Origin of the sequence: Synechococcus sp. A10-1-5-1 (assembly GCF_023115425.1) — a bacterium.
In the GTDB taxonomy this organism is placed as follows: Bacteria; Cyanobacteriota; Cyanobacteriia; order PCC-6307; family Cyanobiaceae; genus Vulcanococcus.
Genome location: NZ_CP096032.1, coordinates 1,378,378 through 1,828,960, shown reverse-complemented (window position 1 = coordinate 1,828,960; position 450,583 = coordinate 1,378,378). Strand labels below are relative to the sequence as shown.

Sequence of the window (450,583 nt, the reverse complement as noted above, 5' to 3'; positions counted from 1 at the left end):
CCTCATCTTTATGCATCGAGGCGATCTTTGGCACCCCCGTCACCGCCGGTAGGGTGCCTGGATGGCTGGACCCACAAGCGTTAGCGCCACAGAACTCAAGCGTCGTCTGGACGCCGGAGAAACGCTGCAACTGGTGGATGTGCGGGAAGCCATGGAGCTGGATCTCGCGCGGCTCCAGCAACCCGTGATCCATCTCCCCTTGAGCCAATCGGAGGCCTGGATCGATCAGATCTCGAGCTTGATCAACCGGGATTCACCGGTGGTCGTGCTCTGCCATGCCGGGATTCGCAGCTGGCAATTTGCCTGCTGGCTGATGGAGGCCCAGGGCTACGAGCAGGTCTTGAACCTGCAGGGCGGCATCGATGCCTGGAGCGTCTCGGCCGACCCCAGCGTGCCCCGCTACTAAGCGGTCAAAACCGCAGCTGCTTGCTATCGGTTGGCTGGTTGAGCCGGCCGATGTTTCCGCTGCTGCTGCCCCTCAGACTGTGGCGCCACTTCGGCAACCAACGGCTGAAGGCGGTCCTGGCCATCCTCACGGTCCTGCCAGACCCGCTGCTGATGGTGGGCATCCCAGTGCTGCTGCAGCTGGTCATCGACCAGGTGATTGATCAAGCCAGCAGTGGCCCACCGGTGGCGGTGCTCCTGCTGCTGCCCTGCGCTTGGCTCCTGGTGGCGGTGGCCTGCAACGGTCTGTCCATCAAGTTGTTTGCCGCCCTGGGAAGCCAACTGGGAACGGGCTTTCGCCAGCGGCTCTTCGGGCATCTGCTGGAGCAAGCCAACCCCAGCGACGGCAGCGCTGAAGGGAGCGAACAGGGCTTACTAGCCCTTCAGATCCCAACGTTGGAGAACGCCGTCGTCACGCAGCTGCCCCTCTTCACCTGGACGGTCGCTCAGCTGTTCATCGGCGTCCTGCTGCTGTTCACCAGCGATTGGCGTCTCGCCCTGGTGGCGGTGGTCCTCACCCCGTTGCTGTTGGTGAGCCAGGTGGCCTTCACCCCAGCTCTGGCCAGGCGGGAAGAGGCCCGGGTCGAGCAAGCGGGCCTACTGCTCAGCTACGCCAGCGAGCGCCTACGCAGCCGAGAGCTAGTGGATCTCTTTGGGCTTCGCAGCACCACCCGCTCGGAATTCAATCGGCGCAACCGGAATCTGATGCGCTGGGCCCAGCGGGTCGGCGCGATGTCAGGCCTCCAACAGGCCGCCCTGACCGCCTCCGCCATGCTCACGTTGGTGAGCGTGTTTGCCCTGGGCACCTGGTTGGTGCTGGAACAGCAGCTCACGGTTGGGCAACTGGTCTCCGCCCTGGGGATCGCCACGGCGATGGTCAGTGGCATGTGGCAATTGGGCGCCTCCCTGCTGCCGTTGCAGGCCGCCACGACGGCCTTGAATCTGCTCGAGGAGCAGCTGCCCAAAGCGAAGCGGTCGCAGGCGGTGACCCGGGGGATGGAGCCGAGCCCGCCTGCCCTGCGGGAGCAACTGGCGATTGAGCACGTGCAGTTCCGCTACCCAGGCGGTGGAGGGCTCAACCAGCTCAACCTGACCATTCCCGCCAACAGCTCCCTCGCCCTGGTCGGCCCCAGCGGAGGGGGGAAAAGCACCGTGCTGCGGCTACTGCTGCGGCAGATCGAGCCGCAGCAGGGTTGCCTGCTGGTCGATGGGGTTCCTCTTGGCAACACCGACCGGGGCCAGTGGCTCGAGGAAGTGGCCTTGGTGCCCCAGGAGACGGTCCTTTTCGATCTCTCCATCGCCGACAACATCCGCCTGGGCCGCCTTGATGCCTCCGATCAGGAGGTTCAAGAGGCGGCCATGGCCGCCGAACTGGGGGACCTGATCCATACCCTGCCGGACGGATTGCAGACCCCGGTCGGGCCCGGCGGCGGTCGCCTCTCTGGCGGCCAAAAGCAACGGATCGCCATCGCCCGGGCGATCGTCCGCAACCCACGGCTACTGCTGCTGGATGAGGCCACCAGCGCCCTCGACCCCAACACTGAAGAAGCAATCAACACGACCCTGCGGAAGCTAAGCGACGGCCGCACGGTGGTCTCCGTCCTGCACCGACTGCGGGCCGCTGCGGCGATGGATCAGATCGCAGTCATCGATCGCGGCCAGGTGGTGGAGCTGGGTCACCACAACGATCTGCTGGCCGCCGGAGGGCTCTATGCCTCCTTCTGGCACCGCCAGATGAGCGGCTTCAACCTGGAGCTAGGGCAACGGGTCCGGATCACACCCGAGCGCCTGGCCACCATCCCCTTGTTCCACGGGGTCGACCCCAAGTTGCTGGTCTGGCTGGCCTCGGAATTCGTCAGCGATCGGATCCGCCACGGCGAGGAGGTGTTCCGCGAAGGAGACGCCCCCGATGCCTTCTATGTGGTGGTGGCTGGCACCTTGGAGGTGCTTCAAAACGACCTCTGGGGAGGGATTCCGATCAAACAGGGGCTGGTGGAAGAAGGGGATTTCTTCGGCGACGCGGGCCTAATCGACGACCAACCCAGGGCCGTCACGGTCCGCGCCCGCGGGGATGGCCTACTGCTGCGGCTCGACCGGGATCGTTTCCTGGATCTGCTCGATCAGGACCCGGACTACCGCCGCTTTTTCCTGCATTCAGCCCGCGCCAGCGTTTAGGCCCCGTAGCATCGGCTCTGAGGCCCGATTGCACCGTTTTGCAGCCCCTGCCCCGCCGGCAAAAGGAGGTGCTTCAAGCGACGGTGCAGCACTACGTCGACACCACGGAGCCCGTGGGTAGCCAAACCCTGGTGCGTCGCTTTGGCCTGAAGGCCAGCCCCGCCACGGTGCGCTCAGCCATGGGCGCGCTGGAGCAGCGCGGACTGCTCACCCAACCCCACACCTCCGCCGGCCGCGTCCCCAGCCAACTGGGGTATCGCCACTACGTGGACTGCCTGTTGCCCGCGCCGGGGGCCGCCGCCGGTCAACTCAACCGTGAACTCACGGGCCTCAGTCTTCAGTGGGCGGCCTTCGATGACCTGCTGCTGCAGCTCGCCCGCCGCCTGGCCGACCTCACCGGCTTGATGAGCCTGATTACCCGGCCCCAGGAGCTGGGCGGAAGTCTGGAGACCGTGCGCCTGGTCCCCAGCAACGATCGGCTGCTGGTGCTGTTGGTGGAAAAGGGAGCAGCCGCCAGCTGCCTCAACCTGCGAATGCCCAAAGAACTGGGCACCCAGGTCCCAGCCCTGGAGCGCTGGGCCAGCGATCAACTCCAAGGGGGATCAGGCCGCCTGAATTGGAAGGCGCTCCCTAGCCAACTGGGCAGCAGCGGAGAACTACTGCGGCAAGGTCTGAGCAGCCACAGCCTGGCCAGAGGGGGTAGCAACGAAGGGGCGGTCAGCCTCGGGGTGGCGGGGCTGCTCGGGCAGCCGGAATTCCAAAGCAGCTCCAGCCTGAAACCCCTCCTGCAGCTGGTGGAGCTGGAGCCCCAACAAGTCCTACAAAGCGAAGCCGCCCATGACAAAGGCGGTGTCTGGATTGGCTCGGAACATCCCCATCCCGCCCTGCAGCACTGCGCCGTGGTGCAAGCCAGCTACGGCAACCGCAGCGGCGCCTCCGGCCACGTTGCCCTGATCGGTCCGATGCGGATGGCCTACTCCACCGCTCGATCAGCGGTGGAGGGCGTAGCGGGTTACCTCGATCGACTGCTCAGCTGAGCCCTAGCCGCCGAGGGCACTTCCCAGGCGATCCGCGACCGTGTTGACATCCTTGTCGCCGCGGCCGGAGAGGTTGAGGACGACCTCGGTGCCTGGAGCCAAAGTGGGGCAGAGCTTATCGAGCCAAGCGAAGGCGTGGGCAGTCTCTAAGGCCGGAATGATCCCCTCGAGCTGGCACAGCAGCTGGAGGGCATCAAGGGCTTCAGCGTCCGTCACCGCGCCGTACTCAGCCCGGCCGATGGTCTTGAGGTAGCTGTGCTCGGGTCCCACCCCGGGGTAATCCAGACCGGCGCTGATGGAGTGCGCCTCCTGCACCTGCCCCTCGTTGTCTTGCAGCAGCAGGCTCATGGCCCCATGCAGCACGCCAACACGGCCTTCGGTGATGGTGGCGGCATGGCGTCCAGTCGGGACGCCATCACCGGCGGCTTCCACGCCGATCAGGCGGACGTTGGTGTCGGGAACGAAGGAATGGAACAGGCCCATGGCGTTGGAGCCACCGCCGACACAGGCCACCAGGACATCGGGGTTGCGGCCAAAGGCCTCGTGACACTGGCGCTTGGTTTCCTCTCCGATCACGGCATGGAAATCACGCACCAGCATCGGGAACGGATGGGGGCCAGCAACCGAGCCCAGGATGTAGTGAGTCGTCTCCACATTGGTGACCCAATCTCGGATCGCCTCACTGGTGGCGTCCTTCAGGGTGGCGGTGCCAGCGGTCACGGGCTGAACCGTGGCCCCAAGCAAGCGCATACGGAAGACATTCAGGGCCTGCCGGCGCATGTCCTCGGCGCCCATGTAGACGACGCACTCGAGGCCAAAGCGGGCGCAGACGGTGGCGGTGGCCACGCCGTGCTGACCCGCACCGGTTTCAGCAATGATCCGCTTTTTGCCCATCCGCAGCGCCAACAGCGCCTGCCCCAAGGCGTTGTTGATCTTGTGGGCACCGGTGTGGTTGAGGTCTTCGCGCTTCAACCAAATGCGAGGGCCCCCGTCGGCGCGGCGGTAGTGCTCGCTCAGCCGCTCCGCTTCATAGAGGGGGTTGGGGCGGCCGACGTAGTTGCGCAGAAGATGGTTGAGCCGCTCGGTAAAGGCGGGATCCTTCCAGGCTTCGGCGGCGGCCCGCTCCAGTTCCGCCAGGGCGGGAATCAGGGTCTCGGGAACGTACTGACCACCGAACTGGCCATAGCGACCCAAGCTGTTGGGCCTGGACTCCAGTGCCAGTTCTGCCGGGTCGGGGGCGCCCTGGGCCGACGTCATCGAAGGAGCGGTGCTGGTCACCAGGAGCGCGCGGATTCGGCTCAGGTTAGGAACTGGCGGTGGTGACAGGACTGGCCTGCGTTGCGCTGAACTGGAACCGACGCAGATCCAAAGCGATGCCGAAGGGTGGCTGGCAAGAATTCACGCGGCCTGAAAGCCTGCAACGGGCCAGTAGTGCCCCAGCGGAATCCAGCCCCAAGGCCCAGCAACGGGTGCGGGTGCAACGCACCAAGGCCGGCAAGGGCGGAAAGATGGTGACCGCCATCACCGGGGTTGAGGCAGCCGAGAGCGATCTCAAAGCCCTGCTGAAACAGCTCAAGGCGGCCGCAGGCACCGGCGGGACCGTCAAGGACGGGGTAATCGAACTGCAGGGCGATCAAGTCGCCGCGGCCCTGGCTGCCCTGGAGAAGGCGGGCTACCGGCCCAAACAAGCCGGCGGCTAGGAGCTGGAACCGCTGGCGGGGAGAATGGCCCGACGTCGCTCCCCAGGCCCGCCATGACCGCATCTCCCACCTACGGAGAGCTCACCAACAAGGGCGCCTCCACCAACATCGCCTGGCACCACGCCTCGGTCGATCGGGCCGCCCGGGCTGAGCAGCGGGGTCATCGCAGCGCCATCCTCTGGTTCACCGGCCTCAGTGGCTCCGGCAAAAGCACCCTCGCCAATGCGGTGAACCAGGCGCTGTTTGAACGCGGCCTGGCCTGCTACGTACTGGACGGTGACAACATCCGCCACGGGCTTTGCAAGGACCTGGGCTTCTCCGATGCGGATCGCGAGGAGAACATCCGCCGCATCGGTGAAGTGAGCAAGCTGTTTCTCGATGCCGGCGTGGTCGTGTTGACCGCCTTTGTCTCCCCCTTCAAGGCCGACCGTGACCGGGCTCGGGCCCTGGTGGAGAACGGCGATTTTGTGGAGATCCACTGCGCCGCTGACCTGAGCGTCTGCGAAGAGCGGGATACCAAAGGGCTCTACGCCAAGGCCCGTGCTGGCGAGATCAAGGAATTCACCGGGATCTCAAGCCCCTACGAAGCCCCCGAGAAGCCTGAACTGCGGGTGGACACCGGCAGCCAAAGCCTGGAGGCCTGCGTGGAGTTGGTGATCAACCACCTGCGCGAAGCGGGCGTGATTCCTCAGTGATCCCATCGGGGGCGGGCTGCTGCCCCCAGGCATCCAGAAAGGTTTTCAAACAGCTGGCCACCGGGACTGCCAGCAGCAACCCCAATAGATCGCCAAAGCCCATCAAGCTGCCCACACGGGCCCCGATCGGCAGTGAAACCAGCAGCCAGGCGGGCTGGAGGCCAACGATGCTGCCCATCAAACGCGGCTGGATCACCTGATCCACCACCTGACCGACGCTGATGGCCGCCGCCAAGACCTCCAGGCCGGTGCGTGGATCATCCAAGGCCAGCAGCACGCTGACCAAGACAATCGTCACTGCACTGGCGTAGGGCACGAGGGTGGTGAACCCAATCGCCACGGCGAAGAGCACCCCATAGGGAATCCCCAGCAGGGTGAAGACCACGATCTGCAAGGCGCTGAGGATCAACGCCAACAACACCTGCCCGGCGAAGTAACCCCGGAAGGTGCGATTCAAGGTGCCGGTGACCAACTCCCGGGTGCCCTCGGGCAGCCAGCGGGCCAATCCCGCCACGATCGGATCCCCGCCCAGCAAGAGGAACAGGGCCAACACAGCCACGATCACGACGTTGACCGTGAGCCCCACGGTGGCGCCCAAGATCCCCAGGGCCCGTTGGCTGAGTTGGCTCGCCAGCTGACTGGCCCGGGCAAAGAGGGTGCTGCTCAGATCCGTGAATTCCGTGGGCAGTGCCCGATCGGCGGCCCAGACCTCCAGGCGATCCAGCAGGCCCTCAGCCTCCACCAACCAAGACGGCAAAGCATTGATCAGCTCTCCGAGTTGCTCAATCAGCCGCGGGACCAGCCAGAGGGCGGCCAAGACCAGCAGGGTCAAGGACAGACCCACCACCAACAGGACCGCCAAACCCCGCGGCAGCCCGCGACGGGCCAACCACCGGGTGGGGAGGTCCAGCAAAAAGGCGATGAGCGCAGCCCCGACGAACAGGGCCGGGAAGGGAGCCAGCGGCAAGAGCAACTGCCGCAGAACCCAGAGGTTCAACGCCAAAAGAGGCAGCGCCAGGCTCAGGCGCAACCAGGGCGGAAGAACCAGACGCTCAAGCATGGGTCACCCCAACATCGCCCCAACCGATCACATCTGTGTCAAGTAAGCGGCACTGCCCAGCTCCAGCAAGCGGGCATCCTTCGCCGCCACCTGATCATGGAGGGACTGGCGATACTCCGCCAAGCGGGCCGACAGGGCCCCATCGGCCGTGGCCAAGATCTGAGCCGCCAGCAGGCCCGCATTGGCCCCATTGCCAATCGCCACGGTGGCGACCGGAATGCCTGCAGGCATCTGCACGATCGAGTGGAGGGAATCCACTCCGGAGAGGGCCCTGGTCTGGACCGGGACGCCGATGACCGGCAACACCGTCAGGGAGGCGACCATGCCGGGTAAGTGGGCGGCCCCGCCAGCCCCAGCAATGATCACTTTGAAGCCGCGACCAGCGGCAGCTTGGGCGAAGTCCACCATCTCCAAGGGTGTCCGGTGGGCCGAAAGCACCCGGACCTCGGTCGCCACCCCAAGGCGGTTCAGCATCTCGACGGCGGGCTGCATGGTGGGCAGGTCGGAGTCACTCCCCATCACCACAGCCACCAGCGCAGCGTCAGACATCGGCACGTTTCGGCTTTCGCAGCGAGGATGACATGGTTCCGTTCTCGCATCGAATGCGCTGGCTGAGCCACGTTCGCCTACCTGGAGAGCCAGGGCTCTGGCGCATCGGGCTGGCCCACGAGCGAATCGCCACCACCCAGCCCATGCCCCAGGGCAGTGCCGCCGCGGGTGAGAACTGGCATGGCGACTGGCTCAGCCCCGCCGGCATCGACTGGCAAATCAACGGTGGCTTGGGACTCGCCTTTCCCGAGCTACAGCCGAGCGATCTCCCCCAACTGCTGGAGCTACTGGAGCTGCTCTGGCGTGATGGGGTCGAGGCGATCAGCCCCACCCTGGTCACCTGCGCCCTCTCGCCGCTACGCCAAGCCCTAGAGGTGCTGCGCCAAGCGCGCCTCCAACACCGGAGCGGCCGCTGCCGCCTGTTGGGTGCACACCTCGAGGGCCCCTTTCTCGCCCATGGCAAACGCGGTGCTCACCCGGCCGAACACCTGGCCTCGCCGAGCCTGGAGGCTTTGAATCAGCGTATCGGCGGCTTTGAAGCGGAGATCGCGCTGGTGACCCTGGCGCCGGAATTGCCGGGGGCCGAAGCGGTGATCGGCGCCCTGCGCGATCGAGGAATCCTGGTCAGCCTGGGGCACAGCGAGGCCACGGCGGAGCAGGCCAGTCGCGCCTTCGAGCGGGGGGTGGGGATGCTGACCCACAGCTTCAACGCAATGGCAGGACTGCATCACCGCAGTCCTGGACCCATTGGCGCGGCGGTACGGCGGGGCGACATCGCCCTCGGCTTAATCGCCGATGGCGTCCATGTGGATCCGACCATGGCGGTGCTGCTGCAGCGGCTCGCACCCGAGCAGGTGGTGCTGGTCAGCGATGCCCTAGCCCCCTATGGCCTGGCCGACGGGCTGCACCGCTGGGATGACCGCACGCTGATCGTCGAGCAGGGGAGTTGCCGGCTCGAGGACGGCACCTTGGCTGGGGTCACCCTGCCGCTGCTCGAGGGGGTCAAACGGCTGGCCCGTTGGAGCGGTGAGCCGGATCGGGCCATCGCCGCGGCCACCGTCCTGCCCCGGCGCCTCTTGGGTGGGGCGACCCGGGTGCAACAGCAACTCCAAGGGCTGCCCATCGGCGAAACCCTGCGTTGGAGTGGGCCCAGTGCCGACCTGCGCTGGATCCGGGCCGCCTGAATAGGATCCGCCCCATCTCCCCCCTCCGCCGAATGCCCGCCGATCAGCTCCTCAACGACAAGGCCGCGGAAAAGCAGGCCGAGAAGCAAGAGGTGAAGGGCTACTTCGAAACCACCGGTTTCGATCGCTGGAACCGCATCTACAGCGAGTCCAGTGACGTCAACAAGGTGCAGCGGAACATCCGCATCGGCCACCAGAAGACCGTCGACAACGTGCTGGCTTGGCTCCAGGAGCAGGGGAACCTGGGCGGCCGCAGCTTCTGTGATGCCGGCTGTGGCGTCGGCAGCCTCACGTTGCCCCTGGCCCAACTGGGGGCCGGCTCCATTGCCGCCTCAGACCTCTCGGAGGCCATGGTCAATGAAGCGGAGCGCCGGGCCAATGAAGCTGGGATCGCCCCTGGCCGCGTCAGCTACCTGGCCTCTGACCTGGAGAGCCTGAGCGGTCGCTACGAGACCGTGGTCTGCCTGGATGTCTTCATCCACTACCCCCAGGAACCAGCCGAGGAGATGGTTCGCCACCTCGCCTCCATGGCCGAGAAGCACCTGATCGTCAGCTTCGCTCCCTACACCCCGGTCCTGGCCGTGCTCAAAAAGATCGGCCAGCTCTTCCCCGGTCCAAGCAAGACCACCCGCGCCTACACCCTTCGCGAGAAGGGCATCGTCCAGGCCGCTGAAAAGGCAGGCTTCGTGCTCAAGCGCCGCAGCCTGAACAAGGCCCCCTTCTACTTCTCACGGCTGCTGGCCTTCGAGAAGGCCTGAGGGCAGGGGCGCCTCGAGGGAAAGCCCCTCCGGCTCCAGACTGAGTCGGTGGGCATGGAGCTGGTAGCCGCCAGCTCCGGGAAGCACCTCAGCGCGCGCCTCTCCCCCCGGCAGATAGAGGGGATCCCCCAGCAGAGGAGATCCGATGGCGGCCGTGTGAATCCTGATCTGGTGGGGCCGTCCCGTGGCGATCTCCACCTCCACCAAGCAGCGACCCGGCTGGCGCTCGAGCAAGGTCAAGGCGCTGCGGGAGGCCAGGGCGCACGCATCACCGGCCAAGGCCGCGCACCACAACTGCCCCAGCAGGGGGTGGGGCCGCAAACCAATCGGGGTCTCGATCGGGCGGGTCTCCCCCAGCCCCCAATCGGCCGGCAACGGTTCGGTCAACGCCCGGTAGACCTTCAGGCAGCCCCGACGGACAGTGACATCTGCGGTGCTCTCCCGCAGGCGCGCGCTCAGGTTGGCGCGGGTTGAGCGCTGCCGCGCGCAGACCAACACCCCGGAGGTGAATCGCCCCAGGCGATGCACGGGCCGGGCCTTCGGGGCCCAGGACCGCAGCTGCGTCAGCAGCGTGTGCTCCAAGAAGCCCCCGGCGGGCAACACCGGCAGACCGCTGGGTTTGTTCAGCACCAGCAGATCGCCGTCATCAAAGACGACCGCGTGCTGGCTCAGCACCGGCACGGCGGCCTCCTCCCAGGGGGGCCGATGCCAGAGCAGTTGATCCCCGGCGGCCAACGCCACATCGGCCCGGAGCTGTTGGCCGTTGCACCAGATCTCACCGGCGGCCAGACGCTCCCTCCAGACCGATGGATCGGAATGGACATAGCGCTCGGCGTAGTAGCCAACCGTGCTGGCAGCGGCCGCCTGGACCCGGTCCCGGTAGCGGTGACCGCTGTTCAGGGCCGCCGGCAGCCAGTCCTTACTCAACCAGGCCGTTTTCCAAGGCGTAGCGCACCAATTCCGTGCGACTCGCGGTGCCGGTCTTGGTGAACAGCCGGCTGACGTACTTCTCGACGTTGCGGATCGAGGTCTCCAGGCGCCGAGCGATCTCTTTGTTCATCATTCCCTCCGCCACCAGTTGCAGCACCGAGGCTTCCCGGGGGGTGAACTCGTGCTTCACCGCCGCGGTCGGCTGCTTACTGCCACCGGTGGCCAGTAGGGAGCGGATCTCGGTGATCTGCTTCGCCATCTGGCCGATGTCGGCATCGGCAAAGCGGGCGGCTTCGGTCAGCAGCCGTTCCTGGCGCTTGACCACGTTGTGCACCCGCGCCACCAGTTCATCGGGGTCGAAGGGCTTGGGGATGTAGTCGTCGCAGCCGGCCTGAAAGCCCTCGATGCGATCGGCCGTCATCCCCTTGGCCGTCAAAAAAATCACGGGCGTGCCGCCCAGGCGCTCGTCCTCGCGGAGTTTCCGCAGCAGGCCATAGCCATCCAGGCGGGGCATCATCACGTCACTGATCACCACATCCGGCAACAACTCCTGGGCCTTGGCCCAGCCGTCCTCACCATCGACGGCCGTTGTCACCGCAAACCCCTCGTCTTCGAGGTAGGCCTGTACAGCGGTGCGCAACCCCGGTTCGTCATCCACCAGCAGCAAGCGCGCTGGAGCCGCTGGCGTGACGTCGGGCTGGGTGTCGGATTCGAGGCTCATCGGCGCAATCTATCGAGGGTTTCCAGGCAGCACCTGCTGCTGCTCAATCAGCTGGCCGGAGTAACCCAACTGCCTGGCCAAGGCCTGGAGGGTGGCGGGGTCTTTGCCGGCCTGGTCCGGGAAACAGGCGGCCCACCAGATCTTGTGATCCATGCGGTTGGCTTCAGTGACCTGCCCCCCGGGGTTGAGCTCCTTGATCAAGAGCGCATTGCCGCGCTTGGTCAGGCGCATCGGCGCACTGGCACTGCAGCGCAGGTTGTCGACAGCCAGCTCAACCCCCGTCGGCGATTCCACCCAGACAACGATCGACCGGGCCGTGGCGTCGCCTGGATCAGGCTTAACCCCATGTACCCCGATCAGGTGCATGCCCTCGATCGTTCCCCATTCCCGCAACACCACCAGATCAGCGGGCCGCTGCTCAGAAGGCTTGAAAAAAACGCCATCGCGGACCTCCTGAGCCCGGGCGCCAAGCCCGAGGGCGGCGGAACCCAGCAGCAACGACAGGAGTGCAATACGACGGCCCATGGCGCCCGAGAACGGCAGCATGGTTGCCAGCATGGGTGTCCATGGGCTCCGGCGTCACCTACCTCGACTATCAATCCACCACCCCCTGCGATCCGGCGGTGGTGGAGGCGATGGCGCGCTGGTGGACCGAGGACTTCGCCAACCCCGCCAGTCGCCTGCATCGGCCTGGGCTCACCGCTGCCGCCGTGGTCCAGCAGTCCAGGGCCGCGATCGCCGGCAGCCTGGGCTTCGCCCCCGAGGAGCTGATCTTCTGCAGCGGAGCCAGCGAAGCCAACAACCTGGCGATCAAAGGTGTGGCGGAGGCGGAATTACAGCGCGGCGGAACCCGCCGGCGCCTGGTCTGCCTGGCAACCGAGCACCGGGCTGTCCTCGATCCCCTGCGCTACCTCGCGGGGCACGGCTTTGAGCTGATCTGCCTACCGCCCCAGGTCGATGGTCTGATCGACTTGCAACGGCTCGAGCAGGCCCTCAACCCGCAGACGCTTCTGGTGAGCGTCATGGCCGCCAACAATGAGATCGGCGTGCTTCAGCCGCTCGCGGCCATCGCTGAGCTCTGCCGCAGGCGCCAGGTCCTCTTCCACTGCGATGGGGCCCAAGCGGTCGGACACATCCCCCTGCAGGCACGCGAGCTCGGCATCGACCTGCTCAGCCTCAGCGGTCACAAGCTGTATGGCCCGAAAGGAATCGGGGCCCTGGCCATCGCCCCAGGAATTGAGCTGGCCCCCCAGCAACACGGGGGCAGCCAAGAGCGGGGGCTGCGGGCGGGCACCCTGCCGGTGCCCTTGATCGTCGGCCTGGCCAGAGCAGTGGAGCTGGCCGAGGCGGATCGAGAAAAGCGGGGCCAGCGGCTCGCTCAGCTCCGCGATGCCCTCTGGGAGCGTTGCCAAGCCCTGGGGGGAATCCAGCGCAACGGTGCCGCAGCCCCCTGCCTGCCCCACAACCTCAACATCAGCATCGAGGGAGTCGAGGGGAACGCCCTGCATCAAGGCCTACGCCGCAGCCTTGCGGTCAGCAGCGGCTCCGCCTGCGCCGCGGGCGAACCCTCCCACGTGCTCCAAGCCCTGGGCCGCAGTCGCCTGGAGGCGGCGGCCTCGGTGCGCTTCAGCCTGGGGCGCCCAAGCACCAGCACCGAGGTGGAGCGCGCCGGAGACGTCCTGGAGGAAACGCTCAAGACCCTGCGGCGGGCCTAGCACTTCGAAAGTTCAACATTTCTGGGCAGACGCTGTCGTGGTCGCTACTTTCCGGCCAAACACCTGCTTTTTCGATGGGATTGCCCACCCCAGGCACCAACAAGCTCTCCATCCTGCGAGCGATCGAGGATGGCTGGCAGGCCTTCTGCCGCGCCCCCTGGCCCTTTGTGCTCTTCCAGGTGCTGGTGCTGGTGATCATGGCCCCCTTCATCGGCCTGATCACCAGCGGCCTGCTTCACCTGGCCCTTGGTGCACCGGCCCTGGTGCACCCCGTCGCCACCAAGATCGGCCTGGTGGTGGGAATCATCGGCTACATCATCGTTGCCCTCTGGGCCGCCGTTGGTCTGACCCGCGGCGCCTGGACCAGCCTCGAAGGCCAGAAGCCCAGCTTCAGCAGCTTCACCCGCTGGGATAGCGATGCCAGCGGCCGCCTCTTCGGCTCCAGCCTGCTGCTGGTGATCGTGCTGGCCGTCGTGGGCGCCGTGGCCTGGGGCATCGGCTTTGGTCTCGGCAAAGTCAACACCGTCCTGTTCTGGATCCCGGTGATCGCCTTCGCCATCTTCAAGATCTGGCTGGTGGTCACCCAGCAGTTCCTGGTGCCGATGTCGCTCTATGGCGCCAAGCGTCCTGTGGAAACACTCCAGGCCGGCATCGATGGGGTGAACCCCAGCTGGTGGACCGTGCTCTGGTTCGTGATCGTCGAAAGCGTCGTCGCCGGCGTCGCCTACCTGTTCAACGCCGGTGGCCTGCTGGTGCTGGCTCCTGTGCTGATCTGCGTCAGCACCGCGGCCTATCGCCAGCTGTTCGGCAGCCAGGACCACACCGGGATCATGAGCAACAACTGATCAACTCAGATCGCGCCGCCTAGCGACGCGCCATTTGGCGGAACGGCTGCGAGGGTTGGAGCTCTGCTCCTCCTCTCCAGCCGTTTCTGGTTTTCGGGTCACCCGTTGCAGCCGCTCATCGCTGCTGAAGGCGGTCTTGACGCGGCGATCCTCGAGGGAGTGAAAGCTGATCACCCCCATCAGCCCGCCGGGGCTTAACCAATCGGGGGCCTGCTGCAACAGGCGATCCAGGACCCCCAGTTCATCGTTCACAGCAATCCGCAGGGCCTGAAAGGTGCGCGTCGCCGGGTGGATCCGTCCCCGGCGCGCCTTGGGGGCATAGCAACCCGCCACCAAGTAGGCCAGGGCATCGGTCCCAGCAAAGGGACCCTGTTCGCTCAGGTGCTCCTTGATCTTGCGGGCAATGCGCCGGGAGAGCCGCTCCTCGCCATAGGCGTAGATCAGGTCCGCCAGCTCCGTCTCATCCAGTCGCTCGATCAGCTCCGCCGCGGTCTCCCCGGCCTGGGGATTCATCCGCATGTCCAGGGGACCGTCCTGGCGAAAACTGAAGCCCCGCTCCGCCACATCCAACTGGGGGCTGCTGACGCCTAAATCCGCCATGACCGCCAGGGCCGGCTCCTCGGGCTGGTAGTCCGCGAAGTTGGTGGCGACGACCCTGACCCGATCACCAAAGGGCGCCAGGCGTTCCGCCGCCGCCTGCCGGGCGGTGGGGTCCTGGTCCAACCCCACCAAGCGCAGGCTGGGATGGGCCTCGAGCAACAGGGCGCTGTGGCCGCCGCCACCGAGGGTGCAATCGATCAGCAGACCACCACCCCGCTCCTGCAAAAGGGGTTCCAGCGCAGCGAAACTGGCCATCACCTGTGCTGCCAGCACAGGCACGTGGTCAAAGGCCTGAACCAGCGGAGGTGTAAGCAACGGGCCCTTCCTTCCTAAGATCCCGTCAGCGATCCCTATTCCTCGGCCCCATGACGCAGCTGGAAACGCGCACGGAGCCGATGGTGGTGAACTTCGGGCCCCACCACCCCTCGATGCACGGGGTGTTGCGGCTTGTGGTCACCCTGGACGGTGAGGACGTGGTGGATTGCGAGCCGGTCATCGGCTACCTCCACCGCGGCATGGAGAAGATCGCCGAGAACCGCACGAACGTGATGTTCGTGCCCTACGTCAGCCGCATGGATTACGCGGCGGGCATGTTCTACGAAGCCATCGTGGTCAACGCCCCGGAGCGCCTGGCCAATGTGCCGGTGCCGAGGCGCGCCAGCTACATCCGCGTGTTGATGCTCGAGCTCAACCGCATCGCCAACCACCTGCTCTGGCTTGGCCCCTTCCTGGCGGACGTGGGAGCCCAGACGCCGTTCTTCTACATCTTCCGCGAGCGGGAGATGATCTACGACCTCTGGGAAGCCGCCACCGGTCAACGGCTGATTAACAACAACTACTTCCGCATCGGTGGTGTCGCCGCGGACCTGCCCTACGGCTGGCTGGACAAGTGCCTGGACTTCTGCGATTGGTTCGGCCCGAAGATCGACGAATACGAAAAGCTGATCACCAACAACCCGATCTTCCGCAAGCGGATTGAGGGTCTCGGCACCATCAGCCGCGAACAAGCGATCAACTGGAGCCTCTCCGGCCCCATGCTGCGGGCGTCCGGGGTGCCCTGGGACCTGCGAAAGGTCGACCACTATGAGTGCTACGACGACTTCGACTGGGATGTGGCCTGGGAGAAGGAAGGCGACTGCTTCGCCCGCTACCGCGTCCGCATCGAGGAGATGCGCCAGTCGCTGAAGATCCTGCGCCAGGCCTGCCAGATGATCCCCGGCGGCCCCACCGAGAACCTCGAGGCGCGGCGCATGGCCGAGGGCAAGCGCAGCGAATTTGCCGGCTTCGACTATCAAATCGTCGCCAAGAAAGTGGCGCCCACCTTCAAGATCCCCAACGGCGAGCTTTACACCCGCCTGGAATCAGGCAAGGGGGAAATCGGGGTCTTCCTTCAGGGCAACAACGACGTGACGCCCTGGCGCTTCAAGATCCGTGCGGCCGACTTCACCAACCTGCAGATCCTTCCCCACATCCTCAAAGGGGCCAAGGTGGCAGACATCATGGCGATCCTGGGCTCGATCGACGTGATCATGGGCTCGGTTGACCGCTAACGAAATCGGTGGCGGGTTGATCGACTCAACGCGATCAGCACTACAACCAAAACGGGTGTGAGCAGGTCGGTATAGAGAGGACTTCCTGCGTTCGACGGTGCGCTGTTGTGATCCATGAACAGCGACACAACATGCCCGATGCCATCTGCAAAAAACCAGCTGCAGTAAGCGGTCATTGACGCCATTAAGTAAGCGCGTTGGCGCAGCACAAAACTGCTGAATCCCAAGATCCCCATCATGAGATTGGCGTAGGCCACCTCGTTTTGAAATGGACTATTGGGCCAGCCAATTTGCTCGGCAATGAAGGGGCCAAAGGCAATGTGGGCGATAAATCCATAGATGCCAGCAACACCCAACACCCAAAAAGCAATCCAAAGCAAGGACGCCTCTGCCCAGCGCCCGAGCTGCCACTGGCGACGGGTTTGAGCCAGAGCAATGATCAACGCCAAGGCCAGCGTCCAGACAGGAACATCGGCCAATAGAAATCTCACCAGTGCTTCCATCGGAACAGCGCAGCATTGGGGGCAAACTGTGGCAGCAATGTCTGTCTTGCCTACCCCCTGCGTCGATTTCTTCAACGGATTCAAAGCAGCGGCTATCTCCTGCCGGCTGGCCTCACCGGGTCCCTCTGGCTGAAGGGGCTGCACCCGGGCTTGCCGGGATGGAGCTGCCCCCTGCGGGCCCTCACTGGAATCCCCTGTCCGACCTGCTACCTGACCCGCGCCACCGCCGCGAGCTTGACCGGCAACCTGGATGGAGCGCTGGAGCTCCATGCCTTTGGGCCCGTGATGGCTGGGCTCTTAATCGGCTGGTCCGTGCTCTCCATCCGCCAGCGCCGCTTGCTGCCGCGAGGGATCCCGGCTTGGCCCCTCGGCGCGATGGCCTTGGCCCTGCTGGGCTACTGGCTGCTGCGACTCGGGGTGAGTCTTGGTGGGTGGCTAGGCCCAGGGCTTCTGCACTTTCCGCTGGCGCAGCTCAGCTAATTAAGCCCTTGTTGTAGGCCGCGTTCTGCAGATAGAAGGAACTGACGGGTAGCGCCAGTAGGGCACCAAAACCACAGGTGCAGATCGACACCAAGAGCACCAGCAAGGCGGCCAACACTTCAATGCCCAGGTAGCTGATTCCCTGAGGCGAGCGGAACAGGGCCTGAACCGAAGCAGCAAAGGCATCGGTCACGGTCAAGTTGGTATTAAAAATGCGATTCACATAGAGCGGGGTCACGAACAAGATCAAGACCCCGGGAAGCACACAGAAGAGAAACCCAACCAGAACGAGAAGCGTGAAGAGCACACCGGCCCAGAGATAGCGCCAGGGCCTCTCGAATAGCGCCGCAAATGCAGCCTGAACCGTGACTACCTCGCCGCGCTCGTAATAGAGCGCAGGAATTGCCGCGACCAGCACCGCCACCAAACTGGAGAGGACCGTGAAGGGGAATTGACCCAGCTGCCCCACCGCGATCGCCAAGACGGTGCCACCACCATTCGGGTCAGCACCGCTCAGGGTCGTCAGCACGAGGCTGATCACGAAGTACACCAGCATGCCGATCACACTGATCCCCGTAGCCGCAATCCAGGCCAGCAGGATTGCGGGAACGTGGGCCACAAAGGCCTCCCAGGCCCGATTAATGCTGGGTGATTCTGTGGCCAGCGCCGAAGCCATGTGATCCCTCAAACTGAAGCCATGGTGCAGACACCACCACGGGTTTGACTTCGGCTTGCAATGAATCCGAACAGCTGGTTGATGCTTTGCCGCAGCGTGCGTTTCGGTGAAACCGACGCGGCAGGAGTGATGCACTTCCAACAGCTCCTGCGTTGGTGCCATGAGGCCTATGAAGAAAGCCTCGAACGCTTTGGCCTGACCGCCGCCGAGATTTTTCCCACCCCCGGCTGCACACCCGAGATCGCCCTTCCGATCGTTCACTGCAGCGCCGATTTTCGCCGGCCCTTGATCTGCGGCTCACCGCTTGCCATCGGCCTGAAGCCCACGCGGCTGGATCCTGGCTGCTTTGAAGTCCGCTACAGCTTCAGCAGCGACGACCAGCTCGTCGCTGAGGGGCTCACTCGCCATGTGGCCATCCGCGCCGACGGACGGCAACGCTGTGAGTTACCACAAGGCATCAATCGTTGGCTGGAAGCCTCTGCCTTGCAAGGCGGGATTCAGCCCCTTTAGAGACCACTCCAAGACACCAAAACAGCGCAGCCAACTGCAGCGGGAGCAAACTGGCGAGAAGCGCGAAGGGATGAAATCCCTCAGTCGGAACCGTGGAGAACAGCCCCACACTGAGCAAGGCCGAGAGTGGCAAGATCCAGAGATGGGCTGATTTCACAACCAAACGTCAAAACCACTCTTTGCTGTTCTGCAGATAAGTCAATTCAAACTCTTGCGGTGTTTTCGTTAGATAAATGATTCCCTCAATGATTCCAATCACACCCATCACGAAGCCCGCAACGCCACAGGTCAAGACGGTGACAAGCAGCATGATCAAGCCAGCAGTGTTGTAGCCCAGCACAAATTTGTGCACGCCAAGTGAGCCCAAGAAGATCGCAAGCAAGCCCGCCGCGAGCTTTTTGTTGCTGGCTTCGGTGAGGTTGCTCTCAGCCATGGGTCCTCCCGCCATAGGCCGCTTCTAGCAAGTCAGGCTCGATCTGTCACGGCCGGGACGCAAGCCATTGCCGCCAACGCTGGCGCTCCCACTTGCCCATCGCGTTGCGCTCCAAGCCCTCACACAGCAGCCATTGGCGGGGCCGCTGGGGCGGGGGCAACTGCTCAGCCAGGTGCCGCAGGCTCCGCTCCAGGGCCGGCCAATCCTGCGGCTCGGCCGGCCGCACCAGGGCGAGCAAGCGGGCCCCCCAAAGGGGGTCGTCCTGGGGCAGCAGCAGCAACCCGTCGATCCCAATGGCCGCGTCTTTCAGCAGCCTGAGCAACGCCTGCTCCACCTGCTCGGGGAACACCGTCTCAGCGCCGCTTTGGATCGCCCCATCGCGCCGGCCCAGCAGCTGAAGCCCCCTGGCATCCAATCGAGCCAGATCACCACTGCTCCACCAGCCCTGTTGCAGCGGCAGGGGTTGCCAGACCTCCCCAGACCAGAGGGCCGCCGCCAGGCTGTCGCTGCGGATCTGCAACGCACCACTGCTGGGCTCCAGCCGCAACTCGGCATGGGGCAGAGGCTGACCGCAGCCGCTCTCCCCCGCCAGAAAAGCCTGCGGTGCCTGGGCTACCACCATCGCCCCGGTCTCCGTGCTCCCGTAGCAAGGGGCCAGGGGCAAGCCCTCCCGCCGGCAGGCCTCCGCCAAGGGCTGGGGCAACGCCGCGCCCCCCACCCAGATCAAGGCACAGCCCTGCAGCCAGGCAAGGCCGCGCGGATCCTCCAGCAACCGCTGCAGCTGGGTGGGCACCAGCGACACCAGCGCCTGCCGCTCGCCAGCCAAGGGTGCCTGCTGCGCCAGCAGGGCCGGTTCCCGCAGCCACTGCGGCGGCAGAAACCGCAACGGGACCTCCCACTGCTCAGCACGAACCAGGGGCATCAGGCCACTGATGTGATGCAGCGGCAGGGGGTTCAGCAGCTCACAGCCCCCTGGATCAATGCCGATGCCCTGAAGCCATTCGGCCGTGGCCCTGGCCGCTCGCTGCAGGTGAGCCATGGGCTGCAGGCACCAATGGCGCGCACCGGTGCTGCCGCCGGTCCCCAGAACCAAGGCCGGCCCCACGCCTTGCGGCAGCGCCGCCGCCAGCAGAGGCTCCAGCTGGGCTCTCTCCTGGGGCCTGACCACCGCTGTGGTCAGGCCTTCGCGCCAAAGCTGACGAAGCTGCTCGGCCAAGGCAGCGCGATCCCCCTGATCCAGCAGCACCTCGATCCCATTCATGCCGCTGCCGCCTCCCACACCTGCTGGGGATCCGCGCTGAACAATGGGCCCTCCGGCTGCCAGGCCGGCGCAAGGCCCGGGGCCACCGGCGTGGGCCCCAGGGCCTGCAGGCCCGCCAGGTGGTGCAGAAAACGCCGGCCGATCCCCGTCTCAAAGGCCGTACTGACCATCAAGCGGGGTACGCCCCGCTGCAACTGCTCCAGCAAAGGACGCGGGTCGGCCTCCGCCAAGGGCCGGTGCACCCGCCAACCGGGCCAGCTGGCATCAACACACTCCGGGCACTGCCGCAGGGATTCATCCAGGGCCACCGGAACCCGCTGCGCCAGGGCCTGCAGCCCCTCCAGATCGGCGGGATCCAGGGGCTGCTCCAGCCACTGCAAGCGCGACTCGCCCTGGAGACGCTCCGCCCAGCCTTGGGCCACCGAGCGATCCCAGGCGCCATTGGCATCGAGGCGAAGACTCCAGTTCGCTGGGAGCTGCTCCAGCAACCGCTCCAGCAGCACACGCTCCTTGGCATCGGCCTCAACGGCCACCTTCCACTTCACGCTCTTGGGCTCTGGCGAAGGGCACTGCAGCAGGGCCTCAAGCGCCGGCAGAACGGCCTGCCCGGCAGGCAACAGCTCCGCGGAGGCCGGGGCAGGCAGCCAGCCCTCGCCCCCCAGGCCATCGAGTTCAGCCAGGGCCATGCCCAAGCCACAGGCCAAGGCGCTGGGCAGCGCGGGCAACTGGGCCTCCAGCGCAGAGCGCTCAACGGCTGCTGGAAGCTGAGCGAGAGCCTCCTGCAGCGGAGGTCGTTCTGGCGCTGCCGTCCGCCAAGCCGCGGGCAAGTCGGCCACCTCCCCCCACCCCAACCGTCCGTCTGGGACCTCTAGGCGCAGCAGCCAACCGCGACGTTCGAGCCAGCGCCCTTGGGCACTGACCAGGGCACTGGGCAGCCGGAAGGAATAGGGCCGCCAGCGCAGCTCCATCAGCCCAGCAACGGCCCCAGGGCCAAACCAAGGGCGAGGCCCAAACCATTCAGGGCCTGGAAGCGCAAGGCTAAAAATTTGCTGCCGGCAATGCGCTCGGGTTCGCGGTGATGCTCCCGCAGCAGTCGAATCAAGGCCTGGGCCGCAGGCAAACCGGCCACCCCCAACAGAGCGGTCAAGGGCCAGTGGCCCACCAGGACCGGGCCCCACTCAAAGGCCAGACAACCCGCCACAAACCAGGGCACCAGAGCCGCCGCTCGAGCGGTCCCTAGCCGCACCACCGGCGAGCGCTTGCCGTGGGCGGCGTCCTCCTTGACCTGATGGAAGTGGGAGCAGAACAGCACCAAGGTCGTGGCCAGGGCGGGGCCACTCCCCAGCTCCAGGGCCGCACGCCAGGGCACCGCAGTCGCCCCTTCGGGGGCGAGGGCCATCAAGCCAGCGGCCGTCGCCAAGGGGCCAAAGGCCAACCAGCAGAGCGGCTCCCCAAGACCGCGATAACCGAGGCGAAACGGAGGACCTTGGTACAGGTAACCCAAGCCGCAGCAGGCCAGCACCAGGGCCAGGACAGCGCCCTGGCTACGCACGGCCACCAGGGCCATCAAGAGCAGGCCCACCAACAGCGCGCCATTGGCGAGAAGTGACACCCGATCCCGCCGTCCGGTGAGGTTCACCAGGGAGTGGGGCTTTCCGGTGGCATCAACCCCGGTGTCCGCATCAAAGACGTCATTGGCCAGGTTCTCCCAAGCCAGCAGCAGCACGGCCGCCAACAAGAACAGAAACAGCTGATCCAGCCGCACCGGGAGCTCCTGCTGCCGGCGCCAACCAGCCGCCAGGAGCACTGGCATCACGGCCACGGCGTACATCGGCCACTTGATCGCAGCCTTCCAGAGGCGACTGCGCTCAGCAGCAGGGGCATGAAGGCTTGCGACGACCTGAGGCTCGTCAGCGGGCAGAGGCAACTCGAGGTGCGGGAAGGCCCATACATTTGAGCAGCCGCATCGGCCCGTTTCGGTTGCAGGCCCCCACCAGCGTCACAACCAGCTTCAGCGATCTGCTGACCGCCGCCCAGGCAGGCGAGCGCCAGCTCGAGGGAGAAGGCGTGCTCAGCCTGGCCATGGCGATTCCAAGCCGGGATCCCATGGCCCTGCTCAGCCACCTGAAGGAGGGGGAACGGTTCCGCTTCCTCTGGGACAGCGCCCCCGGGCTCTGCCTCGCCGCAAGCGGGCGCTGCAACAGCCTTGAACTCAGCGGTCCCCGGCGCTTCGAACTGGCCCAGCGCTTCAGTGCCGTCAGCCTCAATCGCCTGGCCGCCCCGCAAAGCTGCCCGCCCCTGGCGCGTCCACGGGTGCTGCTGGCCTTCTCTTTTTTCGACAGCCCGCTGCATGAAGGAGAAGGGGTGCCGGGGGTGCAGGCGGTCTTGCCCCGCTGGCAGCTGAGCAAACAGGGACGCCACTGCTGGCTGCGGCTGCAGCGCAACCTCGGCGGGGACATCAGCGCCCGCAGCGTTGCCGAAGAACTTTGGGAGCAGGCCGAGCGCCTCGGCGCATTGCCCTCCGATCCCAGCGCGGATCAAGGCCATGCTCCAGGGCCGGCCATCGCCAGCCGCTCCTCCTGGCAGGAGGGCTACCGCTCTGTGGTGCAGCGCGGCGTGGAACTGGTGGAAGAGGGCCGACTACGCAAATTGGTCCTCGCGGTGCGGCAGCAGCTCCTGCTGGATCAACCCCTGGACCCCTTGCAGCTGCTGGCCCAACTGCGGCTGCGTCAACCCGGCAGCTGTCGCTTCCTCTGGCAGCAAGCAGGCGGTTCGGCCCTCCTAGGGGCCTCCCCGGAGCGACTACTGACGGTGCGGCAGGGGCAACTGCGCAGCGACGCCCTCGCAGGCACCGCACCGGTTGGACCGACTGCTGAGCGACTCACCCGCTCCGACAAGGACCGCCGCGAACACGAGTTAGTGGTCGAAGCGATCACGGACGTGCTCCGCGCGGCAGGCCTGAAGACCCGCAGACCCCGTCATCCGCGACTCGCCAGGCACGGTCAACTGCTCCATCTGCACACCCCCATCAGCGCCGCACTCGAGGATCAGCAACCGCTCTCGCTCGCGGCTGCCCTGCATCCCACCCCGGCGGTAGCAGGCCTGCCCTGCCGCGAAGCCATGGCCGCCCTGCGGAGCCTGGAACCCTTCGAGCGGGGGTACTACGCCGCGCCCATCGGCTGGATCGACAGCGAAGGGGATACGGAGCTGCGCGTCGCCATCCGCAGCGGCAGCCTCCAGGGCCGCCGGCTCGAGCTCACCGCTGGTGCTGGCTTGGTGCGCGGATCAACGGTCGAGCGGGAGCTAGCGGAAGTCGCCCTGAAGCTGGGGGTGCTGCAACAGCAACTCGATCTCCCCCACAGCGAGAGCCTCAGGTGATTCAGCCGGGAGCGGGCCTGGGCACCGGCACGGTCCTGCTGGCCCTCTGTGTGCCAGTCGCCCTTGGCCTGCGCCAATGGCTCGGCAAGACCCGACTCGAGCGGGTGATCTTCGAGTCCGACACCCCCGCCGGGAAGGCCTTCGACCTTGGCCTACTGAGCGCCATTGCCTTGAGCGTGCTGCTGGTGGCCCTCGAAAGCGATGCCCGCCTCGGCGAGCAGTTCGCCCCGTGGTTTACAGGCGCTGAATGGGTCTTCTCCACCCTGTTCAGCCTGGAGTATCTGCTGCGCCTGCTCTGCAGTCGCACACCCCTGCGTTATGCCCGCAGCTTCTTTGGCCTGGTGGATCTGCTCTCCAGCATTCCTCCCCTGCTCACCCTCGGGATGCCCCAGGGGCAGTCGTTCCTGATCATCCGGGTGCTGCGCCTCCTGCGGGTGTTCCGGATCCTGAAGCTGGGGTCCTACCTCAACGAGGCCGAACAGCTGCGCCAAGCCCTGGTGCAGAGCCGCCGCAAGATCACGGTGTTCCTGCTGACGATCGTGGCCCTCGTGGTGCTGATTGGCACCTTGATGTATGTGATCGAAGGCCCGGAAAGCGGCTTCCGCAGCATCCCGATTGGCATCTACTGGGCCGTGGTGACGATCACAACCGTGGGCTACGGCGATGTCGCTCCCGTCACCCCCCTCGGCCGCCTGGTGGCCTCACTCGTGATGCTGCTTGGCTACAGCATCATTGCTGTCCCCACGGGCATCGTCGGGGCCAAAGTCCAGCAGATGCAGCGGCTTCAACCAACCCTGGTGCAGCGCACCTGCGGGAATTGCCAGGCCAAAACCCACCGAACCGAAGCCCAGTTCTGCGACAACTGCGGCGAAGCCCTACCCGGCTAGGAGCCGCTCCATGGCCTGATCGGCCAGGGGGATGCCGCTCAGACGCTCCACCTCGCGCACGCCGGTGGGACTGGTGACATTGATCTCGCTCAAGCGACCATCGATGACATCGATGCCCACAAAGAACAGACCCTCGGCGCGCAGGGCTGAGGTCAACTCAGCGCAGATCTCACGCTCCCGCTCGCTCAGCTCGGTGGCCTGGGGCGAGCCACCCACCGCCAGGTTGCTGCGGAACTCACCAGCAGCTGGCATCCGATTCACCGCACCCAGGGGCTCACCATCCACCAAGAGGATGCGCTTATCGCCGGCGGTCACCGCCGGGAGAAAGGCTTGCACCATCACCGGCAGGGTCTGTTGAGCTGTGACCAGCTCGAGCAAGGCCTTCAAACCAGGCGCGCCCCCATGGCTGCGAACAACCCCCTGGCCAGCGCGCCCACCGAGGGGCTTCAACACCACATCGCCATGGTCAGCGGCAAAGGCCGCCAGTTGCTCCACATCAGCACCCACCAGGCTGGGAGCCATCAGATGGCTCCAACGCAGGGCACCAAGTTTTTCGTTCCAAGCCCGCAGGGAGGCCGGGCGATTCAGAACCCGCACACCCTGGCGCTCCGCCAGATCCAGCAGATGGGTGGCATAGAGGTAGGCCTCATCCACCGGGGGATCCTTCCGCATCCAGACCAGCGGGAAGCTGCTCAGGGGGAGCCAGCGGGGCTCATCGGCTTCAAACCAACGTCCAGGAAGATCCCAACCGCTGGCGGTGGGTCGGATCTCAGCCAGACGAATCGGCTGGGCGTGGACGAAAGCGCTCTGGCCTTGAACGGAGAGCTGAGCCGGTGTGCAGACCCAGACCTGCTGACCAGCCCGCTGGGCCGCCTGCATCAGGGCAACACTGGAATCCTTGGTGGGACGCAGCCGAGCGATCGGATCGATCACAAACAGCTGCGAGGGCAAACCGCTAGTGAGAGCGCTCAAACTCAGGCTCCCAGCAGAGCATCGAGTTGACCACTGCGCTCCAAGGCATAGAGGTCATCACAACCACCCACGTGCTGACCGTCGATAAAGGTCTGGGGAACACTGGTGCGACCACCCGCCTTCTCGGACATCGCCTGGCGGGCCACCTGGTCTCCATCGATGGCGTACTCGGTGTAGGTCACCCCTTTGCGGTCCAGGAGGGCCTTGGCGCGGATGCAAAACGGACAGGCGCGCCAGGTGTAGATCTCAACCGTCGGCATCGCGCCACTTCTCAAGCGTGGAGAAATCCTAGGAGCGAGATTTGAGGGGCTTGGACGGGAAGCCGCCCTGCGCTCGAGCTGCACTGATACGGTCAAACCAAGTTCCTTCCTGCCCGGTGCTCGACCTCACCGACTTCAAGCGCGATCTCTCTGAGCTCACTGACCGCCTGGGCAATGCCCAGGACTGTCTTTGACGTCGCTGCACTGAACGCACGGCAACAGGACCTCGAGCAACTGGCCTCCCAGCCCGACTTCTGGGATGACCAGAAACAGGCGCAAGCCAAGATGCGCCAGCTGGACGAGGTGAAGGCTCAGCTCGAGCAGCTCGCCCAATGGCAGGGCGCCGTGGCCGACGCCGAAGCCACGGTTGAGATCTACGGCCTGGAACCCGACGAGGAGCTGCTCAGCGAATCGGATGCGGCCCTGAAGAAACTGCGGGCCGACCTGGACCGCTGGGAACTCGAGCGCCTGCTCAGCGGTACCTACGACAAAGAAGGGGCGGTCATCAGCATCAATGCCGGTGCCGGGGGCACCGACGCCCAGGACTGGGCGCTGATGCTGATGCGGATGTACACCCGCTGGGCCGAAGACCACGGCATGAAGGTGACCGTCGACGAACTCAGCGACGGGGAAGAGGCGGGCATCAAGAGCTGCACGATCGAAATCGAGGGTCGCTACGCCTACGGCTATCTCCGCAACGAGAAGGGCACCCACCGCCTGGTACGCATCTCCCCGTTCAACGCCAACGACAAGCGCCAAACCAGCTTTGCGGGCGTGGAGGTGATGCCGAAGATCGAGGAGGAGGTGAAGCTGGATATCCCCGAAAAAGACCTGGAGATCACCACCTCACGTTCAGGCGGCGCCGGCGGTCAGAACGTGAACAAGGTGGAAACCGCTGTACGGATCCTCCACATCCCTACGGGCTTGTTCGTGCGCTGCACCCAGGAGCGCTCCCAGCTCCAGAACAAGGAAAAGGCGATGGCCCTGCTGATGGCCAAGCTGCTGGTGATCGCCCAAGAGCAGCGGGCCGCCGAGATTGCCGACATCCGCGGCGACATCGTTGAAGCCGCCTGGGGCAACCAGATCCGCAACTACGTCTTCCACCCGTACCAAATGGTGAAAGACCTGCGCACCCAGCACGAAACCACCGATGTGCAAGGGGTCATGGACGGGGATCTCGATCCCTTCATCCAGAGCCTGCTGCATGCCGGCGTCGAAGTGGCCGGAGCCAGCAGCGATGACTGATCCTCAACAGCCCAAAGGCGAGAACCCCAGTTTCACAAAACTGGCGATGCGGAACATGGTGAGCAAGGGGAAGTTGAGCCTCTTCCACTTCGGATTGACCGCTCTGGGCTTCCTGGGCTTCATTGTCCTGGTGGCCTGGCTGGGCAAACCCCAACTGCCTGGAGCCTGAGGCGATGACGGCGGAACCGGATCTGGACTTGGCCTTTGAAGCCGCGGAGGACCTACCAGCAACCCTGGTTCAAGCCGCTGCTGACCTGTGTGATCCCGTTGCCGGGATTGAACCGTGGCATGGATTGATCAGCGGCTGGTTGGCCCAACTCAGCGCCGAACTTCCAGAGTCCCTGCAGGCGCCGGCCTACAGCCTCGGCCTAAGCCTGGTGTGCGATGACGAAATCGCCGCTCTCAACAGTGAGTGGCGCGACAAAGCAGGGGCGACGGACGTGCTGGCCTTCGCCGCGCAGGACGACGGCCTCGACGATGCCCCGGCCATTCCCATGCCCGACTTCGACGCGGATGAGGGACTGCTCGATGCCCTGGAGTTAGGCGACATCGTGATCTCAATCGAAACTGCTGCGCGTCAGGCGCCTGAACACCAGCACAGCCTTCGCGAAGAACTGCTGTTCCTCGCCACCCATGGCTTGTTGCACCTGTTGGGGTGGGACCACCCCGACGATGCGAGCCTCGAAGCGATGCTCCAGCGGCAGCAACTGCTTCTCGCTGGGACGGAGCAGCGGTAGTGTGCGGCCAAAGGCCTGCCCACCTCGCCTTTGCCCATGCTTCAACCCCAGGAACCGGATCCAACCTCCAGGCGCAGCCTCTATCAGGCGAGTGAGGTGGGAACTGGTGTTGGGAGCAAGGTGCGTCGACTCGGAGCCTGGCAAGTGGCGAGTGATCTGCCAGCCAGCTTTCGCTATGCCGCCCAGGGCCTGATCTACGGCTTCCGCAGCCAGCGCAACTTCCGCATCCATGTGGTCACCGGGGCCTGCGTCTTTGGCCTGGGTCTGTGGTTGCAACTGCCCTTGCCGCAACTGGCCGTCCTCGTCTTGACCGTGGCCGCCGTCTTGGTGCTGGAGCTCATCAACACCGCCACCGAAGCGGTCGTGGATCTGGCCATCGGCCGGCAGTTCCATCCCTTGGCGCGAATCGCCAAGGATTGCGCCGCTGCAGCTGTTCTGGTGGCCGCCCTGAGTTCCTTGGTGATTGCGGCGCTGCTGATGCTCCCCGCCCTCCTGGCCCGTCTGGGCGTTTGAATGGTGCCCTGGCTGCAGGGCTGATGCTTCTCGTTCTCGACAACTACGACAGCTTCACCTTCAACCTGGTGCAGTACCTGGGTGAACTGGCGGCCGACCATCCGATCACCGAAGACCTGCGGGTCGAGCGCAACGACGCCCTCAACTTGGAGGAGATCCGCGCACTGAAGCCTGACGCCATCTTGATTTCACCGGGCCCTGGCGATCCAGATCAATCCGGCGTCTGCCTCGAGGTCCTGCGGGAACTGAGCCCAACGGTCCCCACCTTGGGGGTCTGCCTGGGCCACCAATCCATCGCCCAGGTGTACGGCGGCAGGGTGATCCGGGCCAAGGAGCTGATGCATGGCAAGACCTCCCCAGTGCTGCACGAGGGAGCCGGGGTCTTCGCAGGCCTACCCAACCCCCTGACGGCTACCCGTTATCACAGCCTGATTGCCGAACGGGAATCGCTGCCGGACTGCCTGGAGATCACGGCTTGGCTCGAGGACGGAACGATCATGGGCCTACGCCACCGGGATCACCCACATCTGCAAGGGGTTCAGTTCCACCCGGAAAGCGTGCTCACCCAGAGCGGTCATCAGCTGCTGGGGAATTTCCTGGCCCAAGCGACAGCCGGCTAACGTTCGGCCCAACTCCAGCTGCTCCATGGCCCTGCCGATCCGCACCCTGGCTGCCGCAGCCGTTGCTCTTCCTTTGGCGGCTAGTGCCAGCACCGGTGTGACGATCACCAGCTACGGACACAGCGCCCTGCTAATCCAAGGAGGGGGAGCAAAGGTGCTGATCAACCCGTTCAAGGCCGTGGCCTGTGCTGCGGGACTGGCGGAACCACGGGTCAACGCCAACGTGATCCTGGCCAGCAGCCTGTTGCTGGATGAAGGGGCCCCGGTGGCGAGCGGCAAGTTTCTAAGCCAACCCGGTTCCTACCGCCTGGCCGGCCTCAAGATCGAAGGCATCTCAGCACCCCACGACCGCTTTGGTGGGCGTCGCTTTGGTCAATCCACCCTTTGGCGCTGGAGCCAAGGGGGCCTGAGCTTTGCCCACCTGGGCGGCACCGCCGCCCAGCTGAGTCCTGAGGACCGTGTGCTGCTGGGCAAGCCCGACGTGCTGATCGTCGGTGTCGGCGGCGGGGCCAAGGTCTATGACGGCGCGGAAGCTGCAGCAGTGGTGCGCGAGCTGGCGCCCAAACGGGTGATTCCGGTGCAGTACGTCAGCGGCAAGACGCCGGCGAACTGCGATCAAAGCAGCGTTGAACCTTTCCTGGAGGCCATGAAGGGCACCAGCGTCAAACGGGTCGGCCGGGTGTTGAGCCTGCCGGGCAAGCTCGGCGAGGGCACCCAAATCGATGTGATGCGCTAAGACGCGAGTCCCTCCAGGGCGGCGTAGGCCGCCCAGAACTGCTGCATCTGCGCCGTGGTGCCCAGGCTGACCCGCAGCGAGCCATCAATCAACGGCTTGCCGGTCATCGCCCGCACCAAAATTCCGGCCTGACGCAGTCCCTGATCGATCCGCGCCGGATCACCCTTGGGCCACACCAGCAGGTAGTTCCCGCCATCGATGTGATGGCGAACTCCTGCGGCCCGGAGCTGCTGGGCCATCCAGGTTCTGGCCTGCAGGACCTCCTGGACATAGGCATCCACGTAGGCCTGATCCTTCAGGGCCGCGAAGGCTGCGGTCACCGCAAAACTGTTGATGTCGTAGGGCCCCGTGACCCGGCTGACACGATCCACGACGGCGGCGTGGCCCAAGGCAAAGCCGATGCGCAACCCCGCCAGGCCTGCGGTTTTAGCCAGCGAACGCAGGACCAGCAGATTCGGTGTGGCCGCGAAGTCGGCACTGGGAAGAACGCTGTCGCCGGTGAAGGCTTCGTAGAGCTCATCCACCACCACCAGCGTGGACGGCGCTTCGGCCGCGAGCTGAAGAATCACGTCCGGAGCCAGACGGGTCCCAGTGGGGTTGTTGGGATTGCAGATCAGGAGCAGGCGGGGCTTCAAGGCCTGCAGGCGCTCGCGAATCGTCTCCAGCGGGAAGTCAAAGACCTCACCCACATAGGGGACGGCCTCGATCACCATCCCCTGCATCTGGGCACAGGGTGTGTAGTAGCCAAAGGTTGGCGAGGTGGTGAGCAATGTCTCCCCGCGGTCGCCGTAGGCGTGAAAGACGGCGTGGATCGCCGCATCGACACCGTTGAACAGGCCGACCTGCTCCGGCTGGAGCGGCAGTCCCAGGTTGGCCACCACCGCTTCCCGCAGGCCGTCGTACTCGGGGTAGATGCCGATCTGGTCAGCGGGAATGGTCCGCAACGCTTCGACAACGCGGGGGCTTGGGCCAACCGTGTTCTCGTTGAAGTCGAGCCGCAGCAACGTCCGGCGTCCCTCCAGGGGAGCGCTATAGGCATGGAGGCTCTCCACTTCAGGGCGAGCCGGTGGCCACGCTTGCTCCATCACATCCGATCCAGCGTTGGGATGCCCAACAGACCCAGTCCCAGTTTGAGGGTGTCCGCGGTGAGACGGCAAAGGGCCAAACGGGACTGACGGGCTATCCCCTCGGATTTCAACACCGGCACCTGGTCGTAGAAGCGGTTGAACACCTGGGAGAGCTCAAACAGATAGGTGCAGAGACGATTGGGCAGCAACTCCTCCTCCACCTCGGCGATCACCGCATCGAACTTCAGCAGCTCCCGCACCAGGGCCCATTCCTGGGGCTCACTGAACTGAAGCGCCCCGCTGGCTGAGGCATCGAGGTCACCGCCCTTGCGGGCGATGCCGGCAATGCGGACCACGGCATAGAGCAAGTAGGGAGCCGTGTTGCCCTGCAGGGCCAGCATTCGATCAAAGCTGAACTGGTAGTTGGTGATCCGGTTCTGGCTGAGGTCGGCGTACTTCACCGCCGCCAGACCAACCGTGGTGGCCACATGCTCAATGAAGGCCTCGTCCTCGCTGCGGCCCTCCTCCTCCAGGCGGCGACGCAAGTCCGCATCGGAGCGCTCAACGGCCTCATCCAGAAGATCCCGCAGGCGCACCGTGTCCCCGGCTCGGGTTTTCAGTTTCTTGCCGTCTTCCCCTTGCACCAGTCCAAACGGCACGTGCTCCAGGCGAGCACCCTCTGGCAGCCAACCGGCCCGGCGGGCCACCTGGAACACCCCAGCGAAGTGATTCGCCTGGCCAGCATCGGTCACGTACACAACCCGGCGGGCGCCATCACCCTCCGGGACTGAACCAAAGCGGTAACGGATGGCCGCCAGGTCCGTGGTGGCGTAGTTGAAGCCGCCGTCACTCTTCTGGACGATCACCGGCAAGGGCTTGCCGTCCTTACCGCTCACCCCCTCAAGGAAGACGCAGCGGGCGCCGTCATCCACCACCAACAGGCCGGTGGCCTCCAGGTCGCGGACGACCCCTTCCAGATAGGGGTTGTAGAAGGATTCCCCCCGTTCGCTCAGGCGAATGTCGAGGCGGTCGTAGATCTTTTGGAACTCGCGGCGGCTCTGGTCACAGAGCAGACCCCAGGCCTTCAGGGAGACCGGATCGCCGCCCTGGAGCTTCACCACCTCCTCCCGAGAGGTGGTCTGGAACGCCTCGTCCTCATCGAAGCGTTTTTTGGCCTCGCGGTAGAAGGCCACCAGGTCCCCCAGATCCACCGCATCCGCGGTTTCCAGCGCTTCTGGCGCCACCTGCTTGAGGTGGGTGATCAGCATCCCGAACTGGGTGCCCCAATCCCCCACGTGGTTCAGCCGCAGGACCGGATGTCCGCGGAACTCCAGGACACGGGCCAGGGAGTCGCCAATGATCGTGGAGCGCAGGTGCCCCACGTGCATCTCCTTGGCGATGTTGGGGCTGGAGAAGTCCACCACCACCGGCGAGGCCTGCTCCACGGCGGGAACTCCCAGGCGGGCATCCCCCAAGCGCTGCTGCACCTCCGCCGCCAAACGCTCGGGTTGCAGGGTGATGTTGATGAAACCAGGTCCCGCAATCTGCGGCTCCTGGCAGAGGTCCATAAAGCCCGCGTCCGCCTTGAGTTGCTCCACCACCGCCTCGGCGATCTTGCGGGGTGGCTGGCCCAAGGGCTTGGCTAGGGGCAAAGCGCCATTGGCCTGGAAATCCCCAAATTCGGGCTTACTGGCCGGCGCCAGTTGGGGATCAAAGGCCTGCCCCGCCGCTGCCGCCTCGGGAAACGCCCGTTGCATCGCATCCCGCAGCTGGTTCTCCAGGGATTGGGCGATGCGAAGCATGGAGATGCGGAGGAGATCTTCAGATCATCCCTCTCCGCGGGAATGGCTCAGCTGGAGAAGCGCATGCTCAGGTCCAGCCAGCTGCTGCGGGTCACCGGTGCGCTGGTGGAAATCAGATCAATCCCCGTAGCCCCATAAGCACGCAGCTGATCCGGCTGGACGCCGGAGGCCTCGAGCACCACCGGCCGTGGGCTTAGGGCCCGCAACTGGGGGACAAGCTCCCGCAGGGCCTCTGGGCTGAACTCATCGAGCAACACCCCATCGGCTCCCGCCTCAATCGCCGCCTGGGCCTCAGCCGCGGTCTCCGCTTCCACGATCACGCGAGCCGGCCAGGGGGCTCCAACGCGAACAGCGGTGATTGCCGCGGCCACCCCACCGGCCCAGGCCAGATGGTTTTCCTTGAGCATCGCCGCATCGTCCAGGCCGAGGCGATGGTTCACGCCACCGCCGCAGCGCACGGCGTACTTCTCCAGCACGCGCAGCCCCGGGGTGGTCTTGCGGGTGTCCGCCAAGCGGACCCCGCTGCCCTCCAGTTCGGCCACCAGGCGGGCCGTCTCCGTGGCAATCCCCGAGAGGCGCATCGCCAGGTTCAGGGCCGTGCGCTCGGCCGCCACCAAGGCCGGCGCCTCGGCCTCCAGGTTCACCAGGCGTTGCCCCGGGCTGACCGCATCCCCGTCCGCCACCAACCGCTCCACGCTGGCGGTCGAATCGAGCTCGCGAAACACAAACTCCAGCAATGGACCGCCGCAGAACACGCCATCGGCCTTGCTGATCCAGTGGGCCCGGCAGCGACCGGAGGCCAAAGCAGGGGCGCTGAGGTCGCCGCGGCCGATGTCCTCTTGCAGCCAATCGCGCAGCTGCTGCTGAAGGGCTGGCGTCAGGGGAAGCGAGGCGGCGCTCATCTGAACTCAGCGTGATGAAGGACCCAGGGGCAGCTTGCCGGAACCCTGAGCCCTATTTGCCAATGCAGAAGCGCGAGAAGATCCGATCCAGGACCGCCTCGGTGACCTCCGCTCCGGTGATTTCCCCAAGCGAGCGCACGGCACCCCGCAAGTCAATCGTCCAGAAGTCCCAGGGCAACTGCTGCTCACCGGCTTCCAGGGTGCGCTGCAAGCTCGCCGCTGCTGACAAAGCCAGATCCAGCTGCCGCTGATTCAGGGCCACCCGCAGCCCCTGCTCACCGCCATGGCCGCAACGCTGCAGCAAGCGATCGACGAGGGCCTCATGACCGGCACCGGTCAGGGCACTGATGCAGACATCGGCATCGGCGGGAGGTCCAGCCGCCGGCTGATCCGCCTTGTTGGCCACCACCAAATGGGGGATACCGGGAGGCAGTGAATCCAGCAGAGCCTGGTCCTCCGCCAACCAACCCTGAACCAGGTCAAACAACAGCAGCACCACGTCCGCAGCCTGCACCGCGCCACGGCTGCGTTCGATGCCGATCTGCTCAACGCGATCGTCGGTGTCGCGAATCCCAGCGGTATCCAGCAGGGTGAGCGGAACTCCCTTCAATACCAGCTCACTCTCCACTAGGTCGCGGGTGGTGCCGGGCAAGTCGGTCACGATGGCGCGATCGCAGCGGCTGAGCAAATTGAGCAGGCTGCTCTTGCCGACGTTGGGGCGGCCCACGATCGCCACCTTGAGCCCCTCCCGCAGGATCTGGCCGCGCTCGCCGTCGGCAACCAGTTCCAACAACTCAGCGCGGACTGCCTGCAATTCCGATGCCACCGCCTGGCCATCCAAGGGCGGCAGGTCGTCTTCAAAATCCACCCGGGCCTCTAACTCCGCCAGCTGATCCAGCAGGCGCAGCCGCAACGCACTAATCCGGCGTTCCAAGCCACCATCGAGGCCAGCCATTGCCAATTGGGCCGCCCGCCGGCTGCGGGCCGTGACCAACTCGCTGATCGCTTCAGCGCGGGTGAGATCCAGCCGGCCATTCAGGAAGGCCCTTTGGCTGAATTCACCGGGCAAGGCGCGCCGTGCACCCGCGGCCAGCACCAGCTCCAGCACGCGCTGCACAGAGATCAGACCCCCGTGACAATGCAGCTCGACGACGGTTTCGCGGGTGAAGCTGCGGGGAGCCCGCATCAACAGCAGCAAGGCTTCATCAACCCGCTCGCCGCTGCCGGGATCGCGCACATGGCCATAGAGCACGCGGTGGCTGTCCCAGACCTGCTTGCCGGGAGCCTCAAACAAGCGCTGCCCAATGACCTCAGCCTCAGGCCCAGAGATCCGGACGATCGAGACGCTGCCCTCGCCAGCGGCGACGGCGGTGGCGACGGCGGCGATCGTTTCGGAGGGCATGCCTCCAGTGTCTCGTTTCGCTGCCTCAGCTCGTGGAGAAGCCCGGGCAGACCATCAAGTCAATGTGGCTCCCGGGGGGATGGCGCCACTCGCGGAACTCCTCCATCAGGGCTTGATGGGCGAGCGGCTGGCGCTTATCGAGGGTCTCGAGGCGCTCCTGCACCAGATCCAGTGCGTCATCGATGAGCTGCGCCGCCTGTTCAGAGGTCATGGCAACCGGTTGATCCGTTGGCCTCTTGCTACAGAACCTCTTCAGCAGAAGCTGTAGCCCAGCTGACCAGCCAGGGGGTTGGTGTGCAGACCCAAACGCAGCAAGCCTCAACCGATGCCCGTGCGGGCAATGTCGAGCACATCCGCCATGGATCGGATCTGGTCCATGGTGGAGCTCAGCTGATCGGCGCTCTCCAACTCGACCTTCAAGTCGATGCGCGCTGGACGGCCAGGGTTCGTGCGCACCCGTGCATCACTGACGTTGATGCGGTGATCAGAGAGGCGGGTGAGGATGTCTTTAAGGACGCCTACCCGGTCCAACACCTCAATGCGCAGCTGCACCGGATAGCGGCGACGCTGAGAGTGACTGACCTGGGGATTCCACTGCACCGGCAGGCGGCGCTCCGCTGGCACCGAACCGAGGTTGGAACAGTCCTGCCGGTGAATGGTGATGCCGTGATTACCCAGGGCGACCGTGCCGACAATCGCCTCTCCGGGGAGTGCACTGCAACATCCGCCCAAGCGGTATTCGAGACCCTCGAGGCCCAGGATCGGGCTGGCATCGCCATGGCCCGTGAGGGGGGTTGCCGGACCTGAGGCCTGTTCTCCTTGCTGGGAGAGGTTGCTAGCCAGCTCTTCATCCGTGATGGACGGGGCCTCGGCCTCGGTGGCCAGGCGCAGCTCCTCCCGCAGACGGTTGAGAACCTGATGGAGCGTGACGCCCCCGAAACCGATGGCCGCGAGCAGGTCTTCGGTGCCAACCAGGTTGCAACGGCGAGCGACCTTCGCCATCGCCTCACCTTTGAGGAGAGCGTCGAAGCCATCACGGCCCAGCTCCCGCTCGAGCATGCCGGTGCCGCGCTGGATGTTCTCCTCGCGATGGCTCTTCTTGTACCACTGACGAATGCGATTGCGCGCCGTTGGCGTCGCCACGAAGTTGAGCCAGTCCAGGCTGGGGTGCGCCGTCTTCGAGGTCAGGATCTGAACGAAGTCGCCGTTTTGCAGCGGGGTTGCCAAGGGACAGAGGCGATCATTGATACGGGCGCCCTGGCAGTGGTTGCCCACCTCGGAGTGAATCCGATAGGCGAAGTCCACTGCGGTTGAACCATTGCGTAGGCCCACCACATCCCCTCCGGGGGTGAAGACAAACACCTCTTCATCAAAGAGGTCCTCTTTGATCGAGCGCAGGAAGTCACCGCTGTCCTCGCCGACACCATCTTTTTGCCAATCCACCAGTTGCCGTAGCCAGTTGAAGCGCTCTGCATCGGCTCCGGTGGCGGCGGGGGACCCCCCCTCTTTGTATTTCCAGTGGGCGGCGATACCAAACTCCGCGACCCGGTGCATCTCAGCCGTGCGGATCTGCACTTCAATCGGGCGATGGCGACCGATCACCGCCGTGTGCAGGGACTGGTAGCCATTGGGCTTGGGCAGACCGATGTAGTCCTTGAAGCGCCCAGGGATCGGCCTGAAGGTGTCATGCACCACCGCTAGGGCGCGATAACAACTCTCCACGTTGGGACAGATGATCCGCAGCGCTGCCACGTCGTAGATCTCGTGGAAGGCCTTGCGCTGGCGCTGCATCTTGTTCCAGATGCCGTAGAGGTGCTTGGGCCGTCCACTGACCTCGCATTCACCCAAGCCGACGGAAGCCAACTTTCCACTGAGGATCTCGGCGGTGACGCCCAGGCGCTGTTCGCGGTCGCTGCGCTTGCTCGAGACCTGCTGCTGCACATCGCGGAAGGCCTCAGGCTCAAGGATCTTGAAGGCCAGGTCCTCCAACTCCCACTTGAAGCGACCGATACCCAGGCGGTTCGCCAAGGGGCCGTAAATCTCGCGGGTTTCCCGAGCAATGCGCTGCTGCTTCTCGGGCTTGAGCGCACCCAGGGTGCGCATGTTGTGCAGGCGATCGGCCAGCTTCACCAGCACGACGCGGATGTCACTGGCCATGGCCAAGAACATGCGGCGCAGGTTTTCGGCCTGGGCTTCGGTCTTGTTGGTGAAGTGAAAGCCCCCCAACTTGGTGACCCCCTCCACCAAGCCCCGGACCTCAGGGCCAAAGTGCTGCTCGATCTCCTCCGGAGTGACCTCGGTGTCCTCCACCACGTCGTGGAGGAACCCGGCAGCAATTACCCCCGCACTCGCGCCAATGTCGCGAAGCAAATCAGCAACCGCCACGGGATGGCAGATGTAGGGCTCGCCGCTGGCCCGCACCTGACCGTCATGGAGCTGAAACGCGAAATCGAATGCTGAGGCCAGCAGCGCCTCGGTGTCCGTCGGGCAACTTTCCCCGGCGCCAGGGGGCACATGCTCGATGCAGGTGTGCAGCCACGCCGGCAACTCGATGCCGTAATCCGCGGGACTCTGGATGCTCCGCCGTCCGAGGGCCGCTCCAGGGCCTTGGCATTCAGCAGAAGCCGCTGCCCCATCAGAGGCGGGTCGTTCTGCCGTGCCGGGCACCGCCTGGAGCATTGCGCTCTGCGATTTGCCCCATCGTATGCAGTGGCCCTCACAAACCGACCACAGGTGTGGGTTTGCCCTTGCCACACCTGCCAGCCTGGGTTCAGTGCTGTTCCTTCACCATGGCCGCCCCAGCCCATCCCGGTGCGGTCCTGGAGTTGCAAGCCCTGCGGGTGCGCTACCCGGGGAGCTCCAGCAACACCCTGAATGGCCTCAGCCTCGAGCTCAACGCTGGTGAACGCCTCGCCCTGGTGGGTCCCAGTGGTTGCGGCAAAAGCACGGTGGCCAGGGCTGTGCTGCAACTGCTGCCCCAAGGCAGTCGCTGCCAAGGCGGCCTGCTGCTGAACGGCTGCGATCCAAGGGGCCTGCGACGCTCGAAACTCCGGCGGCTGCGGGGCGAGGCCGTGGGTCTGGTCTTCCAAGACCCGATGACCCGGCTGAACCCCCTCATGACCATTGGCGAGCACCTCGCCGACACCCTGGGCGAACACCATCCGGCCTGGCAGCAGGCCCAAATCCGGGAGCGGGCCCAGTCGCTGCTCCAGCGAGTCGGTATTTCCCAGGAGCGCTACAGCAGTTATCCCCACGAATTCAGCGGGGGGATGCGGCAACGCCTTGCTATTGCCCTGGCCATGGCCCTGCGGCCCGCCTTGGTGATTGCCGATGAACCCACCACCAGCCTGGATGTGGCCGTGGCGGGTCAGGTCATGCAAGAGCTCTGCGATCTCTGCAGGGAAGCCGGCAGTGCCCTGCTGCTCATCAGCCATGACCTAGCCATGGCCGGACGCTGGTGCGATCAAATCGCCGTGCTGGACCAGGGCCGACTGGTGGAGCAGGCCCCAGCGACCACCTTGCTCACCCAACCCCAGTCCCCCCTTGCCCAACGGCTCGTGGGAGCGGCCCGGGCCAGGGAAGGCGGTGTGACACCCGCCCCCTCCAATGCCGCCCCCCTGCTCGAACTGGAGGAACTGCGCTGCTGGCATCCCCTGGCGGGATTGCCCTGGCAGTCCCGTTGGTACAGAGCCGTCGATGGCGTCAGCCTGCAGCTCCGCCATGGGGAAACCGTTGGCGTGGTCGGCGCCTCCGGTTGCGGGAAGAGCACGCTCTGCCGAGCCCTGATGGGGCTCACTCCGGTGCGGGGCGGCAGCGTCAAGCTGAAGGGGGTCGACCTGATGCGCCTGAGGGGCGAGGCCCTACGCCAGGCCCGCCGCAGGATCCAGATGGTCTTTCAGGACCCGCTCGCCTGCTTGAACCCAGCGATGACCGTGGGGGAGGCCATCGCCGATCCGCTCTTGATCCATGGGCTCGCCAGCCCGGCCGCCGCCCGCGAGCAGGCCCGGCAATGGCTAGAGGCTGTAGGTCTGCAGCCGCCTGAGGCCTTTGAAGGACGACTGCCCCGCCAGCTCTCCGGCGGTCAGCAGCAGCGGGTCGCCATCGCGCGGGCCCTCGTGCTCGAACCGCAGGTGCTCCTCTGCGACGAGAGTGTGAGCATGCTCGATGCCGAGGTGCAGGCGGAGGTGCTGCAACTGCTGCGCTCCCTCCAGGACCGCCTCGGTCTGGGGCTGATCTTTGTCACCCACGACCTCTCGGTGGCCAGTGGCTTCTGTCAGCGGGTCGTGGTGCTCGACGGCGGGAAGATCGTCGAAGAGGGCCCAGGCGATCAGTTGCTCAGCCAGCCCCAGGCCGCCATCACACGGACGCTGGTGGAAGCATGTCCACGCCTGCCCGCCGCCTCAGCAGCTTGAGCAGCTTCTCCATCACCTCCGGCGGGGGGGCTTCAAACAGCATCCGGTCCTTGCGAATCGGATGGTCAAGACCAAGCTGGAAGGCATGGAGCGCCTGGCCCGGCAGCGCCATCGGCAACTTGCGGCAGCGGGAATAAACGGGATCACCAACGATGGGATGCCCAATGTGGGCGCAGTGAACCCGGATCTGGTGCGTGCGACCGGTGTCGAGCTTGAAACGCATCAGGGCGTAGTCGCCCAACCGCTCAAGCAAGGTCCAGTGGGTGCAGGCATGGCGCCCTGAGCCGTCATGAACCACGGCGTACTTCTTGCGATCCGCGGGATGGCGACCGATGGCACCAACGATCGTTCCGTGGTCCCCGGCCGGTGCACCGTGGACCACCGCCAGATACTCCCGGGAAGCAACGCGCTTCTGGATCTGCACCTGGAGCTTCACCAAGGCCTCCTGGCTTTTGGCCACGACGATGCAGCCCGTGGTGTCCTTGTCAAGGCGGTGAACGATCCCCGGACGCATCTCGCCGCCAATGCCCGGCAGATCGGGGCAGTGATGCAGCAGGCCATTCACCAGGGTTCCATCTTTATTGCCGGGTGCCGGGTGGACGGTGAGACCTGCAGGCTTGTTGAGCACGATCAAGTGCTCATCCTCGTAAAGGACATCCAACGGAATGTCCTGGGGAATCAAATAGGGAAGCGGCTCCGGCGGTGGCATCCAGAGCTCCACCGTGTCGTTCTCACGTAGAGGGGTTTTGGCCCGTCCGGTCACCCCATTCACACGGACGTAGCCGGCATCGATGAACTTCTGAATCCGGGCCCGGCTCTGCTCCGGGCGCTGGGCCACCAGCCAGCGATCCAGTCGCATCGGCAGAGGTTTGGGGTAGGTGAGCGTCAGCAGCTCCCCTGCACCTTCCCCAAAACCACTCACGGCAACTCCAAGGCAATCGGTCCGAGCATGCCTCTGCGGAAGTCATCGAGGAACCGCTGGGCCATCCGGGAGGTATCGCCACTGGTGTGCCGCTCAGCCGCCCCCGTCAACCAGCCATGGACATCCGGCTTGGGCACACCATCCCCCGAAAGCGGTTCCACAGGGATGCCGTAGCGCCTCTCCAAAAGTCCGGGCTTCACCCCGGACTGCTCCGCTGCTTCCAAGGCCGCGAGCATGTGGACAAAGGCCATGGCAGCGGCCTCACCGTCATAGGCCGCCTGGCCGATGTCGTCGCAGAGCGCCAGGCGCAGGGCGGCGAGCTGGTCATCCAGCCGAGGGGGCAACACCCCTGGCGCGTCCAGCAGGTCCAGATCTTGGCCAAGGCGCACCCAGCGCAGGCTGCGGGTCACACCGGCGCGGCGGGCGCTATCCACGACCTTTTGCCGGACCAACCGGTTGATCAAGGCGGACTTGCCGACGTTGGGGAAGCCCAACATCAACGCCCGCACGGGCCGGGGGCGCATGCCCCGATTGCGGCGCCGCTCATTGAGGGAATCACCCGCCCGAATCGCCGCCTGCTGCAGCTGCTTGACCCCCGTCCCGGCCTTGGCGTCGCTCCACCAAGGGGTCTGACCCTGGCTGCGGAACCAGGCATCCCAAGCCTCCCGGGCCGCCGACGGGATCATGTCGCGACGGTTCAGCACCAGCAGATGCTGCTTGCCTTGAATCCAACGCTGCAGGCGAGGGTGGCCGGTGGCCGTCGGGATGCGGGCGTCACGCACCTCAATCACCAAATCCACCTTGGCCAGGTTGTCGGTGAGCGCGCGCTCAGCTTTGGCGATGTGGCCTGGGTACCACTGGATCGACGGGGCTGCGCTACTCAGCAGCTCACTCACGGCACCACCATCACGGGGCATGGGGCCAACTGAATCACACGAGAGGCCGTGCTCGGGGCGTCCTCCGCTTCGAGGCTCAGGCCGCGGGTCCCCATCACGATGACGTCGGCATTGATCTCATCGGCCACATCGCAGATCACAAAGGCCGGCTTTCCCTCACGCTCGAGCACCTCACAACTCACACCCTGCTCTTCAAAGCGACCGCGGGCCTGCTCAAGCAATGCCGCCACGGCGGGATCGTCTTGACCGGGCTCCACCACCGAAAGCACCACCAAACGGCTCTCGTGCTGCTGGGCCAACTTCAGGGCGAAGGAGGCGGTCTCAGCAGCCTGTCGGCTGCGGTCGATGGGAAAGAGAACGATCTCAAACATGGCCGGCTGGCCGGTGCTCTCTCTGTCTAGCGCCCACAGCCCAGAGAGCCAGCAATCACCCGAGAGGCTGCGAAAACAAGGAAGTCCTTGACTGGCCCGCTAAATTCGCGCGACCTCCACTCCCCATCTCACCCATGGCGAAGCGCTCCCTAGCCAGCCTTTCCGCTGACGAGCTGCGCGGCAAGCGCGTGCTGGTTCGGGTCGACTTCAACGTGCCTCTGAACGATGCCGGCTCCATCACCGATGACACCCGCATCCGCGCTGCCCTTCCCACGATCAATGATCTGGTCGGCAAGGGCGCAAAGGTGATCCTCTCAGCTCACTTCGGCCGTCCCAAGGGTCAGGTGAACGAGTCCATGCGCCTCACCCCCGTGGCAGCTCGTCTAGCCGAGCTGCTGGGTAAGGACGTGGTGAAGACCGACAGCTGCATCGGCGCTGACGCCGAAGCCAAGGTGGCCGCCATGGCCGACGGCGACGTCGTGCTGCTGGAGAACGTCCGCTTCTTCGCTGAGGAAGAGAAGAACGAAGGCGACTTCGCCAAGAAGCTGGCCAGCCTGGCCGATGTGTACGTGAACGACGCCTTCGGCGCCGCTCACCGTGCCCACGCCTCCACCGAGGGCGTGACCCAGTACCTGAGCCCCAGCGTGGCCGGCTACCTGATGGAGAAGGAGCTCCAGTACCTCCAGGGCGCCATTGACGAGCCCAAGCGTCCCCTGGCCGCCATCGTCGGCGGCTCCAAGGTGAGCTCCAAGATCGGCGTGCTCGAGGCTCTGCTCGACAAGTGCGACAAGATCCTGGTCGGCGGCGGCATGATCTTCACCTTCTACAAAGCCCGCGGCCTCTCCGTCGGCAAGAGCCTGGTGGAAGAAGACAAGCTCGAACTGGCCAAGGAGCTCGAGGCCAAGGCTGCCGCCAAGGGTGTTCAGTTCCTGCTGCCCACCGATGTGGTGCTGGCCGACAACTTCGCCCCTGACGCCAACAGCCAGGTCGCCAAGGTTGATGCCATCCCCGACGGCTGGATGGGCCTCGACATCGGCCCCGACTCCGTGAAGGTGTTCCAGGACGCTCTGGCTGACTGCAAGACCGTCATCTGGAACGGCCCCATGGGCGTGTTCGAATTCGACGCCTTCGCCGCTGGCACCAACGCCATCGCCACCACCCTGGCCGACCTGAGCGGGAAAGGCTGCTGCACGATCATCGGTGGCGGTGACTCCGTGGCTGCTGTGGAGAAGGCCGGCCTGGCCGAGAAGATGTCCCACATCTCCACCGGTGGTGGCGCCAGCCTCGAGCTGCTCGAGGGCAAGGTTCTCCCTGGCGTGGCTGCCCTCGACGAAGCCTGATTCGCAAGCTTCGATCCATCAGATGGGGGCCCCGAGGGGCCCCTTTTTTGATGCTTAAGAGGCGCGGCGATATTGGCTGGATCGAACGGGCAGGTTGTAGCGGCTGAGTAATGCCTGCCTCTCCTTACGCCACTGCTTGCGCTGATCCGCCCGCGCGCTGCGCAGCGAATCCACACACTCGCTCTCCGGCTGATCGCCCAGGCAGGCTTCAAAAGCGCGGAGATCCTCTTGGCGCTGGTCAAACCGACGGCGATCGAGAGAGCGCAACCCCTCGAAATAGCCACGACGATCAGCAGGACTGAGTTTTGAAAGCGCCTCTGCGGAGGTTCTCCAACCACCGTGACGACCTTTGGCCTGCGCAGGGGCCGAAATCAAGCTTGTCGTAGCTGCCGTCGCCAAGCTCAGGGCCAGACCGATTTGAACCGCTCGACTCGTGCGAGCCAAGACATTGGGAAGAGAAGTCATGGGGACCGTGTTCTGGACCCCCACAGACTGCGAGAGATCGGTGGCTCAGGTGTGACTGGTAGGGCTGGCAGCTGTGACTAAAAGCGAACGGGCCCGCAAGACCACCGCGAATCCCCGCTCCGACTGCAAGCGGCTCAGGCCGCCGCCATGGCTGGCCGCCACCCGGGCTGCAATCGCTAGACCCAAGCCGCAGTGGCCGCTACCGCCCCGGGCACGGTCCAGCCGTTGAAAGGGCATCAATGCTTGAGCCCACTGTTCGGCGGGGATGCCTGGTCCTTGATCCCAGACCTCAATGCAGAAGCCATCGGGTGGGTCTGGACGCAAGACCAACCGCAATGGGGGCTGGCCATGGCTCAACGCGTTCTCGATCAAATTCCCCACTGCTCGACCCAAGGCCACCGGCTGAACGCTGGCCTCCAGCGGACTGAGATCCAGCTGAACCAGCTCGGCTTCTAAGGGGGCCGTTAACTCCGCTAACCACTGATCCAGGGGCAACTGCACCGGCGGCTCCGCATCCCCTCCTCCGGCAAACAACAGGAACTGACCGGTGATGCGCTCAAGCGCATCCAAATCAGCTTCCGCTTTCTCCTTGTCCTCCAGCCGATCCAGGCGCAAGCGCAGGCGGGTCAACGGACTCTTGAGGTCATGGGCAATGCCCGCGAGCATCGTGGCCCGCTCGCGATCGTTGGTCGCCAAACGCTCGACCATGGCGTTGAAGCGGCCCGTGAGCGAGCGAACCACGCGAGCCCCCCGCTTGGGCAGGGCTGGCTGCAGACCGGAGCGGCCCACCGACCCCAACGCCTGCTCCAGCTGCTGCAGCGGCGTTTGCACCTCACGCCAAAGGAAGAGAAAGGACGCGGAAATGCTCCCCGTCAACAACGAGACCCCGAGCAGCAAAGGGTCGGGTGGCCAGCGCTGGGTGGGGCCAACGGGGGTGAACAGCCAGACCGGCTCCAGGGGCGAGAGCAGCTCCACCCACAACCCCGGCGTCGCACTCTGCGCAGGGAGGACCGGCGGACAGGGACGGACCCGCTGGCACAACTCCTGCTGCAACAGCCGCGCTTGTCGCTGCAAGCGACCATCGCGGCTGACGGGAGGGAATGGGCCCACCCGCAACGGCAATCCACTCAGGCGGGCCAAGGCCTGGGGAGGCAGGCGATCGAGGGCCAGTTCACCAAGTCTCAGGTTGAAGGCCACCTCCGGCCCCATCTGCGCGATCTGGGCGCGCTCCAACCGCTGGGCCAGCAGGGACTGCAACACCGCCAGACAGAAAGCGGAGATGCCCGCCCCCGTCAGGACGTACTTAGCGGGTGCGTGCTTGGCCATCGGGCACGAAGACGTAGCCGTAACCCCAGACCGTCTGGAGGTAGCGGGGCCGCGTGGGATCGGGCTCCACCAACTTGCGGACCCGCGAGACCTGCACATCCATGCTGCGGCTGTCGGTCTCCGATTCAGGCCCGCGGGCCAACTCGATCAGGCGTTCGCGGGAGAGGGGGCGATGGGGGTGCTGGACGAAGGCCGCTAGCAAGCTGAACTCACCGCTGGTGATCACGACCGGTTGGGCGTTGCGCTCCAAACTGCGATTCGCCAAATCGAGCCGGTTCTCGCCGAACTCCACCAGCTGTCCCTCCGCCAAGGGGGTCCCCGCCGGCAGGGCCACCCGGCGCCGCAGGACCGCCTCAATGCGCGCCGTTAACTCCCGAGGCAGGAAGGGTTTACCGAGATAGTCGTCGGCCCCCTGCTCCAGGCCAATGATCCGATCAATGCCATCCCCTTTGGCCGTCAGCATCACCACGGGCAGGTCATCGCCGCCGTCGCGCAGCCGGCGCAAGAGCGTCAGGCCGTCATCCCCAGGAAGCATGACGTCGAGGACGACCAAATCGGGGCGTTGACTCTCGAGCCGTGCCATCAACTGCTCACCGCTGCTGAGGCAGCGCACGTCGTAGCCCTGGTCGCTCAGGTAGGTGCCGACCAACCGCCTCTGCTCCGCGTCGTCATCCACCACCCAGATGCGTTGGTGAGTGCTCCGTGCAGGCACGGCCATGGGACTGCACGGAGCAACGACTTCACTGACTGTATGGAGATCGGGCTGCAGAAATCGCGCTAGACAGATCTGGTCACACCTTGCCGATCAGCCAGGCCGATCGCCGCAGGGAGGGCTCCATAGCCTGATGCCATGAGGCGCCACCGCTCCCGTTCCGTCCTTGCCGTTGGCGCCGGCCTGCTGTTGGCCTGCCCCTTGGCCCTGCAGGCGCAGACGCCGCAGGAAATCAAGGTCTATGAACGGCGCCTGCAACAGCTCTTTGAGCAACTGGATCGGGACGGCAACCGACGCCTTGATCGCCAAGAGGTCCAAGGGCAGCCCTATCTCGAGCGCCATTTCGACCGTCTGGACCAACAGCAGCGGGGATACCTGGCCCCCTCCGATCTCAAACCCAGTCGCCATCAACCGCCGCCACGCTCCGAGCGGATCTTGCGCAAGGCCGATCAAAACGGCGACGGCCGGATCGATCGCCAAGAAGCCCAGGGCTACCCCTGGCTTCGCAAACACTTCGATGCCATTGACCGAAACGGCGATGGCAGCCTGGATCGACGCGAACTCAACACCCTCTCGAAACCCTCCCATGGCCAGTGATCAGGCAGACGCAGTGAGCTGCATTGGCCTTGGGGCGCTGGGGGCCCCCATGGCCCGCAACCTGCTGGAGGCCGGCTGGCGCGTGACCGTCTTCAATCGCAGTCCCGAACCTGCCAATGCCCTTGCAGCGGCGGGCGCCCAACGGGCGAGGACGGCGGCTGAGGCGGCGGCAGCCTCGCCGCTGGTGCTGCTCTGCCTGAGTGATGACCAAGCGGTCGACGAAGTGCTGGAGCTCACCAAAGCCGGCCTGCGGCCTGGCGCCCTGGTGATCGACTGCTCCACCATCAGCCCCAGCACCAGCCAACGGCTGGCCCAGGAGCTGAAGAGCCATGGGGTGAGCTACGTCGATGCCCCCGTCACCGGCGGCACCGAAGGGGCCAGGGCGGGAACCCTGCGGGTCTTAATCGGAGCTGACGTGGCTTCACTCGAGCGGGCCCGGCCGCTCCTGGAGGTGATCGGCGGGAGCCTGCACCATTTCGGCCCCGTCGGAGCGGGGCAACAGGCCAAAGCGGTCAATCAGGTGCTGGTGGCCGGGAGCTATGCCGCCGTGGCCGAAGCCCTGGCCCTCGCCGATCGCCTCGGCCTACCCCCTGAGCCACTGGTGGACGCGCTGAAAGGGGGTGCCGCTGGCTCCTGGGCCCTGGAGAACAGGAGCCAACAGATGATCAATGACTCCTATCCGTTGGGGTTCAAGTTGGCCTTGCACCGCAAGGACCTCGGCATCGCCCTGAGCGCCGCGGCCGAGGCCCAGTTGGGCCTTCCGATCTGCGAGCAGGTGGCCGCCATCGAAGACGCCCTGATCGATCAGGGCTGCGGCGAGCTGGATGTCTCAGTGCTGGCCCGCTGGTTCAAAGCGTGAGGTCGGATCGCTTCGCCACCACCCGAACCTGCTTGGACGCCGCAACGATGCCCTTGGGGTGCACCAACAGCACCGCCCAGGTCTGACTGCCGGGCTGGAAGGGAGCCTGAACAGTCTTGAACAGGCCACCACCACCGAGGGCTTCGAGCTGCAGGTCGGGAGCCTGCAAACGCAGCAACTCACTGACGGTGACGGGCTTGATCGCACCGGCCACCACCGCACCGTTGAGGGGGTCGTCAAAGATCACGTCGAGGTCGTAGCGCTGACCGGTCAACACGGCATCAGGGATCAGCAAGCTGACCTTCAAATTGGGATCACCGCTGCGCAGAACCGAATTGGACTCGATCACGTCCTGACTGTTGAAGCGCTCGCCACTGGATCCCAGGACCAACTTCTGGGTGGCTTCAAAGCGGAATTTGTAGGGTCCCTGGTCGCGGCTTCCTGCGACCGTAACGAGGGTGGTGGGCCGTCCATCCTTCAGGGACACGCCAGGGCTCACCTGCCAGCTGGCATCCGGGAACTGGGCCCGCAGGAAGTTGCGGCGCTGCAAGATCAGCTCGGGGTCGAGGCCATTCCCGGCCTCCATCAAAGCGGTGATCTCCGAAGAAGAGCCGTTGTTGAGGGCCTCCTGCAACGCCTGAAGACTCGGGGCCGCCCGCAGGGGAGAGCCCATGGCCAACCCGGTCAGAGCAATGGCGGCAGTCAGGAGGGAGCGCAACTGCACGGGGGCTCAACCAGGAGGTGCCCTTAAGTTAGGCGCGCTCATCAGCGATGCCCATGTCACGCCTGTTGATCGCTGCCAGCGGCACCGGCGGGCATCTCTTTCCAGCCCTCGCCGTCGCCCAGGCGCTGCCCTCCGATTGGGAAATCCAGTGGCTGGGGGTCCCCGATCGACTGGAGACGGATCTGGTGCCAAGCACCATCCCCCTACACACCGTCGAAGCCGGCGGCTTGCAGGGCCGAGGTCTGCGCAAGCTCTACAACCTGCTGCGCCTGCTGGGCGCCACCGTTGCTGTTCGGCGTCTGATCCGCCGGGAGCGCATCCGTCTGGTCTTCAGCACCGGCGGCTACATCGCTGCCCCGGCGATCCTCGCGGCCCGCTGGTGCGGGGTGCCGGTGGTGCTGCATGAATCCAATGGCGTCCCCGGGAAAGTGACGCGCCTGTTCGGACGGTTCTGCAGCCAAGTCGCCGTCGGACTGCCGCAAGCGGCGGAGCGCCTGCAGGGTTGCCATCCGCGGGTGACGGGTACCCCGGTCCGGCGCGCGTTCCTGCAACCAGCGCCCCTCCCCGGTTGGGTTCCCCAGGGATCCGGTCCACTGCTGCTGGTCATGGGCGGCAGCCAGGGAGCCGTGGGGCTCAACCGCATGGTCCGGCCCCTTCTACCCAAGCTGTTGGAGCTGGGCTGCCGGGTGGTGCATCTCAGCGGGAACAACGACCCCGAGAGCGGAGCGCTCCAACATCCCCTCTACGCCGAACGTCCCTTCAGCGATGAGGTGGCCGGGTTGCTGCAACACGCCGATCTGGTGATCAGCCGCGCCGGCGCCGGCAGCTTGAGCGAATTAGCGGTCTGCGGGAGCCCAACGATTCTGGTCCCCTACCCCCAAGCCGCGGACAAACACCAAGACGCCAACGCCGGTGCCGCCGCGGCCGTCTGTGCTGCCGTGATCGTCTGGCAACACCCCCCCGAGCATCCAGCCCTAGCGCAAACCATCTGGCGCCTGCTGGGTCCGCGGCTGCGGGGCTGCGATCCCGTCATTGATCCGCTGCTGCAGTTGCACCGCGGCATGGAGCGCCTGGCTGTGCGCGACGCCGAAGTACTGATCGCTGGGTTACTGCAGGAGCTCAGCGCCTAGGGCCCGCAGCAAGCGCCTATTGCCGGAGCGATCCTGCAGGCCAAGCCGTAACCAGGCCTCGCCGAGTCCCGTAAAGGAGCGGCAATCGCGCAGGAGGATGCGATGACGCTGCTCCAATGCCTCCCGCAGCGGTTGCAAGGAGCCCTGATCGGCTCGCAGCAGGAGGTAATTCACGGAGGAGGGGTAGGGGCGAATGCCCGGCAACGCCCTCAATCGCTGCTGCAGCCACTGACCCTCCTGGGCCACCCAGCGCTGCACGCGGGCGCACCAGCGCTCGTAATCGCGCGGATCGCTCAGCAAGGCATTCGCCAGGGCCCCAGCCCAGGCGTTGATCGGCCAGGGATCCCGCCACTGGGCCCAGCGCTGCAGCCGCTCGGGCTGGGCGACGGCGTAGCCGAGCCGCACCCCAGCAATTCCGTAGAGCTTGGTCAGGCTGCGGATCACCACCAGGTTGGGGTGCTGGCCCACCAGCGGAATCAAGGATTGCTGCTCACCGCCTGGCACCAGCGGCAAAAAGGCTTCATCACAGATCACCAGGCGATGGCGAGCCAAGAGCGGTGCCAGGGACTCCCGGCTCCAGAGCTGCCCGGTGGGGTTGTGGGGATTGGTGATCCAGAGCACCTCAGCGCCAGAGGCGCCGGGGAATGGGTGAGGGAAAGGCTCAGACCACTCCAGTGGCAGCGGCAGGGAACGCTGCTGGCCACCCCAGCACTGCAGGCTGCGCTGGTAGTCGGCAAAGCCGGGTTGGGGCAGCAGGGACACGCCGCTGCTGGCCGCATCACGGGCCGCCCAGGTGAAGAGTTCCGCCGCGCCGTTGCCGGGGAGCACCGACTCGGGGTCCAGCTGATGCAAACGCGCGATCTGCTGGCGCAGGCGCCAATGGCTGCGGTCGGGATAGGCCCGCAGGTCTGCCTGGCGCAGGGCACGGCGTGCCGCCCGCGGCAGGGCAAAGGGGGCCAGGGAGGCACTGGCATCAAGAATCTGATCGGGCCGGCACCCCAAGCGCCGAGCCGTGGCTTCCAGATTGCCGCCGTGGGCTTCCATCCCACCAGCCTGATCGACGGGGGGAGCCAAGACCGTTAGAACGGCGCCAGTTCGGCCGCACAAGCCCATGGCTCGCCTGCGCCCCTCTCTCGCCAGCTTGGTTGTCCTGCTGGGGACTGGAGCAGCCTGGGCCGCCGACGATCAGGCCCTGATGCGCACCCTGGATCAGCGAGCCTGTGAGCGCTGCATGTTGCAGGACGCCGATCTGGTCCATGCCGATCTGCGCGATGCACGTCTGCAGGGCGCCCAACTGGAGCGGGCCAACCTGAGCGGCGCAAGGCTCGATGGGGCCGACCTGCGCGAGAGCAACCTGCGCTTTACCAGCCTGGCGGGTGCCTCCCTGCGGGGAGCCGATCTGCGGGGATCGCAACTGGAGGGCACCGATCTACGCGATAGCGACCTCTCCGGCGCGCAACTCGATCCCGGCGCCCTCGAGGGCAGCCATTGGCAAGGGGCCCGGGGTGTCAGCGCCTCTGTCCACAGTTATGCGGCCCTCCACAACGCCGGCGTGCAGGCCGCGGAAGCGGGGCGCTTCCCGGAGGCCGAGCAGTTCTTCAGCCGGGCGATTGAACGGCTCCCCAACGCCGCGGTCAGCTGGATGGCCCGGGGGGTCAGCCGCGCCGAGCAGGGACAGTTCAGCCTGGCCGCCCAGGACCTGCGCTACGCCGGCCGGCTCTACAGCGAGCTCGGTGCGCTGCAGCAGGCCAAATCCCTGGAAGAGGCGGCAGTCACCCTGCTGAAGCCCAGCAAGAAAGCCAAGTCCGGCAACGGCATGGGCAGCGCCCTGCTGGGCGGGCTCATGGCCGCCTTCAAGATGGTGGCCCCGATTGCCGCCAAGGTCGCTCTACCGGGCTCGATTTAGTAAGGCGAAACCAACTGACGAGCTTCCGGCGTCGCGGCTTGGTAGCCGTAGCCGAAGTTGCCGCCGTTGTCGTCACGAATGATGCGCGGCGAAACCAGGATCACCAGCTCGCGTTTCTCACGCTGGTTGATGGAATTCCGGAAGAACTGACCAACGAACGGAATGTCTCCAAGGATGGGCCATTTGCGCACCACGGCTTGGTCGGAATCCGAAATCACGCCCGTCAGGATCAAGGTCTGGCCATCGCGCACGCGCACCTCACCGGTATCGAGGCGACGGGTCGTCAGGGTGTTCACCGTGCCGCAGCCTGCAATGAGCTGGTCCGTTGCGATCACCGCTGAGATCTCCGGTGACATCGAGAAGGTGACGAAACCGTTGTCGTCGATGCGGGACACGCGCGCACCGAAGGTCAGGCCTGCGGTTCCAAATTCAGGCTGACAGCTGTTCGGCGCTCCGTTCTGTCCGGCCTGGACGGTGTAACTGACGATCTCCTGGGCACCGACGGTCACAAAGGATTCGTTGGCATAGGGGCGGCCGATGGATGCCGTATTGAGCGCAGCAGAGCCCGAACCACCTACCGAGACAGCCGCACCGGAAGCGATTGGTTCGGAATTTTCGTTAATGATCAGCGTTGGCGAAGCCAGAACCTTGGTCGTGTTCGACTCAATCAGTCCCCGCACAAAATCAAAGTAATTAGAGCTATTCCCGCCACCAGTGGGGTAAGCAACTCCAGGATTTACGGGAGCGGGGCTATTTGCATTGATAGTCTCCTGAGCAACCCTGGCTTCCCGTCCTGCTGCGGTAACCACTTCTGCCTTCGCGCTTGCAGCCCCACCCGCAATCGTGCTGAATTGATCCCCTTGAGGCGGCAGCAAACCGCCGAAGGCTCCGAGGAATTCACCCCGATCACTGACCACAAAGTTGCTGCCCGATCGGAAGGCAAAGGAGTTCGAAAGGCTGGCGTCATTGTTCAACGTGACATCCAGAATCTTCACCGATAGAGCCACCTGCCGCTGACGCAGATCAATCTGCCTGAGGTAGTTCTCAGCCACAGAGACCATCTGAGAATCACCCACCAACGTGATCGTGCGCAGGCGTGAATCGGTCGTACCGATCAAGCCACGCAAGGGGCCGGCGGACGCGCCGTAGGTCTCCGTGGTGGTAATCGTTTCTCGCTTGGTTTGCTGCGTTTGCTCGCCACCCGCAACCTGATTGGCGACCGGCTGCCCAGAGGTCACGGCGTTGGTGATTGTGGTGACCTGGGTGATGCGCGCCCCCAGGCTGGCCAGGTACTTGGCGGCCGATTCGGCCGAGGCCTGGTTGAGGCGATAGACCTTGGACATCTGGGCGCCGAAGGTCTTGCCCATCACCGATGGGCCGGCCAACAGCAGATTCCCCTCCATCCGTCCCTGAAGACCAGAGGCCAACAGCACCGAATTCAAGGCCTTGCTGTAGGTCTCTCCGCGGAAGGACAGAGACACCGTGGGACCGGAGCGAGCTTGGGCTGAGGCGGCCGCCGCACCTGAGCGCTCCTCATCGTCGACGTAGACGAAGCCATAGCCACCCATTTGGCTCAGGGCCATCAGGGCATCTTTGGCTGGCGCATTCCGCAGGGTCATCGTCACCGGCGGCCCACTGAGATTCAGGTAACTGCGGTTGCGCAGCACCATCGTCCCCACCGCCATGTCTCCCAGTGGCGGGGCCACCGCCCGCGGTTGCAGGGGCGGGGCATAGCGCGGCTGGGGCACCGAACCCGGCTGATTGAGGTTGAAGGTCGCGGTCTTCGAGACCAACTCGCTTGGGGCGCTGAAGCTCAGGATCAGGTTGCGACCATCAGCGCTCACCACCGGCTTGGAGGCCGGCGCACCCGGCATCGGGACCACCTCCAGCTGAAACATCTGGCCACTGCCTGTGATGCTCACCCGCTTCAGGCCTGCCTCAGGCAGGGTCAGCGTTTGCGGGCCGACCTTCAAGGAGGCGGATTGATTGAGCTGCAATTGCCCCTGCCAACCGGAGGCGGTTTGGCGCTGCCGAAGCACCGGAGCTGCACCGGTCCCTTCCACCACCACATCCACGCTGTTGGCGCCCCGGCGTAACTGCAGCAGCAGGGCACCGCCGCGCTGGGCGACGGACGGCAACGGAGCAGACGACGTGGATTGCGGCAGCGCCAGCGCAGGGGCCGTCATCGAAGCAGCAGCCATCAGGGCCGAGATCCCAGTGCGCCGCCAACCCACGCTGCCCTTTGCCAGTTGGGCGGATGGTATCGATGCTCAGCCGGGCTTTCCAGGCTTCTGACTTGGGCTGTGATCTCTCGCATAGAGGCCCAAATTCAGCCGCAGTTCGGTGGGCTCAAGGACCACCCGACCGTCTTTGTCCTTGCTGCTGCTCCCGCCTTTGAGCGAGAGATCGCTCTGGACCACCAGGAGGCTCAAGCGCTCCAAACGCCGCAGGAAGTCCAACAGCTGCGGCCCGCTACCGCGGGCGGTCAACAGCACCGAAGTCTTCTTCAAACCTGGGGCAAGGAGAGGATCGCTAGGCGTTTGATCTTCCGCCTTTTTGCTCTTGCCTCGGCTGACGGGTGGCGCGAGAGCTTGCACCGGTTCGTAGCCATCCAGCAGCACGCCCGTCTGGGCTGCCTGTTCACTGAGCTGGGCCAAGAAGGTCGCGAGCTCCCCACTGCCCGCAATCAGCCCCAAGATCTCGGCATTCCTGCGGTCGGCCTGCTGCCGCTGCTGCTCCAGGCTGTCGAGCTGACGGCGCAACAAGGGCAAACGCTCCCGCTGCTCCTCGAGCACAAGCAGTTCCTGCTGATCCGCCTGCAACTGCTGCCAACGGGGCAAGACCGCCACGCCACCCAGTCCGGCAGCGAGCAGCACACCCAGCAGAACGGGTGCCCCCAGCAAGACCTGTTCCCGCCGGAGCTGCAGGTTCACGGCAACACCCCCTTGGACTGCAGCAGTTGCAGCCGCTTCACCAAGCCATCGGACTGCAGGGCCTGGAGCACGGCCAACTGTTGAGCAGGAGTCAGCGACGTGAAGCGCGCGGAGAGCTCCCACTCCACCGGCCCCTCGCCGGCGCCATCGCGCTGCACCTTCACCACCTGAACAGACTCGGGATCAAACAGCGGTGACTGCGACAGCAGCAGGCTCAGCCCATTGACCCGGCGAAAGGCCTGGGGATCAACGGCAACCCCCTTCAGCACCAAGCCGTTGCTCTGGGAGCGGACCTCCGTGAGTTGCACGCCCGCCGGGGTCGCCGCCGAGAGCTGAGTCACCAGGGCCGACCCCGAGGAGACCCCCACCAGGCCCTTGGCCAACCCCTCGCTGCTGCGTTGCAGCTGGGCCTTGGCCCGCCGCACCCGGCCGACCCGGGTCTCCAAGGCCTGCACCTGGACCTTGACTCCGGAGAGTTGCGCCAACGCCGCGCTCACCTGCTGCTGACGCCAGCTGACGGCAGCCAGCACCAGCAGCATCAACGCCAAGACGCCCGCGCCCACGGCCGCGCCCTGCAACAACAAACCCCGAGCCGGGACCATCGGCCCACCGGGCTCCAGCGCACCGCTGGCCCGCCGGCGCTCCTGCAGCAGATCCAGGGGGCCAAGGCGAGCGCTCATGGCTGCACCTCGGCCGCCGCCAGCCCCCAGATCAGCCCCAACGGGACCTCAACGGGATGGCTCAACCCGTTCTCCAACTCACCGGCCGCCAACGGATCCATCCACTCGAGCTCCACCCGCAGGGCCCCTAAACCCGACGCGGGCACAGCCGCTGAGGCCACCACGGCGATCGCGCTCGGCCGCGGAGCACGGCTTTGCCAGTAGCTCAGGCATTGATCGAGCTCGGCCTGCAACGCCTCATGCTCAGCCCAGGGCGGCAAGCGCCACTGCCAGGTCGGAGACCCTTGCTCCAGGCGCAGCAACCAGCTCTGCTCGGGCTCCAGTCCCAACAGCCAGCCGCTCTGCAGCCCAACGCCGCGCAGGGCACAGACCGGAGCGGCCTCCAGGGCATCCAGCCCCAACCCCGCATCGGCAAACACCTCGATCCAGTCCTCCAGCAGGGCCGCCTCCACCGCCACCGAGACACTGCTGCCCGGGCAGGAGGGCAACGGAGCGCGAAGCAGATCGACTGCCGTCTCAGCGGGCCAGGGCAACCGCAGGGCCTCGAGCTCCTTGGGCATCACGGGCAACGCAGCACTGCTCTTGAGCAGACGCAGCTCACTGGCGGCTCCCGGCAGCACAGCCCAGATGCGAGCCCCGGCGTAGCCCCGCTCCACCAGCCAGTCGCCCAACAGATCCGCCAGAGCTTGTCCATTCAGGGGACGTCCCCCAGCGCAGAGCCCCGGCGGCAGGGTCAGTTGATCCAGCCAGGTCAGCCGCCGGCCGCTCAGGACCATCGCGGTGATCGTCTGATCCTGCAGCTCGAGGTAGACGCGCTGGGGAAACAGCCACGCTTGCAAGGGGCCGAGGCGCTCTTGAACTCCTGCGAGCACCACTCGCCTACCGCTTGCTCTAGCCGCAAGCTATCGAGGTTTCAGCTCCAGGGCACCCCAGAGCCAACGGCTTCGCTGATGTTGCGGAAACCGTGGCGATCAAGTTGGGCGCTCAGCCCCTCCAGAATCTCGGGGACCAGGGCCGGTCCGCCGTAGATCCAACCGGTGTAGAGCTGCACCAGGGAGGCTCCAGCGGTGATCCGCTCCCAGGCGGACTCTGGGGAATCGATGCCGCCCACTCCGATCAAGGGCAGGCTGGGACCGGCGGTGACCCGCAAGCGGCGCATCACCTCCAGGGCACGCTGCCGCAGGGGGGCACCACTCAATCCCCCCGCCTCCTCCGCCAAGGTCTTGCCGGTCTGCGCCAGGCGACGCCCCTCGAGGCCAAGGCGATTCAGGCTGGTATTGACCGCAATCACACCGGCCAGGCCCTCCTCGTAGGCCAGGCGGGCAATGGCATCGATGGCATCGTCCTCGAGGTCCGGGGCGATCTTCACCAGCAACGGGGGGCAGGCCGGCAGGCGACGCAACCGCTCCACCAGGCGCCGCAGCTGCACCTCGTCCTGGAGCTCCCGCAACCCAGGGGTATTGGGGGAGCTGACATTGATCACCGCGTAATCAGCCAAGGGCGCTAGCAGCTCCAGGGAGGAGGCGTAGTCGTCTGGAGCCATGTCCAGGGGGGTGACCTTTGACTTGCCCAGGTTGATCCCCAGGACCGCCGGACGCTGACCGGCCGCGGGCAGGGCCTGACGCTCCAGGGTGCGCCGCGCGGCCAAAGCTCCCTGGTTGTTGAACCCCATGCGGTTCAAGGCGGCCCGCTCCTCGGCCAAGCGGAACAAACGGGGCCGGGGATTGCCGGGCTGGGCATGCCAGGTGATGGTCCCCAGTTCGGCAAAGCCAAAGCCAAAGAGATGCCAGATGCCGGCGGCGACAGCGTTCTTGTCAAAGCCAGCCGCCAGGCCGACGGGGTTGAGGAAGCGACAGCCAAAGAGCGTCTGCTCCAGCCTCAGGTCCTTGCGCTGGAGCTCCGCCCCCAGTCCCGCCAGGGAGCTGCTGACCAGGGGCCAGTTACGGCGCAGGCAGGCCTGGCCCAGAGCCTGCAGGGTGAGCTGGCTCAGCTGCTCGGCATCAGCCCCGTCATCGCGGCTGAGCAGGGGGCCCACAAAACGCTGATAAAGCGATCCAGTGCCGACCTCAGCCATCTCGTCGCTCCTCGCCATGGGGCCGCCCTGATCCTGACGCGTCACGGCAAAGACGCCAGCGTCCATCGTCCAGGGGAAGGACCTGCCAATCCCTCCAACGCCAGGGCGCCTCACGCCCCTCCAGGGTCTTCAGGGGCTTCTCCACCAGCTGGGCCAGCTCCATCAGGCTCAGGCCGTACTCGCCCTCGGCCAGACGATCCGCCAGCTCCAGGCGCGTCAGCAGCTGCTGCAAGGCCGGGGGTGCCAGATCAACAGCGGGGGGCGCCGCCACGATCTCGCCTGCCGCCAGGCTGATGGACTGTCCCTTGGAGAAGGCCACTGCGATGACATCGCAGCGGTCGTTATCGGGGTCGCCGCTGTGGCCCTTGACGTAGGTCAGGGGTAAACCCTGGATGCGCGCCGCATCGAGAGACTCCCAGAGATCGCGATTCAGAACTGGACTTCCAGAGGCGGTGCGCCAACCCTTGCGCTTCCAGCCGTTGATCCACTTGCTGAAGCCATCGATCAGGTACTTGGAGTCCGTGCGGATGCTCAGATCCGGGTGCCGAGGCAGGACCGACAACTTCTCCAACAGCGTCAGGGCCGCCGTGAGCTCCATGCGGTTGTTGGTGGTGTTCGCATCAGCTCCGCCAAACTCTTGAACGCTGCCATCGTCAAAACGCAGCAAACAGCCCCAGCCACCGGGACCGGGATTTCCGCTGCAGGCCCCATCACAGGCGGCAGCCACCACCTTGGGCGTATCACTGACCACTGGGCTTGCCCCCCAACATCCGGTACAACACAGCTCTCGTCAGGAGCTCAGGAGACATCCCATGCAGCGAAGCTACCTCCCATGGGCGGGTCTCGCTCTGCTGAGCGCAGGCTTGGTGGGCAGCCAAGCGGCAGCTGGGGTCTTCCAAAGCCAACCGCTCGAGCAACAGCGCCTGGCCGTGCTGGGACAGCCGGTGGGCAGCCAGGGATGGAAGTTGCTCGTGCTGGAGCAGCTGAAGCCCGCGCCGAAGTGCTGGGAGGAACGGCGGGATGGCTTGATTGATCCGGCCCTGAACCGCTTCAACTTCAGCGGAATCTGCAGCCGCTACCTCGACAGCAATGGCTATTCCCTACGGGTGGGTGATGACGATGTCTCCCCCCGCTATCGCCTGCGGCTCGAGAGCCAAGGGAACACCCTGGTGCTGCTGGCCATGTCCGGCAGCCACCCAACGGAGTTGGTCGTGGGCCGTGGCGCGATTCCCCTACGGGACCGGGACGGCTTTGTGGCCCTCAAGCTGGAACCCGGCTGGCAACTCGAACGGCGGATGTACGGCCAGCGCAGCCTGAGCCACGTCTATTTCGCCAACCCCAAGCCCCTGGATGGACTGATCGCCCAAGCGGAACGCAACCAAGCTCGCCCCCCGGCGGCCTACGGGAGCACCAGTCCTGGCAGCGGCCCGATCGCCCTGCAGGTCATCCCCTACGGAGGGCAAACGCCACGATTCTGATCAGGGACAGTTGAGACAGCGGCCGGAACCAGCGGCTTGCTCTTTTCCTCTAGCGGTATGGTTTTCTGTGTGAGGAGTGCGGAACACCACTTCCGGGGTCGAAACGAGGACAGACTCCCAGAAGCGTTCCGGCTCAAAGCCCTGCCTTCGGCGGGGCTTTTTTATTGCTCAGCAACCGCTGCACACAAAAAACCGGCCCCCGAAAGGGCCGGCTGCGTTGAAGGAGTGGGCCGCCGAGGCAGCCCACGGCGGGATCACTTGAGGGAGACCTTGCCGCCGGCCTCTTCGATGGACTTCTTCATCGCTTCAGCGTCGGCCTTGGAAACGCCTTCCTTGACGTTGCAAGGAGCGCCTTCGACAAGAGCCTTGGCTTCGCCCAGACCCAGGCCGGTGGCCTCGCGGACGGCCTTGAGGACCTTGATCTTGGCGGCAGCGTCGAAGCCCTCGAGGTGGACGTCGAACTCGGTCTTCTCTTCAGCAGCTTCAGCAGCACCGCCAGCGGCGGGGGCAGCCATCACGACGCCAGCAGAAGCGGCGGCGGACACACCGAAGGCCTCTTCGATCTGCTTGACAAGCTCAGAGGCTTCCAGCAGGGAGAGGGACTTCAGCTGCTCGAGAATTTGGTCGGTTGTGGCAGACATGGTTGGGAATCAGCAACAGATCTGTGAAAACAGTCGGATCGGAGAGCTCAGCAGAGCAGGCCTCAGTCGGCCTTGCCCTCGCCATCGGCGTGCTGCTTGAGCGCCCGAGCAAGACCGGAAGGAACTTCGTTGATGCCCACAGCAACCTTGGTGGCCACGGCGTTGATCGCACCTGCGATCTGCGCCATGAGCACCTCCTTGGAGGGCAGATCCCCGATCGCCTTGATCTCGGATTGGGAAAGGAGCTTGCCTTCGAAAAGGCCGCCCTTCGTTTCCGATTTCTTGGTGTCCTTCTGGAAGGACTGAACGGCTTTCACCGCACCACCCACGTCGCCCTTAACGAGCACGAAGGCATTGGTGCCGGTGAGGAGGGAATCGAGTTCCGACCAAGCGCTATCGCCATCAATGGCACGGCGCATCAAGGTGTTTTTGGTCACCTTGCACACACCGTTGCTGGCCTGCAGACGGGTCCGCAGATCAGACATTTCCTTGATGGACAGACCCTTGTAATCAAGGACCAGCGCCATTTCGGCCTCGCCAAGGAGCTGCTTCAGCTCTTCGACGATCTGTTGCTTGTTCTCCAGAGTGCGGCCCATGGTTAAGGAACGGATCAGGGGAACAAGCCGGGTACGCAACCCCAGTACCGGTTGGCACTCGAGGGGCTGCGGCTTGCTTTGCCCAACCCGAACTCCCGAGAGAGCCCTGGTGAGAAAAACCGTCGCGGACACCTCGGCAGGGTTTAAGGACTCAAGTTCTGCGAGCAGAACAGGAATTCGACCTGCTGTCTTGGGTAGGGCGCGTAACCCTTCTGGCATTTGCCAGAGAACGAACATACAACAAAGCCCCCGCCGAAGCGGGGGCTTTGAGCAGAGGGACGGGGACGATCAGCCCTCTTGCTTGATGTCCTGCAGTGCAGTCACGTCCACTTCCACGGAAGGACCCATGGTGGAGGTGATGTACAGGCTCTTCCAGTAGCGACCCTTCGCACCGCTGGGCTTGTTGCGGTCGATGGTCTCCTGCAGGGCCTTCAGGTTATCCAGCAGCTTGGCCGCATCAAAGCTGGCCTTACCGAAACGCACGTGGACGATGCCGGTGCGGTCAGCACGGAACTCGAGTTTGCCGGCCTTGAACTCGTTAATGGCAGAGGCCAGGTCGGTCGTGACGGTGCCGGCCTTGGGGTTCGGCATCAGGCCACGGGGGCCGAGGACGCGACCCAGCTTGGCCACCTTGGGCATCATGTCCGGGGTAGCGATCAGTAGATCGAACTCCATCTCACCCTTGGAAATGGTTTCGACCAGATCGTCATCACCGGCCAGATCAGCACCAGCCGCCTTGGCTTCTGCGACCTTTTCACCGCGGGCGATCACAGCGATCCGGATGCTCTGACCGGTGCCGTGGGGCAGCGCAACGGTGGTCCGCAGTTGCTGGTCGGTGTACTTGGGGTCGATCCCGAGACGGGCGTGGGCCTCGACGGTTTCGTCGAACTTGGCGGTGGCGTTGGCCTTCACCAGATCAACGGCCTCTTGCGGGGCGTAGACGCGTTCTTCGACCTTGCCGACGGCGGCGGAGTAGCGCTTGGAGAGTTTGGGCATGTCAGGAATGGGGTGCAAACGAGCTCAAGAGCTCTCCCCCGCTAAGGAACAGAAAGGAATGGATAAGCCGGGATTAACCCGAGGCTCAGTCCTTCACAGCAACGCCCATGTTGCGGGCGGTGCCTTCGATGATGCGCATGGCCGACTCAACGCTGGTGCAGTTGAGGTCAGGCAGCTTGGTCTTGGCGATCTCTTCGAGTTGTGCGCGGCTTATGGCCCCGACAGAACCCTTGGAAGAGGTGGCGGCACCCTTGGCGATTCCGGCTGCCTTCACGATCAGCACGGAAGCGGGAGGGGTCTTGGTGATGAAGGTGAAGCTGCGGTCTTCAAAGACCGAGATCTCCACCGGAATCACGTATCCGGCTTTGTCCTGCGTCCGAGCGTTGTACTCCTTGCAGAACGCCATGATGTTGACGCCGTGCTGACCGAGGGCGGGGCCCACCGGTGGCGCGGGGTTTGCTTTGCCGGCATCGAGCGCCAGCTTGATCACAGCTACAACTTTTTTTGCCATCGTCCTGGCGTCTTGAGCAATCTGCGGATCCGCGACCCTAGGGCAGCGTGTGCGGCGGACTCCGGAAACCGAAGCACCGCCTTAGGCCGCCCTCCGCAGGGAGACGGCCGCACGGCAATCAGCTTTGTTTGCTGATCTGAGAGAACTCGAGTTCCACCGGTGTTTCCCGGCCGAAGATCGAGAGCAAGGCCTTGAGCTTGTTGCGATCGCCAGACACCTCGATGACTTCGCCCTGGAAGTCTTTGAAGGGACCTGCCGTCACCAAAATTTGATCGCCTTCGGCGAGATCCACCTTCACTACAGGCTTCTTCTCGGCAGCCCGCTTGAAGATGCGATCCACCTCCTGGCGGCTGAGGGGACGAGGCTTGATGTGACCGCGAACCTTGCCGGTGGCACGGCGATCCTCCGCACCCACGAAATTGATCACGTTGGGGGTGCTCCGAACCGCCATCATCGTGTCTTCATCGAGGACCATCCGAACCAGGACGTAACCCGGGAACACCTTTTCTTCGGTGCTCGTGCGGCTGCCGTCTTTCTTGAGCTTGACCGCAGGGGTCTGGGGGATTTCGATCTCGAGAATGCGGTTATCAACGCCGAGGGTGACGGCCCGCTGCTCAAGGGTGGCCTTGACTTTTTTCTCGCAGCTAGAGGCCACCTGAACGGCATACCAACGGGCAATCGGAGCCCGGCCTTCAGCGGCAACACCCGCGGGTTCAGCGTCGGCAGCCAGATCCGCCGCGGCGAATTCTTCAGTGGTCAAGTCGACGTCGGACACGGGCAAAGGGAAGAGAGGGCGAAAAATTCAGCGGGTCAGCGGAACACCTGGGCGCTTCCCCAGCTGTAGAAGCGATCGATGGCTGCAATCGCGAAGGCCGAAATGGTGACCATCAAGATCACCGCGACTGATTCACCAAACAGCTGCTGACGGCTCGGCCAAACCACCTTGCGCAGCTCAGCGACGGTGTCCGCCACAAAGCCGGTTTTGACCGGTTCAGCGGCGGCAGCTTCGTCGGGAGTGACTTGTGGTTCGGTCTGAGATTCCACGGATGAAGATTCCACAGGGGAAATCAGGCAAAGCCTCATAGGCAGAGCACGAAGCCTGCTGAGCCTTCAGCGGGCCGCGCGGCGTTTGAGCCCACGCGCCGGCAAACAAACACCCTAACGGATGTCCTACTCAGGGCCTGAGATGGGTTTGAAGCAAAGCGCTTGCCCTCCCTCCCCGAGGCTGACCTGAACGGCCGATGCCCCGAGGAAGCGCTCTTCGAGCAACTGGGTCGCCAAGGGGTTCTCGATCTGACGCCGCAGCAGGCGGCGGAGGGGCCGGGCTCCGTATTCCGGCTCGTAGCCCTGTTCCGCCAGCCACGCCACGACCGGCTCATCCACCTGTAGAGCCAGTCCCTGCTCCTGCAGCAACTGAGCCAACTCCACCACCTGCAAACGCACAATCCGCTGCAGATCGGCCGGCCCCAAGGGTTGGAAGCGAATGACCTCATCGATGCGATTGAGGAATTCCGGTCTGAACTGGCTCGCCAGGGCCCGCTCGACCTGCTCTTCCAGTGCCGGAGCGTCGGTCTGACCGCGGGCGGCGTCCAGGATCGCCCGGCTGGCCAGGTTGCTGGTCATGACCACCACGGTGTGGCGGAAGTCGACCGTGCGGCCCTGGGAATCGGTCAGGCGGCCGTCATCAAGCACCTGCAGCAGCACGTTGAAGACATCCGGATGAGCCTTCTCCACCTCATCGAGGAGCAGCACCGCATAGGGACGCCGCCGGACGGCTTCGGTGAGCTGGCCACCCTCCTCGTAGCCGACGTAGCCCGGAGGAGCTCCGAGCAGGCGGGCCACAGCATTGCGCTCCATGAACTCGCTCATGTCCAGGCGCACCAGGGCCTCTTCCTCATCGAAGAGGGAGGCCGCCAGAGCTTTGGCCAATTCGGTCTTACCCACACCGGTGGGGCCCAGGAACAGGAACGAGCCCACGGGACGGCGGGGATCCTTCATGCCAGCGCGAGCGCGACGAATCGCCGCGGCCACCGCCCCCACGGGCTCCCCTTGACCGATCACCCGCTGCGCCAGGCGCTGCTCGAGCTCCAGCAGCTTCTGACGCTCACCCGCCATCAAGCGCTGAACCGGGATACCCGTCCAGCGGGCCACCACATCAGCGATGTCCCCCTCCTCCACTTGTTCCCGCAGCAGGGACTGCCCGCTCTGCTGACTGGCCTGGAGTTGCTCCTCCAATTCGCTGCGGCGCTGCTGCACGCCATGCAGCTGGTCGTACTGAAGCCGGGCCGCTTCCTCGAGATCGCCATCCCGTTCGGCCTCGGCCATCTGCAGCCGCAGGGCTTCGTCGTCGGCGAGGAGCTGACGCAACTCCGCCAACTGCTCCCGCTCCGCTGACCAGCGCTCCTGCAAACCCTGCAGGGTCTCGCTGACCTGCCGGCGCTGTTGCTGCAGCGCCACCCGTTCGGCTTCTGGGGCACTCTCCGCAGAGAGCAGGGCCAACTCAACCCGACGCAGGTCGCTCTCGGCCTCCTCCACCAGACGCGGCTTCGAGGTGACCTCCATCCGCAGCTGGGCAGCCGCCTCATCGATCAGATCGATGGCGGAATCCGGCAGACAGCGATCGGAGATGTAGCGATCCGCCAGGCGGGCCGAGGCCACAACGGCGCCATCGGTGATGGCCACCCCGTGGTGCAGCTCGTAACGCTCCTTCAAGCCCCGCAGAATCAGGGTGCTCTCCTCCAGGCTGGGCTCCTTGATCAGGACCTGCTGAAAACGCCGGTTGAGGGCGGGATCCTTCTCAACAGTGCGGCTGTATTCCTCAGGGGTGGTGGCGCCGATACAGCGCAAGTCGCCCCGGGCCAAGGCGGGTTTAAGGATGCTGCCGGCATCGCTGTTGGAGCGCTCCGGCCCGACAACGTTATGGAGCTCGTCAATAAAAAGAATCACGCCGCCCGCCTCAGCGCCCTCGGCCTCGCGCACCTCCTTGAGCACGCTGCGCAGGCGCTCTTCAAATTGACCGCGGAACTTCGCGCCGGCGATCAGGGCCCCCAGATCCAGGGACACAAGACGCTGACCCTTGAGGGCATCGGGCACTTCCCCAGCGACGATCCGCTGCGCCAACAGCTCAGCAATGGCTGTCTTGCCCACGCCGGGCTCCCCGATCAAGACCGGGTTGTTCTTGCCGCGGCGCGAGAGCACCTGCATGAGGCGCCGGATTTCGGTATCGCGTCCAATGACTGGATCCAGATCGCCCGCCCGGGCGGCAGCTGTGAGATCCCGTCCAAACTGCTCAAGGGCCGCGGGCTCCTGCTCAAGCTTGAGGCCGTTTTCGCTGCTGGGGGTCGCCTCAATCGCTGGCGCACTGCGGGAGGGGCGCTCCGGAGCAGCTGGCTCCACCACTGGTTGCGGTGGGGCACTGGGCGCCGGTGCCGGCCTGGGAACGGAACGACGCAGATCTTCGGGAGCCAGCCCCTGCTGCTGCAACAGGGGCCCCGCGATGCGGCGATCGTCCAGTAGGGCCGCCAGAAGATGGGGGACATCGAGAAAGCGGGAACCCCATTGGCCCCGCTGGCGATCGGCCTCCTCCAGGAGCAGTTCCAGGTCCTCACCGACAAAGAGGTCCCTGGCACTGCTGGTGGGTTGGTCAGCACAGAAGTCATCCAGCTGATCCAGCAGACGGGAGGAATCGAGCGGCAGGGGATCGACCCAGGTGGCGTAGCGCTCGTCATTCAGCAGCACCTGCAGGAGGTGCTCGACATTCATCTCGCCGTGACGCCAGCGACGGGCCTGCTCTTGGCTGGCCAGCAGCAGGTCCCAGCCGGCATCGCTGAAGCGATCAGGAACCGTGGTGAGGCTGGCGGGGCCAGCGGCGTAGGAATCAGGCCGCATGGGCGCGAGAGCTCATCTCAATCAGTTCAACCTTGTAGCCATCTGGGTCCTCGACGAAGGCAATCACGGTGGTGCCGTTCTTCATCGGGCCCGGTTCACGCACCACATTCCCCCCCTTGGCGCGGATCTGGTCGCAGACGCCCACGATGTCGTCCACGCCCAGGGCGATGTGGCCATAGCCGCTACCGATGTCGTAGCTGCTGGTGTCCCAGTTGTGGGTGAGCTCGAGGACCGTGGTGTCGCTTTCCTCTCCGTACCCCACAAAAGCCAGGGTGAAACGGCCGCCGGGATAGTCCTTGCGACGCAGCAGCCGCATCCCAAGAATCTCGGTGTAGAACGCGATCGAGCGCTCCAGGTCGCCGACCCGCAGCATGGTGTGGAGAAGGCGCATCCGGACTGCTCTTGACGGCCGCATTCTGACCAAAGTCAGCCGATTGGTGCCAACGGTGACCAAGGCCCCCGGCAGGGCGACCCATAAGATCCCTGCAAGGACTCATGTTGTGCGTTAGGCCGCTGTGATCGACACCCTCGACCTCGTCATCGACACCATCGTGGCCCGGGAGGTTCTCGATTCCCGTGGCACACCGACTGTGGAAGCCGAGGTGATGCTCGAGGGCGGAGCCAGTGGCCGCGCCATTGTTCCCAGTGGCGCCAGCACAGGTGCCCACGAAGCCTGCGAACTGCGGGATGGCGGCAGCCGCTACTGCGGCAAGGGTGTGCTGCAGGCCGTCAGCAACGTCGAAGAAAAAATTGCTCCGGCCCTTTGCGGCCTGAGCGCCCTGGACCAGGGCACCGTTGACGCCGCGATGCTGGAGCTCGACGGCAGCGACAACAAAAGCGCCCTGGGCGCTAACGCGATCCTGGCGGTGAGCCTGGCCACGGCCCGGGCGGCAGCGAACGGGGTCGGTCTGCCCCTCTACCGCTATCTGGGCGGCCCAATGGCCAACCTGCTGCCGGTGCCGTTGATGAACGTGATCAACGGCGGCGCCCACGCGGCCAACAGCCTGGACTTTCAGGAGTTCATGCTCGTGCCCCACGGCGCCCCCACCTTCCGAGAGGCGCTGCGGATGGGCACCGAGGTGTTCCACACCCTCAAGGGCCTGCTCAAGGACAAGGGCCTGAGCACGGCCGTTGGCGACGAAGGCGGCTTTGCCCCCGACCTTGGCAACATCGAAGCCGGCGATCTGCTGGTGCAAGCGATCGAGAAAGCCGGCTACCGCCCTGGCGATCAGATCTCCCTGGCCCTGGACGTGGCCAGCACCGAGTTCTTCAAGGACGGCCGCTACGCCTTCGATGGCGGCAACTACACCAGCGCTGAGATGGTCGACCAGCTGGCCGCCCTGGTGAACCGCTTCCCGATCACCTCCATCGAAGACGGCGTCGCCGAAGACGACTGGGAAGGCTGGGCCCTGCTGACCGAGAAGCTCGGCAAGACCGTTCAGCTGGTGGGTGACGACCTGTTCGTGACCAACAGCGCCCGTCTGCAACGCGGCATCGACCTGGGCGTGGCCAACTCGATCCTGATCAAGGTCAACCAGATCGGCACCCTGACCGAGACCCTCCAGGCCATCGACCTGGCTGGCCGCGCTGGCTACACCAGCGTGATCTCCCACCGCTCCGGTGAGACCGAAGACACCACGATTGCCGACCTGGCGGTGGCCACCCGCGCCGGCCAAATCAAGACCGGTTCGCTGAGCCGCAGCGAGCGGGTCGCCAAGTACAACCAACTGCTCCGTATCGAAGACGAACTGGGCAGCCAGGCCGTCTTCGCCGGTGCCGAGGACCGCGGCCCCCGCGGCAAGGCCTGAAGCCCTAGGCAGTCAGGTTCCTTTCAACAGAGCATGATCCCGGGACCTGCACCGCCAGGCCCCGGGATTTTTTGTTGCGGGGCTTAGGGATTGCCGAGCTTGTCGATACGCGCGTCGCGCTTGAGGCGGGCCTGCAACTTCACCCAGCTCAAGCCGACTGGAATGGCGGCGACAACGGGAACAATCGTCAGAACAGGTCTGGTGCTGGCCGCCAACATGGCCGCAGCCACGGTCAGGGCCCCGAGCAGCACCGATTGGCCCGCGCTCTGCTGGCTCAGGGCTAGACGGCGAAGCAGGCGATCGGTTTCACCGGCTCGAATCTGAACTTGGAGATCCCCCTGCTCGATGCGACTGAGGCTGTCCTCCAGACGCTGGGGAAGGCCGAGGGCACGGCTGCCCACCTCCACCGCCTGGCGACCCAACTGATTGAAGAGATCGTTGGGGCCGTTGCCACTGGCGGTCATGAGCGGAAGCAGATAGGGACGGGCGATGGCCACGAGGCTAAAGCTGGGATCCAGGCTGCGGCCGACTCCCTCGAAGGTGGAGAGGGCCCGCATCACAAAGATCAGCTCCGGGGGCAGGCGGAAGGGCTGCCCATAGACCAACTCGTAGAGATCCCCCGAGAGTTTGTCGAGGACGTTGGCGGAGAACGGGGGCGTCAGGGCCTCCGCGAGCATGACGCGGACGAGGCGGCGGACCGGACCGGGGTCAATGTCGGAGGCGATCACACCCGCGGCCTGGAGCTCACGCACCAGGCTCGAGGCGTCGCGGGCAGCAGCGGCGGTCACCATCCGTCCCAGGCGACTGCGAAGCCGCTGAGACAAGGTCCCGACCATGCCGAAGTCGTAGTAGATGAGGGCCCCATCACGGGCCACCGCCAAATTCCCGGGATGGGGATCGGCATGGAAGAAGCCAAAGCGGACCAGCTGCTGCAGGTAACTGGCGGCTCCTTTTTCTGCGACCGCCGACGGATCGATGCCGGCATCAAGCAGGGCCTGACGGTCGTTGATTTTGATCCCAGGGACGTAGTCGAGGCAGAGCACCCGGCGGGTGGTGAGCTCCCAGACCACCGCTGGGATCCGAATGCCCGGGTCATCGAGAAATTGCTGCCGGAAGCGGGCGGCATGCTCGGCCTCTAGACGGAAGTCGAGCTCACGCAGGAGCACACGGCGACATTCCTGAGCGATGGAGACCCAATCGCGACCCACGCCCCACTGGGGATGGCGCTGCAGCACCGCAGCCACCTGTTGCATGACCTCAAGATCGAGGCGGAAGAGGCGCTCAAGACCGGGGCGCTGGATCTTGAAGACCACCTGCCGGCCACTACGGAGGCTGGCGCGATGAACCTGGGCCAGGCTGGCGGCCCCGAGGGGTTGCTCCTCGATATCGATGATCTCAGCGCAGCGCTCACCCAGCTCCTGCTCCAGCAGTGCCTGGGCCGTATCGAAGGAGAAAGCCGGGACGCTGTCCTGAAGCCTCGAGAGTTCTTCGACCCAACTGGCCGGCAACACATCCGGCCTAGCCGAGAGAAGCTGACCGAGCTTGATGAAGGCCGAACCCAGCTCCAGCAACTGGGCCGTGAGCCAACGGGCACGGCGCTTCTGCCGCCGCTCTTGCCGCTCCTGGGTGACACCACCTGGATAGCTCCAGGCCTGCGCATCCCACCAGAGGAAGAGCAACAACTGAAGAACAGCGCCCCAGATCCGTAGGGAGCGAAGCGCGCTCGCCAGAGCAGGTCTCAGGAGGCGCATCAAGCGGGCTCCTCGAGACGGCGGGCCAACCGCGTGACCTGAGCACGAAGCTGATCGATCTGTTGCTGGGGATCAGCCGGTGGCGAGGAGGAGGCCGTCGAGGAATCGGCCGCCGGCTGATCCTGCTCACCATGCTCGAGCCGTTGGGCTTCTAGCTCCACCTCTTCTTTGAACAGATCCCATTCCTGACGTAATCGCTCAGGGGCGTCCTGAGCCAAAACCGCAAACCCAGCGGCGGCATCGGCCAGACCACTGCCCAGGCGGGCACTCAGACGATTAAGGGCCGCCTGAACCAGGGTCTGAGGCTCACTCATGGCCGGCCGCTAAGGGATCACCCAAATCGTGGCAGATCAGAGCTACTGAAGGGGGGGCAACTCCAGCAGAGGAACCGACTGCTGGGGATCAGGCCTTGCGGCAGGGGCCTGGACTTGGGGCTGAGGCTTTGGCTTTGGCGTTGGCTTTGGCGCCTCAACGGCGGGCTTGGGTGCGACCGGTTGCTCTTCAATAGGGGTTGCGGGCTTCGCGGGCTTGGGCGGAGCTGCCTGAGCTGCGGCTTCGCGCTCAGCTTTGGCCTCGGCCTCTGCCTTGGTCTTCTCGAGGGCATCGGCCTGCTCCTGGGCCTTGCGCCAGAGCTCCAGTTGCTGGGGATCGAGATCAGAACGCAATTCCGATGGCTGCTCGCCGTAGCGCAGACGCATGTCCTTGAGGCTCACCCCAGGCGTCTGCTTCTGCTCAAAGCGGGGGCTCAAGCGAATGACCTCGCCCAGGTTGATGGCGCTGAGGCGCTGGGTGATCCCATAGGCCAACGCGAAGCTGACCCCAGCCACCAAGGGGCCCATCCAAATCCGGGGGAGACCGCTTGGAGCCGGCTTCTGGGGTGCTCCGGCCTTGGCCATCTCAGCAGGGAGGTTGTGGCTGATCGTAGGCGTGGTCTTAGGTCGTGTAGTCGGCGTTGATGCGGACGTACTGATCGGAGAGATCGCAGCCCCAAGCCAATCCGCTGCCTGGTCCGTCGCCAACTGCGAGGCGGATCTGAACGGTGTCATCCGAGAGGTAGGCGCCAGCGGCCCGATCCCGCATGTAGGCCGAAGCGCCCGCGCGATCAAAGGCCAGCGGTTGTCCTGCTGCCATCAGCTGATGCTCCCCGAGCCAAAGCGCGACGGCTGCAGGCTGGAACGAGACACCCGCACGACCGGCCGCAGCCACAATCCGGCCCCAGTTGGGGTCACGGCCGTGAACGGCTGTCTTAACCAAGGAGGAGCCACAGACCGTTCGGGCGATGGCCAACGCATCGGCTTCTGTGGCAGCCCCCTCCACCTGAACCTCCAGCAGGCAGGTGGCCCCTTCGCCATCACGGGCAATGGCCTTGGCCAGGTGCTGAGAAACCGCTGTCACCCCCTCCTCCAGGGCGACGTAGTCAGCGGGATCAAGAGCGGCACCAGCCGCAAAAGCCAGATAGGTGTCGTTCGTGCTGGTGTCGCCATCGACCGTGATGGCGTTGAACGAGCGCTGCACGGCGCGGGAGACCATTCCCTGCCAGACCTCCGCCGGCACGCCGGCATCACAGCTCAGGTAGCCGAGCATCGTGGCCATGTTCGGGTGGATCATTCCCGATCCTTTGGCCATCCCACCGATCCGAACGGTCTGGCCGCCGAGATCCGCCTCAAGAGCGATCTGCTTATCGATCAAGTCAGTGGTGAGGATCGCCTGGGCCGCCGCAGGACCGCCCTCCGAACTGAGGCTTTCCGCCAGGGGATCAATGGCCTGCAGCAGGGTCTCCATCGAGATCGGGACCCCGATGACCCCGGTAGAGCAGATCAGAACCTCTTCAGCAGAGAGCCCGAGGCGATCGGCCACGGCCTGGGTGGCGCGGATGCTGTCAATCAGGCCGCGATCACCGGTGCAGGCATTGGCCTGACCGGAGTTGGTGAGCACTGCCCGAGCCACCCCACCGCTAGCCGCCAGGCGATCGGAGCAGAGATCCACACAGGCGGCGCGCACCAGAGACGTCGTGAAGGTCCCCGCACAAACGGCGCCCTCAGGGGCCAACAAGAGCGAGAGGTCAGGCTTCCCCGAGGCCTTCAGTCCCGCCGTGATCCCGGCGGCTTGAAACCCCTGCGGCGCCGTCACGCCACCTGCAATCGATCGCCAGGACTGCGTCACAACTGGTGGGCGACAAGAACTCCTGCGATTCTGAAATGCAGTCAGCCCTCCCTCGATGAGCCGGTCGCCACGTTGGTGCGGAGCGCAACGGCGGATTGGCCTGACCGGCGGCATTGCCACAGGCAAAAGCACGGTGGGCCGGCTCCTTGAGGCAGAAGGACTCCGTGTTCTGGATGCGGACCACTACGCCCGCGAGGCCCTGGCTCCTGGTAGCCCAGGTGCCAAAGCCGTGCTGGAGCGCTATGGCGACTGCGTTCGAGCCCAGGGAACGGACCCCGAGTGCCCAACGATCGATCGCGGGGCCCTCGGCTCGATTGTTTTTAGTCACCCCGATGAAAAGCTCTGGCTGGAGCAACTGATCCATCCGCTCGTGCGCCAACGCTTTGATCAAGAGCTCGCCGACCTCAGCGGCGAACAGACGGTGGTGTTGATGATCCCTCTTCTCTTCGAAGTCGGCCTCGAGGCCCTCTGCAGCGAGATCTGGCTCGTGGACTGCGACGAGAGGCAGCAACTGGAACGCCTGATGCAACGCGATGGTCTCTGCCGAGCAGACGCGGAAGCCCGGATTAATGCTCAGTGGCCGCTTGAGGAGAAACGGCGCATAAGCGATGTCGTGATTGACAACAGAGTGACAACCGGATCAGAACAACATCTCCGAAGAAGCATTCAGAAGGCAATCTGAATGCCCGTAGTAAGGGATTAGCCCTTCAACTTCTGACTCAGGATTTGATTCGCCAGCTTCGGATCAGCCTTACCGCCGGTCTTCTTCATCAGCTGACCGACAAAGAAGCCCTGGAGTTTGTTCTTACCGCCGCGGAAGGCTTCGACCTCCTCAGGATGGGCCGCCAGCAGCTCTTCAACGATCGCAGTAATGGCAGCGGGGTCACTGATCATGCCCAGACCACGCTCATCAACGATCTTGGCCGGTGAGCCACCCTTCTCTAGAAGTTCAGGAAGGATTTCCTTGGCAATTTTGCCGCTGATCTTGCCGTCATCGATCAGCTTCACCATTTCCGCCACCTGCTCCGGACGGAAGGCCAGTTCGCTGTAGCTGAGGCGATTGGCATTGACGTAAGCGGCAATATCACCCGTGATCCAATTCGAGACACCCTTGGGATCCGCTCCGGCGGCAACAGCCGCCTCGAAGAATTCCGCCATTGGACGCTCATCGGTCAGCACGCGAGCGTCGTACTGGGACAAGCCAAGGTCCTCCGCGTAACGGTGGCGCTTCGCGGCTGGTAGCTCAGGCAGCTCAGAGCGCCAGCCTTCCCGCAGGTCTGCGCTGACTTCAATGGGTCCGAGATCCGGGTCGGGGAAGTAGCGGTAGTCGCTGGCTCCCTCCTTGCTGCGCATGCTCTTGGTGAGCTGCTTGCCCTCATCCCAGAGGCGGGTCTCTTGAACAATCGGCTCGCCCGTTTCGTAGGCCTTGATCTGACGCTGAATCTCGTACTCACAGGCCTTCTGGATGGCCGAGAAGGAGTTCATGTTCTTGATCTCCACCTTCGTGCCAAAGGGGGCATCCGGCCCGCGGCGCACGGAGATGTTGACGTCACAGCGCAGGGAACCCTCCTGCATGTTTCCGTCGCTAACGCCCAGATAACGCATGATCCGGCGGATCTCTGAGGCGTACTCCGCCGCCTCCCGGCCGGTCCTCAGATCCGGCTTACTCACGATCTCAGCAAGGGCCACGCCGGCGCGGTTGTAGTCCACCAAGGAGTGGGTCGAACCGGCGAGGCGATCACTACCGGCGTGGACCAACTTGCCGGCGTCCTCCTCCATGTGAAGGCGCTCAATCCCAATCTTTTTGAGGTAGGTCTCTTTGCCTTTCTCAGCTACTTCGACCTCAATCCAACCGTCCTCGGCAATGGGCTCGTCGTACTGAGAGATCTGATAGTTCTTCGGAAGGTCGGGATAGAAATATTGCTTGCGATCGAATTTGCTGTGCTCAGCAATATTCAGGTTGAGGGCCATGGACGCCTTCACGGCGTACTCCAGCACCTTCTGATTCAGCACCGGAAGGGTGCCTGGTAGACCGCAAACCACCGGATCGATATGGGTGTTGGGATCGTCCCCAAAGGTGGTGGAGGCGCCGGTGAAGATCTTGCTATTGGTCCCCAGTTGCACATGGGTCTCCAAGCCGATCACTGCTTCCCAGGCGGCCTCAGCAGCCATGTCCCAACTCCGACGGTCGATTGATCCTATGGAAGGGCCTCTGGTCAGCACTCCGCATCACCTGAAACACTGGCGGTTCGCGCTGGATCGGCCATGACAGCCGCCCACGACAACGGAGTTCTGATCCTGGGTGGCGGCCTGATGGGACTGGCCCTGGCCCATCAGCTCGCCCGGGAAGGTCGCTCCGTTGAGGTCCTCAGCCGGCAGCGCAGCGAGGCGGCTGGTTTTGTGGCCGCCGGGATGCTCGCTCCCCACGCCGAGGGGCTCAGCGGTGATCTGCTGCGCCTGGGCCAAGAGAGCCTGCAGCGCATTCCCGCCTGGGTGCAACAGATCGAAGCCGACAGCGGCCTGTCCTGCGGTCTGCGGGACTGCGGAATCGTGGTGCCCTTCGCCTCAGCGGCGGAGCGTGACGTCTACCCCACGGCTCCCTGGGGCCAAGCCCTCGATCGAGCGGGCCTCGAGCGTGAAATCCCAGGCATCGGGCCGGGATGGCAGGCCGGACTGCTGTTCCAGCAGGACGGACAAATCGATAACCGCCGCCAACTCATGCGCGCCCTGGAGCGCTCCTGCGTCGACCTGGGTGTCCGCTTCCAGGAGGGCGTTGAAGTACTGGAGCTGCTCCAGCAGGACCAGACCCTCCAGGGGATCCGCGTCCGCAATGCCGAAGGCGACCTCCAGACCATCGACGCCCGTGAGGCCGTGCTCTGCTGCGGGGCCTGGAGTGCCGAGCTGCTGCCCGAGCTGCCGATCTATCCAGTCAAAGGACAGATGCTCTCGCTGCAGGGCCCGAAAGACGCTCTGCCCCGGGTGATCTTTGGCCCGGGCACCTATCTGGTCCCCAGAGAAGACGGACTGCTGGTGGTGGGTGCCACCAGCGAACGGGATGCAGGTTTCACGACTGGGCTGACCCCCTTTGGTCAGAGGCAACTGCAGGCAGGCATCGCGGCGCTCCTCCCCGAGGCCAAACACTGGCCACCGATGGAGCGCTGGTGGGGCTTCCGGCCCTGCACCCCCGACGAAGGTCCCCTGCTCGGGGCTAGCTCGATCTCCGGTTTGTGGCTAGCTGCCGGCCATCACCGCAATGGCGTTCTGCTGGCAGCCATCACCGCCCAACTGCTGCGCAAGTGCCTTCTTGGGGAAATCCTTGTCCGCGAGGAAGAGGACCTGCTCGCAGCATTCAGCTGGAAGCGGTTTTCCTAAGGCGACCGACGAGCGGCACAAAAAAGCCGGGGGCTTGCGCTCCCCGGCCTCGTGAGAATGGGAGGGATCAGCCCTCGACGCGCCAGCCCTGATCAGAAGGGGTCCAGTCGCTGAGCTCAGAGGCCTGGAACCAGAGACCGATCTCGAACTGAGCCGTTTCGGGGGCGTCAGAACCGTGGATGACGTTGCGGCCGATGTTCACGGCCAGATCACCGCGGATGGTGCCGGGCTCAGCTTCCAGGGGCTTGGTGGCGCCGATCAGCTTGCGAGCACTGGCGATCACACCGTCGCCTTCCCAGACCATGGCCACCACGGGGCCGGAGGTGATGAAGTCCACCAGGCCAGCGAAGAAGGGGCGCTCGCGGTGGACGCCGTAGTGGCTCTCCGCCAGTTCACGGCTGGGGGTGAGCTGCTTGAGGCCCACCAGCTTGAAGCCCTTGCGCTCGAAGCGGCCGAGGATCTCGCCCACCAAACCGCGCTGAACACCATCGGGCTTGATGGCAATAAAGGTGCGCTCGGCAGCCATAACAAAAAACGTCAGATCCGGCCCATCGTCCGTGGCCGCCCTACCGCTTGGCAAGCACACGTGGCACCCCGGGCACGAGTCCTTAGATTTCCGGCATTGCCCCGCTGCCGGCTCGATGGTCTCCGCTGAAAACGCCAGCTGGAGCGCGGCTGACAGCGCAGCCCTCTATGGCCTCGATCGCTGGGGGGATCCCTATTTCTCGGTCAATGCCCGCGGTCACATCAGCGTGCAACCCAAAGGGGAACGGGGCGGCAGCCTTGATCTCCTGGATCTCGTCCAGGGGCTGGAAGGCCGGAGCCTTGGCCTTCCCCTGCTGATCCGCTTCGACGACATCCTCGAAGACCGGCTCGAGCGGCTGCATGCCGCCTTCGAACGCGCCATTGCCCAGTACGGCTACGCCGGTCGCTACCAGGGGGTCTTCCCCGTGAAGTGCAACCAGCAGCGTCACGTGGTCGAGGAGCTCGTGACCTGCGGCAAGCGCTGGCACTTCGGCCTGGAGGCCGGCAGCAAGGCAGAACTGCTGATCGCCCTGTCCTTAGTTGACGACCCCGAGGCGCTGCTGATCTGCAACGGCTACAAGGACCAGCGCTACATCGAAACCGCCATCCTGGCCAGACGACTGGGCCGGCAACCGGTGGTCGTCATCGAACAGGCCGATGAGGTCGAGCGGATCATCCAGGCGAGCCAGGACCTGGGCGCGGCCCCATTCATTGGCATCCGAGCCAAGCTCTCCAGCCGCAGCACCGGCCGCTGGGGCAGCTCCGTTGGCGCCAAGGCGAAATTTGGCTTGGCTATCCCCGAACTCCTGGCCACGGTCGAGGCCCTGAAGAAGGCCAACCTGCTGAACGACCTGAAGCTGCTGCACTTCCACGTGGGCAGTCAGATCAACGACATCGCCGTTCTTAAGGACGCCCTGCAGGAAGCCGGGCAGATCTATGTCGAGCTCACCAAGCTCGGCGCCCCGATGGGCTTCCTCGATGTGGGTGGTGGTCTCGGGGTCGACTACGACGGCAGCCGCACCGCCACATCGGCCTCGACGAACTACTCGCTGCAGAACTACGCCAACGACGTCGTGGCCACCGTTCGGGAATGCTGTGAACCCCACGGCGTTCCCGTGCCCACCCTGGTTTCTGAAAGCGGGCGCGCCATCGCCAGCCACTTCTCTGTGCTGGTCTTCAACGTGCTGGGCCAAAGCACCGTGCCCAGCGGCTGCCCAGCGGCCCAGGGAGACGAGGCACTCACGGTCCGCAACCTGCGCCAAACCCTCGCTGAGATTGAAGCCGTCGATGGGCAGGGCGATCGGGATCTCTCCAAGTTGCAGGAAACCTGGAACGACGCCCTCAAGTTCAAAGACGATGCTTTGAGCGCGTTTCGCCTGGGCTACATGAGCCTTCCGGAGCGTTCCGTTGCCGAACAACTCACCTGGGCCTGCGCCCAGGCCATTGCCCAAAAACTGCCCGGTAATGAAGCGATCCCCGAGGAGCTGAGCAACCTGAAGGCCGAGCTTGCCGCCACCTTCTACGCCAACTTGTCAGTGTTTCGCTCCGTTCCCGATAGCTGGGCCATTGAGCAACTCTTCCCGCTGCTACCGATCCACCGGCTGAACGAACAGCCTGAGGCGCTAGGGCACTTCGCGGACCTCACCTGCGACTCCGACGGGAAATTGGCGCGCTTCATCGCCCAGGGACAAAGCAAACCGTTGCTGGAGCTGCACGCACTGAATCCGGCTGAGCCCTACCTGATCGGTCTCTTCCTGGGCGGGGCCTACCAAGAGGTCATGGGCAATCTCCACAACCTGTTTGGCACCACCAATGCCGTCCACATCCGTCTCTCACCAGGAGGCGGCTACCAGGTCGATCACGTCGTGCGCGGAGACACCAACGCCGAGGTGCTTGAAGCGATGGAACACGACCCTGAGGTCCTGCTGGAGCGCCTGCGCATGACCAGCGAGTCAGCGATCCAAAAGGGAAATCTCAAGATCCAGGAGGCCCGGCGCCTGATGGATCACCTGGAGACCAGCCTCAGGCAAACGACTTACCTGCAGAGCTGAGCGCTCAAACAGCGCAGCTGGGATGGGCCATCAGTTCATGGGCCATGTCCAGGGGCGTGTCCTGGGGCTCCAACCAGGTGGAACAGCGCAGGGGCTCCTCTCCATCACGGCAACCCTCCAGTTGCAGGCGGCTGCCCATCAGCACCAACTGGAAACTCCAGTGGTGACGGGCATGAATTTCAAAGGAGCTGGCCATCGAATCTCTCCTGCATCGGTCCTTGCCTGCAGGATTCCCCTCCTGCCGCTCCCCTGGCAACGCCAGGAGAACGGTTCGGGAGCTGTCTGAATCAGCCCAGGGCCGCGGTCAGCTCGCCTTTGGCCTGCTCCAGTGCGGCATCCAGGGCTGCCCCATCGCGGCCACCGGCCTGCGCCAAGTTGGGCCGGCCGCCGCCGCCGCCACCGCAGGCCTTGGCCACTGCGCCAATGAACTTGCCGGCCTGCTGCCCCTTGGCAATGACCCCCTTGCCGAAGGCCGCCACCAAGATCACCTTGCCCAGATCCGAGGGATCCGGCAGACCCCCCAAGACCACCGCAGCTCCATCGCCGAGTTGATCCACCAGACCCTGGGCTGCGCTCTGCAGGCCACCGCCTTCAACCCCATCCAGGCGGCTAATCAGCACCTGGAAGTCGCCAACCGCTTCTGATTGGCTCGCCAGGGCCGCGGATTTCGCCAAGGCCAACTCTTCCCGCGCCGAGGCCAGAGCCTTCTGGCTGGCCTTCAGCTCGGTTTGCAGGGTCACCACTCGCTCAACAATCTCCGCCGGCTGGGCCTTGAAGCGCTCTCCGAGCTGCTTCACCACCGCATCCCGTTCGTTCAAGTAAGCGAGGACTGCAGCCCCAGCGACAGCTTCGATGCGGCGGATGCCAGCGGCCACGCCGCTTTCACTGACGATTTTGAACAGCCCGATCTCTGCGGTGTTGCTGACGTGAGTCCCGCCGCAGAGCTCCATCGAAACGCCCGGAACATCGACGACCCGGACCACATCGGCGTATTTCTCGCCAAACATCGCCACGGCGCCGGCGGCCTTGGCCTTCTCGATCGCCATCTCCTGGACCTCGAGGCTGTGGGCCTCAGCGATCCAGCCATTGATCAGGGTCTCGATCTGCTCAAGCTCTGCCGCCGTAATCGCCCGGGGGCAGTGGAAGTCAAAGCGCAGGCGATCGAAATCAACCAGGGAGCCGGCCTGGCCGATCCCGGGATCGACAACCTGCTTGAGAGCCGACTGCAACAAATGAGTCGCCGTGTGGTTGGCCTGGGCCCGCCGGCGGCAGGCCCGATCCACCTGGCCGTGGACCACATCGCCCACGCTCACGCTGCCGCGCTCCACCCGGCCGCTATGGACGAACACGCTGCGGTTTCGGCTCACGGCCTCGATCGCAATGATCAGGCCATCACCGCTCAACACCCCGCGGTCGCCCACCTGACCGCCGCCTTCGCCGTAGAAGGGCGTGGTGTCCAGCACCAGCTGAACGCTGTCCCCAGCCTCAGCCCGCACGGCCGGTTCACCATTGACCACCAACGCCTGAACGCTGCTGCTCTGGTCCAGCAACTCGTAGCCCCGGAAGCTGGTGGCCTCCAGATCGGCGGCCATCTGATCAATGGCGTCCTGAAGAGTCAGGTCGATGCTGACCGCCGCGGCCTTCGCCCGCTGGCGCTGCGCCTCCATCGCCTGCTCAAAGCCATCCAGATCGACCGCCAGGCCGTGCTCTTCGGCGATCTCCTGGGTGAGCTCCAGGGGGAAGCCATAGGTGTCATAGAGCTCAAAGGCCTGCTCACCTGAGATCTGCTTGGGCTTGGCCGCCAGGACATCGACCAGCAGCTTCTCGCCCCGCTCCAGGGTTTCCAGGAAGCGGGCCTCTTCACGCTTCAGCTCAGCAAGAATCACCTCCTTGCGCTCAAGCAACTGGGGGTAGGCCGTCTGCATCAGGGCAATCGACGCCTCACCCATCGCCGTCAGGAAGGGCTTATCGATGCCCAGGAGACGTCCGTGACGGACGACCCGGCGCAGTAGGCGACGCAGGATGTAACCGCGGCCCAGGTTGCTGGCGGTGACGCCATCACAGATCAGCTGGGTCACAGCCCGGCTGTGGTCACCGATCACCTTCAGGGAGGTCTGCCCTTTGGCGTCGAGTTGCTTGTAGTCGACACCCGCCAGAGCCGCCGCAGCCTCAATCAGCGGATAGATCAGGTCCGTCTCGTAGTTGTTCGGAACCTTTTGCAGGATTTGGGCCATCCGCTCGAGGCCCATCCCGGTATCGATGTTGCGGTTCTCCAGCGGCGTGAGGGTGCCCTCAGCGTCGCGGTTGAACTGCATGAAGACCAAGTTGTAGAACTCGATGAAGCGGCTGTCGTCCTCGAGATCGATGCCCTCATCACCCAGCTCGGGTTTGAAGTCGTAATAGATCTCCGAGCAGGGACCGCAGGGGCCCGTGGGACCGGAGGCCCAGAAGTTATCGGCCTCATCCATGCGGATGATCCGCTTGGGGTTGACCCCCACCACATCGCGCCAGATTTGCTCGGCTTCGTCGTCCTCGCGGAAGACGCTGACCACCAAGTTCTTGGGGCTGATCCCGTACACCGTGGTGCTCAGCTCCCAGGCCCACTGGATCGCCTGCTCCTTGAAGTAATCGCCAAAGGAGAAGTTCCCGAGCATCTCGAAGAACGTGTGGTGCCGCGCGGTGCGCCCCACGTTTTCAATGTCGTTGGTGCGAATGCACTTCTGGCTGCTGGTGGCGCGGGCCGAAGGCCGGGGCTGCTGGCCCAGGAAGACCGGCTTAAACGGGAGCATCCCGGCAATGGTCAGCAGAACCGTGGGGTCTTCCGGCACCAGGGAGGCACTGGCCATCGGCTGATGGCCCCGCTGTTCGTAGAAATCGAGAAAGGCCGCACGAATCTCAGCACCAGTGCGGGGAGCGGCGGCCATGACGAAGCGAAAGAAGCCTGAACCGGGCATGATCGCGCAGCATGAGCGCCGCCTCCCCTGTCACCGAAGGGCCCAGCCGGGCCGAACTGCGGCTGCGCTCCATCGCCTGGGCCCTGGGAGCAGGCCTCAGCGCGCTGATCTTGGGGCTGCCACTGGGAGTGGAATCAGCCCTCCGGGCAGGTGGCTGCGGGTTCTTCTACGGCCTCCTGGCCTTCCACCTGCAGCGGGTGGACCCCAATGACAGTCACCTGCAGGCGGGACTGGTCGGAGCGGTCTGCGGCATCCACAGCCTTGGGCTACCAGCCCTTTTGCCCTGGCCGCTCCAGGAACCTTGGACCCAGACCTTGGCTCAGGTCGCGCCAACTGTGATGATGGGGTTTATTCGTGCTTGGTTGCCGCTGATCGGCGCCGCGCTGGTGTTGCACGGATCGATGGCCCTATCGCGACTTGTCGTGACCCGGGTTGAACCGATCCGGCGGCGCCCCTGAACCCCAGGCCCCGCCTCCATGAGCCTGCTGCATGCCACCTGGCTGCCCGTCGTCCCGGCGGGAAGCTTCGCCAAAGGCAAGGCGCCCACCGCCGGCCTGTTGATCTGGGCGGATACCTGGCGTGTGGCCGAACCCGTCAACCCGAAGGACGAGGCGCCCTTCCATCCCCTGAGCCTGGATCTCGACGATCTAGCCACCTGGCTCGACGACAACAACTTCTGGTCTGAGGACCTGCGCCAGGCCACCGTCACCCTGACCCTGCCCAGCCGTCAGCAACAGAGCCGCGGGACAAAAAGCACGGACAAGAGCCCTTGGAGTGGCCTGCCGCTGCAGTCGGGGGAACCGCTGCCCAAGGACCTGAGCTGGTGGCCCTGGCAGGTGGAGGGGTGGTTCCTCAAGCCTGGACCGGCTGCCGCTTGGCTGAACCAATTGCCCCTATCGGGTGCCTATGAGGCTGGCCTCGGGGATGACCTGCTCTGGTGGTGCCACGTGCAGCGCTGGTGCCTCAGCCTGATCGCCCGGGGCCGCTGGCTGCCCGAAAGCGATGACGGTAAAGCCAGCTGGCGCCCCCTACTCAACCGAGAAGACGACCGCCGCCGGCTGGAAGAACTGGCCTCCCGAATGCCCCAGGTGGTTGCGGCCTCCAGCCCAGACCCCCAGCTGGCCTGCGGTCGCCCCCGCTCCAACCGGCTCTTGGTGGCGAGCATCGTCGAGAAGCTGGTGGATGGACAGCTGCGCGAAGCCTTCCAACCCGGTGCGACAGGCCTCGACCCCCTGCTGGCGGCCTGGGAAGAGGGCTTGGCCAGCCGCGACGGGAAGCTCAAACTCGACGAGGAGGACCAGGAGCGCCTTGGCGGTGCCAGTAACCACTGGCGCGAGACCGTGGCCGGCAAGGTGGCTCCCGCGCGGGCCTGCCTGGAGCTCTTCACCCCTCCGGAAGGGGAGGAACTCTGGGAACTGAAATTCGGCCTGCAGGCTGAAGCCGACCCCAGCCTGCGGGTGCCCGCCGGCTTGGTCTGGGCCGCGGGCGACAGCAACCTGGCCCTCGGTGAACTTCAACTGGAGCAGCCGGGAGCGCTGCTGCTCGAGGGCCTGGGCCGCGCCCTGCTGGCCTTTGAGCCCCTGGAGCGGGGCCTCGATGCCGCCACCCCCGAGGCGATGCAGCTGACCCCCGCGGAAGCATTCGTGCTGGTGCGGACCGCGGCCGCCCGCCTGCGGGATGTGGGTGTCGGGGTTGTCCTCCCCGCAAGCCTCTCCGGAGGCCTGGCCAGCCGCCTGGGCCTAGCGATCACAGCCGAGCTGCCGGAGAAGTCCCGCGGCTTCACCCTTGGTGAAAGCCTGGATTGGCGCTGGGAATTCATGATCGGCGGGGTCACGCTGAACCTCAAGGACCTCGAGAAGCTTTCGGCCAAGCGCAGCCCCCTGGTGCAGCACAAGGGGGCTTGGATCGAACTGCGGCCCCTCGATCTCAAGAACGCCGAGAAGTTCTGTTCCTCTGAACCACCCTTCAGCCTGGATGACGCCCTGCGGATCACAGGCAACGAAGGGGAAACCCTGGCTCGGCTGCCGGTCCACGCCTTCACTGCAGGTCCGCGCCTGCAGGCGGTTCTCGAGCAGTACCACCAGCAGAAAGCCCCCGATCCGCTGCCGGCACCACCCGGATTCGCAGGGCAACTGCGGCCTTATCAGGAACGCGGTCTGGGCTGGCTGGCCTTCCTGCATCGCTTCGATCAGGGCGCCTGCCTGGCCGATGACATGGGACTGGGCAAAACGATCCAGTTACTGGCCTTCCTGCAGCACCTCAAGGCCGAAGAGGAGCTCAAGCGGCCCGTGCTGCTGGTGGCGCCCACCTCGGTGCTGACCAACTGGAAACGGGAAGCCGCGGCCTTCACCCCGGACCTGACGGTCAATGAGCACTACGGACCGCGACGCCCCTCCAGCCCGGAGGCCCTGAAGAAAGCCCTGAAGGGTGTGGATCTGGTCCTGACCACCTACGGCCTGCTGCAACGGGACAGCGAACTGCTGGACAAGGTCGACTGGCAGGGGGTCGTGATCGATGAAGCTCAGGCAATCAAGAACCACGCGGCCAAGCAGTCCATGGCGGCCCGCGACATGGGACGCCCCGGCAAGGGCCCTCGCTTCCGCATCGCCCTAACCGGCACGCCGGTGGAGAACCGGGTGAGCGAGCTCTGGGCCCTGATGGATTTCCTCAATCCCAAGGTGCTGGGCGACGAACCCTTCTTCCGGCAGCGCTACCGGATGCCGATTGAGCGCTACGGCGACATGTCATCGCTGCGGGACCTCAAGGGCCGCGTCGGTCCCTTCATCCTGCGGCGCCTGAAGACCGACAAATCGATCATTTCCGACCTGCCCGAGAAGGTGGAGCTGAGCGAATGGGTGGGCCTGGCCCCCGAGCAGAAGAAGCTCTACTCCAAGACCGTGGACGAGAGCCTCGATGCGATCGCCCGGTCGCCCCTGGGCCAGAAACACGGTCAGGTGCTGGCGCTGCTCACGAAGCTCAAGCAGATCTGCAACCACCCGGCCCTAGCCCTCAAACAGGACCCAGCGGAGGCGGATGCCAGCTTCTTCAAGGAGTTTGCCGCCCGCAGCGCCAAGGTGCAGCGACTGGAGGAAATCCTCGAGGAAGTGATGGAAGCGGGCGATCGGGCCCTGCTCTTCACCCAATTCGCCGAATGGGGGCACCTCCTCAAGGCTCACCTGGAGCACAGGTGGCGCCAAGAGGTTCCCTTCCTCTACGGCAGCACCAGCAAGACCGAACGCCAGGCCATGGTCGATCGCTTCCAGGACGACCCCCGCGGCCCGCAACTCTTCCTGCTCTCCCTCAAGGCGGGCGGCGTCGGCCTCAACCTGACCCGCGCCAGCCACGTCTTCCACATCGACCGCTGGTGGAACCCCGCCGTGGAAAACCAGGCCACGGACCGGGCCTACCGCATCGGCCAGCAGAACCGAGTGATGGTCCACAAGTTCATCACCAGTGGCTCGGTGGAAGAGCGCATCGACCGCATGATTAAAGAGAAGTCGAAACTCGCCGAAGACATCGTTGGCTCCGGCGAGGATTGGCTCGGCGGCATGGATGTGAGCCAACTCAAAGAACTCGTCACCCTCAGCGAGAACTAATCCGATGACCTTCACCTCCCCCTCCAACGGCATCACCACCCAGCTCGGCGATGAGGGCCTGAGCCAGCAGCCCTGGTGGGTTGAGCAGTGGATGGAGCTGATCAACGGCTACCGCTTCAAGAAGCGCCTGGAGCGGGCCTGGGCCTACGCCCGTGAAGGCAACGTCCTCTCGATCCGCTTTGAAGGCCGCCGCGTTCACGCCCGGGTGCAGGGCAGCGGCGAGGACCCCTACAAGGTGAAGCTCTGGCTGGATGTCCTCAACGATGAGGACTGGAACTACGTCCTTGAGGCCCTGGGACAAAAGGCCCGTTGGTCCGCCCAGCTCCTGGCTGGGGTCATGCCGCAGGACATCGAGCGGGCCTTCGCCGCCAGCGGCAAGCGTCTCTTCCCCTTCAAGTTGCAGGAGGTCCGCAGCGAGTGCACCTGCCCGGACAAGGTCAACCCCTGCAAGCACGTCAGCGCCGTCTACTACTTAATGGGGGAGCGCTTCAGCGAAGACCCCTTCGTCCTCTTCCAACTGCGGGGCCGCACCCGCGCTCAGCTGCTCAGCGACCTGGCGGTGAAGCGCCGCGCCCTGCTGGCCAAGAAAGCGAAGGAAGCCAAGGCCAACCCTGACGCCCACCCAGCCGTCACCCCTCAAGCCCACCCCGCTCCGATCTCCATCCGCGAGCCCAAGCGCTGGTGGCGCTACGGGGCCGCCCTGGATCCCGGGCTAGTGGTCATCACGCCGGCCATGGAGGGGGACACAGGGTTGGATGAAGCCGGAGCCATCCCCCTAGCCGAAGACGGCCGCTTCCCCGATGCCGGCAAGCAATTCGTCGAGCACCTCAAGGCCCAGGGAACCAACTTCAGCGCCGCCGCCATGGCCACCGCCATGGCGGCAGGCCGGAACCAGGACGACTGAGGTGCCCCTGAGCGATCGCCGGCACCGCCTGCGGCGGCAACAACTCGAGCAAGCACCAGCACCCTGGCTCACCCCCGGGAAACGCCAGTTGGCCAATCAGATCCTCAGCTCTCACCAGCAGGCCTTTGGGCGGGCGCTCGCCCCATCCGCCCAGGAACTCTTCTCAGCAGATCTGGTGGTCCTGGCCCATGACGGCAGCAGCGACCCCTGTCTGACCTACGCCAACGCGGCGGCTCTCCAGCTCTGGGAGCGCCCCTGGAGCGCCATGGTCGGCATGCCCTCGCGGCTCACAGCTGAACCCCAAGAGCGCCAAAGCCGCTCCCAGGCCCTGCAACAGGCCTTGAAGCAACAAGCGATCGAGGGCTACAGCGGGATCCGCATCAGCCGCACGGGCCGGCGCTTTCAGATCCACAACGCCCGGCTTTGGTGCCTGAGCGACCCCGATGGACGCCCCTGCGGCCAAGCGGCGGCCTTCAGCGATTGGTGGTGGCTCTAAAAACTGGTTCGGCTCCCACGAAAACCAAGGCGTAGCAACCGAACCCTAGGAGTGAGGGCCGTACTCAATGGGTCGGTTCTCGCCCTCTTCGTTGTCATTCAGCGGGGCCACATTGGCGTTGCGGGCAACACCCCGCCCAGTCAAGTCTTGGAGGAACAGCCATGCTGACCCTGCGCCAATCACCCTTTGATCTGTTCGAACAACTCGATCAGCAGCTGCACACCGCCGAGCGTGTCCCCGCCGCTGAAGTGCGTGAAACCGAGGCTGGCTTCGCCATCACCCTGGAACTGCCAGGCGTCAAGCGCGACTCGATCGATGTCAAAGCCACCGATCGAACTCTGGTCATCAGCGCCGAGCGCCTCGCCCCCGAAGAGGCGGCCGAAGCCCCCGCTCCACTCCTGAGCGAATTCCGCTACGGAACCTGGAGCCGCAGCTTCCGCTTCCCCTCCGGCATCGACCGCGAGGGCCTGGAAGCCCACTACCGCGATGGCCTCCTGCTGGTCACCGCCCCCAAGGCCCAAACCATGACCACCGTCTCGGTCAAGGTCGAGGGTTAAGCGAGAGCAGAGAGACCACACCAACAACGAGAGACGGGACCCAGCCCTGGCCGCAAGCCAGGGCTTTTTGACTGCGGGATTAGCCAGCTCTCTAGAGAAGCTCCGTAGAGTTCACCCAACCCACTGGTGATCCCATGGCTGTCGTTGCCAGCACGCCCCGGCTGAGCCTGCAGTGCGAGGCCATCGCCAATGACACCAGCACCATCCGCTCCCTGGACTGGGACCGCAGCCGCTTCGACATTGAGTTCGGCCTGCGCAACGGGACCACTTACAACAGCTTTCTGGTGCGGGGCGAGCGCACCGCCTTAATCGACACCAGCCACCTCAAGTTCGAAGGGACCTGGCTGGATCTGCTCAAAGAGCAAATCGACCCCAAAGCGATCGACGTCCTGATCGTCAGCCACACCGAACCGGACCACTCCGGTCTGGTGGGTCACGTCATCGACCTCAACCCAGACATTGAAGTCGTGGGCTCCAAGGTCGCCATTCAGTTCCTGGAAAACCAGGTCCATCGCCCCTTCAAGAGCCGCGCCATCAAAAGCGGCGATGAGCTCGACCTGGGAACGAACCCTGAGAGCGGGATCCAGCACCGCTTTGAGTTCCTCAGTGCCCCCAACCTGCACTGGCCGGACACGATCTTTTCCTTCGACCACGGCACTGGGATCCTCTACACCTGCGATGCCTTCGGAATGCACTACTGCTCCGAGGACACCTTTGATGTGGACCCCGGCTCCCTCGCTCCGGACTTCCGCTTCTACTACGACTGCCTGATGGGCCCCAACGCCCGCAGCGTCCTCCAGGCCATGAAGCGGATGGATGGCCTCGAGGGCACGATCAACACCATCGCCACCGGCCACGGTCCACTGCTGCGCCACCACCTCAACCTCTGGATGGGGGACTACAAGGACTGGAGCAGCGACCGCAGCAAAGGGGAGGCCTATGCCGCCGTTTGCTATCTCAGCCAATACGGCTTCTGCGACCGCCTCAGCCAAGCCATTGCCCGGGGCATCGGCAAAGCGGAAGCCCAGGTGCAACTGGTGGACCTGCGCGCGACCGACGCCCAGGAACTCAGCGCCCTGATCAGCGAGGCCAGCGCCGTCGTCGTTCCCACCTGGCCCGCCAACCCCGACCCCGAACTCCAAGCCTCCATCGGCACCCTGCTGGCGGCCCTGAAACCCAAGCAGTGGATCGGCAGCTACGACGCCTACGGCGGCAACGACGAGCCGATTGACGCGGTCGCCTCCCAGCTGCGCAGCATGGGCCAGAAGGAAGCCTTTGAACCGCTTCGGGTCCGCCAGGTTCCCGATGGGAACGACTACCAGCGCTGCGAAGAAGCCGGGACCGACCTGGGTCAACTCCTCACCCGGGCCAAGACCATCGCAGCCATGAAATCCCTCGATGGCGACCTGGACAAAGCCCTGGGCCGCCTCTCTGGTGGTCTCTATGTCGTGACCGCCCGCCAGGACGAGCGGGCCTCCGCGATGGTGGCCAGCTGGGTCAGCCAGGCCAGCTTCGATCCCCCCGGCATCACCGTGGCCGTGGCCAAGGACCGCGCCATCGAAGCCCTGTTGCAGGTGGGCGATCGCTTCGTGCTCAACATCCTGCGGGAGGACAACTACCAAGACCTGATGCGGCACTTCCTCAAGCGCTTCCCGCCGGGTGCGGATCGCTTCGAGGGGGTCAACATCCTTGATGGCGTAGCCAATGGCGGCCCGGTCCTCGGCGATGCCCTGGCCTTCCTCGGTTGCCGCGTCAGCCAGCGGATGGAGGGCCCTGACCACTGGATCATCTACGGCGAGGTCGAGCAGGGGAACGTCTCCGACACCGAGGCGCGCACGGCCGTGCACCACCGCAAAGTGGGGAACCACTACTAATGGCGACAGCAACCGCAGAACGGCAGGTCATTCAGCTGCCGGTCGAACCCGGTCTGGTCTGCCTGCGGGGCATGAGTCCCAAACGTCTGCGCTTCGAAGTCGAATACGGCCTGGAGCGCGGTACCACGGCCAACAGCTTTCTCTTTCTGCCCAGCGCTGAGGAAGACGAGCAGATCGGCCGCACCGCGGCGCTCTTGATCCACCCCCCCGGTGCCTCCTTCGCCGAGCCCTACCTGGAGCAGCTCTCGGCCCTAGTCCCCAGCAGCACCGAGCTCCAGGTCGTGGTCAGCCACGTCAACCCCAACCGGATCGCCCTCCTGCATGAACTGGCCCGCCGCTGGGGAAAGCTGCGCCTGATCGCCTCGAACCCTGGCGCCAAGCTGCTGCAGGACCTCTGGGCCCAGCGCAAACCCACAGCAGCCGGCGAGCCCGAAGGACCGGCCCTGCCGAAGCTCCCACCCCTAACCGTGGTCCGGGGCGAAGACAGCATCGAGCGCCCCGACGGCTACTCGATCAGCCTGCTGGCCGCCCCCACCCCGCGCTGGCCCGGAGCCCTGATGGCCTTCGAGGAGACCACCGGCCTGCTGATGAGCGGCAAGTTCTTCTCGGCCCACCTCTGCAGCCAGGACTGGGCGGAAGCCAACCGCAGCAGCACCGAGGAAGACCGCCGCTACTTCTATGACTGCCTGATGGCGCCGATGGCCCGCCAGGTGGAAGCGGTGCTGAACCGCCTTGATGAGCTCTCCATCCGCTGCATCGCCCCAGGCCATGGCCCGGCCATCGCCGAGAGCTGGCGGAGCCTGCTGGTGGACTACCGGCGCTGGGGGGAATCCCAGGAACGCTCCAGCCTCTCGGTGGCCCTGCTCTTCGCCAGCGCCTATGGCAACACCGCCGCCATCGCCGATGCCCTCGCCCAAGGGGTCTCCCGCACGGGGGTCCGGGTCGAAAGCGTGAATTGCGAGTTCACGCCCACGGAAAAACTGCTGGAGACGATCCGCAGTGCCGATGCGCTGTTGATCGGCTCCCCCACCCTGGGGGGCCATGCCCCGACACCGATCGTTTCAGCCCTGGGCACGGTGCTCGCTGAAGGAGATCGCTCCAAACCGGTTGGCGTCTTCGGCAGCTTCGGATGGAGCGGCGAGGCGATCGATCTCCTGGAGAGCAAGTTGCGCGACGGCGGCTTCAGCTTCGCCTTTGAACCGATTCGGGTGAAGTTCAGCCCCGATGCCACCACGATCAAAACCCTGGAGGAAACCGGAACCGGCCTCGGCCGCAGCCTGATCACGGCGCAACGGAAGGCCCAACGCCGCAGCGGCACCAGCGGCGGCCTCAGCGAAAGCCGCAGCAACCCAGCCGTCCTCGCCCTGGGCCGTGTGGTGGGTTCCCTCTGCGTTCTCACCACGCGCAAAGGCAGTGGTGAAAGCCAACTCAGCGGCGCCATGGTGGCCAGCTGGGTCAGTCAAGCGAGCTTCAGCCCACCGGGATTGACGGTGGCCGTCGCCAAGGACCGGGCCGTGGAAGCCCTGTTGCACGTCGGCGATTCCTTTGCCCTCAATGTCCTGGCCTCAGGCCGCGAAAGCGGACCAATGAAGCAATTTCTGCAGCCCTTTGCCCCGGGCGCCGATCGCTTCGCAGGACTGGAGCTCGAGGAGAGCCCCGGCGGTCAGCCGATCCTTCCCGACGCCCTGGCCTGGTTGGACTGCAGTGTCAAACAGCGGATGGAATGCGGTGACCACTGGCTGATCTATGCCCAGGTGGGATCCGGGGCTCTTGTGGATCCAGAGGCCACCACCGCCGTCCACCAGCGCCGCAGCGGAGCCAACTATTAACGGCCTGCAAGATCTCGTGATCTGCAGCGGAAGAAAACCTGAATTCAGACGATCTCAGCCCCACAAGGGTTGAAATGAATTTCCGACGCCACTGCAACTGGATGGGACCTCGACCCAACCCCAGTCCAACCTCACAGCGCTGGATCGTCCGCTACCGCGGCTTTGTGCTGATCCCCCAAAAGGATCTCTCGTGGATGGTCAGACCCGAACGCAGTCCCATGAAGCTGCTGCCCTTCCGAGCACCAGCCAGCTCCATCGAAGACGTCAAGGCACTGATCGACTGGCGCCTCAATCAGAACGCCAGCTAGGCCGCCTGCGGCGGAGGTGGTGTGGAGCCGCCCGCCTGGAAGGGCAGAACGACGGTGGCCCAATGCTCAGGGCGGGCAGGACGGGTGCGGCGAGGACGGCGAACACCGAAGGGAACGCGCAAGACGTTGGTGCCCTCAACCCGAAGGGTCTGGCCAGTCATCGCAGCTTGATTGAGGCTGCCCTGCAGGGAGGGGAGCTTCACGTCCTTCTCGCCGCGGGAGAGGGGATCGAGGGTAGTGGTTTTGGTCTCGTCGCTCATGTGCCCCCTGAACTACAGCGATGACTGCAGTTGCAGCAGATATTGGTGGGAAATCAAGGGAGAAAGCAGAAAGAAATTCTGAACTTTTCCCTTCGCAAGAGCATTTAAGCCCAAATCAAGCAGCCGTTGGCGATGAAACGGCCATTTCCTCAACCGATGGGCAAGTACAGACCAGGTTGCGATCACCAAAGGCGTTATCAATGCGAGCCACCGCCGGCCAAAGCTTGCCCTGGTGATGCTCCTCTCCCTGGGGGTATGCCGCCTGCTGACGGCTATAGGGACGGTCCCAAACATCAGCTGTGACCGCTGACAACGTATGGGGCGCACGTTTGAGGGGATTGTTCTCAGGATCCATCGCTCCCGACTCAATCGCCGCAGCCTCAGCGCGGATCGCGACCAGCGCATCGCAGAAGCGCTGCAACTCCGCCAAACCCTCGCTTTCTGTGGGCTCGACCATCACCGTGCCGGCCACCGGCCAACTCACCGTGGGGGCATGGAAGCCGTAGTCCATCAGGCGCTTGGCGAGGTCATCGACTTCCAAGCCGGCACTGCGCTTCAGCGGGCGTAAATCAAAGATGCATTCATGGGCCACCCGTCCGGATTGGCCGCGATAGAGCACTGGAAAGTGATCCTCCAACTGATGGGCCAGCCAATTGGCGGCCAGGAGGGACACGGCACTCGCTTGGCGCAGGCCAGCCCCGCCCATCATCCGGATGTACATCCAGCTGATCGGAAGAATGCTGGCGCTGCCCCACGGGGCTGCACTCACCGGACCGATGGCCTGGTCGCCCCCACAGGCCTCAGCCGCGGGATGGCCGGGCAGGAAGGGCATCAGGTGCGCGGCCACAGCGATCGGTCCCACCCCTGGTCCGCCTCCGCCATGGGGAATGCAGAAGGTCTTGTGCAGGTTCAGGTGGCAGACATCGGCTCCATAGGCCCCGGGCTTAGCCAGGCCCACCTGGGCGTTCAGGTTGGCGCCATCGAGATACACCTGACCGCCGTGCGCATGCACCAACGCGCAGATCTCGCGGATGCCCTCTTCAAACACCCCGTGGGTGGAGGGATAGGTGACCATCAGGGCCGCCAACTCATCCTTGTGGGCTTCGACCTTGGCCTGCAGATCAGCCCGATCGATGTTCCCCTGGCCATCGCAGGCCACGGCCACCACCTTCAAGCCAGCCATCACAGCGCTGGCGGGGTTAGTCCCATGGGCACTGGTTGGGATCAGACAGACCCGGCGCTGCTCATCGCCGCGGCTGCGGTGATAAGCGCGAATCACCAGCAAGCCGGCGTACTCCCCTTGGGATCCGGCATTGGGCTGCAGGGACACCCCGGCAAAACCGGTGATGGCCGCCAACCAATGCTCAAGATCGGCCACCAAACGGCGGTAGCCCGCGCTCTGGTGGGCCGGAGCGAACGGATGCAGACCGGCAAACCCCGGCCAGCTCACCGGCAGCAGCTCCGCCGCGGCATTGAGCTTCATCGTGCAGCTCCCTAGCGGAATCATGCCGTGGACCAAGGAAAAGTCCTTGGAGACCAACCGCTGGATGTAGCGCAGCAACTCGGTCTCGCTGCGGTAGCGATGGAACACCGGTTGCTGGAGCCAAGGACGCGTGCGACGGGGCACCAGGGTCCCCCACAGACGGTCTTCAATGGGTTGTCCCTGGCTCTCCTGCAGCAGGGTGTGCTCCAGTCGCGCCAGATCCGGCGCCGTTTGTGGCAGGGCCGCCAAGGCTGAGAGCAGCCGTTGCAGCTCATCGAGGTCGCTCAACTCATCGAGGCTGATGGCAAAGCCATCGGCCTCGGGGCGCAGATTGAAGCCCGCCGCCGCGGCCCGGGCAATCAATTCCGGCGCCTCGGAGCAGCGCACCCTCAGGGTGTCCAGGCCAGGGGCTAGCTCGGGGGGATGCCCCAGGGCCTCGAGCCCGCGTCGCAGCAGCTCCCGCTGCAACACCAAGCGCCGGGCGATCGCCGTCAGGCCGTCGGGGCCGTGATGCACCGCATAGAAGCTGGCCATCACCGCCAGCAGAACCTGGGCGGTGCAGATGTTGCTAGTGGCCTTGTCCCGGCGAATGTGCTGCTCACGGGTCTGCAGAGCCAAGCGCAACGCCGGATGGCCCTCGGCATCCACGGACTGCCCCACCAAACGGCCCGGAATCTTGCGCTGGTGGGTGGGGGTGGTGGCAAAGAAGGCCGCATGGGGCCCGCCAAAGCCCAAGGGGATACCCAAGCGCTGGGTGCTTCCCACCGCAATTTCAACGCCCAACTCGGCCACCGGCGCCATCAGCACCTGGGCCAAGGGATCCACCGCCGCCGTCACGATCACGCCAGCGGCCCGCGCGGCAGCGATCACCGCACCGGGGTGCCAGAGCGCACCGGAGGCACCGGGCAACTGCAGCAGCAGTCCGAAGGCATCACTGAAGGCCTCAGGCCGCTCCAGGAGCTCCTGAGGGTTAACCCGCTCCAGCTCCAGCTCCAGCGGTTCGGCCCGGGTCTGCAGGACGGCCCAGGTCTGAGGGAACACCGCCTCATCCACCAGGAAACGACGTGCACTGCGGTTGCGGCAGGCTCCCAGGCTCAGGGCCATGGCCTCGGCCGCTGCCGTGGCCTCATCCAGCAGCGAGGCATTGGCGATCGGCAGGCCGGTGAGCTCGCTGATCAGGGTCTGGAAATTGAGAAGTGCCTCGAGGCGCCCCTGGCTGATCTCCGCTTGATAAGGGGTGTAAGCGGTGTACCAGGCGGGATTTTCAAAGACATGGCGCTGAATCAGCGCCGGGGTGATGCAGCCGTAGTAGCCCAGACCAATGAAGGAACGGCGCACCTCGTTCGCCGCCGCAATCTGCTCCAGTTCCGCCAGGGCCTGGGCCTCGTGGCAGCCAGCCGGCAACCCCTCAAGGGCCTGGGCCGGCTCCAAGCGAATCGGTTCTGGGACCACCTGGCGCACCAGGGCCTCCAGATCAGCAAGCCCCAGATCCCGCAGCATCGTCTGCTGCTCAGCGGGGGTGGGGCCGATGTGGCGCTGAACAAAGGCGCTCAAATCCATCAGTTGCCGTCGACCTTGGCGCCGTAGCTGGCCGCATCCATCAAGCCATCGACCTGGGCCGGAGCCGAGGGGCGCAGCAAGAGCAACCAACCCTCTCCATAGGGATCGTTCTGCAGTTCTTCGGGGCTGGCCAGGACCGCCTCATTGCGGGCCTCCACCGTCCCATCAATGGGGCAGAGCATGTCCTCCACCGCCTTCACCGACTCCACCGAACCGAAGCTGGAGCCCTGGGTCAGGCTCGCTCCCACCTCCGGCAATTCAACGAAGACGATGTCGCCCAACTGATCAACCGCAAAGGCGCTGATGCCGACGCGCACCAGCTCCCCCTCGGACTTCACGTACTCGTGACTCTCGGAATAGCGGCAGTCATCGGGATAGTGCAGACCCATGGGCCGCGCCGGAGCAAAAGATGGTTGTCAGTTTGTCGAATTTGCCGGGGGGCGGCTGTTCCCAAGGCCACCCTTGTAATGGGATTCAGCTAATGCCAGCAGGGCCCGCTCCAGCGCGAGCTCTGCATGGGCCTGGGTTGTGCCGCCCTGGGCATAGAGGACATAGGGCTCCCGCAGCGGGCCATCAGCGGAGAACTCACTGGTGCTGCCGTCAATAAACGTGCCGCCAGCCATGACCAACTCACTGGCGTAGCCGGGCATCGGCGCCGGAATTGGATCGAGATAAGAACCCACCGGCGAGCAGGTCTGGAAGGCGCGGCAGACCGCCTTCAGCGGCTCAGGGGACCCCAGGCGCACCGCCTGGATCACATCACTCCGCACCCCGCCCACCAGGGGCTTGACCGCATAGCCCAAGCCGTCAAACACCGCCGCCGTGAGCTCAGCGCAGAGCAGGGCCTCGGTCACCATCTGCGGCGCCAGAAACAGTCCCTGAAACAGCAGGCGGTGCAGGTCGAAGCCGGTGCCCCCCTCACTGCCGATGCCCGGCGCCGTAAGCCGGCAGCAGGCCTGCTCCACAAGGTCCGCTCGCCCGGCCACATACCCCCCGGTGGGGGCAATCGTGCCGCCGAGGTTCTTAATCAATGAGCCGGCCATCAGGTCGGCGCCCAGGGCCGTGGGTTCCTGCAGCTCGACCAACTCTCCGTAGCAGTTGTCGACAAAGACCAGACACCCAGGCTGAATCGCCTTGACCCGCTCCACCAGCCCACCGATCTGCTGAACGGTTAGGGAGGGCCTCCAGCTGTAGCCGCAGCTGCGCTGGATCAGGACCATCCGCGTGGGCAGTGCCAGCGCCTCAGCAATACCCGCCTCATCGACAGAGCCATCGGGGAGGAGATCCAGCTCGTCGTAGGCGACCCCAAACTCCGCCAACGATCCCTGCCCCTCGCCCCGGATGCCGATCACCTCCTCGAGGGTGTCGTAGGGACGGCCGGTCAGGGCCAAGAGCCGATCACCAGGGCGCAACACCCCATAGAGGGCAGCGGCGATGGCATGGGTGCCGCTCACAAATTGCAGGCGCACCGCCGCAGCTTCGGCTTGAAGCACCCGGGCGAACACACGATCCAGCACCTCCCGACCCAGATCTCCATGGCCGTAGCCACTGACGGAGGCGAAGTGGTGGACCCCCAGCCGCTCCGCGGCAAAGGCATCGAGGACCCGCTGCAACCGAGGCTTGATCCCCGCCCGACGCTGCTGAACCACCGGAGCCGTGCGCTCCAGGGCAACGGCCAACTGATCAGCAGCCCAGGCCTGGTGGGGGGAGGTCATGGCAATGCACAGATGAACCCATGCTGCTCCCGCGTGACGGTGGGCCAGGCGTCTAGATTTTTCGGACTGATGTCTTGACTACAGCCCTTGTGCTGCAGATCGACATCCCAGGCCATTGGTGCGCAGGCTCCCTTTCTGGAGCATTTCAGCGAGCCACGCCTGCGCCCCCTTCAGGAGTTCACTTTGGTCCTAGCCCACGACACCGCTGCGGCGGCCCACCCCTCCCAGCGAGACGGGGCGGACCAAGCCAGCGGATCCAATGGGTACACCGCTGCCCAGGAGGCTCGGATGCGCGCCGCTCTGGTGGTGCCCCGTGCTCAGCTTCCACGCAGTCAGAAGAAATACAAGTTCGGAACGACCAGCTTCATGCTGGCGATCCACATCGGTGCCGTCTTTGCGCTGCTGCCGCAGTACTGGAGCTGGCAAGGGTTTGCCGTGCTTGCAGTCCTGTATTGGACCACCGTGATCGGGGTCACCCTGGGGCTGCACCGTCTGGTGGCCCACCGCAGCTTTGTCGCTCCCAAGTGGGTGGAGCGCGTTCTAGTGGTAATGGGCACCCTGGCCTGCCAAAGCGGTCCGATTGAGTGGGTGGGCCTGCATCGCCACCACCACAAGTTCTCCGACCAGCCCAACGACCACCACGACGCAGCCCGCGGCCTGTGGTGGGCCCACAGCGACTGGATGCTCCATGACATCCCCGCGATCAAGGAGATCCATCGCTTCACCGGCGACATGCTCCAGGACCCGCTCTACCGCTGGCTCGACCGCTGGTTCCTGCTGCTGCAGATCCCTCTGGGCGCGGCCCTCTATTGGTACGGCAACGCCGCCCAAGTCCACGGCGGCGGCCTGGGCCTGGTGCTCTGGGCCATTCCCCTGCGCCTGGTGCTCGTCTACCACGTGACCTGGCTGGTGAACTCCGCCACCCACGCCTTCGGCTACCGCAACTTCGACTGCCCTGACCTGTCCCGCAATTGCTGGTGGGTCGCGATTCTGAGCTTCGGTGAGGGCTGGCACAACAACCACCACGCCCACCCCTCCAGCGCCCGCCATGGCCTGCGCTGGTTTGAGTTCGACATCACCTGGCAGCACATCAAGCTGCTGCGCAAGCTGGGCTGGGCCAAGCGTGTGCGCGAAGCCCGCTACACCGGCTAGGCCTGCAATTGACGGCGGATCGCATCCGCCAAATCGGACTCACCGTCTCCTTGGCCCGGCTGCTCCAGCAGTCGGGCTTTTTGGCGCAAGAGATCCAGAAATTGATCGGCGCTGAGCTCCTGCTCATCCGCTGCCCCCAGGACCGCCAGGGTCCGGCGCAGGTCGGCCAGCTCAGCATCTAACTCCTCAGCGCTGTAGTCCCGCTGACCGGCCATCACCTCGGCGAAGCGCTCCCGTCGCTGCCGCTTGTCCACCGGATAGGCAGCGATCAACTGCTCCCGGCAGAGCCGCCAGGGACGCCCGGCCGTCAGAAGTTCCGCCAGGGCAGCGCTCAAACCTGCGGCCTCCTCCACCGCAATACGGAGGTCAAATGCCCCTGGGGGCTGACGCAGGCCCACAAAAATCTCGAACAGCTCCGCCGGTCCCAAGGGAACTCCGTCATCCGTCGTGAGTGGGAGCGCAGAAGCCTGCAGAGCGGCGAGCAACTCAGGCTGATCGCTGATTTGCTGCTGCAAATCCGCAGAAACCCCCATCGCCTCCTGCTGAGCCAGCGTTTGATTGAGGCGCCCAAGCACCACAAAGAGCTCCGGCCCTGGGGAAACCAACTTGCGATTACGCAGGTTGGAGAGCTGGGAGTTATGGACCCGACCGAGCTCAAGCCGCTCAGCCAAGGCCGGCAAAACCCTTTGACTCCAGCCATTCCGCTCGTGCCAGACCTTGATCAGATGTCCAAACGCATCCCGACCCGCTTCGAGTTCGTCCCGATAATTCACCCGATACGGATCCGTACTGCTACCATTTTAGCGAGAACAACGCGTCCGTATCGGGAGGGGGCATGACCGCCACCATTAGCCGCAGTAGCGCCTGGGCCAACCACACCCAGTCGCCCATCACAGAACTCCCCCGCAACTGGGTAGTGATCAGCTTCATGGCCGCCCTGCATGGCCTAGCCCTCGTTGCCCTGCTTCCGCGCTTCTGGAGCTGGGAATCGACCGGCACCTTGGTGATCCTGTATTGGGTCACGGCCTGCCTGGGGGTCACCATTGGCTACCACCGACTCCTGTCCCATAGGGCCCTGCGGGTTCCCCATTGGCTGGAGCGCGTCTTCGCCACCTGCGGCGCCCTGAGCTGCCAGCACGGACCGATTGACTGGGTCGGCCTGCACCGCCACCACCACAAGTTTTCAGATACGGATTCAGATCACCACAACAGCCACCGCGGCTTCTGGTGGAGCCACATGGGCTGGATGTTCCGCGACATTCCCGCCGAGCGAGCCGTGCCGCAGTTCACGGGGGACCTGGCCAAGGACCCGTACTACCGCTGGCTGAACCGCTGGTTCCTGCTGCTGCAGCTGCCCTTGGCCGGACTGCTGTTCTGGATCGGCAGCGTCAGCGGTGCCGGCGGCTGGGCCCTGGTGCTTTGGGGCATTCCCCTACGCCTGGTGCTCGTCTACCACTGCACCTGGCTGGTGAACTCCGCCACCCACCGCTGGGGCTACATCCGGCACAGCAGTGGCGACGCCTCCCGCAATAACCCTTGGGTGGCCGCCCTGACCTTTGGCGAGGGCTGGCACAACACCCACCACGCCTACCCCCACTCGGCTCGCCATGGCTGGGGCTGGCGCGAACCGGACCTCACCTGGATGCACATCCAATTGCTGCAACGGCTGGGCCTCGCCAAGCAGGTGCAGCTGCCGGCTCCGCTGCTAGCACAGGCCGCAAGTGGTGGCGTAGTCTGATTGATCGCCAAATTCGCTGATCGTTCGACTGCAACCCCATGGCTAAGCGCGTATCCGTAGTCCTCAGCGAGGACGTCCTGAGCCTGGGCAAGAACGGTGACCTGGTGGAAGTTGCCCCTGGCTATGCCCGCAACTTCCTCATGCCCCAAGGCAAGGCTGTGCCCCTGACCCCCGCGGTCCTCAAGCAGGTGGAGCACCGCCGCGCTAAGGAAGCTGAGCGTCAGGCCGCCCTCAAGCAGGAAGCGCTCGACTTCCGCACGGCCCTCGACACCATCGGCCGCTTCACCGTTAAAAAGCAGACCGGTGGAGATGACGTGCTGTTCGGCACCGTGACCAACGCCGATGTGGCTGAAGCCATCGAGGCCGCCACCAAGAAGGAAGTGGATCGCCGCGACATCATCGTTCCCGAAATCCACCGCACCGGCACCTACAAGGTGCAGGTCAAGCTCCACAGCGCCGTCACCGCCGAGATCAACCTGGAAGTGGTCAGCCACTAAGAACCGTTCAACGTGACCTAGGCGATCCCCAGGGTTCCCGTCACAATGAACGCCCCCTTCGCCGTCAGGCCCCAACGGGACTGACGGCTTTTCATTTGCAGCCCCACCCAAAGCAATGGTGAGCGTTCCCCTGAGCCAAAGCGACGCCGAGGAGGGCGGCGGCCGCGGAGCGCCCCGGGGTCGACCACGGGACGACGAGCGTTTCGAGGCGATGCCGGATGGAGTGCCGCCCCAGAACCTGGAGGCCGAAGAAGCGGTCCTGGGCGGGATCCTGCTGGACCCAGATGCCATCGGCCGCGTCGCCGATGTCCTGCAACCGGAGGCCTTCTATCTCTCCGCCCACCGGGAGATCTATCGCACCGCCTTGATGCTGCACAGCCAGGGCAAACCAACGGACCTGACGGCGATGACCGCCTGGCTGGCGGATACCAGCACGCTCGAGAAGGTGGGGGGTAGCAGCCGGCTGGTGGAGCTGGTGGAGCGCACGCTCTCGACGGCCTCGATCGACCAGGTGGCGCGCCTGGTGATGGACAAATTCCTGCGCCGTCAGCTGATCCGCTCCGGCAACGAGGTGATCCAGCTGGGCTTCGATCAGGGCAAGCCGATGGAGCAGGTGCTCGATGAGGCCGAACAGAAGATCTTTGCCATCAGTCAGGAGAAGCCGAGCACGGGTCTGACCCCCACCGCCGAAATCCTGACCGCCACCTTTAACGAGATCGAGAGCCGCTCCCTGGGAACGGCCGTTGCGGGCATCCCGGTCAACTTCTACGACCTCGATGCCATGACCCAGGGGCTGCAGCGCAGCGACCTGATCATCATTGCCGGTCGTCCCGCCATGGGCAAAACCGCGATCACGCTGAACCTGGCCAAAAACGTGGCCCAGCTCCACAACCTGCCGGTCTGCGTGTTCTCGCTGGAGATGAGCAAGGAGCAGCTCACCTACCGCTTGCTGGCGATGGAAGTGGGCATCGAAAGCGGCCGGCTGCGCACTGGCCGGCTGCAGCCAGAGGAATGGCCGCTGCTGGGGCAAGGCATCAGCACCCTGGGGCAGATGCCGATTTACATCGATGACAAACCGAACGCGGGGGTGCTGGAGATGCGCTCCCTCTGCCGGCGGCTGATGGCCGAGAGCGGCAAGGAGCTGGGGGTCGTGATCATTGACTACCTGCAGCTCATGGAAGGGAGCGGCTCCGACAACCGCGTCCAAGAGCTCTCGCGGATCACCCGTGGTCTCAAGCAAATGGCCCGTGAACTGAACGTTCCGGTGATCGCCCTTTCCCAGCTCAGCCGGGGCGTCGAGTCCCGCACCAACAAGCGGCCGATGCTCAGTGACCTGAGGGAATCGGGATCGATCGAGCAGGACGCCGACCTGGTGCTGATGATCTATCGGGACGAGTACTACAACCCCGACACCCCAGACCGGGGCATCACCGAGATCATCGTGACCAAGCACCGGAATGGTCCGGTGGGCACGGTCAAGCTGCTGTTTGAGCCGCAGTACACCCGCTTCCGCAACCTGGCGGCGCCGTAGCGTCAAAGGATGGTTTCCGCTGACTTCGCCCCGATCGAGCACTTCGACGTGATCGTCGTGGGCGGCGGTCATGCCGGTTGTGAAGCGGCCATCACCGCAGCTCGCCTGGGCTGCAGCACCGCTCTCTTTTCTCTGAATCTCGACCGGATCGCCTGGCAGCCCTGCAATCCGGCAGTGGGCGGTCCGGCCAAAAGCCAGCTCGTCCACGAGGTGGATGCCCTCGGTGGCGTGATCGGCCGGCTTGCCGATGCCACCGCCCTGCAGAAACGCGTGCTCAATGCCAGCCGCGGGCCCGCGGTCTGGGCCCTGCGGGCGCAAACCGACAAACGCCAATACTCCCGCCAGATGCTGCAGCTGCTGCAGCACACCCCGAACCTGGCCCTGCGCGAGGCGATGGTGACCGGACTCGTGGTCGAGGACGCCGCCATCAAGGGCGTGCGGACCTACTTCGGCAGTACCTACAGCGCCGGGGCCGTGATCCTGACCGCCGGCACCTTCCTGGGCGGACAGATCTGGGTTGGGCATCAATCGATGTCCGCGGGCCGCGCGGGTGAGCAGGCCGCCGAGGGCCTCACCGAGGCCCTCCAGGAGTTGGGATTCCAAACCGACCGCCTCAAAACAGGAACGCCCGCCCGGGTGGACCGCCGCAGCATCGCCCTCGATCAACTGGAGGAGCAACCCAGCGACGCCGCCGATCGCTACTTCTCCTTTGATCCCGCCAGCTGGGTCAGCGGCGAGCAGATGAGCTGCCACATCACCCGCACGACCGCGGCCACCCACCAGCTGATCAAAGACAACCTGCACCTCACGCCGATTTACGGCGGGGTGATCGACAGCAAGGGGCCCCGCTACTGCCCCTCAATCGAAGACAAGATCGTGCGCTTTGCCGACAAGGACAGCCACCAGATCTTCCTGGAGCCCGAGGGCCGAGACACCCCGGAGATCTATGTCCAGGGTTTCTCCACGGGACTGCCGGAGCGGCTGCAGCTGGAACTGCTGCGCACCCTGCCGGGCCTGGAGCAGTGCGTGATGCTGCGGCCGGCCTACGCCGTGGATTACGACTACCTGCCCGCCACCCAGCTCAAACCCTCCCTGGAGACCAAACGGGTCAAGGGGCTCTTCAGTGCCGGCCAACTGAACGGCACAACCGGCTACGAGGAAGCGGCAGCCCAGGGGCTCGTGGCCGGCCTCAATGCCGTGCGTCAGCTGCGGCAGCAGGAGCCCGTCCACTTCCCGCGGGAGGGGAGCTACATCGGCACGATGATCGATGACCTGATCACCAAGGACCTGCGGGAGCCCTACCGGGTGCTGACCAGCCGCAGTGAATACCGCCTGGTCCTGCGCGGAGACAACGCCGACCGCAGACTGACCCCCCTCGGCCGCGAGCTGGGTTTGATCGACGACCGTCGCTGGGACATCTACCAGCGCAAACAGGAGGCGATCGAGGCCGAAAAACAACGGCTGGAGAGCGTGCGCCTCAAAGTCAGCGACCCGGTTGCGCCTGCAGTGGCCGAGGAAACCAAGGCGGCGATCAAGGGATCCATCACCCTGGCCGACCTGCTGCGGCGCCCGGGATTCCACAGCGGTGACCTGGTGCGCCATGGCCTCGCCGAGGCCGAACTCCCCCTGGATGTCCGCGAGGGAGCTGAGATCGACATCAAATACAGCGGCTATCTGGCCCGGCAGCAACAGCAAATCGACCAGCTGAAAAAGCAAGCCGAACGGAGCATCCCCGAAGGGATCGATTACGAAGGCATCGGCACCCTGTCGCGGGAAGCGCGCGAGAAGCTCAGCGCCATCCAACCGAGCAACCTGGGGCAGGCCTCGCGGATCCCCGGAGTCAGTCATGCCGACGTGACGGCCCTGATGCTCTGGCTGGAATTGGAAAGTCGCCGCAACAGCACCCTCGTCAGCACACCGCAAAGCCGATAGGGTTCATCGACAGCGCTACCCCGCGTGAGCAGCCTTCGCTCCACCAACACCTCGAAGGCTTATTGGGAGCTCAAGGCCGAGCAGGTGATGGATCGGGTGTTCCATCCGTCACCTCCGCAAGCGAGCAAAGAGAGAAGTGAGCTGCAGGAGGCGATCGAAGTCGACGTCCGCGAAGCCACGCCAACCCAGGCGAGCCGTCCGACCCCAACGGCGCGCTTCCAAAGCCTGCACTCCAAGCAGTGGCTCTTCGCCGCACTGCTCCTCTGCGCCCTGGGTGGCGGTGTGGGGCTCTGGCAGGGCTGGAACACGGCGCAACGGCAACTCCGGCTCGAGCGCAACGCTCGGCTGCTGAGCGACCTGCGCAACCTCAAGACCAGCGAAAAACCCACCTCCAGCGACTCCCTACCGCCGCCGCCAGTGGAGGAAGCCTGGATCGCGCAACTGCCACCGCTGCCCGCGGTTCCAGCCCCGCCTGAGATCGCGGCCACTTCGCCGCAGCCCGTCCTACCCGAACTCGTCGGCGTGGTCCAAATCCCCGGCCAGCGGGGGTCGGCCATTTTTCAGCAGGGAACGAGCTCTAGCAACGCCCTCGTCGGGGAACAGATCGGCAGCAGCGGCTGGCGGCTGATCTCGATCCAAAGCGATGGCGCTCTGATCGAACGCAATGGCATGCGCCGGCGCGTCAGCATCGGAGCAGGTCTTTGAAGCCCAGATCCTGAGCAGCCCGCATCAAGTCAATGAGCTCTGGCCCTCACCCCGGCCCCTCTGGCAAGCCACCCCGGAGGCGGTGGCCGCTGGAAGCTGCGGCGATGCCACCAGCGATGGCCCTCAACTCAGTGGGCCCTGGCGCCTCCTGCTCCTGGGGGATGGCAGTCCCACCCGGCACCTGCAGTCACTGACAGGGCAGCCCGTTCAGGTGGAAGTGATCGCCATGCAGGCGGATCAACAGGTGGAGCAGGAAGCCCCCCAAGAGGTCGAAGAGCTCGAGCCCCCCTTGCTGCGGCGCCAGGTCTGGCTGCGCTGCGGCCCCCTCACCCTGGCCTGGGCCGAGAGCTGGTGGAACCAACAGCAAGCGGACCACCACCTGCAGGCGCGCAATCAACCCATCTGGACCAGCCTCACCGCCAACCGCGCCGAGCTCTACCGCGAGGTCGATGGCCTAGCCCGCGTTCAAGCGCCTTGGCTGGAGGAGGGGTTTGGGATTCCTGGCCCCTATTGGAGCCGGCACTACCGCTTTTTCCGCGGGGGCCGGGAGTTGACGGTGATCCGCGAGGTGTTCTCACCACTCCTGGAGCGCTGGCTCGGCCCCGCCGAACACAAAACTCCATAACATTTTCTTGCAGGTGTTACGAGTTGAGCCAAAAAAGGATTGACAGCTTGCGGGGAAATGTGCTCCCGGGATGATTGACCTACAGCAAGTGATGGTCATGACCGTGATTCCCCTCAGGCGCCGCTCCAGGAGACGGCCCCACACCAGCACCAGCCCACCTCAGCTCACACTGGTGGAGCAATGGGCATCCCTGCTGGAACTCCTCTGGGACGGCTGCGCTTCAATCAGCACCAGTGCCGAGCAAATGGCCGAGGACCTGCCCCGCGATCTGATCGGGCCGGTGAACGCCCAACTCCGACAGCAGGGCTGCGCCTTTCAAGTCCAGAAGCAGCAAACCCGAACCCCCCGCTCCAAGCACCAGGTTCAGCGCACCCGCCGCCGGGTTGAACGAGGCAGCGACCTACCGAGGCCTGCATCAAACGGCTGAGGGTCCACCACCTCAACGGAACGCTCAGGCATCCGCGGGCTGGCCTCACGCTTCCAGCGATTCAGCGTGAAGTTCTCGTCTTCAGGCCAAGCGTCAGGATCGACGGGTTCCTGCGCTGGAGCGGGAACTGGTGCCGTGGGCTGCGGCTCCATGCGCACTGGAGCAGGGGCCGAAGTCGGCCGCATGGAGCGGCCCCGCCGGGAAATTGCATCCAAGGGCTGCCGGCGTCGTTGGGGCGCTGAGGGCTCCTCCCAGGACTCCCGCCAGCCGTCGTCATCCTCCAGCAGCCAATCGATCTTGTCTTCCACCCAGCGACCCACCTGATCCAGACGAAGGCTGGAGGAGCGGCGAGCGCCCGGACGGGCACCGGAAACGCCATCAACTAACTGACGACCAGCCGAGACCCATTGGTCCATCCGCTGGTCCAATCCCCGCTCGGTACGCCGCTCACCACGGCGGTAGGCCGGGCGCTCAGGCCGCTCAGAGGACCAGTCGTCGTAGGAGTCGGGCATCTAATCAGGCTAGTGAGGCCTACCCCCGTCCCAGGCGACGGGCACGCAGCCAGCGTTCACGCCCCAGTCCCACCAGGGCGATCGAGACGCCACTCAGCTGCCAAACCCAAAGAACCGTGGCCATGGGCGGAACTTAGGCGGCGGAGCGCTCAAAGACCAGCTGAAAACGGGCACTCCAACGCCCCCCTTCAAAGCGATCGCAGCACTGCCGGCAGGCAACCCCCTGGCGGCGGCGGCGGTAGGGGGACTGCAGACCGCAGCCGGGGCATCGCGCGAGCCACTTCGCTGGTTGCGCCGGCACCGGAAAGCTATGGCGCACGCTGACTTGAAATGCCTGCTGAGCCCCGTTGATCGCCGCCATCCGCGCGCGGAAATGGGGGCCGTGCACCTCATCGGCCCGCACCACCCGATGAATCCAGGCGTGAATCATTTCGTGGCAAAGCGTGCTGAGGCACGCCTCTAGCGGCAGCGGTTCCAGCAACGGGCGCGAGAGGACGATCTCACTAATGCCCGGTCCATAGCGATAGAGCCCTGCGCTACGGCGCATCCGCCCATCGCTCCAACGCACGCTCACCAGGCTGGTCCCATCGGCGCTGGCCAAGGAACCCTCGAAGTGCTCGCGGTTGAGGCGGTGGTAGAGCGGCAGCAGAGGGGCCAGGGGCACGCCGAAGGAGCTGGACGGCTGCGCCGCATTCTGACGGGCCCGTCAGTCAGACTCATGGGCCGCATGTACTCGTCCCGGGCGCGATGGACCTCAATACGGCCCTGATCTCTCAGATCGGAACCAAAGCCCTGTTGGCTGGCGCCGGGGCCCTGCTCCTCTACTGGACCATCACCGCCGTGAAGCTGGTGCTGGAAGCCCGGGGGATCAATCCGGTGATCAAGCAGTTCTTCACCCAGGTGGCCTCTGGTCGGATTGACGCCGCCTACCTGCTGACCACCAAGAACTACCGCTCCCACGTGAATCGGCAGCAGTTCATTCGCTTCCTGGCGGGACTGCAGCTGAACAAGTACCGCAACCTCAAGTCCGGTCGTCCCCGGATCCAGGAAGACCAGATCACCTTGACCGTGAAGCTCAAGGCCGAAGACAACGCCGAGCTTCCCCTGGACTTCACCTTCGTCAAGGTCGAGGACGACTGGAAGGTCGATCGGATTCAAAAAATGGCCGCCGCCTGATCACGCCCTGCCGTGAGCAGCACCACCAGCGAGCCCCAGGCACGCGCGAGCGAACTGCGCGCCCTGCTCAACCAAGCCGCGCACGCCTACTACGTGCTCGACGCCCCCGTGATGGAGGACTCGGTCTACGACCGGCTCTATCGCGAGCTCCTGGAGCTTGAGAACGCCGATCCCAGCCTGATTGCCGTCGATAGCCCCACCCAACGGGTCGGGGGTGCACCAGCGGCGGGCTTCAGCAGCGTTCGCCACAGGATTGGACTGCTCAGCCTGGACAACGCCTTCAACACCACAGAGCTCGAGGCCTGGTACGGCCGCTTGCTGAAGGTGCTCGATCGTGAGCCGGGCACCGCGCTGCCGATGGTCGGTGAACTGAAGATCGACGGCAATGCCCTGGCCCTCAGCTACGAGAACGGGGTGCTGGTGCGGGCCGCCACCCGCGGCGACGGCGAGCAAGGGGAAGAGATCACCGCCAATGTCCGCACGATCGCCTCGGTCCCGCTGCGGTTGCAGCTGGAGAACCCACCGGCCTGGCTCGAGGTCCGCGGCGAAGCCCTGATCCCCGATGGCACCTTCGCGGCCATCAACAACGAGCGTCAGGCCCGCGGCGAAGCCCTCTTCGCCAACCCCCGCAACGCCTGTGCCGGCACCCTGCGGCAGCTGGACCCCAAGGTGGTCGCCGCGCGCAAGCTCGACTTCTTCGCCTACACCCTGCACCTTCCCCAGGACTGGAGTGAAGGGCCCGCCAGCCAGTGGGACGCGCTGGAGTGGCTCAAACAAGCGGGCTTCAAGGTCAATCCCAACGCCGCCCTCCTGCCGGATCTAGACGCGGTCGAAGCGTTCTTTGAGCACTGGGACGACGGCCGCCGCCAGCTGAACTACGCCACCGATGGCGTCGTCGTGAAACTCAACGACCTCAAGCTGCAGGACAGCGCTGGCTTCACCCAGAAGGCTCCCCGCTGGGCCATCGCCCTGAAGTACCCCGCCGAGGAAGCCCCCAGCAAACTGCTGCGGCTCAGCTGCCAAGTGGGACGAACAGGGGTCATCACCCCAGTGGCCGAATTTGAACCCGTGCCCCTGGCCGGCACCAGCGTCAGTCGGGCCACCCTGCACAACGCCGATCGACTGGTGGAGCTCGATCTCCACGCCGGCGACACGATCGTCGTGCGTAAGGCCGGCGAAATCATTCCGGAGGTGGTCCGAGTCCTGCCGGAGCTGCGCCCAGCCGCAGCCAAACGATTGGAGCTCCCCCACACCTGCCCGGAATGCGGTTCCGAGCTCGTCCGCGAAGAAGGGGAAGCCGCCACCCGCTGCGTCAACAGCAGCTGTCCCGCCATCCTGCGCGGCGCCCTGCGCCATTGGGTCAGCAAAGGCGCCCTCGATGTCGATGGCCTGGGCAGCAAATTGATTGAACAACTGGTGGACCGGGGCCTGGTGGGCTCCATCGCCGACCTCTACCGGCTCGACGGGGCCCTGCTCTGCAGCCTGGAGCGCATGGGCAGCAAGAGCGCCGAGAACCTCGTGGCCGCCCTGGCGCAGTCCAAGCAACAGCCGTGGCACCGCCAGCTCTATGGCCTGGGCATTCACCATGTGGGCGAGGTCAACGCCAAAGCCCTGGCCAAGGCCTTCCCCAGTGCTGCGGACCTGGCCACCGCCGCGACGGAGACCCCCGAAGCGATTACCGCCGTCTACGGCGTCGGCGGCGAGATCGCCCAAAGCCTGCAGCAGTGGTTCTCCACCGGCGCCAACCAGGAGCTGCTAACGGCCCTCGAGCGCCTGGGCTTCAGCCTGGCCAGCGCTGAAGAGGAGCAGCCTGAGCAGAGCGGTCCCGCCCCATTGACCGGCCAGACCTTCGTGCTCACCGGCACCCTGCCCAGCCTCAGCCGCTCCCAGGCCCAGGCCCTGATCGAGGCCGCCGGCGGCAAGGTGACCAGCTCGGTCAGCAAAAAAACCAGTTATGTCGTGGCGGGCGAGGAAGCCGGCAGCAAGCTGAGCAAAGCCGAGAGCCTGGGAATCCCCGTGCTCGACGAAGCGAACCTCCAAGCCCTACTGGTCCGATGAACAGCCAGCAGCCACCCGCGATCTACCGCTGGATCAAGACTGAGTGCGGCCGGGCCAAGTACGCCGATTTAGCCCAGCGCCCCGGCACCCTCGCCAAGCTGCGGCTGGGCTGGTTCGTGCTGATTGCGGCGCTGCGCGACTGGCGGCTGCCGGATCAATCCGACGGCTGAGCGGCCTTTAAGGCCCGCTGGGCGGCGCGGCCCACGAGCCAGACCGAGGCCACCGTGGCGGCGATCCCCACCACCCGCAGGGCCCAGGTCAAGGGATCGGCCTCACCGCTGAGCACCTCGCCAAAGCGGGCCACATCGCCAGCGAGGGCCCCCAAGCCGCAGAACAGGATCGTGCCAGGAATGATCCCGATCAGACCAATCGTGTAGTCGCGCAGGCTCACCTCGCTCAGGCCATAGGCCAGGTTGAGCAAGGAGAAGGGGAACGCTGGCGAGAGGCGGGTGAGCAGCACCAGCTTCAAGCCCTCTCGGCTGACCGCCTGCTCAACAGCCTGCAGCTTGGGGAACGCCTCAAGCCGGCGCAGCGCCCAATCGCGCAGCCAGGTCCGTCCCAGCAGAAAGGCCGCTTCGGCCCCCAGGCAGGCCCCGACAAAGACGATCAGGCTGCCCCACCAGGTCCCGTACAAGGCGCCGGCCAGCATCGAAGCCCAGACCCCCGGCAGCAGCAGCGTCACCCAAATCCCATAGAGGGGAATGAACAGCAGCGCCCCAGCAGGGGACTGAAGAACCGGAAGCCAGCTCTGCCAATCCATCAACCCAGGTCGGCCAGGCGCTTGCGGGCCAGCTCCGCCTGGGCTTCCGCTTCCGCCAAGTTGGCCTGGCACTCCGCCACCACCTCAGGGGGGGCCTTGGAGGCGAAATTGGGGTTCGAGAGGCGACCCGAGAGCCCCTTGATCTCCTTCTCCGCCTTGGCGATGTCCTTCTCCAGGCGACCCCGCAGCGCCTCGAGATCCACCAGGCCATCGATCGGCAGCAACACCTGAAGCTCACCGCTCACGCCGGCCAGGGCTTTGGCGGCGGGATTGGCCTCAGCGGCGGCGGGGTCCAGCACCTCCACCTGCTCCGCGCGGGTCAAGGCCGTGATGTCCGCGGTGGCGGCACTCAGCACCGAGGCCAAGGCCCTGCGACCGGTCACGAACCGCACTGGGACGCTCTGGCTGGGCTTTAGACCCGCCACCGCCCGCAGGTTGCGAACCACGCGGATCGCCTCAATCAGGTCGGCGAAGGACGCCTCCAGGTCGTCGTCCAGGGCGGAGACGTCGAGAGTGGGCCAGGGCTGCAGGGCCAGGAACGTCTCCTCGGGCTCGCCGTTGAGGCCATGCCAGAGCTCCTCGCTGAGGTGGGGCATCAGGGGATGCAGCATCACCAGCAATTCATTCAGGGCCTTGGCCAGCACCTGCCGGGCCGTGCGTTGATCCGCCAGAGCTTCAGCACTGGGGTTCTCGCCGGGGTTCAGGCGGCGCTTGATCAGCTCGACGTACCAGTCGCAGACCTCGTTCCAGGCGAATTCATAGAGCCCCTTCGCCGCCTCCCCGAGGCCATAGCTGCCGTAGCGCTCAGCGCTATCGCGGTTCACCCGGGCCAGCCGCGACAGGATCCAACGGTCCGCCAGCTGCAGGGCCGCAGGGTCAGGCTCACCCAGGCTCGCGGGGGTCTCGCCGCCCAGGTTCATCAGGGCGAAGCGGGTGACGTTCCAGAGCTTGTTGGCGAAGTTGCGCGAGGCCTCGACCGTGGCGGAGGTGTCTGACTTGCGGTCGTAGTCCAGGCGAATGTCCTGGCCAGCGCCGGCCACCTCACGCACCAAGGCAAAGCGCAGGGCATCGGCGCCGTAGCGGTCGATCAGCAGCAGCGGGTCGATGCCATTGCCCGCCGACTTGCTCATCTTGCGGTTGTTCTCATCCCGCACCAGGCCGTGGATGTAGACGTCCTGGAACGGCATTCGCCCCGTGAAGGCGCCGGCCATCATCGTCATCCGGGCCACCCAGAAAAAGATGATGTCGAAACCCGTCACCAGCACGCTGGTGGGGTACCAGCGCTGCAGATCCGCCGCCTCGGCATGGGGCCAACCCATGGTGGAGAAGGGCCATAGACCGCTGGAGAACCAGGTGTCGAGGGCGTCGGGGTCCTGCTCCAGGGCGGCACCGGCACCGAATTGGGCTTCGGCTTTGCGCTGGGCCTCGCCTTCATCACGGGCCACGACATAGGGCGTGCTGTCGGTGATCACGCCGCCGGTCTCGCTGACGACAAACCAGGCGGGAATGCGGTGGCCCCACCAGAGCTGGCGGGAGATGCACCAATCGCGAATGTCCGTGAGCCAATCGCGGTAGACCTTGCTCCAGCGCTCTGGCACAAAACGTGGATCGGCCTGATCCAACGCCTCGCGGCAGCGGGCCGCCAAGGGCTCGGTTTTGACGAACCACTGGGTCGAGAGCAGCGGCTCCACGGGCACCTTGCCCCGGTCGGAGAAGGGAACGCTGTGGCGGTAGTCCTCCACCTTCACCAGGAAGCCCTCCTCCTCCATGGCCGCCACCACGGCCTTGCGGGCTTCAAAGCGATCGAGTCCTTGGAAGCGACCGGCGGCCTCATTCATCGAGCCGTCCTTCGCCATCACTGTGATCAGCGGCAGGTTGTGGCGCTGACCGATCGCGAAGTCGTTGGGGTCGTGGGCGGGGGTGACTTTGACGCAGCCCGTCCCGAACTCCGCATCGACGTGGTCGTCGGCCACGATCGGAATCTCCCGGCCCACCAGCGGCAGGTTCAGGGTCTGGCCCACCAGCTCGCCATAACGCGGATCCTTGGGATTCACCGCCACCCCGGTGTCACCCAAGAGGGTTTCCGGGCGGGTCGTGGCCACCTCCAGGAAGCCCTTGCCGCTGCTCAGGGGATAGCGGAAATGCCAGAGGTGACCATCCACCTCCTTCATCTCCACCTCCAGATCGCTCACGGCGGATCCAGACGCGGGGCACCAATTCACCAGGTATTCACCCCGGTAGATCAAGCCCTGCTCATGCAGGCGATTAAAGGCTTCGATCACCGCTTCGCTGCAGCCGGCGTCGAGGGTGAAGCGCTCACGGCGCCAGTCGACTGAGTAGCCGAGGCGACGCAGCTGGCCGACGATCGTGCCGCCGCTCTGGGCCTTCCATTCCCAGGCCTTCTCCAGGAAGGCCTCACGGCCGAGGTCTTCCTTGCGCTTGCCGTCCGCCTTGAGCTGCTTCTCCAGGATCGTCTGCACGGCGATCGAGGCGTGGTCGGTGCCGGGCAGGCACAGGACGTTCTTGCCCTGCAACCGCTGGAAGCGGACGATCGTGTCGATCAGGGCCGTGTTGAACGCGTGGCCCATGTGCAGGCTGCCGGTCACGTTCGGCGGTGGGATCACCACCGAAAACGGCTCACCGGGGGCCTTCGGGTCGGGGTGAAACGCGCCTTGGGTTTCCCAGGCCTGCTGCCAGCGCGCCTCGGTACCCACCGGGTCATAGGTCTTGGACAGAGCCTCCGCAGCGGTGGCAGGAGCAGCGGCGGTGGCCTCGGTCACGGGAGCAGATCAGGCAATTCACCCATGCTCGCAAAGGGCCGCCGGGGACTCACCCCGCCGCCAGGCGCTTGAGATAGGCCTCCCGGCTACCGGCGTTAATCCAACCGGTGGCGATGGTTTTGCTCTCGCTCTGATTCACCCGGCCGCGGTGGATGTGGGAGGGCCCTGCGGGGAAGAGCACGAGTTTGCCGCGCTGGGCCTCCTCGTGGTGCCCCTGCCAGTGGAACTCGGTGCCGGCTTCCTCGACGCTGTTGCAATAAAGAATCCAGGCCATGACGCGGTGCACCGGCTCGGTGGCCTCATCGCTGATGGTCCAATCGCAGTGCCAGCGCTTGAAGCCCTCACCGGGGGCATAGCGCTGCAGGTTGAAGATCGGATTAACGAAGAGCTCTTGATCCGGGCAGCAATCGCGAAACAGGGGGCGCTCCTGCAGATAGCGCTCCAAGGCAGCCGTGACCCCGCGCAGGATCACCTCCGCCAGGGCAAAGGCTTCGGGGTCAGAGCGGTCGATGGCGACCAGGCTGATGTCGGTCGAGACCTTGGCGGGCTCAGTCCCATCGGGCCCAAAGGCCACTCCAGGACGCCGCAGGTCCTCGCGGCGCTCGAAAAAGGCCATCACCCCATCGGAGAGGGCTTCAAAACCAGGGTTGCTGTACCGGGCGATCAGGTCCATCAGGCCGACTCCAACCAGGGGATGGCCACCAGGGCATCAAGGCGCTGCCAGCGCTCCCGCTCCGGCGGGAGACGCTCGCTCAAACCGACCCGCTCCAGCGCGCGCCTGATTCGATCGGGGTCAAGCACCTCATCAGCGGGGCCTTGGGGCAGGACCAGCACCTGCTGCTCGGCGGGATCGGCCATCAACTGCAGCTCCAGATCCCCCAGCTCCCGCTCAAAGAAGACCCGGCGCATCCGAGCGGTCTGGACCGCACCGATGGCCTCAGCGAAGGTCTTCAGACCCGCCTCATCGCCACTGCAACCGCAGTTCAGGGCCAACCAGATCAGCAATTTCGCCCAGCTCTCACGACTCCAGAGGGGCGGGAAGCTCTCGCGGTTTTGGCGCACCAACTCCGCCAGGGCGAAATCCACCAAGGTCGCCTGCAGGGCCAGCGGGTCAGGAGATGCAGTTGTCATGACATCCATCCTCCCCATCAGTGTGCAGACTGCGGTCCAGTGAACGCCGAGCCATGGCCCTCGACTTCAACGATGCCGATCTGGAGTTTTCCGATCTGGTGTACGCCTACCAGAGCTGGGTGATGGCCGTCATCAATGACGAAAAGCTTGGCGGCGACAAGCTTTTGACCGACGAGATCACCGACGACGCCCTCAGCGCCATGCGCTTCCTCCCCGGCGAGGTGACCGCTGCGATCGAAACCAGCCTGGCCCGCGTCTATGACGTGGATCCCGACGAACTCGCCGCGCTGCTCTTCCCTGAAGACTGAGCCTCGGGGCCATGGCCTCGGACTACGTCCTCGGAACCCATCAGAGCGAACTGGAGCGCCTGCACTTTCAGCACGCGCTCTGGTTACCCATCAGCCAAGCGGCCTGGACGCGGGCAGGCCTCAGAGCCGGGCAACGGCTGCTCGATTTGGGCGCCGGCCCTGGCTTTGCGGCCGCCGATCTCGCCGCCTGCGTGGGCCCCAGTGGACGGGTCCTGGGCCTGGAGCTCAGCGGGGACTACGTCGCAGAGGCCCAAGAACTAGCGCAGCGGGGCGGCCTGGCCCAGCTGGAGTTCCGCCAACACGACCTGTTGAAGGATCCCTGGCCGGACGAGCCATTCGATCTGGCCTGGTGCCGGTGGCTAGCGATGTTTCTGCCGGACCTTGAGCCCCTGCTGACGGGGCTTGAGCAGTGCCTTCCAGCGGGCTCCCAGGTGCTCTTCCACGAATACGTCCACTGGGACACCTTCGCCCTCCATCCAGGGGCGGAGGCGGTGGCCCGCTTCGGCCAGGCCTGTCAGCAGAGCTTCCGCGCAGCCGGCGGAGACCCGGACGTGAACCGCAAGTTGCCGTCCTTGCTCGCCGCTCGGGGCTGGCAAATCGAAGAGCTTTTGCCTCTGCCGGTACTGGGTCGCCAGGGATCCATGGCGGCCCAGTGGATGGAGCGCTTTGTCGCGGTCTACGGGCTGCAGCTGCAACGGCTGGGGCTCTGGAGCGCAGCGGATCAAGCCGAAACGCTCGCGCAGATTCAGGCTGCCGCGTCCGACCCCGGCAGTTTTTGGGTCGGACCCACGGTGCTGGAGCTGCGGGCGAGACGATTGGGGGCGTAGTGCTCCGCCCCGCCGTGCCCTGGACCGCCGCTGAGATTCCCGATCAACGGGGGCGGACCGCCCTGATCACCGGTGCCAACAGCGGCCTGGGCCTCGAGAGCGCCAGGGCCCTCGCCACCAAAGGCGCCACCGTGCTGCTGGCCTGCCGCAGCCTGGAGAAAGCCACCACCACCGCCTCAGCCCTGCAGGCGGAAACCGGCGCTGAGTTGATCCCCCTGGAACTGGACCTGGCGGATCTGGGCAGTGTGCAGCGGGCCGCCGCCCAGGTGCAGAGTCTCGATCTGCTGCTGAACAACGCTGGGGTGATGGCACCGCCCCGGACCCTGAGCCGCCAGGGATTTGAGTTGCAATTCGCGGTGAACCACCTGGGCCACGTTGCCTTGACCCAGGCCTTGCTTCCCCTGCTGAAGCAGAGCCCTGCCGGCCGAGTGGTGCATGTGAGCTCCGGGGCGGCCTATTTCGGCCGCATCCAGTTCGAGGATCTCCAAGGGGAGAAGCGCTACAGGCCCTGGGATGCCTACGGCCAAAGCAAGCTCGCCAACGCCATGACGGCCCTAGAGCTGCAGCGCCAGCTGGAGCAGGAAGGCTCCAGCGTGCAGTCGCTCGTGGCACACCCGGGGCTGGCCCGCACCAACCTGCAGCCCACCTCCGTGGCCTCAAAAAACGCCAAGGTTGAGGGGCTGGCCTACCGCCTGATGGACCCGCTCTTCCAAAGCGCCGCCATGGGTGCCCTGCCCCAGCTCTATGCCGCCACGGCCCCGGAGGCCAAGGCGGGGGTGTTCTACGGACCAGGGGGCTTCGGGAACCTGCGGGGCTACCCAACGAGCTGCCGCATGCCCCCGCAAGCGCTGGATCCTGAGGCCTGCGCCCGCCTCAGGGAGGTCAGTGCAGCACTGATAGGGTCGGCCGAAGCGGGCAGTTCCCGGTAGGGAACGCCAGACGACAGCCACCGCAGGTCCTATGAATTTCGCCCTCAAAGAATGGTGGGGCAAACCCCATCGGGACATCCTCTCGGGCCTGGTGGTGGCCTTCGCGATGATCCCCGAGGCCATCGCCTTCTCCGGCATCGCCGGCGTTGATCCGCGGGTCGGCCTGTTTGGCGCCTTCATGCTCTCGGTGACCCTGGCAGTCGTCGGTGGGCGCTCCGCCATGATCACTTCGGCGACGGGCTCCACCGCCCTGCTGATGACCGGGCTGGTGGAACAGGGCAACGCCCTCGGAGAAGGGATGGGGCTGCAGTACCTGCTGGCAGCGGGGGTTCTGACAGGCGTCCTGCAGATCGCCTGGGGCTATCTGCGCCTGGCCCATCAGATGCGCTTCGTGCCCCAGCCGGTGATGGCGGGCTTTGTGAACGCCCTGGCGATTCTGATCTTCCTGGCACAGCTTCCCCAGCTGGGGCTCGATTTCTTCCACCCCGAAAAGGTGGCGGTCACCTCAGCTCAACTGCCAGCGGTCTGGGGTCTGATGGCCCTAACCCTGGTGATCATTTATGTGTTGCCGCGCTTCACCAAGGTCGTCCCCTCGGCCCTGGTGGCGATCTTCATCTCGACCGGCATCTCCATTCGCATGGGCCTTGACGTGCCCACGGTGAGCAGCCTCGGCACCCTGCCGGCCGGCCTCCCCCAATTCGGCCTACCTCAGGTTCCCTTCACCACGGGCACCCTGGGCTTGATCCTGCCAACGGCCCTGGCCATCTCCCTGGTGGGCCTGATGGAGACCTTCCTGACCCAGGACATCCTCGACGACCTCACCGACAGCAGCACCCACAAAAACCAGGAGGCCCGCGGCCAAGGCATCGGCAACATCGTCAGCTCCCTCTTCGGCGGCATGGCCGGTTGCGCCTTGGTGGGCCAATCGGTGATGAACGTGGGCTATGGCGGCCGCACCCGCCTCTCCACCCTCACCTCGGGCGTCAGCCTGCTGGCGATGATCCTGCTGGCCAGCCAGTGGGTGAATCAGATCCCCATGGCCACCCTGGTGGGGGTGATGGTGATGATCGCCATCAACACCGCGAACTGGGATTCGATCCGCAGCATCCGCCGCATCCCCAAGAGCGACACCTCCGTGATGTTGCTGACGGTGGTCGTCACCGTGCTGACCCACAACCTGGCGGTGGGCCTGCTCTCCGGTGTGGCCCTGGCTGGAATTCTCTTCAGCCGCAAGGTGGCCAAGGTGATCGAGGTGAGCAGCGAGCTCAGCGGCAGCGATCACCGGATTTATCGCGTCCGCGGCCAGCTGTTCTTCGTCAGCAGCATCTATTTCCGCCAGGGCTTTGAACTGCACGAGCACCCTGCTCGCGTCACCATCGACATGGGCGAAGCCCACATCTGGGATCAAAGCGGCGTGACCGCCCTTGACCAGGTGATCCGCAAGCTCAAGCTTGGCGGCAGTGATGTTGAGGTTGTGAACCTCAATCAAGAGAGCACGAACCTGTTCGCACGCATCGGCGTGGCAGAAGAGGCCGGCGGCCGCGGAGGTGAGCTGTCGTCAGCCCACTAACGGCCTTGATGCCCGGTGCCGGGTTCGAACCAGCGACATCCTGCTTGTAAGGCAAATTTGTGTGCAGTTGCCGCAAGGGGTCTCCTAGTCATACCAAGGGCTTTAGGAGATCTGCGTGCTCACGCGTAGGCAGTTTTGAGCCCATTTGCACACGGATTTGCACACAAACGCGCCAAATGCGCACCAAGTGAATCCCGTTAGACAAGCAGGGAGTGTGTGCAATTATTGGCGCACCGAGTCACATATCAATGGCGGACCCCCAAGGGCTGGGCGACGCAATCCGGATGGTGCTGGCTGAGGGTATCCCTGATGGGCCCCATGTCGGCTGCTGGACCGTCTCCAATGCAAGAGAGCGCGTAAGGCTCTGGTACAGGCAGCCGGGCAGCAGCAAGCGGCTGGACTACATGACTGACATTCCTTGGGAGCGCGGCGCCGGCCAGGCCGTCCTCAAGGAGGTCAAGAGTTTCATCACCGAGATGGGGGAGGACACCTCCTTCACCACCGTCAAGGAGCGGAAGAAGAACGCCAAGCGGGTCCGCAAGATCGACGCCAGCTCACTCAGCGCCCAAGAGGGGGAATGGGCCGCGGCATGCAGGGACTACCTCCGCAAGCGCAGCGACCTAAGGGAGACCACCCTCGGGGACTCTCGCAAGGTGATCAAACGGTTCCTTGAGGTGATGGCCTCCAAGCCCGCTCCAGGTGATGGGCCTGCGGTGCTGAAGGCTTACACCGAGATGCACTTGCAGAACACAGCACCAGGCGGTGAGGGGCGCCGCCGGAACCTGCAGGAGCTCTCCGCCTTGCTGCGGCATTGCGTGGAGGACTGCGGGATGCCCTCGCTGTTCTTGGCAACCTCCAAGGAGAAGCGCCGGGAACTGGTGGGCATGGCCGATCGGCAAGCAACCGACATTCAGACTCCGCCTCTGAAGCCAGAGCAGCTCATCCAGTTGCTGGAAGCACTGGAGGCCGACAAGCGATGGGACCTCTACCTCGCGGTGGGGTTGGTGGCCCTGTTTGGCCTGCGCCCTGCTGAGCTGGCGAACCTCCGCTTTGAAGACGGCCAGCTGCGCACCACTGGGGTCAAGCGCAATAGGGCGGACATGAATCGGACTGCCCGCGAACAGGGCCGCGGCAAGGAGCGGATCCTTGAAGCGCTAGAGCCAGTCGAGCTGGAGGGGCTTGGGGACAAGCTCGCCCATCAATGGGCCAGCGGCCTGATCAAGCTCCCCCCGCAGATCCAGACGGCGATTGAGGGATACAAGAAGGGGCAGCACACCTCCAAGCTGGTCGGGAACGCCTTCGCTCAGTACCTGCGCCGGTATCAGCCTTGGCGGTCACTGGTGGCCAGCACTCCAGGCCTGACGCCATACAGCCTGCGCCATGGCTTTGCTTGGCAAGCGCACCTGATGGGGGTGGGCACCCGCTGGGCCTCGAGCCTGATGGGACACGACCACGACACCCATCTCCGGTACTACGGGAACTGGACTGACGAGACCTCGGTCAAGGACGCGGTGGCAGCAGCCAAGCAGCGCCGAACCGCAATGGCAAAGCTTTCCAAGGTGTCGCAGTAACACTCTGTAGCAATCCATTTTGGCGGGGTTGACCCCATCTATCGGGGTGATGTTGATCCCATTTGTTCACCCCTGATCCCATTTGTTCGCCCCTGATCCCATTTGTTCAGGGTCGGCCCCATAACTGAGACTCAACAAGTTCCCTACGCCTCGATATGGCTGAGGGCTACTTATTTGCCTGCATAGCGTTTAGTCATACCTACTCACGCTTATGCAATCGCAACAGGCAGAGCTCTGGTTGCCAACCCCGCAGGCAGCAGAAGCTCTGGGCATTTCCCAAGCCACCCTCAGGCGCGCCAGGGAGTCGCATGGCGGCGTCCTTCGCCCAGGCGTCCACTACGCACGCGGGCTCAGCTGCAACTCGAAGATCACTTGGAACATCGATCGCTGTCGCCAAACCATCCACCGCGCAGGTGAGCAGGCCTACGCCGCCGATCGCGCCATGCGTGAACTGCAAAAGGAGGCGCAGCAATGAGAGCAGCTCTCAAGTTCGAGCACCTTGTCGCTGCCCTCAACTGGGAACGCACCCGCGCCCATTGGTGGAGCAAGCAGGGCTACGTCCGCTATGCCAACGAGTGCCACCACAGAGCTGAAGCACTCGAGCGCCGCCTCTTTGAAGGACCGGAGGTGGAGTGAGCGTCAGACCTCTAAGCGGTGGGCCGCGGCAGTCTCCAGATCAAGCGCCTCTACGAGCAGGTACGGCATCAGACGCGCTACGGAGGCGTATGCCATCCCAATGGCCTCTGGGGTCAGCTTGCCCTCTTCGGGGTGGCTCTGATCCAGGGAGAGACAGAGATCCAGTGCCGCCAAGTTCATCGCGGCGAACTGAGCTTGATCTCTTAGGGCTGACTCGAACTGAGTGGACATTTGGAGGAGGTTGTGGACGGGGTGACTCACCGCCACCTTCAAAGACTAAGAACCCTCCCGAGTCGCACTTCTCTCCTGTTGGGGTTGACCCCGAGTGGTGGATTAGTGCGCCTGTTCCACTCTCTGGCCTAGCCAGACTGAAGAGATCCATCGCCAACAACAAGGCACAAAAAAAGTCGCCTACGGCCTTCCCTCCGCAGACGACTTGGGCTAACAAACCTGAACTCATTGTAATGCAATCAAACCCGCGCCCGGCCGCCCAGGGCACCTCACGTCACCTTGCACATGCCAAGGCAAGACTCGGACTAAACAAGGCACACCAGCACCTCTCGCCGGTCCCGACAACAATCTGGGATGTCCCTATCCCTACCCCACCCGACTGGGACTTCCTCGACGACGAAGAGAAAGAGACTTACAGAACCGCTGCACTGTCCTACGCAATCCGTGAGTTAGCGGACCAGCGCGATCAATCAATCGCGGCATATCTCAACGACCGCATGCACAGGGAGGCTGCCTGATGCAAGACATCGACCTCGGCAAGCCTCCAGAGACGACGGAGGAAATGCTTGCTTACGCCGCCGAGATGCAGAAGCAGCTCACGGCTGCGTTCGATGAAGAAGGCGCCAGGGCATTGATCCCAGTGCTGGCTCAGCTCAGCGCCTTGCTTGCCTTCACGGCGAAGACCACGATCAACCAGCTGCAACAGCTCGGCAGCACTGTTGAGGGGGGCACGGACCTAACGCATCGGCTACTGGACCTCCACAAGGTCCAGACCTACGCCGTTTCACAACGGCTCGAAGACTTGGAGGAGCGCATCTGATGCACCGCTCTGGTCCCAAGTCCCCCTGCCCGGCATGCGGCAGGACGAAGGACACCGACTGCGCATGGGCGCATGACATCATCTTTTGCCACCAAGGCTCAACGAACGGAGTCGGCAATCTCAAGCTCGGCGATGTAATCAAAGCCGACGGCACTGAGTGGGCACTCACCAGCCGCAAGGGCGGGTTCGATGGTGCTGCTGCCGTCTTCCGACCTCACAGGCCCAAGTCTCCTCATCACCGCGTCTACAGCCCACAGGAGCCCGGCACAGTCCGAGCCACTGCTGCTGCAGGTCGCAAAGCACTCCAGGCCTTCTATGCAGCGCACGATCGCGCTTGGGCCATCCCTGACCTTCACTCGCTCACCCCAGAAGAGCTGAGAGAGGCAACCCTCACCATCACCGAAGCAAGGGACCGCGCCACCGTTCTTGGTCGCATGGCCCCGCAGCTGTGGCGTGAGTACCCGGACTTGGCTGAACAGCACCGCGCTCGCTTTGAGGGGTACCGCCGCTCAATCCAAGCCCAATGGGATGACCTGTTCCACTTCCGCACCTACTACCTCGGGGAGGTCATCTGATGGAGGACAGCCTCGACCGTTTTGATGACCTGAACGAACTTGCTGCCTCGTTCGAAAAGGAGAAGCGAGAACGCCACATCCCTCGCCCACCTCTCAAGGCAGTCCCAGAGCACATCTCACCTTGGCAACTCCAAAAGGATCAAGCGCTTGAAGGGACCAATGGCGACCCCCTCCTCACCCATGACGCGCTGTGGATGCTGCTCCTCCTCAAAGCAGAGGAGATCATCAACTCAAGCCGGCGCATCAGCGAGCAGAAGCAAGCGATCAAAGCCGTTGCCAACGATCTTGGTTTCAGGCTCTCCAACGCAGAGATCGCCGAAATCTTCGACCAGCTCGACAACAGCGTCTCGGCCTACGAGCCCGATGTTGAGCCCGGCCAAGAGTTCATTGCTCCAGGCCAGTCATGGTTCCTCGATGAGCTGATCCTTGTCGGCTTGAACCTGCTGGTCGGCATGCCAGGCGCTGGTAAGTCACGCCTGCTGGTTGCCATGGTCCGCGCTGCTCTGACCGGCCAAGAGCAATTCATCGGCCGCGGCATCAACGCAAGCGACTCCAGCTCTGTCTTGATCGTTGGCACTGACCAGGACCGGCAGCAGTGGGGCGCTCTCCTTGAAGAACAGGGATTGGCCTATCTGGTCCGCAGAGAGCAAGTGGAGGGACACGAGAACCTGACCTACCGGCTGCATGACCGGATCCACCTCAAGACCTCTGGAGGCGGTTTCAGGCTCAACCCCGATGGGATGCGTTTCATCCGCAACTGGAACCAGCAACACCCTGGCGGCATCACGATCATCGACAGCCTCTCGGCAGTGCTGCCGCCAGGCATCTCGGAGGCGGATGAGTCAGCCGGACGTCTGATGCGTCAGATCGAGATCGCACGCCAGGGCAACACCTGCATCGTCACTCACCACTGCAACAAGCAATCAGCCATGAGTGGCTCGGTTGGCGTCTACTCCGGTTCAGGTCACGGATCGATCGACCGCGCTGTCTCGCGTCACATCGGCCTTGGATACGAAACCCATGTGGAAGCCGGTCGGGAGAAGCTGCATGAGGAATCCCCACGCCGGGTGATCACCTCTCAGAAACGCGGCGCCATCAACCAGCGAATCATTGTCGAGAACGGCAATGGCAACAGCTGGGACTACATCGGCACCGATGCAGAGGAGCGTGAGCTGCGCCGGCAAGCCAATGAAGGTGACGCCATTGATCGGCTCAAGGGCTGGCAGAAAGCCACCTACGCAGCTCTCACGACGGAATGGCTCACCACCAGCGCCGTATTGGCAGCCCTCCCCCCAGAGAAGCAGTCAACGGCCAGCGCTCCCAAGCAGGTGCAACGCGCCCTTCGCGCCCTTCAGCAGAACGGACTCATCGAAGAGGACCGCCAGAGCATCGGTGAGTGCCGTTGGCGACTCCCCCACACATGAAATAAAAAATAAGTGTTCTTTTTGTACCACCGTTGCGCCGCAAGGGATCTGGCACTGCCCCAAGATTGTTCCAAGAGTGTTCCAAGTGTTCCAAGGAACAAAAGGAACAGTGCTGGAACAGTTCTGGAACACCACCAAAACCCTGTCCCTGACTGGATGGAACAAAAAGAACAGTTCCAACCCACAAAAGAGGGCGCGGAACTCTGCTCCTTCTGAGGCGACGGGGTAGACCCCAGGGGATAAGTCACTGCCCCACTGCCGACTGCCCCACCCCTGCAATAGTGAAAACAGTGGCCACTCATTTGAGTTGGCAGACTGATAGCGATGGCACGAGTGACAGCTGAGGAAAGTGATCGCCGAGTCGATGAGCTCGCGAAGCTCTTGATCGGCGGTAAGCGCACCTCTGAGCTGCTGCTCTTCTGTGCAGAAAACTATGGGGTCCAAAAGCGTCAGGCGGCGGTCTACCTCGCCAAGGCACGGGAGCAGCTGAAGGCCGATATGTCGATCAACCGCCAGGACTTCATTGCCGCGAAGCTGGCCCTGCTCGATGAGGTTCAGCAGAAGAGCTTGAAGAGTAACCAGATGGGCAGCGTGATCGGAAGCATCCGCTTGCAGGCTGAACTGGCGCAAATCCTGGGGTAGCCACCAGTCAATCAAATGGAGACAACGACTTTCATTGAACGTAATAACGATTGCGCCCTAGGCTGACGGCAAACACGGCCGGTATAGTCCAGGCCACACAAATAAAGATACGATTAAACACTGATGTACCTATCACACAATAAATCCTACGATAGACCTTAAATTAACTTGCAAATACCTCACCCCAGGCACCTCATCTAAGCAAGTCTTTCTTGACCTTTGCGATCCTTGAGAAGAGCTCCGCTCTTGTTTGATGCAACAAAAGCTTTGATGCCGCAAAGCGAGCCACCCAAGCAAAGCCAGCCAATTCAAGAAACCTCTCAAATACACCCCCAAGAACAGGAAGGTTGTTAATGGATGTAATACAGCTTATTCCAACTGCAAGAGAGCCTCCAACCAGCAATGACCACATCAATGCCAGAATCACAGGATATGTCTGCCTAATTTCAGAAAAGCCAAATTGCTCAAGAAGCTTTATCCCATGAACAAATTGCTCAAGAGATTTGGCAAAATCGACTTCGTATTCTCTTTCGGTCTCGGAGGATGGCGCCGCAACAAGTTCACCCCCTTCTGCTGGTGCGAGGAAGACAGCCGACTTATTGCCGCCTTGATCATCAAAGGCATCTGTCGCTGATGAATTATCAGGATCCAGAAATGGAATCTCAGACGTTTCCTCGTTAATACTCATACACCCATTGCAATCAAGACATGGGCCAACCAACTCGCGACCAATCAACAGATAGGTATCAGTGAAGGCGCCAAAAGGATTCAACCTAAAACTGGCCTACCCAAGGCAAGGTGGAAAACAAACTTATTGTTCTTTTTGCAAGAACAGAAGCTTTAACCCTTGCACTGATCCAGAAGATGAGCGACCCGTGGTCCTTTAGGCTTCCAGCAAAAGCGGCTTGATTAACCGCTCCAACATGGATTCGAGATCACATTAGTTAAGAAGATTTGCGCACAGCGCGCGGAGGCTTTCCATGTGAAATGCTGCTCGAGAAAGCAGTAATCGCCAGTGCTGCTTTCTCGGGGAAACACCTGATGGTGAAAGTGCAGCTCCCCCTACGCGGCTTCCTCCCCTAGCCCGACCCAGGAGCTGTTACTTCCAGGGCCGACACGACAGTTGCCTGAGTTACTTCCTTCCCTCAGCTCTCAAGGCCAGTTTTCTGCCCGCCCTGGTTTCACCACTGTGGGTTGGTGACCGTCCATCCCTCACTGCGTAACCCATGCCACTGCAGTTGGGCTTGCGAATGACTCATCACATCGTGCCGCTCGACCAGAGGATCAGACCAACCCGCTTTACGCGCTTTTGTGACCTCAGCTCGGCCTAGACCACAACCAGAAAAGCGGGCAACCCTATTGCCGCTCGGGCTCTTAAGCCATTCAGTCATGAAGCTCAGTGGTATCGCGGTTACAGGGAGGGGGCTGGTTCCCTTACAGACCGTTCATGCGCAAACAGGTTTCGAGCGCGACGAGGCCGACCAAGAACGCTGCAGCGAGTAATCCGACTTCTTTGAGTGATCGAGCCATGAGGAGCAAGGCGGATCCAACGACCAGTTCACCAAAGAACCTAAAGGGAGTCTGTAGATCGTGCATATGACTGTGAACTTTCCCACGGCGGAAGGTATTTACTGCTATCGCTTGACGAAACTTCTTGCCGGCGATGCCTCCCGGCCGCTGAGGGCGGACCTGAGGGCCTGTTTCCAGTGAGAGTGGAGGTTGAACGCGAACACGTCACTTCCTCTCAGCGCCCAGCCAGGATCATTGAGGTGGGGGAGCTTGGCACTCCCCCGTCTCGGATCACGGGGAATCACTCGACCGTGTCCTTAGTGGTTATGGCCCTGCTGGCGCTTCTAACGCAAGAGGGGAGGGGGTGACGAGCTTGGTCCTGCTCTCAAGCTTGTGCCGTCCGAGGAATGACGCCCCACTCTTGATCGGCCCCTCCATGCCGGCAGTTCTCTTCAAGTTGTTTGGCTCAGTTCTCTGTCGCTGACATGCCGCCACGTCCTTTGTTCTTCGCAGTGACTGCTGCCTTGCTTGTCGGCTGCACTGGCAGCCCTTGACCCTTGTCGACAGACCAAGACATCCAACGAGTGGTCTGCTTGCAGGATGAGAACGGCTTCACCGACGAGGCCCGCAAGACCTTTGCGTCCGACCAAGGCCAGGGCTGGATCTACTCCAAGCAGGCCCAGCGCCTGTATGCCTTTGATCGCGAGCACAACAAGCTCGCTCCCCTACCACCCTCTTTCCAGCGAGGTGCTGACGACAAGAGGCGTTTCAGTTACACCTTCAGGGACGATGAGCTGCACATCACACCGGTTCCGATCCGCGATGATCAGCGTCTGACCCTGCTGTATGTCATCCCCGACAGCCTGGTCATCAACCTCGGTTCGCTCTCTGGCTTTGTTGAACGCCGGGCGCAGGTCACGAACCTTCCACTGACCTGCCGCTCTTTCCCGGTCACGCAGCAGGTCCTCACTGCCGAGTCCTAGTCGAGGGGCACGGCTTAGGTCCGGCTGGCCTGAATGATTCGGCAGAGGCTGTTGAGTTGCTCCGCCTCCTCGACGTTGTTCGCCGATCCTGCCGCCAGCGTTGGTGAGCCGACCACGATCGAGAGGCATTGCGCCCGGCTCATCGCCACATTTAGGCGGTTGGCCGAGAGCAGGAAACCCAGACCACGCGGCTGCTGGCGAATCGCTCCGATGAAGGAGAAGTCGACCGCCAGCATCATCGGGAAGATCATTCCCCAGATCAGCACCGCGATCGGCAGATTGATCCCTGCTGTCTCCAGGGCCGCAATGCTTGCCGCCGCATCAGGGAACCAAACGCCAAGGCCAACCCCAAACACGATCGCCAGGGCAATCCAGACGGAGAGATGGCGCTCGAACAGACCCATTAATCCATCAAGAAAACTTTATGGATTGACACTACGACCAACGGGTTCCGGACACAGAAGGATGTGCTCTGGACTACATGAACAACTGCCTTAAATAGCGACAAAGCCACCAGCCAAAACGAGATCGCGCTGACTTAGGCCCGAACATGTTGGATTACAAAGCTGTTTGCCTCACGCTGCTTGTTGTACTGGCGGCAATCGACACAGTGATCAACCTTCGAGCTCACCGGAGGCGCTGAAGGAGAGAGTCGATTCCCCCACACTCTTCATCGAACAGGGCTATGAACTCATCAAGGGATGCTGATGCGATGAGCCAGTGGCGACAGGCTCGCTTACAAGAAGCCAAAAGTTATGAACGGAATAAGATCAGACCAAGAAATTTAAAAATTAGCGGATGACAAGCAAGTCTTTGCCTATCCTTATCCGTTTGTTAATCGTCAGTGCCAGACGAAGGTTAGATTTTCAAAGCAAGTGCTTGGCAGAGCAAGACAATGAAAGATCTGTTAAGCATCCGGCAATTATCGGTATCATTTGGGGAAAACAATTTTGCAGTACGTGATATCAGTTTTTCACTCCAAGATGGAGAATTTGTTGTTCTTCTGGGCTCCTCTGGAGCCGGAAAATCAACGCTGCTTCGCTCCCTGAATGTCTTGGTTCAGCCCTGTTCGGGAAGCATCCGAACACGCCACCACGGAGAGATCAGCGCGAGCACCAACCGGCAGCTCCGCGCCCACCGTCGGGACACGGCGATGGTGTTCCAGCAGCACCAGCTGATTGACCGCTTATCCGTGCTCGACAACGTGCTGATGGGTCGCTTGGGACACCACTGTTTCCTGCGTTCACTGCTTCCACTTCCGGAGAGCGATCGCCGAAAAGCCCTCTCAGCACTGGAACGCGTGGGTTTGATCGATAAAGCACTGGCCCGCGTCAAAGACCTCAGCGGCGGCCAGCAGCAGCGCGTCGGAATCGCGCGGGCCCTTGTTCAGGAACCACGTCTGATTCTTGCGGATGAGCCGATCGCCAGTCTGGATCCGGAAAGTTCAGTGCAGATTCTTTCGCTGTTGAAGGACATCTGCAAACGCGACCGGATTGCTGTTCTGGTGAGCCTGCACCAGGTGGAATTCGCACGCCAGTTTGCTGATCGAATCATTGGCATGGCCGCTGGTCGCATCATTTGCGACCAGCACTCCATGACCCTTGAGGAAAGCGAGATTCACGCTCTTTATCGCCACACGCTCGAGGCAGCGGTCACCTAATAAGTCCGCCGTCTCGACTTCAGGCTTGCTCTTCATCTCATCCCCATGTTGTCCCAAGCTGCGCGTTTTTCAGCCGTTGCTTTTGCCTCTGCTGCGATTGTTCTGACTGGTTGCTCCAGCCAAACAACAACTGGTAAGTCTGCCGACTCCAGTGATCCCGACAAGCTGATTGTTGCCCTGCTCCCGGATGAAAATGCCGCAACGGTGATTCAGGACAACCAAGGACTGAAGGATTACCTCAACCAGAAGCTCGGCAAGGAAATTGAACTGGTGGTCACCACCGATTACTCCTCCATGATCGAGGCGGCTCGCAACGACCGTCTCGACCTGGCCTATTTCGGACCGCTCTCCTACGTCCTGGCCAAGAGCAAGAGCGAGATCGAACCGTTCGCCGCTCGGATCAAAGGTGGCACCAAGACCTACCAGTCATGCCTGATCGGCAACACCGAAGCCGGTGTGACCGACTTTGAGGCAATCAAAGGCAAAACCTTTGCCTTTGGAGATCCAGCCTCCACCTCCAGCCGTCTGTTCCCGGAACTGACCCTCAAAGAAAATGGTCTCACCAAGGGTGAGGACTACGAGGGTGTGTTCCTCGGCGCCCACGACGCTGTGGCACTGGCCGTTCAGAACGGCAACGCTCAGGCCGGTGGGGTGGCTTGCCCGATTTTCGAATCACTGAAGAAGAAGGGCAAGATCGACGCCACCAAGGTGACCTTGATCGCCAAATCAGCGCCGATCCCGCAGTACCCCTGGACGATGCGCTCGTCGTTGAAGCCTGAGCTGAAGGACACCATCAGGACCACCTTCATTGAACTGAATGACGAAAGCGTCCTGAAGCCGTTCAAGGCCGATGGGTTCGCCGTGATGAGCGATCAGGACTACGACGGCATCCGCAAGGCGGGTGATCTGCTGGGCCTCGACCTCGGCAAGTTCGTCAACTGAACACGTTCCTCTGTCCCGGTGGTTCCCACCATCGGGACCTTTTTGTTTTTCCGTTATGAGTGCTTCCGTTGATACCCATCGCGCAATTCTTCGGCGCCATGAGCTGCGATGGCGGCAGCAATTCCTCCGTGTGCTGGTGATTCTCACGGCGGTTGTTGGTTCCTTGGCCGTTGTTGGACTGTTTGATCCGAATCGGATCGCCACTGGGGTGCCGGCGATTTTCAACTTGCTTCCAGAGATGTTTCCGCCAGATTTCGCTCGGTGGCCGTTCTGGATCAAGCCTTTGATCGACTCGATGGCGATGAGCATCGCAGGCACCTCCATCGCGGTGTTCTTCTCGCTCCTTCTTTGTTTCTTTGCCGCCCGTAACACCAGCCCCAGCCCAGCGCTCTACGTGATCGCCACGGCAGTGCTCAACGTGACCCGAGCCGTTCCCGAGTTGATTCTCGGCATGATTCTTGTGGCTGCGGTTGGCTTCGGAGCACTGCCTGGAACCCTGGCGCTTGGCCTTCACTCCGTAGGCATGATCGGCAAGTTCTACGCCGAGGCGATCGAACTCTGCGATCAGGAGCCGATCGAAGCCGCCCGCTCATCGGGGGCGTCTGAACTGCAGGTGATCGTTCACAGCATCCTTCCTCAGGTGTTTCCAGCCATGGCGGATGTCACCTTCTACCGCTGGGAATACAACTTCCGGGCTTCGATGGTGGTGGGCGCCGTTGGCGCCGGCGGCATCGGTTTGGAAATCATCAGTGCCCTGCGGATCATGGAGTACCAACAGGTTTCGGCCCTGCTGCTGGTGGTTCTTGTGGTGGTCACAGCGCTCGATTCGATGAGCAATGCCCTGCGGCATTGGATGGTGTAATGACGACCCTCATGAGTCATCAACAGCGGCCCCATCTCGTGGTCACGAACCATGTGCAGGAGGAGGTGATCGACTTCCTCTCCGATTTCGCACGGGTCACCGCCAATCGCAGCCGGGAGCCCTGGAGCCGTCACGCCCTGCTGGAAGCAGCAGCGGACGCCGACGGCCTGCTGGTGTTCATGCCGGATTGCGTCGATGCCGACTTTCTGGATCACTGCCCGCGGCTGCGCTCGATTGCTGGAGCCCTCCGTGGTTTCGACAACTTCGATCTCTCTGCCTGTGATGCCCGGGGCATTCGCTATCAATTCATCCCCAATTTGTTGGCGGCACCAACGGCAGAACTCACCGTTGCGACTCTGATCAGCCTGGCGCGATCCATCCCAGCAGGGGATGCCTTCGTGCGCACAGGCCAGTTCCCTGGATGGCGGCCAAATTTCTACTCGAAGGGAGTGATCAACAGCACGGTTGGCATCGTGGGGATGGGGCAACTCGGCATGGAATTCGCCGAGCGCATGCGGGGCTTTGGCGCAACGCTGCTGTACAGCGATCCCGTTCGTCTTGATCGCCGATCCGAGCAACGTCTTGAGCTGCAGCATGTGCAGTTCAACGACGTGATTGAACGCAGTGATCACCTGGTGCTGATGGTGCCGCTCACGAACGACACGCTGCATCTGATCAATGCGGATGTGTTGGCCCGGTGCAAGCCAGGAGCCGTGCTGGTGAATCCATGCCGTGGCTCTGTGGTGGATGAACAGGCTGTTGTGCGGGCACTGCAATCAGGCCAGCTGGGGGGCTACGGAGCGGATGTTTTTGAGATGGAGGACTGGGCCCGAGAGGACCACCCCGCTTCCATTCCCCAGGGCTTAATCGATCAACGCGATCGCACCGTGCTCACCCCGCACATCGGGTCAGCCGTTCAATCCATCCGCGAAGACATCGCCATGACGGCGGCCCGCAATCTCAAGGCACTTGTTCAGTCCACCCTGATGCCGATCAGATGAGCAACACCACAACCACAACGCACTGGGATCCGAAGGATCTCCTTGAATTCAAAGGGCTTCATCAACAAGACGGCGTCGTCCATGTGCCTGGCTTGGTGGCAAGCGAAGACCTGGCCGAGCTGCTGGCTTGGATTGACGACATCTCCAACGGGTCGACATTGGGCCGCCACTACTTCGAAAGCACAGACCATGGCCGGGTGAAAGCACGAACCGAAGACTTCGCCAAGGATCACCCTCCCCTGCATCAGTTCCTGACCCAAGGACGAGTGCACGATGTGCTCGAAGCCTTGTTTGGCGAACCGCCGGTGTTGTTCAAGGAAAAGATCAACTACAAGCACCCCGGTGCCGCCGGGTACGCCCCCCATCAGGACGCCCCGGCCTACCCGTTTGGCTCGCTGCACATCACGATGCTGCTGGCCTTGGATTCAGCGGATACGAGCAATGGCTGCTTGGAATTCGCCAAAGGGGCCAATCACAACGGGGTGATCGATGTGAATGCCGATGGATGCCTCCCGATTGAGCGGGCAGCTCAACTTGAATGGACGCCGATGCCTGTGGCTGCTGGAGACGCGGTGTTCTTCAACTCCTTTGCACCACACCGCAGCGGCACCAACCGCTCCGATCGTTCCCGCCGCGCGCTGTACGTCACCTACAACGCCAGCTCAGAAGGCGATTTGCGATCGGAGTACTACGACCACAAAAAGAAGGCGCTTGCGGAAGGGCGCGTCAGCTTGATCAACCACTTTCTCGGGGAGGACGTCTCATGACGACTGCACTGGCCGACCACGCCATGGAATGGATGAAATCCATGCAAGCGGCGAGTCGCGAAGAGCGTGTTGATCTGCTCTTCGCCTATCTCAACACCCATGGGCAATCCAGCTACGACCCATCGGTGACGCAGCTGGAACATTCTCTGCAGACAGCGCATCTGGCCCACCAGGAGTCGCAGCAGCCCCACCTGGTGGTGGCATCACTACTTCATGACATCGGCCATCTGATGATCGATGAACACGATGAGCGGAGGGATTTCCTCGATCAAGACTGTGCCCATGAGGCCGTGGCAGCCCGAGCACTCTCGGTGTTCTTCCCCACGCAGGTTGTTGCCCCCGTACAGCGGCATGTCTCAGCCAAGCGGCTGCTGTGCTCCCTCGATGAGTCGTATTACGCAGGGCTATCGGATGCATCGAAACGAAGCTTTGCCGTCCAAGGCGGAGAGCTGAGCCGTTCTGATGCAATACGGCTGTTGGCCTTAGAGGGGATGGACGATGCCATGACACTGCGGCGCTGGGACGACCGGGCCAAGGTTCATGGGGTTGAAGTGCCCGACTTGGATGCCTACAGGCAGATGGTCTTGAACCATCTCCTGTAGAGCAGGATTCAAGCGAGGTCAGCTCCCTGGAAGTTGCACACCATCAAGTCCAGTTGCACAAAAAATCAGGGACAACTCAGGGACATGCCCTTGAGACCTCTTACTGCAACTAAGAGCTAAGTGGCAGGAGCGGCCACCAGGGCCAGCTTTGATCAGAAGCGGCAACCATCGGGCGCGTTAACTGAGCATCACCAAGCTGATGCTCATCACCAACATGCCGGCGGTGACGCCAACCATCATCAGATGATGCTTTGCACCGGTGCGCTGCGCCGCCGGCAGCAGCTCGTCAAAGCAGATGTAGATCATGATTCCGGCGACGCTGGCGAAGACCAGACCGAGGACCACGTCGTTGAGGAACGAGCGGAGAAAGACGTAACCGATGAGCGCTCCGAGCGGTTCCGCCAATCCGGAGGCAAAGGAAATCCAGAAGGCCTGACTGCGGCTACCGGTCGCGTAATAGACGGGGGCTGACACCGCCAACCCCTCAGGAATGTTGTGGATGGCGATGGCAATGGCGATGCCAATGCCAAGCCGGGGCTCAGACAGAGCCGCCACAAAGGTGGCGAGCCCCTCGGGGAAGTTATGGATCGCGATGGCGAGGGCCGAGAACAAGCCCGTTCGCATCAGGGCCGAGGAATCAGACCCTTCCCGCAACGGCAGGATCGCCAGCTCATGGGACGGCAGCAGCCGATCGATCAGCGCCAGCGCCAACATCCCCGCAAAAAACGCCAGGACCGTTACCAAGTAAGCGGTGCTGGTGCCCAGGGCAGGGGTCAGGGACTGACGCGCCTTCGGGAAGATCTCCACGAAGGAGACAAAGATCATCACGCCGGCTGAGAAGCTCAAGGCGGTGGTCAGCAGGCCTGGGCTGAAGCGGCGGCTAAGCACCCCGAGCCAACTGCCGATACCGGTCGATAAACCAGCACCAAGTGTGAGCAAGAAAGCAAAGAGTTCTTGCTCATGCACATTCCACATGACTGACTTAATTCATCGTGCTGAACATCAACGTCAAACTGAGTTCAGTCGATGAGGGCCACCCAGGCAAAGGCCATACCAATACCCATCCAGATTCCCGCAGCAAGCCTTTGGCCGTTTGCACCTAGCCATTCACGCAAACGTGATGCACCCGCACACACAGCAAGAAGCAGAGCACCCTGGCCAACCAGAAGACCAATGAAATAGGTCAACAACGGGGTTGGTTCTGCTCCAACGATCGTGCTGCCGAGCAAAAAGCCATGTAGGCCGACTAGGGGCAGAAGAAGATTGGCCGGGAGCTTGTTCAAGGCAATCAAGCCTTCAAGCACCAAGCTCAAGGAAACAATCGCTTCTGCCCACGGTGCGACTGCATCTGGAAGAGGCACGATCTGGGATGCAAGGCTGCCCAGAAGACCTGTTGCCAGAAGGGGGAGAACCCAAGCTGTTGGCTTGCGAAGGCCAATAAAAGCGATCGCAATCAAAAAGAGCAGGTGGTCGGGTCCAAGCAGGGGATGACCGATTCCGCTCAATAGGCCTTGAAGAGCAGTCAAATTGCTTGAGTCGCCCATTCCAAAGGGATGGTGCGCCAGAGCTGGACTGCAGCTCAGGACGACTGTGGCGCCACAAAAAGCCAGTGCAAGGCCTTAGCGCTGGCCGCGCAAGTCCTTAGTCATTTCGATCCTCGTCGTGTTGAACTGGCGGGCGTTCTGACTGACGGCATCTGTTGAAGCCGCTTCACAGCTGCGGGACAGCGCCGGATTTCCACCGGACTTTCCCCGTTTCCTTCAGCAGCTGATCACCGCTGAAACCAGGCCCGCAACCTACAAGAGAACACCCGCTGATCCCTTGAACTCTTAACGGCGGAACGAAGCGCCGGGTAACCGGGAGAGGACCAGCTGGCCGCTTCGATCAAGAGCGTGCCCAAGCCACTCCCCCGCCTCGCCGCGGCCGAGCGACTCGAACAGTGCGAGGGTCTCCTTACTTGTCCGAACGGTGAGGGCCTTTGATCCCTTGCCCAGCAAATGAATATGGGCACCGTCTTCCAGGGGCTCGATGTCCTGCCAGCGCAAACGGCACAACTCGGTGACGCGACAACCAATCAGGTAGCTGCCTTTGACCATGACGAAGTCGCGCGCGGCTGTCCCACGGCTCTGGCCATCGGCCGCCTTGGCGATCGTGGCCAGCACTATGCCTAACTCGTCATCGGTCAAAGCCTTGGCGAGCTTGGGAGCGTGCAGGGTGGCTCGGCACGGCATCGGGTTTCGGGGAAGTAGCGAGAGGCTGGCTGGCCCCGACCCCAGCCGCCATGAGGAGCTGCTCGCCGGGGTGGAAGTGGTCGACGAGCGCGCCAGAGCAATCGTTCGCGATCTGATCGCTCGAGTGGAACGCCTTGAGGCAGCTCAGTCCGGCAAGGACCCCTTCAGCTGATCAGGCCGCCTCAGGCTCGAAGCGCACCAGGGTCAGCCCATCCAGGCGGTTCCAGACTTTGCAGCGATCGGTGCAGAGCTTGTAGCACCCGTCCTTGACCTACAGCAGGACCTTGGCCTCGCCCCACTGATAAAGCTCAGCGCCAGGCTCGAGCTCGAACGCCTCCCCTGTGTAGGGGTTCTTTCGGGTATCGCTCACGGATGAGGCTCAGGCGTGGGACCTCTCTAAGCGCTCAGAGGGGTGCTCTGGGGGTATCGCTCGGCAACTCCGAACAGACGGGATCAAGAGGCAGGGCCGTGTGCGAAACCCGCTCCGATGCGCACAAAAACGGAGATACCTCCAGCGATCTGCACACGCTTTTGCACACAAATTGATTTAGACAAACTGTGCGCCTGTTCGCAGATACAAAAAGACCCCAGTACTGGACTGGGGTCTGAGCAATGCCCGGTGCCGGGTTCGAACCAGCGACATCCTGCTTGTAAGGCAGGCGCTCTACCGCTGAGCTAACCGGGCGGCTCAGGCATTCTGCAGGGCAGCGCTCACCCCCGGCCATGGCCAGCGGCCAGCAACACGACCGCGCCACCTGTTGGCTGGCTCTGCCCTATGGACTGCTCTGGTGGCCCTGGCTTGGGCCCATCGGGGCCCTCGTCAGCACCCTGGCCTTTTTGATGGGAGGCCTCTGGCTGTCCCCTGATCTGGACACCAACTCGCGGCCCTACCAACGCTGGGGACCACTGCGCTGGCTCTGGTGGCCATACCGCAAGGCCCTGCGGCACCGCTCCGTTCTGTCCCACGCGCCGGTGCTCGGCACCCTGGTGCGCGTCGGCTATCTCATCGGCATCGCCCTGCTGCTGACGGGCCTGGCCCACCCACCTTCGAGCACAGATCTGCTGAGCTGGATGCAGCAGCAATGGAGCCGGCCGGAGCGGTTACTGCTGGTCGCCCTGATCGGGATCGAGGCCAGCGCCTGGCTCCACCTGATCCAGGACGGCGATCCCATGCCGATCCGGTCCAGACGCCAGAAACGCCGATAACAGCGCCTCAATGCGCACAAAAACGCAAAAACCGTACAAAAGCGAACTCACTCGCAAACCCTCCCAACAAAACGAGTCCTAGGAGAGCGCAATATTTCAGTCTGATGATCAATCTCTGCAAAACTAGAGATTAGAAGTGAAAAAGAACCAATCGACAACTGAGAACGTTCAGCCGGATTGCAGCTGTCACCGTGTCACTATTACAATTAATAGCCAGACTTATCACAAGGCACTCAAGCAAGCCGAGCAAGAAGGGAAACCCCTCAGTCAAATCATTGCCGGCATCATTGAACAAAAGCTCATGTCAGACTTACCCGGCAGGCGTGAGTCTAAACGCCTAACGATATCGCTGCCAGATCACACACACTCAGAACTTCTAAAAAGAAAGGACGAAAACATGTCAAGCCTTAGCAGCCTTGTATCATCCATGCTAGATTCTGCTTTTTTTACATCTCAAGACTCCAGTGCATGACCCACACTTAAGTCAGCTCCCTCTCGGTCTTCAGAGCTCAGGTCAATATTTCTCTCTCAATCCTCTCGTCTTAGCCGAAGCCATTCCAGAAGTCTTTAGCCGGGGGAATCACGGCAACCAGCCAACTGTTGAGTTCCCATGTGCTGACTTCTCTCTGACAAGCTTGGGAGACCTGCCAGTAGTGGCGACGAGGCAAACACCCTCGATCATGAATGAAGACGAACCCGGAGGGTCGAGCACGCTGGCGATTTGCCTAGCAGGAGAAGAAGTGGAATACAGCGAGGGAAAGTATAAAACCAAAATCCGACCCAAAAGCGTATTTTTAAATCCAAGGCACGGCGGACTAGTCACCACCGGCTACCTATCAGGCATTTACTGCCAGATTGATCACGAGAGACTGAACAAAATAGTTCGAACAGTCAATCAAAAGAATACGTCGATCAGGCTTGACCAACCCTTGCTATTCGAGCCAAGCGAGCATGGAAAAGAAAGAAGCTTTAGCTCAGACATCAGAGCATTTTTCGCATTCGTAGATTCTCTATTAAAGGAGAGCCAATCTCTTCCTGCCACCCTTTGCTTAGACGACACGATGTACCGAATGCTTGCCCTATCGCTTCTTGGAGATAGAGAAGTGCAAGAGTGCAATCCAATCAACATTAGTCCCAACTGGACATGGAAGCTGGATGAACTAGTTGATTACATCAAAGCCAACAGCCACCTCCCCCTCAGCATCACCGATCTAGAACAGATCAGCAATTATTCAGCCAGGCATCTGCAATATGCATTCAAAGAAAAGCTGAAATGCAGCCCGATGCAATTTCTTAGAAATCAACGACTCTCAAATGCAATGGAGAGACTCCAACGCGGAGAACCAAGCGCCACCGTCATCGGCATCGCCCGCGAGTGCGGATACACAAACAGCCAACAATTTTCAAAAGCTTTTCGAAAACGATTCGGAGTGTCCCCATCCGCAGTCTTAAGGCATGCCAAGGGATAACAGAGATGGATTTCTGCTCGTAGGAGCTGCTTCGATCCTGAAAAGATGGCTTATCTTACGGTGATCCATCCACAAACGTTTCGCACAATCTGAGTTACCAAACTGCGCAACCTGCTGCGATGTTGGCCAAGATATCCGGGAGCCAAGCCATCGCCACCCCGCACGAGCCCAACGCAGCCCTCCATGAGCTGATCGCGGTGGTGGCCAAGCTGCGGGATCCCAACGGGGGCTGCCCCTGGGACCTGGAGCAAACCCACCAGTCCCTCGTTCCCTATGTCCTCGAGGAAGCCCACGAGGTGGCCGACGCCATCCGTCACGGGGATGACGCCCACCTCAAGGAGGAGCTCGGGGATTTGCTGCTGCAGGTGGTCCTCCATGCCCAGATCGCCCAGGAGGAGCAGCGCTTCGACCTCGAGGCCATCGCCCAGGGGATCAGCGAAAAATTGATCCGCCGCCACCCCCACGTCTTTGGCGATGCCGTCGCCGAGGACAGCGACGCGGTGAAGGAGACCTGGGAAGCGATCAAGGCCAGCGAGAAAGGCGAGGCCCCGCCATCCGCCAGCCCGCTGAGCGATCGCCTGACCGGCAAGGTGCGCGGGCAACCCGCCCTGGCCGGAGCAATGACCATCTCTAAGAAGGCCGCTAAGGCCGGCTTCGAGTGGGACGACATGGAGGGGGTCTGGGAGAAGGTTCACGAGGAGCTCAATGAGCTCAAGGAAGCCGTGGCCTCAGGCGACAAGGCCCACGCCCAGGAGGAACTCGGCGATGTCCTCTTCACCCTGGTCAACGTGGCCCGCTGGTGCGGCATTGACCCCGAATCCGGCCTGGCCGGCACCAACCAGCGCTTTCTCGATCGCTTCTCAAGGGTCGAGGCCGCCCTGGGCGGCGACCTTCAAGGGCGCAGCATCCGAGAGCTGGAGGCCCTTTGGCAGCAGGCCAAGGCCCAGATCCGCAACGAACAGCAGGGTGCGGTCTGAACAGAAAACCGTTTCTAGCTTGAGGATCCCGCGCTGAACCCCGATGGGTTTTCGCTACCTCGATCGCCTAGCCAGCCCTGAGCAAATCCAAGGCTTCCTGGGCCTGATGGACCTGGCGGCTGGCGGTGGGGACTCCGCGCAGAACGTCTTTGAGCTCTCCCACCGACTGCGGGACTCCAACCCGATGCAGCTCTGCCGCAAGCGCCTCGCCCGGCACCCCGAAGCCCAGCAGCTGATCAAGAACCGGCAGCTGAGCGGTCCCTATGACGCTGCCGCCCTCAAGGCCCTCCCCAAGGGAAGCCTGGGGCACACCTACGCCACGGTGCTAGGCGCCATGGGCTACGACATCAACTTCTTCCCGGAGCCCAGCTTTTTCGGGAACCTCGAGACCGACGCGGACTACATCAACTACCGGGTCTACGCGACCCACGACCTGCACCACATCCTCACGGGATTCAGCCTGGACAACTTCGGCGAATTGGGGGTGATCAGCGTCAGCGTCGCCCAGTTCTCCCACCCCGGACTGGCCTTCACCGACCTGATGGCCCTGCTGCTCAATTGGTTCCGCGATGACACCCCTGTCGATGAACTCGAGACCCACGCCGAGCGGACCCACACCGCGGCCTACGCCTTTGGCCGCATCAGTGAAGGGCTGGAGATGGGGGCCAATGCCAAGCCTCTGTTTGCTCAACCCTGGGAGCAACTGATGGAGCGCAACCTCGCTGAGCTGCGCCAGGAGCTGCAGCTCGAAGCCGTGACCAGCGGCCCCTGGAGCTGGAGCAGCAACCCAGAGATCAGTGCAGCCCTAGAGGCTTGAGATGGTGCGCATCGCGATCTCGGGCTCCCATTCACTCGGCAAGAGCACCTTTGTGCATGACTGGGTTCATCAACACCCTGAGTACATCCGCGAAGAAGAGCCCTATCGGGCCTTACGCGATTGGTACGCCATCGAATTCAAAGACGGTTCCACGCGGCTCCACAACGGGATCCAGCTGCACTACAACGCCAGCCGGGTTAATCGCTATCACGACAGCCAAGACAACGTGATCTTTGATCGCGCACCGGTCGACTACATCGCCTATTCGCAGTACACCGCCAATCAAGGCACCACAGACATCTGCGATGCCTTTGTGGACGCACTGGTGCCCACCGTTCGAGACAGCCTGAGGTTCCTAGACGTTCTGGTTTTCATTCCGATCAGTGAGCAGTGGCCGATCGCAATGGAAGACGACGGCATCCGCCCTGTGGACCTGGCCTACCGCGACGAGGTGGATGAACTCTTCAAGCAGATCTACCGCCAACAGCGTTGGCAGGTCATGCCGACAGAACAGGTGCCGCTGCTGGTGGAGCTCTCCGGATCAAGAGCTGATCGCGTGAAGCAACTGGAAGACACCATCCAGAACTGGTCAGCCGCGCATGGGGAAGGGTTGAGCCCTCCAATGCAGACCATGACCGCGTGACGTCGATGGCAACACCAGCAAGCCTGATCGCCTTAGAGGAACACTTCGCCGCGCCTGGTCTTCTGCCGGAGGCCACGGAGGTGTCGTTCTTCGACCCAGACCAACTGGTCGCGATCGAACGCCTCCTGCCCGAGCTGGCCGAAGAACGGCTGAGGGCCATGGATGAGGCCGGCATCCAGATCGCAGTGCTCTCGCAAACCGCACCGGGCGTGCAAGGCATCCACAACACCAGCGAGGCCGTGACCTGCGCACACCAAGCCAACAACCACCTTCAGCGCAGCCTCGAGCTGCACCCCAAGCGCTTTCGCGGCTTCGCCGCCCTGGCCTTACAGGACGTGGATGCCGCCTGCGCGGAGCTCAGTCGCTGCGTAGAAGAGCTGGGTTTTGTGGGCGCTCTGGTGAATGGATGCAGCCAGCAACGCTTTCTCGACGACAGCGGCTTTGCCCCCTTCTGGAGAACACTGGAGCGCCTCAAGGTGCCGCTGTATCTCCACCCGGGCATCCCAGCGGAGTCACCGCGCAGCCGCCTACCCCAACTGGAGGGAGCCACCTGGGCCTGGACTGCGGATACAGCCGAACATGCCCTGCGGCTTGTGGTGAGTGGCGTGTTCGAACGTCACCCCGATGCCCAGGTGATTCTTGGCCACATGGGGGAAACCCTGCCCTTCTTGCTCTGGCGGCTCGACAGCCGTTTCGCGGTGACCCGCTACGCCAGCCAACTGCAAGGGCGTCCCTCCGAGGTCATCCGCCGCCACATTCACATCACCACCTCCGGGGTCTGTGATCCGGCACCGCTCCGCTGTGCAATCGAGACCATGGGAATCGATCGGGTGCTGTTTGCCACGGACTACCCCTATGAAGACATCGCTCTAGCGGGACGCTGGATCCAGAACACGCCCCTAAGCGCGTCTGAACGCGAGGCGATCGGCTACCAGAACGCCAGACAACTGCTGAAGCTGAACACCTGATCAACCCTTGGGCAGCTGCGGACCGGCGGTGCGCAAATCTGGAGATATCTCACCACGCCTCCGTGATGGCCGACAGTGCCGCTCCCGCTCCAACCCCTGGCTGGGTGGACGAGATTTTTGACGGTGTTCGCTACGGCCTCGCTGGTCGGGTCCTTGCCGAAGCGCAATCCCCCTTCCAAAAGGTCACCATCATCGAGAGCGAGCGCTACGGCAAAGGCCTGCTGCTCGACGGCTGCTGGATGACCGCGGAGCGCCAGGAGCGGCACTACCACGAGTCGATCGTGCACCCCGCCCTCTGCAGCGCCGCCTCGGTGGAGCGGGTGTTGGTGATTGGCGGTGGCGACGGCGGGACCGCCCGCGAGTGCCTGCGCCACCCCGGGGTTCAGCACCTCGACATGGTGGAAATCGATGGGCTGGTAGTGGAGTGGAGCCAGCAGCACCTGCCCTCCATCGGTGGAGGCTGCTGGAGTGATCCCCGCTTCCGGCTGACCGTGGGCGACGGGATCGCCTGGGCCGCCAACGCTGCAGCGGCCAGCTATGACGTCGTGATCGTCGATGGCTCGGATCCCGCTGGCCCCGCCGAAGGCCTGTTCAATCGGGCCTTCTTTGAGCAGTGCCGCCGCATCCTTAAACCGGGCGGCGTCTTCGCCACCCAGAGCGAATCGCCGGAGGCCTTCCGCCAGGTCCACATCGACACCGTGAAGGTGATCCGCGAGGTCTTTGGCCACGCCGACCCGATGTACGGCTGGGTGCCGATGTACCCCAGTGGTTGGTGGAGTTGGACCTTCGCGGCCATCGACGGCCGCCGGTATCTGGAGCCTGATCCCTCCCGTGCCGCGGCCGTGGTCGATGGCTGTGAGATCTGGAGCCCCCGCTGGCAGCGCGGCGCCTTTGACGCCATCCCCGCCGCAATCGAACGCGCGATCAAGGCATGAACCACCTATTTGACAACGACGGCGCCATCTATATGGGCAGCCAACGGGATCCCGCCGGCTGCCGGGTGGGCCTGTTTGGGGTGCCCTACGACGGCACCACCTCCTTCCGGCCTGGCACCCGCTTTGGTCCAGCCGCCATCCGCGAGGTCAGCCCAGGCCTGGAGAGCTACTGCCCGCAGCTCGATCGCGATCTTGAGGAACTGGCCATTGCCGACCTCGGTGCGGTGGACATCCCCTTCGGCGCCCCCGAGCCGGTGGTCGCCGCCGTGAAGCAGGCCACTGAGGCGGTCCTCGGCCTGGGTCTCAAACCGCTGATGCTCGGCGGAGAGCACTCGATCAGCTCTGGAGCAGTTGCCGCCGTGGCCGAGCAGCATCCTGAGCTGGTGCTGGTGCAACTCGACGCCCACGCGGACCTGCGCCACGACTGGCTGGGGGCCAACCACAGCCATGCCTGCGCCATGCGCCGCTGCCTGGAGGTCCTTCCCAGCCAGCACCTCCTGCAGATCGCCATCCGCAGCGGCACCCGCGAGGAATTTTCAGAGCTGCGTCAAACCGGGCGCCTGGTAGCGATCGAGCGGATGGCCGAGGCGCTGAAGCCCCTGCGCGGCAAGCCGCTCTATCTCACGGTGGATCTGGACTGGTTTGATCCCGCCGTAATGGCTGGCACAGGCACCCCAGAACCGGGGGGATTCCTCTGGAGCGACTTCGCGGTTCTCGTGGATGAACTCCGTCACCACAACCTGGTGGCCGCCGACGTGGTGGAACTGGCGCCGATGCTCGATCCCACCGGGGTCAGCAGCGTCCTGGCCGCCAAGGTGGTCCGCAGCCTGCTGTTCCTGTTGGATCGCTGATTCAGTAGGCGCAGGTGCCGCTGGAGCGCTGCTCCCGCAGGCGCTCATGCTGCTGGGCGATCAACTGCACCGCCAGGGTGGGGTGGTTGTGCAGCAGGTTGAAGAAGCGCAGGCGATCGAGCTTGACCAATTCCACCGGGGTACGGGCGACGGCGTCATTGCGATAGACCCCGTCTTTCCAGACGATGTCCTCGTAGCTGAACAGTTCCCCGGGGCGGCAGCAAAGCTTGTCGCCCTTGGAATCAATCACCTCGACGATCCCGCGGCGAACCCCATAGATGGCGTTCGCGGTCTGTCCGCTGCTGAAGATGGCCGCACCCGTCGGGAAGGAGAGGGTCTCGCAGTCCACCTGGGCGGACATCAACTCAATGGGGGTAGCGACGGTGGAAGTGACCATGGACCTCAAACCTCCCGTACCCCATCTCGATGGCGTCAGCTTGACACCTTCAGCCGAGCCAGCCAGGACGCCTAGAGAACAAAAGCCAATAAAAAGCGGATCTTTGGCTTTGCTTCAGCTTTCAAGCACGTCCGCCAGGGCCAGCTGCCGGTCGCGCACCGCCGGCTGCAGACCATCCCCTTGACCCACCACGGGAAGACGCGGCGGCCGAGCGGTCCAGTGGTGGCACCACAACTCCCCCGCCAGCTCCGGATGAATCGGCAGCTTGCGCAGACGGCACCAACCCAACTCCACCCCCTTAGGGGAGGCGCAGTGGCGGCAACTTCTGCAGCAGGGACGCGGGCCTATCGCTCTTGTGGCTTGGGCTGCCAAACGTAATCACGCCGTCATCCGGCGGCCACCGGGATTGGGAAAGCTCCCGGTTCTCTTCCCCTTGTTGAAAGAGATCCATAGGATCCGCATAAGCATTGGACTGCCATGGCCGCCTCGCCTTCCCTCCAACGCACGCCCCTGTTCGATGCGGCGCGGGAGGCGGGTGGACGGATGGTCCCCTTTGCCGGCTGGGAAATGGCCGTGCAATTCAGCGGCCTGATCGACGAGCACCAAGCCGTACGCAGCAAATGCGGCCTCTTTGACATCTCCCACATGGGTGTCCTGCGGCTGCGGGGAGCCAACGTCAAGGACGCCATGCAGGGCCTGGTGCCCAGCGACCTCTTTCGGATCGGTCCCGGCGAGGCCTGCTACTCCGTCCTGCTCAATGCCGAAGGGGGGATCCGGGACGACCTGATCATTTACGACCGGGGCTGGCTGGAGAGCAAGCAAGTCCATGAGCTGGTGCTGGTGATCAACGCCGCCTGCGCCGAGAGCGACACGGCCTGGATGCGCAGCCAACTGGAACCCGCAGGGATCGAACTGATCGATCTGAAAGGGTCCGGCACGCTCCTGGCCCTCCAAGGACCAGAGGCCGCGCAACACCTGGAGGAGCTGGCCGGCTGCTCCCTGGCTGGCCTGCCGCGCTTTGGCCACCGCGAGCTGACGCTCCCTGAGATCGGCGAGGCCTTCGTCGGACGGACCGGTTACACCGGAGAGGACGGTTTTGAGCTGCTGCTCTCCGCCGAGGCAGGACAACGCTTCTGGAGAACCTGCCTGGAGCGCGGCGTCAAACCCTGCGGCCTCGGCGCCCGCGACACCCTGCGGCTGGAGGCGGGCATGCATCTCTATGGCAGCGACATGGATGCCAGCACCTCCCCGCTGGAGGCCAGCCTGGGCTGGCTGGTGCATCTGGAGATGCCCAAGGACTTCATCGGCCGCGAGGTCCTCGAGCAGCAAACCGCCACTGGGCTCAAACGACGCCTCGTCGGGCTGAAGCTTCAGGGCCGTGCCATCCCCCGCCATGGCTACCCAGTCCTCCAGGACGGGCAGGTGGTCGGAACCATCACCAGCGGCACCTGGTCCCCCAGCCTTCAAGCCGGGATCGCCCTGGCCAGCGTGGCCACCGGCGCCGCCAAGCTCGGAACCGGACTGGCCGTCGAGATTCGGGGCAAAGCCGAAGCTGCAGAGGTGGTCAAACGCCCCTTCTACCGGCGCTGAGCCCACTCCAAGTGGGACAATCGCCGATCACCCACTTGTTTCCACATGCGCAGCCACGGATGCGGCGACCTGCGTCAGAGCGCCACCGGCCAGGCTGTGCAGCTGTGCGGCTGGGTGGACCGCAGCCGTGATCACGGCGGGGTCATCTTCATTGATCTGCGCGATCGCAGCGGAACCATTCAGATCACGGTTGACCCTGACAACGGCGCCGAGATGTTCGCCGTGGCGGAACACCTGCGCAACGAGACGGTGATCCAGGTGGAGGGCAAGGTGCGCGAGCGCCCCGCCGATGCGATCAACGACAAGCTCTCCACCGGTCAAATCGAGGTGCTGGCCAGCTCCATCACCGTCTTGAACAGCGTCAAGGGCAACCTGCCCTTCCCGGTCTCGGTGCACGACGAGGAGAACACCCGCGAGGAGCTGCGGCTGCGCCACCGCTACCTGGACCTGCGCCGCGGGCGCATGAACAGCAACCTGAGGTTGCGGGCCCAGACCATCCAGGCGGCTCGCCGCTTCCTCGAAGAGCAGGGCTTCATCGAAGTGGAGACCCCGGTCCTGACCCGCTCCACCCCCGAAGGCGCCCGCGATTACATCCTCCCCAGCCGGGTCTGCGGCGGCGAGTGGTTTGCCTTGCCCCAATCCCCCCAGTTGTTCAAGCAGTTGCTGATGGTGGGCGGCATCGAGCGCTATTACCAGGTGGCGCGCTGCTTCCGCGACGAGGACCTGCGGGCCGATCGCCAGCCGGAATTCACCCAGCTGGACATGGAGATGAGCTTCATGGATCAAGAGCAGATCCTGGAGCTCAACGAATCCCTAATTGCCGCCATCTGGAAGAGCGTTAAAGGCATCGACCTGCCCCGCCCCTTCCCACGGCTGACCTGGCATGACGCCATGGAGCGCTACGGCACCGATCGCCCAGACACCCGCTACGGCATGGAGCTGGTGAACGTCAGCGATCTTGTCGCTGACATGGGCTTCAAGGTCTTCAGCGGCGCCGTCGCCTCCGGCGGCTCGGTCAAATGCATCGCCGTCCCTGGCGGCAATGACGCCGTCTCCAATGTGCGCATCAAGCCCGGCGGTGATGTCTTCAGCGAAGCCCAAAAGGCAGGGGCTGGCGGCCTGGCCTTCATCCGCGTGCGCGAAGGCGGCGAGATCGACACGATCGGCGCCATCAAGGACAACCTCAGCGACGAGAAGAAAGCCGAACTGCTCCAGCGCACGGGCGCCGAGCCCGGCACCTTGATCCTCTTTGGTGCTGGCGACACCGCCACGGTCAACAAAGCACTGGACCGCGTTCGCCAGTACCTCGCCCGGGAACTGGGCATGGTCAAGACCGACGGCGAGAACGACAGCTGGAACTTCCTCTGGGTGGTGGATTTCCCGATGTTCGAGTTCAACGCTGACGAGAACCGCTACGAGGCGCTGCACCACCCCTTCTGCGCCCCGAATACCGAGGACCTAGGCACAGAGCCCAGCCAGTGGGCCACGACCCTGCCCGGGGCCCGCGCCCAGGCCTACGACCTGGTGCTCAACGGCCTGGAGCTCGGCGGCGGCTCCCTGCGCATCCATGATTCGGCGCTGCAGCGCCAGGTCCTGGAAACCGTGGGCCTGCCCCTGGAGGAAGCCAATGCCCAGTTCGGCTTCCTGATGGAGGCTCTCGACATGGGCGCGCCGCCGCACGGCGGCCTGGCCTTCGGCCTGGACCGGATGGTGATGCTGCTGGCGGGCGAGGAGTCGATCCGCGACACCATTGCTTTCCCCAAGACCCAGCAGGCGCGCTGTTTGATGACCAACGCCCCCGGCGGCGTGGCCGAGAAGCAGCTCGAGGAGCTGCATGTGGCCAGCACCTGGGTGGACGAAGAGGACTGATCCTTCAGATCACAACCCGAACAGAAATAGGGGCTTTCCTGGATAGTGCCGGTTGAGACCCGAGGGTGTGTAGTGGCGTCTGCCATCGGTCTGTGGCCAAAGGTCCTCCCCGTCCACCTTCACGCTCCAGCGGTAAACGCTCCAGTACCGACCTGGTGCGCCTGTACTTACAGGACATCGGTCGCGTTGACCTGCTCAGCCATGAGGAGGAACTCACCCTTGCCCGCCTCGTCCAGCGCCGAGAACGGCTGCTGCGGGAACGCCGAACCCTCGCCAAGCAATCGAAGGAACTCCAGGCCCTAGTGGACCTGGAGGACAACCGTCAGCAACTGGCCTCGCACCTCGGACACGCGCCAAGCTTCCACCTCTGGGCCGACCACCTTCAACGCGACTGCAGCGAATTGCGCGAGGCGCTTCGCGTCGGTCAGCAGGCGTGGGCGAGCTTGTCAGGTCTCAACATCACCGACCTCAAGCAGGCCCTCCACCAAGGTCGCCGCGCCCGTGATCGCATGATCCAGGCGAACCTGCGGCTCGTGGTCGCCGTGGCCAAGAAGTACCAGCAACGGGGCATGGAGCTGCTGGATCTGGTCCAAGAGGGCACCCTCGGTCTCGAGCGGGCAGTGGAGAAATACGACCCCACCCGTGGCTTCCGCTTCAGCACCTACTCCTACTGGTGGATCCGCCAGGGCATCACCCGTGCGATCGCCACCCAAAGCCGAACAATCCGACTGCCGGTTCACGTCACCGAAAAGCTCAATAGAATCAAGAAAGCCCAGCGGAAGATCGCCAGCGAGCACGGACGGATCGCCTCCATCAGTGATCTCGCCAAGGAGTTGGGGTTAAGCGAGGAGGTGATTCGCCTCACCCTGATGCGGGTACCGCGCTCCGTCTCCCTCGACACCCGGGTGGGCCGCGATCAGGACACCGAATTGGGGGAACTGCTTGAGGACGGCCATGCCACGCCGGAACAAGCCCTGACCAAGACCCAACTCCACGACGACCTTGAGGCACTTCTCGATGAACTCAGCGGCCGCGAAGCCGAGGTGATTCGCCTGCGCTTCGGCCTGGAGAACGACACCCCTCAAACCCTCTCCCAGATCGGCGAAGACCTGCATCTCTCCCGCGAGCGGGTCCGGCAGATCGAAACCCGCGCCCTGCTCAAGCTGCGGCAACCGCAACGCCGCTGCCGCGTTCACGACTACTTGCTGAACATCGACGGAGACACCGCTCCCAGCAGCTAAAAATCCAGCTATCACTCGGGCAGAAGCGCGCACGAGAGATGGCCAGCTCCATGCCCAGGATTGACATCGGCATCCCCGAAGCCCAGCGTCAGGAGATCGCCCAAGGCCTCAGCCGCCTACTGGCAGACACCTACGTCCTCTACGGCAATACCCACGGCTTCCACTGGAACGTCACCGGGCCGATGTTCAACACGCTCCACCTGATGTTCATGGACCAGTACACGGAGCTCTGGACCGCCCTGGACGTCATCGCTGAACGCATCCGTGCCCTGGGGGTCGTCGCTCCCCATGGCGGCACGGCCCTCGGCCAACTGGCCTCCGTTGCCGAAGCGCCGCAACAGCCCCCCGCCCTGGAGATGATCCAGCTGCTGGTCAGTGGCCATGAGTCCGTGGCCAGGACTGCCCGCAGCATCTTCCCGCTGGCCGATGCCGCCAGCGATGAACCCACCGCCGATCTGCTCACCCAACGGCTTCAGATTCACGAAAAAACCGCCTGGATGCTGCGCAGCCTTCTGGATCAATAGGCCTGAGCGGCGAGGGCCCCTAGATCCGGCCGGTACATTGAAGGGTCGCTTCAGGAGCCATGGCCAAATTCGTCTTCGTGACCGGTGGCGTGGTGTCCAGCATCGGCAAAGGGATCGTGGCCGCCAGCTTGGGGCGCCTGCTCAAGAGCCGCGGCTACAGCGTGTCGATCCTGAAGCTCGACCCGTACTTAAACGTGGACCCGGGCACGATGAGCCCGTTCCAGCACGGTGAGGTCTTCGTCACTGAAGACGGCGCCGAGACCGACCTCGACCTGGGGCACTACGAGCGCTTCACCGACACCGCCATGTCGCGCCTGAACAGCGTGACCACCGGATCGATCTATCAATCGGTGATCAACAAGGAGCGCCGCGGCGACTACAACGGCGGCACCGTGCAGGTGATTCCCCACATCACCGGTGAAATTCGCGAGCGCATTCACCGCGTCGCCGCCAACAGCGGCGCCGATGTCGTGATCACCGAGATCGGGGGCACCGTTGGCGACATCGAATCGCTGCCCTTCCTGGAAGCCATCCGCGAATTCCGCGGCGATGTGGGCCGCAACGACACGGCCTATGTCCACGTCACCCTGCTGCCCTACATCGGCACCTCCGGTGAACTCAAGACCAAGCCCACCCAGCACTCGGTGAAGGAGCTGCGCTCCATCGGCATCCAGCCCGACGTGCTGGTCTGCCGCAGCGACCGCGAGATCAACGAGGACCTCAAGGGCAAGATCGGCGGCTTCTGCGGGGTCCCCACCCGAGCCGTCATCCCCGCCCTCGATGCCGACAGCATCTACGCCGTTCCCATCACCCTCGAGCAGGAGGGGCTCTGCCGCGAGGTCCTCGATCTCCTCGGGCTGACGGACCACGAGTCCGACATGCAGCGTTGGGAGCAGATGGTCACCAAGCTGCGCAACCCCGGCCGTGCCGTGAAGGTGGCCCTGGTGGGCAAGTACGTGCAGCTCAACGACGCCTACCTCTCGGTGGTGGAGGCCCTCCGCCATGCCTGCATCGACCGCGATGCGGCCCTGGACCTGCATTGGATCTGCGCCGAACAAATCGAAGAGCAAGGACCGGATGTGCTGCTGCGCGGCATGGATGCCGTGGTCGTCCCCGGGGGCTTTGGCAACCGCGGCGTTGATGGCAAGGTGGCGGCCATCCGCTGGGCCCGGGAGCAACGGGTCCCCTTCCTGGGCCTCTGCCTGGGCATGCAGTGCGCCGTGATCGAGTGGGCGCGCAACCAGGCCGGCCTGACCGGTGCCACCAGCGCTGAACTGAAGGCGGACACTCCCCACCCGGTCATTCACCTGCTGCCCGAACAACAGGATGTGGTGGACCTCGGCGGGACAATGCGCCTGGGCGTCTACCCCTGCCGGGTTGCCCCCGGCACCCTGGCCCACCGCCTCTACGGCGATGAGGTGGTCTACGAGCGCCACCGCCACCGCTACGAGTTCAACAACGCCTACCGGAACCTCTTCCTGGAGTCGGGCTACGAGATCAGCGGCACCTCCCCCGATGGGCGCCTGGTGGAACTGATTGAGCTGAAGAACCACCCCTTCTTCACCGCCTGCCAGTACCACCCGGAATTCCTCTCCCGTCCCGGCCAGCCACACCCGCTCTTCCGCGGCCTGATCGAGGCAGCCCAACAGCGCCTTCCCTCCAGCCCCAGTGAAGCGATTGCCCAAGGGGCGAACATCCCCGGCGCATGAGTGAACAGGAGCCAGTGGGCTCCAGCGACCTACCCGTCGTGGAGACCTTTCACTCCCTGCAGGGGGAGGGGATCCATGCTGGACGGAGCGCGTTTTTTATCCGCCTGGGGGGCTGCACGGTGGGGTGCAGCTGGTGCGATACCAAGCACTCCTGGCCCGCCCAGGTGCACCCGCAGCAGAGTCCCGAAGCCCTCGCTGAGGCGACGGCTCAGGCAGCCAACGCTGGGGCCTCCTTCGTCGTGATCACCGGCGGAGAACCGCTGCACCACAACCTGGATGCCCTCTGCGCTGCCATCCGCCAACGGTGCTCGCTCCCCATTCACCTGGAAACCAGCGGAGTGGATCCCCTCAGCGGAGCACCCGATTGGATCAGCCTCTCGCCCAAGCGCCACCAACCACCCCGGGCCGAGCTGTTGCAGAGCTGCCATGAACTCAAGGTGGTCGTGCACGAACCCGCCGACCTGCTGTTTGCGGAGGTGAGTGCCAGCCAGGCCCCCCAGGCGACTTGGCTGCTGCAACCGGGCTGGGACTGCCGCGAAGGTCAGGCCCTGGCGCTGGAGTTTGTGCAAGCCCAGCCCCGCTGGCGCCTGAGCCTGCAATCCCACAAGTGGCTCGGGGTGCGCTGAGGCGAGTGGGCATCATGGAGACGGTGCCCTCCACCGAAGCCTTGCCCACCGCCATCGCCCTGCTCTCCGGCGGGCTGGATTCCGCCACCGCCGCCGCCCTCGCCCAAGCGGAGGGCTACCGCGTCATCGGTCTCTCCTTCGACTACGGCCAGCGCCACCGGCGCGAACTCCAAGCCGCCGCTGCTGTGGCCGAAGCCATCGGCCTGGCCGAGCACCACAGCATCAGCGTCAACCTGGCCGCCTGGGGTGGATCAGCCCTGACGGACACCGCCATGGAGGTTCCCAACGAGGGGGTGCAGGAAGGGGTGATCCCCAGCACCTATGTGCCTGGGCGGAACACAGTGTTCATCGCCATCGGCCTCAGCCTGGCGGAAGCCCGTGGGGCTGAACGGCTCGTGCTGGGGGTCAATGCCGTCGACTACTCCGGCTACCCCGACTGCCGGCCGGATTACCTCGGCGCCTTTCAAACCCTGGCGGACCTGGCCAGCAAGGCGGGGCGAGAGGGCCATGGCACCCAGCTCTGGGCGCCCCTGGTGGAGTGGAGCAAAACCAAGATCGTCGAGGAGGCCCTGCGCTTAGGGGTCCCGATTGAGCAGACCTGGAGTTGCTACAGCGGCGGCGAGCAGCCCTGCGGCGTCTGCGACAGCTGCCGCATTCGCGATGCGGCCCTGGTCGAGGCCGGGCGCCCCGATCTCACGAGCCCCTGAGTGATGGGCACAGCTCCACTGCCGAGCCAGCACCCGCTCCCCTGGATCGAACCCGGTGACCTTGCCCGCCACCTCGCCGCACGCTTCGGCCCGGAAGGGCTGATCTGGCTCGACGGAGACGGCAGCAACCTGGGGCGCTGGGCCAGCTTGGCCGCTGATCCGCTGGAGCAGATTGTCTGCCGCGGCCTGCCAGAGGAAGCCGGCAGCAGCAATCCCTTTGCTGCGCTGCGACAACTGGCGGAGGGGCACTGGTGCGGCTGGCTGAGCTACGAAGCCGCCGCCTGGGTGGAACCCGCGGCGCACTGGAAGGCCGATGCGATGGCGACCCTCTGGATCGCCCGCCACGATCCGATCTTTCGATTCGACCTGCAGGAGCGACGGCTCTGGCTGGAAGGGCTCGACCCCTCTCGCCTGGAAGCCATGGCTGGCTGGGCAGCAGGCCTGCCCGCCAGCAAGCCAGACCCTGCAGCGGCAGCCGCCATCTCCGACTGGCGATGGCATAGCAGCCTTGAGCAGTTCAGCCAAGGGGTCCAGCAGATCCGCGAGCGCATCGCCAGCGGGGACATCTTTCAGGCCAACCTCACCGCCTGCTGCTCAAGCCAGCTGAACGCTCCGGCTGAACCCTTGGCGCTGTTTGAACGGTTGCGAAGGCGCTGCCCCGCACCCTTTGCCGGCCTGGTGGTCGCCCCCGGAGAAGCGGTGATCTCGGCCTCCCCGGAACGCTTCCTGCAGGTCAGTCCCAGCGGCAAGGTCGAAACCCGGCCGATCAAAGGCACCCGGCCGCGGATGGGGGATCCCGAGCAGGATGCCGATCAGGCGGCGGAGTTGGTCTGCAGCAGCAAGGACCGGGCCGAGAACGTGATGATTGTCGATCTGCTGCGCAACGATCTGGGCCGGGTCTGCCACAGCGGCTCGATTCAGGTGCCGCAATTGGTGGGCCTGGAGAGTTACGCGCAGGTCCACCACCTCACCTCTGTTGTCACCGGGCAGCTGCGAGCGGAGACCAGCTGGGTGGACCTACTGGAGGCCTGCTGGCCAGGGGGCTCGATCACCGGGGCACCCAAGCTGCGCGCCTGCCAGCGCATCGCCGAACTGGAACCCGTAGCCCGGGGGCCCTATTGCGGCTCCTTGCTCAGGCGAGATTGGGATGGCAGCTTCGACAGCAGCATCCTGATCCGCACCGTGCTGCAACACGGCACCACCCTGCGCTGCCATGCGGGCTGCGGCATCGTGGCCGACTCCGATCCCCAAGCCGAGGCTGAGGAACTGGGCTGGAAGCTGAACCCGCTGCTGGAGGCCCTGGGATGACGGGACGCAGCCTGGCTTGGGTCGATGGACTCTGGGGCGAACCCAACGCGCTCCAGCTCCCCCTCAGCGACCGCGGCCTCTTGCTCGCGGATGGGTTGTTTGAAACGGTGCTCGTGCTGGATGGACGCGCCCGGTTGCTGGAGCCCCACCTCGAGCGCTGGCGCCACAGTGCGGCACTGCTGGGCCTACCCGAGCCGCCCCAGACGGCCGTGGTCCAACCGCTGGTGGAGGAAGCGATTGTGCGTTGCGACCTGCCCGATGGCCATGGCGCCCTGCGGCTGAACTGGAGTGGGGGCAGTGGCGGCCGCGGTCTGGATCGACCTGAAGTCCTGGAGCCTCGCTTCTGGCTGCAGCTCAGTGCCACCCCCCCCCAGTTTTCTCCGCTGCGGGCGATCGTCAGTCGCCATGAACGGCGCAATGGCTCCAGCCGCCTGAGCCATTGCAAGACCTTTGCCTACGGACAGGGAATCCAGGCCCGCCGTGAGGCCCAAGCGGCAGGAGCTGATGACGCCCTACTGCTGAGCACAAGCGGTGAGCTCTGCTGCGGAACCGCCGCCAACCTGCTGGTGCAGCGCCAGGGGCAATGGCTGACGCCAGCGCTCAGCAGCGGCTGCCTGCCGGGGGTCATGCGGGGGCAACTGCTGAAACGCGGCATCGCGCAGGAGGCTCGGCTCGAGGCCCAACCCCAAGCCGGCGACCGCTGGCTCCTGATCAACAGCCTGAGCTGCAGGCCGATCAAGAGCGTGGATGGAGAGGCTCTCCCCCACTCAACCCTGGAGGAGGTCAGAGCACTCTTTGATCCACTTCTGATGGACTGAGATCAGACACTGAGGAAGCGATTGACCACGTCCTGGCTCAACTCACGAGTGGGGCCGCTGGCAACGATCCCCCCCCGTTGCATCGCGTAGTAGCGGTCCGCCTGGCGCACGAAGTGCAGGTGCTGCTCCACGAGCAGCACCCCAATGCCGGTCTCGGCAATGATCCGGCGCACCGCGGACTCGATGTCCTGCACGATGTTGGGCTGAATCCCCTCGGTGGGCTCATCCAAGAGCAACAACTTGGGCTGACCCAAGAGCGCCCGGGCGATCGCCAGCTGCTGCTGTTGACCGCCGCTCAAGTCCCCGCCCTTACGGGGAAGGAACTCCCGCAGGATCGGAAAGAGCTCGTAGACGAAGGGATCAATGCGGCGATGGCGAGCCAACCCGCCGGGGAGAGCCTCCATCCCGAGCATCAGGTTCTCCTCCACGGTCAGTTGCGGAATGATCTCCCGCCCCTGCGGCACATAGCCCAAGCCGGCGCGAGCCCGTTGATAGGGCGCCTGGCGATCGAGGACGACGCCGTTGAACGCGATCGTGCCCTGACGCGCGCGAAGCAGACCGATCAGTGACTTCAGCAGGGTGGTCTTACCAACCCCGTTGCGGCCAATCAGGCAGACCATCTCCCCGGCATTCACGGTGAGATCGACATCTCGCAGGATGTGACTCTCGCCGTAATAGGTGTTCAGACCGCGGATCTCCAGCAGGGCGGTCATGGGTGTTCCTCCTCTGATGTTCCGAGATAAACCTCAATCACCCGGGGATCGGCCTGGACCTGATCCATCGTTCCCTCGCAGAGGACATGGCCCTGGTGCAGCACGGTCACGGGACTCTCCAGGCGGCGGATGAACTCCATGTCGTGCTCAATCACCAGCACGGTGTGATCACCGGCCAGGGACTTGAGCAAGTCAGCCGTGAGGTCGGTCTCCTCATCCGTCAGACCAGCCACCGGTTCATCCACCAGCAGAAGATCGGGGTCTTGGCCCACCAACATCGCGATCTCCAGCCATTGCTTCTGACCATGGGAGAGGGCTCCGGCCTCCCAGTCGGCGCGGCTCTGGAGATTGACGATGCCCATCAGGTGATGCACTCGGTCGCGCTCCTCCCCGCCAAGGCCACCGAAGAGCAGGGGCCAGGGCTGCTTGGGCCGGCTCACCGCCAGGGCCAAGTTCTCCTGAACGCTGAGCTTCTCAAAGACGCGGGGGCTCTGGAACTTGCGGCCAATCCCCAGACGGGCAATGCGGTGCTCCGCCCGGCCCACCAAGGAGCGTCCTTTGAACACCACGTCCCCTTCGGTGGGAGCGGTCTTACCGCTGATCACATCCAAAAAGGTGGTCTTCCCTGCCCCATTGGGGCCGATGACCGCCCGCAGCTCCCCGGACTGGAGGCTGAGGTTGAGATCACGCAGGGCCAGAAATCCGTCAAAGCTGACGGTGATCTGGCGCAGTTCAAGCAAGGGCGCACTCATGGCTGAACCTCCTCTTGTCCTTCCAGTTCCAGTTGCGGATAGGTCCCAATCCGCCGGGCAATGCCAAAGCGCGTGAGCAGGTTGCGGGGCCCATCACCGCGCCACCAACCGATCACGCCCTCCGGCAAGGCCGTGACCACCAGGATGAACAGACCGCCTTGGATGAACAGCCAGCTCTGGGGCAAGGCTTCACTGACCAGGCTCTTGGCGTAGTTGATCGCAACGGCGCCAAGGATGGCCCCAACCAAGGTGCCGCGGCCGCCAACCGCAACCCAAATGACCATCTCGATCGAGAAGGGAACGGTCATGTATTGGGGCGAAACGATCCCCGACTGCACCGTGTACAGCGCACCACCGATGCCGGCCAGGCCACCGGCAATCGCGAAGACGATCGTCTTGAACAGGGTGGGATTGAAACCCGCGAACCGCAGCCGCGGCTCGTCATCGCGAATGGCGATCAGCACATCGCCGAAGCGACCGCGAACCACCCAACGCACAAACCCCCAGGCGGCGATCACCATCAGAGCGGTGAACCAGAAGAAGCCGCGCTGCATCTCCGGCGAGCCCACCATCTGACCAAACAACTGGGTCACGTCGGTCTTGAGACCGTTCGTGCCGTTGATCAGTTTCTGCTGGCCGTTGAAGAAGTTGAAAAAGACCAGGAGGGCAGCCTGGGTCAGGATCGAGAAGTAGACCCCCTTGATGCGATTGCGGAACACCAGGTTGCCGAGCACAGCAGCCAGGACTGCCGGGATCAACCAGATCGCCACCAGGGTGAACAGGGGCGAATGGAAGGGCAGCCAAAACGCCGGGAGCTGCTTCACGCCATAGAGACCGAAGAACTCCGGGATGCCATTGGGGAAATCGGCGGAGCTATTGAGCTGCAGGTACATCGCCGCGGCGTAGCCCCCCAAGGCGAAGAAGATGCCCTGCCCCAGGCTGAGCAAGCCGGTAAAGCCCCAGATCAGATCGATCCCAAGGGCCACGATCGCGAGCGAGAGGAAACGGCCCAGCAGGTTGAGACGAAACACCGGCAGGACCGCTGGTGCCGCGACAATCGCGGCAATGATCACCACCCAAAGCAGGAGCTTGGGCCAGCGGGACTGATGAAGCTGAAAACGTTGGAACATCTGCTCAGGCCTCCACCATGCGTCCCTTCTGCGGGAAGAGGCCCGCAGGACGGAATTGCAAGAACAGAACGATCAGGGCGAAGACCATCACCTGCGCCATGCTCGTCGTGGCGAAGAACTTCACCGTCGCGGCCAGCGGCGGCGGCATCGCTGGCCAGAGCGTCAGCAGGCGACCGGCGCCGATTAGATCCGTGAGCCATCCAATGGCGAACGACGCCAACACGGCGCCAAAGAGATTGCCCACACCGCCGAGCACAACAACCATGAAGCAACCGACGATGTAAGAGCCGCCGACGTTTGGGCCCACCGAACCCAAGAGCGAGACCGCCACACCGGCAATCCCGGCCAATCCAGAGCCGATGCCGAAGGTCAAGACGTCGACCGTATCCGTCGGGATACCCAGGCAGTCACTCATGGACCGGTTCTGGGTGACTGCTCGAATGCGCGTCCCCCAGACACTGCGGTTGAGGAACAGGGTGACGCCGAGGACCGAGACGACCGTCATCACGATGATCACCAACCGGGGCACCGGCAGGGTGAGATCGGCCCACTCCAAGCCACCGCGCATCCATTGCGGCGCAGTCACATCGACATTGCGAGAGGTGGCGCGGGCAATCCGCGAGATCTGGGAGGCCAATCCCCCCGCCAAAAGCACCCCAGCCAAGGCCGAGGTCGCCCAGCAACCAGCACGCACGAACCGAGCCCGCGGGCCCTCGAGCCAGGGGGCGGGCATGAGTAACGGCAAGCTGAAGCCCACCACCAGGGCAAGCACCACACCCGCCGCCGTCGCCAGGGGAACACTGCGCACGAACTGCTGGAGGATCAGGCTCACCCCCCAGGTCGCCAGCAAGGTCTCGAGGGGATTGCCGTAGAGGCGGCGAATCACCGTGCGCTCCAACAGGATGCCAACGACGCCGCTCACCACGAAGGCCAACGGAATTGCCACCAAGACGTAGAGGTTGTAAACGGGTTCAAAGGCCGGCAGCTTGAAAATCAGCTGCACGACGTAGGTCGTGTAGGCGCCGAGCATGATCAGCTCGCCATGGGCGAGGTTGATCACCCCCATCAAGCCGAACACAATCGCCAGTCCAAGGGCGGCCATCAGCAACACCGAGCCGATGGCCACTCCGTTGAAGAGGCTTTCAAACAGCAGTTGCACGGAAATCCGAAGCAGGCAAGCAGGGGAGAAAGCAGAAAAAGAGGAGTCCCCGGAAGGACTCCTCCATCAGTCAGAGCAGCTGGAGAGAGCGATCAGAGCTTGTAGCGCTCACCCTTCTTGGCATCCGTCCAGTCGCAGGCGTAGCCCTTGGAGCTGGGCTCGTACTGGTTCCAGGCCTGGGGTGCCACAGGACCGTTGGTGGACTGGAGGATCTTGAACTGACCGTCCTTGGTGATCTCACCGATGCGCACGGTCTGGGACAGGTGATGGTTGGGCATCACCTTGACCTTGCCCTGGGGTGCATCGAATTCAATGCCGATCAGGGCTTCGCGCACCTTGTCATCATCGAAGCTGTTGGCCTTCTCAACAGCGGCCTTCCAGAGGTAGACCATGTTGTAAGCCGACTCCTGCGGGTCAGCGACCATGCGATCACTGCCGTACTTCTTCTTGAAGTCAGCGGCGAACTTCTTCGATGCCGGAGTGTCGATCGACATCATGTAGTTCCAGGCGCCGTAATGGCCCTCCAGGAACTCAGGTCCAATAGTGCTGATCTCTTCTTCCGCGATGGAGTAGCTCATCACGTAGTAGCCATTGGCCGGAGTCAGACCGGCGTCCTGGATCTGCTTGAAGAAGGCAACATTCTGGTCACCATTCAGGGTGTTGATGATCACACCACCGTTGGGCATCGCCTTCTTGATCTTGGCGATGATTGGAGCGACTTCGGTGTTACCCAGGGGCAGGTAGTCCTCACCAACGACCTTGCCACCCAGCGACTTGAGCTGCTGCTTGGTGATGGTGTTGGAGGTGCGGGGGAAGACGTAATCGGATCCCACCAGGAAGAAGGGCTTGCCGGCGGCAGGCGACTTCTTGAACATGAATTCGGTCGCGGGCTCCGACTGCTGGTTTGGAGTAGCGCCGGTGTAGAAGATGTTCTTGGAACACTCCTGACCCTCGTACTGAATCGGGTAGTAGAGGAAAGCGTCCTTCGACTCGTAAACGGGCAGCATCGCCTTGCGGCTGGCGGACGTCCAACCACCGAAGACCACAGGCACCTTGTCCTGATCGATCAGCTTCTTGGACTTCTCAGCAAAGGTCGGCCAATCGGAAGCGCCGTCTTCAACGATGTAGTCAATCTTGTATTTCTTGCCATCAACGGTGACACCACCGGCGGCATTGATCTCATCAATGGCCATCTTCTCGGTATCCACCAGAGTGGATTCAGAGATCGCCATCGTGCCGGTCAGGGAGTGAAGAATCCCGACCTTGACCGTGTCGTCGTACTGAACATTGGAGGCAGAGTCACCACCGCCACAGGCCACCAAACTCAGAGAAGTAGCCAGAGCAGTTGCACCGGTCAGCAGACGCAACGAAGACTTGCGCATCAAAGGAGATGCCATAACTTTGATTCGATGAAGGCGGCCGCCGTCGTTCAGCGGTGGGAGGAATGTATTGATCTAGGCAGGCAACTCCAGGTAGCAAGAAGCACCAAATCAGCAATTGCGAGACTGATCAGACTTGCACCAATTCATCAGAGGAGAAGACGTCCATTCCGCCGTAGCAATGGCAACCAATCAGCGACTACTTCGGTAGCTGTTGCAACAAGAACTCCTCGACCTGCTCCAGGCCCTCCCCGCTATGGAGGTTGGTGAAACACCAGCTGCGGCCCGGGCGCATCCGCTCGGTGTCGCGCTCCATGACCTCAAGGCTGGCTCCCACCATCGGGGCCAAATCGATCTTGTTGATCACCAGCAGGTCGGATCGGGTGATGCCAGGACCGCCCTTACGTGGAATCTTGTCTCCGGCTGCCACATCAATGACATAGATGCAGAGATCCACCAGCTCAGGGCTGAAGCTCGCTGCCAAGTTGTCACCGCCGCTCTCGACCAACACCAGATCGAGATTCGGATAGGCATCCTCCAGATCCGCGACCGCAGCCCGGTTGATCGAGCAGTCCTCCCGAATGGCGGTGTGGGGACACCCTCCGGTTTCCACGCCGCGAATGCGCCCGGGCTCCAACGCTCCAGCACGGGTCAGGAATTGGGCGTCCTCCTGGGTATAGATGTCGTTGGTCACAACCGCCAGCTCAAAGCGATCGCGCAGGCGCAGGCAGAGGGCCTCCACAAGGGCGGTCTTCCCAGAGCCCACCGGTCCCGCTACACCAACCCGCAAACGACTGGTCGTCATCGCCTCAGCCCCTAGCACCATTGAAGTTGAGCATGGTGATTGGCTCAGCTGCGGAACAGGCGGGAGTAGAGCTCCGCGTGAAACAACTGGGCCATCCCCGCGCCCACCGCACCATTCCACTGCTGCTTCGGGTCCTTCGCCGCCAGCTCCTGCCCCCGCTTGGCGAGGAGCGGAGCGAGCTTCAACTGCAACCGCTGGGCCTGGGTCGGGCCTAACGGCACCAAGCGAACCGCCGCACTGAGCTGGTTCGCAACCCAGGAGTAGAGGTAGGCCTCCTCTACCTCAGGGGAGTCCAACTCCATGGCCGCGCAGGCCCAGGCATAGGCCGCCGGCCAGGCCAATGGCTCACCGGCGCAAGGCAAGGGCCAGCCCAGATCGGCCAGCAGCTGCAACAGCGAACGGCCCATCTGACGTTGCTGAGCCCGCAGCTCCGCCGATTCCCGCTGCACCAGCAACCAGCGATCGAGGCTGCGCAGCTCCTGTTCCGCCTCCGGCGCTCCATCCCTCCAGCCGCGCAGAAGAGCCATCAAGGGCGCGAGCGCAGCGGCCTCAATCGCCACCCCACCACGCAGCACCTCAGCGGTGAGCCAATCCTCCATCGACTGCTCCGAGGTGAGCTGACCGGCCTGAACCAGCACCTCCAGACCCTCGGAATAACTGAAGGCCCCCACCGGCAAAGCAGGACTGACCAGTTGATAGAGCCGAAGCCGACTAACCATGGGAGTGGGCATGGGGAACGCCCTCGTAGGCACCGGCCTCGGGCTGAAAGGGCGCATCGAGACACTCCACCTGCAGCTGCCGTTGACGTAGGAGCTTCGCCAGCACGCTGTCCTGCAACAGGACCAAGCGATCGGGGTGCAGCTCCATCGCCACATGGCGATTCCCCAGGTGATAAGCCGCCTGCAGCAGGGCCAAAGGCTCGGTGCTGCGAACCTGCATCACCGCCTCCGGCGCAGCCTCGACCTGCACCTGCCATTGGCCGTCGTTGCTCAACAAACGATCCCCGGGCTTGAGGGCCGCGCCCCGAGGAAGCTGCAGCACCAAATCCCGTCCGCAGCGGCTGCGGCGATGCCCCCGCAGGCTGGTGCGCTCATCCGCCGTGAGGGGCAACTGCAGAGCCGAGGCCTCGGACTCCAGCAGCACGCCCTGGGGGTAACGCTCCACCAAAACAATGGCTGAACCGTGCTCCACCTGATGCGATCCGAAGGCCATCACCCTGACGAGACATCGCACCAGACCTTTGTGCCGGTTGCTACCAAAGCGGGCGCGACGGGGCCGGAGTATGCGCCCATGGCTGAATCTCAATCCGCTTGGAGGGGTCGGCTGGACCTCCAGTTCGAGAGGCGGGGCTCAGCGGACAGCCAACGCACCATTCATCAAGGCCAGGCCAGCTCCCCGCTCAAATTGCAGCGGGCGCAATGGCAGAGCAGTGGCCATTGCGAGCTGCCGATCCTGCACACCGCCGGCGGACTCGTAGGCGGGGACGAACTGCAGATCACGGCCCAGCTCTCAGCCAAGAGCCAAGCCCTGCTGACCAGCGTCGCGGCCCAGAAGGTCTACGGAAGCGTGGGACGCTCCCGTCAACAACCGCAGGGGATCTGGTCTCGGCAAGCCCTGCAGTTCGACCTCAAGGGTGGCAGTCAACTGGAATGGCTCCCGCAGGAGCTGGTGCTTTACGCCAATGGCCTCTTCGAGCAAACCTGCCGCGTCGAGCTGGAACCCGGTGCCAGCTTTCTGGGCGCGGAGATCGTGCGGCTGGGACGAACGGCAGCAGGCGAAGACCTCGAGCAGGGCTGTTGGCGCTCTGCCCTCGAGATCCACCGCAACGGAGCCAACGGCGGGCGCTGGGAATTGGTGGACCGCCTCGAGCTCAAGGATGCAGCGCTAACCGGTGAGCACGGCATGGCCGCTCAGCCGGTCTTCGGCTCCCTGGCCTGGGTTGCGGGGGAAGTGCTGAGCCCATCAGCGCTCGAGAACTTGCTCCAAAGCTGCCGTGAGCAGCGAGCCGGCCTGGAGGGAACCATGGCCTGCGGCGCCCTCGAGCAGGGACTGGTGGCCCGCTACCGCGGCCCCTCCAGCCAGGCCGCCCGGTTCTGGTTTTGCCGGATTTGGGCCCTGATCCGCTCGTTCCAAGGACAAGCCGCGCCAGAGCCGCCGCGGGTCTGGCCATTCCAGGAGAGCCCCCTTGGAACACGTGCCTGACTGTTCAGTCTGAACAGAGGACAGCCCATCCCGGAACCAGAGTCATGTCAGGCTTCTGCCCCGCCATGCATCTGACCCCTCAGGAGAAGGACAAGCTCCTGATCGTCACCGCGGCCCTCCTGGCCGAACGCCGGTTGAACCGCGGTCTCAAGCTCAACCATCCCGAAGCGGTGGCCTGGCTGAGTTTTCTCGTGCTCGAAGGAGCTCGGGACGGGAGAACCGTGGCTGAGCTGATGGCCGAGGGGACCACCTGGCTGAGCCGCGATCAGGTGATGGAGGGGATCCCTGAGCTGGTCCATGAAGTCCAGATTGAGGCGGTGTTTCCCGATGGCACCAAGCTCGTGACCCTGCACGACCCCATTCGCTGATCGGCCATGGCTGGATTGATTCCCGGGGAACTGATCCCTGAACCTGGCGAGCTGGAACTCAACAGCGGCCGCCCCGTCACCACGGTGCTGGTAGCCAACACGGGGGATCGGCCCGTGCAGGTGGGTTCGCACTTCCACTTCTTTGAGGCCAACGCCGCCCTGCACTTCGACCGCGAGGCCACCCGGGGGCAACGGCTCGACATTCCTGCCGGCACAGCGATCCGCTTTGAACCCGGCGACAGCCGCGAAGTGCAACTGGTTCCTTTTGCCGGATCGCGGCGCGTTTTTGGCTTCAACGGCCTGATCAACGGCCCCCTCGACTGACTGACACCCCATGCCCTACCGGATTTCCCGCCGTCAGTACGCCGAGACCTACGGCCCCACCACCGGCGATCGCCTGCGCCTGGCGGACACCGAACTCATCCTCGAGGTGGAGCGGGACCTGACCGTCTACGGCGATGAGGTGAAGTTCGGCGGCGGAAAGGTCATCCGCGACGGCATGGGCCAAGCCCAGACCACCCGCGCCGATGGAGCCGTCGACACCGTCATCACCAACGCCCTGATTCTTGATTGGTGGGGGATCGTCAAAGCGGACATCGGCATCCGCGATGGCCGCATCTGCGGCATCGGCAAGGCGGGCAACCCTGACACCCAGGCCGGGGTCGACATCGTCGTGGGCCCAGGCACCGAAGCGATTGCTGGGGAGGGCCACATCCTCACAGCGGGCTCGATCGACACCCACATTCACTTCATCTGCCCCCAGCAGATCGAAACGGCACTCGCCAGTGGGGTGACAACACTGCTCGGCGGCGGAACAGGACCGGCCACGGGAACCAACGCCACCACCTGCACTCCAGGGGCCTTTCATATCGGCCGGATGCTGCAAGCGGCCGAGGGTCTGCCGGTCAACCTGGGATTCTTCGGCAAAGGCAATGCCTCCACCCCCGAGGCGATTGAAGAGCAGGTCCACGCCGGCGCTTGCGGGCTCAAGCTTCACGAGGACTGGGGAACCACCCCAGCCGCCATCGACTGCTGTTTAAGCGTTGCCGATCGCTTGGATGTGCAGGTCTGCATCCACAGCGACACGCTCAACGAGGCGGGGTTTGTCGAAGACACGATCCGGGCCATCGGCGGACGCACGATCCACACCTTCCACACCGAGGGGGCTGGAGGCGGTCATGCCCCGGACATCATCAAGATCTGCGGCGAAGCCAACGTCCTGCCCAGCAGCACGAATCCGACAAGGCCCTACACCCGCAACACGCTCGAGGAACACCTCGACATGCTGATGGTGTGCCACCACCTCGATCCCAAGATCCCAGAGGATGTGGCCTTCGCCGAGTCACGCATCCGGCGGGAGACCATTGCCGCCGAAGACATCCTTCACGACCTTGGTGCCTTCTCGATCATCGCCAGCGACTCCCAGGCCATGGGCCGCGTGGGGGAGGTGATCACCCGCACCTTCCAGACCGCCCACAAGATGAAGGTGCAGCGGGGCGCGCTGCCGGAGGACAGCAGCCGCAACGACAACACCCGCCTCAAGCGCTACATCGCCAAAACCACGATCAATCCAGCGATCGCCCATGGCCTCGATCAACAGGTCGGTTCCGTTGAGGTGGGCAAGCTGGCGGATCTCGTGCTCTGGAAGCCGGGCTTCTTTGGGGTGAAACCGGAGCTGGTCATCAAGGGTGGCTCGATCGTCTGGGCGCAGATGGGCGACGCCAACGCCTCAATCCCCACGCCCGGCCCCGTGCACGGCCGGCCCATGTTCGCGGCCTTCGGGAAAGCGCTGGCCCCCAGTTGCCTGACCTTCGTGAGCCAAGCAGCTCTCGATGCCGATCTACCGCGGAAACTGGGACTGGAGCGCGCCTGTGTCCCGGTCCTGAATACGCGCAGTGGCATCAGCAAGGCGGCGATGAAAAACAACACCGCCCTACCGAAGGTGGAGGTCGACCCCCAGACCTATGAGGTGTTTGCCAACGGCGAATTGCTCAGCTGCGAACCCGCCGAGGTGCTGCCGATGGCGCAGCGCTACTTCCTGCTCTGAGCAAAGAAGAGTTAGTTACAGCCCTGCACGGAGATTCGATAGGTGAAGCCCGTGGCCGCCTGATCACGACTGGCCCCAATCTTGAAGTTCACCTGGTTCACCGTTTTGCCAGGAACGGCCTGAATGTCCCACTGACGCCCGGACCCCAGATTGGGGGCATAGGACTCGTTCACCACCTGGAGATTCGAGCCATCGGTGAACTTCAGAAAAGCCTGGATTGGATAGGTGGCACTGACTGAGGAGTTGGCGGTGAAGAACAGCTTGTAGCGGCGGTAGGGCTGATTCACGAAGAAGTCGGTGTTCCAGTTCGGACGACTGAAGGGCAAGGGGCTGCCGAGGCTGATGGTCTTGGTGACGACGTTGCTCTGGCCATTGCCTCCCACAGGGGTAAGGAACTGACAGGAAGCCAGAGCAGGGGCAGACGCCATCAGGGCACCACCACTGATCAAGGCGGTGAGCCCGGCACGCAAGAAAGCCGACATCAAAAGACAACGGTCGCTGGTTTCGCTTTAGCCAGAGCCAACCAGGATGGGAAGCGAAATACTGAGTCAGGGCGATGAGCGGCCTCACACGCAGCCTCGGCCTGCGCAGCTTGACCCTGGCGGTGGTCAGCGGAACCATCGGCTCGGGCTGGCTCTTTGCTCCCTTCTATGCCGCCCGCAGTGCCGGGGCCGCCAGCTTGATCGCTTGGGTCCTCGGCGGGGTTCTGGCCTTTGGCTTGGCCATGGTGTTTGCCGAACTGGGAGCCCTTGTCCCCAGTTCAGGCGCCCTGGCGCAAATCCCGATGCTCAGCCATGGCCGCCTCGCGGGCTTCATCGGCGGCTGGTGCGCCTGGATCGCCTACCTGGCCCTGCCCACCATCGAGGTGCTGGCCATGATCCAGTACCTGGCCAGCGACCTTCCGTGGCTCACCCTCGATGGCGGCCAAGGCCAGGTGCTCAGTCCCTTGGGGATGGGCTGCGCCGCCGTGCTCTTGGTGTTGATGACCTGGGTCAACCTGTCTGGGGTGCAAACCCTGGCTCGCTGGATCGACACGCTGACCGGCTGGAAGTTGGTGGTCCCCCTACTGATCTCCGCCGCCCTGATGCTGAGTGCCGCCGACTGGAGCAATTTGCTGGTGAGTGTCGGGCCTCCCAACCAGGGGGAGAGCTGGCTGCCTGGAGTCGTTCAGGCCATCAGCGGCGGCGGCATCCTCTTCAGCCTGCTCGGGTTTCGCACAGCCATGGATTTGGCGGGGGAGGCGAGAGATCCCCAACGCACCGTCCCGCTGGCGATGGGCCTGGGCCTGGGCCTCTCCATTGCCATCTATCTGTTGCTGCAACTGGCGTTCTTGGTGGCCGTCCCCCACGGCAGCCTGAACGGGGGCTGGGGGGCTCTGCAACTCAGCGCCCACGGTGGACCACTCGTCGCGATCGCCATGGGACTCGGGCTGAGCTGGGTGGTGGGTTTACTGCTGAGTGACGCGGTGATCTCCCCAGGAGCCACCGCCATGACCTACTTGGGACTGTCAGGCCGGGTCGCCTGGATGATGGGCAACCTTGGCCTGTTGCCCAAGCGACTGGAGCACCTAAACCGGCAAGCCGTTCCCAGCACGGCTCTGGTCCTGAGCCTGGTGATTGGAATCGTGATGCTGCTGCTTGGACCCAGCTGGCAGCAGGTCGTGAGCTTTCTCACCGCCTGCTTGGTGATTGCCCTCGCCGTTGGTCCCGTCAGCCTGCTGGCCCTGCGCCATCAGCTGCCTACGGCCCAGCGCGCTTTTGCTCTGCCTTGGGCCGCGGTCATCTGCCCACTCACTTTCATGATCTCCAGCTGCGCCGTCCTGTGGTGCGGACGCAGCGCGGTTGAAGGAGCGATGGCCCTGGTCCTCGTTCCAGCCCTGATCTTTGCCGGGATCAACCACTGGAAGGGCCAACGGGTCGATGGAGCCCATGGCAGGTGGTGGTTTGGCTACTTGCTCGGATTGCTGCTGCTCGCCGAGGTGAGCGGTCCTGATCGCCTAGTCCCGGGAGGCGAACTGACCCAGATCATCCTCGCCAGCGCGTTCTCGCTAGCCATGTTCCCTATCGCTGTGGGAGCCCGGCTGCAGCAGGCCTCCAGCGAAGCCAAGGTGCAGATCAACTAATCGAGGGCCAAGACGCCAAGGGCTGCGTGAACTCCAGGCCCAGCACCCCCAAATCGTCCAAATGCGCAGCGACTTGAGACCAACGGACGACGGCCTCGAGCTCCGATCGACCGAGACTCGCTAGGCCTGAACAATCGAGGCTGAGCTCAGCACCAGTCTCGAAAGGCTGGATGGCCTGGACCAACACAGCCGCGCCGCAAGAGCTGAGATCCAAGAGATCAGCAGGCTGCCAAGGCCGATGATCCAGCCCAGGTGCGGCGGTGAACCTGCGTAGGGGAAGGGTGACTGCAAGCACCGCAGGGAAGCGCTTTTCTCGTCGGTGCTCAGCCAGTGGCTCTGACACGGAACCCAGCCCTCTGCCTGATTCTTCAAACGCAAGCTATTCAGCGCGAGAGGCAATACCTCAGCCAAAAACAACCCAAGGGATGACGAGTTCCTGACACTGAACGCAACCGGGGATCAGAGGTGATCCATCCCAGCGCGCTCCGCTCTAGGCATATGGACCTACAAAAACCAAGAATTCAGCCGCAATCAGGGGCGATCCCGAAGAAAAAATGAAGAGCCCTTCCGATTGTGTTCTGAAGGCTCAAGTTTGATTGCGTGGGGAAACGAACACAGAGTCCGAGCCCATTCGCAGGCCTTAGAAATCACTCAATCAGCAGTCGGATTCATGGGCAACCATCTGCATCTCGTCGGACTCACCGGTGACGGCTGCCGCATCGCCCGTGATGGGGGCGGTGGCTACGTCGTGAACCACAACGACAGCGACGGAAGCTGGGAGCGCGTGGCCAACCTGCCCGCGGCCTATGCCGTCTGCGAACGCTTCAGCCAGCGGGATGCGCTCGGACTACCGAATTGGCGCGCTGAGGCTTAAGCCAATTCGCGCGGATCTGAGTAGCGTTAGTCCCATCATTGGAAGGTTGCAATGACAGCCCCCTCCAGCAGCTGCACCAACCGCCCGGGCCGGGCCATGGTGAGCAGTGACAGCTTTACCGCTCGCAAAGAACAAGCCCTGGTGATCCTTCTGTCCCAGCAGTTGGCGGATGCACAAATCGGACGGGCGGATGCCCACGCCAGCCAATCCCTCTGGGATGAGGTGGCTGAACTGGACATTGATCCCGATCGGATCATCCATCTGCTCTATGGCGGAGAAGAGGTCAGCGATCGAGCAGCGCTTAAAGATCGCGACGACAGCTGGCTGAGCGCCCAGCAAATGAGTCCTGAGCGGGGCTGGTCCCTGCAGCGGCTGCACCTGAGACGACCCCGGCGCCCGCAGATCGCACTCAACCCTGTTTGAGGGGAATCGGCATCTCCACCATCGCCGGCTCGGGGGCACAGCTCTCGACCCGTTGATTCACGACATCGCCAATCACGACGATCGAAGGTGAGGCCAACTCAGCCTCCTGAACGGCTGCGGCTAGGCCGCCCAAGGTGGAAACCACCGCCTTCTGACCGCGAACCGTGCCTTGCTGCACCGCCGCCGCAGGGGTGGACGCCTCCAAGCCACCAGCGATCAACTCTTCACAGATATGGGGCAGGTTGTGCAGTCCCATGTAGATCACCAGACCGTCACTGCTGCGGGCCAAACCGCGCCAATCGACACCGGGTCGTCGCTTGTCGATTTCCTCATGCCCCGTCACGAAGGTGACGGAACTACCCGCCCGGCGATGGGTCACGGGAATCCCCACGTAGGCCGGTGCGGCAATGCCAGCGGTCACTCCGGGCACGACCTCCACCGCCACACCATGGCGCTCCAGATGGGCCGCTTCCTCACCACCGCGACCAAACAGAAAGGGATCGCCACCCTTTAAGCGCACGACACAGCGATGGCGCTTGGCCATCTCAACGAGCACCGCATTGGTGCTGGGCTGGGGCACGGAGTGATGCCCCCGGCGCTTACCCACAAAGTGCTGCTCAGCGCCCTCCGGCACCAAGGCCAGCACCTCGCGAGGCACCAAGGAGTCGTAGACGAGCGCATCGCACTGGCTCAGCAAGCGATGGGCCTTGACCGTCAATAGGTCGGGATCACCAGGACCCGCGCCCACCAAATACACCTTGCCGGCAATGTCAGCGGTCATGGCAGATCAAGGAGGAGGTTGAGCAAAAACTGACGGGTGGCGGGGCGCTCCAGCAACGCCAGACAGGCGGAGTCTTCGGTGCGCAGATGGGCCGTCATCCGATTGGGAGCCAGGGCCAGGGGCAATGCCGCCGCATCGCCTTCACCACTGCGATCTGCACTTAAGCAGGGCACACCGACGTACGCGCTTAAGGCCGCGAGATAGCGATCCGCCACCCCTGGCCGAAGCGGATGGTGCAGAACCGCGGGAGCGGCCAAGCCGCGCAAATGCTCCAGCCAGGGCCCCCAAGCGCCCAGGAAAGGAAGGACCCGAACACGATGTCCCTGGTCACGCAGGCGCTGACGAATGGCCGGGATGTCCGCGCGAACGTGACTGCCTGGAGTCAACAGCAGCGGAACCAAGACCAGCGGCAGGCCTGGGGGCAGCTCCAGGGGATCCGCGGTCAGAGCCTGCATCCAAACGGGAGCCTGACGGCCCCGGGCCAACTCGGAAACCAGATCCTCCAGAACCTCTGGGATCTGACCACCGGCATGGCCATGAACGACCAGGAGTAGGGGGGAGTGCTCGCCAGCAACGGGCTTCGGTAGCAACGGCCACCGCCAGCACCCCGGCCCTGCTGATGGAGTCGCTACCACCGGATCCATAGGTTCACGATGCCATCCACTCGCCCCCTGCCCAGCTCCCGCCGACGGCCTGCCTACGAACGTCCCCGCTACCGGCAGATGCAGCCCGTCCCGCACTGGAGGCGTGAGCTGGACGCCGACCTCGCCGCCATGGGAAAGGTCTGGCAAATGATTCGCAACGGTGCGACCCGGATGCTGGGCGAAATCGGACGCCAATACTGAGCTACCAGAAGCGGAAAGCGACACCATCAACCCGGAAGACGGGTCCCCTTTAGGTATCCGTTGACACCCTTTTCTCCACTCCCCGCGAACAACCTCGATCCGTAGCAACGGCGACACAAGAGGTGACAGGGCGAGTGATTTCATTCATCCCACTAGTCGTTCATTTCTTTGGAAACGGCTCAGTTGCTGACTTCATCTGAACCGATTTCCCATGGTGGCAACGCCAACACTGTCCAACACACTGCCCAGCTGGCTCGAAGGCAAAAAGCTCAACAAGATCGAGCAGAACAAAGCAGCCAAAGATGGCCTGCTTGTTGGCAGTGAGATTGAAAAATTCGCCCAACTGGGTTGGGAAAACGTTGACGAGACCGACCTTCAGTTGCGCCTGAAGTGGTACGGCATGTTCTGGAGACCCAAGACACCGGGGCTCTTCATGATGCGCTTGCGGGTCCCCAACGGGGTGATCTCCGCCGAGCAACTGCGGGTCGTCGGCAATGTCGTTGCCCGCTACGGCAGCAACGGCAGCGCCGACATCACGACGCGCCAGAACATTCAGATGCGCGGCATCCTCCTCGAGGACCTGCCCGAGATCCTGGGTCAACTCAAAGCGGTCGGCCTGACCACGATTCAGTCCGCCTTCGACAACCCGCGGAACGTCACCGGCAACCCGATCGCCGGCATCGATCCCCTGGAAATTGTGGACACGCGGCCCTACACCCAGGAGCTCGAGAACTTCCTCACCAGCAACCACCAGGGGAACCCCGAGTTCTCCAACCTGCCGCGGAAATGGAACACGGCCGTTGCCGGCGCCCGCGACAACTTCCTGCTCCACAACGACATCGCCTTCCACCCCGTTGAGAACAACGGTGAGATGGGGTTTGGCGTCTGGATTGGCGGCATTCTTTCCTCTCAGATGAACGCCTACGCCGTTCCCTTGAATGCCTGGGTCAAGCCGGATCAGATCTGCGCGATCACCGAGGCCGTCATCAAGATCTGGCGCGACAACGGTGAACGGGACAAGCGCCCCAAGGGCCGCTTCCGTCTGTACCTCGACGAGGTGGGGCTGGAGACATTCCGGGCCATGGTTGAAGAGCGCTTCGGCCCCCTCACCCCCGATCCGGGCTCAGTCTTTGATGCCGAACCCCGCTCCCACTACGGCATCCACCCTCAGAAACAAGAGGACCTGCACTACGCCGGCGTCCATATCCCCGTCGGCCGCCTGCGCGCCGAAGACTTCCAGGACATCGCCGCACTTGCCGAGCGCCATGGCGATGGTTCAGTCCGGCTCACGGAAGATCAGAACGTCATCTTCACCGGCATCGCCAGCACCCAACTCCAGGCCTTTGAGGCCGAGCCACTGCTGCAGCGCTTCAGCCTCCACCCCAGCCACATCGCCGCTGGAACCGTGAGCTGCACCGGCAACACCTACTGCAGCTTTGCCCTCACCAACACCAAAGATCAGGCCCTCGCAGCCGCTGAGGCCCTCGATCGCGAATTGGTTCTGCCGGAGGAGCTGAAGATCCACTGGACAGGCTGCCCGAACACCTGCGGCCAGGCCTACATGGGAGCCATCGGCCTCACCGGGACCAAAACCAAACAACCCGACGGCGGCATGGGCGAGGGCTACAACCTCACCATTGGCGGTTCACAAGGCGCCAATCCACAGGTCGGTGAAATGCACCGCAAAGGAATACCGGCGAGTCAAATCCAAGCGGTCCTCAAAGAAGTTCTAATTGAACAGTTTGGCGCCAAGCCTCGGACTTAGAACACCGCAGTCGTCAATACAAATTAGCCACAGTTTTTGAGATCAGGCGCTCCTGTCTTCTGAAGCCTGCCCTCAATTGGATGACACCTGGATCCTCAACATGACATCACAAACAAACCCAAACAAACGCGATCTTTTTTCTCGCTTTGTCAATTGGATCAGCAGCAGTGGCGACGACAAAGCTCCGGTCAATCGGCCCAACGGCAGTCAAGACATCGTTTCTCGCTTGATGAACCGCATCAGCGGTTAAGTCCACCACCCATCCACCTTCTCTATAGCGGCACATGAGCGCTACAGCCTCACAAATGGACTACGTCTTACCCAACGAGCTCGTCGACGGCATGATTGCCGCCGGCGGCAAAAAGGCCACGGTCAGCGTCAAGAACCTGCTGATCCGCGGTTTCTATTCCGGCGCCATCCTTGGCCTCGCCGTCATTCTTGCTCTGACTGTGGCCGCCCAGAGCAAGATGCCCTTCCTGGGCTCGCTGCTCTTCCCCTTCGGTTTCGCCAGCATCGTGCTCTTCGGCATGGAGCTCGTCACTGGCAACTTCGCCCTGCTGCCCATGAGCGTTTGGGCGGGCAAGGCGAGCTGGGGCTCCACCTTCCGCAACTGGACCTGGGTCTGGATCGGCAACTTCATCGGCACCTTGGTGGTGGCGCTGATCATGTGGGTCAGCCTCACCAGCGCTGGCACCGTTGAACCTCTGGCCGCTGCCGATGGTGGCAAGGGCTGGCAGGTCGTGGCCGCCACTATCATCAAACTGAACAAGCTCAACGTCATCACCAAGTACGAAGCCCTCGGCAGCACTGGCTTCTTCCTGGCTTTCCTACGCGGATTGGTCGCTAACTGGCTCGTCTGCCTGGGCGTGACCATGGCCTTGGTGAGCAAGAGCGTCCCCGGCAAACTGCTCGCCTGCTGGCTGCCGATCACGGCCTTCCAAACGATGGGCATGGAGCACATCGTGGTGAACCAGTTCCTTCACACCGCCGGTCCCCTGCTGGGCTCTGGCGTCCCCTTCGGCAAGGTGATCGTCTGGAACTTCATCCCCGTCACCCTTGGCAACATCGTCGGCGGGATGGTGTTCATCGGAATGCTCTTCTACAGCACCCATCGCACCAAGATGGCCAACGTTCTGCCTAACGAGCACGACGACAAGCTCGAGCGCGAGCTGGCCGCTGAGCTGGGGGCTCGCTGATCCGTGGGAACCGCTGTCGCCTCCGTTTCCGGGCTCCTCTCACCGTTGGAGGAAGCTGCTTTAAGCGAGCGGCTGGGACGCTGGCGGCGGCAGCCCCTCTCCCTTGAGGAACTGAGCAATCTTCTGCCTCGGGTCTGTGATCCATCCCTCGCCCTCAGCCTCGCTGAGCGCTTGGGGATGGCTGGACCCGAGGCTATCGATTGGATCCTTCCCCTCTGCCAATCGCAGGGCATCACGAGACCGCTGATCCGCGCCCTGGGCATCTGTCACCACCCCCAAGCCTGCGAGCAACTCTTGGCCTGGCTTCCGAATGCCGGCGAGCTTGAGCCTGAGGTGCTTGAAGCGCTGGGTTGCTGGGGAAACCTGATCGACATCACGATCATCGAAGACGCACTGAGGGCCCCTGGCCAAAGCCATCGCCTGGCAGGACTGACGCTGCTGACCTTCCGCAACCGCAGCCTCGAAGCCAGCGAAGTTCTGCGGCTGACGACCCCACTCCTGGAGGATTTCCGGTCCGAGGTTGTCATCGCCACAATCAAGCTTTTGCAAAGGCGCAACGAACCCGTCGTCTTAGAGGCGATCAGCAGCCGCATCAGCCCGGATGCACTGCCAGGTGTGGCTGAGACAGCTCTTCAAGCCCTCGGTTGCATCGGCAGCCTCGAGAGCTGCCAACACTTGCTAGCCCTACGCAGCCAGCTAGCCGGCACAGTGCTCGAAGAGCCGCTGGAGCGTCAGCTCAAGGCCCAGATCCGACATCGCGCCTGGATTGAACAAGCCATCAATGCCTAGGTTTTCACTCTGAGGTTTGTGACCATAAAAAAAGCCCCCCTTGCGGGGGCTTTTGCATGGGGAGATCAACTCACCACTTTTTATAGGGAAGGAATTTGCCGCACATGGTGACCTTGACGCGATCACCAGCGGGATCTTCAACTTTGTCGACATCCAGAGTGAAGTCGATGGCACTCATGATGCCGTCGCCAAACTTCTCTTGAATGACGTCCTTCAGGGGCATTCCATAGACCTGCATGATCTCGTAGAAGCGATAGATCAGTGGGTCGGTGGGGATCACAGGATCCAGGCCACCCTTGGTCGGGAAGGCTTGCAGGGCCTCGGCAATGGCGTGATCAAGGCTCAACAGTTCAGCGAGCTTCTGAGCCTCTTCGGGCGAGGCGGTGGACTGGCCATAGAACAACGAAGCAATCCAAACCTCGTCACGACCCAGCGCGGATTCCAGGTCGGCAAAGCTGAGGCCCTTGGCCTTCTTTGCTGCCATCAAGGTGGCGGTGATTGTGGCTGGCGAAGGAGCAGCCAGCGAGGGCATGGAAACAGGTGTAACCGTCATGGAGACAGGCTAATAGCGATGAGAGGAGCGAACAGAATGGAGCGCTATCTGCCATCCGTTCAGCAACAAGAATCGCCGCAGTTGCGCACGCGCTGCGCAGCCGTTGCTACGGAGCCGGCAACCGATTAGTAGCCGCTGCTACCAGAACCGGTCCTGTGGCCACAGAAAATCAATTCAGTGTCCCTCTGTCGGCATGACCGTCGCCGCACCCGTCACCGACAGCACGCCCCAAGGCCGAGCAACATTCAAGGCGTACCTGCAAAAGGTAGGCAGTGGCGAGCACACCAGCCGTGGCCTCAGCCGTGAAGAGGCCGCCCATGCCCTCGAGCTCATGCTCGACGGAGCGGCCAGTCCGGCCCAAATCGGTGCCTTCCTGATCGCCCACCGCATCCGCCGGCCCGAACCCCAGGAACTCACCGGGATGCTCGATGTTTACCGCCAGCGGGGCCCTCAACTCAGGACCGAGAAGCCGGCCATCAGCTTCGGCATGCCCTTCGACGGGCGGACCCGAACGGCCCCGATTTATCCGCTCACCGCTCTAGTGCTCTCCAGCGCCGGGCTACCCGTGGTCCTGCAAGGGGCCGGCCGGATTCCGGTGAAGTACGGAATCACGGCCATGGAGCTCTTCGCCGCCCTGGGGCTCCAACTGGCCGGCCGCAGTGTTGCCTGGGTGCAAGAGAAGCTCCAGTGCTGCGATCTGGCCCTGGTGCATCAACCCGATCACCTACCCGATGCCGAATCCCTGATTCCCTATCGAGAGGACCTTGGCAAGAGGCCACCCCTCGCGAGCCTGGAACTGCTCTGGACTGCGCACCAAGGCGAGCATCTCCTGGTCAGTGGCTTTGTGCACCCACCCACCGAAGCGCGGGCCTGGAAAGCACTCGAACTCGCCGGAGAAACCAACGTGCTCACCGTGAAAGGTCTCGAAGGAAGCACCGATCTGCCCATCAGCCGGGCTTGCGTCACCGGCCGACCAGGCCCCGAGGACGAGGGACGCCAGATCCTCCACCCCAGGGACAACGGTTGCTACGGGGCTGATCCCCTCTGGGAAGGACTGGAGACCTGGAGCAGCCAAGCCGCAGCCGCCCTTGGCGGGCAAGGGGAACTCGCGACTGCTCTGATCTGGAATGCCGGCACCTATGTATGGCAGGCGGGTCTTGAGAGCACCCATGCCAACGGACTGGAGCGTTGCCGGGAACTGCTCAGCTCAGGGGCCGTCATGACCCATCTCCAACGGCTCCGCCAGGAGATGGGTTGACAAGCGAACTCAGCGCTCGCCCAGGACTTGCCACATCGCGGCTTGACCAGCGATCACGGGCTGCACCGAAGCGGGTGCAGAGGTCGAGACGGAAGCGCTACGGATGAGCTGAACGCCCAAGGACGCCACAACAAAGGCTCCGACGAAACCCGTAGCAATGGTCAGGGGATGGCGGCCCTGAGCCGCGACTCCAGTTTTGGTTGCCATGACGGCAGAAGGGATTCGACCCAACCACTATGGAGACGCCAGCCAGCCATCGCCAGCTGAACCAGTCCAAAACGTTGTGGAAGCCGCCGGTGCGATGGACCAAGCGGCTGCGCCGGCCAACAGACGATCGCTGCTCAGCCAGCCATGGGAACCGCCCAGCAACACCCCAAGAGCAACGGCGAGACGCATGGCAGAGCGGTTGATTGAGGTGAGTTTGAAGAGATCAACGGACGCATTTGGGTGCCGTTGACACCAAACCGTTCACCCCACTGCCAGCAATCCCCAGAAGCGTCAAAATCACTACCAGAACCCCGTCTGGCCGTGACCTCTGAGGCCCCCTCGGCAAGCCATTGCTTTGACTTCGAGAGCGATTTCATCGGCAATTGGCGCTGCATTCCCCTCTGCGTGCGCCGCAAGCTGGATCTCTGTGGCGTCAAGCTCAAGCTCAACCACTGGCTGGCCCTGAACCAAACGCAACGGCAGAGCCTCGTCGACTGGGAGGACACGCCGGAGGGCCTCGCTCAACTGCGCCAACACCTGCTGGCGTGCACCGAGTCCATGGCCGACGGTCAGGCCAAAACGCTGCCGATCTCAACCGGGGAGACCTGGCAGAACCCCCTCGAGATCCCCGAGCTCCTCACCGCCGCCGCCCAGAACCGCGGCATCACCCTCCAGCCCGAGCAGTGGTCCGCCCTCAGCGAGCTCGAGCGCTTTGCCCTCTGCAAGCTGGCGCGGCCGGGGCATGACCACCACAACCTGGAGGCGGCCTTCAGCGAAGTGCTGGCGTAAACCAGCGGCGGAGTGCCTCGAGCCGTCCGGCCTCCTGCTCGAGCGGCTTCACCACCGACACCGCTGGAGCAACGATCACGGCGCAGGCCTTGAGTTCGGGCTGCTTGGAAACCGGGCAGGCCTGATCGTGCATCAAGGTGTTGGCCTCACAGGCGTTCTCCTGGGTGAACCCCCAATGCATCGGCAGAAACACCGAGCCCCGGCGGATGCGATCGGTGACCTTCACCGTCGCCGTGATGTGTCCGCGGCGGGAGCTCACGGCGGCGAGCTCCCCATCCTTTAACTGCAGCTCCAAGGCATCTTGCGGATGCACCTCCAACAGAGGCTTCGGGTGCATGGTCTGCAACCGCTCGACCTTCCCCGTGCGGGTCATCGTGTGCCACTGACCGAGATACCGGCCCACGGTGAGCACCAACGGGTAGGTCTCGCAGGGGGGCTCCGCCAGACCCATGGGTTGATCCGTGCAGAAGCGGGCACGACCCGAAGGCGTTGCGAATTGATGGTCGCTGTAGAGCCGCTTGGCCTCGCTGCTGGCTGATGCCCCCGCGGGGAAGGGCCACTGCTGCGGGCCCGCCTCCTCCAACAAAGCGTGACTGAGACCGGAGACATCACAGAGTCGGCCCACCGTGAGCTGACTGAATTCCGCGTACACCTCCGCGGCAGAGGCGTAGCTGAATTGCTCCTCAAAACCCAAACGCCGGCCCACCTCGGCGAACACCTCCCAATCCGGACGGCTCTCCCCATGGCGGGGGCGGTAGGCCGGGCAATAGGTCACCCGACGCTCCGAATTGGTCATCGCCCCAGCCTTTTCACTCCATTGGGCCGCGGGCAACAACAGGTGCGCGTAGTGGGAGGTTTCGGTATCCGCGTAGGCGTCACTGACCACCACCAACGGGCAGCGCCGCATCGCGGCCTTGACCCGATCGAGGTCCGGCATGCTCACCAAAGGATTGGTGGCGGCCACCCACCACAAATCCAGCTCACCCCGCTCCATCGCCTCCACCTGTTGCCAGGCCGCCAAGCCGGGGGCCGCCGCAATGCGTCCGGCGGGGAACTGCCAGGCCTGTTCAACCTCCTGGCGGTGCTCGGAATTGGTCACAACGCGGTAGCCCGGCAACAGATGGGCCAGGCCCCCGGCCTCGCGTCCACCCATGGCATTGGGCTGGCCCGTCAGGGAGAAGGGACCCGCACCCTCCTTGCCGATCTGAGCGGTCAACAAATGCAGGTTGATCAGACCACCCACCACCGCGGTGCCTTCGCGCCGCTGGTTGACCCCCATCGACCACAGGCTGAGCACCCGCTCACGGCGGTGGAAGAGCTCCGCCACCTCCCGCAGCCGCTTTTCTGGAATGTTGCAGAACCGAGCAACCTTGCGCGGCGTCCAGCGAGCCGCGAGATCAAAGAAGGCCTTGTAGTTCTCGGTGTGATCGTCAATGAACGCCGGGTCCTGACCGTTCTCACGGAGGACCAGATGGGCCAGGCCGTGGAGCAACGCCAGGTCCGTGCCAGGAGCGATGGGCAGATGCACATCCGCAGCCTTCGCGGTCTCCGTTAAGCGGGGATCGACGACGACGATCTTCACGCTGCCGGGATTGCGCTTTTTGCGTTTCAAGAGGCGCTGAAACAGCACCGGGTGGCATTCCGCGGTGTTGGTCCCGATCAGGAAGGCCACTGTGCAGTGGTCCAAATCCTCGTAACAGGCCGGGGGGCCGTCGGAGCCCAGGCTGCGGGTGTAGCCCGCCACCGCGGAGCTCATGCACAGGCGGGAGTTGGCATCGAAGTTGTTCGTGCCCAACGCACCTTTCAACAGCTTCTGAGCCAGGTAGTAGTCCTCGGTGTGGAACTGGCCCGATCCATACATCGCAATCGCATCGGGGCCCTTGGTGGCCAAGGTGCTGCGGATGCGGCCCACCAGCAGGTCCATCGCCTGCTCCCAAGTGATGGGTTGGAACGGTTCGTCCAGGCTGGCGCGATAGAGGGGCTCGCGAAGGCGCCCCCGGGCCAAGGTCTCGCCAACGGTCGCCCCCTTGATGCAGACCTGGCCCAGGCTCGAGGGATGCTGGCGGTCACCCCGAGCCGTCCACATGGGATTGCCCTCGGCATCACGCTTGACCGCCTGGCCCGGCAAGGCCGGTGGAATCAGTTCAAGACCACAGCCCACCCCGCAGTAGGGACATTGGCTGCGCACGTTGCCGGAGGCCATCACCACACCCAAAACAGCGTCAAATGAAAAAGGGGCAGCTCAACGGGGCCGCCCCGAACAGACCCCTGTGTTGGGGGTGAATCAAGCGTTGACGAGCACCTTCTCGTCAGCGTGCTCTGCAGAGAAGGAACCCTTGGGCTCCTTGAGGAAGAAGAAGCAGAGGAAAGCAACGATCAATCCGGCAATCCCGAGGATCTGGAAGAAGGCGCTGTTGGAGGAAGCAACGATCTCTGCAGAGGGATCCTTGCCGCCACCCATCCACATCGGCAGGAGGCTGAAGATCGTCAGGTAAGCAACCGCACCAACGTTGCCGTAGGCGCCCACCAGACCTGCGATCTGACCCGTGACGCGCTTCTTGACCAGGGGCACCATCGCGAAGGTGGCGCCTTCACCGGCCTGGACGAAGAACGAGGCGAGCATCGTGATCAACACCGCGACGGTGATGCCCAGGGAACCGGAGAAGGTGCCCGGCTTGATCATGCTCATGATCAAGTAACCAATGCCCAGGCCACCGGTGAGGAAGGCCATGGTGTTTTTGCGGCTACCGAGCTTGTCGGAAATCAGGCCGCCACCGGGGCGAGCCACCAAGTTCACAAAGGCAAAACAGGACGCCAGGATGCCGGCAGTTGCCTTCGGAAGATCAAACGTGGTCTCAAAGAATGTCGGCAGCATGGAGACAACCGCCAACTCAGATCCGAAGTTCACGATGTAGGTGAGCTCCAGAATGGCGACCTGCTTGAACTCGTAGCGGTCGTCCTTGGGGTATTGCTTAACGCCGTTGATCAGGTCGCGGTTGGTGCGAATAATGCCCCAGGTCTGGAAGCCAAACCAAACGAGAACTGCGAGGAGCGCCAGGGGATAGGTGCCGGCGTTCAGGAAGCCAACCTTTTGCAGGCGCCAGCAGAGCACGCAGAGAATGGCCGCGAAGGGAACATTCATGCCCAGCAGGCCCCAGAAGTCCCGCATGGAGGTCACTTCAAGACCAGCGGACTTAGCGGGCTTTTGGTAGGTCTTTCCCGGGGGAGTATCGGTGACGTTAAAGAAGTAGATCACCCCGTAGACGGCCGAAATAATGCCGGTCAGAGCAATTGCTCCACGCCAATTCAAGATGGCGCCAGTGGGGAGCTCGAAGCCACCTGAGAAGGAGAGGAAGCCAGCCAGGGCGACGAGAGTCAGTGCGGAGAAGGCCGAGCCAAAGTTGCCCCAACCGCCGTAGATCCCTTCCGCCAGACCGATCTCTTTGGGCGGAAACCATTCAGCCACCATGCGGATACCGATCACAAAGCCGGCACCAACAATGGAGAGCAGCAGGCGAGCAACCACCAGCTGATTGAAGTCCTGCGCTGATGCAAACAGCAGACAGGGAATCACCGAGAAGACAAGAATGCCCGAATAGGTCTTACGGGGACCGAACTTGTCCAGCAGCATGCCAATCAGCACGCGAGCGGGAATCGTGAGTGCAACGTTGCAGATCGCAACGGTACGAATTTGACCTAGGTCAAGGCCAAGGTCGGCCTTAACGGTTGTCGCTAGAGGAGCAAGGTTGAACCAGACGACAAACGTCAGGAAGAAGGCGAACCAGGTGAGATGAAGAGTGCGATATCTCCCCTGGAGCGACCAAAGATCGCTAAGCATGGAGGACAGGGACAGTGGGATGAGCCCAGGCCTTCAAAAAAGCAGCGACCAGGGGGACAGCGCATCAAGCGCTGAAGAGATTGGACCACTCGCCACCTACTGACTCGGGTAACGACAGTTACCAAAGAGCAACTCGACCGCAAAGCAGGGCGCGGCCTAATGAGAGGAATTAATGGCACTTATCACTTATCCCGCAGGTAGTAGTTCAAGGCCTGTTTTGTAGCAACAGCGACGCTTCCAGGGGTTCCTGGGGTTACATCGTGCAGCGATGACTCCGATGCGGCTCCAGGGAGCAGTGCTCTGCGGCGGCGCCAGCCGGCGGATGGGCCAGGACAAAGCAGCCCTCCCCCACCCCAACGGCGGGAGCTGGCTGTCGCGTGCCGCTGAACTCCTAAGCCAGGTCTGCCCCTCCGTGGCGGTCTGCAGCCAAGACAGCAGCCATGCCGACCTGATCGCCGGGCTCGAGCGTGTTGCACTGGCCCTGGAGCCCGCACCCGCCCAAGGCCCCCTCCACGCCCTGCAGCTGGTCCTTCCCAGGGGCAGCGACAGCGCCCTGCTGGTGGTGCCGGTGGATATGCCCCAGCTCAACCGAAGAACACTGGACTCATTGATCGAGCACTGGAGGCGCTCCCCCAGCCAGGCCGCCGTTGCCCATGACGGCGAGCGGCTGCAGCCCCTGCTGGGGATCTATCCCGGTGGACCCGAGCAACGCAACGGCCTGGCCGAGGTCCTGGCCAGCGGAGAGCGGCGCTGGCAGGCCTGGCTCGCCACCATCCCCCATCAAGCTGTAGTGCTCCCAGCCCAGCCGCTGATCAATGCGAACACCCCGGCCGAGCGCGCCAGGCTGATGGCATGAGCGCAGGCACCGCCACCGATCAACTCCAGCGTCCCCTCGGAGTCCTGCGGCTCTCCCTGACGGCGCGCTGCAACCTGGCGTGCCCCTACTGCCAGCCCGACGGCCAAGAACCCGCCGACAGGCTGAGCACCGAGCAGCGGCTGCGGGTGATCGAAGCGGCCTGCAGCCTGGGGGTCAGCAGCCTGCGCCTCACCGGCGGAGAACCTCTGTTGGCACCCGATCTCGACGACCTGCTCGAGGCGATCGACCAGGGCCGCCGGGAAACAGGCAGCCCCCTCAGCGCCCTGAAGGACATCGCGCTGACGACCAATGGCGTCCTGCTCAGCCCAGCCCGCGCCCTGCGGCTGCGGCAAGCCGGGCTGCAACGCCTGACCATCAGCCTCGATGCCGTCGACCCTGAGCGGGTGGGGGAGATGAGTGGCCGGCCGCAGCAGGGGGAGCAGCTTTTGGAGCAGGTCCTGGCGGCCATCGCCGCGGCCAAGGCCGCTGGATTTGATCCAGCCGCAGGGGCGCTGAAGCTCAACAGCGTGATCCAACGCGGGCGCAACGACGATCAACTGCTCCCCCTCGCCGCCCTCGCCCGAGAGCACGGCCTGGAGTTGCGGCTGATCGAAACCATGGATGTGGGCAACCGCAATGGCTGGTCCCCCGAGGACGTCGTCCCCGCCGCGGACATGCTCCAACGCCTCAGCCGCCACTGGCCCCTGGAGCCCCTCGGGCGGGCCGCCCATGGCACCGCCAGCCGCTGGCGTTACCGCGATTGCAACGGCTCGGTCGCCGTCGTGGCCTCGATCAGCCAACCCTTCTGCGGCGATTGCAACCGGCTGCGGGTCACCGCCAATGGCATGGCCTACACCTGCCTGTTTGCCTCCGAAGGCCAAGACCTCAAGCCTTGGCTGCAAAGCCCAAGCGAGCTACGGCTCGCGATGGGCCAGCTCTGGCGTCAGCGCCAGGACCGCTACAGCGAAGAGCGCTCGTCCCGCGCGGGACAGCCCAAAGCGGAGATGGCCTACCTGGGGGGCTAGGGCAAGGGCAAGAGGCCGGACAACTTCAGGCTGGCCAGCAGCAGCACCAGCGCCAACAGACGGCGAATCCAGACCTCTTGAAAACGGCGACTGCCGCACCAACTCCCCAGGGCTCCCGCCAAGGCCACGAGCGGCAAAGGGGCCAGCAAGAGCGGAGCGGGAGGCAGGACTGAAGCGCCATAGCTCAGCAACCAACCACTGAGCCCCGCCAAGGAATTGCACCAAATAAAGGCCGAGGACACCCCGGCCGCCAGGCGGATCGGAAGCCAACCCGCGAGCAGCGCCAGCGGCGTCAAAAAGATGCCGCCACCGGTCCCGCTCAACCCGGCCAGCAGGCCCAGCACCGCGCCCGTCAGGACAACCACAGGCCATGGCGGCAAGGCCACCGCCCCGCCCGTGCGCTCTTGGGGAGAGCGCCAAAGCCGCAGCGCAGAAAAGAGCAACACAACGGCCAAGAAGAGGCTCAAGCCGTCACTGGGCAAGCGCAAACTGCCGCCAAGCAGGGCCGCAGGGATGGAGCAGGAGAGCAGCGGGAACAGCAGGCGCCGCTGAACGACAACCGGCAGGTGGCCATCGCGGTAAAAACGCCAACTGGCCAGGCTCGCCACCACCAGGTTCATGACCAGGGCCATGGGCCGGATCCACTCCAGCGGCACCGCAAAGAGGGCCAGGCTGGCGATGTAGCCGGAGGCACCGGCATGGCCGACGCAGGCATAGAGGAAGGCAATGAGCCCCAGGGCGAACAGCAGCCCGGGCTCCAGGCCGGTCACGGCGCTTCGCGCAAACGGGGGAACAGCTGCACCAAGTTGCAGGGGCGGGTCGTGGCGTCGAGCTGGGCCGCAATCAGGCGATCCCAGGCGGTTTCCACCGCGTCCAGCGACCCCGGCAACACAAAGACGACCGTCCCATTGGCCACGCCGGCTAGGCACCGGCTCTGGAGGCTGCTGGTGCCAATGCTCTCGAAGGAGAGCACCCGAAACAGCTCGCCGAAGCCCTCGATGGTTTTGTCCAGGAGCGGCTCGACGGCCTCCGGCGTCCCATCCCGTCCGGTCAAACCGGTGCCGCCGCTGGTGATCACCACCTGCACCGCCTCATCAGCAATCCAACGGCTGAGTTCGGAGCGGATTTGGTAGCGGTTGTCCGGCACCAAACACCGCTCGTGCAGTTGATGGCCCGCCGCCTCGAGCCGCTGCTGCAGCGCAGCCCCAGAGCGATCCTCGGCGAGGGTCCGCGTGTCAGAGACGGTCAACAGCGCAATCGAAAGGCCCAAGCGCGGGATGCAGCGGAGCCTTGATGCTGCCAAACCTCCCCGTCCTGCTGGGTAGCGTTTGAACCATGGGCTCCAGCGCACCAGGGTCAATCCGCATCCGCCTCTTCGCCAGCTTGCGGGAGCAGGCTGGCTGGGGGGAGCGGGACTGGCCGCTCGCCCAGCCCACGACCGCTCAACAGCTTTGGGGTGAACTGGGCCTCGACCGATCCCTCGATGGGGTGCGGGTGGCCATCAACCAACGCTTTGCCAGCACCGACACGCCGCTCGAGAGCGGAGACGAGCTGGCCTTCCTGCCGCCGATCAGTGGGGGCTGATGGACAGGCCGATCCCGATCGCAATTCGTTTGCTTCCCGAGCAGTTCGATCCCCTGGAGGCGCTGCAGCACTGGGAGGAAGGACTACTGGAGGCCGGCCTCCCGCGGGCGGCGGCCACGAGCTCCTTCATCGGGCGCGTGCGCGCAGGCAATGGCGTGGTGGCACTCGAGCTCGAGCATTACCCCGGGATGACGGAAGCGGAACTGCAGCGCATCGCCGCATCCGTCAGCACACGCCATGGCGCTCTGGCCTGCCTAATCGAACATCGGGTCGGCCGCATCGCGGTGGACGAGGCGATCGTTTGCGTCGCGGTCTGGGCCGACCGCCGCGGTCCTGCCCAACGCTGCTGCCAGGAGCTGCTCGAGGAGCTCAAGCACAACGCTCCCTTTTGGAAGCGGGAATGGAAGGCCGATGGATCCAGCCAGTGGATCGAGGGCAACACCCCCCTTTAGGCCCTCAAAAAATGGGCAGCCGCAGCAGCTGAGCCCACAACTCGGTCCCCGCCTCCAGGCTGCCCAGCTCAGCGGGAATCTCCAAAAGCAGATCCGCCCCCGACAGGGAGCCAATGCGGGACGACGCCTGGGAGCCCGCCACCCGCGCCAAGAGACGACCGTCCTCGGCCACCACCAAGGAGGCACGGGCCAACTCCGGGCGGCCGGCGCCCCGCCGCAGGGGCTGCTCCAAGGCCACCCGCAGACGCGGCAGAAGCTCAACCTGCCCCCCCTCGAGCCGTTGCAAGGCGGGCCAGAGCAGCTGCAGGGCCGTCACGGCGGCGGCGACGGGGTTGCCCGGCAAGCCAAAAAAGGGCGTGCCGGCCACCATCCCCCAGGCCAAGGGTCTTCCGGGTTTGAGGAACAACTTCCAAAACCGCACCTCCCCCAGTTCCGCCACCAAGGGACGGATCCAGTCGGTATCTCCAGCGGACACCCCTCCGGTACTCACCACCACGTCGCAGCCCTCGGCCAACGCGAGCAAGGCTTGACGCAATGGCTCCGGCTGATCGCCAACCACCCGTTGCACGGCAACCCCGTAGCCCAGGCGCTCCAGCAGACCGCGCAGCAAGGTGGAGTTGCTCTCCCAGATCTCCCCCAACTGCCGGGGCTGCCCCGGGGGAAGCAATTCATCCCCACTGATCAGAAGACCAACCCGGGGTTTGGAGAAAACCCGGCAATACTGAATGCCGCAGCTGGCCAAGCGGGCCACCTCCGCCACGCCCAACCGCAGGCCGGACTCGGCGAGCACGCCACCAGCGGCGGTCTCTTCATCCACGGAGCGAATCCAGGGATTGGCCCCGCAGGCCTTGATCAAGCGCAGCTGTTGATCGCTGGCCTCCACCAATTCCTGGGGCAAGACCCGGCCGCTGCCCTCGGGCACCAGCGCACCCGTGAGCACGCGCACCGCCTGGCCAGGCTGCAGGGTTCCAAGGAACGGGGCCCCTGCTGCGGAGCGACCGACCAACTGCCAGGCCTCACCAAGCTCGGGCTGCTCCGAACCGGCAATGGCGTAGCCATCCATGATTGACGCCCGGAATCCAGGCACTGCCTCAGGAGCGTGGATCGCTTCCGCCAAGGAGCGACCCAAACACTCAGGCAGGGGCAATGACTCCGAGAGGGATCGAGGCTGCAGGGATTGAAGGATCAGCTGTCGGGCGTGATCCAGGGGCAGACCTTCTTTGGGGTATGGATCAATCATCGCGTTGCCAATCCCCGCGGCGCCCGCCGGTCTTGCTCAAGAGCCGCACGGGTCCAATCGTCATGGCCGGATCGACTGCTTTGACCATGTCGTACAGGGTGAGCAGGCCCACCTGAACAGCGGTCAGGGCTTCCATCTCAACGCCGGTCACCCCGGTGGTTCGAGCCGAAGCCTCGATGCGCAGACCATCGGCCACCGGCTCGATCACCACGGAAACACCGGTGAGGGGAAGGGGATGGCAAAGGGGAATCAATTCCCAGGTCCGCTTCGCCCCTTGAATCGCCGCGACCCGAGCGACGGCGAGCACATCTCCCTTGGCGGCACGGCCCTCCACCACCAGGGCCAAGGCCTCCGGCGAGAGCTGAATGAACCCTTCGGCCACGGCCACGCGATCACTGACGGCCCGCCCACCGACATCCACCATGTGGGCCTCGCCGCTGGCATTGAGGTGACTCAGCTCAGGGGGAGTGGCACTCACGGGGAAACGCTCATCGGCCTGGTGCAGCATCCTCCCGTGGGATGGTGTGGCAAACACCGGGTGCCTCCCTGTGAGCTGGAAACGCCCCTCCACCTCCCTCTGCGCGTTCCTCACGCTGCTGAACGATCGGCTGGGGGAAAGCATCGTTTTTCCTTTACTGCCGTTCTTGCTGGCGAGCTTCACGGACAACGGCCGAACCCTGGGCCTGCTGGCTGGTAGTTACGCAATCGCCCAATTTGCCGTCACTCCACTGATCGGCTCCCTGAGTGATCGCTTTGGCCGCAGGCCAGTGATCGGGATTTGCGTGGCGGGCTCGGTGGTCGGCCTGAGCCTCTTTGCCATCACCGTCAGCATTGATTGGCAGGCCATCCCCTGGGCAGCCGGAACCAGCATTCCTCTGATCCTTCTGTTCGCCGCCCGACTGATTGATGGCGTGAGCGGCGGAACCGCAGCCACCGCCGGGGCTGTCTTGGCCGATATCTCCACGCCTGAAAACCGTGCCAAAGCCTTTGGACTGATTGGGGTGGCCTTCGGCCTGGGCTTCATCCTGGGCCCCGCTTTCGGTGGCTTGCTCTCCCAGACCAACGTCACCTTGCCGGTCTGGGCCGCCGCGGCCTTCGCCCTGATCAACCTGCTGCTGGTGCTGCTGCTGCTGCCGGAAACCCATCCGCCGGAAGCACGGCTGGCCATGCCCCGCAAACGGGATCTCAATCCCTTGATTGCCCTGCGAAAAGTATTCACCAATCCGCAGGTCCGTCGGTTGTGTGGGGCCTTCTTCCTCTTCTTTCTCGCCTTCAACGGCTTCACCGCCGTTCTGGTCCTCTATTTCAAACAGGCCTTCGATTGGGGTCCGGGTCTGGCCGCCAATGCCTTCTTGGTGGTCGGCGTCGTCGCCACCGTCGTCCAGGGGGGATTGATCGGCCCCCTGGTGAAGCGCTTTGGCGAATGGCGCCTGACCCTGGCTGGATTGGGGTTTGTGATCGCTGGCTGCCTGCTGGTGCCGATGGCCACAGCCGAGAACGCCACCCGCGTCGTCTTCCCCGCCGTCGCGATCCTGGCGCTCGGCACCGGCCTGGTCACCCCCTGTCTGCGCGCCCTGGTCTCCAGGCGGCTGGATGACTCCGGGCAAGGGGCTGCCCTAGGCAGTCTTCAGGGTCTCCAGAGCCTGGGCAGTTTCATCGGCCCACCCCTGGCTGGCCTGGCGTATGACGTTGTCGGTCAACGCAGTCCCTTCTGGCTCGGAATCACGCTCCTCGCCGGGGTCGCGGCCCTAGTGGCCGGCGGCCTGCCGAGTCGCGGGCAACACGCTTCAGATCCCTTCTGATTGCTACGTTGATCACTAGAAGGTGATGGGTCATCAATGGCTGATCCAGTTGTGGCTCCGGAGCTCTACATCAATCGGGAGCTGAGCTGGATCGCCTTCAACCAGAGGGTGCTGGCCCAGGCCCTGAGCGAGCACACGCCACTGCTGGAGCAGGCAAAATTCAGCGCGATTTTCAGCAATAACCTCGACGAATTTTTCATGGTCCGTGTGGCTTCCCTGAAGTCACAAGTGGAAGCCGGCGTTCAGACCCTCAGCGACGACGGTCTCACCCCTACCCAACAGCTGGCCCTGGTGCGCAAGGAACTCGCACCGCTGCTGGACCAGCAACAGGCCCACTACCGCCACTACCTCAAACACCAGCTAGCAGAAGCCGGTGTCCACCTACTCGACTACCGGCGACTGAACAAGAAGCAGCAGGCCTGGGTCAACGACTACTTCCAGCGAGCAATCTTCCCGGTGCTCACACCGCTGGCAGTGGATCCGGCGCACCCCTTCCCCTTCATCAGCAACCTGAGCTTGAACATCGCGGCTTTGATCCGTGATCCCGATAGCGGCGTTCAACAATTCGCCCGAGTCAAGGTCCCGCAAAAAAACCTGCCGCGGTTCGTGAAACTGCCGGCCGACCTGAGCACAAGCGAACCCCAACCCGTCTTCACCGCCGTTCCCCTGGAGCAGGTGGTGGCCTTCAACCTGCAACTGCTCTTCCCGGGCATGGAGGTGGAGGGGCATTACTTCTTCCGCGTCACCAGGGATGCGGATCTGGAATTACGGGACCTGGAAGCGGACGATCTAATGGAGGCCCTTCAGCAGGGTCTACGCAAACGACGGATGGGCGGAGAGGTGGTGCGCCTGGAAGTCGCCGACGAGATGCCCGATGCCGTTGTCGAACTCCTGCTGGACGGCACCGGTGTGGAACCGGAAGACCTTTATCGAATCGGCGGTCCGCTTGGCCTTGATGACTTAATGAGTCTGCTGGCCGTTCCCCTGCCGGCCTTGAAGGATGCTCCGCACAGGGGCCGCACGCCTGCAAGCCTGGCCAGAGCACAAAAAAGCCTGCTGGAGGATGGCTCCATCAAGGCCGAGGAATTCACCAGCATCTTCTCGGTGCTGCGACGGGGTGATGTGCTTTTGCATCACCCGTTTGACCTCTTCTCTACCTCCGTGGAGGAGTTCATCAACCAGGCCGCCGATGACCCCTCGGTGCTCGCCATCAAGATGACCCTCTATCGGGTCTCGAAAGACTCCCCGATCATCGCCGCCCTGATTCGCGCCGCAGAGAACGGCAAGCAGGTGATGGTGCTCGTCGAACTCAAGGCGCGCTTCGATGAGGACAACAACATTCAGTGGGCCCGCCAACTCGAGCGCTCGGGCGTCCACGTGGTCTATGGCGTGATCGGCCTGAAAACCCACACAAAGATCACCCTGGTGGTTCGCAAGGAAAAAGACCTCCTGCGCAGCTACTGCCACATCGGCACAGGCAACTACAACTCCCGCACGGCCCAGCTGTATACCGACTTAGGCCTGCTCTCCGCACGCCCAGAACTGGGACAGGACCTGGCCGAACTGTTCAACTACCTCACCGGCTTCTCCAAGCAGCAGGATTTCCGGCGATTGCTCGTGGCACCGGTCAGCCTGCGGCGCCGGATGCAAGAGCTGATTCAGCGGGAGATCGATCACGCCAAGGCCGGAAAGCCCGCCGCGATCAAAGCCAAGATGAATGCGCTGGTGGATCCACGGATCATTGCCCTGCTCTACGAGGCCTCCCAAGCCGGTGTTCAGATCGACCTCGTGGTCCGCGGCATGTGCAGCCTGCGGCCTGGGTTGGCCGGCGTCAGCGACAACATCCGGGTGAGCAGCGTCATCGGACGCTTCCTCGAGCACTCCCGGCTGTTCTGGTTCGAGAATGGCGGCGACCATGAGACGTATATCGGCAGTGCCGATTGGATGGGTCGCAATCTGGACCGACGGGTCGAGGCGGTGGTTCCTGTGGAAGATCCCGATCTACACGAACGGATGACACGGCTGATCGACAGCTACCTCAACGACAACTGCACCGCCTGGGACATGCAGAGCGATGGCAGCTTTAGCCGGCGCATTCCTGAGGACGAGAACATCGCGGTTCAGGCGAACCTGATCGATGGATGGAGAAACGGCCTGATCCCTGTTGAGGCAGGCGCGTAGCGAGGGCTACAAACAGAAAGAAAAACGGACGAAAAGGCCTTAGTAAGTCTTCCAATTCCTTACAACTCGCATTGGCCAGAAGTGCTACATTCCGGCCAAATCAATTTGTTTTGCGCCGTTCAGTTCACCTCTGCAACCTTGCAGAGACAACCGCCAGCCCAAAGCAACCCTCGAAGCCCGCGCATCTGCTGCCATGCCTGCAAACAAGCCCGCTGCTTCAGGCTCTTCGAGCAACAAATCAGCAGCTCGATCCGCCGCTTCACGTCAAGGAGGTCGCCTTAGTGCTGACTCGATCGGCTGGTACCTCAGCAATATCGGTCGGGTACCGCTCCTGACCCCCGCTGAAGAGATTGAACTGGCTCACCATGTCCAGGCCATGAAGCGTCTGCAGGAGCTTCCAGCTGACGACCTAACCGCGCGGCAAAAGCATCAAATCCGGATGGGCACCCGCGCTCGGGATCGAATGATGGCCGCCAACCTGCGGCTGGTGGTGAGCGTGGCCAAGAAATACCAAAACCAAGGCCTGGAATTACTCGACCTTGTCCAGGAGGGCGCCATCGGGCTGGAGCGGGCTGTCGACAAGTTCGACCCCGCCATGGGCTACAAATTTTCGACCTACGCCTACTGGTGGATTCGACAGGGAATGACCCGGGCCATTGACAACAGCGCCCGCACGATCCGTCTACCAATCCATGTAAGCGAAAAGCTCTCGAAGATGCGCCGCATCACCCGAGAGCTCTCCCATCGCTTTGGCCGCCAGCCCAACCGCCTGGAGTTGGCCCATGCCATGGGCATGCAACCGCAAGAACTGGAAGAGCTGATCTCCCAGAGCGCCCCCTGTGCGTCCCTCGATGCCCATGCCCGGGGCGATGACGATCGAAGCACCCTCGGCGAATTGATCGCTGATCCCAACAGCAACCAATCCATGGATTCCATGGATCGCAACCTGCAGAAAGAGCACCTCGGCACTTGGCTCTCGCAGCTCAACGAGCGGGAACGTCGGATCATCGAACTGCGCTTTGGCCTAGCCGGCCAAGAACCCTTGACCCTGGCGGAAATCGGACGCCAGATCAATGTCTCCCGCGAACGGGTGCGTCAGTTGGAATCGAAAGCGATTCTCAAGCTGCGCTTGATGACCAACTACCAGCAGGCTGCTTGAGCCTTCCCGCTTGAGTCCAGTGGTCACGCAACAGCTCTTCGGCGTGGCCGCTGTCGTGGCATGGCTGGCCACCGTTCTGCTGATCGCTCTGGCCGTACGCCGGCGTTGGCCGCAACAGAAAGAGTGGAGCCGCAAGGTTGTTCACATCGGTACGGGCGCGGTGGTCCTCTTGGCCTGGGCCTTTGCCATCCCCCGGGGCCTCGCCCTGAGTGCCGCGGCCCTGGTCACCGTGGGGACCGCCCTCAACCATCGCTTCCGCCTGCTGCCGGCCGTCGAAGACGTGGGACGCCACAGCTACGGAACGATTGCCTACGGCGCCTCGATCACAATTCTGTTGGCTCTGTACTGGCCCCAGCAACCGCTACCCGTAGCCGCCGGAGTGCTGGTGATGGCCTGCGGTGATGGGCTGGCCGGACTGATCGGACCACAGCTCAACTCGCCGCGCTGGCAACTCTTCGGTCAAACCAAATCTGTCGCGGGCACTGGCGCCATGGCCCTCACCAGCTGGCTCGTTCTTGCCCTCATGATCGGTGTGGCTCAGGCGACGGGGACCCCAGCACCCAGCATGGGGGCCGCTGCAGCCATCGCGCTGACTGCCACCGGCCTAGAGCAACTGAGCGGCTTTGGCATCGACAACTTGAGCGTGCCGTTATCCACCGCTTATCTCTGGCAACTCGCTATGCCCTGAGCATTGCCTCGCAGCGCCGCTCCCAATCCCGCTGCGTCCCGAGACCCATCACAAGCTGGGTCAGCTCAGCGTCCCAGTTGCGGCAACCGGCGGTTTCAAGGGCCCAGGCCATCAACGCATCCAGCTGAACGGGACGGAAGCCGGTGAAGACAGGACCCGCTCCATCAGCAGCACTCTGCTGCAGATAGAGCAACCGCAACGGATCAGACAGGCCAAAAAACTGCAACAGATAGGCCATGGGCAGCCCCCTTTCCAGCTGAATTCAAAGTCATGAACTCAGCGGGAAGTTCTGCTCATCACCAACAGTTCGCAACGGTAACTGAGGGCCAGAAAACATTTAGCACTCGTAATCTTCGAGTGCTAAATGAGCAAACCGGGGAAGCTAAACCGCTACGGCAGAGGCACTCTGAGTCGCAGCGACCGCTTCTGCCAAGCCGGCAAGAACCTCACGCGTCGTCTCCAGATCAATGCACGCATCCGTGATGCTCTGGCCGTAGGTCAGGGCTGCGCGATCGGGGCTGATCTTTTGATTGCCCGCCACCAGGTGGCTCTCGAGCATCACACCCATGACATCGCAGGAGCCCGCCCGCAGTTGATCGGCCACCTCGGCCGCCACTTCACCTTGGCGCCGGTAGTCCTTATTGGAGTTGCCATGGCTGCAGTCGACCATGACCCGAGCCGGTAGCCCGTCTTTGACCAGGGCTGCGGAGGCTTCTTCAATGGCCTCGCGGTGGTAGTTGGTGCCCTGCTTACCGCCCCGCAGGACCAAATGGCCATCGGGGTTGCCGGTGGTGGTGACGATGGCGGCTTGACCATCCTTATTAATGCCCAGGAAATGATGGGGGCGTGCGGCCGCCTCCATGGCATTGATGGCCGTGATTGCACTGCCATCGGTGCCGTTCTTGAAGCCGATCGGCATCGACAACCCGGAGGCCATCTCGCGGTGGGTCTGGCTCTCGGTGGTGCGGGCGCCGATCGCAGTCCAGCTGATCAGATCAGCGATGTACTGGGGAACAACGGGATCCAGAAGCTCGGTGGCCGCAGGCAGCCCCATGTCCGCCAGGTGCAGCAGGAGACCACGGGCCAGGCGCAGACCGGTGTTGATGTCGTAGCTGCCGTCGAGGTGGGGGTCATTGATCAAGCCCTTCCAGCCAACGGTGGTGCGGGGCTTCTCGAAATAGACCCGCATCACCACTTCAAGCTGATCGCGGTGACGCTTGTGCTCTTCAGCAATGGCGGCGGCGTAGTCCTTCGCCGCATCCACGTCATGGACCGAGCAGGGGCCAACAATCACCAGCAGGCGCTGGTCATCGCCCCGCAGGATGGCCTTGATCCGCTCACGGGCCTCGCGCACCGTGCGGCCCGCGGCCTCACTCAGGGGCAGCTCGCCGTGCAACAGGGTGGGCGCCACGAGGGGCCGGGTTTCCACCACGTGGAGATCAGAGGTGGGAATCATGCCGGCAACCATCCAAGGGCTCGGAGCACTCCACCCTAAAAGCCCAGTCGCATCCTCCGTCACATCAGGGGGGACCGGCGGCAAAGAACAATGGACTGACGTCCACCGATCGGAGACCCCTGGGGTCCCAGCGCCGATGTCCGCCAGCAGCTTCCTTGCCGACTACCGCGCCGCCGCTGCGGAGCGAGAAGCCCAAGGGGTCCCAGCCCTGCCGCTGACCGCCGCTGAAACCCAGTCCCTGACAGAACTTCTCCAGGCTCCCCCCGCCGGAGAAGAACAGTTCCTGCTGCATCTGCTCTCTGAGCGCATCCCCCCTGGGGTGGATGAGGCGGCCTACGTGAAAGCCGACTGGCTCAGTGCTGTGGCCCAGGGCAAAACCACCAGCCCACTGGTGAGCCCCGTGGAGGCGGTGAAGCTGCTGGCCACCATGATCGGCGGCTACAACGTCGGGGCCCTGATTGAGCTGCTCTCCCATGGAGACGCGGCCATCGCAGAGGCCGCCGCGACAGGGCTCAGCCGCACCCTGCTGGTCTACGACGCCTACAACGATGTGCTGGAGCTGGCCTCCAGCAACGCCCAGGCCAAGCGAGTCATCGAGAGCTGGGCCAATGCCGAGTGGTTCACCGCCAAGCCCGAGCTGCCGGCGGAGATCACGGTCACGGTCTTCAAGGTGGAGGGCGAGACCAATACCGATGACCTCTCCCCCGCGACCCACGCCACCACCCGCCCCGACATTCCGCTTCACGCCACGGCGATGCTCGAGACCCGGATGCCCGGCGGTCTGGATCTCATTGCCGAGCTCAAGCAAAAAGGCCACCCCGTGGCCTACGTGGGCGACGTGGTCGGCACCGGCAGCTCCCGTAAATCCGCCATCAACTCGGTGCTCTGGCACACCGGTACGGACATTCCCCACGTGCCCAACAAGCGCAGCGGCGGGGTGGTGATTGGCGGCAAGATCGCGCCGATCTTCTTCAACACGGCTGAGGATTCCGGTGCCCTGCCCATCGAATGCGACGTCAGCGCCCTGAATTCCGGAGACGTCATCACGATTCGCCCCTACGCCGGGACGATCGAGCGGGCTGCCGGTGAAGCCAATGCCGGCGAAGTGGTGGCTCGTTTCGAGCTCAAGCCCAGCACCATCACCGATGAGGTGCGTGCCGGCGGTCGCATCCCCCTGATGATCGGCCGCGCCCTGACTGACAAAGTGCGCGCCCAACTGGGTCTGCCCGCCAGCGACCTGTTCATTCGCCCCAGCGCCCCCGCCGACACCGGCAAGGGCTTCACCCTGGCCCAGAAGATGGTGGGCAAGGCCTGCGGCCTGCCCGGCGTGCGCCCCGGCACCAGCTGCGAGCCACTGATGACCACCGTCGGCTCCCAGGACACCACCGGGCCGATGACCCGTGATGAGATGAAGGAGCTGGCCTGCCTGGGCTTCTCCGCCGACCTGGTGATGCAGAGCTTCTGCCACACCGCGGCATACCCCAAGCCAGTCGACCTGAAGACCCACGCCGAGCTGCCCGATTTCATCAGCTCCCGCGGTGGCGTGGCCCTGCGCCCCGGCGACGGCATCATCCACAGCTGGCTGAACAGGATGCTGCTGCCCGACACCGTGGGCACCGGCGGTGACAGCCACACCCGCTTTCCCCTGGGCATCTCCTTCCCCGCAGGCTCCGGTCTAGTGGCCTTCGCCGCCGCCATCGGCGCGATGCCCCTGGACATGCCCGAATCGGTTCTCGTGAAGTTCTCCGGCTCTCTGCAACCCGGAGTCACTCTGCGGGATGTCGTGAATGCCATTCCCTATGTGGCCATCCAGCAGGGGCTGCTCACGGTGGAGAAGGCCGGCAAGAAGAACATCTTCAGCGGCCGGATCATGGAAATCGAAGGCCTTCCCGACCTGAAGCTCGAGCAAGCCTTCGAGCTGACCGACGCCACGGCCGAGCGCTCCTGTGCCGGCAGCACCATCAAGCTCTCGGTGGAGACGGTGAGTGAATACCTGCGCAGCAACGTGGCGCTGCTGAAGAACATGATCGCCCGCGGCTACAGCGATGCCCGCACCCTGGCCCGCCGGATCAAGGCCATGGAGGAATGGCTTGCCAATCCCGTGCTGATGGAGGCCGACGCCGACGCTGAATACGCCGCGGTGATCGAGATCAACCTCGATGAGATCAACGAGCCGATCCTGGCCTGCCCGAACGACCCCGACAACGTCAAAACCCTCTCCGATGTGGCCGGAGATCAGATCGATGAAGTCTTCATCGGCTCCTGCATGACCAACATCGGCCACTACCGCGCCGCAGCGACTGTCCTGGAGGGACAAGGGGAGAACACGGCCCGCCTCTGGGTCTGCCCCCCAACCCGAATGGATGAGGAGGTGCTCAAGCAGGAGGGTTACTACGGAATCTTCGAGAAGGCAGGCTCCCGCATGGAGATGCCCGGCTGCTCCCTCTGCATGGGCAACCAGGCCCGGGTCGAGGAGAACACCACCGTGTTCTCCACCAGCACCCGAAACTTCAACAACCGCCTGGGCAATGGCGCTCAGGTGTATCTCGGCAGCGCCGAGCTGGCTGCGGTCTGCGCCCAGCTCGGCCGCATCCCCACCAAGGAGGACTACCTGGCCATCGCCGCCGCCAAGATCGATCCCAAGGGGGCTGAGCTCTACCGCTACCTGAACTTCGATCAGATCGAAGGCTTTGAAGACAGCGGTCGCGTGCTCAGCAGCGACGACGAAGCAAAAGTGCTGGCAGGGGTCTAGGCACCTTGCAAACCCACGGCCTGAAGCTGGAACTGCAGTCCTGGAGAGCCAGCCGCAACCTGGAACGGCTGGTGCAGCAGCGCTGGCCTGCTGTCGTCCTCACCCTGATCGTCACCGGCCTGGGGGCCGCTGCAGCTGGTCTGCTGTTCAAGACCGGTGTGGGCTGGCTGGGCAGTTGGCGCCTGGGCCTGCTGGAGACCGCGAGCCCCTGGTTGGTGCTGCCCTCCATGGGAGCCATCGGCGGCCTGCTCTCGGCGGTGCTAATCAGCACCCTGGCTCCGACGGCGGCGGGCTCGGGGATTCCTCAGGTGATGCGCTTCCTCTCGCGCCAGAGCCTGCCGATGAACCTGCAGGTCGCCATCGTCAAATTGCTGGCAGGCATCCTGGCCATTGGCAGCGGCTTCCCGCTCGGACCAGAAGGTCCTGCCGTTCAAATGGGCAGTTCCGTGGGCTGGCAGATGGCCCGCTGGTTCAAGGCCCCGCCCTCCCTGCTCCGGGTGATCGTGGCGGCCGGCGGCGGCGCGGGCATTGCAGCGGTCTTCCACGCCCCCCTGGGGGGCTTCTTCTACGCGATTGAAGAGCTGCTGCGGAAATCCGGTCCGATCCTGTTGCTGCTGGTGCTGGGCACGGCCTTCGCCGGCAGCTTCTGGGCCGATGTGATGGGTCTCGCTGGCTTTGGTGAGCAAAGCGCCGGCATCGGCCAGCGGGGTTTTCAGATCAGCAGCGAGTACCAACTGGATATCCAGTTCCTACCCAAGGACCTGATCTACCTGGTGGCCTTGGGGATTGTGGTGGGCCTGCTGGCCGAGCTCTACACCCGCTATGTGGTGAAGATGCAGTCCCTAGGACAACGCTTCTTCTCCGGGAAGATCGTGATCCGGATGCTGCTTGGGGGCATTGCTCTGGGCTGCCTCTATGCCGCCCTACCCGCTGACTTCCGCAACAACGCGGCGCTGCAGCACGCGATCGTCGATGGCCACGTGGAACTCAGCAAGGCCGTGGGCATCTTCACCCTGCTGTTTTTTGCCACGGGCCTCGCCGCCGCGACCGGAGCGCCGGGAGGCCTGTTTGCGCCCATGTTGACCCTGGGCGGAGCCCTGGGGCTAACCGCTGCGGGCATCGCCGAACACCTCTCTGGCCATGCCCCCAGCACCTACGTCTTTGCGGGGATGGCGGCCTTTATCGCCGCCTGTTCCCGCACACCGATCACGGCGGTCTTCCTGGTCTTTGCCCTGACCAAGGACCTGTTGATCCTCAAGCCCCTGTTTGTCTGCGCAGTGGTCAGTTTCGTGATCTCGCGGATCACCCACGAACACTCGATTTACCAGAGGCAGCTGGCCCTGCAAAGCAGTGCCACGAGCACCCAAGGGGAGATGAAGCTGCCGGGCACGCCGCTGAGCCCGCGGGAGCTTTGAAACGCGCGAGCGCAGCACTTCTCGTTATCAGCCTGGGCTTTCCAGGCGCCTCTTTGGCCCAGGGAAACCCGTTCGGCAGCTTTGAGGTACGCACCTTGAAGCGCGAGACCAAGCACTTGGAAACCGGGGCCCTGATCTGCGCCCTGCGCTTGGAAGGCGAGGGCGAAGCACTGATCGCCGAAGCCTGGACGATGCACTTCCCAGAGGGGCCCAGCCGGGACGATCAACTGCTGGTGAACAGCACGATTCGTCAGCTCTGTCCAAAGGACATCACCCGCTGAATGTCTTTGTGCGATCGATCAATCGCACAAAGCTTCTGTTCAAACCGGCAAGCAAATGGTTAAGTGCAAATACCTAGTCCCTTGTGGTGTGCGGGAATGGCGAATCTTTATCGAGGCCGATTACGAGCGCGGCGCACGCTCATTGCAGCTGCAGCGCCCTTGGCCCTGACACTGGGCACTGGAGCGCGAGCCGAGGAAACTCAGCAGCGACTGGAAGGCTTCAGCAGCTCCGAACTCGGCCTGACCGAGGAGCCAGCGGTAGAGCAAGACAAACCGCTGATTAGCGAGGACCAACTGCCCGCAGAAGGCAAGACGATCACGATCGGCAAGCCGCTGGCGCACCAACCCTGGAAGTGCGACGTCTTCGTCGACCCCCGCTCCCGCGCTTGCCTGGGTCCCGCCGAGGTGCGTCAGCCCCGCAACCTGTTTGAGCGGATCGTTCAAAAGGGTGCCGGCTACGCCGCTCAATACGGCCCGGCGATGGTCAATGGCGATGGCGTTGACCTGGGCGGAGTTGTCCAGTCCGAGGTCACCCGCACCCTGATCAGCAGCGGCGTGAACTACGCCAACAAGCAGATCAAGAAGATCCCCTTCTTCGCGCAAACAACCCTCGGCCTAAACGCAGCCACCAGCAGTGACCTGACGGGCTACCTCGATAGCTTCATGCGCCTCAAGACGCTGGGCTACGACAACGAGGGCGATCCGATGGGCCTGATGTTTGGCCAAGCGCGGGTCACCCTGGAGACCTCCGCCCAACCCCAGGTCAATGTGGGCTTGGGCAGCCGCTACCGCCTCGGCGATGAGGCCATGGTCGGCCTGAACGGCTTCTGGGACCTACGCACCACGAACTACTCCACCGCCTACACCCGCTGGGGCATCGGCGCTGAGGGCTTCTGGAAGAGCTTTGAGCTGCGCAACAACTGGTACATCAACGGTTCAGCTCAAAAAGACATCACCATCAACGCCATCGACTACACCGAGCGGGTCGTTCCTGGTTGGGATGTGGAGCTGGGTTACCGCATCCCCTCCTATCCCCAACTGGCGATGTATCTCCGTGGCTTCAACTGGGATTACACCGGTGCTCACAGCGATAACAGCGGTGTCGAAGGCTCGGTGAACTGGCAGGCCACTCCCCACGCCAACCTGGAGCTGTGGGTGTCGAATGAAATCCCGGCCTACCCCACCGACTCGAACAACGACATCGGCAATCAGCCGGGCCCCTATTTCGGCGCTCGCATTCGTCTGACCGGCCGCCCGGTGACCTTCGCGAAGAACAACGCCAAACAAAACCTGATCACCCAGATGACCCAGCCAGTGCGTCGTCGCTACGAGGTGCTGCTTGAGCGAACGAAGAAACCGATAACAAGCTTCACCAACCAGGCATCCGGTACATAAGGATCAACTCCATCAAAACTTCCACCTAACCGAAAAAGAATGATGAATCGCGCTTTAAAACTTGCCTGCGCTGGAGCAGCAAGCTTGTCTCTCTTGATTCCAATCAGCCCAGGCAAATCTCAGACAACGTCGGTCTGCCCAGCATCGGGATCGAATGTCGCCCTCCCAGCCGACGACAGCTGCGCAACCACACCCAGCCGATACGAGATTGTGATCTACGAAATGGGGCTCTGCACATCCAACCCCACAGCGAGCAACTCTTTTGATCGATCTACCTGCACATCAACACTCATCAGTAGCGGCGGCAATACCACTGACCTTGCACCAGGCTCCACAGTCGATTTGGGAAACAGCGGTGGGTCCTTACCCGAGCCAGGAAACTATTCCTATGCCTACATCATTATGGCCAATACTTTCGGACTCAATGTCTCCTACACAGCATCCGATAGCAATACCTATGCATCAGACTCTTCCGGGCAGGCGGTAGCCGGCGGCACCCCTACCAATTTCACGGAAACGCTCGAGAATTTCGACGAGGCTCCCAACTGTGAACCCACCGCGAGCGCCTCAGTCACAGGTGGGACCCTCAGGGCAATGCTTGCTGACGGCTCTCTGAGCAGAGCTGACAGCTGCACAGGGGTGACACGCCTTATCGGCACCTTTGAACCGTCATCGCCGATCGCAATTACGTCGTCTACATCTGGCCTCAACGTGAGCTTCACCGTCACAGACAATGGGGCCACAATCACCACGAGTAATGCAGCGACTCCGATCCCAACTGCTTTCAGCAGCGGCCCCTTCTCACCATTTTTCACGGTGATCGAATGATTCCGCGCTCTGATGGAATGACCTCAGTCCTCCATCCGAGCACCTGAACCAAGAGACCCTGCTGTTTGAGCCGGCTGCTGCGCAGCAGGGTGCCCTTCGGGCGGTGTTGGCCTTCCCCAGCACCTACACCGTGGGGATTACGAGCCTGGGCTATCAGGTGGTCTGGGCGACCTTGGCCCAGCGCGCCGATGTGGACGTGCGGCGCCTCTTCACCGACCAAGGGGATCCGCAGCACCGGCACTGCGACCTCTTTGGCCTATCCCTGAGTTGGGAACTCGACGGGCCGGTGCTGCTGGATCTGCTGGAGCAACAGCGCATCCCGATCTGGGCGAGCGAGCGCGGCGACAACGATCCGATCGTCTTCGGCGGGGGGCCGGTGCTGACCGCCAACCCTGAACCCCTGGCTCCCTTCTTTGATGCGGTTCTGCTCGGCGACGGCGAACTGCTGCTGCCAGCGTTCATCGATGCCCTGCAGGCGTGCAAAACCGCCCCGCGCCACGAGCGCCTGCGCCGCCTGGCGGCGGTGCCCGGTGTCTATGTCCCGTCGCTCTATGCCCCCCGCTACAGCGAGGACGGCGCACTGCTGGCGATTGAACCGATCGAGGCCGGCATCCCCGAAACCGTTGAGAAGCAGACCTGGCGCGGCAACACCCTGAGCCACTCCACGGTGATCACCCCAGAGGCGGCCTGGCCCTCCATTCATATGGTCGAGGTGGTGCGCAGCTGCCCGGAGCTCTGCCGCTTCTGCCTGGCCAGCTACCTCACCCTGCCCTTCCGCACCCCGAGCCTCGATGACGGGCTGATCCCGGCGGTGGAGAAAGGCCTAGGAGCCACCCAGCGCTTGGGGCTGCTAGGGGCATCGGTCACCCAGCACCCGCAATTCGGCGACCTACTGCAGTGGCTCGATCAGGACCGCTTCGAAGGCACCCGAGTCAGCGTCAGTTCCGTGCGGGCCGCCACCGTCACCCCCGAGCTCGGGCGCATCCTGGCCAAACGCGGCAGCAAGTCCCTCACCATCGCCATCGAAAGCGGCAGCGAGCGCATGCGCGAGGTGGTCAACAAAAAGCTCGCCACCGAGGAGATCTATGCCGCGGCCCGCTACGCCAAAGAAGGTGGCCTCAGCGGCCTGAAGCTCTATGGCATGGCCGGCCTGCCCTCGGAAAGCGAGGAGGACATCGAGGCCACCGCCGACCTGATGCTGAAGCTCAAGAAGGCCACCCCAGGGCTGCGTCTGTCTCTAGGGGTCAGCACCTTTGTGCCCAAGGCCCACACCCCCTTCCAGTGGCAAGGCGTCCGCCCCGAAGCCGAGAAACGGCTGAAGCTTCTGGCCAAGCGGCTCAAGCCCAAGGGCATCGAACTACGCCCCGAGAGCTATGGCTGGAGTGTGATTCAGGCGCTGCTCTCCCGCAGCGACCGGCGCCTGGCCCCGGTGATCGCTGCGGTGCGCGGCCGCCACGACAAACTCGGCGGCTGGAAGCAGGCCTACCGCGACGCCGAGACGCCCCTACCCCCCTGGGAGGAGGTGATCCACAACGCCTGGGATGCCAATCGGGTCCTGCCCTGGGAGCACCTCAAAGGCCCCCTGCCCAAGGCCACCCTGCGCAAGCACCACGACGAAGCCCTGGCCTAGAAGCGGCAGCGCAGACCGGCCAAGAGAATCCAACCGGCAATGTTCAGGCGGCTGTCGTACATCGGGATGTCGGTGGCATGCAGCACCACCAGCACCAGCGCCGCTGCCCACCAGGCCCGCTCAAACAGTGCACCGCTGGCCATCCCGAGCCGCACGCCGCGGATCAACAGCCAGAGCACCAGGCCCACCAGACCCAGGGCCACCGGCAGGCCATGGCTGAGGGCCAGGTCCAGAGCGATGTTGTGGGGATGGCCATGCCAATGGCCCGTCCGCAGGGGATAGATCACGCTGAAGGCCGCTGCCCCCCAACCCAGCCAGGGGCGCTCGCCGATCAATCCAAGGGCCGTCCCCCACTGACTGAGGCGGGTGAGGGCCAGGGGCCTCTCCCCCTGGGAGTTGAAATCGTTCAATCGGCCCCAGATCGACTGGGGCACGATCTCCCGCAGGGGGGCCTGAATGACCGCCGGCACCCCCGGCAGGGTCGCCAGGGCGACGGGCAATAGCGCCAGCAGCAACAGGGGCACCAGCCAAATCCAGCGCCCCGGTCCGAGCACGATCGGGACCGCTAAAACCAAGGCTCCCCAACCGTTGCGGGAATCGGTGGCCAACATCTCCGCCACCTGGGTGACCACCAAGGCAAAACTGACGCCCCAGAGCCCAAAAGCCAGGGGGCCAGAGCGCCAGCGACGGCAATGCTGCAGAAAGGCCGCCAGCACCAGGGGCCAGCTCAAGGCCAGCCAGGCAGCCGTGATGTTGGCGTAATCAAACAGGCCCGAAAGTCGCCCGGGTGGGTTGCCTCCACCACGGATCCACCAAACGATCGCCCCGCCCAGCAGTTCGTAGGGACCGCTCCAGCCGAGCACCATCTGGCCAAAGCCCGTGCCCAGCACCGGCACGGTTCCCGCCACGAGCCACAGGGCCACCCTGCGCCTGGCCTCGGGCGTGGCCAGATAGGGCTGGAACCCCCAGAACGCCCAAAAGAAGGGCAACCAATTGCCCAAGCCCACCCAGGAGAGCCAACCGCTCGAGGCGGCAAAACAGCCCAGGACCATCCAGAGACCGATGGCGGCGAGCCACCAATTGACCCGGTCGTCCCGCCAGGCCGTCGGCTGACGGCTCCCCAGGATCAAGGCCACCAGCAGCAGCAATCCCGCCAAGAGCGCACTGGCCGGCAGGAGCAGCAGAGCCACCTGAAAGCAGCGCCAACCCCAGGGGGTCGCCGCCGCCGGCCGCTCTCCATCCAGCAACTCCAAACCGGCGTGCAGAGGCCTGCGCCAGAGCTGGGTCATTCGAACACCGCCGTACGGCCGCGGTAGACCATCACTTGTCGTTTCAGATGCAAGCGCACCGCCCGGGCCAAGGCCAGACGCTCGGTGTCGCGACCTTTACGGATCAGATCCTCCACCTCGTCGCGATGGCTCACGTTGACAGTGGACTGGGCAATGATCGGGCCCGCATCGAGCTCGTCGGTCACGTAGTGCCCGGTGGCCCCGATTAACTTCACACCCCGCTCCCAGGCACGGTGATACGGCTGCGCCCCCATGAAGGCCGGCAGAAAGGAGTGGTGGATGTTGATCACCCGGTGAAAGGCATCCGGGGGATCAAAAGCCGCCAGAAAGCTCGGGGTGAGGACCTGCATGTACTTCGCCAGGATCACCAACTCAATGCCGTGCTCCTTCAGGAGCTCAAGGTGACGGGCCTCCGCCTCGCCTCGGTTGGCCTTGCTGATCGGCACATGGACGAACTGGGCGCCGAACTCCTGGGCGATCGAAGCGAGGTCCGGGTGGTTGGAAACCACCAGCGGCACCCGCATCGGCAACTCACCGGTGCGCACACGCCAGAGCAGATCCAATAAACAGTGGTCCTGCTTGCTGACAAAGATCGCCACTGCAGGGCGCTGATCGGAGAAGGTGACCGTCTGTTCACCACCCAGGCGTTCCGCCAGAGACACCGCAGCCGGGGCAATCGCCTCGCGGGGCAAACCGAAGCCCTCAAGCTGCCACTCAATGCGGCTCAGGAACAATCCAGCCCCTTGGTCGCTGTGGTGATCGGCATGGACGATGTTGCCGCCGTTACCCGCGACCCAACCGGAGAGCTCCCGCACAAGCCCCGGCTGATCCGGACAAATCATCTGAAGGATGGCGGTGGCAGCCGTCATGGAATGGCGTCAAAGCCCGTTGAGATCTGAATTCTGCCGTTCAAGCCGTTGCAGCTCGTCATGCAGGGCTCAGAGACCAATGGCCCTGGGTAAAGTCCCGCAATCAAGTTCAGCAAGAAAGGCTGCCCTGATGGCTGCTCAACAGCTCCATTCCGCCCTGCGGCGACTGGCCCTCGCGGCCCTCGCTCTGGTGATCAGCTTTGGCCTGACCGCCTGTGGTGGCGCCAAAGCTAAAGCCCCCACCCTGAGCGCCGATGACATCACCGTGATCGAGCGCCAGGCCGAAGGGTTCCTGGCGGCTCGCAACCGCCTCCCCGAGCTGGCCACCCTGGTGAACGAGCGCAACTGGGTCTTCACCCGCAACCTGATCCACGGCCCCATGCAGGAAGTGGGTCGCGAGATGCTCTACATCAACCAGCGCCTGCTCCCCGGCGATCGGCCCGAAGCCAACAAGCTGGCCACTGATCTGAAGACTGCTCTGGCCGATCTGGACGAAGCCGCCCGCCTGCAGGACGCCAACAATCTCAGCAAGGCCTACATCAAGGTCGCCAGCGGTTTTGGCCGTTACGCCCAGATCCTTCCTGAGCAGGTTCAGTCCGACCTCAAGCAGATCTGAATCCGCTGAACACCCTGCCCACCAGCCGGCCCTCATCGATCTGCGTGATCGGAGCCGGCATGGTGGGCCTTTCTGTGGCCTGGGAGCTGCAGCGGATCGGGCACCAGGTCACGCTGTTTGACCCCCACCTGCGGCAAGCCCAGAGCGAGAACGCCGGCAGCAGCGCCGCCCTAGGCCTGCTCATGGCCCGGCTCTTCCGCCGCAGCAGTGGCCGAGGCTGGAGGCTGCGGCAGCAGTCCCACACCCTCTGGCGCCAGTGGCGCGACGAGCTCCAGCAGCGGGGCCATGTCCTGCCGTTCCGCGCAGGCCTGCTGCAGCTCGCCACCACTGCCGCCGAGCAGGAGGCGCAAGTCCAGCTGGCCAGCCAGCGCGAGGACCTGCGGCTGCTCCAGCCCACGGAACTGGAGCCGCTCAGACCGCTCGTTCCCCAACCCTGCCTGGGGGGACTGCTCTCTCCAGGGGATGGACAACTCGATCCAATCCCGGCCATGCAGGCCCTGCTGGAGGACGGGGAACGCCTGGGGCTCAGGGTCGAAGCCTCTGCCGTTAGCGCCCTGGAGCGGGGCAGCACTGGCCAGTGGCGCGTGCGCAGCGCCCTTGACAGCCCTGGGTCCTTTGACTGGGTTGTGCTCAGTGCCGGGCTAAGCAGTTCGGTGCTCCTGGAGCCCTTGGGCCACGAGCGCCCCCAGCACCCGGTGCTGGGCCAGGCCCTTGAGCTTCAACTCGCTGAAACCGATCAGGGCGAAAGCAACTGGCCGGGCAGCTTGAGCTGGAGCGGGATCAACCTGGTCCCGCGTTCTGGGGGGCGCCTCTGGCTCGGTGCCACCGTGGAGATTGATCACCTCCAGGCTCAGCCGCAGGAGCTACAAGCGCTGCGTGAGCTCGGCGGCCATGCCCCGCCCTGGCTGCAGCGTGCAACGGTGCTGCGGCAGTGGCAGGGACTCAGGGCCCGCCCCCTGGGGAGGCCCGCACCCCTGCTGGAGCAACTGGAACAGGGCCTACTCCTGGCCAGTGGGCATTACCGCAATGGAGTGCTGCTGGCTCCCGCCACCGCAGCCTGGGCGGCCGAGCAAATCGAGAACGCCGGCCAGGGCTGACCGCTGGACTGGGCTTCTTTAGCCTGAAGGCTCTTGTCGACACCAGCCGACGATGCTTCGCACCCGCACCCTGGCACCGCTGAGTCTCCTTGGAGTGCTCGCCCTGACGGCCTGCGGCGGCTCCGGATCTGACGGCGGTGCCTCCAGCGCCCGCCTCCAGGGTGCAGGGGCCACCTTCCCCGCCGCGATCTACCTGCGCTGGTTCCAGGACCTGGCCGCCAAGGGCAAGGTCAAGGTCAACTACCAATCGGTGGGCTCCGGTGCTGGCATCCGCCAGTTCGATGCAGCCACCGTTGACTTCGCCGCCAGCGATAAGCCGCTCAGCGAAGAGGATGCCGCCGGCATCAAGCGCGGGGCCGTGCAAGTCCCGATGACCGCCGGTGCGATCGCCGTCGCCTACAACAACCCCGGCTGCGAGCTCAAGCTCAGCCAACAACAGCTGGTGGGGATTTTCGAAGGCAAGATCACCAACTACAGCGACCTCGGTTGCGGCGATCAGGCCATCAAGGTGGTCTACCGCTCCGACGGCTCGGGAACGACCTACAACTTCACCAAATCTCTCTCGGCCTTCAGCCCCGCCTGGGCCTCCGGTCCGGGCAGCGGCAAATCGATCAAATGGCCCACGGGCCTTGGGGCCAAGGGCAACGAAGGCATGGCCGCCAGCCTGCAGCAGATCAAGGGCGCCCTGGGCTACGTCGAGAGCTCCTATGTGCGCGGCGATCTGCAGGCCGCTGCACTGCAGAACGCCGGCGGCAGCTACGCCAAGCCCACCACCAAAGCGGCGGCTGAAGCCCTGGGCAGCATCGATCTAGGCCCGAACCTGACCGGGAGCAACCCCAATCCAAAGGCGGGCTACCCGATCGTGACCTTCACCTGGATCCTGCTCTACAAGAGCGGCAATGGCGACAAGCTCCAGGCCCTGCAAGAGGCGTTCAACTACACCCTCAGCGATGAGGCGCAGGCCAATGCCCCGGCCCTCGGCTATGTGAGCCTGCCGGCCAACGTGCTGCAACAAGCAAGGGCTGCCGTGGCCAGCATCGGCGAATAAAACCTGAACCCTCCAGGCATCCCTCCTCTGGAGGGGGGCTTTTTGCTGCGCTGCTCAAGGCACGAAAAAACCCCCGGCTCACGCCGGGGGTCATGGGCTCACAACCGTGAGCGGTGAATCACTTCGACTCGGTGAATTCGGCGTCGATCACGTCGTCACCGGCCGAACCGGAACCACCGGCCTCTGCGCCAGGGGCGCCAGCGGCGGCACCTTCAGCACCGGCGGCTTGCTGATAGACAGCTGCACCGGCGGCATAGAGAGCCTGCTGCAGGGTCTCGAGCTCGGACTTCATGGTGTCGAAGTCGTCTTTCTCGATGGCCTCCTTGAGCTTGGCGGAGGAGGACTCAACCTTGGCCTTGTCCTCGGCGCCCACCTTGTCGCCCAGTTCGCCCAGCTGCTTCTCGGCTTGATAGACCAGGGTTTCGGCCTGGTTCTTCACGTCGATCCGCTCGCGCTTCTCCTTGTCAGCGCTGGCGTTGGCTTCGGCGTCCTTCACCATCTTGTCCACCTCGTTGTCACTGAGGGTGGAGGCCCCGGTGATGGAGATGCTCTGCTCCTTGCCGCTGCCCTTGTCCTTGGCGGTGACGCTCAGGATGCCGTTGGCGTCGATGTCGAAGGTGACTTCGATCTGGGGAACGCCACGGGGGGCAGGGGGGATGCCATCGAGGCGGAAGGTTCCAAGCGACTTGTTGTCGCTGGCCATCTCGCGCTCGCCCTGGAGCACGTGGATTTCCACGTTGGTCTGACCATCCACGGCGGTGGAATAGGTCTCCGACTTCTTGGTCGGGATGGTGGTGTTCCGGGGGATCATCTTGGTCATCACACCGCCCAGGGTTTCAACACCCAGGGACAGGGGAGTGACGTCCAGCAGAAGGATGTCCTTGACCTCACCGGCGAGCACACCGCCCTGAATGGCGGCACCCACGGCCACCACCTCGTCGGGGTTCACAGTTTGGTTGGGGGACTTCCCGGTGACGCGCTTCACCAGCTCGAGCACGGCGGGGATGCGGGTGGAGCCACCCACCATCACGACCTCATCGAGCTCCGAAGAGGCGAGCTTGGCGTCCTTCAGGGCCTGCTCGACGGGCACGCGGCAGCGGTCGATCAGCTTGGAAGCCAGCTCTTCGAACTTGGCCCGGGTCAGGGTCAGGTCGAGGTGCTTGGGACCTTCAGGGGTCGCCGTGATGAACGGCAGGTTGATCTCGCTCTGGGTCGCGCTGGAGAGCTCAATCTTGGCCTTCTCGGCAGCTTCGGTCAGACGCTGCAGGGCCTGCTTATCGCTACGCAGATCGATGCCTTCATTGGACTTGAAGGTGTCGGCCAGGTGATCAACGATCACCTTGTCGAAGTCATCGCCACCCAGGTGCGTGTCACCGGAGGTAGAGAGCACCTCGAACACGCCGTCGCCGACCTCGAGGACCGACACGTCGAAGGTGCCGCCGCCCAGGTCGAAGACAAGGATGCGCTCGTTGCTCTTCTTGTCGAGGCCATAGGCCAGGGCAGCCGCGGTGGGCTCGTTAATGATGCGCAGCACCTCAAGGCCAGCGATCTTGCCGGCGTCCTTGGTGGCCTGACGCTGGGAGTCGTTGAAGTAGGCGGGAACAGTGATGACCGCCTGGGTCACGGTCTCACCGAGGTACTTACCGGCGTCTTCAGCCAGCTTGCGCAGCACCTGAGCACTGACTTCCTCAGGGGCGAACTGCTTGTTGAGAACAGGACACTTGACCTTGACGTTGGAGCCGGCCTTCTCGACGCCGTAGCTCACTTCCTTGGACTCTTCGTTCACCTCATCGACCCGGCGTCCAATGAAACGCTTGACCGAATAAAAAGTGTTCTCCGGGTTCATCACCGCCTGGCGCTTGGCGATTTGACCCACCAGTTGATCCTGGTTCTTGGTGTATGCCACCACAGAGGGCGTGGTGCGGAAGCCCTCAGCATTGGCAATCACGGTGGGCTTGCCGCCCTCCATGACCGACACGCAGCTGTTAGTGGTGCCAAGGTCGATACCGACAACCTTGCCCATGGGTGACCTCTGAACTGAAGGCATCCTCCGCAGCGGCACCCGGGTGGGGCTAGGTGTGGTTGCCGAACAGTGCCCGAACCACCGTGAACGCCGAGGCCCGCATCCAAGGCAGCACCGCGCTTGTGGGGGTACTCGGGGATCCCGTACGCCACTCCCTCTCACCGGTGATGCACAACGCCGCGTTGGCGGCCATGCAGCTGGACTGGGCCTACCTGGCCTTGCCGACCCCAGCGGCCGAACTCAGCACCGTCGTGCCTGCCCTGGCAGCGATGGGCTGCCGCGGCCTGAACGTCACCATCCCCCACAAGCAAGCCGTCGCGACGCTCTGCCACGAGCTCAGTCCCCTCGCCCAGCGGCTGGGGGCCGTCAACACCCTGGTGCCGCGCCAAGGCGGCGGCTGGCTGGGCACCAATACCGATGTTGAGGGGTTCTGTGCACCGCTGCGGGAGGCCAACTGGAGTGGCAAGCGGGCCGTGGTTCTCGGTTGCGGCGGTAGTGCGCGAGCCGTCGTCGCCGGCCTGGCGGACCTGGGCTTTGGCGACATTGTTCTGGTCGGCCGGCGGCCCGAAGCCCTTGAGGCTTTCCAAGCGGACTGCCAAAGCTGGGCGCCCCAACTGAGACCCCTGATCTGGGAGAAAGCCGTCAGCGCGGCCCTCCAGCAAGCCGACCTCGTGGTCAACACAACGCCCATGGGGATGGCCTCAGCCACGGATCCCACCGCCGCCAGGGCCTGTCCCCTGAACAGTGCGGAACTGCAGGCGCTTCCAGCCCAGGCCTGGGTCTACGACCTGATCTACACCCCTCGGCCCACCGCCCTGCTGGAGCAAGCAGGAGCAAAAGGCTGCCGCACCCTCGATGGCCTGCGGATGCTTGTGGAGCAAGGGGCGGCCTCCCTGCGCCTGTGGAGTGGCAAAAGCGAGGTTCCTGTGGAGGTCATGCACCAGGCCGCCCTACGCCAGCTGCATTAGGTCCCACTAACGTCACGTCCACGGCGAGAGCGCGCGATGACGATCCCCAGTTGGCAGCGGCTTCTAGCCCTCCTGACCTATCTCCTGCCCTGGAGCGATGGCCTGCCCTTCGGGCGATCCCTCATCGGCCTCTTCCCCATGCTCCAGTGGCTGAGCCTGCCGGCGCTGCCGCTGATCTTGATTGAGCAGGCCATCCCCTTCGGTGGGTTCATCCTGTTCCTGGTGCTGTTTCTGGGGGTCGTACGGAACCCACGGGTGCCTTATTTCATCCGCTTCAACGCCCTGCAGGCGATCCTGCTGGACATCATCCTGATCGTGCTCTCCCTGGCGTTCAACCTGCTGCTGGCTCCCCTGGGGGGGAACTTCGCCGTGCGAACCCTGGCCAACACCATCTTCCTGGGGGTGCTGGTGCTGGTGCTGTTTGGCATCGTCCAGTGCCTGCGCGGCAAGGAAGCCGACATCCCGAGCCTGTCTGAGGCGGTACGCATGCAGCTGTAGGGTGGACGATCCGCCGCTGGCAATCGAGGCCCTAGGCCTTGAACACCAGCCACCGTCCCTTTCGGCGTCCACGTCGGATCGCGTAAGTCATGTCGCAGCCCTACTACGAAACGATGTACATCCTTCGTCCGGACATCCCGGAGGAAGAGGTGGAAACCCATATCACCAAGTACCGCGATCTCGTCACCGAAGCCGGTGCAGAGGTGCTGGATTGCCAAATGCGTGGCAAGCGCCGCCTGGCCTACACCATCGCCAAGCACAAGGAAGGCATCTACGTGCAGCTGGCCCACAACGGTGACGGCCAACAGGTTGCTGCCCTCGAGAAGGCCATGCGCCTCAGCGAAGACGTGATTCGCTATCTGACCGTCAAGCAGGACGGCCCCCTGCCTGCTCCCCGTAGCGGCCCCGCACCACAAGCCGCTAGCGACGAAGCAGCTCTGCAAACCGCAGGCGCCTGACCGCCAAAGCCATCTCGCCTCTTGATCCCTCCTGGAGCCTTCGTTAGGTTCCGGGAGGTTTTTTATTGGCCAGCTGTTGGAGCACCAAGACCTTCAGGCGGCCTTGGCACAGAGCCAACAGGAGCTTGAGCGCGCACGGCAGCAGATCGCCGAACTGGAGGCCCTCCTGGCGGAGTTGCCTGGGATTTTTGAGCGCAAATTCAGCGAACGGCTCGAACCGATCCTCGAGCGCCAGCGGTTGTTAAGCGCCGAAAAAGAACAACTGGAGCAGAGTCAGCACCAACTGAAGCCGCAGTCCTCGTTGAGGGAGGAGCCCCTGATGCTTCCCCTCCAGCCCGAGGGGGCACGGATGAACTCTCGAGTGCGGCCGCTCTGGCCCCAAGACCCATCCGTGGCAGCCTGAGGCCAGGCCTTAGCGCTGGCTGTTAGCCCAGAGACGGGTCGGCAGACCCCAGACATAAATGAAGCCCTCAGCGGCGCGGTGATCGAATTGATCTCCCGAGTCGTAGGTAGCCATGTCGGGGACATAGAGGCTGTTGGCACTGCTGCGGCCCACGACAGTGGCGTTGCCCTTGTGCAGCTTCACCTTGACGGTGCCGTTGACGGTGCGCTGGGTGCGGTCGATGAAGCCATCGAGAGCATCCTTCAGTGGGCCGTACCAGAGGCCTTGATAGACCACATCGGCCCATTGCTGCTCCAGCTGACGCTTGCTGCGGAGCACGTCCGCCGCGAGGGTGAGGCTCTCGAGTTCCTGGTGGGCCTTGATCAGCAGCAGCAAGCCCGGGGTTTCGTAGATCTCACGGCTCTTGATGCCCACCACGCGGTTCTCGATCATGTCGAGACGGCCATAGCCATGGCTGCCGGCCAGATCATTCGCGCGGCGAATCAGGCTGACGGGATCCAGGCGCTCTCCATCGATGCTGACGGGATTGCCGTTCTCGAAGCCGATCTCCACCACCTGGGGCTGATCGGGGGCGGCCTCCACACTCACGGTGAGGGCGTAGACCTCCTCGGGGGGCTCGACGTTGGGATCTTCGAGGGGGCCGGCCTCAATCGAGCGACCCAACAGGTTCAGGTCAATCGAATAGGGCGACTTCTTGCTCACCGGGGAAGGAATCCCGCAACGCTCGCCGTAGGCGATGGTCTCCTCGCGGCTCATGCCCCATTCACGGGCAGGGGTCAACACCTTCAGATCCGGCGCCAGGGCTCCAATCGCCACATCGAAACGAACCTGGTCGTTGCCCTTGCCGGTGCAGCCATGGGCCACCGCATCAGCACCGACCTCGCGGGCGATCTCCACCAGACGGCGGGCAATCAAGGGACGCGCCAGGGCCGTGGAGAGGGGATAGCGGCCTTCGTAAAGGGCATTAGCGCGAATCGCAGGGAAGGCGAAATCACGGATGAACGGTTCGATCAGATCACCAACGATCGACTGGCTCGCGCCGGAATCCAGTGCCTTTTGACGGATGGGCTCGAGCTCATCCCCCTGACCCAGGTCAGCGGCGAAGGTGATCACCTCCTCCACACCCCACTCGTTCTTGAGATAGGGAATACAGACGCTGGTATCCACACCACCGGAATACGCCAGCACAGCCTTCTTGGCCCGGCCCATCAACGCTCTCCATGCGCGCAATCGATCGATTCTCCACTGTCGCGGTGGCGAACCATCTGGAGCGCCAGCCAAACGGCCATCCCCAGGGGAGGGAGCACGACCAGGGCCAAGGCCAGAACCGCCGCGACATCGGGCTGCTCAAGGGCCCAGGACTGCGCCAACAAGGGCGTCGGCCAGTGGCCTCCCGCCCAGACCAAGACCCCACTGAGAACGAGGGCTGCGCCCCAGGCCGGCAACAGCTGCCACCATTTCGCCGCTGTCATGTCCGCCCCAGGGAGAGTCTCAGATAGGATGGCGGATTGGCGCCAGCTGGGTAGCTACGAACCCGGCACTCCTGTACACCGACGTCCGACGGGCCTCACGCGATGAGCAGCAACCTCAGCACCAGCCTCTCCCAGCTGGATGGCATCAACCCTTCGCTGACCCGCTACGGCCGCAGCGAACCCGCCCCGGTGCTTCCACTGCGCGAAGAGCCCGATCTACTGAGCTGGCTCGAAACCAGCGGCCGCCTCGTTGTGGATGAAGAAGCCGCCACCAGCGACGTCAGCACCGTGGAAGAAGAAGAACTGTCCGCGCTGATGGGCGAGAAAGAGGACTACAAGGCCGACGACGAGCAAAACGAGGAAAACTGGGAGGACTGATTCCTCCCACCCCTGTGGTCTCCACCAGCAGGTTCATCGCCTCAATGCCCAGCAACAGCCGCCGCCTGGCGCTGCTGCTGGGCTTGTTGCTGTTAGGGGTCTGCGCGGGCTGCGACTGGTTCACGCGGACGCCGCAGCTCACCGTGCCCCTGCTGGTGGCAGCATCCATCAGCGCTGTGGTCTGCGCCTGGGGAGTGCCGCGTCTGCGCCGTCTCAAGCTGGGGCAGGTCATCCGCCAAGAGGGACCCCAAAGCCACCTCAGCAAAGCGGGGACTCCCACCATGGGGGGACTGCTGGTGGTCCCGGTCGGGGTGCTGGTGGGCGGGCTGATCGCCCCCAGCGACCTGCGCTTACCCGGGGTGGCAGCCATCACCCTGGCCTACATGGCCATTGGCGGATTCGATGACTGGCGCAGCCTGACCAAGCACCACAACACAGGACTGTCCCCCAGCGGCAAGCTGCTGTTGCAGGCCTTGAGCGCCGCTGGCTTCCTGGCGTGGGCCGCCTGGCACCAGCTGATCACAGACAGCATCGCCCTGCCCCTGGGCTGGATCCTTCCCCTGGGCCTGCTCATCTGGCCCCTGGGACTGTTTGTCTTCCTGGCGGAAAGCAACGCCACCAACCTCACCGACGGCCTCGATGGCCTGGCGGCCGGCTGTGGGGGCATCGTCTTCAGCGGAATGGGGGTTCAGCTGATGCTCAGGGGCAACGAGGGGGACCCCGCCCTCGCGGGGTTCTGCGCCGCCATGGCCGGCTGCTGGCTTGGCTTTTTGCTGTTCAATCGGCACCCAGCCCGAGTGTTCATGGGAGACACGGGGTCCCTAGCGATGGGTGCCGCTCTGGCCGCTGTGGCCCTACTGAGCAACAGCCTCTGGGCCCTGCTCGTCATGGGTGGAATCTTCTTGGCGGAATCCCTATCGGTGATCATCCAGGTCTGGGTGTTCAAGGCCACGAAGGGCCCTGATGGGGTTGGCCGACGGGTCTTCCGAATGGCGCCCCTGCATCACCACTTCGAACTGGGCGGGGCTTCCGAGCAACAGGTCGTAGTCGGCTTCTGGCTGATCAGCGCGGGGCTAGCTGCCCTGGGATTGCTGCTGCTGGCCTGAGCTAACTCGGTAGTAGCGGCAATAGCCAAGAACCGTGGAATAGGCGTTGTAGCGACCCGGCTTCAGCCGCAACTGCTGCATTGCTTCGGCATCACTGAGTTGCATCGATGCCCAGCGGGCACAGACCTGGCGATGGTCACCCCAGAACCAGGCCAGAACAGGCGCGACGGTCCCCACAATCAGCAGCACGAGCCATGGCCAGCGCAGGCTCATGCAGCCACATCCAAATCGCGAGGCGGCTCAAGCTCGGGGCGCTCTGGCTCAAGGGTGCGAGAGGACAACCCCACCACATTGGGATAAGCAGCCTGCCGCAGTCGCTCCCGCTTCGCGGCCCTCTGCACGGCCGCGGAGTAATAGGAATAGCCAATGAAAGCCGCCGATCCAGCGACCATCACAGCAGGGAGATGGATCAAAATCTCCATCAACTCAGATCGCTTGCCGGCGCTTTGGAGTGGGCATTGCTTTGCTTTGCCGCCAAACCAAGAAGTTCGCACCTAATCGTTACGCAAGGCAGGGATGTTGTCCAGAGCAATCCAGGCCTATTTCGCCTGCAATGCAGGCATCGCTTCATCGAGCTCTGTATTGCTGGCTGGAGGAGGACCTTCCCCAAGCCAGGTGCACATCACCACCCCCAGAGCCAACAACAAGAGCAGAACGATGAGGCGCACAGCCCGGCCCGTGGAGGTCATGGCGCAACGGTCGCTTGGATCACCCAACAGTGTCAGCGGCAGCCAACAGAGACCGCAGAGCGTTACAAGAACAACAGTTCAAACCCTGGCCACAGCGGATCATTCGCCCACGACCTTCGGGTCGGGCAAGGGAGATTCTCAAGGGGGTGTGGCAACCCCCTTTTTCTTGACCAAGCGCGGAACATCTGTAGCCATTTCCCATGGCTTAGAGGACAGCACGACCCCGTTAGCGGGTGTTCTTTTGCTGGCAACACCCCTCGTTCGAGCGGCCGCAGATTGCCTCAGGCAAGGCAACAGCAGCTCATTTCGTCCGAATCATGTTGGGCATCCCCTCAACGCTTGCGAAGGTCACCATCGCCTGGCTCGACAAGGCTGACAACCTCAGCTCCGTCAACGATTCGAACATTGGTGACAACACCCTTGGTCACCAAAACGACGACCGGAGAGGGGTGGGTGTGCAGGGGGATCGTTGCTCCAACGGGAATGGTCACCCGATAGACCCGCATCTCAGGGGTTCCTTTGGGATACGCCACAACCCTTGCCCCAGGCGTCCTGTTTGCCTTGAAAAGCTCCTGAATGGACGGTTTGGGCGCAGCCAGCGCACTAGAGGCAATGAGCTACACCCCTTCTAGAGCCATCTGCGTGGCGCCCACTGCGCGTCATGCACACCCTCAAGCCACCGACACACGCACAAAAAAAGAGACGGGTGCCACCCCGCCTCATCGATCTCCCTTGCCCGACCCGAAGGTCGTCCTCAGATCATCCGGCAGCCGCCCAAGCGGTGATGTGGCGTCTGTAACCACCTGAACGGTTTGTGTGGGACTGAGGACTGGAGCCAGTGGCGATCCAGGGCAACCATCGATGGAAGATCAGTTGCCGCCGTTGCAGTAGCGGACTGCCTGGGCATTGGTCTTGCCCTCAGCAATGACCTCTTCCACGCAACCGTTGAAGACCTTGCTCTCCTGCTTCACGGAGCAAAAACCAAGGGCGATGACTGCCAGGGAGACGGCGGAGATGACCGTGGCAGAAATCTGGACAAGGCCATACGCGAGCATCGCTTTTTTCTTGCCACCGCAGTTCTGTGTGCTGGCGTTCTCTTCGGTCATGGGTTGGGAATGACTGGTCAAAACGCTATGGAGCAGAAATAGGCCGACGAGGCAGATCTCGGATGGGATAACCGGCCAGAAGACAGGAAGACCCACCAACGGTTCCCCCATCCACTCCACAGACATGGGGCCGTGCCATGTTTGAAGCAGTGAGCGATCAGACCCAGGCAGGCGGGATACCAACGCCAAACCAACGGTCATCGACTGAGCCTCAATCCTTAAAAACCCCTCCAGCAACAAGGCTTATTACGGAGTCGTTCGACAATGGCTTACTTCACCTGGAAGGAAACAGGACTCACGGGCGACTGCGCCAGCCTCGAATCGATGGCCGCCCGCTTCGAAGAGGCCGCAGCCTTGATGCGGCGAATGGCCTCCGAGGGGTTTGTGCTGGAGCGCCATAGCGATGGACAACACATCACCCACAGCGATGACGGTGTCTTTGCGGCCTATGGCTTCATCGATGAACAGTCACCGGTGCGGCAGTTGAACCTGATCGAGCTGGACTGAGCCCTCAGCCAGCCCGCCGGAGATAACCAACCAGCCAGACCAGAACAAAGGCCAGCACAGAAATCCCGAGATAGATCAGGGTCCAGCGCTGCAGATCCTCAATACTCAGACCATTGAGCAGGCCATCGGCTGCATCACCGGCAGTGGCGTAAGCAAACGGAGCGAACAACAGCACGGGCACGCGGCGATGCAAGATCGCGCAAGTCTCTCGTCTCCGCAGCGGCCATGGCCAGCTCCAACTTCCCCCGCACCTTGATGCTCCTGGGCAGCGGTGAATTGGGCAAAGAGGTGGCCATCGCCGCTCAACGTCTGGGTTGCCGCGTGATTGCGGTGGATCGCTACGCCGGAGCCCCGGCCATGCAAGTGGCTGATGTGGCCGAAGTGGTGCCCATGACCGACCCGGAGGCCCTGAAGGCGGTGGTGCGTCAGCACCAGCCCAATGTGCTGATCCCGGAAATTGAAGCCCTGGCTGTCGATGCCCTGGCAGAACTGGAAGCCGATGGCACCACCGTGATCCCCACAGCTCGGGCCACGGCCGTCACCATGAACCGCGATCGGATCCGCGACCTGGCCGCCACGGAACTGGGGCTGCGCACTGCCCGGTTCGCCTACGCCAGCAGCGCGGAAGAGTTGGCGCAGGCCGCCGCCCCCCTCGGTTGGCCCGTGGTGGTGAAGCCGGTGATGAGCTCCTCGGGCAAGGGCCAGAGCGTGGTGGAGGGACCGGAAGGCATCAACGCCGCCTGGGAGGCCGCCATGGCCGGGGCCCGGGGCAGCGGCGCCCGGGTGATCGTCGAGGAGTTCCTGCACTTTGAGCAGGAAATCACCCTGCTGACCGTGAAACAGTGGAACGGTCCGACCCTGTTCTGCCCGCCGATCGGGCACATCCAAGAGCGCGGTGACTACCAGTGCAGCTGGCAACCCGCCCAACTGGAGACGGAGCAATTGGCCGCCGCACAAACCATGGCGCGGGAGGTCACGGACAACCTGGGGGGAGCCGGAATCTTTGGCGTGGAGTTCTTCGTCTGCCGCCGCCCCGATGGCAGCAGCGAAGTGGTCTTTTCCGAGCTCTCGCCCCGGCCCCATGACACAGGCCTGGTGACCCTGGCCGGTCAAAACCTGAGTGAGTTCGAGTTGCATCTACGGGCCGTCCTCGGACTGCCCATCCCTGAGATCCGCTCGGAGGGAGCCGCCGCCAGTCGCGTGATCCTGGCCGAGCGCCAAAGCCACAGCGTGGCCTTCAGCGGCCTTGAGGCAGCCCTCGCTGAAACCGATGTGCAGGTGCTGTTGTTTGGCAAACCCGACTCCCGCCCCTTCCGCCGGATGGGGGTGGCCCTAGCCCGCGGCGCCGACCTGGACGAGGCCCGCCAAAAAGCGGATCAAGCCGCCGGCAAGATCCAGGTGATCTAGAGGCCCAAACCCCTCTAGCACCAAGGGATAACGCGAGGTACCTTGCACTCATCTGAGTGCGTTATGTCCCCCGCCCATTCCAATCCCCGGCGCCAGGCGCGCAATCCGCAACGGGACCCCAGGCGGGGGAAAGCGGATCTCCAACCTGCTGAACGCCGCGGTCGCCGCGACAACGTTGCGCAGCTCGACAGCCGGCGACCAACCGCGACTCCAACCAAGCCAGCGTCCAAAACCGCCAAGCGTCGTCAGGGGCTCCCACGCCTGCCCCTGTTCGTTGCCGGCATTGGCCTGGGGTATGCACTCCACGGGCTTCCCGCCATGGTGCTGGGAGCCTTTGATCAACCCAAGCAACTGATCGGAGCGCTCGTCGCCCCAGTGGCCTCTGGCGATCGCCGCATCGTCGTGCTGGGTACAGACGACGTCAGCACCAACACCGACGTGATGCTGACGATGCATCTCGACGAGGGCCGCACCAAGCTCACCCAGGTGCCCAGGGACACCTTCATCGACTCCGAGCGCTACGGCGTGATGAAGGCCAATGCCCTCTACAGCAGCGGCGGCCCAGAGATGGTCAAGACGGAGCTCAGCAAGCTTCTCTCCGCCAAGGTCGATCGCTATCTGGTGCTGAACCTCAACGCCGTGCAGCGGCTGGCGGACGCCATCGGCGGAGTCGAGGTCGACGTACCCAAGCGGATGGCCTACGTCGACAACAGCCAAGGGCTCTACATCGACCTCTATCCCGGACGACAACGACTCCAGGGGGATGCTCTCGAAGGATTCCTGCGCTTCCGCAACGACCAACTCGGCGACATCGGCCGGATGGAGCGGCAAAAACTGGTCCTGGCTGAGGTCTTCCGCAAACTGGCGAACCCAGTCATGGCCACCCGGCTTCCCGAGCTGATGGAGATCGCGGGCAAGGACATGCGCACAGACCTATCGCCCATCGACATGGGCAAGCTGATCACGGCCATGGCCACCACCCAACTGGCCTCCAACCGGGTCAAGGGGGTCCCCTTCTGGCACCAGGACATCAGCTATTGGATGCCCGACAGCAACCCGAATCGCCAGAACTACATCAGCCAGGACCCAGACGCACTGCTGCCTTAACGACTCAAGAAGCGGTAGTGATCTAAGCCCTCCAGCACGCCCCAGGCTTGAGGCCTGGAGGCAAAAAATACCTTCGGGCGACGACGCAACTGATCGAGGGAGTGGTCGTGTTCGCAGGCCACCAGGCCAAGGGAGCTGCCGTTGAGCAATTCCGCATCGCCCTGCTGAGCCGCTACCACCAGCACTTGATCTAGGGGTAAGCCCCAGTTCAGGCAGAGATGGCGAATGGCATCCGCCTTGGACGCCCGCATCGGCAACACATCCAAGAACCAGTGGTGGAAGAGGTGAGCTCGGGCCTCCAAACGGTGTTGGCGAAGCCGTTGCCGCACCATCTCGAGCACACCAGCGGTGGGCTCCTCCAGGGTGTAGCTGACCTTGTAGCTGCCTTGGTTGACGGCCGGTTGCAGGGTTAGGCGGGGGCTCAGGCCTTCAAGCACCTGCTCCACCCGTTCGCGCTGCCAGCCCTGGGCAATGTGCTGCTGCCAACTCGCATCGGGCCGGCCCTCGGAACCAAACCGCAGGTCCGCCCCTGCCTCCAGGATCCAGACCTGGGGCTCTGGCAAATGCAATTCGGCAAAGCGAAGCCGGGCTGAAGCGAAGTGGCGGCCGCTCAACATGCCAATGCCGCATTGGGGATCGGCGGCGAGCCGTCGGCGGAGATCCTCCAGACCAGCTGGCTGCGCCGATTGCAGGCAAACGTCGAGATCCAACAGCAGCAGCCGTTGCACAGGAGGGGCTTGAACCTGAGCGGTTTCGGCCGATGCCGGTATGCCCAGCCCAGTGCGGTGCTGCGCCATCCAAGCAGCGGAACGACGTTCGGCTTCCCCCAGATAGCTGCAGACGTGGGCATCCCAACTGAAATTGCGGCTGATCGCCTCGATGCCGTTATCGCGCCAGCGGCGCCATCTCTCCAGGTCGGCGCCCGCCTCCTCCAGGGCTTGCTGGAGCACATCGAGATCGGTGACATCCGCCAACTGACCGTTGGCACAACGCTGAAGAATGTCCCGGGGACCTCCGTCATCGGTGGTCACCAACGGCAGTCCACAGGCCGCCGCCTCGAGCAGGGTAAGGCCAAAGGGCTCCGTCAGAGCTGGGTTCACAAAGATCCCGCAGCGCTGCGCCGCCCAGCGGTAGATCGCAGGGATCTGCTCACCCCGATGCTGCTTGGGATAGGCGACCTTGCCGTAAAGATCGAAGCGATCAACCAGCTCAAAGATCTGCTGGAACTGATCCCGCTGTTGCTTCTCCAACGAGCGGGGGTCCTCACGGCAACCCAGCACCAACACCAAGTTGTGGCGCTCCTGCAACAGGGCCGAGCGGCCATAGGCCTCCACCAGGGCCGGAACGTTCTTACGCCGGACCGCGCGGCAAATCGTGAGCAGCGGTGACTTGTGGGGCTCCCGCAGGAAGGGCTCCATCAGAGCCTCCACATCCGAGGCCTCACCAGGCATCGCCACGGGATGGAAGCGCTGGGCATCCACCCCAGGGGGCACCACCGCGGCCTGCTCCGCCTCAAAGCGGTTGTAGCGGGCGTACTGCTGCTGGGCCTCCTGCTGAGTGCTGGTGATCACCAGAGCCGATTGGGCTAAAGCCCGCTCCTCCGCATCGATGCGGCGACCGATCGCATAGGTCTGCTCGATCTGCTCATGGGTCAACCCACCTTCGAGCAACCGCCGCTGTTTCTCACGGCCCAGGGAGTGACCGGTAAACACCAACGGGATGCCGAGCCGCTGGGAGACCAAGGCCCCCACATAACCGGCATCGGCGTAGTGGGCATGGATCCAATTCGGTCGCTGCGGCTGAGCCGCAATGTGTGCGGTGACGGCATCAGCCATCTCATCGAGATAGGGCCAGAGCAGCTCCTTGCGCAGATAGCGCCGCGGACCGCAGGGGAGGCGAACGATGTTGGCTCCACCGCCCAAGGGCTCATGGGCCTGGGCGTAATCGGGGGAGACCCGCTTGTCCTGAATCAGACGGGTGACGACGTCGATGCGATTCACCTCAGGGCGAGCCGCTAATCCCTTCGCCAGCTCGAGCACATAGGTGGTCTGTCCACCGGTATCCGCATCACGGCCAAGCTCCAGGTCATGGCCGCGGAACAGGCCATGCAGATGGAGATGGAGCAAGTAGTAACCCATTCGCCTCCTCGGCGATTAGCTCACCTTTAGCCGTGATTCCAGAGCTGAAGTCGAAAGAAAAGGGAAAGATCAAACCCGCCTGGTTGCGAGGGTTTCGCTGACTTATGGCTTCCCCACAAGCTTTTGGCGTAGCCCTTTAATGCGATCGCGCAGGTTGGCCGCCTCCTCAAAGTCAAGATTCTTGGCCGCCGACTTCATCTTGTCCTCCAGTTGTTGAATCAGTTCGGGCAAGGAATCCAGCGGCACATCGTTGTGCTCGGCCTGCTCTGTGGCCTGCTCCAACTGCTCATCGTTGAGGCGCCTGGAGACCTCCAAGAAAGCCAGGATCGAGTTACTACCCCGCTTGCCTGCCGGCGTCGGGGTCACCCCATGCTTCTCGTTGTAGGCCTGCTGAATCGCACGCCTGCGCTCGGTTTCCGAAATGGCTTTGGCCATCGAATCGGTCAGGTTGTCGGCGTAGAGCAGGGCGACGCCTTCCACGTGTCGAGCCGCCCGGCCGATGGTCTGAATCAAGGACCGCTCTGCCCGTAGGAAGCCCTCCTTGTCCGCATCGAGAATCGCCACGAGGGAGACCTCGGGCAAATCCAGGCCTTCCCGCAGCAGGTTGACGCCCACCAGCACGTCGTACTCACCGTTACGGAGGTCCTGGATGATCTCGATCCGCTCGATTGAATGGATCTCAGAGTGGAGATAGCGAACCCGGACACCGTTCTCAGCGAGGTAGTCGGTGAGGTCTTCCGCCATCCGCTTGGTCAGGGTCGTGACCAAGACCCGCTCTTTCTTCTCCGCACGGATGCGAATTTCACCCAGGAGGTCATCGACCTGGCCATCGGTGGGACGGACCTCGACGACGGGATCCAGGACCCCGGTCGGACGGATCACCTGCTGCACCACTTCGGTATCGCTCTGCTTGAGCTCCCAATCGCCGGGGGTGGCGCTGACAAAGATGCTCTGCCGCGCCTTCTCCCAGAACTCATCGCCTTTGAGCGGGCGATTGTCCGCAGCGCTCGGGAGCCGGAAGCCGTGCTCAATCAGCACACCCTTACGGGCTTGGTCGCCGTTGTACATCGCCTGAAGCTGGGAGCAGGTGACGTGGGACTCGTCCACCACCAACAACCAGTCCTTGGGGAAGTAGTCGATCAAGCACTCCGGCGGGGTCCCTGCCTCCCGGCCCGCCAGATGGCGTGCATAGTTTTCAACGCCATTGCAGTAGCCGACCTGCTCGAGCATTTCCAGGTCGTAGGTGGTGCGCTGCTCGAGGCGCTGAGCTTCGAGCAACTTGCCCTGTTCGTTGAGCACATCCAGGCGCCCCCGCAGCTCCGAGCGGATGGCCTTAATCGCGTCTTCCAGGCGCTCCTTCGGGGTGACGAAGTGCTTAGCCGGATAGATGCTGATCGATTCGAGGCTCTGCAGGATCTCCCCCGTGGTGGGGTCCACATAGCGAATGGCCTCGACCTCATCGCCGAAGAGTTCGATCCGCACCAGGCGGTCCTCATAGGCCGGGCCGATCTCGAGCACATCACCCCGCACCCGGAACCGTCCGCGCGAGATCTCCAAATCATTGCGGGAGTACTGGTTGTTGACCAATTCCCGTAGGGAGCCGCGCAGGTTGAGGGTTTCACCCACCTCAAATTTGACGGCGGCCTTGAGGTACTCACTCGGAATCCCCAGGCCATAAATACAGCTGATGGAGGCGACGACAATGACATCGCGACGCTCAAATAAAGAACGCGTTGCGGAGTGCCGCAGCATGTCGATCTCTTCGTTGATCGAGGCCGTTTTGGCGATGTAGGTATCGGAGACGGGCACATACGCCTCCGGTTGGTAGTAGTCGTAGTACGAGATGAAGTACTCAACGGCGTTCTTCGGGAAGAACTCCCGGAGCTCATTGCAGAGCTGGGCCGCCAGGGTTTTGTTGTGGGCCAACACCAGAGCCGGTCGACCGGTCTTGGCGATCACATTGGCAATGGTGAAGGTCTTCCCGGTTCCCGTCGCCCCCAGAAGGGTCTGGTAACGCTCGCCTGATTCCACGCCAGCCACCAGCGCTTTGATCGCCTCGGGCTGATCCCCCTTGGGCTCATAGGGAGCGTGGAGTTCAAACGGGTTAGGCATCAAGACATTCTCGGACAACCAACCAGACGGCGTGGATGCCCAAACGACAAAAAACCCATGCCCCGAAGGGCATGGGTGAGATCAAACGAGGTTGAGCGCTGCGCTTCAGACCGCAGCCTTGACGGAGGCGCCCAGGGCTTCGCGCAGCCCGCGGACCACGGCAACCATGGCCAGCTCATCGTTGAGCTTGTTGACGGCGGAGCCCACACCCACGCCAGCGGCGCCGGAGGCGATCGCCATCGGCACGGTGACCGAAGACAGACCGGAGGCACAGAGCACAGGGACAGCCACAGCGCGGCTGATGCTGTGGGCGGCAGCCAGGGTGGGGGCGGCCTTCTCGATCAGGCCGAGGCTGCCGGCACTGAAGGGCTTGGCGCTGGTGCCACCTTCGGTCTGGATGATGTCAGCACCAGCGGCCACCAGATCAGCGGCGAGCTGCTCCTGCTGATCGATGGGCAGCACGTGGGGAACGGTCACGCTGAGGACAACCTCGGGCAGCAGTTCGCGGGTGCGGCGGGTGATGGAGAGCACCTCCGCGGCATCAAAGATGCGTCCCAGGGGATAGAAGGCGTCGTAGTTGCCGATCTCGACCATGGCAGCGCCGGCGGCCACAGCAGCAGGGAACAACTCAGGATCGACGGCGCTCACGCAGATGGGCAGGCCCGAGACCGAAGCAGCCAGCTGGACCAGCTCGGCGTCGCAGGCCACGTCGATCAGATCAGCACCACCGAGACCAGCCGCGCGACTGATGCGCTCAACGCTGGCGGCGTCAAAGTTGGTGAGGCCAGCAATCACCTTGAGAGCGCGCTTCTCGCCCAGGGCCATGCGAAGGGAAGCGGGCAGCCGATCGAGGCGGGACATGCCAGTACAGATGGATTTTTGCGATTCTCACACGCTGAGCCGGGGCGATTCAGGCTGGGGCCATGGCTGAACGCTGGAGTGATCTGCATCGGCGCCTGCACCAGCAGTTGCTCCACCAGCGCGATCTGCTGCCCGAGGGAGAGCCCTTGCTGCTGGCGGTCTCCGGCGGCCAAGACTCCATGGCCCTCACCGGTCTGCTCAGCGACCTGAGGCGGCTGCACCACTGGCCCCTGCAGCTCTGGCATGGCAACCACCGCTGGCGTCCCGAGGCCGAGCAGCAGGCCCAAGAGCTCCAAAGCTGGGCCCAAGGCCAAGGCCTGCCGATCCAGATCGACTGCTGGGCCCAGCCGCAGACGGATGAAGCGTCGGCCCGCGCCTGGCGCTATGGACAGCTCCAGACCCTCGCCCAGGAACTGGGTTGCCTCAGGGTGGTCACGGGACACACCGCCAGCGACCGCAGCGAAACGGTCTTGCTCCAGCTCGCCAGGGGCAGCCATCGCCGCGGCCTCTCCAGCCTGAGGCCCAGGCGAACGCTCGGCGGCAGCATCGAGCTGGTACGCCCACTGCTGGGGTTGACCCGCAGCGACACCGCCCAGATCTGCCGGCAACTGGCCTTACCGATTTGGCTCGATCCAAGCAACAGCGACCCGCGCTATAGCCGCAACCGGATTCGCCATGAGGTCCTGCCGGTCCTGGAGGAGCTGCACCCCGGAGCCAGCGGACGGATCAGCCAACTCAGCGAACGGCTAGCCCAGGAAGAAGAAGGCTGCGACCAGTTGCTGGATCTCGCCCTGACCAACCTCAAGAGCACAACCGCCCAGGCGCAGCCGGCCTTGCAGCGTCGTCCGTTCACGGCCCTAGCCCGCAGCAATCAGCGGCAGCTGCTGAACCGCTGGCTCGCCGCACAGGACATCAGCCTGGGCAATGCTGAGCAGTTGGAGCACCTACTCAATCGCCTTCCACCACACCGCGGCCCGGGCCAGTGGGACCTCAGCCGCGGGTGTTCATTGCAGTGGAACCGCGATCTGATCTGGCTGGCGCACTCCCAGCGCAGCCAGCCTGTGCAAAACGACCTAAACCAGGGCGGGAGCAGCGCAACGCCATGAGTAGCGCCAGCGGAGATGACTACGGAGCCATCGAACGGGCCTATGGAGAAGGACGCTTCGCTGACGCGCTCCAAAGGGCCGAACAGCTGCTGGCGGAGCTGCAGAAGTCAGACGCCAATCCAGAGGCTGAGATGGCCCTGAGCAGGCTCCAACTGCTCACAGGCCACATCCATCTCTACGGGCTAGGGCAACCCGAGGACGCCCAGACCTACTACCGAGCCGTGACCAGCAGCGCAGCACCCTCAACCCTGGTGGACCTGGCGGAAGCCAGTCTCAAACGCTGCAAACAGCGCCCGACCTCTCAACCCAATCCCAAACCCCAACGAGCTCAAGGCGCAGCGAACAGCGCCGATCTCCCAGCCACCCCGTGGCTGAGCCAACTGAGTGAACCCCAAGAGGCCCTGACCGCCCTGCAGTCGGCTTCGGTGCCCGGATCGCCAGCGACTCCCTGGGGTGAAAACACGCCGAACGAGCAAGCCACACCGACTGATTCGGAGCCCGTTGAGAACGAGACACCAGCGGAAGCCTCCGACGAGGTGGAGATCTTGGTTGAAGCTGCAGAGCCTGAAACCAGCCCCCCTTGGCCCGACTACAGCCAAGGCAACCTCGTGGTGGAGCTGCCCCAGAGCACTGACCTCCCTCCAAGCGAAAACCGCCCCCAGCACCCCCTGAATCAAGGGCAAAGCTGGAGACGGTTCTTCAGGCTGAGGCGGCTCTAGGGCCGCTTCAGAGCTCAGCTCGCGGCGGAGCGGCGGCGGCGGGTCCGGCCGCTGAATTCAGGCTCCTCAGGCTTGGCGGCGGCGGCAGCAGCAGGGACAGCCTTGGCAGCTGCCACCGGTGCGGGAGCAGAGGCAGGTGCGGCTGACGCTGCCGCACCCACGGGAGCTAGCTCACGACGGGGGGTGCGATCGCGATCCCGGTCGCGGTTGCCATCACGGTTGCCGTCACGGCGACCACGGGGAGCCGGACGGGTGTCGGGCTCGGCGTCTGCACGTCCCTTGTAAGCCGGGGTGCCACCAGGCGCGGGCTGAACCAGACAGATGATCAGCGGCTCGACCTGCAGTTCGCGGCGCAGGCGACGCTGCAGGCCCACCTCGATTTCCCGCTGAACGCCCATCCAGTCGACCTCAGGGGCCTTGCCGCCGGTGTTGCGGGAGAGCTGCTGCCAGCGGTTCTCCAGCACCCAGGTAATTTCCCGTTCAGTCCAGAGGCTGAGCTTGCGTGGATCGGCTGCGGTCACCACACCACGCAAGTTCACCCGAGGCGGAGCGGCCATCACACCATCGGTGCTGATCACGGCCAGCATCGTGATCACGCCGTCATCGGCGAGCTGCTGACGCTCTTTGAGAACGCGGGCATCGACGATCCCATTGCGGGAGGCATCCAGCAGCTCGATGCCTGCCTTCACAGGCTCGCCCTTCTTGAGGGAGTCGGCCGTCAGCTCGACGACGTCACCGTTGTCGATGATCAGCATGTTGTCGGCCGGAACGCCCATGGACTGGGCGGTCTTGCTGTGGCAGACGAGCATGCGGTGCTCGCCGTGAACCGGCACAAAGAACTTGGGACGGGTGAGGGCCAGCATCAGCTTCTGGTCCTCCTGGAAGCCGTGGCCGGAAACGTGGATGCCCTCGCCCTTGCCATAGACCACCTTGGCGCCCAGCATCATCAGCCGGTCGATGGTGTTCACCACAGAGATGGTGTTCCCAGGGATCGGGCTGGCAGAGAAAATGATCGTGTCGCTGCTCTTGACCTGCACCTGTGGGTGCTCGCCGCGGGAGATGCGGCTTAGTGCGGCCAAGGGCTCACCCTGGCTACCGGTCATCAGCAGCAGGGTTTCGCGATCGGGCAGATCACGGATCTGCTTGATCGGAACGAACAGATCATCCGGAGCGCGCATGTAGCCCAACTCACGGGCCTTGGCGATCACGTTGAGCATGGAGCGGCCGAGCAGGCCGACTTTTCGGCCGTTCTTCATGGCCAGCTCCAGGATCATCGCGACGCGATGGATCGAGCTTGCAAAGGTGGTCACGATCACCCGGCCTTCGGCCTGGGCGATATGGCGATCGAGGGCCGGGAAGACCGAGCGCTCAGGGGGACAGAAGCCAGGGACTTCAGCGTTGGTGGAGTCGCTAAACAGGCAAAGAACGCCCTGCTCGCCGTAATGGGCGAGACGGGCCATATCAAAGGTTTCGCCGTCGACCGGGGTGTGGTCGAACTTGAAGTCACCCGTGAAGATGATTGTCCCCACCGGGGTGGTGATGGCCAGCGAGAAGCTGTCCGCCATCGAGTGGGTGTTCCGGATGAACTCCACCGAGAAGTGCTGGCCGACCTTCACCACGTCCCGCGGACCCACGGTCTGGATGGTGGTGCGATCGGTGACACCGGCCTCCTCCATCTTTCCCTGGAGCATCGACATGGCCAGCCGAGGGCCATGGATCACAGGGATATTGAAGTTCTTCAGGTGGTGCGAAATGCCCCCGATGTGGTCCTCGTGACCGTGGGTCACGATCATTCCGCGGATGCGCTTCTGGTTCTCCTTGAGATAGCTGGTGTCGGGCATGACGACGTTCACGCCATGCATCCCATCGCTGGGGAAGGCGAGGCCCGCATCCACGAGCATGATGTCGTCGCCGTACTCGAACACGCAGGTGTTCTTGCCGATCTCGTGCAGGCCGCCGAGGGGAATCACCCGCAGGTGGGGCTGCTTAGCGGCGCCGTTACGGCCAGGGGTTTGAGAAGTCATTCAGAGAAAGGGAGGCGGCTGAGCCGCATTGGGTCAAAACGTTGAAAGAGGGGTTGCTCAGCAACAGGTCAGGTCGGCCTTGGCGTCAAGTGGGACGCAGGGCTGCCAGGACGGAGGTGAGTCGATCGCGCACATCGCTTGAAGCAGAAACCAACGGAAGCCGTGGGGCACCAACGGACCAGCCGCTCAGTTCCAAAGCAGCCTTCACGGGAATGGGATTGGTGGTGCAGAACAGGGCCTTGCACAGGGGCAGCAGTTGCTCGTGCTCGGCCAACGCTGCGCTGAATTCACCGGCCAGGAAAGCCTGAACCATGCGCTGGATCTGATCGCCTGCAACATGGCTGGCCACGCTGACCACGCCGACCGCACCGACGGCCATCATCGGCAGCGTCAAAGCGTCATCGCCGCTGTAGATCGCCAGACGCTCGCCGCACACCGCGCGCAGAGCACTGACCTCCTCGGTCGTGCCGCTCGCCGCCTTAAAGCTGACCACGTTGGGGAGATCCATCAACCGAGCAGCGGTCTCTGGATTCAGGCTGCAACCGGTCCGGCCAGGGATGTTGTAGAGCATCAGCGGCGTCTGGGGAGCCGCCTGGGCCACGGCCCGGAAATGGGCCTCCAGGCCCTCCTGGGGAGGCTTGTTGTAGTAGGGCACCACAACCAAGGCGCCATCGGCCCCCAGGGCGGCCGCTTCACCAATGGCCTCTACGGCCTCGGCGGTGCAGTTGCTGCCGGTGCCGGCCAACACCTTGGCGCGGTCACCAACGGACTCTTTGACGGCTGAAAACAGTTGGTGTTGCTCATCCCAGCTGAGGGTGGGCGATTCGCCGGTGGTGCCGCAAATCACCAGGCCATCGGAACCGTGATCCACCAGATGGCTAGCCAACTTGGCCGCCATCGGCAGATCCACAGAACCATCGGCCGCAAAGGGGGTGATCATCGCGGTGATCACACGACCAAAGGGGGCCGGGGAGTGCGCGCCTGGGGTCAAGGAAGGGCTCATGCGGAGACTCCTGCCGTGGCCTGAGCCGCAGCGGCGGCCACCGGATCAAGCAGCAACTCAGCAATCTGGATCGCGTTCAGGGCAGCCCCCTTGCGGATCTGGTCACCACAAAGCCAAAGCTCGAGGGCGTTGGGTTCGCTCAAGTCCTGGCGGATGCGGCCTACGGCCACAGGATCCCGTCCCGTGACATCCGTGGGCATCGGGAAGCGGTTGGAGCTGAAGTCTTCAATCAGCTCAACGCCCGGGGCGTCCTGGAGCAACGCACGGGCTTCATCCACGGGGAAGGGCTCGCAGAACTCAATGTTGATGGCCTCGGAATGGGCCCGCAGGACCGGAACGCGAACACAGGTTGCCGAGACCCGGAGGTCGGGCAAACCCATGATCTTGCGGGTTTCGTTGACCATCTTCAGCTCCTCTTCGCAGTAGCCGTTGCCCTGAAGGGGGGAGTTGTGCAGGAAGAGATTGAAGGCCAAGGAGTAAGGCAGAACGCTGCTCATGGGCGTCCCTCCATCGAGGACCGTGCGACTGAGTTCACTCAGCTCCTCCATGGCACGGGCACCCGCACCACTGGCCGATTGATAGGTGCTGACCACCACCCGTCGCATGGCCCGGCGCGCCGCCAAGGGCGCCAGGGCCAGGGTCATCAAAATCGTGGTGCAGTTGGGATTGGCGATCACCCCTTGATGGCGAAAGGCCTCGTGGGGGTTGACCTCGGGAACCACCAACGGCACACCCGCATCCATCCGAAAAGCGCTGGAGTTGTCGATCACCACCGCCCCAGCGGCAGCAGCGACGGGGGCCCATTGCTTCGAGACAGAGCCACCCGCCGAGGCGAGGACCACATCAACACCGGCAAAGGCCTCAGCCGTGACGGGCTGAATCATCAGAGCCTGACCGTTCCACTCCAGGGTTTGACCGGCTGAGCGAGGTGAGGCCAGCAGGGTGAGCTGCCCAACGGGGAAGGACCGCTCCTTGAGCAAGGTCAGCAGCTCTTGGCCAACGGCACCGGTTGCCCCGAGGACAGCGACATGCAGAGGACGGTTGGGCAGCGAACGAACGTCGGTGGAAGTCAACGGAGGTGCAAAAAGAAGTTGAGCTCGATGGCCTGAGATCTGAACTGGGCCTCAGCAAGAAGCCAGATCTGTCAAGCGGAGGGGGAGCAGTTAGAGGAACGCCGAGTCTTGAGCGCCAATTAAGAGATGGAGGTCAGAGGAGAAAAGGAGTGAAGCGGCAAATCAACGGGTAGTGCGATCGACGAGCCCAATACCGAGGAAAGCGAGCGACGGCGCATCCCGGGAAAGACGGATGCACGACTTGCAACATCTGTGCGGGGCCTGAGCAGACACCGCGACAAAGCTCTTCAGGTCACTGGTTCTTGTTAAGACAATACGCCGCCAGGGCCGACCTCGAACAGGCCTGTTGGAGCTCGTCACAGGTGACTACTTAGGATCGTGGGCTGCCCTAGCCGACTGTTCGGCCCGACGTCTCGATCGCATCCATGAGCCCTGCCGCTAGCACCGCCAGCAAAGCCACTGCCAAACAGGCAGACCTGAAGCTGAGCACCAGCGCCCGTCCCGGCAGCCGAATGGCGATCGAGATTGCCGTTCCTGGGGAGCGCACCCAAGGAAGCCATAACGCCGCCGTTGAGAAGCTGAGCCGCAGCGTCAAACTCCCCGGCTTCCGCAAAGGCAAGGTGCCCCGGGCCGTACTGATGCAGCAAATCGGCCCTCTGCAGATTCGGGCGACCGCGCTCGAGTCCCTGGTGGACAGCGTTTTCAAAGACGCCCTCAAGCAAGCCGACATCCCGGCCATCGGCCAACCCGCCCTCGACGGCGGCTTCGAATCCCTGCTCGAGCGCTTTGAGCCCGGTCAAGAGCTCACCTTGACCCTCGAGATGGATGTGGAGCCCACTCCGACGCTCAAGAGCACCAAAGGCCTCAAGGCCGAAGCCGAATCCGTCAGCTTTGATCCGGCTCGCGTCGACGAACTGATCGAGCAGTCCCGCCGTCAGATGGCCACCCTGGTGCCGGTCGAAGGCCGAGCCGCCGCCTCCGGTGATGTGGCCGTACTGAGCTTCAAGGGCACCTACAGCGACAACGGCGAAGCCATCGAAGGCGGCAGCGGTGACGCCATGGAAGTGGAACTGGAAGACGGCCGCATGATCCCCGGCTTTGTGGAAGGGGTCATCGGCATGAAGGCAGGCGACAGCAAGACCATCGATTGCCAGTTCCCGGAGGACTACGCCCAGGAAGACGCCGCTGGCCGCAAAGCCAGCTTCGAAATCACCCTGAGCGAACTCAAGGGCCGCGAACTCCCTGCCCTCGATGACGCCTTTGCCCAGCAAGCCAGCGACAAGCAAACCCTGGCCGAACTCCGCAGTGATCTGGAAACCCGCCTGAAGGAGGACGCCGAGCGTCGCCACCAGTCCAATCGCCATGACGCCCTGCTCGCCGCCCTGGTCGAGCAACTGGAGGTTGAACTGCCCGAGACCCTCGTCCAAGAGGAGATCGTCACCCTGCTCGAACAAACCGCTGGCCAACTCGCTCAGCAGGGAATGGACGTCAAGAAACTGTTCACGCCTCAGCTGATCCAGAGCCTGCGCGAGACCTCTCGCCCTGAAGCCGAGGAGCGCCTCAAGCGCAGCCTGGCCCTCAAGGCCCTGGCCTCCGCCGAGAAGCTAGAGCTCGAGACCAGCGAAATTGACGCCAAGGTCAAGGAACTGAGCCGCGGCTTCAGCGACAGCTCCCGCATTGATCCTGACCGCCTGCGCCAGGCGGTTCAGGAAGACCTGATGCGCGAGAAGCTCCTGGGTTGGCTGGAGAGCAACTCCACCATCACTGAGAAGGCGGCTGAGGCCGGCGAGGACCAGCCCAAGGCCAAGGGCACTGCCAAGAAAAAAGCCAAGGCTGACGACGCCAAGGCGGCCACCACCGAGGCCTGATCCCCATAGATTGGCCGGACTGACTCCAGTCCGGCCGAGTGATCAACGCCAGCACTGCTCATCCAATCCAGAACCGCTGGCTGGGCCAAGGGCCCCATTCGTCGATTTTCACGGGTCCGTCCGCTGCCCCGGGCGTGCTCCCCACCGTGGTTGAGCAGTCCGGCCGAGGCGAACGGGCCTTTGACATCTATTCCCGTCTCCTACGGGAGCGAATCATCTTCCTCGGGAGCGGGATCGACGATCAAGTCGCCGACGCTTTGGTCGCCCAGCTCCTGTTCCTGGAGGCTGAGGACCCTGAGAAGGACATTCAGATCTACATCAACTCCCCCGGTGGGTCGGTGACGGCTGGTCTGGCGATCTACGACACCATGCAACAGGTCGCACCTGACGTCGTCACCATTTGCTACGGCCTGGCGGCTTCGATGGGTGCCTTCCTGCTCTCGGGCGGCACCAAGGGCAAGCGACTGGCGCTACCCAATGCGCGGATCATGATCCACCAACCCCTGGGCGGCGCCCAGGGCCAAGCCGTGGACATCGAGATCCAGGCCAAAGAAATCCTGTATCTGAAGGAGACCCTCAACGGCCTCATGGCTGAACACACCGGCCAACCGTTGGACAAAATCGCGGAAGACACCGACCGCGACTACTTCCTTTCCCCGGCAGAAGCGGTTCAATACGGCCTAATCGATCGTGTCGTCACCGATACGACCCCGGTTTGATCCTTAAGGACGGCTGACGAAGCGCTGGATCGCACCGATCCTGAAGTTTCGGGACACCGCCCCGAAGCCCTCCCGCTCCACGCCGCCACAGCCCTTGCCCGATGGCCAAGTTCGACGCCCACCTGAAGTGCTCGTTCTGCGGGAAGTCGCAGGATCAGGTGCGCAAACTGATCGCCGGCCCTGGCGTCTACATCTGCGACGAGTGCATCGATCTCTGCAACGAGATCCTCGACGAAGAGCTGGTTGAAGGCCATGGTGCCGGCGCTGGCCGCCAACCCCAGGAAGCCAAAGGCAAAGCCCCCGCCAAGAAAACCAGCAAACCAGCTCCGACACTGGCGGAGATTCCCAAGCCCCAAGAGATCAAGGCCCACCTCGACGGCCAGGTCGTGGGGCAAGAAGAAGCGAAGAAGACCCTCTCCGTCGCGGTCTACAACCACTACAAGCGCCTGGCCTGGCAAGGCGACGGCAAGGGTGAGAGCAACGAAACCGCCACCAAACTGCACAAGAGCAACATCCTCCTGATCGGACCCACGGGTAGCGGCAAAACCCTGCTGGCTCAGACCCTGGCCGAGCTGCTGGATGTCCCCTTCGCCGTGGCCGATGCCACGACCCTCACCGAGGCTGGCTACGTCGGGGAGGACGTCGAGAACATCCTGCTGCGGCTTCTACAGAAGGCTGACCTGGACGTCGATCAAGCCCAGCGGGGAATCATCTACATCGATGAGATCGACAAGATCGCCCGCAAGAGCGAAAACCCATCGATCACCCGTGATGTCTCAGGGGAAGGGGTTCAGCAAGCCCTGCTGAAACTGCTCGAGGGCACCGTGGCCAACGTCCCCCCCCAAGGGGGTCGCAAGCATCCCTATCAGGACTGCATCCAAATCGACACCAGCCAGATCCTGTTCATCTGCGGTGGCGCCTTCGTGGGCCTCGATGATGTGGTCCAACGCCGAATGGGCCGCAATGCCATCGGCTTCATGCCCGAAGGCGGACGCCGCGGCCGGCAGAGCAAAGATCAACAGGCCGCTCAGGTCCTCCGCCACCTGGAGCCCGATGACCTGGTCAAGTACGGCCTCATTCCCGAATTCATTGGTCGCATGCCGGTCAATGCCGTGCTCGAGCCCCTGGATAGCCATGCGCTGGAGGCCATCCTCACCGAGCCCCGTGATGCTCTGGTGAAACAGTTCCAGACCCTGCTGAGCATGGATGACGTGCGGCTGGAGTTTGAACCCGGGGCCGTTGAAGCCATCGCCGCCGAAGCCCACCGCCGCAAGACCGGTGCCCGGGCATTGCGCGGGATCGTCGAAGAGTTGATGCTCGATCTGATGTACGACCTGCCCTCGGACAAGAGCACCAAGGCTTTCACCGTGACCCGAGCGCTGGTGGAGGAGCGCACCCAAGCCAAAGTGCTGCCCCTTCCCGGGAGCGAGCCCGCGCAACAGGAATCGGCCTAGGGCCCCATGGCTGCCGCTGATCACCTTCAGGTGCCGCGGCGGCACGGCCTGTTCAATCATCACGGCGTCGACCTCGGAGACGGCAGCGTCGCCCACTACCTCGAAGGCCGCGAGATTCTGCGCAGCCCCCTCGAGGAGTTCAGCCGCGGCCAACCCCTCTCGGTGGTGTCCTATGCCGAGGGTGACTGCCTGCCGGCAGGGCAGACCCTGCGCCGTGCCATGGGGCGCCTGGGGGAGCAGAACTACAACTTGCTGTTCAACAACTGCGAGCACTTCGCCCATTGGTGCAAAACCGGACGACACCGCAGCGCCCAGGTTGAAGAGGCTCTCCAGGCCGGCAGCTGGGGAGCCTTAGCACTCGGACAATTCATGCCGGCCGCCGTCCTGACCGGCGCCAAGGTGCTGCTACGTCAAGGCCTGCGCCTGGAACCCAGCCAGCTGGAGAAGGGACGTGAACTTGTCAGGCGCAGCCTCGAGCAACTCGATGCCCTGCGGTTGAAGCTGCAAACCAAATTGGAAACCGAGCTGGCACGGGCCGAGGAGCGCTGGGGCCACGGAGACGCACAGCCCCAATTTCAACGCCTGCGCCTGGCCGCCCAAACCCTTGCGGATCAGCTCAGTGAGGTGGAGGAGATCGAAGCCGAGCTCGAGCAACTCCTGACAGATCGCCAGCAGGATTCAAACCCGAACACAGGGGTCGAGGGCCAGTAGCCTCCAGCCATGCCGGCCGCCTACCAACCGCTCCACCACAAGTACCGCCCTCAGCGGTTTGACCAGCTTGTGGGGCAGGAGACGATCGCCGCGACCCTTGGCAATGCCCTGCGCTCCGGGCGAATTGCGCCCGCCTACCTCTTCAGTGGCCCGCGCGGGACCGGGAAAACATCCAGCGCCCGGATCCTGGCGCGCTCCCTCAATTGCCTGAGCTCAGACGGCCCGACGCCAGAGCCCTGCGGCACCTGTGAGCTCTGCACCTCCATCGCCAACGGCAACGCCCTCGATGTCATCGAGATCGACGCCGCCTCCAACACGGGGGTCGACAACATCCGCGAGCTGATTGAACGCTCTCGGTTCGCCCCGGTTCAGGCCCGCTGGAAGGTCTATGTGGTGGACGAGTGCCACATGCTCTCCACCGCAGCTTTTAACGCCCTCCTGAAAACCCTCGAGGAACCGCCCCCGCGGGTGGTGTTTGTCCTAGCGACCACTGACCCACAACGGGTCCTCCCAACGATCCTCAGCCGCTGTCAGCGCTTCGACTACCGGCGGATTCCCCTGGATGCTCTTGAGCAGCACCTGTGCTGGATCGCCGAGCAAGAAGACATCCAGATCACGCCGGAAGCCCTCCATGTGGTGGCCCAGCGGGCGCAGGGGGGTCTACGGGACGCCGAAAGCCTGCTGGATCAGCTGAGCTTGCTGCCAGGCCCCGTCGAGCCGATGGCGGTCTGGGAATTGCTCGGAGCCGTGCCCGAGCAAGAGCTTCTGCAACTGGCTCAGGCCCTGGCGGGGGCCGAGCCACTCGGGGTGATTGAAGCGATCCGCAACCTGCTGGAACGCGGCCGTGAGCCCGGGGCGGTCCTGCAGGGGATGGCCGGCCTGCTGCGCGACCTGGTGCTCGCCGGCGTCGCCCCCGACCGCCTGGAACTCACGAGTTTCTCGCCGCAGACCCGAGGCGAATTGCCGACTCTCGCCCGCAGCCTCGGCAAAGCGAAATTGCTGCGCTGGCAAGCCCAACTCAAAGGAAGCGAGCAGCAACTGCGCCAGAGCGTTCAACCCCGGCTCTGGCTCGAGGTTCTCTTGCTGGGTCTGCTGGCTGAACCCGCCGCCCAGGCCACCGCCACCACCACCGCGGCGAGCCAACGGCCGGCTGCGGCCATCAGCGCGCCCACACCGGCGGCGCCCCCTACCGCTGTCGCTCCAGTCCCAGCCTCACCTGCTCCGGCAGTACCCGCTCCCGCCCCGCCGGCCCCGGAACCCGCCGTCCAGGCAACTTCAGCAGCGGTTCCCGCCCCAGAGCCTGCAGCGGCACCAAGCGCCGAGGCACCCGACCTGGCCGCCCTCTGGCAGCAGATCTTGGCAGGACTGGAGCTGCCCTCCACCCGGATGCTCCTCTCCCAGCAAGCCTCTCTAGCCCGCCTGGACAATCAGCGCGCGGTCGTCCAAGTGGCCGGCAACTGGACCGCCATGGTGCAGAGCCGCTTGCCCCTTCTGGAGAAAGCGGTCGCCTCGGCTCTGGGCAGCCCCAGGCAGGTTGTTCTGGAAGCCGGTGCCGCTCCGCCGCCTCAAGCCGTGCCAGCAGCAGCCAGCGAATCAACTCCTGCACCCCAAGCCCCGGTCAGAGAAACACCAACGCCGGCGAGCCAAACCCCTGCCGCTACGGCAGCTCAGACTCCTGCTCCAACGCAGACCGCACCAACCGCTGCACCAGCACCCGCACCGGCGCCACAGTCACCCGCTCCTGAACCCAGCCCAGCCGTTGCAGCCCCGGCTCCAGCACGGCAGCCCCATGGGTTAATCGACGACCAGGCGAAGCGACTGGCTGATTTCTTTAACGGCGAAGTGGTTGACCTGCAGGACCCACTGCCGGAATTAGGAGACGATCAAGCCGCCGCTTGATCAGGGTCAGGCTCGGCACCCACATGCAGCGTCTTGGCCCAAACCAGGCGCTTCGGCAGCAACGCCATCCGCAGAGTGGTGTACGGGATCACCACAAACCAATGGCCCAGATAGGCGATACCCCAGGCCAGGTTGATCGGTCCCATCGAAGGCAAGTCCGGCCCCTCTGAGCGGCGCGAGCAGCCCACCAAGATCGCTCCACCCGAAAGACCAAAGGCCACGAACGAGAGGGGCCAGCTCAGGGGCGAGGTTCGCGTCATCAGCGCGGTCAGCGCATCGGCGGCGGCCATCACAGGCAAGGCGTACTGCAGCAGGAAAAAGCAGCTGAGATCAAGCTTGCGGACCACGGGCACCTCACTCCCGGTGAGCTGGGGCCAATAGTCGAAGAAACGCTGCAACCCACCCTCGGCCCAACGCTGGCGCTGACGCCAGAGGGCACTCCAGGCGGTCACGGCCTCCTCTTGCACGGGCGGGTCCCAGAGCAGGGCGACCGGTTGCTGCTGGACCAGCAGGCGGAAACTCAGATCGAGGTCATCGGTCACGGTGGCTTCGTTGAAGCCTTCGCAACTGAGCACCGCCTCGCGTTGGAGCAATTGACCATTGCCGCGCAGCTCCACGACTCCGCCTGAAAGCAGACGCCCCTGCTGAATGACGGCATCCAGGGCCATTTCCATGGCCTGGGCCCGGGTCAACCAGTTGAGGTCTGGATTCACCACGGACTTGCGCAGCTGAACGGCTGACCAGCCGCCCTGTTCGGCAAAACGGACCAGCCGCTCCAGCACATCTGGTTGCAACTGGGCATCGGCATCCAGCACCAGCAACCAACGCCCCTGCAGGTTGGGCAGCACCGCATTCAGCGCTCCCGACTTTCCGCCGCCGGCATCACGAGGACGGCGCAAGACCTGGAGCTGAGGGAAGCGGGCCTGGTATGCCGTCAGGACCTCTGGGGTCCGGTCTTCACTGCCATCGTCAACGATCCAGATCTTGAGACGGTCCGCCGGGTAGCTCAGGGCGGCCAGGCGCTCGACCAAGCGACCGATCACCGCCTCCTCATCGCGGGCCGCCACCACAAGATCAACCGCTGGCCAGTTCTCCAAAGCGGCAGGGCTCTCCGCCTGAGCGCCGCGGAAAGCAGGAAGAAAGACTGCGCGCAGGACGTAGAAACCCAGCAGCAAGGTCAAGGCCGTGGCAGGCCACAAGGCCTGAGCCGCCGGCAGCCCATGGGGCACTGCTGCCGCGGCGCAGCAACAGACGAGGAACAGGGAGGCCTGTAGTCGGCGCGCTCCTGTGGCTGTGCCCCCAGCGGCCATGGCGATCCCAAGGATGTGCGGACTCTAAGAGCCCCCCTTCAAAGCCCCTAATGACGGAAGGGGGACCAACTCCGTTCCCGGGTAGTAGTGCCGAAGGATCTGCTTGACGCTCCAACCGCGCCCACCCAGATCAATGGCGCCGGCTTGCGACAAACCAGCGCCATGGCCAAAACCGCCTCCCTCAAAGCGCCAAAGGCCCGCCCCGGCCGGTTCGATCACAAACAGGGTGCTGGGCAGGCGGCGCAGGGTGCGGCGGATGGCATCCCGGACCAGCACTCGCTCACCCAAAGGACCCCGGAGGGCCAAACGAACCACTCGGCCACTGGGGCCCCGCTCCAACACAACCGGTTGCACCGGGGATCCAACGGCAGCAGCTCCCGCACCGAGGGCACGGGCAAAGGTCTCCTGACCCAGGACCCGCTGCCAGCGGAAGTAAGGATGCTTTTGGCCATACACACCGGCGGTCGCGCCCAACACGGAGCGCACCTGCTGCCGCTGGGTTAAAGGCAAGGACAACCCCTGCGGTGCCCCCCCCGCCCGATCAAAGGCGGGTTCGAGATAGGGCAGCTCAGGCAAGGACCAGGCTTCGTCCTCATTGGCACTGACCCCACCGTTGCTGGCGTGATACACAGCATGAATTGGCTTCCCCTTCCAAGCCAGCACCTGGCCCTCGGTCGCTCGAATGGCCTGCTGCACCCCGGCCCGGGCCTGGCGTGGATCGCTGTAGACCTGACATTGGGTGTCGGAGCAGAGGTGATAGCCATCCAGGGCAAAGCGATGCTGATTGCCCAGAGCCCAGGTCCGAGCCAAGACCGCTTGAGCCGCCAGGGCGGCCGGCGGCGATCCGGCCCCGATCTCATGGGGGACAACGCCCTGGAGGTAGCGCTCGAGCGGCACCTCCTCCACCAGCGTCCAGCTCCCGTAAGCATCCGGCTGCAGGCGGAAAGGCCCCTGGAAAACACCGCCGTTCCAGCGCAGACCACCAGGGGCCTCAAGCCGAACCGGCCCCTGGAGATCCCTCCAGCCGTCGGGCCGTTGGACCTGCAGGGTCAACACCTCACTAACAACCTTTTCCTCAACCTTCGAGCCATACCCCGAAGGCACAGGCCGCTCGGGATCGGCCCAGACCTCCCACTCCCCTGGGTGGGCCACCACCGCCTCCACACCCAGACGACGCCAAGCCAAGGCGGCCTGCTCCGCCGTCTCAAAGCTGGAGAACGGCCCCAACACCCGACGGCGAATTGTCAGGGTCTCGGGCAGTGGCTGGGTTCTCCAGCGGAAAGAGAAGCGCTGAGCACTGCCGAGACGCCCGGAGGCATCACTGAGCTGCAACGTCGAGCCAGCTGCCACCAGCTGAAGAGGGGTCGCACCCAGATGGTCCGCCAGGGCCACCCAGAGCACCGGATGGGCCCCATCGACGACCGGCGGCGCGGGCACAGGCCGGTGGGTCAGGGCCTGGGCATCCGTTCCTTGGCATCCCGCCAGCAGACAGGATGCGGCGAGTGCCGCCGTAAAGGAACGCAGCATGGCCTGGCTAGATCCAGGTCAAACCCTAGGGGGAGTTGGCGGAAGGCACTCTGAAGTCTTAGTCTCATCGTTTGTGCACGAGCGCGTAGACGATGCCGAAGCTCAAGACCCGCAAAGCAGCCGCCAAGCGGTTCAAGGCGACCGGCAGCGGGAAGTTCATGCGCCGCCACGCTTTCCGCAACCACCTGCTCGATCACAAGAGCCCTAAGCGCAAGCGCTTCCTCGGCACCATGGCCGTGGTTGACGAGCGCGACGCGGACAACGTGAAAGCGATGCTCCCCTACAGCTGATCGCTTCACTCCCTAGCTGATTCAACATTTACTGAGAACCATTCATGGCCCGCGTTAAGAGGGGCAACGTCGCCCGCAAACGCCGCAACAAGATCCTTCGCCTGGCGCGTGGCTTCCGCGGTGGCAACGGCACCCTGTTCCGGACCGCCAACCAGCGGGTGATGAAGGCGCTCTGCAACGCCTATCGCGACCGTCGCCGCCGCAAGCGTGACTTCCGTCGTCTGTGGATCGCCCGCATCAACGCTGCTGCTCGCTTGAACGGCCTGAGCTACAGCCGTCTGATCGGTGGTCTGAAGAAGGCTGACGTGCAGCTGAACCGCAAGATGCTGGCCCAGCTGGCTGTGCTGGATCCCACGAGCTTCGCCACTGTCGTGGGCGCCGCCAAGAGCTGATCGCCCTCTTCAAACACAACTAAGCCCAGCCCGGTCGGTCCATGGATGTTTCACTCCCACAGGCCTACCTGGTTGGGCTTTTGTTGTTGCTCGGCACCGCTTCGGTCCTCGTCGCGCGCCAGATTCTTCGCGTCCGCCGCGATGAGTCGGCCCTGGCACGGCTGGAAGCCCAAGCCAAGGACAGCGAGAAGAGTGCAGGAGATCTCTATGAGTTGGCCTCGGTTCAGCTGCGAAAGCGCCTCTACGGACAAGCCACTGAAAATCTGAAATTGGCCGCCAAGCGCGCCAGCGGCGAGCCGAGCGAGGCACAGGCCTTGATTGAAAACGCCCTGGGATTTGCCCTGGCAGCCCAAAGCAACTACAACGGCGCCATCAAGCACTACCGCGCTGCTCTTCGGGCCAAGTCGGACTACCCCGTCGCCCTTAACAACCTGGCCTTCGCGCTGGAGAAACAGCAGAAGAGCGACGAAGCCAAAGAGACCTACGCCAAGGTGCTGGAACTCGACGCCGCCAATAAGACGGCCCAACGACGGCTGAAGCGCTTGGAGCGCACCGCCGCCTAGGTCACCAAAGTCCGCGAATGGCCGGAGCGGCGCTGGTCTCAGGAGTCATCACCAGTTGACCTCCGGGGTTGGTCAGCCGAGGGGCCGACCAACCAGTGAGCGTGAATCCCTGAAGCCCGTCGAAATAACCGCCGCTTTGCAGATCAGAGGCGGGGTAGTCCCCGAGCAGCAGCAAATCCAGCTGGTCAGAGGCCGCATTTAAATTGCCCTGAACCGGAATCGTGGTGGAGCCCAGGGTGATTTCGCCCCGGACATCCACCATTTGCCCCAGGGCTTTGAGCGACGACAGGGTCAAGCGTGCGCTGGCCGCTTCACCTGGACCAAAGGGGGTGTAGCTCCCGGACCAAATCCGAGGAAGCTCCTGCACCAACTGGCCAGCACGAGCCACAGGATCGAATTGGCGGACGGTGGCCGCCATGCCGAAATTTTCCTGGAGAGGGGTGCTCTGACTCGGAGCGACAGCCTCGGTGGGCAGCGGAAGCGCAGCCAGCAGCAACGGAATCACAGGTGGCGCCATCAAGTGGCTCCACGTTAAGGATCGAAACTGAAAACGACAGGTCTGCGCTGTACGGTCTCAGCACAGCTGATCGCATCCCCTTGTCTGCAGAGCCGCTGCACGCTGACGACCTAATCATCGGTGGTCGACGCTTTCGCAGCCGCTTGATGACGGGCACGGGGAAGTACCCAAGCCTGGAGGCCATGCAGGCGAGCCTTGCATCCAGTGCCTGCGAGATCGTGACTGTGGCCGTCCGCCGGGTTCAGTCCCAAGCGGCGGGCCATGAGGGCTTGATGGAAGCGGTGGATTGGAGCCAAATCTGGATGCTCCCCAACACCGCTGGCTGCGCCACCGCCGAGGAGGCCATCCGCGTGGCACGGCTGGGGCGCGAGCTGGCGAAGCTGGCCGGCCAGGAAGACAACACCTTTGTGAAATTGGAGGTGATCCCCGATTCCAGACACCTCCTGCCCGATCCGATCGGGACCTTGGAGGCAGCAGAACAGCTGGTGAAAGAAGGCTTCACGGTGTTGCCTTACATCAACGCTGATCCACTCCTGGCCAAACGGCTTGAGGACGCCGGCTGCGCCACCGTCATGCCCCTGGGCTCACCCATAGGCTCAGGGCAGGGCATCCGCAATGCCGCCAACATCGCTCTAATCATTGAGAACGCCACGGTTCCAGTGGTCGTGGATGCGGGCCTGGGGGTTCCAAGCGAAGCCGCTCAAGCCATGGAGATGGGCGCTGATGCGCTCTTGATCAACAGCGCCATCGCCCTCGCGGGTGATCCAGCAGCCATGGCTCGGGCCATGGCCATGGCCTGCGAAGCCGGACGAACCGCCTTCCATGCAGGCCGTCTACCCGTGCGTGGCCAAGCCAGCCCCAGCTCCCCCACCAGCGGACGCGTCGGCACATAAAGCTTCCGCACAGCGCCGATTCAATCCACCACTTCGTCCTTACTGTCGCCACAACCACGTGTCACAGCGATGCAGGTCACAGAAGAGGACGGCGGCAGGCTGAATGCCTTTGCCAACGAGCCCCAAATGGAGGTGATCGAAGCAGGCCAAGCCCTTGGCGCCAACAGCAAAGTGCTTCTGATCGGCGGCGCTCTGCTGGTGATCCTGATGCTGGCCGTTGCGGTAGGAATCAGCTGAATCCCTGTAGTAGCTTGCCCTGACGGAGCAAGTGCTCGTTCAGCAGGAGTCCAGCGGTGAAGGTTCTCGTTCTCGGCGGTGACGGCTTCTGTGGCTGGCCCTGTGCCGTGAACCTGGCCGACCAGGGCCACGATGTGGTCATCGTCGACAACCTGAGCCGCCGCAAGATCGATATTGACTTGGAGGTGGAGTCCCTGACTCCCATCTCCAGCATTGGTGAGCGCCTAAAGGCCTGGGAAGAGATTGGCGGCAAACCCATGCGCTTTGTGCACATGGACATCGCCCACGAATACCAGCGGTTTGTGGACCTGCTCCTGGCCGAGCGGCCTGACTCGGTGGTGCACTTTGCCGAGCAACGGGCTGCTCCCTACTCCATGAAGAGCAGCGCCACCAAGCGCTACACCGTCGATAACAACGTCAACGGCACCCACAATCTGCTGGCGGCCATCGTCGAGAGCGGCCTGGATATTCACGTGGTGCACCTCGGCACCATGGGTGTGTACGGCTATGGCTCCCATCGCGGCGCCACCATCCCTGAGGGCTACCTGAAGGTTGAGGTTCCCCAGCCCGACGGCAGCCGTTTCGAGGAGGAGATCCTGCACCCGGCAAGCCCGGGCAGCGTCTATCACATGACCAAGACACTGGATCAGCTGCTCTTCCTCTACTACAACAAAAACGACCAGGTCCGCATTACCGACCTGCACCAGGGCATTGTCTGGGGCACCAACACCGATGCCACCGACCGCGATCCGCGCCTAACCAACCGCTTCGATTACGACGGGGACTACGGCACGGTCCTGAACCGTTTCCTGATGCAGGCGGCCATCGGCTATCCCCTGACCGTGCACGGCACGGGCGGTCAGACCCGCGCCTTCATCCACATCCGTGACTCGGTGAAGTGCGTGCAGTTGGCCCTGGAGAATCCCCCCACCACAGGCGAGCGGGTGAAGATCTTCAACCAGATGACCGAAAGTCATCAGGTGGGTGAGCTCGCCAAGAAAGTCGCCGCCCTGACCGGAGCCCAGGTCAACAACCTCCCCAACCCCCGAAACGAGGCTGTGGAGAACGATCTGATCGTGGACAACCGCTGCTTCATCGAGCTGGGCCTGAACCCCACCACCCTCGATGACGGTCTGCTGAAGGAAGTGGTGGAGATCGCCACCCGCTTCGCCGACCGCTGCGACCGCAACCGCATCCTCTGCACCTCCGCCTGGACTAAAACCCAGGAACAAGCCATTAAGGCCACCTGATTGCCTTGAAAATCGCCCTCTTCACCGAGACCTTCCTGCCGAAGGTTGATGGGATCGTGACCCGGCTCACCAAAACGGTGCAGCACCTGGTCACGGCCGGTGATGAGGTGATGATCTTCTGCCCCGAGGGCGCCCCCGAGAGCTACATGGGGGCACAGGTGGTTGGGGTTCCGGCCATGCCCCTTCCCCTTTATCCGGAGCTGAAGCTGGCGCTGCCGCGCCCGTCGGTCTCGGACGCGCTCGAGGCCTTTGCCCCCGACCTGGTGCACGTGGTCAACCCCGCCGTTCTCGGCCTCGGGGGGATCTGGCTGGCCAAGACCAAGGGCTATCCCCTGGTGGCCAGCTATCACACCCATCTGCCCAAGTACCTAGAGCACTACGGCCTCGGGATGCTCGAGCCTGTGCTATGGGAACTGCTGAAGATGGCCCACAACCAGGCCCAGCTGAACCTCTGCACCTCCACCGCCATGGTGGCTGAGCTCAGCGAAAAGGGAATCCAGCACACCGATCTTTGGCAGCGGGGGGTCGATACAGACCTGTTCCGCCCGGAGCTCCGCAGCCAAGCCATGAGGGAGCGGCTGCTGGATGGCCGCAGCGACACCGGGAAGCTCCTGCTTTACATCGGCCGTTTGTCAGCAGAAAAACAAATCGAGCGCATCCGCCCCGTCCTCGACGCGATGCCCGATGCCCGTCTGGCGCTGGTCGGTGATGGCCCCTACCGCCAACAGCTCGAGACCCTGTTCGCGGGCAGTGCGACCAACTTCGTGGGCTACCTGGCCGGTGAAGAGCTGGCCAGTGCCTATGCCAGCGCCGATGCCTTCCTCTTCCCGAGCAGCACCGAGACCCTGGGGTTGGTGCTACTGGAGGCCATGGCGGCGGGCTGCCCTGTGGTCGGAGCCAACCGCGGAGGAATCCCTGACATCGTCAGCGACGGGGTGAATGGCTGTCTCTATGAACCCGATGGAGCCGATGGCGGTGCCGGCAGCCTGACCGCTGCAACCCAACGGCTGCTGGGGGATCCTGGGCAGCGCGAACAACTGCGACGCAACGCCAGGGAAGAAGCCGAGCGTTGGGGCTGGTCCGGTGCAACCGAACAGCTTCGCGGCTACTACCGCCAGGTGATGGAAGCCTCCACCCCAGCCTTGGTCTAACGGCTGCGTTGCTGGGCCCAGACCTGCAGCACCTGACGCGCCATGGGCAAGGCGTGGACTGAACCTCCACCCGGGGTGTTCTGGGCAAAGGCCACCACCACAATCTCGCCGTTGGGGTAGGGGGCAAAACAAGCAAACCAGGCATGGTCAGGGCCGCCGGTGCTGTCCTCAGCCGTTCCCGTTTTGCCCGCCACGGGGGGCAACTCAGCCGCTTGGTTCATGGCGTAGCCCGTGCCCTCCTGGACCACCTTGCGCAAACCGCGATTAATCGTGGCCAGGGTGGAGGGCTTGATATCCACCTTCGTGCGGCGCGGCGGGGCCGTCCAGTCCAGACCGCGATCGACCAAATGCGGGGTGATCAAGTAGCCGCCATTGGCAAAGACGGCATAGGCCCGAGCCAATTGCAGGGGGGTGACCTGAACCACCGACTGGCCAATCGACATGCTCGCCATGTCCTCTGGAATCCAGGGGGTGGTGCCCGGCTTACCCCAGGTCCGCCCCTTGGCGGCCCACTGCTCGTTGCCCACCAAACCGGTGCTTTCCTCGTAGCCGATCTCGATGCCGGTGGGCTTGGTAAAGCCCAACTTCACCGCTGCGTCATAGAGCGGCATCGAGCCCACCCCAACACCGATTTGGTAATAGAAGGTGTTGCTTGAGAAGCGCAGAGCATCCTCGTAGCCGATCAGGCCAAACCCGGCACCGTTGTGATCCGGGAAACAGTGCCCTCCATAGGTGATGCAGCCGCGGGTCATCAGCTTGGTGTTGGCCGGAAACTTGCCGGAGGCCATCCCTGCAAAGGCGGTCACCGGCTTCCAGGTGCTGCCGGGGTCATAGGCGTTCATGGCCCGGCTGAAGAGGGGCTTCGAGGGAGACGCAAACAGGGCGTCGTACTCCCGCTGAGTGGTGACGGTCTTAGAAAAGAAGTTGGGATCGAAATTGGGGCGACTGGCCAGCGCCAAGATCGCCCCAGTTTTGGGATTCAGGGCGACGATGGCGCCTCCCGGCTTGCCCTTTAAGGCCGTCTCAGCCGCACGCTGGAGCGGAAGGTCCAAGGTCACCACCAGGTCTTTGCCGGCCTTGGAGGGGCGGTCACCGAGGACGCGCTGAATCTCACCCATGGCGTTCACCTCGACCATCTGGCCGCCCCAGGTGCCGCGCAGGTGTTGCTCGTAGGCGGCCTCCACACCGATGCGACCGATGCGATCGCGAATCTTGTAGCCGCGCTTCGCCAGCACCTTGTATTCCTGCTCAGTGATCGGCTGGGTGTAGCCCAAGGTGTGGGACCCGAGGGAGCCATGGGGATAGCTGCGCACCACATCCAGATCCACCTGGGCGCCCCTGAGGTCACTGGCCTGCTCGCGGAAGCGCAGGACCTGCTCCGGCGTCAGTTCACTAGCCAGCTCAATCCGGTATTCCTGCTTGCCGGGCCCTCGACGCTTGCGCTGCTCCAGTTGCTTCTGGGGAATCTTCAACAACGCGCTCAGACGATCCCGCAAAGCAGGCCAGGAACCCTTGGGAAGATCTTTTGGCTGCAGATACAAGCTGTAGATCAGCCGGCTGGACACCAAGACCTGACCATGGCGATCCAAGATCCGCCCGCGAACGGGATTGCGGGCCAACAAACGGATGCGGTTTTCATCGGCCCTCTCCCGGTTTTCACTGCCATGCAACAGCTGCAACCAACCCAGGCGCAGGACCATCGCCGAAGCGAAGAACAGCACCAAACCCAGCAGGACGGCCGGCTGACGCTGTAGCCCGGCACTGCGATGGGGGTTGGAGGCGATGGCCAAGAATTCAGCTCCCTTCCGTGAGCCGTTGCTCCAGCAACGTCAACCGATCGGAGATGCGAGCCAGAGCCAGCTGCAAGTCTTCCTCCCCTGCATGCTTGGCCAGGGCCGACTCCACAGGAACATCGGTCACCTGAACCTTCATCACCGGGTTGCCCAAACCAGGCTGAATCCGATCCAGGCGCTCGCGGACCTGGCGGGCTGCTTCGGCTCCTTCCTCCCGGAGCTCAGTGAGTCCGTCGGGACCTTTCGAGAAGGCGTCGGCCAAATCACGGGCACCGCCGCGCTTGGCCCGCTCCACCACGGCCATCCCCACCGGCAGAACGTCCTGCATCAAGGTCAAGCGCAGGTTGTCGAGGGGGTCAGAACCCATGAAGTGAGGCGATGAGTGAGCCCAGTCTGGCGCCTGATCCTCGATCTGGCTGGACTACCCCGCACTCCTCGAGATGGCCGGCTGAACAATCTGCTGACGGCAGAACTGTTGGGAACCGAGCCACCAGCCCGCACCCACCGCGATCACCATGAGGGCCGAGAGCGGGAGCAGGGCCTGCCGCGTGACCGGCAGCACCATCCACTCACTCCAGTCGCGCGCCAAGCGTTCGCGATCGAAGCGGCGACGCTCGCTGGCCTGCTGCTGAAGCCGACGCTTGAGGGACTTGGAGACCCAGCGCTCGAAGGCCTTCTTCTTGGTGACGGCCATCTTGCGCTCCACCTCCAGCAGCTGGCCGGGGGTGAGCTCAGGGTTGAAGGTGCTGATCAGCTCCAGGCTCTTGAGGAACATCTCCACAGCCCCGTCCTTAACGGCGCGGTCGTTCTCGCTGAGCAGCTCCCAGTCCAGCTCGGGATAGAAGCGCACCCGGTTGGTTGTGATCTGATCTTCCGCCAGTTGGCCAGGCTCCCTCAACCAACGGTCGGTATTGGCATCAAAGCGGCGCCAATACAGGAAGGGGTTGAGGTACACCACCTTGCCTGCCAGCTGAATGCTGTCCTGCTGAAGGCGGCGCTGCAGCTGGATTTCCTGCTGAGGGGCGGCGGTCAAGGCTCCTGGGCCGGGGCCCCGAGGGTAACGGAGTCACCCGGCCAAAGCCATGGTTCAACGGATGGGAATTATTCCCACTCGATGGTGCCGGGGGGCTTACTGGTGATATCGAGAACCACCCGGTTGACCCCTTTGACCTCATTGACGATCCGGTTGGAGATCTTCTCCAGCAGGTCGTAAGGCAAGCGGGACCAATCGGCCGTCATGCCGTCTTCCGAGGAGACGCAGCGCAGAACCACCGGGAAGGCATAGGTGCGCTTATCGCCCATCACACCAACACTGCGCACCGGCAGCAGCACCGCAAAGGCCTGCCAGATGTCGTGATACAGGCCAGCGGCCTTGATTTCTTCGCGGACCACCAGATCGGCGTCCCGCAGGATGTCGAGCTTGTCGTCGGTCACCTCACCCAGAATTCGGATCGCCAAGCCAGGACCGGGGAAGGGATGGCGGCCCACGATCTCCTCGGGAAGTCCCAGGGTGCGGCCGACCTTGCGGACCTCGTCTTTGAACAGGCGCCGCAGGGGCTCGACCAGCTTGAACCGGAGATCCTTCGGCAGGCCGCCAACGTTGTGGTGGCTCTTGATCTTCACCGCCACCCGCTCTCCCGTTTTGGGATCGACGTTGGTGCCTGCACTCTCAATCACATCGGGATAGAGGGTGCCCTGGGCGAGGTAATCAAAAGGTCCGAGGCGCTTGCTTTCTTCTTCGAAGACCCGAATGAATTCAGTGCCAATCAGCTTGCGCTTTTCCTCGGGATCAGTGACACCGTCCAGCTTGTTAATGAAGCGCTCGCGGGCATTGATGTATTCGACCCTGATATGGAACTTCTTGTCGAAGAAGTCCATCAAGAATTCAGGCTCGCCTTTACGCATAAAGCCCTGGTCGATGAACATGCAGGTCAGCTGATCACCAATCGCCTTGTGCAACAAGAAAGCGAGGGTTGAGGAGTCAACACCGCCAGAGAGGGCCAGCAAAACGCGCTTATCGCCAACCTGACGACGCACGTCAGCAACCGCCTCATCAATGAAGGCCGCCGTTGTCCAATCCGGCAAGCAACCGCAAACGTGATAAACGAAATTGCGGATCAAGGCCATTCCGCATTCGGAGTGCACCACCTCGGGGTGGAACTGAACGCCATAGAGACGCCGCTGGTGATCAGCCACAGCAGCTTCAGGCGTGTTGTCCGTATGGGCCAGGCGAACAAAGCCCTCGGGTAAGCGCTCCACGGAGTCGCCATGGCTCATCCACATCGTCGAGCCCTCGTCGACGTTGGTGAGCAGGTCAGTGGGGTCGTCGACAAACAGCGGAGCCTTGCCGTATTCGGCGCGGCCGGCAGCCACAACAGAACCACCCAGCTGTTGCACCATCAGCTGCATGCCGTAGCAAACACCAAGCACCGGAATACCCAGATCCCAAATCGCTGGATCGCACTTTGGGGCGTGCTCGGCATAGACCGAGCTGGGACCGCCACTGAGGATGATTCCCTTCGGATTCAGGGCCTTTAATTCAGCTGCGCTGGTGGAGTACCCCATCACCAGGGAATACACCTCGGTTTCCCTCACCCGACGGGCGATGAGCTCGGAATATTGAGAACCAAAATCCAGGATCACAATCGCCGGATGACGATTGGTTTCACCGATCGAGGTTGGAGTCACGTCTGACATGGAGCGGCCAGCAGCTGTGGCCCAGGCATTCGGATCACCCTAGATCTCAGGCCTGAAAGCACTCCAGCAGCTCGGCCCCGATAGGGCCGCGGGCGCAAAGGGTGCGGCTGCGGTCAAACAGAACCGCACCCAGCTGGAGATCAGCGTCGTGATGCTTGGCCAGATAGGAGCGAGCGCGCTGCTCGATCACCGCAGCCAAGCGCTGCTGCAGGCCCGCCGCCAGACCTGCGTCGCCCTCGGCCAAATCAGCAATGGCCTGATCAACGCTGGCTGCCTGGAGCAGCAGCCGGATCTGGTTCAGCGAACAACCGTGCTGGACGGCCTGGGCCGCCAGGATTTCCAGGCGACCATCGGCCAGATGGTGATGGGTATGAAAGATGCCCCCCGCCAGCTTGATCAATTTGCCCTGGTAGCCAAACAACAGAAGGCGCCGGACCCCCAGCTCAGCCGCGGCCACCAGCAAGGGTCCAATCCAATTGCCCGCCTTCAGTAACAACGCCGGGGGCAGCCCCTGCTGGGGGGCCAGATCCAAGCCGTTTTCGCCCAAGACCAGCACCAGGTCGCCACGCCAGAACGGCTCCTGACTGCGGCGCTCCAACTCCTGACGGGCCTGGGCCAGTTGATCGGGGGCGGCGCTGCGCTGAACCAACGCCTGGGTCCCAATCAGGGCCAAGCCCTCCACCACACCAAAGGCGGCATTGCTCGTGCGCTGGGCCCGTTGGCGCCCCTCCGGGAGGGTGATCGTCAACCGGAGGCTCCGGCCATCGGGCAGGAGTGGACGCAGATTGACCTCCAGCAACTGCCGCGCGTAGGCCGAGAGGCAGGCCTCACCGGAGGCGGCGTGAACTCCCACGCCCTCACCGGGCAACAACTGCAACCAGTCCCCATCGGTGCCAGCCGCATTCCAGCTGGCCTCCACCCAGACCTGTAGGCCACGGGTGAGATCCAAAACCTCGCCGGGATCACAGCAACTGGTGGCCAAAGCCCGCTCCGGGCTCAAGCGGGCCGCCGCCTGAACCGGAATCGCCGTGGATTGACGACCCGCCACGGTCTCGAGGAGCAGTGGGACCTGCGCTTCAAACGTCTGACCAAGAAGCTCCCGAACGGCGGCCACAGCTGCGGCCGCTACCCACACCGGAAGGGTGTAGCCGCACTCAGCCATGGAACAGAGAAGGATGAGGTCCGTTTTTTATGTTGGTCGATTGCGCTGCTGATCCAACGGGCAGCGATCGCCCCGGCTCACCCACCATGCAGGACAAGCTGACTCTGATGATCCCCGGCCCCACACCGGTGCCGGAAAGCGTCCTGCAGTCGATGGGACGTCACCCCATCGGTCACCGCAGCGCGGATTTCCAAAAGATCGTTGAGCGCACCACTGCCCAGCTGAAGTGGCTGCATCAGACGAGCAATGACGTTCTAGTGATCACCGGCAGCGGCACCGCCGCGATGGAAGCCGGAATCATCAATGTGCTGAGCAAAGGGGACAAGGTCCTCTGCGGCGATAACGGCAAGTTTGGCGAGCGCTGGGTGAAGGTGGCTCAGGCCTATGGCCTTGAGGTGGAGGTGATCAAGGCCGAGTGGGGTTCCCCACTGGATCCCGAAGCATTCCGCGCCGCCCTGGAGGCCGACTCCAGCAAGGCCATCAAGGCCGTGATCGTGACCCATTCGGAGACCTCCACTGGGGTCATCAACGACCTGGAGACCATCGCGAAGCACGTCAAAGCCCATGGCACGGCCCTGACCATTGCTGACTGCGTCACCAGCCTCGGGGCTTGCAATGTGCCCATGGATGCCTGGGGGATCGACATCATCGGATCCGGTTCCCAGAAGGGCTACATGATGCCCCCGGGCTTGGCCTTCGTCGCCATGAGCGACAAGGCCTGGGAGGCCTACAGCCGCTCCGACCTGCCGAAGTTCTATCTCGATCTGGGCAAGTACCGGAAATCGGCCCAAGCCAACAGCAACCCGTTCACCCCCGCAATCAACCTCTACTTCGCCCTGGAAGCGGCACTGGAGATGATGCAGGCCGAAGGCCTCGAGGGAATCTTTGCCCGCCATGCGCGCCATCGCGCCGCCGCCCAAGCGGGCATGAAAGCCATTGGCCTGCCCCTCTACGCCACTGAGGGCTACGGCAGCCCTGCCATTACGGCCGTGGCTCCCGAAGGGATCGACGCCGAGAGCCTGCGCAAGACGGTCAAGGATCGCTTTGACATCCTTCTGGCCGGCGGCCAAGACCACCTCAAGGGCAAGGTCTTCCGCATCGGCCACCTGGGCTTCGTCTGTGATCGCGATGTGCTGACCGCCGTCGCAGCGATTGAAGCCACCCTTCAGGAACTGGGCCTGCACAAAGGCACTCCTGGTGCTGGCGTCGCAGCCTGCGCTGCGGCCCTGGCCAGCTGAAGCAGCCGACCACAAGGGAGCTCCCAGGGCGGGACTCCCTTGCTACGCTTCTTAGAGATAGCAAACTGCTCTAATCTGAGCTGTTAACTATCAATTTGCGGATGTAATTCAGTGGTAGAATGTCAGCTTCCCAAGCTGAACGTCGCCGGTTCGAGCCCGGTCATCCGCTTCTCAAACTTTTCAGCGGGGCAAAACTATTGGCCTCAATTTCTGGGCTTGATCAGCTGCATCACCTGAGGCCCCACACTTCCTGCACGGCGCTCACAATCAAGGGAGCGGAGAATATCGCGCGCTGACTGCTCAATCTCGCCGCTCGAAGCGGCCTGCTCAGCCGCAGCCGAAAACGCTGCAGCCTCGCGCATCAAATCGTCTCGTTGCTCAGCTACAGGCGCCTGTTGGCTGGATGGCATTTATTTGATCTTGTTTGGATAAATATTAGTCGCCACATTGAGAGAGCCCCAAAGCTGGGCCGGCCCTGACACAACTCAAGGGTCAAAGCCAAGCAGGGACTAGGTACCCGGCTCCTCACGATTGCCGCCCAGAGCCGCGATCTGATCGCGAAGTTGCCTCACTCGTGTTGCATCCCCGCGGGTGATTGCGACAGCGAGGGCAAACTCCAGCTTCTCGAGCTGATGTCCGCCCTCGGCATAGGAGCGGCTGCTGCAAGCCGGGGTCCCCGAGACGGCAGGGGCAACGGGCACGGAGCGATGGCTGTTGGAAAAGGCCATGGTTCGCTTTCTTTCCATTGTGGCCCCGGCGCAAGGGGTCACGCAGCCATGGACTCATCCACGTGAGGATTCACCAACGCGGGTGCTTCCTCAACCTCAACGCTGTCCTCCAGCAAGCTGCGGCAGTCGGCCAGGAGTGTCTCGACATGGTCAAGGCGAGTGAGCTCTTCAGGGTCTGGCGCCTCTACAACGGAGACCTGATCCAGCTGCAGCTCCATCGCATTCAGGCGCTGCTCCAGCTTCACCAGTCGCTGCGAGAGAGCCGCCACGGTTTGAGCGAGGTCCTCGGTGGTGCGAGTGATGCGAAACGAGACCGATTCGCCAGCCATGCCCAGGGTTCAACTGGCCCGATAACACCACAGCCCTGAGCACTTCTCAAGCCCAAGCGGCCAAGCAGACTGAAGAGATTCCAGGGCAGCCCAGCGATGCCATCAAGCCTTCACCTGCTGGCCTATCTACTGGCGGGCATCAGCGGCGGCTTGCTTGCCCTCCGGACTGGCATCCCGGCCGCCCCTTTGGCCGGCGCGCTCCTCGGGGCGGGGCTGCTGAGCATGAGCGGCAAGCTGGAACCCGCGAATTGGCCCGCAGGCACCCGGACAGCTCTCGAGATCGGCATCGGCACCGTGATCGGCACCGGGTTGACGGCGACGGCCTTCAGCGAGTTGAAACAGCTCTGGCGGCCGGCCCTCTTGATCACGCTCACCCTGGTGATGACGGGCCTGGTGGTGGGGCTCTGGTGCAGTCGGCTTCTGGGCATGGACCCCTTGATTGCCCTGCTGGGAGCGGCGCCAGGGGGCATCAGCGGGATGAGCTTGGTGGGCGCTGAATTTGGCGTTGGCGCCGCGGTCGCAGCCCTGCACGCTGTCCGCCTGATCACGGTGCTCTTGGTGCTTCCCCTGGCGGTCCGACTTCTCCTGGGCCACGGGGACATTCCACCCCCTGCCAGCTGATTGATCGGCCCCTGGATCCAGAGGGGAACGATCGATACGGTGGGTCATCCAATGCCTTCCCCCTGCTTCGGCATGCGTCATCCCCTGTCCTTCAACCGCCGGCTGCTTCGGCTGGCTGCAGCCCTACCGCTTGCTGCCCTGGGCTGGTCTGCGCTGCCGACCGCTGCTCTGGCCGGCAATGAGACCGGTGCCAAAGGCGCCCAGATCTATTGCTACATGCGCAGCAGCGGCAACAACCATGAGGTGAGCTGGAAAGCCGCCTACGCCGTGATCAAGCGTCAAAGCGCTTCGGTGTTCAAGACCTCCCCTGAGCACGCGGCCGTGATGATCACGGAAGCCGTGGTGGCCGATCCCGGCAAATACAACGACTGCGGCCGCTACCTCGGCGACCTCTACGTGAAAGCTGTCGATACAACTGAGGAGAAGAGCCAGTCCACCCATCCCGACAGCACCAACCGCACGAGCACCAGCTCAGGCATCACCAGTGGCAGTGGCAGCAGCAGCGGCGGCAATGTGAACCGCTACGCCTACTGAGGCTGATGGCAACCCGCACCGCCCAGGGCCGCTCTTGGCTATCGCCGTCCCTGGGGGCCGGTTTGCTGTGGTTCGCCCTCAGCAGTTGCAGTGCTGCTCCTGAACCTGGCGAAAGCCAGACCCGGGTCGACGACTGCCTGCGCGGCGTCAATCTCGATCGTCTGCCCGCCTTGCTCCAGCACTGCGACGCAGTCGTTGAGGCTTTCCCCGAGCATCCACAGCCGCGCAACGAGCGATCCCTACTGCTCAAGTTGGCGGGCAAGCCTCAGGAGGCCTGCCGCGACAGCTTGAAAGCGGCCGCCCTGGTGGAACAAGGCAAGCACCCCATCGACGCGCTGATGCGAGACGAGATCGATCTGCGCAAGCGCAATTGCCTTCGCCTCACCACTGATCAAGCAGCTGCTGAACCATCCGCGGCAGCGGCTGGCGATCCAACTGAGCCTGACCGCGACTGAGCAACAGGGCAATCCGCTCAGCCTTATCGGCAATCAGACCATCGACCAACTGATCGGCCACCCCGAGTTGGAGCCAGTGGCAATCGAGGGTGCCCTGCATGCCAATGCGATGACAGCGATCCTCCGCCTGCTCGGCATCGCCTGGAGTCCATGGCCGCTCCAAGAGGACCACATGCTTGGCGCGATGCAACGTGAACCCGAGGCCCCCCACCCCGTAGGTGCTGATCAACAGCTGCTCCTCTCCCGCCTGAAAGCGGTCCACCACGCTTTGACGCTCTGCAGCCGCCAAGCGTCCGGTGAGCAGGGCGCCGCCCAGTCGCTGCTGCAACAACTGGGCAGCCGCCACAAAGGCGGTGAAGACCACGACGGCTTGCCCCTGGGCCTGCAGCCTGGCGAGCAGGGCAGCAGCAGCCGGCAGCTTGTACTCCGAGCCGATCTGGCGCAGGGCCGTGAGCACGGCTAAGGCCTCAGCATCCCGGCGCACCAGACCCGCTGCTGCGCGGCGGCGATAGTCATCGACCATGAGCTGCAGGCGGTGCTGGAAGCCCTGGCCCTCCGCCTCCGAAAGGGTGACGGGCAGCATCCGCCTCCGTTTGGGGGGGAGATCCAGGCAATCCTGCTTGCGGCGATGCAACAACAGAGGCCGCACCAAACGCTGCAGCTCCGGCAGATGGGTCGCCCCCGTTGCGCTCCACTGGCGGGTGCCGGAGCGTTCATGCCAATGGCCGAGGCAGTAGCGCTCCTCAAAGGCCCGCTGATCCTGAGCAAGCGGGTGCCCAATCGCCGCCAGCAAAGGAAACAGCTGGGCCGGGCGCCCGTTTTTCATCGGTGTCCCACTCAACAGCCAGGCCACCCGCAGCCGCGGATGGCGCGCCAAGCGCAGGAACGCCTGGGTTCGCGCAGCGTTCAGGTTCTGGGCGTAATGGGCCTCATCGGCAATCAGGACCGTGCCCGCCTCTGGCAAGTCCTCCGGCAGCGCCGCCCAACTCAGCAAGTTGATCTGCAGTTGTAAGGCCGCCGCCTCCTGCCGCCAATGGCGATGCAACCCCGTTGGGGCAATCACGACCACATGGCAATCCGCCGTCCGAACCATCGCGCGCGCGGCGACCAAGGCCGTCAGGGTTTTCCCAAGCCCCATGGCGTCCGCCAACACAGCCCCACGCCGCGCCAACAACCAACGGACCGCAGCCCGCTGATGGGCAAACAGCTCACGACCATCCGGCAAGGGGTCAGCCAATCCAGCGATGGCAATCAGCTCGCGGTGGGGCGGCAAGGGGGGTAGAGGCTGCTCCAGCCAGCGGCACCACTGGGGCAGCGGCGGCTCCATCGCGAACCGCTGGCCGAAGTGCTGGCGCAAGACCAGGGCCGCTTCCAGCGGGAACTCCCAACAGCCTTGCCTTGAGCGCCAGTACCCGCGGGGACGCACGGCCCGCAGCTGCGCCTGGGTCACCGCATCAAATGGCAGCACCAACTCAATGGAGCCCGATGCTCCTAGCCGCATCAGACAGCGCGCGGTGCGTTGCTGGGCCGTCGCAGCTGTGGCAGCAACTCATAATTTAGCGAAGCGCGGAGCCCGCGCAACACTTGCAATAAGCCTTGCAAAATGCATCGTTCGACACATTGACATCCAAGCCACCCAGGCCAGACTCCCAGCAACCGAATTATTCGGATGCACAGCAGGGATGCCGTTTTCCTTGAAGACTTGTGCCCCAAACTTCGCGTTCGTCGGTGGAGACAATCCCTCCACACTTACACGGGGAAAACATGCATTTACTGCGGCAAACCTTCTGAATCCATTGACCACGTCTTCCCGCAAAGTCGCGGCGGGCTGAGCGTGACCGAGAACTGCGTCCCCGCCTGCCTGGCCTGCAATGGCCGCAAAAGCGACGCCGACGCCTTCGAGTGGTACAGGCAGCAGCGGTTCTACGACCCTCGACGAGCCATGGCCATCCGTGCCTGGACCGACGGTGACCTTCGCCTGGCTCTACGCCTCCTGCAATGGGCGAGCCCTGAGGGCAGTCCCACCCCCGCCGCTGCGGACTCCGGCTTCAACCCCATACAGCCATACCTCCAGGCCGCGTGATTCACCAGATCCGACAGGCCGCAGCCCCGTTATGGCGCTGGCAGATCTCCGCCTGAGCCTGGGGCTGATCCGGAGCGAGCAGCAGGGCGGCGAAGACCATCGCCGCGAGGGCCGAAAGGCCGATCAGGCGACGCTCGACACCGGCGATCCCGAGCCTCTGTGGTCGCCGCCTGGGGCGCGCACGCACAGGAGCCCGTGACACGAAGGAGGACGCGAGAGGGGCAGGGAAGCAGGATGCGGTCACCGATCAGCAACGAGTAATACAGGTGTACTCATGACTAGTCATGGTGTCAAGCCCTCCTCCCGCGTGCTGGTCATCGGCGGGGGATACACCGGCCAGCGCTTTGCCGCTGCGGCAAAGGCGCAGGGGGCCCAGGTCTGGCTGACATCACGGTCAGCTCGGGAGGGAGCGCAGTGGCTCCACTTCAATGCCGGGGAGGGAGCCATCCCCCAGCTGCCTGAAGGCCTCAGCCATGTGCTGATCACCCTGCCGCCCAATGGCAGCGGCGAGGACGACGCCTACAACCTGCTGAAGGAGGCCCTGCAGCAACAGCCGCTCCAGTGGGTGGGCTACCTCTCCACCACAGGGGTCTACGGCGACAGCCAAGGGCGCTGGGTCGATGAAGGGAGTCCGACGCAGCCAGGGCTACGCCGCAGCCAGTCACGCCTGCAGTGCGAGCGACGCTGGCTGGCCAGCGGTTTGCCGCTCCAGAGCTTTCGGCTCCCAGCCATTTATGGCCCGGGCCGCTGCCCCTTCCAGCAACTGCAGCAGGGCACAGCACGCCTGATCCACAAGCCTCAGCAGGTGTTCTGCCGCATCCATGTGGATGACATCGTCGGGGCCTTGCTGCACTGCTGCGGCCTGCCCCCTGAGGTCCGGCCAGCACTCCTGAACGTCAGCGACGATCTTCCCTGCCCCTCAAGTGAAACTCTCGGCTTTGCCGCCCATCTGCTGGGCTGCAAATTGCCGGCACTGCGGACCTTCCGCGAGGCCGAGGGCGAGATGAGTCCCATGGCCCTCAGTTTCTGGGCCGACAACCGGCGCATCAGCAATGCGTTGCTTTGTCAGGACCTGGGGTACCGCCTGCTCTACCCCACCTATCGGGAGGGGTTTACCGCCAGCTGGGAGGAAGAACAGACCCATCTCAAGTGATGGAATAAGGCTTAGATGCGCTTCGCGTCGGAGCCGGCCGGACCTTGATCTGGGTGCGGCACAAAAGGCACCCCGGCGTCGTGGAACAGACGATTCCAATGCAACTCCACCCAACCGTTCTGCACACCCTTCACCAGGGCAAAGCCCATCCCGATCAGCAACAGCCAACGCAACATGGGTGATCCGCCAAGCGACAGCAACGCTAAGCGCCCTCGCCTGATCGTTTCCCTCGGCGATCCCGCGGGCATCGGTGGCGAGGTCGTGCTCAAAGCCTTGGCCCGCTGGAGCAGTGAGGCGGAACCACCGCTACTGGTCGGCTGCCGCCGTTGGCTCGAAGAGAGCTACCAGCACTTGAAGGGCTGCAGCGAGGCCCCCTTGGCCGACCCCGCCGAGCTCGACGTGCTGGATTGTCCGCTCGAGCAACCCGTCCGGCCAGGGGCTCCGAGTGCCCTAAGCGGTGACGCCAGTTTCCGCTGGCTGACAGAAGCTGCCTTGCTGGTGCAAGGGGGCTCCGGCAAGGCCCTCGTAACCGCCCCGATCGCCAAACAGCACTGGCACGCGGCCGGCCATGACTACCCCGGTCAAACGGAGCGCTTAGCTGAACTCGCCGGAGTGCAAGAGGCCTCCATGCTCTTCACGGCCCGGTCTCCCCAGAGCGGCTGGCGGCTCAACACCCTGCTCGCCACCACCCATATCCCCCTGAAGCAGGTGCCCCAGGCCTTGAACCGGGAACGGGTGCTAGCCAAGCTCGATGTCTTGCTGAACTTCTGCCGTCGGTTTCGCCCCGACCCGACCCTGGCCGTGGCGGGACTCAATCCCCATGCAGGGGAAGCGGGACGCCTGGGGCAGGAGGAGGCGACATGGCTGGAAGCGACCCTCCAGGACTGGGCAGCGCGCAACCCGGACGTCCGGCTGCTGGGGCCGCTACCCCCTGACACCTGCTGGATCAGCGCTGGCCTGGCCTGGCGGCAGGGGGGAGACGCACCCGATGGCTTCCTGGCGCTTTACCACGACCAAGGGCTGATTCCCGTGAAGCTCTTGGCCTTTGACCAGGCGGTCAACACCAGCCTGGGGCTGCCCTTCCTCAGAACCTCACCGGATCACGGAACCGGGTTCGACATTGCCGGTCGCGGCCTCGCGCGCTCCGAGAGCATGGTCGCGGCCCTCGAGGCGGCTCAGGAACTGGGCTAGGCGGGCTTCACCCGCATCAGCACCTGGCCGAACTCAACGGGGGTGCCGTTCTCCACCAGGATCTCAACAACTTCGCCACTCACCTCAGACTCGAGCTCATTCATGAGCTTCATCGCCTCGAGGATGCAGACGGTCTGGCCAACGTTGATCTTGGAGCCCAGCTCAACGAAAGTGGCTTCACCCGGAGCAGGGGAGCGATAGAAGGTCGCCACCATTGGGGCGGTGATCTCAATTAGATCGCTACGGACCGCTGGTGCGGCCGGAGGAGCAGCGGAGGGAGCCGCAACTGCAGGGGCTGGGGCTGGAGCTGCAACGGGAGCAGCCGCCTGCATCACCACCTGGGGCTGGACGCCGGGGAGGTTGCGACGCAGCTCAAGGCGGAAGTCATCGCCCTCGAGCTTGAGCTCTTGGATATCGCTGTCGCCGAGCAGAGCGATCAGCTCGCGCAGCTGGTTGTGGTCGAGTTGCATGGGATCAGTTCTCGCGGCCCAGGTAGCTGTCGGTGCGGGTGTCGATCTTGATCTTTTCGCCGATCGAGAGGAACAACGGAACCATCACCTGAGCACCGGTCTCGACGATGGCTGGCTTGGTGCCGCCGGTCGCGGTATCGCCCTTCACACCGGGGTCAGTTTGGGTGATTTCCAGAACAACGGAGTTCGGGAGTTCCACTTCCAAAGGCTTCCCGTTCCAATAGACAACGTTCACCTCCATGCCTTCCTTGAGGTACTTGCGCTGATCGCCGATCTGCTTGGCGGTCAGGCGCGTCTCCTCGTAGGTGGACATATCCATGAAGACGAAGTCCTCGGCCTCCATGTAGGTGTGTTGAAGCACGGCTTTCTCAAGAACCGCCTGGGGAACGGTCTCGCCGGCTCGAAATGTCTTCTCAACAACGTTGCCGGACTGGACGGCCTTGAGCTTGGTGCGCACAAAGGCGGAGCCTTTGCCGGGCTTGACGTGCAGGAACTCAACGACGCGCCAGACCTGACCGTCGATCTCGATCGTCGTGCCGGTACGAAAGTCGTTGCTCGAGATCATTCCGGCATAACGGTTCTGGCGGGATTGTACGGCTGTGGCAGAGTCCCGGCAGAGACAAGGCTGCAGCATGGATCTGAAGCGCTGGCTGGATCGCTGGGTGCCCGCCCTGCTGATCGCAATCGCTTTCGCCGCCTCCCCACTGGTGGCTCCAGCTCAAGCTGCGCTTCCGCCCGGGAACGCGGTGAAGGATCCCGCCGCCATCCTTCGTAACGCTCTTCCGATCGAACAGTCGGATCTCCAGGAGCTGCAACACAGGCTGGAGAGCACCAGCGACGACCTCCGAGCCAAGCGCTGGAGCGCCCTGGTTAATACGGTTCGCAAGAGTCAGGCGCTGCTCAACACCCGCGCCAACGCCATCGTGGCGAGCCTGCCGGAGGCCAAACAAGCCGAAGGACAAACCCTGATCGCGACCCTGCAGACCCAGATGCTGACCCTCGCGGAGAGCAGCGAGAGCTCAGACCGCGACGTATTCCTGGACGATCGCCGCGCGGCCCTCAGCACCGTGGGTGAACTGGAGGCACTCCTGGTGGGTGATTTCCCCTTTGCCATCCCCAGCGAATTTGACGCCCTCCCCCGGCTGCTGGGTCGGGCAACCGTTGAGATCGAGACCACAAAGGGCACCCTGACGGCCATCGCCGATGGCTACAACGCGCCGCTCACCGCAGGGGCTTTCGTTGATCTGGTGAAGCAGGGCTTCTACGACGACCTGCCCTTCACCCGGGCGGAAGACTTCTATGTCCTGCAAACCGGGGACCCCAAAGGCCCGGAGACTGGCTACATCGACCCCAAAACCAAGACTGAGCGCCAGGTTCCCCTTGAAATCATGGTTCCCGGGGAGACCGAGCCCTTCTACAACGCCACGTTTGAAGACCTAGGCCGCTTTGAAGCCACTCCGGTCCTTCCCTTCGCAACCCTAGGGACCATGGGTTGGGCCCACTCCGATGAGTCCCTCGCCGATGGCTCCTCCCAGTTCTTCTTCTTCCTCTACGAAGCCGAACTCACCCCCGCAGGCCTGAACCTCGTGGATGGCCGCTACAGCGCCTTTGGCTACGTGGTGGATGGTTTTGAGGTTCTCGAGGAACTGGGGATCGACGACGGCATCGTCCGCGCCCGGCTAATCGACGGGGCCGACAACCTCAAAGCCCACGCCTAAATGCGGCTGGATCAGCTCGGGGAATGGGAGCTGATTGAACGGCTCTCGGCCTATGCGCCCGCCGGCCAGCTGGCGGACGACGCCGCGATCCTGCCAGGGGCCGTGGTGGTCAACACCGATGTCCTGGTGGACACGGTGCATTTCAGCGACGCCACCATGTCCCCGCAGGACTTGGGCTGGCGCGCGGCCGCGGCCAATCTCTCCGATCTGGCTGCGATGGGGTGCAGCAACGTGCTGGGTCTCACCGTTGGCCTGGTGGCGCCAGGCGAAACCCCCTGGAGCTGGGTCGAGGGGGTCTACCAGGGGCTCTCTGAGGCGCTTCAGCGCTATGGCGGGGTGCTGTTGGGCGGAGACTGCAGCAGCGGCAGCCAACGCCTCCTCGCCATCACGGCCCTCGGAACCCTGGGGCCTGGGGCCATCCGTCGGGGCGATGGGCGACCGGGCGATTGGCTCGTGAGCACTGGCCCCCATGGCCTGAGCCGCCTGGGACTGGCACTGCTGCAAGACCAGCTCAGTGGCCCCATACCCAATGACCTGCGGCAGCGGGCCATTGCGGCCCATCAAAGGCCGATCCCCCGCCTGGAGGCCATCGGCGCCCTTGAAGCAAGCCAACCCCAGGGGACTCCATGGCGGGCCGCTGGCACAGACAGCAGTGATGGGCTCCAGCGAGCGGTCCTGAACCTGGCAACCGCCAGCGGCTGTGGGGCACAGCTCAGGCGCTCAGCCTTGCCCCTCGACCCAGCCATGGCCCCCCTGCCCTCAGCAGAGCATTGGTGCCTCAATGGGGGCGAAGATTTTGAACTGGTCTTAGCCCTCAAGCCAGCCTGGGCAGAGAAGCTCTGCCAAGCCCTTCCCGGTTGCCAGGTGATCGGCGAACTGGTGGCTCAGCCCTACCCGGCCCTGACCTGGAGCGAGACCGGCGAGCCCCTCAGCACAACCGATCCGGGCTACCGGCACTTCAGCTAAGCCGTAACGCTCACTGAATCCTCAATCGAGCACAAAAAAGCCGCCCAGAAGGACGGCTGAGGGAAACGGAGTAAGCAGAACTCAGATCACTTCCAGTTCTTGGCAACGATCTCGGCGAGATCAACAACGCGCTGGCTGTAGCCCCACTCGTTGTCGTACCAGCAGATGACTTTGACCATGTTGCCGCCCATCACCAGGGTGAGGTCGGAGTCAACGATGGTGCTCTCGTCAGTACCGGCGTGGTCGCTGGAGACCAAGGGCAGATCGCAGTACTTGATGATTCCCTTCATGCCGTTCTCAGAAGCGGCCTTCAGGACGGCATTGACCTCCTCCTTGGTGGTCTCGCGGCTCATTTCAAGCACCATGTCCACCACCGAGACGTTGGGGGTAGGAACGCGCAGGGCGATGCCGCTGAGCTTGCCCTTCACTTCGGGGTAGACCAGGGCCACGGCCTTGGCCGCACCGGTGCTGGTGGGGACGATGTTCACCGCGGCGGCGCGAGCGCGGCGCAGGTCACGGTGGGAGGCATCGAGGATGCGCTGGTCACCGGTGTAGCTGTGGGTGGTGGTCATCGTGCCTTTGACGATGCCGAAGGCCTGATCCAGGACCTTGACCACAGGCGCCATGCAGTTGGTGGTGCAGCTGGCGTTGCTGAGGATGTCGTAGTCCTCGTGGCGGTACTGATCGGCGTTCACGCCGACCACGAAGGTGCCGACCTTGGCGCCCTTACCAGGGGCGGTCAGGATGACTTTCTTGGCGCCGGCCTCGAAGTGCTTGCTGGCACCGACGTCGTCGTTGAAAACACCGGTGGACTCAATGACCAGATCCACGCCCCACTCCTTCCAGGGGAGGTTGGCGGGATTGCGGTCGTAGAAGGTCTTGATCGTCTTGCCGTTGATGACGATCGTGTCCTCGGTGGTGGTCACCTCTGCATTACGCAGGGGGCCGAGCATCGAGTCGTACTTCAGCAGGTGGGCGTTGGTGTTGGTGTCACCAGAGCCGTTGATGCCAACAATCTCAATGCCGGTGTTGCTTCCGCGGCTCAGCCAGCAACGCATGAAGTTGCGACCAATGCGGCCGAATCCGTTAATCGCAACCTTCAAGGTCATGGCATATCGCGGGCACACCCGCTAACAGGGGGATTTGGCCGCCGATCATACAGAAATTGCTTGAACGTCCCCATCTGGGGACAGAAGCGCAACACCTGTCGAAAACGCTCAAATGCGGCGTCAGGAGGGGACAGGCGGCGCGTTCGGGCTTAGTTTCTGGCCAGGCTTGGATACGCCCTTGGTCCTGACGCTCGATCGCCACCAACCTCTCCATTTCATCGGAGTTGGCGGCATCGGCATGTCTGCCATCGCTGGGATCCTGGCGGACCGTGGCTACAGCATCAGCGGCTCCGATCCCAGGGACAACGCCGTGCTGCAGAACCTGCGCAGCCGCGGTGTCCGGGTGTTTCGTGAGCAGAGCGCCGCCACCATCGACGCCATTCGCAGCGGCACCTCCTGCACCCCTGCCGTCGTCGTTAGCTCTGCTGTGCCGGCGAGCAACCCTGAACGCGTTGAAGCCGAACGCTCCGGGCTTGAGATCTGGCATCGCTCGGATGTCCTTGCGGCCTTAATTGCCGCCCAGCCCTCGATCTCCGTGGCCGGCAGCCACGGCAAGACCACCACCAGCACCCTCGTCGCGAGCCTGCTGCACGCCACCAACCACGACCCCACAGCGGTCATTGGAGGGGTGGTACCTGCCTTCGCGAGCAATGGCCGCAATGGCAATGGCCCCTTGCTGGTGGCCGAAGCGGATGAGTCCGATGGCTCCTTGGTGAAATTCCAGTCCTGGCTGGGCGTGATCACCAACCTGGAGCTGGATCACACCGACCACTACAGCGATCTCGCCTCCCTGATCACAACCCTGCAGCGGTTTGCCAAGGGCAGCGAAAAGCTGCTGGCCAACCGGGACTGTCCGGTGCTGCGGGAGCACTTCCAAGCCAGCCACTGGTGGTCGATCAACGGCAGCGACGGCGTGGATTTTTCCGCCATCGCCGATGAGCTGCATGGAGACAGCACCATCGCCACCTTCTACGAACAGGGCGAGGCCCTGGGACAGTTCCGGCTGCCCTTGCCGGGGCTCCACAACCTGAGCAATGCCACAGCAGCCATGGCCGCCTGCCGGCTCCATGGGGTGTCCTTTGCCGAACTGCAACGCGCTGTGGAAGGGCTCCAGGCACCTGGACGCCGCTTCGACTACCGGGGCACCTGGCATGGCCGCCAAGTGGTCGACGACTACGCCCATCACCCGAGCGAGGTGAAGGCCACCTTGGCCATGGCACGGCTGATGGTCAGCAGCGGCCGCAGCCCCTTGCCAGAGGCCCCCCAACGGCTGCTGGCTGTCTTCCAGCCCCACCGCTACAGCCGGACGGCTGAATTCCTTTCGGACTTTGCCCAGGCCCTGAGCCAAGCCGATGCCGTCCTGCTGGCCCCGCTCTACGCAGCAGGTGAAGCCCCGCTCCCGGGCATCTCCAGCGCTGCCCTCGCCGCTGAAATCCAGCGGATTGCCCCCGATCTGCCCGTGAGCGCCTTTGACACGCTCGAAGCCCTGACCGATGCCATTGGTGAAACCAGCCAAAACGGTGACTTGGTCCTGGCGATGGGTGCTGGGGATGTCAACAGCCTTTGGAGCCGCCTGGAAGGCCGCAACGATCCCGCTAACGCACTTCCCCTTGTGGCCTAGCCATGGCCCTCTCCCTCCCCGATGGTCTGCGCAGATCGGTCGCCCTGGCCGACTACACCACCTGGAAAGTGGGGGGACCAGCGACCTACTTCGCTGAACCGGAGTCGACGGAGGAACTGCTGGCCCTGCTGCATTGGGCTAAGGGAATTGGCTGCAGCCAGCGGGTCATCGGAGCTGGCTCCAATCTGCTCATCAGCGATCAAGGCTTGGAGGGGCTAACCCTCTGCACGCGCCACATCCAAGGGGCTGAACTCGAGACCAGTAGCGGCCTGGTTGAAGCCCAGGCTGGAGAACCGATCCCCACCCTGGCGAGGCGGGCCGCCCGAGCCGGCCTCTCAGGCCTGGAGTGGGCCGTTGGCATTCCAGGCACCGTGGGCGGCGCGGCGGTCATGAACGCCGGTGCCCAGGGGGGCTGCACCGCCGAGATCCTTGAGAGCGTCACGGTGGTGAACCCTCAGGAGCCCAGCCAGACCCACACGATCCCCGGCGCGGCACTCGACTTTGCCTATCGCCACAGCCGTCTGCAGGAGGAGCCGCTGGTGGTTCTCTCGGCGCGCTTGCGCCTCTCCCCTGGCCACGACCCGAAAACCGTGAGCCAACGCACCAGCGCCAACCTCCACAGCAGAACCAGCAGCCAGCCCTACCAACAACCAAGCTGCGGCAGCGTCTTTCGCAACCCCGAACCACAAAAAGCGGGGCAGTTGATCGAGGCGCTCGGCCTGAAAGGACTCTCCATTGGCGGCGCGCAGGTCTCCCCGATCCACGCCAACTTCATCGTCAACACCGGTGCCGCTAGCGCCGGGGATATTGATCGGCTGATTGCCCAGGTCCAGGAGCGCGTGATGGAGCACCACTCCATCGCCCTGCACACCGAGGTGAAACGCCTGGGCCCCTTCGAAGACATCGCTCTGGCGGCGTAGCCTGCGGCCAATTCAGCAGTGCAGGCATGGCCGGTTTCGGTCTCCCCAATTTCGGCCAGCTCACCGAAGCCTTCAAGAAGGCTCAACAAATCCAGCAGGACGCCGCCAAGCTCCAGGAGGAGCTGGATGCGATGGAAATCGAAGGTCAAAGCAGCTGCGGCCGCGCCAGCGTTTGGCTCTCAGGCAATCAGCAGCCCCTGAAGGTGCGCCTGGACCCCGCCCTGCTCGCAGAAGGCGTCTCCAGCGCTGAAAGCGCCACCCTCGAAGCCCTGAAGTCGGCCTACGACAACTCCACCGGGACCATGAAAGAGCGCATGGAAGAGCTCACCGGCGGCCTGAACCTGAACCTGCCCGGCATGGGCTAAGCCTCCTCGTCAGGCTCCACCTGCCGCAGCCTGCGCCTCGAGCTTTGGCGCAGGCGCTGATCCAGCAAGGGCTCCTCTTTGCCTCCCCGCTGCTTCAACCCGGCCGTGCGCAGCCGGGGTTGCCGCGCCACCTGCTGCTGGACCGACTCCAGGCAAGTGAGATACAGGCCATGGCGATCCCAATCGCTGCCCACAGCGCAGCCGGGATCGCCCTGGTGCAGGCAATTCTTGAACTGACAAACCGCAGCCTCGAGCCGCTGCCGGATCTCTGGGAAGAGCATCCCCAGCTCCGCAGGATCCGCGGGCAAAGAAGGCCGATTAAAGCCGGGAGAATCCGCCAAGAGCGCGCCCGACGCCAGAGGGAAGAGCTCCACGTGGCGCGTGGTGTGGCGCCCCCGCTGTAGACGCCCGGAAACCGCACTCACCCGCAAGCTCAGCTGCGGCAACAGGGCATTAATCAGGCTGCTCTTGCCCACCCCGGAAGGGCCGCAAAGCACCGAAATCCCTGGTGCCACCAAGCGATCACGGAGGGCGGCCAGGCCATCGCCGCACTTGGAGGAGACGAGGAGGGGGGAATACCCCCAACCCCTGAGCCGCTCACGCCACTGCTGCTGCTCGGACTCACTCAACAGATCCGCCTTGGTGAGAACCAGCTCCACGGCCACCCCCGTCCGTTCTGCGGTCAGCAAAAACCGGGTGAGTTGCAGCGGATCCAACTCCGGCTGATCCAAGGCCGCCACGACCACGACGCGGTTGCAGTTCGCGACCGCGGGGCGCTCCAGCAGGCTGCTGCGGGGAGCCACAGCCGCAATCGCCGCCCGAGCCTCAGGCCAATCGATGCCCTCCACTTCAACGCGATCACCCACACAGATCTGCTGGCCGGTCTTGCCAAGCCGCGTGCGGCGCACGCAGAGGAGTTCTTCGACCCCTCCAGGGCCCGGCCGATCGAGTTGCACCCGGCAAAAGTTGGCCTCAAGGGCCATGACCAGGGCATCAGCCACAGCGACAGATCAACAGGCGCACCGCACCGGCCTCCAAGGACTCCAGCTCAACGCGATGTCCCGCCTCCCGCAAGCCGCTGGCGACCATCTCTTCGGGCTCTCCGGCATCCAGATCCACCTGCAACCACTCACCAGCGGGCAGCTTCTCGAGGGCCAACTTCGTGCGGATGAAATTGAGCGGGCAGGGGGTACCACGCAGATCGAGCTGGGTCATCACTGACCTAGCCAAACAAACCGCCGAAGAGTCCGCTCTTGTGGGGATGCTTTTGCCCCTTCGCGGTGTGGTGACCGGCCAATTGCTCAAGCAGCTCACGCTCCTCACGGTTGACCTTGGTCGGGAGCTGCACCTTGATCTGGATCAGGTGGTTGCCCCGCGCCACGGGATTGCCCAATTTCGGCACCCCCTTACCCGTCAGGGTGAGGACCGCGCCGGGCTGGGTTCCCGCCGGAATCTCCAGTTGCTCGGGACCGTCAACGGTCTCGACCTCAATCGTGTCGCCGAGGATCGCCTGGAGGTAGTTGACCGTCACCTCCGAGTGGATATTGATCCCGTCGCGGCGGAGGTTCGGATGGGACTGAACCGTCAAGAAGACATAGAGATCGCCCGCGGGGCCACCCCGTTGTCCAGCGTTGCCCTCATCGGCCACCCGCAGGCGGGTACCGGTGTCGACACCCGCTGGGATATTGATGCGGAGCTTTTTGCGCACCTGCTGCAGGCCCTGGCCACCGCAGGAGCTGCAGGGATCGGCAATGACCTGACCGGTGCCTTCGCAGGTGGGACAGGCCGCCACCTGGGTGAAGCTGCCAAAGGGCGTGCGGGTGGCACGACGGACCTGCCCAGCGCCGCCACAGGTACCGCAGCTGGTGGGACCACTCCCGCTCTTCGCCCCTGAACCGCTGCAGCTGTTGCAGGTCTCGAGGTGCCGAATCTGGATCTCCTTCTCTTGCCCAAAGACCGCTTCGCTGAAGCTGATGGTCAGGTCAAAGCGCAGGTCATCGCCCTGGCGGGGAACGCGCCGGCGTGCGCCCCCGGCGGAGGGACCACCCATGCCCCCGCCAAATCCGCTGAAGAAGGTCTCAAACAGGTCAGCGAAGCCGCCCATGTCGCCCATGTCGGGCATCCCGGCGGCCCCGCCCAGGCCGGCTTCGCCGAACTGGTCGTAGCGGGCCCGAGTCTGGGGATCGCTCAGCACCTCGTAGGCGCGGCCAAGCTCCTTGAACTTGTCCTCCGCCCCGGGGTCCTTGTTGATGTCCGGGTGGTACTGACGCGCCAGACGGCGATAGGACCGCTTGAGCGTGTCCGCGTCAGCATCACGGCTGACCCCGAGGAGGTCGTAGAAGTCGGCCATGTTCAGGCCTCTTGGGAGGGTGCAGCGTCGTCAGTAGAGCTGGCCGGAGCACCGTCACCACTGGGACCAGGGCCCATCGAGACCTTCACCAGGGCGTGACGCAACACGCGGTCATTCAGGTGATAACCCCGCTGCAGTTCAGCGATCACCAGGTCTTCGGCGTGCTCATCGCTGGGTTCCCGCAGAACCGCCTCATGGAGGGTGGGATCAAAGGGCTCGCCCTCAACCCGCATCGGCGAGACGCCCAACTGCTTGAACACGTCCACCAGCTGCTTGTAGAGCCCCTGGTAGCTGCGGTGGATGGCCTGAGCCTCCTCGGCCTGGGGATCGAGCTGCTGACGGGCCCGCTCGAAGTTATCCACCACGGGCAGGATTTCGCTCAGGGTGGAGCAGGCGATCAGGGTGCGCTGATCCTCTTGATCGCGACTCTGGCGCTTGCGGAAGTTGTCGAAATCCGCCGCAATCCGCATGTACTGACTGCGGACGGTCTCGTGCTCGGCCTTGAGGGCCGTCAGCTCAGCCTCGAGCTCCCGCACGCGCTGCTCAGGATCAGCGCTGGGTTCAGCGGCCACCTCAGCAGGGGCTGAATCCACTGCAGCACTGGTGTCTGGCGCCGCTGCGGCCTCAGCTGGGGCCGGGGCGGAGTCCTGGGGAAACGGAGTCGCGTCGCCGCTCATGCTGACCGAACCGGAGATCTGATCTAGACATGTTGATGTGAAGGGTCGCCACCCCACAAGCGGCGGAAGCCCGCACCTCCTCGGCGGAGCGGCTGATGACAGCAAGCGCCAGCACCATTCCCCAGCGACCGGTGGCCGAGGCTCAAACCCCTGAGCAGCAACGGCTCGAGGTCGAATTACTGCTCAAGGAAGCCGTCCTCAGCAGCGCAGATCTGAGCGCAGCAGAAGGCGAGCGCTGGAGTTGGCATCCCCAACTCAACCAAGCCCGCTGCAAAACCCTGGGCTGTCTGCCGGTCCAGCTAGCCCACAACAGGTTGGTGGTGGCGGTGCCCACCCACTGGAGCGCCGAACAACGCCAGAGCCTGTGCGATGCAGCTCCAGAGGGACCGCCCCTGGAACTGCGGCTGGCTCTCCAGGGTGACCTGCAGGCGGTGCTCAATCAAAGCCCAAGCGCAGGCCCAGCACCAACCAGCCCACCAGCAACGATCGCGGCCCCCAGCCGGGTCTCTCTGGTGGACGACCTGAAACTCGAGGGACGGCTTGAGGAGGCTTCCGACGACAGCCAGATTGAACTGGATGTCGAGAGCAGCCTGCAGGCCTCGAACGCCTCACCCGTGGTGAGCCTGGTGGATCGAATCCTGGTTCAAGCGCTGGAGCGCAGTGCCAGCGACATCCACCTCGAACCCCAGGAAGATGGCCTGCTGATTCGCCTGCGCCAGGACGGGGTTCTTGCGCAGCTGGACAAGCTGCCGAAGAAGCTCACCCCCGCGGTGACTTCTCGCCTGAAAATCATGGCGGACCTGGACATCGCCGAAAGGCGGCTCCCCCAGGATGGCCGCATCAGACGGCGCTATCAGGGCCGCCTCTTTGACCTGCGGGTGAGCACCCTTCCCACCCGCTACGGCGAGAAGGTCTGCATGCGACTGCTGGATAGCGGCGCGACCCACTTGGGCCTGGATCGGCTCATCAGCGAACCCTCGGCCCTCGCCAGCGTCCGAGAGATGGGCAGCAAGCCCTTTGGAATGCTGCTGGTCACGGGGCCCACGGGCTCAGGCAAGAGCACCACGCTCTATTCCCTACTGGCGGAACGCAACGACCCGGGGGTCAACATCTCCACGGTCGAGGACCCGATCGAATACACCCTCAAGGGGATTTCCCAAACCCAGGTCAACCGGGAAAAGGGCTACGACTTCGCCATGGCCCTGCGGGCCTTCATGCGGCAAGACCCCGATGTCCTGCTGGTGGGCGAGACCCGCGACCGGGAAACGGCCAAGACCGCGATCGAAGCAGCCCTGACCGGACACCTGGTGCTGACCACCCTCCACTGCAACGACGCCCCCAGTGCCATCGCCCGCCTCTCGGAGATGGGGGTGGAGCCCTTCATGGTCAGCGCCTCCCTCATTGGCATCGTCTCCCAGCGGTTGGTGCGGCGGGTCTGTCCGGACTGCCGCCAGCCGTACCACCCCAGCGAGCAGGACCTGGGCCGCTTTGGCCTGTTTGCCAGCAACGAGCAAGCCATCACCTTTTTCAAGGCCAAGCGGCTGCAGGCGGGCGACAGCGAACCCTGTCCCAGCTGCCAAGGACTCGGATACAAGGGCCGAGTCGGCGTCTACGAGGTGCTGCGCGTCAACGACACCCTCGCCAGTGCCATCGCCCAGGAGGCCAGCACCGATCAGCTGCGCAAGCTGGCGATTGAGAGCGGCATGAAAACCCTGCTGGGCTACGGACTCGACCTGGTGCGGGACGGGGAGACCACCCTCGAGGAGATCGAACGGATGATCCTGACGGACTCCAGCCTGGAAACCGAACGCCGGGCCAAGGCTCTCCACACCGTCACCTGCCGAACCTGCGGAGGAGGAATGCGTGATGAGTGGCTGGAGTGCCCCTACTGCTTGACCCCCCGGCAACTGCATTAAGCAGCGCCATTGCCAGGCCCTGGCGGGCTTCCCACACTGAGGACAGCCACCGGCGCCCCGAGCTGCATGGAGCTCCAGATCGAACAGTTGATGGAGGAGCTGGTCGAGGCAGGTGGCAGTGATCTGCACCTGGCCGCGGGCCAACCGCCCTACGGCCGCTTCAGTGGCGTGCTCCAACCGATGCGCGAGGAGCGCCTCAGCGAGGACCTCTGCAACCGGTTGATCTTCTCGATGATCAACAACGCCCAGCGCAAGCAGCTGGAGCAAAGCTGGGAGCTGGACTGCGCCTATGGCCTCAAAGGCGTCTCGCGCTTCCGGGTCAATGTCTACCGCCAACGGGGCAGCTACGCCGCTTGCCTGCGGGCCCTTGGCAGCACGATTCCCAGCTTGGACAGCCTGGGACTCCCCCCCATCGTCGAAGAGACCAGCCGTAGGCCCAGGGGTCTTGTGCTGGTGACCGGCCCCACAGGCTCCGGCAAAACCACAACCCTGGCGGCCCTGCTGGATCACATCAACCGCAGCCGCGCCGAGCACATCCTCACGATCGAAGACCCGATCGAATTCACCTACCGCAACGACAAAAGCGTGATCCACCAGCGCCAGCTGGGGGAAGACACCCGCAGCTTCGCCGCCGCCCTGCGAGCGGCCCTAAGGGAGGACCCGGACGTGATCCTCGTCGGCGAGATGCGGGACCTCGAAACGATTCAGCTGGCGATCACGGCCTCAGAGACCGGGCATCTGGTCTTCGGCACCCTGCACACCAGCTCGGCGGCGCAAACCGTGGATCGCATGGTCGATGTCTTCCCACCGGAGCAGCAAACCCAAATCCGTGTTCAGCTGAGCGGCTCTCTGGTGGGGGTGTTCTCCCAAACCCTGTGCAAACGCCAGAACCCCAAACCCGGTCAATTCGGGCGGGTCATGGCCCAGGAAATCTTGATCAACACCCCGGCGATCGCCAACTTGATCCGGGAGGGCAAAACGGCCCAGCTCTATTCCCAGATCCAAACCGGCGGTCAGCAGGGCATGCAAACCCTGGAGCGCGCCCTCGCCAACCTGGTGCTGGCCGGAGCCGTTGAGCGCAGTGAAGCCCTCGCCAAGGCGAGCAAGCCAGACGAGCTGATGCGGCTCCTGGAGGGCTAGTGCCCAACTTCAGCGCCACCTACACCAACCGCTCCGGTCAAACCCGGACGCTGCAGCTGCAGGCCAGTGATCCGAACCGTGCCCGGCGGGAGCTGAGGCGCCGGGGCATCGTGCCCAGCAGCCTGCAGCTCGTCACCAGCCAACCAGCGGCCGCAACCACGGTCTTTGGGATGGATCTCTCCATCCTGCTCGAGGCCAAGCCCGGCATCCGCGAGAAGGCTCTGTTTGCCAACAAGCTGGCGGCCCTGGTGGATGCGGGCGTGCCCATCGTGCGGAGCCTCGATCTCATGGCCCGCCAGCAACGGATGCCGCTGTTCAAGCGGGCCCTCACAGCCGTCAGCACGGACGTGAACCAGGGGGGCAGCCTGGGGGCGGCGCTGCGGTCCTGGCCGCGGGTGTTCGACAAGCTCACCATCGCCATGGTGGAGGCCGGAGAGGCGGGGGGTGTCCTGGACGAAAGCCTCCGCCGCCTGGCCAAATTGCTGGAGGGCAATGCCCGGCTGCAGAACCAGATCAAGGGCGCCATGGGCTACCCGGTGGCCGTCCTGGCGATCGCGATCCTGGTCTTCCTGGGGATGACCATTTTCCTGATCCCCACCTTCGCCGGGATTTTTGAAGACCTGGGGGCTGAACTACCGCTGTTCACCCAGATGATGGTCGACCTCAGCAAATTGCTGCGGTCCTCCTTCTCGCTGTTTCTGGCCCTGGCCATCGCTTTGGGGGTCTGGATGTTCGGCCGCTACTACGCCACGGCCAGCGGCCGCAGGCGCGTGGACGGGCTCCTGCTGAAACTGCCGCTCTTTGGCGATCTGATTCAGAAAACCGCCACGGCCAAGTTCTGCCGCACCTTCAGCTCCCTGACCCGTGCTGGGGTGCCGATCCTGCTGTCCCTGGAGATCGTGCAGGAAACAGCCGGCAACGCGGTGATTGCCGATGCCATCGTCGGCTCCCGTCAGGACGTGCAGGAGGGTCTCCCCCTAAGCGTCGCCCTGGGGCGCAAACGGGTCTTCCCGGAGCTGGCCTTGAGCATGCTCGCCATCGGCGAAGAAACCGGCCAGATGGACGCCATGCTCTCGAAGGTGGCCGACTTCTACGAAGACGAGGTGGAAGCCGCCGTCAAGGCCCTGACCTCGATGCTGGAGCCGGCCATGATCGTGATCGTCGGTGGCATCGTCGGCTCGATCCTGCTGGCGATGTACCTGCCGATGTTCTCGATCTTCGATCAGATCAACTAGGGCCGGCCGCCGCAACCGCTTGGCCAGCCAGCCAGCCGGAACTCCAGCAGTGCTGGAAGTTGAAGCCACCGGTGACGCCATCGACATCCAGGAGCTCGCCCACTAGGTAGAGCCCCGCCGCCTTGCGACTCTCCATCGTGGCCAGGTTGACCTCCCCCAGGGGCACCCCGCCAGCGGTCACAAACTCTTCGCCGAAGGGGCCGCGGCCCGCCACAGGGAAACGACTCCGGCGCAGGGACTCCAGAAGACCCAGTTGCTGGCGCTTCGCCAGATCCGCCCAACGGCGCTCGGGCTCGACCCCCTGCTGCTCCAACAGGTGCTGCCAAAGGCGACGGCTCAAGCCTGGCCAGGGGCGGGCATTGCTGAGCTGGCGCTTGGCCTGATCCCGCCGGCAAACAGCGAAAAGCTCCTCAAGCTGCTGCTGGGAGCGCCCGCCGCTCCAATCCACCTGCAGGCTGCCCCGGTATCCCTCGCCATGGAGGGCCCGGGCGGCAAAGGCCGTCAGCCGCAGGGTCGCCGGACCGCTCAAGCCCCAGTGGGTGATCAACACGGGGCCGCTCTGGCGGAAGCGCTGGCCCCCGGCATCGAGCTCCAGATCCACCGGATCCATCACCACCCCCGCCAAGGCCACCAGCGGATTGGGCTTCAAGGCGAGGGTGAACAGCGATGGCACCGGTGCCACCACGCCATGGCCCAGGCCTGAGGCCAAGCGCCGGCCACTGGGATGGCTGCCGGTCGCGAGCACCAGGACATCGGCGCTGAGCTGGGTGCCGCTGCGGAGAGTCAAGGCAAAACCACCCGTAGGCCGCTGATCGGCCTCTTGGAGCGCCTCACTGTTGCGAAGGGTCACCCCTGCCCGTTCAGCCGCCTGCCGCAGGCACTGGATGACGGCGGTGGAGCGGTTGGCCTGGGGAAACATGCGGCCATCGGCCTCCTCCACCAAGGTCAGACCGTGATCGTCAAACCAGGAGACGGCATCACCAGCTGCAAAGCGGCTGAAGGGTCCCCGCAGGGCCTTCCCTCCGCGGGGATAGAAGCCCACCAGCTCCCGCGGATCCCAGCAGGCGTGGGTGACATTGCAGCGGCCGCCGCCACTGATCAAGACCTTGCCCAGGGGCTCGGGGGTGCTCTCCAAGACCAGCACCCGCCGCTGACCCGCCTCGGCCGCGGCAATGGCCGCCATGAAACCGGCGGGGCCGCCACCCGCCACCACCAGGGACCAGTGCTCAGAACGGGGGGGCATCAGCGTGAAAGGCGAGCATGGGGTGATGCCCGATTCGCTGCTGAACGGGGCCTACCGCTTCAGTGTGGCTCCGATGATGGACTACACCGATCGGCACTTCCGGGTGCTGATGCGGCAAATCAGCCGTCGCAGCCTGCTCTACACCGAAATGGTGGTGGCCCAGGCCCTCCACCACAGCGAGCGGCGAGACCGACTGATCGACTTCGATCCGATCGAACACCCGATCGCCCTGCAGGTGGGGGGAGACGACCCCGTCCTGCTGGCCGAAGCCGCACGCATCGCCGCCGATCGCGGCTACGACGAGATCAACCTCAACGTCGGCTGTCCCAGCGAAAAAGTCCAGAAGGGGCGCTTCGGAGCCTGTCTGATGGCCGAGCCCGAGCAGGTGGCCCGTTGCATTAGCGCCATGGCCAAGGCCTCGCCGCTGCCGGTCACGGTGAAGCACCGCATCGGCATTGATGAGCGCGATTCCTACGGGGAACTGCTGACCTTTGTCGACACCGTGGCCGCGGCCGGTGCCCAGCGCTTCAGCGTCCACGCCCGCAAGGCCTGGCTCGAAGGCTTGGACCCCAAGCAAAACCGCACGATTCCTCCCCTCCGCTACGAGCTAGTGCATCAGCTCAAGGCCGACCGGCCGCAGCTGACGATTGAACTGAACGGAGGCCTGCTGGAGCTCAGCAGCTGCCTCGAGCAGCTCGAATCGGTGGATGGGGTGATGGTGGGCCGGGCCGCCTACGACCACCCATTGCGCTGGGCCACGGTGGACCGGGATCTCTTCGGGGACGACAGCCAGGCGGTGGCCAAGGCCTCCACGGTGGTGCGGGGTCTGATTCCCTATGCCGAAGGTTGGTGCAGCAGCGGAGGGCGGCTGTGGTCCATTGCCCGGCACCTCGTGCAGGTGGTGGAAGGGGTGAGCGGCGCCCGCCATTGGCGCCGGAATCTTGGCCAAGCCGCTGGCCAACGGGACGCCGGGCCGGAGGTCCTCGAGCGGGCCGCCCAGCAACTGGAAGAGCGCGGGCTCTAGCTCAGCTGCGCCAATCCAACCAAGGCAGACCCGGCAGGATCGCCGGGGTGCTGCGGCGATAGCTGAGGTACTCCGGATGGAGCGGGACGAGGAACCGCTCCTCCCGCCGCGCTTTGCCGCCGAGCACCGCGGCCAGGGCCAGAAAGAGCCCGAGATGAAACAGGCTGCCGAGGGCCAAGGCCACGCCGAGCTCACACAGCAAAACGGCTTGATAGAGCGGATGGCGGCAGCGCCCGTAGGCCCCGCTCGTCACCAAGGCCGCACCGGGCTTGGGATCGGGCAAGGGCGTCAGGCTGGGACCCAAACGCCAGAAGGCCTGGGCCGCCAAAGCCAAACCCAGCAGAAAGAGCAGCACACCAGCCAATGCCAGCGGCAAAGGCCAGGCATAGCCCCAGCTCCCAGGGACAGGCCAAGCCGGAAACAGGGTGGCTGCAACCAACAGCAGCTGGGCGAGCAGCCACCACTCCCCGTGGCGGTTGTCGAACCAACCGCCCCAGCTGAACTGCCAACCTCTAAGTGGGGATTTCGGCGAGGGGGTCGAGGTCGGGTCCATCACTCTTTCCAGCCAAGACCAGTCTGAGCAGGATCGGGGCCAAGAAGGTGGTGCCGATCACCATCAGCAAGATCGCCGCCTCAAGCGCCGGACTGAGGAGCTTGGCCTGGGTGCCAAGACCCAGGAAGATCAGGCCCACTTCGCCGCGGGGCATCATCCCCAGACCCACCACCAGACGGTTCGTGGGCTCCTTGGAGAGGAAGGTCCAGCCGGAGACCACCTTGCCCAGGATCGCAACCACCAGCAGGAAGGCAGCGATCACCAGGCCCTCACGGTTCTGTGGGTCCAGGGGATTAAGCACCGACAGATCCATGCCGGTGCCGATCAGAACAAAGAAGATCGTGGCGAAGAGCGCCACCACCGGCTTGACCGCCGCTTCGATGGCGTGGGTGTGGTTTGACTTGCTCAAGATCAAGCCAGCAGCGAAGGCCCCCAGGGCCGCCTCCAGGCCGATAGCCGTGGCGGCAAAGCAGCAGAGGGTCAGCACCACAAACGAGGCCACCACGACATCACCGGGGGCCTTGAGGCGATCAATCAACCAATCGAATCCAGGGGCAGCCGAGCGGCTCAGGCCAATGGCGGCGACAACGAAGACCACGGCCGCGGCCAGCAGTTTGAGGATCGGGCCCAGCTCCAGGCTGCCGCCTCCGGCGATGCTCACCACCACCGCGAGGATGACGATGCCCAGGATGTCGTCCAGAACCGCCGCGCCAATCACGATCTGGCCCTCACGGGAGCGGAGCATCTTGAGCTCGCTGAACACGCTGGCCGTGATGCCGATGCTGGTGGCTGTCATGGCCGCCCCAGCGAAGACCGCGGGGATCACCTCCACGTGGAAGAGCGCCATCAAGCCCGCGGTGCCGAGGGCAAAGGGCACTGCCACGCCGGCGACGGCCACGGTGATCGCTTGGGCCCCAACCGCAACGAGCTCATCCAGGTCGCTCTCGAGACCCGTCAGGAAGAGCAGGGCGAAGAGGCCCAAGGTGGCCACCGCCTGCAGGCTGGGGAAACTTTCGTTGTAAACCTCCCCAACCAGTTGCGGAGGGACATCCGCCAGGGAGCCCATTAACTGCAGAGCCCAATTGGCCACGGCAGCCTGGGTCTCAGGCGGAACGATCAGGTGCAAGCCCGAGGCACCGATGATCACGCCGGCGACCAGCTCACCAAGGATGGTGGGCAACTGCCAGCGCACCAGCAGTTCCGCCAACAGGCGAGCCGCCACGAAAATCACCAGGAAGCGGCCGACCCCGATCAGGGTTTCGACCACTTCGAGCTGATGGGCGCCGATCTCCGGCATAACGGTCGTAAGTGATTCCGCACGAGAGTCTCGCCCGACGGCGTCATTTCCTGTGACCACGGCTACCTTCCGCCCAGGCACAAGCAGCGGAAGCCATGGCCATCGATTCCGCCCATCCCTTGCCAGCAGAGGAGTTTGAGCGACTGAACGCCTGGTGGCGTGCCGCCAACTACCTGGCGGTGGGAATGATCTATCTCCAGGACAACCCGCTGCTGCGGGAGCCACTGAAGCCTGAGCACATCAAAAACCGCCTGCTCGGGCACTGGGGCTCCAGCCCAGGGCAGGCCTTCATCTGGGCCCACGCCAATCGGGTGATCCAGCGCCATGGGCTGAACGCGATCTACCTCTCGGGGCCAGGCCATGGCGCACCGGGGGTGCTCGGCCCCACCTACCTCGATGGCTCCTATTCGGAGATCTATCCGGACAAATCACTGGATGCCGAAGGCCTGAAGCGCTTCTTCAAGCAGTTCTCCTTTCCCGGTCACATCGGCAGCCACTGCACCCCCGAAACCCCGGGATCGATCCATGAAGGGGGAGAACTGGGCTATGTCCTCTCCCACGCCTGCGGCGCGGTCTTCGACAACCCGGAGCTGATCGCCATTGCCTGCGTTGGTGATGGCGAGGCGGAGACAGGGCCTCTCGCCACCAGCTGGCACATCAACAAGTTCCTCAACCCCATCAGCGATGGGGTGGTGCTGCCGGTGCTGCACCTCAACGGCTACAAAATCGCCAACCCGACCCTGCTAGCCCGCATTCCTAAGCAGGAGCTCAGCAGCCTGCTGCGGGGCTACGGCTGGGAGCCGCTGTTTGTCGAAGGCAGCGATCCGCAGGCGATGCATCAAGCGATGGCCTCCGCCATGGATCAGGTCATCAGCCGGCTGCAGGAGATCCGCCAGCACGCCCAGGAGGAAGGCGGCGCCGACCAGGCCAGCCGACCGATCTGGCCGATGATCGTGTTGCGCTCCCCCAAGGGCTGGACAGGGCCTGAAGCGCTCCACGGCCATCGGATTGAAGGGTTCTGGCGTGCCCATCAAGTGCCCCTTCCAAACCCCAAGCAGGATCCCGAGCAACTCCAGCAACTGGAGGCCTGGCTCAAGAGTTATCGCCCCGAGGAACTCTTCAACGAAGAAGGACGACTCCGCCCAGAGCTGCAGGCACTGTCGCCCAGCGGGACCAAGCGCATGGGATCCAACCCCCATGCCAATGGGGGGTTGCTGCGCCACCCCCTGACCCTCCCGGATCGGGAGCGGTATGCAGTGCCGGTCTCCAAACCCGGGGTGAGCCGCCATGGCAACACCGCTGCCCTAGGGGCACTACTGCGGGACGCGATCGCCCAAAACCCAACCAACCTGCGGGTCTTCGGCCCTGACGAAACCGCCTCCAACCGGCTGCAGGCCATCTACGAGTGCAGCAAAAAGGTCTGGATGGCGGAACTGCGGCCCGAAGACAGCGATGGCGGGGAGCTGGCCAGGCAGGGACGGGTCGTGGAGATGCTCAGTGAACACACCTTGGTGGGGATGCTCGAGGGGTATCTCCTGACGGGCCGCTACGGCCTGTTCCACACCTACGAGGCCTTTGCTCACGTGATCGCCTCGATGTTCAACCAGCACGCCAAATGGCTAGAGAGCTGCCGCCACCACGCCCCTTGGCGCGCCGCAATCGCCCCCTGGACCTGCCTGATCTCCTCAACGGTCTGGCGTCAGGACCACAACGGGTTCACCCACCAGGACCCGGGGTTCATTGATCTGACCGGCAACAAGAGCGGCGATGTGGTGCGGGTCTACCTCCCGGCCGATGCCAACTGCCTGCTGGCCGTCGCCGAGGAGGCCTTGGTGGAGCCTGACGTCTGCAACCTGATCGTCAGCGACAAGCAAGAGCACCTGCAGTACCTCTCCCTTGAGCAGGCCAGAACCCATGTCGCGAAGGGCGTCGGCCTCTGGGGCTGGGCCAGCAATGACCACGTCAGTGGGCAGCCAGATGAGCCGGATGTGGTGATGGCCTGCGCCGGTGACATCCCCACCCAGGAGACCCTGGCGGCGGTGGAGATCCTGCGGCGGGAGCTCCCCGAGCTACGGGTCCGGGTCCTGAATGTGGTGAAGCTCTTTGCCCTGACGCAACCGAGCGAACATCCCCATGGCTTAAGCGATCGGGATTTCGACACACTCTTCACCACCAATCGCCCGGTTCTGTTCAACTTCCATGGGTATCCCTGGTTGATCCACCGGTTGACCTACCGGCGCCGCAACCATGCCAATTTCCATGTCCGTGGATACAAGGAAAAAGGCAACATCAACACCCCGCTGGAACTGGCGATGAACAACCAAATCGACCGGTTCAGCTTGGTGATCGATGTGATCGACAGAGTTCCGGGGTTAATGTCCCGCGCTGCTCACATCAAGGAGCAGATGAAGGAATCGATCCTGGCCAATCGCGCTTACGCGCATGAGCACGGGATGGATGCCCCGGAGATCAGCAATTGGCAGTGGAGCACTGCAGTCCCAACCGAGCTGGCCTGATGAAAGAGCAATCGCCGCGTCAACTGCAACTACCCACGCCCGGTTGCTACGCCGATCCCGACCGCAGCGGTTTGGCGGCAGACGATGTGTTCGACGGGATGGCCGAACACCTCTTCTACACGCTGGGCAAACTCGCTCCCACCGCAAGCCGCCACGACCTCTACCTGGCCCTCAGCCACGCAGTTCGCGACCGCTTGATGACCCGCTATCTGGCGGGCAATGAGGCCATGCGGGCCACCCCCACCCGGGTGGTGGCTTACCTCTCAGCGGAATTCCTGATCGGTCCCCAGCTGGGCAACAACCTCTTAATGCTCGGCATCCAGGAGGCGGCCACAGAAGCCCTGCGCCGCTTTGGAATCGACAGCCTCGAAGAGATCCTCGAGGTGGAAGAGGAGCCCGGCCTGGGCAATGGCGGCTTGGGTCGCCTGGCGGCTTGCTACATGGAATCCCTCGCCAGCCTCGAGATCCCCGCGACCGGCTACGGCATTCGCTACGAGTTCGGGATCTTTGACCAGCTGATCCGCGACGGATGGCAGGTGGAGATCACCGACAAATGGCTCAAGGGCGGCTGGCCCTGGGAGATCCCCCACCCGGATCAGGCCTGCTTCGTCGGCTTTGGCGGACGGACGGAGAGCTACCGCGATGAACGCGGCAACTATCGGGTGCGCTGGATCCCCGATGAGCACGCCATCGGTGTGCCCCATGACGTCCCGGTCCTCGGCTACCGGGTCAACACCTGTGACCGCCTGCGCCTTTGGCGAGCCGATGCCAGCGAGAGCTTTGATTTCTACGCCTTCAACATCGGCGACTACTACGGCGCTGTCGAAGAGAAGGTGGGGAGCGAGACCCTCTCCAAGGTCCTCTACCCCAACGACGGCACCGATGAAGGCCGTCGGCTGCGGCTGAAGCAGCAGCACTTCTTCGTGAGCTGCTCCCTTCAGGACATGCTGCGCAGCCTGGACCAACGGGGCATCCCGGTCGAAGAATTCCCCGACCACTGGGCCGTTCAACTGAACGACACCCACCCGGCCATCGCCGTGGCCGAGTTGATGCGTCTGCTGATCGATGACAAGCACCTCACCTGGGAGCAGGCCTGGGACATCACCTGCCGCTCGGTCGCTTACACCAACCACACCCTGCTGCCAGAGGCCCTGGAGAAATGGGGCCTGCCGCTCTTTGGCTCCCTGCTGCCGCGGCACCTGGAGCTGATCTACGAAATCAATCGCCGCTTCCTGCAAAGCGTGCGGCTCCGCTACCCCGGCAATGAGGTGCTGCTGCGCAAGCTCTCCATCATTGATGAGGAAGGCCAAAAAGCTGTGCGCATGGCGAACCTCGCCACCGTGGCATCCCACCACATCAATGGTGTGGCCGCCCTCCACAGCGAGCTGGTGCGCACCAAGTTGTTCCCTGAATTTGCGGAGCTCTGGCCAGAGAAATTCACCAACGTCACCAACGGCGTGACCCCTCGGCGCTGGGTGGCCCTCTCCAATCCCCCGTTGCGCAAGCTCCTGGCCGAAAGCATCGGTGAAGGCTGGGTCTCGGACCTCGATCAGCTCAAGCAACTCGAGCAGTACCAACACGACAGCGGCTTCCTGGAGCGCTGGGAGCAGACAAAACTCGCCAGCAAGCGCCAACTGGCCAACTACATCCACCGCCAAAGCGGACTGCTGGTGGATCCGTCCTCGATGTTTGACGTTCAGGTCAAGCGCATCCACGAGTACAAGCGCCAGCACCTCAACGCCCTACAGGTGATCGCCCAGTACCTGCGGATCAAGAACGGCCAGGCCAAGGACATGGCGCCGCGCACCGTGATCTTTGGCGGCAAGGCGGCCCCGGGTTACTACATGGCCAAGCTGATCATCCGCTTCCTCAACGGGATCGCGGAGACGATCAACGCCGACCCCGACATGGATGGACGGCTGCGGGTGGTCTTCCTCCCGGACTACAACGTAAAGCTCGGGGAACGGGTCTACCCGGCCTCCGACCTCTCCGAGCAGATCTCCACTGCAGGCCTGGAGGCCTCCGGCACCGGCAACATGAAGTTCGCCATGAATGGGGCCCTGACGATCGGCACCCTGGATGGCGCCAACGTGGAAATCCGCGAGCAGGTCGGTCCGGAGAACTTCTTCCTCTTCGGTATGACCGAAACGGAGGTGGCCCAACTCCACAGCGATGGCTACCGCCCGTGGGAGCACATCGCCAAGCTCCCCGAACTGCAGCAGGTGCTGAAGCTGATCGAACAGGGTCACTTCAGCGGCGGTGATGGTGATCTGTTCCGTCCCCTGCTGGAGAACCTGACCGGCCGCGATCCCTTCTGCGTCTTGGCGGACTTCAACGATTACCTGCGAGTTCAGCAACAGGTGAGCCAGGCCTGGGCCGACCGCCATGCCTGGAACCGGATGTCACTGCTGAACACGGCCCGCACCGGCTTCTTCTCCTCCGATCGCTCGATCAAGGAGTACGCCGACCGCATCTGGAAGGCGGAGCCCTTCCCCGTCACGATTACCTGCAACCTCGACGAGTAGGGATCCAGCGTCGCCATGGCGATCCTGGTGCTCAACGTGGGCAGCTCCAGCCTCAAGGCGGCTGTCTTTGACACATCGGGAACCGAGCGACTCTGGAATGCCTCCCGTTCGGGGGTGAAACTCCCCGGGGACTTGGATACATGGCTCGGCCCAGCACTGGCTCCCTGGTGGAGTCAGATCTCGCGAGCTGGCCACCGGGTGGTCCATGGCGGTGAGCGCTTCCGGGCGCCGACACCGATCACCCCCTCGACCCTGCCTGAGCTGGAGGCCTTGAGCCCACTGGCACCGCTGCACAATCCGCCGGCCCTCGCCGCGATTCGGTGGCTGCAGCAGCAGCGGCCCGACCTGCCGCAATGGGCCTGCTTTGACACCGCCTTTCACGCCACCCTGCCGGAGGCGGCCTACAGCTACGCCATCCCCCAAGAGCTGCGGAGCCAGGGCTACCGCCGCTTCGGCTTCCATGGGATCAACCACCAACACGTGTCCCAACTGGCGCCTGGGCCGCGGCTGATCAGCGTTCACCTCGGTGCCGGCTGCTCCGTGGCCGCCATCACCGAAGGCCAATGCATCGACACCTCCATGGGTTTCACACCGATGGAAGGGCTGGTGATGGCCACCCGCAGCGGCTCAATCGACCCAGGCTTACTGCTGGCCCTGCTCCACAACGGCATGGGAGTCAGCGCAGTGGATGACATGCTCAACCACCACAGCGGCCTCGCTGGCCTCTCTGGCCTGAGCGGTGACTGGAAAGAACTGCGAGGGGCGGCCGTTCAAGGGCACAGGGGTGCCCAACTGGCGATTCAGGTCTTCCTGCACCGCCTAAAAGCGGGGATCGCGGCGATGGCTTCCAGCCTGGGGGGTGTCGATCAGATTGCGCTGACAGGGGGAATTGGATCCAATGACAGCGAGCTGCTCGAGCAACTAAAAGACGAGATGTCCTGGCTTGGGACGCCCCAATGGCTTCAGATCGCCGCCGATGAGGAGGGAATGATCGCCAGGCTGATCAGCGATCGGGAAGATCGGGGGTTTGGTGCAACAAGCGGTTCAGACGCAGGCGATCGGCATTGAGCGGATCGGGAGCGAGCTCGCCGGCAATCTCACGGAACTTGTGTTCCACAGGCTCAGGAACGCGCACATCAAAAATCCGCTCCATGAGGGCCTCGATGGAGAAGAGGTGGGCGTTGATGTTCTCGAGATCGTTAACGGCCTGCTGGAGCGCATCGTGGGCCGAAGCTTCCTGGGGAGCGGCGCCAGCAGCGGCCGCGGCAGGGGTGGACTGGGCGTCGGAGTCAGGAGTGGATTTCTGGAGATCCTCAAGGACCCGACCAGCCAGGGTGCGGAATGACTGCAGAGCAGCCCAGCTGAGCTCCTGTTGCTGACGCAGCGTGGGATTCTCCCGAATCAACCGGTCGTGTTCCCGGTAGAACCGCTGACAGTCAGGGCATTGGCAGGGCTCTTCCGGCACCGCGGTCCCTTCGTTGGTCAAATCACATCATGACACCAGGTTGACTCAGAAATAAAGGGAATCTGAATTTGTTGGCTTAGGCCGCCAGAGAATCGCCGGGCTCGCTGGTGTCTTCCGTGGCTCCGGGAATCGGAATCTCAATCGAGCTGACCACCTGGATCACATCGCGCAGGCGCATCGAATCGGCGAACCAGGCCATGGCCTGATCGGTGTCGCCTTCATGGACCGCCTCGTTGGCGCTGTCCTCGTGGGCCTCAGCCAACAGGGCCAACCAGCAGAGGCAGCGGGCCTGGATCACAGAGAGGTCTAGGCCGTCGGGAAGGCTGTTGACGATCCGCTCGCTCTCCTGTTGCACCAGTAGCCGCAGCCTGAGATCATGCAGCTGTGCCATGGCGATGTGGCGATTGCCTACACGCTAGCGGCAGTGGCAACGTCCAGCACGCCACTACCGGTAGCGGTGACTACCCCTGAGCGCATCGAAGACGGGGCTGGCGGGACTCGAACCCACGACCTACGGTTTAGGAAACCGTCGCTCTATCCGGCTGAGCTACAGCCCCCCAGGTCGCCATTATGGGGTTTGAAAGCAGGCGAGGTGATCGCGACCGGGAGACGCCCAAGCCCTCGGGCTGGTGGAACGGACCGGTTGAGGAAAGTCCGGGCTCCCCAATGGCCAGGCTTGCTGGGTAACGCCCAGTGCGGGTGACCGTGAGGAGAGTGCCACAGAAACACACCGCCGATGGCCCCTCGGGGATCAGGCAAGGGTGCAAAGGTGCGGTAAGAGCGCACCAGCAGCATCGAGAGGTGCTGGCTCGGTAAACCCCGGCTGGGAGCAAGGCCTAGGAACAAGGGTTGGCCATGACACCCGTTCCGCTTTTCTTGCGCCGCTTGAGGCCACCGGTAACGGTGGTCCCAGACAGATGATCGCCCCCTTTCTTCGGAGAGGAGAACAGAACCCGGCTTACGTCCTGCTTTCACCCCAATGAACGCTGAACGCCACGCCCAATTGCTGCAGTTCCTTGAAGGTCTGGGGCTCACCCCCCAGGCCGGCATGGACCTCAAGCGACTGGATGAGGCCCTCACCCACACCTCCGCCGGGCTCAGCGTCAACCACGAAAAACTGGAATTTCTTGGGGACGCCGTGCTGCGGCTGGCGGCCTCGGAATTCCTCGAGCAGCACTACCCCAACTTGAGCGTTGGGCAGAGCTCTGCTTTGCGGGCCCAACTGGTCAGCGACCGCTGGCTTGCAGAACTCGGCCAGGCGGTGGGGATCGACGCCGTCTTACGCATGGGTCCAACGGCAGCAGGAGATGCCAGTGCCCAGGCCACTCTGAGGGCCGAAGCATGTGAAGCCTGCATCGGGGCGCTCTATCGCATCTGGGGCGACCTCAGGCCGGTGCTGCTTTGGCTGACCCCCCACTGGCAAAGAACCGCAAAGGATTTTGAAGCCGATCCCCACCTGCACAACTGGAAATCAGCGCTGCAGGAATGGAGCCAGGGCCAAAAACGCGGCCTGCCGGATTACCGCTGCCAAGAGATCAGTCAGATCCACGCCGATCCACGGCGCTTCCACTGCCGAGTGAACCTGGAAGAGAAGACCCTGGGCGATGGCTGGGGCAGGTCCCGCCGGCAGGCCGAACAGGAGGCAGCCCGCGCTGCACTGGCCAGCCTCAGGCTTGCTCGAGGATCTTGAGGGGCATGGTGACGAGCTTGTCCCAGTTACCGCCTTCAAACAGCACAGCAGCGTTGCTACCGCTGATGCGCTGCACAAAGCCCTGATAGCCGTTGTAGATGGAGCGCCCATCACGCACCACCACGGTGGAGCCGGGCAGGATCGGCAGGGAATCAGCCATAGGAAGGCCCAGTCGCCCGATCATTATCGAGGCTGAGGTGTGGCCCTTGGGCTGATGGAGCAACAACCCGAGCTGCTGGTGGTCGGAAAGATCGTTGCCGCCCAAGGCCTGCGCGGCGAACTGCGCGTCAATCCCCTCAGCGATTTCCCCGAACGCTTCACCAAGGCCGGACCCCGCTGGATGCGCGCTCCAGCCCAAAAGCGTGGACCCGCAGCGGAACCTCAAGAAATTCAGCTGCTCTCAGGCCGGCAACTTCCTGGCAAGGAGCTGTTTGTCATCAGGATCGAGGGCATCAACGACCGCAGCAGCGCTGAAGCCTGCGTCGGCCAGGAACTCCTGGTCCCCAGCGATCAGCGCCCGAAACTCGCCCGAGGTGAATTCCACCTGCTGGATCTGGTGGGCCTGGAGGTGCGGCTCCTGGAGACGGGCACCCCCATCGGGCAGGTGCAAGATCTGCTCCATGCGGGCAACGACCTATTGGAGGTGCAACTCGACGGCAAAAAGCAGCCCCTCTGGATCCCCTTTGTCGAATCGATTGTTCCCCGGGTGGAGCTCCAGGAGGGCTGGATCGGCATCACCCCACCGCCTGGGTTACTGGAGTTGGCCGAGCCCAACAAAGCCGAACCCGAGAACGAAACAGAGGACGGACAGAGCTAAACCAGCACCAAGCCAGCAAGCAAAGCTGACGGGCTTGGTTTGAAATGGTGTGCAAGAGGAGTGCACTCCATGGCGGCCCTGGTTCCAGTCATTCTTTGCGGTGGGACTGGAACCCGCCTCTGGCCCCTATCAAGGGCCAGTTATCCCAAGCAGTATTGGGCCCTGGCGGGCCAAGGCGAGGAAACCCTGCTGCAGCAGACCCAGCAGCGGCTGGAGGGCATCGCTGATCTCCAGCCGCCGCTGCTGATCTGCAACGAAGACCACCGTTTCATCGTGGCCGAGCAGATGCGCCAGATCGGCGTGGAGCCCTCGGCCATCCTGCTGGAGCCCATGGGACGGAACACTGCTCCGGCCGTGGCCATTGCCGCCCTGCAGGCCATGGCCGCTGGCGATGACCCGCTGCTGCTTGTGCTGGCCGCCGACCACGTCATTCGCGATGGCGCCGCCTTCCGCAGCGCGGTCCAAGCGGGAGTCCAGGCCGCAGAAGCGGGGCAACTGGTGACCTTCGGGATCGTCCCCACCGCCCCCGAGACTGGCTACGGCTACATCGAAGCCTCTCAACCGCTGGGGGATGCGGGCACCCCTGTGCCGATCGCCCGGTTCGTGGAGAAGCCCGACCGCGCCACCGCCGAAGGCTTTCTGGCCACCGGCCGCTTCACCTGGAACAGCGGCATGTTCCTGTTCAAGGCCAGCGTGATCCTGGCGGAACTGGAGCGGCTCGCCCCTGAGGTGGTCCAGGCCTGCCGCAATGCCCTCGCCCAAGGCGGCTCGGACCTGAACTTCCAACGCCTCGAGAAGGACGCCTTTGCCCAGTGCCCCAACGTCGCCGTCGACGTGGCCGTGATGGAACGAACCGACCGCGGTGCCGTGCTGCCGCTGCAGGCTGGTTGGAGCGATGTCGGCAGCTGGAGCGCCCTCTGGGAAACCGCCGATCAGGACGAGCAGGGCAACGTGCTGCGGGGCCGGGTCATCAGCGAGAACAGCCGCAACTGCTACCTGCGCAGTGAGCACCGCTTGGTGGTGGGCCTGGGCGTCGAGGACCTGGTGGTGGTGGAAACCAATGACGTGGTGCTCGTCGCCAAAAGGGATCAGGCCCAGAACGTCAAAAGCATCGTCGGGCTGCTCGAGCAAAGCGGCGCACCGGAGAGCAAGGCCCACCGCAAGATCTACCGGCCCTGGGGCGCCTACGACGGCATCACCGAAGGCGACCGCTGGCAGGTGAAGCGCATCAGCGTGAACCCCGGAGCCTCGCTCTCGCTGCAGATGCACCACCACCGGGCTGAGCACTGGATCGTGGTGCAAGGCACCGCCGTCGTCGAGAAGGACGGCATTGAGGAGTTGGTGGGCGAGAACCAGAGCACCTACATCCCCCTGGGCTGCAAACACCGGCTCTCAAACCCGGGCAAGATCCCCGTCGAGATGATTGAGGTCCAGAGCGGCCCCTACTTGGGCGAAGACGACATCGTCCGCTTCGAGGACCTCTACGGGCGCAGCGCTTAAGGCGCTACTCCACCGTCACGCTCTTGGCGAGATTGCGGGGCTGATCCACATCCAGCCCCCGGTGGGCTGCGATGTGATAGCTGAGCAGCTGCATCGGCACGACCGTCAGCAGCGGACTCAGGAGCTCGTCCACCTCCGGCACGGGCAGCAGGGTGTCGAACAGCTCAGCGTCCGGGCAATTCGGGGCAACCCCCACCAACTGGGCATCCCGCGCCTTGGCCTCCTGGGCATTGCTGAGCACCTTGTCGAAGACAGTGCCGGGAACCGCGATCGAAACCACAGGCACCCGAGCGTCCAAGAGGGCGATCGGGCCGTGCTTCATCTCACCGGCGGGATAGCCCTCGGCATGGATGTAGCTGATCTCCTTGAGCTTCAGGGCCCCCTCGAGGGCAATCGGGTAGTTGATGCCCCGTCCCAGGAAGATCACATCCTGGGTCTCAGCGAACAGGTGGGCCATTTGCTCGCAGCGGCTGTCGTGGTCATCCACCAGGCTCCGGAGCTGTTCAGGCAGCCCCCGTAGCCCAGCGATCAGCTGCTGCACGGCCTCAGCGCCAAGGACCCCAGGCCGGCCTGAGCGGCGCTCGGCAAAGGCGATGGCCAAGCCGTAGAAGGCCAGCAGCTGGCCAAGGAAGGTCTTGGTGGCCGCCACACCCACCTCAATGCCCGCGCCGATGTCGAGGATTTGATCGACCATCCGGCCCAGGGAACTTTCAGGGCGGTTGGTGATCCCCAGCAGGCGGGGCGCGAAGGCCGGATCGGCAACGGCACGGCGACGCTCCTGCTCCATTGCAAGGGCCGCCAGAGTGTCGGCCGTTTCACCCGACTGGGTCACCCCGATGGTGAGGGTGTTCGCCGCGAGCGGGGGCGGGGCATAGCGGAATTCGCTGGCGTAATAGACGCTGGTGGGGATCCCGGCCAACTGTTCCAGGAGATAGGCCCCCACCAAAGCGGCATGGCGACTGGTGCCGCAGGCAAGCACCTGGATGCGCTCGATTCCTTCGAAGACGCTCTCATCGAGGGGCAGAGCAACCCGAGCTGAGGAATCCGGGAGATGGCGCGCGACCCAAAGCGCTGCGGTCTCGGGCTGCTCATGGATCTCCTTGAGCATGAAGTGGCGGAAGCTGCGCTTATCCGCCACGTGGTCGCTGCCGCTCAGGAGCGTGGGCGCCCGCTGAACCCGAGCTCCGGCCTCGTCATAGAGCTCAATGCCAAGGGGGGTCAGCAGGGCAACTTCCCCGTCTTCCATCGGCAGGATGGTGCGGGTGAATCCGGCCAGGGCAGGGGTATCACTGGCGCAGAGAAATTCCCCTTCGCCTAGGCCAATGAGCAAGGGCGCTGCCTTGCGGGCCACCACAAGGGCACCGGGGAGGGCCGCCCAAACCACCGCCAAGGCATAGGCCCCGTGCAGGCGCGGCAGGACTGCCTGAACGGCCTGAAGCAACAGCTGAGGTGAGGCGCTCTGGCCCGATGCCTCCAGGCGATCGAGCTCTTGGCTCAAGAGGTGAGGGATGACCTCGGTGTCGGTGTCTGAGCGGAAGACCACACCGGTGGCCTGGAGCTCTTCACGCAAGCTCCGGTAGTTCTCGATGATCCCGTTCTGAACCACCGCCAAACGGCGCGGACCGTCGAGGTGCGGGTGGGCGTTGCGCTCCTCTGGCTTGCCATGGGTCGCCCAGCGGGTATGGCCAATGCCGCACTGCCCCTGGGCACCTTGGGCATCAAAACGAGCCGTGAGGTTGGCAAGCTTGCCCTCGGCACGCAGACAGGTGAGGCCGGAGTCCTCAGCAACCGTGGCGATGCCGGCTGAGTCATAGCCCCGATATTCGAGCTGACGCAGACCCTCCAACAGGAGCGGTGCCGCCTCGCGCGAACCAATCACCGCAACGATGCCGCACATAGCGCCTGGAACCAATAAAAAAGCCCGGCTGGGCCGGGCTTGAGCTTATGGGAGCTGGGCTTAGTAAGCCAGGCCCATGGAGCGGGTGGTTTCGTCTCCCAGGTAGACGCGAATGGAGAGGAAATCGGTGGGGCAAGCGGTCTCACAGCGCTTGCAACCAACACAATCCTCGGTGCGGGGGGAGGAGGCAATCTGACCGGCCTTACAGCCATCCCAGGGCACCATCTCGAGAACATCGAGAGGGCATGCCCGAACGCACTGGGTGCAGCCGATGCAGGTGTCGTAAATCTTGACAGCGTGGGACATGTCGTCTCTGGACGCGACGCCCAAAGTACTCATGCCTAACGGGATCCAACTCACGGACCCCGGCGGCCGTCACCCTTGTTCATACGCGTTTCGGGAATCCGCCCTACCCGTAGGATGCGGCGTCCGACACTCCGGCCATGTCCCAGGAAGCGATCTTCGAGAAAGTCCGCTCGATCGTTGTTGAGCAGCTGAGCGTTGATGCCGGCGAGGTCAAGCCTGAATCCAACTTCCAGAACGATCTGGGCGCTGACTCACTCGACACCGTTGAACTCGTGATGGCCCTGGAAGAGGCCTTCGATATTGAGATCCCCGACGAAGCCGCTGAAGGCATCGCCACCGTTGGCGACGCCGTCAAATACATCCAGGACAAGCAGGCCTGAGGAAGAAATTGATGGTGGAGGGTCTCCGCCGCGTCGTCGTCACCGGCCTTGGCGCGGTCACACCGATTGGTAATGACGTCACTTCCTACTGGGAAGGACTGAGCAGTGGTCGTAACGGGGTGGCACCGATCACCCTGTTTGACGCTTCTGCCCATGCCTGCCGTTTTGCGGCTGAGGTGAAGGATTTCAATCCCTCCGCCTACATCGAGCCGAAAGAAAGCAAGCGTTGGGACCGGTTCTGTCAGTTCGGGGTCGTTGCCGCCAAACAGGCAGTGGCCCAAGCCGGATTGACCATTGACGAGCGCAACGCGCACCGCATCGGAACGGCAATCGGTTCTGGCGTGGGCGGGCTACTGATGATGGAGACCCAAGCCCACGTGCTGGCTGACAAGGGTCCATCGCGCGTGAGCCCCTTCACGGTTCCAATGATGATCCCGAACATGGCCACAGGCCTGACGGCCATCGCCATTGGTGCCAAGGGCCCCAGCACCGCCGTAGCCACCGCCTGTGCCGCAGGCTCCAATGCAATTGGCGATGCCTTCCGCCTGATCCAGCTGGGTCAAGCCGAAGCCATGGTTTGCGGTGGTGCCGAATCGGCCATTACCCCCCTTGGGGTCGCTGGCTTCGCCAGTGCCAAGGCACTGTCGTTCCGCAACGACGATCCGGCGACGGCCAGCCGACCCTTTGATGCGGAACGGGACGGCTTCGTCATCGGAGAAGGAGCGGGTGTGCTCGTCCTCGAAAGCCTGGAGCATGCCCAAGCCCGCGGCGCCAACATCCTCGCAGAGGTTGTGGGCTATGGCATGACCTGCGATGCGCACCACATCACCTCACCCACCCCAGGAGGTGTGGGTGGTGCTGAGGCGATGCGCCTGGCCCTAGAAGACGCCCGCATCGAGGCTGATGCGGTCGATTACGTCAACGCCCACGGCACCAGCACCCCGGCCAACGACTCCAACGAGTCCTCGGCCATCCAATCCTCGCTTGGGGAACGGGCGAAGCAGATTCCTGTGAGCTCGACCAAGTCGATGACGGGTCACCTCTTGGGCGGCAGCGGCGGCATTGAAGCCGTTGCTGCGGTCCTGGCGATTGGCCACAACGTGGTCCCGCCTACGATCAACTACCAAAATCCGGATCCTGCCTGTGATCTGGATGTCGTTCCCAATCAGGCCCGGGAACACAAACTGAACGTGGTGCTCTCGAATTCCTTTGGGTTCGGCGGCCACAACGTTTGCCTGGCGTTCCGCCGGTTCAACTAACCCGCGGTCTCCCCGCCCGTACACCCTTCCCTTACCCGTAACCCATGGTCGTCGCTCCCGCTTCCGTCGACACGCTTTGCGTCAACAGCATCCGCTTCCTGGCCGTCGACGCGATCAACAAGAGCAACTCCGGTCACCCCGGACTGCCCATGGGTTGCGCTCCCATGGCCTACACGCTGTGGGACAAGTTCCTCAAGCACAACCCCAAGAACCCCAAGTGGTTCAACCGTGACCGCTTCGTGCTGTCTGCCGGCCACGGCTGCATGCTGCTCTACGCGCTGCTGCACCTGAGCGGCTACGACTCGGTCACGATCGAGGACATCAAGCAATTCCGCCAGTGGGGCTCCAAGACCCCTGGTCACCCTGAAACCTTCGAGACCGCCGGCGTCGAAGTGACCACCGGTCCTCTGGGTCAGGGCATCGCCAACGCCGTCGGCCTGGCCATGGCCGAGGCACACCTGGCCGCCAAGTTCAACAAGCCCGACTGCACGCTCGTCGATCACACCACCTACGTGATCATGGGCGACGGCTGCCACCAGGAAGGTGTCAGCGGTGAAGCCGCCTCCCTGGCCGGTCACCTGGGCCTGGGCAAGCTGATCGCCCTCTACGACGACAACCACATCACCATCGACGGAAACACCAACGTTTCCTTCACCGAGGATGTGCTGAAGCGCTACGAGGCCTACGGCTGGCACACCATCCACGTCACCGACGGCAACACCGACCTGGGCGCCATTGCCAAGGCGATTGAAGAAGCCAAGGCCGTCACCGATCGTCCTTCGATGATCAAGGTGACCACCACCATCGGCTACGGATCACCCAATAAAGCCAACACCGCGGGTGTGCACGGTGCGGCTCTGGGCGCTGACGAAGCCGCTCTGACCCGCCAGAACCTGGGCTGGGACTACGGCGAATTCGAAGTTCCCCAGGAGTCCTACGACCAGTGGCGCAAGGCGATTGAGCGTGGCGCTGCCGCCGAAGCCGCCTGGAACGCAACTCTGGCCGACTACCGCAGCAAGTACCCCACTGAAGCGGCCCAGTTCGAACGCCAGCTGCGCGGCGAGCTGCCCCAGGGATGGGACGCCAACCTGCCGAGCTACACCGCTGATGACAAGGGTGTGGCGACCCGGATGCATTCCTATAACTGCCTGAATGCCATTGGCCCCAACCTGCCTGAGTTGATCGGCGGCTCCGCTGACCTGACCCACTCCAACCTCACCGACATCAAGGGTGAGGCCGGTTTCCAGAAGGGTGCTGAAGGCAACCGCTACCTGCACTTCGGCGTGCGCGAGCACGCCATGGGCGCCATCCTCAACGGCCTCGCCTATCACGGCAGCGGCCTGGTTCCCTACGGCGGCACCTTCTGCGTCTTCGCTGGCTACATGGTGGGCGCCATGCGTCTGTCCGCCCTGAGCGAGCTGGGCGTGATCTACGTCCTGACCCACGACTCCATCGGTCTGGGTGAAGACGGCCCCACCCACCAGCCGATCGAGACCCTGGCCAGCCTGCGTTCGATCCCGAACATGCTGGTGATCCGCCCTGGTGACGGCAACGAAACCAGCGGTGCCTACAAGGTGGCCGTGGCCAACCGCCACCGCCCCACCGTGATGTTCCTCAGCCGTCAGGCGATGGCCAACCAGGCCAATTCGAAGGCTGAGCACGTCGCCAAGGGTGGCTACATCCTTGAGGACAGCAATGGAACCCCTGATCTGATCCTGATCGGCACCGGTACCGAGCTCGACCTCTGCGTCAAGGCTGCTGCCCAGCTGCGCGCTGAAGGCAAGAACGTCCGCGTCGTCTCCATGCCCTGCGTGGAGCTGTTCGAAGAGCAGGACGCGGCCTACCGCGAAAGCGTGCTGCCCGCCGCCTGCCGCAAGCGCCTGGTGGTGGAAGCCTCCAGCAGCTTCGGCTGGCACAAGTACACCGGCTTCGAAGGCGACACCGTCTCCATCGACCGCTTCGGTGCTTCCGCTCCTGGCCCCCTGCTAATGGAGAAGTTCGGCTTCACCGTCGACAACGTCGTCGCCAAGGCCAAGGCCCTGGGTTGAACCCCAAGATCAAAGCGTTGATCGCTTCCGAGCCCCGCCAATGGCGGGGCTTTTTTGTATCCACTCAACCGCGTTGACGGGGCCACAACATCAATGGTCTGGCAATAAAAAACCCGGGCTACTGCCCGGGCTGATTGTTTCAAAGAAGCAGCTTGAAATTAAACGGCTGCGACTTCGCTATTGCTCTGTTGCTCCGCCAGAACTTTTTCGAGTCCTTCTAGATCCTCTTCCGTGATCTTGGTCTGCATCGGGCAATGCTTGGGACCACACATCGAGCAGAACTCGGCCTGCTTGTAGATATCGGCAGGCAGGGTTTCGTCGTGATACTCCTTGGCTCGCTCGGGATCGAGGGAGAGTTCGAACTGCTTGTTCCAGTCGAAGGCGTAACGGGCGCGGCTCAGCTCGTCGTCGCGATCGCGGGCACCGGGACGGTGACGAGCAATGTCAGCAGCATGGGCAGCGATCTTGTAGGCGATCAGGCCTTCGCGCACGTCCTCGGCATTGGGCAGACCGAGGTGCTCCTTGGGGGTGACGTAGCAGAGCATCGCCGTGCCATGCCAGCCGGCCATGGCTGCACCGATCGCTGAAGTGATGTGGTCGTAACCGGGGGCGATGTCGGTGACCAGAGGACCGAGCACATAGAAGGGCGCCTCGTTGCACTCCTCCATCTGCTTTTTGACGTTGAACTCGATCTGGTCCAAAGGCACGTGGCCCGGACCTTCGACCATCACCTGAACGTCATGCTTCCAAGCGCGGCGGGTGAGTTCGCCCAAGGTCTTCAGCTCAGCCAACTGAGCGGCATCAGAGGCATCGTGCTGGCAACCCGGACGCAGGGAATCGCCCAGGGAGAAGGTGCAGTCGTAGCGCTTGAAAATCTCGCAGATGTCGTCGAAGCGCGTAAAGAGCGGGTTCTGCTTGTGGTGATAGAGCATCCACTGGGCCAGGATCCCGCCGCCACGGCTGACGATCCCGGTTAGGCGGCCCTTGACCTTGGGCAGGTGCTCGATCAGCAGACCAGCGTGGATGGTCTGGTAGTCGACGCCCTGCTGGCAGTGCTTCTCAATGATGTGCAGGAAGTCATCTTCCGAGAGACGCTCAATCGAGCCGTGCACGCTCTCGAGGGCCTGATACACAGGCACCGTGCCGATGGGCACCGGCGAAGCATTGATGATCGCCGTGCGTACCTCATCGAGATTCACGCCACCGGTGGAAAGGTCCATCACGGTGTCAGCGCCGTACTTCACGGCCAGCTCAAGCTTCTTCACCTCTTCGGAGGCATCAGAAGCGTTGGGTGAGGCGCCGATATTGGCGTTCACCTTGCACTTGGAGGCAATGCCGATCGCCATCGGCTCCAAGTTGGTGTGATTGATGTTGGCCGGGATGATCATGCGGCCGCGGGCCACCTCTTCCATGACCAGCGACTCAGGCAGGTTCTCCCGCTTCGCCACATAGGCCATTTCCTCAGTCACTACCCCCTGCCGGGCGTAGTGCATCTGGGAGACGTTGGCTTGACCTTTGCGCTTTTCGATCCAGGCGCTACGCATAACCGCTATGGCGTTGGGCGGGGGCGCAACCTGAGTGTCTCTTCTCACTTCCCTGCGCCGGCATGACCCGGATCAGGTTCGGAGGGTGTGATCTCAGCCCCCGCGTGGGAGGCACCCCTAGTGACTGCCAAAACCTAGCAAGGCTGAGACTGCAGCCCGTTCAACGCGGCCGCAACGACGCGGTGATCACTGTCCTGCTGCAGGCCCTGCAGTACCTCTCGCGCCGCGCTACTGCCCTCACGAACCAAGCGAGCCAAGATTTCTGTGCCGCCAACTCGCACCGTGCCATCGGCCTCGGCCACGGCGAGGCGCGCCAACTGCAGCAGTTGCTCCTGAGCGATCTCGGGGTGCTCAGCCACCGCCGACAGGATGCTGCAGCGAATCAGCCACTCGTCTTCAGACACGAACGCGTCCAACAGCAAGGGCCAGGCCCGATCTAGGCCATGACTCACCAGAGCATTCGCCGCCTCCGCACGCACGGCCACCTCTGAGTCGTACTTCAAGGTCTGCACCAAAGGCTCCCAGCCGGCAGGCGTGGGCTTGTGACCCAACCCTGAGCAGCTGAGTTGACGCAGGATCATGTCGTCCTGCTCAAGCCCGAGCAGCAACAGCGGCTCCGCTTCTTCAGGGCTTGCATTGACCAGGCTGGCCAAGGCAGGACGCGCCCTGCCGGGGTTATCCGAGGCGATCGCTTCGCGAAGGTCGTCGACGTTCATCGGGCCACTCTGCCTCTATTGCTGGTCCCTCAGGATGCTGAGAATTGCCCGGCGCCGGCGACGCCAACTCCAAGCGCTCTGCAAAAGCAGGGCCAAGCCAATCAACAGGGCAGGCAGTGCCTGCAGGCGATCAGGACCCTGGCGGAGCAGGACTCCGAGCAGCCCCAGCACCACCAACAGCAGCGTGGAGCACGCCAGCAGATCACGCCCCAATCGGCTGATAGGCGTCATGCCGCAGCCCGCTCCAACCAACGCAGCAGGCTCGCGCTCAACACCTCAACGCCCACCCTGACCGAGGCTTCATCGGCAGCAAAGGTGTTGCTGTGCAGGGGGGTGCAGCCATTGGGACCAGCCACCCCCAAGCGGAACATTGTGCTGGGGGTCTCGCGCTGCAGCTCAGCAAAGTCCTCAGCCCCCAAAGACGGCTGCTCGAGCCACTCCACCTGGGGGTGTCCCAGCAGTGCCACGGCCTCATCCGCCAGCAGCTGCGTCAGCTCGGCGTCGTTATGGACCGGCGGAGAAATGCAGCGGTAACGGACGCGGGCCTCGCCGCCATAGCCCTTACAAATGGCCTGCACGGTCTCCTCAATCCAACCCGGCAGCTGGGCGTGCAACTCCAGGTCCAAACAACGGACCGTGCCCAGCAAGCGCACGTGATCCGCGATCACATTGAAGGCCTTACCCCCTTCAATCCGCCCAAAACTGACCACCACTGGATGCAGCGCATCCAAACGGCGACTGATCGCCTCCTGCAAGCCACTCACCACCCGCGCAGCAATCCAGATGGCATCGGTGCTCTGGTGGGGACGGGCCCCATGGCCACCCTCGCCCAAGACCTCCACCTCCAACTCCCCAGCGGCTGCGGTCAGGCTGCCGCTACGGACGCCAATCGTGCCCACCGGAAGACTGGGGAAAACATGCACCCCAAACAGGGCATCCACCCCCTGCATCGCCCCATCGGCGACCATCCAGGCCGCCCCTTGCGCGGTCTCTTCCGCCGGCTGAAACAGCAAACGCACCGTGCCGCTCAGATGCTCGGCCAGAGGACCAAGGATCCGAGCCACCCCTAAGCCAACAGTGGTGTGGATGTCGTGGCCGCAGGCATGCATCAAGCCCTGATGCAGGGACGCATAGGGCAGGCCTGTGCGCTCCTCCACCGGCAACGCGTCCATGTCCACCCGCAGGGCCACCAAAGGACCACTGCCTGAGCCCAATTCCGCCATGACCCCCGTGCGGCCGACGCCTTCCTGCACTCGCCACCCCAGCTTGCGCAGTTCGCCGGCCACCAACGCGGCGGTCTGATGCTCGTTGCCGCTGAGTTCCGGATGGGCATGCAGATGCCGCCGAATGGCCAGGAGCTCCTGCTGGGCGACCTGGACCTCCGCCTTGAGCTGATCGCGGGAGAGCAGTTCAGGCATCAGCTGCTCAGGGCCAAAAAGTCAGACAGGGCTTTGGTCGGAACCGGCGGCCAGCGCCGAATTTCTAAAAGCCATTCTGGCTGGCGATAGCGCGGGTCCAAGCCCGCCGCTGAGGCCCAATGGCTCTCGGCTTCTCCCGATTCGCCCTTGCGCCAGAGCAAGGCCGTCAAAGCCGCCCTGGCATCAGCAAAGAGGGGATAGCGGCGAATGATGTTGCGCAACTCCTTCTCAGCCCGGTCCAAATCCCCCAGTTGAAAGTCAGCCAGGGCCGTACTGGAGCGCGCCATCGCAAAGCCGGGACGTTCCTGGGAGGCCTGGTCAAAACTGTCGCGGGCCTGCTGCCAATCGCCTTTGGAGCCCTGGACATTGCCCAGGTTGTAGAGAGCTGAAGCATCCAGGCCACGCTCGAGGATCCAGCGGTAATCGGCTTCAGCGGCATCCCACTGCTGCAGGGCTTCTTCGGCAGTGCCGCGGTTCAGATGGGGATCGGCGTTGCTGGGATCGAGCTCCATCGCCTTGGACTGATCAGCAATGGCCGCCTCGGGATCCCCGAGGGCCAGCTGGATGTTGCCGCGATTGCTCCAAGCCGCCGCGTCCTCCGGAGCCAGCTCCAGCACCTGATTCCAAAGGTCCAGTGCCTGGGGGAAGGCCCCCTCACGACTGGCCGTCAGGGCCTGGTCAAACAGTTGGGGCAGGCTCAGCTGCACCGCCAACAACAGAGCGAAGAAAGCCGTCATGCCGCTTGATCCTGCAGGTGATCAATGCCGGCCTGGGTGATCACACGCCCGCGGGGGGTGCGTTGCAGCAGGCCCTGCTGCAACAGGAAAGGCTCCACCACCGATTCCAGGGTGACGGGATCTTCCCCTAAACCAGCGGCGAGAGTGTCAAGACCCACGGGTCCGCCGCCGTAGCCGCTGTGGAGCAGATCCAACAGTCGCCGGTCGCTGGCATCCAAGCCGCGGCCATCCACCCGGTGCAGGCTCAAGGCCTGTTGCACCACCTCGGCACTCACCCGGGCATGACCACCGACGGAGGCCACATCACGCACGCGACGCAGCAAGCGATTGGCGATCCGCGGGGTGCCCCTGCAGCGGCGGGCCACCTCTAAGGCCGCCTCTTGCGCCAAGTCGATTTGAAGCAAACCAGCTGCTCGCTGCACGATCGCCTGGAGATCCTCAAGCCCGTAAAACTCCAGCCGCTGGATCAGACCGAAGCGATCCCGCAGCGGCGAACTCAAGGAACCCGCCCGCGTCGTCGCCCCCACCAAGGTGAAGGGAGCCAAGGGGATCGTTCGGGTCCGGGCCGTCGTGCCCTTACCGACGGTGAGATCAAGGCGAAAGTCTTCCATCGCCGGATAGAGCAATTCTTCGGCGACCCGGGTCAGGCGGTGAATCTCATCGATAAACAGCAGCTCCCGGGGCTGCAGATTCACCAGCAAACCAACGATGTCGCGGGGGCGCTCCAGAGCCGGAGCACTGGTGATGCGGCAACGCACCCCCAACTCCTCAGCCAAGACCATCGCCATCGTGGTCTTCCCCAACCCGGGGGGGCCGTAGAGCAACACATGATCCAGGGCTTCATCCCTAGCCCGGGTGGCCTCAATCGCGATCCCAAGAACCTGCTTGAGCTCGCTTTGGCCGATGTAGTCGGCCAACTGCTTGGGCCTCAGGGAATCCTCCCGCTGCAGCGGCTTCTCTTGCTCGCTCACGGCAGGATCCACCAACCTCGGGGCCGGCTCACGCGGCGCTGTTGATCCCGAAGAGACGATGGCCATCGCCCGAGGGTATCGGCAGCGGACGGCCACCGGCCAGCGGGTCCATCCCTAGGGTCGGTGCACCTGGATCACAGCGCCATGGCCAAGGGCGGGGGCAAAAAGAACGCCAAGGCCCTTCGGGATGCCGCAAACAAGCTGTTGGCGGACAACCGCTTCGCAAGGCATCAATACGAAATTCTCGAAACCCTGGAGTGCGGCGTTGAGCTGATGGGCACCGAGGTCAAGTCCATCCGGGCTGGCCAGGTGAACCTGCGGGATGGCTTCTGCCTGATCCGCAAAGGGGAGCTGCAACTGCACAACGTCCACATCTCTCCCCACACCCACGCCGGCGCCTACTTCAATCACGAGCCCCTCAGGACCCGTCGTCTCCTGGCTCACCGCAATGAGATCGACAAACTGCGCATCGCCGTTGATCAGAAGGGCCTCACCTTGATCCCGCTCAACATCCATCTCAAGGGGTCCTGGATTAAAGCCACCATTGGCCTCGGGAAGGGACGCAAGCTCCATGACAAGCGTCAGGAGGAGCGGCGCAAGCAGGACATCAAGGACGCCAAAAAAGCAATCGCCCGCTACTGAGTCGGGTCAACGCGCAGAGACAGCGTCAAGCTCGCCGACGACAAGCCATCGTTGCTGACCAAGACCTGAACCGGGGAGCGTTTGACCTCGCCCAAGCTCACCACCCGTAGCGGGCCGCGGGCTTCCAGTAGCTGCCCATCGGCAGCAAAGACGCTCATCTGCATCAAGGGAGATCCCCTCACCCCCAGGACCAAACGACTGGCCGACGGAACCTGAATCGGGAACACCCGGGCACCACCGGCCGGAACCCATGCGGAGACGGTTTGAGTGCTGTTGCGCTTCCCCTTGATCAACTCGATCTGCAGGTTGCCCAGGGCCTGTTCGGCGGCGGCGTACCAGAGCTGCCGAAAGGGCTCCGCGGGGATCTCAGCAGCCTGAGGGCCGCTCAGCAGGTTCAGGGCACTACCGGAGACCAGCTTCTTCACCACCTCTGGGCTGAGCCCCTGGGCCACGAGACCCTGCTGACGACGATTCCAATCCGTGGCGGTCAGATTGCCCAAGCGCGGGCGCAACTGCAGGGGCAGCTGCTCCACGCGGCTCAACCAATCTTCAGCCAATTCACTCCAGACCTTGCGTAGGGGTGCATCGGCTTGGCTTGCCGAGGGCAGCCGACCACCTCGCTCCAGCAAGCTGGCATCCACCAACTTGAGGAACCAGCGCCGATCCACCTGCAAGGCCCGCAGGCGATTCAGCAGCTGCTCCCGCTGATTGATCTCCGCCGCCGGCAAGCTCGAGCGCAATCGAAAACTCGGTAGCGCCGTTGGGCCCGTGACCTTGCCCCGGCTCAACAGCAACCAGCCCACAGCCGTGCCCACCAGCGCCGCGATGACCAACGCAAGCACCACTGGCCAGAGCCGTCCTTCCGCGTCCTGTTCCTGCTTCCGTTTTCGCCGCTTGGAGGGTGTCGAGTGCCGCACCACCGGAGGTGGTGCTGGTGCAGCGACAGTGGGCGTGAACTGTTGGAACGCCGCTAGGGCCGCTGCCGCCGAGGGGAAACGCAACTCCGGCCGATCGCTACTCAAGGCCTGGAGCGGCCCCATGGACTCGAAGGCGGCCGCGGCCTGATCACCAAGTAAGTCCTGAGCCAAATCCGCGAGGGAGAGGAGATCCCGCTGGGGATCCCAGGGGGCTATCTGCTCCAGGGCCAGGGGGACGGGCAGCCCATCCGCGGCACGCCTCAGGATTTGAGCCGGTGACCAATCCGCACAGGACAGGCGCTGGCTGTGCAACAGCGAGAGCAATGGCAGGAGCTGGCGCAGCAACTCCAAGACGTCCTCGAGCGAGAAGGTCTCACCGGCATCCAGCAAGGCCTGCAGGCTCTCCCCCTCCTGCCAGGGGCGCGGCAGCCAGAGGGCCTCGCCTGTGTTGATCAGATCCCCAAAACGAGGCAGCTGGGGATGCAAGACCCCCTGGAGCTGAAGCCAGCGCTTGCTCAACTCCTCCCGCTGCGCATCCGTTAAATCGCTCAGGACAGTGAGATGGGTCGGCGCATCGGCAGCTGCCTGATCCAGGGCTAGCCAGCGGTGATCCGCGAGGGATCGCTCCAAGCGATAGCGACCGCCGATCAGCGCTCCCGGCTCAACAACACCCGTGCTCGGATCGTCTTCCACCAACGTGGATCAGGCCGCGCGCTCAGGTTGATCCAGACCTTTGCCCTTGAGCCACTCACCGTCATAAAGCCGTGACCGATAGCGATCGCCGCTATCGCAGAGGACCGTGACGATGGTGTGCCCGGGACCCATCCTGCGGGCCGTCTCAACGGCGGCCGCAACGTTGATGCCAACGGAGCCGCCGAGGAACAGACCCTCCTGCCAGAGCAGGTCGTAGATGGTCTGCAGCGCGTCCTGATCGTGGATGCGAACGGCGTCATCCACCGGGGCACCCTCGAGGTTCGCGGTCACGCGGCTGTTGCCGATGCCCTCGGTGATGGAGTTGCCTTCGCTGCTGAGTTCACCGCTGGTGGCCCAGCTGTAGAGAGCACTGCCGTGGGGATCGGCCAAGACACAGCGGAGTTGGGGCTTTTGCTCCTTTAGGTACAGGGCCACACCGGCATAGGTTCCACCTGTGCCGGTAGCTGCAACCCACGCATCCACCTGGCCGCCGGTTTGCTCCCAAATCTCCGGCCCCGTGGTCCGGTAGTGGGCGCGGCGGTTGGCGAGGTTGTCGAACTGATTGGCCCACACCGCGCCGGGAATCTGCTCGGCAATGCGGCCCGAGAGGCGGACGTAGTTGTTTGGGTCCTTGTAGGGAACGGCGGGAACGGTGCGGACCTCGGCCCCCAGGCTGCGCAACAGACCGATCTTCTCTGCCGATTGGGTCTCAGGGATCACGATCACCGCCCGGTAACCGCGGGCATTGCAAAGGTGCGTCAGGCCAATCCCGGTGTTGCCCGCCGTGCCCTCGACCACGGTGCCGCCGGGCTTGAGCAGACCCTGCTCTTCGGCCTCCAACAGAATCCCCAGGGCCGCCCGGTCCTTAACGGAGCCGCCAGGGTTCATGAACTCCGCCTTGCCGAGGATCTCGCAACCGGTCAAGGCACTCAGGGCGTTCAGACGAATGAGCGGGGTCTGGCCCACTGCACCGACGAAGCCGGATGCAATCCCCGGAGTGCTGGCGCCCATGCCCGTTCCTGCGTTACGGGGATCGTAGAAGCGTTGATGCAGCAGGGTTGAGCTTCTAGGGTCCGCTCAGCAGAAGCCGTTGGGATGGTGTCGACCGCAGCTGCCGCCGTGATGCCGCGGCTGCAGGAGATTCGCCGTGCAACAGAGACCTTGATCGAGGGACTGGAACCGGAGGACCTCTGCCTGCAGGGGATGCCGGACGCGAGTCCAGCGAAATGGCATCTGGCGCACACCACCTGGTTTTTCGAGGAGTTCCTGCTGAGCGAGCTGGAGAACTACACCTGCGCCGACAGCCGTTGGCGCTACCTGTTCAACAGCTACTACGAAGCCATTGGCGAACGGCACCCCAGACCGGAGCGCGGCCTGTTGAGCCGGCCCTCGATTGCTGAAGTGCTGGCCTGGCGCCAGCGGGTAACGGGCGCCCTGATGGCCGAGCTGGATCGCCTCCCGGCAGCCCTAGTGGAGCTAGGGCTGCAGCACGAGCAGCAACACCAGGAGCTGTTGTTGATGGATCTCTTGGACGGCTTCAGCCGCAATCCCCTTGAACCCGCCGCCAACCCCCTCCCCGAAGCGGCCTACGACGCCAGCTGGAGCAGCCCGAGTCCCAAGGGCTGGCACAGCTTCGAAGGCGGCCTCGTGGAGATCGGCCTCGAGCCCGCCTCCGGCTCGTTCCACTTCGACAACGAAGCCCCAAGGCACCGGATCTGGCTGGAGCCCTTCGCCATCAGCCAAGGACTGGTGAGCAATGGCGACTACGCCGCCTTCATCGCCGACGGGGGATACCAGCGCGCCGACCTCTGGATGAGTGAGGGCTGGGCCCTGGTGCAAGAACGTGGCTGGCAAGCCCCGCGCTATTGGCGCGGCGACTGGGAGTTCAGCCTCGCCGGCCGGAGGGCACGCCATCCAGGCGCCCCCGTCAGACACATCAGTTGGTTTGAGGCCGATGCCTACGCCCGCTGGGCTGGGGCCCGCCTACCCGAGGAAGCCGAATGGGAACTGGCGGCAGGCAGCGGTGAACTGGAGCAGGTGTTCGGCTGCCTATGGCAATGGACCGGCAGCCCCTACAGGCCCTATCCAGGCTTTGCGCCAGCGGCAGGGGCCATTGGTGAATACAACGGCAAATTCATGAGCTCGCAGTTCGTACTGCGGGGCAGCTGCTTTTTAACGCCCGCTGGCCACGAACGTCTGACCTACCGCAACTTCTACCCGCCGCACAGCCGTTGGATGGCCAGCGGGATTCGACTGGCGATGGGGGGCCAGCCATGACCAGCACCCTGCAACGCAGCGGCGTCCCCGAACTGCTCGATCTCCATCCCGCCGCGGCAGACATGCAGCAGCTGGTGATCGAGGGCCTGAGTCAAACCCCCAAGCAATTGCCAGCCTGGTTTCTCTACGACGCAGAAGGCTCGCGCCTGTTCGACCTGATTTGCCAGCAGCCGGAATACAGCCTGACCAAGACCGAAACCGCCCTCCTCCAAGACCAGGCGATGGCCATGGCCGCGGCCCTGGGGGAGGGCACCCTGGTGGAATTCGGAGCCGGCAGCGCCCGCAAAGTCGGACCGCTGCTCAAGGCCATGCAGCAGCCGGCCTACGTCGCCCTCGACATCAGTGCGGACCATCTCGCCCAGGCCTGCACGCGCCTCCAAGCGGACCATCCAGGCGTACCAATGCTGGGCATCTGCTGCGACTACAGCCAACTGGAGCAGCTGCCAAGCCACCCCTTGCTGAAGCAGCAGCGGCGTCACGGTTTCTTCCCCGGCAGCTCCCTGGGGAACTTCACCACCGCCGCCGCTGAGGCACTACTGCGGCAATTTCGGCGTCTGCTGGGTCCCGGCGGAACCCTGCTGATTGGCATCGATCAACCCAAGGCAACCGAGCGGCTTGAGGCGGCCTACGACGACGCAGCCGGTGTCTCAGCCCGCTTCGCCCTCAACCTGCTGCAGCGGTTGAACCGCGATCTGGGCAGTGACTTCGACCTCGATCAGTTCCGCTACCAAGCCCGCTGGGTCCCCGAGGCCAGCCACATCGAAATGGCCCTGATCAGCCAGCGGGAGCAAACGGTGAAGGCCTGCGGCCAAACCTGGCACTTCGCCAAAGGGGAGGCCTTGATCACCGAAACAAGCCACAAATACAGCCCCGAGGCCTTCCTCGCCCTGGCCTCTCGGGCGGGCTGGGCTAGCGAAGCCCGTTGGAGTGATCCCCGCCATGACCTATCGCTGCACCTGCTGAAGCAGGCAGACTGAGCGCCCTCAAGGACGTGCGATGGCGAGGGAAGATCAGCGGCGAGCCTCCCGGGAACTGCGGGAAGGCCTGATTGAACGGCTCGAGGAGCTCTACGGCGAAGCCTTCGAACAACTGACCACGCAGAACCTCGGAGAGGGCGCCATCGCCCGGCTCACCCAGTTACTGCTGCGCTCGCGGGAGGCGGCGATCACTCCCCTGCAGGAGGAGATCGAAGCGCCCCTGATCACCCGGCCCCCATCGGCGTGAGTTCCTGGTCCTGGTGGGATGAGCTGGAGCAAAAACTCGAGCAGCAGCTCGAGAGTTTCCTCAGGTCCCATCCCGAACAGAGCGAGCGGCTCCGGCAAGACCAGCTGAATGAGGCCGCCCAGCTGCGGCGCCAGCTGCTGGAGCTCGCTGCGGAGATCAAGCAGTGGCAAGAGCGGACGAAAAAAGCGCAGGCCGCTGGTGCCCACGACCTGAGCAAACGGGCACGGGAGCACCTTGACCAGCTGATGGAGCAGGGCCGGGGGCTCTGGCAGCGGCTGGAAGCCATCGGCCAAGACCTCCACCAGCCAGCCCCGCGCAGCGAGGACCTGGATTCGGCCTGGGCCCGCTTTGAAACGGAACAGGCCCTTGAAGACCTGCGCCGGCGACGGGGGCTCTGATGGGCTTTCTGCTCTCCAAACTGCTGCCGCTTCTGGTCTATCCCCTGGGCCTGGGGTTGCTGCTGCAACTCGCCGGGCTCGGCAGTGGCCGCAAACCCAAATTGAGCCGAGCGCTGGGGGCCTCGGGCATCGCCATGGTTTGGCTGTTTGCCATGCCAGTCACCAGCCGGCAGTTGATCTGGGGCTTGGAGGAGCGGGCGGCGGCGCTCACACCAAAGACGATCCCCAACGCCGACGCCATCGTCGTGCTCGGCGGGGGGCTCAAGCCGGCCTTGCCACCGAGGCGGGGCGTTGAAGTGAGCGAAGGGGGAGATCGCCTGCTGACCGGAGTGCGGCTGATGCGCCAGAACAAGGCAAGCACCCTGGTGACGAGCGGCGCCCAGATCAGCTTCACCGCGGCTGATCCCGCCCCCGCGGAAGCCTTCTCCGCCAAAGTACTCGCCGAGGAACTCGGGGTGCCAAGTGAGCGGATCCTGCCCAACCCCCTCTCGACAACCACGGCCGAGGAAGCCCGCGACATTGGCCAACTCGCCAAGAAACAGGGCTGGACGACGGTGCTGCTGGTGACCAGCGCCTTTCACCTGCCCCGCTCGCTGGCCACGTTTGAGAAGCGCAGCGGCCTCCAGGTGATCCCCGTGGCCTGTGATTTCCTGCTGCCGGAGCGCCAACGCTTGGGGCGCCCCACCCCAGGCTCCGTGGTCCAAGACCTCCTGCCTGATGCAGGAGCGCTCTACCTGAGCAGCGTGGCCCTCAAGGAACACCTGGGGCTGGTGCTCTATCGCCTCAAGGGCTGGGCATGAAAAAGGCCCCTGAAGCGGGGCCTTGCAAGATCACTTCTTGGGTTCGGGGGGAACCAAGCTCACACCCTCGGGCGGCGGAGTGGGGTCGGGATCGGCGATCAGCATGTGCTGCAGCACGATCTCGGGCCGCTCGCTGTCGCGCCAGCGAATCCGGTAAGCGGGCATCTTGGTGCCGCGGCTGGTGGTTTGCTCCACCGGCTCCATCACCCAGCCCCGGCGGGAGCGGCCCTGGGGATTGCGCTTCACTACAGCATCTGCATGCTTAAAGCGGAAGCCGACGCGTTCGCCACTCATCGAATCTCGAGCCCCCGAATGGGGGAGATTGCCTACTAGGTTCGATTATCCCATTGCAGGCGGCACTGCGCCTGATCGCGCCTCAGGACGCAGCAATGGGAAGGCGATCACATCCCGAATGGACGGGCTGTCGGTGAGCAGCATCACCAGACGGTCAATGCCAATGCCGAGGCCACCTGTGGGGGGCATACCCACCTCCAGGGCATGAATGAAATCCTCGTCCACCTCCTGGGCTTCGTCGTCGCCGGCTGCTTTGCGGGCCATCTGGGATTCGAGCCGCTGGCGCTGATCGACCGGATCGATCAATTCGCTAAAGGCATTGGCTGTTTCACGGCCAACGATGAACAACTCAAAGCGCTCCACCAGGCCCGGCTTGCTGCGGTGGGCCCGCGCCAACGGTGAGTTCTCGACCGGGTAATCGATGACAAAGGTGGGCTGGATCAAGGTGCTCTCGACCTTCTGATCGAAGGCTTCCACCAGCAGACGGCCCACGGAGTCAGCCAGCTCTGGCACGGCCAAGCCCTGGGCTTGCATCGCCTCTGCCGCCTCAGCCCGGCTGCTGAAGCTGCTGAAGTCGAGGCCCGTCGCGTCGAGCACCAGCTCGTGCATCGTGGCCCGCCGCCAGGAAGGGGTCAGGTCAATCTCCGTGCCCTGGTAAGTGATGCGGGTCGTGCCGCAGACCTGCTGGCACACGTGAGCAATCAATTGCTCCGTGAGATCCATCATGTCGTTGTAATCGGCATAGGCCTGATACACCTCAATCGAGGTGAACTCAGGGTTGTGGCGCGTGCTGATGCCTTCGTTGCGGAAGATCCGGCCCAGCTCGTAGACCCGCTCAAAGCCCCCGACCACGAGGCGCTTGAGGTGCAATTCGGTGGCGATCCGCAGGGTCAGCGGAAGATCCAGGGCGTTGTGGTGGGTTTCGAAGGGACGGGCATCGGCACCACCGGGAACGCTTTGCAGCACCGGGGTTTCAATCTCAAGGAAGCCCCGCTCATCGAGCCAGCGGCGGATTGCACTAACCGCCACGGCCCGGCGGCGGAAGGTTTCCCGGGTATCGGGAGACACGATCAGGTCGAGATAGCGCTGGCGATAGCGCTTCTCCACATCGGCCAGGCCGTGCCACTTGTCGGGCAGGGGCTGCAAGCTCTTGCTGAGCATCTGCCAGTTCTTGACCTTCACCGACAGCTCACCCCGATCGGTGCGGCGCAGGCTGCCGCTGACCCCAATCAGGTCGCCTGCATCCACCAAGGAGGTCAGATGGCCAAAGGCGTCTCCGAGGGTCGCCTTCTCAATAAAGAGCTGGATCGGACCGGTCTCATCGGCCAGGGTGAAAAAGGCGAGCTTGCCCATGACCCGGCGCGTCATCACCCGGCCAGCCACCGCTACGGCCACGTCCCGCTCTTCGCCGTTGGGCAAGTCAGCGTGGGCCGTCTGCAGCTCAGCTGTGCGGTGGCTGGGCTCGAAGCGAAGGGCGTAGGGACCCTGGCCCAACTCCGCTAGGGCCTTGCCTTTCTCGAGGCGGGTCTCGCGCAGCTCAGACAAGGGACCGAATTAATCAGCGTTCGGCCATCCTGCAGGATCAGCTGGCGGCAGCCATTGGGGCGTTCTCGCCCATGCGCTGGGAGGCGTAGCCCGTACCGCGCACAGTCAAGATCAACTCCGGATTGCGGGGATCGGGCTCGAGCTTGCCCCGCAGACGGGCCACATAGACGTCCACGACCCGCAGGTCAGCGGCACGGCGTGGCGGATAGCCCCAAAGTTGCTCGAGAATCTCGGCCCGGGGAACCACCCGACCCGGCTCGCGGAACAGCAGCTCCAGCAGGCTGAATTCGGTGTAGGTCAGACCAATGCGCTCACCATCGCGGGTGACCTGACGGCGATTCGTGTCCACCACCAAATCACCAACCCGCAGCACCCCCTGACCGGCGGGAACATCGCGGGGCTCGTTGTTGGCCGAACCATGGCCCACACGGCGCAGAATCGTGGCAATCCGAGCCTCCAGCTCTTTGGGGCTAAAGGGCTTGGGCAGATAGTCATCAGCCCCCAGATCCAAACCGGCCACCCGCTCGGCAATGGCGTCCAGGGCCGAGAGGAAAATGATCGGAACGCAGGACTCAGCCCGCAAACGGCGGCAAACCGCGAAGCCATCGAGCTTCGGGAGCATCACATCGAGCACCACCAGGTCGGGCTGCTCTTTGTGAAACAGAGCAAGTGCTTCCTCGCCGTCTTCGGCGCAGACCACCCTGTAACCAGCCAGCTGGAGACGCATGACCAGCACCCGACGCACGGCAGGTTCGTCATCCACCACCATCACGGTGGCGCGCTGCTCTGACGAAGCCTCGACAGATGAGGCATCACTCTGTCGTTGCTGCTCGTCGAGCGGCATGCACTACACAGCGTGAAGAAGCGCAACGTTAACTCTCAGACCCCTGATGGCGATAGCCATTTGCAGGCGACCTGAGCTAAGCGAGCCGAGTCTTAAGCATTTCTCAAGGTCGGACTAGGGCCAACGTCCTGCCGCGTAGGCGTTCCACTGACGCTCTGCCTCAGCCAGGGCGGCGTCGCTGCTGATCTGGCCCAACATCGCCCGCTGAAGCTGGGTGTAAACGATGGCCTGAAGACGCTTTACCCCAGGACTGGCAGGCACCAGAACCCGCGCTGAGGACAGGGTTTGAGCGGAGAGCAAACGGGCCTGACGCACCAACCGCTCCGGCTGCGTTGCCGGTTCCTCAGCCTCCAAGGTCTCCTGGACCCGCTGCAGCGCCCCAATGGACGAAGGCAGCACCCGCGCCTGCTCAGCAAAGCGCGCTTGATTGCTGGCATCCGTGAGAAATAGAGCGAAGCGGGTCGCCGGCTCAGCCACCTTGCTCTGGCGAGGAATGGCCAGGGTCATCACCGCGACATTGGCGGCGCCGTTGGATCCGGCCAGGGGCGGATAGGGACGGGTGGCCGCGGCCACCTGAGGAGCATTGGTTTGGATGCTGCGCAGGAACTCCGCGCCGCTACCCACCTGGGCCAATTCACCGCTTTGGTAGAGCTCAATCGCGCGCCGGTAGCCCTGACTCACCACCTCGCGGGGCAGCAAGCCACGGCGATACAGATCGCTCCAAAAGGCAAAGGCCCGGCGCCCCGCTGGCGTGTTGAAGGCGGCCCGCTGACGCGCATCCAACAGCGTCACCCCCATCTGCACCAGCGACTCCAGCAGTTCCGCGGAGTCCTCGGGAACGACCGTGACAAAGAGTGCGTAGCGACCGGTGCGGCGTTTCACGGCTTCGGCGTAGGCCGGCACCTCAGCCCAGGTGCGCGGCGGCGCGCTGTAGCCGGCCTGGCTCAGGAGCTGAGTGTTGGCCAGGGTGATCCGGGCCGTCAGATACCAAGGAATGGCGAACTGCTGCGGCTGGCCATCGGGCGCGGCGCTTTGGCCCGCCTGCCAGATCAGCGGCAGATAGGTCTTTGAAGCGCCCTGGGGCAGCAGGGGCTCGAGGGGCTGCAGGCCACCTTTGCTGGCCAAATTGGCGGCGAAAAGCGGATTCAGGTTCACCACATCGGGTGCCGTGCGCGCAAACACTGCCGCCAGCAATTTGCGCTCGACCGAGCCCCAGGGAACATCGGTCCAGACCACGTCATAGCCGGGGTTCTGCTGCTCCCAGCGGGCAATGACGTCGTTGAGGTAGTCATTGAACTTGGGGGCTAAATCCAAAGTCCAAAACTGAATGGGTTGGCGCTCTGTGGCCTGGCGCCGAGCCGGGGAACAAGCCGCGAGAACCCCTGCCAAAGCCACGGCCGCCATCAACGCACCCGCCAGACGTTGTGGTCTCCTCATCCCCGGGCGGAGAGCAGTTTTCGCCAACGCAGCAGCAACAGCGAGCAAATCAGAGGTGCCAGCAAGGCCGTGATCAAAGCCTGAGCAGCCAGCAGCTGCAAGCCACCCTCCGGCAGAACGCCTAGGAACTGCCACTGCAACAGAAAGCTGCCCCCCAACAGCAAGCTGCCCAGGGCGGCCAGCAGGCCCAAATTGAAGCTGCGCTCAATCGGACTGCCCCGCCGGCCCAGCCGGCCCCACCACCAGCCCAGCAAAACCAAGGCCGGCAACTGGCTGACATCGCCGATATGCAAGCCATCGAGCAGCAGCCCCAACGCCAATCCTGCAAACGCCCCTGAGAACGACCCATCCGCCAAGGCCCAGGGCAACAGCCACAGCACCGCCCAACTGGGGGAGACGCCATCCAGGCTCAGCCAGCCCGGGGACAGCAAGGTCAAGGCCGGGACGGCCAGGGCAGAGCCCACGCTGAGGCCATGGCGGTGCAAGCCAGCCATGGCTAACGGGACGCCAACTGCACCCAATCGACCGCGTCGATCGGTGCGCTGAGCTGTACGACGGCATCAGGGGCGGGCACCAATTCCTCGTCCACGCTCTGAACGACACCCACCGTGAGGTTGGGGGGCAGCAAGGTGCTGGCCGGCGACGTGGTCACCACATCCCCAGGGCGCACCCCCGTGTCCTTGTCGAGGAACTGCAGCCGTGGCCGCGGCGTGTCGCCGCCAATCAACAGTCCATGGCGCTGAACCCGCGGAACCCAGACCCCCAGGCGGCTGGTGCTGTTGGTCAACAGGGCCACGCGGGCGGTGGTGGGGGTGACGCTGGCCACACGACCAATCAGCCCCCCGGGAGCCAGAACAGCCGAGCCAGCACGCACCCCCTGCAGGCTGCCCTTGCCCAACTCCAACTGCTGCCACCAACCGGAGGCCTGGCGGGAGATGACCGGAGCCGACACGCGAGCGCCCTTGGCTTGATCTAGAGCAATCAGCCCGCGCAAGCGGGCGTTGTCGCTCTCGAGCTGTTGGAGCCGGGTTTGCTGGTCCAACTGCTGGGCGGAGCGCAGCCATTCGGACTGCGCGGGACCTGGCCAAAAGGGACGGCTCAGCAGGGCATAGGCATCGAGCACGCCCGCCCCCTTACTGAGGCGAACCCCAGCCAACACGGCCAGCAGGAGCCACCAGGGCCAGGCCTGCAGGACTTTGTTGATGCGGCCAGCTATCGGTTTCACGCGCTCAGCCTGCTGAAGTCAGGGGTATCGAGCACCCGCTCCAGGGCCTTGTAGTCCTCGATGACCCGGCCGCAACCGTTGACCACACACAGCAAGGGGTCGTCGGCGATGTGCACCAGGATCCCGGTCTCATGGCTGATCAGGTCGGTGATGCCGCGAACCAAGGCACCGCCGCCAGCCAGCACGATGCCGCGGTCGACGATATCGGCGGCCAACTCCGGCGGGGTCCGCTCCAAGGTGCGTTTGACCGCCTCGACAATCACGTTGAGGGGCTCCGCCATGGCCTCGCGGATGTCTCCGGCGCGCACGGGAATCGTGCGGGGCAAGCCCGAGAGCAGATGCAAGCCCCGGACATCCATCGTCGATTCGTCGTGGGCGTCGTCGGGGAACGCCGAGCCAATCCGAATCTTGATCTCCTCGGCGGTCCGCTCACCAACCACCAGGTTGTGGACCTTTTTGAGATAGGTGCTGATCGAATCGCTGAGCTCATCGCCGGCGACCCGCACCGACTCGCTGAGCACCGTTCCCCCCAGCGACAGCACGGCCACCTCTGTGGTGCCACCGCCGATATCGACGATCATCGTGCCCACTGGCTCAGTGACGGGTAGCCCCGCACCAATCGCGGCCGCCACGGGCTCTTCAATCAAATGAACATTGCGTGCCCCCGCCAAGCCGGCTTCGCGCACCGCACGGCGCTCCACGCCGGTCACCCCACTGGGGATGCCGATGACCAAGCGGGGCGCCACGATGCCGCGGCCATCATTCCCTTTCTGAATGAAGGTCTTGATCATCTGTTCAGCGGCGTCGAAATCAGCGATGACGCCATCGCGCAAAGGACGCACCGCGCGAATGTTTCCAGGGGTGCGGCCCAGCATGAGCTTGGCCTCATCACCCACCGCGAGGGGCACACCTCGCTCAAGGTCAATTGCGACCACGGAGGGTTCCTGCAGAACGATCCCCTTGCCGGAGACGTACATCAGGGTGTTGGCCGTCCCGAGATCAATGCCAATGTCACGGGACAGCTGGAAACGCTTGAAGAACACAGACGTCCCCCCATACCGTCAAAGCATAGGTAGATCCTGCGATCTGACACCCTGCAAGACCCAGCCGCCACTGGGGTTTTGCGGCAGCGGTGACGCATCCGGGGCAAAGGGTGGAACTCTCACCTCGAAGCTCCCCTCCCGGGGACTGCATCATTGATCCAACGCAAACGCAGGAGAACGCCATGGGCGTCAATTCCGTGACCCTGGTAGGCCGGGCTGGCCGCGACCCCGAAGTGCGCTACTTCGAGTCCGGCAGCATGGTCGCCAACCTGACCATTGCGGTGAACCGCCGCAGCAACAACGACGAACCCGACTGGTTCAACCTGGAGATCTGGGGCAAGCAAGCCCAGGTAGCCGCTGATTACGTCCGCAAGGGCTCCCTGCTGGGGATCATCGGCAGCTTCAAGCTGGACCGCTGGACGGACCGCAACAGCGGGGAAGAGCGCAGCAAACCCGTGGTCCGCGTCGATCGCCTCGAACTCCTGGGCTCCAAGCGTGACGCCGAAGCCAATGGCTATGGCGGCGGTGGTTTCGGTGGCGGCGCCCCCAGCGAAGAAGAAGTGCCGTTCTGATCACCAGCTGACTGGACACGAGCACAAAAAAGCCCGGTCTGAATTCGACCGGGGCTTGTCAAGAGAAGCCCCTCAACGCTGAGGGGCTTTGTTGTGCCCGGACTCAGTAGCGGTAGTGCTCGAGCTTGTAGGGGCCTTCCACAGGAACGTTGATGTAAGCAGCCTGCTCAGCGGAGAGCTCAGTGAGCTTGGCGCCGATCTTCTCGAGGTGAAGGCGAGCCACCATTTCATCGAGGTGCTTGGGCAGCACGTAGACCTCTTTGGCGTACTGAGCACCCTTGGTGAAGAGCTCGATCTGAGCCAGCACCTGGTTGGTGAAGGAGTTGCTCATCACGAAGCTGGGGTGGCCGGTGGCACAACCCAGGTTCACCAGACGACCCTCGGCCAGCAGCAGGATCTTGTTGCCGCTGGGCAGAGTGATGTGGTCGACCTGGGGCTTGATGTTCTCCCAGGTGTACTGCTTCAGGGAGGCGACATCGATTTCGTTATCGAAGTGGCCGATGTTGCAAACGATCGCCTGATCCTTCATCTGGATCAAGTGCTCATGGCGGATCACCTGGAAGTTGCCAGTGGCGGTGACAAAGATGTCAACGTCACCAACCACGTGCTCCAGACGGACGACGCGATAGCCCTCCATCGCGGCCTGCAGGGCGCAGATCGGATCGATCTCCGCAATCATCACGGTGGCGCCAAGACCACGCAGGGACTGGGCAGAACCCTTGCCCACATCGCCGTAGCCGAGCACCAGGGCGACCTTGCCAGCCACCATCACGTCAGTGGCGCGCTTGATGCTGTCCACCAGGGACTCGCGGCAGCCATAGAGGTTGTCGAACTTGCTCTTGGTGACCGAGTCGTTGACGTTGATGGCGGGGAAGGGCAGCTCGCCGCTCTTCTGCAATTGATAGAGACGGGCCACACCCGTGGTGGTCTCCTCGGTCACACCCTGGATCTGGGCCTTGATCCGGGAATAGAAGCCAGGCTGAGCAGCCAGCTTCTGGCGAATGCTGTTGAAGAGTGCGGTCTCTTCTTCGTTGCTGGGGTTGTCCAGCACAGAAAGATCGCTCTCGGCCTTGGTGCCCAGGATCACGAGGCCGGTGGCATCGCCGCCGTCATCGAGGATCATGTTGGGAGTACCGCCGTCGCCCCACTCCAGGATGCGGTGGGTGAAGGCCCAGTACTCATCGAGGGTCTCGCCCTTGTAGGCGAAAACGGGGATGCCAGCTGCAGCGATCGCAGCAGCGGCGTGGTCCTGGGTGGAGAAGATGTTGCAGCTGGCCCAGCGGACTTCGGCGCCCAAAGCCACCAGGGTTTCGATCAGAACGGCGGTCTGAATCGTCATATGCAGGGAACCCGCAATGCGGGCACCCTTGAGGGGCTGCTCAGCGCCGTACTTGCTGCGCAGGGCCACCAGACCGGGCATCTCGGTCTCAGCAATTTCGATCTCCTTACGGCCGAAATCAGCCAGACCCAGATCAGCGATCACATAGGTACTGGTGCTCTGCAGTGCAGGCGCAGTGGGGGTAGCCACCATGGTTTGTTGTGCTTGAGGTGAGTGCATCTCGCCATCCGAGGGAGATCCCGGCGGGGAAGGCAAGAGGGTTGGAATATCTGCAGAGACGCCGAGGCTTCGGGCTCGCTTCAGACCAATCTATCGGGATGCAAGAACAGAGCGTGCAGCTAGCGGATGCAGCAGCCACCCAGGACCTGGGCCAACGGCTGGCCCTGGACTGGCTCGCATTGCCGAATCCAAAACCGATCCTGCTATTGGAGGGGGATCTGGGGGCCGGAAAAACCTCGCTGGTGCAAGGGATTGCGCAAGCTCTGGAGATCGATGAACCCATCACCAGTCCCACCTTTGCCCTGGCGCAGCACTACCGAGGCAAAACAGGGGCCCTGGTCCACCTGGACCTCTACCGCCTGGAACTCCCCTCCGCAGCCGATGAGCTCTTCTGCCAAGAAGAAGAGGAAGCCGAGGCGCTTGGGGCCTTGATGGCGGTGGAATGGCCTGGACGACTGAGCTTTAGACCCGAAGAGGCCTGGATCCTGCACTTGGACCTGCTGGATCCAGGCGATCCCGAGGCCGGCCGGATGGCCAGGCTGCAGCGCTAGCGCTGCAGAAATCGCTGAACGGCAGCGGCATCCGGCTGGGGATCAATCGCCCCAGCACCACCACAGACCAAGGCCCCGCAGGCGGCGGCAAAACGCAGCATCTGCTCAGGGGGCACCGAACCCTGCACGAGCTGGTGCAGCAGACCCGAACTGAAGGCATCTCCCGCGCCGGTGGTATCCACCACCTGGGGTGGCGCTAGGGCCTCCAGCGCCCCGGATGCGCCGCCTAAACACCACCGCACAGGGTTTCCGCCATCGGTCACCACCACATCGGGTGCCTTGGGAAGGTCGGCTGAGATCAAGCTCGGATCAGCCGTGCCAAACAACCAGAGGGCCTCTTCCTTGGCAAGCTTCAACAGTGATGCCGCAGCGACCAGAGGCTGCATCGCGCTCAAGGCCCCGGGATCCGGTCCCGCAGCAGGATCACGGTTTTCATCCCAAAAGGTGGGGCGCCAATTGACGTCCAAGGCAATTCGCACGCCTGCGCCCTTGGCCTGATCCAAGGCCCAGCGCAAGCTTTCCGCGGATGCCGCCGTGGCCAGCGGAATCGTTCCCACCAGGAGCCATTGGGCTTGGGCAGCCAGGGGGGGCCAGGCCGCTTGCAGCTCCGAGCAATCCAGGGCTTGGTCCGAAAAGCCCTGCCCCTGATCCCCTGCAAATCCCTGGAAGACCCGCTCCCCATCGGCATGGCGGCGCACCAGAACAACGCGACTCGGGCGCGTGGCATCCCGTTGCAAACCCGCAAGCTCCACGCCGCGGCTGGCCATCAACCGTTTAAAGGACTCCCCGATCGCATCCCGCCCCAAGCGACCAACGAAGGCCGAGGGGGTACCCAAGCGAGCCAAGGCGCAGGCGACATTCGCCGGAGCTCCGCCCAGTCGATCGTCGCACTGGTCCCGTGGTGCCGTCGCCGGATCTCCCCCCAATGGCCCCAGTCGATCCACCAGGGCCTCGCCCAGACAAATCACCTTGGGAGCTGGGTTCATCGATCAGGCCGCGTCGGTTCCCTCCTCAGGGTGGAGACGCGCAAGCAATGCGGCAATGATCCGCACATTGGCTGCTGGGAACGGAAAGTCACCGAGCTGCTGGGCTTTCACCCAACGCACCTGCTGCGAGGCCAAGGGCTGCGGCTCCCCCGAGCACCACTGGCAGAGATGCACAACGAAACGCAACCGCTTATGACTGTAAGCGTGATCGATGCTGATCAACTCCTCACCCACCTCCACCTCAATAGCCAGCTCCTCCTGCAACTCGCGGCAGATGGTGGCCTCAATGGCCTCGCCAGGCTCCTGCTTCCCGCCGGGGAATTCCCAAAGCCCGCCCAGCAGACCCTCATTCAGGCGCTGATCAATCAGAACCTCGCCGGTGTCGTTGAGCACCACGCCGACGCCAATGACCTGAAAGGGCAATTCTCGCGGGGCTTCCTTCACGGGATAGGTGGCTGGATCGCCGGAAGCGTAGGCAGCGCAGTGGTCGATCCAGGGGCATTGGAGACAGCTGGGGTTTTTGGGGGTGCAGACCGTGGCCCCGAGATCCATCAGGGCTTGGTTGAAGGAGCGGGGATGCTCTCTCGAAAGCAGCTTCTCGCTTAGAGCCCAGAGCTCATTGCTATTGCGAGCCGGGGGCATGGGACTGGCGGTCAAACGCGAGAGCACCCGCCTGACGTTGCCATCAAGGATCGGAAAGGGCAGATCAAACGCCGACGAGAGGATGCTTCCGGCGGTGCTCGGACCAATGCCCGGCAGAACCAACCAACTCTCGAGGTCACGGGGCCATCGGTCGAACTCATCGTCCGTAAGACCTTGCCCGTAGGTCCTCAGGAACTGCTGGGCCCCTTGATGAAGTCGGCGAGCGCGGGAGTAATAGCCAAGGCCTTGCCAGAGCAACAGGACCTCTTGCTCATCGGCTTCCGCTAGGGCCTGAAGCGTGGAGAAGCGCCCCATCCAGCGGTGCCAATAGGGGAGCACGACCTGCAGCTGGGTCTGCTGGAGCATGACCTCTGCAACCCAGATCGGATAAGGGTTCAGCACTTCCTGGGAAGCTTGCGCACGTCCCTGGGCAGTCAGTTTCCAAGGAATCCCGTGACGGCCATGGGCCAGCCACCAATGCAGAAGCCCAGCTCGGAGAGTGTCGCTGAGGCTGACCGGAGTCTTCAAACTTGTGCCAACACCTCGGACGGGGGGCCGTCTGCAACGACACGTCCATGGTCCAAGCGGATCACACGGTCGCACTTGGCAACCGTGCTCAAACGGTGGGCAATCATGACGACCGTGAGATTGCGATCCAATTGGTTGATCGCATCCATCACCGCCTGCTCAGTGCTGTTATCCAAGGCGCTCGTCGCTTCGTCCAAGATCAACACCTGGGCCTGCTTGTAGAGCGCACGGGCAATACCCAAGCGCTGGCGTTGACCACCACTCAAACGAATGCCGCGCTCCCCCACAAAACTTTCGTAGCCATCTGGGCTGGCTTCGACAAGGGATGCGATCTGCGCTTGACGGGAAGCGAGCCGGACACGATCGAAATCGATCTGGTCCTTAGGCACCCCGAAGGCAATATTTTCAGCAATTGAACTATCTGCCAGATAAATACTTTGAGGCACATGGGCAATCGCCGAACGCCAAGCCAATAGACGTTCAGGGTGATTCGAATCATGCAAATCAAGATCGTCTACAAGAATCTGACCATCTGTGGGCGCCAACAAACCCATCAACAAATCCACTGTCGTGCTTTTGCCGCTGCCCGTTGAACCGATTAAGCCAACACGTTGACCAAGTCCAATGGACATGGATAAGTCGTCCAAAACCCTAGAGGTCTCTTGTCCATAAGAAAAACATACATTTTGGAAATGAATCCCATCATTCAAAACAAGCCTGGATTGGCACTTCAAAGCTGAGGGCAAGGGCTGCTCAAGCATGTTCAACACCCCTTCCAAGTCAGCCGAATAACCTTTCAACTGGGACCATCCGCTGTAAGCCTGTTGCATGGCGGGCAACAGTCGCTGAGCGCCAAGTGCAAATGCACCAAGGAGGGGAATCGCAGCTGAGCCACTGCCTTTGCTGAGCACAAGAGCGAAGGCCAGAAACGCGATCGCCAACAACCCCAAGGCCTCTAGAGCAAAGCGGGGAAAAGTACTCAGAAACTGATTTTTGGCTTGAAACTGTCGCTGGGGTCGGTCTGATGAACGGTAGATCTCCAAGTAAGCCGGCTGCGTTCCATCCAGCAAGACCTCACGAATCGCACCCAGGCCTTCCTGCAATGCCTTCACAGTCCGGGCAGCACTAGCATTAATGATGGAACTATTTCTAGCCAGCTTTTTCTTTGAAAGAAATGCAATAAACCAATATGCTCCACCAAACAACACAGCCGCACCTGCTGCAACGGCCCAATCAATCCACAACAAGCCAAACAACAGGGAGGTCGAAACAACAACGGCCGTACAGGTAACCAGGAATGCATCGATTGCTGCAACTGCCCTGCCGATTTGGTTCGTGACCGAATTAATCACTGTGCTGCTATTACGCTGCACATGTAACGTATAAGGCTGGTACAGGGTACGCCGGTAGGCTTCACAGCTCAGATCAGAGCCAATCGCTGCGGCCAGTTGCCCGCCAAGCCAAAGGTTGAACAAACGCACACATGCCGCTGCTACTGCAGCAAAAGCGAAGATCCCTGCAGAGGGAATTAAGAGCTGATCGGGAGAAGTCCACCCAGCCATGCCAGCCAACTGCTGAACCCCGGACCATCGCCAGATGACTTCTGGCTCTGTCAACACAGCCAAGAATGGCAAGACCGATCCCAGAGAGACCAACTCGGCGGCGGCTGCAGCAAGGGTGACCAGGCTCAACAGAACAAGCTGTCGCTTGCGTCTGCCGCTGAGGTGACCGGCAAGTCCGAGCAAGAGTTGTCGGGTCGAACTCACACTCGAACCTGAACGCGTTGGCCGAGGGTAGGCCTTAAACCGCCACGTAGGCCTGAACGTTCTGGCTCAAGCGACGCAGACCAGCCAAACCATCACGCTCGAGGTTCCGAACGCGGTCGCGACTGATGCCCAGCACCCGGCCTATACCTGTCAGGCTCATCGGCTCATCGGGATCGGGCACGTCACGGCAGGGAATCGCGTAACGCATCTTCAGGACGCGCCCCTGCAGGTCCGGCAGTTGGTCCAGCAGACCACGCATGTCCATCCGCAGGCACTCCCCATCCACCAGCTCTGACGGCTGAGTGCCATCGGCCGCCAGCAGGTCCAGCAGCTCCGTGTCATCCCCATCGCCAACCTTGGTCTCCAGGCTCACGGGCTGACGCGCGCGGCAGAGCAGGTCCTTCACCTCCTCCTCCGGCAGGTCCACAAATTCCGCCAGCTCCGTCACGGTCGGGGTGCGGCCCAGCTCTTGGCTGAGCTCCCGCTGGCCCTTCTTGAGCTTGTTCAGCGTCTCGGTGATGTGGATCGGCAGACGGATCGTTCTGCTCTTCTCCGCAATCGCCCGCGTGATCCCCTGGCGGATCCACCAATACGCATAGGTACTGAACTTGTAGCCCCGGGTCGGGTCGAACTTCTCGACGCCCCGCACCAGGCCGATGGTTCCCTCCTGGATCAAGTCCAGGAGCTCCATGTTCCGCTTGGTGTACTTCTTGGCCACGCTCACCACCAAGCGCAAGTTGGCGGCCACCATCCGCTCCTTGGCGCGCTGACCACTACGGAGCCTTTTCTTGAGTTGCACGGGGGTCAGGCCGGCCTCCTTCGCCAAGACAGCAGCCGAGGGCTTCTCCACCCCCTCGCGGCTGGCCAGCTCCTGCTCCAGCACCTCTAGCGCCACCAATTCCTGGACCTGACGGCCCAGGGTGATCTCCTGCTCGTGGGTCAGCAGCGGCACCCGGCCGATGTCCCGCAGATACGAGCGCACCAGGTCCGTTCCACCAGCCAGCGCGGTCTCGCGCTCTGCGGCAGCGGGTCGGCTCGGAGCGATTGCAACGACCACGGCTCGAAACGTGAACTGATGTAAAGCCTACCCTGAAGAAGTGTAAAGCGACTCTCAGGAAGCCAAATCCCTTAGCCCGAGGCCCGAGTCAGCAACCAGCTCGCGGTCTGCAGGTAGATGAACACCCCCGCCACATCGGTTGCAGTGGCAATAAAGGGGGCCGACATGAGAGCGGGATCCAAGCCGAGGCTGTTGAACAACAGCGGTAGGGCCGCTCCAGCCGTAGCCGCCAAGGTGGTGATCGCCACGAGGCTGATCCCAGCCGCCGAAGCCACCAGCCAGTTGCCACCGCTCACATAGGCCGTCCAGGGCACGACCACCAGCACCATCAACAGTCCCAGAAGGGCCCCTGCGATCGCCTCACGGCCAATGGCCAGGGCTGGCCCCAGGCTCTGGATGCGCTGGGTGCTCAAACCGCGAATCACCACCGTTGAACTCTGGGCACCGACGTTGCCACCGGTGCCAATCAACAAAGGAATGAAGGCCGCCAAAACAACCACCTGCTTCAGCACCTCGTCCATTGAGGCAATGACCGCCGCGGTGCCGCTATTGGCGATCAACAGGACCAACAACCACAACACCCTGCGCCTGGCCACGCTGAAGAGGTTGCTCTGGAAGTAGTCGTCCTCGTCACCGGCCTGCACCGCACCGGCGGCGTAAAGGTCACGGGTGGCCTCCTGCTGGATCACGTCGATCACGTCATCGACGGTGACGATCCCCACCAGACGCTCCTCACGATCGACAACGGGGACCGCCAAGAAGTCGTAGCGCTGAATCACCCTTGCCACCTCTTCCTGGTCGGTGTCCGTGCCGACGCTGACCACCTCCCTGGTCATCACGTCCCCCACCCGCTGCTCCGGATCAGCGACCACCAGATCTCTCAACGAGAGGATCCCTGTGAGGTGGCGTGAGGCATCCGTCACGTAGAGCGCATAGATCGTCTCGGTGTCCCGGGCGCGGCGCCGAACGATCGTCAGCGCCTGGGCCACGCTGTGGAACTCCTTGAGATCGATGAACTCGGTTGTCATCAACCGGCCAGCCGTCTCTGGCTCGTAACCGAGCAACTGGGCCGTAACCCGGCGTTCCGCAGGGCTGAGTTCCGCCAGAAGACGACGCACAACCTTCGCGGGCAGCTCATCAAAAAGATCCACCCGGTCATCGGGGGACATCTCTTCAACCAGCTCGAGCACTTCGCTGGAGCGCAACCGCTCCAGCAAGGTCTGCTGCACCGTGGGTTCGAGGTACTCGTAGACGGCGATCGCTTCGTCTTTGGGAAGCAATCGAAAAGCCAAGGCCTGAAGCGTGCGCGGCAGGCCGCCGATCGCTTCCGCTATGTCCACCTCTTGAACGGGCTGCAGCAGCAGCTTCACCGCGTCGTAGTTGCCAGCCTCCAGCAGCCCGCGCAGCTCCTGAACAAAAACCTCAGGATTCGTCGTCGCCGCAGACGCCTCGCTCATGGCCCCCCAGCTGCGACACGCCGAGTTTATGGGGAAGGGCCGCTAGGGTCCCGACTCCTCAATACCAATTCCATGGCCATCAGCGTCAACGATGTTGTGGTGACCAACGGCAGTGGCGAGCAGCAGCGTCTCGGCGACCTCAACGGTCAGGTCGTCCTGGCCGTCAACGTGGCCAGCCGTTGCGGTTTCACCCGCCAGTACGCCGGCCTGCAGGCCCTGCAAGAGGCCTACGGCAGCCAGGGTTTCAGCGTGATCGCCTTCCCATGCAATGACTTCGGCGCCCAGGAGCCTGGAAGCCTCGAGGAGATCAAGCAGTTCTGCTCGACCAGCTACGGCGTGACCTTCCCCGTCTACGCCAAGGTGGCCATCGGCGATGCCCCCTTCAGCACCTTGACCCAGGCAGAACCTGCCGGTGCTGTGGCCTGGAACTTCGAGAAGTTCCTGATCGGCAAGGACGGCACCGTGCTCAAACGCTTCAAGAGCAACGTGGAGCCCGACTCCGCTGAGCTCAAGGGAGCCATCGAAGCAGCCCTCGCCTAGGCGTCAAAGACGCGGCGGCTGATCTGAAAACCAGCCGCCGCGCTTGCCACTCCCAACAACAAGCTGACAACGATCAACAGCAGCCCGAGCAGGGGTTGACCAGCGTTGAGCAGCTTGACCACATCCAACATCCAGCTGCTGAAAGTGGTCAGGCAGCCGCAGAAACCAATCCCCAAGAGCAACAGCAGGCTCGGACGCCGTGGAATCGGCCCAGCTAAAAACCCCAAGAGCAGCGAACCAATCAGGTTCACCAGTAGGTCTGAGACGGCACTTCCACCCAGCACCGGGCCCAAGTGAACACCGCTCTGCCAACGCAACCAAGCGCCAGGCACCGCGCCGCAGGCCACAAAGACCAACTCCTTCAGGGCAAAGCGCAATTGCCGATCAGCCAACGCTCGCCATCCCCGCTAACACCGCCAGGACCCCAGCCACCACAGAGCCAAGGGCCAACAACGTCACCTCTCGGAAGAGACCGGCGCGGAGAGCCTGCAGCACTTCGACACTGAAGGTCGAGAACGTGCTGAGGCTGCCCAAAAAGCCTGTGCCCAGCAGTAGACCAAGACGTTGATCAGACCCACACTGACGCGCCAGCACGGCGACCAAACCCAGGGCAAAACAGGCAATGATGTTGACCGCGAAGGTCGCCCAGTGCTTTCGGGGCAACATCGGCTTGAGGTGATTCACCACGCGAAAGCGAAGCCAGGCACCAGGCACAGCTCCGATCGCAACCAAAAGAGCGTCGCGCATCCGCGTTAAGCGGCAGCCATCCAGCCGCGGCGGGAAGCCACCTTCACCTGGATCCAGCGTTCACCACGCAGATTGCGCCAAGTCCGTAGAACCTGGATCGGAGAATCCGCCGGAATCTGGGCGAGCACGGGTGCTTCACGCTCCGGGGCTACTTGGAGGCAGCCCTTGGCGCTGCTGAGCAAAGGCTCACTGGGGCAGCGGCGACGAATCTCGGCTTGCCGGCGATCGCCTCCTCCAGCCGGGAGAGCGACCGGTGCAAACAAGGCAAAAGCCAAAATGGCGCCCCAACGCAGGCTGGCGTACGGCTGGGCCGCCATCAGATGTCGAGCTGGGCCAGATCCAACTCGGCGCTGTGGGTTTCGATGAACTCACGGCGAGGAGCCACCTTGTCACCCATCAGGATCGTGAAGATGCGATCGGCTTCGGCCGCATCTGCAATCTCGACGCGCTTCATCATGCGTGTCGTGGGATCCATGGTGGTCTCCCACAGCTGGGTAGGCATCATTTCACCCAATCCCTTGAATCGCTGGATGGTGTAATTCGCCTTTTCACCAAATCCTTCGATCGTGCTCTTCAGATCGCCTTCGTTATAGCAATACGTGTGGTTTTTACCGCGCTCAACCTTATAAAGCGGAGGACACGCGATGTAGATGTAACCACCTTCAACAAGAGACTTTTGATAGCGATAGAAGAAGGTGAGAAGCAGCGTTCGAATGTGGGCACCATCCACATCAGCATCAGTCATGATGACGATGCGGTGGTAACGGAGATTTTTTTCGTCGAATTCTTCCCCTTTGATACCCAAACCCAAGGCAGTGATTAGGGCCTGAATCTCAGTGTTCTTGTAGATCTTGGAGTCATCCGTCTTTTCGATGTTGAGGATCTTGCCCCGCAACGGAAGAATGGCTTGAAAGCGGCGATCTCGCCCTTGCTTGGCCGAACCGCCTGCGGAATCACCCTCAACGATGTAGATCTCAGACTCGCCGGGATCACGGGAAGAGCAATCAGCCAACTTGCCCGGCAGGGTCGAACTTTCGAGAACGCTCTTACGGCGAACCAGCTCACGGGCCCGCCGAGCCGCCTCAGCGGCATTGAAGGCCTGAATCGCTTTCTCGAGAATCAGATCAATCACAGAAGGATTGAACTCGAGGTATTCACCCAGGGCCTCACCAACCAGCGAGTCAACGATGCCGCGAACCTCGGTATTACCAAGCTTTGTCTTGGTCTGTCCTTCAAATTCAGGCTCGGGAACCTTGACCGAAAGAACAGCGGTCAAACCCTCGCGAATGTTTTCACCCGCGAGGTTGGAGTCTGAGTCTTTGCGCTTGCCACGCTTCTTGGCAAAGGTATTAAGGGTCCGGGTCAGAACGGTCTTCAGACCCTCAATGTGAGTACCGCCGTCAACGGTACGGATGTTGTTAGCAAATCCGAGGATACTATCTGAGTAGGCATCAACGCACCACTGCAGTGCGGCCTCTATCTGTACACCATCTTTTTCTGAATTAACATAAATGATGTCAGGATGCAGAGCATCCTTTTCTGCATTCATGTAGGCGACATATTCCTTGATTCCGCCTTCGTAGTGATAAGTCTCTTCGCGAGCCTCGCCCTCTTCACTGCGCGCCGCCGGACGCTCATCGCGAAAGACGATCTTGACTCCGCCATTGAGGTAAGCGAGCTCCCTTAAACGGGCCGACAGGGTGTTGTAGTCAAAATCAATCCCGACGGTGAAGATTTCCAGATCCGGCTTGAAACGCACCGTCGTTCCGGTGCGGCTGGCATCCGCCGCAGCCTCAATCGCCAATGTGCCAATCGGTGCACCCCTCTCAAAGCGTTGGCGGTGTTCCTTGCCCTGGCGATAAACGACAACCTCGACCCACTCAGAAAGGGCATTCACCACGGAGACACCAACCCCGTGCAGACCACCCGAGACCTTGTAGCCGCCGGCTCCAAACTTGCCGCCGGCATGCAGAACTGTCAGGACAGTTTCGAGTGCACTCTTTCCCGTTTTCGGGTGGACGTCAGTCGGAATGCCTCGACCGTTGTCACTGACTGAGCAGCTCCCGTCCTCTTCAATCGCAACCCGGATCTCATTGCAATGCCCTGCCAGGGCTTCGTCAACGGAGTTATCCACCACCTCATAGACAAGGTGGTGCAAGCCCCTCGGCCCAGTAGAGCCGATGTACATGCCCGGGCGCTTGCGGACCGGCTCCAAGCCCTCCAAGACCTGGATCTGCTCGGCGCCGTAGGCAGCCTGAACTTTCGTGGCTTCGCTCATGGAATCCGGCAGGGGCTGCATCTCTCCCGCAGGAGGCTCGACAAGGGCAAAAAGCCGAGCAGAAACCAGCCTTTGAGGGTCAATCTACCACCGATGCAATAGAGGCGCTTACAGAGGTCGCTCAGAGGCGATTTCAGCAAGGGGGGCACCCCTCTTTTTGCCAACAACCCGGCAAAGTGCGGTGATGAGTCCATCCAGTCAGCCCCTCGTTGTGGTCTTGATGGGGCCAACAGCCAGCGGCAAAACCGCCCTTGCCATTGAGATCGCCAAGGCCCTTGATCTCGCGGTTTTGTCTGTCGATTCCAGGCAGCTCTACAAGGACATGAGCATCGGCACGGCGAAACCGACAGCCGAGCAACGGGCCGCCGTTCGCCATGAGTTGTTGGACCTTCGGCCCCCCGATCAGCCGATCAATTTGCAGGAATTCCGCCAGGAAGCCGATCAAGCCATTGCTGCGGAACACCGGCGGCGCGGGGTGGCCTTCCTCGTTGGCGGCAGCGGCCTCTACATCAAGGCCATCACCCAGGGGATGACTCCACCGGCGGTGCCCCCACAACCTCGATTACGTGCGGACCTGGAGGCGCTGGGCCAAGGCCAGTGCTACGCCCTCCTGCGCCAGGCGGATCCGAGTGCGGCTGAGCGCATCATGGCCAACGATGCCGTGCGAACCCAGCGCGCACTTGAGGTTCTCTACGCAACCGGCCGGCCCCTCAGCCAGCAACAGGGCTCGAATCCCCCTCCCTGGCGCGTCCTGGAACTCGGGCTCAACCCCAGCAACCTCAAGCAACGCATTGCCCAGCGCAGCCAGACTCTTTACAGCGATGGCTTAGTGGCCGAAACGCAAGGGCTGCAGCAGCGCTACGGAGTGGACTGTCCTTTGCTGGACACCATCGGCTACGCAGAAGCGGCGGCCCTGCTGAGGGGTGAGCTGAACGAGCAACAGGCCATCGAACAGACCACCAAACGCACCCAGCAGTTCGCCAAGCGGCAACGGACCTGGTTTCGCCGTCAACATCAGCCCCTCTGGCTGGATGCACCAGGCCAAGAGGGCAATCCCTTAGAGCGGGCCTTGTCGGCGATCGAGCACGTCCTAGGGTGAACGGTGAACAGCAACTGTTTTTCCGTCCTCTCGCCCGTCTGAATGCCACCCCGTCCTCGTTTTGACCGCCGTGCTCCTGTTCGGGAGCTCCCCAACATCAACGACCGCATCAATTACCCCCAGCTCCGGGTGGTCGATGCCGACGGCAGTCAGCTGGGAGTGATCTCAAGGGAAGAGGCTCTCGACGTCGCCAAGGACCGCGAGTTGGACCTCGTGCTCGTGAGTGAGAAGGCTGACCCACCGGTCTGCCGGATCATGGACTACGGCAAGTTCAAATTCGAGCAGGAAAAGAAGGCCAAGGAAGCCAAGAAAAAGTCGCACCAGACCGAAGTCAAAGAGGTCAAGATGCGCTACAAGATCGACCAGCACGACTACGACGTGCGGCTCGGTCAGGCCTCTCGCTTCCTGAAAGCAGGCGACAAGGTCAAGTGCACTGTGATCTTCCGCGGACGCGAGATCCAGCACACCGCCTTGGCTGAACAGCTCCTGCGCCGCATGGCGAAAGACCTCGAGGAAAAAGCTGAAATTCAGCAGGATCCCAAGCGCGAAGGCCGGAACATGATCATGTTCCTGAGTCCCCGTAAAACCCCGCTGGCCAAGGAGAAAGAGGCCGAGGCCGCAGCCAGCAAAGCGGTGCGCACGATCGAGACGCCCCGTCAAGCCGCTGCCAAGGCCGAGGGCTAAAGCGCCTCAGCAAAGAGTTCCAGCATCAGACTCCATCCCGAGGCCGCAGCCTCAGGGTGGAAGTCTGTCCTGGCCTCACACATGTATCCGTGACCGGCCCCAGTCACCACAACCAAGCGATGGCGCGCCCCGCTCGAATCGGCTGCGTGCAGGGCTCGATCAATGGCTTGCAATTCCTCAGCGGGCATCAGGGGGTCTTGATCGCCGCAGAAACACCAGATCCGCCCTGGGATCTGCGGAAGGACCGAAAGGGTCGCCGCGTCAGGTGACCCCGGCTTGAAGCAGGACACTCGGGCTCCATAGAAGTCACAGGTCGCCTCAATCACTGGGTTCGTCGCCGCCAACATCGCCAGGTGGCCGCCAAAGCAGAAACCAACGCACCCCAGCCGCAGGGACGGATGGGCCTGCTGGAGCCAATCCACGGCTGCTTGAACATCTGCCAAGAGCTGCGAAGCCGTCACCTGATCCCGGTGTTCCCGGCCGGCGGCCAACCCGGCCTCGTCGTAGCCGACCTGCAAATCAGGAGCCGTGCGCGAGAAGGTGCTGAGGGCTAAGGCCGCGTAGCCCTCTTGCGCCAGCCGCTCCGCCACGCTGCGAACCCAGCTGTTCACACCAAAGACTTCAGGCAGAACCAGCACAGCTCCCCGAGGCCGCTCTGGCAGCACCCACCAGGCCGGCATGGTGGTCGCTGTCACACCCACTGCAGAGGGAACGGAGAGCTGAACCCAGCTGGCCTGGATGGTCATCGCATTGGAGGGGTTGGGAACCGGCACACCGTTTTATGCCAACAACGCAATTGTCACCGGGAACAAAGATCCGTAAGGTGGCCCGAACAGCTTGTGCCACTCGGGCGTGCGGTTCCACATTCAGCAGGACAGCGATATCCCGGCCTCGAGCCAGCTGTACAACCAGATTTGCTTTGCGATTGCCGCGCGGCACTTCCCGCCCGGCCATCGACTGCCCAGTACGCGCCAGCTGGCGATGCAGACCGGGCTGCATCGCAACACGATCAGCAAGGTCTACCGCCAGCTGGAGAACGACGGCGTGGTGGAAGCCATGGCCGGTTCTGGCATCTACGTGCGGGATCAACAAAACCCTCGGGAAATCAAGCCACCACCGGGACCCCGCGGGCGGCACCTGCCTGACATCGACCGCGAGGTCCGGCAGAGCGTGGATGGCCTACTGAATGCCGGCTGCACTCTGCAGCAGGCCCGCGAGCTCCTGACCCGTGAAATCGACTGGCGGCTGCGCTGCGGCGCCCGGGTGCTGGTCAGCACCCCGCGGGAGGACATCGGCGCCTCCATGTTGATCTCCGAGGAGCTCACCCCCCACCTGGATGCACCCGTCGAAGTGGTTCCCATGGAGGAACTGGAGGCCGTGCTGGAGAACTCCAGTAACGGCACCGTGGTCACCAGCCGTTACTTCCTCCAACCCGTTGAGGAGATTGCCAAGCGCCATGGTGTGCGCGCCGTGCCGGTTGACCTGAACGACTTCCGCCACGAGCTCGACCTACTGAAGGATCTGCGAGCCGGCAGCTGCGTGGGACTCGTCAGCATCAGCCCAGGCATCCTGCGGGCCGCAGAAGTGATCCTGCACAGCATGCGGGGCAACGAACTGCTGTTGATGACCGCCACCCCGGATGTCAGCAGCCGACTACTGGCCCTGCTGCGGGCGTCCAGCCATGTGCTCTGCGATCGCCCCAGCCTGCCGTTGGTGGAACAAAGCCTGCGCCAAAACCGATCGCAGCTGATGCGGATGCCCCAAGTCCACTGCGCCCAGAGCTATCTGGGGACAGCGACGATTGATCAGCTCCGCAAGGAAATCGGACTACTCACTGGCTAAGCGCAGACTTCAGGGAGAAATCAACACTCAAATTCTTGGCTGACGCTGCAGCCACGATCTGATTCACAAGCGGATGAAGAGATTCGAACTCTCGACCCTCTCCTTGGCAAGGAGATGCTCTACCACTGAGCTACATCCGCAATCGCCGCGGCTCAACCGCCGGCCAAGAGATCATGCATGACCGAGGGCCCCTCGGTCAAACTCTTGCTCAGCAAGATGGAACGATGCTGAACGCGCTACGAGCCGACCTGGCGATCATCAAGGAACGGGATCCGGCGGCACGTGGCACGTTGGAGATGCTGTTCTGCTATCCAGGGCTGCATGCCCTGACCTTGCACCGCCTCAGTCACCGACTCTGGGGGGTGGCTCCACTTCCGGCACGCCTACTTAGCCAACTGGGCCGCTGGCTGACCGGCATCGAGATTCACCCTGGAGCCCGGATCGGCCGTGGGGTCTTCATTGACCACGGCATGGGTGTCGTGATCGGCGAGACGGCCGTGGTGGGCAACAACTGCCTGCTCTACCAAGGAGTCACCCTCGGAGGCACCGGCAAGGCCCATGGGAAGCGCCACCCTTCCCTCGCGGAGAACGTCGTGGTCGGCGCCGGAGCCAAGGTCCTTGGCGCCATCGAGGTGGGAGCCAACACACGTATCGGAGCTGGATCGGTCGTCCTACGCGATGTCGCACCGGACAGCACCGTGGTGGGCGTTCCAGGACGGGTGGTCCACCAAAGCGGGGTTCGCGTCAATCCCCTGGCGCACTCAGCCCTTCCCGACGCAGAGGCTGGGGTGATCCGCAACCTGATGGAACGGATCGATGCTCTGGAAACGGAGCTCACCCGCGCGCAGGACTGCCTGCGGAGCTTGGCCGCGGGCAAGCCGCTGGAGGAGCCCTGCGCGGCTGCCGCCGCACAGAACCTCAAGGACCGCGAGATCCTGGAGTTCCTGGGGGACAACCCAGGAACCACCAATTGATTAAGCCGAGGCCTCAGCGCCAGAGGGAGCGGGCTGGAACATGAACATCGAATAGATGACGTTGCGGCGCATGCCCGTCATCATCTCGAGGAACATGTCATAGCCCTCGTTTTTGTACTCAATCAGCGGGTCCTTCTGGCCGATGGCCCTTAGACCCACCGACTCGCGCAGGGCATCCATGGCCTGCAGATGTTCACGCCAGAGGGTGTCAATCTGCTGAAGGATGAAGAAGCGCTCAGCCTCACGCATCAGGCCCGGGCGCTGCTGCTCAACCTGGCCCTCTTTGATGTCGTAAGCGTTGCGGAGCTGTTCCTGCAAGAAAGCCTTGAGCTCATCAACCGATAGGCCACTGAGCTGCTCAGGCTTCAGATCTTCCAGGAGATAAACGAACTCCTTGACCTTGGCCACCAGGCGACCCAGATCCCATTCCTCGGGCGGCAGATCGGGGTTCACATAGGCATCAACGATGTCCTGCATGGTGCGCTCGCCATAGCCCACCACCTGTTGCTTCAGTTCACGACCTTCCAAGACGCGACGGCGCTCGGCATACACAGCTTTGCGCTGGTTATTCATCACCTCGTCATATTCAAAAACCTGCTTCCGAATGTCGTAGTAGTAGGTCTCAACCTTTTTCTGAGCCCCTTCAAGCGAACGAGTCAGCATGCCGGATTCGATCGGCATGTCCTCCTCGACGCGGAAAGCATTCATCAGGCCAGCGACGCGATCACCGCCAAAGATGCGCAGCAGGTTGTCTTCCAGAGACAGGAAGAAACGGGTGCTGCCGGGGTCTCCCTGACGACCAGCCCGGCCCCGCAGCTGGTTATCGACCCGGCGGGATTCATGCCGTTCGGTGCCGATGACGTGCAAACCACCGGCTTCGCGCACCACCGAATCCTCTGATTTGGTCACTACCTCGAATTCGGTGCGCACCCGCTTAATCAGCTCGCGCAACTGCAGGATTTGGGCGTCATCCGTTGGGGCCTTTTCGGCAGCCTGGGCAATACGGTCCTCGAGCTCCAGCACGCTGAGCTGGCGATCCCCCCAGGCTTTGACCAGATCGTGGGCCAAGCCAGAGAGGGCCTGATCGGTGCCCTCAGTGAGGGTGCAGGGATAGAGGGTGCCAATGGCCTTCGCTTCCGAAGGGGCCTTGGCGGATTCAGCTGCCGAGGCAGCACCAAAACCAGGGGCAGCCTCGGGAGCGCGCTGCAGGGGAACCGGAGGCTTGTGGCCGTCTTCCGGACGCACCAGACGTGGCAGAAGAACCTCACGCAGCTTCAGGCGTGACATGTAGTCGGCGTTGCCGCCGAGGATGATGTCGGTGCCGCGGCCCGCCATGTTCGTGGCAATCGTGACGGCCCCGGTGCGACCGGCCTGGGCCACGATTTCAGCCTCACGCTCGACGTTCTCCGGCTTGGCGTTCAGCAGGTTGTGGGGAATCTGCTGCTCGGCCAGCAAGGTGCTGAGCAGTTCGGACTTCTCGACGCTGGTCGTGCCCACCAAAACCGGCCGGCCCTGCTTGTGCACCTCGGCGGTCTCCAGTGCCACCGCACGCCACTTGGCGTTTTCGTTCTTGTAGACCTGATCCGTCCAGTCCTGGCGCGCCCGGGTGCGGTTGGTGGGAACGATCGTGACCTCGAGCTTGTAGGTCTTCTCGAACTCCACCTCTTCGGTTTTGGCGGTACCGGTCATACCCGCCAAGCGGGGATAGAGCAGGAAGAAGTTCTGGTAAGTGATCGAAGCGAGGGTTTGAGTCTCGGGCTGAATTGGCAGTCCTTCCTTGGCCTCAATCGCCTGGTGTTGACCATCGCTCCAACGGCGCCCTGGCATGACGCGGCCGGTGAACTCATCAACGATCACGGCGTCATCGCCGCGGACGATGTAGTTCACATCTTTGACGAACATCTCCTTGGCCTTCAGGGCGTTGTTGATGTAGTGCGCCCAGGGGTCCTGGGGATCAAACAGATCGGCGACGCCGAGGAGTTGCTCCGCCTTGGCGTAACCCTCATCGGTCAACGTGCAGCTGCGCTGCTTCTCGTCGACTTCGTAATCGCCTTCGGGGTCGATGCCGTCCTTGCCCATCTCCGCAGCCCGCACCAACTGGGCCGCAACATCAGAAGCCTTCTGATACTTCTCCTGCGGGCGCTCCACCTGACCCGAAATGATCAACGGAGTCCGGGCTTCATCGATCAGGATCGAGTCCACCTCGTCGATCACGCAGTAGTGGAAGTCCCGCTGCACCACCTCGGCGATGTCATTCGCCATGTTGTCGCGCAGGTAATCGAAGCCCAGCTCTGAGTTGGTGGCATAGGTGATATCGCAGCCGTAGTTCAAGCGGCGGCTGGAGGGATCCATGTCCTGCTGGATCAAACCCACCGACAGCCCCAGGAAGCGATGGACTTGACCCATCCACTCGGCATCCCGGCGGGCCAGGTAATCGTTGACGGTGACCACGTGAACGCCGCGGCCCGTTAAAGCGTTGAGATAGCTGGGCAGGGTGGAGACGAGGGTCTTGCCCTCGCCGGTTTTCATCTCGGCGATCTGGCCGTCGTGCAGGATCATCCCGCCCAGCAGCTGCACATCGAAGTGGCGCATGCCGAGCACGCGTTTGCCGGCTTCGCGGACCACAGCGAAGGCCTGGGGCAAGAGCTCATCCAGAAGCTTTCGCTCGCGATCGAGGGTCGCTTCGCGGCTGAAGCCCCGCTTCTGGCAGTCGTCCTGCAGGCTGCTGAGCTTCTGACGGAATTCCGCCGTGAGACCGCGCAGCTCGTCGTCCGAGAGGGGGGCGACCTCCTCCTCGAGCAGATTGATGTCGGAAACAATCGGCTGGTAGCGCTTCAGCTTGCGGGCATTGGGGTCACCCAGCAGCAGCTTGAGCATGGAGAGAGCCGATTTGAGCTCCGGGCAGCCTACTGAGAGTGACGGCCCTGCCCAGCTGAGAGCCCTTGGCGCTCACCCGTCCAACCGGAGCGCTGCCGCATCGCTTGGCACCAGCCGAGGTGATCGAGGTACCAATCCACCGTGACCGCCAACCCGGCATCAAAGGGGTGACGCGGGCTCCAGCCCAGTTCATGCTCAATGCGGCCGGGATCAATCGCGTAGCGGCGGTCATGGCCCGGACGGTCCGTGACGGGGGTGATCAAGCGGGCGTGGGGAGCTCCCTGGGGCAAGCGTTGATCCAACAGGCTGCAGATGGCCTCCACCACCTGCTTGTTGGTGCGCTCGCCGTAGCCGCCCACGCAGTAGCTCCGCCCGGGCTCACCCTGGGTGGCCGCCAGCAAAAGCGCATCGACGTGGTCCTCGACGTACAACCAATCGCGCACATTGCCGCCATCGCCGTAGAGGGGAATTGGCTCCCCGGCCACCGCCTTGAGAATCACGACCGGGATCAGCTTCTCCGGGAACTGCCAGGGACCGAAATTGTTGGAGCAATTGGTCAGCACCACGGGCAAGCCATAGGTGTGGTGCCAGGCACTGACCAGGTGATCGCTGGCCGCCTTACTGGCGGAATAGGGCGAACGGGGGTCATAGGGCGTGGTCTCTGAAAAACGACCCTGCTCGCCCAGGGAGCCGAAGACCTCATCGGTGCTGATGTGGTGGAAGCGAAAGCCCTGGGCCCGCTCCGCCGGCAATGACTCGTAGTGGGCCCGGGCGGCCTGCAGCAGGTTGAAGGTGCCGAGCACGTTGCTGCTGACAAACACGCCCGGACCGTCAATCGACCGATCGACATGGCTCTCGGCGGCCAAGTGCATCACCAGATCGGGATCGGCTTGCCTGACAGCAGCGGCGGTGGCCTCAGGGTCGCTGAGGTCCACCTGCAGCAACTGGTGACGCTGCGCGGCAGCCTCGCCGCATTGGTCAATGCCGGTGAGGTCACTGGCGTAGCCGCACTTGTCGAGATTGAAGACCTGGATGTTGGTCTCCGCCAACAGGCGCCGAACAACAGCCCCGCCAATGAACCCGGCCCCGCCGGTCACCAACACGCGTTGGATCGAGCTGGGAAGCGGAACCGTCATCAAGCGGAGGCGCGGGCTGGACTGGAGGCTATGCGCAGTAGCACCTGGGACAAAGCCGCTCGCCAATGCTGCGGCTCCAGGCCTAAGACCTGGCGCGTCTCGCTGCAATCCAGCAGGGAATAGGCGGGACGCTGGGCCGGCGTGGGGTAGTCAACGGTCCCGATCGGATTCACGTGGGCGGCGCGACTGAGCACCCCCAGCTGCTGACCGAGCTCAGCAATGGCCACCGCGAAGTCGTACCAACTGGCCGCACCGGCATCGCTCCAATGCAGGATCCGCGGAGCGCTCTCCTCGAGAGCAAGCGCCCGCCAACAGGCTTGGGCGAGCCCCCGGGTGGACGTCGGACATCCCACCTGATCGGCCACCACACCCAACTGCTCCCGTTCCGCCAACAGGCGGAGCATCGTGAGGCAGAAGTTGCTGCCTACCGGGCCATAGACCCAGCTGGTGCGCAGGACCCGTGTGCCGCCGTAGCCAAGAACAGCGGCTTCACCTGCCGCCTTGGTGCTGCCGTAGACCCCAAGGGGATTAGCGACTTGCTCGGGGCGATAGGGGAAACCCTGCTGACCGTTGAAAACAAAGTCGGTGCTCAGCTGAAGCAGCTGGCCGCCGTGATCCTCCTGGGCTTCGGCCAGGGCTGCTGGGGCCTGTGCATTCACGGCATGGGCGAGCTCCACCTCGGACTCAGCGCGGTCCACCGCCGTGTAGGCCCCAGCGTTGAGCACCCAGGCCGGTTGATGCTCTTGAACGAGGCGGCGGCAAGCGTCCTGATCCGAAAGATCCAACTCCTGGCGGCGGCAAGGGAGCAGTTCGACCCCCTCAGGGCAGGCCGTAATTAAGGCTTGGCCCAGCTGACCCGCTGCACCGGTCAACAGGACCTTCACGGGAAACCATCCCCTGCAGCGATCAGCGTCTGCCATGAGGGTGCTTCCGCATCTTTCTCAGCCAAAAGCGGCTCTGTGGCTTGTGGCCAAGCAATGGCTAGATCTGGATCGCTCCAGAGCAGCGAGCGCTCGCTGTCTCGGTCCCAGAACTCAGTGGTCTTGTAGAGAACCTCCGCCTGGGGACTCAGGATCAAAAAACCATGGGCAAAGCCGGCAGGCACCCAGAGCTGCTGCTGGTTCTCACTGCTCAAGCGGGCGCTGACCCACTGACCGAACGTGGGCGAGGACTGGCGGCAATCCACCGCCACATCGAAAATTTCGCCCTGGATGCAACGCACCAGCTTGCCCTGGGCATGGGGCTCTTTTTGAAAGTGCAGGCCGCGCAGGACCCCCTGGCTAGAGCGGGAATGGTTGTCTTGGACAAACGCAACGGGGGACTGTCCATCCCCCTCAAGGACGCCATTGAAGTTGCGTTGGTTCCAGCTCTCGTAGAAAAAGCCGCGGGCATCACCAAACACCCGGGGGGTGATCAGGAGCGGCCCTAAAAGCTGGACCCCAGCCACCGTGGCGAGTCGCTCAGCCTGCATCGCCATACTCCAGGAGCTGCAGCAGATAGTCGCCGTAGCCGCTCTTGCGCAGAGGCTGAGCCAAAGCATCGAGCTGATCCGCACTGATCCAGCCCATGCGCCAGGCCACCTCCTCAGGGCAACCCACCTTCAGGCCCTGGCGATGCTCAAGGGTCCGGATGTAGCTGCCCGCCTCGTGGAGCGAATCGCAGGTACCGGTGTCTAGCCAAGCCATGCCGCGGCCCATGAGCTCCACCTGCAGCTGACCGTCCCGCAGATACTGGCCATTGAGGTCCGTGATCTCCAACTCACCCCGCGCAGAGGGCACCACTCGCTTCGCCCGCTCCACGACGGAGTCGTCATAGAAGTAGAGGCCTGTCACCGCGTAGCGGGACTTGGGCTTGTTCGGTTTTTCCTCAATGCTGAGAACCTGGCCGTCAGCGGCAAATTCAACGACCCCGTAGCGCTCAGGGTCCCGGACCGGATAGGCGAAGACCGTGGCGCCCTGGTGAGAAGCGTTGGTGCTGCGCAGCTGGAAGAGCAGGTCGTGGCCGTGGAAGAGGTTGTCCCCAAGCACAAGGGCCGCCGGAGCCCCTGCCAGAAACGCCTCCCCAATCAAGAACGCCTGGGCCAAGCCGTCGGGGCTCGGCTGCACGGCGTAGCTGATCTGCATTCCCCAGGCCGAACCATCGCCGAGCAAGCGCTGGAACGCGGCTTGATCGTGGGGGGTGGTGATCACCAACACCTCACGAATCCCCGCCAGCATCAACGTGCTGAGGGGGTAATAAATCATCGGCTTGTCGTAGACGGGCAGCAACTGTTTGCTCACCGCCTGGGTGATCGGATGAAGCCGCGTTCCCGAACCACCGGCGAGGATGATGCCCTTGCGCTCCTGAGCCAAGGTTGTCCGCCCGCTGGGAGGATGTTGGCATGGAAGGGACCAGGCTGATCCTGCATGCCTCAGGTGCTCCAGGACTGCGCTGGCTCGGCATGGGGCCGGGTTGTAGACCCACCCGCGGCCTGTTCAAACTGCAGCGGCTGTTCAATCAGCACGCCTTCTGGGCCGAGAACCGCTCGATTGAGGAGCTTCGGCGCATGCTCAAGGGCAGCGCTGCGGTCGCCAGTTTGTGGCGAGGCAAGCGCCTGGTGGGCTTTGGACGCGCCACCAGCGATGGGATTTACCGGGCCGTGCTCTGGGATGTGGTGATTCCCGAGGACCTCCAGGGCAAAGGGCTGGGCCGGCAGCTCGTGGAAGCCCTCGCGAACTCCCCGCAACTCAAAGGAGTGGAGAGGGTCTATCTGATGACCACCAACAGCGCCGGCTTCTACAAGCAGCTGGGCTTTGAGGAGGTCGCGGGCCAGCGGCTGATGCGCCGAGACAACTAGGCCTTAGGCAGGGCAGCCATCAGGCTGCCCATCTCGATGGCCTGCAAGCCATAGCTCCAGCCCAGATTGCTCTTGATGCCAGCACGCTCCAAGGCCTGCTGCATCGTGTCGGTGGTGAGAACACCAAAGATCACAGGCACGCCAGAGTCACGGCTAACTGCGGCCACACCCTTGCTGACCTCAGAAACCACCACATCGAAGTGGGGGGTGTCGCCGCGGATGACCGCTCCCAGGGTGATCACCACTTGGTAGCGGCCGGATTGAGCCAGGCGCTGAGCCACCAAGGGAATTTCAAAGCTGCCCGGGACCCAAGCGACGTCCAACTGGGCGCTGCTGTCTGAACTATCAATGCCGTGGCGCGACAGGCAATCCAGACAGCCGCTCAGCAGCTTGGCCGTCACCAAATCGTTGAAACGCGCAACGACAATGGCGACCCGCAATCCAGACGCGCCGGAAAATTGCCCTTCAAAAACGGTCACGTCAGCTGAGCTCGCGATCCGCTCAGCCTAAGCAGAGGCCCGATCAGGCCACAAAGAAGCTCATGCCCCAGTTGACCAGCACCAGGGCGACCCAAGCGATGCTGCCCAGCAGGATCAGGCGGTTGGAGCGGCCACTGGTGTCATCGCTCGCGTACAGCACGGGGACAGCCACGATCAGAGCGAAGGACATCACCACCAGGGCCAGGACTGAGAGGGTGTTGAGGATCGTCATGGAACTGAGGGTGGCGTCCTGTCAGTTGGCAAATCCTCCCACGCTGGTTCCTGGAGCCAGCGAAGCGATCTGGGGTTCCTTCACAAGTTGTGGCGCGCCTACGATCTGGCCGCGTTGAAGACAGCCTGCCTGTGGCCGACCAAACCGAGTTGGCACTGCAGGGCTCGCTGTTTGGACTTGAGCCAGAGCCACCAGCGGCCAAAGCATCGCCGCAGCTCGAGAAAGCCACTTCAGAGCTGGATCACGAAGCCCTCGCGCGGGATGCCCAATCCAGGCCCCGTGTTCGCCAAAACACCCCTCAGGAACCCGAGGACAGTCAGGAGAAGGAAGGCAGCAGCGAAGACCTGCCCCCCTGGCACCACCACAGCCTGGTGGACCTCGAGCAGCTCACGCCGATGCTGCGCCACTACGTGGAACTCAAGGCGGAGCATCCCGAGCGGGTCCTGCTCTACCGGCTCGGTGACTTCTTTGAGTGCTTTTTCGAAGACGCCATTGCCCTCTCCCGACTGCTGGAGTTGACCCTGACGGGAAAAGAGGGCGGCAAATCGATCGGACGCGTGCCGATGGCCGGCATTCCCCATCACGCCGCCGAGCGCTACTGCACCGACCTGGTGGGACGCGGCTTCAGCGTCGCCCTCTGCGACCAGGTGGAAGAGGCCGCTGAGCGCAGCAAGAGCGGCGGAAAGCCAGCGCTACTGAAACGGGAGATCACGCGGGTATTGACCCCAGGCACGGTGCTCGAGGAGGGGATGCTCAGTGCCCGCCGCAACAACTGGCTCTGCGCGGTGGTCTGCGAGCAAGAGCGTTGGGGTCTCGCCATTGCCGACGTGAGCACGGGCGAATTCCGTGTCACCGAGCGAAACGGCAGTGACCAATTGCACCAGGAGCTGCTGCAGGTCGAGGCCGCTGAAGTGCTCTGGCCGAACCCCGAAAGCGGGAGCGAACGTCCGGCTTGGTGTCCAACCTCCCTGCAACTAACGCCCTTAAGCCGCACCCCTTTTGCGCTCAATGAGTCGAAAGCCACCGTCCTGGAGCGCTTTGGACTGGCGAGCGTTGATGGCTTGGGGCTTGGCGAAAACCCCTTGGCCCTTCGGGCCGCCGGAGGGCTGCTCCGCTACCTGAGCGACACCCAGCCGGGCTGCGAGATCCCTCTGGAGTTGCCCACCACGTGGAGCGCTGGCGATCAACTGGTGCTGGACGCAGCGACCCGGCGCAATCTCGAACTCACCAAGACCCAATTGGCAGGTGGACTTCAGGGGTCACTGCTCTGGGCCCTGGACCGGACGATGACGGCCATGGGTGGCCGTTGCCTGCGGCGCTGGATCGAGGCTCCCCTGGTGGATCTCGAGCTGATCCGCTCCCGCCAGGAGGCGATTGGGGAACTGGTAAGCGGCAGTCAAGCCCGCAGCTTGCGCCTGGGGGTGCGCAGGCTGCTGAGGCCCATGGGAGATCTGGAGCGGCTCGCTGGACGGGCCGGAGCTGGAACCGCATCCGCCCGGGATCTGGTGGCCCTGGCCGATGGTCTGGAGCGACTCCCGGCCCTGGCTGGCTTGCTGGGCGAGGTCACCAGTACACCGCTGGTGGCCCTGGCGAGGCCGTGGGACGAACTCGATGCACTCGCCGCTGAACTGCGGCATCAGTTGCTGGAGACCCCACCGTTAACCCTGACCGAGGGAGGAGTGATACACGACGGGGTGGACCCACAACTCGATGGTCTGCGCAACCAACTGGATGACCAGGACGCCTGGTTGGCCGAGCAGGAGCAAGCGGAGCGACTGAACAGCGGGATCAGCACCCTGAAACTCCAGTACCACCGCACCTTTGGTTACTTCCTCTCCGTCAGTAAGTCGAAAGCCAAGGACGTGCCGGACCACTGGATTCGCCGGCAGACTTTGGCGAACGAGGAGCGCTTCGTTACCCCAGAACTCAAGAGCCGCGAAGGACGAATCTTCCAGCTGAAAGCCCGTGCAGCGCAACGGGAATACGAACTGTTCTGCCAGCTGCGTCAGCAGGTGGGCGAGCAAGCGGGGCCGATTCGCTTCGCCGCACGCCTTGTCGCTGAACTGGATGCCCTGGCCTCACTGGCTGAGGTGGCAGCCACCTGCGGCTACTGCAAACCGGAGCTCGTCCCTGGAAGCCGCTGCCTGGAGATCCAAGGGGGACGCCACCCTGTGGTGGAGCAACTGCTGGTGGAGGAAGCGTTTACCCCCAATGACGTCGGCCTCGGCGAGGGCTGTGACCTGGTGGTTCTCACGGGGCCCAACGCCAGCGGGAAGAGCTGCTACCTGCGCCAGACCGGGCTGCTGCAGCTGATGGCTCAGATCGGCAGCTGGATCCCAGCTGACTCGGCGCGACTGGGGATCGCCGATCGCATCTTCACCCGAGTCGGGGCGGGCGATGACCTGGCAGCAGGCCAATCCACCTTCATGGTCGAAATGGCCGAGACCGCCAACATCCTTCACCACGCCAGCAGCCAGTCCCTGGTGCTGCTCGATGAAATTGGGCGGGGAACCGCCACCTTCGATGGCCTGTCGATCGCCTGGGCTGTGGCGGAGTACCTCTCCGGCGACATCGGCGCCCGCAGCATCTTTGCGACCCACTATCACGAGCTCAACGAGCTGGCCGAGCAACAGGGCAACGTCGAAAACGCCCAGGTGCTGGTGGAAGAAACCGGTTCAAACCTGCGCTTCCTACACAGGGTCGTCAGCGGCGGCGCCAACCGCAGCTACGGCATCGAGGCCGCTCGCCTCGCCGGGGTGCCAGCCCCGGTGGTGTTGCGAGCCCGTCAGGTGCTGAGCCGGATCGAAGCCAACAGCCACGTCAGCGTTCAAACTGACGCCGCCTGATCCAACCAAGCCCGGCGCAACAGAGCATTCACCGCAGCACCCACCAAGCCGGCACCACCGCGACTCCCGTCCAAACGGATCTGAGGCAACTCACTGGCCGCGAGATGGGCCTTGCTCTCAGCAACACCGACAAAGCCGACGGGCATCCCGATCACCAACGCAGGAGGGGCAACCTCTCCGCTACGGACCTGCTCGAGCAACAGCTCCAGAGCCGTTGGCGCACTTCCGATCAAAACCAGCGCTCCGGGATGGGCGCTCAAGGCTTGCTGCATGCCCACCGCCGCTCGGGTCCCCCCCTCGGGGGCACGATCAGGAGCCCAATCCAGCACGCTGCGAACCACATTCCCGAAGGTCCGCCGGGCCATCGGAGCCACCGCTGCCGCCGCCATCGCGGTGTCCGTCAGGATCGGCGCCTGGGCACTGAGGGCGCGCAGACCCAGCTCGCAAGCCTGATCTGAGAATGACACCCCCTGAACCAAGCTCAGATCACCGCTGCTGTGGATCAAACGCAGCAGCACATCCCGTTCGGAAACCGACAAACCCTGCAACGTCCCTTCAGGCAAGGCCGCTTCGATCAAGCGCAGGCTCTCGCTGAAGATCGGATGGTCGAATCCCATGGGGACAAGCATGCCCCGCTGACAGACTCTGTACAGACTGCACAGAGCGATGGCTGGAGCAATTGGGGTGGAGCGGTTTGGAGTGCAAGAGGCCCGTCAGCGCTTCCCCGAACTACTGGTTCGCGCCTCCAAGGGTGAGCGGCTGGTGATCCAACGCCACCGCCATGATCTGGCGGCCATCGTCCCTTTGCAGGACGCGGCGGGTGGCACCAGCAGCCAACAAGCGATGGAGAACCTGCTGAGCCTCAAGGGAAGTGCCCAGCAGCGCAGCGCACAGCAGCGGGCGCCTGGGGGAGCCCCTGCAAAAGCCCGCTTCCAAGCCAGGCAATTAGGCCCCGGCAGCCGCATCGGCCTAGACGGCAGTGCCCTTGCGGCCTTTTTGCACGACGACCCACAAACCAGCCGGGTGCTGGAGCCCGTCCTTCAAGGCATCGCCCAGGGCAGCTGGCAAGGGGTCATCAGCAGCATCAGCCTGATGGACGTCATGGACGCTGCCCTGAGCCAGGGGGATGAAGCCCTGGCCTTGCGCTACAACGCCGCCTTTGCCAATCCAATGCACTGGCGGCAGGTGCCGCTGAATGGGGATCTCGCCCTGGCAGCAAGCCGTCTCCAGCAACAGGAACCAGAGCTGGAGCTCAACCAAGCCATCGAACTGGCAACGGCCATTCAGAACGAAGTCGCTGTCTTGGTCACAGCCGATGCAGATCTGGCACAAACTGCACTGCACCCCGTGCTGCCATGCCGATCCATCTGATCTGGGGCGACGACGAAGCCGCGCGCAGCCGGGCCGTCGAAGCACTGGTCAAAAGCCAGGTCGATCCCTCCTGGCAGAGCATCAACCTCAGCCGTCTGGACGGCAACGATGCCAGCCAGGCCGCTCAAGCCTTGGAGGAAGCGCGAACGGCCCCCTTTGGCGCGGGGGATCGCGTGATCGTGTTGCAACGCAGCCCCTTCTGCAACCAGTGCCCGGCTGATCTAGCGGAGCAACTGGAGGCCACTCTGAACCTGGTGGCGGAGCAGTGCCATCTGGTGCTGGTGAACGCCGCCAAACCGGATGGGCGGCTCAAGACCACCAAGGCCCTGCAAAAACTGGTCAAAAGCGGCGAGGCCAAGGAGCGCAGCTTTCAACTGCCGGCGATCTGGGATGGATCCGGGCAGGTGGACCTGGTGCTACGCACAGCCCAAGAGCTGGGGCTCAAACTTCAGCCCGACGCCGCCCAAGCATTGAGCGATGCCATCGGCAGCGACAGCGCCAGGCTGGCCAGCGAACTGGAAAAACTCTCCCTCTATGTCGGGGCAGACCAAACCATCACCGCTCAAGCGGTGGAAGCCCTGATTGGCGGCCAGGCCACCAATGCGCTGCAGGTGGGTGATGCTCTCCTGGCGGGAGCACCCGCCGAAGCGGTAGCCCTGGTGGATGTCCTGCTGGCCGCCAATGAACCGGCCCTGCGGATTGTGGCCACCCTCTGCGGGCAGATCCGGGGTTGGCTCTGGGTGAGCCTGCTGGATCAGCAAGGGGAAAACGATGTGAATGCCATCGCCAAGGCCGCCGGGATTGGCAATCCCAAACGGATCTACGTGATGCGCAAACAGATCCGAGGCCGCAAACCCGAACGCTTCCTCGCCCTGCTCAGTCAGCTCCTGCAGGTGGAAGCCAGCCTCAAGCGGGGAGCCGACCCCGTTGATGCCTTCCGCGACGGGTTTCTGCTGGCGCCATAGGACAATCGTCGATTCCGCAATTGCGCCCACCCATGGCCCTGTTGGTCCAGAAATTCGGCGGCACCTCCGTAGCCGATGTGGAGCGCATTCAGGCTGTGGCGAAGCGCATTGCGGCCAGCAAGGAAGACGGAAACGATCTGGTGATCGTGGTGTCGGCCATGGGGCACACCACCGATGAACTCACCGGACTCGCCCAGGCAATCAGCAGGAACCCGCCCCAGCGGGAGATGGACATGCTGCTGGCCACCGGAGAGCAGGTCTCGATCGCACTGCTCTCGATGGCCCTGCACGCCGAGGGCATTCCAGCGGTCTCAATGACCGGTCCCCAAGTCGGGATCCTCACCGAATCGGCCCACGGCCGAGCCCGGATTCTCGAAATCAAAACCGAGCGAGTCCGCAGGCTCCTCGATGACGGCAACGTTGTTGTAGTTGCCGGATTCCAAGGCACCAGCAACAGCCTCTCGGGCGTTCCCGAGATCACCACCTTGGGCCGCGGCGGCTCCGACACCTCGGCTGTGGCCTTGGCGGCAGCCATCGGGGCCGATGCCTGCGAGATCTACACCGATGTCCCAGGCGTCCTGACCACCGATCCCCGCAAGGTGGCCGATGCCCAATTGATGGAGACGGTGACCTGCGACGAGATGCTCGAGCTAGCGAGCCTCGGAGCGGCGGTCTTGCATCCGCGCGCTGTGGAGATCGCCCGGAACTACGGCGTTCCCTTGGTGGTGCGCTCCAGCTGGAGCGATGCACCGGGCACGCTGCTCACCAGCGACAGCACCAGCCATCGCGGTAGCGGCGAAGGACTGGAGCTCGGCAAACCCGTGGATGGGGCAGAACTGGACACCGATCAAGCGGTCTTGGCGCTCTCCCATGTTCCCGATCGCCCCGGGGTCGCCGCTCAACTGTTTGAAGCGCTCTCCAATGCGGGCCTGAGCGTGGATCTGATCGTGCAGTCCACCCACGAAGGCAGCAGCAACGACATCGCCTTCACGGTGGCGGAGGCACAACTGGAGGACGCCAAGGCGGTCTGCCAGAGCGTCTTGAACGCCATGGATGCCAAGGCGGCCGGAGCCACCCTGAGCACCCAGGCCGGGATGGCCAAGCTCAGCATTGCTGGGGCGGGAATCATGGGCAGGCCCGGGGTGGCCGCGCGCCTCTTCGACACCTTGGCCAAAGGCGGCATCAACCTGCGTCTGATCGCCACCAGCGAAGTCAAGGTGAGCTGCCTGGTCGCCGGACATCAAGGCAATAAGGCCCTGCAGGCGGCAGCCCACTGCTTTGAACTGAGCGAGCGGCAGCTGCATCTCAACCCCGCCCCCTCTGGAGCCGGGCAACCGGAGGTGCGCGGTGTGGCCCTCGATCGTGATCAGGCCCAAGTGGCCGTGCGCCGCATTCCCGATAAGCCGGGAACGGCGGCGGCGGTCTGCCGAGCTCTGGCCGACGCCGGCGTGAGCCTGGATGCCATCGTTCAGTCCGAGCGCACCCATGGCTCAGGCGAACAGCTCAGCCGCGACATGGGCTTCTGCCTCAAGCGCGAGGACCTCAGCCGAGCCCAAGCTGCCCTGCAACCGCTACTGAACCAATGGCCTGGGGCCAGCTTTGAAGAAGGGATGGCCATCGCGCGCATCAGTGCTGTCGGCGCTGGAATGCCCTGCACCGCTGGAACCGCTGGCCGGATGTTCCGCGCCTTGGCTGACGCTCAGATCAACATCGAGATGATCGCCACCAGTGAGATCCGCACAAGCTGCGTGGTGCCCGAAGGCGAGGGCATCAAAGCCCTCCAAGTAATCCACGAGGCCTTTGGCCTTGGGGGCGAGGTGAAGCACCAGGCCCAAGGCACAGAAGCGCCCAATAGTTAACATGGAAGCGGAAATCAAAATGCCTTCATGGCTAGACAACCATGAATTGAAAGAAAGATATAGTCACACTTGGCTAGTGAGCTTGCCAATCACAAGGCCACGCCAGAAAATGATCTCGCATCCGTGCTTAGCGTAGAGAGCGGCAACACAGTGAGGGTCATCATTTGTAGCCTTGGAAGTATCGGCAGAAAGTATGCGCGCATCATCAAAGAGGCATGGCCGGAAACTGAGGTTGGAGCACTTCGTTCAGGCTTAAGCAAGGACTCATGCAAGTATGTAGACAGATCATTCACTACAGAAGAAGAGGCAATACAGTGGAATCCGGATGCAGTCGTGATCGCTAGTCCAGCGAATCAACACCTTCGACAAGCATTGCTGTTCACAGAGAAAAACATCCCCACTCTCATCGAAAAGCCAATTGGCACAGGAGGCGAAAGAGCAGATGAGTGGAAAGAACTAGCCAAGAGAAGCAAAAAAACTCCTATATATGTTGGCTACATATTAAGACAAGATCCAGGAGCTAGCATCACAAAAGACCTGATAAGAGAGAAAAGGGTCGGCCAGTTAGTTTCTGCAAGATTCTATTGTGGTTCATGGCTCCCTAACTGGAGGCCAGACACAGATTACAGGAAGTCTGTTTCTGCGAGAAAAGACCTGGGAGGCGGAGCAGCCCTAGAACTCAGTCATGAGATTGACATGGCTTTGTATTTACTAGGGGATTTAGATATTAACTACAGTGAATGCTGGCACTCAAAGGCCTTGGATGTTGAGACTGAGGATCAATGCTTAGTTGTTGGTCGGGATTGCAACGGCTGTCTCGTAACCATTGAGATTGATTACTGCACAAAAAAACCGGAGCGGTATGTTTCGCTTCGTGGCTCGAAGGGTTCAATTTACTGGGATTTGATTCAAGGCACAGTCACTCAGACGGCTGAAGGGGAAGAATCAGATGAATCAGTAATTGGTTTAAAGTCAGATGAAAGGTTTTACAAGCAACTCAGTTTGTTTTGGAATGCATCAAAACAGGGCGGTCATGGCCTTTGTACGCTTGACGAAGCGCTTAAGGTGCTCAGCATTATCAAGGATATAAACAGGAGTTAACCAGAATGGTGGAGCCTAAATTAAGTTATTGCTTTGTGTTTGCACGCGGTGGTTCAAAAGGACTCCCCGGGAAAAACTTGCTCCCGATTAACGGGGTTCCCTTAGTTGGGCATTCAATTGAAATAGCAAAGAAGATAAATCAGATAAACAGAATTTTCGTGTCAACTGACTCTGAAGAGATTGCAGAGGTTGGTGGATTGTTTGGGGCGGAAATAATTGAACGACCAAAAGATCTAGCAAGTGATACAGCGTCCGAGTGGGAAGCCTGGAAGCATGCAATTGAGCATGTAGGAAAGAAGTATGGAAGCTTTGACCAATTCATTAGCCTACCTGCGACCGCGCCTTGCCGAAGGTACATGGACGTTCGCAGATGCATGCAAGCGCTGGTTGACGATGTGGATATGGTCATCACAACAACAGATTCTCACAGGAATCCCTGGTTTAACATGGTTACCAACAACAGTGAGGGGTATGCGCAGCTTGTGAATACCAGCCAAGGATTTAATAGACGGCAAGACTCTCCAGAGTGCCAGGATGTGGCAACGGTTGCATACATCGCGAGGCCGTCATTTATAAACAATAAAAAAAGTATATGGGATGGAAACGTCAAGGCCATAAAGGTGCCTCAGCATACGGCAGTTGATATTGATACTTTCTACGATTATTCTGTGGCAAAAATGCTTATGGAAAGACCAGGGTTGATGGAAAGACTTAATGGGTTAGCGCAATGAAACTTCTCAACGAAAAAAGTGTGCTGATCACTGGTGCTGCAGGGAGAATCGGCTCTGCGGTTGCGAAAGAGTCGCTTAGAATGGGTGCATCAGTATTCCTCACGGATTTAGCAACTGAAAGATTATTGACGCTCAAAGAGAAGTTATCTGAAGAATACCCAGGCAAGGTATTCGCCTGTCCCTGCGATATCGCGAATTCCTCAGATGTAGAAACTATGCTTAGATCCGCAACAAAGGATATGGGAAATATAACGTCAGCCGTACACAGCGCTTACCCAGTGACAACGACATGGGGTACACATTTCGAAGATTTAAGTGCAGATGTTATCAATAGCCATTTATCAATGCAACTTGGATCAGCCATTTTAATTTCCCAAAAACTATTAGAGGAGTTTAAGAACCAAGGGGGCGGGGATTTAGTTCACATCTCATCGATACAGGGAGTAGGTGCACCGAAGTTTGATCACTATAAGGGAACAGAGATGTATTCACCTATAGAATATTCCGCTATCAAGGCAGGCATTATATCTATTACAAAATGGCTCGCCAAGTATTACAGTGGCAATGCTATTCGTGTAAACTGTGTAAGCCCCGGAGGTATTACATCTGGGCAGCCAGAGATATTCACTCAAAGATATCGGGAAAGTTGTACGAACTTCGGGATGCTTACAAGTGATCAGGTGGCGGGAACGGTTTGTTTTCTCTTAACAGATCAAGCGGAGGCTATCAACGGACAGAATATTATTGTTGATGATGGGTGGTGCCTCTGATGAAACGAAAGAATCGCGTTCTAGTAACGGGAGCAGATGGATTTATCGGGTCTCATCTGGTCGAATATCTAATCAAAGAGGGTTACACCGTCAAGGCGTTCTGCATTTACAACTCATTGGGTAGCTGGGGGTGGCTCGACAGCCTTCCGCCTGCGCTGCAGGCCGAACTCGAGGTGGTGCTCGGTGATATCCGCGACCCCCTGTGCGTGCGGGAAGCCATGCTTGGCTGTGATCAGGTGTTTCACCTCGCTGCCTTGATCGCCATTCCCTACAGCTACGTGGCGCCCGCCAGCTATATCGACACAAACATCCATGGCACCCTCAATGTGGTGCAGGCGGCTCGGGATCTGGGGGTGCAGCGGGTGGTGCACACCTCCACCTCCGAAACCTATGGCACCGCACAGTTTGTGCCGATCACGGAAGACCATCCCCTGGTGGGCCAATCGCCCTACGCCGCCAGCAAGATCGGCGCCGATCAGATCGCTCTGAGCTACTGGCGCAGTTTTGAAACCCCCGTGGCCGTTCTGCGGCCGTTCAACACCTACGGCCCCCGTCAGAGTGCCCGTGCCGTGATCCCCACGATCATCAGCCAGATCGCAGCGGGCCAGCGCCAGATTCGTCTGGGCTCCCTCTCGCCCACCCGTGATTTCAACTACGTGGCCGACACCTGCGCCGCCTTCCTAGCGCTGGCCGCCAGCGATGCAGCCCTCGGCCAGGTGGTCAATGCTTCGAGCCAATTTGAAATTTCAATTGGCGACACCGCTGCACTGATCGCCGAGGTGATGAACGCCGAGGTGGAGATCGTCACCGACGAGCAACGGCTAAGGCCAGAGGCCTCTGAAGTGAACCGCCTGTTTGGCGACAACACGCGGCTGCGCGAACTCACCGGCTGGCAGCCGGCCTATGGCAGCCAAGAGGGTTTGCGCCGCGGTCTGCAACGTACGGCGGAGTGGTTCATCGATCCGGCAAACCTGGCCCGCTACCGGCCTGGGGCCTACGCCGTATGAGCCAGGCGCAAGCGATCCTGAGGGCGCTGCAGCAGGTGTGCGGCAGTAGCACAGGAACACCGGGCCAACCAATAGCCCTGCATGAGCCCGATTTCAGCGGCACCCAGGCCTGGGCCTACGTGCGCGACTGCCTTGACAGCGGCTGGGTGAGCACCGCCGGCCAGTGGGTGACCCGCTTCGAGCAGGAGCTCTGCGCCCGCACAGGCGCCGAACATGCCGTGGCCGTCACAAACGGCACTGTGGCACTGCGCCTGGCGCTCCACCTCGTGGGTGTGTCAGCTGACGATGAGGTGTTGTTGCCGCCCCTGAGCTTTGTGGCCACGGCCAATGCCGTAGCCCATCTCGGGGCGATCCCTCACTTCGTGGATGTAGAGGCAGGCAGCCTCGGGATGGACCCACCGGCTCTAGCTGCCCACCTCGAAGCCGTTGCTGAACGGCGCGAGGGCGGCGTGTTCAACCGCAGCACTGGCCGGCGCCTAGCGGCTGTGTTGCCCGTGCATGTGTTCGGCCATCCCTCGCGAATCCAGGAGGTTCGGGCTGTAGCGGATGCTTGGGGACTGCCGCTGGTGGAAGATGCCGCTGAAGCGCTCGGGAGCTGGAGTGATGGGAACCACTGCGGCCTGGTTGGTGCTGTGGGCACACTCAGCTTCAACGGCAACAAGCTGATCACCACTGGTGGTGGGGGAGCTCTGCTCACCCAAAGCACCGAGTTGGCCAAGCGCGCCCGCCATCTCTCCACGACCGCCAAACTGCCCCACTCCTGGGCGTTTGAGCACGATGCCGTGGGCTGGAACGACCGCATGCCAAACCTCAACGCCGCCTTGGGAGTGGCCCAGTTGGAGGATCTGGACCGCCGCCTCGTAGCCAAGCGGCGGCTGGCTGAGCGCTACGCCACAGCCCTCGAGAACCTGACGAGTGTGGAACTGGTTGCTGAGCCCGAGGGCTGCCGCAGCAACCACTGGCTGGTCACCTTGCGCTTTCTGGCCGACGATCCAGCCGAAGCCGAAGCCCAGCGCTTGCAGGTTTTGGAGGCTGCACACGCCGACGGCCTGCTGCTGCGGCCCGTGTGGCGCCTGCTCCACCAACTGCCGATGTACGTAGATGCTCCGCGAGGTGAGCTTGTTGTGGCAGAAGGCCAAGCCTGCCGCCTGCTCAATCTGCCCAGCAGCCCTCAGTTGGATGAGGGCTGGAGCTCATGAAGCCTCTGCTGCTGATCGGCTGCGGAGGGCATGCCCGCTCCCTCATTGATCTGGTCGAAACCGAAGGTCATTGGCGCATCCACGGGTTATTGGGACTGCCCGAGCAAGTGGGCATCAACGTCATGGGGTATCAAGTCATTGGTACAGATGCAGATCTCGGTTCCCTGAGGGGCACCTGTCCATCGGCCGTTCTGGCCATCGGTCAGCTGCCGGATGCAGCCCCGCGCCAACGTCTGGCGACCCTGCTTGACCGACTCAGCTTCCACTGCCCCGTTCTGATTTCCCCCCATTCAGTGGTAAGCCAACATGCTCAGCTCGGCGCTGGCACTGTGGTTGGACATGGGGCGATCGTGAACGCCGGCGCTGTGGTGGGTAGCCACTGCACGCTCAACACCCGTGCGCTGATTGAGCACGATGTCCAGCTGGGTAATCACTGCCACGTGAGCACGGGTGCCCTGGTAAACGGAGGCGTACAGCTAGGACCTGGCTGTTTCGTCGGCAGCGGTGCGATGCTGCGCGAAGGCCTGCAGCTCCCCGCGGGCACCGTGATCAGCGCTGGCAAACGGGTGATGGGATGGCCACTCTTGTAATCGCCGAAGCCGGGGTTAACCACAACGGTGATCTGGCTCTTGCAAAGCAGCTGGTGGATGCGGCGGTCGCTGCCGGCGCCGATGCCGTGAAATTCCAAACTTTCAGCGCTGCCGACCTGGTCACAGCCTCAGCGCCCAAGGCCGATTATCAGACAAGCAACGACGGTGCTGGCGGCCAGCGCGAGATGCTCGAGCGACTTGAGCTCAGTCCTGCGCAGCATCGTGAGCTAGCGGCCTATTGCCGCAACTGCGGGATTAGCTTCCTCTCCACCGCCTTCGGCATTCCTGAACTGGAGCTTCTCCTCGAGCTAGGGATCGGTGCCATCAAAGTGCCATCTGGCGAGATCACCCATAGGCCCCTACTGGAAGGAATGGCAACTGCGGCCGCCAGCCGCCACTTGCCCGTGTATCTCTCCACCGGCATGAGCACGCTTGGTGAGGTGGAGGCGGCCCTCGAGGTGTTCCTGGAGGCCGGCGTGCCGCGGGGAGCTGTCACCCTGATGCATTGCCTCAGCGCCTATCCAGCGCCTGAGGAGCAGATCAACCTGCGGGCTTTGAGCAGCCTCGCGGTTGCCTTCGGCTGCCCGGTGGGCTATTCCGATCACACGCTGGGCCTCACGGCGCCCGTGGCGGCCACAGCGCTGGGAGCGATGGTGATTGAAAAGCATCTCACGCTAGATGTGAGTCTGCCGGGCCCGGATCACCGCGCCAGCCTGGAACCTGAGCCTTTTGCCGCCATGGTGGCGGCCATCCGCAGCTGCGAACGCATGCTCGGCGATGGCCGCAAGCAACCCCAACTCGCCGAGGAGAACACTCGCCAGGTGGCGCGCCGCAGCCTACGGGCCGCGCGCTTCATAGCAGCTGGGCAGCCATTTCTGCCGGACGATCTCATTTGCCAGCGGCCAGCTGATGGCCTCAGCCCGATGAGTTATCCACACGTGTTAGGCCGCCAGGCTCATCGCAGCTACAAGCCTGGTGAAGCGATTGATGGCTAAACACCCTGCACAACGGACCGTCGCCGTATTCACCGGTAACCGATCCGAATACGGCCTGCTGCGCCATCTAATCGCTGGGATCGCCGCTGACCCAGGCCTCAGCCTCCGGCTGATCGTGAGCGGCAGCCATCTCGCCGCCAGCCATGGCAACACCCTCGCCGAGATCGAAGCCGATGGCCATCAGCCCGCTGCTCTAGTGCCACTCGCGCTGGATCAAACGCCTCCGCCCTCGATGGCGGCCCTGAGCGCTGAGGCGCTGGCTGGTGTGGCGGAAGCGCTCGAGCGCTTGCAACCGGAGCTGCTAATTGTCCTAGGCGATCGCTATGAGGCGTTTGCCGCCGCCGCCGCCGCCCATCTGGTGGGGATTCCGGTGGTGCATCTCCACGGCGGCGAAACCACCCAGGGTGCTGTGGATGATCGCCTGCGCCATGCGATCACCCAGCTCAGCACCTGGCATTTCGCGGCTACCGAGCCCTACCGCAAACGGGTTATCGCGATGGGCAATCCCCCTGAGAACGTGTTCAATGTGGGGCCCATGGTGCTCGATGGCCTACTGGCAGCACCGCCCGCGAGCCGCAGCGCTTTTGAGCTAGCCACTGGCTACCGTTTTGGCTCGAGCAACCTGTTGATCACGTATCACCCCGAAACCTTGTTGGAAGATCGGGGCGTCGCAGGGTTTGAGGCCCTGTTGCAGGCACTGGAAGTCACGCCCTGCCAGGTGCTGTTCACACATCCCAATGCCGATGCCGGCCGTGATCAGCTTCTGGCTCTACTGCAGGCATTTATGCAGCAGCATCCACATCGGAGCTGGGTGGTGCCATCCCTGGGGCAGGAGCTCTACCTGGCAGCATTGCAGCTGTTTGAAGCCATGGCCGGCAATTCCTCTAGCGGTGTGATCGAAGCACCATTGCTCGGCATGCCAGTGCTCAACATCGGAGATCGCCAAGCCGGCCGGCTGCGCCATGGCCACGTTCACGACGTGCCCCCGGATGTGGAATTGATCCGGGGTGTACTGGAGCAGGTGCTGGAGGCTGGCAGGCTGATCAGCTGGCCACGGCCGCGCCCAAATTTCACTTCGTCCCCTTCGTCCGCAATTTTGTCCTGGCTCCGGGCTGAAAGCGGGCGATAAGATCGGCATTCAAGTCTGTCTCCGGCATGGTTCGTTATCCATACCCCCAGGCAGTCGAGAAAGGACTTTCTTTTTTGAAGAATAGTGCAGAAAGAGATCTTGCCAGCAAAGAGATTGATTTTCAAAATTCTTACCAGAATAAACCACTCAAGACATCCAGCAATTCACAGAAAGTTGATACAAAAATCACTCAAAGTACTCAGTATGCTTACACAAAATCATCATATCGATATTCTTTCGCTTATCACAGCCTACCATCCGGGTAAATACATCTCCGAACTTGAAAAATATTTTATTACAGCTTCAGGCAGCAAGAAGCTTCAAGCCAGAGCTTGAATTAACATCAAAGTCTTCCAATTAGCTGATTACCATAAAGCCATGAACAGAAGAGTGAATAACTGGTCCACTTTAACTCTCCCGCTAGAGAGTTCTTTCTCTGATGCGCTAGAGGCAATTAATCAGGGTGGGTATCAAGTTGCATTAATAACAAATAAAGACGGAAAACTTCTGGGAATGATTACAGATAGCGACATTAGGAAAGCCCTATTAAAACATATAAGTCTAGAACATAACGTCAAAGACGTCATGAATGCCAGTCCACTCGTCGCCCCTCCTGAACTAAATGACAATGAAGCAAAAATTATAATGAGTTTAAATCATTTTTTTCATCTTCCTATTGTTGATCAAAATGGCGTCCTTGTTGGCCTCCACGTAGCCGATCAACTCGGTTTTCCTGAAATCAGAAAAGAAACATTTGTAGTTATGGCTGGTGGACGAGGAAAACGTTTAATGCCATTAACAGAAAAGATACCTAAGCCGATGCTTCCAGTAAAAGGCAAACCGATGCTTGAGCATATTATTTCTAATGCAAAGGCTGAAGGATTTGAAAATATTGCGATTTCAGTTAATTACTTGGCAGAGAAAATTATCGATCATTTTGGTGATGGGACTAATTATGGTGTCAATATTGAATACATCAAAGAAGATAAACCACTTGGGACTGCAGGAGCTCTCGCCAACCTTCCACCACGTTTAAAACAACATTCTTGCGTTGTTACAAATGCTGACCTAATAACTGAAGTATCATACGTAGATCTATTGCTGCAATCTCATCGAGAAAAAGCAGATGGATTAATGGCGGTCAGAGTTCAAGAATGGCAGAACCCGTTCGGCATCGTCAGAACCAAAGGAAACTCCATTGTTGGAATTGAGGAAAAACCAATTTATCGTCAACAGGTAAATGCAGGTATATATGTAATTTCTCCTTCTTTATTAAAGTTACTCAACAAGGATATTTATTGTGATATGCCAGATTTATTCACAAAGGCCCTTGGCCTCGGCATGAACTTAAAAGCGTTTCCAATCCATGAGTCTTGGATAGATATAGGCAGGCATGCGGATTATAAATCAGTTAATCTCGATTGAATTAATGAGTTTTCAATGATTTAGCGATTCCAGCGGGCTCAAGCATCAGCTTGCTGCCACTGACCGAAGAATCCATCTCAATCGGGTAGGCCCCGTCAAAACAAGCGGTGCAGAAATGCTCTGCATTGGCATGGGCGGCTTCCACCATGCCCTCTTTGCTCAGATAAGCCAGTGAATCGACCCCCAGGTGAGCGGAGATCTCCTCGAGGGTCAGTCGAGCCGCGATCAGCTGATCTTGGGTATCGGTGTCGATGCCGTAGAAGCAGGGGTGGGTCACCGGCGGTGAGCTGATCCGCATGTGCACCTCAGTGGCCCCGGCATCGCGGATCGCCGCCACCAACTTACGGCTGGTTGTGCCCCGGACAATCGAGTCGTCGATCACCACCACACGCTTTCCGGCCAGCACATCCGGCAGGGGATTGAGCTTCACGCGAATCCCGGCTTCTCGCATGGCCTGGGTGGGCTGAATGAAGGTGCGGCCGACGTAGCGGTTCTTGATCAGACCGTCACCGAAGGGGATGCCGCTGTATTGCGAGTAGCCAATCGCGGCGGGGATCCCGGAGTCAGGTACACCGATGACGATGTCGGCCTCGATGGGGGTTTCACGGGCCAGCACCTCACCAATACGCACCCGGTAGCTGTAGAGGGATTCGCCGAAGAAACGGCTATCGGGCCTCGCGAAGTAGATCATTTCGAAGACGCAGAGCTTGGAGGGCTCTTCCGCCCAGCGGCTGCGCACCGGCTCGGACTGACCAAGACGGAAGTGGACGATTTCGCCCGGCTCGATATCCCCATCGAAGCTCGAACCAATGATGTCCAGACCGCAGGTCTCGCTGCTCACCACCCAGCGGGCTTCGCTGGGTTCACCCATGTGGCCAAACACCAAGGGGCGAATGCCATGGCCATCCCGCAGGGCAAACAGGCCTTCGGGGGTGCCGATCACCAAGCTGAAGGCGCCGCGGCAGCGTCCGGCTGCCGCGCGAATGGCGCTGTCCCAATCGCTGCCGGCATTCACGGCCTGCTGAATCGCAAAGGCGATCAGCTCTGAATCGGTCGTCGAGGTGAATTCCGCTTCGGGGACATCGCTGGCCAGGGCCGTCCGCAATTCCCCGGCGTTGACCAGGTTGCCGTTGTGGGCAAAGGCCATTGGGCCCAGCCGGGTGTTAAGCAACACCGGCTGCGCGTTGCAGGCCTTGCTCGAACCCGTCGTGGAATAGCGGTTGTGGCCAATCGCGAGCTGACCGGGAAGGCGCTCGAGGACCTCGGGGGTGAACACCTTGCTCACCAAACCCATGTCCTTGTGCAGGCGCACCTTGGGGGCACTGCCTGGTTCCGCATCAAAGACGGCGATCCCCGCCGATTCCTGACCGCGGTGTTGAAGGGCGTAGAGGCCGAAGTAGGTGAGGTTGGCCACCGGCTGATCGCTGGCCAGGACCGCAAAGACGCCGCAGGCCTCTTCGGGCTTGTCCGGTCTATCGAGGCTGGGGGTGGGGTCAGTCACGGCGCATCCCAGCTTCAGATTTACTTCAACATTGTGCATCAGGGTTCTCCTCAGGCCGTCGGGGGGAGATCGACGCCCATGCGCCGGGGAATCGCTTGCTCAAAGCGCTCACGCATCTGGGCAATGGGGGTGGTGAGCAGGTTCGAACCCGCCTGGGTGATCGAGAGCTCACTGTCGTCTTCCACCACACCAAGGCACTGCGCGGGAATGCCACTGGCATCCAGGGCCTCCTGCCAAGCGACCGTTTGAGCCGGCGAGACGCTCACCAAGATGCGCGCGCCGCCTTCGGCAAACAGCAGGCGATCAAGGCGAGCGGCACTGGAGGGAAGCTCCAGATGGGCTCCCAAGCCCGAAGCCATGCAGCACTCCGCAGCAGCCACGGCGAGTCCACCATCACTGAGGTCGTGGGCCGACTTCACCAGCCCTTGGGTGATGGCCTGGCGCAGAAACGCCTGAACCGAACGCTCCAGCTCCAGGTCAATCTCCGGTGGACGCCCGGTCACGGCTCCATGAATCCGCTCGAGGTAGCTCGTGCCGGCCAGGCCCAAGCGGCCATCGGCTGGAGTCTCACCCGCTTCCAGAGGAACACCCAGCATCCAGATCACATCGCCCGCGTCCTGCCAGGCCTGACCGCGGACATGGCTGAGGTCATGGACCAAGCCGACCATGCCCACCACCGGGGTTGGATGGATCGGCAGCATGGAGCCGTCAGGCATCCGGGTCTCGTTGTACAAGGAGACGTTGCCGCCGGTCACCGGGGTATCCAGGGCCGAGCAAGCGGTTGAGAGACCGCGGCAGGCGGAGGCCAATTGCCAGTAGCCGGTCGGGGTCTCCGGGGAGGGGAAGTTGAGGTTGTCGGTCACCGCCAGGGGCTCGGCGCCTACGCAACTGAGGTTGCGCGCGGCCTCGGCCACGGCCGCCATACCACCCCGCTCGGGATCCAGGGCCACCCAACGGTTAGGGCAATCCACGACGGCGGCCACACCGCGGGTCGCCGCCTGGGTGTCGGCCTGGGGACGCAGACGCACTACCGCCGCATCAGCTCCGCCGGGGGGCACCACCGTGTTGGCCTGCACCTGGTGGTCGTACTGGCGGTAGACCCAACGCTTGGAAGCGATGGTGGGGTCATCCAGCAAGGCCAAGAGCGTCTCACTCCAGCTTTGACCGTTGACGCCGGACGTGGAGGCCGGCGGCAGCTGCTCCTCGGACCAGCGCCAGTGCTCCTGAATGGCTGCCGGGGGCTCACTCAACAGTTCATGGCGGTTGATCGGCGTGTCATCCGCCAGCGCACTTGCAGGCACCTCAGCAGCGACTTCACCGTTCTGCAACACCCGAACGATGTTGTCCTCCAGGACACGGCCAACGACGGCCGCCTGCAGGCCCCAACGGGTAAAGCGCTCCATCAGCGCCGCTTCGCGGCCGGGCTTCACCACAAAGAGCATCCGCTCCTGGGATTCGCTCAGCAGGAACTCGTAGGGAGTCATGCCGGCCTCACGGGCGGGCACGCGATCGAGATCCAATTCGATACCCAGGCCACCCTTGGCGGCCATCTCCGAACAACTGCAGGTCAGACCTGCAGCCCCCATGTCCTGGGCCGCGACCACATCACCGCTTTGGAAGGCATCCAGGCAGGCCTCAATCAGGCCCTTTTCGAGGAAGGGATCCCCCACCTGAACAGCGGGGCGATCATCCAAGGACGCTTCGGTCAACTCCGCCGAGGCAAAGCTGGCGCCACCCATGCCGTCCCGGCCGGTCGTACTGCCGACGTAGACCACCGGGAAGCCGACGCCCTCGGCTCCCGAGCAGACAATGTTCTCGGTCTCCATCAGGCCCAGGGCCATGGCATTGACCAAAGGGTTGCCGGAATAGCTGGCGTCAAAGGCCACCTCACCACCGACGGTGGGCACGCCCACGCAGTTGCCGTAGTGGGCAATGCCCGCCACCACACCTTCCATTAGGCCCACGTTGCGCTCGTCCTCAAGCGGGCCAAAACGCAGAGCATTCAGCAGGGCAATCGGACGGGCACCCATGGTGAAGATGTCCCGCAGGATGCCGCCCACACCGGTGGCAGCGCCCTGGAAGGGCTCCACTGCTGAGGGGTGGTTGTGGCTCTCGATCTTGAAGGCCAGGCGTTGACCTTCGCCCAAATCCACGACGCCCGCGTTCTCACCGGGACCCACCAAAATCCGCGGCCCCGTTGTGGGGAAGCCCTGGAGCAGGGGTCTGGAGTTGCGGTAACAACAGTGCTCCGACCACATCACCCCGAACATGCCGAGTTCGGCCCGATTGGGGGCCCGGCCCAGGCGGCGACAAATCTCGTCGTAGTCGGCTTGGCTGAGGTTCTCCTTTTTCAGCGCTTCAGCTACGGAGTAGTCAGGGGCTGCGACCACGAACCAGGGAGCGAGATCACTCCAGTCTCGCTGAGCGACTCACCCCCTCTTAAATCCAGGGATCGTCTTGCTGGCGGCGACGGGGCTGCGGCGCATCCGCTTCGTTCCACTCATCCCAGGTCTCCTGCCCTGAAGAGGGGCGCTCGACTTCCTCCTCCCATGGAGGTTCCTCCAACCAACCTTCCAGCCGTTCCTCGAAACGCTCGCCAGCGTTCTGAACCTGATCACGCCAGCGGGAGGTTTCCTCCTGCATCTGCTCTCGCCAACGCTTGGAGCGGCGCAGGAACTCCTGGCGGACGCTGGCTTTGGCCAGGGGGAGATCATCCAAACCAGCCAGGGAGGTAAAGACCATGCCAGGTTGTTGATCGTTGATGCGCGCAGGGGCCAGGCGCCAACGGCTCGTCCCCGGAAGTCTTGGATCGCTGCGGGACACCAGGTAGTGGAGGATCTGACCGCTGCTGAGATCCACGGCGGCATCGGCGATATGCCCCAGGGGCTCGCCGTCTTGGCCGAGGACGGTCGCCTCGATCAAGGTGGGCAAGCGATCCATCGTGGTGATTTCGGTAGGAGCCGCATCCCCCCGGACGAACAGCTCGAGTTCGGCCAGACCGCGCAACTGATTCAGCCGCCAGACCTCTCGGCGATCCCCCAAGGCCGAAGGTTTGGAGAACCAACCGAGGAGGCGATGCACCGGAGGGTGCATCCAGGCGGCGACACCCAACCCGTGATCAAGGCCCTGATCGCAACGAACCCGGCGGCGAAGCAACTCGCTGAGCAGGAGCTGTTCGGGGAGGCTCACTGGCGAATCTGAACAGGCATCACCAGATAAGTGAAGCTGGAGTCGTCTTGGGGAGCCAGCACCACCGGAGTGGTGGGGGCATTGCACTGCAGCTGCACTTGCTCACAACCCATGGCCTTGAGGCCTTCGAGGACGTAGCGGACGTTGAAGGCAATCTGAATGGCGTCGCCCGTGACTTGGGCACCAATCGCTTCGGAGCCACTGCCGACGTCTTGCGCATCCGCGCTGATGGAGAGCTGACCTGCAGCGGGATCACTGGTGAGTTTGACCACGTTGTTGTGTTGGTCAGCCAAGACCGCCACGCGCTCTAGGGCGCTCAACAGCCCCTTGCGATCCACCTGCAGCAGGCGACCGAAGCTTTCTGGGATGAGCTGCCTGTAGTTGGGATAGGTGCCATCGAGGCTGCGACTGGTCAGCACCTGGTCAGCCCACTGGAAGACGACCTGTCCGCGATCACAGAAGAGGCTGACGGCCTCGCTGGCGCCACGGCTGGAGAGCAACCGTTCCAGTTCCCGCAAGGAGCGAGCGGGGACAGTGACATCCAGCTCAGCTTCACTGCTGGATGCGTTCTGAAGACGCAGGACGGCCAATCGGTGGCCGTCGGTGGCGGCGCATTCCAGACCGTTCTGATCGAGACCCAGGTGAACACCGGTCAGGAGCTGCTTAGCCTCATCCCCACTGCTGGCAAACAGGGTGGCGCGCAACCCCTTAATCAAGACCTCCGGATCCAACTTGATCGGGGTGCCGGCCTGAGCCAGGGGGAGCTCAGGAAAGTCGTCAGCGGGCATGCCCCGCATCTGATAGCTGCCCGAAACACTGGTCAACTCGACCTGCTCGCTGCCGTCTTCGCAGCTGAGGGTGATCGGACTGTCCGCAGGCATCCGCGAGACGATCTCACCGAACAGACGGGCGGGAAGAGTGATTGCTCCGCTGGTGGCGACGGAGGCACTCAGGCTGGTCTGGATGCCCAGGCTCAAATCAAATCCCGTCAGGCTCAGACGGCCGGTGCCGGCATCCGCGGTGAGCAGCACGTTGGCCAGCACCGGGTGGGTTGGACGAGCCGCAACAGCCCTGCTCACCAGTTGAAGACTGGAATTCAGTTCGGCCTGGGAGCAGACCAGCTTCATGGCAGGAATGAAGGGGCCTCCACGCTTCCACAACCCAAGCGGAAGCGCAACGGGTCGATCGATCGGGTTCCCCGGCAATCCCCAGACGACCGTTAATGGATTAATGGATCAGAAAGAAAGAAAACCAAAACCGTCGTAGTAGGTCCTGAGGAAACCTTGGGAAACAACCCAAACCCAAGCGGCATCCAGGGTTTCAGTTTCCGCAAGCCTGCTGAATCAGGATTTGAACCTCGAGCAATTCAGGCCTTTTCCACTCTTTCCTGGACTTGTGGAAAAAGAAGGAGGTCGAAGCGGCTTTTCGAGAGGCGTTTTTTCCATCCTCTTCTCACTATTTTCCCCAGGTTGTGGGCAGTCGCTTTCTGGATTGGCTTCCAAGCTTGGGCGCAAAAAAGCCCGGCTTGAGGCCGGGCGGAGCTGTCTCAGGGCGCATTGAGGGGCCTAAAAGCCCATCACTTCAGCAACCTTGGCTGTGTCGGCATCGAGGCCCGTATGGAATTTCGAGTCGTTGTGCTCGATCGCCGTCGTGGGGTCCTTCAGACCATTGCCCGTTAGGACACAGACCACCGTTGAGCCCGCAGGGACTTCATCTCGACGTTTGATTAGACCGGCGACGGAGGCTGCACTGGCTGGCTCACAGAACACGCCTTCGCCACTGCCCAGCAGCTTGTAGGCCTCGATGATTTCGGCATCGGTTACGGCCATGAAGTCACCGTTGCTTTCAGCGCGAGCTTTGAGCGCGTTCTCCTTGTTGACCGGATTGCCGATCCGGATGGCCGTGGCGATGGTGTCGGGTTGCTCCACGGTGTGGCCGAGGACGAGGGGAGCTGAGCCGGCCGCTTGGAAGCCCATCATTCGGGGCAGCTTGCGGCTGTGGCCCGCTGCCTTGTACTCGTTGAAGCCCATCCAGTAGGCGCTGATGTTTCCCGCGTTGCCGACGGGGATGCAGAGCCAATCCGGAGCCTCACCCAGGGCATCCACCACCTCAAAGGCTGCTGTTTTCTGGCCCTGGAGCCGATAGGGATTCAGGGAATTCACCAGGGTGACTGGGTACTGATCTGCCACTTCACGGACGATCGCCAGGGCGCGGTCAAAGTTGCCCTTCACCGCCAGCACTTCAGCGCCATAGAGCAGAGCCTGGGCGAGCTTGCCCTGGGCCACATAGCCGTCGGGGATCAAGACGAAGGCGCGCATGCCGCCGCGCCGCGCATAGGCCGCTGCTGCAGCGGAGGTGTTGCCGGTGCTGGCGCAGATCACCGCCTCGGAGCCCGCTTCCTTGGCCTTGGAGATGGCCATGGTCATGCCCCGGTCCTTGAACGATCCGGTGGGGTTGAGACCGTCGTATTTCAGGTAGACCTTGACCCCTTTGCCGATCCGCTCAGCAATGGACGGGGCAGGAATCAAGGGGGTCGCCCCTTCCCGCAGGGTGATCACGGGGGTTTTGTCGCTGACCGGCAACCAGCGGCGGTAGCCCTCGATCAGGCCCGGCCAGTCCTGCATCGTTGCTGTCTTCGATCCCAGTCGCCGGCGGATGGAAGTCAGCAGGGGCACGGTCGGCTGGGACGCTCTGGACCCGAATCTACGGGGCAGCCTTGTTGTCGCCCCTCAGCCCATCCAGGGGTGAATCGGAAAAGAAGGAGATCAGTTGGCTGATGGATTTGGCTTTTTCCAGCACGTTCATCAGGGCAGGGATGCTCACTTCCAGCTCATCGACCGGGTAGGCCTGCATGAAGCCGATGGCATTGATCTTGTCGTCGCTTGCCACCAGGGCGTTGATCACTCCCGCCCGGAGGGCTGGAATGCCTGCTCCAGGGGCCTTCAGGGGATAAATGATCTTGGCCACCCGGGCCAGGATCGCTTCGCCAAGTCGGGTGTTCAGCAGCCGGCTGGTCAGGACCAAGGGGATGGCCAATTCAGCCTTGAGCAGCTTGGAGACCTCCTTGGGCTCCATCTTTGTAAAGCTCAGAAGATCCGAAAGCAGGCCCCGGGCTTGATCGGTCTCTGCCAAATATTCAAAGTCCGCCACCGGGATCGAGCGCCGGAAGGCGCCGGTGACGAAGACCACGTTCTCCGCGGCAAGCGCTGGAGTTCCACCGACCAAGCCCAAGCCAAGCGCTGCAGCAAGGAGTCGCTGGCGTTTGCTGGACGGCATGGGGTCTCGAAAGAGTGTGGTGACCCTAGGCCGAACTGACCAGTACGTCCCGCACGAGTCTCACAAGGCTGCGTTCAGCCAGTCCCCTGGCCATCTCCGATCCCATCCGCCGCAGTTCCGTTTCCTGAAGCAGCCGGGGGATGCGCTTCAGCAGCAATTGCGGATCAAATTCAGGCAGTTGGCTCAGGATCGCCACCAGTCGTTGGATGGGTTCAAGTGAGAGCAACTCCACGTCGCTGGCCGTGATCGCCGCTTGATTCCTCAGACCGGGGGGTCTGAGGGCTTTGGGGAGGCGTTGGCTGAGCCGGACCGCGGTCTGCCAGCTCAGGGCGTCGAGTTGGTCGACGGTGGCTTCAACGAGCTGGTTGCGCAGTAGCCCCGCCTTTGGGGAAAAGAGAAAGTCCAGCACTTGATCGAGCAGTCCTTCCAAATCCAACTGGCTGCCGCTGGCGGCACTGCTGATCAGGTTGTCGAGCCGTTGCCAACGGAAGATCTCGCCATCAAACAGCATCTCCTTGAGGCTGTTGCGTAGCTGGGGATCGGGGTCCTCCATCAGCCGGCGGGCGAAGTAGGGATAGGCCGCGCCAAGGATCTTGAAGTCGGGGTCGACGCTCAAGGCGATCCCCTCCAGCGTCACCAGGGAGCGAATGATGAGGGCGTAGTAGGGAGGGACCCGGAAGGGGAAGCGGTACATCACCCCACTGAGATCGTCCGTGACGGCTTTGAAGTCCATCCGGCTGACCCCCATTTCCAGGGCCTGACCAAAGACCTGTTCAAAGGCCGGAACGATCGGCTCGAGATTCACGTCCTCGGCGAGGAAGCCAAGGTTGACGAAGTCGTTGCTGAGTTTTCCGAAGTTGCGGTTTACCAGGTGAACGACTGCCTGGATCAGGCCAGTGCGGCTTTCACGGCTTACCTCGCTCATCATTCCGAAGTCGAGATAGGCCAGGCGGCCATCGGGCAGCGCCAGCAGGTTTCCGGGATGGGGATCGGCGTGGAAGAAGCCGTGCTCCAGCAGCTGCTGCAGGGAGCAGTTCACCCCAACCGTGACCATGTCGTCGGGGTCGATCCCCATTTTGCGAACGGCCTCGAGGTTGGTGAGCTTCACCCCGTCGATCCACTCCATCGTCAGCACGCGTCGTGCCGTGGCGTCGCGGAAGATCCGAGGGACCGCAATGCGGGGGTTATGGGCGTGGAGTGCTGCGAACGTTTCGGCGTTGGTCGCCTCGTTGCAGTAGTCCATCTCTTCAAAGACCCGCTTGCCCAGTTCGTCGATCAGGGCCACCAGGTCCGAGCGGATCAGGCCGATGTTGGTGTTCAGCCAGGCCGCAATGTTCCGGACGATGTAGAGGTCGAGGGTGATCTGTTCCCTGAGTCCTGGGCGTTGGACTTTGACGGCGACCTTTTCGCCGCTCAGCAACACACCCCGGTGGACTTGGCCAAGGGAGGCTGCTGAGATGGGGTCGCGCTCTAGTTCGGCGTAAACCGCTGAAATCGGGGCACCGAGATCTTCCTCAATGCAGGCCATCGCCAGGCCGGAATCAAAGCCGGGCAGTTGGTCCTGGAGGCCGGCGAGCTCCTCCAGCAGCAGCGGCGGAATGATGTCCGGGCGCGTCGAGAGTGCCTGGCCGGCCTTAATGAAGGCTGGGCCGAGGGAGGCCACCAAATCAGCGGCTTCTTTGGCCCTGGCTCGGGCGTAATCAGGGTTCTTGAGCCTTCGGGTGATCCAGTCGAAGCCGACACCGAAGAGATAGAGGCCGATCGGAACCAGCGTCTGCCATAGCCGGCGGATCAAGCGTTGAGGGGCACCGGCGTAAATCCGACTAATGGCCGCGGGGTCGTACTCGAGTAGGCCAGAGGCCTCGATGAAGTCTGAGAGCTCCTCGCGCTGGGGCTCGACTGTTCTGGCAGGTTCAACAGAGGTGTTTGGTTCGGCATCGTCGCCGAACACGCTGCGTTGCATGGCAGCCGCCGCTGCTTCGGCAGGGGTGAGGCTGGTGTCTGACATGACCCCCTTCTAAACGAAAGAGACAGCCGCTACGGTCGGGCCCAACACCAGGCTGCTTGTGCTTACCGGTCTGCGCCTCGAGAACATTGCTCTGATCGAGGAGCTGCAGCTGGAGTTTGGTCAGGGCTTCACGGTGCTGACCGGCGAGACCGGAGCCGGCAAATCCATCCTTTTGGATGCTCTCGATGCCCTCTTGGGGGCGCAGGGGCCGCGCTTGTTGCGCCAGGGCAGCAATAAAGGGGTCATTGAGGCCAGTTTTTCCCTCAGTCCGCCCTTGCAGGAGTGGTTGAGCGAGCAGGAGCTCGAGTGCGATGAGGAGGAGGTGCTGCTCAGCCGCGAATGGCGCCAGAAGGATGACCGACTCACCAGTCGCCATCGACTCAATGGCGTTGCGGTCAACCGTCAGCAGATCCAATCGCTCAGGCCTTTGCTGTTGGATCTCACGGTTCAAGGTCAGACCCAGCAGTTGGCCAGGCCGGGTCAGCAGCGCCGTTGGCTGGATCGCTTTGGCGCCGCTGACCTGCAACAGCATCTGTCCCCTGTTCAGGAGAGTTATCGCTCCTGGCGGCAAGCCTCCGCTGCCCTGGAGCAGTCCAAGACCGACTGGCTCACGCTGCAGGCCGATTTGGAGCGGCAGCAACAACTGTTGGATGACCTCGAGGCGGCGCAGTTGGAGGATCCAGCGGAGCGCAGTCGTCTGGAGAACGAAGAGAACCGGCTCGCCCATGGGGTCCGTCTCCAGCAAGGGGTGATGACCCTGATGGGACGGTTGGTGGATGGAGCGGAGGAGGCCCCATCGGTGTTGGACCATCTGGCCGCCTGTGAGGCGGAGTTGATTCAGATGCAGCAGCTCGATGGCAGCTTGTCGGCGCTGAACGCTCGCTTTGTCGATGGCTTAGCGGAGCTTCAGGACCTCATTCGTGAGCTCGATCGCTACGGCTCGAGTCTCGAAAGCGACCCAGACAGCCTGGGGCAGCTCCAGGAGCGGATGGCCTTGCTCAAGGCGCTGGAGAGGCGCCATGGCAAAGATCTACAGGAACTGATCGTTTGGCGTGATCAGCTGCGTGACCAGTTGGTTCCTGGGGGCGCTCAAGCCAGCCTTGAGGCCTTGGAGCAGACCGAGCTCCAGGCCCGCCAGCGCCGTGATCGCTCCAATGCCGAACTCACCCGGGCCCGCCGCGTTGCCGCCGAGGCTTTGGAGCAGGACCTGATGCAGGCCCTGCGGCCGATGGGTCTGGCCGATGTCCGCTTTGAGGTGGCTATTGAGCCCATGTCCCCCGGGGAAGAGGGGGCGGACGCGGTGCAGTTCCTATTCTCAGCCAACCCCGGTCAGCCGCTGGCCCCCCTCTCTGAGGTGGCTTCGGGCGGTGAGATGTCGCGCTTTTTGCTGGCTTTGAAAACCTGTCTGGCCGCGGCGGATCAGCACGTCACCCTGCTGTTCGACGAAATCGACACCGGCGTCAGCGGCCGCGTCAGTGGCGCCATGGCTGAATTGCTGCAGCGCCTGGCCCAGCAGCGTCAGGTCTTCTGCGTCACCCACCAGCCCTTGGTGGCCGCCGCCGCTGACCATCACTTCCAGGTGGCCAAGGAGGTGCGGGACGGCATGACCCACACGCGAGTGTCCCAACTGCGGGACACTCAGGCCCGTCAAGCCGAACTGGCGGAATTGGCCGGCGGTGATTTCGGCGAGACCAGGAATTATGCGGCCAGCTTGCTCAAACGCGCTGCCTAGACTCCTCGCCTCTTAGAGCCGCCTGGATGCCCCGCGCCCTCGCCAAAAGCGTGAACGAGAAGGCTGCGCTTCAGGCCCTCAACGGCGGCTCCTTGGAGGATGTGATTCGGGTGCGAGGTGCGCGCCAGCACAACCTTAAAAACGTTGACGTCACGATTCCCCGGAACCAACTGGTGGTCTTCACCGGGGTCAGCGGTAGCGGCAAGAGCTCCCTGGCCTTCGACACGATTTTTGCGGAAGGCCAGCGCCGCTACGTCGAGAGCCTCTCGGCCTACGCCCGGCAGTTCCTGGGCCAGGTCGACAAGCCCGATGTGGATGCGATCGAGGGCCTTTCGCCTGCGATCTCGATCGATCAGAAATCCACGAGCCACAACCCTCGTTCCACGGTGGGCACGGTCACGGAGATTCAGGACTACCTCCGTCTTTTGTTTGGTCGAGCCGGGGAGCCCCATTGCCCTGAGTGCGATCGCTCGATTCGGCCCCAGTCCATCGACGAGATGGTCGATCAGATCCTCACCCTGCCGGAGGGGACCCGTTACCAGCTCCTCGCTCCTGTGGTTCGCGGCAAGAAGGGCACCCACGTCAAGTTGCTGTCCGGCTTGGTGGCCGAGGGTTTTGCCCGGGTGCGCATCAACGGTGAGGTGCGCGAACTCGCCGACAACATCGAGCTCGACAAGAACCACTCCCACAACATCGAGGTGGTGGTGGATCGCCTGGTGGCCCGCGAGGGCATTCAGGAGCGCCTGACCGATTCCCTCCGCACGGCGCTCAAGCGCGGTGATGGCTTGGCACTGGTTGAAGTGGTGCCCAAGTCCGGGGAGGAGTTGCCGCCCGAGGTCGAGAAGGAGCGTCTCTATTCCGAGAACTTCGCATGCCCCGTCCACGGCGCGGTGATGGAGGAGCTCTCGCCGCGGCTCTTCTCCTTCAACAGTCCCTACGGCGCCTGCGCGGATTGCCACGGCATTGGCCATCTGCGCCAATTCACCAAGGAGCGGGTGATCCCTGATCCTTCGCTACCGGTGTACGCGGCGGTTGCTCCCTGGGCCGAGAAGGACAACTCCTATTACTTCTCCCTGCTCTATTCGGTGGGAGAGGCCTTTGGCTTTGAGATCAAGACGCCGTGGAATGAGCTGACGACGGAGCAGCAGGACGTGCTCCTGAATGGGTCAAGGGAACCGATTCCGATCCAGGCCGATAGCCGCTACAAGAAAAACCAGACCTACCTGCGGCCGTTCGAAGGGATCCTGCCGATCCTCGAGCGCCAACTGCGCGATGCCAGTGGCGAATCAATCCGCCAGAAATTAGAGAAGTATCTGGAGTTGGTCCCCTGCGCCAGCTGCCATGGTTTGCGCCTCAAGCCCGAAGCCTTAGCTGTGCGGGTGGGGCCCTATCGGATCCATGAGCTCACCAACAGCAGTGTTGGCGAGAGCCTGCGCCGGATCGAAGAGCTGATGGGCATCGAGGGTCCGGCCCTGCTCAATGCTCGCCAAATTCAAATTGGCGATTTGGTGCTGCGGGAGATCCGCATGCGGCTCAAGTTCCTCTTGGACGTGGGCCTGGATTACCTGAGCCTGGATCGCCCAGCGATGACCCTCTCTGGCGGTGAGGCCCAGCGGATTCGCCTGGCCACCCAGATCGGTGCGGGTCTGACGGGGGTGCTCTACGTGCTCGACGAGCCCAGCATCGGTTTGCACCAGCGCGACAACGACCGGCTGCTGAACACCCTGGTGAAGCTCAGAGATTTGGGCAACACCTTGATCGTGGTGGAGCACGACGAGGACACGATTCGCGCCGCCGACTACATCGTCGACATTGGCCCTGGAGCCGGAGTGCATGGCGGCAGGATTGTTGCTGAGGGCGATTTCGAGACTCTGTTGGCGGCCGAGGAGTCGTTGACCGGTGCCTACCTAAGTGGCCGCCGGGCCATTCCGACACCTGCTGAACGTCGCGCCAACGGTTCCCGCAAGCTCACTTTGGTGGGTTGCGCGCGCAACAACCTCAGCGGTTTTGACGTGGAGTTCCCCTTGGGCCGCTTGGTCTGTGTGACCGGAGTGAGTGGTAGCGGCAAGAGCACCATGGTGAATGAGCTCCTGCACCCTGCACTGGAGCACAAGCTTGGTTTGAAAGTTCCTTTCCCGGCTGGGGTTGAGGACCTGAAGGGGATCAAGGCGATCGACAAGGTGATCGTGATCGACCAATCACCCATTGGCCGGACGCCTCGCTCTAACCCGGCGACCTACACCGGGGCCTTTGATCCGATTCGTCAGGTCTTTGCGGCCACAGTGGAGGCCAAGGCCCGCGGTTATGCCGTCGGACAGTTCAGCTTCAACGTCAAGGGTGGTCGCTGCGAAGCCTGCAGCGGCCAGGGCGTGAATGTCATCGAGATGAACTTCTTGCCCGACGTCTACGTCCAGTGCGACGTCTGCAAGGGCGCGCGCTACAACCGCGAGACGTTGCAGGTCAAATACAAGGGCCACACCATCGCCGATGTGCTGCAGATGACGGTGGAGCAGGCCTGCGAGGTGTTTTCAGCGATTCCTCAGGCCGCCGATCGGTTGCGCACCTTGGTGGATGTGGGCCTGGGTTACGTCAAGCTTGGTCAGCCCGCACCAACCCTCTCCGGTGGTGAGGCCCAGCGGGTCAAGTTGGCTACTGAACTCTCGAAACGGGCCACCGGCAAGACCCTCTATTTGATCGATGAGCCCACAACGGGTCTCAGCTTTTACGACGTCCACAAGTTGATGGATGTGATGCAGCGGCTTGTCGACAAGGGGAATTCGATCCTGGTGATCGAGCATAACTTGGATGTGATCCGCTGTTCTGACTGGATCATCGACCTCGGTCCCGAGGGTGGTGACAAGGGTGGGGAGATCGTTGTGACGGGGACTCCGGAGGAGGTCGCGGAGCACCCCGTTTCACATACTGGGCGATATCTCAAGCAAGTGTTAGCGCAGCATCCTGCTGCATAAAAGAAAAAACACCAGCATCATATTTCCTTGCAATACGAATTCTTTAGGTATTTGCGCATCATCAATTACGCTAATCTGAAGTCTCTGGCATGTTACGTGCCATACATACTTCCAAATTTTCAGAATATCTATTCCTTTCAGGTGATATTCTTCGAACAATATTGAGAGGTGCTCCTAGACACTTACTCCATCTAGCATATTTCGAGGGATTAGATAAAAGCTCTGGAAGCGCATCTGGACCTGCAATAACTTTCAAACTGACATTCGTTGAGACGATATTTTTTAAGTACGATCCCTGTTTAGACCTACTATCCACCCTTAAACCTTCTAATATGCCATACTCCTTTCCCAATCTGACAAATTCCAGAGACGATTTGTTTAACTTAATTAACTCTTTGTAGCTATGATTAAGTTGCAAGGAAACATAGGTTAATGCACAAACCGAGATTCCTATTAAAAGGATATTCCTGGACCCATTTACAAGCGAGCTTTGTTCACAAAATAAGATGCATTGCAAAGCGACCAAATTAAACAAAAATAGCGATGACCACCAAATATGAAGAGGGTCCCCGAGAGGTGCTATTTGTAAAAGAGATAGGTAAGATATAGGAGTCAAGAAAACAAGAAATACATTTAATTCATTCCTGCGACCATCCGATGTCTCCATTCTATCTTTTGTTAATATGTCGCTGAACTTCTCGATTGTTAAGATCCAGATGAGAATACTTGAAGTGAAAACAAATGAAGCAATATGATCAACACTTTTTATACTGTGTCCGTAATCTTTGTAAAGATAAAACCCTGCAATAGTTGATACGAATACTAGAAAAAACTTCTTTAACCTACCCAAACCAATACTTGCTCTCGAAGTAATAGCCATCACTAAGAAAAAAGCAGCCAGCCACCAAAGCTGGTGGCCAAATAGCTTTTCTTTAAGGATATCTAAATATTTATTGATCAGTATTCCTACACCTCCGCTGTCCCCAGAAACTCCAAAAAAGTCTTTTTGAACTGTAAATGTTTGGTAAAAATAAGCTGATAAAAAATTATCAAACAGCAGTTGGTAAACCGATATAATTAACAGATATGAACCGGTTACACCAAGCAAAAAATATAAAACAACCTTCGGGAAGATATCATCTCTTCTGTTTAAAAAGAATAAAGTCGCGAGCGAAATAAGAACTGCCATAAAAAAAGACGCACCCAATGTAAACTTCGTCAGCCAAGTAAGGGTTACAAGCAAACCAGATAATAGTCCGTAAATTATTGTATTTCTGCTTTTTAGAATCCAGGTGAATTCCAAATTTCTATACATACGGATTGAGAGAAAAATCCATAATGCGCCAAACAAGTTCGCCAGATCAGAAGGCCAGGCTAGCTTTGTCAACTTGGAGTCTGGCGGACTAATTGTTCCTAAGAAGCTACTGAAATCTTTTATCCCAAGCAGAGACGGATCTAGAACAAACCAGAGAATCGAAAATGTTCCAAGAAAAAAACGTAAACCCCTTTTCTTCGTAGAAAAAGCAATTAGAAGGCAAGTTAGTACATTAATTATGACGTAGCTGATTTTTACAGAGACCAATCTCCCGGAGATTTTCAAGATAATTTCCTTGAAGGTTGAGTCTACGATTCCATAATGGTTATAAGCTTCAGCATGCGGAGCTAGCCCCAGCGACTGCAAATAAGCCGATATTATACTGAAATAATCATGGTGAAACTCTATCCCGAAAGACGCAAGAGATACAGCTATAAATATAGAAAATAAACCTATAAAGAATAAGACAGCAAGGCCTATGTTAGTCGTAAGCCACTTTCTTTTCATCTTTGCTGAGCGACTTGGCTACACAGTAACAGGTGACACCCCATAGAGCAGCTGCACGCCAAGATCTTTTCTTCAGATAGCGTTCAAGTTTATGACCGCATCGCAGCAAAGAGCTTGTAACTGAACCTACTTTCGTACGTTGACCTTTGTGAGTGAGTGCAAGTTTATTTTTACCTAAACTTGAAAGCGTCCGGGTCGTGAGTTGGTCAATGCTTCTCACCACAAATGCTATTGGTAGGATTAAGCTAAAAAGAAATCCACTATCTACATCATCATATCCACATGCCTGAAGAGTAGCAGTTAGGTCTGTTCGCGTATATCTGCGATAGTGCTTTAGAAAGATATCATGACTTGACCATAGCCAAGAAAATGCTGGTACCGTAATTACACAAATACCATCTACAGATAGATGTTCCAGTAGACAACAAAAGAATGAACGATCATCATTCACGTGTTCGGCTACATCAATAGCCAATATTAAATCGTATTTTTTAGAAGGTATTGATTTGCTGGCATTTAATCCAACACTTCGTAGCCTGACTAAATCCTGCTCTTTGTATTCAGTATCTACGCTATCCCATCTAGAAAACACACCACGCTTTGAAAGGCTATCACGCATCATCCTTCCCATAATTCCATTTCCAGCTCCGATATCGAGGCAGTTTAATTCACTATTTACTGACTTAGGGAAGTGTTTGCTTATCAAAAACTCTATATATTTTGACTTGTGCTCATAATACCAATTCTTTTTTTGCTCATAATAGCTACCAAAAAGATTATCTTCCCTTAGGTCGGCCATCCATGTTTGCTCGTATCCCCTTTATTGTAACTTGACTGCCTCTCATGAACAGCCAGCCTCGCTCACGGAACCCGTTGTAGAAACTTGTTGCCCACTGAAACCCAGACGCTTTCAGTAATTGGCTGAATAAGAATGGACAGATAGTATGTGCAAATCAATACAAAAGCTACTTCTAGTTCTAGAGGTATCTGATCAACGAGCTGACCATTTAGCAATGGGATAAAACTTATCACTCCGAAGTGTATGACATACATCGTGTATGTTGAGCGACCTATTCTTTCCAGATAAGCGATAACGCTTTTGTTCCAACGGCATAGGTCATCATAGGCTTTTGCGACCATTAGGTAAGCACCTGTCAATATTAGTGCAATGCCTGCATTGATATATCCAGATCCGAAATCTGGCGTTAGTAAGAAATCCCTAAAGAAAAAGACTTTGAATGTGAGCGATGCCCCAGTAAATGCACAGAAAAAGTAAATCAGATTGGTTTTGTTTCTTGCAGCGATCTCAATGCCAATCTGAAAAAATATGAACTGGGAAAAAACATTTAAGTAGTCAAAATCAGATTGTTGTGTTTGAACCAAAGCGCTACTCCCTGTGTGACTTATTGCTATGCAGTAAGTAACTGTTGCAAGTAATGCCCCTAAAAATGCGACATGCGCTCGATTTCTTCGCATGATCACATAAACAGGTAAAGAAAAATAGAAATAGATTTCATTCCAAATACTCCAGCCGCCAGGGACGATATTTATCGAGTCAGGGAACAATCCCGCAAGAGGACTAAAGTATCTTCCTGGATCAATAAAGCCTCTAAAGGCGTAAATGCATAAGCTGAAAAAAAAGAATAACGGAACTATCCGAAACATTCTTTTTGTAAAGAAAGCCAGCCAGCTTTTCGAGAAATTCTTTTGACAGCTTTTAAGTGAAATCCAGACGGTAGTGCCAGATACTAAAAAGAATAATTGAACTCCAAATCTACCAAGCGTAAAATCTTGAAGCCCCAGGATACTTTCTCTGTGGCTTGCTAGGGATGTATGAGCAGCGATAACACCAGAGATGGCGATAAATCGAAGTAGATCTAAATATCCTAACCTCTTATTCTTCGCCATTTCCTAATGTCGGATGAACAAAGATTGTTTTTGAGTCTTTCAAGTCACAGGTGGCTTGTTGGGTGTGGCTGGCCATATCAATGCGAATGGATCTTCCATCTTTGAATTCGATGCAGAGAAGACCACTGACGAATTCTGATCCAAAAACCAGCTTTGAGCCTAGTGAAAGGCCTGTCGCCATTGAGCCTATTTGGCCGCGTGAGTTTTTCCTATAGGTGGCAACATCTATTTTGTGGCAAATACCGTTTTCTGAGGCTAGAAATAACTCCTTCTGCTCGTTTAGTATCGCACCGAAGCAAATCTCTTCCCCTGTCAATAGGCGCAGCAGCACAGGACCTTGGGCATTTCGCCCCATCACTGGCAAATTCTCCTCGTTGACCTCTAGGCGCAAAAGGCGGCCAATGCTGCTCCCCACCACGAGATCTGCTCCTTCCTGGCAAAGAACCACGCGCTTGAGGTTGACCCCTTCCTTGAGTTTCAGAACGGAAGTGGCCCGACCGGACAGATCTTGGAAGTCAGCCAGAGGAAGGCGCTTGAAGCGACCGTCACTGCTTAGGAGGCCAACGCTCTTTCCCTCAGCCTCTTTTGGCAGCGGCAACAGCTGTACGACCCGCTCACCACTCATGCCCTCGGGCAGGAACTTTTCCAGGGTCCCCGGGTTTTGCCCGGCAAACTCCCAGCGCAGTAGGGCCACACGGCCTGCGTCCGTGAAGGCCAACAGGGCAGGACGGCTGCTGATCGGCAGGATCAAGCGGGCGGGTGAGGGGTTGTCGCCCAGGGGCGCTGGCTCATCCAGGTGAAGCCGCCCTAGCAGTTGGGGGCCTACCACCTTCACCTGACCATCGGCCTGGATCACCAAGCGACCGTCGCTTGGGAGACCTTCGAAGGCTCGCTGCCGCAGCAGCTCCGTGTTGGGCCGTTGGGCGGCGGTGCGCTGGGCCACCAGCTCATCGCCGCCTTCCACGAGCCGGGTGCGCCTGGGCGTGGCAAAGCGCTTCTTCAGCGCCTTGAACTCGGCCACCATCGTGTCCAGAAGGGCGGGCCGTTCATCGAGCAGGTGCCGCAGGCGGGCTCGTTCTTGGAGCAGGTCGTCAGCTTCTTTGCGCAGGCTTTCTTGTTCAAGGCCGGTCAGCCGGCGGAGGGGCATGGCCAGCACGGCATCGGCCTGGCGTTCATTGATGTCCAGATGCACCTGCAGGCTGGCCTTCGCACTGGAGGCATCGGGTGCGGCGGTGATCATCTCGATCACCCGCTGCAGAGCATTAAGGGCGGTGATCAGGCCCTCGACCACTTCCAGGCGATCTTCCGCGCGCTTGAGGGCGTGCTTGGTTCGCCGAATGATGGTCAGCTCCCGGTAATCCAGGAACTCCTGCAGCAGCTGGCGCAGGCTCAGTTGGATCGGCTTGCCGTGGACCAGGGCCAGCAGGATCGCGCCGTAATTGCTCTGGAGCGCGGTGCGCCGCTGCAGGTCCGCCAGGACTTTCTCCGGGTTGGCGTCCCGGCGCAGTTCCACCACGACCCGCATGCCTTCGCGGTCGGATTCGTCGCGGATGTCGGCGATGCCGTTGATCTTTCCGTCGTTGACCTGCTCAGCCAGCTTTTCGATCCAACCGGCCTTGCTCAGCTGATAGGGCAGTTCTGTGATTACGACGGCCCCGCGCTTGTGGCGGCCCTTGCCCGGTTGGATTTCCTCGATGTGGGCAACGCCTCGCATCGGGATGCTGCCGCGGCCGTAGAGATAGGTGTCCCGCAGGCCGCTGCCGGTGAGAACTTCACCGCCGGTGGGGAAGTCGGGACCGGGGACTAGTTCCAGCAGCTTTTCGTCGCTGAGCTCCGGTTTGCGCACCAGGGCGATCAGGGCATCCACCACCTCCCCCAGGTTGTGGGGAGGAATGTTGGTGGCCATCCCGACGGCGATGCCGGTGCAGCCGTTCAGCAGCAGGAAGGGCAGTTGGGCCGGGAGCACCGTTGGCTCTTGCTGGGAGCCATCGAAGTTGTTGGCGAAATCGACCGTGTCGCTGCCGATTTCATCGAGCATCGCCTCATTGGCGATCGGTGCCAGCCGCGTTTCGGTGTAACGCATGGCCGCCGGTGGGTCGTCATCCACCGAGCCGAAGTTGCCGTGGCCATCCAGCAGCGGATTGCGGCTGGCAAAGGTCTGCACCAGGCGGACCAGGGCGTCATAGACCGCCTGGTCGCCGTGGGGGTGGTATTTGCCCAGCACGTCGCCGACGACGCGTGCGCACTTTCGATAGGGGCGATCTGGGGTGAGCCCCAGCTCATGCATCGCAAACAGGATGCGCCGTTGAACGGGCTTGAGACCATCGCGGGCATCGGGCAAGGCCCGTCCCACGATCACGCTCATGGCGTATTCCAGGTACGAGCGCTGCATCTCCTGATGCAGCTCAATCGGCTGGATACGACGCTCGTCGGATGGGTCGGGCAGCGGCTGTTTGGGGCGCGCCTTGGGCATCCGAGGTCAGAAAGTGCGGCTCAGCCTACCGAGGTTCTTCTACGGGCTCAGCATCCGCATTGGCCTGAGCCCGCTCCACATCGCCCTTCAGGCTGGTGTTCGCCAGCAGGACGCTGGCGGCCTCGCGCAGGCGACTGCCCCAGAGCTGTTCCTGCTGATAGCTGCTGAGGACGTAGTTGGGATCGCCAGCCAGGGCCTGCTTGGCCAGATCCAGGCTTTCGCCATTGCCAGGGTCCTGGGCATTGAGCGCTGCAGCCAGGGCCAGCATCGGTTCGGCTGCCGTGGGTCGAATTGTGAGCACGGATCGCCAGCGCCGGATGGCTTCGGTGTCCTTGCGCTGCTCGTAGAGCACCAGGGATTGGTTGTTGATCGCTTCCCAGAAATCGCTGCGCAGCTTTGACGCTCGCTCAAAGGCCGAAAGCGCGGCTTTGGATTCTCCTAGCAGGATGTAGCCATTGCCGAGATCGAAGTAGGAGCCGGCGTTCTTGTCGTCGATCCGCTGCCCTTCGCGGATCAACTCAATCGCGCGGGCCGGTTGGTTCGCTTTGAGGGCTAACGAGCCCTGGGCAAAGAGGATTCCGGCGTTGCGGGGATCGAGGTTCCGCGCTTGCTCGAGGGATGCGGAGGCTTCGGCGTCCTCGCCGCTGCGCAACTGGGCTTCAGCCAGCAGCAGCCAGCCCCGGGCATCGGTGGGGATCAGTTGAACGGTCAGGGCCGCCAAGCTCGCGGCTTCCTCGGCCTGACCGAGCTTTAGGAGTCGGCTGGCGGCTTGTGCAATGCCCAGGCCTGCGGCTTCGAGGTTGCGCTCGCTGGGCAGCACCACGTAGGGGACCAGAGCTTTGGCAGGGCTTCCAGTGAGGCTGGCCAGCATCAGGGGCGCTGCGGCGAGAACCTTCAACCAGCGCGCAGCCATCGATGCAGATCGATCGAGTGCTCAGCCTAGGGCTGCTGCAATGTTTCGCCTCCACATCGCGGGTTTGATTCGCCGCAGGGCCGAGGCCCGGAGCTTCTCGTCCCAGTCCCCATCGCTCCAGCCCAGGGCGTCGGCTCCTTGCAGATCCAGCCACCAGGGACGGGGCTGTAGGTCGGCATCGCTGCTGGAGACCAGTTCCCCTTGGTTCCAGGGGCAGACGTCTTGGCAGATGTCGCAGCCGGCCACCCAGCCGTTCAAGCTGCTGGCGATCTCTTCTGGCAGTTGCTCCGCTCGGTTTTCGATGGTGTGGAAGGCCAGGCAGCGGCGGCCATCGACGACGAAGGGTTCGCGGATGGCGCCCGTGGGGCAGGCGTCCAGACAGGCGCGGCAGGCCCCGCAGTGGGGCGTGGCGGGTTCGTCTGCGGGGAGGTCCATGCTGGTCAGCAGGTGCCCGATCAGCAGCCACGACCCCCAGTCGCGGTTGATCAGGTTGCTGTGTTTCCCGATCCAGCCCAGGCCGGCTTCCTCAGCCCAGGCCTTGTCCAGCAGGGGCGAGCTGTCGACGCAGGCGCGCCATAGGGCTTGCGGCTGCTGGTCTTCGAGCCAACGCCCCAGGGCACGCAAGCGCCCATCGATGACCCGGTGGTAGTCCCGGCCCCAGCCGTAACGGGCCACCTTCAAGCTGCCGGGTGCTGGTTCGGCATCGACGTAGTAGTTGAGGCCGACCGCCACAACACTGCGGACTCCCGGCAATAGCGCCTCAATCGCTTGTCGCCTGGGGTCCTGCATCCAGGCCATTTCCCCGTGATGTCCGGCATTCAGCCAGCGCTGCAGGGCGGCGTTGCGCAGGCGCATCCGCTCACTGCCGCCTGCTGAGGCAATCCCCACCAGGCTGAAGCCCAAGTCCAAGGCTTTGGTTTTGAGCGCCCTGACCAGAACCTCAGCCGGAAGGGGCTGTGGCTTGGGTTGATCGCCCCTACGCTTGCTCAACTTCCAAGGCCCTCCCAGTGAGTTCAGCAGTTGCAGGACGCTTCTCCAGTCTGTTGCGCTGGCTCGGGATCACCCTGGTGGTTCTGCTGGCCCTCCAGCTTTTGGCCGTGCTGTCGGTCAATGGTTGGGGCGATGAGAGCTTCCGTCAGCTGCTCAGCTCCACCCTGATCACCCAGTCGCCGATGGCCCTGGTGGGAATGCTGTTGATGCTCCTTGGCGCGCGTCTGGAGGATCCACTGTCCGGCCCGAACCCCCTGCGCTGGACGGTTTGCGTCATCAGCGGTGTTCTGGCGTTGGCTCTGCTGTTCACGGTTCCCGCCACCATCAGCGGTGACCAGAGCCTGAGCGACCAGACCAACCAGTCCCTGCAAGCCCAGCGTGGTCAGCTGGAGCTCGCCAAGGCCCAGCTCGACAATCCCAAGGTGCTCGAGCAGGTGATCGATCAGGGAGTGCAGAACGGCCAAATCCCTGAGGCTGCAAGCGACGAGGAGAAGAAGAAGGCCGCGCGCGCTTTCATGGAAAGCCAGTTGCAGCAGGCTGAAAACCAGATCAAGCAGGCCGAAACCCGCCGGGATCTGGCACTGAACCAACGCCGGATCGGTGGGACGGGTACCGCCGTGGTCCTTGTGATCGCCTTTGCGTTGCTCGCCCTGGCAGCTGTTCTGTAGGGCGACTGGCTAAGTTGCAGGTTGGCCCTTTGTGACCGGAATTCCGGCCAGTCGAGCGACGCAAATCAGTGGTGCAATCCAGCCCCAGACCTGAGCAACCGCTGGGCGATCGTCTCCAGCAGGACCTCAAAAACGACCTGATTGCAGGCCTGTTGGTGGTGATTCCCCTCGCCACCACCATTTGGCTAGCCACGACGGTGAGCCGCTTCGTCCTGGCGTTCCTGACGTCGATTCCGAAGCAGCTCAACCCGTTCAACACCCTCAACCCTGTTCTCCAGGAGTTGATCAACCTGGGCCTGGGCCTGCTTGTTCCCCTGCTGGGGATCCTGTTGATCGGCCTGATGGCCCGCAACATCGTCGGCCGCTGGTTGCTGGAGTTCGGTGAGGGCACCCTGCAGCGGATCCCCGTGGCTGGGTCCGTTTACAAAACCCTCAAGCAATTGCTGGAGACCTTCCTTCGGGATAACTCCAGCCGTTTTCGCCGTGTGGTGTTGGTGGAATACCCCCGTGAGGGGCTCTACGCCCTGGGCTTTGTCACCGGTGTGCTGGGGGCGACCCTCTCGGCGGGCTTTGACAAGCCGATGCTGAGTGTCTTTATCCCCACGGCCCCGAACCCCACCACCGGTTGGTACGCCGTGGTGCCGGAGTCCTCGGTTCAGGATCTGGATCTCTCGGTGGAAGATGCATTCCGCACGATCATCTCGGCAGGCATCGTCAATCCCGACGAGCGTGAAACCCCTGCCAGCCGTAGTTTCTCGAGTCTCCTCGCTCAGTTGCGAGCCCCCGCCTACTCCCCCCTTCCATCCAATAAGGCCTGATGCAGAGCCGCTCCGTAGCCCGTGAACTGGCCCTGCTGATGCTGGGACAGGTCAGTGACCGTCAGCCCAGTGCCGAGACGTCCCTCGACACTCTCCTGCAACAGGCCCTGGCCTCCCTGAGTCAACACGTGCGTGAGGCCCTGGATCAGGCCGCGACCGAACTGCAGGCGGCTCAACAGCAGCTTTTGGATAGTGAGTTGCAGGATCAGGGCGCTGTGGGTCAGTTGCCCCGCATTCGCCAGCACCTGCAGGACGGATTGGAGCACGCTGAGAACGGCCTTAATCGCCTGTCCGCGAGCTTGGAGCTACCCCGGCTGCTGATGCTTTCGGATCAAGAGGAGATCCGACGCGGTGCCATCGACCGCGCTCGGGCTGTGCTCTCCGGTCGTACTGATTTGGATCAGCGTTTGGATGCGGTCATGGAGGGTTGGCGCCTCACCAGGCTCCCTCGGATTGACCGGGACATCCTGCGGCTCGCAGCCGTGGACATCGAGCAGTTCAACACCCCCGCGCCGGTGGCTTGCAATGAGGCCGTCGAGCTGGCCAATCGCTACAGCGACGAGCAGGGGCGCCGCATGATCAACGGTGTGCTGCGTCGTTTCACCAACGCCCCCGCCAAGAGCTGAGAGACGGCATGGTTTACGACTGGTTCAATCGCAGCGCGGCCCCTCAGAACCCCCAGGATCCCCAGCCGGAACAGGCCGCTGAGCCGCCTGCCCAGGAAGAGGCCCCTGCAGTAGAAGCGCCCTCAGATATTGATCAGGACGCTCTCGATTGGGCGCGCCAGGCCTACGCCCGCCTGAAGGCCCAGCAGGAAGCGCAAAAGCAGGAAGTGGCTGCGGCTGCGGCTGAGCCAGAACCTGAACCAACCCCTCCAGTCGAGCCCACTCCAGAGCCCGATCCCACGCCGGTATCGGCTCAGGATCCCGTACAGGCTGTCCAGACCCCCGAGCCCGCTGTTGGCTTGTCGTTGTTGGAGCAGGCCGCGGCCCAGCGAGCCCAGCGCCAACAGGAGCAGCTGGAGCGGGCCATCGAGACCCCGGCTGCTCCCGTTGAACCGACTCCGGCGGCGACCGATGAGGCGGCTCCGAGCCTGGGGGATTTCGATGAGGACTTCACCTGGTCGGCAGAGGTGTTGGCCGCCCAAGGCCGCCAGCTATCCGACATTTCCCTCGAGGAAATTGATTGGCTTGGGCGCCTGCGCCGGGGCATGGAGAAGACCCGCCAGGGTTTTGTCACCCAGCTGCTCGACACCCTTGGTGATGACCCGCTGACCCCTGAGGTCCTCGATGACCTCGAATCGCTGTTGCTCCGCGCTGATGTCGGCGTGAAAGCCACCGACCAAGTCCTGGAGGCCCTGCGTAAGCGCCTCAACGAGGAAGTCGTCGAGCCCGAGGAGGGGATTCGCTTCCTCAAAGACCAGCTAAAGGGTCTGCTCGATCAGCCGATCCAGGCCAGTGGCACGGCGTTGCTTGCCCCAGAGCGCGGTCGCTTGAACGTTTGGCTGATGGTCGGGGTGAACGGGGTGGGTAAAACCACGACCCTCGGCAAGTTGGCCAACTTGGCGATCCGCAGCGGCTACAGCTGTCTGATTGCGGCCGCGGATACGTTCCGGGCCGCGGCGGTGCAACAGGTTCAGGTTTGGGGTGAACGCAGTGGCGTCACCGTGGTCTCGAACCCCTCCGCCAATGCGGATCCTGCGGCGGTGGTTTATGACGCGATCGGTGCGGCCCAGGCCAAGGGCACGGACCTGGTGCTGGTGGACACCGCCGGTCGCCTGCAGACCAAGCACAACCTGATGGAGGAGCTCTCCAAGGTGCGCCGGATCGTGGACAAGCTCGCCCCGGATGCCGAGGTCCAGTCGTTGTTGGTGCTGGACGCCAGCCAGGGCCAGAACGGTCTGAAGCAGGCCATGGCCTTTGCCCAGGCCGCCGGTCTCACTGGTGTCGTGCTGACCAAGCTCGACGGCAGCTCCCGCGGTGGCGTCGCCTTGGCGGTTTCCTCGGAAGCCGGGCTGCCGATTCGCTTCATCGGCGCCGGCGAAGGGATTCGCGACTTGCGGCCTTTCAACAGCTTCGAGTTCGTCGAAGCACTCCTCGCCAAGTAAGCCCAACAATCGCGGCTATCTTGCGCGCACGTGAGCACCGTGCCGCCTGCCCATCATTCGCATCCCGGTGGAGTGGGCTCCCTGAAGCCGGCATCCGCCGTCGCTTCACTGCGCCAACTGCTCGACAGCTTGGGGAAGGAGCAGCGCCGCAACCAGGAGTTGTTGGCGTCCTTGGCTTTTGCGCTGCGCAGCTTCACGAACCTCGAGCGTTTCCTGGAGTTGGTGCCTCTGGTGGCCACCCGCCTCGTCGAGGCCGAAGGCGCTGCTCTGGTGGTTTTTCACCCCGATGGGCGGCTCTGGCGTGAGCAGCTCCATGGCAGTCACCCCGAATTGCTGCGCCAGTTGGCAACCCTGCCCGATGAACCACTTCAGCAGGCCTCAGGAGATGAGGCGGTGGCCCAGCTGCTGGATGGGCTGGTGCGCCGGCACTTGGCGGATCGGCCCTTGGTCGCCACCTCCCTGTCAGCCCGCAGTCGTGTGCGAGGCCGTTTGTACGTCTTTGGCTCAAAGGCCGGCTTGAGCTGGAGCGAGAGTCACCGCCGCCACGTCCAACTGGTGGCGGACCTGGCCGGCGTCGCGGTGGAAGGCGATCAGCTGCTCCAGGAAGCCCGGCGCCATGAGCGGCTCGATCGCCAGCTCTCCACCGGCGGCGAAATTCAGGCCCAGTTGTTGCCGGACCACTGCCCGGTGATCGAGGGGGTCGAATTGGCCGCGCGCTGCCGTCCTGCGTTTGAAGTGGGCGGGGATTACTTCGATTTCATTCCCACTAGGCCCCAGCTGATTGGCCGGCAGCGGGAGCAGGGGCGTTGGGCCCTGGTGATTGGCGATGTCATGGGCAAGGGGGTCCCGGCGGGTTTGTTGATGACCTTGCTGCGGGGCATGCTCCGGGCCGAGGTTTCGAGTGGCTTGCCCCCCGATCAGATCCTCCATGACCTGAACCAATTGGCCCAGGAGGACCTGGCTCAATCCCACCGCTTCGTCACCCTCTTCTATTCCGATTTCGATCCCCGTACCCGGTTGCTGCGCTACGCGAATGCGGCCCACAACCCACCCTTGATCTGGAGGCGGATTCGCCATGCAGTCGAGCGCTTGGATGCGCCGGGTCTGCTGATCGGTCTGCAGAGCGAGGCCCAGTACGGATGCGAGCAGATCGTGCTGGAGCCGGGCGATGTGTTGCTCTGCTACACCGACGGCGTCACGGAAGCGTCCGGCCTCAACGGCGAGCGCTTTGACGAGGAGCGCCTGGTCCAGGCCCTGCAAACGGCCTGCCGCTCTGGCGGTGGTGCCCAGGGGATCTTGGATCAGCTGTTTGCTCGCCTCGATCGCTTCGTCGGGCCCGATCGCCCCTTGGATGACGACGCCTCGATGGTGGTGTTGAAGGTGCGCGAGGAGGTGACCCTGCCGAGCGTGAGTAGTCGCCTGCCAAGCTGAGATTCAGCAGCGATATCGGGCCCGATGGCCGTTGATTCCTCTTCCTCCACCTGGAGTCAGCGCTTTGAGCAGGGTCTGCATCCCGCGATTGAGCGTTTCAACGCCTCGATCGGTTTTGACATCACCCTGCTACAGCAGGACCTGGATGGATCGATCGCCCATGCCCGGATGTTGGGCAGCACCGGGGTGATCACGGCCGAGGAGGCTGAGCAGCTGGTGGGTGGTCTGGAGCAGGTCCGAGCGGAGGCGGCCGCTGGCCAGTTCCACCCTGGTCTCGAGGATGAGGACGTTCACTTCGCCGTCGAGAGAAGGCTGATCGCGATCCTGGGGCCCCTGGGCAAAAAGCTCCACACCGGTCGCTCCCGCAATGACCAGGTGGGTACGGATTTGCGGCTCTGGCTGCGGGGGCAGATCGATGCGATCGATGGCGCTTTGGTGCGCTTCGAGCGGGCGCTGCTTGCCCAGGCCGATGCCCACGCTGAGGTGATGATCCCGGGTTACACCCACCTGCAGCGGGCCCAGCCCATCTGTCTGGCCCATCACCTGCTGGCCTATGTGGAGATGGCGGAGCGGGATCGCGGTCGCCTGACGGATCTGCGCAAACGGGTCAACATTTGTCCGCTAGGGGCCGCGGCCCTGGCGGGGACTCCAGTGCCGATCGATCGGCGTCAGACGGCGGCGGCCTTGGGTTTTGACGAGGTCTATGCCAACAGCCTCGATGCGGTGAGTGACCGCGACTTTGCGGTGGAGTTCAGTGCGGCCGCCAGCTTGGTAATGGTGCATCTGAGCCGCCTCAGCGAGGAGGTGATCCTCTGGGCCAGCGAGGAGTTTCGCTTCGTCAGCCTCACGGATCGCTGCGCCACCGGCAGCAGCCTGATGCCCCAGAAGAAAAACCCCGATGTTCCCGAATTGGTGCGGGGCAAGTGCGGGCGTGTGTTTGGTCACCTGCAGGGTCTGCTGGTGATGATCAAGGGCTTGCCCCTGGCCTACAACAAGGATTTCCAGGAGGACAAGGAGGCCCTCTTTGATGCCGTGGCCACGACCCTGGCTTGCCTGGAGGCGATGGCGATCTTGTTTGAGGAGGGGCTCGAGTTTCGTCCGCAGCGTCTGGAGCAGGCGGTGGAGAGTGACTTTTCCAACGCCACGGATGTGGCGGATTACCTGGTCGGTAAAGGTGTCCCCTTCCGGGAGGCTTATCAATTGGTGGGCGGCCTCGTCAAAACCTGTCTGCAGGAGGGGGTCCTGTTGCGAGAGCTGCCGCTGGAGCGTTGGCAGGAGCTGCACGCTGCCTTCGAGGCCGACATCTTTGACGCCATTCATCCGCGTCAGGTGGTCGCTGCCCGACGCAGTGAAGGGGGGACGGCCTTTGATCAGGTTCGGCTTCAACTGGAGCGAGCCAAAGGGCGGCTCCCGCATTGAGCCAACCCGTTCAAATGGCTTCAGCCGGTCTAGGGTTCGAGTGCTGAATCAACGCCGAATCGGCCCGGACGGCCTGTGAGCATTTTTGTTGGCAACCTCCCTTTTCGCGCAGAGCAAGAGGACGTCGCTGAGTTGTTTGTCCCCTTTGGCGACGTCGCCAATTGCTCCCTTCCTTTAGAGCGGGACACCGGCCGGAAGCGCGGATTCGCCTTTGTCGAACTTGTCGATCCCGACAGTGAAGATCGCGCGATCGAAGCCCTGCAAGGGGCTGAGCTGATGGGCCGTCCCCTCCGCATCAACAAAGCTGAACCGCGTTCTGGCGGAGGTGGCGGAGGTGGCGGTGCCCCGCGCCGTGTTGGTGTCTATGGCGGCGGCTATGACAGCAACCCCGCACCCGCTCCTCGGGTCGATCGTCCCTCCGGAGCCCAGGGTTGGGAAGACCGCAGCTATGGCAGTCAGAATGATTCCTTTGGCGAAGGCAGGACGCGCCGTCGCCGCAGTAGCTATCAGGGCGATTAGTCCTGGGCGATGACGCCCCAAAACAGGGCGTAGAGCGCGACGACGACACCAAGGCTGGTGCCCCAGCTGGGGCCCAGGCTGAAGCCCAGGCCAAGGTTGATGCCGAAGCCCATCACCAACGCCAGAGCAAGGCAACCGCTGAGCTTGAGGGTGGTTATCGCGGCTGCGTCCTCCTCATCCAGCAGGCGTCCACTGAGGGGGATGTACGCGCTGACGGCCCAGAGGGCTGTCCCCGGCAGCCATAGGCTCCAACTCGTGAGTAGCCAGTCGGAGATCACGAGAGCGCAACCGGAGCAGGGGATCTCCTTAGCATCGCGCTTCTCCAGCTGACCCCCGTGACTGCTTCGACCTGGCACTTTCAGGGGTACCCCATCCATTGCCTGCAGAAGGGTCCGCTGGAGCCAGCCGCTGCTGAGAAACCGGCGTTGCTGTTGGTGCACGGCTTCGGGGCCTCAACCGATCACTGGCGCTTCAATATTCCAGCGCTGCAGGAGCACTACGAGGTCCATGCCCTGGATCTGTTGGGTTTTGGACGCAGCGCCAAGCCAGCGGGTCCCAAGTATGGCGGTGCCCTTTGGCGCGATCAGTTGGTCAGCTACGTCAGGGAGCGCATTGGCCGGCCGACGGTGACCGTTGGCAATTCACTGGGCGGCTATGCAGCCCTGGCAGCAGGGGCGGCTTTGGGCCAGGACAGCGCGGGGGTTGTGCTGCTAAATGCGGCCGGGCCCTTCTCCGATGAACAGGGGGAGCCAAAGGGTTGGGGTGCGATTACCCGCCGCACCGTCGGCTCAGCACTGCTGAAGAGCCCCATCCTGCAGCGCCTGTTGTTTGAAAACATGCGTCGCCCAGGGAATGTGCGCCGGACCTTGAACCAGGTCTATATCGATCGCACCAACGTCGATGACGAACTGGTGGAATCGATCCTGGCCCCGTCCCGGGATCCTGGAGCCTTTGGGGTCTTTCGAACGGTCTTTGATATTCCTCGGGGCCAGCCCCTCGATGAGCTCTTTGCTGAGCTTCAGTCGCCGCTCTTGTTGCTATGGGGCATCCGTGACCCCTGGATTAACGCGGCCGGTCGTCGGGGCGCGTTCCAGCGCCATGCCCCGCAGGGCACCCAGGAGGTGGTGCTTCAGGCCGGCCACTGTCCCCATGACGAAGTCCCACGCCAGGTGAATGCAGCCCTGTTGGAGTGGTTGGAGCAGCTCCCTTAGGCTGCGGCGATGCTCAAGGGTTCGGGACGGAAGCGGCGTTTTTTGGGCTACGGCGCCCTGAACGTCTTGGCGACGAACGTGGCGCTCCAGGGCCTGCTGTTGGTGATGGGCACGGGCTTGGCCACGTTCCTCAGTCAGCTCCTGAACGTGGGGCTGGGATTTGTTCTGTATGGCAAGCGGGTGTTTCGGGTGGAGCGCTTGCAGAAACGCTCTGCGATGTCCTATGCGGTCATGGCCCTCTGCCTTTGGTGGTGCAACTGGGCCGGGATCAGCGTGTTAGCCCGTTGGGGGCTCTCACGGAATTTGGCGGCGTTGCTGCTGATTCCTGTGCTCGCGGCGCTGTCTTACACGGTTCAAAAGCTGGTGGTTTTCCGCCAGCCAGCCGTTGAGCCTGTGCTGAAGTAGATCGAATTGAGCAGGGGAATCGAGGCAATGCAAACCGAGAGCACGCGTCCCCTGCTTTCGGTTGTCATTCCTTGCTTCAATGAAGTTGCCACGATCCTGGACTTGATCGAGCGGGTGCGTCAGGCTCCCGTGGCGTCTAAGCAGCTCATCGTTGTGGACGATGGTTCCAGTGATGGCACCCGTGAGTTGTTAAAAGGCTTGAGTGCGCCTGACCTGACTGTGCTGCTTCATGAGCGCAATAAGGGAAAAGGGGCAGCACTCGCCACCGGTTTTGCTGCGGCTCAGGGTCAGATCTGCATTGTTCAAGATGCCGATCTCGAATACGACCCCAACGAATATCCGCTTGTGATTGGTCCGATTGTTGAGGGCAAGGCGGATGTGGTGTTTGGCAGTCGTTTCCAGGGGGCGGCTCCCCATCGTGTGGTCTATTTCTGGCACCGCATGGGGAATGGATTCTTGACGTTGATGAGCAATATGTTGACCGATTTAAATCTCACGGATATGGAGACTTGCTATAAGGCATTCCGTACGGAAATTATTCAATCCATTCCGATTCGTGAGAAGCGTTTCGGCTTTGAGCCAGAGATCACGGCCAAGGTGGCGAAGCGTCGCTGCCGCATTTATGAGGTCGGTATTTCCTATTACGGGCGCACCTACGACGAAGGCAAGAAGATCGGCTGGAAAGACGGTGTTCGTGCCGTGTGGTGCATTCTCAAGTACAACCTCTGGGCACGCTGACGCTCGAGACCATGGGTCTGCAAGCTGCCGAAGGGCCGTATCCGCATCACTGTTTCACGGCTGCCAATGGCGATCAGCTTCGGGTTGTTCCTGAGCGGGGTGGCCTGGTGACCGGTTGGGTCAGTGGTGGTGAGGAGCGTCTCTATTTCGATGCGGAGCGTTTTTCAGACCCCGCCAAAAGTGTCCGCGGCGGCATTCCCGTGCTGTTCCCGATCTGCGGGAATCTTCCCGGGAACCGGCTCGATCTCCCGCAAGGCAGCTACACGCTTGCGCAACACGGTTTTGCCAGGGACCTGCCTTGGCAACTGCAGCCGTTGAGCGATGGCTCAGGGATTCGTTTGGTCTTGGAGTCCAATCCCCAAACGCTTGCGGCGTTTCCCTTCGCGTTTCGTTTGAGCCTGGATTACCGGCTGGAACCTTTGGCCCTTGAGATTCTGGCCACGGTTGAACACGTGCATGTCAGCGAAGGCACCATGCCGTTCTCGCTCGGCTTGCATCCCTATTTCGCTGTGAGCTCGTTGCCAGCCGCCAGCTTGGAGGGCTTACCCGAGACCTGTTTGGACCACCACCAGATGGCTCCCTCTTCAACGGCCGATCAGTTAGCCAAGCTCTCGGAGGGGGTGGACCTCCTCGCTGATCCCACGGGTGACGCGGTTCGCCTTGCTGATGCTGGTTCGGGCCAGACCGTCACCCTTGAACTCACCGCTCCCCTGGATTTGGCGGTGGTTTGGACTGAACCACCCCGAGCTATGGTTTGTCTCGAGCCCTGGACAGCGCCGCGGGGTTCCCTGGCGACGGGTGATCGCCGCCTGGAGCTTGAGCCTGGACAGACGATGCAGCTGCGTTGCCGCTACGTCTGCTCAGACGCCGGGTAGTCGCCCTCGGGCGAGCTGTTGCAGGGGATCAAACTCCCGCTTGATCGCTGCCACCAAGCCGTGGTTGGCCCGTGTAGGCCAGTGCGTCAGGCCGCGTGAAGACGGCTGCTGCAGGAGAGTCAACTGACCACCCATGGACTGGCAGCGCTCGCTCAGCGTCTGGACCTTGTGGGCGGGAAGGTCCTCGGGATCAGCCCAGCCCATCCCTTGGCCGATCCCCGCGGCCAGGTTGAGCTGGATGCCGGGCTCTTCGAGTAAGGCATGCGCTTGAGCCGGGGGTAGGCCAATGCGCATCAGCCAGCGTTCCTTCTTGAGTTGAGCCCCCGCAGCACGGCCTGTGCACTCGAGCTCCTGGAGTGAATCAGGGTCCAGGCTCATCGCTTCGAGTCCGAGGGTCGTCGCGTGTCTGCGGAGCTCCTGCAGTTGTGCCTCTACTGCGCTTTGGCTGATGCTCACCAGCCCCAACAGGAGGCTGGGTTGTCCTTCGGTCGTCCTCCAATCCAGCCGTTGCGGCATCAGATCGGCCCGTAGGCAGGCCTGTCGCATCGACTCCAAAGCCTTGAGCTCTCCTTGGAAGAGCAAGCCAGCGCGGTGCGGCTGTTTAGGGAAGGTGCGCAGGGTGACCTGGGTGATCAGTCCAAGGCTGCCCCAACTGCCGCAGAAGAGCCGCATCAAGTCGTAGCCGGCCACGTTTTTCACCACTTGGCCACCCGCTTTGGCCTCGGTGCCGTCCGCCCGCATCACCTCCAGACCGATCACTTGATCGCGGATCCCGAGGTAGCGCTGCCGAAAGCCACCGGCCATGCCACGGGCGACAAGCCCACCGATGGTTCCGCTCTGGCCTCCATCGGTCCCGCTCCCCCAGGGCCAATCGACGGCGAGCCACTGCTTGCTTTCCGCCAGGGCGGCCTGCAGTTCGATCAGGGGCAGGCCGGCTTCAACGGTCACGGTGTAGTCGCCGCTGGAATGGTGAATCAGCCGGTTCAGCTTGTTGGTGGTCAAGAGCTGCGGCTGCTCAAGCGGCGCACCCCAATGCAGCCTGGTGCCTGTGCCCGCCGGAGTCCACGGCAGGGCCTGCTGGTGCCACTGACGCACCAGATCTTGGAGTTCGCTGCGGTCAGGGCTGATCACGGCACGATGGTGCCATGGCTGAGCGGATCAAGGTCCTGGTCCTCGATGACGATCCGACGGGATCGCAGACGGTGCACAGCTGTCCCTTGTTGCTGCGTTGGGACGAGGACAGCCTGCGACAAGCACTGGCTCACCCCTCACCGCTGCTCTTTTTGCTAGCCAACACGCGGGCGCTGGATCCCAGGGCGGCCGAGCAGCGTGTTCGGAGCCTTTGTCAGGCCCTGAAACCCGCCTTGGTGGAAGCTCAGGCGGCGGGAATGATTGATCGCTGGTTAGTCGTCAGTCGCGGGGACTCAACCCTGCGCGGTCACTTTCCGCTGGAGCTCCAGGTGATCGAGCAGGAGCTGGGTCCTTTCTCCGCCACCTTGCTGGCCCCCGCGTTTTTGCCAGGGGGGCGCACCACCAAGGACGGCATGCACTTGCTGCATGGGGAACCGGTTCACACCACAGCCTTTGCTCAGGATCGTCTGTTCGGCTTTTCCAGTAGTTATCTGCCGGATTGGGTGGAGGAGAAGACTTCCGGTCAGATCCCAGCCGCGGCGGTGGAGCGCATCGGTCTCTCGGACTTGGAGGCAGGCCCCGGTGCCTTGCAGGCACGGCTCTCTGCTTTGCCTCCGGCAGTGACGGCCTGTGTCGATGCCGAGCAGCCCGAGCAGTTGAAGGCCCTTGGTGAGGCGATTTGGGCCTGTGCGCGTCAGGGGCAGCGTTTCGCCCTGCAGTCCGCCGCCAGCTTGATCAATGGGCTCGTGCCGTTGCCGCCCCAGCCGCTTTCTGCCTCTGGCTTGGCCGGTCTCAGGCGGCGGCAGCCCAGTGGCGACTGGATGCCTGGCTTGGTGCTGGTGGGCTCCCATGTGCCCTTGGCCGATGCACAACTAACCAGCCTGTTGGCTGAGCCGGCTTGTGCCGGCATCGAGCTTGACGTCCGCAAAGTGGCCCGTGTCATCAGCGGGCCTGAACCGGCTCGATTGCTGGCCAGCCTTGAGCAGTCCTGGCGGCAGCAGATCGAAACGGTCATCAGCCAGGGCCTGACACCCGTTGTCTTCACCAGCCGCGGCGAGCTTCATTGTTCGAGCCCTGCCGAACGCCGGGAGCTTGGCATCGCGCTGGCGCAGCTGATGGCCCGGCTGGCAGCAGTACTGGCACCCCAGCTGGGTTATCTGATCAGCAAAGGGGGAATCACGACCCATACGCTGCTGGAGTCGGGCCTGGAGGCGCCTTGGGTGGAGCTTCAGGGTCAGCTGTTCGCTGGTTTATCGCTGGTGCTGACACCTGGTGGTCTGCCGGTGATCACCTTCCCTGGCAATTTGGGTGATGCGCTGAGCTTGCGTCAGGCCTGGCAACTCATGCAGCAGCCCTGAGCCGTTGGCTGGCTTCCGAGGCCAGGCCACCGGCGGCGACCAGCGCAAGGGCCCAGAGGCTGTTCACCGAATCGCTCCAGAGGGCCGCGAGCAGAAATGCCAGCGAGACCGTTGCCACCAGGATCGGCGTCAGGGGGTAGGCCCAGCAGCGAAAGGGCCGATCCAGCTCCGGTTGGCGCTGCCGCAACACCATCAAGGTGACAAATCCGCAGAGGGGCAGTCCCACGTAGAGGAAGGCCCCCATGCCCAGAAGACTTTCAAAGGAACCACTGACCACCAGCAAGGCGCTGCAGAGGGAGGTGATCAGCAGGGCATTGACTGGGGTCCCTCCGGCATTGACCTCGGCTGTGAAGGAGGGCATCAGCCCGTCGCGACCGAGGCCAAACAGGATGCGTGGGGCAGCCATGGCCACCGTGTTGGTCACCCCTAGCAGGGAGATCAAGGCCACGGCGGTGATCACCGTCCCGCCAAACGGCCCCACAAGGCGTTCGGCCGCTGTGGCCGCGGGCAGGCTTGATTCCGCCAGCACTGGGATGGGCAGCACATGCAGCAGGGCGGCATTGATCAGTAAGTAGAGCCCTGCGACGGCCAGCACGCCTCCGATCAGCGAGCGCGGCAAGTCCCGGCTGGGCGAACTGAATTCTTCAGCGAAGTAAATCGGACAAGCCCAGCCGTCGTAGGTCGTGATCACGGCCTGCAGGGCTAGCACCACCGGCACGAATAAGTTCACATCAGGCGGGATGAAGCTGGCGGGTGCTTCCACGCGGTTTGGTAGCGGCAGCGCGAAGCAGGTCACCACCAAGGCCGCAAAGATCAGGGCCTTGATCAGGCTTAGAAACTCTTGGCTGGCTCCCCCTGAGCGCACGCCTGGCCATTGGATCAGGGTGAAGAGCGCCAGGATTCCGACGGCGATCCAAGCGCTGCTGACGGGCAAGAGAGGGGCGAGGTAGTCCCCCAGGGTCGTGACCACCCAGGCCAGGCCGATGCAGTGCGCGATCCAGTCGCTCCAGCCCACCAAAAATCCCGCACGGCGCCCAAATGCCTCTTCGGCGTAGACGTACCAGCCACCTGCTTTCGGCAGGGCCGCCGCTAGTTCAGCCACGCAGACGGCGCCCAGCAGGGCGTAGGAGGCTCCCAGCACCCAGATCCAGAGAATCAGCGGTTGGGAGGGCAGTTGCTCCGCCACCAACCCTGGGATCCGCAGGATACCTGCACCGATGGTTCCGCCGATGGAGCCCGCGAGTCCAAAGCCCACGCCAAGCACCTTCAGCAGGCGGCCGGATTCGTTCAAACCTCAATACCGATTGCGCGAACCAGGCTGGTCAGCGCCTTACGTTCAATGTGGACCAGATCCAGCAAGCGTCAAGAAAACTTGGCTTGGCGCCACACCTAGGATCCGGCGATGCCAAGCAGAGTGCAGCTGCCGAAACCGCTGGCTTGGGCTGGCCTGGACGCCGGTTTGATCGTCGCCCTTTGGGTGGGATTTCACCAGCTCCGCTTTGGCGTGGAGCCGGAGATCAGCAAAGGGCCGCTGATTGTCATTCCACTGTTGGTCTTTCTGCAGTGGTTGCTTGGCGCCTATGCCGGCCTCGCCCGCCGCACCCTGACGGTTCAAGACCACTTCAATCGTTATCTCGCCGCCTGCGTCGCCGTTGTTTTGATCCTTGTGGTCAGCTACGTGGTGTCGGGCCTCAGCCTGGATGCGTCCATTGGCCGCGGCTTCCTGATTCCAGTGCTGTTGAGCGGTGGCTGCAGCCTCTTGCTCCTGCATGGCCTTCAAGGCAGTAGTCATTTTTGGCAGCCCCAGCAGCGTTGGTTGGTGTTGGCTGAGAAACAAGAACGACGGGTGTTGTCCCAGGAGCTGGAGCACGGAGGCTGCGATGTGCCGGCGGCCGTGGAATGGCGGCCCCTGTCTGGTGCTGCCCCGATCCCTGATTTTCTGCCTGAGTTGCTCAAGCTCCAAGGCGTCGCCGTTGGCCGTGGCTCGGTGATCGCTGAAGACCAGGAGGTACTGCTCCGCTGGCAACGCCAGGGGGTGGTGATTCGCCCTCTGGCGGAATGGGCTTTGCATCACTTGAAGCGCTACCCGCCAGGCCTGCTGCAACAGTTGGATTGGACGGAACAGCTGGAGCGCCTGTCCGGTCCCCGTTCACCCCAGCGCTTCCGGCTCAAGCGCTTAGTGGACCTTCTCTTGGCCAGCGCAGCCTTACCCGCCTTGGCCACGCTTCTGGTCCTCACCCGTCTGAGTCCCAAGGTTGCGATGGTGCAATCTCCCTGCGCTGGCATTGATGGCCAGGTCTTCGGTCAGTGGCGCTTGGGTGGTTCCCGCTGGCTGGAGCGCACAGGCTTGGCTGCGCTTCCTCAAGTTCTCAATGTTCTGGGGGGTGAGATGAGTCTGGTGGGCCCTAGGCCGGTGAGCCCCGAGCAGCAGAACCATTTGTGTGACTTGGATGAGAGTTTTGAGCTCAGGCTCTTGATCAAGCCTGGGATGACCGGCTGGGGTCGTATCTCGGGCCCTGCACCCCAGGAGGTCGATGCCTTGCGTTGGGAATTGGGCCGGGATCTGTATTACCTAGCCCGGGGATCGGCGGCCCTTGACCTCTGGATCTTGTTCCGTGCGGGTTCCAGCTTGCTGGCGAAATCTCTGCTGGGTTTGATCCAATGGCGGTAACGAAGCGTCGACTGGCGGCGCTGGTCACCCATCCCATCCAGTACTTCAAACCGATCTTTCAAGGTTTGGCTGCTGACCCTGAGGTGGAGTTGCTGGTGGTTTACGGCTGCGACCACGGCTTAGAGGCCAGCGCAGATCCTGATTTCGGGGTGACTTTTGCCTGGGATAGCAATCCAATCGAAGGCTTTCCCTCGAGCTTTGCCAGCAGGGCGCCCTTGCAGGCCCTGAGCTCCATCAGCGGTGCCTGGCCCATTGCCCGCCAAGCAGCAGCGCAGATCCAGGCGTTTCAGCCCGATGCAGTGTTGGTCTTTAGCTACTCCCCGCGGTTCATTCAGTTCACCACCCTTCTGTTGGCCCAGGCCAGACAGACGCTTTGGCTGCGGGCTGAAACGACCGACCATGCCCTTGAGCGCTCGGGGATGAAGCGCTTGGTGCGTGATCGGGTCTTGAAGCGTTGGTATGGACTCTTTCGCCACGTCTTCCCGATCGGCACCCGCTCGCAGCAGCACTACGTGCGCTTAGGCATTCCCCTCGAAAAGCAGAGCCTGGCTCGCTATGCGGTCGATGTGGATTTCTTTGCGGCGCAGGTGGCCCAATGGAAGCCGCAGCGTCAGCAACTTCGCCGCGAGCTGCAGATTCAGCCCGAGGACCATGTGTTGCTGTACGTCGGCAAGATCAGCCCAGTCAAAAATCCTTTGCTGCTGCCCCAGGCCCTGGCGCACTTAAAAGCAGACCCTCGATTGCATTCGATCGTGGTTGTCGTGGTTGGAGACGGCGAGCTGAGAGCAGCCCTGGAGACTGAACTGGAGGCTGTGATCCCTGGTCGCTGGCACGGGCTGGGTTTTCAAAATCAGCAGAAACTCGGTCGCTTTTATGCGCTAGCGGACACCTTGGTGCTGCCCTCGATCCAAGGGGAGACCTGGGGATTGGTGGTCAATGAGGCTCAGCAATTTGGGCTGAATGTGGTTTGCAGCGACAAGGTGGGCTCCTCTGTTGATCTGGTGGAACCCTCCGAACGCGGCCGGGTCCATCGCAGCGGTGATGCCGCCGATTTCGCCCAGGCCATTGCTGAGCTCTGCACCTCTTCGGCTGTTGCGCGTCCGAGCGTGGAGCATTTGCCCCATCCTCAGCAGTTGGTGGGGCAGGTACTGAAACAGCTCAAGGGCTTGCCCGAAAACTGCGGCTGAGCAGCTGCATTGGGTGCAGGACTTCGAGCGTTGCTGGGGCGTGCTGACGCAGTTGAAGGGTGCAGCCGATGTTCGAGCTGGCGGCCAGGCCTGCGCCGGTTTGCGCCAAATCCGTGACTTTCATCCGACCCAATTCTGCGGCTGCCTCGGGTTGCACCAGGTTGTAGATGCCGGCACTGCCGCAGCAGACCCCTGCATCCAACGCTTCTTTGAGAGTGAGATGGGGGATGGCCTTCAGGAGCTGTCTGGGTTCGGCCTTGATCCCTTGCCCGTGAATCATGTGGCAGGCATCGTGGAAGGCCACCGCCAACGGTCTCTCCGCACTGGCGGGGGATCCATCCGCATGGGTCAGAGGTGTGAGTTGCTCTGTAAAGGAGGGCGCCAGGCCCACTTCGCTGAGGAATTCGTGGACGTCTTTGACGGGTGCTTCAAAGGAGGCCTGGGCTTCTCCAGCGAGGATTTGGCCGTACTGCTTCAGGGTGTGTCCGCAGCCTGAGGCGGCGATCAGGACGGCGTCCACGGGTTCGCTGGTCTTGAACGACTGAATCAGATCGCGCGCCAACGTTTTGGTCTGCTCGAGTTCTCCTTGGTGATGGGTGGCGGCTCCACAGCAGCCCTGTTCCTCAGGGATGACCACTTCAAAGCCATTGGCGCTGAGAACAGCAACGGTGGCTTGGTTCACATCAGGGTCAAACACCCGTTGAACGCAGCCAAGCACCAAGGCCACCCGTCCGCGTTTGGCTCCTTGGGCGGCCACGACAGTGGGGAATGGCGCCGCTTCTGAGGTCTTGGGCAGCTCGGGCAGCAACCGGTCCATCGCTTCGATTTCTGGCCCCAGCACGCGCAGCAGGCGGTTGCGCCTGATCCAGCCTTGAAGACTCGAGCCGCTGTAGCTCCGCAGCAGCAAGAGCAGTGGTCGCAGCCGGTTGGGGTACGGCAGCAGGGAGAACAACAGCTTGCGGAAACTCCGCTGCCAGGGACTTCTGAGTTCCGGAGCGTTCAGCTTGGGCCGGGTTTCTTCGATCAGTTCGTCGTAGCGAACACCCGATGGACAGGCGCTGACGCAGGCGAGGCAGCCCAGGCAGGTGTCGAAATGAGCTGCGACCTGTTGATCGAGCGCGAGCTCTCCATTGTCAATCGCTTTGAGGGCATGGATGCGTCCCCGTGGGGAGTCCATCTCCGTACCGAAGACGCGGTAACTCGCGCAGGTGGGTAAACAGAAACCACAGTGCACGCAGGGATCGGTAGCGGCTGAGCCCATCCCTGTAACCTTCCGCGTCGCGATCGAACTTGGATATTCAATGTCACGCCGCCCTGGCTTGTTGGCACTGTTGCTGTTGTTGTCGGCGATTGCGACATCAGCGGCGCTGAACTTGGCCTTCACGCTTCCGCTGCTGCTTCTGGGGTTGTCGTTGTTGGCCTTCAGTCAGGTGCGGTGGCTGCGGCGATGGAAACCTGCGGGGGACGGCACTCTGATCCTTGGCATGACGGCGGTTATGGCTGGATTGGCCTTCTCCGCCGTGAATGCCGCCCGGAGCGGTTGGTTTGACGCGCTGAAGCCACGTCCATCAGTGCCTGTGCGACCGCCAGCACCTGTGGCGACTCGGAAAGACGGTGATCAGGCGTCACAGAAACCAGCACCGAAGCCCACGTCACAGGTTCTGGTGATTGATGAGCCGGGCAAGCATGTTGCTGATTACGGAACCAGTGCCTCAGAAGGGGCTTGGATGAGTGGTCCTGAGGAATCACTCGGCTATCGCTACCGCAACGGACTACAACCCCTCAAGGCCAAGTTGCTGGGCCAGACGTCTGGGCGGACGATCTATGACGTCGTCTATTCATTTGATGAACGCGGGAATCGTGCTTCTTCTCAACCCTCTGATCCGCTCGCTCAATCCCTGGTTGTCTTCCTAGGAGGGTCGTTCATGTTTGGCGAGGGACTCAACGACCAGGAGACCTTGCCCTCGCTGTTTTCGATGGCTGCTGGGCGACCTGTGGTCAATGCTGGGATGCATGGCTACGGCACCCATCAGGCCTATCGCCTCTTGGATGACCCAGTCACCTATCAAAAGCGTATTGGTGATCAACCAGTTGATCACATCGTTTATCGGATGATCGGTGATCATGCCAATCGTGCCAGCGGTCGTTATTCCTGGGATCGCCATGGACCCTGCTATCAGTTGAGCGCAGAGGGAAAACCTCAGTACCAAGGCTCTTTTTTGCGCTGCGGAAAGCGTTGGGGTTTTCATAACGCTGCAAGCAATATTTTGCAGACGTTGTCCAATTCAGCTGAGCCCTTCACCAGGGATATGGCGCAAACTTGGGACCGTGCTCTAACGGAGCGGCGCAATCAGCGCCGGCATTTTGCATTGATCGTGGGGATGCGGGCGAAGGCGGCAGCCAGGGGCGCTGATTTCATTGTGGTCAATGAGACCCTCTCGCCGGCAAGAACTCCTGCGGCCGATGGCCGCTATGGCTGCTCGGTCGATCAGCAATCGGTTGATTTCGGCAATGGGCTTCGAGCTCGGGGTGTGAAGGTGCTCGACACCCATCAGGTCCTGTCCTTAGAGCAGTGCTACGAGGGCACTTGGATTACGCCAGGGGATGGGCACCCATCGGCTGCCGCCAATCGGCAATTGGCACGCGTCCTGGCTGAGGAGCTCAAGCTGTCGCCTAGGTTTGCCCAATAGGTGGTCAGAAGTATGAATATCCTTGGGATTTCTGCCTACTATCACGACAGTGCCGCAGCTCTGCTGGTTGATGGTGAAGTTGTTGCAGCAGCGCAAGAAGAGCGCTTCACCAGAAAGAAGCACGATTCTGCCTTTCCTGCGTCAGCAGCTCGTTATTGCCTTGAGTCTCAGGGTCTGAAGCTGAGCGATATTGAGGCAGTGGTCTACTACGAAAAGCCACTGCTGACGTTTGAACGTCTGCTTGAGACCTATCTGGGTGCTGCTCCCCGAGGCGGGCGCTCGTTTGTGGCAGCGATGCAGGTCTGGTTGAAAGAAAAACTCTTTCTCAAGACTGAGCTAAAAAAACAAGTGGCGGCCCTCGGTGAGCCTGATGCCAAGCAGCCTGAGCTGCTCTTCAGTGAGCACCACCTTTCCCATGCTGGAGCAGCTTTTTATCCCAGCCCGTTTGAGAAGGCGGCAGTCCTCTGCATGGATGGTGTCGGTGAATGGGCAACCACCTCTGCATGGCTGGGTGATGGCTCCGAACTCAGTCCTCTCTGGGAGATCAACTTTCCCCACTCGCTGGGGCTGCTCTACTCGGCATTCACCTACTACTGCGGTTTCAAGGTCAATTCAGGCGAGTACAAGCTGATGGGCTTGGCTCCCTACGGTGAGCCTCGTTTTGTCGATCAAATCAAGTCCCATTTGATTGATATCAAGCCAGATGGAACATTCCGCCTGGATCTGAGTTACTTCAAGTTTCATCGCGGCTTCCGTATGACGGGCCGAAAGTTCCACAAGTTGTTTGGCAGGCCCCCGCGCAAAGGAGAAACAGAGCTCAGTCAATTCCATATGGATTTGGCTGCTTCCATTCAGGTAGTCACCGAAGAGGTTGTTCTTAAGTTGGCTCAGACCCTCCGGCAGGAAACGGGCGCGACGGCCCTTTGCTTGTCAGGGGGTGTCGCACTCAATTGCGTGGCGAATGGAAAATTGCTCCAAGCGGGCATCTTTGATCAGATCTGGATTCAGCCAGCCAGTGGCGATGCGGGTTCAGCCCTTGGTGCTGCATTGGTGGCTTGGCATCAGCACTTCAAATCCAGCCGCCGACCCGTGGCCGGCGATGCAATGAAGGGCACCTATCTCGGTCCCACCTTTTCGAACTCCGAAATCCGCGATTACCTCACCAGCATTAAGGCTCCGTTCCACGCCCTGGAGGACCCGCTTCTTTTTGATCGTTTGGCTGAGCTTTTGGATCAAGGAAAAGTGGTGGGCTGGTTCAACGGAAGGATGGAATTTGGACCGCGCGCTCTAGGTGCACGTTCAATCATCGGCGATCCGCGCAATCAGCAGATGCAGAGCGTGATGAACTTGAAAATTAAGTACCGTGAAAGCTTCCGCCCTTTTGCTCCATCTGTCCTTGAACAGGAAGTCTCGAATCAGTTTGAGCTCAATGCCAAAAGCCCTTACATGCTTCTTGTAGCGCCGGTCAAGAAAGAGCTTTGCCAGCCCATGACAGCCAAGCAGGACAAGCTTTTTGGAATCGAAAAGCTCAATATTCCCCGCTCATCCCTTCCAGCCATTACCCATGTGGATTACTCAGCCCGCGTTCAGACCGTTTCTGATCGAACCAATCCCCGCTATTTCAATTTGATCAAGGCGTTTCAGCGAAGAACAGGTTGTCCGACCATTGTGAATACATCGTTCAACGTTCGTGGTGAGCCGATTGTTTGCACGCCTCAGGACGCCTATCGCTGTTTTATGCGGACGGAGATGGATGTGCTGGTGCTTCAGAACCAGCTGTTGTTCAAGGATGAGCAGCCTCAAGATGAGGCTGATGAAAGTTGGAAGCAGGAGTTTGAACTCGATTAATCATGTCGCAGTCATCACATCCCTCCAAGAAGCAGCTCCGTGACTTCGGAATCCTGCTGGGAATCGTCTTTCCTGTAGTTTTTGGTTTGTTGATTCCGGCTCTCAAAGGCCATCACCAACCTCTTTGGCCATTTCTCATAGGAGTGCCAAGTCTGACGTTGGCTTTGTTCGCTCCCCGAGCACTTCAATGGCCTTACCAGGGCTGGATGAAGCTTGGCCACATCTTGGGTTGGGTTAATAGTCACTTGATTCTTGGAGCTGTCTTCCTAATTGTTCTTCAGCCCATCGCCTACGTCATGCGTTTGACCGGCTACGATCCTTTGAAGCGCAAGCGCGCAAGGCTTCAGTCCTATCGCGAACAGACTAAACACAAGTCTGTTGATTTAACCCGCATTTTCTGATTGCACGATGGAAGCTTTTTTGGATCTTCTTAAAGATGTCTGGGACTTCCTCAAGGTCCGTAAGAAGTATTGGCTGGCTCCTCTCATCATCACGATTGTCTTGATGGGTTCGCTTCTTGTGTTCACCCAGGGATCCGTTGTTGCGCCGTTTATCTATTCGATCTTCTAAGGAGAACAGGGGGCGGGTAGCTCCCAGCATGCACCGGCTGCGGGGTGGCTGATTGGCCGGCTGTAGCGGGGTGTGTAGAAGCCCCTCGATCCATCCTGATAGAAGAGAGTTGCTTCTGGGAAAGTATTCCTAGATATGTTTGAAATCCTCCACAGAGAAGTGAACATCAAGATAGACAATGTTGCTGTAATAAATACTCTTTCGGGCTGTTTTTGCAGGTCAACCCCATTGGTTCCTCTGACATTTATCCACTGGGTTGAACCATAGAGAGTGAGCAGGATTGGCCCAAAATAGAATCTCGGATCAGGCGGCAGCATCAGGACTGAAAAGATCCAAAAAACTGTGTTGGCTGTGAGCAAGACGGTCCATCGGCTTTGTTTTGCTGTTGCCCATCCAATACAGGAGCAAGCCAGGCTGATCGCGGTGTAGGTCAGCATGCGCTTTCCATTGAGCGATTGCGCCCATTTAGGAAGCCACTCACCTGGTGAGGCGTCAGCCTTCATGGCATCGACTTGATCGCTGTAGGCAAAGCGTGCCCAGGCCATCGTGCTGAACTTTGACTCCTTAATCGTTGCCTCTTTACTGATGGCCTCTGCTCGAAGAGGTCCAGTCTGTGCAAGTGGATAGGAGAGATATCCCGTTGTGATGTAACCAAATCCACACGTGATAACAGTCAGCAATGCAATCAACGGAACAAGCGTTTTTATGTCACTCCGAAGCCGCTGCCAGTCCCATCGTTTTAGGTAGCCAGCCAGGACCACTGGCAGCAAGAACAAGCCACTCACCTTGATGAGAGGTAGAAAAGCACTGATGCCTGTTGTTATAAGTGACAGTTTCCGGTTCGCCGCATCGTTGTTGCTGACCAAAATGCAGCACACGAGGAAGATGCAGCCCAGTGAAAAATCCGCGTTGAATGAATGGAAGCTTTCTGTTGACTCGCTCGGCAGCAGAAGGGCTCCGGTCACCACAACTGAAGCTACGAGTACTCGATGATTCTTTTTGACGTTTTCGGCTAAGACGAGAAGTGTTCCAGTGAGCACCAGGCCATTGAGCGATGGCAGTGCCACTGTTCCCGCTAGTCGTGATAGAGCACCCTGCCCGTAGAGCAGCAGATTAAAAAAGGCATAACGGCTATGAAGCCAACCCAGATTCCACTCCAGACCGATTTGATTGAGGTGGTTAATCAGAGGTAGGTGATAAAGCCCGGTGTCATAGGTGAATGATCGAGGGGTCAGCCAGAGAAGAAACAGATACAGAATCACTCCGATGGCGGCTTGTTTTCTCCAGCTCGGAATCCTGTAAACCGTCCAGATCGACAGCGCACATGTCAGGCCAGCTGTTCCGAAGCCAATGGCTCGAAACAGGCGGTGCGCCAGCTCTTCTGGCAGGCCAGCCTCAATGCCAGCCCATTCGCTGATGAAACCAAGGCAGCCCCACAGCGATCCAACCAGAACAAGCACAATCAACCCCAGACCAAGCGGGAGGGCTTTGTCTGGGGCAGCTTGTTCCAATTGGCTCACGTACCTCTGTTCGCCTGAATCAGGCTCCGAAATGGTTAATCACAGCGTCGGCAAACCCACTGCAGCTGACCGGTTCAACAGGGGGCTCCATTAAGCGGGCCAGGTCATAGGTGACCTCCTGATTGGCAATCGCAGCACTGATTCCTTTGGTGACCAAATCAGCGGCTTCCTGCCAGCCCATGTACTCGAGCATCATTACGCCGCTCAAGATCACCGAGCCCGGGTTGATGCGATCGAGGCCGGCATGTTTGGGGGCTGTGCCGTGGGTTGCCTCAAAAATGGCAGCGGTGTCGCCAATGTTGGCGCCAGGGGCCATGCCCAATCCGCCGACCACCGCTGCAGCGGCGTCTGAGATGTAGTCACCGTTGAGGTTCAAGGTGGCCAGGATCGAGTAGTCCGCAGGGCGGGTTTGGATCTGCTGGAAGATGCTGTCGGCGATGCGGTCATCGACCATCACCATCTGCTTCCATTTGCCGCCGCCATGGGTGGCTCCGATGGTATCGATCACCCCCTGCACCTCAGCGCAGATCGCTTCTTTTTTCTCGGGGGTCAGGCTGTCGTAGCCCGGGTCGATCATCTTGGCGTTGGCCTCAACACTCAGCCCAGGGTTCCGATCGGCGTTGTCCAGGATCCAGCTCTCACGCTCTGTGACGCAGTCAGCACGGAATTCCGTCGTTGCCAGCTCATAACCCCAATCGCGGAAGGCGCCCTCCGTGAATTTCATGATGTTGCCCTTGTGCACCAGGGTCACGTGGCGCTTTTTGCCTTCCATCCGTAGGGCGTGCTGGATCGCCTTACGGATATGGCGCTGGCTGCCGTCCTTGCTGACGGGCTTGATGCCGATCCCTGAACCCTCAGGAATCTGCCGCTTACCGAGCTTCCCGTTAGCCGGAATCACTACCTCATTGAGGTGTTTGCGCAGCTCCTGGCCGACCGGATCGTTCGCTTCCCACTCGACACCCATATAGATGTCTTCAGTGTTCTCGCGGTAGACGATCACATCGAGGTCTTGGGGCCGTTTGTGCGGGCTGGGTGTCCCTTCGTAGTAGCGGCAAGGACGCACGCAGGAATAGAGGTCAAAGATCTGCCGCAGGGCCACGTTCAGCGACCGGATGCCTCCTCCAACTGGGGTGGTCAGAGGACCCTTGATGGCGACGCCGTACCGACGCACCGCTTCGAGGGTGTCTTCGGGCAGGTACTGATAGGTGCCGTAGAGGTCGCAGGCCTCATCGCCGGCATAGACCTTGAACCATTCGATCCGGCGCTCGCCGCCGTAGGCCTTGGCGATTGCCGCATCCAGCACCTTCTGGGTGGCCGGCCAGATGTCAACGCCGGTGCCATCACCACGAATGAAGGGAATGATGGGGTCGTTGGGAACGATGGGCTGACCGTTCTCGAAGCGAATGGCCGTTCCTTGCGTGGGGGCGGTGAGCTTCTCGAAGGTCGCCATGGCTGCGGCAAAACACTGAAGGTGAGCCTAGGTTTCGGCCAAACAGGGTTCTGCAGCCGGAGACACGCATGAATGCAGGCGACCAGGCTCGATCGCTGGAGCTCGCCCAGTTGATCGCTTCTGTTGCCGCGCTATTTCGCCAGCACTTCCCTGATGCACGTCCGAATCTGCGTCCTTGGCGTGATGACCCCCAAACCCGCGCCTATGAGGATCAGCAGACCCTTGACCTGTCGTTTCATCTCCCCGGCTGGAGTCCCCGTAGCCAGTGCCGCTCGTTCTTGCTCCAGCTGAGCCTGTCTGAGGGGGTGACGGAGGCCAAGCCCAGTCTGCTGGGGGTCACCATTCGAGGTTTGACCTACGAGAGTGAGCGCTGGAGGCTCACCACCCTGGGGGAGTGGCTCCCCGCCGGGACCCATCCGCCGGTTGAGTCCGTGACCCTCAAGCTCAAGCAGTTCTGCGCTGAGCTCTTCGACCTGTTTGAGAGAGGAGCGAGCGAAGCAGACGTGGCGTAACCCTTCGCAATCTTGGGCTCATCCACCGCAACCTTCCCCTTACTTTGATTCTCCTGACCGTGCTCAACGGCACGACCACGATTTCAAGGACATGTCTGTCGCTCTTGCTGCCCAGTTGCGTGAAGGGACCAAGAAGTCCCACACCATGGCCGAGAACACTGGCTTTGTGAGCTGCTTTCTCAAGGGCGTCGTGGATAAGGCGAGCTACCGCAAGCTGGTGGCCGACCTCTATTTCGTCTACGGGGCAATGGAGGACGAGTTCGCCCGGTTGAAAGACAACCCGGTCCTCGCCCCAATCGCCTTCGAACAGCTGAACCGTCGTGAGGCCCTTGAGAAGGACCTGGCCTATTACTTCGGCTCGGACTGGAAGCAGACCATTCAGCCGTCACCTTCCGCCAGCGTCTACGTCGAGCGCATCCATCAGGTGGCCAAGGAGTCGCCCGAGTTGCTTGTGGGTCACCACTACACCCGCTATCTCGGCGATCTCTCCGGTGGTCAGATCCTGAAGAACATCGCCCAGAAGGCCATGAACCTTGGTGGAGACGACGGTCTCCACTTTTATGAGTTCGATGCCATCTCAGACGAAAAGGCCTTTAAGGGCACCTATCGCTCGGCGATGGACACCCTTCCGATCGATCAGCCCATGGCCGACCGGATTGTGGAAGAAGCCAACGAAGCCTTCCACCTGAACATGAACATGTTCAAGGAGTTGGAGGGCAACCTCGTCGCCGCGATTGGCAAAGTGCTCTTCGGCTTCCTGACCCGCCGCCAGCGCACCGGCAGCACGGAGACTGTGGCTGCCTAGTCGCCCCGCCTTGCGTTCCCTTCGCTTCTTAGTTCCCGGGACGACCGGTCGCTTTCGCTGCGGCGGGCTTCTCGTTGAGCTCCAGACCGCTCGGATGTTGTCTGGTCTGGGCCCCGTTGAAGTGGTGACGTATCGCCAGCGAGAACAGGGTCGTCCTTTTCTGGCGGATTTGCTCCGGGATGAGCCCCTCCCAGGTGGAGCGGGTACTGCGCTTTGGATCGTGAGTTGGGGGTTTGACGTTCCTTGGTTGTTGCGGCAACTCAAAGGCCGTGCTTGCGCCTATCACGCCCACAGCAGTGGCTATGGCTTTTCCTTGCCCGCTGGTGTGCCTGTGTTGGCGGTGAGTCGGAACACCCTGGGTTACTGGGGCGATCAGGCCCCACGAAATCCGCTTTGGCTGGTCCCCAATGCCCTTGGCTCCGAGTGGCTGGAGCGGGGACAGCGCAGTGGAGCGGGCGAGCGCAGCATCGATGTCCTTGTCCAGCTGCGTAAGAACAGTGCCTATGTCCTGCGGCAGTTGGTGCCGGCGTTGCAGGCCAAAGGGCTTCGGGTCGAAGTTCAGTCGGGATGGGTCGATGACCTGGTGGATCTGTTCAACAGCGCAAAGGTGGTGCTCTACGACTCGGCGGATTACTGGCGTGGTCGCGGCGTGACCGAGGGCTTTGGCCTGCCTCCCTTGGAGGCCCTGGCCTGCGGCTGTGTGGTGTTCAGCAGTTTCAACCATGCGTTGGCCGACACCTTGGACCCAGGGCGGATGGGTCACCAGTTGGGATCGGGCACGTTGGCGGCAGATCTTGAGGCGATCAGCGCCGCGGTGAGTGATCCAGCTTCCTGGAGGCCCGATCAATCAGATCTGACAGCTCTTTTGGCGACAGCCAACGAGGCGGAGCTCCTGACGCGTTGGCGGCAGGCGCTCGAGGCGGTCACTCAGCACTGGGATCGGATTTTTGCCGGGGAGCCTGCGCTGAAGGCTCCAGCGCGATGGACGCTTCGGCTGCAGGCGAAACTCAGGCCAATCGGTTCGCTGGCTGGCCGTTTGAGGCCGTAGCGCATGGCTGGGAGCCATAGTTTGTTGCCATGCGCAGCCGAACCTTCGATCAGCTACGCCACCTGCTGAATCACTTGCCGCGGCGGCGGCGGTCGGCGTTGTGGATGTTGGTGCCGCTCTCGGTGGTGCCCGGCGTGATCGACTTGGCCTCCGTCGCGGTCATCGCCCGACTGACGGGCTCCTTGGTGGACTCCGATCTTGAAGACCGGCTGCCAGGCATCCACGTTTTTGGTGGGGACAGCATTAACCAGAGCGTCTGGATGATCCTCGTGTTCATCCTGCTGGCTTGGGGAGCATCACTGTCAAAGATCTCGCTGAAGTTTTTTCAGCAGCGTCTTTCTGCTGGAATCTGGCGGGATATCTCGAATGAAGTTCATTCAAGACTGCTGCAGCAGCCCTTTGAATATCACTTGGGTAAAAGTACGGCTGACCTGAGTTCTCAGTTATTGAGCAACTTGAATCGTGTTGCCATCAATGTTGTTACTCCGATTCTGCAGATTCTCAGTGCGTCTGTTTCGATCGTGCTCTTGTCGATCGGAATCTTGTTTGTTGGCCGCTGGCTGGCCGTTGTTCTGGTCGTCAGCTTGGTGTTGGCCTACAGCGTCATCTCCAGCAGCGTCACTCCCAGGCTCCGCCATGGCTTCCGGCAGAAGATGCGGCTGGAGGCGGAATCAACCAATATTTTATTTGAGTCTTTGGGCTCGATTCGCGATATTCAACTTAGTGGGTCTGAGCCCTATTTCGAGCGTCAGTTTCAAGTCTCTGGAGAGAAGGCGCGTCGCTTCGCTTGGATGACCGAGTGGCTCCCGGATCTGCCCCGCGGCTTGATCGAGCCCTTTGGGATCACGATGATTTTTGCGGTCGGAGCCCTGCCGGCCCTTCTCAGCGGAAATCAGAATGAGGTCAGGGCGATCTTGCCTTTTCTGGCGACTATTGCCGTCGCTGCCCTTCGCCTGACGCCGCCTCTGCAGGATGCGTTTCGCTCCTTGACCCAATTGCGGGGGGGACTCCCCCTTCTCGATGGGGCCTTGGCCTTGCTCGATTTGCCAGCTGATCGCCCGACCCAGCGAACCCCCGGTGTTCCCTCTGCTGCAGGTGTGTTTCCGCGGAACACCATTCGCCTTCACGACGTCTGGTACCGCTACCCCCATTCCGATGACTGGGTTTTGAAGGGGGTCAACCTTTCGATTCCGGTGGGCTCTCGCATTGCCCTGGTCGGCAGTACCGGCAGCGGCAAAACCACGACCGCCAACATCCTCTTGGGATTGCTGCCTCCCAGTCGCGGTGCCTTGGATCTCGATGGGATTCCAGTGGAAGGTCTCGATGTCCCGGCCTGGCAGGCCAACTGTGCTCAGGTGCCCCAGTCGATCAATCTGCTCAATGGCAGTGTTCTTGAGAACGTTGCCTTTGGGGAGCCCATTGACCAGGTCAAATCCGACCAGGTTTGGGAGGCCTTAGAAGCGGCCCAGCTCCAGGACTTTGTGGCTGAACTTCCCTACGGCTTGCACACCCAGGTGGGGGAGAACGGCTTGCGCCTCTCCGGTGGTCAGCGTCAACGATTGGCCTTGGCGAGGGCGTTCTACCGCCAGGCCAGCTTTTTGGTTCTGGATGAGGCAACAAGTGCCTTGGACAACCGCACGGAGTCGGAGGTGATCGAAGCCCTCGAGGTGATCGGCCGCCGTTGCACCACGGTCGTCATCGCCCACAGGCTCAGTACCGTTCAGCGCTGCGATCGCATCTACGAGTTCCACAACGGCAGCGTGAAGGCCTATGGCAGCTACACCGAACTGAAGGAGCGATCGGAGAGCTTCCGAGAACTGGCGATGCTTGAGCAGCAACAGGCGGCTTCATGAGTTTTCTGGCCGGTCTGAATGACGCCCAGCGCAAGGCGGTGGATCACCATGAAGGTCCATTGCTGGTGGTGGCTGGTGCGGGCAGCGGTAAGACCCGCGCTTTGACCCACCGCATCGCCCACATGATTGGGCAGCACGGCGTTGATCCAGCGGAGTTGCTGGCGGTCACCTTCACGAATAAGGCTGCTCGCGAGATGAAGGAGCGTCTAGAGCTGCTTCTGGCACAGAAGCTCGCGCAGAGTCAGTTTGGACAGCCGTGGAGCACGTTGGCTGCCGTTGATCAGCGGCAGTTGCGCTCGCGGATCTACCGCGAGGTCATCAAAGACCTCTGGATTGGCACGTTCCACGCGCTCTTCGCGCGGTTGCTCCGGTTTGACATCGACAAGTTCCGAGATCCAGAGGGGCTGACCTGGACTCGTCAGTTCTCGATCTACGACGAGGGGGATACCCAGAGCCTGGTCAAGGAGATCGTCACCCAGGAGCTGGGGCTTGATCCCAAGCGTTTTGAGCCTAAGAAGGTGCGCTGGGCGATCAGCAACGCCAAGAACCAGGGTTGGATGCCAGAGCAGCTTGAAGCTGACGCGGGCGGGCAGCGCGGCAAGTTGATGGCTGAAACCTACCGGCGCTATCGGCGTGCGTTAGCCGCGAACAACGCTCTTGATTTCGACGACCTGCTGCTGCTACCGGTTCAGTTGCTGCGCCAGAACGAGCAGGTTCGCAACTACTGGCACCGGCGTTTTCGCCATGTGCTGGTGGATGAGTACCAAGACACCAACCGCACGCAATACGACCTAATCAAGCTTCTGGTGACAGATGGCCGGGATCCTGAAGCCTTTGACGACTGGGCTGGTCGCTCGGTTTTTGTGGTGGGTGATGCCGATCAGAGCATCTACAGCTTTCGAGCCGCTGATTTCACGATCCTGATGGGTTTTCAGGATGACTTTGGTGACGGCGCCCCCGATGAAGCCACCCAGACCATGGTCAAGTTGGAGGAAAACTATCGCTCCACGGCCACCATTCTTGAAGCCGCGAATGTTCTGATCGCCAACAACAGCGAGCGTATCGACAAGGTCTTGCGGCCCACCCGCGGTGAGGGAGAGCTGCTCACCCTGACCCGTTGTGATGATGAGATAGCTGAGGCAGAAGCGGTGGTTCACCGCATGCGAATGCTGGATGCGGCCCATCCGGATTTGAGCTGGGGCGATATGGCTGTGCTGTATCGGACCAATGCCCAGTCCCGCGCGATGGAGGAATCCCTGGTGCGTTGGGGCATTCCCTATGTGGTGGTGGGTGGTCTCCGCTTCTACGACCGGCGTGAGATCAAAGACATGCTGGCGTACCTCAAATTGTTGGTGAACCCCGCCGACACGGTGAGCTTGCTTCGGGTCCTGAACACACCGAAGCGCGGGATTGGCAAGACCACGATTGAACGGCTGACGGATGCGGCCAATCAACTCGGCATTCCCCTCTGGGATGTGGTCAGTGACCCCGAGGCGGTTCGTTCTTTGGGTGGACGTTCCGCAAAGGGACTGCTGCAGTTTTGTGAGTTGATCAACAACCTGAAAGAACGCTCTGAAGATGCGGCTCCTTCGGAACTGGTTCAGCTGGCGATGGAGAAGAGCGGTTACGTCGCCGAGCTGATCGCTGCCGGGACCGATGAGGCTGAAGACCGGCGCCGAAACCTGAACGAACTGGTCAACGCGGCACTCCAGTACCAAGAGGAAAACGAAGAGGGCTCTCTCGAGGAGTTCTTGGCTTCCGCTGCTCTGGCCAGTGACGCGGACAGCAAGGACACCGAGCAGGACCGGGTCACGTTGATGACGTTGCACGCCAGCAAAGGCCTGGAGTTCCCCGTGGTCTTTTTGGTGGGCATGGAGCAGGGCTTGTTCCCCAGCTACCGCTCCTTGGAGGACCCCGCGGCGATGGAGGAGGAGCGCCGCCTCTGCTATGTCGGCATTACGCGTGCGAAAGAGCGGCTGTTCTTGTCCCATGCCAGCGAGCGCCGTCTCTGGGGCGGGATGCGGGAACCGGCGGTCCCGTCTGTCTTCCTCTCTGAGCTCCCGGAGGCTTTGGTGCAAGGGGATATTCCCCGGAGCGGTGGCGCAGCCATCCGCCGGGAACAGCGGCTGGATCGCCTCACCCGTGTCGACCGTCCGGGTTCAGGCTCTGCTTCCTCCCAGCCCGCGAACGCTGTCCGTCGGCGTGCGCCTGCTCGGACCTGGTCCGTTGGCGACCGTGTGCGGCATAGCTCCTTCGGGGAAGGTCAGGTCACGCACTTGTTTGGGAGTGGCGAAAAGATCTCGTTGGCGGTCAAGTTCGAGGGCATGGGGCCGAAGATCCTTGATCCGCGCCTCGCTCCGATCGAGCCCTTGTAGGTAGGCGGGCGATGGAGATTCCTGACGTCCCCAAGCCCCTACTGGAGGCGTTGACTCAGGCGGCAGCTGGCGAGCGCTGTGCCCTTGTCGGCGGTGTGGTGCGTGATCTCCTCCTGCACCGCCACCACGAAGATCCCTGGCGCGGTCTACCCGATCTGGACATCGTCGTTGAGGGTCGCGCGGCCGAATTAGTTCAGCGTCTCCCCGAAGCGCTGGAGAGCCAGTTCGCATGCTCGATCCCCCTCAGCCTTCAAGAGCACGGAGCGTTTGGCACCTTCGAGTTGGAGCTGCAGCTTCCCGCCGAATTCGGTGGCACCTGGCTCTTGGATGTCGCCTCCGCCCGTCAGGAGACGTATCCCGAACCAGGAGAGAACCCCAGCGTTCGCCTCGGAAGCCTGAAGGATGACCTGGCTCGCCGTGATTTCACGGTGAATGCCATGGCCTTGGAGCTCGCCAGTGGGGAGTTACTCGATCTCCACCACGGTCAAGCCGACCTCGCGGCACGCCAACTCAATTTGCTGCACCCCAGCAGCCTTAGGGATGACCCCACGCGGTGGGTCCGCGGTGCTCGCTACGCGGCTCGGCTTGGCTTTCAGTTCTCGGCAGCGGCTCAGCAACAAGCCCTGAGCACCCTGAGTCAATGGCCCTGGATTTGGCGGCCTGGTGATGATCCAGGTCATGCCCCACCGGCTTTGGGGACGCGTCTGCGCATGGAGCTGGAACTGCTGTTCCAGCGAGAGCCATGGCGGGTGGCAGTGCAGGTGCTTCAGCAGACAGGCGGATTGGTTCTGCTCGACACCCAGTTGCAGCAGGACGCTTCATGGGCCCGTCGTCTCCACTGGGCTCAGCGCTTGGCAGTGCCTTTGTTGCCGGCGCTGGTCGCAGGGGCTGCTGATCCTTTGGGTCTAGCGGAACGGCTGCAGTTGCCGCACCGTCAGCACAAGCTCTTGGTGCAACTCCAAGAGTTGAAGAAGCGACTCAACGCAGTCCCGACCGATGCACTACTGCCCTCGTGGTGGGCTGAGTTTTTAGAAGGCCCCGGGCTTAGTCCTGAGGCAGTGGCTTTGGCCATCACGTTGGGTGGTCCCCACTGGCATCCACTGCTGCGTTGGTGGGGCCGATGGCGGCATGTGCGTTCACCGATCTCAGCGGCGGTCTTGATGCAGGAGGAGGGGTTGAGACCTGGGCCGGAACTCGGTTCTCGGCTTAAGGCTTTGCGTCTTGCGGCGTTGGATCAGCTGCCCCGGTAGCCCTCCGGGTTTTGGGACTGCCAGGACCAGCCATCGCGGCAGATCTCTGCCAGCGATCGCTTCGTCTGCCACCCCAGTAGACGATTGGCCAAGGACGGGTCGGCCACGGTGGTTGCGGCATCTCCCGGTCGTCGCTCGACGAGTTGGTAAGCCACTGGTCTGCTTGAGGCCTTCTCAAAGGCTTGGACCACCTCCAAGACGGAATGACCCTGCCCGCTGCCCAGATTGACGGTGAGTAACTGAGGTCTCTGCTCCATCAGGTGCTGAATGGCGGCGAGGTGTCCCTCGGCCAGGTCCATGACGTGGATGTAGTCCCGGACGCCTGTGCCATCGGGGGTTGGCCAGTCGTTTCCAAAGACTTTGAGCTCTTGGCGCCGTCCAACCGCCACTTGAGAGACAAAGGGGAAGAGGTTGTTGGGAATGCCGTTGGGGTCTTCGCCGATCTGTCCGCTGGGATGGGCTCCGACGGGGTTGAAGTAGCGCAAACGCGCGATTCGCCAACCCTGTTCGCTGCTGCTGAGGTCCTCCAGCATTTGCTCAACAGCCGCTTTGGTGAAGCCGTACGGGTTGATGGGCTGGACTGGATCGGCTTCAGTCACGGGGACACGCTCGGGCAGGCCGTAGAGGGTGGCGCTGCTGCTGAAGGCCAGGGTCCGGCAGTTCTCCTCCTGCATGACAGAGAGCAGGGACTGACTGCCGGCGACATTCACATCCCAATAGCGCAGGGGCTCACGCACCGACTCACCCACGGCTTTGAGGCCGGCGAAATGGATGACTGCGTCGATGCCTTTCCCCGCTCGGAACCCTTTGCGTAGGTCGCTTTTGCTTCTGATGTCTCCTTCCACAACCTGGAGTCGCGGCGAGCTGCCCTCCAGATTTGCGAGTTGACGGACGCGCTTGAGCGATTCAGGTGAGCTGTTGCTGAAGTCATCCAGCACAACGAGATCGTGACCGGCCTCCAGCAACACCAGGCAGGTGTGGCTGCCGATAAAGCCTGCTCCGCCTGTGATCAGCAGTTGTGCCAAGGGGCTTTTGTGCTCCGCTTTGTGTTGGATTCAACCATTGATCAGGGGCAGGTCCAGGGAGCAGAGCTTTCGGGCAAGAACGGTTGCGGCTGCTTTGTGCCCCTCTCGGTTCCAATGGCCATAGCCAGGTCCAGGTTTTTGTCCGGCAAAACCATGGGCAATTAAACCTTGTTCATCCGCCTGTTGCTGCAGGTCCTGGGCAAGCGGCAGATACGGGATGCCATCGGCTTTGAGGACCGCTCCGAGCTGCTTCTCCGGTTTGAACCAGTCCAGACCGTGCTTGTTGATCTCTGCCTGACGGTCCTCTGGTTTGGGCCAGAGCTGCGGCGGTGTGGTCACACTGGTCACAACAAGCTGGCTCCCAGCAACCTGGGCTTCTTGCTTCCAGGTTTTCAGGATGGCCCAGAAGACCTCCCATCCCTGTCTCAGGTCGGCTGGGTCTTGTCCATAGAGCTTGGTTCCATCAGGACCCAGCGGGAAAAAAGTGCAGCCAGCTGCATCGCACTCTTCCCCAGCCCGAGCATTGTGCAGATTCTTGAGTTGGTTGATCAACTGGGCGAGACGGCTCCAGCTCAGGACCCAGTCGCTCAGTCGTCCGGCAAAGGACTGTCTGAAGCGATAGTCCGGGCTGCTGCGGAAGGCGTCGCTGCGATTCAGGTTGCCTTGATGGAGTGAAAACGTTGGTCCGGAGCCACTCCCCCGTTCGCTCTTAATGTTGTCCCTGAGGTCGTTTTCGAAGTAGACGGCGTGAAGGACAACTTGCGGTTGAAACCGCTGGGCGTCCTTTTGCCAGGTCAGCCAGCTCTGCCCCGTTCCGTAACCGCCGACTCCGAAATTCAGGGTTTCAGCGCCTTTGGGAAACCCTTTCAGCAGACGACATCCCGGCACAGCCGCCATCGCCGCGGGCAGTTGATTCACCCAGGTTTGCTCCAGTGGCACCTGCAGGGCTTCGGTGAAGGAATCGCCAAGAACGGCAATGCGCAAAACGCCCGGCTCCTTCACCAAGGCCCATTCGCTGTCTCGATAGCCCTGGGAATTGGTGTGCACTGGAGCGGATCCCTCCTGACTCCAGTGGGTGCGCACGTTGGATTTGAGGGTCCAGCCGCGATCGGAATCAGTTCGGTAAAGCCTGGGTGCCTGGACGCCAACGAGACGGCAGCCCAACTCCAAGGCCGCCACTGAGAAGGCCACTGAGCCCAGTAGCAGTGCTGCAGCTTGCCGCCGCGAGGTGTGGGGTTGTCCAGTCACCCCAGCATTGTCGCCGTTTCCGCTGATCCTCCAAACTGGCCTCAGTTCAGGAGTGGTGGTGGCGAAGCTGCAGAGTCTGCGGGGCATGGTCGATCTGTTGCCCGAGCAGATCGGCCTCTGGCAGCGGGTGGAAGCCACGGCCCGTGACCACTTCGTAAGAGCGCGTGTCGCGGAGATTCGAACACCGGTTCTGGAAACCACTGAACTCTTTGCCCGCGGCATCGGCGAAGCCACCGATGTGGTCGGCAAGGAGATGTACACCTTCAGCGATCGTGGGGATCGCAGCTGCACATTGAGGCCGGAGGGCACCGCCTCCGTGGTCCGAGCAGCGATTCAGCACGGATTGCTGAGCCAGGGCCCGCAACGGCTCTGGTATGGGGGGCCGATGTTCCGCTATGAGCGCCCCCAAGCTGGCCGGCAGCGCCAGTTTCACCAGATTGGCCTGGAAATGTTGGGCTTTGACTCAGCGCGTTCCGACGTTGAGGCGATTGCGACAGCTTGGGATCTGCTCCAGGACTTGGGTGTCCAGGGTTTGGTGCTGGAGCTGAACTCTCTTGGCAGTGCGTCAGATCGCGCTCGCTACCGCGAAGAACTCGTGGCTTGGCTCTCAGCTCGCGAGACCCAATTGGATGAGGATTCTCAGGCGCGCTTGCGTACCAATCCCCTGCGCATTCTCGACAGCAAGAACAAGGACACCCAAGCCTTATTGGTGGATGCCCCGACGCTTGCCGATGCCTTGTCCCCAGAGAGCCAGGAGCGCTTTGCGCAGGTGTGCTCCGGCTTGACAGCTCTTGGAATTCCTTTTGCTTTGAATCCTCGGCTGGTACGTGGTTTGGATTACTACAGCCACACTGCATTTGAAATCACTAGTGATCAGCTCGGGGCTCAGGCCACCGTGTGTGGTGGCGGCCGCTACGACGGTCTTGTTGAGCAGCTCGGTGGGGCATCGACGCCCGCCATTGGCTGGGCGATTGGCTTAGAGCGTTTGGTGCTTCTGCTTTCGCAGCTGGCCCCAGTGACTACTGATGCTCCCGATCTGTATGTGGTGAATCGCGGTGAGCAGGCTCAATGGTCTGCGCTTGTTCTGGCGAGGCAGCTCAGGCAGCGTGGATTGAGGGTCGAGATGGATTCCTCGGGTTCAGCCTTTGGCAAGCAGTTCAAACGAGCTGATCGAAGCGGTTCAGCCTGGGCTGCCGTGCTAGGCGATGGCGAGGTGGAGCAGGGAATCGTGACGTTGAAGGCACTACATCCGGACACGGAACTTCCGAAGGAGCGGACCTTTAAGTTGACCGAGATTGATCAGCTGGTCAGCATCCTCTCGGCTTGAGCATGTCGGGGACCCAGGAGCGTGTTGCCGCACCCAAGATTTCAGTCTTGATGGCAACCTGGAATTGCTCTGCGTTATTGGCCAACTTTTTCAGGAGTCTCGAGGAGCAAAGCCCAGGGGACTGGGAGTTGTTGATTCTCGATAATTGTTCCTCCGACGGCCTGCCGCAACTCGTTCGGCAATACCAAGCAGCTCACCCGGATTACCTGATTCGGTTCAGCTCTCAGGTTGATGTAGGGATCTATGACGCTTGGAATCGAGGAATCAAGTTGGCGGGAGGGACCTATCTGTGTTTCATCGGTGCCGATGATACGTTTGTCTGCTCTGAGAGCTTGCAGCAGCTGCTTGATCTGACAAGCTCGTCTGCAGAATTGATTACATGCCGGAACTGTTACTACTCGTCAGATGGTCGTTTCTTGAGAGACTGGGGTGCCTCCTGGAATTGGAAAAGGATGCGGGAGTCGATGAATATTGCGCATCCAGGAATGCTTGTGCGACGTGACTTATTTGAGCGATTTGGTTTGTTTGATCCAAGATTCAAAATCTGTGGCGATTACGAATGGTTCTTGCGTCTTACACCCGCAGTGTCTTCAGTTCATAGCCAGATTTCAATTCTTAAAATTGTTCAAGCTGGGGTGAGTCATACCAAGATTGGTGCTGTGTATGCGGAAACCTTTCGTGCTCAGGCACGTCATCTCAGCTTTCTTTGGAGTGCGGCATGTTGGCTTCTCAATTGGTTGAAATATGGTCGCCGGCGCTTGATTGGCCTGGCTTGAGACCATGCTTCTTCTGAATTACAAGCCCGTTTTGCATCACCCGACAGGAATTGGTGTATATGCCAATGCTGTTCTACCCGTGCTTCAGGACTTTGAGCACGTTGTCATTCCAGGAGGGGGATCCGGAGGTGGCAAGCAGCGTTTAAGGCGTTTGGCCTGGTCTCAATTTCAATTGCCGAGATTGGCAAAGCAAGTGAAGGCAGATCTGATCTTCACCCCTGCGCCGGAGGGTTATCTCGGCAAACAGGTTGTGCCGCAGGTTGTCATGGTCCATGACTTAAGGCCCTTAAGTCATCCAGAATGCTCCCTTCAATCGCTTTACTTTAAAAACTGGGTCCCACAACTCCTAAGGCAGTCTAGGCATATCATCACCAATTCTACATTTACGTCTTTGGAAATCTGCAAGGCTACAGGTGTACCTGAAGACAAAATCAGTGCGATACCTCTCGGATATGATTCTGAACACTTCTATCCATCAGAGACAAAGCAGACGCTTCATCACCGTCCCTATCTGCTTCATGTTGGCCAGGCTTACCCCCATAAAAATCTTCAACGCCTGATTCATGCTTTCAATGCGATCGAGCATCGCTTTCCTGCGGTTGATTTGGTTTTGCTTGGGAAGCCGCACCCCTCTGAGACACAAAAGCTCCAACAGTTGACATCCGAACTGGGCTTATCTACTCGAGTGATATTCAAAAGCTATGTGTCTTATGGGGATCTTCCGAATTGGTATCGAGGAGCTCTGGCCTTTGTTTACCCTAGCCTTTGGGAGGGGTTTGGCCTCCCGATTCTTGAGGCGATGGCTTGCGGTTGTCCTGTGATTACAAGTCTGGGATCGGGTACGCAGGAAGTCGCAGGAACCCATGCGCTGTTAGTTGATCCTTTCTCGGCCCCTGATATTCAAGAAAAAATTTCTCAATTATTGGATTCGAAAAAAACCCGCGATGCGTTTTCTAGGTTGGGCCTTGAGAGGACGTCTCAATTTTCTTGGGATGTAACTACCCGGAGGACAGCTGCAGTGATGGACACTATCCTTGCGTTGGCTTAACCGGTACTATTGCTTCCATTCTTCCCTAATCAGATATAGGGGTCTGGCTTTTACTTCTTCAAAGATTCTCCCAAGGTATTCTCCAAGAACACCCATTCCGATTAATTGAACCCCTCCCATAAATAGCACTGCTGTCATCAGGGAAGCGTAGCCGGGCAAGTCAATCCCGAATAGCAGTGTCCGTAGAACCATCCATCCTCCGTAACCCAAGGCAAGCAGTGCAATGGCGAGGCCTGCATAGCTCCAAACCTGCAATGGCATCCGACTGAAGGAGGTGACTCCGTCAATTGCAAAGTTCCAGAGCTTCCAATAGTTCCAGTTGGTTTGACCGAGTTTTCGTGGATCTCGGTCGTAATAAATCGCGGTTTGTCGAAAGCCAACCCAAGCGAAGAGTCCCTTCATAAAGCGGCTGCGTTCGGGCAGCTTGAGTAGTGCATCAACAACACAGCGATCCATCAGTCTGAAGTCCCCTGTATCGGCTGGTATTCCTGTTTTGCTCAAACGACCCATGAGCCGATAGAAGCCATAGGCGGTGAAACGCTTTGTCTTGCTTTCTCCAGCGCGCTGCCGTCTCACGGCATAGACAACGTCGTAGCCCTCCCGCCAGCGGGCCAGCATTCCTTCGATGACCGAGGGCGGATCTTGCAGGTCTGCATCGAGGGGAACGACAACATCACCATTGGCGGCTTCCAAGCCAGCTGTTAGTGCTGCTTCTTTGCCGAAATTCCGCGAGAGGCTGATGATTGTTGCCGTGATCTGAGGCCGCTTCCTTAGCTCTTCTTTGGCCACTGCAACGGACTGATCTCGGCTTCCGTCGTCGACGAGCACGAGCTCGAAGCCAATCCCTATCTGGGTCAGGCTGTCATCGAGCTCCGCAATGAGTGCAGGAATGCACTGCTCTTCGTTGAGGAAGGGGATGACCGCGCTGAGCAGTGGCTGTTTCCCGCGTTGTTCAGCCTCCATTGCCATAGCGCAGCGCAACCTCCCAAGTTCCTGCTTGAAGTGGAATCATCGTCCATCCGTCTGGAGCTCTCGTCAGTTCAAACGGTTGTTGATTCCATTCCTCGGACGCATCAGACGGTCTGACCAGCACTGTCCAGCGCGGGTCAGCCCACTGCATCAGTCTCAAGTTCCCCGGGCTCTTTGCGTCCACCAGTAACCGCCGTTCCGTTGGTGACTTGAACGTCACCTCGACCGTGCCTGCACCCGAGAAAGCCGACCAGTCCCTCTGGGGCCAGTTTGGTAGCCAAAAAATGGCCAGCCGTTTATTCCACGAGCTCTCCGGAATCGTGGCGGGGCTGTAGTCCGGGACGCCAGAGAGGGCGATTCGCCCATCGCGTGTCGCTGTAAATCGTTTGCTGAGCTCTCCAGTGCTTGGCAGTGCCGCCACCCCTATTGGACAAGGAACCAGAGGGTCACAGGCCAGCAGCGTCCGATTCGCTTGGATCTCCTTACGGCTTGGTGCGTGTCCGACGAGGTTGGTGCGAAACCTCCAGAGCGAGTCGAACCATGCGCCGACTGCAGCCAGCGCAGTCAGTAGCAAGGCCACGCGTCTCCAAGTCGAAGGGCTCAGTCTCGCGTTGGGTTGAACTCCTACCGAGGCCCACCAGAGCAAGGCGCCCATCCAGGTTGGACTGAGCCAGCGCCACGGGAATTGAATCCGCTGGAGCGGACTCACGAGTTCATAAACAGGCGCACTCACAGGGAGCATCAGGACCATACCGCTTGCGGCGAGAACCAATCCCCAGCGCCCAATGGGATCAACGGAGCGGCCCCACCCCAGCCACCTGATGATGAGGATCGAGCTGATCACCACGGCTTGAATCCAAATCAAGCGCCCGAAGCTGAACTGACCGGCCTGGCCTGAACCAAAGAACTCTCCGGGCAGTAGGCCCTCTGGAATCGGAGGCCTGACGGTTGGCAAGGCCAAGAGGGCTGGCAGCCAGAACGGTGAGGTCACGGTCAGCGCCAGGAGTCCAATCCAGAGCCAATTGCGCCATTGCCGCGATCCCCGCAAGACCACTCCAGCGGCCATCAGCCAGATCAGAGCCGTGAGCAGGCTGGCGTTCCAGTTGCTCAAGATCACCCCAGCCAAGGCTGTGCTGCTGAGAGCGATCCCCCAGCGCTTCTCTTGCTTCAGCCCCAGCAGGCCCAGGGTGAGCCACCACAGCAATCCTTGCGCCAAGGCTTCGGGCCAGGCGCCCCGGACATAGAGGTTCACCAGGAAGTAGGGGTTCAGGACTGCCCCCCACAGCAGGGCCCAGCGCCATCTCTCTTGGCGCAACCAGTGTTTGGCGAGCACTGCGGCTCCCACCGCGTTGACCAGCGTCACCACCAGCAAGCCACTGGCGAGGGCATGGTCTGGCGGGACGCCGGCAACCAACGGCAAGCCAACCAAAAGCCTGAATAGGGGCGGGTAGATCAAGAGGGCATGACTGCCCGCCCCGGCCCAGGGCAGATCACTCCACGTCGGCCAGAGCCAGCCACCTTGGACGGCTTTGGCCCAAGCCACAGCCCAGCCCAGATGCAGGAAGCCATCGGGCGTATCCAGGGGAACCCCGGCGATCCCCAGGGGCAGCCAGCTGACAAGCGCCAGGCCCACTGCCGCCAGCAACAGTGCCCGTCGCCCCATCGCCCCTCAAAAATCTCCTGGCATTCTGGGGCGATGCGCCTCGCGTTCTTTCTCGACAACCGAGGTTTTGCCGCCAAGGGTCCGCTGGAGGATCCCCGCCTTGGGAACCCTGGCATTGGCGGCACGGAATTCGCCTTTTTGGCGTCGATCGCACTTTTGGCTGCGGATCCCGACGCCTGCACGCCCCTCCTGTTGCTGACCGCTCCGCAGCCCGTCGCTGGTTTGGAGCAAACCAGCCATCAGGTCGCTGGGTTGGCGGACGCGCTCATGACGGCCAGGACTCTGGGGGCTGTCGCCTTGGTGTTTCGCCCCGGTTGCGTGTCGCCGGTTGATCAGCAGGCGTTATTGCAAAACACCCTGCCGCTTGTGGCCTGGTGCCACAACCTGGGTTGCGATCAACAGGGCTTCTTTGAGGGACTCACTTCCCTGAAGCGCTGGGTCCTGGTCAGTGGCGCGCAGCTGGACGCCTTCCGTCACAGCCGCTTGGTTCAGCGGGCCTGCGTCATTCCCAACCCAGTCCTGGTTCCAGCTGCCGCTCAGCTAGGTCCAACGCCAACGGATCTTGCGTATGTCGGTGCGATCACGCCCTTCAAAGCCTTTGATCGCCTCGCACGGATCTGGCCTGAGATCGCCCGTTCCTGTCCAGAGGCGCGTTTGCGGGTTTTCGGTGGTGCTGATCTCTATGCCGGAGGCGGAGCATCTGCGCTGACCCCCTATGAGCGCTACTGCCGGGATCTCTTGGACCGGGGTGGTTACGGCGATCGGGTCGTCTTTGAAGGCAGCCTTGGTTTGGAGCGTTACGCCGCTTTTGCGGATGTTGCGGTTGGAGCGGTGAATCCCTCGGGTCGGGATGAAACGTTCTGTTTGAGTGCCGCCGAATTCAGCGCCTGCGGGATCCCCGTGGTGGGTCCCCGGCGCCATGCCCTCGTTCAAACCGTGCTGGATGGCACCACTGGTTTGCTCGCGGGAAGTGATGCAGAGTTTGCCCAGCACTGCATCGCCCTGCTTCAAGACCCGGCGCGCCGGGCGTCTCTCGGTCAGGCGGGCCGGAGTCACATGCAGCTCGCCTATGGCTCGGGGCAATTGACCAGTCTCTGGACCCAGTTGGCCGCTGAACTCAAAGCTGATCTGCAGGTCGTCCCAACACCGCCATCGACGCCCTGGTGGCATGAAGGACGTTGGCTCAGAGAGCTTTGGGGCCTGCCCTTGGCCTTTCCGCTTTGGCCCAGTTGGCCCGTGCTCAAGTCCGGAGTGAAACACCTGGTGCAAGGGAGTAGCCGGGCCATCACCCCTCTTGGCGTTGGTCTGCTGTCGACCTTGGCGGCGTTGACCGTGATGCTGCTGGTGGTCTTTGGCAAGTACAACGGCAACCCGACCGGTTTGGCCAGGGTGGGGGACCAATTCCCCCTCTCTCCGCGGGTCGCGCAGCAGGAATTGGTTGTCTTGGCCGGCAAGCGGGGTAATGACGGGCAGCAGTACCTCGCCTTGGCCCTGGATCCCTGGCAAGCGGACCCGGGAACGAGTCAGGCCCTCGATAACCCGATCTATCGCGGCAAGCGGTTGCTTTATCCCCTGCTTGCTTGGGTCTTGGGTTTGGGCCAGCCGGGGTTGATCGCTTGGTCCTTGGCCGGCCTCAATGTTCTGGCGATTGGGAGTGCAGCGGCGCTGATAGCCCTTTGGGCGCAGCAGCATCAACGCACGCCCCAATGGGGTTTCGCAGCGCTGCTGCTGCCGGGTTACTGGATCACCCTCAGCCTGGACACCGCGGATCTCTTGGCAACGGTTGGATTGTTGGCTGTGGCGGTCATGTGGTCTGCCCAGCGAAGGGGATGGACCGTGTTCGCGCTTGCCGCTGCGTTGCTCAGTCGAGAGACATCCCTGTTGGCTTGGGCCTCAACGAGCTTGACCGCCCTATGGCAGCGCCGTTGGACCTGGCTTCTACCGTTGGCCTGCGTACCACTGCCGTTGTTGCTGTGGACCCAGGTCTTGAACACCCGCTTTGCCCAAACTCGAGACGGTTTGCTGGCCTCGGTTCATTTCGGCTGGCCTGGGGTTGGCTTGCTGCAGAAATTGGGGCAGTTGCTGGGCTTTTACACCTTGCCGGGGCATGAACCGTCGCTTCTCGAGCGCCTTTTTGATGCCGCGAGCTTCGGCCTTTGGGTCGCCACATTGCTGGTGCTTGCCGCGGTTGCCCTGAGCACTCGGGCCTCCCGTTGGTTGCGGCTCACCTCCGCGGTCTATCTCCTTCCGGCGCTGTGCACGAGTACCCAAATCCTGGCCCGTTTCCCGGATTACACCCGGGTGTGGATTGATTTGGCGAGCCTGGCCCTCTTGGGCTTGCTGCAACTCCGTAGCCGTTGGTTGAAACCTTGGCTGGCGGCCTGTAGCTGCATCAGCCTGGGCTACTGGGCGGGTTACTGCTGGTTAGCGCCATGAGTTTCAGCACTCCCGTTCTCTTGATTGTGTTCAATCGCCCTGAGAGCACAGCCCAGGTGTTGCGGTCTTTGGCTGAGATCAGGCCCCCAAAGCTCTACGTGGCTTGCGATGGTCCAAGACTTGAGCGGCCGGATGAAGTCCGGCGCTGCGATGCCGTTCGCGCGTTGGTGTCTCAGCTGGATTGGCCCTGCCAACTGCGGACCTTGTTTCAGCCCACCAACCTGGGCTGCCGGGCTGGGGTCACCGCAGCGCTGGATTGGTTTTTTGAGCAGGAGGAGGAGGGGATTGTTCTGGAGGACGACATCGTTGCCGACCCGAGCTTTTTCCCCTTCTGTCAGGAGTTGCTCGAGCGTTACCGCCATGACGAGCGCGTTGGCGTGATTGCGGCCAACAACCATCAGCGCCTGCCCCCCAGCGATGGCAGCAGTTATCGGTTCTCGATCTACAGCCATTGCTGGGGTTGGGCCAGCTGGCGTCGGGCTTGGCGTTGCAACGACCCTGACCTAAACGGTTGGCCGGCCTTTCGCGATGGTCAATGGCTGGAGCAACTGGGGGGAGAGCCCTTGGCGCGGCGTTGGGGTCAATGGTTGGATCAGCTCGCGGCTGGGCAGATCGACACTTGGGACATGGTCTGGCAGTTCAGCTGCTGGCAGCAGGGGTTCTTGACCGTGATCCCTGCGGTCGAGCTCGTTGAGAACATTGGTTTTGGCGTGGATGCCACCCACACCCTCGATGAGCGCTCTCCTCTTGGGACGCCTGGATCGCTCAGCTTCCCCTTGCGCCATCCAACGGTGATGCAAGCTGATCGTCTCCGCGACCAAGACACGTTTCGGCGACTCTTCCAGCACAGCCGCCGAGCTAACTGGTTGCGCAAGGGCAGAAAAGCGCTGCGCTTGCTGGGCTGGAGGTCCTGATGCGCGTTGTTCAGGTCTCTACTTACGACGGCGGACAAGGCGCTGCACGGGCAGCCTTCCGCTTGCATCGCGCCCTACGGGATCAGGGCATCGACAGCTCCATGCGCGTGGCCCACGCCAGCAGCGGTGACGCCTGGGTGCAAGCTCCCCGCTCTAAGCCTCGTCAGGCCATGGCGTTTTTGCGAAGTACCGCCAGTTGGTGGCTCAGCAAACCGCAGCGCAGCGCTAACCCGGTCACCCATTCGGTGGCGGCTCTGCCCTCAGGGCTCGACCGTGAGCTCAATGCCAAAGGGGCCGATCTGCTGCATTTGCACTGGCTCCAAGATGAATTCCTGTCGGTGGAGGCCATTGGTCGTCTGCGCGGGCCGGTGGTTTGGACCCTTCATGACACCTGGCCGTTTTGCGGCAGTGAGCACTATCCCCTTGATGCGCAGGATCAGCGCTTTGCTTTGGGCTACAGCCGCGGCAATCGCTCGGAGCTGGATCGCGGGCTGGATCTGGATCGATGGACTTGGCTGCGCAAAGGCAAGGCCTGGCGATCGTTGTTGCCTCGGCTGCAGTTGATCGCTCCGTCCCGCTGGATGGCTGAGCAGGCTTCGCGTTCTGCGTTGTTGCGTGGGGTGCCTTGCCAGGTCCTGCCCAACGCCATTCCCGAGGTTTTTCGACCCAATGAATCTGCACAAGCGCGAGCTGCCCTCGGTTGGCCTCAAGACAAGCGCCTGATTTTGTTCGGAGCGATCGATGCAACGGATCCCCGTAAGGGGGCTGATTTGCTGCAGGCGGCGCTTCGACGCTTGGTCCTCCAAAACTCCGATCAGCTGATGGCAGTGATCCTTGGGCAATCCCAGCCCAGGCAGCCCCAGGATTGGCCAATTCCGGTTCTCTACAGCGGTCGTCTCCATGACGACGTCAGCCTCGCCTTGGCCTATGCCGCGGCGGATGTCGTTTTGGTCCCCTCTCGGATGGACAACCTGCCCCAATCCGCCACTGAAGCGATTGCCTGTGGCACACCTGTTGTGGCCTTTGACCAGGGAGGGATGGCGGACGTCATCGCCCATCAGCAAAGTGGCTGGCTGGCTGAGCCCTTCGACCCAGAAGCGTTGGCTCAAGGAATCCGTTGGGCCTTGCAGCGCCCTCAGGACCAACCGGTGCTCTCTGAGAATCTCGACCGGTGGCGTTCTGACGCAGTGGCCCGAACCCACATGGATCTCTATGCCGAGGTGTTGAGCCGGTGATCTTGCTGGTGACCTACGACGTTCGTCGACCTGGTGGCATCGAGCGGCTGAGCTTGCAGGTTTTTGAGCAGCTCCAGCAGTTGGGACTCCAACCGCGGCTCCTAGCAACACGTCACCTCGGGCCTGGAGTGCTGGGGCGTTGGCTTGGTCGGTTTTGGTTCTTGCTGCAGCTCCTCTGGTGGCTTCCCCAGGCCAAGAGTGTGTTCTGCATGCATGTGCTGCTGCTCAAGCCGCTGAAGCTCCGTGCGCTGTTCCCTGCTCTGGCTGCCAGGCCCCTCTATTGCTGGCTGCATGGGATTGAGGTGTGGGGCCAGGCGTTGGCCGCGGCACGCCGGGATCTACGCGCCTGCACGGCTTTGGCTGCAAGCAGCACTTTTACGGCCCAGCAGGTCCGGGATGGGCTTCCTGCTTGCCCACCGATCACCGTGGTGCATCCGTGTTCGGATCTGAAGTTCCCTGACCAGATCCAGCCACCAGGGTTGCCCCTTCGCCTATTGACGGTTGCGAGGCTTGATGCGGGTGAGCGATACAAAGGACATGACCAGATCCTGGATGCTTTGCATCTGCTCAAGCAGCAAGGTGTTTTGGACCCTGAATTCCGCTGGATCGTGGTCGGTGACGGCAATGACCGCACGAGGCTGCAGGAGAAAGCTCTCCGCTTGGGTGTAGCCGTTCAGATTGATTGGCGAGGTCGCTTAAGCGACCAGCAGTTGATTGAGGAGTTTGGGCGTTGCAGTGTGTTTGTCATGCCCAGCGGGTTTTCTATTGATGCTGCAGGTCAAGCCACTGGTGAAGGCTTTGGAATTGCCTATCTGGAGGCCGCAATGGCTGGACGCGCTTCGATCGGTGCGCTTTTAGGCGGTCAGCAGGATTTGATCATCGATGGTGAGACGGGTTGGCTTGTCTCTTCATCAGCACACGCATTGGCTGACTTATTGGTTCCACTCTCTGCGCAAAGGAGCCTGGTTGCTGAGCGAGGGGAAGCTGCGTACTTAAGAGCTCAGACCGGGTTTACCCGAGGGCAGCAAGCCGCTCAACTCGCGGTGTTGTTGGCCGAGCAATGACGAAACGGCTGGATTGTCTCCTTATTGCCTTGGCGGCGTGCTTGATGCTCGTCATCGCTTTAGGGCGTTGGCTGAGCTTGGCCTCGAATGCTTGGGATTTGGGTATCTTCACCCAATTCTCATGGATGCTGAGTCGTGGATATTTCTCGGAACCAGCGTCATTAACCGGTTGGCCTGTTCTAGCCGATCATGCCTCGTTTGTTCTTGTTCCCATCTCCTTGTTGTATCGGTTTTGGAGTAGTCCAGCTTACTTGCTGACAATTCAGGTCTTGGCCTTGGCAGGAGCGTCACTTGTTCTTCTGCGGCTGGCAAAGATTTCAAGAGTTCCACCAAAAGTGCAAACTCTGGTTTTATTGGCTTATTTCTTCCAACCAGTTCTTTGGAATGCGTGTTGGTTTGACTTTCATCCTGACTCGCTTTTTCCTCTGGCAGTGTTTTTCTTTTGGCTCCAGGTCCGTCATGAAAAACTCCTCTGGACCATCATTTCTTTAATCTTTATCCTCTCGATCCGGGAGACGAGTGTTCTTGTTGTGGCGGGCTTGTCACTGACTTGCTTTCTTCAGGGAAAACGAAAGCTCTCTGCGCTGTTGGCTTTCTTTGCCATTGCGTGGACCTTCTTTTTATCAGGTTTCTGGTATCCACTCTTCTTCCCAGATGGTCACCACAATTCTGGCAACTATGCACATCTGTTTGACGTGGTTCTTGGTTTTTATCGGCAACCTCTCGCTTTTCACCATTTGATTCAGGCATTTCATGCTACGAGCCTCTCTATGGCTCCCGTGTTTTTCCTGGTATTAATAGTTCCATGGCTGATCTTTTTGGATAAGAGTTCAACGGCATGGATTGCTGGTTCGTTGGTTGTTTTGACCCCGCTTGCCCTTTCTGGCAATCCCAATCAGGTTTCCATTCTTTACCACTATGGAATGATGATTGCTCCGTTCTTCGCCCTGGCAGCACTTGAATCCGCCCATACTGCCTTCTTTCTGAGCTTCTCCACTGCTCGACTGAAGCAAATACTTTTTGCCTTTGGTCTGATTTCAGTTATTAATTTCATAGTTAATCTGAATTTAAACTCTGGTTGGATTGTTTTCTGGCGCAACCCGTTGCCATTTTTGCAATATTACGAGCGTCTATCCAGCATCCCAGCTGAAAAACGCGTACTAACATCCAATGGCCTCTCTGCGCATATTGCTAATCGCCGTGAGGCTGACTTTGTTGCCAGACCCGCAGCTCAGTTGTTTCCGGAAGGGTTTGATATGCTGATTCTCAACCAAACAGATCCTGGATTTGGCTCATCCCCTCACAAGACGGATCTATTGATACAAGCAGCAAAGAAATCAGGTTGGACATGTGATGCTTTAAGCGTTGGTCATCTTGCAATCCAGGAGTGTGCAATTAAATGACTGCTTCGCGGCCAGTTCACCCCATAGCTCGTCTTGGACTGATTGGCCTTGCTTGGCTATCGATAGCTGGAGCAGCGATCTATGACGTTGGCCTGTATGTTCAAAATATTCTCGCCTATCCCTCCAATGTTGGCGTCTCTGAATGGTGGGGATCTGAGCTTGCGATTCGCTATTGCGCAGGGTTTGTTAGGCGTGGCCTCCTGGGCCAGACAAGTTGGTTGTTAACTCGATTAGTTGATCAGCAGTCCGCATACGTTGCGGTTCTTGCGGCTTTGATGGCTGCATCTGTACTCGTTCTAGGCTTCATCCTTTATCGGTCTTTGAGATCTAAATTAGATTTACTTCCTTCTCTTCTTATTCTCTCTGCGCCAACAGCAATGCCTGTCATGCTTACGCATGCAGGGTCATTATTTCGTAAAGACGCATTTCAGCTTTGCTTGTTTGCACTAATACTTTTTCTAGTTCACCACTTTGATGTCGCGTCTTCTTCTCGGAGGAAAACTTTCTTATATGGGCTTGCCGCTGTTGTGCAGGTCGCTGCGGTATTCAATCATGAGCCATTTGCACTCCTGATCACCCCTGCACTGTTTCTTGCAAGATTGCTGTCTCGCAAGGGCTATCTGCAATCCCTTCTTCTCGTTATGCCCAGTGCGGTTGCGTTTGTGCTTGCAGTCTTAAACAAAGGTCGATTAGAGGATGTGAACTGCCTCCAAGCAAGCCTTCGCTCCGTTGAGTTACTGCCTGTAAATACACGTCCTGGCTCTTCTATAACCGAACTCGCCCTCACGAAGCCTAGCTTCTTTACCTGGGATTTGAGCGCAGGCCAGTTAGGTTGGTCGCTCCTCCATGGATTCCTTGCTGTGTGCATTACTTGGGCGTGTTACGTCTTGATTGTCAGGCAACTCAGCCACCGTATTTTGCCAAGCAGGAAAGCCGGAGTCTTCTTATTTTCTCAGATTCTGATTGCTCTACCTTTGTTTATGGCCACGATTGACTATGGCCGATGGTTTGCAATGTTGGCCTGTGCAGGTATGCTCGCATTACTCGCTATTTCAAAGAATGAGATGGCGCCTGCTCAGCAAATCTCTTTGGCAGATTCCGCAAAGTGCGGCATGGCCAATCACTGGCCACTAGTTATTCTGGCTGTTTCTGCTTTAATTGTTATTCCCTCTCACTGCTGTACATATCAATCCAGCCAAATCTTCGCTTCTGTCCCCTATGCAGGTCTGAGTGTTTGGAAGCAGATCTTACTTTCCTAGTCTCATGAAGCAGCAACTCTCGAGGATCTTTCACATCATTGTTATAGGAGCTGTTTCAACGGTCGTCGCGTTGTGGCCATATCTTCATGATTTCGGAGAGCTTCTCCCTGGGGATAGTGGTGACACGCTTCTGAACCTTTGGTTTTTTGAGCATAACCTTGCAAGCCTTCCGTTTGCTTCTTCAGATCTTTTCTCGAATCAAGCCTGGTCTTCTCCTGCCTTTTATTTTCCCGTTGATGGTGTTCGTGGCTGGAGTGATCATTTATTCCTACCCAGCATTTTATACGGCTTCTTTAGGCTCCTTGGTTATCATCCGAACCAGGCGCTACTGCTTTGGTTCACCTTAACCATGACCTTTAACTATATCAGCCTTCGAAACTGTCTTTGGAGGTTAAATCGCAAAAGCTGGCTTGTATCGGCGGTTTGCCTTTTAGCTGCTTTTAATCACGTTGTTCTCGCGCAGCTTAATCATCTTCAGTTATTGACTCTTTGGTTTTTGCCGCCACTTGTATTTGCGTTGTTACATAGACAAAAAACCTGGGCTTTTATTTTTCTACTCTTGAACTGGCTGGTTGGGCCGTATATAGGTGTCTTTGCTCTGCTGATTGTCGTCTCAACCTATCTCCTTTCAGGGCGTGGTCTGTATCGCTTCAGACGTAAGAGCTTCTGGCTGTCTTGGTTTCACTCTTTGACCAAGTTCCAAAGGATAATCCTTGCCGCTTTGCTCGTACTCAATGTTGTTCTGATCCTTCCTTATCTGAACACGTCTCTAGTAATGGGAGCCCGGGGTGCGGATGAAATTACAAAAAACCTACCAAACATATGGGCTTGGTTAAGCGGTTCTGGTCGTCAGCATCTAGGTTTACCTGTTCATCCGCACGCCTCCGGAAGCGAACCCTTTCTGTTTCCAGGCATATTGCTGTTTTCTTTGTCTTTTGCAAGCCTCGTCTTTTGGAGAAAAATCTCTCAGGAAGATCAGTTGCTGGCAAAGTCTCTGCTTTTTCTGGGTCTATCGGTCACCTCATTTGGCTTCATCACCCTGTGGTGGTGGCCCATGCTTTTGGTTCCATCGGTTCGAGCCGTCAATGCGGCTGGAAGGATTGCATCAGTGCTCTGGTTCCTTTCGGCGTTCCCTCTGTCCGGACTGATTCATGATTTGGAGCAAACACTCGTAAGACGTTGGAGGCAAGGCCCACTCTTTCTGTTTGTTTGCTCTCTTCCACTGTTGTGGATTTCGCTTCTACCTAGAAGTGTTCTTGCTCTTGATGTTGCTGCATGGCAGAAAGACCAAAACGCTTTTCGGACAGAGTTGCTTGAGCAAGGTTGCGATGTCTTCCATCTTGTGGTGAAGGAAGCATTTCCATGGCATGCTGATGTCTTCGCCATGCATGCATTGCTTCATGTCCCAGGCTTGAAGAGCGTTTCGGGCTACTCCGGTTGGCAGCCCCGTAATGGCTGGCAGCCTGGTATGCAATCCCGGGACGCATTCAGCTGGGCTTTCTCGAATCTTGGACAAAAAAACTATAAGTCTCCCGATGCAATCTCTTCTGATGATGTCCTTTGTGGCATACGAGCTACTGCTGACGACGCAGGCAACGTCGTTTATGACGTAGATAGAAGCCTGGCCGATGAGCACATGGTTCGTTGAGAACTGGAATGACTTACACATGGCGTCTTAAGCATGAATTGAAGCGCACTCTGCAATACCTGCCTGCTTCTTTAAGGCGTTATCGCTTCAAGAAGCTTTTGCTTGGTCAGCTGACCACTGAGTCGGCAGCCCGTCTGATAGAGATATCAATCTCAGAGGGGAAACCTTATTTGGTCGGCCGCTTAGGTTCGGTTGAGTCCAGGTTAGTGGGTGAATATCTATTTAAGGGATCCTCCTATTCGCGCTTGACTCTCAATCAGGCCCATTGCAATGCAGGTATCTTCCCCTTGGGTAAAGAGTCCCTTGACGAAGTCGCGAACAGGCTTTATTCATCGCTGCAACTAGTCGATCTCTTGGGCATCTGGGACAGCCCTTATCAGTACAAAATGGTTAGCCGCCTTTCTAGCCATCCCAAGATCTGTGATTTAGCTGCTTTAGAGCCTTGGTGGTCTGTAGAGCCTTGGTCGCGATCGCTTAGTGGTAAGCGTGTCTTGGTCGTTCACCCATTCGTCGAGACTATCGAAAGCCAACATTTAATGTTTAACCATATTCATCCTGATTCTCCATCACTACTACCCCGATTCGATTTGATTTGTGTACGTCCGCCTCAAACCCTCGGCCATGATCGAGAAGGTTTTCGATCCTGGAATGATGCTCTGAGTCAGCTCATCGAGCGTGTATCCATGGTCCCTTTCGACATAGCATTGATTGGGTGTGGTGCTTATGGGTTGCCACTCGGTGCCGCAATTAAGCAGATGGGCAAGCCGGCTGTGCATCTTGGTGGTGCTTTGCAGCTTTTATTTGGTATTCGAGGACGTCGTTGGGAGGCTATGCCGCAATATCTCCCACTGATGAATGATGCTTGGGTACGTCCATCGTCTACTGAGACGCCTCCACTCGCTGAAACAGTGGACGGAGGTTGTTACTGGTGAGAAGCCTCAGAGACTTGTCTGGCGAGTGTGTGCGAGAACTGTGGCTGCGCCTAGCTGATACAGGTCTCTTGGGCTATCGCCATGTTCTTGATGGCTCAAGAGGGTCTACAGGGTCCTATCCGCAATCGATTCTCGCGAATCCGTCGGGGCTCCCCTCATATATGGATGATGTTCGGCTGGTGAGTCACGCCTACCGGAGCTCATCGATTGCCCACTATCCGTGCATCGAAACGTGGGCTCTTGCAAAGGGCGTTAGCAGAGGCCAAGCAGCTCCGTACCGACGGATTCAATACCACACCATTCGCAAGCAGCTCAACAAGCCCATCAAACTGCTTGAGGGTTCCTACGCCGTATTCCCCCATCTCACCAGTCACTTCGGCCATTGGGTTGGTGATCAATTGGGTGCCTTTCTTTGGTATGCGCGTCAGTTGCATGCACTGTCGAATCCACCCCGACTGATTGCCATTGCGCCCTCTCAGAGCTGGGCCGAGTTTTTGATCGAGCTTTGTCCGAAGGACTCCCTTGCTGTGATGACTCCGCAGCAGTTCCTGGAGGTCAACTGGGTCTTGCAGCGCGCCAAGGTGCTTCCTCGCTTGAGTCCCTGGCAGAACCTATCGCTGCTTCGCAACTGCCTGGCCACGCACTTGCCTAGTGCTGAGCACCTCTCAGAGTCTTGCGGTCCTGGGCGCATCTTTCTCTGCTCTCAGCGTCAGGAGCGAATCCTGAATCTTGAAGCTGTTGAAGACCTCTTTCGAGACCATGGCTATGCCGTCTTGAATCCAATCTCTCATTCGCCGCAACAGCTTCTGCATTGGATTCGACAGGCATCCAGCTTCTGGTGTGAGCACGGTTCGATGGTGATGAATGCCTTGCTTTCGCGTGATCGTCCTTACCGTCTCCTGGAGCTGAGCCCGTTGAATTCCTGTCGCTATCCCAGTGAATTGCGGATGTTGGGTGGTGGTGTCTACAACAGCTTTCACCTCGGCTTGATCAAACCTTTTTATTGTCAGCCTGCTGTGGATTCAGCGCGCTTGGACCGCCAACTGCACCCCTATCAACGGCAGCTCGTTGTTGACCTGGATGCCTTACGTCAGGAACTGTCTCGTGAAGCTAGAGGTGATCAATGAATTCGCGATGGACCCCTTTACTGCTCGTATTTTTGGTGGGTCTACACCTGCCGAAGGCCTTCACACTGCTGTATCTGCTTTATGCGGTCCTGTTTTGGCAGACCCGTAATGCTCCCCTCGTGGCTCCCCGTCGGGTGTGGCCGCTCTTAGCCCTTGCGGTCTTCAGTGTCGGCTACACCTGGACGTCCCTCCACTACGGCCTGTGGTCGCTGCAGGGCCGTGATCTTCTCGACCTGATCTCCATGCTCGCGCTGCCCATCGGGGGCGTCTGGTTGGGTGCGCGCTTGGCCCAGTGCTGGACGCCGCGTCAACTCAGCTGGATTTGGTTGGCCTATGGCCTTGGAGCGCTGGCTTACGTCTGGCTGGTTCTCCTCCTGGGTCGGGATGCTTTGTCCAGTTCATTGCTGGAGATCTGGAGTCAGCACAGGGATTTGAGCATTGCTGTGCCCTGGGGGCAGCAAGGGGTGATGAACGTGCGTTCGGTCGAGCAGAACGCTTCTTTTGCGGTGGCTTGGATGTTCCCTGGCCTCTGGTTGCGTTTGCGCAAGGAGCAATCGCGACTTGCCCAGCTGATGGTGGGAGCGGGACTGCTTGGTCTGCTGGCTGTGTTGGCCTTCCATGGCCGGATTGGGCTTTTGGTTGGTTTGCTGTCGTTGCTGCCTCTGGCTTGGGTAGCGACCTCGGAGCGTCAGGCCGCGCATCAATCCCTCAAGCTGAGCCTCTTGGCTTTGTCAGGCCTTGGCGGTTTTCTGCTGTTGTCGCTTGTCTCGTTGCTTTGGGGGCGCGGCGACATCACCTCCCGTCTCTTGGCCCGTGTCTACGACGAGCGTCTCGATCGCTTCCTCGCATTCCTGACGCACATTCCAGACACGCTTTGGGGTGGCCAGCGATTGAGCCTTGAGTATTTCGAGCAACAACGCCAGGTTTGGGTTGGTTTCGACGCTTCTGCGGGTGACCTTCTTCACAACGTGCCGTTTGACCTCGTGGTGAGAGCCGGCCTGATCCCAGCCATCGCGCTCCTGCTCGCCGTCGTTCCGCTCCTGTGTCGGTCGTTACGGCAGCTCGGTCAGCTGCTCAGAGACCCCGCATCGCGTGGACATGCACTGATCAGTGCTGGCTTCTTGATTGTGTTGACAGTGCAATGGCTGTTCCAGCCTCTGATCTATGCCGACGGGTTGCTCTTTTACTTTGGGTTCTTCGGCTTAGGAGCCCTGGCCTTCTCGCCAGCGGTCTTGCCTCCGTTGGATAGAGAGTCATGAGTTTCGATCCCGCCTCGATTGATTGCGCCGGGCGCAAGGCTCTGATCACCGGGATCACAGGCCAAGACGGCAGTTATTTGGCCGAACTGCTCCTTGAGAAGGGTTACGTTGTTCACGGCATCAAGCGCCGGGCCAGCAGCTTCAACACCAGCCGGATCGACCACCTCTATCAAGACCCGCACGAGGCTGACCCTCGTTTGGTCCTGCACTACGGGGACCTGACGGACAGCACCAACCTGATCCGCATCATTGAGCAGGTGCAGCCCGACGAGATCTACAACCTTGGTGCTCAGAGCCACGTGGCGGTGAGTTTTGAGGCTCCTGAGTACACCGCCAACAGCGATGCCTTGGGGACATTGCGGATTCTTGAGGCGGTGCGCATGCTGGGCCTCACGGATTCCACCAAGATTTATCAGGCCAGCACCAGCGAGTTGTACGGCCTGGTTCAGGAGATTCCCCAGAAGGAAACCACGCCCTTCTACCCCCGTAGCCCCTACGCCGTAGCCAAGTTGTACGGCTACTGGATCACGGTTAATTACCGCGAGAGTTATGGCATGTACGCCTGCAATGGCGTGCTCTTTAACCACGAATCGCCGCGCCGAGGCGAAACCTTTGTCACCAGGAAGATCACCAGGGGCCTCGCCCGCATTGATGCGGGCCTGGATCAGTGTCTGTTCATGGGCAACATCGATTCCCTGCGGGATTGGGGCCACGCGCGCGACTACGTCGAGATGCAGTGGCGGATGCTTCAGCAGCAGATCCCAGAAGACTTCGTGATCGCCACAGGCCGTCAAGAAAGCGTGCGCCGCTTCATTGAGCTCACGGCTGAGCAGCTGGGTTGGGGCGCCATCCAGTGGGAAGGCAGTGGTGTCGATGAAGTTGGCAGGCGCTCGGACACCGGCACCGTTGTTGTCCGGATTGACCCGCGTTACTTCAGGCCAGCTGAAGTGGAGACCCTGCTCGGGGATCCCGCCAAGGCAAGGGAGAAGCTTGGCTGGACCCCCACCACCACCCTGGAAGAACTGGTGGCTGAGATGGTGGCAACGGATAAAGAGGAGGCTGCGAAGGAAGCGCTGCTGCGGCAGCAGGGGTATCAAGTGGTGGGCTCGATGGAAAATCCCCCCACCAATCCTTCCGCCGTTGCCGCGAGCAAGGGACCGAAGGCCTGATGGGCACGTTGATTTCCAGCGAGGACCGCTTTTTCATCGCGGGGCATCGCGGCATGGCCGGAGGTGCCATCTCCCGCGCTTTGCAGCGCGCTGGTTATGGCCAGCAGGTGCTGTTGGATCGGGCGGCCTTGGACCTCGAGGACCCCTCGGCGGTGAAAGCTTGCTTCGAGGCTGAACGCCCGGACGTGGTCGTGTTGGCTGCAGCCAAGGTCGGGGGCATTCAGGCCAACAGCAGCTATCCAGCCGATTTCTTGCTCTCCAACCTGAAAATTCAGAACCATGTCATCGAAGCGGCCTGGCAAGCCGGTGTGCGCCGCCTCTTGTTTCTGGGCAGCAGCTGCATTTACCCCAAGTTTGCCCAGCAGCCCATTCGCGAGGAGGCTTTGCTGACGGGGGCTCTTGAGCCCACCAATGAGTGGTACGCGATTGCCAAGATCGCTGGGATCAAGCTTGGTCAGGCCCTACGGCAGCAGTATGGTTTTGATGCCGTCAGCCTGATGCCCACCAACCTCTACGGGCCGGGCGACAACTATCACCCCACCCATAGCCATGTGTTGCCGGCGTTGATCCGCCGTTTTCATGAAGCAGCCGAGCGCGGTGATGCCACGGTGACCTGCTGGGGGACGGGCTCCCCCCTGCGGGAGTTTTTGCACGTGGACGACCTGGGTGAGGCCTGTGTTTTCGCATTGGAGCATTGGGACCCCAGCTCAGCGTCGGCCCCCTTGGATGATGCCGGCCAGCCCTTGCCGTTCCTCAACGTCGGCACTGGTTTGGACCTCACCATCCGCCAGCTGGCGGAGGCGGTAGCCCGCGCCACTGGATTCTCGGGCGAGATCATCTGGGATGCGTCGAAGCCCGATGGAACGCCCAAGAAGCAACTCGATGTGAGCCGCTTAGCCTCGTTGGGTTGGACCGCCCGAATCCCCTTGGAAGAAGGCTTGGTCAGCACCGTGGCTCTCTTCCGCGAGCAGCTCAAACAACAGCTCGTTCGCCTTTAAACCCGCTCCGCTGGTTCCATGCCTTCTTCAATCAAACGCAATCTGGTCACCGGTGGAGCCGGTTTTGTCGGCTCCCATCTCGTGGACCGTTTGATGGAAGCGGGAGAGGAAGTGATTTGCCTGGATAACTACCTCACCGGCCGCAAGCAGAACATTGAGCGTTGGCTGGGGCATCCACGCTTCGAGTTGATCCGTCACGACGTCACCGAGCCGATCCGCTTGGAGGTCGATCGCATCTGGCACTTGGCTTGCCCGGCGTCACCGGTTCACTACCAACACAATCCGATCAAGACGGCCAAGACCAGTTTCCTTGGCACCTACAACATGCTTGGCCTGGCCCGGCGGGTCGGTGCTCGGCTGCTCTTGGCCAGTACGTCTGAGGTGTATGGCGATCCAGATGTGCACCCTCAGCCTGAGAGCTATCGCGGCTGTGTGAACACGATCGGAATCCGCAGCTGCTACGACGAGGGCAAGCGCATTGCTGAGACCCTGTGTTTTGACTATCAGCGGATGCACGATACGGAGATCCGCGTGGTGCGCATCTTTAACACCTACGGCCCGCGCATGCTTCCCGATGATGGTCGGGTGGTGAGTAATTTTATCGTCCAGGCTTTACGGGGTGAGCCCCTGACGCTCTATGGCGACGGCTCCCAGACACGGTCCTTCTGCTATGTCGATGATTTGGTCGAGGGCATCATTCGTTTGATGAATGGTTCCGAAACAGGACCAATCAATATCGGTAATCCGGGTGAGTTCACCATTCGCCAGTTGGCCGAACTCGTGCGTGCCAAGATCAATCCTTCGCTCGAGTTGATCTGCAAGCCTCTGCCTCAGGATGACCCCCTGCAGCGACAGCCGGTGATCACCTTGGCCCAACAGCATTTGGGCTGGCAGCCCACGGTGGCCTTGGAGCAGGGATTAGATCGGACGATTGCGGATTTCCGCGAGCGGTTGAGTGCCTAGACCATTGATCCCGAAAGCCTGGGATCGTCGTCTGTATTGGTGGGCTGTTGGCCTGTATGTCGTACTGGCAGTCGCCGCCTTGGCGAGTGGAGTTACTTCATGGGACGAGGAAACCGATTACCTTGGCATTCGGACTCAGATTGCCCATGCCGCTCAAATGCTGCACGGGGACTCGCCGGACTACCGGAATATCCACTCCAATCTTGAGTATTACGGAGTCGTCGGTCTTCTGCCTGCGTGGATCTTTTGGTTCTTGCAGCAATCGCTGTTGGTTGGTCGTCTGACACTCCCACAAGCACTGTTTTATCCCGCAGCCGAGCATCAGCTCACGGGTTTTTATTTCACTTCCCATTTGCTTCTCGCCGCTGAGTTTCTCGGCCTGAGCTGGCTGGTGACTGCCATCGCGCGCGAGCTGGGTGCCCGTTTCCCCTGGTTAGCAGGTTGTCTCACCTTACTGACCCCATCGCTTCTTGGGCACTCATTTGTGAATCCCAAGGACATTCCCTTTGCGCTGTTTTATACGGCCTTTACGTTCACCCTGTTGAGGCGATATCGCAGCACAGACGTGCGCTGGTTTGGTTGGTCGGTTTTTGCTTCCGGGCTGCTGATCAATCAGAAATTTGTGGCGATTGTTCCCGTTCTCCTGACAGAGCTATTGCTTTTTGGGCTGAAACCTCCTGCGGGGCGATCGTTGTGGCGATCGGTCTGTGTTCCCTCAGCAGGTTTGTTGTTGGCCCTCCTCCTGCAGCCGGCCAGCTGGGGCCTGTGGCCTTGGGTCTATCTGCGCGAGGCGTTTGACACCTTTGCTCGCCATGAATGGGGCGGCTGCATGTGGTGGGGTGGCTCCTGTATCGGGATTAATCAACCCGGCTGGCTAACCCTCCGTTACCTCTGGAATTGGTGGTCCATCAAATGGCCGTTGCTGCTGATCTTGCTGGTGGCGTTGCAAACGGCCTGGTGTTTCCATCGCCTTCGCCGAGACCCCAAAAGTCTGAGGTTGGGAACCCCCTGGTGGCTTCTCTTGTCCCAGGCGGCATTGGTTCCAGGTATGGCGGCGTTGCGGCAGTCGAATCTCTACGACGCTGATCGCCACACCCTTTTCGTCTATCCCGCCTTGGCCGTAGTCGCCGCATTTGGCTTTCAGCGTCTTTGGCAATGGCAAGGACCGCTCTTGCTTCGTCGGGCGCTGCTTGCCCTCGCCGCAGCGTTGGCCTTCGTTCTGGTGCTTGACGATCTCGCATTGAACCCGTACCAGAGCGCTTATCTGAATGAGTGGGGGCGTCTCCGCCACGACCACAAGACCACCGCATTGGACTACTGGGCTGTCTCTGCCAAAGAAAGCCTGCGTCAGGCCCAACTCAATGGGAACCTGCCTTTGAGTCCAACCGTCGATGACAGTGTTGGCCCGCTCCCGTTGTTTATTGGCTACCGCCAGCTGGCTGGACATGTGGAAATGGACGCCAGTCCCAGGCTCAAGCTGCAGGTCAGGGATGTGCCTGCGTTCAGCACTCTTGAGGGTTGCACCCATGCTTCGGAGGTCTCCCGAACGCTGTCGACCGGGCATCGCTTGGTGATGAGTCGCCTCTGGAGTTGCCCATGAGCATTGCGGTGCTCTGGGTCGCCATTGCTTTCTCCCTGGTGGTGATCTGCAGAGCGGATTGGGATTTGCTGAAACGGGGGCTGCCAAGCCTGGGTTTGGTTGTGACCGTGATGTACAGCCTCACCTACGGACTTGGCTGGACCCTTTGGCGCCTGGATCCCAGCAGCCTTTTTGGCTATGGGACAGCCTCAACACTTGGATCTTTGGACCGCCTGGCGCTGTTGTTAGCGCTTGGCCTACCGGCTTTGGTTTGTGGTTACTCCCTAGTCCGAACTGCGGTTGGCCCGAAACCGCAGGAGCCCTTGCTGCGTCTTGCGGAGCGGCATCGGCTCAGGCTGCAGCGGCTGAGTTTTGCCCTCGTGGTCTTAAGCGTGATCGTTTTATTGGGGATGACCGCCACGGGCTTGTTTCTTCGGGATCCCCAACAGCAGCAGCAGGCCCTGCAGGCTTCATGGATCGCCAAGCTCTTGATCGGGACGGGGTTGCTGTCACGTCTGGCACCGGTTGGTTTGGTGCTCCTGCCATTTGCCTGGACAGGTTGGTCTCGCTTGCAGCGGTCTGCTGTTGTGCTGCTGCTCTCCAGTTGGACGGCCTTGGTTCTGGGCTCGTCGAGTCGGGGCCAATTGCTGGCTCTTCCGCTCTATCTGTTTCTCGGTGCTGTGATTTGGCGCCGTTTGCCTTGGAAGCGGGCGGCACTCCTTCTGGTGCTGGGTGGGTTGCTTTTTCTACCGGTGGCGGAGGTGATTCGTGTTCAGCGCGAAGGCGACTCCACCAATCCCGCGCTGCAGCGCACGTTTGAAACCTTTCAGATTGGCAAGCAGCTCATGGGAACAACCCACGAGTTCTATCTATTGCTTCAGGCTTCTGATTGCAGTGCCGATTTAGGACGCCAACTGGAAAAAGATCCCGAGGCCCGTTGTCTACTCGGTGTCCCTGCATCCGAGCTGGCCGATGTGTCTTCTCAACGCTGGAACGTTGTGCGGCTCTTTGAAGCATGTAGCCAGCGTGAGTTGAGCCGAAGGGGTTTTTCAGGCTTCGAAAGCCTGCCATTGGGCTTGATCCCAAACACGTTTGTCCCAGCTGCCCCAAGCCTGTTTGACGGTCAGGAGCTCGTGCAGACCCTTTCCGATGAGCTCGGCCTGCGTCCAGGTGAGATCTCCCAGGGCACGTTGAGCCTCTTTGCCGATGCCTGGTGGCGCTGGCGCTGGCCTGGGGTGATCTTCGTCAGTGCGGCATTGGGTGCTCTGCTTGCCCTGATCCAGTCGATTCTGCTGTGGATGCTCGCGCGTCAACCGATGGCTGGCCTGCTCGGGCAGTTGCTCGTGCTCAGCCTGGTAGGCACTTGGGTTAACAACACGACCCTCACGATGCTTTGGTTCCTGTTATGGGATCTTCCGAAGGCTTGGCTTCAGTTGATGCTGTTAACAGCCCTGCTCGGGTTTCGGTTGCCCAGGGGGGTCACCTGATGCTCGATCTGGTGCGTCCGTTCTATCCATCGGATGAAACTCTTTCCGAGTTGTGTGATCAGCCTGGTGTTCAGTCTTGGTGCCTTGAAGAAACCTTTCGGCCCAGACAGGTCTCAGCATGTTTGCATGAACCAATGGCCTGTCTGACGCCTGAGCTCAAGATCAGTGGCCGGCAATGGTTAATCCAAGCCTCAGCAATAGCCAAGGTGAGTTTGCAGTCCGGCTTGTTGCGATTTGGCCAGCGGCGCCTTTATGAGTCCAACAGAACGAATGCGGTCGCCAACGTCCGCCGTTGGAGGCGTGCAGGTGCTCTCCCTCCAGGCTGGTGGCACAGGACTCGTGATCCTCAGCGCTACCAACAGCCTTTGCTGTTCCTCAGCTCCCACAACAATCCCAACTACTTTCACTGGTTGACGCAGCCGGGCTTATCCCCTTTGTTCCTTCAGGAGCATTTCGGCCTTAACCCACTCCCGGGAGCGGCACTGGCTTTGAGCCATCGGCCAAGGCGTTTACTCCCGTCCTATGTGGCACCACTGCTGGGGTTTTTTGCTTCAGAACTGCCTGTGGTCCAGGGCGTTGCGTTGGCCTCTGAGTCTCTCTGTCAGTTCGCAGTGCAGGAGCACAGCAGTGAGGTAGTGGTCAGTCCGGCTCAGTTGCATTGGCTCCATCGCCGTTGCCGCGATCAGCTTCAGTCTTCACGGCAACCTTGGCGTCGAGTCTTGATCTCTCGGCAGCGAAGTAGCCGTCGCCGTTGTTTGAACGAAGATCAGCTGCTTGCTGCCTTGGATCCCTATGGATTTGAACGGCACTGCTTGGAGGACCTCAGCGTGACCGAGCAGCTGCGCTTGTTCTCAGAAAGTGCACTGTTGGTCGGTGCCCACGGGGCAGGTTTCAGCAACCTCGTTGCTTGTGGACCTCAGGCGAGCATTGTGGAGTTCCTGCCTCGGCCGGCTGCCTTTTGCCATTACTACGCCATGGCGGATGTCCTTGGCTTAAGCCACGGGCATCTTTTGGCGACTCGCTGCGACTTGGAGACCGATGACTTCACGGTTGCTCCAGCGGATTTGCTTGAGCTTTTGCGGGAGATGGAATTGTTGTGAGTGATCTCATCACCATCGTGCTTCCTGTCTATGGGCGCCCTGAGTTGTTGCGTGAGGCATTCGAGAGCGTTTATCTTCAAGATGATCCCGATTGGCGCCTTTTAATCGCTGATGATGGTTCGGATGCGCAGACAGCCGAGCTCATTCAGCAGCAAAGGTCTGATTCCCGCGTCAAGGTGGTCAGGCGCCCGACGAACCTGGGCTTGTTTGGCAACCTCAATGCCGCGATCGATGAGGTCGAGACGCCTTGGCAATTGATTCTTTGTAGTGATGATTGCCTAGAGCACCAGGCGATTGGCCAGCTCAAGAAGGCGATTTCCTCTGCGCCGGAGGTGAGCTTGATGCTGTCGAGCTATCACTCTATCGATGCCAATGGCGACTTCCGCACTGATGTCAATGGCGCTTTTTACGATCGTTTTGCACCCATCACGCGATTGTTCGAACCCGGTGCATTACTTCAGCCGTTGCTGCAATATGGGAGCATCAACGGCAACATCACCGGCCTACTGATCCGGCAATCGTTGTTCCGTGACGCAGGACCGTGGCGCGCCGACTGGAGCCAATCCGCTGATTGGGAATGGCTGATCCGGGCCAGCTCGCAAACCTCCGTGCTCTTGCGCCGCGAGCCCATCGCTCGAGTGCGCGTGCATGAGTGGCAGTTGTCGGTCAGCAATCGCAAGTTACAGCGCGAGAACCTTGAAACTCTTGAGGTCCTCAGCGGGCTCCTACGGCATCCCCAGTTGCAGAGCTGTGGCCGGCGCCGGCGGTGGGCGGCGCACCATGCGCAGTTCTTGTTGTGGAATGTGATCAAGGCTTTGCCGCGGTTTGGTATCAAAGCAACTGTCCACCAACTCGCTTTGATCCAAAGGCACGTGGGTCTGGTGCCGACTGCGTTTGCGTTGCTGAGCACTTTGCCAATGCGCTTCAGAATTCGCGGTACAGATCGCCCCCTGCTACCGCCCACCTGATGCGTTCCCGTTTGCAGCAGCTATTGGGTCAGGCTTCCCCCTGGGTCCTGCAGCCCCAGCGCTCAGCGCTGGCTTGTCTCGGTCTTTGGCTGCTGAGCCTGCCGCTGACCTGGCAGCAGCCCTGGTTGGCATTGCTGGGATTCACCGCGGTCTGGGGTTTGACCGTTGCGTTGTGGTTAGAGGCACCGTTGCTTCAAGCACTGCCCCTGCCACCGCTCACAGTGCTTTTCATTGGCCTATGTCTGCGCTGGGGGCTTGGTCCACTGTTCTTGGCATTGGGAGGCAGTGGAGGTCATGCTTTTGTCGAGATCTGGATCCGCTACGGGCCGCCGGCGCAGCTGCTTTGGTTGAGCCTGACGGCTGCATTGCTGCTATTGGCCTTGCCGCAGCGGCGGGCGATTGCCCAAGCGGCGAGGGCTCTGCCCCAGGCGTCATGGTCTGTGGAAGCGATCAACCAGCCTCGATTGCGTGCGCAACTGACCGCTCTAGGTGTGCTTCTGAGCCTCTACATGGCGGTCTACATCACCCTGTCAGTGCTCTCCGGTGCTTTTGACCGTCAGGTCGACGCCTATATGAGCTGGACCCAGCAGCTTTGGCGCTTGGACACGCCTGTGGCGGCATTTTCACGCTTACGTGACCTCTGGTTTTTACTATTTCCTCTCTGGTGGCGACTCCTGAACCGTTTGGGGCGTTGGGTTTTAGGCGCCGAGATGCTCGCTTTTCTGGCAGCAGCTCTGTTGAGCGGATCAAGGGGGTTGCTGTTTTATCCATTTCTGCTTTTACTTTTTGGCCTCTGGTTTGTCCTGAGCGACCCCCGCCGCTTGCGTTGCTTTGCACTGGCTTTGGCGGTGCTTGTTCTAGTGTTGTCTCCGCTGATTTATGTTGTACGGGAGAGTTCCGCTTTTCAGCGGGCTGATAGCTGGACTGGCCGCCTTCAGTCTATTGGTTCGTCCTTGATACAACCAGAGCCGTTGTTGGCTAAGGCGCGCTGGTTGGGTCGGGATCTCTATGCCTGCCATGACCCCTACCTCTTCACCCCCGAAAACCGAGACCAGCCCCTGGTCGGTTCTCGGGGCTTAGGCAGCTTGGTTTATCTCTGGGTGCCAAAGCATGTCTTGCCTGACCAACCCGTTCTATTTGATGGACATCTGATTGCCAAGCAACTTCAGCGGGTGAAGCCCAGCCCTTTGACCCAGGTTTGGTTCCCCTGCTTCAGCCTGCCTGCAGATCTCATGAGGCGCTGGTCTGTGCTTGGATTATTGCTGGGCTCGCTGGTAGTGGCAGCCGTTGTGCAGGTCTTCTTCCGTCTTTGGTATCGCAGCATCAGCGTTCCAGGAAGCACATTCCAGATCTTGGTGGTTCTCCTGCCGGCGACCTATCTGCAGTCTTTTCCCTTCGGAACTGTTTCGGAGACTGCCTGGGCTTTGCTTTGGGAATTGCCAAAATACCTATTCGTCTTCTGGGTGATTGGTACCGCTATTGACCATTGGTTCACTAGGGCAGAGGCTTGATTTCGAGGGTCTTGTATCTGAATGAGTCCTGTCAGGACTGCCTCGCCCATTCACTACTGCGTGGTCTGATTCTCATCGCCGAAGAATTCCGTCTAATCCACCATGTTGAGTCATGAATATCGACGGGTTTCTTCCGAAGCCCTCACTATTGCAGCGGCTAAGACCACGCTCTCCACAGTGATCCGGTGCACCATTTGTTAATGCTTGCAAGCTGATTGACATTGATATGGATCATCTTGAAGGTTTATCCGGCATTGGTGGTTGCTGCAGGGGTTTGAGACTTGCAAAGTCCCTGACCCTGATGGTGCGCCCCACGGTTGAAAGAGGTGCGGCAATCAGCCTGGTGCTGCGCCTGAGGGTACAGCGATGATGACGCCTATGCCTTCCTGAAGTTGCTGTTGATCGAGCGTTAACCGGTGGCTGAGCTGCCTTTTGCGTCGATCCACTAAGGCGGCTGAGTGGACAGCGCAATTGCAGGCCAGCCACTTTTCAGTGGTGCGGGGCTGATCAACGTCAGCTCTTATAGATCAACCGATGGATCAGCTTTCTGAATTTAACGATGCATAGGACCCAACTAATAGATATAAGTCTGGTCTTGGGCTGAGTATGCACGGTATGTGAGGTTAGAGCGTCGGAGTTGAATCCTGTAGCATGACGACTCGAAATCTCACTTCTCCTGCAAATCCTGCCGAGACAATGCAACTAGATAAGTCTTTAGCATGTCATACAAGAAGTCAATGTGATCTCTATGGAAAGTCTTCACCGATCTGAGTGGTGACCAAAAAGAAGGACTCATGAGATAGGATCTCTATATTTGCAACGAAGAATCCTCTTGCCGAAAGAAGCTAGAGCTGCTTTAGGCGTCTACGTAGAGAGGTGTTTCAACGCTTATCGTTAATCTAATCTATTCATAATGTATCCTAGCCGTTCAACTTTGCAGGCGCGTTCCTGTGTCTGACTGCGACAACGAAAAACCACTTTATCAAACCTATTCGCAGTAAACATCAATAAGCCTCGAACGTGAAGTTCGTCAATCGTGACTGACGGTCTCGCAAGTCTCTAAAGAACGATACTTCCCTGCAGTCACTTATTATCCTTACGTCTTCAAAGCAAGACATGTTAACCATCACAGAACTGTATATCCCAACAACTTTTTTTACTCTCAGGCACTTCTTTAGGCACTCGATTGGGTACACAGACTTCACCTCATCATCTATGTAGTCGCTTATCAAGTACACTCTATTGTAGCCGATCTCCGCTAAGCGACTAATTATGCTATCTGCATATAGTCTAATGCTTGACTTGGAAGCAAACTCTTCAACTGCCGGGTGCAGTTTTAAGAGTATTAGTTCATTTGTAAAGCAGTGATACTTGCACATCCGAGTATAGATAGATACCATGTCTTTCTTGCTCAACTCCTCATGCAACTCATGGATATTCGTATACTGAGCAATGTGCTCAACCAGTAAGATGCAGCTTCCATTGGCAATCAACCTGCCACCATCCTTTAATTCTACGAAGACCTGCAGGTCTTTATATTCTAAAAGACTATGAGCTCGTGCTGGGATCCAGCTATACCCGCACTTTGCGATGCTATCTTTGCAAAAATCAGTGTAGACGGTACGTACAGCACCAACAAAGAGAAACCTACACACAGTCCTGCAAGACCACCGACAAACCTTTAGCAGACTTTCTAGTGTGATACCGTCTTCTAATAAGATATGCCTGAACTTGCTTAATATCTTGAACCCATTGTCTTGCATTCTTTGACTACCAAGTAACTCCCTGGATCCTGCATCTGATGGACAGTGATCAATGTTGATGCACTCATAATCACCCTGATACTTCATAAGGTCAAAGATAGGAGAATCTTTTTGAGCAAACAATCTGATAACTGGTTGAGGCCCTCGTGCTGATGCAGCAACTTCTTCCTCAATATGAGAAATGACTCTTCTTATACTTTGTAAATTCCATACGACCGCTTTTAAAGCCTTGGCCAACCGACAACTATTCACTTCTATTCGATGATTGCGAAGACCAAGCTCTAAGAACTCGACCTTTTGATCATTTAGTATTGATCGTATTACGTCATAATATAATCCGTCAGTGCAAGCCTGATACTTAATTGCATAACAGACGTCAATCTGGAAATCTCTGCTGACACGTTTAACAGCCAGAGCTTCTTGCGGGCTTGAGATGCAATAGACATTGTAATAACTGCTCATGGAGTCTCTCTCTCTTGATGCATCCTATCGTAAGAGTAGGATACATCTCAGTGTATGCGTGGATAAAGTATCCACCTCTATTATTCCCAAATACATAATACCATTAAGTACTCATTACCATATTGGCGGTGCTAGTCCTTGTAAAGAGCCTGCTGTCTAATCGCCTATCAACAATACAAATCTATCATTACTGATCCATCTGTTCCATTTGCTATGAATTCAGCATTTTCACCGGTGCTATCCCACTTTAATGTTTGAACACAAGCCGCAGTGTCCTATTCTGCCCGACCATTGCCTATTCGATCTGAACCATATGAGTTGTCAAATCTAAACTCACCGCAAGGTCTGTAGTCGAGAGTAAATTATATCGTGCATTTAAATGCTTTTGCCTTTACATCCAATGTCTCTTATACTTCATATGGGAATACCTCTGGCATCTTGGCGGCTACTAAGCTTTTAGATCACAACTTAAGAATCAGTTGATACTCTACTGCTGGCTTTCTCCAACAGATCCATTCATGAAGGACTTTCCTGGAAACGTAAGCCAATGGCATGAGCTGGGTGACCGGTCGCGTATGAGTTACTTGCTAAGTCACGGGTAACCACAGAGTTTGAAACGCAGAAAGTATTCTCACCTATATCTACTCCTGGCATTACTATACAGTTTAACCCAATCCATGTATTAAAGCCTATCGAAATCTTTCCTAGCCTGAAATATCCTTTCTCATAAGGATATACCGAAATGACCGCTGCCTTGTCATTAGGGTTGACGTGTAGGCTTGACAGTGAATATAGCTTTGTGCATGCACTTAGAACGCAATTGTCTCCAATCGAGATCCCTCCGTAGCCCATTAATATGCAATGCTGACATATATGCACGTTATCCCCAATGTGCACTGCACCCAACTGATTGTAAAGGCCTACTTCTTTTCCGTGCAACACATTACCGGACAGTTCTGCTCCAGACGATATAATACATCCACGGTCTATCATTACGTTGTCCCCTACGCTTATGAATTTGCAGCCTTCTATCTCAACGCCAGATAGCACAGTAAACCTTTTGCCGCAGGACTTAAATCTTAGCTTGTAATAAGCCCGTCTTAATATTATGCCAGTCGTGCCAGGCATGTAAATCAGTACCATCTTGGCCACATCTCTAGCAATAATCGCTGGCGTCAAGAAAGCTTTTGCTACTTGATTGACGAACGAACGCCTCATGCGCTCTGAACTCCTAGTTCAGATCATTCTTGCACAATCTCGCCTTTGCGCCCAACAAAATCGAAAATAGATTCGCCTTTCCTGGTTTTCATCCCCATGTTCTCCCACTTATCATGCTAAGATAAGGCGTACATTCTAACAAGATGACCAACAGCCGAGGTATACTCGAAATAGCGTCTCGTAATTCGCCATCCGAGATCCTTGCTATATATGTGTCAGCTTCATACTCCTTGCAATCCCCTATTGAGTTCTTGACTCCTGATTCATTTTCTCAACAGCTTGGGCTTATGAGGAGACCCTCCGGCCACGTTATTACCCCACATATTCACCTTCCCACATCGAGAAGCATCAGCTTCACCAGCGAAGTGCTTATCCTTCGATCCGGTCGCGTGCAGGTTGATTTCTATGAGAGGACAAAAGAGTACATTTCTAGTCTTATACTAAGTGCAGGCGATATATTAGTATTGGCACGTGGAGGTCATGGTTTCAAAATCTTAGAAGAAGCCGAGATCATCGAAGTCAAGCAGGGGCCCTATGCTGGGGAGTCTGATAAGGAGCGGTTTTAGCCTTTTTCCGTTACACTTACTCTATTAGAGCCACTGCAATGACGCGCGACTTTATACCTGTAAATACTCCTCTCTTGCAAGGCAAAGAGTCTCTATACCTGCAAGATTGCATCGAAACTGGCTGGATTTCCTCAGAAGGCGGCTATGTGTCCGCATTTGAGGAAAATGTTGCACGATATGTCGGCCGCAAATACGCAATAGCCGTTTCTAATGGAACTGCAGCACTAGATGTAGCGGTCGCATCTCTAAATATTGGTCCAGGTGACGAAGTAATCATTCCCTCCTTTACAATCATATCCTGCATTCACCAGGTCCTTCGATCAGGGGCCACCCCTGTTTTTGTTGATTGCTTTCCAGATACATTTAATATCAACTCTTTCCAGATCGAGTCCCTTATAACACCACGTACAAAAGCCATCATTGCTGTTCATATATACGGGTTGCCGGTAGATCTAAACCCTATTCTTGAGATTTGCAATTCGTACGGTATCCACCTTATCGAAGATACTGCTGAGATGCTTGGGCAAAAGTATTATGAGCGTCGTTGTGGCTCTTTTGGTGATATAAGTACCCTCAGTTTCTACCCCAACAAGATCATTACAACAGGAGAGGGTGGAATGATTCTTACAGATGACCCTGGAATTGCCGAACGATGCAGAAGCCTGCGTAATCTTTGTTTTTCGGAATCTAACCGATTTGTACATACAGAACTTGGTTGGAATTATCGTATGTCTAATCTTCAGGCAGCAGTCGGCCTTGCTCAGCTAGAAAAAATCGACACAGCACTTGACCGCAAACGCTATATCGGAGCCACTTATGACCAGTTGCTTTCTGATATTCCTGCAATAAAACTACCTGTGGCATCAACCTCTTATGCCTCAAACATCTACTGGGTCTATCCTGTTGTACTTGATAGCAACCTTGGTCTTTCAGCTAAGGAATTTGCAGCTTCTCTGAAGAGGCACGGCATTGGAACTCGTCCATTCTTCTACCCGTTACACCTTCAACCAGTTCTCTCTAACTATGAGAGTCGTCACTCTACAGACCTGACCACATGTGAATCACTACACGAATATGGTCTTTACATTCCATCTGGCCTCGGCCTTGACGACCATCAAATATCAATTGTATCAGAGTCTATTCATCTAATCTTGGAACCCTATATCTCATGAAGCCACTTAAAGTTGCTGTTATTCTTGATCAGCCAATTCGTAGTGGTGGTGGTTTTCAGCAAGCCCTTAATGCGGTACTTCTTGTAAAAGCCCTTCCCGCAACACTAGTCGATCCACTGTTCGTTACGACTGTCCCTTCCAATCTTCAGACTCTTAGTAGTATCAACATTACTCCCATTGAATTCTCACCCTCGAGACTTACTTTGGCATTCTCTTATATTCGGAGATTCATAACAGAACCATACTGTTACAACTTCTTGTGTAAGTTTTACCCATATAGTCCTTTCGAGCATTTTCTCCGTCTCCACGATGTTGATCTTGTTTACTTCCTTTCTCCTTCTTCTTGGTCCAATGACCTTGATTCTCTTAACTTTATAATTACACTTTGGGATCTCTCCCATCGAGATGACCCTGAGTTTCCGGAAGTTCGTAATAGTCGTCAGTTCCACCACCGTGAACGTATTTTTCGGTCAGCTCTTCCACGTGCAACAGCTGTCCTTGTGGATTCATCTTTAGGTAAGCATAATGCTGAGCGTCGATACGGTCTTGATGAGTCACGAGTGCATGTTGTGCCCTTTGAAGAGTCACCTTACTTGTCAGGACGACTAACAGAAACAACAGAGAGTGTCACAACTGATATGACTACATGTTCGTTCTCGGTTCCCGAGACATTTATTTTTTACCCCGCACAATTTTGGCCACATAAGAACCACATATATATTCTAAGAGCCCTATCAATCTTGAGGGAGCAACACAACGTTTGCCTCCCGGCTGTCTTTGTTGGTGGAGATAAGGGTAATCTTTCGTACATACGAGACACAGTAAGGTCTTTGGCTCTCGAAGATCAAGTTATTATGCCTGGCTTCGTGTCTTCTTCGGATATAACTTTCTTGTACAAAAATGCACTCGCACTTGTTATGCCTACTTATTTTGGCCCTACAAACTTGCCACCTCTTGAGGCTTTGTCAATGGGAACGCCACTAATATACTCTGGTTCTCCAAGCCTTTCAGCTTTTGTTGCAGGCGCTGCCCTTTTGGTCGACCTAAATGACCCTTCTGATCTTGCCGCAAAGTTATCTCAAATCTGCACAAGTCCTTTAGAGAGGTCTCGCTTGTCTTCGGCAGGTTTAGCATTTATGGAAAAGCGTAGGCAAAGTTTAAGTTCTTCTCTGCTAGTTCTTCAGCAGATCCTGCAAGAGTTTCGATCTCGTCGTTCCTGCTGGCGTTGACATTTGCAATACACTTTGAGCCTGTACTTAATTTCTGTATTTACTTCCGCACAGATCTCAAGCAGCGCCGCCCCGTGCCTGGATTCTTGCTGGCTGGCTGGCTGTTTTTGTCAGCCGTTGTGCAAGTTCTGTTCCGTCTTTATCTTTATTGTCCCCGCCTCAGGTTTTCTGGCATCTCTTTCCATCTCTTCCTGGCTCATTTGCCGTCTACCTATCTTCAATCCTTTCCCTTTAGAACGGCTTCGGATACGCAGTGGTCTCCCTTTTGGGTACGACAGAAATACCTGCTCTTGTTTTGGGTCATTGGTGCCGCTGTTTATTGCTGGTTGAGGAGGGCAGAGGTTTGATATCCCGGGTTTTGTTCCTCACAGAGTCTCGAGAGGACTATCTCGCCGACTCCCTTCTGCATGGTCTGGTTTCCTTGGGGCTTGAAGTTGTCGACTACCCGCGTAAGCATGTGTTGTATGCGGGGCAGGAGACGTGTTCCGTTGCACCACAACTTGGCGTCCGTGGCCATGGGTTCACCCTCTACGGATTGTTATCGGATCGTCCGGTTGACCGAACCTTTGTGATCCAGCGGCTTGAGACTGGTTGGTTTGATCTGGTTGTGATTGGTCAGATTTGGCGTCAGTGGGGGCAACTCCTGGATTTAGCGCCTCTGCTGCAACAGGTTCCCGTAGTGCTGCTCGATGGGGATGACGATACGCGTCTTTTTCACCGCAGCGGTACCCGGGTTCGGCGTTATGGCTGGCAGCCTTTCCCCATACGCTCAGGACTCTGCCTCTACTTCAAGCGGGAGTGGCAGGGGGAGGCCGGTAAAGGCCGTCGATGTCGAGTGTTGCCAGCGAGTTTTTCTATCCCCGCGGAGAAGCTTCGTCCGTTTGACCTTTCTAGCAAACAGCAGCGGTTGGCTAGCCATTGCGTGGATCCTGAGGTCGCCCAAGCCTGCGGTTTGCATACCTCCTACGCTTTTGCCTCCGAGCAGGCTTACTACGACGATCTGGCAGCATCGCGCTTTGCTGTGACGACGAAGCGGGGGGGCTGGGACTGCCTCAGGCACTACGAGATCGCGGCAGCCGGTGCTGTTCCCTGTCTCAGGCAGTTAGAGGCCAAACCTGCTGCTTGTGCTCCTCATGGACTGCTTGCGGGTGTCAACTGCGTCAGTTATCAGAGATGGGCTGATCTCCGGCAGCAAATGGACGCATTGGATGCGGATCCAGCTGGTTATCAACAGTTGCTTGAGGCCTCTCGGAAATGGGTGCTTCAACACACAACGATTGCCTCGGCAGCGCGTTTGCTTGAAGCTGTTTCCTTGCCATGACTTCAGCCTTGCGTCGCGGTTGGCTGCATTTGGCAAGCGGAGCTGGGCTAGGCCGTCTGTTCAGCTTTGGCAGCAATCTGCTGCTCAGCCGTTGGCTGGGGCCAACAGACCTGGGTTTGTTCAACCTTGTCACAACTACGGTCCAAACCGGTGACACCTTGGTGCGGTGCGGTGCGGATTACGCCCTGAATTATGAATTGGGAGGAGATCCTCAGGCTACCCAGCGGGAATTTGGGATCCAGCTGGTGAGGTCCCTCTCCCAGATCTGTAGCGCTGTGTCGTTGCTCTTGTGTGTTGCGCTGGGGATTTGGCTTTGGTTCGGTCGAGCTCTCTTTCCTGCTTCCATTACTTCCCCGCAACGTTGGGTCTGGAGTCTGATGCTCCTGGTGATGGTTGGTTGCGAGGGTGTCTCGGCTTCTGCCTGGGAGGTGCTCCTGGTCAGCCGGCAGACCGCCCTGCTCTCCTTGAGACAAGGGCTGTTTTTCCCGTTACGGCTGCTTATGGCTGCCGTTGGTTCCCTCACGCTGGGTGTCTCAGGCGCGTTGGGAGGGTGGTGCTTGGTGGCTTGTCTCCAGTGTTTTTGGCTGAAGCAGAGGCTCGGCCCTCTGTGGACGCCGTTGCGGCTATGGCCACCGTTGCATGTCGGCGCACGTCAGTTGCTGAAACGGGGCTTGCCTTTCTACGGGGCCAACTTGCTCGCTTCATTGATTTTCTATCCGCTGCTGTTGCAAGTGGCTCGTGGCAGCGGACTGGTGGAGGTTGGTTATCTACGGGTTGGTCAGATCTTGCAGCAGTTGTTTGCTTTTCTCCCCGCCACCTTGGTTCCAGTCTTGTTTCTTCAGCTTCGTATGGAACTCGCTTTTCAGGTGCAAGTCAAGCGTCTAGAGATTCCCTTGCGTCTGATCTGGTTGTTGCTGTTGCAGGTACTTCTTGTCTATTGCTTGTGTGATCAATGGTTGCTGGGAATTCTTTTTGGTGCTGGTTTTGAGGCTGCCTTGTTGCCCACGCGTCTCCTCTTACTGACTGCATTGTTTGAATGTCTCGCGCAACTCATCGTGCAACCGCTCTTGGCCCAGGGAAAGACTCGTCTTTACGGTTTCTGGCAAAACGGCAGCGCACTCGTGGCTGCACTCGTGGGCTGGCTCTGGATCCCCAATGCAGGTCTAGCTGCCTATCTGCTGGTTCGTCTGCTCTATGTTTTGCTCCCCTTGCTTGGTTTTATTTGGCCCGTCCTTCGACATCTGCAGTTTCCAGAGAAGATGCTTCCCCTCGCCTTCTTGAGCTTGGCTACCTGTTTCGTGCTTTTGGCTCAGGCGCTCAGCCTGCTTAGCTTGTCTTGGTCGATGCCATTAGCACTGTTTGGATCGATGTTGCTCCTTCTGCTCCAATGGAGTGACGTGAAGGTGTTTGCGCAGTGGCTGATGCCGGACCATCTCTGATGAGAGTGCTGCATTTTCTACCGGTGTACGCCCCCGCTTGGCAGTTTGGCGGCCCTGTGATGAGTGTCTCTCGACTCTGTGAGGGGTTAGTACAGCTCGGAGTCGAGCTGCGCGTCATCACCACGAATGCCGGTTTACCTGACTTCCCAGTGGAAAAACTTGGCAGGTCTCAGCTTGTGAATGGTGTCAATGTCACCTATTACCCCGTTGATCGGTGCGCAGGGACGATTCAATCTCAAGCGCTAGTTGCGGCATTGCCAGAGCAGATGGCCTGGGCCGAAGTGGTCCATCTCAGTTCGATCTGGCAGCCTCTAGGTCTGTCAGTACAGTGGGCCGCTTATGCCGCTGGGATCCCTGTGATCCAGACTTTGCGCGGTGCCCTTGGTCCCTACTCTTGGAGACGTGGGTGGTGGAAAAAAATTCCTTATTTTCTGCTCAAAGAGAGGCCTTTGCTGCAGCGGGCTGCTGCATTGCATTGCACGACTGATCAGGAAGTCAGGGAGATCAGTTGGTTGCGCTTAAAAGCACCTGTGAAGGTGCTTGCCAATCCGATCGCGCTGTCCCAGCTGCACTCTGATTCTGCTGTTGGAAAGGCCTGGCGTGAGCAAATGTCGTTGCCCACTGATCAACCACTTCTCCTTGTTGCTGGTCGACTGCATCATAAAAAGGGGTTGGACCTCCTTCCTGAGGTGCTCAACGCTCTCGCCCATATGCCCTGGCAGATCATATTTCTCGGCGATGACGACGATGGTACTGGCCGCAACCTGCGTCGAAAGTTTGGTGATTTGGGCTTGGCCAGTCGTTGCCATTGGCACCCTGCTCTGCCGGCCAGAGAGCTGATTTCTCCCTACAACGCGGCTGATTGGTTGCTTCTGCCCAGTCGCCATGAGAATTTTGGCAATGTGGTTATAGAGGCTCTGGCCTGTGGCTCTGGCTCTCTGATTTCTGACCGGGTCGGTGTGGCAGGTTCATTGCGCGGTTCTCCTGGAGTTCTTGTTGCAGAGCGGTCGAAACACGCCTGGGTCCAGCTGCTTGAGCGTGCTTTGCGCTCACCTAGGCCGGGTCTAGGTGCAGAGGAGTGGGTAAAGGAGCGCTTTTCTACTCAGCTCATTGCGCGCGAAGCCCTGCAGCTGTACGCGGCTGTACTCAATCATGGCTGATCAGCCCACGATCGCCGGGGTAGTCCTTACCCTGAATGAAGAACAAGACCTTGGTCGTGCCCTGAAATCTCTGAGCTGGTGCGATGAATTGCTTGTGCTGGATAGCGGTAGTACTGACTTAACTCATCAGGTCGCAGAGCTCCACCAGGCGTCCTTTATTCAGCATCGCCAAGATGCCCCATTCTTGATTACAAACCAGCGCAACTGGGCCCTTGACAACTGCGGATTATCCAGTGACTGGGTTCTTTTCCTCGATGCCGATGAAGAGGTGGGGCCGCATTTGGTTCAAGCGATACAGGCATGTGTGAAGTCCGGCACTTCCATTGATGCTTATGAATTGACACCACGCTATTGGTTCTTGGGACGATGGCTGAAGCGAACCCAGGGTTACCCTAACTGGCATCCTCGTCTCGTTCGCCGAGGACACACCCGCTTTGAAGGTGGCGTTTGGGAAAGCTTTGTGGACGGCTCTAATATAGGCCGGATATCGGTTCCTTATGAACACTATGCATACAGCAAAGGGTTTGATGACTGGATAGAGAGGCATCGGCGCTATGCCAGCTGGGATGCACAGCAGATCGTGGCCTTTTTAACGACCCGTTGCAGCGCGACCCTGTCAACCCGGCGTTGGCGGAGGATCAGGCTGCTGTTTTCCCAGCTTTGGTGGCTACGACCGCCGTTACGATTTCTCCAAAAGTATTTTCTTCAAACAGGTTTTCTTGAGGGCTGGCAGGGTCTTCTGTTCGCACTGATGATGGCTGGTTATGAACTAATTATAGTGATCAAGGTCATCGAGCTTCTGCGTAGGCAGAAGGAGTTGCCTTTATGACAGGACCTTCTACTCAGGCCAAGGAGCTGATCATCCTTACAGAGCACTTCTGGCCAAGTACTGGTGCGACTGCCCAATTAGTAAGTGATCTGGTTGACGACTTGCACGCTCAAGGTTGTTGCCTGCGTGTCTTAACCTCAACTCCAGGTTCTTCTCGCTCGAGTTATCCGATTCATCGATTCTCGTCTTCATCTAAGGTCTCTGTTGGCATCCTAGGAAAACTCATTGATGGTCTTCATTTTTTTCTTGGAAGTACGTATTGGCTTTTGCGATATGCCCGCACTGACCAAGGTCTTCTCATTGTCTCCAATCCACCCTTTATAGGGCTCGTTGGCCCACTGATGTCTCTCCTCAGGCAACTACCCTACGTCTTTTTGCTGCAAGACATCTTTCCGCGTTCCGCTGTTTTAACGGGAGTTTTGCCGGCGAAGGGGCCTTTGTCTTGGATCTGGCGACAATTACTTGCTCTAGTTCTGAGTGGCAGCCAGGCGACGGTTGTCTTGAGCTCCTCGATGATTTCTCGATGTCGCAAAGAATTTGGTGACCATTTCCGTTTGGTATCGATCCCTAACTGGGCAGTGGTGCCTGTTTCTTCTTCTCAGAAGTCTCTTAATTCTTTGGCACAAGAATGGGGTATTGATTCAGTCTTCACTGTCCAATATTCAGGTAACTTCGGTCGTCTTCACGACATTCTGACGATCCTTGAGGCCGCACGCTTGCTCGCGGACCGTCCCCTTAAGTTCGTCTTCGTGGGGGGAGGAGCGAAAAGATCCCAGATTCAGGCCTATTGTCAGGCCTACGGTCTTTCCAATGTCATTCTTCAGCCCTATCAACCGCGCGAGCAGCTGTCGACGAGCCTGTCGGCCTGTGATGTTGCACTTGTCAGCCATATTTCCGGTTCAGAGGACACTGTTGCTCCTAGCAAGCTCTACGGCATCCTTGCCTGCTCAAGGCCTGTCTTGTTAATTGCTAGCGAGGAGTGTGAACTTGCCCGGATTATTGACCAGGCAGCTTGTGGTGTCGTTATTCAGCAAGGAGACGTCCAAGGCCTTGTGGGTGCGTTGCTCATGCTCCAAGCTGATCCCCAGCGTGTCGCTACCATGTCTGAGCAAGCTGGAGCTCTTTATCAATCTCAATTTGGTCGTGATCGATCCACTGCGGCCTATTTAAATCTTTTCCGGCAGTGCCAAATGATCTGAGCTTGCGGTCTATGAATCCTCTTGTCTCAGTCATTACTCCTTATCGGAACGCCAAGCGCTTTCTCTCTGGCTTCGTCGATTCGCTTCAATGTCAAACCTCTGAAGATTGGACCTGTATCATGGTTGACGATGGCTCCTCAGATGGTGGGCCTTCATTTCTTGCGGAGCTAGTCGCTGATGATCCGCGTTTCCAGCTTATTAGCAACACCAATCTAAGGCAATGGCCTGGGCCGGCGTCGGCTCGAAATTGTGCCTTGGCGCATGTTACAACTGATTATGTAGCTTTTTGCGATGTCGACGATTTATGGCATCCCCAAAAACTTGAGCGCCAGCTGGCATTTCATTGCTCTAATAATCTTGAGCTCACGGTTTCTGCGTATGCTCGATTTATTGATGGTCAGATTGATCAGCCACCGCAACGTGTTGTTTGCCCGCCAGCACAGTTGGTGTCTCGGGATCTCTTTGGTCACAATCCAATCCCAATGCTGACGGCTATCCTTTCAGCTGACCTGGCACGCATCGGTTTTTCCGAAGTTTCCCACGAGGACTTCTTGTTTTGGCTTGATCTCTTTAAGGCACGCCCTTCGATACGCTATGGCTGTTTACCTGAAATTCTTGCCTTCTACTGCATTCACCCAAGGAGTCTCTCGAGTCAGAAAGCCGCGATGCCTTTCTGGGCCTATCGAGTCTTCAGGAACTCTGACCAATCTCGTTGTCGCAGTCTATTTTCCCTCTTCTTCTGGGTCATGGACCACATCTTGAGCAGAGTCTTGGCTCTTAGGAGTTCAGTGGGGGCCAGGCTTTCTATTGAGGAGCTTTTGGGGAGGCCCCCTTTGCTCCTGAAACGAGTCGAATGGTTTTGAGCGTAATCAGGAAATCAAGGAATAGGCTGGAATTGCGAAGGTAGTAGAGGTCGTAGCTCAGTTTCATTCGACTGTCTTCAACACTTGCCCCATATGGATAGCAAACCTGGGCCCATCCGCTGAGTCCTGGGCGAATCCAGTGTCGTATCCGGTAGTGAGGGATAAGCCGTTCCAGGTCCTGCTCGATTTCGGGTCTCTCGGGCCGAGGTCCGATCAGACTCAGATCCCCATTGATGACGCTGATGAGTTGAGGTAGTTCATCGATTCGCGTGGCTCGAAGGATTCTCCCCACGTTGGTAATCCTTGGATCTCGTTGTGAAGCCCATTGGGCACCAAGGGCTTCTGCGTTGACCCTCATGCTGCGTAGTTTCCAGATGCTTATCGGTCGCCCATAGAGACCGCTTCTGATCTGGCAGTAGAACACTGGACCCCGATCTTCCAGCCAGACGAGTAGCCCTCCAAGAATCAGAAGTGGAGTGGAGATGATCAGCAGTGCAGCTGCGCCACACACATCGTATAGTCGCTTCACCCGCCAGTTCAAGCTCCCAGGACGTAGTCCAAAGCCCTCGGCCTGAATGAGCCATTTCGCCTGAATCAGCTCAGGCGGTATCCGTTGCAGTTCTTGCTCGCACCAGCTCAGCAGCGGGACGATTTGCTCTCCATTTTCCCTAAGACGAAGAAGCCTTGTGATCAGCTCTTGATCTGAGGTCTGCAGATTCCCTACCCCGATTGATAATCCCTCACCACTGGGAACTCGAAACCTCTCGCCTATCTGATCTGTATTGCAGATCAAACAGTTCCTCTTTGTAGTCAGCGACTCATTGCCAAGTTCTCGCTTGATTACACTGCACTCGCTTTCATTGCTAACCAGGATCCACTTCTTCCTCTTACTAGAGAGCTTCAGAGCGCCCATCTGTCCCAGACTCGAGAAGGCTACGGCATATCCCACTAACGGGATCATGAAGCCACGAAAGCGGGTTTCCGCATCGACGATCTGATACATCCAGGAGTGGCCGATGAAAACCAGCAGAACTCCGCAGGCGGCCAGTAAGGTTTCAACGAAACGACTTAGTCCATAGTTCTTGCCTTTGGTCTCTGCCAGTGAGTAGCGCCCAGAGAGATAGGAAATACTCAGCCATGTCGCTGTGATGACGAGCAACCCTTGGCTCCAGCCCTCCCATTCCCCCAGGCGTCTCAGGTAAGTGAGGTTGTAGCTGATGTAGAGCGAGCCCACGTCCCATGCGGCTAAGCCCATTAAGGCGATACGGCGCTTGAGCCAGGGGGCTCTCCAAAGCATTTACCTGAACCAACCAATAAGACCTTAACTCTTCTCTCTCCGGTTTTCAGAATGAGCATGAGACACTTTGTCTCGTTCACTTCGTGTCCTTAGACATGAGCACACGGCTCTCAAACGGGGCGACAACCTCAACTGCACCCATTCGAAATCAATGAATATATCAACTATTCTGATATCCTAGTTGTTGCTACTAATGGTTAGTTTCTGATTCCTCTTTGATGTATCTAATAAAAAGCCCGCACTCTTTGAGAACGGGCTCAGAAGACTCAGCCAATTAAAGTGTTTCAGGCGGAACCAACGCCGGTATAGGCACCATAAAAGAATAGACCTACTACGAAGATAACAGCCATGCCTCCCGCAGTGGCCACAAGCCAGAGTGGAAGTACTCCTTCAGTCCATCGCGATTTCCAGGCCACAGCGGGCCGGCCATCAGGGAGGCGATCAGGGATTCTTCCGTCAGGAAGTCCGGATTTCTTGCCGCTCATCTCAGATCCTCCTGATCAGTTGAAGAAGTAGCTGGAGAACAGAATCCCGCAGGTGAAGACGAACAGCAGGCCCAGGTAGAGGCTCGTGCGGTTCAGTTCAACCGGCAGGTTGTTCGGGTTGGGGTTGCGTTCCATTGACTTGGACCTCAGCGGCGGACGAATTGCATCGCAGCCAGGGCACCCAGGAAGAACACCGTGGGTATGCCAAGGGCGTGTACTGCGAGCCACCGGACCGTGAAGATCGGGTAGTTGCGCGGAGTGGTGCTTGCGGGGACTTGAGTCATGGCTTATTTCAGGCGCTGGTCGAGCGAGGACTTTGCGTCATAGCGCTGACTAACCACAGGTGCCTTGGCGTCTTGAGCCTGGAAGTAAGCATCCGGACGAGGGGTGCCGAAGGCGTCGTAGGCGAGGCCGGTCGACACGAACAGGAAGCCTGCCAGGAAGATCGACGGCAGGGTCACTGCGTGGATCACCCAGTAGCGGATGCTCGTAATGATTTCGAAGAACGGGCGTTCACCCGTAGAGCCGGCGGCCATGGTCTGGAAGCGTTCAGCTGTGCGATCTTAAAGGGAAGCAAGCGGCTAGTGAGATGTGTCCGGCCGCTTGGTTACAGAGCGTTGTTGCTCAGCCGATCCAGCGGAGCAGCGAGCCTCGCTCGCCGAGGACAAAGCCCTTGCCATCAGCGAAGAAAGCGATGTGGCTGAAGTTGGTTGGTTGCTTTTCGCCCACAGGATCCTTCTGCCAGGTTTTGCCCTCGTCCTGACTCACCAAGAGTGTCCCACTGCCGCCCCCGGCCCAGATCGCACCGCTCGGATCCCAGGCCATATCGAGGTAGCCATAGCCATTGGTGATGGGCACCACCGGCTTGCTCCATTCGTCGGGGTTAGCGGCGTCGTCGTTGAAACGCAGTTGAGCGCCCCTTGCCACCATCCAGAGATTTCCATTGGGCTGGAATCCCATCGCCTGCAGGCGTTGGCTGCTTTCCCGTTGATGTGGTGTCCAACGCGCCTCGCCTTCGTTCCAGGTCGCGAAGAAGTTGCCGAGGCTGCTCACGCTGATGTAGTTGCCTTCCGGGCTGCGGCGCAGATCACGCACTGCCCCTGCGGCGTCTTCCACTTGGGCCTGCCAGGAGCTTCCCGCATCATTCGTCCGATACACCGCACCGACATTGGTTGCCAGTTCCGCGCTGTTCCTGCCGAGAGCCGTGACCATGTACGGCTCGCCCGGCAGCTTCGTGTCGAGGAATAAACGGCTCCAATTCTGTCCAGCGTCTTCGCTGTGGAGCAGTAGGCCGGGTTGACCGACGATCCAGCCTTCGTCCCCTGAGAAATCGACGCTGATCAGACGGAAGTTCTCTTCCTCAGGCAGGTCCAGGGCCATTTCCGTCCAGGACGCACCGCCGTCGTTGGTCTCAAGGATCAAGCGGTTGCTGCCGACAAGGAAACCGTGCTGGCTGTTCGTGAATGCCAGGTCCAGCGGGTTCGACTTGGTGTGGATGTCGACGGCTTCCCACGGACTGGCTTGCGCCGTCGGCAGTGAGGTGCTGACGCAGCCAGTCAGCGCAATCGCCAACAGGAGCGCGGTCAACGACGAGAGCAGGCGTTTCATCAATTGAACTCAGCGAAGGGAATACAGAGAGAGGAAAAAGGCGATCGCCAAAGCAAAGCCGCCAAAGATCAGGACATTCTTCTGTCCTGGCGTCAGGGTGTTTACGCCAAGCCCGTAGCCAAGGTTCTCTTCAAAGCCGCTGGGCTTGTTCCGGGGCCCAATGTCTTTGAAGGCGAGCGTTTTGCTGCGGCAGACCGGGCAGCGGAAGCTGTTGGGGTCGAGAGCGCTGAAGGGCGTCCCTGCTTGGATGGCGAGCTTTTTGACACCCTCATCGGGGTCGTAGACGAAGCCGCAGGCGCGGCACTCGAATCGGTGCGTGTCCGGGTCGTCAGTGGCCTCAACAGCGATCTCAGCGCTCTCTGCTGTTGGTTCTGGCGAATTGAGTTCCTCCGGGAGGGTGTCCTCGCTCATCGGCAACCACGGATCTGTGTCGAGGACTCTAAGAAGGTCGAGTCCGGCTAGGCAGCGTCTTCAAGGTTGAGGCTGCTTCTTCTCAGACGCTCTCCGTACTGAGAGAAGGATTGTCTGAGCTCCCAGCCCGTTCCCAGTCCTGACAGGTGGATGCCAGACTGCCCCCCAGGTTGGGCCGCTTTCGCCCTGTGTTCGTTCTCTCCGGTTACGACGCCTTCCTCGGCTTCCTGCTGATTGCAGCGGCGGTGCCTGTGCTGGCGCTCGTCACCAACAAGGTCGTCTCCCCCAAGTC

General features: G+C 62.1%; 452 protein-coding genes, 4 tRNA genes, 1 other RNA gene, 1 pseudogene and 2 riboswitches (1 of these 460 cut by a window edge). Of the genes and pseudogenes, 250 read left to right on the top strand and 208 right to left on the bottom strand.

Annotated features, from left to right (window positions below; translation table 11 throughout):
• Positions 1–61: 61 nt before the first annotated feature.
• Genes MY494_RS09800 through MY494_RS09790 form a run of 3 tightly spaced genes read left to right on the top strand, consistent with a single transcriptional unit; the run spans position 62 to position 3,656 of the window.
• The gene (locus tag MY494_RS09800; protein ID WP_247910064.1) at positions 62–406 is read left to right on the top strand and encodes a rhodanese-like domain-containing protein; all 345 of its coding nucleotides are present in this window, start codon (positions 62–64) and stop codon (positions 404–406) included.
• A gap of 50 nt (positions 407–456) precedes the next feature.
• Positions 457–2,619 (top strand): ATP-binding cassette domain-containing protein, encoded by a 2,163-nt coding sequence (locus MY494_RS09795; RefSeq protein WP_247910063.1) that lies wholly within the window; start codon positions 457–459, stop codon positions 2,617–2,619.
• Positions 2,620–2,657: 38 nt separating this feature from the next.
• Positions 2,658–3,656, top strand: a complete 999-nt coding sequence (locus MY494_RS09790; protein ID WP_247910062.1) for a heat-inducible transcriptional repressor HrcA — start codon at positions 2,658–2,660, stop codon at positions 3,654–3,656.
• A 3-nt stretch (positions 3,657–3,659) separates the two neighbouring features.
• On the opposite strand, the gene trpB is transcribed toward MY494_RS09790, so the two are convergent.
• Entirely contained in the window at positions 3,660–4,934 is a 1,275-nt protein-coding gene (gene trpB / locus MY494_RS09785) for a tryptophan synthase subunit beta (protein WP_247910061.1), read from the bottom strand.
• A gap of 95 nt (positions 4,935–5,029) precedes the next feature.
• On the opposite strand from trpB, the gene MY494_RS09780 reads away from it, so the two are divergent.
• Positions 5,030–5,356: a translation initiation factor gene (locus tag MY494_RS09780; RefSeq protein ID WP_247910060.1), complete on the top strand. Its 327-nt coding sequence runs from the start codon at positions 5,030–5,032 to the stop codon at positions 5,354–5,356.
• A 53-nt stretch (positions 5,357–5,409) separates the two neighbouring features.
• The gene (gene cysC, locus MY494_RS09775; protein WP_247910059.1) at positions 5,410–6,051 is read left to right on the top strand and encodes an adenylyl-sulfate kinase; all 642 of its coding nucleotides are present in this window, start codon (positions 5,410–5,412) and stop codon (positions 6,049–6,051) included.
• Here the strand turns inward: cysC and MY494_RS09770 are convergent.
• Positions 6,014–7,111 (bottom strand): AI-2E family transporter, encoded by a 1,098-nt coding sequence (locus MY494_RS09770; protein ID WP_247910058.1) that lies wholly within the window; start codon positions 7,109–7,111, stop codon positions 6,014–6,016. The genes cysC and MY494_RS09770 overlap by 38 nt on opposite strands.
• A gap of 27 nt (positions 7,112–7,138) precedes the next feature.
• The gene (purE, locus tag MY494_RS09765; protein WP_247910057.1) at positions 7,139–7,660 is read right to left on the bottom strand and encodes a 5-(carboxyamino)imidazole ribonucleotide mutase; all 522 of its coding nucleotides are present in this window, start codon (positions 7,658–7,660) and stop codon (positions 7,139–7,141) included.
• Positions 7,661–7,713: 53 nt separating this feature from the next.
• On the opposite strand from purE, the gene MY494_RS09760 reads away from it, so the two are divergent.
• Positions 7,714–8,844: an N-acetylglucosamine-6-phosphate deacetylase gene (locus MY494_RS09760; protein WP_371820721.1), complete on the top strand. Its 1,131-nt coding sequence runs from the start codon at positions 7,714–7,716 to the stop codon at positions 8,842–8,844.
• Between the two features lie 32 nt (positions 8,845–8,876).
• A complete protein-coding gene (gene bchM, locus MY494_RS09755; protein ID WP_247910055.1) occupies positions 8,877–9,602 on the top strand; it encodes a magnesium protoporphyrin IX methyltransferase in 726 nt (241 codons plus the stop codon).
• Here the strand turns inward: bchM and MY494_RS09750 are convergent.
• From MY494_RS09750 to MY494_RS09740, 3 genes are read right to left on the bottom strand one after another with little or no spacing between them, the layout of a single operon-like run.
• Positions 9,573–10,529 carry an RluA family pseudouridine synthase gene (locus MY494_RS09750; protein ID WP_247910054.1) on the bottom strand — a complete coding sequence of 319 codons (957 nt, stop codon included), beginning with the start codon at positions 10,527–10,529 and terminating at the stop codon, positions 9,573–9,575. The two genes, bchM and MY494_RS09750, sit on opposite strands and share 30 nt — an antisense overlap.
• A complete protein-coding gene (locus MY494_RS09745; protein ID WP_247910053.1) occupies positions 10,522–11,253 on the bottom strand; it encodes a response regulator transcription factor in 732 nt (243 codons plus the stop codon). Before MY494_RS09745 ends, MY494_RS09750 begins: the two co-directional genes overlap by 8 nt.
• Before the next feature lie 9 nt (positions 11,254–11,262).
• Entirely contained in the window at positions 11,263–11,811 is a 549-nt protein-coding gene (locus MY494_RS09740; RefSeq protein WP_247910052.1) for a hypothetical protein, read from the bottom strand.
• Between the two features lie 8 nt (positions 11,812–11,819).
• Here MY494_RS09740 and MY494_RS09735 point away from each other — a divergent pair, with 8 nt between their 5' ends.
• Both MY494_RS09735 and MY494_RS09730 read left to right on the top strand, forming a co-directional pair.
• Positions 11,820–12,968, top strand: a complete 1,149-nt coding sequence (locus tag MY494_RS09735) for a cysteine desulfurase family protein (RefSeq protein ID WP_247910051.1) — start codon at positions 11,820–11,822, stop codon at positions 12,966–12,968.
• Positions 12,969–13,042: 74 nt separating this feature from the next.
• Positions 13,043–13,813: a hypothetical protein gene (locus MY494_RS09730; protein ID WP_247910050.1), complete on the top strand. Its 771-nt coding sequence runs from the start codon at positions 13,043–13,045 to the stop codon at positions 13,811–13,813.
• Here MY494_RS09730 and rsmH read toward each other — a convergent pair whose 3' ends face one another.
• Entirely contained in the window at positions 13,814–14,713 is a 900-nt protein-coding gene (rsmH, locus tag MY494_RS09725; protein ID WP_371820720.1) for a 16S rRNA (cytosine(1402)-N(4))-methyltransferase RsmH, read from the bottom strand. It lies immediately after the preceding gene.
• Between the two features lie 65 nt (positions 14,714–14,778).
• Between rsmH and MY494_RS09720 the strand changes: the two genes are divergently transcribed.
• Entirely contained in the window at positions 14,779–15,963 is a 1,185-nt protein-coding gene (locus tag MY494_RS09720) for an NAD(P)H-quinone oxidoreductase subunit H (RefSeq protein WP_247910049.1), read from the top strand.
• On the opposite strand, the gene MY494_RS09715 is transcribed toward MY494_RS09720, so the two are convergent.
• Positions 15,960–16,466: a DUF6790 family protein gene (locus MY494_RS09715; protein WP_247910048.1), complete on the bottom strand. Its 507-nt coding sequence runs from the start codon at positions 16,464–16,466 to the stop codon at positions 15,960–15,962. The two genes, MY494_RS09720 and MY494_RS09715, sit on opposite strands and share 4 nt — an antisense overlap.
• Before the next feature lie 15 nt (positions 16,467–16,481).
• On the opposite strand from MY494_RS09715, the gene MY494_RS09710 reads away from it, so the two are divergent.
• Complete coding sequence (locus MY494_RS09710) at positions 16,482–16,946, top strand: DUF2752 domain-containing protein (RefSeq protein ID WP_371820592.1); 465 nt, start codon at positions 16,482–16,484, stop codon at positions 16,944–16,946.
• On the opposite strand, the gene MY494_RS09705 is transcribed toward MY494_RS09710, so the two are convergent.
• Positions 16,939–17,622 (bottom strand): hypothetical protein, encoded by a 684-nt coding sequence (locus tag MY494_RS09705; protein WP_247910047.1) that lies wholly within the window; start codon positions 17,620–17,622, stop codon positions 16,939–16,941. The two genes, MY494_RS09710 and MY494_RS09705, sit on opposite strands and share 8 nt — an antisense overlap.
• Before the next feature lie 60 nt (positions 17,623–17,682).
• On the opposite strand from MY494_RS09705, the gene MY494_RS09700 reads away from it, so the two are divergent.
• Positions 17,683–18,132 carry a thioesterase family protein gene (locus MY494_RS09700; RefSeq protein WP_247910046.1) on the top strand — a complete coding sequence of 150 codons (450 nt, stop codon included), beginning with the start codon at positions 17,683–17,685 and terminating at the stop codon, positions 18,130–18,132.
• A gap of 166 nt (positions 18,133–18,298) precedes the next feature.
• Here MY494_RS09700 and MY494_RS09695 read toward each other — a convergent pair whose 3' ends face one another.
• Genes MY494_RS09695 through menA form a run of 4 tightly spaced genes read right to left on the bottom strand, consistent with a single transcriptional unit; the run spans position 18,299 to position 21,657 of the window.
• Entirely contained in the window at positions 18,299–18,565 is a 267-nt protein-coding gene (locus tag MY494_RS09695; protein ID WP_247910045.1) for a TM2 domain-containing protein, read from the bottom strand.
• 46 nt (positions 18,566–18,611) lie between these two features.
• The gene (locus MY494_RS09690; protein ID WP_247910044.1) at positions 18,612–19,844 is read right to left on the bottom strand and encodes an AMP-binding protein; all 1,233 of its coding nucleotides are present in this window, start codon (positions 19,842–19,844) and stop codon (positions 18,612–18,614) included.
• Positions 19,823–20,794, bottom strand: a complete 972-nt coding sequence (locus MY494_RS09685) for an o-succinylbenzoate synthase (protein ID WP_247910043.1) — start codon at positions 20,792–20,794, stop codon at positions 19,823–19,825. The genes MY494_RS09690 and MY494_RS09685 overlap by 22 nt, the downstream gene beginning before the upstream one ends.
• Entirely contained in the window at positions 20,794–21,657 is an 864-nt protein-coding gene (gene menA, locus MY494_RS09680; RefSeq protein WP_371820719.1) for a 2-carboxy-1,4-naphthoquinone phytyltransferase, read from the bottom strand. The genes MY494_RS09685 and menA overlap by 1 nt, the downstream gene beginning before the upstream one ends.
• A gap of 122 nt (positions 21,658–21,779) precedes the next feature.
• Between menA and MY494_RS09675 the strand changes: the two genes are divergently transcribed.
• Complete coding sequence (locus tag MY494_RS09675) at positions 21,780–23,204, top strand: isochorismate synthase MenF (RefSeq protein WP_247910042.1); 1,425 nt, start codon at positions 21,780–21,782, stop codon at positions 23,202–23,204.
• Complete coding sequence (locus tag MY494_RS09670) at positions 23,201–24,091, top strand: ion transporter (protein WP_247910041.1); 891 nt, start codon at positions 23,201–23,203, stop codon at positions 24,089–24,091. The genes MY494_RS09675 and MY494_RS09670 overlap by 4 nt, the downstream gene beginning before the upstream one ends.
• Here the strand turns inward: MY494_RS09670 and gshB are convergent.
• Entirely contained in the window at positions 24,080–25,069 is a 990-nt protein-coding gene (gshB, locus tag MY494_RS09665; protein ID WP_371820718.1) for a glutathione synthase, read from the bottom strand. The two genes, MY494_RS09670 and gshB, sit on opposite strands and share 12 nt — an antisense overlap.
• Entirely contained in the window at positions 25,066–25,323 is a 258-nt protein-coding gene (grxC, locus tag MY494_RS09660; protein WP_247910039.1) for a glutaredoxin 3, read from the bottom strand. Before grxC ends, gshB begins: the two co-directional genes overlap by 4 nt.
• 116 nt (positions 25,324–25,439) lie before the next feature.
• Here grxC and prfB point away from each other — a divergent pair.
• From prfB to MY494_RS09630, 6 genes are all read left to right on the top strand, one after another.
• Positions 25,440–26,568, top strand: a protein-coding gene (prfB, locus tag MY494_RS09655) for a peptide chain release factor 2 (protein ID WP_247910038.1) whose coding sequence is annotated in 2 segments (ribosomal slippage) — positions 25,440–25,514 and positions 25,516–26,568 — 1,128 coding nt in all. Because the reading frame shifts where the segments join, the coding sequence is not laid out codon by codon here.
• Positions 26,561–26,737 (top strand): DUF3285 domain-containing protein, encoded by a 177-nt coding sequence (locus tag MY494_RS09650; protein ID WP_247910037.1) that lies wholly within the window; start codon positions 26,561–26,563, stop codon positions 26,735–26,737. The genes prfB and MY494_RS09650 overlap by 8 nt, the downstream gene beginning before the upstream one ends.
• A 4-nt stretch (positions 26,738–26,741) precedes the next feature.
• Positions 26,742–27,305, top strand: coding sequence for an rRNA maturation RNase YbeY (gene ybeY / locus MY494_RS09645; RefSeq protein ID WP_247910036.1), 564 nt, complete (start codon positions 26,742–26,744; stop codon positions 27,303–27,305).
• 36 nt (positions 27,306–27,341) lie between these two features.
• Positions 27,342–27,818 (top strand): diacylglycerol kinase family protein, encoded by a 477-nt coding sequence (locus MY494_RS09640; RefSeq protein WP_247910035.1) that lies wholly within the window; start codon positions 27,342–27,344, stop codon positions 27,816–27,818.
• 23 nt (positions 27,819–27,841) lie between these two features.
• Entirely contained in the window at positions 27,842–28,438 is a 597-nt protein-coding gene (locus MY494_RS09635; protein WP_247910034.1) for an aminodeoxychorismate/anthranilate synthase component II, read from the top strand.
• 25 nt (positions 28,439–28,463) lie between these two features.
• Positions 28,464–29,174, top strand: coding sequence for an MBL fold metallo-hydrolase (locus tag MY494_RS09630; protein ID WP_247910033.1), 711 nt, complete (start codon positions 28,464–28,466; stop codon positions 29,172–29,174).
• On the opposite strand, the gene MY494_RS09625 is transcribed toward MY494_RS09630, so the two are convergent.
• The 6 genes from MY494_RS09625 to MY494_RS09600 all read right to left on the bottom strand — a co-directional run bounded on the left by MY494_RS09625 (position 29,171) and on the right by MY494_RS09600 (position 37,026).
• Entirely contained in the window at positions 29,171–30,259 is a 1,089-nt protein-coding gene (locus MY494_RS09625) for a histidinol-phosphate transaminase (RefSeq protein ID WP_247910032.1), read from the bottom strand. The genes MY494_RS09630 and MY494_RS09625 overlap by 4 nt on opposite strands.
• Complete coding sequence (argS, locus tag MY494_RS09620) at positions 30,259–32,043, bottom strand: arginine--tRNA ligase (RefSeq protein ID WP_247910031.1); 1,785 nt, start codon at positions 32,041–32,043, stop codon at positions 30,259–30,261. The genes MY494_RS09625 and argS overlap by 1 nt, the downstream gene beginning before the upstream one ends.
• A gap of 47 nt (positions 32,044–32,090) precedes the next feature.
• The gene (gene nadC / locus MY494_RS09615; protein ID WP_247910030.1) at positions 32,091–32,945 is read right to left on the bottom strand and encodes a carboxylating nicotinate-nucleotide diphosphorylase; all 855 of its coding nucleotides are present in this window, start codon (positions 32,943–32,945) and stop codon (positions 32,091–32,093) included.
• Between the two features lie 52 nt (positions 32,946–32,997).
• Positions 32,998–34,347, bottom strand: a complete 1,350-nt coding sequence (gene mnmE / locus MY494_RS09610; protein ID WP_247910029.1) for a tRNA uridine-5-carboxymethylaminomethyl(34) synthesis GTPase MnmE — start codon at positions 34,345–34,347, stop codon at positions 32,998–33,000.
• Positions 34,348–34,372: 25 nt separating this feature from the next.
• A complete protein-coding gene (locus MY494_RS09605) occupies positions 34,373–34,558 on the bottom strand; it encodes a hypothetical protein (protein ID WP_247910028.1) in 186 nt (61 codons plus the stop codon).
• 107 nt (positions 34,559–34,665) lie between these two features.
• Positions 34,666–37,026 carry a bifunctional (p)ppGpp synthetase/guanosine-3',5'-bis(diphosphate) 3'-pyrophosphohydrolase gene (locus MY494_RS09600; RefSeq protein WP_247910027.1) on the bottom strand — a complete coding sequence of 787 codons (2,361 nt, stop codon included), beginning with the start codon at positions 37,024–37,026 and terminating at the stop codon, positions 34,666–34,668.
• 110 nt (positions 37,027–37,136) lie between these two features.
• On the opposite strand from MY494_RS09600, the gene MY494_RS09595 reads away from it, so the two are divergent.
• Positions 37,137–38,759, top strand: coding sequence for an ABC transporter ATP-binding protein (locus MY494_RS09595; protein ID WP_247910026.1), 1,623 nt, complete (start codon positions 37,137–37,139; stop codon positions 38,757–38,759).
• Here the strand turns inward: MY494_RS09595 and MY494_RS09590 are convergent.
• The 3 genes from MY494_RS09590 to MY494_RS09580 are packed head-to-tail and all read right to left on the bottom strand — an operon-like array spanning position 38,704 to position 40,948.
• Positions 38,704–39,681, bottom strand: coding sequence for an RluA family pseudouridine synthase (locus tag MY494_RS09590; protein WP_247910025.1), 978 nt, complete (start codon positions 39,679–39,681; stop codon positions 38,704–38,706). The two genes, MY494_RS09595 and MY494_RS09590, sit on opposite strands and share 56 nt — an antisense overlap.
• On the bottom strand, positions 39,678–40,598 hold the full coding sequence (gene ylqF / locus MY494_RS09585; protein WP_247910024.1) for a ribosome biogenesis GTPase YlqF: 921 nt from the start codon (positions 40,596–40,598) through the stop codon (positions 39,678–39,680). Before ylqF ends, MY494_RS09590 begins: the two co-directional genes overlap by 4 nt.
• Positions 40,574–40,948, bottom strand: coding sequence for a universal stress protein (locus MY494_RS09580; protein WP_247910023.1), 375 nt, complete (start codon positions 40,946–40,948; stop codon positions 40,574–40,576). Before MY494_RS09580 ends, ylqF begins: the two co-directional genes overlap by 25 nt.
• 134 nt (positions 40,949–41,082) lie before the next feature.
• On the opposite strand from MY494_RS09580, the gene pgk reads away from it, so the two are divergent.
• Positions 41,083–42,288 carry a phosphoglycerate kinase gene (gene pgk / locus MY494_RS09575; protein WP_247910022.1) on the top strand — a complete coding sequence of 402 codons (1,206 nt, stop codon included), beginning with the start codon at positions 41,083–41,085 and terminating at the stop codon, positions 42,286–42,288.
• Between the two features lie 54 nt (positions 42,289–42,342).
• Here pgk and MY494_RS09570 read toward each other — a convergent pair whose 3' ends face one another.
• The 3 genes from MY494_RS09570 to MY494_RS09560 are packed head-to-tail and all read right to left on the bottom strand — an operon-like array spanning position 42,343 to position 44,797.
• Positions 42,343–42,753, bottom strand: coding sequence for a hypothetical protein (locus MY494_RS09570; protein WP_247910021.1), 411 nt, complete (start codon positions 42,751–42,753; stop codon positions 42,343–42,345).
• Between the two features lie 45 nt (positions 42,754–42,798).
• A complete protein-coding gene (locus MY494_RS09565) occupies positions 42,799–44,079 on the bottom strand; it encodes an ATP-binding protein (protein WP_247910020.1) in 1,281 nt (426 codons plus the stop codon).
• Complete coding sequence (locus MY494_RS09560) at positions 44,057–44,797, bottom strand: response regulator (RefSeq protein ID WP_247910019.1); 741 nt, start codon at positions 44,795–44,797, stop codon at positions 44,057–44,059. Before MY494_RS09560 ends, MY494_RS09565 begins: the two co-directional genes overlap by 23 nt.
• A 132-nt stretch (positions 44,798–44,929) precedes the next feature.
• Here MY494_RS09560 and MY494_RS09555 point away from each other — a divergent pair, with 132 nt between their 5' ends.
• Positions 44,930–45,388 carry an EF-hand domain-containing protein gene (locus tag MY494_RS09555; protein WP_247910018.1) on the top strand — a complete coding sequence of 153 codons (459 nt, stop codon included), beginning with the start codon at positions 44,930–44,932 and terminating at the stop codon, positions 45,386–45,388.
• Positions 45,378–46,247 carry an NAD(P)-dependent oxidoreductase gene (locus tag MY494_RS09550; protein WP_247910017.1) on the top strand — a complete coding sequence of 290 codons (870 nt, stop codon included), beginning with the start codon at positions 45,378–45,380 and terminating at the stop codon, positions 46,245–46,247. Before MY494_RS09555 ends, MY494_RS09550 begins: the two co-directional genes overlap by 11 nt.
• Here the strand turns inward: MY494_RS09550 and MY494_RS09545 are convergent.
• The gene (locus MY494_RS09545; RefSeq protein ID WP_247910016.1) at positions 46,237–46,971 is read right to left on the bottom strand and encodes a hypothetical protein; all 735 of its coding nucleotides are present in this window, start codon (positions 46,969–46,971) and stop codon (positions 46,237–46,239) included. The genes MY494_RS09550 and MY494_RS09545 overlap by 11 nt on opposite strands.
• A 53-nt stretch (positions 46,972–47,024) precedes the next feature.
• Between MY494_RS09545 and MY494_RS09540 the strand changes: the two genes are divergently transcribed.
• Entirely contained in the window at positions 47,025–48,101 is a 1,077-nt protein-coding gene (locus MY494_RS09540; protein ID WP_247910015.1) for a glycosyltransferase, read from the top strand.
• On the opposite strand, the gene MY494_RS09535 is transcribed toward MY494_RS09540, so the two are convergent.
• Positions 48,078–49,145: a threonine-phosphate decarboxylase gene (locus tag MY494_RS09535; RefSeq protein ID WP_247912013.1), complete on the bottom strand. Its 1,068-nt coding sequence runs from the start codon at positions 49,143–49,145 to the stop codon at positions 48,078–48,080. The two genes, MY494_RS09540 and MY494_RS09535, sit on opposite strands and share 24 nt — an antisense overlap.
• Positions 49,146–49,212: 67 nt before the next feature.
• Here MY494_RS09535 and MY494_RS09530 point away from each other — a divergent pair, with 67 nt between their 5' ends.
• A complete protein-coding gene (locus MY494_RS09530; RefSeq protein WP_247910014.1) occupies positions 49,213–50,007 on the top strand; it encodes a pentapeptide repeat-containing protein in 795 nt (264 codons plus the stop codon).
• Here the strand turns inward: MY494_RS09530 and MY494_RS09525 are convergent.
• The 6 genes from MY494_RS09525 to MY494_RS09500 form a co-directional block, all read right to left on the bottom strand.
• Positions 50,004–52,208: a general secretion pathway protein GspD gene (locus tag MY494_RS09525; protein ID WP_247910013.1), complete on the bottom strand. Its 2,205-nt coding sequence runs from the start codon at positions 52,206–52,208 to the stop codon at positions 50,004–50,006. The genes MY494_RS09530 and MY494_RS09525 overlap by 4 nt on opposite strands.
• Before the next feature lie 69 nt (positions 52,209–52,277).
• Positions 52,278–52,940 carry a hypothetical protein gene (locus tag MY494_RS09520; RefSeq protein WP_247910012.1) on the bottom strand — a complete coding sequence of 221 codons (663 nt, stop codon included), beginning with the start codon at positions 52,938–52,940 and terminating at the stop codon, positions 52,278–52,280.
• A complete protein-coding gene (locus MY494_RS09515; protein WP_247910011.1) occupies positions 52,937–53,620 on the bottom strand; it encodes a PilN domain-containing protein in 684 nt (227 codons plus the stop codon). Before MY494_RS09515 ends, MY494_RS09520 begins: the two co-directional genes overlap by 4 nt.
• Positions 53,617–54,495: a hypothetical protein gene (locus MY494_RS09510; protein ID WP_247910010.1), complete on the bottom strand. Its 879-nt coding sequence runs from the start codon at positions 54,493–54,495 to the stop codon at positions 53,617–53,619. Before MY494_RS09510 ends, MY494_RS09515 begins: the two co-directional genes overlap by 4 nt.
• A gap of 38 nt (positions 54,496–54,533) precedes the next feature.
• Positions 54,534–55,694 carry a quinone-dependent dihydroorotate dehydrogenase gene (locus MY494_RS09505; protein ID WP_247910009.1) on the bottom strand — a complete coding sequence of 387 codons (1,161 nt, stop codon included), beginning with the start codon at positions 55,692–55,694 and terminating at the stop codon, positions 54,534–54,536.
• The gene (locus MY494_RS09500) at positions 55,687–56,421 is read right to left on the bottom strand and encodes a ribonuclease H (protein WP_247910008.1); all 735 of its coding nucleotides are present in this window, start codon (positions 56,419–56,421) and stop codon (positions 55,687–55,689) included. The genes MY494_RS09505 and MY494_RS09500 overlap by 8 nt, the downstream gene beginning before the upstream one ends.
• An 85-nt stretch (positions 56,422–56,506) precedes the next feature.
• On the opposite strand from MY494_RS09500, the gene MY494_RS09495 reads away from it, so the two are divergent.
• Positions 56,507–57,172 (top strand): DUF3747 domain-containing protein, encoded by a 666-nt coding sequence (locus MY494_RS09495; protein WP_247910007.1) that lies wholly within the window; start codon positions 56,507–56,509, stop codon positions 57,170–57,172.
• A gap of 254 nt (positions 57,173–57,426) precedes the next feature.
• On the opposite strand, the gene rplL is transcribed toward MY494_RS09495, so the two are convergent.
• From rplL to gloA, 8 genes are all read right to left on the bottom strand, one after another.
• The gene (gene rplL, locus MY494_RS09490; RefSeq protein WP_247910006.1) at positions 57,427–57,813 is read right to left on the bottom strand and encodes a 50S ribosomal protein L7/L12; all 387 of its coding nucleotides are present in this window, start codon (positions 57,811–57,813) and stop codon (positions 57,427–57,429) included.
• 62 nt (positions 57,814–57,875) lie between these two features.
• Entirely contained in the window at positions 57,876–58,409 is a 534-nt protein-coding gene (gene rplJ / locus MY494_RS09485; protein WP_247910005.1) for a 50S ribosomal protein L10, read from the bottom strand.
• Between the two features lie 288 nt (positions 58,410–58,697).
• Positions 58,698–59,405, bottom strand: coding sequence for a 50S ribosomal protein L1 (rplA, locus tag MY494_RS09480; RefSeq protein ID WP_247910004.1), 708 nt, complete (start codon positions 59,403–59,405; stop codon positions 58,698–58,700).
• Between the two features lie 85 nt (positions 59,406–59,490).
• Positions 59,491–59,916, bottom strand: coding sequence for a 50S ribosomal protein L11 (rplK, locus tag MY494_RS09475; protein WP_010313529.1), 426 nt, complete (start codon positions 59,914–59,916; stop codon positions 59,491–59,493).
• Between the two features lie 118 nt (positions 59,917–60,034).
• Positions 60,035–60,691, bottom strand: a complete 657-nt coding sequence (gene nusG / locus MY494_RS09470) for a transcription termination/antitermination protein NusG (protein WP_371820591.1) — start codon at positions 60,689–60,691, stop codon at positions 60,035–60,037.
• Positions 60,692–60,726: 35 nt separating this feature from the next.
• The gene (gene secE, locus MY494_RS09465; RefSeq protein ID WP_371820590.1) at positions 60,727–60,960 is read right to left on the bottom strand and encodes a preprotein translocase subunit SecE; all 234 of its coding nucleotides are present in this window, start codon (positions 60,958–60,960) and stop codon (positions 60,727–60,729) included.
• A gap of 126 nt (positions 60,961–61,086) precedes the next feature.
• Positions 61,087–63,804, bottom strand: a complete 2,718-nt coding sequence (locus tag MY494_RS09460) for an ATP-dependent Clp protease ATP-binding subunit (protein ID WP_247910002.1) — start codon at positions 63,802–63,804, stop codon at positions 61,087–61,089.
• Positions 63,794–64,195, bottom strand: coding sequence for a lactoylglutathione lyase (gloA, locus tag MY494_RS09455; RefSeq protein WP_247910001.1), 402 nt, complete (start codon positions 64,193–64,195; stop codon positions 63,794–63,796). Before gloA ends, MY494_RS09460 begins: the two co-directional genes overlap by 11 nt.
• A 124-nt stretch (positions 64,196–64,319) precedes the next feature.
• Between gloA and eno the strand changes: the two genes are divergently transcribed.
• Positions 64,320–65,612, top strand: coding sequence for a phosphopyruvate hydratase (eno, locus tag MY494_RS09450; RefSeq protein WP_247910000.1), 1,293 nt, complete (start codon positions 64,320–64,322; stop codon positions 65,610–65,612).
• A gap of 83 nt (positions 65,613–65,695) precedes the next feature.
• Here the strand turns inward: eno and MY494_RS09445 are convergent, their stop codons facing one another.
• Genes MY494_RS09445 through argJ form a run of 4 tightly spaced genes read right to left on the bottom strand, consistent with a single transcriptional unit; the run spans position 65,696 to position 69,526 of the window.
• Complete coding sequence (locus MY494_RS09445) at positions 65,696–67,363, bottom strand: AarF/ABC1/UbiB kinase family protein (RefSeq protein WP_247909999.1); 1,668 nt, start codon at positions 67,361–67,363, stop codon at positions 65,696–65,698.
• Entirely contained in the window at positions 67,363–67,677 is a 315-nt protein-coding gene (locus MY494_RS09440; protein WP_247909998.1) for a hypothetical protein, read from the bottom strand. The genes MY494_RS09445 and MY494_RS09440 overlap by 1 nt, the downstream gene beginning before the upstream one ends.
• A 42-nt stretch (positions 67,678–67,719) precedes the next feature.
• Positions 67,720–68,259, bottom strand: coding sequence for a hypothetical protein (locus MY494_RS09435; protein ID WP_247909997.1), 540 nt, complete (start codon positions 68,257–68,259; stop codon positions 67,720–67,722).
• A gap of 37 nt (positions 68,260–68,296) precedes the next feature.
• A complete protein-coding gene (gene argJ, locus MY494_RS09430) occupies positions 68,297–69,526 on the bottom strand; it encodes a bifunctional glutamate N-acetyltransferase/amino-acid acetyltransferase ArgJ (RefSeq protein ID WP_247909996.1) in 1,230 nt (409 codons plus the stop codon).
• Between the two features lie 55 nt (positions 69,527–69,581).
• Here argJ and coaE point away from each other — a divergent pair, with 55 nt between their 5' ends.
• Positions 69,582–70,208, top strand: a complete 627-nt coding sequence (gene coaE, locus MY494_RS09425) for a dephospho-CoA kinase (RefSeq protein ID WP_247909995.1) — start codon at positions 69,582–69,584, stop codon at positions 70,206–70,208.
• A gap of 17 nt (positions 70,209–70,225) precedes the next feature.
• On the opposite strand, the gene gatB is transcribed toward coaE, so the two are convergent.
• Entirely contained in the window at positions 70,226–71,698 is a 1,473-nt protein-coding gene (gene gatB, locus MY494_RS09420; protein WP_247909994.1) for an Asp-tRNA(Asn)/Glu-tRNA(Gln) amidotransferase subunit GatB, read from the bottom strand.
• Positions 71,699–71,791: 93 nt separating this feature from the next.
• Between gatB and MY494_RS09415 the strand changes: the two genes are divergently transcribed.
• Positions 71,792–72,898, top strand: a complete 1,107-nt coding sequence (locus tag MY494_RS09415) for an FAD-dependent oxidoreductase (RefSeq protein WP_247909993.1) — start codon at positions 71,792–71,794, stop codon at positions 72,896–72,898.
• Positions 72,899–72,965: 67 nt separating this feature from the next.
• Here MY494_RS09415 and ndk read toward each other — a convergent pair whose 3' ends face one another.
• Positions 72,966–73,424, bottom strand: coding sequence for a nucleoside-diphosphate kinase (ndk, locus tag MY494_RS09410; protein WP_247476780.1), 459 nt, complete (start codon positions 73,422–73,424; stop codon positions 72,966–72,968).
• A 115-nt stretch (positions 73,425–73,539) separates the two neighbouring features.
• Here ndk and speA point away from each other — a divergent pair, with 115 nt between their 5' ends.
• Positions 73,540–75,474 carry a biosynthetic arginine decarboxylase gene (gene speA / locus MY494_RS09405; RefSeq protein WP_247909992.1) on the top strand — a complete coding sequence of 645 codons (1,935 nt, stop codon included), beginning with the start codon at positions 73,540–73,542 and terminating at the stop codon, positions 75,472–75,474.
• Between the two features lie 4 nt (positions 75,475–75,478).
• Here the strand turns inward: speA and MY494_RS09400 are convergent, their stop codons facing one another.
• Both MY494_RS09400 and alaS read right to left on the bottom strand, forming a co-directional pair.
• On the bottom strand, positions 75,479–75,670 hold the full coding sequence (locus MY494_RS09400; protein WP_247909991.1) for a hypothetical protein: 192 nt from the start codon (positions 75,668–75,670) through the stop codon (positions 75,479–75,481).
• 91 nt (positions 75,671–75,761) lie between these two features.
• On the bottom strand, positions 75,762–78,428 hold the full coding sequence (gene alaS, locus MY494_RS09395) for an alanine--tRNA ligase (protein ID WP_247909990.1): 2,667 nt from the start codon (positions 78,426–78,428) through the stop codon (positions 75,762–75,764).
• 11 nt (positions 78,429–78,439) lie between these two features.
• Between alaS and MY494_RS09390 the strand changes: the two genes are divergently transcribed.
• From MY494_RS09390 to MY494_RS09355, 8 genes are all read left to right on the top strand, one after another.
• Positions 78,440–78,886 (top strand): hypothetical protein, encoded by a 447-nt coding sequence (locus MY494_RS09390; RefSeq protein ID WP_247909989.1) that lies wholly within the window; start codon positions 78,440–78,442, stop codon positions 78,884–78,886.
• A gap of 18 nt (positions 78,887–78,904) precedes the next feature.
• The gene (locus tag MY494_RS09385) at positions 78,905–82,024 is read left to right on the top strand and encodes a DEAD/DEAH box helicase (protein WP_247909988.1); all 3,120 of its coding nucleotides are present in this window, start codon (positions 78,905–78,907) and stop codon (positions 82,022–82,024) included.
• A gap of 4 nt (positions 82,025–82,028) precedes the next feature.
• Positions 82,029–82,928: an SWIM zinc finger family protein gene (locus MY494_RS09380; protein WP_247909987.1), complete on the top strand. Its 900-nt coding sequence runs from the start codon at positions 82,029–82,031 to the stop codon at positions 82,926–82,928.
• Position 82,929: 1 nt separating this feature from the next.
• Positions 82,930–83,424, top strand: coding sequence for an MEKHLA domain-containing protein (locus MY494_RS09375; protein ID WP_247909986.1), 495 nt, complete (start codon positions 82,930–82,932; stop codon positions 83,422–83,424).
• A 161-nt stretch (positions 83,425–83,585) separates the two neighbouring features.
• Entirely contained in the window at positions 83,586–83,981 is a 396-nt protein-coding gene (locus tag MY494_RS09370; RefSeq protein ID WP_247909985.1) for an Hsp20/alpha crystallin family protein, read from the top strand.
• Positions 83,982–84,115: 134 nt separating this feature from the next.
• Entirely contained in the window at positions 84,116–85,855 is a 1,740-nt protein-coding gene (locus MY494_RS09365; RefSeq protein WP_247909984.1) for a diflavin flavoprotein, read from the top strand.
• Positions 85,855–87,684, top strand: a complete 1,830-nt coding sequence (locus tag MY494_RS09360) for a diflavin flavoprotein (RefSeq protein ID WP_247909983.1) — start codon at positions 85,855–85,857, stop codon at positions 87,682–87,684. Before MY494_RS09365 ends, MY494_RS09360 begins: the two co-directional genes overlap by 1 nt.
• 101 nt (positions 87,685–87,785) lie before the next feature.
• Positions 87,786–87,992 (top strand): hypothetical protein, encoded by a 207-nt coding sequence (locus tag MY494_RS09355; RefSeq protein WP_247909982.1) that lies wholly within the window; start codon positions 87,786–87,788, stop codon positions 87,990–87,992.
• Here MY494_RS09355 and MY494_RS09350 read toward each other — a convergent pair.
• The 4 genes from MY494_RS09350 to MY494_RS09335 form a co-directional block, all read right to left on the bottom strand.
• A complete protein-coding gene (locus MY494_RS09350; protein WP_247909981.1) occupies positions 87,989–88,252 on the bottom strand; it encodes a hypothetical protein in 264 nt (87 codons plus the stop codon). The two genes, MY494_RS09355 and MY494_RS09350, sit on opposite strands and share 4 nt — an antisense overlap.
• Positions 88,253–88,367: 115 nt before the next feature.
• Positions 88,368–91,295 carry an aminomethyl-transferring glycine dehydrogenase gene (gene gcvP, locus MY494_RS09345; RefSeq protein WP_247909980.1) on the bottom strand — a complete coding sequence of 976 codons (2,928 nt, stop codon included), beginning with the start codon at positions 91,293–91,295 and terminating at the stop codon, positions 88,368–88,370.
• The gene (gene gcvH / locus MY494_RS09340) at positions 91,295–91,684 is read right to left on the bottom strand and encodes a glycine cleavage system protein GcvH (protein WP_247909979.1); all 390 of its coding nucleotides are present in this window, start codon (positions 91,682–91,684) and stop codon (positions 91,295–91,297) included. The genes gcvP and gcvH overlap by 1 nt, the downstream gene beginning before the upstream one ends.
• Before the next feature lie 27 nt (positions 91,685–91,711).
• Positions 91,712–93,010: a methionine gamma-lyase family protein gene (locus MY494_RS09335; protein ID WP_247909978.1), complete on the bottom strand. Its 1,299-nt coding sequence runs from the start codon at positions 93,008–93,010 to the stop codon at positions 91,712–91,714.
• Positions 93,011–93,298: 288 nt separating this feature from the next.
• Between MY494_RS09335 and MY494_RS09330 the strand changes: the two genes are divergently transcribed.
• Positions 93,299–94,162, top strand: coding sequence for a fatty acid desaturase (locus MY494_RS09330; RefSeq protein WP_247912011.1), 864 nt, complete (start codon positions 93,299–93,301; stop codon positions 94,160–94,162).
• Here MY494_RS09330 and MY494_RS09325 read toward each other — a convergent pair.
• Positions 94,159–94,935 carry a hypothetical protein gene (locus MY494_RS09325; protein WP_247909977.1) on the bottom strand — a complete coding sequence of 259 codons (777 nt, stop codon included), beginning with the start codon at positions 94,933–94,935 and terminating at the stop codon, positions 94,159–94,161. The two genes, MY494_RS09330 and MY494_RS09325, sit on opposite strands and share 4 nt — an antisense overlap.
• Positions 94,936–94,997: 62 nt before the next feature.
• Here MY494_RS09325 and MY494_RS09320 point away from each other — a divergent pair, with 62 nt between their 5' ends.
• The 7 genes from MY494_RS09320 to MY494_RS09290 all read left to right on the top strand — a co-directional run bounded on the left by MY494_RS09320 (position 94,998) and on the right by MY494_RS09290 (position 101,617).
• Positions 94,998–95,900, top strand: a complete 903-nt coding sequence (locus MY494_RS09320; protein WP_247909976.1) for a fatty acid desaturase — start codon at positions 94,998–95,000, stop codon at positions 95,898–95,900.
• 38 nt (positions 95,901–95,938) lie between these two features.
• Positions 95,939–96,397 carry a 50S ribosomal protein L9 gene (gene rplI / locus MY494_RS09315; RefSeq protein WP_247909975.1) on the top strand — a complete coding sequence of 153 codons (459 nt, stop codon included), beginning with the start codon at positions 95,939–95,941 and terminating at the stop codon, positions 96,395–96,397.
• 115 nt (positions 96,398–96,512) lie between these two features.
• A complete protein-coding gene (gene dnaB / locus MY494_RS09310) occupies positions 96,513–97,928 on the top strand; it encodes a replicative DNA helicase (RefSeq protein ID WP_247909974.1) in 1,416 nt (471 codons plus the stop codon).
• Positions 97,929–97,937: 9 nt separating this feature from the next.
• Positions 97,938–99,860, top strand: coding sequence for a tRNA uridine-5-carboxymethylaminomethyl(34) synthesis enzyme MnmG (gene mnmG, locus MY494_RS09305; RefSeq protein ID WP_247909973.1), 1,923 nt, complete (start codon positions 97,938–97,940; stop codon positions 99,858–99,860).
• A 24-nt stretch (positions 99,861–99,884) separates the two neighbouring features.
• Positions 99,885–100,565 carry a hypothetical protein gene (locus MY494_RS09300; protein ID WP_247909972.1) on the top strand — a complete coding sequence of 227 codons (681 nt, stop codon included), beginning with the start codon at positions 99,885–99,887 and terminating at the stop codon, positions 100,563–100,565.
• On the top strand, positions 100,525–101,190 hold the full coding sequence (locus MY494_RS09295; protein WP_256463406.1) for a chorismate lyase: 666 nt from the start codon (positions 100,525–100,527) through the stop codon (positions 101,188–101,190). The genes MY494_RS09300 and MY494_RS09295 overlap by 41 nt, the downstream gene beginning before the upstream one ends.
• 70 nt (positions 101,191–101,260) lie before the next feature.
• The gene (locus tag MY494_RS09290) at positions 101,261–101,617 is read left to right on the top strand and encodes a hypothetical protein (RefSeq protein ID WP_247909971.1); all 357 of its coding nucleotides are present in this window, start codon (positions 101,261–101,263) and stop codon (positions 101,615–101,617) included.
• Here MY494_RS09290 and MY494_RS09285 read toward each other — a convergent pair.
• Complete coding sequence (locus MY494_RS09285; RefSeq protein ID WP_247909970.1) at positions 101,554–102,129, bottom strand: hypothetical protein; 576 nt, start codon at positions 102,127–102,129, stop codon at positions 101,554–101,556. The two genes, MY494_RS09290 and MY494_RS09285, sit on opposite strands and share 64 nt — an antisense overlap.
• 133 nt (positions 102,130–102,262) lie before the next feature.
• Positions 102,263–102,793, bottom strand: coding sequence for a SprT family zinc-dependent metalloprotease (locus MY494_RS09280; RefSeq protein WP_247909969.1), 531 nt, complete (start codon positions 102,791–102,793; stop codon positions 102,263–102,265).
• An 83-nt stretch (positions 102,794–102,876) separates the two neighbouring features.
• On the opposite strand from MY494_RS09280, the gene MY494_RS09275 reads away from it, so the two are divergent.
• From MY494_RS09275 to MY494_RS09265, 3 genes are read left to right on the top strand one after another with little or no spacing between them, the layout of a single operon-like run.
• Positions 102,877–103,305, top strand: a complete 429-nt coding sequence (locus MY494_RS09275) for a DUF4864 domain-containing protein (RefSeq protein WP_247909968.1) — start codon at positions 102,877–102,879, stop codon at positions 103,303–103,305.
• A gap of 12 nt (positions 103,306–103,317) precedes the next feature.
• Complete coding sequence (gene ligA, locus MY494_RS09270; RefSeq protein WP_247909967.1) at positions 103,318–105,363, top strand: NAD-dependent DNA ligase LigA; 2,046 nt, start codon at positions 103,318–103,320, stop codon at positions 105,361–105,363.
• Positions 105,360–105,533, top strand: a complete 174-nt coding sequence (locus tag MY494_RS09265; protein WP_247909966.1) for a hypothetical protein — start codon at positions 105,360–105,362, stop codon at positions 105,531–105,533. Before ligA ends, MY494_RS09265 begins: the two co-directional genes overlap by 4 nt.
• Here the strand turns inward: MY494_RS09265 and MY494_RS09260 are convergent.
• From MY494_RS09260 to MY494_RS09245, 4 genes are read right to left on the bottom strand one after another with little or no spacing between them, the layout of a single operon-like run.
• Positions 105,518–106,123: a TVP38/TMEM64 family protein gene (locus MY494_RS09260; RefSeq protein WP_247909965.1), complete on the bottom strand. Its 606-nt coding sequence runs from the start codon at positions 106,121–106,123 to the stop codon at positions 105,518–105,520. The two genes, MY494_RS09265 and MY494_RS09260, sit on opposite strands and share 16 nt — an antisense overlap.
• The gene (locus MY494_RS09255; RefSeq protein ID WP_247909964.1) at positions 106,123–108,903 is read right to left on the bottom strand and encodes a valine--tRNA ligase; all 2,781 of its coding nucleotides are present in this window, start codon (positions 108,901–108,903) and stop codon (positions 106,123–106,125) included. Before MY494_RS09255 ends, MY494_RS09260 begins: the two co-directional genes overlap by 1 nt.
• A gap of 49 nt (positions 108,904–108,952) precedes the next feature.
• On the bottom strand, positions 108,953–109,576 hold the full coding sequence (locus MY494_RS09250; protein ID WP_247909963.1) for a 2OG-Fe(II) oxygenase: 624 nt from the start codon (positions 109,574–109,576) through the stop codon (positions 108,953–108,955).
• Complete coding sequence (locus tag MY494_RS09245; protein ID WP_247909962.1) at positions 109,576–110,034, bottom strand: protein phosphatase; 459 nt, start codon at positions 110,032–110,034, stop codon at positions 109,576–109,578. The genes MY494_RS09250 and MY494_RS09245 overlap by 1 nt, the downstream gene beginning before the upstream one ends.
• Positions 110,035–110,087: 53 nt before the next feature.
• Here MY494_RS09245 and MY494_RS09240 point away from each other — a divergent pair, with 53 nt between their 5' ends.
• From MY494_RS09240 to MY494_RS09210, 7 genes are all read left to right on the top strand, one after another.
• The gene (locus MY494_RS09240) at positions 110,088–110,342 is read left to right on the top strand and encodes a hypothetical protein (protein ID WP_247909961.1); all 255 of its coding nucleotides are present in this window, start codon (positions 110,088–110,090) and stop codon (positions 110,340–110,342) included.
• A gap of 11 nt (positions 110,343–110,353) precedes the next feature.
• Entirely contained in the window at positions 110,354–111,169 is an 816-nt protein-coding gene (locus MY494_RS09235; protein WP_247909960.1) for a methyltransferase domain-containing protein, read from the top strand.
• Positions 111,170–111,183: 14 nt separating this feature from the next.
• A complete protein-coding gene (locus tag MY494_RS09230; RefSeq protein ID WP_247912009.1) occupies positions 111,184–112,098 on the top strand; it encodes an oxidoreductase in 915 nt (304 codons plus the stop codon).
• A gap of 31 nt (positions 112,099–112,129) precedes the next feature.
• Positions 112,130–113,668, top strand: coding sequence for a SulP family inorganic anion transporter (locus tag MY494_RS09225; protein ID WP_247909959.1), 1,539 nt, complete (start codon positions 112,130–112,132; stop codon positions 113,666–113,668).
• Positions 113,669–114,072: 404 nt separating this feature from the next.
• Positions 114,073–115,239 (top strand): tyrosine-type recombinase/integrase, encoded by a 1,167-nt coding sequence (locus tag MY494_RS09220; RefSeq protein WP_247909958.1) that lies wholly within the window; start codon positions 114,073–114,075, stop codon positions 115,237–115,239.
• A gap of 211 nt (positions 115,240–115,450) precedes the next feature.
• Complete coding sequence (locus MY494_RS09215; protein ID WP_247909957.1) at positions 115,451–115,714, top strand: hypothetical protein; 264 nt, start codon at positions 115,451–115,453, stop codon at positions 115,712–115,714.
• Positions 115,711–115,875 carry a hypothetical protein gene (locus MY494_RS09210; RefSeq protein ID WP_247909956.1) on the top strand — a complete coding sequence of 55 codons (165 nt, stop codon included), beginning with the start codon at positions 115,711–115,713 and terminating at the stop codon, positions 115,873–115,875. Before MY494_RS09215 ends, MY494_RS09210 begins: the two co-directional genes overlap by 4 nt.
• Positions 115,876–115,878: 3 nt before the next feature.
• Here the strand turns inward: MY494_RS09210 and MY494_RS09205 are convergent, their stop codons facing one another.
• The gene (locus MY494_RS09205) at positions 115,879–116,106 is read right to left on the bottom strand and encodes a hypothetical protein (RefSeq protein WP_247909955.1); all 228 of its coding nucleotides are present in this window, start codon (positions 116,104–116,106) and stop codon (positions 115,879–115,881) included.
• 517 nt (positions 116,107–116,623) lie between these two features.
• Here MY494_RS09205 and MY494_RS09200 point away from each other — a divergent pair.
• The 4 genes from MY494_RS09200 to MY494_RS09185 all read left to right on the top strand — a co-directional run bounded on the left by MY494_RS09200 (position 116,624) and on the right by MY494_RS09185 (position 119,567).
• Complete coding sequence (locus MY494_RS09200; RefSeq protein WP_247909954.1) at positions 116,624–116,926, top strand: hypothetical protein; 303 nt, start codon at positions 116,624–116,626, stop codon at positions 116,924–116,926.
• A gap of 434 nt (positions 116,927–117,360) precedes the next feature.
• Positions 117,361–117,501, top strand: coding sequence for a hypothetical protein (locus MY494_RS09195; RefSeq protein ID WP_247909953.1), 141 nt, complete (start codon positions 117,361–117,363; stop codon positions 117,499–117,501).
• On the top strand, positions 117,501–118,925 hold the full coding sequence (locus MY494_RS09190) for an AAA family ATPase (protein ID WP_247909952.1): 1,425 nt from the start codon (positions 117,501–117,503) through the stop codon (positions 118,923–118,925). Before MY494_RS09195 ends, MY494_RS09190 begins: the two co-directional genes overlap by 1 nt.
• 333 nt (positions 118,926–119,258) lie before the next feature.
• Complete coding sequence (locus tag MY494_RS09185) at positions 119,259–119,567, top strand: hypothetical protein (RefSeq protein WP_247909951.1); 309 nt, start codon at positions 119,259–119,261, stop codon at positions 119,565–119,567.
• Positions 119,568–119,760: 193 nt separating this feature from the next.
• Here MY494_RS09185 and MY494_RS09180 read toward each other — a convergent pair whose 3' ends face one another.
• The gene (locus tag MY494_RS09180) at positions 119,761–120,339 is read right to left on the bottom strand and encodes a CAAD domain-containing protein (protein WP_247909950.1); all 579 of its coding nucleotides are present in this window, start codon (positions 120,337–120,339) and stop codon (positions 119,761–119,763) included.
• Positions 120,340–121,633: 1,294 nt separating this feature from the next.
• Here MY494_RS09180 and MY494_RS09175 point away from each other — a divergent pair.
• Positions 121,634–122,059, top strand: coding sequence for a hypothetical protein (locus tag MY494_RS09175; protein WP_247909949.1), 426 nt, complete (start codon positions 121,634–121,636; stop codon positions 122,057–122,059).
• Between the two features lie 14 nt (positions 122,060–122,073).
• Here MY494_RS09175 and MY494_RS09170 read toward each other — a convergent pair whose 3' ends face one another.
• A complete protein-coding gene (locus MY494_RS09170; RefSeq protein WP_247909948.1) occupies positions 122,074–122,463 on the bottom strand; it encodes an arsenic resistance protein in 390 nt (129 codons plus the stop codon).
• Positions 122,464–122,954: 491 nt separating this feature from the next.
• Between MY494_RS09170 and phnC the strand changes: the two genes are divergently transcribed.
• From phnC to MY494_RS09140, 6 genes are read left to right on the top strand one after another with little or no spacing between them, the layout of a single operon-like run.
• Positions 122,955–123,719 (top strand): phosphonate ABC transporter ATP-binding protein, encoded by a 765-nt coding sequence (phnC, locus tag MY494_RS09165; protein ID WP_247909947.1) that lies wholly within the window; start codon positions 122,955–122,957, stop codon positions 123,717–123,719.
• Between the two features lie 45 nt (positions 123,720–123,764).
• Positions 123,765–124,661: a phosphate/phosphite/phosphonate ABC transporter substrate-binding protein gene (phnD, locus tag MY494_RS09160; RefSeq protein ID WP_247909946.1), complete on the top strand. Its 897-nt coding sequence runs from the start codon at positions 123,765–123,767 to the stop codon at positions 124,659–124,661.
• A 55-nt stretch (positions 124,662–124,716) separates the two neighbouring features.
• A complete protein-coding gene (gene phnE, locus MY494_RS09155) occupies positions 124,717–125,523 on the top strand; it encodes a phosphonate ABC transporter, permease protein PhnE (RefSeq protein ID WP_247909945.1) in 807 nt (268 codons plus the stop codon).
• Entirely contained in the window at positions 125,523–126,524 is a 1,002-nt protein-coding gene (locus MY494_RS09150; protein ID WP_247909944.1) for a phosphonate dehydrogenase, read from the top strand. The genes phnE and MY494_RS09150 overlap by 1 nt, the downstream gene beginning before the upstream one ends.
• Positions 126,521–127,291, top strand: a complete 771-nt coding sequence (locus tag MY494_RS09145) for a phytanoyl-CoA dioxygenase family protein (protein WP_247909943.1) — start codon at positions 126,521–126,523, stop codon at positions 127,289–127,291. Before MY494_RS09150 ends, MY494_RS09145 begins: the two co-directional genes overlap by 4 nt.
• On the top strand, positions 127,288–127,893 hold the full coding sequence (locus MY494_RS09140) for an HD domain-containing protein (RefSeq protein ID WP_247909942.1): 606 nt from the start codon (positions 127,288–127,290) through the stop codon (positions 127,891–127,893). Before MY494_RS09145 ends, MY494_RS09140 begins: the two co-directional genes overlap by 4 nt.
• A gap of 177 nt (positions 127,894–128,070) precedes the next feature.
• Here the strand turns inward: MY494_RS09140 and zupT are convergent, their stop codons facing one another.
• From zupT to MY494_RS09125, 3 genes are all read right to left on the bottom strand, one after another.
• Positions 128,071–128,859 carry a zinc transporter ZupT gene (zupT, locus tag MY494_RS09135; protein ID WP_247909941.1) on the bottom strand — a complete coding sequence of 263 codons (789 nt, stop codon included), beginning with the start codon at positions 128,857–128,859 and terminating at the stop codon, positions 128,071–128,073.
• A 53-nt stretch (positions 128,860–128,912) separates the two neighbouring features.
• Entirely contained in the window at positions 128,913–129,437 is a 525-nt protein-coding gene (locus MY494_RS09130) for a HupE/UreJ family protein (protein WP_247909940.1), read from the bottom strand.
• Between the two features lie 110 nt (positions 129,438–129,547).
• Positions 129,548–129,696, bottom strand: a riboswitch (cobalamin riboswitch).
• Positions 129,697–129,722: 26 nt separating this feature from the next.
• Positions 129,723–130,124 (bottom strand): tyrosine-type recombinase/integrase, encoded by a 402-nt coding sequence (locus tag MY494_RS09125; protein ID WP_247909939.1) that lies wholly within the window; start codon positions 130,122–130,124, stop codon positions 129,723–129,725.
• On the opposite strand from MY494_RS09125, the gene MY494_RS09120 reads away from it, so the two are divergent.
• Positions 130,108–130,296, top strand: coding sequence for a hypothetical protein (locus MY494_RS09120; protein WP_247909938.1), 189 nt, complete (start codon positions 130,108–130,110; stop codon positions 130,294–130,296). The two genes, MY494_RS09125 and MY494_RS09120, sit on opposite strands and share 17 nt — an antisense overlap.
• A 441-nt stretch (positions 130,297–130,737) precedes the next feature.
• Here the strand turns inward: MY494_RS09120 and MY494_RS09115 are convergent.
• A tRNA-Val gene (locus MY494_RS09115) sits at positions 130,738–130,809 on the bottom strand.
• 38 nt (positions 130,810–130,847) lie between these two features.
• Between MY494_RS09115 and MY494_RS09110 the strand changes: the two genes are divergently transcribed.
• The 8 genes from MY494_RS09110 to speB all read left to right on the top strand — a co-directional run bounded on the left by MY494_RS09110 (position 130,848) and on the right by speB (position 137,990).
• On the top strand, positions 130,848–131,330 hold the full coding sequence (locus tag MY494_RS09110) for a metal-binding protein (RefSeq protein ID WP_247909937.1): 483 nt from the start codon (positions 130,848–130,850) through the stop codon (positions 131,328–131,330).
• Positions 131,331–132,010: 680 nt separating this feature from the next.
• Complete coding sequence (locus tag MY494_RS09105) at positions 132,011–132,799, top strand: helix-turn-helix transcriptional regulator (RefSeq protein ID WP_247909936.1); 789 nt, start codon at positions 132,011–132,013, stop codon at positions 132,797–132,799.
• Between the two features lie 119 nt (positions 132,800–132,918).
• Complete coding sequence (gene mazG, locus MY494_RS09100; protein ID WP_247909935.1) at positions 132,919–133,776, top strand: nucleoside triphosphate pyrophosphohydrolase; 858 nt, start codon at positions 132,919–132,921, stop codon at positions 133,774–133,776.
• Positions 133,777–133,819: 43 nt separating this feature from the next.
• Positions 133,820–134,593: a Coq4 family protein gene (locus tag MY494_RS09095; protein ID WP_247909934.1), complete on the top strand. Its 774-nt coding sequence runs from the start codon at positions 133,820–133,822 to the stop codon at positions 134,591–134,593.
• Position 134,594: 1 nt separating this feature from the next.
• A complete protein-coding gene (locus MY494_RS09090; RefSeq protein ID WP_247909933.1) occupies positions 134,595–135,236 on the top strand; it encodes an AAA family ATPase in 642 nt (213 codons plus the stop codon).
• A 5-nt stretch (positions 135,237–135,241) separates the two neighbouring features.
• A complete protein-coding gene (locus tag MY494_RS09085; RefSeq protein ID WP_247909932.1) occupies positions 135,242–136,204 on the top strand; it encodes an amidohydrolase family protein in 963 nt (320 codons plus the stop codon).
• A gap of 65 nt (positions 136,205–136,269) precedes the next feature.
• Positions 136,270–137,139, top strand: a complete 870-nt coding sequence (speE, locus tag MY494_RS09080; RefSeq protein ID WP_247909931.1) for a polyamine aminopropyltransferase — start codon at positions 136,270–136,272, stop codon at positions 137,137–137,139.
• Complete coding sequence (speB, locus tag MY494_RS09075; protein WP_247909930.1) at positions 137,136–137,990, top strand: agmatinase; 855 nt, start codon at positions 137,136–137,138, stop codon at positions 137,988–137,990. The genes speE and speB overlap by 4 nt, the downstream gene beginning before the upstream one ends.
• Position 137,991: 1 nt before the next feature.
• On the opposite strand, the gene MY494_RS09070 is transcribed toward speB, so the two are convergent.
• Together MY494_RS09070 and MY494_RS09065 are read right to left on the bottom strand one after the other, a co-directional pair.
• On the bottom strand, positions 137,992–138,351 hold the full coding sequence (locus MY494_RS09070; RefSeq protein ID WP_247909929.1) for a Crp/Fnr family transcriptional regulator: 360 nt from the start codon (positions 138,349–138,351) through the stop codon (positions 137,992–137,994).
• 150 nt (positions 138,352–138,501) lie between these two features.
• Positions 138,502–138,681: a hypothetical protein gene (locus MY494_RS09065; protein ID WP_247909928.1), complete on the bottom strand. Its 180-nt coding sequence runs from the start codon at positions 138,679–138,681 to the stop codon at positions 138,502–138,504.
• Positions 138,682–138,864: 183 nt separating this feature from the next.
• Here MY494_RS09065 and gcvT point away from each other — a divergent pair, with 183 nt between their 5' ends.
• From gcvT to MY494_RS09020, 9 genes are all read left to right on the top strand, one after another.
• A complete protein-coding gene (gene gcvT, locus MY494_RS09060; RefSeq protein ID WP_247909927.1) occupies positions 138,865–139,977 on the top strand; it encodes a glycine cleavage system aminomethyltransferase GcvT in 1,113 nt (370 codons plus the stop codon).
• A gap of 45 nt (positions 139,978–140,022) precedes the next feature.
• The gene (gene aspS, locus MY494_RS09055) at positions 140,023–141,846 is read left to right on the top strand and encodes an aspartate--tRNA ligase (protein ID WP_247909926.1); all 1,824 of its coding nucleotides are present in this window, start codon (positions 140,023–140,025) and stop codon (positions 141,844–141,846) included.
• Positions 141,847–141,938: 92 nt separating this feature from the next.
• Positions 141,939–143,087 (top strand): RNA polymerase sigma factor, RpoD/SigA family, encoded by a 1,149-nt coding sequence (locus MY494_RS09050; protein ID WP_247909925.1) that lies wholly within the window; start codon positions 141,939–141,941, stop codon positions 143,085–143,087.
• Between the two features lie 38 nt (positions 143,088–143,125).
• Complete coding sequence (locus tag MY494_RS09045) at positions 143,126–143,611, top strand: Dps family protein (RefSeq protein WP_247909924.1); 486 nt, start codon at positions 143,126–143,128, stop codon at positions 143,609–143,611.
• A gap of 59 nt (positions 143,612–143,670) precedes the next feature.
• The gene (locus MY494_RS09040) at positions 143,671–145,320 is read left to right on the top strand and encodes a CTP synthase (protein ID WP_247909923.1); all 1,650 of its coding nucleotides are present in this window, start codon (positions 143,671–143,673) and stop codon (positions 145,318–145,320) included.
• Complete coding sequence (locus tag MY494_RS09035) at positions 145,317–145,946, top strand: 7-carboxy-7-deazaguanine synthase QueE (protein ID WP_247909922.1); 630 nt, start codon at positions 145,317–145,319, stop codon at positions 145,944–145,946. The genes MY494_RS09040 and MY494_RS09035 overlap by 4 nt, the downstream gene beginning before the upstream one ends.
• Positions 145,947–145,960: 14 nt before the next feature.
• Positions 145,961–146,653, top strand: a complete 693-nt coding sequence (gene queC / locus MY494_RS09030; RefSeq protein ID WP_247909921.1) for a 7-cyano-7-deazaguanine synthase QueC — start codon at positions 145,961–145,963, stop codon at positions 146,651–146,653.
• A gap of 3 nt (positions 146,654–146,656) precedes the next feature.
• Complete coding sequence (locus MY494_RS09025; RefSeq protein ID WP_247909920.1) at positions 146,657–147,961, top strand: anthranilate synthase component I family protein; 1,305 nt, start codon at positions 146,657–146,659, stop codon at positions 147,959–147,961.
• A complete protein-coding gene (locus MY494_RS09020; RefSeq protein WP_247909919.1) occupies positions 147,958–148,779 on the top strand; it encodes an aminotransferase class IV in 822 nt (273 codons plus the stop codon). The genes MY494_RS09025 and MY494_RS09020 overlap by 4 nt, the downstream gene beginning before the upstream one ends.
• Positions 148,780–148,781: 2 nt before the next feature.
• On the opposite strand, the gene urtE is transcribed toward MY494_RS09020, so the two are convergent.
• The 8 genes from urtE to ureE form a co-directional block, all read right to left on the bottom strand.
• Positions 148,782–149,492, bottom strand: a complete 711-nt coding sequence (gene urtE / locus MY494_RS09015; RefSeq protein ID WP_247909918.1) for an urea ABC transporter ATP-binding subunit UrtE — start codon at positions 149,490–149,492, stop codon at positions 148,782–148,784.
• Positions 149,489–150,244 (bottom strand): urea ABC transporter ATP-binding protein UrtD, encoded by a 756-nt coding sequence (gene urtD / locus MY494_RS09010; RefSeq protein WP_247909917.1) that lies wholly within the window; start codon positions 150,242–150,244, stop codon positions 149,489–149,491. Before urtD ends, urtE begins: the two co-directional genes overlap by 4 nt.
• Positions 150,241–151,374, bottom strand: coding sequence for an urea ABC transporter permease subunit UrtC (gene urtC, locus MY494_RS09005; RefSeq protein ID WP_247909916.1), 1,134 nt, complete (start codon positions 151,372–151,374; stop codon positions 150,241–150,243). The genes urtD and urtC overlap by 4 nt, the downstream gene beginning before the upstream one ends.
• Positions 151,375–151,378: 4 nt before the next feature.
• Positions 151,379–152,533: a branched-chain amino acid ABC transporter permease gene (locus MY494_RS09000; RefSeq protein WP_247909915.1), complete on the bottom strand. Its 1,155-nt coding sequence runs from the start codon at positions 152,531–152,533 to the stop codon at positions 151,379–151,381.
• Between the two features lie 92 nt (positions 152,534–152,625).
• On the bottom strand, positions 152,626–153,915 hold the full coding sequence (urtA, locus tag MY494_RS08995; protein WP_247909914.1) for an urea ABC transporter substrate-binding protein: 1,290 nt from the start codon (positions 153,913–153,915) through the stop codon (positions 152,626–152,628).
• A 196-nt stretch (positions 153,916–154,111) separates the two neighbouring features.
• Entirely contained in the window at positions 154,112–154,717 is a 606-nt protein-coding gene (gene ureG, locus MY494_RS08990; protein WP_247909913.1) for an urease accessory protein UreG, read from the bottom strand.
• A gap of 44 nt (positions 154,718–154,761) precedes the next feature.
• On the bottom strand, positions 154,762–155,448 hold the full coding sequence (locus MY494_RS08985) for an urease accessory protein UreF (protein ID WP_247909912.1): 687 nt from the start codon (positions 155,446–155,448) through the stop codon (positions 154,762–154,764).
• Positions 155,429–155,929 (bottom strand): urease accessory protein UreE, encoded by a 501-nt coding sequence (ureE, locus tag MY494_RS08980; RefSeq protein WP_247909911.1) that lies wholly within the window; start codon positions 155,927–155,929, stop codon positions 155,429–155,431. The genes MY494_RS08985 and ureE overlap by 20 nt, the downstream gene beginning before the upstream one ends.
• A 78-nt stretch (positions 155,930–156,007) precedes the next feature.
• Between ureE and MY494_RS08975 the strand changes: the two genes are divergently transcribed.
• The 4 genes from MY494_RS08975 (at position 156,008) to ureC (ending at position 159,334) form a co-directional block, all read left to right on the top strand.
• Entirely contained in the window at positions 156,008–156,919 is a 912-nt protein-coding gene (locus MY494_RS08975; protein ID WP_247909910.1) for an urease accessory protein UreD, read from the top strand.
• 65 nt (positions 156,920–156,984) lie between these two features.
• Positions 156,985–157,287: an urease subunit gamma gene (locus tag MY494_RS08970; RefSeq protein WP_247909909.1), complete on the top strand. Its 303-nt coding sequence runs from the start codon at positions 156,985–156,987 to the stop codon at positions 157,285–157,287.
• 6 nt (positions 157,288–157,293) lie between these two features.
• A complete protein-coding gene (locus tag MY494_RS08965) occupies positions 157,294–157,611 on the top strand; it encodes an urease subunit beta (RefSeq protein WP_247909908.1) in 318 nt (105 codons plus the stop codon).
• Between the two features lie 10 nt (positions 157,612–157,621).
• Positions 157,622–159,334 carry an urease subunit alpha gene (gene ureC, locus MY494_RS08960; protein WP_247909907.1) on the top strand — a complete coding sequence of 571 codons (1,713 nt, stop codon included), beginning with the start codon at positions 157,622–157,624 and terminating at the stop codon, positions 159,332–159,334.
• Positions 159,335–159,345: 11 nt separating this feature from the next.
• On the opposite strand, the gene MY494_RS08955 is transcribed toward ureC, so the two are convergent.
• A complete protein-coding gene (locus MY494_RS08955) occupies positions 159,346–159,816 on the bottom strand; it encodes a hypothetical protein (RefSeq protein ID WP_247909906.1) in 471 nt (156 codons plus the stop codon).
• 74 nt (positions 159,817–159,890) lie between these two features.
• Here MY494_RS08955 and MY494_RS08950 point away from each other — a divergent pair, with 74 nt between their 5' ends.
• Complete coding sequence (locus tag MY494_RS08950) at positions 159,891–161,456, top strand: APC family permease (protein WP_247909905.1); 1,566 nt, start codon at positions 159,891–159,893, stop codon at positions 161,454–161,456.
• Here MY494_RS08950 and MY494_RS08945 read toward each other — a convergent pair.
• On the bottom strand, positions 161,449–161,751 hold the full coding sequence (locus MY494_RS08945; protein ID WP_371820717.1) for a hypothetical protein: 303 nt from the start codon (positions 161,749–161,751) through the stop codon (positions 161,449–161,451). The two genes, MY494_RS08950 and MY494_RS08945, sit on opposite strands and share 8 nt — an antisense overlap.
• Positions 161,752–162,126: 375 nt before the next feature.
• Between MY494_RS08945 and MY494_RS08940 the strand changes: the two genes are divergently transcribed.
• Positions 162,127–162,330: a hypothetical protein gene (locus MY494_RS08940; protein WP_247909903.1), complete on the top strand. Its 204-nt coding sequence runs from the start codon at positions 162,127–162,129 to the stop codon at positions 162,328–162,330.
• 51 nt (positions 162,331–162,381) lie between these two features.
• Positions 162,382–162,753 (top strand): hypothetical protein, encoded by a 372-nt coding sequence (locus MY494_RS08935; protein ID WP_247909902.1) that lies wholly within the window; start codon positions 162,382–162,384, stop codon positions 162,751–162,753.
• Here MY494_RS08935 and cobA read toward each other — a convergent pair.
• Both cobA and MY494_RS08925 read right to left on the bottom strand, forming a co-directional pair.
• Complete coding sequence (gene cobA / locus MY494_RS08930; RefSeq protein WP_247909901.1) at positions 162,740–163,534, bottom strand: uroporphyrinogen-III C-methyltransferase; 795 nt, start codon at positions 163,532–163,534, stop codon at positions 162,740–162,742. The genes MY494_RS08935 and cobA overlap by 14 nt on opposite strands.
• Positions 163,531–164,124: a hypothetical protein gene (locus MY494_RS08925; protein WP_247909900.1), complete on the bottom strand. Its 594-nt coding sequence runs from the start codon at positions 164,122–164,124 to the stop codon at positions 163,531–163,533. The genes cobA and MY494_RS08925 overlap by 4 nt, the downstream gene beginning before the upstream one ends.
• A gap of 63 nt (positions 164,125–164,187) precedes the next feature.
• On the opposite strand from MY494_RS08925, the gene MY494_RS08920 reads away from it, so the two are divergent.
• The 5 genes from MY494_RS08920 to MY494_RS08900 all read left to right on the top strand — a co-directional run bounded on the left by MY494_RS08920 (position 164,188) and on the right by MY494_RS08900 (position 168,129).
• Complete coding sequence (locus tag MY494_RS08920) at positions 164,188–164,379, top strand: hypothetical protein (protein WP_247909899.1); 192 nt, start codon at positions 164,188–164,190, stop codon at positions 164,377–164,379.
• A gap of 211 nt (positions 164,380–164,590) precedes the next feature.
• Positions 164,591–166,144, top strand: coding sequence for a ferredoxin--nitrite reductase (locus MY494_RS08915; RefSeq protein WP_247909898.1), 1,554 nt, complete (start codon positions 164,591–164,593; stop codon positions 166,142–166,144).
• A gap of 76 nt (positions 166,145–166,220) precedes the next feature.
• Positions 166,221–166,394, top strand: coding sequence for a ferredoxin--nitrite reductase (locus MY494_RS08910; RefSeq protein ID WP_247909897.1), 174 nt, complete (start codon positions 166,221–166,223; stop codon positions 166,392–166,394).
• Between the two features lie 55 nt (positions 166,395–166,449).
• The gene (locus MY494_RS08905; RefSeq protein ID WP_247912008.1) at positions 166,450–167,340 is read left to right on the top strand and encodes a formate/nitrite transporter family protein; all 891 of its coding nucleotides are present in this window, start codon (positions 166,450–166,452) and stop codon (positions 167,338–167,340) included.
• 3 nt (positions 167,341–167,343) lie between these two features.
• Positions 167,344–168,129 carry a hypothetical protein gene (locus MY494_RS08900; RefSeq protein ID WP_247909896.1) on the top strand — a complete coding sequence of 262 codons (786 nt, stop codon included), beginning with the start codon at positions 167,344–167,346 and terminating at the stop codon, positions 168,127–168,129.
• Positions 168,130–168,199: 70 nt separating this feature from the next.
• On the opposite strand, the gene cynS is transcribed toward MY494_RS08900, so the two are convergent.
• A complete protein-coding gene (cynS, locus tag MY494_RS08895; protein ID WP_371820716.1) occupies positions 168,200–168,652 on the bottom strand; it encodes a cyanase in 453 nt (150 codons plus the stop codon).
• Between the two features lie 223 nt (positions 168,653–168,875).
• Here cynS and MY494_RS08890 point away from each other — a divergent pair, with 223 nt between their 5' ends.
• Positions 168,876–169,940 (top strand): anthranilate phosphoribosyltransferase family protein, encoded by a 1,065-nt coding sequence (locus tag MY494_RS08890; protein WP_247909895.1) that lies wholly within the window; start codon positions 168,876–168,878, stop codon positions 169,938–169,940.
• A 9-nt stretch (positions 169,941–169,949) separates the two neighbouring features.
• On the opposite strand, the gene MY494_RS08885 is transcribed toward MY494_RS08890, so the two are convergent.
• On the bottom strand, positions 169,950–170,147 hold the full coding sequence (locus MY494_RS08885; protein WP_247909894.1) for a hypothetical protein: 198 nt from the start codon (positions 170,145–170,147) through the stop codon (positions 169,950–169,952).
• A 27-nt stretch (positions 170,148–170,174) separates the two neighbouring features.
• The gene (locus MY494_RS08880) at positions 170,175–170,336 is read right to left on the bottom strand and encodes a hypothetical protein (RefSeq protein WP_247909893.1); all 162 of its coding nucleotides are present in this window, start codon (positions 170,334–170,336) and stop codon (positions 170,175–170,177) included.
• 132 nt (positions 170,337–170,468) lie between these two features.
• Here MY494_RS08880 and MY494_RS08875 point away from each other — a divergent pair, with 132 nt between their 5' ends.
• Positions 170,469–170,936, top strand: a complete 468-nt coding sequence (locus MY494_RS08875; protein ID WP_247909892.1) for a nitrate reductase associated protein — start codon at positions 170,469–170,471, stop codon at positions 170,934–170,936.
• Here the strand turns inward: MY494_RS08875 and MY494_RS08870 are convergent.
• Entirely contained in the window at positions 170,917–173,139 is a 2,223-nt protein-coding gene (locus MY494_RS08870) for a molybdopterin oxidoreductase family protein (protein WP_247909891.1), read from the bottom strand. The two genes, MY494_RS08875 and MY494_RS08870, sit on opposite strands and share 20 nt — an antisense overlap.
• Before the next feature lie 81 nt (positions 173,140–173,220).
• On the bottom strand, positions 173,221–174,774 hold the full coding sequence (locus MY494_RS08865; protein ID WP_247909890.1) for a NarK family nitrate/nitrite MFS transporter: 1,554 nt from the start codon (positions 174,772–174,774) through the stop codon (positions 173,221–173,223).
• A gap of 268 nt (positions 174,775–175,042) precedes the next feature.
• Here MY494_RS08865 and MY494_RS08860 point away from each other — a divergent pair, with 268 nt between their 5' ends.
• Positions 175,043–175,630 (top strand): molybdenum cofactor guanylyltransferase, encoded by a 588-nt coding sequence (locus MY494_RS08860; RefSeq protein WP_247909889.1) that lies wholly within the window; start codon positions 175,043–175,045, stop codon positions 175,628–175,630.
• Positions 175,627–176,655 (top strand): GTP 3',8-cyclase MoaA, encoded by a 1,029-nt coding sequence (gene moaA / locus MY494_RS08855; protein WP_247909888.1) that lies wholly within the window; start codon positions 175,627–175,629, stop codon positions 176,653–176,655. The genes MY494_RS08860 and moaA overlap by 4 nt, the downstream gene beginning before the upstream one ends.
• Here moaA and MY494_RS08850 read toward each other — a convergent pair.
• Positions 176,652–177,425, bottom strand: a complete 774-nt coding sequence (locus MY494_RS08850) for a sulfite exporter TauE/SafE family protein (RefSeq protein WP_247909887.1) — start codon at positions 177,423–177,425, stop codon at positions 176,652–176,654. The two genes, moaA and MY494_RS08850, sit on opposite strands and share 4 nt — an antisense overlap.
• Positions 177,422–177,925, bottom strand: coding sequence for a molybdenum cofactor biosynthesis protein B (gene moaB / locus MY494_RS08845; RefSeq protein ID WP_247909886.1), 504 nt, complete (start codon positions 177,923–177,925; stop codon positions 177,422–177,424). The genes MY494_RS08850 and moaB overlap by 4 nt, the downstream gene beginning before the upstream one ends.
• Positions 177,926–177,990: 65 nt before the next feature.
• Here moaB and MY494_RS08840 point away from each other — a divergent pair, with 65 nt between their 5' ends.
• Both MY494_RS08840 and MY494_RS08835 read left to right on the top strand, forming a co-directional pair.
• Complete coding sequence (locus MY494_RS08840; protein WP_247909885.1) at positions 177,991–178,239, top strand: MoaD/ThiS family protein; 249 nt, start codon at positions 177,991–177,993, stop codon at positions 178,237–178,239.
• A complete protein-coding gene (locus tag MY494_RS08835; protein ID WP_247909884.1) occupies positions 178,239–178,691 on the top strand; it encodes a molybdenum cofactor biosynthesis protein MoaE in 453 nt (150 codons plus the stop codon). Before MY494_RS08840 ends, MY494_RS08835 begins: the two co-directional genes overlap by 1 nt.
• Before the next feature lie 4 nt (positions 178,692–178,695).
• Here MY494_RS08835 and MY494_RS08830 read toward each other — a convergent pair whose 3' ends face one another.
• Together MY494_RS08830 and moaC are read right to left on the bottom strand one after the other, a co-directional pair.
• Positions 178,696–179,931 carry a molybdopterin molybdotransferase MoeA gene (locus MY494_RS08830; protein WP_247909883.1) on the bottom strand — a complete coding sequence of 412 codons (1,236 nt, stop codon included), beginning with the start codon at positions 179,929–179,931 and terminating at the stop codon, positions 178,696–178,698.
• Complete coding sequence (gene moaC, locus MY494_RS08825) at positions 179,924–180,439, bottom strand: cyclic pyranopterin monophosphate synthase MoaC (protein WP_247909882.1); 516 nt, start codon at positions 180,437–180,439, stop codon at positions 179,924–179,926. The genes MY494_RS08830 and moaC overlap by 8 nt, the downstream gene beginning before the upstream one ends.
• Positions 180,440–180,479: 40 nt before the next feature.
• On the opposite strand from moaC, the gene MY494_RS08820 reads away from it, so the two are divergent.
• The 4 genes from MY494_RS08820 to MY494_RS08805 all read left to right on the top strand — a co-directional run bounded on the left by MY494_RS08820 (position 180,480) and on the right by MY494_RS08805 (position 185,761).
• Positions 180,480–181,733, top strand: a complete 1,254-nt coding sequence (locus MY494_RS08820; protein WP_247909881.1) for an MFS transporter — start codon at positions 180,480–180,482, stop codon at positions 181,731–181,733.
• 36 nt (positions 181,734–181,769) lie between these two features.
• Entirely contained in the window at positions 181,770–183,914 is a 2,145-nt protein-coding gene (gene ppk1 / locus MY494_RS08815) for a polyphosphate kinase 1 (protein ID WP_247909880.1), read from the top strand.
• Between the two features lie 193 nt (positions 183,915–184,107).
• On the top strand, positions 184,108–185,073 hold the full coding sequence (locus tag MY494_RS08810) for an RpoD/SigA family RNA polymerase sigma factor (RefSeq protein ID WP_247909879.1): 966 nt from the start codon (positions 184,108–184,110) through the stop codon (positions 185,071–185,073).
• Positions 185,074–185,092: 19 nt separating this feature from the next.
• The gene (locus MY494_RS08805; protein ID WP_247912006.1) at positions 185,093–185,761 is read left to right on the top strand and encodes a diacylglycerol/polyprenol kinase family protein; all 669 of its coding nucleotides are present in this window, start codon (positions 185,093–185,095) and stop codon (positions 185,759–185,761) included.
• Here the strand turns inward: MY494_RS08805 and MY494_RS08800 are convergent.
• Together MY494_RS08800 and MY494_RS08795 are read right to left on the bottom strand one after the other, a co-directional pair.
• Positions 185,751–185,999 (bottom strand): hypothetical protein, encoded by a 249-nt coding sequence (locus tag MY494_RS08800; RefSeq protein ID WP_247909878.1) that lies wholly within the window; start codon positions 185,997–185,999, stop codon positions 185,751–185,753. The two genes, MY494_RS08805 and MY494_RS08800, sit on opposite strands and share 11 nt — an antisense overlap.
• 144 nt (positions 186,000–186,143) lie before the next feature.
• The gene (locus MY494_RS08795; RefSeq protein WP_247909877.1) at positions 186,144–187,217 is read right to left on the bottom strand and encodes a 3-deoxy-7-phosphoheptulonate synthase; all 1,074 of its coding nucleotides are present in this window, start codon (positions 187,215–187,217) and stop codon (positions 186,144–186,146) included.
• Positions 187,218–187,353: 136 nt separating this feature from the next.
• Here MY494_RS08795 and acnB point away from each other — a divergent pair, with 136 nt between their 5' ends.
• From acnB to MY494_RS08765, 6 genes are all read left to right on the top strand, one after another.
• Positions 187,354–189,969, top strand: a complete 2,616-nt coding sequence (gene acnB, locus MY494_RS08790) for a bifunctional aconitate hydratase 2/2-methylisocitrate dehydratase (RefSeq protein WP_247909876.1) — start codon at positions 187,354–187,356, stop codon at positions 189,967–189,969.
• Between the two features lie 5 nt (positions 189,970–189,974).
• Positions 189,975–191,384, top strand: a complete 1,410-nt coding sequence (locus MY494_RS08785) for a ClC family H(+)/Cl(-) exchange transporter (protein WP_247909875.1) — start codon at positions 189,975–189,977, stop codon at positions 191,382–191,384.
• The gene (locus MY494_RS08780; RefSeq protein WP_247909874.1) at positions 191,381–191,665 is read left to right on the top strand and encodes a hypothetical protein; all 285 of its coding nucleotides are present in this window, start codon (positions 191,381–191,383) and stop codon (positions 191,663–191,665) included. Before MY494_RS08785 ends, MY494_RS08780 begins: the two co-directional genes overlap by 4 nt.
• A gap of 159 nt (positions 191,666–191,824) precedes the next feature.
• Complete coding sequence (locus tag MY494_RS08775; RefSeq protein WP_247909873.1) at positions 191,825–193,060, top strand: inverse autotransporter beta domain-containing protein; 1,236 nt, start codon at positions 191,825–191,827, stop codon at positions 193,058–193,060.
• A gap of 84 nt (positions 193,061–193,144) precedes the next feature.
• A complete protein-coding gene (locus tag MY494_RS08770; protein WP_247909872.1) occupies positions 193,145–193,888 on the top strand; it encodes a hypothetical protein in 744 nt (247 codons plus the stop codon).
• Positions 193,889–193,991: 103 nt separating this feature from the next.
• Complete coding sequence (locus MY494_RS08765) at positions 193,992–195,518, top strand: radical SAM protein (protein WP_247909871.1); 1,527 nt, start codon at positions 193,992–193,994, stop codon at positions 195,516–195,518.
• On the opposite strand, the gene MY494_RS08760 is transcribed toward MY494_RS08765, so the two are convergent.
• Complete coding sequence (locus MY494_RS08760) at positions 195,515–196,807, bottom strand: O-antigen ligase (RefSeq protein ID WP_247909870.1); 1,293 nt, start codon at positions 196,805–196,807, stop codon at positions 195,515–195,517. The two genes, MY494_RS08765 and MY494_RS08760, sit on opposite strands and share 4 nt — an antisense overlap.
• Positions 196,804–197,676: a formyltetrahydrofolate deformylase gene (gene purU, locus MY494_RS08755; RefSeq protein ID WP_247909869.1), complete on the bottom strand. Its 873-nt coding sequence runs from the start codon at positions 197,674–197,676 to the stop codon at positions 196,804–196,806. The genes MY494_RS08760 and purU overlap by 4 nt, the downstream gene beginning before the upstream one ends.
• 130 nt (positions 197,677–197,806) lie before the next feature.
• Here purU and psbQ point away from each other — a divergent pair, with 130 nt between their 5' ends.
• Genes psbQ through pstS form a run of 3 tightly spaced genes read left to right on the top strand, consistent with a single transcriptional unit; the run spans position 197,807 to position 200,437 of the window.
• Complete coding sequence (gene psbQ, locus MY494_RS08750; protein ID WP_247909868.1) at positions 197,807–198,292, top strand: photosystem II protein PsbQ; 486 nt, start codon at positions 197,807–197,809, stop codon at positions 198,290–198,292.
• Positions 198,293–198,351: 59 nt separating this feature from the next.
• Positions 198,352–199,389, top strand: coding sequence for an FAD-binding oxidoreductase (locus tag MY494_RS08745; protein WP_247909867.1), 1,038 nt, complete (start codon positions 198,352–198,354; stop codon positions 199,387–199,389).
• Between the two features lie 52 nt (positions 199,390–199,441).
• A complete protein-coding gene (gene pstS / locus MY494_RS08740; RefSeq protein WP_247909866.1) occupies positions 199,442–200,437 on the top strand; it encodes a phosphate ABC transporter substrate-binding protein PstS in 996 nt (331 codons plus the stop codon).
• A 118-nt stretch (positions 200,438–200,555) separates the two neighbouring features.
• On the opposite strand, the gene dnaK is transcribed toward pstS, so the two are convergent.
• Positions 200,556–202,460 (bottom strand): molecular chaperone DnaK, encoded by a 1,905-nt coding sequence (gene dnaK / locus MY494_RS08735; RefSeq protein WP_247909865.1) that lies wholly within the window; start codon positions 202,458–202,460, stop codon positions 200,556–200,558.
• A 53-nt stretch (positions 202,461–202,513) separates the two neighbouring features.
• Between dnaK and MY494_RS08730 the strand changes: the two genes are divergently transcribed.
• The 4 genes from MY494_RS08730 to MY494_RS08715 all read left to right on the top strand — a co-directional run bounded on the left by MY494_RS08730 (position 202,514) and on the right by MY494_RS08715 (position 204,787).
• Entirely contained in the window at positions 202,514–203,428 is a 915-nt protein-coding gene (locus MY494_RS08730) for a shikimate dehydrogenase (protein ID WP_247909864.1), read from the top strand.
• Positions 203,429–203,464: 36 nt separating this feature from the next.
• Positions 203,465–203,926 (top strand): Tic20 family protein, encoded by a 462-nt coding sequence (locus MY494_RS08725; RefSeq protein WP_247909863.1) that lies wholly within the window; start codon positions 203,465–203,467, stop codon positions 203,924–203,926.
• An 89-nt stretch (positions 203,927–204,015) separates the two neighbouring features.
• Positions 204,016–204,384, top strand: a complete 369-nt coding sequence (rpsF, locus tag MY494_RS08720; RefSeq protein ID WP_247909862.1) for a 30S ribosomal protein S6 — start codon at positions 204,016–204,018, stop codon at positions 204,382–204,384.
• A 76-nt stretch (positions 204,385–204,460) separates the two neighbouring features.
• Positions 204,461–204,787 carry a hypothetical protein gene (locus tag MY494_RS08715; protein WP_247909861.1) on the top strand — a complete coding sequence of 109 codons (327 nt, stop codon included), beginning with the start codon at positions 204,461–204,463 and terminating at the stop codon, positions 204,785–204,787.
• 9 nt (positions 204,788–204,796) lie between these two features.
• Here the strand turns inward: MY494_RS08715 and MY494_RS08710 are convergent, their stop codons facing one another.
• Complete coding sequence (locus MY494_RS08710; protein WP_247909860.1) at positions 204,797–205,996, bottom strand: argininosuccinate synthase; 1,200 nt, start codon at positions 205,994–205,996, stop codon at positions 204,797–204,799.
• Complete coding sequence (locus MY494_RS08705; protein ID WP_247909859.1) at positions 205,996–206,259, bottom strand: hypothetical protein; 264 nt, start codon at positions 206,257–206,259, stop codon at positions 205,996–205,998. The genes MY494_RS08710 and MY494_RS08705 overlap by 1 nt, the downstream gene beginning before the upstream one ends.
• A gap of 102 nt (positions 206,260–206,361) precedes the next feature.
• Between MY494_RS08705 and MY494_RS08700 the strand changes: the two genes are divergently transcribed.
• Entirely contained in the window at positions 206,362–206,637 is a 276-nt protein-coding gene (locus tag MY494_RS08700) for a DUF3134 domain-containing protein (protein WP_010313850.1), read from the top strand.
• 44 nt (positions 206,638–206,681) lie between these two features.
• Positions 206,682–207,743, top strand: coding sequence for a phospho-N-acetylmuramoyl-pentapeptide-transferase (gene mraY / locus MY494_RS08695; protein WP_247909858.1), 1,062 nt, complete (start codon positions 206,682–206,684; stop codon positions 207,741–207,743).
• Here the strand turns inward: mraY and MY494_RS08690 are convergent.
• The 5 genes from MY494_RS08690 to MY494_RS08670 all read right to left on the bottom strand — a co-directional run bounded on the left by MY494_RS08690 (position 207,711) and on the right by MY494_RS08670 (position 209,538).
• Complete coding sequence (locus MY494_RS08690; RefSeq protein WP_247909857.1) at positions 207,711–207,956, bottom strand: hypothetical protein; 246 nt, start codon at positions 207,954–207,956, stop codon at positions 207,711–207,713. The genes mraY and MY494_RS08690 overlap by 33 nt on opposite strands.
• Positions 207,953–208,165, bottom strand: a complete 213-nt coding sequence (locus MY494_RS08685; protein ID WP_247909856.1) for a hypothetical protein — start codon at positions 208,163–208,165, stop codon at positions 207,953–207,955. The genes MY494_RS08690 and MY494_RS08685 overlap by 4 nt, the downstream gene beginning before the upstream one ends.
• A gap of 117 nt (positions 208,166–208,282) precedes the next feature.
• Complete coding sequence (locus tag MY494_RS08680) at positions 208,283–208,432, bottom strand: hypothetical protein (RefSeq protein WP_247909855.1); 150 nt, start codon at positions 208,430–208,432, stop codon at positions 208,283–208,285.
• Positions 208,433–208,764: 332 nt separating this feature from the next.
• Positions 208,765–208,965 (bottom strand): hypothetical protein, encoded by a 201-nt coding sequence (locus MY494_RS08675; protein ID WP_247909854.1) that lies wholly within the window; start codon positions 208,963–208,965, stop codon positions 208,765–208,767.
• A 336-nt stretch (positions 208,966–209,301) separates the two neighbouring features.
• Positions 209,302–209,538 (bottom strand): hypothetical protein, encoded by a 237-nt coding sequence (locus MY494_RS08670; RefSeq protein ID WP_247912005.1) that lies wholly within the window; start codon positions 209,536–209,538, stop codon positions 209,302–209,304.
• A gap of 264 nt (positions 209,539–209,802) precedes the next feature.
• Between MY494_RS08670 and MY494_RS08665 the strand changes: the two genes are divergently transcribed.
• Entirely contained in the window at positions 209,803–210,045 is a 243-nt protein-coding gene (locus MY494_RS08665) for a hypothetical protein (RefSeq protein ID WP_247909853.1), read from the top strand.
• 4 nt (positions 210,046–210,049) lie between these two features.
• Here the strand turns inward: MY494_RS08665 and MY494_RS08660 are convergent, their stop codons facing one another.
• Positions 210,050–210,226, bottom strand: coding sequence for a cytochrome B6 (locus MY494_RS08660; RefSeq protein ID WP_247909852.1), 177 nt, complete (start codon positions 210,224–210,226; stop codon positions 210,050–210,052).
• Between the two features lie 44 nt (positions 210,227–210,270).
• On the opposite strand from MY494_RS08660, the gene purT reads away from it, so the two are divergent.
• A complete protein-coding gene (purT, locus tag MY494_RS08655; RefSeq protein WP_247909851.1) occupies positions 210,271–211,452 on the top strand; it encodes a formate-dependent phosphoribosylglycinamide formyltransferase in 1,182 nt (393 codons plus the stop codon).
• A 63-nt stretch (positions 211,453–211,515) separates the two neighbouring features.
• On the top strand, positions 211,516–212,559 hold the full coding sequence (locus MY494_RS08650) for an LCP family protein (protein WP_247909850.1): 1,044 nt from the start codon (positions 211,516–211,518) through the stop codon (positions 212,557–212,559).
• Here MY494_RS08650 and MY494_RS08645 read toward each other — a convergent pair.
• The 3 genes from MY494_RS08645 to MY494_RS08635 form a co-directional block, all read right to left on the bottom strand.
• On the bottom strand, positions 212,556–214,697 hold the full coding sequence (locus MY494_RS08645; protein ID WP_247909849.1) for an HAD family hydrolase: 2,142 nt from the start codon (positions 214,695–214,697) through the stop codon (positions 212,556–212,558). The two genes, MY494_RS08650 and MY494_RS08645, sit on opposite strands and share 4 nt — an antisense overlap.
• A 102-nt stretch (positions 214,698–214,799) precedes the next feature.
• Positions 214,800–216,809, bottom strand: coding sequence for an excinuclease ABC subunit UvrB (uvrB, locus tag MY494_RS08640; protein WP_247909848.1), 2,010 nt, complete (start codon positions 216,807–216,809; stop codon positions 214,800–214,802).
• 105 nt (positions 216,810–216,914) lie between these two features.
• Entirely contained in the window at positions 216,915–217,670 is a 756-nt protein-coding gene (locus tag MY494_RS08635) for a DUF561 domain-containing protein (RefSeq protein ID WP_247909847.1), read from the bottom strand.
• 62 nt (positions 217,671–217,732) lie between these two features.
• On the opposite strand from MY494_RS08635, the gene tilS reads away from it, so the two are divergent.
• Together tilS and MY494_RS08625 are read left to right on the top strand one after the other, a co-directional pair.
• A complete protein-coding gene (tilS, locus tag MY494_RS08630; RefSeq protein WP_247909846.1) occupies positions 217,733–218,776 on the top strand; it encodes a tRNA lysidine(34) synthetase TilS in 1,044 nt (347 codons plus the stop codon).
• On the top strand, positions 218,773–219,495 hold the full coding sequence (locus tag MY494_RS08625) for a hypothetical protein (RefSeq protein ID WP_247909845.1): 723 nt from the start codon (positions 218,773–218,775) through the stop codon (positions 219,493–219,495). The genes tilS and MY494_RS08625 overlap by 4 nt, the downstream gene beginning before the upstream one ends.
• A gap of 14 nt (positions 219,496–219,509) precedes the next feature.
• On the opposite strand, the gene MY494_RS08620 is transcribed toward MY494_RS08625, so the two are convergent.
• The 3 genes from MY494_RS08620 to MY494_RS08610 all read right to left on the bottom strand — a co-directional run bounded on the left by MY494_RS08620 (position 219,510) and on the right by MY494_RS08610 (position 223,595).
• Entirely contained in the window at positions 219,510–221,519 is a 2,010-nt protein-coding gene (locus MY494_RS08620; protein ID WP_247909844.1) for a ribonuclease J, read from the bottom strand.
• Positions 221,520–221,604: 85 nt separating this feature from the next.
• Complete coding sequence (gene dapA / locus MY494_RS08615) at positions 221,605–222,522, bottom strand: 4-hydroxy-tetrahydrodipicolinate synthase (RefSeq protein WP_247909843.1); 918 nt, start codon at positions 222,520–222,522, stop codon at positions 221,605–221,607.
• Positions 222,519–223,595, bottom strand: coding sequence for an aspartate-semialdehyde dehydrogenase (locus tag MY494_RS08610; protein ID WP_247909842.1), 1,077 nt, complete (start codon positions 223,593–223,595; stop codon positions 222,519–222,521). The genes dapA and MY494_RS08610 overlap by 4 nt, the downstream gene beginning before the upstream one ends.
• A gap of 425 nt (positions 223,596–224,020) precedes the next feature.
• Between MY494_RS08610 and tig the strand changes: the two genes are divergently transcribed.
• The 5 genes from tig to MY494_RS08585 all read left to right on the top strand — a co-directional run bounded on the left by tig (position 224,021) and on the right by MY494_RS08585 (position 230,246).
• The gene (gene tig / locus MY494_RS08605) at positions 224,021–225,463 is read left to right on the top strand and encodes a trigger factor (RefSeq protein WP_247909841.1); all 1,443 of its coding nucleotides are present in this window, start codon (positions 224,021–224,023) and stop codon (positions 225,461–225,463) included.
• Between the two features lie 38 nt (positions 225,464–225,501).
• Positions 225,502–226,182, top strand: coding sequence for an ATP-dependent Clp endopeptidase proteolytic subunit ClpP (gene clpP, locus MY494_RS08600; protein WP_247909840.1), 681 nt, complete (start codon positions 225,502–225,504; stop codon positions 226,180–226,182).
• Positions 226,183–226,283: 101 nt separating this feature from the next.
• Entirely contained in the window at positions 226,284–227,636 is a 1,353-nt protein-coding gene (clpX, locus tag MY494_RS08595) for an ATP-dependent protease ATP-binding subunit ClpX (protein ID WP_247909839.1), read from the top strand.
• Positions 227,637–227,642: 6 nt separating this feature from the next.
• Positions 227,643–228,347: a lecithin retinol acyltransferase family protein gene (locus MY494_RS08590; RefSeq protein WP_247909838.1), complete on the top strand. Its 705-nt coding sequence runs from the start codon at positions 227,643–227,645 to the stop codon at positions 228,345–228,347.
• A 9-nt stretch (positions 228,348–228,356) separates the two neighbouring features.
• Complete coding sequence (locus MY494_RS08585) at positions 228,357–230,246, top strand: DNA polymerase III subunit gamma/tau (RefSeq protein ID WP_247909837.1); 1,890 nt, start codon at positions 228,357–228,359, stop codon at positions 230,244–230,246.
• Here MY494_RS08585 and MY494_RS08580 read toward each other — a convergent pair.
• Positions 230,231–231,556, bottom strand: a complete 1,326-nt coding sequence (locus MY494_RS08580) for a glycosyltransferase family 2 protein (protein ID WP_247909836.1) — start codon at positions 231,554–231,556, stop codon at positions 230,231–230,233. The two genes, MY494_RS08585 and MY494_RS08580, sit on opposite strands and share 16 nt — an antisense overlap.
• Positions 231,557–231,580: 24 nt before the next feature.
• Positions 231,581–233,083 carry a SpoIID/LytB domain-containing protein gene (locus MY494_RS08575; RefSeq protein WP_247909835.1) on the bottom strand — a complete coding sequence of 501 codons (1,503 nt, stop codon included), beginning with the start codon at positions 233,081–233,083 and terminating at the stop codon, positions 231,581–231,583.
• Positions 233,084–233,175: 92 nt separating this feature from the next.
• Here MY494_RS08575 and rpmI point away from each other — a divergent pair, with 92 nt between their 5' ends.
• From rpmI to MY494_RS08560, 3 genes are read left to right on the top strand one after another with little or no spacing between them, the layout of a single operon-like run.
• Positions 233,176–233,373 carry a 50S ribosomal protein L35 gene (gene rpmI / locus MY494_RS08570; protein WP_185186610.1) on the top strand — a complete coding sequence of 66 codons (198 nt, stop codon included), beginning with the start codon at positions 233,176–233,178 and terminating at the stop codon, positions 233,371–233,373.
• Between the two features lie 44 nt (positions 233,374–233,417).
• Positions 233,418–233,765 carry a 50S ribosomal protein L20 gene (rplT, locus tag MY494_RS08565; protein ID WP_010313919.1) on the top strand — a complete coding sequence of 116 codons (348 nt, stop codon included), beginning with the start codon at positions 233,418–233,420 and terminating at the stop codon, positions 233,763–233,765.
• 41 nt (positions 233,766–233,806) lie between these two features.
• The gene (locus MY494_RS08560) at positions 233,807–234,328 is read left to right on the top strand and encodes a tetratricopeptide repeat protein (protein ID WP_247909834.1); all 522 of its coding nucleotides are present in this window, start codon (positions 233,807–233,809) and stop codon (positions 234,326–234,328) included.
• Between the two features lies 1 nt (position 234,329).
• Here MY494_RS08560 and MY494_RS08555 read toward each other — a convergent pair whose 3' ends face one another.
• On the bottom strand, positions 234,330–234,845 hold the full coding sequence (locus MY494_RS08555) for a hypothetical protein (protein WP_247909833.1): 516 nt from the start codon (positions 234,843–234,845) through the stop codon (positions 234,330–234,332).
• A gap of 146 nt (positions 234,846–234,991) precedes the next feature.
• On the opposite strand from MY494_RS08555, the gene MY494_RS08550 reads away from it, so the two are divergent.
• The 4 genes from MY494_RS08550 (at position 234,992) to MY494_RS08535 (ending at position 238,376) form a co-directional block, all read left to right on the top strand.
• Entirely contained in the window at positions 234,992–235,738 is a 747-nt protein-coding gene (locus MY494_RS08550; protein WP_247912004.1) for a thiazole synthase, read from the top strand.
• 69 nt (positions 235,739–235,807) lie between these two features.
• On the top strand, positions 235,808–235,975 hold the full coding sequence (gene psb34 / locus MY494_RS08545; protein WP_247909832.1) for a photosystem II assembly protein Psb34: 168 nt from the start codon (positions 235,808–235,810) through the stop codon (positions 235,973–235,975).
• A gap of 56 nt (positions 235,976–236,031) precedes the next feature.
• Complete coding sequence (locus MY494_RS08540; protein ID WP_247909831.1) at positions 236,032–237,225, top strand: NAD-dependent epimerase/dehydratase family protein; 1,194 nt, start codon at positions 236,032–236,034, stop codon at positions 237,223–237,225.
• 5 nt (positions 237,226–237,230) lie between these two features.
• Entirely contained in the window at positions 237,231–238,376 is a 1,146-nt protein-coding gene (locus tag MY494_RS08535; RefSeq protein WP_247909830.1) for a glycosyltransferase family 1 protein, read from the top strand.
• On the opposite strand, the gene mrdA is transcribed toward MY494_RS08535, so the two are convergent.
• The 5 genes from mrdA to cbiD form a co-directional block, all read right to left on the bottom strand.
• The gene (gene mrdA / locus MY494_RS08530; RefSeq protein WP_247909829.1) at positions 238,373–240,166 is read right to left on the bottom strand and encodes a penicillin-binding protein 2; all 1,794 of its coding nucleotides are present in this window, start codon (positions 240,164–240,166) and stop codon (positions 238,373–238,375) included. The two genes, MY494_RS08535 and mrdA, sit on opposite strands and share 4 nt — an antisense overlap.
• Before the next feature lie 4 nt (positions 240,167–240,170).
• Complete coding sequence (locus MY494_RS08525) at positions 240,171–240,536, bottom strand: hypothetical protein (RefSeq protein ID WP_247909828.1); 366 nt, start codon at positions 240,534–240,536, stop codon at positions 240,171–240,173.
• 54 nt (positions 240,537–240,590) lie between these two features.
• Positions 240,591–241,202, bottom strand: coding sequence for a hypothetical protein (locus tag MY494_RS08520; RefSeq protein ID WP_247909827.1), 612 nt, complete (start codon positions 241,200–241,202; stop codon positions 240,591–240,593).
• A 68-nt stretch (positions 241,203–241,270) separates the two neighbouring features.
• Entirely contained in the window at positions 241,271–242,866 is a 1,596-nt protein-coding gene (gene guaA, locus MY494_RS08515) for a glutamine-hydrolyzing GMP synthase (RefSeq protein ID WP_247909826.1), read from the bottom strand.
• Between the two features lie 46 nt (positions 242,867–242,912).
• Complete coding sequence (gene cbiD, locus MY494_RS08510) at positions 242,913–244,028, bottom strand: cobalt-precorrin-5B (C(1))-methyltransferase CbiD (protein WP_247909825.1); 1,116 nt, start codon at positions 244,026–244,028, stop codon at positions 242,913–242,915.
• A gap of 86 nt (positions 244,029–244,114) precedes the next feature.
• On the opposite strand from cbiD, the gene MY494_RS08505 reads away from it, so the two are divergent.
• The gene (locus MY494_RS08505; protein WP_247912003.1) at positions 244,115–245,266 is read left to right on the top strand and encodes an alanine--glyoxylate aminotransferase family protein; all 1,152 of its coding nucleotides are present in this window, start codon (positions 244,115–244,117) and stop codon (positions 245,264–245,266) included.
• 97 nt (positions 245,267–245,363) lie between these two features.
• A tRNA-Gly gene (locus MY494_RS08500) sits at positions 245,364–245,435 on the top strand.
• Positions 245,436–245,775: 340 nt separating this feature from the next.
• On the opposite strand, the gene MY494_RS08495 is transcribed toward MY494_RS08500, so the two are convergent.
• On the bottom strand, positions 245,776–245,994 hold the full coding sequence (locus tag MY494_RS08495) for a hypothetical protein (protein WP_247909824.1): 219 nt from the start codon (positions 245,992–245,994) through the stop codon (positions 245,776–245,778).
• A gap of 38 nt (positions 245,995–246,032) precedes the next feature.
• Positions 246,033–246,323, bottom strand: coding sequence for a hypothetical protein (locus MY494_RS08490; protein ID WP_247909823.1), 291 nt, complete (start codon positions 246,321–246,323; stop codon positions 246,033–246,035).
• Positions 246,324–246,419: 96 nt separating this feature from the next.
• Between MY494_RS08490 and MY494_RS08485 the strand changes: the two genes are divergently transcribed.
• The 3 genes from MY494_RS08485 to MY494_RS08475 all read left to right on the top strand — a co-directional run bounded on the left by MY494_RS08485 (position 246,420) and on the right by MY494_RS08475 (position 247,933).
• Positions 246,420–246,944, top strand: a complete 525-nt coding sequence (locus tag MY494_RS08485) for an AbrB family transcriptional regulator (RefSeq protein ID WP_247909822.1) — start codon at positions 246,420–246,422, stop codon at positions 246,942–246,944.
• Between the two features lie 72 nt (positions 246,945–247,016).
• On the top strand, positions 247,017–247,478 hold the full coding sequence (locus tag MY494_RS08480; protein WP_247909821.1) for a DUF6554 family protein: 462 nt from the start codon (positions 247,017–247,019) through the stop codon (positions 247,476–247,478).
• 5 nt (positions 247,479–247,483) lie between these two features.
• Positions 247,484–247,933, top strand: a complete 450-nt coding sequence (locus MY494_RS08475; RefSeq protein ID WP_247909820.1) for a hypothetical protein — start codon at positions 247,484–247,486, stop codon at positions 247,931–247,933.
• Here MY494_RS08475 and MY494_RS08470 read toward each other — a convergent pair.
• Positions 247,860–249,434, bottom strand: coding sequence for a DEAD/DEAH box helicase (locus MY494_RS08470; RefSeq protein WP_247909819.1), 1,575 nt, complete (start codon positions 249,432–249,434; stop codon positions 247,860–247,862). The two genes, MY494_RS08475 and MY494_RS08470, sit on opposite strands and share 74 nt — an antisense overlap.
• Positions 249,435–249,602: 168 nt before the next feature.
• Here MY494_RS08470 and MY494_RS08465 point away from each other — a divergent pair, with 168 nt between their 5' ends.
• A complete protein-coding gene (locus MY494_RS08465) occupies positions 249,603–250,016 on the top strand; it encodes an HNH endonuclease (protein ID WP_247909818.1) in 414 nt (137 codons plus the stop codon).
• Between the two features lies 1 nt (position 250,017).
• Here MY494_RS08465 and MY494_RS08460 read toward each other — a convergent pair whose 3' ends face one another.
• The gene (locus MY494_RS08460; protein ID WP_247909817.1) at positions 250,018–250,218 is read right to left on the bottom strand and encodes a hypothetical protein; all 201 of its coding nucleotides are present in this window, start codon (positions 250,216–250,218) and stop codon (positions 250,018–250,020) included.
• 72 nt (positions 250,219–250,290) lie between these two features.
• Between MY494_RS08460 and MY494_RS08455 the strand changes: the two genes are divergently transcribed.
• Complete coding sequence (locus MY494_RS08455; RefSeq protein WP_247909816.1) at positions 250,291–251,169, top strand: SDR family NAD(P)-dependent oxidoreductase; 879 nt, start codon at positions 250,291–250,293, stop codon at positions 251,167–251,169.
• A gap of 11 nt (positions 251,170–251,180) precedes the next feature.
• Here MY494_RS08455 and MY494_RS08450 read toward each other — a convergent pair whose 3' ends face one another.
• A complete protein-coding gene (locus MY494_RS08450) occupies positions 251,181–251,345 on the bottom strand; it encodes a hypothetical protein (RefSeq protein ID WP_247909815.1) in 165 nt (54 codons plus the stop codon).
• Between MY494_RS08450 and pdxA the strand changes: the two genes are divergently transcribed.
• Positions 251,344–252,360 carry a 4-hydroxythreonine-4-phosphate dehydrogenase PdxA gene (gene pdxA, locus MY494_RS08445; RefSeq protein WP_247909814.1) on the top strand — a complete coding sequence of 339 codons (1,017 nt, stop codon included), beginning with the start codon at positions 251,344–251,346 and terminating at the stop codon, positions 252,358–252,360. The genes MY494_RS08450 and pdxA overlap by 2 nt on opposite strands.
• Here the strand turns inward: pdxA and accB are convergent.
• Both accB and efp read right to left on the bottom strand, forming a co-directional pair.
• Positions 252,357–252,830 carry an acetyl-CoA carboxylase biotin carboxyl carrier protein gene (gene accB, locus MY494_RS08440; RefSeq protein WP_247909813.1) on the bottom strand — a complete coding sequence of 158 codons (474 nt, stop codon included), beginning with the start codon at positions 252,828–252,830 and terminating at the stop codon, positions 252,357–252,359. The genes pdxA and accB overlap by 4 nt on opposite strands.
• Positions 252,831–252,834: 4 nt before the next feature.
• Positions 252,835–253,395 (bottom strand): elongation factor P, encoded by a 561-nt coding sequence (gene efp / locus MY494_RS08435; RefSeq protein ID WP_247909812.1) that lies wholly within the window; start codon positions 253,393–253,395, stop codon positions 252,835–252,837.
• A gap of 67 nt (positions 253,396–253,462) precedes the next feature.
• Here efp and MY494_RS08430 point away from each other — a divergent pair, with 67 nt between their 5' ends.
• Together MY494_RS08430 and thiL are read left to right on the top strand one after the other, a co-directional pair.
• Positions 253,463–254,548, top strand: a complete 1,086-nt coding sequence (locus MY494_RS08430) for a peptidylprolyl isomerase (protein WP_247909811.1) — start codon at positions 253,463–253,465, stop codon at positions 254,546–254,548.
• Entirely contained in the window at positions 254,549–255,514 is a 966-nt protein-coding gene (gene thiL / locus MY494_RS08425; protein ID WP_247909810.1) for a thiamine-phosphate kinase, read from the top strand.
• Between the two features lie 86 nt (positions 255,515–255,600).
• Here thiL and gap read toward each other — a convergent pair whose 3' ends face one another.
• The gene (gene gap, locus MY494_RS08420; protein ID WP_247909809.1) at positions 255,601–256,623 is read right to left on the bottom strand and encodes a type I glyceraldehyde-3-phosphate dehydrogenase; all 1,023 of its coding nucleotides are present in this window, start codon (positions 256,621–256,623) and stop codon (positions 255,601–255,603) included.
• 238 nt (positions 256,624–256,861) lie between these two features.
• Between gap and murC the strand changes: the two genes are divergently transcribed.
• Genes murC through MY494_RS08405 form a run of 3 tightly spaced genes read left to right on the top strand, consistent with a single transcriptional unit; the run spans position 256,862 to position 259,529 of the window.
• Positions 256,862–258,244: a UDP-N-acetylmuramate--L-alanine ligase gene (gene murC / locus MY494_RS08415; protein WP_371820579.1), complete on the top strand. Its 1,383-nt coding sequence runs from the start codon at positions 256,862–256,864 to the stop codon at positions 258,242–258,244.
• 2 nt (positions 258,245–258,246) lie between these two features.
• Positions 258,247–259,164 carry a UDP-N-acetylmuramate dehydrogenase gene (murB, locus tag MY494_RS08410; protein ID WP_247909807.1) on the top strand — a complete coding sequence of 306 codons (918 nt, stop codon included), beginning with the start codon at positions 258,247–258,249 and terminating at the stop codon, positions 259,162–259,164.
• 26 nt (positions 259,165–259,190) lie between these two features.
• Entirely contained in the window at positions 259,191–259,529 is a 339-nt protein-coding gene (locus MY494_RS08405; protein WP_247909806.1) for a YbaB/EbfC family nucleoid-associated protein, read from the top strand.
• On the opposite strand, the gene rsgA is transcribed toward MY494_RS08405, so the two are convergent.
• From rsgA to grpE, 4 genes are read right to left on the bottom strand one after another with little or no spacing between them, the layout of a single operon-like run.
• Entirely contained in the window at positions 259,526–260,530 is a 1,005-nt protein-coding gene (gene rsgA / locus MY494_RS08400; RefSeq protein ID WP_247909805.1) for a ribosome small subunit-dependent GTPase A, read from the bottom strand. The two genes, MY494_RS08405 and rsgA, sit on opposite strands and share 4 nt — an antisense overlap.
• Positions 260,523–260,744, bottom strand: a complete 222-nt coding sequence (locus tag MY494_RS08395) for a sulfurtransferase TusA family protein (protein WP_247909804.1) — start codon at positions 260,742–260,744, stop codon at positions 260,523–260,525. Before MY494_RS08395 ends, rsgA begins: the two co-directional genes overlap by 8 nt.
• Before the next feature lie 7 nt (positions 260,745–260,751).
• Positions 260,752–261,879 (bottom strand): molecular chaperone DnaJ, encoded by a 1,128-nt coding sequence (gene dnaJ / locus MY494_RS08390; protein ID WP_247909803.1) that lies wholly within the window; start codon positions 261,877–261,879, stop codon positions 260,752–260,754.
• 2 nt (positions 261,880–261,881) lie between these two features.
• Positions 261,882–262,556 (bottom strand): nucleotide exchange factor GrpE, encoded by a 675-nt coding sequence (grpE, locus tag MY494_RS08385; RefSeq protein WP_247909802.1) that lies wholly within the window; start codon positions 262,554–262,556, stop codon positions 261,882–261,884.
• A gap of 95 nt (positions 262,557–262,651) precedes the next feature.
• On the opposite strand from grpE, the gene MY494_RS08380 reads away from it, so the two are divergent.
• From MY494_RS08380 to MY494_RS08370, 3 genes are all read left to right on the top strand, one after another.
• Positions 262,652–264,472, top strand: coding sequence for a GspE/PulE family protein (locus MY494_RS08380; protein WP_247909801.1), 1,821 nt, complete (start codon positions 262,652–262,654; stop codon positions 264,470–264,472).
• A 66-nt stretch (positions 264,473–264,538) separates the two neighbouring features.
• Positions 264,539–265,612 (top strand): type IV pilus twitching motility protein PilT, encoded by a 1,074-nt coding sequence (locus tag MY494_RS08375; protein WP_247909800.1) that lies wholly within the window; start codon positions 264,539–264,541, stop codon positions 265,610–265,612.
• Positions 265,612–266,847: a type II secretion system F family protein gene (locus MY494_RS08370; RefSeq protein WP_247909799.1), complete on the top strand. Its 1,236-nt coding sequence runs from the start codon at positions 265,612–265,614 to the stop codon at positions 266,845–266,847. Before MY494_RS08375 ends, MY494_RS08370 begins: the two co-directional genes overlap by 1 nt.
• Here the strand turns inward: MY494_RS08370 and MY494_RS08365 are convergent.
• Positions 266,840–268,090: an NAD(P)/FAD-dependent oxidoreductase gene (locus MY494_RS08365; protein ID WP_247909798.1), complete on the bottom strand. Its 1,251-nt coding sequence runs from the start codon at positions 268,088–268,090 to the stop codon at positions 266,840–266,842. The two genes, MY494_RS08370 and MY494_RS08365, sit on opposite strands and share 8 nt — an antisense overlap.
• Before the next feature lie 25 nt (positions 268,091–268,115).
• Here MY494_RS08365 and dusA point away from each other — a divergent pair, with 25 nt between their 5' ends.
• Positions 268,116–269,114 carry a tRNA dihydrouridine(20/20a) synthase DusA gene (dusA, locus tag MY494_RS08360; protein WP_247909797.1) on the top strand — a complete coding sequence of 333 codons (999 nt, stop codon included), beginning with the start codon at positions 268,116–268,118 and terminating at the stop codon, positions 269,112–269,114.
• A 1-nt stretch (position 269,115) separates the two neighbouring features.
• Here dusA and MY494_RS08355 read toward each other — a convergent pair whose 3' ends face one another.
• Positions 269,116–269,667, bottom strand: coding sequence for an isoprenylcysteine carboxylmethyltransferase family protein (locus MY494_RS08355; RefSeq protein WP_247909796.1), 552 nt, complete (start codon positions 269,665–269,667; stop codon positions 269,116–269,118).
• Complete coding sequence (locus MY494_RS08350) at positions 269,627–270,964, bottom strand: cation:proton antiporter (protein WP_247909795.1); 1,338 nt, start codon at positions 270,962–270,964, stop codon at positions 269,627–269,629. The genes MY494_RS08355 and MY494_RS08350 overlap by 41 nt, the downstream gene beginning before the upstream one ends.
• A gap of 95 nt (positions 270,965–271,059) precedes the next feature.
• Between MY494_RS08350 and MY494_RS08345 the strand changes: the two genes are divergently transcribed.
• The 3 genes from MY494_RS08345 to MY494_RS08335 are packed head-to-tail and all read left to right on the top strand — an operon-like array spanning position 271,060 to position 277,073.
• Positions 271,060–273,480: a phosphoketolase gene (locus MY494_RS08345; RefSeq protein ID WP_247909794.1), complete on the top strand. Its 2,421-nt coding sequence runs from the start codon at positions 271,060–271,062 to the stop codon at positions 273,478–273,480.
• On the top strand, positions 273,480–276,005 hold the full coding sequence (locus MY494_RS08340) for a glycogen/starch/alpha-glucan phosphorylase (RefSeq protein WP_247909792.1): 2,526 nt from the start codon (positions 273,480–273,482) through the stop codon (positions 276,003–276,005). The genes MY494_RS08345 and MY494_RS08340 overlap by 1 nt, the downstream gene beginning before the upstream one ends.
• Before the next feature lie 15 nt (positions 276,006–276,020).
• On the top strand, positions 276,021–277,073 hold the full coding sequence (locus MY494_RS08335; RefSeq protein WP_247909790.1) for an acetate/propionate family kinase: 1,053 nt from the start codon (positions 276,021–276,023) through the stop codon (positions 277,071–277,073).
• On the opposite strand, the gene MY494_RS08330 is transcribed toward MY494_RS08335, so the two are convergent.
• The 3 genes from MY494_RS08330 to MY494_RS08320 all read right to left on the bottom strand — a co-directional run bounded on the left by MY494_RS08330 (position 277,009) and on the right by MY494_RS08320 (position 278,027).
• On the bottom strand, positions 277,009–277,470 hold the full coding sequence (locus MY494_RS08330) for a hypothetical protein (RefSeq protein WP_247912002.1): 462 nt from the start codon (positions 277,468–277,470) through the stop codon (positions 277,009–277,011). The genes MY494_RS08335 and MY494_RS08330 overlap by 65 nt on opposite strands.
• Positions 277,471–277,546: 76 nt before the next feature.
• On the bottom strand, positions 277,547–277,861 hold the full coding sequence (locus MY494_RS08325; protein ID WP_247909789.1) for a hypothetical protein: 315 nt from the start codon (positions 277,859–277,861) through the stop codon (positions 277,547–277,549).
• A gap of 92 nt (positions 277,862–277,953) precedes the next feature.
• Positions 277,954–278,027: transfer RNA gene (locus tag MY494_RS08320), tRNA-Arg, on the bottom strand.
• Between the two features lie 22 nt (positions 278,028–278,049).
• On the opposite strand from MY494_RS08320, the gene rnpB reads away from it, so the two are divergent.
• Together rnpB and rnc are read left to right on the top strand one after the other, a co-directional pair.
• Positions 278,050–278,447: RNase P RNA component class A (gene rnpB, locus MY494_RS08315), an RNA gene on the top strand.
• A 2-nt stretch (positions 278,448–278,449) separates the two neighbouring features.
• Positions 278,450–279,160, top strand: coding sequence for a ribonuclease III (gene rnc, locus MY494_RS08310; RefSeq protein ID WP_247909787.1), 711 nt, complete (start codon positions 278,450–278,452; stop codon positions 279,158–279,160).
• Here rnc and MY494_RS08305 read toward each other — a convergent pair.
• A complete protein-coding gene (locus MY494_RS08305; RefSeq protein WP_010314017.1) occupies positions 279,138–279,320 on the bottom strand; it encodes an NAD(P)H dehydrogenase subunit NdhS in 183 nt (60 codons plus the stop codon). The two genes, rnc and MY494_RS08305, sit on opposite strands and share 23 nt — an antisense overlap.
• Positions 279,321–279,374: 54 nt before the next feature.
• On the opposite strand from MY494_RS08305, the gene rimM reads away from it, so the two are divergent.
• Positions 279,375–279,977, top strand: coding sequence for a ribosome maturation factor RimM (gene rimM, locus MY494_RS08300; protein WP_247909785.1), 603 nt, complete (start codon positions 279,375–279,377; stop codon positions 279,975–279,977).
• A gap of 69 nt (positions 279,978–280,046) precedes the next feature.
• The gene (locus MY494_RS08295) at positions 280,047–281,477 is read left to right on the top strand and encodes a mannose-1-phosphate guanylyltransferase/mannose-6-phosphate isomerase (protein ID WP_247909784.1); all 1,431 of its coding nucleotides are present in this window, start codon (positions 280,047–280,049) and stop codon (positions 281,475–281,477) included.
• A gap of 4 nt (positions 281,478–281,481) precedes the next feature.
• Here the strand turns inward: MY494_RS08295 and glmS are convergent, their stop codons facing one another.
• Positions 281,482–283,374, bottom strand: a complete 1,893-nt coding sequence (gene glmS, locus MY494_RS08290; RefSeq protein WP_247912001.1) for a glutamine--fructose-6-phosphate transaminase (isomerizing) — start codon at positions 283,372–283,374, stop codon at positions 281,482–281,484.
• 60 nt (positions 283,375–283,434) lie between these two features.
• Positions 283,435–283,680 carry a photosystem I iron-sulfur center protein PsaC gene (gene psaC, locus MY494_RS08285; RefSeq protein ID WP_006850103.1) on the bottom strand — a complete coding sequence of 82 codons (246 nt, stop codon included), beginning with the start codon at positions 283,678–283,680 and terminating at the stop codon, positions 283,435–283,437.
• Between the two features lie 137 nt (positions 283,681–283,817).
• Between psaC and acpP the strand changes: the two genes are divergently transcribed.
• From acpP to tkt, 3 genes are read left to right on the top strand one after another with little or no spacing between them, the layout of a single operon-like run.
• Positions 283,818–284,060, top strand: coding sequence for an acyl carrier protein (acpP, locus tag MY494_RS08280; protein WP_010312348.1), 243 nt, complete (start codon positions 283,818–283,820; stop codon positions 284,058–284,060).
• Positions 284,061–284,071: 11 nt separating this feature from the next.
• Entirely contained in the window at positions 284,072–285,319 is a 1,248-nt protein-coding gene (gene fabF / locus MY494_RS08275) for a beta-ketoacyl-ACP synthase II (protein WP_247909782.1), read from the top strand.
• A gap of 44 nt (positions 285,320–285,363) precedes the next feature.
• Entirely contained in the window at positions 285,364–287,367 is a 2,004-nt protein-coding gene (tkt, locus tag MY494_RS08270; RefSeq protein ID WP_247909780.1) for a transketolase, read from the top strand.
• Positions 287,368–287,525: 158 nt separating this feature from the next.
• Here the strand turns inward: tkt and thiC are convergent, their stop codons facing one another.
• The 6 genes from thiC to ruvB all read right to left on the bottom strand — a co-directional run bounded on the left by thiC (position 287,526) and on the right by ruvB (position 292,819).
• Positions 287,526–288,911 carry a phosphomethylpyrimidine synthase ThiC gene (gene thiC, locus MY494_RS08265; protein WP_247909778.1) on the bottom strand — a complete coding sequence of 462 codons (1,386 nt, stop codon included), beginning with the start codon at positions 288,909–288,911 and terminating at the stop codon, positions 287,526–287,528.
• A gap of 32 nt (positions 288,912–288,943) precedes the next feature.
• Positions 288,944–289,040, bottom strand: a riboswitch (TPP riboswitch).
• A 5-nt stretch (positions 289,041–289,045) separates the two neighbouring features.
• The gene (locus MY494_RS08260) at positions 289,046–289,627 is read right to left on the bottom strand and encodes a HEAT repeat domain-containing protein (protein WP_247909777.1); all 582 of its coding nucleotides are present in this window, start codon (positions 289,625–289,627) and stop codon (positions 289,046–289,048) included.
• 15 nt (positions 289,628–289,642) lie between these two features.
• Positions 289,643–289,858 carry a DUF3188 domain-containing protein gene (locus MY494_RS08255; protein ID WP_247909776.1) on the bottom strand — a complete coding sequence of 72 codons (216 nt, stop codon included), beginning with the start codon at positions 289,856–289,858 and terminating at the stop codon, positions 289,643–289,645.
• Positions 289,855–291,045 carry an amidohydrolase gene (locus MY494_RS08250; protein WP_247909775.1) on the bottom strand — a complete coding sequence of 397 codons (1,191 nt, stop codon included), beginning with the start codon at positions 291,043–291,045 and terminating at the stop codon, positions 289,855–289,857. Before MY494_RS08250 ends, MY494_RS08255 begins: the two co-directional genes overlap by 4 nt.
• Positions 291,045–291,782 (bottom strand): tetratricopeptide repeat protein, encoded by a 738-nt coding sequence (locus MY494_RS08245; RefSeq protein ID WP_247909774.1) that lies wholly within the window; start codon positions 291,780–291,782, stop codon positions 291,045–291,047. Before MY494_RS08245 ends, MY494_RS08250 begins: the two co-directional genes overlap by 1 nt.
• Complete coding sequence (gene ruvB / locus MY494_RS08240; protein ID WP_247909772.1) at positions 291,779–292,819, bottom strand: Holliday junction branch migration DNA helicase RuvB; 1,041 nt, start codon at positions 292,817–292,819, stop codon at positions 291,779–291,781. Before ruvB ends, MY494_RS08245 begins: the two co-directional genes overlap by 4 nt.
• Before the next feature lie 78 nt (positions 292,820–292,897).
• Between ruvB and smpB the strand changes: the two genes are divergently transcribed.
• Complete coding sequence (gene smpB / locus MY494_RS08235; RefSeq protein ID WP_247909770.1) at positions 292,898–293,395, top strand: SsrA-binding protein SmpB; 498 nt, start codon at positions 292,898–292,900, stop codon at positions 293,393–293,395.
• Here the strand turns inward: smpB and MY494_RS08230 are convergent.
• Together MY494_RS08230 and MY494_RS08225 are read right to left on the bottom strand one after the other, a co-directional pair.
• Complete coding sequence (locus MY494_RS08230; RefSeq protein WP_247909769.1) at positions 293,389–295,005, bottom strand: serine/threonine protein kinase; 1,617 nt, start codon at positions 295,003–295,005, stop codon at positions 293,389–293,391. The genes smpB and MY494_RS08230 overlap by 7 nt on opposite strands.
• A gap of 9 nt (positions 295,006–295,014) precedes the next feature.
• On the bottom strand, positions 295,015–296,016 hold the full coding sequence (locus tag MY494_RS08225) for a cysteine synthase A (RefSeq protein WP_247909767.1): 1,002 nt from the start codon (positions 296,014–296,016) through the stop codon (positions 295,015–295,017).
• 84 nt (positions 296,017–296,100) lie between these two features.
• On the opposite strand from MY494_RS08225, the gene egtB reads away from it, so the two are divergent.
• The 5 genes from egtB to MY494_RS08200 are packed head-to-tail and all read left to right on the top strand — an operon-like array spanning position 296,101 to position 299,704.
• The gene (egtB, locus tag MY494_RS08220; RefSeq protein ID WP_247909766.1) at positions 296,101–297,282 is read left to right on the top strand and encodes an ergothioneine biosynthesis protein EgtB; all 1,182 of its coding nucleotides are present in this window, start codon (positions 296,101–296,103) and stop codon (positions 297,280–297,282) included.
• Positions 297,279–298,259: an L-histidine N(alpha)-methyltransferase gene (gene egtD, locus MY494_RS08215; protein WP_247909764.1), complete on the top strand. Its 981-nt coding sequence runs from the start codon at positions 297,279–297,281 to the stop codon at positions 298,257–298,259. The genes egtB and egtD overlap by 4 nt, the downstream gene beginning before the upstream one ends.
• A gap of 19 nt (positions 298,260–298,278) precedes the next feature.
• Positions 298,279–298,506, top strand: coding sequence for a hercynine metabolism small protein (locus tag MY494_RS08210; protein ID WP_185186541.1), 228 nt, complete (start codon positions 298,279–298,281; stop codon positions 298,504–298,506).
• On the top strand, positions 298,503–298,904 hold the full coding sequence (locus MY494_RS08205; RefSeq protein ID WP_247909763.1) for a hypothetical protein: 402 nt from the start codon (positions 298,503–298,505) through the stop codon (positions 298,902–298,904). The genes MY494_RS08210 and MY494_RS08205 overlap by 4 nt, the downstream gene beginning before the upstream one ends.
• Positions 298,904–299,704 carry a YdcF family protein gene (locus tag MY494_RS08200; protein WP_247909761.1) on the top strand — a complete coding sequence of 267 codons (801 nt, stop codon included), beginning with the start codon at positions 298,904–298,906 and terminating at the stop codon, positions 299,702–299,704. The genes MY494_RS08205 and MY494_RS08200 overlap by 1 nt, the downstream gene beginning before the upstream one ends.
• A 30-nt stretch (positions 299,705–299,734) precedes the next feature.
• On the opposite strand, the gene MY494_RS08195 is transcribed toward MY494_RS08200, so the two are convergent.
• The 7 genes from MY494_RS08195 to MY494_RS08165 form a co-directional block, all read right to left on the bottom strand.
• Positions 299,735–299,998 carry a hypothetical protein gene (locus MY494_RS08195; RefSeq protein ID WP_010314125.1) on the bottom strand — a complete coding sequence of 88 codons (264 nt, stop codon included), beginning with the start codon at positions 299,996–299,998 and terminating at the stop codon, positions 299,735–299,737.
• A gap of 45 nt (positions 299,999–300,043) precedes the next feature.
• Positions 300,044–301,543 (bottom strand): lysine--tRNA ligase, encoded by a 1,500-nt coding sequence (lysS, locus tag MY494_RS08190; protein WP_247909760.1) that lies wholly within the window; start codon positions 301,541–301,543, stop codon positions 300,044–300,046.
• Positions 301,544–301,580: 37 nt separating this feature from the next.
• Positions 301,581–302,387, bottom strand: a complete 807-nt coding sequence (rpaB, locus tag MY494_RS08185; RefSeq protein ID WP_371820576.1) for a response regulator transcription factor RpaB — start codon at positions 302,385–302,387, stop codon at positions 301,581–301,583.
• A gap of 114 nt (positions 302,388–302,501) precedes the next feature.
• Positions 302,502–303,824, bottom strand: coding sequence for a sugar ABC transporter substrate-binding protein (locus MY494_RS08180; RefSeq protein WP_247909758.1), 1,323 nt, complete (start codon positions 303,822–303,824; stop codon positions 302,502–302,504).
• The gene (locus MY494_RS08175) at positions 303,821–304,318 is read right to left on the bottom strand and encodes a rod shape-determining protein MreD (RefSeq protein ID WP_247909757.1); all 498 of its coding nucleotides are present in this window, start codon (positions 304,316–304,318) and stop codon (positions 303,821–303,823) included. Before MY494_RS08175 ends, MY494_RS08180 begins: the two co-directional genes overlap by 4 nt.
• Positions 304,319–304,320: 2 nt before the next feature.
• Positions 304,321–305,040: a rod shape-determining protein MreC gene (mreC, locus tag MY494_RS08170; RefSeq protein WP_247911999.1), complete on the bottom strand. Its 720-nt coding sequence runs from the start codon at positions 305,038–305,040 to the stop codon at positions 304,321–304,323.
• 5 nt (positions 305,041–305,045) lie between these two features.
• Positions 305,046–306,092, bottom strand: coding sequence for a rod shape-determining protein (locus MY494_RS08165; protein ID WP_256463402.1), 1,047 nt, complete (start codon positions 306,090–306,092; stop codon positions 305,046–305,048).
• Positions 306,093–306,274: 182 nt separating this feature from the next.
• Here MY494_RS08165 and MY494_RS08160 point away from each other — a divergent pair, with 182 nt between their 5' ends.
• Positions 306,275–306,664, top strand: coding sequence for a single-stranded DNA-binding protein (locus MY494_RS08160; RefSeq protein ID WP_247909755.1), 390 nt, complete (start codon positions 306,275–306,277; stop codon positions 306,662–306,664).
• Between the two features lie 103 nt (positions 306,665–306,767).
• Here the strand turns inward: MY494_RS08160 and ahcY are convergent, their stop codons facing one another.
• Entirely contained in the window at positions 306,768–308,195 is a 1,428-nt protein-coding gene (ahcY, locus tag MY494_RS08155; protein WP_247909754.1) for an adenosylhomocysteinase, read from the bottom strand.
• A 125-nt stretch (positions 308,196–308,320) separates the two neighbouring features.
• Here ahcY and tsaE point away from each other — a divergent pair, with 125 nt between their 5' ends.
• Entirely contained in the window at positions 308,321–308,773 is a 453-nt protein-coding gene (gene tsaE, locus MY494_RS08150; protein WP_247909752.1) for a tRNA (adenosine(37)-N6)-threonylcarbamoyltransferase complex ATPase subunit type 1 TsaE, read from the top strand.
• Here tsaE and MY494_RS08145 read toward each other — a convergent pair.
• The 5 genes from MY494_RS08145 to mgtE form a co-directional block, all read right to left on the bottom strand.
• Positions 308,770–309,759, bottom strand: a complete 990-nt coding sequence (locus tag MY494_RS08145) for a carbohydrate kinase (RefSeq protein WP_247909750.1) — start codon at positions 309,757–309,759, stop codon at positions 308,770–308,772. The two genes, tsaE and MY494_RS08145, sit on opposite strands and share 4 nt — an antisense overlap.
• Positions 309,760–309,762: 3 nt before the next feature.
• On the bottom strand, positions 309,763–310,929 hold the full coding sequence (gene mutY, locus MY494_RS08140) for an A/G-specific adenine glycosylase (RefSeq protein WP_247909748.1): 1,167 nt from the start codon (positions 310,927–310,929) through the stop codon (positions 309,763–309,765).
• The gene (locus MY494_RS08135) at positions 310,926–312,674 is read right to left on the bottom strand and encodes an ABC transporter ATP-binding protein (RefSeq protein ID WP_247909746.1); all 1,749 of its coding nucleotides are present in this window, start codon (positions 312,672–312,674) and stop codon (positions 310,926–310,928) included. The genes mutY and MY494_RS08135 overlap by 4 nt, the downstream gene beginning before the upstream one ends.
• Before the next feature lie 55 nt (positions 312,675–312,729).
• Positions 312,730–313,740: an RpoD/SigA family RNA polymerase sigma factor gene (locus MY494_RS08130; RefSeq protein WP_305852215.1), complete on the bottom strand. Its 1,011-nt coding sequence runs from the start codon at positions 313,738–313,740 to the stop codon at positions 312,730–312,732.
• Positions 313,741–313,823: 83 nt separating this feature from the next.
• Positions 313,824–315,209, bottom strand: coding sequence for a magnesium transporter (gene mgtE, locus MY494_RS08125; protein ID WP_247909745.1), 1,386 nt, complete (start codon positions 315,207–315,209; stop codon positions 313,824–313,826).
• A gap of 72 nt (positions 315,210–315,281) precedes the next feature.
• On the opposite strand from mgtE, the gene MY494_RS08120 reads away from it, so the two are divergent.
• Positions 315,282–315,749: a glutathione peroxidase gene (locus tag MY494_RS08120; RefSeq protein ID WP_247909744.1), complete on the top strand. Its 468-nt coding sequence runs from the start codon at positions 315,282–315,284 to the stop codon at positions 315,747–315,749.
• Here the strand turns inward: MY494_RS08120 and MY494_RS08115 are convergent.
• From MY494_RS08115 to gyrB, 4 genes are read right to left on the bottom strand one after another with little or no spacing between them, the layout of a single operon-like run.
• Positions 315,746–316,141: a CrcB family protein gene (locus MY494_RS08115; protein WP_247909743.1), complete on the bottom strand. Its 396-nt coding sequence runs from the start codon at positions 316,139–316,141 to the stop codon at positions 315,746–315,748. The genes MY494_RS08120 and MY494_RS08115 overlap by 4 nt on opposite strands.
• The gene (gene crcB, locus MY494_RS08110; RefSeq protein ID WP_247909740.1) at positions 316,134–316,496 is read right to left on the bottom strand and encodes a fluoride efflux transporter CrcB; all 363 of its coding nucleotides are present in this window, start codon (positions 316,494–316,496) and stop codon (positions 316,134–316,136) included. Before crcB ends, MY494_RS08115 begins: the two co-directional genes overlap by 8 nt.
• 5 nt (positions 316,497–316,501) lie before the next feature.
• Entirely contained in the window at positions 316,502–316,813 is a 312-nt protein-coding gene (locus MY494_RS08105) for an SH3 domain-containing protein (protein WP_247909738.1), read from the bottom strand.
• Entirely contained in the window at positions 316,813–318,774 is a 1,962-nt protein-coding gene (gene gyrB / locus MY494_RS08100) for a DNA topoisomerase (ATP-hydrolyzing) subunit B (protein WP_247909737.1), read from the bottom strand. The genes MY494_RS08105 and gyrB overlap by 1 nt, the downstream gene beginning before the upstream one ends.
• Before the next feature lie 157 nt (positions 318,775–318,931).
• On the opposite strand from gyrB, the gene miaA reads away from it, so the two are divergent.
• Together miaA and infC are read left to right on the top strand one after the other, a co-directional pair.
• Positions 318,932–319,873: a tRNA (adenosine(37)-N6)-dimethylallyltransferase MiaA gene (gene miaA / locus MY494_RS08095; RefSeq protein ID WP_371820575.1), complete on the top strand. Its 942-nt coding sequence runs from the start codon at positions 318,932–318,934 to the stop codon at positions 319,871–319,873.
• A gap of 42 nt (positions 319,874–319,915) precedes the next feature.
• On the top strand, positions 319,916–320,557 hold the full coding sequence (infC, locus tag MY494_RS08090) for a translation initiation factor IF-3 (RefSeq protein WP_185186520.1): 642 nt from the start codon (positions 319,916–319,918) through the stop codon (positions 320,555–320,557).
• On the opposite strand, the gene MY494_RS08085 is transcribed toward infC, so the two are convergent.
• A complete protein-coding gene (locus tag MY494_RS08085; protein ID WP_247909734.1) occupies positions 320,554–321,330 on the bottom strand; it encodes a dienelactone hydrolase family protein in 777 nt (258 codons plus the stop codon). The two genes, infC and MY494_RS08085, sit on opposite strands and share 4 nt — an antisense overlap.
• A 79-nt stretch (positions 321,331–321,409) precedes the next feature.
• Between MY494_RS08085 and MY494_RS08080 the strand changes: the two genes are divergently transcribed.
• Positions 321,410–322,399 (top strand): GntR family transcriptional regulator, encoded by a 990-nt coding sequence (locus MY494_RS08080; protein WP_247909733.1) that lies wholly within the window; start codon positions 321,410–321,412, stop codon positions 322,397–322,399.
• Between the two features lie 68 nt (positions 322,400–322,467).
• Here the strand turns inward: MY494_RS08080 and MY494_RS08075 are convergent.
• A tRNA-Gly gene (locus MY494_RS08075) sits at positions 322,468–322,539 on the bottom strand.
• 84 nt (positions 322,540–322,623) lie between these two features.
• Between MY494_RS08075 and cysE the strand changes: the two genes are divergently transcribed.
• A complete protein-coding gene (cysE, locus tag MY494_RS08070; RefSeq protein WP_247909732.1) occupies positions 322,624–323,373 on the top strand; it encodes a serine O-acetyltransferase in 750 nt (249 codons plus the stop codon).
• Here cysE and secA read toward each other — a convergent pair whose 3' ends face one another.
• The 5 genes from secA to rfbA are packed head-to-tail and all read right to left on the bottom strand — an operon-like array spanning position 323,374 to position 329,737.
• Positions 323,374–326,250, bottom strand: a complete 2,877-nt coding sequence (gene secA, locus MY494_RS08065) for a preprotein translocase subunit SecA (protein WP_247909730.1) — start codon at positions 326,248–326,250, stop codon at positions 323,374–323,376. It abuts the gene before it with no gap.
• Between the two features lie 29 nt (positions 326,251–326,279).
• Positions 326,280–327,386 (bottom strand): dTDP-glucose 4,6-dehydratase, encoded by a 1,107-nt coding sequence (rfbB, locus tag MY494_RS08060; protein WP_247909728.1) that lies wholly within the window; start codon positions 327,384–327,386, stop codon positions 326,280–326,282.
• Positions 327,386–328,270 carry a dTDP-4-dehydrorhamnose reductase gene (gene rfbD / locus MY494_RS08055; RefSeq protein WP_247911996.1) on the bottom strand — a complete coding sequence of 295 codons (885 nt, stop codon included), beginning with the start codon at positions 328,268–328,270 and terminating at the stop codon, positions 327,386–327,388. Before rfbD ends, rfbB begins: the two co-directional genes overlap by 1 nt.
• Entirely contained in the window at positions 328,267–328,857 is a 591-nt protein-coding gene (gene rfbC, locus MY494_RS08050; protein ID WP_247909727.1) for a dTDP-4-dehydrorhamnose 3,5-epimerase, read from the bottom strand. The genes rfbD and rfbC overlap by 4 nt, the downstream gene beginning before the upstream one ends.
• Positions 328,847–329,737: a glucose-1-phosphate thymidylyltransferase RfbA gene (gene rfbA / locus MY494_RS08045; protein ID WP_247909725.1), complete on the bottom strand. Its 891-nt coding sequence runs from the start codon at positions 329,735–329,737 to the stop codon at positions 328,847–328,849. The genes rfbC and rfbA overlap by 11 nt, the downstream gene beginning before the upstream one ends.
• Before the next feature lie 29 nt (positions 329,738–329,766).
• Here rfbA and MY494_RS08040 point away from each other — a divergent pair, with 29 nt between their 5' ends.
• Positions 329,767–330,222, top strand: a complete 456-nt coding sequence (locus tag MY494_RS08040; protein WP_247911995.1) for a GNAT family N-acetyltransferase — start codon at positions 329,767–329,769, stop codon at positions 330,220–330,222.
• Here the strand turns inward: MY494_RS08040 and ribH are convergent.
• Together ribH and psbZ are read right to left on the bottom strand one after the other, a co-directional pair.
• A complete protein-coding gene (gene ribH, locus MY494_RS08035) occupies positions 330,219–330,701 on the bottom strand; it encodes a 6,7-dimethyl-8-ribityllumazine synthase (protein ID WP_247909724.1) in 483 nt (160 codons plus the stop codon). The genes MY494_RS08040 and ribH overlap by 4 nt on opposite strands.
• Positions 330,702–330,744: 43 nt before the next feature.
• Positions 330,745–330,933, bottom strand: coding sequence for a photosystem II reaction center protein PsbZ (psbZ, locus tag MY494_RS08030; RefSeq protein ID WP_010314175.1), 189 nt, complete (start codon positions 330,931–330,933; stop codon positions 330,745–330,747).
• A gap of 125 nt (positions 330,934–331,058) precedes the next feature.
• Here psbZ and mutS point away from each other — a divergent pair, with 125 nt between their 5' ends.
• Positions 331,059–333,779, top strand: coding sequence for a DNA mismatch repair protein MutS (gene mutS / locus MY494_RS08025; RefSeq protein ID WP_371820715.1), 2,721 nt, complete (start codon positions 331,059–331,061; stop codon positions 333,777–333,779).
• On the opposite strand, the gene MY494_RS08020 is transcribed toward mutS, so the two are convergent.
• Positions 333,761–334,396, bottom strand: coding sequence for a precorrin-8X methylmutase (locus MY494_RS08020; protein ID WP_247909721.1), 636 nt, complete (start codon positions 334,394–334,396; stop codon positions 333,761–333,763). The two genes, mutS and MY494_RS08020, sit on opposite strands and share 19 nt — an antisense overlap.
• 49 nt (positions 334,397–334,445) lie before the next feature.
• Here MY494_RS08020 and MY494_RS08015 point away from each other — a divergent pair, with 49 nt between their 5' ends.
• From MY494_RS08015 to MY494_RS07960, 12 genes are all read left to right on the top strand, one after another.
• Entirely contained in the window at positions 334,446–335,150 is a 705-nt protein-coding gene (locus tag MY494_RS08015) for a type II toxin-antitoxin system Phd/YefM family antitoxin (RefSeq protein ID WP_247909719.1), read from the top strand.
• Positions 335,135–336,115 carry a DNA polymerase III subunit delta gene (holA, locus tag MY494_RS08010; RefSeq protein WP_247909717.1) on the top strand — a complete coding sequence of 327 codons (981 nt, stop codon included), beginning with the start codon at positions 335,135–335,137 and terminating at the stop codon, positions 336,113–336,115. Before MY494_RS08015 ends, holA begins: the two co-directional genes overlap by 16 nt.
• 32 nt (positions 336,116–336,147) lie before the next feature.
• A complete protein-coding gene (locus MY494_RS08005; protein ID WP_247909716.1) occupies positions 336,148–337,974 on the top strand; it encodes an aspartate kinase in 1,827 nt (608 codons plus the stop codon).
• A 69-nt stretch (positions 337,975–338,043) separates the two neighbouring features.
• The gene (locus tag MY494_RS08000) at positions 338,044–339,075 is read left to right on the top strand and encodes a Gfo/Idh/MocA family protein (protein ID WP_247909715.1); all 1,032 of its coding nucleotides are present in this window, start codon (positions 338,044–338,046) and stop codon (positions 339,073–339,075) included.
• A gap of 35 nt (positions 339,076–339,110) precedes the next feature.
• The gene (locus MY494_RS07995; protein ID WP_247909714.1) at positions 339,111–339,806 is read left to right on the top strand and encodes a cytidylyltransferase domain-containing protein; all 696 of its coding nucleotides are present in this window, start codon (positions 339,111–339,113) and stop codon (positions 339,804–339,806) included.
• Positions 339,803–340,576, top strand: a complete 774-nt coding sequence (locus MY494_RS07990; protein ID WP_247909712.1) for an oxidoreductase — start codon at positions 339,803–339,805, stop codon at positions 340,574–340,576. Before MY494_RS07995 ends, MY494_RS07990 begins: the two co-directional genes overlap by 4 nt.
• On the top strand, positions 340,576–341,583 hold the full coding sequence (locus tag MY494_RS07985) for an NAD-dependent 4,6-dehydratase LegB (protein ID WP_247909711.1): 1,008 nt from the start codon (positions 340,576–340,578) through the stop codon (positions 341,581–341,583). The genes MY494_RS07990 and MY494_RS07985 overlap by 1 nt, the downstream gene beginning before the upstream one ends.
• Positions 341,580–342,782, top strand: a complete 1,203-nt coding sequence (locus tag MY494_RS07980; RefSeq protein WP_247909710.1) for a LegC family aminotransferase — start codon at positions 341,580–341,582, stop codon at positions 342,780–342,782. The genes MY494_RS07985 and MY494_RS07980 overlap by 4 nt, the downstream gene beginning before the upstream one ends.
• Entirely contained in the window at positions 342,779–343,372 is a 594-nt protein-coding gene (locus tag MY494_RS07975) for a NeuD/PglB/VioB family sugar acetyltransferase (protein WP_247909709.1), read from the top strand. The genes MY494_RS07980 and MY494_RS07975 overlap by 4 nt, the downstream gene beginning before the upstream one ends.
• The gene (neuB, locus tag MY494_RS07970; protein ID WP_247909708.1) at positions 343,357–344,367 is read left to right on the top strand and encodes an N-acetylneuraminate synthase; all 1,011 of its coding nucleotides are present in this window, start codon (positions 343,357–343,359) and stop codon (positions 344,365–344,367) included. The genes MY494_RS07975 and neuB overlap by 16 nt, the downstream gene beginning before the upstream one ends.
• Positions 344,360–345,496, top strand: coding sequence for a UDP-N-acetylglucosamine 2-epimerase (gene neuC / locus MY494_RS07965; protein ID WP_247909706.1), 1,137 nt, complete (start codon positions 344,360–344,362; stop codon positions 345,494–345,496). The genes neuB and neuC overlap by 8 nt, the downstream gene beginning before the upstream one ends.
• 378 nt (positions 345,497–345,874) lie before the next feature.
• Positions 345,875–346,921 (top strand): nucleotidyltransferase family protein, encoded by a 1,047-nt coding sequence (locus tag MY494_RS07960; protein ID WP_247909704.1) that lies wholly within the window; start codon positions 345,875–345,877, stop codon positions 346,919–346,921.
• Position 346,922: 1 nt separating this feature from the next.
• On the opposite strand, the gene purF is transcribed toward MY494_RS07960, so the two are convergent.
• From purF to MY494_RS07925, 7 genes are all read right to left on the bottom strand, one after another.
• Positions 346,923–348,461: an amidophosphoribosyltransferase gene (gene purF, locus MY494_RS07955; RefSeq protein WP_247909703.1), complete on the bottom strand. Its 1,539-nt coding sequence runs from the start codon at positions 348,459–348,461 to the stop codon at positions 346,923–346,925.
• A gap of 11 nt (positions 348,462–348,472) precedes the next feature.
• A complete protein-coding gene (gene purL / locus MY494_RS07950) occupies positions 348,473–350,812 on the bottom strand; it encodes a phosphoribosylformylglycinamidine synthase subunit PurL (RefSeq protein WP_247909701.1) in 2,340 nt (779 codons plus the stop codon).
• A 49-nt stretch (positions 350,813–350,861) separates the two neighbouring features.
• Positions 350,862–351,611 (bottom strand): RNA methyltransferase, encoded by a 750-nt coding sequence (locus MY494_RS07945; RefSeq protein WP_247909700.1) that lies wholly within the window; start codon positions 351,609–351,611, stop codon positions 350,862–350,864.
• A complete protein-coding gene (dnaN, locus tag MY494_RS07940; protein WP_247909699.1) occupies positions 351,608–352,738 on the bottom strand; it encodes a DNA polymerase III subunit beta in 1,131 nt (376 codons plus the stop codon). The genes MY494_RS07945 and dnaN overlap by 4 nt, the downstream gene beginning before the upstream one ends.
• A 438-nt stretch (positions 352,739–353,176) precedes the next feature.
• Positions 353,177–354,235, bottom strand: coding sequence for a threonine synthase (thrC, locus tag MY494_RS07935; RefSeq protein ID WP_247911994.1), 1,059 nt, complete (start codon positions 354,233–354,235; stop codon positions 353,177–353,179).
• 79 nt (positions 354,236–354,314) lie between these two features.
• The gene (locus tag MY494_RS07930) at positions 354,315–354,887 is read right to left on the bottom strand and encodes an alpha/beta hydrolase (protein ID WP_247909698.1); all 573 of its coding nucleotides are present in this window, start codon (positions 354,885–354,887) and stop codon (positions 354,315–354,317) included.
• A 25-nt stretch (positions 354,888–354,912) separates the two neighbouring features.
• Positions 354,913–356,895: an AarF/ABC1/UbiB kinase family protein gene (locus MY494_RS07925; protein ID WP_247909695.1), complete on the bottom strand. Its 1,983-nt coding sequence runs from the start codon at positions 356,893–356,895 to the stop codon at positions 354,913–354,915.
• A gap of 58 nt (positions 356,896–356,953) precedes the next feature.
• On the opposite strand from MY494_RS07925, the gene recN reads away from it, so the two are divergent.
• Positions 356,954–358,627, top strand: coding sequence for a DNA repair protein RecN (gene recN, locus MY494_RS07920; protein ID WP_247909694.1), 1,674 nt, complete (start codon positions 356,954–356,956; stop codon positions 358,625–358,627).
• 26 nt (positions 358,628–358,653) lie between these two features.
• Entirely contained in the window at positions 358,654–361,596 is a 2,943-nt protein-coding gene (gene uvrA / locus MY494_RS07915; RefSeq protein WP_247909693.1) for an excinuclease ABC subunit UvrA, read from the top strand.
• A 70-nt stretch (positions 361,597–361,666) separates the two neighbouring features.
• Here uvrA and MY494_RS07910 read toward each other — a convergent pair whose 3' ends face one another.
• From MY494_RS07910 to queG, 6 genes are all read right to left on the bottom strand, one after another.
• A complete protein-coding gene (locus MY494_RS07910) occupies positions 361,667–363,418 on the bottom strand; it encodes a hypothetical protein (protein WP_247909691.1) in 1,752 nt (583 codons plus the stop codon).
• The gene (locus MY494_RS07905; RefSeq protein WP_247909690.1) at positions 363,393–364,217 is read right to left on the bottom strand and encodes a methyltransferase domain-containing protein; all 825 of its coding nucleotides are present in this window, start codon (positions 364,215–364,217) and stop codon (positions 363,393–363,395) included. Before MY494_RS07905 ends, MY494_RS07910 begins: the two co-directional genes overlap by 26 nt.
• Positions 364,218–364,279: 62 nt before the next feature.
• Entirely contained in the window at positions 364,280–365,326 is a 1,047-nt protein-coding gene (locus MY494_RS07900) for an acyltransferase (protein WP_247909688.1), read from the bottom strand.
• Positions 365,313–367,799: a DNA topoisomerase (ATP-hydrolyzing) subunit A gene (locus MY494_RS07895; RefSeq protein ID WP_247909687.1), complete on the bottom strand. Its 2,487-nt coding sequence runs from the start codon at positions 367,797–367,799 to the stop codon at positions 365,313–365,315. The genes MY494_RS07900 and MY494_RS07895 overlap by 14 nt, the downstream gene beginning before the upstream one ends.
• 25 nt (positions 367,800–367,824) lie before the next feature.
• The gene (locus MY494_RS07890; protein WP_247909686.1) at positions 367,825–368,712 is read right to left on the bottom strand and encodes a tetratricopeptide repeat protein; all 888 of its coding nucleotides are present in this window, start codon (positions 368,710–368,712) and stop codon (positions 367,825–367,827) included.
• Between the two features lie 21 nt (positions 368,713–368,733).
• Positions 368,734–369,702, bottom strand: a complete 969-nt coding sequence (gene queG / locus MY494_RS07885) for a tRNA epoxyqueuosine(34) reductase QueG (RefSeq protein WP_371820574.1) — start codon at positions 369,700–369,702, stop codon at positions 368,734–368,736.
• A gap of 17 nt (positions 369,703–369,719) precedes the next feature.
• Here queG and MY494_RS07880 point away from each other — a divergent pair, with 17 nt between their 5' ends.
• The 7 genes from MY494_RS07880 to MY494_RS07850 all read left to right on the top strand — a co-directional run bounded on the left by MY494_RS07880 (position 369,720) and on the right by MY494_RS07850 (position 376,664).
• On the top strand, positions 369,720–370,370 hold the full coding sequence (locus tag MY494_RS07880; protein WP_247909685.1) for an HpsJ family protein: 651 nt from the start codon (positions 369,720–369,722) through the stop codon (positions 370,368–370,370).
• A 68-nt stretch (positions 370,371–370,438) separates the two neighbouring features.
• A complete protein-coding gene (locus tag MY494_RS07875; RefSeq protein WP_247909684.1) occupies positions 370,439–371,188 on the top strand; it encodes a DUF502 domain-containing protein in 750 nt (249 codons plus the stop codon).
• On the top strand, positions 371,188–371,814 hold the full coding sequence (gene nusB / locus MY494_RS07870; protein ID WP_247909682.1) for a transcription antitermination factor NusB: 627 nt from the start codon (positions 371,188–371,190) through the stop codon (positions 371,812–371,814). Before MY494_RS07875 ends, nusB begins: the two co-directional genes overlap by 1 nt.
• Positions 371,815–371,822: 8 nt before the next feature.
• On the top strand, positions 371,823–373,295 hold the full coding sequence (gene ftsY, locus MY494_RS07865) for a signal recognition particle-docking protein FtsY (protein ID WP_247909681.1): 1,473 nt from the start codon (positions 371,823–371,825) through the stop codon (positions 373,293–373,295).
• Positions 373,296–373,325: 30 nt separating this feature from the next.
• Positions 373,326–374,726, top strand: a complete 1,401-nt coding sequence (locus tag MY494_RS07860) for a PP2C family protein-serine/threonine phosphatase (RefSeq protein ID WP_371820573.1) — start codon at positions 373,326–373,328, stop codon at positions 374,724–374,726.
• Positions 374,727–374,750: 24 nt separating this feature from the next.
• Positions 374,751–376,145: an argininosuccinate lyase gene (gene argH, locus MY494_RS07855; protein WP_247909677.1), complete on the top strand. Its 1,395-nt coding sequence runs from the start codon at positions 374,751–374,753 to the stop codon at positions 376,143–376,145.
• A 75-nt stretch (positions 376,146–376,220) separates the two neighbouring features.
• Positions 376,221–376,664: an RNA-binding protein gene (locus MY494_RS07850; protein ID WP_247909676.1), complete on the top strand. Its 444-nt coding sequence runs from the start codon at positions 376,221–376,223 to the stop codon at positions 376,662–376,664.
• Here MY494_RS07850 and MY494_RS07845 read toward each other — a convergent pair.
• Complete coding sequence (locus MY494_RS07845; RefSeq protein WP_247909674.1) at positions 376,661–376,942, bottom strand: hypothetical protein; 282 nt, start codon at positions 376,940–376,942, stop codon at positions 376,661–376,663. The genes MY494_RS07850 and MY494_RS07845 overlap by 4 nt on opposite strands.
• Before the next feature lie 57 nt (positions 376,943–376,999).
• Here MY494_RS07845 and MY494_RS07840 point away from each other — a divergent pair, with 57 nt between their 5' ends.
• The 4 genes from MY494_RS07840 to MY494_RS07825 are packed head-to-tail and all read left to right on the top strand — an operon-like array spanning position 377,000 to position 379,893.
• The gene (locus tag MY494_RS07840) at positions 377,000–377,875 is read left to right on the top strand and encodes an alpha/beta fold hydrolase (protein WP_247909673.1); all 876 of its coding nucleotides are present in this window, start codon (positions 377,000–377,002) and stop codon (positions 377,873–377,875) included.
• Between the two features lie 9 nt (positions 377,876–377,884).
• Positions 377,885–378,280, top strand: a complete 396-nt coding sequence (locus MY494_RS07835) for a GtrA family protein (RefSeq protein ID WP_247909672.1) — start codon at positions 377,885–377,887, stop codon at positions 378,278–378,280.
• A gap of 27 nt (positions 378,281–378,307) precedes the next feature.
• Positions 378,308–379,018 (top strand): glycosyltransferase family 2 protein, encoded by a 711-nt coding sequence (locus tag MY494_RS07830; protein WP_247909671.1) that lies wholly within the window; start codon positions 378,308–378,310, stop codon positions 379,016–379,018.
• An 11-nt stretch (positions 379,019–379,029) separates the two neighbouring features.
• Positions 379,030–379,893, top strand: coding sequence for a galactose mutarotase (locus MY494_RS07825; protein WP_247909670.1), 864 nt, complete (start codon positions 379,030–379,032; stop codon positions 379,891–379,893).
• Here MY494_RS07825 and MY494_RS07820 read toward each other — a convergent pair.
• On the bottom strand, positions 379,879–381,024 hold the full coding sequence (locus MY494_RS07820) for an FAD-binding oxidoreductase (protein WP_247909669.1): 1,146 nt from the start codon (positions 381,022–381,024) through the stop codon (positions 379,879–379,881). The two genes, MY494_RS07825 and MY494_RS07820, sit on opposite strands and share 15 nt — an antisense overlap.
• A gap of 14 nt (positions 381,025–381,038) precedes the next feature.
• Here MY494_RS07820 and MY494_RS07815 point away from each other — a divergent pair, with 14 nt between their 5' ends.
• Complete coding sequence (locus MY494_RS07815) at positions 381,039–382,382, top strand: four-carbon acid sugar kinase family protein (protein ID WP_247909668.1); 1,344 nt, start codon at positions 381,039–381,041, stop codon at positions 382,380–382,382.
• Here the strand turns inward: MY494_RS07815 and MY494_RS07810 are convergent.
• Positions 382,366–383,673, bottom strand: a complete 1,308-nt coding sequence (locus MY494_RS07810; protein ID WP_247909667.1) for an APC family permease — start codon at positions 383,671–383,673, stop codon at positions 382,366–382,368. The genes MY494_RS07815 and MY494_RS07810 overlap by 17 nt on opposite strands.
• Positions 383,674–383,784: 111 nt before the next feature.
• On the opposite strand from MY494_RS07810, the gene MY494_RS07805 reads away from it, so the two are divergent.
• Both MY494_RS07805 and MY494_RS07800 read left to right on the top strand, forming a co-directional pair.
• Positions 383,785–385,053 carry a sugar transferase gene (locus MY494_RS07805; RefSeq protein WP_247909666.1) on the top strand — a complete coding sequence of 423 codons (1,269 nt, stop codon included), beginning with the start codon at positions 383,785–383,787 and terminating at the stop codon, positions 385,051–385,053.
• A complete protein-coding gene (locus MY494_RS07800; protein WP_247909665.1) occupies positions 385,044–386,240 on the top strand; it encodes a glycosyltransferase family 4 protein in 1,197 nt (398 codons plus the stop codon). The genes MY494_RS07805 and MY494_RS07800 overlap by 10 nt, the downstream gene beginning before the upstream one ends.
• On the opposite strand, the gene MY494_RS07795 is transcribed toward MY494_RS07800, so the two are convergent.
• A complete protein-coding gene (locus MY494_RS07795) occupies positions 386,212–387,501 on the bottom strand; it encodes a (Fe-S)-binding protein (protein ID WP_247909664.1) in 1,290 nt (429 codons plus the stop codon). The two genes, MY494_RS07800 and MY494_RS07795, sit on opposite strands and share 29 nt — an antisense overlap.
• Before the next feature lie 40 nt (positions 387,502–387,541).
• On the opposite strand from MY494_RS07795, the gene MY494_RS07790 reads away from it, so the two are divergent.
• The 4 genes from MY494_RS07790 to MY494_RS07775 are packed head-to-tail and all read left to right on the top strand — an operon-like array spanning position 387,542 to position 391,348.
• Complete coding sequence (locus MY494_RS07790) at positions 387,542–388,930, top strand: hypothetical protein (protein WP_247909663.1); 1,389 nt, start codon at positions 387,542–387,544, stop codon at positions 388,928–388,930.
• 12 nt (positions 388,931–388,942) lie between these two features.
• A complete protein-coding gene (locus MY494_RS07785) occupies positions 388,943–390,778 on the top strand; it encodes a carbamoyltransferase (RefSeq protein WP_247909662.1) in 1,836 nt (611 codons plus the stop codon).
• A 2-nt stretch (positions 390,779–390,780) separates the two neighbouring features.
• On the top strand, positions 390,781–391,179 hold the full coding sequence (locus MY494_RS07780; protein WP_247909661.1) for an SxtJ family membrane protein: 399 nt from the start codon (positions 390,781–390,783) through the stop codon (positions 391,177–391,179).
• Between the two features lie 7 nt (positions 391,180–391,186).
• Positions 391,187–391,348 (top strand): DUF5989 family protein, encoded by a 162-nt coding sequence (locus MY494_RS07775; RefSeq protein WP_247909660.1) that lies wholly within the window; start codon positions 391,187–391,189, stop codon positions 391,346–391,348.
• On the opposite strand, the gene MY494_RS07770 is transcribed toward MY494_RS07775, so the two are convergent.
• Both MY494_RS07770 and MY494_RS07765 read right to left on the bottom strand, forming a co-directional pair.
• Complete coding sequence (locus MY494_RS07770; RefSeq protein WP_247909659.1) at positions 391,345–392,859, bottom strand: hypothetical protein; 1,515 nt, start codon at positions 392,857–392,859, stop codon at positions 391,345–391,347. The genes MY494_RS07775 and MY494_RS07770 overlap by 4 nt on opposite strands.
• Positions 392,860–392,887: 28 nt before the next feature.
• On the bottom strand, positions 392,888–394,318 hold the full coding sequence (locus MY494_RS07765; protein ID WP_247909658.1) for an NADP-dependent isocitrate dehydrogenase: 1,431 nt from the start codon (positions 394,316–394,318) through the stop codon (positions 392,888–392,890).
• Between the two features lie 68 nt (positions 394,319–394,386).
• Here MY494_RS07765 and MY494_RS07760 point away from each other — a divergent pair, with 68 nt between their 5' ends.
• From MY494_RS07760 to MY494_RS07750, 3 genes are all read left to right on the top strand, one after another.
• The gene (locus MY494_RS07760) at positions 394,387–394,830 is read left to right on the top strand and encodes a hypothetical protein (RefSeq protein WP_247909657.1); all 444 of its coding nucleotides are present in this window, start codon (positions 394,387–394,389) and stop codon (positions 394,828–394,830) included.
• Positions 394,831–394,921: 91 nt separating this feature from the next.
• Positions 394,922–395,635: a heme oxygenase (biliverdin-producing) gene (locus MY494_RS07755; RefSeq protein ID WP_247909656.1), complete on the top strand. Its 714-nt coding sequence runs from the start codon at positions 394,922–394,924 to the stop codon at positions 395,633–395,635.
• 10 nt (positions 395,636–395,645) lie between these two features.
• Positions 395,646–396,683 carry a glycosyltransferase gene (locus tag MY494_RS07750; protein WP_247909655.1) on the top strand — a complete coding sequence of 346 codons (1,038 nt, stop codon included), beginning with the start codon at positions 395,646–395,648 and terminating at the stop codon, positions 396,681–396,683.
• Between the two features lie 70 nt (positions 396,684–396,753).
• Here the strand turns inward: MY494_RS07750 and MY494_RS07745 are convergent, their stop codons facing one another.
• Positions 396,754–396,903 (bottom strand): hypothetical protein, encoded by a 150-nt coding sequence (locus MY494_RS07745; RefSeq protein ID WP_247912096.1) that lies wholly within the window; start codon positions 396,901–396,903, stop codon positions 396,754–396,756.
• Here MY494_RS07745 and MY494_RS07740 point away from each other — a divergent pair.
• Genes MY494_RS07740 through MY494_RS07730 form a run of 3 tightly spaced genes read left to right on the top strand, consistent with a single transcriptional unit; the run spans position 396,845 to position 402,161 of the window.
• Positions 396,845–398,536, top strand: a complete 1,692-nt coding sequence (locus MY494_RS07740; protein ID WP_247911992.1) for an ABC transporter ATP-binding protein — start codon at positions 396,845–396,847, stop codon at positions 398,534–398,536. The genes MY494_RS07745 and MY494_RS07740 overlap by 59 nt on opposite strands.
• Positions 398,533–400,911: a UvrD-helicase domain-containing protein gene (locus MY494_RS07735; RefSeq protein ID WP_247909654.1), complete on the top strand. Its 2,379-nt coding sequence runs from the start codon at positions 398,533–398,535 to the stop codon at positions 400,909–400,911. Before MY494_RS07740 ends, MY494_RS07735 begins: the two co-directional genes overlap by 4 nt.
• 11 nt (positions 400,912–400,922) lie before the next feature.
• Positions 400,923–402,161 (top strand): CCA tRNA nucleotidyltransferase, encoded by a 1,239-nt coding sequence (locus MY494_RS07730; protein ID WP_247909653.1) that lies wholly within the window; start codon positions 400,923–400,925, stop codon positions 402,159–402,161.
• On the opposite strand, the gene galE is transcribed toward MY494_RS07730, so the two are convergent.
• Together galE and MY494_RS07720 are read right to left on the bottom strand one after the other, a co-directional pair.
• Positions 402,146–403,186 (bottom strand): UDP-glucose 4-epimerase GalE, encoded by a 1,041-nt coding sequence (gene galE / locus MY494_RS07725; RefSeq protein WP_247909652.1) that lies wholly within the window; start codon positions 403,184–403,186, stop codon positions 402,146–402,148. The two genes, MY494_RS07730 and galE, sit on opposite strands and share 16 nt — an antisense overlap.
• Before the next feature lie 30 nt (positions 403,187–403,216).
• Positions 403,217–404,434 (bottom strand): SGNH/GDSL hydrolase family protein, encoded by a 1,218-nt coding sequence (locus tag MY494_RS07720; RefSeq protein WP_247909651.1) that lies wholly within the window; start codon positions 404,432–404,434, stop codon positions 403,217–403,219.
• A 58-nt stretch (positions 404,435–404,492) separates the two neighbouring features.
• Between MY494_RS07720 and hisS the strand changes: the two are divergent.
• From hisS to MY494_RS07705, 3 genes and pseudogenes are all read left to right on the top strand, one after another.
• Positions 404,493–405,681, top strand: a pseudogene (gene hisS / locus MY494_RS07715) (histidine--tRNA ligase); the annotation flags it as partial.
• 130 nt (positions 405,682–405,811) lie between these two features.
• Positions 405,812–406,537, top strand: coding sequence for a glycosyltransferase (locus tag MY494_RS07710; protein ID WP_247909650.1), 726 nt, complete (start codon positions 405,812–405,814; stop codon positions 406,535–406,537).
• 4 nt (positions 406,538–406,541) lie between these two features.
• Positions 406,542–407,585, top strand: a complete 1,044-nt coding sequence (locus MY494_RS07705; protein WP_247909649.1) for a glycosyltransferase family 1 protein — start codon at positions 406,542–406,544, stop codon at positions 407,583–407,585.
• Between the two features lie 6 nt (positions 407,586–407,591).
• Here MY494_RS07705 and MY494_RS07700 read toward each other — a convergent pair whose 3' ends face one another.
• Together MY494_RS07700 and MY494_RS07695 are read right to left on the bottom strand one after the other, a co-directional pair.
• Positions 407,592–408,548, bottom strand: coding sequence for a glycosyltransferase family 2 protein (locus MY494_RS07700; protein ID WP_247909648.1), 957 nt, complete (start codon positions 408,546–408,548; stop codon positions 407,592–407,594).
• Positions 408,538–410,217, bottom strand: a complete 1,680-nt coding sequence (locus MY494_RS07695; protein WP_247909647.1) for a hypothetical protein — start codon at positions 410,215–410,217, stop codon at positions 408,538–408,540. The genes MY494_RS07700 and MY494_RS07695 overlap by 11 nt, the downstream gene beginning before the upstream one ends.
• A 33-nt stretch (positions 410,218–410,250) precedes the next feature.
• Between MY494_RS07695 and MY494_RS07690 the strand changes: the two genes are divergently transcribed.
• The 18 genes from MY494_RS07690 (at position 410,251) to MY494_RS07605 (ending at position 433,269) form a co-directional block, all read left to right on the top strand.
• A complete protein-coding gene (locus MY494_RS07690; protein WP_247909646.1) occupies positions 410,251–412,653 on the top strand; it encodes a glycosyltransferase family 4 protein in 2,403 nt (800 codons plus the stop codon).
• The gene (locus tag MY494_RS07685) at positions 412,650–413,567 is read left to right on the top strand and encodes a nucleotide-diphospho-sugar transferase (protein WP_247909645.1); all 918 of its coding nucleotides are present in this window, start codon (positions 412,650–412,652) and stop codon (positions 413,565–413,567) included. Before MY494_RS07690 ends, MY494_RS07685 begins: the two co-directional genes overlap by 4 nt.
• Positions 413,567–414,802, top strand: a complete 1,236-nt coding sequence (locus MY494_RS07680) for a glycosyltransferase (protein WP_247909644.1) — start codon at positions 413,567–413,569, stop codon at positions 414,800–414,802. The genes MY494_RS07685 and MY494_RS07680 overlap by 1 nt, the downstream gene beginning before the upstream one ends.
• A complete protein-coding gene (locus MY494_RS07675; RefSeq protein ID WP_247909643.1) occupies positions 414,799–415,866 on the top strand; it encodes a glycosyltransferase family 4 protein in 1,068 nt (355 codons plus the stop codon). Before MY494_RS07680 ends, MY494_RS07675 begins: the two co-directional genes overlap by 4 nt.
• Positions 415,863–417,269, top strand: coding sequence for a DUF2079 domain-containing protein (locus MY494_RS07670; RefSeq protein ID WP_247909642.1), 1,407 nt, complete (start codon positions 415,863–415,865; stop codon positions 417,267–417,269). Before MY494_RS07675 ends, MY494_RS07670 begins: the two co-directional genes overlap by 4 nt.
• Entirely contained in the window at positions 417,266–418,528 is a 1,263-nt protein-coding gene (locus MY494_RS07665) for a hypothetical protein (protein WP_247909641.1), read from the top strand. The genes MY494_RS07670 and MY494_RS07665 overlap by 4 nt, the downstream gene beginning before the upstream one ends.
• A 4-nt stretch (positions 418,529–418,532) precedes the next feature.
• Positions 418,533–420,176, top strand: a complete 1,644-nt coding sequence (locus tag MY494_RS07660) for a hypothetical protein (RefSeq protein ID WP_247909640.1) — start codon at positions 418,533–418,535, stop codon at positions 420,174–420,176.
• A gap of 8 nt (positions 420,177–420,184) precedes the next feature.
• A complete protein-coding gene (locus MY494_RS07655) occupies positions 420,185–421,108 on the top strand; it encodes a hypothetical protein (RefSeq protein ID WP_247909639.1) in 924 nt (307 codons plus the stop codon).
• A 179-nt stretch (positions 421,109–421,287) separates the two neighbouring features.
• On the top strand, positions 421,288–422,235 hold the full coding sequence (locus tag MY494_RS07650; protein ID WP_247909638.1) for a glycosyltransferase 61 family protein: 948 nt from the start codon (positions 421,288–421,290) through the stop codon (positions 422,233–422,235).
• On the top strand, positions 422,232–423,494 hold the full coding sequence (locus MY494_RS07645; RefSeq protein WP_247909637.1) for a hypothetical protein: 1,263 nt from the start codon (positions 422,232–422,234) through the stop codon (positions 423,492–423,494). Before MY494_RS07650 ends, MY494_RS07645 begins: the two co-directional genes overlap by 4 nt.
• A complete protein-coding gene (gene gmd, locus MY494_RS07640) occupies positions 423,491–424,663 on the top strand; it encodes a GDP-mannose 4,6-dehydratase (RefSeq protein ID WP_247909636.1) in 1,173 nt (390 codons plus the stop codon). The genes MY494_RS07645 and gmd overlap by 4 nt, the downstream gene beginning before the upstream one ends.
• Entirely contained in the window at positions 424,663–425,661 is a 999-nt protein-coding gene (locus MY494_RS07635; protein ID WP_247909635.1) for a GDP-L-fucose synthase, read from the top strand. The genes gmd and MY494_RS07635 overlap by 1 nt, the downstream gene beginning before the upstream one ends.
• Before the next feature lie 18 nt (positions 425,662–425,679).
• Positions 425,680–426,624, top strand: a complete 945-nt coding sequence (locus tag MY494_RS07630; protein WP_247909634.1) for a UDP-glucuronic acid decarboxylase family protein — start codon at positions 425,680–425,682, stop codon at positions 426,622–426,624.
• Positions 426,625–426,628: 4 nt separating this feature from the next.
• The gene (locus tag MY494_RS07625; RefSeq protein ID WP_247909633.1) at positions 426,629–428,224 is read left to right on the top strand and encodes a hypothetical protein; all 1,596 of its coding nucleotides are present in this window, start codon (positions 426,629–426,631) and stop codon (positions 428,222–428,224) included.
• Positions 428,221–429,690: a hypothetical protein gene (locus MY494_RS07620; protein ID WP_247909632.1), complete on the top strand. Its 1,470-nt coding sequence runs from the start codon at positions 428,221–428,223 to the stop codon at positions 429,688–429,690. Before MY494_RS07625 ends, MY494_RS07620 begins: the two co-directional genes overlap by 4 nt.
• A 134-nt stretch (positions 429,691–429,824) precedes the next feature.
• Complete coding sequence (locus MY494_RS07615; protein WP_247909631.1) at positions 429,825–430,790, top strand: DUF563 domain-containing protein; 966 nt, start codon at positions 429,825–429,827, stop codon at positions 430,788–430,790.
• On the top strand, positions 430,787–431,758 hold the full coding sequence (locus MY494_RS07610; protein WP_247909630.1) for a glycosyltransferase: 972 nt from the start codon (positions 430,787–430,789) through the stop codon (positions 431,756–431,758). Before MY494_RS07615 ends, MY494_RS07610 begins: the two co-directional genes overlap by 4 nt.
• The gene (locus MY494_RS07605) at positions 431,758–433,269 is read left to right on the top strand and encodes a hypothetical protein (RefSeq protein ID WP_247909629.1); all 1,512 of its coding nucleotides are present in this window, start codon (positions 431,758–431,760) and stop codon (positions 433,267–433,269) included. The genes MY494_RS07610 and MY494_RS07605 overlap by 1 nt, the downstream gene beginning before the upstream one ends.
• 1,004 nt (positions 433,270–434,273) lie before the next feature.
• Here MY494_RS07605 and MY494_RS07600 read toward each other — a convergent pair.
• Both MY494_RS07600 and MY494_RS13310 read right to left on the bottom strand, forming a co-directional pair.
• A complete protein-coding gene (locus MY494_RS07600; RefSeq protein WP_247909628.1) occupies positions 434,274–435,494 on the bottom strand; it encodes a hypothetical protein in 1,221 nt (406 codons plus the stop codon).
• A 516-nt stretch (positions 435,495–436,010) separates the two neighbouring features.
• Positions 436,011–436,487, bottom strand: coding sequence for a DapH/DapD/GlmU-related protein (locus MY494_RS13310; protein ID WP_371820714.1), 477 nt, complete (start codon positions 436,485–436,487; stop codon positions 436,011–436,013).
• Between the two features lie 829 nt (positions 436,488–437,316).
• On the opposite strand from MY494_RS13310, the gene MY494_RS07595 reads away from it, so the two are divergent.
• The 8 genes from MY494_RS07595 to MY494_RS07560 all read left to right on the top strand — a co-directional run bounded on the left by MY494_RS07595 (position 437,317) and on the right by MY494_RS07560 (position 446,490).
• Entirely contained in the window at positions 437,317–438,450 is a 1,134-nt protein-coding gene (locus MY494_RS07595) for a DegT/DnrJ/EryC1/StrS aminotransferase family protein (RefSeq protein WP_247909627.1), read from the top strand.
• A complete protein-coding gene (locus MY494_RS07590; protein WP_247909626.1) occupies positions 438,447–439,679 on the top strand; it encodes a glycosyltransferase family 1 protein in 1,233 nt (410 codons plus the stop codon). The genes MY494_RS07595 and MY494_RS07590 overlap by 4 nt, the downstream gene beginning before the upstream one ends.
• A 265-nt stretch (positions 439,680–439,944) precedes the next feature.
• Positions 439,945–441,000, top strand: coding sequence for a hypothetical protein (locus tag MY494_RS07585; RefSeq protein WP_247909625.1), 1,056 nt, complete (start codon positions 439,945–439,947; stop codon positions 440,998–441,000).
• Between the two features lie 656 nt (positions 441,001–441,656).
• Entirely contained in the window at positions 441,657–442,439 is a 783-nt protein-coding gene (locus tag MY494_RS07580) for a hypothetical protein (protein WP_247909624.1), read from the top strand.
• A 59-nt stretch (positions 442,440–442,498) separates the two neighbouring features.
• Positions 442,499–443,599 (top strand): glycosyltransferase, encoded by a 1,101-nt coding sequence (locus MY494_RS07575; protein WP_247909623.1) that lies wholly within the window; start codon positions 442,499–442,501, stop codon positions 443,597–443,599.
• Positions 443,592–444,428 carry a glycosyltransferase family 2 protein gene (locus MY494_RS07570; protein ID WP_247909622.1) on the top strand — a complete coding sequence of 279 codons (837 nt, stop codon included), beginning with the start codon at positions 443,592–443,594 and terminating at the stop codon, positions 444,426–444,428. The genes MY494_RS07575 and MY494_RS07570 overlap by 8 nt, the downstream gene beginning before the upstream one ends.
• Positions 444,425–445,627 (top strand): glycosyltransferase family 4 protein, encoded by a 1,203-nt coding sequence (locus MY494_RS07565; protein ID WP_247909621.1) that lies wholly within the window; start codon positions 444,425–444,427, stop codon positions 445,625–445,627. The genes MY494_RS07570 and MY494_RS07565 overlap by 4 nt, the downstream gene beginning before the upstream one ends.
• Positions 445,628–445,638: 11 nt before the next feature.
• Complete coding sequence (locus MY494_RS07560; protein ID WP_247909620.1) at positions 445,639–446,490, top strand: glycosyltransferase family 2 protein; 852 nt, start codon at positions 445,639–445,641, stop codon at positions 446,488–446,490.
• Here MY494_RS07560 and MY494_RS07555 read toward each other — a convergent pair.
• From MY494_RS07555 to MY494_RS07525, 7 genes are all read right to left on the bottom strand, one after another.
• Positions 446,432–447,724 carry a sugar transferase gene (locus tag MY494_RS07555; RefSeq protein ID WP_247909619.1) on the bottom strand — a complete coding sequence of 431 codons (1,293 nt, stop codon included), beginning with the start codon at positions 447,722–447,724 and terminating at the stop codon, positions 446,432–446,434. The genes MY494_RS07560 and MY494_RS07555 overlap by 59 nt on opposite strands.
• 347 nt (positions 447,725–448,071) lie before the next feature.
• Complete coding sequence (locus tag MY494_RS07550) at positions 448,072–448,272, bottom strand: photosystem II reaction center protein J (RefSeq protein WP_185186412.1); 201 nt, start codon at positions 448,270–448,272, stop codon at positions 448,072–448,074.
• Between the two features lie 15 nt (positions 448,273–448,287).
• Positions 448,288–448,407, bottom strand: coding sequence for a photosystem II reaction center protein L (locus tag MY494_RS07545; protein ID WP_185186411.1), 120 nt, complete (start codon positions 448,405–448,407; stop codon positions 448,288–448,290).
• A gap of 11 nt (positions 448,408–448,418) precedes the next feature.
• Entirely contained in the window at positions 448,419–448,556 is a 138-nt protein-coding gene (psbF, locus tag MY494_RS07540) for a cytochrome b559 subunit beta (protein ID WP_010314382.1), read from the bottom strand.
• Between the two features lie 3 nt (positions 448,557–448,559).
• Entirely contained in the window at positions 448,560–448,808 is a 249-nt protein-coding gene (gene psbE / locus MY494_RS07535; RefSeq protein WP_185186410.1) for a cytochrome b559 subunit alpha, read from the bottom strand.
• An 88-nt stretch (positions 448,809–448,896) separates the two neighbouring features.
• Entirely contained in the window at positions 448,897–449,880 is a 984-nt protein-coding gene (locus MY494_RS07530) for a photosynthesis system II assembly factor Ycf48 (RefSeq protein WP_247909618.1), read from the bottom strand.
• 9 nt (positions 449,881–449,889) lie between these two features.
• Complete coding sequence (locus tag MY494_RS07525; protein WP_247909617.1) at positions 449,890–450,291, bottom strand: rubredoxin; 402 nt, start codon at positions 450,289–450,291, stop codon at positions 449,890–449,892.
• A gap of 188 nt (positions 450,292–450,479) precedes the next feature.
• On the opposite strand from MY494_RS07525, the gene MY494_RS07520 reads away from it, so the two are divergent.
• A protein-coding gene (locus MY494_RS07520; protein ID WP_247911991.1) for an NAD(P)H-quinone oxidoreductase subunit 3 crosses the window boundary here: on the top strand, positions 450,480–450,583 show its 5' end (the start). Its footprint extends 259 nt past the window's final position; the window shows 104 of its 363 coding nt (coding positions 1–104); the start codon lies at positions 450,480–450,482; the stop codon falls past the right edge of the window.

Bases quoted from the DNA above. Each gene is read 5' to 3' on its own strand.
- MY494_RS09240 (WP_247909961.1), top strand. From the start codon at position 110,088: ATGGCCCTCGACTTCAACGATGCCGATCTGGAGTTTTCCGATCTGGTG.
- tkt (WP_247909780.1), top strand. From the start codon at position 285,364: ATGGTCGTCGCTCCCGCTTCCGTCGACACGCTTTGCGTCAACAGCATC.
- MY494_RS08920 (WP_247909899.1), top strand. From the start codon at position 164,188: ATGCCATCCACTCGCCCCCTGCCCAGCTCCCGCCGACGGCCTGCCTAC.
- MY494_RS08860 (WP_247909889.1), top strand. From the start codon at position 175,043: ATGACTCCGATGCGGCTCCAGGGAGCAGTGCTCTGCGGCGGCGCCAGC.
- MY494_RS08005 (WP_247909716.1), top strand. From the start codon at position 336,148: ATGGCCCTGTTGGTCCAGAAATTCGGCGGCACCTCCGTAGCCGATGTG.
- MY494_RS08550 (WP_247912004.1), top strand. From the start codon at position 234,992: ATGACGGGCACGGGGAAGTACCCAAGCCTGGAGGCCATGCAGGCGAGC.
- grpE (WP_247909802.1), bottom strand. From the start codon at position 262,556: ATGAGCGGCGACGCGACTCCGTTTCCCCAGGACTCCGCCCCGGCCCCA.
- rplT (WP_010313919.1), top strand. From the start codon at position 233,418: ATGGCCCGCGTTAAGAGGGGCAACGTCGCCCGCAAACGCCGCAACAAG.
- MY494_RS08295 (WP_247909784.1), top strand. From the start codon at position 280,047: ATGGCGGCCCTGGTTCCAGTCATTCTTTGCGGTGGGACTGGAACCCGC.
- MY494_RS08795 (WP_247909877.1), bottom strand. From the start codon at position 187,217: ATGATTCCCACCTCTGATCTCCACGTGGTGGAAACCCGGCCCCTCGTG.
- MY494_RS08340 (WP_247909792.1), top strand. From the start codon at position 273,480: ATGAAAGAGCAATCGCCGCGTCAACTGCAACTACCCACGCCCGGTTGC.
- MY494_RS07760 (WP_247909657.1), top strand. From the start codon at position 394,387: ATGAATGCAGGCGACCAGGCTCGATCGCTGGAGCTCGCCCAGTTGATC.
- MY494_RS08380 (WP_247909801.1), top strand. From the start codon at position 262,652: ATGACAGCAAGCGCCAGCACCATTCCCCAGCGACCGGTGGCCGAGGCT.
- MY494_RS09735 (WP_247910051.1), top strand. From the start codon at position 11,820: ATGGGCTCCGGCGTCACCTACCTCGACTATCAATCCACCACCCCCTGC.
- MY494_RS09440 (WP_247909998.1), bottom strand. From the start codon at position 67,677: ATGAGTGAGCCTCAGACCCTGGTTCAGGCGGCCCTTAATCGTCTGAGT.
- MY494_RS08475 (WP_247909820.1), top strand. From the start codon at position 247,484: ATGGCAACCCGCACCGCCCAGGGCCGCTCTTGGCTATCGCCGTCCCTG.
- queC (WP_247909921.1), top strand. From the start codon at position 145,961: ATGGAGACGGTGCCCTCCACCGAAGCCTTGCCCACCGCCATCGCCCTG.
- MY494_RS09210 (WP_247909956.1), top strand. From the start codon at position 115,711: ATGAGAGCAGCTCTCAAGTTCGAGCACCTTGTCGCTGCCCTCAACTGG.
- MY494_RS08915 (WP_247909898.1), top strand. From the start codon at position 164,591: ATGGTGGCAACGCCAACACTGTCCAACACACTGCCCAGCTGGCTCGAA.
- MY494_RS09685 (WP_247910043.1), bottom strand. From the start codon at position 20,794: ATGGAGCTGCGCTGGCGGCCCTATTCCTTCCGGCTGCCCAGTGCCCTG.
- MY494_RS09550 (WP_247910017.1), top strand. From the start codon at position 45,378: ATGGCCAGTGATCAGGCAGACGCAGTGAGCTGCATTGGCCTTGGGGCG.
- MY494_RS07680 (WP_247909644.1), top strand. From the start codon at position 413,567: ATGCGCGTTGTTCAGGTCTCTACTTACGACGGCGGACAAGGCGCTGCA.
- MY494_RS08965 (WP_247909908.1), top strand. From the start codon at position 157,294: ATGGCTGGATTGATTCCCGGGGAACTGATCCCTGAACCTGGCGAGCTG.
- MY494_RS09275 (WP_247909968.1), top strand. From the start codon at position 102,877: ATGGACCTCAATACGGCCCTGATCTCTCAGATCGGAACCAAAGCCCTG.
- mazG (WP_247909935.1), top strand. From the start codon at position 132,919: ATGTTGGCCAAGATATCCGGGAGCCAAGCCATCGCCACCCCGCACGAG.
- MY494_RS08935 (WP_247909902.1), top strand. From the start codon at position 162,382: ATGACAGCCCCCTCCAGCAGCTGCACCAACCGCCCGGGCCGGGCCATG.
- phnE (WP_247909945.1), top strand. From the start codon at position 124,717: ATGAGTGCTTCCGTTGATACCCATCGCGCAATTCTTCGGCGCCATGAG.
- MY494_RS07570 (WP_247909622.1), top strand. From the start codon at position 443,592: ATGGCTGATCAGCCCACGATCGCCGGGGTAGTCCTTACCCTGAATGAA.
- MY494_RS09140 (WP_247909942.1), top strand. From the start codon at position 127,288: ATGACGACTGCACTGGCCGACCACGCCATGGAATGGATGAAATCCATG.
- MY494_RS08700 (WP_010313850.1), top strand. From the start codon at position 206,362: ATGAGCAGCAACCTCAGCACCAGCCTCTCCCAGCTGGATGGCATCAAC.
- MY494_RS09700 (WP_247910046.1), top strand. From the start codon at position 17,683: ATGAATCCGAACAGCTGGTTGATGCTTTGCCGCAGCGTGCGTTTCGGT.
- MY494_RS09110 (WP_247909937.1), top strand. From the start codon at position 130,848: ATGGCCAGCGGCCAGCAACACGACCGCGCCACCTGTTGGCTGGCTCTG.
- tsaE (WP_247909752.1), top strand. From the start codon at position 308,321: ATGCAAGAACAGAGCGTGCAGCTAGCGGATGCAGCAGCCACCCAGGAC.
- MY494_RS08590 (WP_247909838.1), top strand. From the start codon at position 227,643: ATGGCTGCCGCTGATCACCTTCAGGTGCCGCGGCGGCACGGCCTGTTC.
- MY494_RS07595 (WP_247909627.1), top strand. From the start codon at position 437,317: ATGACGCGCGACTTTATACCTGTAAATACTCCTCTCTTGCAAGGCAAA.
- MY494_RS08620 (WP_247909844.1), bottom strand. From the start codon at position 221,519: ATGACTTCTCAAACCCCTGGCCGTAACGGCGCCGCTAAGCAGCCCCAC.
- uvrA (WP_247909693.1), top strand. From the start codon at position 358,654: ATGCCCCGCGCCCTCGCCAAAAGCGTGAACGAGAAGGCTGCGCTTCAG.
- MY494_RS07960 (WP_247909704.1), top strand. From the start codon at position 345,875: ATGAACAGAAGAGTGAATAACTGGTCCACTTTAACTCTCCCGCTAGAG.
- MY494_RS09145 (WP_247909943.1), top strand. From the start codon at position 126,521: ATGAGCAACACCACAACCACAACGCACTGGGATCCGAAGGATCTCCTT.
- ahcY (WP_247909754.1), bottom strand. From the start codon at position 308,195: ATGGTGGCTACCCCCACTGCGCCTGCACTGCAGAGCACCAGTACCTAT.
- cysC (WP_247910059.1), top strand. From the start codon at position 5,410: ATGACCGCATCTCCCACCTACGGAGAGCTCACCAACAAGGGCGCCTCC.
- egtB (WP_247909766.1), top strand. From the start codon at position 296,101: ATGGTGTCGACCGCAGCTGCCGCCGTGATGCCGCGGCTGCAGGAGATT.
- MY494_RS07795 (WP_247909664.1), bottom strand. From the start codon at position 387,501: ATGGGCTCAGCCGCTACCGATCCCTGCGTGCACTGTGGTTTCTGTTTA.
- dnaB (WP_247909974.1), top strand. From the start codon at position 96,513: ATGGTGAGCGTTCCCCTGAGCCAAAGCGACGCCGAGGAGGGCGGCGGC.
- MY494_RS08650 (WP_247909850.1), top strand. From the start codon at position 211,516: ATGTCCCCCGCCCATTCCAATCCCCGGCGCCAGGCGCGCAATCCGCAA.
- MY494_RS09020 (WP_247909919.1), top strand. From the start codon at position 147,958: ATGACGGGACGCAGCCTGGCTTGGGTCGATGGACTCTGGGGCGAACCC.
- MY494_RS07975 (WP_247909709.1), top strand. From the start codon at position 342,779: ATGAAGCCTCTGCTGCTGATCGGCTGCGGAGGGCATGCCCGCTCCCTC.
- MY494_RS08260 (WP_247909777.1), bottom strand. From the start codon at position 289,627: ATGAACGTCGACGACCTTCGCGAAGCGATCGCCTCGGATAACCCCGGC.
- phnC (WP_247909947.1), top strand. From the start codon at position 122,955: ATGAAAGATCTGTTAAGCATCCGGCAATTATCGGTATCATTTGGGGAA.
- MY494_RS09235 (WP_247909960.1), top strand. From the start codon at position 110,354: ATGGCCTCGGACTACGTCCTCGGAACCCATCAGAGCGAACTGGAGCGC.
- MY494_RS09635 (WP_247910034.1), top strand. From the start codon at position 27,842: ATGCTTCTCGTTCTCGACAACTACGACAGCTTCACCTTCAACCTGGTG.
- MY494_RS09435 (WP_247909997.1), bottom strand. From the start codon at position 68,259: ATGGCCAAGGCCGGAGCACCCCAGAAGCCGGCTCCAAGCGGTCTCCCC.
- MY494_RS09760 (WP_371820721.1), top strand. From the start codon at position 7,714: ATGCGCTGGCTGAGCCACGTTCGCCTACCTGGAGAGCCAGGGCTCTGG.
- smpB (WP_247909770.1), top strand. From the start codon at position 292,898: ATGGCCAAGGGCGGGGGCAAAAAGAACGCCAAGGCCCTTCGGGATGCC.
- MY494_RS07605 (WP_247909629.1), top strand. From the start codon at position 431,758: ATGCGTTCCCGTTTGCAGCAGCTATTGGGTCAGGCTTCCCCCTGGGTC.
- glmS (WP_247912001.1), bottom strand. From the start codon at position 283,374: ATGTGCGGCATCGTTGCGGTGATTGGTTCGCGCGAGGCGGCACCGCTC.
- MY494_RS07590 (WP_247909626.1), top strand. From the start codon at position 438,447: ATGAAGCCACTTAAAGTTGCTGTTATTCTTGATCAGCCAATTCGTAGT.
- MY494_RS09285 (WP_247909970.1), bottom strand. From the start codon at position 102,129: ATGCCCGACTCCTACGACGACTGGTCCTCTGAGCGGCCTGAGCGCCCG.
- MY494_RS07905 (WP_247909690.1), bottom strand. From the start codon at position 364,217: ATGGCCGACCTAAGGGAAGATAATCTTTTTGGTAGCTATTATGAGCAA.
- MY494_RS09780 (WP_247910060.1), top strand. From the start codon at position 5,030: ATGCCGAAGGGTGGCTGGCAAGAATTCACGCGGCCTGAAAGCCTGCAA.
- MY494_RS09640 (WP_247910035.1), top strand. From the start codon at position 27,342: ATGCTTCAACCCCAGGAACCGGATCCAACCTCCAGGCGCAGCCTCTAT.
- dapA (WP_247909843.1), bottom strand. From the start codon at position 222,522: ATGAGCCCTTCCTTGACCCCAGGCGCGCACTCCCCGGCCCCCTTTGGT.
- MY494_RS09045 (WP_247909924.1), top strand. From the start codon at position 143,126: ATGGCCAGCTCCATGCCCAGGATTGACATCGGCATCCCCGAAGCCCAG.
- MY494_RS08710 (WP_247909860.1), bottom strand. From the start codon at position 205,996: ATGGGCCGGGCCAAGAAGGCTGTGCTGGCGTATTCCGGTGGTGTGGAT.
- MY494_RS07775 (WP_247909660.1), top strand. From the start codon at position 391,187: ATGGAAGCTTTTTTGGATCTTCTTAAAGATGTCTGGGACTTCCTCAAG.
- MY494_RS08455 (WP_247909816.1), top strand. From the start codon at position 250,291: ATGACTAGTCATGGTGTCAAGCCCTCCTCCCGCGTGCTGGTCATCGGC.
- MY494_RS07780 (WP_247909661.1), top strand. From the start codon at position 390,781: ATGTCGCAGTCATCACATCCCTCCAAGAAGCAGCTCCGTGACTTCGGA.
- MY494_RS08585 (WP_247909837.1), top strand. From the start codon at position 228,357: ATGCCGGCCGCCTACCAACCGCTCCACCACAAGTACCGCCCTCAGCGG.
- MY494_RS08955 (WP_247909906.1), bottom strand. From the start codon at position 159,816: ATGTCGGCTTTCTTGCGTGCCGGGCTCACCGCCTTGATCAGTGGTGGT.
- MY494_RS07635 (WP_247909635.1), top strand. From the start codon at position 424,663: ATGGGCACGTTGATTTCCAGCGAGGACCGCTTTTTCATCGCGGGGCAT.
- MY494_RS07690 (WP_247909646.1), top strand. From the start codon at position 410,251: ATGCGCCTCGCGTTCTTTCTCGACAACCGAGGTTTTGCCGCCAAGGGT.
- urtA (WP_247909914.1), bottom strand. From the start codon at position 153,915: ATGCGCAAGTCTTCGTTGCGTCTGCTGACCGGTGCAACTGCTCTGGCT.
- dnaN (WP_247909699.1), bottom strand. From the start codon at position 352,738: ATGAAGCTGGTCTGCTCCCAGGCCGAACTGAATTCCAGTCTTCAACTG.
- ruvB (WP_247909772.1), bottom strand. From the start codon at position 292,819: ATGGCCATCGTCTCTTCGGGATCAACAGCGCCGCGTGAGCCGGCCCCG.
- MY494_RS07890 (WP_247909686.1), bottom strand. From the start codon at position 368,712: ATGGCTGCGCGCTGGTTGAAGGTTCTCGCCGCAGCGCCCCTGATGCTG.
- purU (WP_247909869.1), bottom strand. From the start codon at position 197,676: ATGACGGCTGCCACCGCCATCCTTCAGATGATTTGTCCGGATCAGCCG.
- MY494_RS08665 (WP_247909853.1), top strand. From the start codon at position 209,803: ATGGCTTACTTCACCTGGAAGGAAACAGGACTCACGGGCGACTGCGCC.
- MY494_RS08495 (WP_247909824.1), bottom strand. From the start codon at position 245,994: ATGGCCTTTTCCAACAGCCATCGCTCCGTGCCCGTTGCCCCTGCCGTC.
- MY494_RS08810 (WP_247909879.1), top strand. From the start codon at position 184,108: ATGCCTGCAAACAAGCCCGCTGCTTCAGGCTCTTCGAGCAACAAATCA.
- MY494_RS09415 (WP_247909993.1), top strand. From the start codon at position 71,792: ATGACAGCCGCCCACGACAACGGAGTTCTGATCCTGGGTGGCGGCCTG.
- MY494_RS07765 (WP_247909658.1), bottom strand. From the start codon at position 394,318: ATGGCGACCTTCGAGAAGCTCACCGCCCCCACGCAAGGAACGGCCATT.
- purF (WP_247909703.1), bottom strand. From the start codon at position 348,461: ATGCACAATGTTGAAGTAAATCTGAAGCTGGGATGCGCCGTGACTGAC.
- gcvH (WP_247909979.1), bottom strand. From the start codon at position 91,684: ATGGGTCTGCACTATCCCGATGACTGCCGCTATTCCGAGAGTCACGAG.
- MY494_RS07930 (WP_247909698.1), bottom strand. From the start codon at position 354,887: ATGCCGTCCAGCAAACGCCAGCGACTCCTTGCTGCAGCGCTTGGCTTG.
- guaA (WP_247909826.1), bottom strand. From the start codon at position 242,866: ATGTCAGACGTGACTCCAACCTCGATCGGTGAAACCAATCGTCATCCG.
- MY494_RS08490 (WP_247909823.1), bottom strand. From the start codon at position 246,323: ATGGCTGGCGAATCGGTCTCGTTTCGCATCACTCGCACCACCGAGGAC.
- MY494_RS07615 (WP_247909631.1), top strand. From the start codon at position 429,825: ATGGCCTGTCTGACGCCTGAGCTCAAGATCAGTGGCCGGCAATGGTTA.
- MY494_RS09530 (WP_247910014.1), top strand. From the start codon at position 49,213: ATGGCTCGCCTGCGCCCCTCTCTCGCCAGCTTGGTTGTCCTGCTGGGG.
- MY494_RS09320 (WP_247909976.1), top strand. From the start codon at position 94,998: ATGACCGCCACCATTAGCCGCAGTAGCGCCTGGGCCAACCACACCCAG.
- MY494_RS08840 (WP_247909885.1), top strand. From the start codon at position 177,991: ATGGGCTCCAGCGCACCAGGGTCAATCCGCATCCGCCTCTTCGCCAGC.
- speA (WP_247909992.1), top strand. From the start codon at position 73,540: ATGGTCTCCGCTGAAAACGCCAGCTGGAGCGCGGCTGACAGCGCAGCC.
- MY494_RS09595 (WP_247910026.1), top strand. From the start codon at position 37,137: ATGGCCGCCCCAGCCCATCCCGGTGCGGTCCTGGAGTTGCAAGCCCTG.
- rpaB (WP_371820576.1), bottom strand. From the start codon at position 302,387: ATGCCGCTCGACGAGCAGCAACGACAGAGTGATGCCTCATCTGTCGAG.
- cbiD (WP_247909825.1), bottom strand. From the start codon at position 244,028: ATGGCTGAGTGCGGCTACACCCTTCCGGTGTGGGTAGCGGCCGCAGCT.
- MY494_RS09365 (WP_247909984.1), top strand. From the start codon at position 84,116: ATGGCTGTCGTTGCCAGCACGCCCCGGCTGAGCCTGCAGTGCGAGGCC.
- MY494_RS08335 (WP_247909790.1), top strand. From the start codon at position 276,021: ATGGCGATCCTGGTGCTCAACGTGGGCAGCTCCAGCCTCAAGGCGGCT.
- rplJ (WP_247910005.1), bottom strand. From the start codon at position 58,409: ATGGGCCGCACTCTGGAGAACAAGCAACAGATCGTCGAAGAGCTGAAG.
- MY494_RS09400 (WP_247909991.1), bottom strand. From the start codon at position 75,670: ATGGCCAGCTCCTTTGAAATTCATGCCCGTCACCACTGGAGTTTCCAG.
- MY494_RS09070 (WP_247909929.1), bottom strand. From the start codon at position 138,351: ATGTCCGCCCAGGTGGACTGCGAGACCCTCTCCTTCCCGACGGGTGCG.
- MY494_RS08670 (WP_247912005.1), bottom strand. From the start codon at position 209,538: ATGACCGAAGAGAACGCCAGCACACAGAACTGCGGTGGCAAGAAAAAA.
- ndk (WP_247476780.1), bottom strand. From the start codon at position 73,424: ATGGCTGCCGAGCGCACCTTTATTGCCATCAAGCCCGATGGTGTTCAG.
- MY494_RS09540 (WP_247910015.1), top strand. From the start codon at position 47,025: ATGTCACGCCTGTTGATCGCTGCCAGCGGCACCGGCGGGCATCTCTTT.
- MY494_RS09090 (WP_247909933.1), top strand. From the start codon at position 134,595: ATGGTGCGCATCGCGATCTCGGGCTCCCATTCACTCGGCAAGAGCACC.
- pdxA (WP_247909814.1), top strand. From the start codon at position 251,344: ATGGGTGATCCGCCAAGCGACAGCAACGCTAAGCGCCCTCGCCTGATC.
- thiC (WP_247909778.1), bottom strand. From the start codon at position 288,911: ATGCGTAGCGCCTGGATCGAAAAGCGCAAAGGTCAAGCCAACGTCTCC.
- rimM (WP_247909785.1), top strand. From the start codon at position 279,375: ATGGAGCAACAACCCGAGCTGCTGGTGGTCGGAAAGATCGTTGCCGCC.
- neuC (WP_247909706.1), top strand. From the start codon at position 344,360: ATGGCTAAACACCCTGCACAACGGACCGTCGCCGTATTCACCGGTAAC.
- MY494_RS07545 (WP_185186411.1), bottom strand. From the start codon at position 448,407: ATGGAACGCAACCCCAACCCGAACAACCTGCCGGTTGAACTGAACCGC.
- pgk (WP_247910022.1), top strand. From the start codon at position 41,083: ATGGCGAAGCGCTCCCTAGCCAGCCTTTCCGCTGACGAGCTGCGCGGC.
- gloA (WP_247910001.1), bottom strand. From the start codon at position 64,195: ATGCGCCTTCTCCACACCATGCTGCGGGTCGGCGACCTGGAGCGCTCG.
- ylqF (WP_247910024.1), bottom strand. From the start codon at position 40,598: ATGCCCCGTGATGGTGGTGCCGTGAGTGAGCTGCTGAGTAGCGCAGCC.
- MY494_RS08465 (WP_247909818.1), top strand. From the start codon at position 249,603: ATGCACAGCAGGGATGCCGTTTTCCTTGAAGACTTGTGCCCCAAACTT.
- MY494_RS09535 (WP_247912013.1), bottom strand. From the start codon at position 49,145: ATGGAAGCCCACGGCGGCAATCTGGAAGCCACGGCTCGGCGCTTGGGG.
- MY494_RS07645 (WP_247909637.1), top strand. From the start codon at position 422,232: ATGAATTCGCGATGGACCCCTTTACTGCTCGTATTTTTGGTGGGTCTA.
- MY494_RS09555 (WP_247910018.1), top strand. From the start codon at position 44,930: ATGAGGCGCCACCGCTCCCGTTCCGTCCTTGCCGTTGGCGCCGGCCTG.
- murC (WP_371820579.1), top strand. From the start codon at position 256,862: ATGTCTGCCATCGCTGGGATCCTGGCGGACCGTGGCTACAGCATCAGC.
- MY494_RS08120 (WP_247909744.1), top strand. From the start codon at position 315,282: ATGGCCATCAGCGTCAACGATGTTGTGGTGACCAACGGCAGTGGCGAG.
- MY494_RS09745 (WP_247910053.1), bottom strand. From the start codon at position 11,253: ATGAGCCTCGAATCCGACACCCAGCCCGACGTCACGCCAGCGGCTCCA.
- MY494_RS07710 (WP_247909650.1), top strand. From the start codon at position 405,812: ATGGCAACCTGGAATTGCTCTGCGTTATTGGCCAACTTTTTCAGGAGT.
- MY494_RS09190 (WP_247909952.1), top strand. From the start codon at position 117,501: ATGGAGGACAGCCTCGACCGTTTTGATGACCTGAACGAACTTGCTGCC.
- MY494_RS08430 (WP_247909811.1), top strand. From the start codon at position 253,463: ATGGATCTGAAGCGCTGGCTGGATCGCTGGGTGCCCGCCCTGCTGATC.
- MY494_RS09260 (WP_247909965.1), bottom strand. From the start codon at position 106,123: ATGGATTGGCAGAGCTGGCTTCCGGTTCTTCAGTCCCCTGCTGGGGCG.
- MY494_RS08200 (WP_247909761.1), top strand. From the start codon at position 298,904: ATGGGCTTTCTGCTCTCCAAACTGCTGCCGCTTCTGGTCTATCCCCTG.
- MY494_RS09445 (WP_247909999.1), bottom strand. From the start codon at position 67,363: ATGCGCCTCCTGAGACCTGCTCTGGCGAGCGCGCTTCGCTCCCTACGG.
- MY494_RS09350 (WP_247909981.1), bottom strand. From the start codon at position 88,252: ATGAGCGACGAGACCAAAACCACTACCCTCGATCCCCTCTCCCGCGGC.
- MY494_RS07790 (WP_247909663.1), top strand. From the start codon at position 387,542: ATGTCACGCCGCCCTGGCTTGTTGGCACTGTTGCTGTTGTTGTCGGCG.
- MY494_RS09025 (WP_247909920.1), top strand. From the start codon at position 146,657: ATGGGCACAGCTCCACTGCCGAGCCAGCACCCGCTCCCCTGGATCGAA.
- MY494_RS07565 (WP_247909621.1), top strand. From the start codon at position 444,425: ATGACAGGACCTTCTACTCAGGCCAAGGAGCTGATCATCCTTACAGAG.
- MY494_RS09150 (WP_247909944.1), top strand. From the start codon at position 125,523: ATGACGACCCTCATGAGTCATCAACAGCGGCCCCATCTCGTGGTCACG.
- MY494_RS07665 (WP_247909641.1), top strand. From the start codon at position 417,266: ATGACTGCTTCGCGGCCAGTTCACCCCATAGCTCGTCTTGGACTGATT.
- purT (WP_247909851.1), top strand. From the start codon at position 210,271: ATGGCCAGCTCCAACTTCCCCCGCACCTTGATGCTCCTGGGCAGCGGT.
- MY494_RS09605 (WP_247910028.1), bottom strand. From the start codon at position 34,558: ATGACCTCTGAACAGGCGGCGCAGCTCATCGATGACGCACTGGATCTG.
- MY494_RS08345 (WP_247909794.1), top strand. From the start codon at position 271,060: ATGGCCATCGATTCCGCCCATCCCTTGCCAGCAGAGGAGTTTGAGCGA.
- grxC (WP_247910039.1), bottom strand. From the start codon at position 25,323: ATGCCGACGGTTGAGATCTACACCTGGCGCGCCTGTCCGTTTTGCATC.
- MY494_RS13310 (WP_371820714.1), bottom strand. From the start codon at position 436,487: ATGATAGACCGTGGATGTATTATATCGTCTGGAGCAGAACTGTCCGGT.
- secA (WP_247909730.1), bottom strand. From the start codon at position 326,250: ATGCTCAAGCTGCTGCTGGGTGACCCCAATGCCCGCAAGCTGAAGCGC.
- MY494_RS07655 (WP_247909639.1), top strand. From the start codon at position 420,185: ATGACTTACACATGGCGTCTTAAGCATGAATTGAAGCGCACTCTGCAA.
- MY494_RS08325 (WP_247909789.1), bottom strand. From the start codon at position 277,861: ATGGCACAGCTGCATGATCTCAGGCTGCGGCTACTGGTGCAACAGGAG.
- psb34 (WP_247909832.1), top strand. From the start codon at position 235,808: ATGCAGGTCACAGAAGAGGACGGCGGCAGGCTGAATGCCTTTGCCAAC.
- MY494_RS07985 (WP_247909711.1), top strand. From the start codon at position 340,576: ATGAAACGAAAGAATCGCGTTCTAGTAACGGGAGCAGATGGATTTATC.
- mnmG (WP_247909973.1), top strand. From the start codon at position 97,938: ATGGTTTCCGCTGACTTCGCCCCGATCGAGCACTTCGACGTGATCGTC.
- MY494_RS07730 (WP_247909653.1), top strand. From the start codon at position 400,923: ATGGAGATTCCTGACGTCCCCAAGCCCCTACTGGAGGCGTTGACTCAG.
- MY494_RS09250 (WP_247909963.1), bottom strand. From the start codon at position 109,576: ATGGACCTGATCGCCCGGTACAGCAACCCTGGTTTTGAAGCCCTCTCC.
- mgtE (WP_247909745.1), bottom strand. From the start codon at position 315,209: ATGAGCGAGGCGTCTGCGGCGACGACGAATCCTGAGGTTTTTGTTCAG.
- MY494_RS08985 (WP_247909912.1), bottom strand. From the start codon at position 155,448: ATGCCCACTCCCATGGTTAGTCGGCTTCGGCTCTATCAACTGGTCAGT.
- rplA (WP_247910004.1), bottom strand. From the start codon at position 59,405: ATGCCCAAACTCTCCAAGCGCTACTCCGCCGCCGTCGGCAAGGTCGAA.
- MY494_RS08905 (WP_247912008.1), top strand. From the start codon at position 166,450: ATGGACTACGTCTTACCCAACGAGCTCGTCGACGGCATGATTGCCGCC.
- MY494_RS07800 (WP_247909665.1), top strand. From the start codon at position 385,044: ATGGCGGTAACGAAGCGTCGACTGGCGGCGCTGGTCACCCATCCCATC.
- rpsF (WP_247909862.1), top strand. From the start codon at position 204,016: ATGTCGCAGCCCTACTACGAAACGATGTACATCCTTCGTCCGGACATC.
- MY494_RS08450 (WP_247909815.1), bottom strand. From the start codon at position 251,345: ATGTTGCGTTGGCTGTTGCTGATCGGGATGGGCTTTGCCCTGGTGAAG.
- MY494_RS08625 (WP_247909845.1), top strand. From the start codon at position 218,773: ATGAGTAGCGCCAGCGGAGATGACTACGGAGCCATCGAACGGGCCTAT.
- thiL (WP_247909810.1), top strand. From the start codon at position 254,549: ATGCGGCTGGATCAGCTCGGGGAATGGGAGCTGATTGAACGGCTCTCG.
- accB (WP_247909813.1), bottom strand. From the start codon at position 252,830: ATGCAACTCGACCACAACCAGCTGCGCGAGCTGATCGCTCTGCTCGGC.
- MY494_RS07660 (WP_247909640.1), top strand. From the start codon at position 418,533: ATGAAGCAGCAACTCTCGAGGATCTTTCACATCATTGTTATAGGAGCT.
- MY494_RS08305 (WP_010314017.1), bottom strand. From the start codon at position 279,320: ATGGCTGATTCCCTGCCGATCCTGCCCGGCTCCACCGTGGTGGTGCGT.
- MY494_RS07670 (WP_247909642.1), top strand. From the start codon at position 415,863: ATGACGAAACGGCTGGATTGTCTCCTTATTGCCTTGGCGGCGTGCTTG.
- MY494_RS08365 (WP_247909798.1), bottom strand. From the start codon at position 268,090: ATGCCCCCCCGTTCTGAGCACTGGTCCCTGGTGGTGGCGGGTGGCGGC.
- MY494_RS07815 (WP_247909668.1), top strand. From the start codon at position 381,039: ATGGCTGAGCGGATCAAGGTCCTGGTCCTCGATGACGATCCGACGGGA.
- MY494_RS09580 (WP_247910023.1), bottom strand. From the start codon at position 40,948: ATGTTTGAGATCGTTCTCTTTCCCATCGACCGCAGCCGACAGGCTGCT.
- MY494_RS09035 (WP_247909922.1), top strand. From the start codon at position 145,317: ATGAGTGAACAGGAGCCAGTGGGCTCCAGCGACCTACCCGTCGTGGAG.
- MY494_RS09570 (WP_247910021.1), bottom strand. From the start codon at position 42,753: ATGACTTCTCTTCCCAATGTCTTGGCTCGCACGAGTCGAGCGGTTCAA.
- MY494_RS08705 (WP_247909859.1), bottom strand. From the start codon at position 206,259: ATGACAGCGGCGAAATGGTGGCAGCTGTTGCCGGCCTGGGGCGCAGCC.
- menA (WP_371820719.1), bottom strand. From the start codon at position 21,657: ATGTACGCCGTGGCCGTGATGCCAGTGCTCCTGGCGGCTGGTTGGCGC.
- MY494_RS08800 (WP_247909878.1), bottom strand. From the start codon at position 185,999: ATGGCCTATCTGTTGCAGTTTTTTGGCCTGTCTGATCCGTTGCGGTTG.
- MY494_RS09130 (WP_247909940.1), bottom strand. From the start codon at position 129,437: ATGGGCGACTCAAGCAATTTGACTGCTCTTCAAGGCCTATTGAGCGGA.
- MY494_RS09800 (WP_247910064.1), top strand. From the start codon at position 62: ATGGCTGGACCCACAAGCGTTAGCGCCACAGAACTCAAGCGTCGTCTG.
- MY494_RS07830 (WP_247909671.1), top strand. From the start codon at position 378,308: ATGCAAACCGAGAGCACGCGTCCCCTGCTTTCGGTTGTCATTCCTTGC.
- MY494_RS08245 (WP_247909774.1), bottom strand. From the start codon at position 291,782: ATGACGGCTTTCTTCGCTCTGTTGTTGGCGGTGCAGCTGAGCCTGCCC.
- MY494_RS08405 (WP_247909806.1), top strand. From the start codon at position 259,191: ATGGCCGGTTTCGGTCTCCCCAATTTCGGCCAGCTCACCGAAGCCTTC.
- MY494_RS08690 (WP_247909857.1), bottom strand. From the start codon at position 207,956: ATGAGCCTGCGCTGGCCATGGCTCGTGCTGCTGATTGTGGGGACCGTC.
- MY494_RS09125 (WP_247909939.1), bottom strand. From the start codon at position 130,124: ATGCCGTGCCGAGCCACCCTGCACGCTCCCAAGCTCGCCAAGGCTTTG.
- psbZ (WP_010314175.1), bottom strand. From the start codon at position 330,933: ATGACGATCCTCAACACCCTCTCAGTCCTGGCCCTGGTGGTGATGTCC.
- MY494_RS08865 (WP_247909890.1), bottom strand. From the start codon at position 174,774: ATGCTTAGCGATCTTTGGTCGCTCCAGGGGAGATATCGCACTCTTCAT.
- MY494_RS08180 (WP_247909758.1), bottom strand. From the start codon at position 303,824: ATGAGGAGACCACAACGTCTGGCGGGTGCGTTGATGGCGGCCGTGGCT.
- MY494_RS09295 (WP_256463406.1), top strand. From the start codon at position 100,525: ATGGCATGCGCCGGCGCGTCAGCATCGGAGCAGGTCTTTGAAGCCCAG.
- MY494_RS09370 (WP_247909985.1), top strand. From the start codon at position 83,586: ATGCTGACCCTGCGCCAATCACCCTTTGATCTGTTCGAACAACTCGAT.
- MY494_RS09715 (WP_247910048.1), bottom strand. From the start codon at position 16,466: ATGGAAGCACTGGTGAGATTTCTATTGGCCGATGTTCCTGTCTGGACG.
- MY494_RS09650 (WP_247910037.1), top strand. From the start codon at position 26,561: ATGACTGATCCTCAACAGCCCAAAGGCGAGAACCCCAGTTTCACAAAA.
- MY494_RS08645 (WP_247909849.1), bottom strand. From the start codon at position 214,697: ATGGGTTACTACTTGCTCCATCTCCATCTGCATGGCCTGTTCCGCGGC.
- dusA (WP_247909797.1), top strand. From the start codon at position 268,116: ATGCCCGATTCGCTGCTGAACGGGGCCTACCGCTTCAGTGTGGCTCCG.
- MY494_RS08525 (WP_247909828.1), bottom strand. From the start codon at position 240,536: ATGGGTTCTGACCCCCTCGACAACCTGCGCTTGACCTTGATGCAGGAC.
- ybeY (WP_247910036.1), top strand. From the start codon at position 26,742: ATGACGGCGGAACCGGATCTGGACTTGGCCTTTGAAGCCGCGGAGGAC.
- MY494_RS08105 (WP_247909738.1), bottom strand. From the start codon at position 316,813: ATGGCGGCCCAGCCGTACGCCAGCCTGCGTTGGGGCGCCATTTTGGCT.
- pstS (WP_247909866.1), top strand. From the start codon at position 199,442: ATGCTTCGCACCCGCACCCTGGCACCGCTGAGTCTCCTTGGAGTGCTC.
- gyrB (WP_247909737.1), bottom strand. From the start codon at position 318,774: ATGAGCGAAGCCACGAAAGTTCAGGCTGCCTACGGCGCCGAGCAGATC.
- clpX (WP_247909839.1), top strand. From the start codon at position 226,284: ATGGCCAAGTTCGACGCCCACCTGAAGTGCTCGTTCTGCGGGAAGTCG.
- MY494_RS08195 (WP_010314125.1), bottom strand. From the start codon at position 299,998: ATGAGTGGCGAACGCGTCGGCTTCCGCTTTAAGCATGCAGATGCTGTA.
- nusB (WP_247909682.1), top strand. From the start codon at position 371,188: ATGCAGAGCCGCTCCGTAGCCCGTGAACTGGCCCTGCTGATGCTGGGA.
- MY494_RS08555 (WP_247909833.1), bottom strand. From the start codon at position 234,845: ATGGCGCCACCTGTGATTCCGTTGCTGCTGGCTGCGCTTCCGCTGCCC.
- murB (WP_247909807.1), top strand. From the start codon at position 258,247: ATGGCCCTCTCCCTCCCCGATGGTCTGCGCAGATCGGTCGCCCTGGCC.
- acpP (WP_010312348.1), top strand. From the start codon at position 283,818: ATGTCCCAGGAAGCGATCTTCGAGAAAGTCCGCTCGATCGTTGTTGAG.
- cysE (WP_247909732.1), top strand. From the start codon at position 322,624: ATGCTGAACGCGCTACGAGCCGACCTGGCGATCATCAAGGAACGGGAT.
- nadC (WP_247910030.1), bottom strand. From the start codon at position 32,945: ATGAGCGCCGCCTCGCTTCCCCTGACGCCAGCCCTTCAGCAGCAGCTG.
- MY494_RS09770 (WP_247910058.1), bottom strand. From the start codon at position 7,111: ATGCTTGAGCGTCTGGTTCTTCCGCCCTGGTTGCGCCTGAGCCTGGCG.
- MY494_RS08880 (WP_247909893.1), bottom strand. From the start codon at position 170,336: ATGCGTCTCGCCGTTGCTCTTGGGGTGTTGCTGGGCGGTTCCCATGGC.
- MY494_RS08395 (WP_247909804.1), bottom strand. From the start codon at position 260,744: ATGACCCAGCTCGATCTGCGTGGTACCCCCTGCCCGCTCAATTTCATC.
- argH (WP_247909677.1), top strand. From the start codon at position 374,751: ATGGCCGTTGATTCCTCTTCCTCCACCTGGAGTCAGCGCTTTGAGCAG.
- speE (WP_247909931.1), top strand. From the start codon at position 136,270: ATGGCCGACAGTGCCGCTCCCGCTCCAACCCCTGGCTGGGTGGACGAG.
- MY494_RS09265 (WP_247909966.1), top strand. From the start codon at position 105,360: ATGAACAGCCAGCAGCCACCCGCGATCTACCGCTGGATCAAGACTGAG.
- purE (WP_247910057.1), bottom strand. From the start codon at position 7,660: ATGTCTGACGCTGCGCTGGTGGCTGTGGTGATGGGGAGTGACTCCGAC.
- psbF (WP_010314382.1), bottom strand. From the start codon at position 448,556: ATGACTCAAGTCCCCGCAAGCACCACTCCGCGCAACTACCCGATCTTC.
- MY494_RS08635 (WP_247909847.1), bottom strand. From the start codon at position 217,670: ATGTCCCGCCTCGATCGGCTGCCCGCTTCCCTTCGCATGGCCCTGGGC.
- MY494_RS08725 (WP_247909863.1), top strand. From the start codon at position 203,465: ATGACGATCCCCAGTTGGCAGCGGCTTCTAGCCCTCCTGACCTATCTC.
- MY494_RS08350 (WP_247909795.1), bottom strand. From the start codon at position 270,964: ATGCCGGAGATCGGCGCCCATCAGCTCGAAGTGGTCGAAACCCTGATC.
- bchM (WP_247910055.1), top strand. From the start codon at position 8,877: ATGCCCGCCGATCAGCTCCTCAACGACAAGGCCGCGGAAAAGCAGGCC.
- MY494_RS08255 (WP_247909776.1), bottom strand. From the start codon at position 289,858: ATGACGCCTATCAGCCGATTGGGGCGTGATCTGCTGGCGTGCTCCACG.
- moaA (WP_247909888.1), top strand. From the start codon at position 175,627: ATGAGCGCAGGCACCGCCACCGATCAACTCCAGCGTCCCCTCGGAGTC.
- MY494_RS09740 (WP_247910052.1), bottom strand. From the start codon at position 11,811: ATGCTGGCAACCATGCTGCCGTTCTCGGGCGCCATGGGCCGTCGTATT.
- MY494_RS08480 (WP_247909821.1), top strand. From the start codon at position 247,017: ATGCGTCATCCCCTGTCCTTCAACCGCCGGCTGCTTCGGCTGGCTGCA.
- urtC (WP_247909916.1), bottom strand. From the start codon at position 151,374: ATGTTCCAACGTTTTCAGCTTCATCAGTCCCGCTGGCCCAAGCTCCTG.
- cobA (WP_247909901.1), bottom strand. From the start codon at position 163,534: ATGACCGCTGACATTGCCGGCAAGGTGTATTTGGTGGGCGCGGGTCCT.
- gatB (WP_247909994.1), bottom strand. From the start codon at position 71,698: ATGGCTGCTGAGGCCGCCTGGGAAGCAGTGATCGGCTTGGAGACCCAT.
- MY494_RS07910 (WP_247909691.1), bottom strand. From the start codon at position 363,418: ATGAAAAGAAAGTGGCTTACGACTAACATAGGCCTTGCTGTCTTATTC.
- MY494_RS09290 (WP_247909971.1), top strand. From the start codon at position 101,261: ATGATTGACCTACAGCAAGTGATGGTCATGACCGTGATTCCCCTCAGG.
- MY494_RS09330 (WP_247912011.1), top strand. From the start codon at position 93,299: ATGCGCGCCGCTCTGGTGGTGCCCCGTGCTCAGCTTCCACGCAGTCAG.
- MY494_RS08375 (WP_247909800.1), top strand. From the start codon at position 264,539: ATGGAGCTCCAGATCGAACAGTTGATGGAGGAGCTGGTCGAGGCAGGT.
- MY494_RS08830 (WP_247909883.1), bottom strand. From the start codon at position 179,931: ATGATTGATCCATACCCCAAAGAAGGTCTGCCCCTGGATCACGCCCGA.
- ureG (WP_247909913.1), bottom strand. From the start codon at position 154,717: ATGACGACCAGTCGTTTGCGGGTTGGTGTAGCGGGACCGGTGGGCTCT.
- MY494_RS09200 (WP_247909954.1), top strand. From the start codon at position 116,624: ATGCAAGACATCGACCTCGGCAAGCCTCCAGAGACGACGGAGGAAATG.
- ppk1 (WP_247909880.1), top strand. From the start codon at position 181,770: ATGGCTGATCCAGTTGTGGCTCCGGAGCTCTACATCAATCGGGAGCTG.
- MY494_RS08470 (WP_247909819.1), bottom strand. From the start codon at position 249,434: ATGCGGCTAGGAGCATCGGGCTCCATTGAGTTGGTGCTGCCATTTGAT.
- dnaJ (WP_247909803.1), bottom strand. From the start codon at position 261,879: ATGGCCGACTTCTACGACCTCCTCGGGGTCAGCCGTGATGCTGACGCG.
- MY494_RS07695 (WP_247909647.1), bottom strand. From the start codon at position 410,217: ATGGGGCGACGGGCACTGTTGCTGGCGGCAGTGGGCCTGGCGCTTGTC.
- MY494_RS09360 (WP_247909983.1), top strand. From the start codon at position 85,855: ATGGCGACAGCAACCGCAGAACGGCAGGTCATTCAGCTGCCGGTCGAA.
- MY494_RS08505 (WP_247912003.1), top strand. From the start codon at position 244,115: ATGCAGGACAAGCTGACTCTGATGATCCCCGGCCCCACACCGGTGCCG.
- MY494_RS08940 (WP_247909903.1), top strand. From the start codon at position 162,127: ATGGGCAACCATCTGCATCTCGTCGGACTCACCGGTGACGGCTGCCGC.
- MY494_RS08950 (WP_247909905.1), top strand. From the start codon at position 159,891: ATGAGCGGCCTCACACGCAGCCTCGGCCTGCGCAGCTTGACCCTGGCG.
- MY494_RS07825 (WP_247909670.1), top strand. From the start codon at position 379,030: ATGGGTCTGCAAGCTGCCGAAGGGCCGTATCCGCATCACTGTTTCACG.
- gmd (WP_247909636.1), top strand. From the start codon at position 423,491: ATGAGTTTCGATCCCGCCTCGATTGATTGCGCCGGGCGCAAGGCTCTG.
- MY494_RS09095 (WP_247909934.1), top strand. From the start codon at position 133,820: ATGGGTTTTCGCTACCTCGATCGCCTAGCCAGCCCTGAGCAAATCCAA.
- MY494_RS08685 (WP_247909856.1), bottom strand. From the start codon at position 208,165: ATGGAGATTTTGATCCATCTCCCTGCTGTGATGGTCGCTGGATCGGCG.
- MY494_RS09795 (WP_247910063.1), top strand. From the start codon at position 457: ATGTTTCCGCTGCTGCTGCCCCTCAGACTGTGGCGCCACTTCGGCAAC.
- MY494_RS09245 (WP_247909962.1), bottom strand. From the start codon at position 110,034: ATGACAACTGCATCTCCTGACCCGCTGGCCCTGCAGGCGACCTTGGTG.
- MY494_RS09600 (WP_247910027.1), bottom strand. From the start codon at position 37,026: ATGCTCCAGGCGGTGCCCGGCACGGCAGAACGACCCGCCTCTGATGGG.
- MY494_RS07600 (WP_247909628.1), bottom strand. From the start codon at position 435,494: ATGAGCAGTTATTACAATGTCTATTGCATCTCAAGCCCGCAAGAAGCT.
- MY494_RS09040 (WP_247909923.1), top strand. From the start codon at position 143,671: ATGGCCAAATTCGTCTTCGTGACCGGTGGCGTGGTGTCCAGCATCGGC.
- MY494_RS08870 (WP_247909891.1), bottom strand. From the start codon at position 173,139: ATGGCCTCCGGCAACGTGCGCAGCCAATGTCCCTACTGCGGGGTGGGC.
- MY494_RS09390 (WP_247909989.1), top strand. From the start codon at position 78,440: ATGAGCGCCGCCTCCCCTGTCACCGAAGGGCCCAGCCGGGCCGAACTG.
- coaE (WP_247909995.1), top strand. From the start codon at position 69,582: ATGAGCCGGTCGCCACGTTGGTGCGGAGCGCAACGGCGGATTGGCCTG.
- MY494_RS07620 (WP_247909632.1), top strand. From the start codon at position 428,221: ATGAGCATTGCGGTGCTCTGGGTCGCCATTGCTTTCTCCCTGGTGGTG.
- MY494_RS08040 (WP_247911995.1), top strand. From the start codon at position 329,767: ATGGAAGGGACCAGGCTGATCCTGCATGCCTCAGGTGCTCCAGGACTG.
- alaS (WP_247909990.1), bottom strand. From the start codon at position 78,428: ATGCCCGGTTCAGGCTTCTTTCGCTTCGTCATGGCCGCCGCTCCCCGC.
- MY494_RS07560 (WP_247909620.1), top strand. From the start codon at position 445,639: ATGAATCCTCTTGTCTCAGTCATTACTCCTTATCGGAACGCCAAGCGC.
- rfbB (WP_247909728.1), bottom strand. From the start codon at position 327,386: ATGACGGTTCCGCTTCCCAGCTCGATCCAACGCGTGTTGGTGACCGGC.
- MY494_RS08975 (WP_247909910.1), top strand. From the start codon at position 156,008: ATGGCTGAATCTCAATCCGCTTGGAGGGGTCGGCTGGACCTCCAGTTC.
- MY494_RS07525 (WP_247909617.1), bottom strand. From the start codon at position 450,291: ATGAGCGAGGACACCCTCCCGGAGGAACTCAATTCGCCAGAACCAACA.
- dnaK (WP_247909865.1), bottom strand. From the start codon at position 202,460: ATGGGCAAGGTTGTCGGTATCGACCTTGGCACCACTAACAGCTGCGTG.
- neuB (WP_247909708.1), top strand. From the start codon at position 343,357: ATGGCCACTCTTGTAATCGCCGAAGCCGGGGTTAACCACAACGGTGAT.
- rplK (WP_010313529.1), bottom strand. From the start codon at position 59,916: ATGGCAAAAAAAGTTGTAGCTGTGATCAAGCTGGCGCTCGATGCCGGC.
- thrC (WP_247911994.1), bottom strand. From the start codon at position 354,235: ATGCAGGACTGGCCGGGCCTGATCGAGGGCTACCGCCGCTGGTTGCCG.
- MY494_RS08145 (WP_247909750.1), bottom strand. From the start codon at position 309,759: ATGAACCCAGCTCCCAAGGTGATTTGTCTGGGCGAGGCCCTGGTGGAT.
- MY494_RS09205 (WP_247909955.1), bottom strand. From the start codon at position 116,106: ATGTCCACTCAGTTCGAGTCAGCCCTAAGAGATCAAGCTCAGTTCGCC.
- MY494_RS08175 (WP_247909757.1), bottom strand. From the start codon at position 304,318: ATGGCTGGCTTGCACCGCCATGGCCTCAGCGTGGGCTCTGCCCTGGCC.
- psbE (WP_185186410.1), bottom strand. From the start codon at position 448,808: ATGGCCGCCGGCTCTACGGGTGAACGCCCGTTCTTCGAAATCATTACG.
- MY494_RS08890 (WP_247909895.1), top strand. From the start codon at position 168,876: ATGACCGTCGCCGCACCCGTCACCGACAGCACGCCCCAAGGCCGAGCA.
- uvrB (WP_247909848.1), bottom strand. From the start codon at position 216,809: ATGCCTAACCCGTTTGAACTCCACGCTCCCTATGAGCCCAAGGGGGAT.
- egtD (WP_247909764.1), top strand. From the start codon at position 297,279: ATGACCAGCACCCTGCAACGCAGCGGCGTCCCCGAACTGCTCGATCTC.
- MY494_RS08355 (WP_247909796.1), bottom strand. From the start codon at position 269,667: ATGGACCCGACCTCGACCCCCTCGCCGAAATCCCCACTTAGAGGTTGG.
- MY494_RS08885 (WP_247909894.1), bottom strand. From the start codon at position 170,147: ATGGCAACCAAAACTGGAGTCGCGGCTCAGGGCCGCCATCCCCTGACC.
- MY494_RS08760 (WP_247909870.1), bottom strand. From the start codon at position 196,807: ATGACCCAGCTCTGGCGCAGGCCTCTGCACGCCGGTTTGGAGTTGCTG.
- MY494_RS07575 (WP_247909623.1), top strand. From the start codon at position 442,499: ATGAGTGTCTCTCGACTCTGTGAGGGGTTAGTACAGCTCGGAGTCGAG.
- MY494_RS07530 (WP_247909618.1), bottom strand. From the start codon at position 449,880: ATGAAACGCCTGCTCTCGTCGTTGACCGCGCTCCTGTTGGCGATTGCG.
- gcvP (WP_247909980.1), bottom strand. From the start codon at position 91,295: ATGGATTTGAGCGCCTTTGTTCAGCGCCACATCGGCCCCACCCCCGCT.
- MY494_RS09695 (WP_247910045.1), bottom strand. From the start codon at position 18,565: ATGGCTGAGAGCAACCTCACCGAAGCCAGCAACAAAAAGCTCGCGGCG.
- MY494_RS09170 (WP_247909948.1), bottom strand. From the start codon at position 122,463: ATGGGTCTGTTCGAGCGCCATCTCTCCGTCTGGATTGCCCTGGCGATC.
- MY494_RS09720 (WP_247910049.1), top strand. From the start codon at position 14,779: ATGACGCAGCTGGAAACGCGCACGGAGCCGATGGTGGTGAACTTCGGG.
- MY494_RS09525 (WP_247910013.1), bottom strand. From the start codon at position 52,208: ATGGCTGCTGCTTCGATGACGGCCCCTGCGCTGGCGCTGCCGCAATCC.
- MY494_RS07805 (WP_247909666.1), top strand. From the start codon at position 383,785: ATGCCAAGCAGAGTGCAGCTGCCGAAACCGCTGGCTTGGGCTGGCCTG.
- MY494_RS09505 (WP_247910009.1), bottom strand. From the start codon at position 55,694: ATGGCTGAGGTCGGCACTGGATCGCTTTATCAGCGTTTTGTGGGCCCC.
- urtE (WP_247909918.1), bottom strand. From the start codon at position 149,492: ATGACCGCCCTGCTGGAGATCCGCGGTCTGAACACCTATTACGGCGAG.
- MY494_RS09730 (WP_247910050.1), top strand. From the start codon at position 13,043: ATGGGATTGCCCACCCCAGGCACCAACAAGCTCTCCATCCTGCGAGCG.
- MY494_RS09385 (WP_247909988.1), top strand. From the start codon at position 78,905: ATGAGCCTGCTGCATGCCACCTGGCTGCCCGTCGTCCCGGCGGGAAGC.
- gap (WP_247909809.1), bottom strand. From the start codon at position 256,623: ATGACCTTGAAGGTTGCGATTAACGGATTCGGCCGCATTGGTCGCAAC.
- urtD (WP_247909917.1), bottom strand. From the start codon at position 150,244: ATGAGTGCGCCCTTGCTTGAACTGCGCCAGATCACCGTCAGCTTTGAC.
- MY494_RS07895 (WP_247909687.1), bottom strand. From the start codon at position 367,799: ATGCCCAAGGCGCGCCCCAAACAGCCGCTGCCCGACCCATCCGACGAG.
- MY494_RS07900 (WP_247909688.1), bottom strand. From the start codon at position 365,326: ATGGCGAAGAATAAGAGGTTAGGATATTTAGATCTACTTCGATTTATC.
- rfbC (WP_247909727.1), bottom strand. From the start codon at position 328,857: ATGCAGGCTGAGCGACTCGCCACGGTGGCTGGGGTCCAGCTTTTAGGG.
- tig (WP_247909841.1), top strand. From the start codon at position 224,021: ATGAGCCCTGCCGCTAGCACCGCCAGCAAAGCCACTGCCAAACAGGCA.
- MY494_RS08745 (WP_247909867.1), top strand. From the start codon at position 198,352: ATGGTGGGCCTTTCTGTGGCCTGGGAGCTGCAGCGGATCGGGCACCAG.
- MY494_RS07630 (WP_247909634.1), top strand. From the start codon at position 425,680: ATGCCTTCTTCAATCAAACGCAATCTGGTCACCGGTGGAGCCGGTTTT.
- MY494_RS07785 (WP_247909662.1), top strand. From the start codon at position 388,943: ATGAATATCCTTGGGATTTCTGCCTACTATCACGACAGTGCCGCAGCT.
- MY494_RS09220 (WP_247909958.1), top strand. From the start codon at position 114,073: ATGACTGACATTCCTTGGGAGCGCGGCGCCGGCCAGGCCGTCCTCAAG.
- holA (WP_247909717.1), top strand. From the start codon at position 335,135: ATGCCGATCCATCTGATCTGGGGCGACGACGAAGCCGCGCGCAGCCGG.
- MY494_RS09195 (WP_247909953.1), top strand. From the start codon at position 117,361: ATGGCCCCGCAGCTGTGGCGTGAGTACCCGGACTTGGCTGAACAGCAC.
- MY494_RS09625 (WP_247910032.1), bottom strand. From the start codon at position 30,259: ATGGAGCAAGCGTGGCCACCGGCTCGCCCTGAAGTGGAGAGCCTCCAT.
- psbQ (WP_247909868.1), top strand. From the start codon at position 197,807: ATGGCTGCTCAACAGCTCCATTCCGCCCTGCGGCGACTGGCCCTCGCG.
- rplL (WP_247910006.1), bottom strand. From the start codon at position 57,813: ATGTCTGCCACAACCGACCAAATTCTCGAGCAGCTGAAGTCCCTCTCC.
- MY494_RS09705 (WP_247910047.1), bottom strand. From the start codon at position 17,622: ATGGCTTCGGCGCTGGCCACAGAATCACCCAGCATTAATCGGGCCTGG.
- MY494_RS09085 (WP_247909932.1), top strand. From the start codon at position 135,242: ATGGCAACACCAGCAAGCCTGATCGCCTTAGAGGAACACTTCGCCGCG.
- phnD (WP_247909946.1), top strand. From the start codon at position 123,765: ATGTTGTCCCAAGCTGCGCGTTTTTCAGCCGTTGCTTTTGCCTCTGCT.
- tilS (WP_247909846.1), top strand. From the start codon at position 217,733: ATGGCTGAACGCTGGAGTGATCTGCATCGGCGCCTGCACCAGCAGTTG.
- mnmE (WP_247910029.1), bottom strand. From the start codon at position 34,347: ATGCCCTCCGAAACGATCGCCGCCGTCGCCACCGCCGTCGCCGCTGGC.
- fabF (WP_247909782.1), top strand. From the start codon at position 284,072: ATGGTGGAGGGTCTCCGCCGCGTCGTCGTCACCGGCCTTGGCGCGGTC.
- acnB (WP_247909876.1), top strand. From the start codon at position 187,354: ATGTCCGCCAGCAGCTTCCTTGCCGACTACCGCGCCGCCGCTGCGGAG.
- MY494_RS08160 (WP_247909755.1), top strand. From the start codon at position 306,275: ATGGGCGTCAATTCCGTGACCCTGGTAGGCCGGGCTGGCCGCGACCCC.
- MY494_RS08970 (WP_247909909.1), top strand. From the start codon at position 156,985: ATGCATCTGACCCCTCAGGAGAAGGACAAGCTCCTGATCGTCACCGCG.
- MY494_RS09460 (WP_247910002.1), bottom strand. From the start codon at position 63,804: ATGCGGCCTGATTCCTACGCCGCTGGCCCCGCCAGCCTCACCACGGTT.
- MY494_RS09630 (WP_247910033.1), top strand. From the start codon at position 28,464: ATGGCCCTGCCGATCCGCACCCTGGCTGCCGCAGCCGTTGCTCTTCCT.
- MY494_RS09560 (WP_247910019.1), bottom strand. From the start codon at position 44,797: ATGGCCGTGCCTGCACGGAGCACTCACCAACGCATCTGGGTGGTGGAT.
- MY494_RS09565 (WP_247910020.1), bottom strand. From the start codon at position 44,079: ATGGCCAAGCACGCACCCGCTAAGTACGTCCTGACGGGGGCGGGCATC.
- speB (WP_247909930.1), top strand. From the start codon at position 137,136: ATGAACCACCTATTTGACAACGACGGCGCCATCTATATGGGCAGCCAA.
- MY494_RS09515 (WP_247910011.1), bottom strand. From the start codon at position 53,620: ATGAGCGCTCGCCTTGGCCCCCTGGATCTGCTGCAGGAGCGCCGGCGG.
- rpmI (WP_185186610.1), top strand. From the start codon at position 233,176: ATGCCGAAGCTCAAGACCCGCAAAGCAGCCGCCAAGCGGTTCAAGGCG.
- MY494_RS07700 (WP_247909648.1), bottom strand. From the start codon at position 408,548: ATGGAGGCTGAACAACGCGGGAAACAGCCACTGCTCAGCGCGGTCATC.
- MY494_RS07990 (WP_247909712.1), top strand. From the start codon at position 339,803: ATGAAACTTCTCAACGAAAAAAGTGTGCTGATCACTGGTGCTGCAGGG.
- aspS (WP_247909926.1), top strand. From the start codon at position 140,023: ATGCGCAGCCACGGATGCGGCGACCTGCGTCAGAGCGCCACCGGCCAG.
- psaC (WP_006850103.1), bottom strand. From the start codon at position 283,680: ATGTCCCACGCTGTCAAGATTTACGACACCTGCATCGGCTGCACCCAG.
- MY494_RS07745 (WP_247912096.1), bottom strand. From the start codon at position 396,903: ATGCCTGGCAGCCGGTCTTCAAGATCGGAGTCCACCAAGGAGCCCGTC.
- MY494_RS08835 (WP_247909884.1), top strand. From the start codon at position 178,239: ATGGACAGGCCGATCCCGATCGCAATTCGTTTGCTTCCCGAGCAGTTC.
- gcvT (WP_247909927.1), top strand. From the start codon at position 138,865: ATGGCCGCCTCGCCTTCCCTCCAACGCACGCCCCTGTTCGATGCGGCG.
- argS (WP_247910031.1), bottom strand. From the start codon at position 32,043: ATGCTTCGCATCGCCCAATCCCTGGAGAACCAGCTGCGGGATGCGATG.
- MY494_RS07755 (WP_247909656.1), top strand. From the start codon at position 394,922: ATGTCTGTCGCTCTTGCTGCCCAGTTGCGTGAAGGGACCAAGAAGTCC.
- MY494_RS07685 (WP_247909645.1), top strand. From the start codon at position 412,650: ATGAGTTTCAGCACTCCCGTTCTCTTGATTGTGTTCAATCGCCCTGAG.
- MY494_RS08575 (WP_247909835.1), bottom strand. From the start codon at position 233,083: ATGCTGCGTTCCTTTACGGCGGCACTCGCCGCATCCTGTCTGCTGGCG.
- MY494_RS08680 (WP_247909855.1), bottom strand. From the start codon at position 208,432: ATGACCTCCACGGGCCGGGCTGTGCGCCTCATCGTTCTGCTCTTGTTG.
- crcB (WP_247909740.1), bottom strand. From the start codon at position 316,496: ATGCGCGACGCTCTTTTGGTTGCGATCGGAGCTGTGCCTGGTGCCTGG.
- MY494_RS09225 (WP_247909959.1), top strand. From the start codon at position 112,130: ATGAATTTCGCCCTCAAAGAATGGTGGGGCAAACCCCATCGGGACATC.
- MY494_RS08485 (WP_247909822.1), top strand. From the start codon at position 246,420: ATGCCATCAAGCCTTCACCTGCTGGCCTATCTACTGGCGGGCATCAGC.
- MY494_RS07550 (WP_185186412.1), bottom strand. From the start codon at position 448,272: ATGAGCGGCAAGAAATCCGGACTTCCTGACGGAAGAATCCCTGATCGC.
- ftsY (WP_247909681.1), top strand. From the start codon at position 371,823: ATGGTTTACGACTGGTTCAATCGCAGCGCGGCCCCTCAGAACCCCCAG.
- MY494_RS07735 (WP_247909654.1), top strand. From the start codon at position 398,533: ATGAGTTTTCTGGCCGGTCTGAATGACGCCCAGCGCAAGGCGGTGGAT.
- moaC (WP_247909882.1), bottom strand. From the start codon at position 180,439: ATGCTGCACCAGGCCGATGAGCGTTTCCCCGTGAGTGCCACTCCCCCT.
- MY494_RS09335 (WP_247909978.1), bottom strand. From the start codon at position 93,010: ATGACCTCCCCCCACCAGGCCTGGGCTGCTGATCAGTTGGCCGTTGCC.
- MY494_RS09495 (WP_247910007.1), top strand. From the start codon at position 56,507: ATGCAGCGAAGCTACCTCCCATGGGCGGGTCTCGCTCTGCTGAGCGCA.
- MY494_RS08250 (WP_247909775.1), bottom strand. From the start codon at position 291,045: ATGCCTGAACTGCTCTCCCGCGATCAGCTCAAGGCGGAGGTCCAGGTC.
- ureC (WP_247909907.1), top strand. From the start codon at position 157,622: ATGCCCTACCGGATTTCCCGCCGTCAGTACGCCGAGACCTACGGCCCC.
- MY494_RS07925 (WP_247909695.1), bottom strand. From the start codon at position 356,895: ATGTCAGACACCAGCCTCACCCCTGCCGAAGCAGCGGCGGCTGCCATG.
- infC (WP_185186520.1), top strand. From the start codon at position 319,916: ATGCCACCCCGTCCTCGTTTTGACCGCCGTGCTCCTGTTCGGGAGCTC.
- MY494_RS09380 (WP_247909987.1), top strand. From the start codon at position 82,029: ATGACCTTCACCTCCCCCTCCAACGGCATCACCACCCAGCTCGGCGAT.
- MY494_RS07705 (WP_247909649.1), top strand. From the start codon at position 406,542: ATGCTTCTTCTGAATTACAAGCCCGTTTTGCATCACCCGACAGGAATT.
- MY494_RS09215 (WP_247909957.1), top strand. From the start codon at position 115,451: ATGCAATCGCAACAGGCAGAGCTCTGGTTGCCAACCCCGCAGGCAGCA.
- ureE (WP_247909911.1), bottom strand. From the start codon at position 155,929: ATGGCCTTCGGATCGCATCAGGTGGAGCACGGTTCAGCCATTGTTTTG.
- MY494_RS09105 (WP_247909936.1), top strand. From the start codon at position 132,011: ATGAATGAAGACGAACCCGGAGGGTCGAGCACGCTGGCGATTTGCCTA.
- MY494_RS08210 (WP_185186541.1), top strand. From the start codon at position 298,279: ATGGCGAGGGAAGATCAGCGGCGAGCCTCCCGGGAACTGCGGGAAGGC.
- MY494_RS08580 (WP_247909836.1), bottom strand. From the start codon at position 231,556: ATGGCCGCTGGGGGCACAGCCACAGGAGCGCGCCGACTACAGGCCTCC.
- MY494_RS09355 (WP_247909982.1), top strand. From the start codon at position 87,786: ATGGGACCTCGACCCAACCCCAGTCCAACCTCACAGCGCTGGATCGTC.
- MY494_RS08225 (WP_247909767.1), bottom strand. From the start codon at position 296,016: ATGGGCGCCAGCACTCCGGGGATTGCATCCGGCTTCGTCGGTGCAGTG.
- rplI (WP_247909975.1), top strand. From the start codon at position 95,939: ATGGCTAAGCGCGTATCCGTAGTCCTCAGCGAGGACGTCCTGAGCCTG.
- mraY (WP_247909858.1), top strand. From the start codon at position 206,682: ATGCCCAGCAACAGCCGCCGCCTGGCGCTGCTGCTGGGCTTGTTGCTG.
- MY494_RS08560 (WP_247909834.1), top strand. From the start codon at position 233,807: ATGGATGTTTCACTCCCACAGGCCTACCTGGTTGGGCTTTTGTTGTTG.
- MY494_RS08020 (WP_247909721.1), bottom strand. From the start codon at position 334,396: ATGGGATTCGACCATCCGATCTTCAGCGAGAGCCTGCGCTTGATCGAA.
- MY494_RS07980 (WP_247909710.1), top strand. From the start codon at position 341,580: ATGAGCCAGGCGCAAGCGATCCTGAGGGCGCTGCAGCAGGTGTGCGGC.
- MY494_RS07835 (WP_247909672.1), top strand. From the start codon at position 377,885: ATGCTCAAGGGTTCGGGACGGAAGCGGCGTTTTTTGGGCTACGGCGCC.
- MY494_RS08015 (WP_247909719.1), top strand. From the start codon at position 334,446: ATGGCTGGAGCAATTGGGGTGGAGCGGTTTGGAGTGCAAGAGGCCCGT.
- efp (WP_247909812.1), bottom strand. From the start codon at position 253,395: ATGATCTCGAGCAACGACTTTCGTACCGGCACGACGATCGAGATCGAC.
- rnc (WP_247909787.1), top strand. From the start codon at position 278,450: ATGAACGCTGAACGCCACGCCCAATTGCTGCAGTTCCTTGAAGGTCTG.